General features: G+C 59.3%; 300 protein-coding genes, 1 tRNA gene and 4 pseudogenes. 155 read left to right on the forward strand and 150 right to left on the reverse strand.

Going from position 1 to position 336,664, the window contains the following annotated elements:
* The first annotated feature begins 377 nt into the window (after window positions 1-377).
* From ACWKV5_RS13955 to ACWKV5_RS13970, 4 genes and pseudogenes are all read left to right on the forward strand, one after another.
* Window positions 378-911 (forward strand): annotated as a pseudogene (locus ACWKV5_RS13955) (BRO-N domain-containing protein).
* A gap of 113 nt (window positions 912-1,024) precedes the next feature.
* A complete protein-coding gene (locus ACWKV5_RS13960; RefSeq protein WP_483841700.1) occupies window positions 1,025-1,738 on the forward strand; it encodes an HNH endonuclease in 714 nt (237 codons plus the stop codon).
* A 192-nt stretch (window positions 1,739-1,930) separates the two neighbouring features.
* A complete protein-coding gene (locus ACWKV5_RS13965; RefSeq protein WP_483841701.1) occupies window positions 1,931-3,148 on the forward strand; it encodes an S-type pyocin domain-containing protein in 1,218 nt (405 codons plus the stop codon).
* Between the two features lie 7 nt (window positions 3,149-3,155).
* Window positions 3,156-3,419, forward strand: a complete 264-nt coding sequence (locus ACWKV5_RS13970) for a colicin E3-like toxin immunity protein (protein WP_483841702.1) — start codon at window positions 3,156-3,158, stop codon at window positions 3,417-3,419.
* Between the two features lie 265 nt (window positions 3,420-3,684).
* Here the strand turns inward: ACWKV5_RS13970 and ACWKV5_RS13975 are convergent, their stop codons facing one another.
* Window positions 3,685-3,930, reverse strand: coding sequence for a type II toxin-antitoxin system Phd/YefM family antitoxin (locus tag ACWKV5_RS13975; RefSeq protein ID WP_483841703.1), 246 nt, complete (start codon window positions 3,928-3,930; stop codon window positions 3,685-3,687).
* Window positions 3,931-4,178: 248 nt separating this feature from the next.
* Between ACWKV5_RS13975 and ACWKV5_RS13980 the strand changes: the two genes are divergently transcribed.
* Window positions 4,179-5,165, forward strand: coding sequence for a hypothetical protein (locus ACWKV5_RS13980; protein ID WP_483841704.1), 987 nt, complete (start codon window positions 4,179-4,181; stop codon window positions 5,163-5,165).
* Here ACWKV5_RS13980 and ACWKV5_RS13985 read toward each other — a convergent pair whose 3' ends face one another.
* From ACWKV5_RS13985 to ACWKV5_RS13995, 3 genes are all read right to left on the reverse strand, one after another.
* Window positions 5,166-5,861, reverse strand: coding sequence for a DUF6933 domain-containing protein (locus ACWKV5_RS13985; protein ID WP_483841705.1), 696 nt, complete (start codon window positions 5,859-5,861; stop codon window positions 5,166-5,168).
* Between the two features lie 33 nt (window positions 5,862-5,894).
* The gene (locus tag ACWKV5_RS13990) at window positions 5,895-6,263 is read right to left on the reverse strand and encodes a hypothetical protein (RefSeq protein ID WP_483841706.1); all 369 of its coding nucleotides are present in this window, start codon (window positions 6,261-6,263) and stop codon (window positions 5,895-5,897) included.
* Between the two features lie 72 nt (window positions 6,264-6,335).
* Complete coding sequence (locus tag ACWKV5_RS13995; RefSeq protein WP_483841707.1) at window positions 6,336-7,151, reverse strand: sulfite exporter TauE/SafE family protein; 816 nt, start codon at window positions 7,149-7,151, stop codon at window positions 6,336-6,338.
* Between the two features lie 112 nt (window positions 7,152-7,263).
* On the opposite strand from ACWKV5_RS13995, the gene ACWKV5_RS14000 reads away from it, so the two are divergent.
* The 4 genes from ACWKV5_RS14000 (at window position 7,264) to ACWKV5_RS14015 (ending at window position 9,165) form a co-directional block, all read left to right on the forward strand.
* On the forward strand, window positions 7,264-8,031 hold the full coding sequence (locus ACWKV5_RS14000) for an AraC family transcriptional regulator (protein ID WP_483841708.1): 768 nt from the start codon (window positions 7,264-7,266) through the stop codon (window positions 8,029-8,031).
* A 93-nt stretch (window positions 8,032-8,124) separates the two neighbouring features.
* A complete protein-coding gene (locus ACWKV5_RS14005) occupies window positions 8,125-8,442 on the forward strand; it encodes a helix-turn-helix domain-containing protein (protein ID WP_483841709.1) in 318 nt (105 codons plus the stop codon).
* A gap of 45 nt (window positions 8,443-8,487) precedes the next feature.
* Window positions 8,488-8,841 (forward strand): type II toxin-antitoxin system RelE/ParE family toxin, encoded by a 354-nt coding sequence (locus tag ACWKV5_RS14010; RefSeq protein WP_483841710.1) that lies wholly within the window; start codon window positions 8,488-8,490, stop codon window positions 8,839-8,841.
* A gap of 3 nt (window positions 8,842-8,844) precedes the next feature.
* Window positions 8,845-9,165: a helix-turn-helix domain-containing protein gene (locus ACWKV5_RS14015; protein WP_077431412.1), complete on the forward strand. Its 321-nt coding sequence runs from the start codon at window positions 8,845-8,847 to the stop codon at window positions 9,163-9,165.
* 17 nt (window positions 9,166-9,182) lie between these two features.
* On the opposite strand, the gene ACWKV5_RS14020 is transcribed toward ACWKV5_RS14015, so the two are convergent.
* Window positions 9,183-10,241 carry an MBL fold metallo-hydrolase gene (locus ACWKV5_RS14020; RefSeq protein WP_483841711.1) on the reverse strand — a complete coding sequence of 353 codons (1,059 nt, stop codon included), beginning with the start codon at window positions 10,239-10,241 and terminating at the stop codon, window positions 9,183-9,185.
* 215 nt (window positions 10,242-10,456) lie between these two features.
* On the opposite strand from ACWKV5_RS14020, the gene ACWKV5_RS14025 reads away from it, so the two are divergent.
* Both ACWKV5_RS14025 and ACWKV5_RS14030 read left to right on the forward strand, forming a co-directional pair.
* Window positions 10,457-11,074: a TetR/AcrR family transcriptional regulator gene (locus ACWKV5_RS14025; protein WP_483841712.1), complete on the forward strand. Its 618-nt coding sequence runs from the start codon at window positions 10,457-10,459 to the stop codon at window positions 11,072-11,074.
* A gap of 120 nt (window positions 11,075-11,194) precedes the next feature.
* On the forward strand, window positions 11,195-11,728 hold the full coding sequence (locus ACWKV5_RS14030; RefSeq protein WP_077431409.1) for a DUF1003 domain-containing protein: 534 nt from the start codon (window positions 11,195-11,197) through the stop codon (window positions 11,726-11,728).
* 7 nt (window positions 11,729-11,735) lie between these two features.
* Here the strand turns inward: ACWKV5_RS14030 and ACWKV5_RS14035 are convergent, their stop codons facing one another.
* A complete protein-coding gene (locus ACWKV5_RS14035) occupies window positions 11,736-12,677 on the reverse strand; it encodes a LysR family transcriptional regulator (protein ID WP_483841713.1) in 942 nt (313 codons plus the stop codon).
* A gap of 15 nt (window positions 12,678-12,692) precedes the next feature.
* Between ACWKV5_RS14035 and ACWKV5_RS14040 the strand changes: the two genes are divergently transcribed.
* The 3 genes from ACWKV5_RS14040 to ACWKV5_RS14050 all read left to right on the forward strand — a co-directional run bounded on the left by ACWKV5_RS14040 (window position 12,693) and on the right by ACWKV5_RS14050 (window position 13,983).
* The gene (locus ACWKV5_RS14040) at window positions 12,693-13,391 is read left to right on the forward strand and encodes a CTP synthase C-terminal region-related (seleno)protein (protein WP_483841714.1); all 699 of its coding nucleotides are present in this window, start codon (window positions 12,693-12,695) and stop codon (window positions 13,389-13,391) included.
* Between the two features lie 5 nt (window positions 13,392-13,396).
* The gene (locus ACWKV5_RS14045; protein WP_483841715.1) at window positions 13,397-13,705 is read left to right on the forward strand and encodes an antibiotic biosynthesis monooxygenase family protein; all 309 of its coding nucleotides are present in this window, start codon (window positions 13,397-13,399) and stop codon (window positions 13,703-13,705) included.
* A 65-nt stretch (window positions 13,706-13,770) separates the two neighbouring features.
* On the forward strand, window positions 13,771-13,983 hold the full coding sequence (locus tag ACWKV5_RS14050; RefSeq protein WP_483841928.1) for an antibiotic biosynthesis monooxygenase family protein: 213 nt from the start codon (window positions 13,771-13,773) through the stop codon (window positions 13,981-13,983).
* Between the two features lie 116 nt (window positions 13,984-14,099).
* Here the strand turns inward: ACWKV5_RS14050 and ACWKV5_RS14055 are convergent, their stop codons facing one another.
* Window positions 14,100-14,426, reverse strand: a complete 327-nt coding sequence (locus ACWKV5_RS14055) for a DUF2025 family protein (RefSeq protein WP_483841716.1) — start codon at window positions 14,424-14,426, stop codon at window positions 14,100-14,102.
* A 237-nt stretch (window positions 14,427-14,663) separates the two neighbouring features.
* Between ACWKV5_RS14055 and ACWKV5_RS14060 the strand changes: the two genes are divergently transcribed.
* The 3 genes from ACWKV5_RS14060 (at window position 14,664) to ACWKV5_RS14070 (ending at window position 17,556) form a co-directional block, all read left to right on the forward strand.
* Window positions 14,664-15,791, forward strand: a complete 1,128-nt coding sequence (locus ACWKV5_RS14060) for a glycerophosphodiester phosphodiesterase (protein WP_483841717.1) — start codon at window positions 14,664-14,666, stop codon at window positions 15,789-15,791.
* 153 nt (window positions 15,792-15,944) lie between these two features.
* Window positions 15,945-16,250 carry a PepSY domain-containing protein gene (locus ACWKV5_RS14065; protein WP_483841718.1) on the forward strand — a complete coding sequence of 102 codons (306 nt, stop codon included), beginning with the start codon at window positions 15,945-15,947 and terminating at the stop codon, window positions 16,248-16,250.
* A gap of 127 nt (window positions 16,251-16,377) precedes the next feature.
* Entirely contained in the window at window positions 16,378-17,556 is a 1,179-nt protein-coding gene (locus tag ACWKV5_RS14070; protein WP_483841719.1) for a GAF domain-containing sensor histidine kinase, read from the forward strand.
* Here ACWKV5_RS14070 and ACWKV5_RS14075 read toward each other — a convergent pair.
* Both ACWKV5_RS14075 and ACWKV5_RS14080 read right to left on the reverse strand, forming a co-directional pair.
* A complete protein-coding gene (locus ACWKV5_RS14075; RefSeq protein ID WP_483841720.1) occupies window positions 17,553-17,990 on the reverse strand; it encodes a hypothetical protein in 438 nt (145 codons plus the stop codon). The two genes, ACWKV5_RS14070 and ACWKV5_RS14075, sit on opposite strands and share 4 nt — an antisense overlap.
* A gap of 111 nt (window positions 17,991-18,101) precedes the next feature.
* Window positions 18,102-19,724, reverse strand: a complete 1,623-nt coding sequence (locus ACWKV5_RS14080) for a methyl-accepting chemotaxis protein (protein WP_483841721.1) — start codon at window positions 19,722-19,724, stop codon at window positions 18,102-18,104.
* A gap of 274 nt (window positions 19,725-19,998) precedes the next feature.
* On the opposite strand from ACWKV5_RS14080, the gene ACWKV5_RS14085 reads away from it, so the two are divergent.
* The 4 genes from ACWKV5_RS14085 to ACWKV5_RS14100 all read left to right on the forward strand — a co-directional run bounded on the left by ACWKV5_RS14085 (window position 19,999) and on the right by ACWKV5_RS14100 (window position 24,746).
* Window positions 19,999-21,021: a transporter gene (locus ACWKV5_RS14085; protein ID WP_483841722.1), complete on the forward strand. Its 1,023-nt coding sequence runs from the start codon at window positions 19,999-20,001 to the stop codon at window positions 21,019-21,021.
* Between the two features lie 274 nt (window positions 21,022-21,295).
* A complete protein-coding gene (locus ACWKV5_RS14090) occupies window positions 21,296-22,915 on the forward strand; it encodes an inorganic phosphate transporter (RefSeq protein ID WP_483841723.1) in 1,620 nt (539 codons plus the stop codon).
* Window positions 22,916-23,160: 245 nt separating this feature from the next.
* Complete coding sequence (locus tag ACWKV5_RS14095) at window positions 23,161-24,027, forward strand: hypothetical protein (RefSeq protein ID WP_483841724.1); 867 nt, start codon at window positions 23,161-23,163, stop codon at window positions 24,025-24,027.
* Window positions 24,024-24,746 (forward strand): TylF/MycF/NovP-related O-methyltransferase, encoded by a 723-nt coding sequence (locus tag ACWKV5_RS14100; protein WP_046031989.1) that lies wholly within the window; start codon window positions 24,024-24,026, stop codon window positions 24,744-24,746. The genes ACWKV5_RS14095 and ACWKV5_RS14100 overlap by 4 nt, the downstream gene beginning before the upstream one ends.
* Before the next feature lie 179 nt (window positions 24,747-24,925).
* On the opposite strand, the gene ACWKV5_RS14105 is transcribed toward ACWKV5_RS14100, so the two are convergent.
* Window positions 24,926-25,780 (reverse strand): NmrA family NAD(P)-binding protein, encoded by an 855-nt coding sequence (locus tag ACWKV5_RS14105; RefSeq protein ID WP_483841725.1) that lies wholly within the window; start codon window positions 25,778-25,780, stop codon window positions 24,926-24,928.
* 113 nt (window positions 25,781-25,893) lie between these two features.
* On the opposite strand from ACWKV5_RS14105, the gene ACWKV5_RS14110 reads away from it, so the two are divergent.
* Window positions 25,894-26,805 carry a LysR substrate-binding domain-containing protein gene (locus tag ACWKV5_RS14110; RefSeq protein WP_483841726.1) on the forward strand — a complete coding sequence of 304 codons (912 nt, stop codon included), beginning with the start codon at window positions 25,894-25,896 and terminating at the stop codon, window positions 26,803-26,805.
* Here the strand turns inward: ACWKV5_RS14110 and ACWKV5_RS14115 are convergent.
* The gene (locus ACWKV5_RS14115) at window positions 26,783-27,229 is read right to left on the reverse strand and encodes a multidrug/biocide efflux PACE transporter (protein ID WP_483841727.1); all 447 of its coding nucleotides are present in this window, start codon (window positions 27,227-27,229) and stop codon (window positions 26,783-26,785) included. The genes ACWKV5_RS14110 and ACWKV5_RS14115 overlap by 23 nt on opposite strands.
* A gap of 90 nt (window positions 27,230-27,319) precedes the next feature.
* On the opposite strand from ACWKV5_RS14115, the gene ACWKV5_RS14120 reads away from it, so the two are divergent.
* Window positions 27,320-28,174 carry a LysR family transcriptional regulator gene (locus ACWKV5_RS14120; protein WP_483841728.1) on the forward strand — a complete coding sequence of 285 codons (855 nt, stop codon included), beginning with the start codon at window positions 27,320-27,322 and terminating at the stop codon, window positions 28,172-28,174.
* Window positions 28,175-28,351: 177 nt separating this feature from the next.
* On the opposite strand, the gene ACWKV5_RS14125 is transcribed toward ACWKV5_RS14120, so the two are convergent.
* The 4 genes from ACWKV5_RS14125 to ACWKV5_RS14140 all read right to left on the reverse strand — a co-directional run bounded on the left by ACWKV5_RS14125 (window position 28,352) and on the right by ACWKV5_RS14140 (window position 30,943).
* Entirely contained in the window at window positions 28,352-29,587 is a 1,236-nt protein-coding gene (locus tag ACWKV5_RS14125) for an RNA polymerase sigma factor (RefSeq protein ID WP_483841729.1), read from the reverse strand.
* The gene (locus tag ACWKV5_RS14130) at window positions 29,587-30,078 is read right to left on the reverse strand and encodes an SRPBCC family protein (protein ID WP_483841730.1); all 492 of its coding nucleotides are present in this window, start codon (window positions 30,076-30,078) and stop codon (window positions 29,587-29,589) included. The genes ACWKV5_RS14125 and ACWKV5_RS14130 overlap by 1 nt, the downstream gene beginning before the upstream one ends.
* Window positions 30,079-30,105: 27 nt before the next feature.
* Complete coding sequence (locus ACWKV5_RS14135; protein ID WP_194940643.1) at window positions 30,106-30,450, reverse strand: YciI family protein; 345 nt, start codon at window positions 30,448-30,450, stop codon at window positions 30,106-30,108.
* A gap of 67 nt (window positions 30,451-30,517) precedes the next feature.
* Window positions 30,518-30,943, reverse strand: coding sequence for a YybH family protein (locus ACWKV5_RS14140; RefSeq protein WP_483841731.1), 426 nt, complete (start codon window positions 30,941-30,943; stop codon window positions 30,518-30,520).
* A 140-nt stretch (window positions 30,944-31,083) separates the two neighbouring features.
* On the opposite strand from ACWKV5_RS14140, the gene ACWKV5_RS14145 reads away from it, so the two are divergent.
* Entirely contained in the window at window positions 31,084-31,569 is a 486-nt protein-coding gene (locus tag ACWKV5_RS14145) for a GNAT family N-acetyltransferase (RefSeq protein ID WP_483841732.1), read from the forward strand.
* A gap of 134 nt (window positions 31,570-31,703) precedes the next feature.
* Here the strand turns inward: ACWKV5_RS14145 and ACWKV5_RS14150 are convergent, their stop codons facing one another.
* The 3 genes from ACWKV5_RS14150 to ACWKV5_RS14160 all read right to left on the reverse strand — a co-directional run bounded on the left by ACWKV5_RS14150 (window position 31,704) and on the right by ACWKV5_RS14160 (window position 33,723).
* Window positions 31,704-32,192 (reverse strand): GNAT family N-acetyltransferase, encoded by a 489-nt coding sequence (locus ACWKV5_RS14150; protein WP_483841733.1) that lies wholly within the window; start codon window positions 32,190-32,192, stop codon window positions 31,704-31,706.
* A 315-nt stretch (window positions 32,193-32,507) separates the two neighbouring features.
* Entirely contained in the window at window positions 32,508-32,993 is a 486-nt protein-coding gene (locus ACWKV5_RS14155) for a GyrI-like domain-containing protein (RefSeq protein ID WP_483841734.1), read from the reverse strand.
* Window positions 32,994-33,060: 67 nt separating this feature from the next.
* A complete protein-coding gene (locus tag ACWKV5_RS14160; RefSeq protein ID WP_483841735.1) occupies window positions 33,061-33,723 on the reverse strand; it encodes a LysE family translocator in 663 nt (220 codons plus the stop codon).
* 139 nt (window positions 33,724-33,862) lie between these two features.
* Here ACWKV5_RS14160 and alaC point away from each other — a divergent pair, with 139 nt between their 5' ends.
* The gene (gene alaC / locus ACWKV5_RS14165) at window positions 33,863-35,074 is read left to right on the forward strand and encodes an alanine transaminase (protein WP_483841736.1); all 1,212 of its coding nucleotides are present in this window, start codon (window positions 33,863-33,865) and stop codon (window positions 35,072-35,074) included.
* 113 nt (window positions 35,075-35,187) lie between these two features.
* On the opposite strand, the gene ACWKV5_RS14170 is transcribed toward alaC, so the two are convergent.
* Both ACWKV5_RS14170 and ACWKV5_RS14175 read right to left on the reverse strand, forming a co-directional pair.
* Window positions 35,188-36,540, reverse strand: coding sequence for a GntP family permease (locus ACWKV5_RS14170; protein ID WP_483841737.1), 1,353 nt, complete (start codon window positions 36,538-36,540; stop codon window positions 35,188-35,190).
* A gap of 82 nt (window positions 36,541-36,622) precedes the next feature.
* Window positions 36,623-37,156: a gluconokinase gene (locus ACWKV5_RS14175; RefSeq protein WP_483841738.1), complete on the reverse strand. Its 534-nt coding sequence runs from the start codon at window positions 37,154-37,156 to the stop codon at window positions 36,623-36,625.
* Between ACWKV5_RS14175 and ACWKV5_RS14180 the strand changes: the two genes are divergently transcribed.
* Together ACWKV5_RS14180 and gntR are read left to right on the forward strand one after the other, a co-directional pair.
* Complete coding sequence (locus ACWKV5_RS14180; protein ID WP_483841739.1) at window positions 37,148-37,375, forward strand: hypothetical protein; 228 nt, start codon at window positions 37,148-37,150, stop codon at window positions 37,373-37,375. The genes ACWKV5_RS14175 and ACWKV5_RS14180 overlap by 9 nt on opposite strands.
* Window positions 37,372-38,403 carry an HTH-type transcriptional regulator GntR gene (gene gntR / locus ACWKV5_RS14185; protein ID WP_483841740.1) on the forward strand — a complete coding sequence of 344 codons (1,032 nt, stop codon included), beginning with the start codon at window positions 37,372-37,374 and terminating at the stop codon, window positions 38,401-38,403. Before ACWKV5_RS14180 ends, gntR begins: the two co-directional genes overlap by 4 nt.
* A gap of 24 nt (window positions 38,404-38,427) precedes the next feature.
* Here gntR and ACWKV5_RS14190 read toward each other — a convergent pair whose 3' ends face one another.
* Complete coding sequence (locus ACWKV5_RS14190; protein ID WP_483841741.1) at window positions 38,428-39,300, reverse strand: LysR family transcriptional regulator; 873 nt, start codon at window positions 39,298-39,300, stop codon at window positions 38,428-38,430.
* Window positions 39,301-39,421: 121 nt separating this feature from the next.
* Here ACWKV5_RS14190 and ACWKV5_RS14195 point away from each other — a divergent pair, with 121 nt between their 5' ends.
* From ACWKV5_RS14195 to ACWKV5_RS14205, 3 genes are all read left to right on the forward strand, one after another.
* Entirely contained in the window at window positions 39,422-39,853 is a 432-nt protein-coding gene (locus ACWKV5_RS14195; RefSeq protein WP_140667492.1) for a PACE efflux transporter, read from the forward strand.
* A 15-nt stretch (window positions 39,854-39,868) separates the two neighbouring features.
* The gene (locus ACWKV5_RS14200; protein WP_483841742.1) at window positions 39,869-40,501 is read left to right on the forward strand and encodes a glutathione S-transferase family protein; all 633 of its coding nucleotides are present in this window, start codon (window positions 39,869-39,871) and stop codon (window positions 40,499-40,501) included.
* A gap of 139 nt (window positions 40,502-40,640) precedes the next feature.
* Window positions 40,641-41,195: a hypothetical protein gene (locus ACWKV5_RS14205; RefSeq protein ID WP_483841743.1), complete on the forward strand. Its 555-nt coding sequence runs from the start codon at window positions 40,641-40,643 to the stop codon at window positions 41,193-41,195.
* Window positions 41,196-41,255: 60 nt separating this feature from the next.
* Here the strand turns inward: ACWKV5_RS14205 and ACWKV5_RS14210 are convergent, their stop codons facing one another.
* From ACWKV5_RS14210 to ACWKV5_RS14220, 3 genes and pseudogenes are all read right to left on the reverse strand, one after another.
* Window positions 41,256-41,828, reverse strand: coding sequence for a methyl-accepting chemotaxis protein (locus ACWKV5_RS14210; protein WP_483841929.1), 573 nt, complete (start codon window positions 41,826-41,828; stop codon window positions 41,256-41,258).
* A pseudogene (locus ACWKV5_RS14215) lies at window positions 41,805-42,575 on the reverse strand (PAS domain-containing protein); the annotation flags it as partial. The pseudogene ACWKV5_RS14215 and the gene ACWKV5_RS14210, both read right to left, overlap by 24 nt.
* A gap of 327 nt (window positions 42,576-42,902) precedes the next feature.
* Entirely contained in the window at window positions 42,903-43,799 is an 897-nt protein-coding gene (locus ACWKV5_RS14220; protein ID WP_483841744.1) for a LysR family transcriptional regulator, read from the reverse strand.
* 99 nt (window positions 43,800-43,898) lie between these two features.
* Here ACWKV5_RS14220 and gstA point away from each other — a divergent pair, with 99 nt between their 5' ends.
* Complete coding sequence (gene gstA / locus ACWKV5_RS14225) at window positions 43,899-44,501, forward strand: glutathione transferase GstA (protein ID WP_483841745.1); 603 nt, start codon at window positions 43,899-43,901, stop codon at window positions 44,499-44,501.
* A gap of 108 nt (window positions 44,502-44,609) precedes the next feature.
* On the opposite strand, the gene ACWKV5_RS14230 is transcribed toward gstA, so the two are convergent.
* The 4 genes from ACWKV5_RS14230 to ACWKV5_RS14245 form a co-directional block, all read right to left on the reverse strand.
* Window positions 44,610-45,623, reverse strand: coding sequence for an ABC transporter substrate-binding protein (locus tag ACWKV5_RS14230; protein ID WP_483841746.1), 1,014 nt, complete (start codon window positions 45,621-45,623; stop codon window positions 44,610-44,612).
* Window positions 45,620-46,153 (reverse strand): sigma-70 family RNA polymerase sigma factor, encoded by a 534-nt coding sequence (locus tag ACWKV5_RS14235; protein WP_483841747.1) that lies wholly within the window; start codon window positions 46,151-46,153, stop codon window positions 45,620-45,622. Before ACWKV5_RS14235 ends, ACWKV5_RS14230 begins: the two co-directional genes overlap by 4 nt.
* A 117-nt stretch (window positions 46,154-46,270) precedes the next feature.
* Window positions 46,271-47,062 (reverse strand): phosphate/phosphite/phosphonate ABC transporter substrate-binding protein, encoded by a 792-nt coding sequence (locus ACWKV5_RS14240; RefSeq protein ID WP_483841748.1) that lies wholly within the window; start codon window positions 47,060-47,062, stop codon window positions 46,271-46,273.
* An 82-nt stretch (window positions 47,063-47,144) separates the two neighbouring features.
* Window positions 47,145-48,086, reverse strand: coding sequence for a fatty acid desaturase (locus ACWKV5_RS14245; RefSeq protein WP_483841749.1), 942 nt, complete (start codon window positions 48,084-48,086; stop codon window positions 47,145-47,147).
* A 337-nt stretch (window positions 48,087-48,423) separates the two neighbouring features.
* Here ACWKV5_RS14245 and ACWKV5_RS14250 point away from each other — a divergent pair, with 337 nt between their 5' ends.
* On the forward strand, window positions 48,424-48,858 hold the full coding sequence (locus ACWKV5_RS14250; protein WP_483841750.1) for a GNAT family N-acetyltransferase: 435 nt from the start codon (window positions 48,424-48,426) through the stop codon (window positions 48,856-48,858).
* 32 nt (window positions 48,859-48,890) lie between these two features.
* Here the strand turns inward: ACWKV5_RS14250 and def are convergent, their stop codons facing one another.
* The 3 genes from def to ACWKV5_RS14265 all read right to left on the reverse strand — a co-directional run bounded on the left by def (window position 48,891) and on the right by ACWKV5_RS14265 (window position 50,751).
* The gene (gene def / locus ACWKV5_RS14255) at window positions 48,891-49,430 is read right to left on the reverse strand and encodes a peptide deformylase (RefSeq protein ID WP_027923869.1); all 540 of its coding nucleotides are present in this window, start codon (window positions 49,428-49,430) and stop codon (window positions 48,891-48,893) included.
* Entirely contained in the window at window positions 49,427-50,386 is a 960-nt protein-coding gene (locus ACWKV5_RS14260; RefSeq protein WP_483841751.1) for a YihY/virulence factor BrkB family protein, read from the reverse strand. Before ACWKV5_RS14260 ends, def begins: the two co-directional genes overlap by 4 nt.
* 173 nt (window positions 50,387-50,559) lie before the next feature.
* The gene (locus tag ACWKV5_RS14265; protein WP_003227408.1) at window positions 50,560-50,751 is read right to left on the reverse strand and encodes a CsbD family protein; all 192 of its coding nucleotides are present in this window, start codon (window positions 50,749-50,751) and stop codon (window positions 50,560-50,562) included.
* A gap of 200 nt (window positions 50,752-50,951) precedes the next feature.
* Between ACWKV5_RS14265 and ACWKV5_RS14270 the strand changes: the two genes are divergently transcribed.
* Window positions 50,952-51,329, forward strand: coding sequence for a hypothetical protein (locus ACWKV5_RS14270; RefSeq protein WP_027923866.1), 378 nt, complete (start codon window positions 50,952-50,954; stop codon window positions 51,327-51,329).
* Between the two features lie 186 nt (window positions 51,330-51,515).
* Here ACWKV5_RS14270 and fadD1 read toward each other — a convergent pair whose 3' ends face one another.
* Entirely contained in the window at window positions 51,516-53,216 is a 1,701-nt protein-coding gene (gene fadD1, locus ACWKV5_RS14275; RefSeq protein ID WP_483841752.1) for a long-chain-fatty-acid--CoA ligase FadD1, read from the reverse strand.
* A 353-nt stretch (window positions 53,217-53,569) separates the two neighbouring features.
* Window positions 53,570-55,258, reverse strand: a complete 1,689-nt coding sequence (gene fadD2, locus ACWKV5_RS14280; RefSeq protein WP_483841753.1) for a long-chain-fatty-acid--CoA ligase FadD2 — start codon at window positions 55,256-55,258, stop codon at window positions 53,570-53,572.
* Between the two features lie 245 nt (window positions 55,259-55,503).
* Between fadD2 and ACWKV5_RS14285 the strand changes: the two genes are divergently transcribed.
* Window positions 55,504-56,448: a lysophospholipase gene (locus tag ACWKV5_RS14285; protein WP_483841754.1), complete on the forward strand. Its 945-nt coding sequence runs from the start codon at window positions 55,504-55,506 to the stop codon at window positions 56,446-56,448.
* 42 nt (window positions 56,449-56,490) lie between these two features.
* Entirely contained in the window at window positions 56,491-56,961 is a 471-nt protein-coding gene (locus ACWKV5_RS14290) for a MaoC family dehydratase (RefSeq protein WP_027923862.1), read from the forward strand.
* A 58-nt stretch (window positions 56,962-57,019) separates the two neighbouring features.
* Here ACWKV5_RS14290 and ACWKV5_RS14295 read toward each other — a convergent pair whose 3' ends face one another.
* Complete coding sequence (locus tag ACWKV5_RS14295) at window positions 57,020-57,487, reverse strand: ferritin-like domain-containing protein (RefSeq protein WP_027923861.1); 468 nt, start codon at window positions 57,485-57,487, stop codon at window positions 57,020-57,022.
* Between the two features lie 204 nt (window positions 57,488-57,691).
* Between ACWKV5_RS14295 and ACWKV5_RS14300 the strand changes: the two genes are divergently transcribed.
* Both ACWKV5_RS14300 and ACWKV5_RS14305 read left to right on the forward strand, forming a co-directional pair.
* Window positions 57,692-57,928: a DUF3820 family protein gene (locus ACWKV5_RS14300; protein ID WP_092278897.1), complete on the forward strand. Its 237-nt coding sequence runs from the start codon at window positions 57,692-57,694 to the stop codon at window positions 57,926-57,928.
* Window positions 57,929-57,946: 18 nt separating this feature from the next.
* The gene (locus ACWKV5_RS14305; RefSeq protein WP_483841755.1) at window positions 57,947-59,128 is read left to right on the forward strand and encodes an aminotransferase class V-fold PLP-dependent enzyme; all 1,182 of its coding nucleotides are present in this window, start codon (window positions 57,947-57,949) and stop codon (window positions 59,126-59,128) included.
* A 2-nt stretch (window positions 59,129-59,130) separates the two neighbouring features.
* Here ACWKV5_RS14305 and ACWKV5_RS14310 read toward each other — a convergent pair whose 3' ends face one another.
* The 4 genes from ACWKV5_RS14310 to zwf form a co-directional block, all read right to left on the reverse strand.
* Window positions 59,131-59,856 carry an intradiol ring-cleavage dioxygenase gene (locus ACWKV5_RS14310; protein ID WP_483841756.1) on the reverse strand — a complete coding sequence of 242 codons (726 nt, stop codon included), beginning with the start codon at window positions 59,854-59,856 and terminating at the stop codon, window positions 59,131-59,133.
* Window positions 59,857-60,117: 261 nt separating this feature from the next.
* Complete coding sequence (locus ACWKV5_RS14315; protein ID WP_007949453.1) at window positions 60,118-60,783, reverse strand: bifunctional 4-hydroxy-2-oxoglutarate aldolase/2-dehydro-3-deoxy-phosphogluconate aldolase; 666 nt, start codon at window positions 60,781-60,783, stop codon at window positions 60,118-60,120.
* A 17-nt stretch (window positions 60,784-60,800) separates the two neighbouring features.
* Entirely contained in the window at window positions 60,801-61,514 is a 714-nt protein-coding gene (gene pgl, locus ACWKV5_RS14320) for a 6-phosphogluconolactonase (RefSeq protein ID WP_483841757.1), read from the reverse strand.
* Window positions 61,501-62,970: a glucose-6-phosphate dehydrogenase gene (zwf, locus tag ACWKV5_RS14325; protein ID WP_310265454.1), complete on the reverse strand. Its 1,470-nt coding sequence runs from the start codon at window positions 62,968-62,970 to the stop codon at window positions 61,501-61,503. The genes pgl and zwf overlap by 14 nt, the downstream gene beginning before the upstream one ends.
* A gap of 226 nt (window positions 62,971-63,196) precedes the next feature.
* Between zwf and ACWKV5_RS14330 the strand changes: the two genes are divergently transcribed.
* The gene (locus ACWKV5_RS14330; protein WP_175649041.1) at window positions 63,197-64,057 is read left to right on the forward strand and encodes a MurR/RpiR family transcriptional regulator; all 861 of its coding nucleotides are present in this window, start codon (window positions 63,197-63,199) and stop codon (window positions 64,055-64,057) included.
* 137 nt (window positions 64,058-64,194) lie between these two features.
* Here the strand turns inward: ACWKV5_RS14330 and ACWKV5_RS14335 are convergent, their stop codons facing one another.
* The 11 genes from ACWKV5_RS14335 to edd all read right to left on the reverse strand — a co-directional run bounded on the left by ACWKV5_RS14335 (window position 64,195) and on the right by edd (window position 77,713).
* Window positions 64,195-65,049, reverse strand: a complete 855-nt coding sequence (locus ACWKV5_RS14335) for a D-hexose-6-phosphate mutarotase (RefSeq protein ID WP_483841758.1) — start codon at window positions 65,047-65,049, stop codon at window positions 64,195-64,197.
* A 113-nt stretch (window positions 65,050-65,162) separates the two neighbouring features.
* Entirely contained in the window at window positions 65,163-66,509 is a 1,347-nt protein-coding gene (locus ACWKV5_RS14340; protein WP_483841759.1) for a carbohydrate porin, read from the reverse strand.
* An 89-nt stretch (window positions 66,510-66,598) separates the two neighbouring features.
* Complete coding sequence (locus ACWKV5_RS14345; protein ID WP_483841760.1) at window positions 66,599-67,759, reverse strand: ABC transporter ATP-binding protein; 1,161 nt, start codon at window positions 67,757-67,759, stop codon at window positions 66,599-66,601.
* A gap of 2 nt (window positions 67,760-67,761) precedes the next feature.
* Complete coding sequence (locus tag ACWKV5_RS14350; protein WP_027922971.1) at window positions 67,762-68,607, reverse strand: carbohydrate ABC transporter permease; 846 nt, start codon at window positions 68,605-68,607, stop codon at window positions 67,762-67,764.
* Window positions 68,600-69,508 carry a carbohydrate ABC transporter permease gene (locus ACWKV5_RS14355; RefSeq protein ID WP_027922970.1) on the reverse strand — a complete coding sequence of 303 codons (909 nt, stop codon included), beginning with the start codon at window positions 69,506-69,508 and terminating at the stop codon, window positions 68,600-68,602. The genes ACWKV5_RS14350 and ACWKV5_RS14355 overlap by 8 nt, the downstream gene beginning before the upstream one ends.
* Before the next feature lie 146 nt (window positions 69,509-69,654).
* The gene (locus ACWKV5_RS14360) at window positions 69,655-70,947 is read right to left on the reverse strand and encodes an ABC transporter substrate-binding protein (protein ID WP_123432923.1); all 1,293 of its coding nucleotides are present in this window, start codon (window positions 70,945-70,947) and stop codon (window positions 69,655-69,657) included.
* Between the two features lie 117 nt (window positions 70,948-71,064).
* Window positions 71,065-72,324 (reverse strand): D-mannose isomerase, encoded by a 1,260-nt coding sequence (locus tag ACWKV5_RS14365; protein WP_483841761.1) that lies wholly within the window; start codon window positions 72,322-72,324, stop codon window positions 71,065-71,067.
* Window positions 72,325-72,550: 226 nt separating this feature from the next.
* Window positions 72,551-74,020, reverse strand: a complete 1,470-nt coding sequence (locus tag ACWKV5_RS14370; RefSeq protein ID WP_123432925.1) for an ATP-binding protein — start codon at window positions 74,018-74,020, stop codon at window positions 72,551-72,553.
* On the reverse strand, window positions 74,010-74,741 hold the full coding sequence (locus tag ACWKV5_RS14375) for a response regulator (RefSeq protein ID WP_140667520.1): 732 nt from the start codon (window positions 74,739-74,741) through the stop codon (window positions 74,010-74,012). Before ACWKV5_RS14375 ends, ACWKV5_RS14370 begins: the two co-directional genes overlap by 11 nt.
* Window positions 74,742-74,930: 189 nt before the next feature.
* Window positions 74,931-75,890 (reverse strand): glucokinase, encoded by a 960-nt coding sequence (locus ACWKV5_RS14380; protein WP_483841762.1) that lies wholly within the window; start codon window positions 75,888-75,890, stop codon window positions 74,931-74,933.
* Window positions 75,887-77,713 (reverse strand): phosphogluconate dehydratase, encoded by a 1,827-nt coding sequence (edd, locus tag ACWKV5_RS14385; protein WP_483841763.1) that lies wholly within the window; start codon window positions 77,711-77,713, stop codon window positions 75,887-75,889. The genes ACWKV5_RS14380 and edd overlap by 4 nt, the downstream gene beginning before the upstream one ends.
* A gap of 220 nt (window positions 77,714-77,933) precedes the next feature.
* On the opposite strand from edd, the gene gap reads away from it, so the two are divergent.
* The 9 genes and pseudogenes from gap (at window position 77,934) to ACWKV5_RS14430 (ending at window position 88,423) form a co-directional block, all read left to right on the forward strand.
* A complete protein-coding gene (gene gap / locus ACWKV5_RS14390) occupies window positions 77,934-78,935 on the forward strand; it encodes a type I glyceraldehyde-3-phosphate dehydrogenase (RefSeq protein ID WP_483841764.1) in 1,002 nt (333 codons plus the stop codon).
* A gap of 140 nt (window positions 78,936-79,075) precedes the next feature.
* Entirely contained in the window at window positions 79,076-79,594 is a 519-nt protein-coding gene (locus tag ACWKV5_RS14395) for an RNA polymerase sigma factor (protein WP_483841765.1), read from the forward strand.
* Window positions 79,595-79,677: 83 nt separating this feature from the next.
* Window positions 79,678-80,643: a FecR family protein gene (locus ACWKV5_RS14400; RefSeq protein ID WP_483841766.1), complete on the forward strand. Its 966-nt coding sequence runs from the start codon at window positions 79,678-79,680 to the stop codon at window positions 80,641-80,643.
* Between the two features lie 122 nt (window positions 80,644-80,765).
* Window positions 80,766-83,330: a TonB-dependent receptor gene (locus ACWKV5_RS14405; protein WP_483841767.1), complete on the forward strand. Its 2,565-nt coding sequence runs from the start codon at window positions 80,766-80,768 to the stop codon at window positions 83,328-83,330.
* 75 nt (window positions 83,331-83,405) lie between these two features.
* Window positions 83,406-84,014, forward strand: a complete 609-nt coding sequence (locus ACWKV5_RS14410; RefSeq protein WP_483841768.1) for a biliverdin-producing heme oxygenase — start codon at window positions 83,406-83,408, stop codon at window positions 84,012-84,014.
* A 164-nt stretch (window positions 84,015-84,178) separates the two neighbouring features.
* Window positions 84,179-84,574: a YbaN family protein gene (locus tag ACWKV5_RS14415; protein WP_483841769.1), complete on the forward strand. Its 396-nt coding sequence runs from the start codon at window positions 84,179-84,181 to the stop codon at window positions 84,572-84,574.
* A 442-nt stretch (window positions 84,575-85,016) separates the two neighbouring features.
* A pseudogene (locus ACWKV5_RS14420) lies at window positions 85,017-86,039 on the forward strand (methyl-accepting chemotaxis protein); the annotation flags it as partial.
* A 102-nt stretch (window positions 86,040-86,141) separates the two neighbouring features.
* Window positions 86,142-86,897, forward strand: coding sequence for a methyl-accepting chemotaxis protein (locus tag ACWKV5_RS14425; protein WP_483841930.1), 756 nt, complete (start codon window positions 86,142-86,144; stop codon window positions 86,895-86,897).
* 194 nt (window positions 86,898-87,091) lie between these two features.
* Entirely contained in the window at window positions 87,092-88,423 is a 1,332-nt protein-coding gene (locus ACWKV5_RS14430; RefSeq protein ID WP_483841770.1) for a CoA transferase, read from the forward strand.
* Window positions 88,424-88,572: 149 nt separating this feature from the next.
* Here the strand turns inward: ACWKV5_RS14430 and ACWKV5_RS14435 are convergent, their stop codons facing one another.
* Together ACWKV5_RS14435 and arcD (ACWKV5_RS14440) are read right to left on the reverse strand one after the other, a co-directional pair.
* Window positions 88,573-89,436 (reverse strand): DNA-3-methyladenine glycosylase family protein, encoded by an 864-nt coding sequence (locus tag ACWKV5_RS14435; RefSeq protein WP_483841771.1) that lies wholly within the window; start codon window positions 89,434-89,436, stop codon window positions 88,573-88,575.
* A complete protein-coding gene (gene arcD / locus ACWKV5_RS14440; protein ID WP_483841772.1) occupies window positions 89,433-90,860 on the reverse strand; it encodes an arginine-ornithine antiporter in 1,428 nt (475 codons plus the stop codon). Before arcD (ACWKV5_RS14440) ends, ACWKV5_RS14435 begins: the two co-directional genes overlap by 4 nt.
* A gap of 462 nt (window positions 90,861-91,322) precedes the next feature.
* On the opposite strand from arcD (ACWKV5_RS14440), the gene arcD (ACWKV5_RS14445) reads away from it, so the two are divergent.
* The 12 genes from arcD (ACWKV5_RS14445) to ACWKV5_RS14500 all read left to right on the forward strand — a co-directional run bounded on the left by arcD (ACWKV5_RS14445) (window position 91,323) and on the right by ACWKV5_RS14500 (window position 105,841).
* Window positions 91,323-92,750, forward strand: a complete 1,428-nt coding sequence (arcD, locus tag ACWKV5_RS14445) for an arginine-ornithine antiporter (RefSeq protein ID WP_483841773.1) — start codon at window positions 91,323-91,325, stop codon at window positions 92,748-92,750.
* A gap of 35 nt (window positions 92,751-92,785) precedes the next feature.
* On the forward strand, window positions 92,786-94,042 hold the full coding sequence (gene arcA / locus ACWKV5_RS14450) for an arginine deiminase (RefSeq protein ID WP_483841774.1): 1,257 nt from the start codon (window positions 92,786-92,788) through the stop codon (window positions 94,040-94,042).
* Between the two features lie 81 nt (window positions 94,043-94,123).
* The gene (locus tag ACWKV5_RS14455; protein WP_483841775.1) at window positions 94,124-95,134 is read left to right on the forward strand and encodes an ornithine carbamoyltransferase; all 1,011 of its coding nucleotides are present in this window, start codon (window positions 94,124-94,126) and stop codon (window positions 95,132-95,134) included.
* A gap of 165 nt (window positions 95,135-95,299) precedes the next feature.
* The gene (gene arcC, locus ACWKV5_RS14460) at window positions 95,300-96,229 is read left to right on the forward strand and encodes a carbamate kinase (RefSeq protein WP_483841776.1); all 930 of its coding nucleotides are present in this window, start codon (window positions 95,300-95,302) and stop codon (window positions 96,227-96,229) included.
* Window positions 96,230-96,241: 12 nt separating this feature from the next.
* Entirely contained in the window at window positions 96,242-96,604 is a 363-nt protein-coding gene (locus ACWKV5_RS14465; protein WP_483841777.1) for a DUF5064 family protein, read from the forward strand.
* Window positions 96,605-96,806: 202 nt separating this feature from the next.
* A complete protein-coding gene (locus tag ACWKV5_RS14470; protein WP_483841778.1) occupies window positions 96,807-98,315 on the forward strand; it encodes a sigma-54-dependent transcriptional regulator in 1,509 nt (502 codons plus the stop codon).
* Window positions 98,316-98,650: 335 nt separating this feature from the next.
* Complete coding sequence (gene gcvH, locus ACWKV5_RS14475) at window positions 98,651-99,034, forward strand: glycine cleavage system protein GcvH (protein ID WP_123432938.1); 384 nt, start codon at window positions 98,651-98,653, stop codon at window positions 99,032-99,034.
* 12 nt (window positions 99,035-99,046) lie between these two features.
* Entirely contained in the window at window positions 99,047-101,896 is a 2,850-nt protein-coding gene (gene gcvP / locus ACWKV5_RS14480; protein ID WP_483841779.1) for an aminomethyl-transferring glycine dehydrogenase, read from the forward strand.
* 206 nt (window positions 101,897-102,102) lie between these two features.
* A complete protein-coding gene (locus ACWKV5_RS14485) occupies window positions 102,103-103,479 on the forward strand; it encodes an L-serine ammonia-lyase (protein ID WP_483841780.1) in 1,377 nt (458 codons plus the stop codon).
* Between the two features lie 37 nt (window positions 103,480-103,516).
* A complete protein-coding gene (gene gcvT / locus ACWKV5_RS14490; protein WP_483841781.1) occupies window positions 103,517-104,641 on the forward strand; it encodes a glycine cleavage system aminomethyltransferase GcvT in 1,125 nt (374 codons plus the stop codon).
* 404 nt (window positions 104,642-105,045) lie between these two features.
* Window positions 105,046-105,258: a cold-shock protein gene (locus tag ACWKV5_RS14495; RefSeq protein ID WP_007934683.1), complete on the forward strand. Its 213-nt coding sequence runs from the start codon at window positions 105,046-105,048 to the stop codon at window positions 105,256-105,258.
* A gap of 94 nt (window positions 105,259-105,352) precedes the next feature.
* The gene (locus ACWKV5_RS14500) at window positions 105,353-105,841 is read left to right on the forward strand and encodes an RDD family protein (protein WP_483841782.1); all 489 of its coding nucleotides are present in this window, start codon (window positions 105,353-105,355) and stop codon (window positions 105,839-105,841) included.
* Between the two features lie 87 nt (window positions 105,842-105,928).
* On the opposite strand, the gene nadA is transcribed toward ACWKV5_RS14500, so the two are convergent.
* From nadA to ACWKV5_RS14590, 18 genes are all read right to left on the reverse strand, one after another.
* On the reverse strand, window positions 105,929-106,987 hold the full coding sequence (nadA, locus tag ACWKV5_RS14505) for a quinolinate synthase NadA (RefSeq protein WP_483841783.1): 1,059 nt from the start codon (window positions 106,985-106,987) through the stop codon (window positions 105,929-105,931).
* A 273-nt stretch (window positions 106,988-107,260) separates the two neighbouring features.
* Window positions 107,261-107,336 (reverse strand) — tRNA-Lys (locus tag ACWKV5_RS14510).
* Window positions 107,337-107,399: 63 nt separating this feature from the next.
* Window positions 107,400-108,092: a 7-cyano-7-deazaguanine synthase QueC gene (queC, locus tag ACWKV5_RS14515; protein ID WP_483841784.1), complete on the reverse strand. Its 693-nt coding sequence runs from the start codon at window positions 108,090-108,092 to the stop codon at window positions 107,400-107,402.
* A gap of 1 nt (window position 108,093) precedes the next feature.
* Entirely contained in the window at window positions 108,094-108,741 is a 648-nt protein-coding gene (gene queE, locus ACWKV5_RS14520) for a 7-carboxy-7-deazaguanine synthase QueE (RefSeq protein ID WP_046032066.1), read from the reverse strand.
* A 166-nt stretch (window positions 108,742-108,907) separates the two neighbouring features.
* Window positions 108,908-109,759: a tol-pal system protein YbgF gene (gene ybgF, locus ACWKV5_RS14525; RefSeq protein ID WP_483841785.1), complete on the reverse strand. Its 852-nt coding sequence runs from the start codon at window positions 109,757-109,759 to the stop codon at window positions 108,908-108,910.
* A gap of 6 nt (window positions 109,760-109,765) precedes the next feature.
* Window positions 109,766-110,263 carry a peptidoglycan-associated lipoprotein Pal gene (gene pal, locus ACWKV5_RS14530; RefSeq protein ID WP_003178634.1) on the reverse strand — a complete coding sequence of 166 codons (498 nt, stop codon included), beginning with the start codon at window positions 110,261-110,263 and terminating at the stop codon, window positions 109,766-109,768.
* Between the two features lie 52 nt (window positions 110,264-110,315).
* On the reverse strand, window positions 110,316-111,596 hold the full coding sequence (gene tolB / locus ACWKV5_RS14535) for a Tol-Pal system beta propeller repeat protein TolB (protein ID WP_483841931.1): 1,281 nt from the start codon (window positions 111,594-111,596) through the stop codon (window positions 110,316-110,318).
* Between the two features lie 17 nt (window positions 111,597-111,613).
* Entirely contained in the window at window positions 111,614-112,693 is a 1,080-nt protein-coding gene (gene tolA, locus ACWKV5_RS14540; RefSeq protein WP_483841786.1) for a cell envelope integrity protein TolA, read from the reverse strand.
* The gene (tolR, locus tag ACWKV5_RS14545) at window positions 112,693-113,145 is read right to left on the reverse strand and encodes a protein TolR (protein ID WP_161807482.1); all 453 of its coding nucleotides are present in this window, start codon (window positions 113,143-113,145) and stop codon (window positions 112,693-112,695) included. Before tolR ends, tolA begins: the two co-directional genes overlap by 1 nt.
* A gap of 23 nt (window positions 113,146-113,168) precedes the next feature.
* The gene (gene tolQ, locus ACWKV5_RS14550) at window positions 113,169-113,864 is read right to left on the reverse strand and encodes a protein TolQ (RefSeq protein WP_140667542.1); all 696 of its coding nucleotides are present in this window, start codon (window positions 113,862-113,864) and stop codon (window positions 113,169-113,171) included.
* The gene (gene ybgC, locus ACWKV5_RS14555) at window positions 113,854-114,321 is read right to left on the reverse strand and encodes a tol-pal system-associated acyl-CoA thioesterase (RefSeq protein ID WP_027922939.1); all 468 of its coding nucleotides are present in this window, start codon (window positions 114,319-114,321) and stop codon (window positions 113,854-113,856) included. Before ybgC ends, tolQ begins: the two co-directional genes overlap by 11 nt.
* A 128-nt stretch (window positions 114,322-114,449) precedes the next feature.
* The gene (ruvB, locus tag ACWKV5_RS14560) at window positions 114,450-115,511 is read right to left on the reverse strand and encodes a Holliday junction branch migration DNA helicase RuvB (RefSeq protein WP_027922938.1); all 1,062 of its coding nucleotides are present in this window, start codon (window positions 115,509-115,511) and stop codon (window positions 114,450-114,452) included.
* Entirely contained in the window at window positions 115,512-116,129 is a 618-nt protein-coding gene (gene ruvA / locus ACWKV5_RS14565; RefSeq protein WP_059182263.1) for a Holliday junction branch migration protein RuvA, read from the reverse strand.
* Between the two features lie 116 nt (window positions 116,130-116,245).
* The gene (ruvC, locus tag ACWKV5_RS14570) at window positions 116,246-116,770 is read right to left on the reverse strand and encodes a crossover junction endodeoxyribonuclease RuvC (RefSeq protein WP_007945844.1); all 525 of its coding nucleotides are present in this window, start codon (window positions 116,768-116,770) and stop codon (window positions 116,246-116,248) included.
* A gap of 158 nt (window positions 116,771-116,928) precedes the next feature.
* Window positions 116,929-117,675, reverse strand: coding sequence for a YebC/PmpR family DNA-binding transcriptional regulator (locus tag ACWKV5_RS14575; protein ID WP_483841787.1), 747 nt, complete (start codon window positions 117,673-117,675; stop codon window positions 116,929-116,931).
* A gap of 117 nt (window positions 117,676-117,792) precedes the next feature.
* Window positions 117,793-119,568, reverse strand: a complete 1,776-nt coding sequence (aspS, locus tag ACWKV5_RS14580) for an aspartate--tRNA ligase (protein ID WP_027922935.1) — start codon at window positions 119,566-119,568, stop codon at window positions 117,793-117,795.
* 120 nt (window positions 119,569-119,688) lie between these two features.
* A complete protein-coding gene (locus tag ACWKV5_RS14585) occupies window positions 119,689-119,910 on the reverse strand; it encodes an FmdB family zinc ribbon protein (RefSeq protein ID WP_010457489.1) in 222 nt (73 codons plus the stop codon).
* Between the two features lie 136 nt (window positions 119,911-120,046).
* Entirely contained in the window at window positions 120,047-120,370 is a 324-nt protein-coding gene (locus ACWKV5_RS14590; RefSeq protein ID WP_483841788.1) for a ribbon-helix-helix domain-containing protein, read from the reverse strand.
* 445 nt (window positions 120,371-120,815) lie between these two features.
* Here ACWKV5_RS14590 and ACWKV5_RS14595 point away from each other — a divergent pair, with 445 nt between their 5' ends.
* A complete protein-coding gene (locus ACWKV5_RS14595; RefSeq protein ID WP_123432954.1) occupies window positions 120,816-121,418 on the forward strand; it encodes a cold-shock protein in 603 nt (200 codons plus the stop codon).
* Between the two features lie 61 nt (window positions 121,419-121,479).
* Here ACWKV5_RS14595 and ACWKV5_RS14600 read toward each other — a convergent pair whose 3' ends face one another.
* Complete coding sequence (locus ACWKV5_RS14600) at window positions 121,480-121,686, reverse strand: SlyX family protein (RefSeq protein WP_010457497.1); 207 nt, start codon at window positions 121,684-121,686, stop codon at window positions 121,480-121,482.
* A gap of 3 nt (window positions 121,687-121,689) precedes the next feature.
* Window positions 121,690-122,115 carry an HIT family protein gene (locus ACWKV5_RS14605; RefSeq protein WP_483841932.1) on the reverse strand — a complete coding sequence of 142 codons (426 nt, stop codon included), beginning with the start codon at window positions 122,113-122,115 and terminating at the stop codon, window positions 121,690-121,692.
* An 876-nt stretch (window positions 122,116-122,991) separates the two neighbouring features.
* Here ACWKV5_RS14605 and ACWKV5_RS14610 point away from each other — a divergent pair.
* Window positions 122,992-124,332 (forward strand): OprD family porin, encoded by a 1,341-nt coding sequence (locus ACWKV5_RS14610; RefSeq protein WP_483841789.1) that lies wholly within the window; start codon window positions 122,992-122,994, stop codon window positions 124,330-124,332.
* Between the two features lie 142 nt (window positions 124,333-124,474).
* Here ACWKV5_RS14610 and ACWKV5_RS14615 read toward each other — a convergent pair whose 3' ends face one another.
* Together ACWKV5_RS14615 and ACWKV5_RS14620 are read right to left on the reverse strand one after the other, a co-directional pair.
* Window positions 124,475-125,317, reverse strand: a complete 843-nt coding sequence (locus tag ACWKV5_RS14615; RefSeq protein WP_483841790.1) for a mechanosensitive ion channel family protein — start codon at window positions 125,315-125,317, stop codon at window positions 124,475-124,477.
* A 150-nt stretch (window positions 125,318-125,467) separates the two neighbouring features.
* Entirely contained in the window at window positions 125,468-125,953 is a 486-nt protein-coding gene (locus ACWKV5_RS14620; protein ID WP_007906601.1) for a YajQ family cyclic di-GMP-binding protein, read from the reverse strand.
* A 140-nt stretch (window positions 125,954-126,093) separates the two neighbouring features.
* Here ACWKV5_RS14620 and ACWKV5_RS14625 point away from each other — a divergent pair, with 140 nt between their 5' ends.
* Genes ACWKV5_RS14625 through ACWKV5_RS14635 form a run of 3 tightly spaced genes read left to right on the forward strand, consistent with a single transcriptional unit; the run spans window position 126,094 to window position 129,678 of the window.
* Window positions 126,094-127,011 carry a putative 2-dehydropantoate 2-reductase gene (locus ACWKV5_RS14625; protein WP_483841791.1) on the forward strand — a complete coding sequence of 306 codons (918 nt, stop codon included), beginning with the start codon at window positions 126,094-126,096 and terminating at the stop codon, window positions 127,009-127,011.
* Window positions 127,012-127,056: 45 nt separating this feature from the next.
* Entirely contained in the window at window positions 127,057-129,093 is a 2,037-nt protein-coding gene (locus tag ACWKV5_RS14630; protein WP_483841792.1) for a sensor histidine kinase, read from the forward strand.
* Window positions 129,094-129,096: 3 nt separating this feature from the next.
* Window positions 129,097-129,678: a cob(I)yrinic acid a,c-diamide adenosyltransferase gene (locus ACWKV5_RS14635; protein WP_483841793.1), complete on the forward strand. Its 582-nt coding sequence runs from the start codon at window positions 129,097-129,099 to the stop codon at window positions 129,676-129,678.
* A gap of 104 nt (window positions 129,679-129,782) precedes the next feature.
* Here the strand turns inward: ACWKV5_RS14635 and ACWKV5_RS14640 are convergent, their stop codons facing one another.
* The 3 genes from ACWKV5_RS14640 to argJ form a co-directional block, all read right to left on the reverse strand.
* On the reverse strand, window positions 129,783-130,733 hold the full coding sequence (locus tag ACWKV5_RS14640) for a Nudix family hydrolase (protein WP_483841794.1): 951 nt from the start codon (window positions 130,731-130,733) through the stop codon (window positions 129,783-129,785).
* Window positions 130,730-131,362: a glutathione S-transferase family protein gene (locus ACWKV5_RS14645; protein ID WP_483841795.1), complete on the reverse strand. Its 633-nt coding sequence runs from the start codon at window positions 131,360-131,362 to the stop codon at window positions 130,730-130,732. The genes ACWKV5_RS14640 and ACWKV5_RS14645 overlap by 4 nt, the downstream gene beginning before the upstream one ends.
* Window positions 131,363-131,517: 155 nt before the next feature.
* Window positions 131,518-132,735 carry a bifunctional glutamate N-acetyltransferase/amino-acid acetyltransferase ArgJ gene (gene argJ, locus ACWKV5_RS14650; RefSeq protein WP_483841796.1) on the reverse strand — a complete coding sequence of 406 codons (1,218 nt, stop codon included), beginning with the start codon at window positions 132,733-132,735 and terminating at the stop codon, window positions 131,518-131,520.
* Between argJ and ACWKV5_RS14655 the strand changes: the two genes are divergently transcribed.
* Complete coding sequence (locus tag ACWKV5_RS14655) at window positions 132,734-132,886, forward strand: hypothetical protein (protein ID WP_185045018.1); 153 nt, start codon at window positions 132,734-132,736, stop codon at window positions 132,884-132,886. The two genes, argJ and ACWKV5_RS14655, sit on opposite strands and share 2 nt — an antisense overlap.
* On the opposite strand, the gene secA is transcribed toward ACWKV5_RS14655, so the two are convergent.
* Window positions 132,858-135,593 (reverse strand): preprotein translocase subunit SecA, encoded by a 2,736-nt coding sequence (secA, locus tag ACWKV5_RS14660; RefSeq protein ID WP_483841797.1) that lies wholly within the window; start codon window positions 135,591-135,593, stop codon window positions 132,858-132,860. The two genes, ACWKV5_RS14655 and secA, sit on opposite strands and share 29 nt — an antisense overlap.
* 307 nt (window positions 135,594-135,900) lie before the next feature.
* Between secA and ACWKV5_RS14665 the strand changes: the two genes are divergently transcribed.
* Window positions 135,901-136,356 carry a DUF721 domain-containing protein gene (locus ACWKV5_RS14665; RefSeq protein ID WP_123432965.1) on the forward strand — a complete coding sequence of 152 codons (456 nt, stop codon included), beginning with the start codon at window positions 135,901-135,903 and terminating at the stop codon, window positions 136,354-136,356.
* 122 nt (window positions 136,357-136,478) lie between these two features.
* On the opposite strand, the gene ACWKV5_RS14670 is transcribed toward ACWKV5_RS14665, so the two are convergent.
* Complete coding sequence (locus ACWKV5_RS14670; RefSeq protein WP_483841798.1) at window positions 136,479-137,966, reverse strand: helicase HerA-like domain-containing protein; 1,488 nt, start codon at window positions 137,964-137,966, stop codon at window positions 136,479-136,481.
* A gap of 184 nt (window positions 137,967-138,150) precedes the next feature.
* Between ACWKV5_RS14670 and ACWKV5_RS14675 the strand changes: the two are divergent.
* The 5 genes and pseudogenes from ACWKV5_RS14675 to gpgF form a co-directional block, all read left to right on the forward strand.
* Window positions 138,151-139,182 (forward strand): annotated as a pseudogene (locus tag ACWKV5_RS14675) (HAMP domain-containing protein); the annotation flags it as partial.
* A gap of 93 nt (window positions 139,183-139,275) precedes the next feature.
* Window positions 139,276-140,040, forward strand: a complete 765-nt coding sequence (locus ACWKV5_RS14680) for a methyl-accepting chemotaxis protein (protein WP_430539927.1) — start codon at window positions 139,276-139,278, stop codon at window positions 140,038-140,040.
* A 185-nt stretch (window positions 140,041-140,225) separates the two neighbouring features.
* The gene (gene gpgS / locus ACWKV5_RS14685; RefSeq protein WP_483841799.1) at window positions 140,226-141,338 is read left to right on the forward strand and encodes an N-acetylglucosaminyl phosphatidylglycerol synthase; all 1,113 of its coding nucleotides are present in this window, start codon (window positions 140,226-140,228) and stop codon (window positions 141,336-141,338) included.
* Window positions 141,331-142,107: an N-acetylglucosaminyl phosphatidylglycerol deacetylase gene (gpgD, locus tag ACWKV5_RS14690; RefSeq protein WP_483841800.1), complete on the forward strand. Its 777-nt coding sequence runs from the start codon at window positions 141,331-141,333 to the stop codon at window positions 142,105-142,107. Before gpgS ends, gpgD begins: the two co-directional genes overlap by 8 nt.
* The gene (gene gpgF, locus ACWKV5_RS14695; RefSeq protein WP_483841801.1) at window positions 142,104-143,099 is read left to right on the forward strand and encodes a glucosaminyl phosphatidylglycerol flippase; all 996 of its coding nucleotides are present in this window, start codon (window positions 142,104-142,106) and stop codon (window positions 143,097-143,099) included. Before gpgD ends, gpgF begins: the two co-directional genes overlap by 4 nt.
* Here gpgF and ACWKV5_RS14700 read toward each other — a convergent pair.
* The gene (locus ACWKV5_RS14700; RefSeq protein WP_483841802.1) at window positions 143,086-143,262 is read right to left on the reverse strand and encodes a hypothetical protein; all 177 of its coding nucleotides are present in this window, start codon (window positions 143,260-143,262) and stop codon (window positions 143,086-143,088) included. The two genes, gpgF and ACWKV5_RS14700, sit on opposite strands and share 14 nt — an antisense overlap.
* Before the next feature lie 86 nt (window positions 143,263-143,348).
* Window positions 143,349-144,197 (reverse strand): formyltetrahydrofolate deformylase, encoded by an 849-nt coding sequence (purU, locus tag ACWKV5_RS14705; RefSeq protein ID WP_027922916.1) that lies wholly within the window; start codon window positions 144,195-144,197, stop codon window positions 143,349-143,351.
* Window positions 144,198-144,535: 338 nt separating this feature from the next.
* Between purU and mvaT the strand changes: the two genes are divergently transcribed.
* Window positions 144,536-144,913, forward strand: a complete 378-nt coding sequence (gene mvaT, locus ACWKV5_RS14710; protein WP_007945872.1) for a histone-like nucleoid-structuring protein MvaT — start codon at window positions 144,536-144,538, stop codon at window positions 144,911-144,913.
* A gap of 112 nt (window positions 144,914-145,025) precedes the next feature.
* On the opposite strand, the gene sbcB is transcribed toward mvaT, so the two are convergent.
* Window positions 145,026-146,456, reverse strand: coding sequence for an exodeoxyribonuclease I (sbcB, locus tag ACWKV5_RS14715; protein ID WP_483841803.1), 1,431 nt, complete (start codon window positions 146,454-146,456; stop codon window positions 145,026-145,028).
* 181 nt (window positions 146,457-146,637) lie between these two features.
* Here sbcB and ACWKV5_RS14720 point away from each other — a divergent pair, with 181 nt between their 5' ends.
* The 6 genes from ACWKV5_RS14720 (at window position 146,638) to ACWKV5_RS14745 (ending at window position 153,506) form a co-directional block, all read left to right on the forward strand.
* The gene (locus ACWKV5_RS14720; protein WP_483841804.1) at window positions 146,638-147,363 is read left to right on the forward strand and encodes an RDD family protein; all 726 of its coding nucleotides are present in this window, start codon (window positions 146,638-146,640) and stop codon (window positions 147,361-147,363) included.
* Entirely contained in the window at window positions 147,360-148,337 is a 978-nt protein-coding gene (locus ACWKV5_RS14725) for a stage II sporulation protein M (protein ID WP_483841805.1), read from the forward strand. Before ACWKV5_RS14720 ends, ACWKV5_RS14725 begins: the two co-directional genes overlap by 4 nt.
* Window positions 148,324-149,868 carry a DUF4129 domain-containing protein gene (locus tag ACWKV5_RS14730; protein ID WP_483841806.1) on the forward strand — a complete coding sequence of 515 codons (1,545 nt, stop codon included), beginning with the start codon at window positions 148,324-148,326 and terminating at the stop codon, window positions 149,866-149,868. The genes ACWKV5_RS14725 and ACWKV5_RS14730 overlap by 14 nt, the downstream gene beginning before the upstream one ends.
* Window positions 149,865-151,028 carry a DUF4350 domain-containing protein gene (locus ACWKV5_RS14735; RefSeq protein ID WP_483841807.1) on the forward strand — a complete coding sequence of 388 codons (1,164 nt, stop codon included), beginning with the start codon at window positions 149,865-149,867 and terminating at the stop codon, window positions 151,026-151,028. The genes ACWKV5_RS14730 and ACWKV5_RS14735 overlap by 4 nt, the downstream gene beginning before the upstream one ends.
* Entirely contained in the window at window positions 151,025-152,026 is a 1,002-nt protein-coding gene (locus ACWKV5_RS14740; protein WP_483841808.1) for an AAA family ATPase, read from the forward strand. The genes ACWKV5_RS14735 and ACWKV5_RS14740 overlap by 4 nt, the downstream gene beginning before the upstream one ends.
* Window positions 152,027-152,174: 148 nt before the next feature.
* On the forward strand, window positions 152,175-153,506 hold the full coding sequence (locus ACWKV5_RS14745; protein WP_483841809.1) for a DUF58 domain-containing protein: 1,332 nt from the start codon (window positions 152,175-152,177) through the stop codon (window positions 153,504-153,506).
* A 79-nt stretch (window positions 153,507-153,585) separates the two neighbouring features.
* Here ACWKV5_RS14745 and ACWKV5_RS14750 read toward each other — a convergent pair whose 3' ends face one another.
* From ACWKV5_RS14750 to ACWKV5_RS14765, 4 genes are all read right to left on the reverse strand, one after another.
* Window positions 153,586-157,911, reverse strand: a complete 4,326-nt coding sequence (locus ACWKV5_RS14750; protein ID WP_483841810.1) for a hypothetical protein — start codon at window positions 157,909-157,911, stop codon at window positions 153,586-153,588.
* Window positions 157,908-162,023, reverse strand: a complete 4,116-nt coding sequence (locus ACWKV5_RS14755; protein WP_483841811.1) for a Tc toxin subunit A-related protein — start codon at window positions 162,021-162,023, stop codon at window positions 157,908-157,910. The genes ACWKV5_RS14750 and ACWKV5_RS14755 overlap by 4 nt, the downstream gene beginning before the upstream one ends.
* Window positions 162,024-162,099: 76 nt before the next feature.
* Window positions 162,100-165,666 carry a Tc toxin subunit A gene (locus ACWKV5_RS14760; protein WP_483841812.1) on the reverse strand — a complete coding sequence of 1,189 codons (3,567 nt, stop codon included), beginning with the start codon at window positions 165,664-165,666 and terminating at the stop codon, window positions 162,100-162,102.
* A gap of 139 nt (window positions 165,667-165,805) precedes the next feature.
* Complete coding sequence (locus tag ACWKV5_RS14765) at window positions 165,806-168,268, reverse strand: Ig-like domain-containing protein (protein WP_483841813.1); 2,463 nt, start codon at window positions 168,266-168,268, stop codon at window positions 165,806-165,808.
* A gap of 1,093 nt (window positions 168,269-169,361) precedes the next feature.
* Here ACWKV5_RS14765 and ACWKV5_RS14770 point away from each other — a divergent pair.
* Window positions 169,362-169,736 (forward strand): DUF6124 family protein, encoded by a 375-nt coding sequence (locus ACWKV5_RS14770; protein WP_483841814.1) that lies wholly within the window; start codon window positions 169,362-169,364, stop codon window positions 169,734-169,736.
* A gap of 150 nt (window positions 169,737-169,886) precedes the next feature.
* Here the strand turns inward: ACWKV5_RS14770 and ACWKV5_RS14775 are convergent, their stop codons facing one another.
* Complete coding sequence (locus ACWKV5_RS14775; protein WP_483841815.1) at window positions 169,887-170,246, reverse strand: PilZ domain-containing protein; 360 nt, start codon at window positions 170,244-170,246, stop codon at window positions 169,887-169,889.
* Window positions 170,247-170,487: 241 nt separating this feature from the next.
* Window positions 170,488-170,862 carry a tetratricopeptide repeat protein gene (locus ACWKV5_RS14780; protein WP_483841816.1) on the reverse strand — a complete coding sequence of 125 codons (375 nt, stop codon included), beginning with the start codon at window positions 170,860-170,862 and terminating at the stop codon, window positions 170,488-170,490.
* A gap of 172 nt (window positions 170,863-171,034) precedes the next feature.
* On the opposite strand from ACWKV5_RS14780, the gene pyk reads away from it, so the two are divergent.
* Window positions 171,035-172,486 (forward strand): pyruvate kinase, encoded by a 1,452-nt coding sequence (gene pyk / locus ACWKV5_RS14785; RefSeq protein ID WP_027922904.1) that lies wholly within the window; start codon window positions 171,035-171,037, stop codon window positions 172,484-172,486.
* A gap of 198 nt (window positions 172,487-172,684) precedes the next feature.
* Here the strand turns inward: pyk and ACWKV5_RS14790 are convergent, their stop codons facing one another.
* The 3 genes from ACWKV5_RS14790 to ACWKV5_RS14800 all read right to left on the reverse strand — a co-directional run bounded on the left by ACWKV5_RS14790 (window position 172,685) and on the right by ACWKV5_RS14800 (window position 175,599).
* Window positions 172,685-173,434: an enoyl-CoA hydratase-related protein gene (locus ACWKV5_RS14790; protein ID WP_483841817.1), complete on the reverse strand. Its 750-nt coding sequence runs from the start codon at window positions 173,432-173,434 to the stop codon at window positions 172,685-172,687.
* A gap of 130 nt (window positions 173,435-173,564) precedes the next feature.
* Window positions 173,565-174,500, reverse strand: coding sequence for an iron-sulfur-binding ferredoxin reductase (locus ACWKV5_RS14795; protein ID WP_483841818.1), 936 nt, complete (start codon window positions 174,498-174,500; stop codon window positions 173,565-173,567).
* Window positions 174,493-175,599 (reverse strand): GGDEF domain-containing protein, encoded by a 1,107-nt coding sequence (locus ACWKV5_RS14800; RefSeq protein WP_483841819.1) that lies wholly within the window; start codon window positions 175,597-175,599, stop codon window positions 174,493-174,495. The genes ACWKV5_RS14795 and ACWKV5_RS14800 overlap by 8 nt, the downstream gene beginning before the upstream one ends.
* A 488-nt stretch (window positions 175,600-176,087) precedes the next feature.
* Here ACWKV5_RS14800 and ACWKV5_RS14805 point away from each other — a divergent pair, with 488 nt between their 5' ends.
* From ACWKV5_RS14805 to ACWKV5_RS14840, 8 genes are all read left to right on the forward strand, one after another.
* Window positions 176,088-177,611: a fumarate hydratase gene (locus tag ACWKV5_RS14805; protein ID WP_019581511.1), complete on the forward strand. Its 1,524-nt coding sequence runs from the start codon at window positions 176,088-176,090 to the stop codon at window positions 177,609-177,611.
* 238 nt (window positions 177,612-177,849) lie between these two features.
* Window positions 177,850-182,346: a SpvB/TcaC N-terminal domain-containing protein gene (locus tag ACWKV5_RS14810; protein ID WP_483841820.1), complete on the forward strand. Its 4,497-nt coding sequence runs from the start codon at window positions 177,850-177,852 to the stop codon at window positions 182,344-182,346.
* Window positions 182,343-185,099, forward strand: coding sequence for an RHS repeat domain-containing protein (locus ACWKV5_RS14815; RefSeq protein ID WP_483841821.1), 2,757 nt, complete (start codon window positions 182,343-182,345; stop codon window positions 185,097-185,099). Before ACWKV5_RS14810 ends, ACWKV5_RS14815 begins: the two co-directional genes overlap by 4 nt.
* A gap of 97 nt (window positions 185,100-185,196) precedes the next feature.
* Window positions 185,197-186,963 (forward strand): sensor histidine kinase, encoded by a 1,767-nt coding sequence (locus ACWKV5_RS14820; protein WP_483841822.1) that lies wholly within the window; start codon window positions 185,197-185,199, stop codon window positions 186,961-186,963.
* Entirely contained in the window at window positions 186,957-188,291 is a 1,335-nt protein-coding gene (locus ACWKV5_RS14825) for a sigma-54-dependent transcriptional regulator (RefSeq protein WP_483841823.1), read from the forward strand. The genes ACWKV5_RS14820 and ACWKV5_RS14825 overlap by 7 nt, the downstream gene beginning before the upstream one ends.
* Before the next feature lie 301 nt (window positions 188,292-188,592).
* Window positions 188,593-189,912, forward strand: coding sequence for an MFS transporter (locus ACWKV5_RS14830; protein ID WP_483841824.1), 1,320 nt, complete (start codon window positions 188,593-188,595; stop codon window positions 189,910-189,912).
* Between the two features lie 251 nt (window positions 189,913-190,163).
* Complete coding sequence (locus ACWKV5_RS14835; protein WP_483841825.1) at window positions 190,164-190,355, forward strand: hypothetical protein; 192 nt, start codon at window positions 190,164-190,166, stop codon at window positions 190,353-190,355.
* A gap of 134 nt (window positions 190,356-190,489) precedes the next feature.
* A complete protein-coding gene (locus ACWKV5_RS14840) occupies window positions 190,490-191,119 on the forward strand; it encodes a flavin reductase family protein (protein ID WP_483841826.1) in 630 nt (209 codons plus the stop codon).
* Between the two features lies 1 nt (window position 191,120).
* On the opposite strand, the gene ACWKV5_RS14845 is transcribed toward ACWKV5_RS14840, so the two are convergent.
* Window positions 191,121-191,351: a hypothetical protein gene (locus ACWKV5_RS14845; protein ID WP_483841827.1), complete on the reverse strand. Its 231-nt coding sequence runs from the start codon at window positions 191,349-191,351 to the stop codon at window positions 191,121-191,123.
* Window positions 191,352-191,392: 41 nt separating this feature from the next.
* Complete coding sequence (locus ACWKV5_RS14850) at window positions 191,393-191,746, reverse strand: antibiotic biosynthesis monooxygenase family protein (protein WP_483841828.1); 354 nt, start codon at window positions 191,744-191,746, stop codon at window positions 191,393-191,395.
* Window positions 191,747-192,081: 335 nt separating this feature from the next.
* On the opposite strand from ACWKV5_RS14850, the gene ACWKV5_RS14855 reads away from it, so the two are divergent.
* Entirely contained in the window at window positions 192,082-193,011 is a 930-nt protein-coding gene (locus ACWKV5_RS14855; RefSeq protein ID WP_483841829.1) for an AraC family transcriptional regulator, read from the forward strand.
* 114 nt (window positions 193,012-193,125) lie between these two features.
* Here the strand turns inward: ACWKV5_RS14855 and ACWKV5_RS14860 are convergent, their stop codons facing one another.
* From ACWKV5_RS14860 to ACWKV5_RS14885, 6 genes are all read right to left on the reverse strand, one after another.
* The gene (locus ACWKV5_RS14860; RefSeq protein WP_483841830.1) at window positions 193,126-194,181 is read right to left on the reverse strand and encodes an ABC transporter ATP-binding protein; all 1,056 of its coding nucleotides are present in this window, start codon (window positions 194,179-194,181) and stop codon (window positions 193,126-193,128) included.
* Between the two features lie 17 nt (window positions 194,182-194,198).
* The gene (locus ACWKV5_RS14865; RefSeq protein WP_123432993.1) at window positions 194,199-195,047 is read right to left on the reverse strand and encodes an ABC transporter permease; all 849 of its coding nucleotides are present in this window, start codon (window positions 195,045-195,047) and stop codon (window positions 194,199-194,201) included.
* Entirely contained in the window at window positions 195,044-195,952 is a 909-nt protein-coding gene (locus tag ACWKV5_RS14870) for an ABC transporter permease (protein WP_483841831.1), read from the reverse strand. Before ACWKV5_RS14870 ends, ACWKV5_RS14865 begins: the two co-directional genes overlap by 4 nt.
* A 192-nt stretch (window positions 195,953-196,144) precedes the next feature.
* Complete coding sequence (locus ACWKV5_RS14875; protein WP_483841832.1) at window positions 196,145-197,248, reverse strand: extracellular solute-binding protein; 1,104 nt, start codon at window positions 197,246-197,248, stop codon at window positions 196,145-196,147.
* A 217-nt stretch (window positions 197,249-197,465) separates the two neighbouring features.
* Window positions 197,466-198,914, reverse strand: coding sequence for an aldehyde dehydrogenase family protein (locus ACWKV5_RS14880; RefSeq protein WP_483841833.1), 1,449 nt, complete (start codon window positions 198,912-198,914; stop codon window positions 197,466-197,468).
* Window positions 198,911-200,548, reverse strand: coding sequence for a 5-guanidino-2-oxopentanoate decarboxylase (locus ACWKV5_RS14885; RefSeq protein ID WP_483841834.1), 1,638 nt, complete (start codon window positions 200,546-200,548; stop codon window positions 198,911-198,913). Before ACWKV5_RS14885 ends, ACWKV5_RS14880 begins: the two co-directional genes overlap by 4 nt.
* A gap of 161 nt (window positions 200,549-200,709) precedes the next feature.
* On the opposite strand from ACWKV5_RS14885, the gene ACWKV5_RS14890 reads away from it, so the two are divergent.
* Complete coding sequence (locus ACWKV5_RS14890; protein WP_483841835.1) at window positions 200,710-201,591, forward strand: LysR substrate-binding domain-containing protein; 882 nt, start codon at window positions 200,710-200,712, stop codon at window positions 201,589-201,591.
* Window positions 201,592-201,686: 95 nt separating this feature from the next.
* Here ACWKV5_RS14890 and ACWKV5_RS14895 read toward each other — a convergent pair whose 3' ends face one another.
* Together ACWKV5_RS14895 and ACWKV5_RS14900 are read right to left on the reverse strand one after the other, a co-directional pair.
* Window positions 201,687-202,301, reverse strand: a complete 615-nt coding sequence (locus tag ACWKV5_RS14895; protein ID WP_483841836.1) for an NAD(P)-dependent oxidoreductase — start codon at window positions 202,299-202,301, stop codon at window positions 201,687-201,689.
* A 108-nt stretch (window positions 202,302-202,409) separates the two neighbouring features.
* Complete coding sequence (locus tag ACWKV5_RS14900) at window positions 202,410-203,297, reverse strand: MBL fold metallo-hydrolase (RefSeq protein WP_483841837.1); 888 nt, start codon at window positions 203,295-203,297, stop codon at window positions 202,410-202,412.
* Window positions 203,298-203,411: 114 nt separating this feature from the next.
* Here ACWKV5_RS14900 and ACWKV5_RS14905 point away from each other — a divergent pair, with 114 nt between their 5' ends.
* Complete coding sequence (locus ACWKV5_RS14905; protein ID WP_483841838.1) at window positions 203,412-204,317, forward strand: LysR family transcriptional regulator; 906 nt, start codon at window positions 203,412-203,414, stop codon at window positions 204,315-204,317.
* Between the two features lie 142 nt (window positions 204,318-204,459).
* Complete coding sequence (locus tag ACWKV5_RS14910; protein ID WP_170219114.1) at window positions 204,460-204,636, forward strand: hypothetical protein; 177 nt, start codon at window positions 204,460-204,462, stop codon at window positions 204,634-204,636.
* A 9-nt stretch (window positions 204,637-204,645) separates the two neighbouring features.
* On the opposite strand, the gene ACWKV5_RS14915 is transcribed toward ACWKV5_RS14910, so the two are convergent.
* Entirely contained in the window at window positions 204,646-205,542 is an 897-nt protein-coding gene (locus tag ACWKV5_RS14915; RefSeq protein WP_483841839.1) for a helix-turn-helix domain-containing protein, read from the reverse strand.
* Between the two features lie 179 nt (window positions 205,543-205,721).
* Between ACWKV5_RS14915 and pobA the strand changes: the two genes are divergently transcribed.
* Both pobA and ACWKV5_RS14925 read left to right on the forward strand, forming a co-directional pair.
* Window positions 205,722-206,915 carry a 4-hydroxybenzoate 3-monooxygenase gene (gene pobA, locus ACWKV5_RS14920; RefSeq protein WP_483841840.1) on the forward strand — a complete coding sequence of 398 codons (1,194 nt, stop codon included), beginning with the start codon at window positions 205,722-205,724 and terminating at the stop codon, window positions 206,913-206,915.
* 78 nt (window positions 206,916-206,993) lie between these two features.
* Window positions 206,994-208,511 carry an MDR family MFS transporter gene (locus tag ACWKV5_RS14925; RefSeq protein WP_483841841.1) on the forward strand — a complete coding sequence of 506 codons (1,518 nt, stop codon included), beginning with the start codon at window positions 206,994-206,996 and terminating at the stop codon, window positions 208,509-208,511.
* A gap of 135 nt (window positions 208,512-208,646) precedes the next feature.
* Here ACWKV5_RS14925 and ACWKV5_RS14930 read toward each other — a convergent pair whose 3' ends face one another.
* The 4 genes from ACWKV5_RS14930 to ACWKV5_RS14945 all read right to left on the reverse strand — a co-directional run bounded on the left by ACWKV5_RS14930 (window position 208,647) and on the right by ACWKV5_RS14945 (window position 212,726).
* The gene (locus ACWKV5_RS14930; RefSeq protein WP_483841842.1) at window positions 208,647-209,495 is read right to left on the reverse strand and encodes a cache domain-containing protein; all 849 of its coding nucleotides are present in this window, start codon (window positions 209,493-209,495) and stop codon (window positions 208,647-208,649) included.
* 292 nt (window positions 209,496-209,787) lie between these two features.
* Window positions 209,788-210,666, reverse strand: a complete 879-nt coding sequence (locus ACWKV5_RS14935) for an ATPase (RefSeq protein WP_483841843.1) — start codon at window positions 210,664-210,666, stop codon at window positions 209,788-209,790.
* Window positions 210,667-210,785: 119 nt separating this feature from the next.
* Complete coding sequence (locus tag ACWKV5_RS14940; RefSeq protein WP_483841844.1) at window positions 210,786-211,778, reverse strand: NAD-dependent epimerase/dehydratase family protein; 993 nt, start codon at window positions 211,776-211,778, stop codon at window positions 210,786-210,788.
* Between the two features lie 54 nt (window positions 211,779-211,832).
* Window positions 211,833-212,726: a LysR family transcriptional regulator ArgP gene (locus ACWKV5_RS14945; protein ID WP_483841845.1), complete on the reverse strand. Its 894-nt coding sequence runs from the start codon at window positions 212,724-212,726 to the stop codon at window positions 211,833-211,835.
* Between the two features lie 110 nt (window positions 212,727-212,836).
* On the opposite strand from ACWKV5_RS14945, the gene ACWKV5_RS14950 reads away from it, so the two are divergent.
* From ACWKV5_RS14950 to ACWKV5_RS14960, 3 genes are all read left to right on the forward strand, one after another.
* Window positions 212,837-213,238 (forward strand): ACT domain-containing protein, encoded by a 402-nt coding sequence (locus ACWKV5_RS14950; RefSeq protein WP_483841846.1) that lies wholly within the window; start codon window positions 212,837-212,839, stop codon window positions 213,236-213,238.
* Window positions 213,239-213,243: 5 nt separating this feature from the next.
* Window positions 213,244-213,846, forward strand: coding sequence for a LysE/ArgO family amino acid transporter (locus tag ACWKV5_RS14955; RefSeq protein ID WP_483841847.1), 603 nt, complete (start codon window positions 213,244-213,246; stop codon window positions 213,844-213,846).
* 176 nt (window positions 213,847-214,022) lie between these two features.
* Window positions 214,023-214,619 (forward strand): superoxide dismutase, encoded by a 597-nt coding sequence (locus ACWKV5_RS14960; protein WP_008034365.1) that lies wholly within the window; start codon window positions 214,023-214,025, stop codon window positions 214,617-214,619.
* Window positions 214,620-214,821: 202 nt separating this feature from the next.
* Here the strand turns inward: ACWKV5_RS14960 and ACWKV5_RS14965 are convergent, their stop codons facing one another.
* The gene (locus tag ACWKV5_RS14965) at window positions 214,822-215,190 is read right to left on the reverse strand and encodes a DUF6124 family protein (protein WP_483841848.1); all 369 of its coding nucleotides are present in this window, start codon (window positions 215,188-215,190) and stop codon (window positions 214,822-214,824) included.
* Between the two features lie 1,218 nt (window positions 215,191-216,408).
* On the opposite strand from ACWKV5_RS14965, the gene ACWKV5_RS14970 reads away from it, so the two are divergent.
* The 7 genes from ACWKV5_RS14970 (at window position 216,409) to ACWKV5_RS15000 (ending at window position 228,283) form a co-directional block, all read left to right on the forward strand.
* Window positions 216,409-218,460, forward strand: coding sequence for a putative bifunctional diguanylate cyclase/phosphodiesterase (locus ACWKV5_RS14970; RefSeq protein ID WP_483841849.1), 2,052 nt, complete (start codon window positions 216,409-216,411; stop codon window positions 218,458-218,460).
* Window positions 218,461-218,609: 149 nt separating this feature from the next.
* On the forward strand, window positions 218,610-219,959 hold the full coding sequence (locus ACWKV5_RS14975) for an imelysin family protein (protein WP_483841850.1): 1,350 nt from the start codon (window positions 218,610-218,612) through the stop codon (window positions 219,957-219,959).
* Between the two features lie 325 nt (window positions 219,960-220,284).
* Window positions 220,285-221,712, forward strand: coding sequence for a di-heme oxidoreductase family protein (locus ACWKV5_RS14980; protein ID WP_483841851.1), 1,428 nt, complete (start codon window positions 220,285-220,287; stop codon window positions 221,710-221,712).
* A 27-nt stretch (window positions 221,713-221,739) separates the two neighbouring features.
* A complete protein-coding gene (locus tag ACWKV5_RS14985; protein ID WP_027922870.1) occupies window positions 221,740-222,804 on the forward strand; it encodes an imelysin family protein in 1,065 nt (354 codons plus the stop codon).
* Window positions 222,805-222,818: 14 nt separating this feature from the next.
* On the forward strand, window positions 222,819-223,916 hold the full coding sequence (locus ACWKV5_RS14990; protein WP_483841852.1) for a DUF1513 domain-containing protein: 1,098 nt from the start codon (window positions 222,819-222,821) through the stop codon (window positions 223,914-223,916).
* Between the two features lie 169 nt (window positions 223,917-224,085).
* Complete coding sequence (locus ACWKV5_RS14995; protein WP_483841853.1) at window positions 224,086-225,234, forward strand: efflux RND transporter periplasmic adaptor subunit; 1,149 nt, start codon at window positions 224,086-224,088, stop codon at window positions 225,232-225,234.
* Between the two features lie 13 nt (window positions 225,235-225,247).
* Window positions 225,248-228,283: a multidrug efflux RND transporter permease subunit gene (locus tag ACWKV5_RS15000; protein ID WP_483841854.1), complete on the forward strand. Its 3,036-nt coding sequence runs from the start codon at window positions 225,248-225,250 to the stop codon at window positions 228,281-228,283.
* A 176-nt stretch (window positions 228,284-228,459) separates the two neighbouring features.
* Here the strand turns inward: ACWKV5_RS15000 and ACWKV5_RS15005 are convergent, their stop codons facing one another.
* The 5 genes from ACWKV5_RS15005 to colR form a co-directional block, all read right to left on the reverse strand.
* Window positions 228,460-228,687 carry a hypothetical protein gene (locus ACWKV5_RS15005; RefSeq protein ID WP_483841855.1) on the reverse strand — a complete coding sequence of 76 codons (228 nt, stop codon included), beginning with the start codon at window positions 228,685-228,687 and terminating at the stop codon, window positions 228,460-228,462.
* A gap of 2 nt (window positions 228,688-228,689) precedes the next feature.
* Complete coding sequence (locus ACWKV5_RS15010) at window positions 228,690-229,403, reverse strand: lipopolysaccharide kinase InaA family protein (RefSeq protein ID WP_483841856.1); 714 nt, start codon at window positions 229,401-229,403, stop codon at window positions 228,690-228,692.
* Between the two features lie 4 nt (window positions 229,404-229,407).
* Complete coding sequence (locus ACWKV5_RS15015) at window positions 229,408-230,076, reverse strand: class I SAM-dependent methyltransferase (RefSeq protein ID WP_483841933.1); 669 nt, start codon at window positions 230,074-230,076, stop codon at window positions 229,408-229,410.
* A 161-nt stretch (window positions 230,077-230,237) separates the two neighbouring features.
* On the reverse strand, window positions 230,238-231,521 hold the full coding sequence (locus tag ACWKV5_RS15020) for a sensor histidine kinase (protein ID WP_483841857.1): 1,284 nt from the start codon (window positions 231,519-231,521) through the stop codon (window positions 230,238-230,240).
* Entirely contained in the window at window positions 231,511-232,194 is a 684-nt protein-coding gene (gene colR / locus ACWKV5_RS15025; RefSeq protein ID WP_123434926.1) for a two-component system response regulator ColR, read from the reverse strand. The genes ACWKV5_RS15020 and colR overlap by 11 nt, the downstream gene beginning before the upstream one ends.
* A gap of 203 nt (window positions 232,195-232,397) precedes the next feature.
* Between colR and ACWKV5_RS15030 the strand changes: the two genes are divergently transcribed.
* Both ACWKV5_RS15030 and ACWKV5_RS15035 read left to right on the forward strand, forming a co-directional pair.
* Complete coding sequence (locus ACWKV5_RS15030) at window positions 232,398-234,347, forward strand: LTA synthase family protein (RefSeq protein WP_483841858.1); 1,950 nt, start codon at window positions 232,398-232,400, stop codon at window positions 234,345-234,347.
* Between the two features lie 53 nt (window positions 234,348-234,400).
* Window positions 234,401-235,144: a phosphatase PAP2 family protein gene (locus tag ACWKV5_RS15035; RefSeq protein ID WP_483841859.1), complete on the forward strand. Its 744-nt coding sequence runs from the start codon at window positions 234,401-234,403 to the stop codon at window positions 235,142-235,144.
* A gap of 153 nt (window positions 235,145-235,297) precedes the next feature.
* Here ACWKV5_RS15035 and groL read toward each other — a convergent pair whose 3' ends face one another.
* From groL to ACWKV5_RS15055, 4 genes are all read right to left on the reverse strand, one after another.
* Window positions 235,298-236,941: a chaperonin GroEL gene (groL, locus tag ACWKV5_RS15040; RefSeq protein ID WP_008155543.1), complete on the reverse strand. Its 1,644-nt coding sequence runs from the start codon at window positions 236,939-236,941 to the stop codon at window positions 235,298-235,300.
* 49 nt (window positions 236,942-236,990) lie between these two features.
* Complete coding sequence (locus ACWKV5_RS15045; protein WP_019827816.1) at window positions 236,991-237,284, reverse strand: co-chaperone GroES; 294 nt, start codon at window positions 237,282-237,284, stop codon at window positions 236,991-236,993.
* 246 nt (window positions 237,285-237,530) lie between these two features.
* Window positions 237,531-238,007: an FxsA family protein gene (locus ACWKV5_RS15050; RefSeq protein WP_123434930.1), complete on the reverse strand. Its 477-nt coding sequence runs from the start codon at window positions 238,005-238,007 to the stop codon at window positions 237,531-237,533.
* A gap of 66 nt (window positions 238,008-238,073) precedes the next feature.
* The gene (locus ACWKV5_RS15055) at window positions 238,074-238,805 is read right to left on the reverse strand and encodes a HugZ family pyridoxamine 5'-phosphate oxidase (RefSeq protein ID WP_123434931.1); all 732 of its coding nucleotides are present in this window, start codon (window positions 238,803-238,805) and stop codon (window positions 238,074-238,076) included.
* A gap of 165 nt (window positions 238,806-238,970) precedes the next feature.
* Between ACWKV5_RS15055 and ACWKV5_RS15060 the strand changes: the two genes are divergently transcribed.
* Window positions 238,971-239,729, forward strand: a complete 759-nt coding sequence (locus ACWKV5_RS15060; RefSeq protein ID WP_483841860.1) for an SDR family oxidoreductase — start codon at window positions 238,971-238,973, stop codon at window positions 239,727-239,729.
* 130 nt (window positions 239,730-239,859) lie between these two features.
* Here ACWKV5_RS15060 and apbC read toward each other — a convergent pair whose 3' ends face one another.
* On the reverse strand, window positions 239,860-240,954 hold the full coding sequence (apbC, locus tag ACWKV5_RS15065) for an iron-sulfur cluster carrier protein ApbC (RefSeq protein ID WP_483841861.1): 1,095 nt from the start codon (window positions 240,952-240,954) through the stop codon (window positions 239,860-239,862).
* A 287-nt stretch (window positions 240,955-241,241) separates the two neighbouring features.
* Between apbC and metG the strand changes: the two genes are divergently transcribed.
* The 8 genes from metG (at window position 241,242) to ACWKV5_RS15105 (ending at window position 248,257) form a co-directional block, all read left to right on the forward strand.
* Complete coding sequence (metG, locus tag ACWKV5_RS15070; RefSeq protein WP_483841862.1) at window positions 241,242-243,293, forward strand: methionine--tRNA ligase; 2,052 nt, start codon at window positions 241,242-241,244, stop codon at window positions 243,291-243,293.
* 142 nt (window positions 243,294-243,435) lie between these two features.
* A complete protein-coding gene (locus ACWKV5_RS15075; RefSeq protein WP_483841863.1) occupies window positions 243,436-244,005 on the forward strand; it encodes an electron transport complex protein RnfA in 570 nt (189 codons plus the stop codon).
* Complete coding sequence (gene rsxB, locus ACWKV5_RS15080) at window positions 244,002-245,216, forward strand: electron transport complex subunit RsxB (protein WP_483841864.1); 1,215 nt, start codon at window positions 244,002-244,004, stop codon at window positions 245,214-245,216. Before ACWKV5_RS15075 ends, rsxB begins: the two co-directional genes overlap by 4 nt.
* On the forward strand, window positions 245,203-246,192 hold the full coding sequence (locus ACWKV5_RS15085; RefSeq protein ID WP_483841865.1) for an RnfABCDGE type electron transport complex subunit D: 990 nt from the start codon (window positions 245,203-245,205) through the stop codon (window positions 246,190-246,192). The genes rsxB and ACWKV5_RS15085 overlap by 14 nt, the downstream gene beginning before the upstream one ends.
* Window positions 246,189-246,800 (forward strand): RnfABCDGE type electron transport complex subunit G, encoded by a 612-nt coding sequence (locus tag ACWKV5_RS15090; protein WP_483841866.1) that lies wholly within the window; start codon window positions 246,189-246,191, stop codon window positions 246,798-246,800. The genes ACWKV5_RS15085 and ACWKV5_RS15090 overlap by 4 nt, the downstream gene beginning before the upstream one ends.
* A complete protein-coding gene (locus ACWKV5_RS15095; RefSeq protein ID WP_483841867.1) occupies window positions 246,793-247,302 on the forward strand; it encodes an Rnf-Nqr domain containing protein in 510 nt (169 codons plus the stop codon). Before ACWKV5_RS15090 ends, ACWKV5_RS15095 begins: the two co-directional genes overlap by 8 nt.
* A 30-nt stretch (window positions 247,303-247,332) precedes the next feature.
* Window positions 247,333-247,971: an endonuclease III gene (gene nth, locus ACWKV5_RS15100; protein WP_483841868.1), complete on the forward strand. Its 639-nt coding sequence runs from the start codon at window positions 247,333-247,335 to the stop codon at window positions 247,969-247,971.
* 106 nt (window positions 247,972-248,077) lie between these two features.
* Window positions 248,078-248,257, forward strand: coding sequence for a PA3496 family putative envelope integrity protein (locus ACWKV5_RS15105; RefSeq protein WP_007898493.1), 180 nt, complete (start codon window positions 248,078-248,080; stop codon window positions 248,255-248,257).
* An 82-nt stretch (window positions 248,258-248,339) separates the two neighbouring features.
* Here ACWKV5_RS15105 and ACWKV5_RS15110 read toward each other — a convergent pair whose 3' ends face one another.
* A complete protein-coding gene (locus tag ACWKV5_RS15110; protein ID WP_483841869.1) occupies window positions 248,340-248,966 on the reverse strand; it encodes a response regulator in 627 nt (208 codons plus the stop codon).
* A gap of 592 nt (window positions 248,967-249,558) precedes the next feature.
* On the opposite strand from ACWKV5_RS15110, the gene ACWKV5_RS15115 reads away from it, so the two are divergent.
* Entirely contained in the window at window positions 249,559-250,164 is a 606-nt protein-coding gene (locus ACWKV5_RS15115) for a hypothetical protein (protein WP_483841870.1), read from the forward strand.
* 154 nt (window positions 250,165-250,318) lie between these two features.
* Here ACWKV5_RS15115 and ACWKV5_RS15120 read toward each other — a convergent pair whose 3' ends face one another.
* Together ACWKV5_RS15120 and ACWKV5_RS15125 are read right to left on the reverse strand one after the other, a co-directional pair.
* On the reverse strand, window positions 250,319-251,536 hold the full coding sequence (locus ACWKV5_RS15120) for an argininosuccinate synthase (protein WP_027922848.1): 1,218 nt from the start codon (window positions 251,534-251,536) through the stop codon (window positions 250,319-250,321).
* Window positions 251,537-251,665: 129 nt separating this feature from the next.
* Window positions 251,666-252,574 (reverse strand): flagellar protein MotY, encoded by a 909-nt coding sequence (locus tag ACWKV5_RS15125; RefSeq protein WP_483841871.1) that lies wholly within the window; start codon window positions 252,572-252,574, stop codon window positions 251,666-251,668.
* A gap of 159 nt (window positions 252,575-252,733) precedes the next feature.
* Between ACWKV5_RS15125 and pyrC the strand changes: the two genes are divergently transcribed.
* Both pyrC and rnt read left to right on the forward strand, forming a co-directional pair.
* The gene (gene pyrC, locus ACWKV5_RS15130) at window positions 252,734-253,780 is read left to right on the forward strand and encodes a dihydroorotase (protein ID WP_483841872.1); all 1,047 of its coding nucleotides are present in this window, start codon (window positions 252,734-252,736) and stop codon (window positions 253,778-253,780) included.
* On the forward strand, window positions 253,777-254,454 hold the full coding sequence (gene rnt / locus ACWKV5_RS15135) for a ribonuclease T (protein WP_027922845.1): 678 nt from the start codon (window positions 253,777-253,779) through the stop codon (window positions 254,452-254,454). The genes pyrC and rnt overlap by 4 nt, the downstream gene beginning before the upstream one ends.
* A gap of 74 nt (window positions 254,455-254,528) precedes the next feature.
* Here rnt and ACWKV5_RS15140 read toward each other — a convergent pair whose 3' ends face one another.
* Window positions 254,529-255,131 (reverse strand): peroxiredoxin, encoded by a 603-nt coding sequence (locus ACWKV5_RS15140; protein WP_483841873.1) that lies wholly within the window; start codon window positions 255,129-255,131, stop codon window positions 254,529-254,531.
* A 314-nt stretch (window positions 255,132-255,445) separates the two neighbouring features.
* Here ACWKV5_RS15140 and ACWKV5_RS15145 point away from each other — a divergent pair, with 314 nt between their 5' ends.
* Together ACWKV5_RS15145 and bfr are read left to right on the forward strand one after the other, a co-directional pair.
* Window positions 255,446-255,664: a bacterioferritin-associated ferredoxin gene (locus tag ACWKV5_RS15145; RefSeq protein WP_007943567.1), complete on the forward strand. Its 219-nt coding sequence runs from the start codon at window positions 255,446-255,448 to the stop codon at window positions 255,662-255,664.
* A gap of 198 nt (window positions 255,665-255,862) precedes the next feature.
* A complete protein-coding gene (gene bfr / locus ACWKV5_RS15150) occupies window positions 255,863-256,339 on the forward strand; it encodes a bacterioferritin (RefSeq protein WP_046026484.1) in 477 nt (158 codons plus the stop codon).
* Between the two features lie 85 nt (window positions 256,340-256,424).
* Here the strand turns inward: bfr and grxD are convergent, their stop codons facing one another.
* The 5 genes from grxD to ACWKV5_RS15175 form a co-directional block, all read right to left on the reverse strand.
* Complete coding sequence (gene grxD / locus ACWKV5_RS15155) at window positions 256,425-256,766, reverse strand: Grx4 family monothiol glutaredoxin (protein WP_007943565.1); 342 nt, start codon at window positions 256,764-256,766, stop codon at window positions 256,425-256,427.
* Window positions 256,767-256,863: 97 nt separating this feature from the next.
* Window positions 256,864-258,969 (reverse strand): molybdopterin oxidoreductase family protein, encoded by a 2,106-nt coding sequence (locus ACWKV5_RS15160; RefSeq protein WP_483841874.1) that lies wholly within the window; start codon window positions 258,967-258,969, stop codon window positions 256,864-256,866.
* A 134-nt stretch (window positions 258,970-259,103) separates the two neighbouring features.
* Complete coding sequence (locus tag ACWKV5_RS15165) at window positions 259,104-259,394, reverse strand: hypothetical protein (RefSeq protein WP_483841875.1); 291 nt, start codon at window positions 259,392-259,394, stop codon at window positions 259,104-259,106.
* A gap of 82 nt (window positions 259,395-259,476) precedes the next feature.
* Window positions 259,477-259,803 carry a hypothetical protein gene (locus ACWKV5_RS15170; RefSeq protein WP_483841876.1) on the reverse strand — a complete coding sequence of 109 codons (327 nt, stop codon included), beginning with the start codon at window positions 259,801-259,803 and terminating at the stop codon, window positions 259,477-259,479.
* On the reverse strand, window positions 259,793-259,999 hold the full coding sequence (locus ACWKV5_RS15175; RefSeq protein WP_140668357.1) for a hypothetical protein: 207 nt from the start codon (window positions 259,997-259,999) through the stop codon (window positions 259,793-259,795). The genes ACWKV5_RS15170 and ACWKV5_RS15175 overlap by 11 nt, the downstream gene beginning before the upstream one ends.
* Window positions 260,000-260,460: 461 nt before the next feature.
* On the opposite strand from ACWKV5_RS15175, the gene argF reads away from it, so the two are divergent.
* Window positions 260,461-261,381, forward strand: a complete 921-nt coding sequence (gene argF, locus ACWKV5_RS15180) for an ornithine carbamoyltransferase (protein WP_483841877.1) — start codon at window positions 260,461-260,463, stop codon at window positions 261,379-261,381.
* Window positions 261,378-262,487: an ABC transporter ATP-binding protein gene (locus tag ACWKV5_RS15185; protein ID WP_483841878.1), complete on the forward strand. Its 1,110-nt coding sequence runs from the start codon at window positions 261,378-261,380 to the stop codon at window positions 262,485-262,487. The genes argF and ACWKV5_RS15185 overlap by 4 nt, the downstream gene beginning before the upstream one ends.
* A gap of 53 nt (window positions 262,488-262,540) precedes the next feature.
* Here ACWKV5_RS15185 and ACWKV5_RS15190 read toward each other — a convergent pair whose 3' ends face one another.
* A complete protein-coding gene (locus ACWKV5_RS15190) occupies window positions 262,541-263,323 on the reverse strand; it encodes a PhzF family phenazine biosynthesis protein (RefSeq protein WP_483841879.1) in 783 nt (260 codons plus the stop codon).
* Between the two features lie 15 nt (window positions 263,324-263,338).
* On the reverse strand, window positions 263,339-263,809 hold the full coding sequence (gene ybaK, locus ACWKV5_RS15195; RefSeq protein ID WP_123434948.1) for a Cys-tRNA(Pro) deacylase: 471 nt from the start codon (window positions 263,807-263,809) through the stop codon (window positions 263,339-263,341).
* 371 nt (window positions 263,810-264,180) lie between these two features.
* Here ybaK and ACWKV5_RS15200 point away from each other — a divergent pair, with 371 nt between their 5' ends.
* From ACWKV5_RS15200 to ACWKV5_RS15260, 13 genes are all read left to right on the forward strand, one after another.
* Window positions 264,181-265,032 (forward strand): MIP/aquaporin family protein, encoded by an 852-nt coding sequence (locus tag ACWKV5_RS15200; protein ID WP_483841880.1) that lies wholly within the window; start codon window positions 264,181-264,183, stop codon window positions 265,030-265,032.
* A gap of 74 nt (window positions 265,033-265,106) precedes the next feature.
* Window positions 265,107-266,612 (forward strand): glycerol kinase GlpK, encoded by a 1,506-nt coding sequence (gene glpK / locus ACWKV5_RS15205; RefSeq protein WP_483841881.1) that lies wholly within the window; start codon window positions 265,107-265,109, stop codon window positions 266,610-266,612.
* A gap of 94 nt (window positions 266,613-266,706) precedes the next feature.
* Window positions 266,707-267,462 (forward strand): DeoR family transcriptional regulator, encoded by a 756-nt coding sequence (locus tag ACWKV5_RS15210; RefSeq protein ID WP_007943555.1) that lies wholly within the window; start codon window positions 266,707-266,709, stop codon window positions 267,460-267,462.
* A 320-nt stretch (window positions 267,463-267,782) separates the two neighbouring features.
* Complete coding sequence (glpD, locus tag ACWKV5_RS15215) at window positions 267,783-269,321, forward strand: glycerol-3-phosphate dehydrogenase (RefSeq protein WP_483841882.1); 1,539 nt, start codon at window positions 267,783-267,785, stop codon at window positions 269,319-269,321.
* A gap of 342 nt (window positions 269,322-269,663) precedes the next feature.
* Complete coding sequence (locus tag ACWKV5_RS15220; protein WP_483841883.1) at window positions 269,664-270,578, forward strand: glutamate/aspartate ABC transporter substrate-binding protein; 915 nt, start codon at window positions 269,664-269,666, stop codon at window positions 270,576-270,578.
* Window positions 270,579-270,771: 193 nt separating this feature from the next.
* On the forward strand, window positions 270,772-271,518 hold the full coding sequence (locus ACWKV5_RS15225) for an amino acid ABC transporter permease (RefSeq protein WP_483841884.1): 747 nt from the start codon (window positions 270,772-270,774) through the stop codon (window positions 271,516-271,518).
* Window positions 271,518-272,189 (forward strand): amino acid ABC transporter permease, encoded by a 672-nt coding sequence (locus ACWKV5_RS15230; protein ID WP_483841934.1) that lies wholly within the window; start codon window positions 271,518-271,520, stop codon window positions 272,187-272,189. The genes ACWKV5_RS15225 and ACWKV5_RS15230 overlap by 1 nt, the downstream gene beginning before the upstream one ends.
* Window positions 272,186-272,920, forward strand: coding sequence for an amino acid ABC transporter ATP-binding protein (locus tag ACWKV5_RS15235; RefSeq protein ID WP_123434954.1), 735 nt, complete (start codon window positions 272,186-272,188; stop codon window positions 272,918-272,920). The genes ACWKV5_RS15230 and ACWKV5_RS15235 overlap by 4 nt, the downstream gene beginning before the upstream one ends.
* A 162-nt stretch (window positions 272,921-273,082) precedes the next feature.
* The gene (gene aauS, locus ACWKV5_RS15240) at window positions 273,083-274,984 is read left to right on the forward strand and encodes a two-component sensor histidine kinase AauS (protein ID WP_483841885.1); all 1,902 of its coding nucleotides are present in this window, start codon (window positions 273,083-273,085) and stop codon (window positions 274,982-274,984) included.
* Window positions 274,981-276,309, forward strand: coding sequence for a two-component response regulator AauR (gene aauR, locus ACWKV5_RS15245; RefSeq protein WP_483841886.1), 1,329 nt, complete (start codon window positions 274,981-274,983; stop codon window positions 276,307-276,309). Before aauS ends, aauR begins: the two co-directional genes overlap by 4 nt.
* Window positions 276,310-276,317: 8 nt before the next feature.
* Entirely contained in the window at window positions 276,318-276,647 is a 330-nt protein-coding gene (locus ACWKV5_RS15250) for a GlpM family protein (protein ID WP_191624655.1), read from the forward strand.
* A gap of 151 nt (window positions 276,648-276,798) precedes the next feature.
* Window positions 276,799-277,173, forward strand: a complete 375-nt coding sequence (locus ACWKV5_RS15255; protein ID WP_483841935.1) for a DMT family transporter — start codon at window positions 276,799-276,801, stop codon at window positions 277,171-277,173.
* Window positions 277,166-277,567 carry a DMT family transporter gene (locus ACWKV5_RS15260; RefSeq protein WP_483841887.1) on the forward strand — a complete coding sequence of 134 codons (402 nt, stop codon included), beginning with the start codon at window positions 277,166-277,168 and terminating at the stop codon, window positions 277,565-277,567. The genes ACWKV5_RS15255 and ACWKV5_RS15260 overlap by 8 nt, the downstream gene beginning before the upstream one ends.
* A 120-nt stretch (window positions 277,568-277,687) precedes the next feature.
* On the opposite strand, the gene ACWKV5_RS15265 is transcribed toward ACWKV5_RS15260, so the two are convergent.
* On the reverse strand, window positions 277,688-278,440 hold the full coding sequence (locus ACWKV5_RS15265) for a MipA/OmpV family protein (RefSeq protein WP_483841888.1): 753 nt from the start codon (window positions 278,438-278,440) through the stop codon (window positions 277,688-277,690).
* A gap of 219 nt (window positions 278,441-278,659) precedes the next feature.
* Between ACWKV5_RS15265 and ACWKV5_RS15270 the strand changes: the two genes are divergently transcribed.
* The 5 genes from ACWKV5_RS15270 (at window position 278,660) to ACWKV5_RS15290 (ending at window position 284,889) form a co-directional block, all read left to right on the forward strand.
* Window positions 278,660-279,358: an HAD-IB family phosphatase gene (locus ACWKV5_RS15270; protein WP_483841889.1), complete on the forward strand. Its 699-nt coding sequence runs from the start codon at window positions 278,660-278,662 to the stop codon at window positions 279,356-279,358.
* On the forward strand, window positions 279,351-280,745 hold the full coding sequence (locus tag ACWKV5_RS15275; protein ID WP_483841890.1) for an aspartate aminotransferase family protein: 1,395 nt from the start codon (window positions 279,351-279,353) through the stop codon (window positions 280,743-280,745). Before ACWKV5_RS15270 ends, ACWKV5_RS15275 begins: the two co-directional genes overlap by 8 nt.
* Window positions 280,742-281,635, forward strand: coding sequence for an alpha/beta hydrolase (locus ACWKV5_RS15280; protein ID WP_483841891.1), 894 nt, complete (start codon window positions 280,742-280,744; stop codon window positions 281,633-281,635). Before ACWKV5_RS15275 ends, ACWKV5_RS15280 begins: the two co-directional genes overlap by 4 nt.
* A gap of 103 nt (window positions 281,636-281,738) precedes the next feature.
* The gene (locus ACWKV5_RS15285; RefSeq protein ID WP_483841892.1) at window positions 281,739-283,511 is read left to right on the forward strand and encodes a sensor histidine kinase; all 1,773 of its coding nucleotides are present in this window, start codon (window positions 281,739-281,741) and stop codon (window positions 283,509-283,511) included.
* Window positions 283,501-284,889: a sigma-54-dependent transcriptional regulator gene (locus tag ACWKV5_RS15290; protein ID WP_483841893.1), complete on the forward strand. Its 1,389-nt coding sequence runs from the start codon at window positions 283,501-283,503 to the stop codon at window positions 284,887-284,889. The genes ACWKV5_RS15285 and ACWKV5_RS15290 overlap by 11 nt, the downstream gene beginning before the upstream one ends.
* Before the next feature lie 50 nt (window positions 284,890-284,939).
* Here ACWKV5_RS15290 and ACWKV5_RS15295 read toward each other — a convergent pair whose 3' ends face one another.
* The 3 genes from ACWKV5_RS15295 to ACWKV5_RS15305 form a co-directional block, all read right to left on the reverse strand.
* A complete protein-coding gene (locus ACWKV5_RS15295) occupies window positions 284,940-285,848 on the reverse strand; it encodes a hypothetical protein (RefSeq protein WP_483841894.1) in 909 nt (302 codons plus the stop codon).
* Window positions 285,845-286,540, reverse strand: a complete 696-nt coding sequence (locus ACWKV5_RS15300) for a hypothetical protein (protein WP_483841895.1) — start codon at window positions 286,538-286,540, stop codon at window positions 285,845-285,847. Before ACWKV5_RS15300 ends, ACWKV5_RS15295 begins: the two co-directional genes overlap by 4 nt.
* A 108-nt stretch (window positions 286,541-286,648) precedes the next feature.
* Window positions 286,649-287,314 (reverse strand): DsbA family oxidoreductase, encoded by a 666-nt coding sequence (locus ACWKV5_RS15305; RefSeq protein ID WP_483841896.1) that lies wholly within the window; start codon window positions 287,312-287,314, stop codon window positions 286,649-286,651.
* A 533-nt stretch (window positions 287,315-287,847) separates the two neighbouring features.
* Here ACWKV5_RS15305 and ACWKV5_RS15310 point away from each other — a divergent pair.
* Window positions 287,848-288,204 (forward strand): DUF6124 family protein, encoded by a 357-nt coding sequence (locus ACWKV5_RS15310; protein WP_483841897.1) that lies wholly within the window; start codon window positions 287,848-287,850, stop codon window positions 288,202-288,204.
* A 185-nt stretch (window positions 288,205-288,389) separates the two neighbouring features.
* On the opposite strand, the gene ACWKV5_RS15315 is transcribed toward ACWKV5_RS15310, so the two are convergent.
* Entirely contained in the window at window positions 288,390-289,424 is a 1,035-nt protein-coding gene (locus tag ACWKV5_RS15315; protein WP_483841898.1) for an alpha/beta fold hydrolase, read from the reverse strand.
* 204 nt (window positions 289,425-289,628) lie between these two features.
* Between ACWKV5_RS15315 and ACWKV5_RS15320 the strand changes: the two genes are divergently transcribed.
* Complete coding sequence (locus tag ACWKV5_RS15320; protein WP_483841899.1) at window positions 289,629-294,809, forward strand: dermonecrotic toxin domain-containing protein; 5,181 nt, start codon at window positions 289,629-289,631, stop codon at window positions 294,807-294,809.
* A gap of 43 nt (window positions 294,810-294,852) precedes the next feature.
* On the opposite strand, the gene metE is transcribed toward ACWKV5_RS15320, so the two are convergent.
* Complete coding sequence (metE, locus tag ACWKV5_RS15325; RefSeq protein ID WP_483841900.1) at window positions 294,853-297,177, reverse strand: 5-methyltetrahydropteroyltriglutamate--homocysteine S-methyltransferase; 2,325 nt, start codon at window positions 297,175-297,177, stop codon at window positions 294,853-294,855.
* Between the two features lie 108 nt (window positions 297,178-297,285).
* Here metE and metR point away from each other — a divergent pair, with 108 nt between their 5' ends.
* Window positions 297,286-298,203: a transcriptional regulator MetR gene (gene metR, locus ACWKV5_RS15330; RefSeq protein ID WP_007944922.1), complete on the forward strand. Its 918-nt coding sequence runs from the start codon at window positions 297,286-297,288 to the stop codon at window positions 298,201-298,203.
* A 164-nt stretch (window positions 298,204-298,367) separates the two neighbouring features.
* Here the strand turns inward: metR and ACWKV5_RS15335 are convergent, their stop codons facing one another.
* From ACWKV5_RS15335 to ACWKV5_RS15345, 3 genes are read right to left on the reverse strand one after another with little or no spacing between them, the layout of a single operon-like run.
* On the reverse strand, window positions 298,368-298,883 hold the full coding sequence (locus ACWKV5_RS15335) for an N-acetyltransferase family protein (protein WP_483841901.1): 516 nt from the start codon (window positions 298,881-298,883) through the stop codon (window positions 298,368-298,370).
* 2 nt (window positions 298,884-298,885) lie between these two features.
* A complete protein-coding gene (locus ACWKV5_RS15340; RefSeq protein ID WP_483841902.1) occupies window positions 298,886-299,524 on the reverse strand; it encodes a LysE family translocator in 639 nt (212 codons plus the stop codon).
* A 24-nt stretch (window positions 299,525-299,548) separates the two neighbouring features.
* A complete protein-coding gene (locus ACWKV5_RS15345; protein WP_483841903.1) occupies window positions 299,549-299,983 on the reverse strand; it encodes an NUDIX hydrolase in 435 nt (144 codons plus the stop codon).
* Between the two features lie 215 nt (window positions 299,984-300,198).
* On the opposite strand from ACWKV5_RS15345, the gene ACWKV5_RS15350 reads away from it, so the two are divergent.
* Window positions 300,199-300,654, forward strand: coding sequence for a DUF4234 domain-containing protein (locus ACWKV5_RS15350; protein WP_483841904.1), 456 nt, complete (start codon window positions 300,199-300,201; stop codon window positions 300,652-300,654).
* Between the two features lie 78 nt (window positions 300,655-300,732).
* On the opposite strand, the gene ACWKV5_RS15355 is transcribed toward ACWKV5_RS15350, so the two are convergent.
* On the reverse strand, window positions 300,733-302,058 hold the full coding sequence (locus ACWKV5_RS15355; RefSeq protein WP_483841905.1) for an APC family permease: 1,326 nt from the start codon (window positions 302,056-302,058) through the stop codon (window positions 300,733-300,735).
* Window positions 302,059-302,281: 223 nt separating this feature from the next.
* Window positions 302,282-303,103: a carbon-nitrogen hydrolase family protein gene (locus tag ACWKV5_RS15360; RefSeq protein WP_483841906.1), complete on the reverse strand. Its 822-nt coding sequence runs from the start codon at window positions 303,101-303,103 to the stop codon at window positions 302,282-302,284.
* A gap of 129 nt (window positions 303,104-303,232) precedes the next feature.
* Between ACWKV5_RS15360 and ACWKV5_RS15365 the strand changes: the two genes are divergently transcribed.
* Window positions 303,233-304,033: a helix-turn-helix transcriptional regulator gene (locus ACWKV5_RS15365; RefSeq protein ID WP_483841907.1), complete on the forward strand. Its 801-nt coding sequence runs from the start codon at window positions 303,233-303,235 to the stop codon at window positions 304,031-304,033.
* 90 nt (window positions 304,034-304,123) lie between these two features.
* Complete coding sequence (locus tag ACWKV5_RS15370) at window positions 304,124-305,743, forward strand: FMN-binding glutamate synthase family protein (RefSeq protein WP_483841908.1); 1,620 nt, start codon at window positions 304,124-304,126, stop codon at window positions 305,741-305,743.
* Here the strand turns inward: ACWKV5_RS15370 and ACWKV5_RS15375 are convergent.
* The 3 genes from ACWKV5_RS15375 to ACWKV5_RS15385 all read right to left on the reverse strand — a co-directional run bounded on the left by ACWKV5_RS15375 (window position 305,721) and on the right by ACWKV5_RS15385 (window position 309,253).
* Window positions 305,721-307,268 (reverse strand): glycosyltransferase family 39 protein, encoded by a 1,548-nt coding sequence (locus tag ACWKV5_RS15375; protein ID WP_483841909.1) that lies wholly within the window; start codon window positions 307,266-307,268, stop codon window positions 305,721-305,723. The two genes, ACWKV5_RS15370 and ACWKV5_RS15375, sit on opposite strands and share 23 nt — an antisense overlap.
* Window positions 307,265-307,639, reverse strand: a complete 375-nt coding sequence (locus tag ACWKV5_RS15380) for a GtrA family protein (protein ID WP_483841910.1) — start codon at window positions 307,637-307,639, stop codon at window positions 307,265-307,267. Before ACWKV5_RS15380 ends, ACWKV5_RS15375 begins: the two co-directional genes overlap by 4 nt.
* Before the next feature lie 108 nt (window positions 307,640-307,747).
* Window positions 307,748-309,253, reverse strand: coding sequence for a glucosyltransferase domain-containing protein (locus tag ACWKV5_RS15385; protein WP_483841911.1), 1,506 nt, complete (start codon window positions 309,251-309,253; stop codon window positions 307,748-307,750).
* 249 nt (window positions 309,254-309,502) lie between these two features.
* On the opposite strand from ACWKV5_RS15385, the gene ACWKV5_RS15390 reads away from it, so the two are divergent.
* Window positions 309,503-310,627, forward strand: a complete 1,125-nt coding sequence (locus ACWKV5_RS15390; protein ID WP_483841936.1) for an OpgC family protein — start codon at window positions 309,503-309,505, stop codon at window positions 310,625-310,627.
* 55 nt (window positions 310,628-310,682) lie between these two features.
* Here the strand turns inward: ACWKV5_RS15390 and ACWKV5_RS15395 are convergent, their stop codons facing one another.
* A complete protein-coding gene (locus tag ACWKV5_RS15395) occupies window positions 310,683-312,104 on the reverse strand; it encodes an amino acid permease (RefSeq protein WP_483841912.1) in 1,422 nt (473 codons plus the stop codon).
* Between the two features lie 486 nt (window positions 312,105-312,590).
* On the opposite strand from ACWKV5_RS15395, the gene ACWKV5_RS15400 reads away from it, so the two are divergent.
* The 3 genes from ACWKV5_RS15400 (at window position 312,591) to ACWKV5_RS15410 (ending at window position 321,683) form a co-directional block, all read left to right on the forward strand.
* Window positions 312,591-313,049: an REP-associated tyrosine transposase gene (locus tag ACWKV5_RS15400; protein WP_483841913.1), complete on the forward strand. Its 459-nt coding sequence runs from the start codon at window positions 312,591-312,593 to the stop codon at window positions 313,047-313,049.
* Between the two features lie 269 nt (window positions 313,050-313,318).
* Complete coding sequence (locus ACWKV5_RS15405; RefSeq protein ID WP_483841914.1) at window positions 313,319-316,435, forward strand: transglycosylase domain-containing protein; 3,117 nt, start codon at window positions 313,319-313,321, stop codon at window positions 316,433-316,435.
* Between the two features lie 166 nt (window positions 316,436-316,601).
* Window positions 316,602-321,683, forward strand: coding sequence for an NEL-type E3 ubiquitin ligase domain-containing protein (locus ACWKV5_RS15410; RefSeq protein WP_483841915.1), 5,082 nt, complete (start codon window positions 316,602-316,604; stop codon window positions 321,681-321,683).
* A gap of 45 nt (window positions 321,684-321,728) precedes the next feature.
* Here ACWKV5_RS15410 and ACWKV5_RS15415 read toward each other — a convergent pair whose 3' ends face one another.
* The 6 genes from ACWKV5_RS15415 to ACWKV5_RS15440 form a co-directional block, all read right to left on the reverse strand.
* Window positions 321,729-322,973, reverse strand: a complete 1,245-nt coding sequence (locus ACWKV5_RS15415; protein ID WP_483841916.1) for a hypothetical protein — start codon at window positions 322,971-322,973, stop codon at window positions 321,729-321,731.
* Window positions 322,974-323,039: 66 nt separating this feature from the next.
* Window positions 323,040-324,308 carry a hypothetical protein gene (locus ACWKV5_RS15420; RefSeq protein ID WP_483841917.1) on the reverse strand — a complete coding sequence of 423 codons (1,269 nt, stop codon included), beginning with the start codon at window positions 324,306-324,308 and terminating at the stop codon, window positions 323,040-323,042.
* Between the two features lie 10 nt (window positions 324,309-324,318).
* Window positions 324,319-324,822: a CS1 type fimbrial major subunit gene (locus tag ACWKV5_RS15425; protein ID WP_483841918.1), complete on the reverse strand. Its 504-nt coding sequence runs from the start codon at window positions 324,820-324,822 to the stop codon at window positions 324,319-324,321.
* A 4-nt stretch (window positions 324,823-324,826) separates the two neighbouring features.
* Window positions 324,827-325,567 carry a molecular chaperone gene (locus tag ACWKV5_RS15430; protein ID WP_483841919.1) on the reverse strand — a complete coding sequence of 247 codons (741 nt, stop codon included), beginning with the start codon at window positions 325,565-325,567 and terminating at the stop codon, window positions 324,827-324,829.
* Window positions 325,568-325,607: 40 nt separating this feature from the next.
* Complete coding sequence (locus ACWKV5_RS15435; RefSeq protein ID WP_483841920.1) at window positions 325,608-328,130, reverse strand: TcfC E-set like domain-containing protein; 2,523 nt, start codon at window positions 328,128-328,130, stop codon at window positions 325,608-325,610.
* Between the two features lie 109 nt (window positions 328,131-328,239).
* A complete protein-coding gene (locus ACWKV5_RS15440; protein WP_483841921.1) occupies window positions 328,240-328,731 on the reverse strand; it encodes a CS1 type fimbrial major subunit in 492 nt (163 codons plus the stop codon).
* 473 nt (window positions 328,732-329,204) lie between these two features.
* On the opposite strand from ACWKV5_RS15440, the gene ACWKV5_RS15445 reads away from it, so the two are divergent.
* Both ACWKV5_RS15445 and ACWKV5_RS15450 read left to right on the forward strand, forming a co-directional pair.
* On the forward strand, window positions 329,205-329,783 hold the full coding sequence (locus tag ACWKV5_RS15445) for a PadR family transcriptional regulator (RefSeq protein WP_483841922.1): 579 nt from the start codon (window positions 329,205-329,207) through the stop codon (window positions 329,781-329,783).
* Window positions 329,780-330,565 carry a siderophore-interacting protein gene (locus tag ACWKV5_RS15450; protein ID WP_483841923.1) on the forward strand — a complete coding sequence of 262 codons (786 nt, stop codon included), beginning with the start codon at window positions 329,780-329,782 and terminating at the stop codon, window positions 330,563-330,565. The genes ACWKV5_RS15445 and ACWKV5_RS15450 overlap by 4 nt, the downstream gene beginning before the upstream one ends.
* Before the next feature lie 138 nt (window positions 330,566-330,703).
* Here ACWKV5_RS15450 and ACWKV5_RS15455 read toward each other — a convergent pair whose 3' ends face one another.
* Complete coding sequence (locus tag ACWKV5_RS15455) at window positions 330,704-331,342, reverse strand: Pr6Pr family membrane protein (RefSeq protein ID WP_483841924.1); 639 nt, start codon at window positions 331,340-331,342, stop codon at window positions 330,704-330,706.
* A gap of 2 nt (window positions 331,343-331,344) precedes the next feature.
* Complete coding sequence (locus tag ACWKV5_RS15460; protein ID WP_007944895.1) at window positions 331,345-331,575, reverse strand: VF530 family protein; 231 nt, start codon at window positions 331,573-331,575, stop codon at window positions 331,345-331,347.
* 285 nt (window positions 331,576-331,860) lie between these two features.
* Here ACWKV5_RS15460 and ACWKV5_RS15465 point away from each other — a divergent pair, with 285 nt between their 5' ends.
* From ACWKV5_RS15465 to ACWKV5_RS15475, 3 genes are all read left to right on the forward strand, one after another.
* Window positions 331,861-333,243: a carbohydrate porin gene (locus tag ACWKV5_RS15465; RefSeq protein WP_483841925.1), complete on the forward strand. Its 1,383-nt coding sequence runs from the start codon at window positions 331,861-331,863 to the stop codon at window positions 333,241-333,243.
* A 203-nt stretch (window positions 333,244-333,446) separates the two neighbouring features.
* On the forward strand, window positions 333,447-335,855 hold the full coding sequence (locus ACWKV5_RS15470; RefSeq protein ID WP_483841926.1) for a glucose/quinate/shikimate family membrane-bound PQQ-dependent dehydrogenase: 2,409 nt from the start codon (window positions 333,447-333,449) through the stop codon (window positions 335,853-335,855).
* A gap of 549 nt (window positions 335,856-336,404) precedes the next feature.
* Window positions 336,405-336,664, forward strand: a 260-nt coding sequence (locus ACWKV5_RS15475; RefSeq protein WP_483841927.1) for a DUF6124 family protein, incomplete at its 3' end; no start/stop codon positions are given.

Below are 336,664 nucleotides of genomic sequence, written 5' to 3' on the forward strand. Positions count from 1 at the left end.
CGCCGGTTTGTTAGATGTGTTTGCTCGCACGAACATCATCAATCAAATCGGCGTTCTTGTTTCTGTGTTTCCCGGGATTCCGTGAAGAACCTTTTTTATGGGCGATGGTTAGTCGTTTTCCATCCCTACGCGACAACGCAAAATCTCCTACAGCACTTACAGCCGTATCCGCATTGATGCCAGCTCAAAGCACCTCTAAGCTCCATTGCAGGTGCCTAAGAAACGCCCAACGTAGAAGCTTCGCCAATCACACAGACGCACAATTCACCTTTGGGTGATTTGTTGCTCGAATGTGATGGCTTTGTTCGTTGGGATTTCTTAAGCCCACTCTACGCTGGGGTCAGGCCCTCCAAAATCTAAACGTAGAGGTCATGGATATGTCCGATCCTTTTTCTGTAACAGTCTTCTCTCGTCACAACCTCGCTCTACATGCCCTTCTACTCGAAGACCAGACCTGATTTTGCGCTCGCGATATCGGTCGCTTGATGGGTATCCATCTGAGCGAGCGCATGGTCAATAAACTCGACAAAGATCAGCGTCGCGTTTTGTGGATTGAGTATTTCCGGCAGCCCGAAAAACAACTGATGCTCAGCGAATCCGGCGTGTACGCGCTACTGGTGTATCACTACGTCCCAGGGAATCGATTGTTGCGTGAGTGGTTGACTCATCAGGTGGTGCCGGCCTTGCGCGACGCAGAACATTCGGGACATTCAGATCGCCCGATGCTGAGTTTGTTGGATTGGCCGGAAATGTCGTTGAGCTTGCTGCACTGGCAGGATGAAGGTTGGATTCGGCTTCGGGATATGCCCTACCTGTTAAACGATCAGACCCAACGGCGGGCTACGGTGGCGAAGCCTTGGTGGAGGAAGGTGGCGCAGGTGTTCCAGCCTTCGAAGCACTCGATGGGTTAGAGATGTGTTTGTAGGATTACGCGAGATCCGTCGCTATTTTCTGTAGGAATTTTCGTAGACAGCCGTAATGGCCACTCAGTATCGTCCGAGGGTTTTCAGCCCTCGGCGATCTTATGGACACGGAAAAGAGCAACAGCGATTGGACTGACATTGAGATTCAGGCTGCGGTAGACGCCTATCTCAGCATGTTGTCCCGCGAACAGAGTGGTCAGAAAGTCGTTAAGACTGAGGAGAATCGCATCCTGCGCGAGGGAGCCTTAGCCGGTAGGACCAAAGGGTCGGTTGAGTTTCGAATGCAGAACATCTCTACCGTGCTGGTGGAGCTGGGTCGAGCTCGCATTGCGGGATACAAACCCGCAAAGAATGTCGGCGCGAATGTGGCGCGAAGCATCCGAGAAGCACTCAACGCTCCAAGTACTTTGACGCCTGAGGATTTTTCCCCGACGGCGGATGAAGAAACACTGGAGAAACGAGCTGCCAAACTTGAGAAGCAGCCGATTAAAGGCGTGCCAACGGGGATTGAGCGCCCCGAGCAAACTCAGTCCAGCGGCAAATCTTTTGTTCGCGATCCCGAGGTGAGAGCTTGGGTTCGCCAACAAGCTAACGGTAGATGCGAAGGCTGCGGCGAGCCCGCTCCGTTTGAAAAGGATGGCAAGCCGTTTCTTGAGGTTCATCACGTTAAGCATTTGGCGCAGGAAGGTTCGGATCGTCCGAGCAATGCTGTAGCGCTGTGCCCGAACTGTCATCGACGTTGTCACCATTCGAGTGACAGGGATGAGTTCACAGCCTCACTGTTTCAGAAGGTGGAACGGCTGAAGCTTGAGTGATTGAGCCTGTAAAACTTCATCGGCACATGTGCACGAAAACGGCGAGTCGTAAGAATTGCGCTGCCCTCCCGATAAAAAGAGAAAACGCTTAGGGTCATCAAGGACTCGTCCTACAGCCACGATCAGCCACCTTCGTTAACGTCGCGCAGCCCCTTTTCCGGGGATGCCGATGGATGAACGAAAGGATGATCAGTGGCTGGCAACAAGGACATTCCGCGGATTAAGAATCCGCCCTCCGGTGATGGGCATCACGTCACTCACCGCTTCATGACCGCCACCGAATTGGCCGAGCGAGACGCCAGACAAAAAGCCTACGAGGCCATGCTGGGCAGGCAAGACGCCTTCGAGCGCAGCCGTCAGGTCATAGCGGAAAAGCAAAGGCCGGCTCAAGTCGGATGTGTCTTTGCCAAGTCCTGCAACCTGCCGGACGCCATCATCGATTACTCGAATCCTTCGGGTGTGGTGCCGACCGACAGCCTCAAGAATTACGGCGAAATTGCCTGGCTCGGTGCTCGTGATGCAGACGATGCCGGGCTGCTGAATCTCGAAACCTTCAGCGGCAGTACCGTTTCGCTCGGCATTGGCCGTCTTGCGCTTAGCGTTCCGACTCTCGTTGCTCCAGCATTGTCGCTTGGTGCTGCGGGAGCCGCAGTGCTGGCGGGTGTCGTCGCCTTGTTCTGGACGCCGAGCCTCGGTGATAGCGCGCTCTATACCGAAGACCAACTGCGTGCGCTGAAACAGGCCAGAACCCGCGTTCGGTTGCAGGTCGAACAACAGGCTGATGGCAGTCTCAAGGGCTACGGGTTCTATACCGGCAAGAATCGCGATTGGGAAATGGTCGATGTCGTGCAGTTCACACTGCGCGGCAGCCAGCAGGTGGCAGATCTCGGGGAGGGTGTTGAGCTGATCTGGACGCCAGCAGTGGATGGTTCGGACATCCTCGGCATTCCAGCGCTGGAGGCTGCACCGCAGGCGCCGCATATTTGGGTGTATCCGCCGACGCCGGCGGCGGCCAGCATCATTGTGAATCCGATGTATCCGCCTGAGTACAAGGATTTCATTCTGGTGTTCCCGGCGGGATCGGGAGTAAGACCGGTTTATATTGTGGTGAGTGCTAGGGGCAAAGGCACAGCCGAAGCGGGCCACACCTATCACCCAGCCCCCGAAACCGCAGACATTACTGCATTTCCTGGATTGAGAAGAACAAAGAAGAAAACCCCATACGCGGGAGGACTTCGGGATCGCTGGACTGATGCGAAGGGTAGAACAATTTACGAGTGGGATTTTTTACATGGTGAACTCGAAGCCTATCGTTCAAGTGATGGCAGCCACTTAGGTTCTTTCGACTATCAGACTGGCGATCAGCTGGACCCACCGAAGAAAAATCGAAGCATCAAAAAATATCTATGAGGACGTTATGGGACTGAAAATCAGGCTGGAATGGTATGACAAACGGACCGAGATGGGCGAAGGGGAGGAGTTATCGAAAGACTTTGGCGATGATGGTTCTGTTATCGAAGCACTAGGCATACCCATTGAAAACAACGTGAACAATGGCGGTTTCAACGTATCTCCCGACTGGGTCAGTACTCTTCAGCCCCATTTCCACCATACCATTCAGTTGCTCTCCTATGACTACCAAGTTGCGTTCGTCTATCGAGACAAGTGGCAATCGAAGTGATAGATGGACTGAAAAATTCAACACAAAAAAACCGACTATCCTCCTGATCGGGTTTTGTTTACTCGTTTCTTCACATAGTGCGACACGCGACTCGTCAGCTCATGTTTGCGGGATCCCGGACTACTACGAAGACCAACAAGGGCAAGCGGCCTCGCACAGCTAGTGGTCGTTTCGAGAGAATGCGGTGATGTTACGAATCGCGAGTGATCTCGCCCACAAGGAAATCTGCGGCAGGATCTGCTCCCGGTGCTGGATCATCGGACCGTCACCAACTGTCGTCAAACCCATCAATGATGTCTTCGGGAGTCTTTGTAAAATCCGCAGACATTCGAATTTTGCCCTTCAATCGTCCAGGTTTACGCGCCTGAGACATTTCGACATGAGGTAGCAGATTTAGATAAGGTTTCCCGTCCTTGACGATAACAACCGTATCGCCACGCCAGGCACGCTCAGCGAGTTGAAAGAGTTGGGACTGTGCTTCGTGCATATTTACTTGTAGCCGATCAGTCATATGGCACCTCCATAGATTTAGCCACGCTAGCTGAAGCCTGAGAATTTCGATAGCCGTGGCGATCCTGCTTTCCGTTGAAGGTTATGAACGATAATGCGTGGCGCCCTTGGGTTTTTCGGGAGCAAGCTTCAGTTCTACAGAGGATGGTGTGTTGCCGCAGATTTCGCGTTGTGTTGAAAACAGTCAGTGCAACCCGCCCCGGCTCCCGCTATTAATATCCTTCCCCACTCAAGGACCCGAGCCCTGCCATGAAATTCGACCTCGCCTACTGCCTAAGCCTCGACGACAAGCTGTCGATCTATGACGTGCGAGATTTGAATTTCGACGAAACCATGGCCTTCGACTCCGCCAAAGAACACTTCCAATGCCCCAACGACGCCTGCCGCTTGGCGTTCGATGCGGCCAACGTGCTGACAACGTTCAACGCCAAAAACGTGAATTACATCCGCACCCCACACTTCAAAAACACCCCCAGCACCCGGCATGTGGCGGATTGTCCTTATGTCAGCCTGAAGGCGACGGCGTCCGGTATGGACGCGGACGGTGCGGAAACGGATGACAGTCGCGAGGAGCATTTCCCGTCGGAGTTGTTGCTGACTCGGCGTCAGTATGTGCGTCAGCCGTCGAACCCGGCAGGCGCGGCAGATGTGATCGGTGATTCCCCGAAAGCCATTTCGGCGGACAGTCACTCAGAGCAGCCGAGCCACGAATCAGCGCCGGACAAAACCAGCGTCTTCGCCCACCCAGTGGAGTGTTTTGTCTCGAACTTCGAGGACAAGGACCTGCTCAAGCGCATGCCGCTTAAGATTGGCGAGCACACGGCGCCTTACGGCTCGTTCTTCAAGAAGATCGAATACCTGACGGACAACAAGGGGCTGATTTACTGGGGCAAGATCAAGGAGATCAAGGATTACACCCAGAGCTTTCGCATCGATTTCGAACAGAAGGTCTGGTTCAAGCAGGCGGATGAGGCGAAGAAGAAGCCTTATTCGGTCAATGTTTACTTGAGCAAGAAGCTGATCGACAACTACCGCAAGCGCAAAGCGTTTCTGGAAGAGATCAAGCACGCCATCGAGAGCGGCAAGGATTTGTATTGCTTCTTTTATGGCGTGACGCCGGAGTTGAAGCAGGTGCCGAGCAAGAAGAACCCCGAGCAGACGTTCGGGGTGTTCAGTGCGAATATCGAGAACCTGGATCACTTCATTATTCGGGAAGCGCCGGGGTTGGACAGCTAGTTATAGGTCCTGCTGAAGCTGCCTCTCCAGCTCACGAAACTCCCGTCTCGCGTCTTTTCGCCGATCACGTGCAGCCTGGATGCCTTGCTCATCAAGCCCACAGTATTGACATAACCAGTGCGCCATCATCTCCTCGTCAGGGGCGTAATAATCTTTGTGGCCCTTGCTGTTTCGAAGGGTGTCGTTCATCTGCGCATCGAAGCGTCCAGCGGCGAACTCATCCGGGGGTAGAGTGCCCCACTCGGCGGCGAAGCCCTGAAAGATCCAGGCGATGTCATCGATGTGTTTTTGCGCACCACGGTGCCTGCGTTTGTACAGCGCGTACTGCCGGCAGTTCTCTTCGAATCGAACCATCATTGGCTCATCATCGACCCGTTGAAGAGTATCGTGCTGCCCCGCGTGATGAATCAGGCCGTTGATCCAGCGCTCCGTAAACCGCTGAATAAATCCTTCAACATCGGCTTTTTTCGCGTCTGCGAAGATCATGCAGTAGCGGGTTTTTATGTGAATGACGAATAGAACGTGTTTGCGCTGGACGGTGATCGCATGGACCAGCCACTGTTCCGCCGCATCCCCCAATTCATCTTCTTCAGGAGTGGGCGACGGCGGCAGGGCCTCCACCGGCGTGATTGTTTTGCCCTTGTATACGCGGCTGAAGAATTTGCTGGCCGCTTCGGTGCAGTTGAAAATCAGCATCCTAGGTCCTTGGTTAAGCGTGTTGAAGAACACTCAGTCATGCCGCACGATCTCTTCAACCCACTCAAGCTCATAGGGCTGGCGAACGACATCCGAGATGTATTCGAGCGCATCCTCGCTGAGAATTGATAGCTCTGCGGTGGTCAGCAAGTCATGCATGACAAACAGTCTTAAAGCGGTGAGAGCACTGGAGCGGGATTGGCTGTGATGGTCAAAGGCTCGGGCCATGTCCTTATCTCGACCTTGGATCAATCCATAGAGCATTCCATATCGAGCATGGGCTGATAGCGCTCCATGTAGGGTTATTGCCTTGGCATCGGCAAGAACACCTTGGCAAAATCGATCGAGCGCAATTTTGCGCAGTTCCTTGAACTTCTTCCAATCGCTTTCGAGGATCGACATGGCAAGCTCCCGCGTAGAAATCCTGGACAGAAAGAAAGCATATTTTTGCGAATAACGCTGCTGAATCCAACCCTAGTAGGCACACATACTCAGCATCACCATAACCAGCAACCCCACATAGACCCACGCATGCACCCGATCCGGAATCCGTCCGATCCAGGGTGTGGCCAATCGAATTCCCAGCAACGATCCCATCGTCAAAACCGCAAACGCCAGCAGATCCACATAGCCGATAAACCACGATCCCAAGTCAAATTCGCTGAACTCCGCCATCGCCATGTAAGTCACCGTCCCAGCCACCGCAACAGGCAAACTCAACGGATTGGCCATCGACGTCGCCTGACTCATGCTCAACCCGCAACGCCGCAACAACGGCACGGTCATGACACTGCCGCCCACGCCGAGAAACGTCGCGATGGCGCCAATTCCTACACCACCGCCGGACACTTCCGCCCTCCCCAATCGCCGTGGGATTGCGTTGTCGGTGCGTGTAAGAAATCCGCGTCTAACCAGGCAATCCACAATAGTCACGCCCAGGTACGCGATGAACGCATAACGAATCACCTCGCCACTGACCCACATCGCGGCGACCGCGCCAATCACCGCGCCCAAACCAATAAACCCGCCTAATGGCCACAGATAATGGCAAATGAGATTGCCGGCGCGTTTATGTTTGCCAGTGGCGACCAGTGCGTTGACGATCATCACGCTAGTCGAAGTCGCCACGGCAATGTGCATCGCCGCTTGCCCTACGGGGTCGTCGGCGCCATGGCTGGCGGTGAGCAGGCGGTAGAGCAATGGCACGACGACGAAGCCGCCGCCGAAGCCGAACAGCACTGCCGTGATGCCGGTCATGCAGCCGAAGAGTGCCAGCAAGAGATAGAACATTGCGCGTGGTCCGTTGGTTGAGAGGCGTCGACGATAGTGCGATGCGTCTTGGCCTGCTTCAGCAAGTCAGCCAATAATATTCGCGTTTACGCCAACTGCCGGAAGCCGCTCGATGCGCAATGTTTCGATTGATCTGCTGGATGACACGCCTCGCTCGGTGGTGGCGATCGGCACGGATTATTCCCACGGCCATGTGTTGCCTCGTCATACACACCGGCGGGGGCAGTTGTTGTATGGCGCCACCGGGGTGATGCAGGTCAGCACCCATGACGGCAATTGGGTCGTGCCGCCACAGCGGGCGGTATGGATTCCGCCGGGCGTGGCGCATGAGGTGCTGATGCTCGGGGTGAGTACACGCAGTGTGTATATCGAACCGGCGGCGGTTGATCTGGGAAATCGCTGCCAGGTGATCAGTGTGTCGCCGTTGATGCGGCATTTATTGATGGAGGCGGTGGAGATCCCGCTGACGTATGACGAGGCCGGGCGTGACGGAGCACTGATCGGCTTGCTGCTCCACGAACTGGCGCGCAGCGCTCACCTGCCGTTGCACATTCCCCTGCCCGTCGATGAGCGATTGCTGGGGTTGTGTCAGGCGTTTCTGCGGCAGCCGAATGTTCACCAGTCGCCGCAGCAATGGGCCGATCAATTGCACATCAGCCTGCGGACGTTTAATCGATTGTTTCGACAACAGACCGACCTGAGTTTCAGCCAATGGCGGCAGCGAGCCTGCGTGGTATTGGCCCTGGCGCGGTTGGCCTCGGGGACGGCGGTCACGCGCATCGCGCTGGATTTCGGTTATGACAGCCCGGCCGCGTTCTCGACCATGTTTCGTCGCGTACTGGGGCAGCCACCGTCCGTCTGGATGGAACCCTCGAAATAGCACAAATCAAAAAATGAGTTTGATCCGGGCGCAAAACAACTGTACAAAAACACAGTACATTTTAAATCAGCACTCTCGAGCCCGGAGAACACCATGGCCTCTCATGCGATGAAAATCACCCTGGAACGTATCGCCCTCTTCCAATTCACCCCGGCCCACTGCGCCCAGGCCCGAGCGATGCTGGGTTGGAGTGTTAATGAGCTGGCTCGGGAATCCTCAGTTTCGGTAGAGGCCATCGAGCGGTTTGAGGCCAGACGCGATGTGCTGGACGTTACCCGGCTGGCGTTGGCGTATTGCTTTGAGGCGCAGGGGTTGGTGTTTTTCCCAGGGTTTGCGCCGGGTCGAGGGATGAATGTGAAAGGGTCTACGCCGAACCCGGTCGGGCGGGCGGATTATGCGATGGTTGAGTAAGAGAATCATCGATTGACGATTATCCCCATATAGGCATATTTTTGCATGAGTACAAGGAAGTCACTCCTGTGGGTTTGCAGCAGTACAAAAGATCTCAAGCAAATGCCCGCAGATGTACAAGACGTTTTTGGTCACGCTCTAGATTTGGCGGAACGCGGCTTAAAGCATCCCGAAGTAAAGCCTCTGAAGGGCTTTGGAGGTGCTGGTGTACTTGAGGTGGTCGAGGACTTCGATACGAACACTTACCGTGCCGTTTATACCGTTCGCTTTGATAACGCAGTTTATGTTTTGCACTGCTTTCAGAAAAAATCGACTTCAGGCGTCAAAACCGCACAGCGCGATATCGAGTTGATCAGAATCCGACTCCAAGCAGCACAGGAACATTGCAAAAGGATCTAAAACATGATTGAAATCGAAGAAAGCAGTGGGAACGTCTATGAAGACCTAGGGACGCCCAATGCCAATGAAATGCGAGTCAAATCTCAGCTAGCTGCAAAAATCGGCGAGATCATCAAGGCTCGTCATTTAACTCAAGTTCAGGCTTCACAAATTTTGGGCCTATCGCAACCCAAGCTTTCTGAGATGTTGCGCGGTAAGTTTCGCGGTATCAGTGAGGCCAAGATGATGGAATGTCTTTCCCTGCTAGGACGTGATGTGCAAATCGTTATTAAATCGGCCCCCCGTTCGAGAAAAGAGGGCCGGATTGAAGTGATTTTCGCCTGAGTGGTGTAAGCCCGTTGTTATGCGTTCTGCGCTGTGACCTGATCGCGTTCACTTTCCGTCCCGAACCACCACGCACTCCCCCGCTGCGGATACTTCACGTTAAACGCCTCGCCCATTTGCGGCGTGGTGATGGACACATTGCGCTCCCAGGCCAGTGCCAAAATCCGGTCAAAGGGCTCGAACCAGGCGTGCATCGACAGATCGAAAGTGCCGTTGTGGATCGGCAGTAACCAGCGTCCTTTGAGGTCGATGTGCGCTTGCAGGGTTTGCTCTGGCTGCATGTGCACGTGCGGCCACTCGACGTTGTAGGCGCCGGTTTCCATCAGTGTCAGGTCGAACGGGCCGTGCTGTTCGCCGATGCGTTTGAAGCCTTCGAAGTAGCCGCTGTCGCCGCTGAAGAAGATCCGCGTGTCGCCGTCGATCATCACCCACGAAGCCCAGAGCGTGCTGTTGCCATCAAACAAACCACGGCCGGAAAAGTGTTGCGACGGGGTGGCGATGAACTGGATGCCGTCCACTTCGGTGCCCTGCCACCAATCGAGTTGGCGCACTTTGCTGGCGTCCACGCCCCACTTGATCAGCGTGTCGCCGACGCCTAGCGGGGTGAGGAAGTAGTTGGCCTTGTCCGCCAGTTTGAGCACCGCGTGATAGTCGAGGTGGTCGTAGTGGTCGTGGGACAGGATCACCGCTTCAATCGGTGGCAATTCTTCCAGGCTGATCGGTGGCTGGTGGAAACGCTTGGGGCCAGCCCATTGCACGGGTGAAGCGCGCTCGGCGAAGACCGGGTCGGTGATCCAGAATTTGTCCCGCAGTTTCAGCAGTACGGTGGAGTGGCCGAGGCGGTAGACGCTGTGGTTGGGTGCTGCGATCAACGCCGCCTGGGTCAGGGTTTGCACCGGCACCGGGGCCGCCGGGCGGGTGTTGCGCGGTTTGTGGAAGATCATATTCCACATGATGCGCAGCATTTTGCGAACGCCTTCGCGTTGCACGGGTGCATGGTTTCGAAAGAGTCCTTCTGCCTGACGGGAAGCTTCAGGCGTAGGGGCGTTATCCGCAGGGGAAGTAGAAGTGGCCATGACTGAGTGACTCCAGAAAAACCGCAAGATTGCAGTTCTTCACGGTGGGACGATAAATGGCCAAAGCACGCACGCATCAGCCGGACGATCTATTTTTCGCTGGGCAGGATTAACGAAACGTTACACTGCACAGTGTAGTTTCTAGGTTGCATCAAAGCTGATGACAAGTAAACTACCGAGTGTAACTTTCCTTTGCCTCCTGCCGAAGCGTACTTATGACAGCTCCACAGCGCCTCACCGACCGAAAACGCGCAGCCATTATCCAGGCGGCGATTGTCGAATTCCGTGCCAACGGTTTCGACATCACCAGCATGGACAAGATTGCCGCCACTGCCGGCGTGTCGAAGCGCACGGTGTACAACCACTTCCCGAGCAAAGAAGAGTTGTTTGCCGAAATCCTCAATCAATTGTGGACGCGGGTGCTGTCCGAACAGGAAACGGCCTACCGCCCTGACCAGCCCTTGCGCGACCAGATGCGCGTGATGTTGCAGGCGAAAATGCACATGCTCGGCGATGAGAATTTTCTCGACCTGGCACGGGTGGCCATCGCCGCCACGATCCATTCGCCGGAACGCGCGCAGAACATGGTCGCCAGAATGGGCGAGCGTGAAGAAGACCTGACCGTGTGGATTCGCACAGCGCAGGCCAATGGTCGATTGAAACCGGTCGACCCCGCGTTTGCCGCCCAACAGATTCAGGGAATGCTCAAGTCATTTGCGTTCTGGCCGCAGATTTCCATGGGGTTGCCGGGGCTGTCACCGGAGATGCAGACCACCGTGGTGGAGTCGGCGCTGGACATGTTCCTGGCCTGTTATCAGGTCTGCGAAAAATGACACGGTTCCACCCTTCCCCTGCAGGGCTCGGTGCTAAATAAATCTGCGCTATGTGTTTCAGAATGAAACTGGCGCGGGGGCTATAGTGAGCGTCAGTCCCAGCGCCATGCAGAGAGCATCATGACCACCCCAACCACTGATACAAAACCCGTCGTCGATCATTTGCGCTTCCACCGCCCTCACGCGCACCTCGCGCCAACCTTCGGCAACGACAAATTTGCCCTGCGTGCGGAAGCCTTTGCGCGGTTCTTTGGCACGCCGACTTTTCTCGGGGCACAGACGCTGATTGTGGTGCTGTGGGTGTGCCTCAACCTGTTCGGCGTGGCCCACTTCGACCTGTATCCGTTCATCCTGCTCAACCTGGCGTTCAGCCTGCAATCGGCTTACGCCGCGCCGCTGATTCTGCTGGCCCAGACCCGTCAGGCAGCGCGCGACAAGGCGCAGTCCGACGCCGATGCGCAACACCGCGAAGCCTTGGCTGTGGCCAACAGCGAACGTCAGGCCCAGGCCGCGCATAACACTGCTCAACTCTTGGCATTGCTTGAGCAAAACACCCGGCTCACGGAGATGACCAAGACTCTGACCGAACGCATCGAAAACCTGACCTCGGAGATGCATCAGCACTTCGTGCGCAAAGAGCCGCCCAAGGTTTAACCCTCACTCAAGGCAATCGCAGCGCCCGCCCCAACTCATCAAACAGCGTCACCACCGAGCGCAATGCGCGGCAGTCCGGGCGGGTCAGCAGCCAGAGCGCGGTGTCGTAACCGTGCAAAGGACCGGTCAGCGGCTGCAACGTGTCGCCGATCAAAAAGTCCGGTAATGCCGCGACACCTAAGCCGGCCCGTACCAGTTCGGTCACCGACAACATGCTGCTGCAGCGATAGGCCGGCGTGACGCCCGGCAAGTGCTGACGTCGCCAGGCAACGGTGGGGTGGTCAGGCAGGAAATCATCAGGCGCGATCCAGGTCAGCGAAGCCAGGTCTTCAGGGTCGACAGACTTCAGGTACCGCTGACTGGCACACACCCGGTAGGAAATATCCGCCAGACGTCGACCGACCAAATGCTCGGGCGGTGTACGCGTCAGGCGCAAAGCGATGTCAGCATCTCGACGGCTGAGGTTGGCGAAGTCGTTGGAGGTGCTCAACTCAATGGTCAACGCCGGGTAGGACGGCATGAACTGCGCCAGCGCCGGCAGCAGCAAACCTTGCAGAACCGAATCCGTACAGGTCAGGCGCACGGTGCCGCTGATGACTTCCCCGCCCTGCTCCACACCAATTCGCGCCGCGTCCAACGCTTGTTCCGCTCGCTCAGCCTGCTCGGCCAGCGTTTGCGCGAGTGTGGTTGGCAAATACCCGGCGCGGCTCTTTTCGAACAGTTGTTGCCCCAATGCCGCTTCCAGTCGGCGGACGGCGCGAAACACCGTTGAAACGTCGACCTTCAACAAGCTCGAGGCCCGCGCCAGAGAGCCGCCGCGCACCAGGGCAAGGATCAGTGCCAGGTCGGGATAGTCCAGTCGATAGTGCGTCGATGCATTGATCACTTGGGATAACGCCAATATTGAGTGCGTGAACGCCAATCTATAGTGGGTACCAGGAATCAACAAGCCGAGAGAGCACTCATGGAAACCACCTTAACCCGCATCGCCCTGATCGGGGACTACGACCTTCAAGTCACCGCCCACCAAGCCATTCCCATTGCCCTTGGCATGGCCGCCGAAGCGTTGCAGCTGGACGTGCAATTCCGGTGGTTGGCCACCGACCAGATCAGCGCCAACACACCGCTGCAAGATTTCGACGGTTTCTGGTGCGTGCCCGGTAGTCCTTATCGCGACATGGACGGGGCGTTACGGGCGATCCGGTTTGCCCGGGAGCAGCAGCGACCGTTCCTCGGCACCTGTGGCGGGTTTCAACATGCGGTGTTGGAGTACGCCCGCCATGTGTTGGGTTGGGAAGATGCCGAACACGGCGAGACGCACCCTGATGCCGCGCGGGCACTTCTGACGCCACTGACCTGCTCGCTTGTGGAAGCGGTGGACAGCATTCATCTGGTTGAAGGTTCGTTGATCGCCAACGCGTACGAAACGACTGAAATACGCGAGGGATATCACTGCCGCTTCGGTGTGAATCCTGAGTTCGAACGTGAACTATTGATCCAGCAACTTCACGCCGTTGGCCATGATTCGCAGGGGGATTTGCGGGCCGTTGAGCTCAGGGCGCATCCGTTCTTTGTTGCCACGCTGTTCCAGCCGGAACGTGCCGCGCTGAAGGGTGTTCTACCGACGCTGGTGCGCGCTTTCATCAAGGCTTGTGTGAGGTAGAAACCATGACGACGCCTTACTACGCGGTAATTTTCACCTCCCGGCGCACTGAAGGTGATCAGGGATACGCCGAGGCTGCTGAACGCATGGTGGCACTGGCCCGTGAGCAGCCGGGGTTTCTCGGTGTGGAGTCGGCTCGGGGTGAGGATGGGCTCGGGATTACGGTTTCGTATTGGGCCAGTGAAGCGGCGATTCTGGCGTGGAAACATCACCCCGAGCACAGTGAGATTCGTGAGCGTGGGCGGTCGACCTGGTATGCGGAGTGTCAGACGCGGGTGTGCAGGGTTGAACGGGATTACCGGTTTCAGCTCTGAAAATTGCGCTGTCCATTAGGCCGCCTTCGCGAGCAGGCTCGCTCCCACAGGGGAACGCATTTCAACTGTGGGAGCCGGGGTTTCTCGGCGTGGAGTCGGCTCGGGGTGAGGATGGGCTCGGGATTACGGTTTCGTATTGGGCCAGTGAAGCGGCGATTCTGGCGTGGAAACATCACCCCGAGCACAGTGAGATTCGTGAGCGTGGGCGGTCGACCTGGTATGCGGAGTGTCAGACGCGGGTGTGCAGGGTTGAACGGGATTACCGGTTTCAGCTCTGAAAATTGCGCTGTCCATTAGGCCGCCTTCGCGAGCAGGCTCGCTCCCACAGGGGAACGCATTTCAACTGTGGGAGCGAGCCTGCTCGCGAAGAGGCCAGCCAAGGCACCGCAAACCTTCAACCCCGCACAAGACTCCTGACCGCCACTATTTCCGGCACGTCCCGCCGCTGCATATACACCCGCAACGGCTCGGTAACATTGATCCGGTCATCAATATTCTGATCCAGCAACAACTGAATCAGCTCACGCTTGAGCGTCATGACCTGCCCCGCCCCCGGCGCCCAGACGAACTCGCTCACCGCAATGATGCCGTCATCGGCCACGTCCATGCCGAACGAGTCTTCGCTGAATCGAACGATGTAATGACCCGTCTTGCGATTGAGGCCGACGAAGCCGTTGAGTTGGTCGGCGGCCTGGCAGATGAGTTCGGAAGTGATGCGCATATAAACCTCACAATAAGGTCGTTAACGACCGGTGATCGATGGTTTACACGCAAGGAAAATGACGCGGGTTTCCCTCTGCCGGGGAAACTGCCGTGGCCAAGAGTACTGCAAACCAGCGCACACCGGCGCTGAAAAAATGGCCTTTAAACACGTTTATGTCGGTCTGGCGATAGCGCGAGCGGCGCTCAGTTGTTAAAAGAGACGTCTTTGAAAATCTCTCTGCGAAAGGATCTCGACATGCCGGTTACCTTCACCAAAAGCGCCTTGCTGCTGAGCCTGATGCTCGGCCTCGGCCCGGCACAGGCCGCCAGCGAGCCCGGCCCGACCGCTCTGGCCAGCCGTTTGGGCATTCCGCACCCGGCGGTGATCGCCCACCGCGGCGCGTCGTTCGATGCTCCCGAGTCCACCGCGGCCGCCTACAAACTGGCCCGCGACCTGGGCGCCGATTACCTGGAGATGGACCTGCAACGCAGCAAGGACGGCGTGCTGTTTGCCCTGCACGACAACAACCTGCAACGCACCACTGACGTCGCCACCCGATTCCCTGATCGCAAGGACAGCCCGGCCAACGCGTTCACCATGGCCGAGTTGAAAACCCTCGACGCCGGCAGTTGGTTCAACACGGCTTACCCGGATCGCGCGCGTCCGTCCTACGCCGGGCTGAAAATCCTGACCCTGGACGAGATCATCGACATCGCCCAAGGCAACCCGCTGCACAAGCCTGGCCTGTACATCGAGACCAAGGAGCCGAAGCAATTCCCCGGCATCGAGCGCGACCTCAAGGACAAGTTGCAGGACCGTGGCTGGCTGAGCCCGGCCGGTTCGAAACTGGCGAAAAGTGATCTGGCGGTCGGTCAGGGCAAAGGCAAGGTGGTGCTGCAAACCTTCGAGAAGAGCAGCCTTGAACTGCTGGAAAAAGAAATGCCGAAGGTGCCGAAGATCCTGCTGCTGTGGGTCGGCGAAGGCAGCATCGAGCCGAAATCCAAGGTGACGTTCGCCGAGTCCGGCGACAAGGACAAAGCCACGTACTACGCCAAGCAGGAACCGAAAGACAAAGCCGAATTCCAGCAATGGGTCGAGTACGCCAAGGCTCAGGGCGCCATCGGCACCGGCCCCTCCGCCGCGCTGACCCAAGGTGGCGACCAGAGCTATTCGGACCTGATGAAACCGTGGATGAACCAGTTCACCCACGATCAGGGTTTGTTGGTGCACGTGTACACCATTGATGACGCGGTGGATTACCAGAAAGTGACGGATGCCGGGGTGGATGGGATCTTTACTAACCGGGCGAGTGAGTTGTTGAAGTTTTACAAGCGGCCGGCGGCGGGGACTGTTGCGCAGTTGCTGCAGAACAACGGGTATTGATTCGGGACCGCGGTGCGGCTATCGCGGGCAAGCCACGCTCCCACAGGATTTGTGCAGAACCTGTGAGCGATGGCTTTCTGGAATTAAGGATGAATTAAGTTGCCATAGCTAATCTGGCGTCACTTAAACGGAACAACCCAAGGAAAGAACCTCATGAAAACATTGACTGCCCTGTTCACCGCCGCTGCCCTGACCCTCACTGCTGGCCTGGCCCAGGCTGACGTTCGCGTCGATCAGATCCCTGAGCTGGTCAAGAGCGGCAAGATCAAGCCGCTGGAAGAAATGAACCAGGCAGCACTGAAACTGCACCCGGGCGCGACCATCACCGACACGGACCTGGACAACCACTTCAACGGCTACGAATACGAAGTTGAACTGCGTCTGGCTGACGGCACGGAATGGGACGTCGATTTCGATGCCGCCACCGGCAAAGTCCTGAGCAACAAACAAGACAAGTAATCTGAACTGATAAAGCCGCACGATCTCCAAATCGTGCGGCTTTTTTTGCATCCCGAATTCAGAGCGCGCCAACACGCCGCCAGCCCGCTAGAATCGGTCCACGGTGTTCACGCAGGGATTGATCGAGATGGGGCAAACAGCGGCAGCAGACATCGCCACGATCGGTCGGATCAGCGCGGTGCCGGCGATCCTCCAGGTCATCCGCGAGCTGACGGGCCTGCGCTTCTGCGCGGTGGCGCGTGTGACAGAAAGCTCCTGGACCGCTTGTGCCGTACTCGACCAACTGAATTTCGGCCTGCAGGTCGGCGGTGAGCTGGACCTGGTCACGACCCTGTGCCACGAAATTCGTCAGGCCCACCAGTCGGTGGTGATCGACAAGGCCAGTGAAGACCCGCTCTACCACAATCACCACACACCGCGTATTTACCAGTTCGAAAGCTACATCTCGGTGCCGATCTTCCGCACCGACGGGCGTTTTTTCGGCACCATCTGCGCGCTTGATCCCAACCCGGCGCCGCTCAAATCCAGCACGATCCAGAGCACCATGGAATCCTTCGCCCGGATGCTCGCGCTGCAAATCGAAGCTGAAGAAAACCAGCAGCACACCGAAGCGGCGCTCAAGCAGGAACGTGAAACCTCGCAACTGCGCGAACAGTTCATCGCTGTGCTCGGCCATGACTTGCGCAACCCGTTGTTTGCCATCAGCGCCGGCGCCGAAATGCTCCTGCGCAAACTCCCTGAGCCGGCCAATCAGCAACGGGCCCGGCACATCCTTACCAGCGCCCAACGCGCCACACGCCTGGTCGATGACGTGCTGGATTTCGCCCGTGGCTCCTTTGGCAGCGGCATTCCGGTGAACATCGAACCGTGCGCGGATCTGGATGCGGTACTAGGGCATGTGATTTCCGAGGTTCAGAGTGTTCACCCGGACCGGGTCATAACCTCGTCCATCGGCGATTTGCACAACGTCGCGTGTGATCGCGAGCGGGTCGCCCAGTTGCTGTCCAATCTGGTGGCAAACGCGGTAGCCCACGGCGATCCCCAAGGTCCGGTCGAGGTCGATGCGCAGATCAACGAAGGGCATTTCATCCTGAGCGTAAAAAATCAGGGGCTGATTGCCGAGGACGCATTGGCGTATCTGTTCCGCCCCTACTCGCGACCGGCCAGCGATACGCCGCAGACCGGCCTCGGGTTGGGCTTGTACATTGCCAGTCAGATTGCGCAGTCCCACGGTGGAAAACTGGACGTGGTCTCGACTGCGCAACAGGGCACGACGTTTACCTTCAGCCTGCCGGTGCAGGCTTAGGCGCTGGTACTGACCAGCGAACCCGACGTGCTCGAATCGGAATCCTGCAACGCCTGCAACAACGCCGCCGTCGCCGTCTGCAACGAACCCGCCGTGGTCGCCACCTGCGATTGAGCCGCCGCGACATCAGCCGCTTTGGCGTCCGCATCTTCCTGTTTCGCCTGGGCCGCTTGCAGCTGTTGCTGTTGTTCCTGCATCTGCTTTTGCAGCTCGGCGATTTGCTTGCGCAAGGTTTTCACTGCATCGGATTCTTCACTGCTGCTGGAACTGCTGTCGCTCGACGCGGGAGCGCCACCGGCGGCCACTTTAGTGTCGTCGGAAGGCGTAGCGGTGGTGGCGGTGACGGAGGTGTCGGCGGCGGGATCGCTGATCGCGGTTTTGCTGGTGGAAGTGGTGAGGGTCTGGTTGATCGATACCGAGGTGATGCTGACCATGGGATTTATCCACTGTGGGTGTTGGGTATCTCCCTCATCGACATGGCCAAGCCGCACTTGAGATCGAGTGTGTACCGACTTGGTAAGCGAGCCGGTACACAGCCGTTGGCCTTACGCGCTCAAACGCGCCGTCACGTCATTCAACTGCGACGACAAGCCGTGCAGGTTGTGGCTTGCCGCTTCGGTGCGTTGCACGTTGTCCAGATTGGTACTGGCGATGCTGGTGATCTCGGTGAGGTTGCGCGAGATGTCCTCGGCGACCGAGGTCTGCTCTTCGGCAGCGGTGGCGATCTGGCGGTTCATGTCGCGAATCGCTTCGACCGCCTGGGTGATGCGCTCCAGCATGGCGCCGGCCTCGGTCACTTGCTGCACACTTTCTTCACTGCGTGACTGCCCGCTTTCAATCGCCTGCGCCGCGTCCACCGCACCGGTTTGCACAGTCTGGATGATCTGGTTGATCTCGATGATCGACGCCGCCGTGCGCTGGGCCAGGCTGCGCACTTCATCGGCGACCACCGCAAAACCACGCCCGGCTTCACCGGCACGGGCCGCTTCGATGGCGGCGTTGAGCGCGAGCAGGTTGGTCTGTTCGGCGATGCCGCGAATCACTTCCAGTACCTTGCCGATACGGCCGCTGTCAGTTTCCAGCTGACGAATGACCGTGGCGGTGTTGGCGATTTCGCCGCGCATCTGGGTGATGGTGTGGATGGTGCCCTGCATGACTTTTTCGCCCTGCTGCGCGGACTGGTCAGCGTCGTCGGCAGCGCGTGCGGCATCGGCGGCGTGGCGGGCCACTTCTTGCGCGGTGGCGGACATTTCGTTCATCGCCGTGGCCACCTGATCGGTGCGGTTGAACTGCTCGTTGGTGCCACCCGCCATGAGAGTGGCGATGGAGTTCAGTTCGCCGCTGGCGCTGTCCAGGTCCTTGGCGCTGCGCTGCAAACGGCTGAAGGTGTCGGCGAGGAAGTCACGCAGGGTATTGGCGGCGACCGCCAGTTTGCCCAGCTCATCCTGACGGGTGCTGGCCACGCGATCGGCGAACTTGCCTTGGCTGAGTTGCGCCACATAGTCGATCAGTTTGCGAATTGGTTCGACCAGGTTGCGGTTGACCAGCCACAGGCTCAACAAACCAACCAGCAAGCCCGAGGCGAGCATCACGATGATCCCGAGCAACACGGTGCGGTCAGCGTCGGCACTGATCAGCTTCGACTGCTCGGCGCCCTGCTTGCGCAGTTCGGCGACCAGTTCGCTCATCTGATCGCTGGCGGCGCGGTCCACGCCTTTGACGGCGCTGTCGCCAGCAGTCGGGTCGGCACCGGCAGCGACGTAGGCATCGCGGCCCTTCTGATAAGCAGTGCCAAGCAAGCGGTGTTCATCACGCAGGCGTTCGATGCGGGTCTTGAGTTGCGGCTCGATGCCCTTCTGCCCGGCCAGTTCACCGAGGATGCTTTGCACATCGCGCTGACGGTCTTCGAATTGCTTCCAGTATTTGTCCAGGTCCGCCGGTTGCTTGCCGCGCAGCAGGACGTTTTTCCATTCCTGAACCTGCACCTTGAATTGCAGGTTGGCTTCATCGATCAACTGGGAAGTGTGCAACGGGCCATCGATCAGGTTCGCGTAGCTCTGAACACCGCTGGACAGGAAGTGAAAGCAAGCCAAAGCGATCAGCAACATCGCCAGCAGGCTGCCGCTCAACAAAGCGAGGATTTGTGCTCTCAGGGATTTTTGCAGCATCGAGTGATACTCATGACAGGGGTGAGACACGCCGCAACAAGGCGTGAAAGGTGTCCGGACATCCCTGTCTGCGACCTTGGCTCGTGGCCAAAGGCGCGCACGTTAACGTAAGCGGGATCGGCGTGCCAGAGCGGTTCTTTAATCGATTCCGACCGTCGGTAGCGCCACTATTTGGCCTTCATCAAGCTGTCACATCACTGTCAAAAATCCTTGCGATGATGCGGCTCAAGTGAACCTGTAAAGCCCGCGACAGGCGCCTTCCTTGCGAGCACTCATGAACCACAGCATCGACCAAAGCCATCGCGACACGGATCTGTTCGGCCTGCTCTACGGGTTCAGTTTTCGCCCTGGTGAACGCGGTCGCGAGATCGATTCGGCCAGGGCGCTGCAATGCCTGCAACAACCCGACGACAGTGAAGAATTCCTCTGGCTGCACCTGAACCTGGCGCACGCCGCGTGCGAGCGCTGGATGAAAAGTCATCTGGAATTGCCGGACGAGTTTTTCGAAGCGCTGCACGAAGGTTCGCGCTCGACGCGTATCGAACACGTGGATTCGGCCTTGCTGGCGGTGGTCAACGATGTGGTGTTCAACCTCAGCAGCATGGTCTCCTCGGATGTCTCGACGCTGTGGGTGTGCGCCCGCAGTCGGTTGATCATCAGCGCGCGTCTGCAACCGCTGCACTCGGTGGACAAGCTGCGTTCCTCGGTGAAGGCCGGTGAATGTTTCCGTTCGCCGCTGGAATTGCTCGTGCACTTGCTGCGCGATCAGGGCGAGGTGCTGACGCAAATCGTGCGCAAGACCAGCCTGAGTGTCGATCAGATCGAAGATGAATTGTTGTCCTCGCGGCTGTCGACCAACCGCGCCGAACTGGGCGCCAACCGCCGGGTGCTGGTGCGCCTGCAACGCCTGCTTGCGCTGGAACCGGGTTCGTTGCTGCGCTTGCTCAATCGGCCGCCGCAATGGCTGCAGAAGGAGGACGTCAAGGAGCTGCGCAAGTCCACCGAGGAGTTTGCGCTGATCATCAACGACCTCACGGCGCTGGGTGAGCGGATCAAGCTGTTGCAGGAAGAAATCGCCGCCAACCTCAACGAGCAGAGCAACCGCACACTGTTTACGTTGACGGTGGTCACGGTGCTGGCGTTGCCGATCAACATCATTGCCGGTTTCTTTGGCATGAACGTTGGCGGCATCCCTCTGTCCGGAGACCCTGAAGGGTTCTGGATTCTGGTGGCACTGGTCGCGACCTTTACCGTGCTGGCCGGACGCTGGGCGTTTCGCAAGCGCCAGGATTACTGAGCCTCAAAGCACCACCAATCCCCTGTGGCGAGGGAGCTTGCTCCCGCTCGGCTGCGAATCAGTCGCAAAACCTGCCAACACCGTTTGACTGAAGAAAGTCGGGGGCCGCTTCGCTGCCCAGCGGGGGCAAGCTCCCTCGCCACAGGTCGTGCCTGGCCAAGTGAATTCTGATTAACGGACAAGCAAAAACCCCAAACCCTGACCTGACGCAGTCTCTCTGTAACAATTAGCAACGACTATCACTGACACACCTACCTCATCAGGATTGTCCGTTATGGCTACTCCTTCCTACCCCGCCGATGCTCAGGCGTCCGCTAGCAGCAGCGCCAGACCCCAATTCGATAAAAAACCCGGCGTGTTCACGCTGGTGATTTTTTTCGGCGTGCTGGCCATCGGGTTGTTGTTCACCGCTTACAGCCTGATGCACGACATGCACGAACTCGGCACAGTGGTGACCACCTGGACCCCGTTTCTGCTGCTGGGCGTGGCGCTGCTGATCGCCCTCGGCTTTGAATTCGTCAACGGTTTCCACGACACCGCCAACGCCGTGGCGACAGTGATCTACACCAACTCGATGCCGCCGAATTTCGCGGTGGCGTGGTCCGGGTTTTTCAACTTCCTCGGCGTGCTGCTGTCCAGCGGCGCGGTGGCATTTGGCATCATTGCCTTGCTGCCAGTGGAACTGATTCTGCAAGTCGGCTCCTCTGCCGGTTTTGCGATGATCTTCGCCCTGCTGATCGCCGCGATCCTGTGGAACCTCGGCACCTGGTGGCTGGGTTTGCCGGCCTCGTCTTCGCACACGCTGATCGGTTCGATCATCGGCGTCGGCGTGGCTAACGCGCTGATGCACGGCCGTGACGGCACCAGCGGCGTGGACTGGGCGCAGGCGACCAAGATCGGTTACGCGTTACTGCTCTCGCCGCTGGTCGGCTTTGGTTTCGCCGCGTTGCTGCTGTTGGCCCTGCGCGCGTTCGTCAAGAATCGCTCGCTGTACAAGGCCCCCGAAGGCAACACCCCGCCACCGTGGTGGATTCGCGGCATGTTGATCGTGACCTGCACCGGCGTGTCGTTTGCCCACGGTTCCAACGATGGCCAGAAAGGCATGGGCCTGATCATGTTGATTCTGGTCGGCACGCTGCCCATGGCTTATGCACTGAACCGCACGATGCCGGCAGACCAGGCGTTGCAGTTCGCCGCCGTCGCGGAAGTCACCCAGCAAGCGCTGGTCAAGGCTGCACCGCAACCGGCCCCGGCCGACCCGCGTCCGATCCTGTCCGACTACGTGCGCAGCAAGGAAGCCACGCCGCAACTGGTGCCGGCGCTCGCCGCCCTCACCGGCAGCATCGGCGCGCAGGTCAAGGGTTACGGCTCGCTGGCCAAAGTGCCGGCCGAGGCCGTGGGCAACGTGCGAAACGACATGTACCTGACCAGCGAAACCATTCGCCTGATGGACAAGAACAAGGTCGGTAATTTCGACGCCGACACCAGCGGCAAGCTGCAGCTGTTCAAACAGCAGATCGACAACTCGACGCGCTTCATTCCGCTGTGGGTGAAGATCGCGGTGGCGATTGCACTCGGCCTGGGCACCATGGTCGGCTGGAAGCGCATCGTGGTGACGGTCGGCGAGAAGATCGGCAAGACGCACCTGACCTACGCCCAAGGCGCCTCGGCGGAAACCGTGGCGATGCTGACGATTGGCGCGGCGGATATGTTCGGTTTGCCGGTGTCGACCACCCACGTGTTGTCGTCGGGCGTGGCCGGGACCATGGTCGCCAACGGGGGCGGCTTGCAGATGAAGACCATCCGCAACCTGCTGATGGCGTGGGTGCTGACCTTGCCGGCCGCGATCCTGTTGTCGGGCAGCTTGTACTGGTTGTTCACCCAAATCTTCTGACCAACCCAAGACCCTGTGGGAGCGAGCCTGCTCGCGAAGGCGGTCTGTCAGTTGCAGATGTATCGACTGACACTCCCTCTTCGCGAGCAGGCTCGCTCCCACAGGTTTTTTTTGCCGGGTAAAAAGCATTTCGTCGCAAATACAGGCGATTACGCATTTATTGATCCACCACCCGCCAGTTAGCACTTCAGTTTGCTAACGTGTTGCCGATTCTTAAGAGACTCGATGTATTCAGGAGTGGAATCGTGAATCTGTATATCAATCAGCTTCAGCAAAAAGCTGACTTCAAAGAAGCCATCTACGCCGGCGACATCTTCCTGAACACTCAGCTGCGCGCGGCCAAAGAGCTGTGTGCGTTCGCTCAGGAAAGCATCACCGCCGCTTTCGACGGCGAGACCAACCACCAGGCCCTGCACACGCTGATGCCGGTGGAAGAATTCGTGGTGTTGGTGACGCGCCTCAAGGGCCAGTTCACCAACAGCCAGCGCGCCAAGGACCTGATCCTGTCGTTTATCGACGAGATCGGCGTCGACCCGCGCGAGTACATTTTCGACGTGCCGCGCATCCGCGTGGTGCCGAACTATGACTACCTGCACGCCGGCGTCAGCTACGCCTACAAACCGCACCGCGACACGTGGTACGGCAGCGTCGATTGCCAGATCAACACCTGGATGCCGGTGCACACCATTCGCCCCGACCAGACCATGATGATCAACGCCGGTTACTTCGACGTGCCGGTGAAGAACACCTCCAGCGAGTGGAGCCTCAACGACTGGATCAGCAACCAGCGGCACAAGGCCAAGGACAACCTCAAGGAGGAAGTCCGCGTGCACCCGGTGCCACTGGAGGCGATCAATACCGCATCCGAAGTGCGCATCGCCGGCAACACCGGTGAGATGCTGATTTTCTCCGGCTCGCACCTGCACGGCACGGTTGCCAACCACACCGAACAAACCCGCTTCAGCGTGGATTTCCGCCTGATGCACCTCGATGACCTCAAACACAAACGTGGCGCGATCAACGTCGACAGCGCCTGCCCTGACGTCGGCGCCGGTTTCAAAGACTATTTCCACGCCCACGACTTTTCGAATTTCCAAGGAATCCAGCAATGACCAAGCGTCGCATCACGCCTGCCGAGGCCCAGTACAACGAAACCCGTGCCAACGTTCTGAAACGGGTCGATGCCGAGTACGTGGCCGACGCCCCGTTCGTGTTCGCCAACCGCATCGGCGTGACCGCTGCCCTGTCGCGCATGGAGCTGTTCAAGAAAGTCGCTGAAGTACCGGGCGCGATCATCGAGTGCGGCGTGTACAAGGGCAACTCGCTGATGCTGTACATGCACTTGTCGATGATCCTGGAACCGTACGCGATCAACCGTTCGATCGTTGGTTTCGACACCTTCGAAGGCTTCCAGAGCATCGACAAGAAAGAAGACCCGGCCGACGTCAACGAGACCATGTTCTCCGACACCGACCAGTCGCTGATCCAAGACATGATCGACGCCAACGACCTGCTGCGCCCGGTCAACCGCATCCCGCGTTGCGAGCTGGTCAAGGGCGACATCGTCAAGACTGTGCCGGAGTGGGTGAAGACCCGTCCTGACCTGGTCGTGGCCATGCTGATCCTCGACACCGACCTGTACGAATCGACCAAAGTCGCGCTGGAAACCTTCCTGCCGTACATGCCTAAAGGCGCGATCGTGGTGCTGGACGAAGTGGCTTACCGCAACTTCCCGGGCGAAACCAAGGCCCTGCGCGAAGTGCTGGACTTGAACAAGATCGAGCTGAAGCGTTTGCCGTTTGACAGCTGCGTGGGCTACTTCCACGTCTGACACAAAAGTTCTGAACTGAATTACACCCACTGTGGGAGCGAGCCTGCTCGCGAAGAGGCCTTCACATTCAACATAATCGTTGACTGGAGCACCGCTTTCGCGAGCAGGCTCGCTCCCACAAGGTTACGGGTGTTCTTCAGGTTGTGGACTGGATGAGATTTGCCAACCAGTCCATAAATTTAGTGCCGGGAAACCAGTCCCTTCAACACCGCCAGCAGTTCCACCCTGCCCTTGCGCGGCTCGCCTTCGAACTCGATCCAGCCTTCGTTGAAGCCATCAATCATCCGCATCCGCGGCAATGGATTGCGCATGCCCTGGTGCTCGAACAACGCCTGCCAGGTCTCACGCGGCACGCTTTGCATCCGCACCGGTTTGCCCAAGAGTTCGCTGAAACCGGCACCCAGTTGCAGCGGCGTGATGCGTTGCGGGCCTTCCAGTTCGACGATTCGTTTGCCTTGCCACGACTCCTGCAACAGCTCGGCGGCCAGCCGTCCAACGTCGGCGGTGGCGATCATCGGCACCGGTTTATCCAGCGGTTGCAGGAAACTCGGAATCATCCCCGAACCCATTGCGTGCTCGACGTCCCACTGAGCGTTCTCCATGAACCACGCCGGGCGCAGGAAAGTGACGGGCAACTCCAGCGTGGTTAATGCCTGCTCCAGTATTTGTAATTGGTTGAGCAGGTTCGGCTGAGTGGCCTGGGCACCGATGGTCGACAGGCACACCACTTGACCGGGGCGAGCGGCTGCCAGTGCCTGACGAATGTTATCCGCCACTTGGCGGGTTTCCGGGAAACCGGGAGACGGATCGAAGTTCGACGGCATCATCACAAACACACCGTCCACGCCGGTAAAGGCCTGGGCCATGGCCTGCCAGTCATCAACATCGGCCACTGCCAACTCACAACCGCGCTGCGCCCACACCGCGCCTTTGTCGGCGTTGCGCACCACGGCGCGCACTGCATGGCCGGCGGCCAACAAGGTTCGGGCGACTTCGCCACCCACCTGCCCGGTAATGCCCATCACTGCGTACATGAACTGCTCTCCTGCGAGAAAACGACGACTGTCGCGACGGGGAGAATTTTCCGCGCAATAGCGAGATTCTCCGATAGCATCAATGTCATTGCACACGTGATCAGGAATCATCAATGAGCTTCGATGCCAGTCTTGCCAGCGGCATGGGCGTGTTCAGCGCAGTGGTCGATGGTGGCAGCTTCGTGCGCGCCGCCGAGGCCTTGGAACTGACGCCATCGGGCGTGAGCCGCGCCATCGCCCGGCTGGAAAAACGCTTGGGCATTCGCCTGTTCGACCGCACCACCCGCACCGTCACCCTGACCGATGAGGGCCGGCGCTTCTACGGCGAGATTGCGCCACTGCTGGCCAATCTCGAAGAAGCGGCGAACTCGGCGTCCAGCAGCGCCACCCAGGTCCGGGGACGTCTGCGAGTCAACATGGACCCATACTTTTCCCGGTTGATTCTGGGCCCGGCGCTCGGACAGTTCATGCAGCGCTATCCCGAGCTGTACCTGGAGTTGCAAACCCGCGATCAACTGGGTGACATGGTGGCGGACGGTTTTGATCTGGCCATACGATTCGGCCATCCAGCGTCCTCTTCGCTGGTGGCGCGCCAATTGTTGGAAGTGCGGGTACTGACCGTCGCCTCGCCGGCCTATCTGAAAAAACATGGGCGGCCATTGACGCCCTTGGACATGGAGGACGAGCGGCACGTGTGCATGCAGTTTCGCGATCCGCAAACCGCGCGCCCGTTCGGCTGGGAATTCCATCGACCAGGAGGGCCGGTGTTGCATGTGCAGCCGCATTGCCGCTTGCTGGTCAACGATGTCGGCACGCTGCACAGCGTTTGCGAAAGCGGCCAGGCCATCGCCCAGGTGTTGGACCTGGGAATGGCGCCGGCCTTGAAGGCGGGCCGCCTGGTCGAGTTGTTTCCCGACTGGCCCGATGAGCGTTTCCCACTGTATGCCTTGTACCCTTCACGGCACTTGCCGGCGGCCAAGGTGCGGGCGTTTCTCGAGTTTGTCAGTGAGCTTTGTGCAAGGTAGCCCGGCCGATCATCACCCGCTCCCGCACCACGTCGTACACCCAGTGGTAAATGTAGGTGTACGGCAGGAAGAACAGCAGTACACCGATGTCGAGCAGGAACGCTTCCCACAGGCCGATCTTCAGCCACCAGGCAATCAGCGGCACACCGAAGGCAACCAGGCCGCCTTCAAACAGCAGCGCATGGACTACCCGGACCCAGGCGTTGTGAGCCATTTTGTAGTGCTTGAGCACGCGGTCGAACAGGCCGTTGAAGACCACGTTCCAGCCCAGGGCCAGGGCTGCGATGAACATCGTGACCATACCCATGTCGAGCAGCGGTTTGTCCATGATCCAGGCCAGCAACGGGGTACAGATCAGGATGGCCAGCAGTTCGAAACCAACGGCCTGGAAAATACGTTCAGTGATGGATTTATTGGCGCTCATGGCCGGACTCCTCTGAGTGACTGTGGTTGCCATGATCCTGCATCACACCGATACTTCATAACCAATAACCATCGATCAAGGCGATAGTTCATGGCCTCTCACGAAGTGTTGCTGGCGTTTGTCCAGGCGGCAACCCAAGGCTCGTTTTCCGCAGCGGCGCGCAAATTGGGGCGCAGCCAGTCGACCATCAGTGCGGCGGTGGCCAGTCTGGAGATCGATCTGAACCTGGTGCTGTTCGACCGCAGCAGTCGCAAACCCAGCCTGACCCCGGCAGGCCACGTGATGCTGCAACGGGCCGAGGAGATCCTGGCCGCCACCAGCCGCCTGGAAATGACCGCCAGCCAGTTGTCACAAGGTGTCGAGCCGAAACTCACCGTGGCGATTTCCGATACCTATCAATCCGACCGCTTCGAAGCGGCGCTGGGTGCGTTTGAGCAGCGATATCCGGACCTGGAACTCGAATGCCTGATTGCCGAATGCGATGACTTGATTGCGCTGGTGCAACGGGGTCGGGCGCAGGTGGCGTTTGCCGAAATGCAGGACAGCTATCCGCCGGACCTGGTGAGTTCGACGGTTGAAGAAAAGACCGAAATCGCATTGTTCGTCTCCCCTGTGCATCCGTTGGCGGCGCTCGATCATATCGATCAGGACGTGCTGCAACAGCACCGGGAATTGCGTTTGGCAACCATCGTCAATCCGTATGAAAGTCGGGCGAAGGGGCGCGTGTGGTCGGCGCCGAGTTATTTGATGCTGCTGGAAATGGCTCAGGGTGGATTTGGCTGGGCGCCGTTGCCGAGGTGGTTGGTGGAGCGGTTTGGGCCGGGGTCGTTGCAGGAACTTCAGGTGCGCGGCTGGCCGAAACCGGTGTTTGTCGATGCGCTGTGGTCGCGCCAGCATCCGCCGGGGCCGGCGGGGAGCTGGTTGTTGAGCAAGATGCTGGAATAGCGGCGCCTCCATTCGCGAGCAGGCTCGCTCCCACATTGGATTTATGGTGTGGCGACGATCAGCTGTGGAACAGTGAGGCTGCCATCGCGAGCAGGCTCACTCCTACAGGTGATCTTCGTTGCGACATAGATCCAGTGTGGGAGCGAGCCTGCTCGCGAAGGGGCCCGCCAGATCACATCATTTTAAAGCGTTGATCCGCGCCTCAAGAAACCGCCGCTCCGGTACTTGCTGCGTCAACTCCAGCGCCCGCTCATACGCCGCCCGCGCTTCCTCCACTCGCCCAAGCTGCCGACAAAATTCCGCCCGCGCCGAATGCGCCAAGTGGTAATCAAGCAATTCGCCCCGATCCAGAATCGCCTCAACCAACGTCAGCCCCGCCAAGGGCCCATCGCGCCGGGAGATCGCCGCCGCCCGGTTCAACTCGATCACCGGCGACGGCACCACCCGCAACAGCAGGTCATACAGACCGACAATCTGCAGCCAGTCCGTGTCTTGCGGTGTCGCCGCTTCAGCGTGCACCGCCGCAATCGCAGCTTGCAGGCAATAAGGCCCGAAGCGCTGCCGGGTCAGCGCCTGTTCGACCAAGGCACAACCCTCGGCAATCATCCCGGCGTCCCACAACGAGCGGTCCTGCTCATCCAGCAGGATCAACTCGCCGGTCGCCGACGTCCGGGCCTGGCGCCGTGACTCGTGCAGCAACATCATCGCCAGCAAGCCCATGACCTCCGGCTCCGGCAGCAACTCCAACAGCAATCGCCCCAGCCGGATCGCCTCGCGCGTCAGGTCTTCGCGCGTCACTTCAGCGCCAATGGACGCCGAGTAACCTTCGTTGAACACCAGGTAAATCACCCGCAGCACACTGTCGAGGCGCTCGGGCAATTCCGCCAGCGTCGGCACTTGATAAGGGATTTTTGCATCACGGATTTTCGCCTTCGCTCGCACGATGCGTTGAGCGATGGTGGCCGGCGCCGACAGGAACGCCCGGGCGATTTCCTCTGTGGTCAGGTCGCAGACTTCGCGCAAGGTCAGTGGCACCTGGGCGTCGGAGGCGAGTGCCGGGTGACAGCAGGTGAAGATCAGGCGCAGGCGATCGTCTTCCACGTCTTCGTCACTCCAGTCGGCCTGCTCCGCCGCCTCCAGTTGCGCGATCAGCATCGGCTGCGAGGCAATAAACCGCGCGCGCCGACGCAAGGCATCGATGGCCTTGAAGCGCCCGGTGGACACCAGCCAGGCCCGCGGATTGTCCGGCACGCCGTCACGCTGCCAGCGTTCGACCGCGATGAAAAAGGCCTCGTGCAGGGCCTCTTCGGCGAGGTCGAAATCGCCGAGCAAGCGGATCAGCGTCGCCAGGATTCGTCGCGAGTCTTCGCGGTAAACCTGCTCGACCCGGGCCGCTACCGCCTCGCCAGGCATCAGTCCGGCATGCCTTCAGTCACCAGCGTTTCCAGTCGATCAAGGCTTTGCCCCCAGCCATCATGAAACCCCATGTCTTCGTGGGCCTTGTGATCCTCTTTTGACCAATGCATCGCGCGCGCGGTGTAGAGGGTTTTGCCGCCCCGCTCTTCGAGCGTCACTTCGGCCGCCATGAACGGTTTGCCCGAAGGAATCCAGCCCGGGACAAACGCATCGGTGAACACCAGTCGCTCAGGCGCGACGATCTCCAGGAACACGCCCATGGTCGGGTATTCGCTGCCGTCCGGTGCGCGCATCAGGGTGCGAAACTGGCCGCCGACCCACAGGTCCATTTCACACTCCGGCGTGGTCATGCCGTGCGGCCCCCACCATTGGGCGAGCAAGGCCGGTTCGGTCCAGGCGCGGAAGATCTTCTGGCGTGGCGCGTCGATCAAGCGGCTGATGGATAACTCGAACTCGGCAGACTTTTTTTCAGCTGATTGCGGGCTCATGCACAACTCCTCTCTGGTTTTTGTTATTCAAGGATTCAACTGGCGAACGGGACGCACCTCGACACAGCCGACCCGGGCCGCCGGGATGTTGCCGGCGACCTGGAGCGCTTCATTGAGGTCTTTGGCATCGATCAGGTAGAAGCCGGCCAACTGCTCCTTGGTTTCGGCGAACGGACCGTCGGTGATCGACATCTTGCCGTTACGCATGCGCACGGTGGTGGCGGTCTGCACCGACTCCAGCGCCTCGGCCGCGAGCATCCGGCCGCCACTCTGGATCGACTCGGCGTAGGCCATGCACTCCGCGTCGTTCGGGCTCTCGGGCAGCGAGTGCAAGGTGTGCTCGTTGCTGTAGACCAGGCATAGGTATTTCATGTGGCTCTCCTGAATCGAACGGATCAACTATGGCTGCAGATTGACGCGTTGGCGAAATTCCCGACGATCAGGGCTCCAGATTGAACAGCGCAGCGCCACTGACCATGTCGAACGGGGCCGACCAGTGTTCGTGGACAATCCGCCATTGCCCGCCGTCGCGACGGTAACAAGCGGTGACGCGCATCCAGCAGGCCTGGGTTTCACCCTTGTCGTTGGTGCCGCCGCAATGGGCCAGCCAATGGGCGAAGGCGATGTGCTCGTCCGCCACGACGTTCATGTGGTCGAAGTCGAATTTGTGCGGGCCCTGGCACATTTCCATGCACTCCAGCCAATGCGCGCGGTAGGCCGCCTTGCCGCGAAATTGCAGGGCCTTGACCGCGTCGTAGGAAACGATCTCCTCGGCGTACAGGGCCATGATCCGGTCGACATCCTTGGAGATGACGGCCTGGCGATAAGTGTCGATCAGGGTCTCGATTTCGTGAGTAGCACTCATGGTGGTTCTCCGTGTTTTTTGTAGTGAAGACACCCTTAGTCGTTCGGCAAAAAGCCAAATCGACAGTCGAAATAAAAATAATCCATCGGTGCAAACTCGCTAGAATCCGAGGCTCATTCATGTGGGAAAAGGACACTCCTGTGACAGCCCGACTCGTGCCTTACGAAAGCCTGAACGCGCGCCAGCGCCAGCAGGTCGAGGCCATCGAAGTACACAAAGAACAAATCAAGTTCAGCGGCGACATTCATGGCGCGTTGCACACCTTGCTGTCCAAACCTGGCCCCGGCGTCAAAGGATTTGCGCTGCTGGTCGAGGATGCTCCGGTGGCCTTCCTGCTGCTCAAACGCCCGCCCGTGTTACCGGCCTGGGCCGATGAACACAGCGCCACTTTGCATGCGCTGCAAGTCGATCAACGTGCTCAGGGAAAAGGCTATGGCAAGGCTTGCCTGCAAGCGCTGCCCGAGGTGGCGCGCCAGGCGTTTCCGGAGATAAAGGGGCTGGAATTGTCGGTGGATGCGGACAATGAGTCGGCTATTGCGCTGTATGCCAAATTTGGCTGGGTGGACAGCGGCGAGGCCTACAGGGGCCGGATTGGCTATGAGCGGCGGATGGGTCTGGTGTTCTGAGGCTCTGCTGACCCAACACCACATCAATGTGGGAGCGAGCCTGCTCGCGAAGGCGGTGTATCAGCCAATGATGATGTTCACTGACACATTGCCTTCGCGAGCAGGCTCGCTCCCACAGGGGATCTTCGGTGGATTTATAAGTCGAGCACCATCTCATGCCACGCCATCCCGCCATGGTCCGAGGCCGACGGCTTGATGTAGGCAAAGCCAAACCCGGCGTACAGCGGAATATGCCGCTCCTTGCACATCAGGTGAATCTGGGTTTTGCCCAACGCACGCATCCGCTCAATGAATTCGCCCATCAACCGCTTCGCCAGTCCCAGCCCTTGATAGTCCGGGTGCACCACTACTGACATGATCACCACATGCGGGCCGGCCGGGTCGTGGCCGATCAGTTCCTTGAACGCTTCGTCCGACATCTCCACCTGAAACGCCGCACCGGAATTGATGAAACCGGCTAAAACGCCGTCGACTTCCGCCACGATGAAACCCTCAGGCCAGGTGGCAATGCGCGTGGCGATTTTCTCGCGGGTGGCCGCCTCGTCACCTTCGTAGGCAACGGTTTCGATGGCGTAGCAGCGGTCCAGGTCAGTGGCGGTGACGTTGCGGATGAGGGTGTTCATGGCGGCTCGGAATCAGCGTGGGAAAGGCTGCGAATGATAGTTGAATAAGGTGTTCATATCGATCACTGCCGGCGCCGTAAAGCCTGCGTATAGGCGCTTTCATTGCTCGAAGGTTCGGATTATTGATGGAGCCGGTCTCAGGACATCAATAGGGGGAACACACCATGAGCAGCGTTCAAATCGGTCTTCTTATGTTGTTGGGCATCAGCACGTTTGGCTTCGTCACCTTGTCGATCGACCTGATGCGGGCGCGCCGAATGAAGCAAGGTAAGTAGCCCGACAAGAGGCGGACACACCGTCCGCCTCTCGCGGTGTTCACGGCTTGATCGGCAACCAGATTTCCAGCGTGCCGGTGTTGAGCTTCGGGTTGAAGTCTTCGCTGTAGCGTTCGAATTCCGGGGCGTCCGCCGCCTCTTTGCCGGACTGCGGCAACCAGGTTTTCCAGATGTACTGAAAGGTCTGGGGCAAGGTATCCAGCGACCCTTTGTGCTCGAATACCGCGTAATGCTGGGGTTGAACTTCGACCCAACGGTACTTCTCCGGCAGGTCGTCGAGCTTGTCGATCTCGACGCCGGCGATGTATTCGAATCCGCCCTTGCCATCCGGATTGCAGCAGATACCGTAGGTCACTTCGCCTTTTTGACCGGGAATCTGGCCAATCTCGGGAATGAATTTTTCCCAGAGATCGGGGATTTTCTTCGAGGTTTCCTGGGTGAATCGCCCCCCAAACCCTGCAATGAGCAGGAAGTGCCCGTGTTCGAAGCGGGGCTCGGCTGGTTTTACGCCTGTTTGCTCATCCATGGCTCAACTCCTGAGGCTTAAAAATGGGTTCGGCTGGGAGTATAGAAGCCAAACCCGATTCGCCCAGTTACAGGGCGTGCAACTGTTCCACTGCCGCCGCGCCTACAAACTCGTTGTATCCCGATAGGATCACGTAGACCGCGAAATAGCAGAAGATCGCCGCCGATGCCATGTACGAGTAGCGCAGCAGTTTGTCACCCAGCAACTTGCCGCCGTGGCTCGCGGCAAAGCACAAACCGGCACTCCACAGCAGACCGGCACAGAGGAATCCACCGAGAAACAGCGCCGAGCTGAGCGCACCACCGCCACCGGAACGGGCGATCAGTGTGCCGCCCACCGCTGCGAACCACAGGATGGCACTGGGCGAGGACATGGCGAGGAAGATCCCGCGGAAAAACTCTTTGCGATGGGAGTTCTGCCCCACCTCTTCGGTTTGCGCCAAGGCCGCTTCGTGGTGAATCGCCGAATAGATCATCTTCGCCGCAAAATAGATCAGCAACGCCGAACCGCCGATCCACAGCACCCAGCGCACGGTTTCGTATTGCAGCAAAACGGTCATGCCCGCCAGCGCCAGCACCGCGTAGATCAGGTCGCCGACACAGGTCCCCAAGCCCAGTGCAAAGCCTTGGAAATAGCCGCGTTGCATGGCCAGGGTGATCATCGCGATGTTGGCCACGCCGATATCCAGGCACAACGAAAGGCTCAGCAAGAAGCCGCTGCTAAATTCCATCTACCGATTTCCTTCGGAAAAATTTGTTTACTCATTGGCTGGACAGTGTGCCACGACTGCCCTTATCTTCCGCAACAGGCCACCGCAGTGGCCAGCGTCGCTCGGACGGTTCCGGGCGCTCACGTTATCCGAGGCAACAATGGCCGAACAAGGTTCGCCGCGCCGCTTTGCGCGCATAGATCGACTCCCTCCTTACGTTTTCAACATCACTGCCGAGCTGAAGATGGCCGCCCGTCGTCGTGGCGAAGACATCATCGACTTCAGCATGGGCAACCCTGATGGCCCTACTCCGCCGCACATCGTCGAAAAACTGGTGACCGTCGCCCAGCGCGAAGACACCCACGGCTACTCGACGTCCAAAGGCATTCCGCGTCTGCGCCGGGCGATTTCCAATTGGTACAAGGATCGCTACGAGGTCGACATCGACCCGGAAACCGAAGCCATTGTCACCATCGGTTCCAAGGAAGGCCTGGCGCACTTGATGCTCGCCACGCTGGATCAGGGCGATACCGTGCTGGTGCCGAACCCGAGTTATCCAATTCACATCTACGGTGCCGTGATTGCCGGCGCCCAAGTGCGTTCGGTGCCACTGATTCCGGGCGTGGACTTCTTCGCCGAACTGGAACGGGCGATTCGCGGCTCGATCCCGAAACCGAAAATGATGATCCTCGGTTTCCCGTCCAACCCTACCGCGCAATGCGTGGAGCTGGATTTCTTCGAACGGGTGATTGCCCTCGCCAAGCAGTACGACGTACTGGTGGTGCACGACCTGGCCTACGCCGACATCGTCTACGACGGCTGGAAAGCCCCCTCGATCATGCAAGTGCCGGGCGCCAAGGACATTGCGGTGGAGTTTTTCACCCTGTCCAAGAGCTACAACATGGCGGGCTGGCGGATCGGTTTCATGGTCGGCAACCCGGAACTGGTCAACGCCCTGGCGCGGATCAAGAGCTACCACGACTACGGCACCTTCACCCCGCTGCAAGTCGCGGCGATTGCGGCGCTGGAAGGCGATCAGCAATGCGTCAAGGACATCGCCGAGCAGTATCGGCAGCGGCGAAACGTGCTGGTCAAAGGCCTGCATGAACTGGGCTGGATGGTCGAAAACCCGAAAGCGTCGATGTACGTCTGGGCCAAGATTCCCGAGGCGTATGCGCACCTGGGCTCGCTGGAGTTCGCCAAGAAACTGCTGGCCGAGGCCAAGGTCTGCGTCTCGCCGGGCGTAGGGTTTGGTGAGTATGGGGATGATCATGTGCGCTTCGCGCTGATCGAAAACCAGGACCGGATTCGTCAGGCTGTGCGCGGGATTCGCGGGATGTTCAGGGCGGATGGGCTAGTCGCCAAATCCTGACACCGAACCTGTAGGAGCCGGCTTGCTGGCGATCGCATCGACCCGGTCAGAAGATCAACCGAGTCGCCTGCATCGCCAGCAAGCCGGCTCCTACAAAAGCGTTGCGGCGTCGTTTAAACGAACATCGACAGCAGCAGGATAAAGCCCAGCGCAACCACGGACAGGATGGTTTCCATCGCCGTCCAGGTCTTGAAGGTTTCCGCTACGGTCATGTTGAAGTATTGCTTCACCAGCCAGAAACCCGCGTCGTTGACGTGCGACAGGACCAGCGAACCGGCACCGGTGGCCAACACCAGCAGCTCACGGTTCACACCCGGAATCATCCCCACCACCGGCACCACAATGCCCGCGCCAGTAATGGTCGCAACGGTCGCCGAACCGGTGGCCACGCGAATCACCGCCGCCACCAGCCACGCCAGCAGGATCGGCGAGATCTGTGCATTCACCGCCATGTGGCCGATCACGTCACCCACGCCGCTGGTCACCAGCATCTGTTTGAAGCCACCACCGGCACCAATAATCAGAATGATCGCGGCGGTCGGCGCGAGGCTCGAATCGAGCCATTTCAGAATGCGTTTCGAGTCGATGCCCTGACGGTGACCGAAGGTGTACAGCGACAACAGCAGCGCCAACAGCAATGCCGAGATCGGGTGGCCGATCAGGTCCATGAAGGAGCGTGCGAAATTGCCTTCTGGCAGTACCACATCGGCAAAGGTCTTGAGCAACATCAGGAACACTGGCAGCAGCACAGTGATCAGCGTGATGCTGAAGCTTGGCAGGTCGGCCGATTCCGGCTCACGCGCCAGTTGATCCACCAGTTCCTGGTTAGGATGACCGGGGATGTATTTGGCGATAAACGTGCCGTAGATCGGACCGGCAATGATGGCCGTCGGCAGCGCCACGATCAGCCCGTACAGAATGGTTTTGCCGATGTCGGCACCGAACACGCCGATGGCCAGCAACGGACCCGGGTGCGGCGGAACCAGACCGTGCACGGCGGACAGACCGGCCAGCAGCGGGATACCGATCTTGATGATCGACACGCCGGTACGACGCGCAACGATGAACACCAGCGGGATCAGCAGCACGAAACCGATTTCGAAGAACAGCGGAATGCCGACCAGGAAGGCCGCGAACATCATCGCCCACTGCACTTTATCTTTGCCGAACGCGCGAATCAGCGTCTGGGCAATCTGATCCGCCCCGCCCGACTCGGCCATCATTTTGCCGAGCATGGTGCCCAGCGCCAGGATGATCCCGACAAAACCGAGCACCCCACCGAAGCCGTCCTGGAACGCTTTGATAACGGTGCCGATCGGCATGCCGGAGGTCAGCCCGAGAAATGCAGCGGCGATGATCAGGGCAATAAAGGGGTGGAACTTGAACTTGGTGATCAGGACGATAAGCCCGATCACCGTGACCACTGCATCAAGCAGCAGGAACGTCTCGTGGGACATGCCAAACATTAGGGGTGTCTCCTGGTTGTTGTTGTTATTAAAGCGGGTAATTCGCAAGCCATCAGGACAGCGCTATCTTTTTTGGCAACGCTCATACGGCCTGTTTCAAGCCGTTTGCCTGCCACCAGACATGCGCCTGCGACGCCAGTTGCTCGACGCTGTAGGTCGATGCGTCCAGCGCCAGGGTCAACGGCTCGCCCACGGGGGATTCGAGGGTGGCGAACTGGCTGTCGATCAGGGTCGAAGGCATGAAGTGCCCCGGCCGATGCGACACACGCTCGGCGGCGACTTCAGGGGTCAATTCAAGGAACACGAAGCCCAGGCCCGGCAAGGCGCTGCGCAACACTTCGCGGTAACTGTGTTTGAGGGCCGAGCAGGTCAGCACCGGGCGTTCGCCCTTGGCGTCGACGCGGCGCAGTTCATCGCACAGGCTGTCGAGCCAGCCGGCACGGTCCTGGTCGTTCAGGGGGATACCCGCGCTCATCTTTTCGATATTGGCGGCAGGGTGGAAAGTATCGCCTTCAATGGCAGTGGCGCCGCTCAGTTGGCACAAGGCCTCGCTGACGCATGTCTTGCCGCAACCGGCAACGCCCATGATGACCAGGGCGGTGATGGGATGATTCATGTAACACCTCAGCGCGCAGACAGCGCTACCTTTGCCAGTTATGACACTCGTGCAAAAGCAGAAGTTGCCGACGCCTTCTTGTCATTTTTTATGGGTTGCAGCATTTTTGTCCCAGCGCCAAAAAGCGAGGTTCAGGCAAAACTCGCTTACGCATTTGCAGCTGCTTCGGGACAGCGCTACCTTAGTGCCTTGAATTTTGTTTGGCAAGCCGCCCGATGACCTCCCCTAAAAACGATAAAAATACCCGCACCACTGGCCGCCCTACCCTCAATGAAGTGGCCCGACTGGCCGGGGTCAGTCCGATTACCGCCTCCCGTGCGTTGCGTGGTGTCAGCACCGTGGCCACCGAACTGGTGGAAAAAGTCCAGAAAGCCGCGCTTGAACTCAACTACGTGGTCAACCCCGCCGCCCGCGCCCTGGCTTCGGCGCAGAGCCATTCGGTGGTGGTGTTAGTGCCGTCACTGTCCAACCTGTTGTTCATCGACACGCTGGAAGCCATTCATCAAGTGCTTCGCCCCAAGGGCTTCGAAGTGCTGATCGGCAACTTCCATTACTCGCGCGATGAAGAAGAAAACCTGCTGCGCAACTACATGGCCTATCAGCCTCGCGGCTTGCTGCTGACCGGTTTCGACCGCACTGAAAGTTCGCGGCGGATGATTGAAGCCAGCAACATTCCCTGCGTGTACATGATGGAACTGGACAGTGCGGCGGGCGTGAATTGCGTGGGCTTCTCGCAATTGGCCGCCGGTGAAACAGCGGCTGAACATTTGCTGTCCCGTGGTCGCAAGCGCCTGGCCTACATCGGCGCGCAGCTGGACCAGCGCACCTTGCTGCGCGGTGAAGGGTTCCGCAAAGCCCTGCAAAAGGCCGGTTTGTATGACCCTGACCTGGAAGTGCTGACCCCGCGTGCCTCCTCCGTTGGATTGGGCGGCGAGTTGTTTCTGCAACTGCTGGCCAGTCATCCCGATATCGATGCGATCTTTTTTGGCAACGACGACCTGGCCCAGGGCGCACTGCTTGAAGCCATGCGCCACGGCATCAAGATCCCGGAACAAGTCGCCATCCTCGGCTTCAACGACCTGCCCGCCTCGGCGCACATGGTGCCGCGCCTGAGCAGCATCAACACACCGCGCGAGGCCATTGGCCGGCGTTCGGCGGAGTTGATGTTGACGTTGCTGGCGGGGAATTCGGTGGCCAAACCGGTGCAGGACATGGGGTTCGAACTGAAAATCAGGGAAAGCACATAACCCCCCCTGTGGGAGCATCGCTCGTCAGTGGCCCATCAGCTCGACAAACGCCAACGCGCCCTTCTGCAACGGCTGGCTCTTGAGCCACACGGCATGCACCGGCAATTCCAGACCATTCTCGATGTTGCGAAAATTCAGGCGTTTGAGCCGTCCGGTATCGAGCAGCGGCTGGACCACAGACACCGGAAAGTTGCCCCAACCCAAGCCCGCTTCGACCATCTCCAGCGCCATCGCCAAGGTGTCGGTGCGCCAGTAAGACTCGCCGACCAAGGGCCGGGTTTCACTGATCGGCAGATCACGGCTGGCGACGATAATTTGCCGGACGTTGACCAGATCCTCAAGAAACAAATCCTGCCCCAGAAACATCGGATTGTCCGCCGCGAGCGTGGCGATCATCCGCTCAGTGCCGACAAACTGAAACCGCTCCAGCACATTCATGCTGAGCCCGGCGAAGGCCAGGCAAACGCTGACCCGGCCGCTGTGCAGCATGGCCAACACATCATCCTGCGGCGCACTGAGCACTTCGATTTCCAGCAGAGGATGACGCTCGGCAATCACCTTGATCGCCGCCATCAAGCGCCCCTTGTCGATGTCCGCCACGACGCCTATCGACAACTTGCTCTCCAGTCCCAGCGATAACTCGATGGCATGCACTTGCAGTTGTTTGAGCTGCTCGGCGATCAGTCGAGCGTGCGGCACCAGCGCTCTGGCCATGGCGGTTGGCACCGGTTCGCGGTGGCTGCGATCAAACAGCGGATAACCCAGTTCAGCCTCCAGGTTGGCGATGCTCATGCTCACGGCCGACGGGACTTTGCCCAGCGCCCGGGCAGCCGCTGAAAACGAGCCGCGTTCGATCACCGCGAGAAACAACTCGATGCTGTCACTGTTGAAATTCATTCACCGTCCTATCACTAAAACTGAAAGATTCTAACTTTTTCTGTCACTCCTATTGAAGCTATCTTTCGCCGCCTTCGCCAGTGCTGCTGGTTTCAGGTTCGCAAGAAAGAGGTAAATCTCCATGCAAGGCGTTAAACGCAAGCTGGTCTACGTGTCGTTGTATGAAGTCATCGGCATGACGTTTTCGGCACTCGGCCTGGCGCTGTTGTCCGGCACTTCCCCTGGCAGTACCGGCCCCTTGGCGGTGATCATCACCACCATTGCCGTGACCTGGAATTTCATCTACACCTCGCTGTTCGAGCGCTGGGAAAGTCGCCAGTTATCACGCACCCGCACCGTCAAACGGCGCATCGCCCATGCCGTGGGTTTTCAACTAACCTTGATAGTGTTTCTCATCCCGTTGATTGCCTGGTGGATGAACATCAGTCTGGTGCAAGCGTTCCTGCTGGACTTGGCGCTGATCATCTTCATCCCGTGCTACACCTTCGCGTTCAACTGGCTGTTTGATCGCACGTTTGGTTTGCCAACGTCGGCGCTGCCGGATCCGGTTTGAAAACGGAGTAGCTCAATGGAACATGCACTGAAGATTCTCGGCAAGGCGTCGTCCATCAACGTCAGAAAAGTCCTGTGGACCTGTGAGGAACTGGGCGTTGCCTACGAGCGTGAGGACTGGGGCAGTGGTTATGCGTCGACCCACACGCCGGAGTTTCTGCGCCTGAACCCCAACGCACAGGTGCCGGTGATCATCGACGAGGCCGGCGTGTTGTGGGAGTCGAACACCATCTGCCGCTACCTGGCCGGCAAACACCAAAACACTGATTTGCTGCCGCATGACCCGGCGGCGCGGGCGCGGGTGGAACAGTGGATGGATTGGCAAGCCACCGAGCTCAACCCTTCCTGGAGCTACGCGTTTACCGCGTTGGTGCGTAAGGACCCGGAGTTCCAGGACCCGCACCGGATTGCTGTCGGCGTGCGCGGTTGGAACCAGAAAATGGCGATCCTCGAACATCAGCTCTCGATCACCAAAGCCTATGTCGCCGGGCCTCGTTTTACCCTGGCCGACATTGTCGTCGGGCTGTCGGTCAACCGCTGGCTGATGACCCCGATGGAACGGCCGGACTTCCCCGCCGTCGACGAGTACTTCCAGCGCCTGGCACAACGTCAGGGCTTCCTGAAACACGGCTGTAACGGCTTGCCGTGACGGCGCGGTCTAACTCTGCCGCCTGACGGCAACACCTGACCGCTATTCACCCATCGAGCCCCGTAAACAGGGGCCTCAAGCGACGGCACGCTAATTGCTCCTGCCCTCCGGTCAGCAATTACCTACAGGGCTATTCATCATGTTGGTCAGTGCAAAACAAACACAAATGATCCCTCTGCCCAAGCGTCCCGGCGAAGACCCGAGCGCTGAAGCCGCCGCCGGGCTGCAAAGCGGCATGCAGGGCGCGATGCTGCAAGCGCTGCAAACCAATGTTCAGGCGCAGGTCCAGGCGTCCGCGACCCAACAAACCACGCAGCAAGTGAACGAGGCGAGCAAGATCAGCGACAACATCGATGAAGCCTTCGCCAAGACCCGCGTGGCGCTGCAGGCAGCCGATCCGTCGAAAGTACCGGCCGATGTGCAAGACAAGTTCAGCGACAGCGCGGCGATGACCGACTTCAAGGACTACATGAGCAAAACGCCGGAACAGCGGCTGCGCGACAGTATTCTGAAAGACATGGGCATTACCGAAGAAGACTTGAAAGCCATGCCGCCGGAGAAACAACAGGCCGTCGCACAAGAAATTGCCGATCGCCTGCAGGACAAGATGAAACTGGCGCAGGCCGAGAAAGAAAGCAGCAGCAGCGAAAAGAGCGGCACTCAAGTGGTCGACAAGTTTTTGGCATCGCTTTAATCCGCGAGCATAAAAAAGGGTCCCTCTACCGGGACCCTTTTTTTTTCATTTTTACCGTGGTCAGTTCAATTGCAAGGTCGAGTTGAACTGGCTGATCGCATCGACGACGTGCCGCGAGCCTTGCTGGATCTCCAGGATCACCTCCCCCGCTTCATTGGCCAACTCCACGCCAAGACCGGTTCGACTCAAACTTGATTGCATGCTCGATACCGCGCTCAACGACAAATCGTGGTTCTTGCGCACCACTTCGACTATCTCCAGGGTCGCCTGGCTGGTGCGTGCCGCCAGGCTGCGAACTTCATCGGCGACCACCGCAAACCCGCGCCCGTGCTCCCCGGCCCGAGCCGCTTCGATAGCCGCGTTGAGTGCCAGCAAGTTGGTCTGGTCGGCAATGCCGCGAATGGTTTGAACAATGGTGCCGATGATGTCGGACTGTTTGCTGACCGCATCAATACTGAGCGCCGCTTCATTCAAGTCACGGGAAATGTCCTGGATGATCTGCACGGTTTGCTGCACCACCCGAGAGCCCTTCTGCGCGCAGGCATCGTTCTGTACGGAGGTGCTGTGGGCTGATTCGGCGGCGGTTTGCAGGGTGGAGACTTGATGGGTGATGTCACTGGCAAACTTGACCACTTTGAACAGCCGCCCCTTGGCATCGAATAGCGGGTTATAGGACGCTTCCAGGAATACGGTATGCCCGTGTTTGTCTTTGCGCTCGAAACGGTGCGAGTGATATTCGCCGCGATTCAGTGAAGCCCAGAACGCCTTGTAGTTCTGCGAATCAGCTTCGGCGCGGTGGCAAAACATACTGTGGTGCTGGCCGACTACTTCGTGAAGCGAGTAGTGCATGGTCTTCAGAAAGTTGTCGTTGGCCGTGATGACTTTGCCGTCGGGGGAAAACTCGATCACCGCCATTGAACGGCCGATCGCGGCGAGCTGGCTATCGTTTTCATGCTCTTTGTTGACGCGCTCGGTGATGTCGGAGGCGACTTTGATCACGCTTTTAACCTGGCGATCCGCCCCGTATACCGGCATGTAACTGGCTTCGAGCCACACTTCTTTGCCACTCTTGGTCAATCGCAGAAATGACCCGCTGACCGGTTCGCCGCGGGCCAGGTCTCGCCACAACTTTGCGTACTCTTCACTGCGATAAAACGCCTCCTCACAAAAAACCCGGTGATGTTTGCCGCGAACTTCGTCAGCGCTGTAACCCATGACGGCGCAAAAGTTCTCGTTGGCATCTAGCACGATGCCCTCAGGGCTGAATTCGATCATTGCCATTGAACGACTGATCGCCGCCAACCTGGCGTTGGTCTCATTCAATGCACAACTGTATCGCTCGATTTCCAGCAGGTCAGACTTGTGATGTAGGTTAAACATGCTCTTATCACCTTGGGCGCGGACTCTGGTTTGATGGAACGGGCACACGCGTTTCTCCACGGGATGAAGTAGTCAGGTGATAGATGATGTTCAATCGGAGGGTCCTTAACGCGACACTCTTATCAAGACATCCTTCTCTTGATAGCCCGGGCTTGGGCCAACCCTGATGTAGTCAAAAAGTAAATCCATTTACCCGCAGGGCTCCTGTTCACTCAGTGTTGGTGCCTTGGGTTAGATACTCTGACGGCGTTGATGGCTGCCTTTGATGTCGACTGACATATTCCGTCATCGGTGAGCATAGTCAGCGCCGTTGAGGACGCAACGCCACTAGTCGGCCAGGATTGAGGACAAAATCGGTTCAGCACACAGGTTCAGCAATGCCTGGACGGCTGCTGACGGTTTTTTGCCCGGTGCGGCCACCAAGGCAAATTCACGGTCAATGCGGGGTGTCACAGGGAGCACGCGCAATCCCTGTCGATTGGCTGGCAGCGTCATCTCCGGCACCAGGCTTACACCGATGTTTTCCCGTACCAGGGTGAAAGCGCTGCTCCACTCGCGGACCTCGACCCGCACGTCCATCAAGTGCAACCCGGCATCGGCCGCGAGGCTGCGCGCATTGGTCGAACACCCGCCCGTGGCCAGCACAAAGGGCTGCTCAACCAACGCTGCGAAGCTGACCCCCTGTTCATTTGATCGACGCGCCAACGGGTGGCCGCCGGGCAGAACGGCTATCCAGGCGTCCCGACCCAATGGGCTGGCATTGCGCCCGGGCGTCGGGTTCAGCACCACGCCAACGTCCACCAGTCCGGCGCCGAGCAAGGCTTCCACTTCATCGTCGCTGACTTCCAGCGCGGTCACCTGGATACCGGGATAGAGTCGATTGAACTGTCGCAGCAGTGGCGGCAAGAAGGTCGCCAATACCATGGGGAAACTGGCAAGCCGAATTGTCCCGCGCTGGATGTCCTTGGCGGCATCGATAGTGTTGCGGATGTTTTGCAGCGCACCGAGCATGGCGCGCGCTTGCTCGATGACGGGCAGCCCGATAGCGGTCGGCAGGGTCTGGCGATTCTCCCGACTGAAGAGCTGCACGCCAAGGGTGTCTTCGATCAGCGCCAATGCCTGGCTTGCTCCGGATTGCGTCATGCCGACGCGCTCTGCCGCCCTTGTGATGTTGCCGGTATCCGCCACCGCCACCACCATTCGCCAATGCATCAGATTCATCATGGCAGTAGCTTTCCTTATGGCCGCGTTCTGAAAGATTAATTTTACCGAGAGTGCCGCGGACTATGACACTGGCGCAAATCCCCAACCAGAGCCCTGCCGATGAAGTTGTATTACGCCCCAAACGCCTGCTCTCTGGCGCCGCATATCGTGTTGCGCGAACTGGATCTGCGATTCGAGTTGATCCGCGTCGATAACCACACCAAGAAGACTTTGGTCGGCGACGACTTCCTGGCGATCAACCCCAAGGGTTACGTCGCGGCCCTGCAATTGGATAACGGCGAGGTGCTGACCGAAGGCCCGGCACTCCTGCAATTCATCGCCGACCTGCGACCCGAAGCGGGTCTGGTACAGGCCAATGGCACGTTCGAGCGAGTGCGCTTGCAGGAGTGGCTGAATTTTATTTCGACCGAGATTCATGGCGGGTTGGGTTGGCTGTTCACTTCGCAATTTTCAGAAGAGGTGAAAGCACTGATCAAGGAGAAGCTGTTCAAGCGGTTTGCGGTGTTGTGTCAGACACTGGAGCGCCAGGAGTATTTGATGGTGGGCGGGTTCAGTGTGGCGGATGCATACCTGTTTACCGTGTTGCGCTGGGCGCCGTTGTTTGCGATTGAATTGGGTCAGTGGCCGGCGTTGGCGCGGTTTCAGGCCAGAATTGATCAGCGTCCGTCAGTGAAGGCCGCATTGGACGCGGAGCAGACGTAAGCCTCAAGAGCATCGCGAGCAAGCTCGCTCCCACAGGTTGTGTGAACGACGCTCATCCAGTGTGGGAGCGAGCTTGCTCGCGATGGCTTTTAACCAGGCACTACACCATTACAAACTTGCACTCACTTTCGTAGCCACCTCCCCCGGCACCCAAGCCTTCCACACCTGCGGCTGCTCGCGTAAAAACGCCTGGGCCACCTCACGCGGTTGCAGGCGTTTTTCGCTCATCTGCCCCAGCGTCTGGTTCAGCAGATCGATCGGCAAATCGACTTTTTCGAAGAACGACACAAGGTCCGGGTACTGCGCCTTGAACGGTGCCGACACGCCAATGGCCAGGCTGGCCGGCATCGAGCGCGTGCCCTTGGGGTTGGGGTTGCTGGCATCAGCGAGGGTTTTCCAGGCTTCGGCGTCGAACGGTGGCTCGTCGAGTTTCACCAGTTTGAAACGGCCCAGCAGCGGCGTCGGCGACCAGTAGTAGAACAGCACCGGTTTGCCACGACGGATCGATGAAGCGACCTCGGCATCCAGCGCCGCGCCGGAGCCGGTGCGGAAGTTGACGTAGCTGGCGGTCAGGTCATACGCCTTGAGTTTCTGACTGTTGACGATCTCTGAGGTCCAGCCGGTAGGGCTGTTGAGGAAGCGGCCACGGCTGGGGTCTTCCGGGTCGCGGAACACGTCCTTGTATTTAGCCAGGTCGGCAACGGATTTCAATTCCGGCGCCAGTGGCTTGATGCCACGTTCCGGGTCGCCCTTGATCACGTATTCCGGCACCCACCAGCCTTCGGTGGCGCCTTTGACCGTGTCGCCCAAACCGAACACCTTGCCCTCGGCAGACGCCTTGACCCACGCCGGACTGCGCCCAGCCCACTCTTCGCCGATCACTTGAATGTCGTTTTTGGCCAGCGCCGCTTCGAGGCTGACGGTGCTGCCCGGCAAGGTGTCGGTTGGGTAGCCGTAACCTTTTTCGACGATCAATCGCAGGATTTCAGTGATCAGGCTGCCGCTCTCCCAAGTGATGTCGCCGAAGTGGATGGGCGCAGCTTTTTCCGCTGCCGGAACCTGGCTGGCCACCAGGCTCAGCGCCAGTAGCGAACTGCCGAGCAGGGTTTTGATCGATCTCATGCGGACCTCCGGGTCAAGGGTTGGTTGGCGCTGTGCTGGGCGCACAGTGCCTGGGAGCGGGTCATGTAAACGCTGACCGAACGCTGGGAAATGCCCAGTTCGGCAGCGATTTGTGGATAAGTGAGGCCGTCGACGCGCGACAGCAGGAAGGTTGCCCGGACCTTGCCCGGCAGTCGCTCGAGGGTGCGGTCGAGGCTGTTCAGGGTTTGCGATAACTGAAGCAAATCTTCAGGCGATGGCCCGCGAGCCAGGTCGGCCTGCGGTAGCTGTTCGAGGTGCTGACGCTCCAGATCGCGGCGACGCCAGAGCTCATAAACCCGTCGGCGGGCGATAGTCGTGAGCAACGCGCGCGGCTCACGAATAGGCGTCAGGCTGGGGGATTCGAGCAATTGCATGAAGGTGTCGGCGGCAATGTCTTCGACACTCGCGCCGGTTCCCAGATACTGGCGCAAGCGTGCGCACAGCCAGGGGTAATGAGCGCGGAACAATCCGCCCACGTGGTTACGATGGGAGTCGTCGGTGCCGGACATAGAGGCTCCAAAGGTTAGGGGTCGCTGAATGTCCGGTGATCCGGTGGCGCGATCCTAACAAGGAGCCTTATTCTTTAATAATACTTAAAAAGCATTTTTATATTCTATTTGGAAATTTCAGCGTAAACGGCTATAGCCGAGAATTTCGGCTTCCTGTTGATAGTCGAGGATGACCTGATAGTCGCTTTCGCTGGCAGGCAGCACTTCTTTCAGCCCGAGGATTTCAGCCACGTCGGGCAGTTCGCTCAAGGTCTGATTCATCACTTGCAGCAAGTGCTCAGCCTGTTCATCGCTCGTCCCGGCGGCCGAGATGTAGGGCAAGGTCGGACTGAATGCGCTGCGGGTCACGACGCGCAGGCCGGCGACTTCTTCGCGGGCGTGTTGGGCCAGATAGGCAAAGGTCACGCTGTCGATGGCGGCCAGATCCGCGTGATCTTCACGCAGCCAGCGCAGGCTGTCGCGGTGGCTGCCGCTGATGGCGACACTGGCAAAAAACTGCCCGTCGCGATGCAGCGGTGCCAGTCGATGGCGCAGCAGGTTCATGCCGCTGTTGGAGTCTTCGCCGTTGATCACGCCGCGGCTGTCGCGGAAGTCAGCCAAGGCCCGCCGAGGATCACCGGCGCGACTCAGCAGCAGGCTGCAATGGCTGCCAGCGGTGCTGTCCGGCAGCTCATAACGCGGCCGTCCGATCACCCGGACCTGACGGCGCAATGCCGTCATCAGCGGGTAGCCGCAGGTTTGGGTCAGCAGCAAGTGCGGGGAGAGCCAGAGGTCTGTCAATGACAGGTCCCTGGCTTCAAGGCGATCGCTGGGGAACCGTTCGAGAATGCACGTCAGCCAGCGTTCGTTGGCCTGCCGGATGGGCTCGGGGGCGACGTACATCAGGAGTTCGGCAAGGTGGTGTGTCATCGAAATATCCCAAACAACAAATTTCTAATTGTGGGAGCGAGCAGGCTCGCTCCCACAGGGGATTGGGGGGTGATCCAAAAACTCAGTGAAACGGATGCTGTGGGCTGTCGATGGCTTTGATCCCGTGCTCGCGCCACAGCTGACCATAACCCCGCACCAGAAACCCGCCACTGCGCGCGATCCATTGTTCGCGGCGTGCGTGATAAGCACACGGCAAGTCGTACCACGCCAGCCCCGGCAAGTCGTGATGCACCAGATGAAAATTGAGGTTCAGGAACAGCCAGCGCCAAGGCCACGCAGCTTCATTGAGTACGGTCCGCTGTTCGGAGTGCGCGTGCGGACGATGTTCATAGTAGGAGCGAATCATCGCAATCGACAGCGCCGGCACGCTGATCAGCAGCAGGTAATGCCACACCGGCAACACGCTGTAGCGGGCGATGAATGCGAGCATCAGCAAGGTCAGTGCGCCGTGGGTCAGCCACATCAGCCAGGCCTGTCGCTCACCGTTGATCAACTGCTGCAGTTGTTCTTTCGCCAGTGCCAGCAAGGCGAGCGGCGCACCGATCATGAAACGCCCGATCACGGTTTTGTTCAGCCAGTGCAGGCCCTGTTCGAACAGTGAACTGCCCTGCCACTGCTCGGCGCTCAGGTAACGGCTTTCCGGATCGCGACCTGGAACGGTCAGGTCTTCGTCGCGGTGATGTAGCAGATGACTGTCGCGGTACAGGGTGTAGGGATACCAGACCGCGAACGGCGCATAGCCGAGGATCTTGTTCAGGGTTGTCCAGCGGGTCGGGTGACCATGGAGCAATTCGTGTTGCACCGACAACCACAGCACCAGCAATGGAATCAGCAGCGCCGTGCTCCACCACAACCCCAATCGATCACTCGCCAGCACCAGGCTGAACCAGCCGCCGTAAACGCCGATCAACAACAGCCAGGTCGGCCATTCGGTGCGGGCCGTGAAGCGCTGACGCAGGGTGTCGATTTCTTCTCGGTGGGCGTTATCAAAGTAATGAGGCATGGCGTTGCTCAGATCGGGACCAGTCCCCTTCTGTGCATTGGCCTTGGGAAATCTTGCAGATTATTTGGTTATTTCGTTAGACGTGCAGCAGGAGCCCGATTGCCGGGCTCCCTTGTCGCGGGATCAGTGACCGAACACATCCACCTTCTTGGCCTTCTTGTCCGCGCGCTTTTCATCGGCGGTTTTCGCCGGCTTTTTCTTCGCTGCTTTCTTTGAATCCATGCCTTTGGCCATGATACGTACTCCACTCATACGGGATGTGAGATCAGGTATACACCTATCCCTGCGCGCCCGTTCTTTTATAATCGCCCGCTTTGCACACCGACAGTCCAGACCCATGCCCGACACCCAGTACACCCTGCTCGACGAGCCGTTATGGCCACTGATGAACAAATTTTATCGCGCGCACCAATCGCCGATGAAAGCCGTGCGCGACGCTCGGTTATGGGTGGCCAGACGCAATGAAATTGTGGCGGCGCTGTGCTTGCGACCGGTGGCGGGCGGGCATTGGTTGACGGGGTTGTTTGTCGACCCGGGCTGTCGCGAACAGGGGGTTGCAGGTGATTTGATTGCGGCGGCGGTCAAGGACCTCGACCTTCCGGTGTGGCTGTTTTGCCATCCGGACTTGCGTGGCTTTTATGAGCGTCGCGGCTTTGCCTTCGATCCGCAGATGCCGTATGCCATGGTGGAACGGTTGAGCCGTTATGCACGCAGCAAGCCGATGATTGCGATGGGGTTGGAGCCGGGCACTCCGCTTACTCAAGACTTGTGAAAATCTCCTGTGGGGGTTGAGGTGATTTCCAATCAATCGTCTGCGTTCGGATCAAGGTCCGGGAACATGACTTCGGTAAACCCGAACTTGCTGAAGTCGGTAATGCGCGACGGGTACAAACGGCCGATCAGGTGATCGCATTCATGCTGCACCACCCGCGCATGGAAGCCTGAGGCGATGCGTACGATGGGCTGACCCTTGGGGTCGACACCTTCGTAGCGAATCTGCTGGTAACGGTCCACGGCACCGCGCAGCCCCGGCACGGACAGGCATCCTTCAAACCCCTCCTCCAGCGTCGGGCTCAACGGTGTGATCAGCGGATTGATCAGGATGGTTTGCGGCACTGCCTCGGCGTCCGGGTAGCGTTCACTGTGCTCGAAACCGAAGATCACCAGTTGCAGGTCGACACCGATCTGCGGCGCAGCCAGGCCAACGCCACCGACGCTTTCCATGGTCTGGAACATGTCGTCGATCAACTGCCACAACTCAGGGCTGTCGAACATCTCGGCCGGTACCGGCGGGGCAACGCGCAGCAGGCGCTCATCGCCCATTTTCAGAATTTCACGGATCATTTGATGACTTCGTCAGTGGTGGAATCGAGCGAGTGATCGCGCCCCAATCCGGAAACATGGTGTTTTTCATAGTCATGGCCGTGTTCGCCAGGGACCTTCTCGCCGGGGTCCTTGCCTTCGTTCGACATGTGCTCGATCACCGCATTCATCTCCGCGCCGAGCAACAGCACCGCGGCGGAAATGTAGAAGTACAGCAACAGCACGATGATCGCGCCGATACTGCCATACATGGCGTTGTAGTTGGCGAACTCCTTGACGTACAGACCGAAGCCCACAGAGGCACAGATCCACACCACCACCGCCAGCACCGACCCCGGCGTGATAAAGCGAAACTCCTGTTTGACGTCGGGCATGACGTAATAAATCAGCGCCACCGCGACCATCAGCAGAATCACCACCACCGGCCAGCGCACGATCGTCCAGAGCGTCACGATGAAGTCTTCGAGACCGACTTGCGCAGCGATCCAGCCCATCAACTGCGGACCGAGCACCATCAGCGCAGCGGCGACCAGCAGCATCCCGGCGATGCCGACGGTGTAGATGATCGACAACGGGAAGCGCTTCCACGCCGGCCGGCCTTCGACCACATCGTAGGCCGCGTTCATCGCGCTCATCATCAGCCGCACGCCGGCAGACGCGGTGTACAGCGCAATCACGATACCCACCGAGAGCAAGCCGCCCTTGGATTGCTGGAGCTGGTCAATCACCGGGTTGACCTGTTCCAGCGCCTGGGGCGGCAAGACGAGTTCAGATTGCAGGCGCAGCCAGGAGAAAAAGTCCGGCAGGTGCAGGAAACCGATCAGGGCAATCAGGAACAGGATGAAGGGAAACAGCGAGAACAACATCTGATAGGCCAGCGCCGAGGCATAGGTCGACATTTCATCGTCGATGAACTCGGTGACCGTGCGCACCATCACTCGGTGCAGGGGCAGGCCTTTCATGTCCGGGAAAATCATTAGCGTCTCCTTTCGCCGCAAGATTGGGGTTGAAGTCGTGGCGACTCAGGGGCCGTTTGCTACATCAAAGTAGCCTACTTGGCGACTTTGAAACAATTTCCGCGCTCAAGTTCAGGCTTAAACAAAAACGGCCATCCGTGGATGGCCGTTCCTGATCATCGTCAAAGGCCGAATCAAGCCTTGTCGACGCCTTTCTTGATGGCATCTTTGGCTTTGCCCACGGCTTGCTGAGCCTCGCCTTTCTTTTCCTGCACTTTGCCTTCGGCTTGCAGTTTGGTGTTGTCAGTGGCCTTGCCCACGCCTTGCTTGACGTTGCCGACCGCTTCGTTGGCCATGCCTTTTACTTTATCGCCAGTGCTGCTCATGGTGTTTCTCCTGTGAACAAATCAATGAGAAAAGTCGTTACACAAGGATTGACCGGGGGCGTTTGAAGGGAGTTTCATTTATTTTGTACGGCACATTTCGTCGATCTTGGCAGGTTGGGCTTTATGTTTGCCGACCAACCCCCGAGAATGCGCAACGTATTCAGGCCATGGCGCTGAAGATCCAATCCCGTAGGAATGTTATGAAACTCGATAAAAAGCAGGCCATTGCCCGCAGAAACCAGGAACTTGGCGGTGCCGTGCTTGGCGTCAACAACTGCCATTTCACCGAATTGAACCGCAACCGCAACATCTGGTGGTTCGATATCCCGGTCGCGCGCCTGGCCATTGGTCAGTACGAATGGGTTCACTTGCTGATGCACACGCCGGACACCGACGAGCTGCTGCACCTGAAAGTGCCGACCGTGTTCCTGCGCGAGAAGCTGGAAGGCCTGGTGGTGCGCAATGAAGGCAAGCGCAAGGCTGCCTTGAGCCTGGAGCTGAGTGCCGACAAGGATTCGTTCCTGCAGGACATGCGCCCGGCGGGTACCAACGTCAATTTCGCGCCGTTCCGCCTGTAAGCAAAAAGCAAAAGCTTCGCGAGCAGGCTCGCTCCCACAGGTGATCGCATTCCTTCTGAGAGAACACGGTCAAAAATGTGGGAGCGAGCCTGTCTCCGGGCGGCGTTCCGACGAAGGCGGTCTGACAGGCAACGAAGACTTGTCAGACGAGCAAAAAAAGCCCCGCATCCGCGGGGCTTTTTGTTGTTACGCGCCGACCTTTTTCGCGGCGATTTTCTTCAGTTCTTCGTCGCGCAACTCGCGGCGCAGAATCTTGCCGACGTTGGTGGTCGGCAGCGCATCACGGAACTCGACGGCACGCGGCACCTTGTAGCCAGTGACGTTCGCACGCATATGCTCCATCACTTGCTCTTTGGTCAGCGTCACGCCCGGCTTGGCGACGATGAAGATCTTGATCGCCTCGCCCGACTTCTCGTCCGGCACGCCAATGGCCGCACATTGCAGCACGCCCGGCAGGGTCGCGAGCACGTCTTCCAGTTCGTTCGGGTACACGTTGAAACCGGAGACCAGGATCATGTCTTTCTTGCGATCGACAATGCGCATGTAGCCGTCCGGCTGGATCAACGCGATGTCACCGGTCTTCAACCAGCCTTCGCTGTCGAGGATTTCATCGGTGGCTTCCTGGCGCTGCCAGTAACCCTTCATCACCTGCGGACCTTTCACGCACAGTTCGCCGATTTCGCCCAGCGGTTGCTCCACGCCAGCATCGTCGATGACTTTGCAGCGGGTCGACGGGACCGGAATGCCGATGGTGCCTATCTGGATGTGCTGGATCGGGTTGACGGTGGCCACCGGGCTGGTTTCGGTCATGCCGTAACCTTCGCAGATGGCGCAACCAGTGACCGCTTTCCAGCGTTCGGCGGCAGCCAGTTGCAGGGCCATGCCACCGGACAGGGTGACTTTCAACGCCGAGAAGTCCAGCTTGCGGAAACCTTCGTTATTGCACAGCGCCACGAACAAGGTGTTGAGGCCGACGAAACCGCTGAACTTCCACTTCGACAGTTCCTTGACCATCGCCGGCAGGTCGCGCGGGTTGCTGATCAGGATGTTGTGGTTGCCGATCAGCATCATCGCCATGCAATGAAAGGTGAACGCATAGATGTGGTACAGAGGTAGCGGCGTGATCAGGATCTCGCAACCTTCATTAAGGTTGGAACCCATCAGCGCCTTGCATTGCAGCATGTTCGCCACGAGGTTGCGGTGGGTCAGCATCGCCCCTTTCGCCACGCCGGTGGTGCCGCCGGTGTATTGCAGCACCGCGACATCGCTGCTGGCCGGGTTGGCTTCAGCCACTGGCTGACCATGCCCCTTGCTCAGCACGTCGTTGAACTTGACGGCCTTGGGCAGGTGATACGCCGGGACCATCTTCTTCACGTATTTGATGACGCTGTTGATCAACAGGCGCTTGAGCGGCGGCAGCAGGTCGGCCACTTCCGTGACGATCACGTGCTTGACGCCGGTTTTCGGCACGACGGTTTGCGCCAGATGCGCCATGTTGGCCAGGCAGACCAACGCTTTGGCACCGGAGTCGTTGAACTGGTGTTCCATTTCCCGCGCGGTGTACAGCGGGTTGGTGTTGACCACGATCAGCCCGGCGCGAATGGCACCGAAGACGGCGACCGGATACTGCAACACGTTAGGCAACTGAACGGCGATTCGATCGCCTGGCTGCAAGTCGGTATGCTGTTGCAGATAAGCGGCAAACGCACCGGACAATTCGTACAGTTCACCGTAGGTGAGTGTCTTGCCCAGGTTGCTGAATGCCGGCTTGTTGGCGAAGCGTTGGCAGGATTGCTTCAACACTGCCTGAATATTCGGGTACTCGTCTGGATTGATCTCGGCAGCGATCCCAGCTGGGTACTTATCCTTCCAAAAGTCTTCGATCATGGAAGCCCACTCCTCAGCAACGCGAATTCAGCACCGCATTTGATGCGATTATTATTGGTGTGTGTTTTATCGGTGAGTCTGGCTTTTTACTAGGCCGAGAAGTCACAAAGCGCGCCGAGAGTAGCAGCTTTGCCAAGGGTCGACCAGAGCCAAAAGCGGCCTCTACGGTCACAATTGTGACTCAAGAATTGCCAGCGGTCATTTTAGAGCAAAAAACCTATAAAGCCTTGAAGGCCGCGAAATACGGGGGCTTATCCAAAAAAAATCGCGAGCAAGCTCGCTCCCACAAGATCACCGAGAACCTTGTGGGAGCGAGCTTGCTCGCGATCGCGCGACGCGCGGCCATTCAACGATCAGGCGATATCGCGCAACTCCCGCCGCAGAATCTTCCCGACCGGTGTCATCGGCAACGACTCACGCAACACAATGTGCTTGGGCACTTTGTACGCCGTGAAGTTTTCCTTGCAGTACGCCTTCAGCTCTTCAAGGCTGACCCCGGCTTCACGGGCCACCACAAACAACTTCACCGCCTCCCCCGAACGCTCGTCCGGCACACCAATGACCGCGCAGTTGGCGACTCTCGGGTGAGCCATCACCACGTCTTCGATCTCGTTCGGGTACACGTTGAAGCCCGAGACGATGATCATGTCTTTCTTGCGATCGACGATGCGCACAAAACCGTCCGGGTCGATCACCGCGATGTCGCCGGACTTGAACCAGCCCTCGGCATCCAGCACTTCGGCGGTGGCTTCCGGTTTCTGCCAGTAGCCCTTCATGATCTGCGGGCCCTTGATGCACAGCTCGCCGCGCTCGCCCAACGGCTGCTCGACGCCATCATCGTTGATCACTTTGAGCGTGGTGCCCGGCACCGGCAGGCCGACCGTGCCGATTCGCGATTGGTCGCCATACGGGTTGGTGCAGGCCACCGGCGACGTTTCGGTCAAGCCGTAACCTTCGGTGATGCGGCAACCGGTCATCTGCTCCCAGCGCTCGGCGGTGGCCTTGACCAGTGCCGTGCCGCCGGAGTTGGTCAGCTTGAGGCTGGAGAAATCCAGGGTCTTGAAATCCGGGTGATCCATCAAGGCGACGAACAGCGTGTTGAGCCCCAGCAACGCCGAGAACCGCCAGTTCTTCAGCTCCTTGATGAAGCCGCCAATGTCACGCGGATTGGTGATCAGCACGTTGTGGTTGCCGGTCACCATCATGCACATGCAGTTCGCCGTGAACGCATAGATGTGGTACAGCGGCAGCGGCGCGATCATCACCTCCTGCCCTTCGCGCAGCAGCGGCTGACCGTCAGGGCCGAACTGCCCCAGGCACGCCCGCGCCTGTTGCATGTTCGCCACCAGGTTGCCGTGGGTGAGCATCGCGCCCTTGGCCAGACCGGTGGTGCCGCCGGTGTATTGCAGCACGGCGATGTCGTCGAGGCTGACTTTCAGCGGTTTGATCCCCAGGCCACGTCCCATGTGCAGCGCGGTTTTAAAGGAAATGGCCTGCGGCAACGAATACGCCGGGACCATTTTCTTGACCTTGCTGACCATGGTATTAACCAGCCAGCCCTTGGCGGCCGGCATCAGGTCGCCCATTCGCGCTTCGATCAGGTACTGGATGTCGGTGTCAGGCAGCACTTCCTGGACCTTCTGCCCGAACATGTTCAGGTACACCAACGCCCGGGCGCCGGAGTCCTTGAACTGATGACGCATCTCCCGCGCGGTGTACAGCGGGTTGGTATTGACCACGATCAGCCCGGCGCGCAAGGCACCGAACACGGCAATCGGGTAATGCAGGACGTTGGGCATCTGCACCGCGATGCGATCCCCCGGCACCAGGTCAGTGTGGGCTTGCAGGTACGCGGCGAAGGCCAGGCTCTGGCGTTCCAGTTCGGCGTAGGTCAGGGTCACGCCCATGTTGCTGAAGGCCGGGCGGTCAGCAAATTTCTTGCAGGAACGCTCGAACACCTCAATCACCGACTTATAGGCCCCAAGATCGATGTCCAGGGGCACGCCGGCCGGGCGTTTGTCATTCCAGAAATCAGGTTGCATTGTTCTTGTCCTCTTTACCTGAGCCTATCCGGGCCGCTTTTCTGTCACTTCTAAAAAACATGAAGCGAAAGGCGGGGCTTCACGGACACTAGCAGTTATGGCGATTCAGGCAAATACAGCCGACGCCGTCATTGACCGCGTGAATCTTCCTGCCGTGGCGTGGCCTGATCAGACGGCAAGCGCGGGATGCGCTATACAATGCAACCACGCCCATGCCACATGCAGCCCCATGCAAAGGAATCGCCATGATCCACGACACGTTCTGGCTGACCGCGAGTGACCACAGCCGCCTATTCGTCAACCAGTGGCTGCCCGCCTCGCCGTTAAAAGCCGTGATCCTGCTGGCCCATGGCATGGCCGAGCACAGCGCTCGCTACGCCCGGCTGGCGGAAAAACTCTGCGAGCAAGGCTACGGCGTGTACGCACCGGATTTGCGTGGACATGGCAAAACTGCCGAAAACGGCACACTGGGGCATTTCGCCGATGACGATGGCTGGTGCAAGGTTGTCGGCGACCTCGCCAGCCTTAATCAACACATCGGCCAGCATCATCCTGGCGTGCCGATTGTGTTGCTCGGTCACAGCATGGGCAGCTACATCGCCCAGGCTTATCTGCTGCATCACAGCGCCAGCCTGCACGGCGCGGTGCTTAGCGGCTCGAATTTCCAGCCCGTGGCGCTTTATCGCGCGGCGCGGCAGATCGCCCGTCTGGAGAAATTGCGCCAAGGGCCCAAGGGCCGTAGTGCGCTGATCGAATGGCTGTCCTTCGGTTCGTTCAACAAACAATTCAAACCGGCGCGTACCCGTTTCGACTGGCTCAGTCGCGACCCGGCAGAAGTGGATTTGTACGCCAACGACCCGCTCTGCGGCTTTCGTTGCACCAACCAACTGTGGATCGATTTGCTCGGTGGGTTGCAGCAAATCAGCAAAGCGTCCAATCTCGCCCAGATCGATCCGGGCCTGCCGCTGCTGGTGATTGGCGGCGAATGTGATCCGGTGAGCGAAGGCAAACGTCTGAAAGATCTGGCTGACGCCTTGCGTGCGGCAGGCAGCCAGAACCTGCACCTGACGATTTACCCGCAGGCACGACACGAATTGTTCAATGAGAGCAACCGCGAGGAAGTGATCAACGACGTGTTGCAGTGGATTGCCCAGGCCCTCAGCCACCGCCGGCCACCCCGGTCAGAATAGTTTTTTTGTGGATTCATTTATTCGTCACAGGAATCGAGACAGATGACCCAGGTTACCAACACCCCCTATGAAGCCCTCGAAGTCGGCCAGACCGCCAGCTACAGCAAAAAGGTCGAAGAGCGCGATATTCAGTTATTCGCTGCGATGTCCGGCGATCACAACCCGGTGCACCTGGACGCCGAATTCGCGGCAGGCACCATGTTCAAGGAACGCATCGCGCACGGCATGTTCAGTGGCGCGCTGATCAGCGCCGCCGTTGCTTGCGAGCTGCCTGGGCCGGGGACTATTTATATTGGCCAGCAGATGAGCTTTCAGAAGCCGGTGAAAATTGGCGACACCCTGACCGTGCGCCTGGAGATCCTCGAGAAACTGCCGAAGTTTCGTGTACGCATTGCCACCCGCGTGTTCAACCAGAACGATGAGTTGGTGGTGGACGGCGAAGCCGAGATCCTGGCGCCGCGCAAGCAGCAGACCGTGACGCTGCCGACATTGCCGGCGATCAGCATCGGTTAATCGACCGGGCACAAAAAAACGCCAGACTGGCTGGCGTTTTTTGGCAGGCAACGAACGCTTACGAGCGTGCGCGAGCCTGGTTACGCAGGGCTTTCACCTGGTCATGATTGCGTTGCACGCCGTGGTATTGGCGTTCAACCAGGTCACGAATACCCACCAGGTTGTGCTTGTTGATTTTCTCCATGGCTTCGCGGTAAGCCTTCAGCGCATGGTCTTCACCGCGTTCTGCTTCGTTCAGAACGGCTTCTTCGTCCTTGCCGGTGAACATCGACTTCACGTCGACCCAACGACGATGCAAGTCGCCGCTGACACTGGTAGAGGTTTCCGGATCACCGCCCATCGAACGCACGGCAGATTGAAGTTCAGCCGCGGCAGTGGCGCAATCGGCAGAACGCTGAACAAAAAGTGTTTTGAGTTCTGGGTGCTTGATGTCTTCAGCGCAAGTCTTGAACCCTTCCTGACCGTCTTTGCTGGTTTCAATCAGGTCGTTGAGTACAGAGATGGCTTCTTTATTCATGTCGGTCATTTTTCAATTCCTTGCGGGTTGATGAAAGATGTAATGACTATTGCACCCTGCATGCCAGCTTCTGACCGATTATTTATTCGTTATTTTTCAACTACTTATATAAAACAACCAAATCTGTATCCGTTTTTTTTGCATGATCTGTCAATTGGCCTGCATGCAGAATGCCTGTATTTTCCAGACGCATAGAATCAAGACGACCGACTGATGAACCCTGAAAAACTCGAACTACTGATCACTCGCGAAATGCCCTTTGGCAAATACAAGGGCCGGATCATTGCCGACTTGCCCGGCCAGTACCTGAACTGGTTCGCCCGGGAAGGATTCCCCCATGGCGAACTGGGTGGCTTGCTGGCCCTGATGCAGGAAATCGACCACAACGGCTTGTCGGAACTGCTCGACCCCCTGCGCGCCAAACATGGCAAACCTGCACCCCGCCATTGATCCTGATCCGAGTAGCCCATGCCCGATAACACCCGCCGCGCCCGTGATGAATCCTTCTGGAAGACCTTTGCCGACCGCTACGCTGTCGAACCCGGCCCGATCAACCTGGAAAACGGTTACTTCGGGCGCATGTCGCGAACGGTGGTCGAGGAATACCAACGCAACATCGAGCTGATCAATCGCAGCAACTCGGTGTATGTACGACAGCGCTTCGAACAGGGTGAAATTCAGCAGATCGGCGCGCAGTTGGCTGAGCTGGTGGGCGTGCCGCCCGACACCGTCGCCCTCACCCGCAACGCTTCGGACGGCTTGCAATCGTTGATCCGCAACTACAACCGCCTGCAACCGGGCGATCAGGTGCTGCTCAGCGATCTGGAATACGACACCGTCAAAGGCGCGATGCGTTGGCTGGCGCGCAATCGCGGGGTCGAAGTGATCGAAATCAATCACGCCCATCCCGCCAGTTTCGACAGTCTGCTGGCCAGTTACCGCGACGCCTTTGCCCGTTATCCCAAGCTCAAACTGATGGCCCTGACTCACGTCACCCACCGCACCGGCCTGGTGATGCCGGTGCAGGCGATTGCTGCTGCGGCCAAGGAACACGGGGTCGAGGTGATCCTCGATGGCGCCCACGCACTGGGTCAGATCGACTTCAAGCTCGAGGAACTCGGTGTCTCGTTCGCCGGCTTCAACCTGCACAAGTGGATCGGTGCACCACTGACCCTGGGCTTCATCTACATCGCACCCGAGCGCCTGGCCGATATCGACCCGGACATGGGTGAGATGCATTTCCCGATTACCGATATTCGTGCGCGCACGCCGTACAGCACGCCCAATATTCCAGCGCTGCTGACCTTGCCGCTGGTGTTCGAAGAACATCAGGCCATGGGCGGATCTGCCGCCAAGAGTTCCCGGCTCAACTACTTGCGCAATCTGTGGGTGCGCGAAGTGCGCGAACTTCCGGGGATCGAAGTGATGACGCCGGATGACCCTCGCCTGTATTGCGGCATCACGTCGATGCGTTTCACCCGACAGTCCGATCAACAGCCGATGGTCGAGCGACTGCTCAACGACTACAACCTGTTTACCGTGATGCGCAGCGGTGCCGCGAGTGGCCCGTGCATTCGCATCACGCCAGGCCTGACCACCACCGCCGCGCACATGCAGTTGCTGACCCGGGCGCTGACCGAACTGCGCTGAGGTCACACGGTGTATTTGTCGAAGTCCTCGGGCTTGATGTGCGATGACACCGCAAAGGTGTCGATGCCAATGGTCGTGGAGCCGAAGAAGCCATCTTCAGTCGACTCCCGACTGAGGGTGTGCACGTTCAAGGTCGACGCTTCGCCGCTGTGATGCTTGTAGTAAACGTCTTCATCATTGGTCAGCGCCAAGGCCTTTCGACCGCTGTACTCACGGGAGTTGAGGACCGAGCGCGACGCCACCTCGGGCAAGTACAACTGACCGACCCAGGCGACATGCCGTTCTTCCAGGTAATTGTTGCCGGCAGTAATGCGCACGGCGACATGAATGTGCAGCGCACGGCCGGCGTAGAACCCCGGATACACCGTGGTAAACCGCACGGCGCCTTGCTTGTCGGTGAACTGCCCGCCTCGCAGGTAAGTGTCGTCGTCGGTGCGCGGGATCGAGCCGATGTCACCGTCGTCAACTTCCTTGTCCGGATCAATCCTGCTCCAGCCCGAATAGAACCCGCGCGCATTGCAATGCCAGATATCGACCAGCGCGCCGGTGACAGGCTGTCCGGTCATCGCATCGACGATTTCCAGGCGCAGCACCAGGGGAACACCATCGGCGCCTTCGCTGATGTTGCGCCTGATGAGTTTCGGATTACGAAAATACGGACCGGGGATCTGCTCGGGAGACAGTAGGTAAACCGGCGGTGTGGGTGTAACTGGGGTGTTGTCGTCCATGATGTTCTCTCTTCCATAAGATGAACGCAGGTTAGGGTCAGGCGAATGGGGATGTGCGGTAATTATTTATCGCCTGTTCTTCCATGTGGGAGCGAGCCTGCTCGCGAAAGCGGTGTGTCAGTCGACATCAATGTTGAATGAAAGTCCGCTTTCGCGAGCAGGCTCGCTCCCACAGGTTTTCTTTCGGCAAAAAAAAACGGTGCACCGACCAAGCGCACCGTAAAGCCGTAGAACACACAACGAAGTGTCAGGTAAAGCGGATCAGTCCAGCAGCGCCAAGGCCTCGGCGGTGCATTCCTGAATGCGGGCCCAGTCGCCGTTCTTGATCCACTCCGGATCAAGCATCCAGCTACCGCCCACGCACATCACGTTTTTCAACGCCATGTAGCTCTTGATGTTGGCCGGGCCGACGCCGCCAGTCGGGCAGAATTTCACTTCGCCAAACGGACCGCCGAGGGCCTTGATGGCCGCGACGCCACCGCTGACTTCGGCCGGGAACAGTTTGAAGCGGCGATAGCCCAGGCCATAGCCTTCCATGATGCCGGAGGCGTTGCTGATGCCGGGCAACAGCGGGATCGGGCTGTTGACGCTGGCTTCGAGCAAATCACGGGTGATGCCCGGCGTGACGATGAACTGCGAACCGGCCGCTTCGGCAGCAGCGAGCATGTGGCGATCGAGCACGGTGCCGGCACCGGTCATCAGTTCCGGGCGCTGTTCGCGCAGGATCTGGATGGCCTTGAGGCCGAACTGCGAACGCAGGGTCACTTCCAGGGCGGTCAGGCCACCGGCGGCCAGGGCGTCGGCCAGTGGCAGCACGTCCTGTTCACGAGCGATGGTGATCACCGGCAGAATCCGCGCCTTGGCGCAGAGGCTGTCGATCAGGGCAACTTTGTCCGCCATGGATACGGTCGGGGATGGGGTTGTCATAGCGGCTGTTCCTTGGCTCATGGGCACCAGTAAATCTCTAACGTAGGTTGCAAAAACGCGCGAATCGGCATGGCGGCGACATCGTCGACGGCCAATGCGGCACTCAGGGTGGTCAGCTTGGACTGACCGGAAATCGATAGCACTTTGTGTTTGGCCGACGCCAGCAGCGCACGGCTCATGGTCAGGCGCTGATGCGGCACGGTCGGTGCCAGCATCGGGTAGCAACGACGTGTGCCGTCGACTTTCAAGGCGTCAGCCAGGTTCGGGCTGTTCGGGAACAACGAGGCGGTGTGGCCGTCGTCACCCATGCCCAGCACCAGCACGTCGATCACCGGCAGTTCGGACAACAAACGGTCGGCTTGCTCGGCTGCCTGTTCCAGGTTGGCGCTGGCGCTGTACAGGTTCAGGAACTGAGCCTTGGCCGCCGGGCCTTGCAACAGATAACGCTTGAGCAGACCAGCATTGCTGTCGGGATGTTCTACCGGCACCCAACGCTCGTCAGCCAGGCTGACCACCACGTTCGACCAGTCAAGCGCCTGCTTGGCCAGGTGCTGGAAAAACGCCACCGGACTGCGACCGCCAGACACTACCAGCGTGGCGGTGCCCTGGGCTTCGATCGCTTCGCCCAGTTGCTTGGCCACCGACAGTGCCAGGGCTTGCGCCAACAGCACCGGGCTCTTGAACTCATGGGCGTTGACGCCCTGAGGCAGTTTCAATTCAGATATCGCCATACCACGACCTCCCGTCCCGCGTGATCAGAGCAATGGAGCTCATCGGTCCCCAGGACCCGGCCGCGTACGGCTTGGGCGCATCACCGGATTTTTTCCACCCGGCGATCAACTGGTCACACCACTTCCACGCGGCTTCGATTTCATCTTTACGGACAAACAGGTTCTGATTGCCGCGCATCACTTCCAGCAACAACCGCTCGTAGGCATCGGGAATCCGCGCGCTGCGATAAGTGTCGGAAAAATTCAGCTGCAACGGACCGCTGCGCAGCTGCATGCCCTTGTCCAGGCCTTGTTCTTTGGTCATCACGCGCAAGGAAATACCTTCGTCCGGTTGCAGGCGGATAATCAGCTTGTTGCTGATTTGCAGGCGCTGCTCAGGGGCGAAGATGTAGTGCGACGGTTCCTTGAAGTGGATGACGATCTGCGACAGTTTCTGCGGCATGCGTTTGCCGGTGCGTAGGTAAAACGGTACGCCGGCCCAACGCCAGTTGCGGATATCGGCACGCAAGGCGACGAAGGTTTCGGTGTCGCTCTGGGTGTTCGAATTAGGCTCTTCCAGGTAACCCGGCACCGGCTTGCCTTCGCTGTAGCCGGCGATGTATTGACCGCGCACCACTTGAGTGGTCAGGCCTTCCGGGCTGATCGGCGCCAGTGCCTTGAGGACTTTGACTTTCTCGTCGCGGATGCTGTCGGCGGACAAGTCGGCCGGGGGGTCCATGGCGATCAGGCAGAGCAGTTGCAGCAGGTGATTCTGGATCATGTCCCGCAGCTGTCCGGCCTTGTCGAAGTAACCCCAGCGGCCTTCGATCCCGACCTTCTCGGCCACGGTGATTTCCACGTGGGAGATGTAGTTCTGGTTCCACTGGGTTTCGAACAGGCTGTTGGCGAAACGCAGGGCGATCAGGTTTTGAACCGTCTCTTTACCCAGGTAATGGTCGATGCGGTAGGTGCGGTTTTCCGGGAAGAACTGCGCCACCGCGTCGTTGACCTTGCGCGAGGATTCCAGGTCGGAGCCGATGGGTTTTTCCAGCACCACGCGGGTGTTTTCCGCGAGGCCGACCTTGGCCAGGTTCTCGCAAATCGCGCCATACACAGCGGCCGGCGTGGCGAAGTAGGCAATCACGCGTTGGGCACTGCCGGCCATTTCGGCCAGGGCGATGTAATCGTCAGCCTTGAGGAAGTCCACGTGCAGGTAGGTCAGCCGCGCCAGAAAGCGCTCGACCACCGCTTCGTCCAGCTCTTTAGCGCCCACATAACGACGCAGTTCGGCGCCGATGAATGCCAGGTGCTGCTGCTCGGTGCCGGGCTCGCGGGCCAGCGCGATAATGCGCGTATCCTCGTGCAGAAGGCCTGCGCCATCGAGTTGATAGAGGGCAGGAAACAGCTTGCGCAAGGCCAGGTCGCCGAGGGCGCCGAACAAGGCAAAGGTGCACGGTTCAACCGTAATCGAAGGCATGATGTTTGTTCTTTTATCAAGTTAAGCTACAAATACCTTTTTTCAAGGCATCGCTCAAGAGAAAATGTAGTAATAACCACAACATTTTCGCAAAATACAGATTCCGAGTGGTAGCCGGTCGGAGCCATCAGTAGGATAGGCCACCGTTTGGGGCCGCATCAAAGGCCCTTTTGGCATAGCCGAACTCTAATTTGCGCTGCTGACCCAAGGAACATATATGGACCGCGTGCGAAATTTACTGGAACAGATCCAGAATCGCCTTGAAGACCTGAACAAGGCTGAACGTAAAGTCGCCGAAGTGATCCTGCTCAACCCACAGCAGGCCACCCGGTTCAGCATCGCCGCGCTCGCCCAGGCCTCCAAGGTCAGCGAGCCGACCGTCAACCGCTTCTGCCGTTCGTTCGGCGTCAGCGGCTACCCGGAACTCAAACTTCAGCTGGCCCAGAGCCTGGCCAGTGGCGCGGCATATGTCAGCCGCGCGGTCGAGGCCGATGACAACCCTGAAGCCTATACAAAGAAGATTTTCGGCAGCGCCATCGCCTCGCTGGACAGTGCCTTGCAGGCGCTGGACCCGAACCTGATCAGCCGCGCCGTCGACCTGTTGATCCAGGCTCGGCAGATCCACTTCTTCGGCCTCGGCGCCTCGGCCCCGGTGGCGCTGGATGCGCAGCACAAATTCTTCCGTTTCAACCTGGCCGTCACCGCCCATGCCGATGTGCTGATGCAACGCATGATTGCGTCGGTGGCGCACACCGGCGAGTTGTTCGTGATCATTTCCTACACCGGCCGCACCCGCGAACTGGTGGAAGTGGCGCGCATCGCCCGTGAGAACGGTGCGTCGGTGCTGGGCCTGACCGCCGAGGGTTCGCCGTTGGCCAAGGCCAGTACGCTGAGCCTGAATATTCCGCTGCCGGAAGACACCGACATCTACATGCCGATGACCTCGCGCATCATCCAGCTGACCGTGCTGGACGTGCTGGCGACCGGCATGACGCTGCGCCGTGGGGTGGATTTCCAGCCGCATTTGCGCAAGATCAAAGAGAGCCTGAATGCGAGCCGGTATCCGGTTGGGGATGAGTTCAACTAACCCTGCATCTCCGCAGCCTGGCCCGGCCTCTTCGCGAGCAGGCTCGCTCCCACATTTTGGAATGCATTCCCCCTGTGGGAGCTTGCTCCGGGCGGCGTTCCGACGAAGGGGCCAGCCGCAACATCGCAAATCTTGAGCTAAACCCCCACACGCGCCTGCAAACTCAAATGCGCCCTCTCCCCCGGCGCCAGGCTCAGGCTGTGTGCGCCGCCGCTCGCCGCTTCCACACACACGAACTCTGAAATCTCGTTCCAGCTCACCCCCAGCAATGGCCGCGAACCGGGATGCCAGACCACCGTGTCCGAATGGTCGCCGGTATCGATGCACAATTCACGTTGCCAGGCGTGGTCCTTGAGCTGCAATTCGCCGTCATGCTGGAACACACGCTGGCACCCGCCATCGACTCGCAACTCACCTTCCTGCTGGCAGACCTGTCGGTTCAAATGGTCATAACCCTGCGCGCCCTCGAGCCCAGACAGCGCTATCTCGCCCACATCACCAATACGCCAGTAAGCGTGCAACGCCTGACTCAATTGGCAGGGCAAGGTGTCTTGATGCTCGGTGCTCAAGCGCAAATCCATGCGTTCACCCAGATGCGCATGCAGGTCCACTTGCCAGTCGCACAGCTGCAGTTGCCAGTGCAATCGCACGCCATCGTCGTCGTGGCTGCTGTCGAGCAACTTCCAGTCGATCAGCCGTGCCCAACCATGGGAAGGCCACGCGTTTTCGCTCGGATGACGGCCGTACCACGGCCAGCACACGGGCACGCCACCACGAATCGCCCCCACCTGCGGCCACTTCGCCGCGCACCAGAGCCATGGCTTCTGACCCGTGGGCTGGAAATGCAGCAACTGCGCGCCCTGGCGACTGAACACCGCCTGACACAGCGGATGATCGATCACCAACACGTCGCGCTTCTGATAGCGCTCCCACGCAAACACCGGACGTTCGCGCAAGGATTTGAAGAAGCGTTGTAGCGGATGCTCATGCATGTGCCACGGTCCTGAAAATCATCTGTTGCCGGGGTGCGCCGCCCCAAAAAAAAGCGGACAGCCTGGGCTGTCCGCAAATATGCGCACATAGAGAGGAGCTTATCGCAACAGCGTTAGAACACCGACTGAATTTTCAGGCCGGCCACCAGCGCGTTATCGACTTCATCCACACCGCCTGGATGAGTGATGTATTGCAGGTTAGGACGCACGGTCAGCCAGTTGGTAACGTGGAAGCCGTAGTTGAGTTCGTAGTTGTATTCGGTGGTCCGCAGTGGCGAGAACAGTGGGTTCTCGTAATCAGTGACATTGTTGGACGCGTTGACCAGCTCGGCGTTTTTCTTCACGTCATCGTTAACGTGGGTACGGGCGAAACCGATGCCCATGTCATCTTTAGGACGCGCGTCGAATGGGCCCTTGTACACAAACATCAGCGACTGGTAGTTGTCGACGAAGTTGGTGTCCTTGTCGTGGAACGTGGCGTTGGCTGCAATGTTCAGACCGCGGGTCTTGTCACCGTTGTGGCTGGTGAGTTGTTGCTGCGCAACGAACCAGTAGCCGTGCTTGCTGCTGTGGCTACGATAGGCGTTACCGCTGGTGGCCGCATCATTGCCGTTGTCGTCCTTGAGAACGTCATTGGCCTCGGCGGTGCTTTTGTAGTAACCGACACGGTATTCGCCCGGCAGGTTGTTAGGGTTCGGCAACCAGACCAGTTCGACCGGCAACACGGTACCCGCAGTGCCACTGCCGCTGAGCTTGAAGCCGTTACCGTGCTCAAGTTGCGACGGGTTCTGGTTGTACGCGCCGATCTGCGCATAGAACTCAGGCGAGATGTTGTACTTCACGCGGACCGCTGCCTGCATGACCGGCCAGTTGTACCAGATGTTGGTGGCCCAGTTACCCACTTGGGAACCGCAGAACGCCAGGTTCTGGAATTCGCACGGGAAGGTGTTGAAGTCTTCGCCTTCGCCGAAGTAACCGGCCTTGACGTCCAGTTTGCCGTCGAGGAACTGGTGCTTGATCCACAACTGGGTCAGACGAACCATGTGGCCACGGCCGTAGACTTCCTGCGAGGAACTCAAGGTGCCGGCACGCGGATCGCCGACACGGTCGTTGGAGATGTTTTCACCGTTACGGTTGGTCAGCTGGATCTTGGCCTGGGTGTTATCCCAACCAAACAGCTTTTCCAGGTCCAGCGCCGCCCCCAGGCCGAACTGGTCCGCGTAACGCGCGGTCTTGTCGTCGTTGAAACCGCCGTGGAGGTTGCCGCCGACTTCACCGACGTAGTCCATCTTGATGTCGATGCCTTGCTCGATCAGCTTGGTCCGCTCGCCACCCCAATCACCGGTCATCCATTCGGAGTCAGCGCTGAACGCGTCAGCCGCGTGCACACTACCGGCCAGCATCATGGCTGCAACTGCTGACAACTGGCAGATAAGCTGAGCGTTGTTGTTCTTCTTCATCCCTACATCCTCGTTTTATTGTTATTAACTGTTTTCTAACGCGGTTACATCCCCTGTGGGAGTGAGCAAGCTCACTCCCACCTTGATCTTCAGCGGCCTTTGAATTGGGCCACGTTGGCGCTGTGCGCCTCGGCTTTTGGTTCGCCGGCAACTCCTAACCGTTCCCCGGTCTTGGCATCGAACAACAACACTTTCGACGGATCGAATTGCAGGGTCAGGGTTTCGCCCGGCGCCGGTGCAACGTCCGGTGCCAGACGGCAGCAGACTTTGGTTTCATTCAGATTGACGAACACCAGGGTGTCGGGACCGGTCGGTTCGGTGACCTGGACTTCAGCGCGAATGGTCGGCAAACCGTTCGGCTCGCCGTTCGCCAGCACGATCTGCTCAGGGCGCATGCCGAGGATCACTTCGCGGTCTTCGAGACCGGCGTCCTGCATGCCCAGCGGCAATTCACAACGGGCCTGGCCGCTGTCGAGCAACGCCAGCAGACGACCGTCCTTGCGCTGCAAACGCAGGGGGATGAAGTTCATCGGCGGTGAACCAATGAAGCTCGCCACGAACAGGTTGGCCGGGTTGTTGTAGATGTCTTTCGGCGTTCCGAACTGCTGGATGATCCCGTCCTTCATCACCGCCACTTTGTCGCCCAGGGTCATCGCTTCGATCTGGTCGTGGGTCACGTAGACCGTGGTGGTTTTCAGGCGCTGGTGCATCAGTTTCATTTCGGTGCGCATCTCGACCCGCAGCTTGGCGTCGAGGTTGGACAGCGGTTCGTCGAACAGGTAGATCTTCGGCCGACGCGCCAGGGCACGGCCCATGGCCACGCGCTGTTGCTGGCCACCGGAGAGCTGGCCGGGCTTGCGGTTGAGCAGGTGTTCGATCTGCAACAGCTTGGACACCCGCGCCACTTCCGTTTCGATGTCGGCAGCGGGCATCTTGCGAATCTTCAAGCCGAAGGCGATGTTCTCGCGCACGCTCATGGTCGGGTACAGCGCGTAGGACTGGAACACCATGGCGATGTCGCGGTCTTTCGGGCTCATGCCACTGACGTCCTGATCATCGATCATGATCGCGCCGCCGGTGATGGTTTCCAGGCCGGCGATGCAATTCATCAGGGTCGATTTGCCACAACCCGAAGGTCCGACCAGGATCAGGAACTCACCGTCCTTGATCGACAGATGGATGTCCTTGAGGGTGTCCGGCAGGCCGGGGCCATAGGTCTTGTTTACATTGCGAAGTTCGAGCGTAGCCATGATTACCCCTTGACTGCGCCGGCCGTCAGCCCGCGCACGAAATACTTGCCTGCGACCACATAGACCAGCAGGGTCGGCAGCCCGGCGATCATCGCCGCCGCCATATCAACGTTATATTCCTTGGCCCCGGTACTGGTGTTGACCAGGTTGTTCAGCGCCACCGTGATGGGTTGCGAGTCACCGCTGGAGAACACCACGCCGAACAGGAAGTCGTTCCAGATCTGAGTGAACTGCCAGATCAGGCAGACCATGATGATCGGGGTGGACATCGGCAGGATGATCAGTCGGAAGATCGTGAAGAAACCCGCGCCATCGAGCCGCGCCGCCTTCACCAGTGCATCGGGAACGCTGACGTAGTAGTTACGGAAAAACAGCGTGGTGAACGCCAGGCCGTAAACCACGTGGACGAACACCAGGCCCGTGGTGGTGCTGGCCAGGCCCATCTTGCCGAGGGTAAACGAGGCCGGCAGCAGGACGGTCTGGAACGGCAGGAAGCAACCGAACAACAGCAGGCCGAAAAACAACTGCGAGCCGCGAAAGCGCCACATCGACAGCACATAGCCGTTCAACGCGCCGATGGCGGTGGAGATCAAGACTGCCGGGACGGTGATCTTGATCGAGTTCCAGAAATACCCGTCGACGGTGCCCCAGGCCTTGACCCAGCCAATGCCGCTGACCACGGTCGGCCAGCTCAGCAGGTTGCCGGTGTTGATGTCTTCCGGTGTCTTGAAGCTGGTCAACAGCATGACCACCAGCGGTATCAGGTAAAGGAATACGGCGAGGATCAGCACGCCGTAAATCGCGATGCGACTCAGGCTGATGGAAGGTTTGGCAGCGAAACTAGTCATGACGCTTGGTCCTCAGCTCGGAGTACAGGTAAGGCACGATGATTGCGAGAATCGCACCGAGCATCAGAATCGCACTGGCCGAGCCCATGCCCATCTGGCCGCGACTGAAGGTGAAGGAATACATGAACATCGCAGGCAGGTCGGAGGAATAACCCGGGCCGCCGGCGGTCATTGCTGCGACAAGGTCGAAGCTCTTGATCGCGATGTGAGCCAGGATCATCACGGCGCTGAAGAACACCGGACGCAGGCTCGGCAACACCACTTTGAGGTAAATGCGCGGCATGCTCGCGCCATCGATCTGGGCGGCACGGATGATCGATTGATCAACGCCACGCAGGCCGGCGAGGAACATCGCCATGATGAAACCCGAGGCTTGCCAGACCGCAGCAATCACCAGGCAATACACCACGCGATCCGGGTCGATCAGCCAGTCCAGGCGAAAGCCTTCCCAGCCCCAGTCACGCAGCAATTTGTCCAGGCCCATGCCAGGGTTGAGCAGCCATTTCCAGGCGGTACCGGTGACGATCATCGAGAGCGCCATCGGGTACAGGTAAATGGTGCGAATGAAACCTTCGCGACGAATGCGCTGATCGAGAAACACCGCCAGCAGCACACCGATCACCAGCGTGATGCCAATGAACATGCCGCCGAACAGGGCCAGGTTCTTGCTCGCCACCCACCAACGGTCGTTGTCGAACAGCCGCTGGTATTGAGCCAGGCCTGCCCACTTGTAGGTCGGCAGAAAGGTCGAACTGGTGAACGACAGAACGAACGTCCACAGGATGTAGCCATAGAAGCCCACCAGAACGATGAACATGCTCGGCGCCAGCACCAGTTTAGGGAGCCAGCGTTGCAATGCATCGAACGGCGAGGCCTTGCTGAACACAGCAACAGAACTCATGGGGAAATCCAGTACGAGAGAAATTTACTTTGGAAATGCTGCCCTTGTAGGAGCCGGCTTGCTGGCGATTGCGGTGTGTCAGTTGATAAATCTGGTGACTGACAGTCCGCTATCGCCAGCAAGCCGGCTCCTACAGGGGCCAGGCATTACTTGGCAGACTTGACCGCTGCGCCGAGTTTCTTGGCGGCATCGGCCGGGTCGGCTTTCGGGTCGTTGATGTAGTTGGTCACCACATCAAAGAACGCACCCTGTACGGCCAGTGTGGTCGCCATGTTGTGCGCCATGCTCGGCTGCAGGCCGCCGGACTTGGCGTCCGCCAGGAAGTCCTTGGCAGCGGTCTGGGCGCAGGAGTCGAAACCGTACTTGTCCATGTCGGCCAGCATGTCGTTGCGAACCGGGATCGAGCCCTTGTTGATACTGAAGACTTTCTGGAAGTTCTCACCCAGGACGATCTTGGCGATGTCCTGCTGACCGGCCGCAGTGCCCGCGTCTTTCTGCTTGAACACAGCCAGGGAGTCGATGTTGTAGGTGAAGGCCTTGTCGGTGCCCGGGAACGCTACGCACTCGTAGTCCTTGCCGGCGACTTTCTTGGCGGCGGTCCATTCGGACTTGGCCCAGTCACCCATGATCTGCATGCCGGCCTTGCCGTTGATGACTTTGGCCGCTTCCAGGTTCCAGTCCTGGCCTTTGCCGTCGACGTCCATATAGGTCGCGACTTTCTTCAGCTCGGTCAGCGCCTTGACCATTTCCGGACCGGTCAGCGCAGCGTTGTCCAGATCGACCAGGGCTTTCTTGTAGCCATCGACCCCCATGACCGAAAGCACCACGGCTTCGAACACGGTGCTGTCCTGCCAAGGCTGGCCGCCGTGGGCGAGCGGAATGAAGCCCGCAGCCTTGAGCTTGTCGCCGGCGGCGTAGAATTCTTCGAGGGTGGTCGGGTTTTTGGTGATGCCGGCTTTCTTGAAGACTTCCGGGTTGATCCACAGCCAGTTGACGCGGTGAATGTTCACCGGCACGGCCACGTAGTTACCCTCGTACTTCACGGTATCGGAGACTTTCTTGTCGAGCAGGCTGTCCCACTTCTCCGATTTGGCAACATCTTTCAGGACGTCGGTGTCGAGCAGGCCGGTAGACGCCCATTCCTGGATGTCCGGACCTTTGATCTGCGCCACACCTGGCGGGTTACCGGCAACGGCACGGCTCTTGAGCACGGTCATGGCGGTAGCACCGCCACCCCCGGCAACAGCGCCGTCCTTCCAGGTGAAGCCGTCTTTTTCGACTTGGGCCTTGAGCACATCGACCGCTGCTTTTTCACCACCCGACGTCCACCAGTGAACCACTTCCACGGAACCTTTGGATTCGGCGGCAAGCACACTGAGAGGGATCGCAGACAGGGAGACGAGAGAAATGACAGTAGCGAGGCGAGAAATCGCATTCATCTAGAAGTACCTTTCTTGTTGTTATGCATGCAAGTCTGGTGCTTGCGCTGCATAGGATTTTAAACAGGAGTTAGCCCCTCGCAGGTAACGAAGGGACGCTTGAATGTCACCACATGGTTACACAGGAACGCTCTGGGACAACCTTGCCAGAGCCGTGGCCATGCTGGGTGCCAGGGGCAGTCGCGGAATCAATACGGCTTGCCAGGCGTGATACAGATCGGGTTTACCCGCCCAGATGTCAGCGCTTGGGCGATTCTGCGGATCGAGTTCGTGATGCCAGCTGCCGTCACAACGGTCGATGAAATGAGTGTCACAAAATTCCCAGAACAGCCGGTACCAGCGTTCGTATTGCTCATCGCCCGTGCGTTTAAGCAACGCGCTGGCGGCAGCGCTGGCTTCGCAATGGGTCCAGTGCAGGCGATGGCGAACCACCGCGCGGTTGTCCCAGTCGAGGGTGTAGACAATCCCCGGCAGCCCGTCGATATCCCAGCCGTGACGGCAGTTGTGGTCGAAAAGCTTTTGCGCGTCGGTGGCCAGCCAGCCCGGCGTGAGCATGCCGGCCTGAACCCGCGCTGCTTCGAGGTGCAGCAACAGGCGCGCCCACTCAAAACCGTGGCCCGGTGTGGTGCCGTAGGGGCGGAAACCATCGGCCGGGTTGTCGTGGTTGTATTCCCGTAGCGGCTGCCACTGGCGGTCGAAATGCTCGACCACCAAATAATCGTTGGCGGCGGCATGACCGTGGATCACCCGCTCGACAATGCGTTGCGCACGGCATAGCCAGCGGTTGTCTTCGGTGACATCGGCCAGCGCGAGGAAGGCTTCGGTGGCGTGCATGTTGCTGTTGGCGCCGCGATAAGCTTCTTCTTCGCTCCAGTCGCGGTTGAAGGATTCGCGCATGGCGCCCTCCTCCTCGCTCCAGAAATGCGTGTCGATGATGTTGATCGCATCATCGAGCAAGGCGTGTGCGCCGGGACGTTGCGCAACCACGGCAGAACTGGCGGCCAGGGCCACGAAGGCGTGCAGATAAGCGGCCTTGCAGGTGTTGTCATCCAGCGCATGGGCGACCGCAAACCAACCGCCATGCTCGGCATCGCGCAACGGGCCGCTGAGGGCCCGGACACCGTGATCCACCAGCTCGGCAAACCCCGGCAAGCCCTGAATATGCGCCATGGCGAAGCTGTGCGTCATGCGTGCGGTGTTCATGGTTTCAGCGCAGGCGTTGGCCGGGAGGTGGCCTTTTTCATCGAGATTGCCGAAACCGTCAGGCAGCTTTGAAGCCTTGGCGAATGCCAGCAGGCGCAGGCCTTCGGCGGCGAGCCATTGCTGATGGGCAGGCGCGTTCAGCCAACTGCTGAAGACCGGTTGGAAGGTGTCCATGGGGTGCCTTTTTTGTTGTTTTGACTGAGGGCAGTCTAAACAACGGGCGGGGATGGGCTTGTAACGAAGGGGGCGAGTTATGTCACTGGTTTGTGACATTTGGCCGGAGATATTTGTTTAATGGTCTGACGCCTTCGCGAGCAGGCTCGCTCCCACATTGGTTTGCGGTGTGCACAAATCCCCTGTGGGAGCGAGCCTGCTCGCGAAGAACGATAACGCGGTCTATCTAGTCAACACTGCGCGGCAACTGCAACGTCACCCGCAACCCACCCTCACGCAGGTTTTGCAGGCTGACCTCGCCACCATGGCTATGCGCAATGTTGCGCGCAATCCCCAACCCCAACCCATACCCCTGCTGCTGTCCGGCCAGGCGGAAGTGCGGTTCGAACACCTGCTCCAGCCGCTGTTCCGGCACGCCCGGCCCTTCGTCATCGACATGAAGGATGAACGCACTTTCATCGTCATCGATGTGCAAATGCGCGTTCTGCCCGTATTTCAGGGCATTGTCGATCAGGTTGCCAATGCAGCGCTTGAGCGCCAGCGGTTTACCCGGATACGCCGCCAGCGCCCGCCCCTGCTGGGTCACGCGGCCATTGCCGTTAGGCGCCAGGTACGGTTCCACCAGGCAATCGAGCACGTGGTTGAGGTCCACCGGTTCGATGTTTTCGTGAATGTCGGTGTCTTTCACGCATTGCAGCGCGCCTTTGACCAGCAACTCCAACTCATCCAGATCACGCCCGAACTTGGCTTGCAGCTTTTCGTCTTCGAGCAATTCCACGCGCAGGCGCAAACGGGTGATGGGCGTTCGCAAGTCATGGGAAATCGCGCTGAACAACTGGCTACGTTCCGTCAGGTAGCGGCTGATCCGTTCGCGCATGGCGTTGAACGCACGCCCCACTTCGACCACTTCACTGCCGCCGCCCTCGGCCACCGGTTGCACATCAGCCCCCAGCGACATGTCGCGCGCGGCCCGCGCCAGACGCTTGAGCGGCCGACTTTGCCAGTGCACCAGCAAGCCGATGAACAACAGCAAAAAGCTGCTGGTGAGGACGATGAACCAGACCTGTTGCGCCGGCAGACCTTGCTCTTCAAGACTGGTGTAGGGCTCGGGCAGCAACGAAGCGATGTACAGCCATTCACCCGGTGCCATCTGGATTTGCGTGACCAGCACGGGCGGGTTCACCGGTTCGAGGGTCAACGCGTAATGCGCCCAGGAGCGCGGCAGCTCGTCGAGTTTCAGCCCGCTGTTGAAGATCCGCAGGTCTTCAGGGCTGACGAAAGTCACCGAGATATCCGTGTCATGCCCCAGGGATTCGCGCAGCACCTGGTCCACCGCTTTGAGCACGGCTTCCTTGCGCGGGGTGATTGGCAACACTTCCATGCCGAGGGGTTTGTCGTTGAGCGTCACCACGAAACGGGTGCCGCCCATGCTGCGCAACTGATCCAGTACCAACGGCCGGAACGCGACCGGCAATGAGCGGAAGTAACTGACGCTGGCCGTCATCGAATGCGCCAGGCTGCGGGCGGCAGTGACCAGGCCTTCAAGCTGCGTGGCACGCAATTGCGAGACCCAGATCACGCTCGACAACGTCTGCGCAAACAGCACCGCCAGCAACGTCAGCAACAACATCCGCCCGAGCAGCGAACGCGGCACCGGCACACGGGCGGCGAGCTTATTGAGAAACTCAGTGGCCATTGCTGGCAACCACATTGGCTGCCAGTTGGTAGCCGCTGCCGCGTACGGTGCGGATCAGTCGTGGCGGTTTTTCCGTGTCGCGCAGACGCTGACGCAAGCGGCTGACCGCCATGTCGACGATACGGTCCAGCGGCATCAGATCGCGCCCGCGGGTGGCGTTGCCGATGGTGTCGCGGTCGAGGATTTCCTGCGGGTGATCGAGGAACAGCTTCAGCAGTGCAAAGTCGGCGCCGGACAGAATCACTTCTTCGCCATCGGTGTGGAACAGCCGGTGGCTGACCATGTCCAGGCGCCAGTCGTCGAACGCCAGCACTTCACCGCCATTACGCTCCTGACCGAATTGCGCGCGACGCAACAGGGCTTTGATGCGCGCCTGCAATTCTCGTGGGCTGAAAGGTTTGCCGAGGTAATCGTCGGCGCCCAGCTCCAGGCCGATAACGCGGTCGGCTTCGTCGGAACTGGCGGTGAGCATGATGATCGGCACCTGCGCCTGACGCGGGTGCTGGCGAACCCAGCGGCACAGGCTGAAGCCGTCTTCGTCCGGGAGCATCACATCGAGGATCACCAGATCGCTCGGGGCCTCGTTCAGGGCCTGGCGAAAACCCGCGCCATCGGGCGTGGTACGGACCTGGAAACCGGCGCGAGTCAGGTAGGTATCCAGCAACTCGCGTATCTCTTGATCGTCATCGACCAACAAAATCGACTTGTTGACTGAGCTCACGGGGCGGCGTCCTTGTTGTTTGAATTGGGCGGATTATGCCTGATGCACTGAATCTACAAACACCACAGAAACATCTGTGGGAAAACCAATGTGGGAGCGAGCCTGCTCGCGAAAGCGGTTTTACATTCAACACATTCGTTGACTGATACACCGCTTTCGCGAGCAGGCTCGCTCCCACAGGATTGCATTTCAAGTCGGGATGGATTGTTCCAATGCCACGCCCGCGCCCATCAGGCCGGAATACGGCGCTGTCACCAGCCACACCGGGATGCCTTTGAAGTAATCGCTCATGCAGCCCTTGTCGGCGAAGCACCGGGCAAATCCGCTTTCAAGGAAGAAATCGGCAAACCGCGGGATCACGCCACCGACGATGAACACACCGCCGCGCCCACCGGTGGTCAGCACGTTATTGCCGGCCACGCGACCGAGCCAGCAGCAGAATTGCTCCAGCACTTCCAGGGCAATCGGGTCGCCCGCGAGCCCGGCAGCGGTGATCGCTTCCGGCGTTTCGAGCACCGGCGTGTGGCCGTCCACTGCACAAATCGCCCGGTAAACCCGTGGCAAGCCGCCGCCGCTCAACGCAGTTTCAGCGCTGACATGCCCGATCTCATTGAAGATGTGTTGCCACAGCTGCGTTTCCCGCGGGCTGCTCAGCGGCAAATCGACGTGACCGCCCTCCCCCGGCAACGCGGCAAAACGCCCGTCGCCAAGGTCCAGCAAGGTCCCGACGCCCAAGCCAGTGCCCGGCCCAATCACCACCGCCGGCCGCAACGGTTCCGGGGTGCCTTCGCAGACCACCCGAAACTCACCCGGCTGCAAACGGGTCATGCCCAGCGCCATCGCCGAGAAGTCGTTGACCAGCAACAGTTGCTCGACCTGCAAGGTCTTGCAGAAACCCTTGCGGCTCAGCCGCCAGTGATTGTTGGTGAATTTAAATTCATCGCCACTCACCGGGCCTGCCACGGACAGGCACACCGAGCCGATCGAACCCGGCGCCAAGCCGAGTCCGCTCAGGTAGAGGCTGATCGCCTCTTCCGGGCTGGCGTGGTCGGCCGTCGCCAGCACCTGGACGCTTTCCAATTGCTGGTTTTTCCACAACGCGAAACGTGCGTTGGTCCCACCGATGTCACCGACCAAAGCCAGTTTCAATTAAGCGTCTCCAGGGCAGAAGTAAAGGCGCTGGCGCCCTGCTCTGCGGAGCTGAAGGCCATGCGCATGAAACCAAACAGCTCGCGTCCGCTGCCAATGTTATTGCCCAACAGGCCCTTGGCAGGCTCGCGCGCTGCGAATTCGTCGGCGTCCACCTTAAGCTCCAGGGTGCCTTTGACGCCATCGACGCGGATGATATCGCCCTCTTGCACCCGCGCCAAAGCGCCACCGACATACGCTTCGGGGCTGACGTGAATCGCCGCCGGGATTTTCCCCGAGGCGCCGGACATGCGTCCGTCCGTGACCAACGCCACTTTGAAGCCGCGATCCTGCAGCACACCAAGGAACGGCGTCATCTTGTGCAGTTCCGGCATGCCGTTGGAACGCGGGCCCTGGAAGCGCATCACCGCGACAAAATCCTTCTCCAGCAGACCGGCCTTGAAGGCGTCTGCCAGGTCCTGCTGATCCTGGAACACCATGGCCGGTGCTTCGACGATCTGGTTTGCCAGCGCTACGGCCGAGACTTTCATCACGCCGCGACCGAGGTTTCCTTCCATCACCCGCAAACCGCCCTCAGGCGAGAACGCACGAGCGACCGGGCGCAGGATGCTTTCGTCGAGGCTGTCGGTCACGCCTTCGCGCCAGACCAGTTCGCCGTTATCGAGGAACGGCTCCATGGTGTAACGGCGCAGGCCGTGACCGAGCACGGTGTTGACGTTTTCGTGCAACAGCCCGGCGTCCAGCAGTTCGCGGATCAGGAACGACATGCCGCCCGCTGCCTGGAAGTGGTTGATGTCAGCTTTGCCGTTCGGGTAGACGTGGCTCAGTGTCGGCACGACTTCGGAGAGGTCGGCCATGTCCTGCCAGGTCAACTGAATGCCCGCCGCCATGGCGATGGCCGGCATGTGCAAGGTGTGGTTGGTCGAGCCGCCGGTGGCGTGCAGTGCCACGATGGAGTTGACCAGCGAACGCTCGTCGACGATTTCGCCGATCGGCATGAAGTCGCCGTTCTGCTTGGTCAAACGTGTGACCTGATGCGCCGCTTCGCGGGTCAGGGCATCGCGCAACGGCGTGTTCGGATTGACGAAGGACGCACCCGGCAAGTGCAGGCCCATGACTTCCATCAGCAACTGGTTAGTGTTGGCGGTGCCGTAGAACGTGCAGGTGCCAGGGCTGTGATAGGAGTTCATTTCCGACTCCAGCAACTCTTCGCGACTGGCCTTGCCTTCGGCGTAGCGCTGGCGCACATCGGCTTTCTGCTTGTTGGAAATGCCCGAGACCATCGGCCCGCCCGGCACAAAAATCGTCGGCAGATGACCGAAACGCAACGCGCCCATCATCAGGCCCGGCACGATCTTGTCGCAGATGCCGAGCATCAGCGCGCCGTCGAACATGTTGTGGGACAGCGCCACGGCGGTGGACATCGCGATCACTTCGCGGCTCGGCAGGCTCAGTTCCATGCCCGGCTCGCCCTGGGTTACGCCGTCGCACATGGCCGGGGTGCCGCCGGCGAACTGGCCGACCGAACCGATCTCGCGCAGCGCTCGTTTGATCTGTTCCGGAAAGACTTCGTACGGCTGATGCGCCGAAAGCATGTCGTTATATGACGAAACTATTGCGATGTTGGCGGAGTTCATCATCCGCAGGCTGTTCTTGTCTTCGGTGCCGCAACCCGCCACGCCGTGGGCGAAGTTGGCGCATTGCAGCTTGCCGCGCATCGGACCGTCGCTGGCCGCACCGCGAATCAGTGCAAGGTAGGCCTCACGCGTGGCGCGGCTACGGGCGATAAGCCGTTCAGTGACCTCAAGGACGCGGGGATGCATGTGTAGAACTCCAGGCTAACGGATGTGGCGACCTGATTGTCTATGCTGAACAAGGACCGTTGTGATTGGGATGACAAACGGTTTTTCTTGATCGGTCGGACCAGTTGATTCAGGTCACTCGTTGTAGATTGAACAAAATATTGCCATTAAAAAGGCTTGTTTTCTATTTTTATGCGAATAATCTTGTAATTCCAACAACAAAACGACGGCGGCGCTGTAAATGACTCTTCGAATCGCAATCAATGGTTTTGGCCGGATTGGCCGCAACGTCCTGCGCGCACTGTATACCCAAGGCTATCGCCAGGATCTGCAGATCGTGGCCATCAACGATTTGGGAGACAGCGCAATCAACGCTCATCTGCTCAAGTACGACACTGTTCACGGCACGTTCGACGCCGATGTTCAGCACGATAATGAGAGCCTCACGGTCAACGGCGACCGAATTGCGGTCAGCGCCATTCGCAACCCGGCCGAGTTGCCATGGGCTGCGGAAAAGATTGATGTGGTGTTCGAATGCACCGGTCTGTTCACCGACCGCGCCAAAGCCGCCGCGCATATTACGGCCGGCGCACGCAAAGTCATCATCTCGGCACCGGCCAAGGGCGCCGACGCCACCGTGGTGTATGGGGTGAACCACGACATTTTGCGCCAGCATCACCAGATCATTTCCAACGCGTCGTGCACCACCAACTGCCTGGCCCCGGTGGCTCAGGTGCTGCACCGTGAACTGGGAATCGAGAGCGGTCTGATGACCACGATCCACGCCTACACCAACGACCAGAACCTGACCGACGTCTACCACACCGACCCGTACCGCGCCCGCTCCGCCACGCAAAACATGATCCCGAGCAAGACCGGCGCGGCTGAAGCCGTTGGCCTGGTGCTGCCGGAACTGGCGGGCAAACTGACCGGCATGGCCGTGCGTGTTCCGGTGATCAACGTGTCGCTGGTGGACCTGACCGTTCAGCTGAAACGCGAAGCGTCGGCCGAAGAAGTGAATGCACTGCTTAAAGAAGCCAGCCAGCACTCGAAAATTCTCGGCTACAACACCTTGCCGCTGGTTTCCAGTGACTTCAACCACAACCCGCTGTCGTCGATCTTCGACGCCAACCACACCAAATCCAGCGGCAAACTGCTGAAGGTGCTGGCCTGGTACGACAACGAATGGGGCTTCTCCAACCGCATGCTCGATAACTGCCTGGCGTTGTGTAACGCCGAGTAACCCGACATCCCTGAGGATATCCCCTGTGGGAGCGAGCAGGCTCGCTCCCACACAGGTTTTGTGGCGTTCTGAAATCAATACTTGACCACCCGACTAGATGATAAGCATTATCATTCGCTCGAAATGGATCAGGTTCCCCCGTGAGTCAATCTCGCTTCAATCACGTCTTCATCGCCCAGCGGGTTTCGCTGCTGCGCACGTTGGAGCGGATGGTCAACAATCACAGCACCGCCGAAGACCTCTTGCAGGAGACCTACCTGCGAGTGACCCGGGCGCTCAGTGAACGGGCCATCGATCACCTTGAACCCTTCGTTTTCCAGACCGCCCGCAACCTGGCGCTGGACCATTTGCGCGCGCGCCGCATCCAGTCCCGGACGATGCTCGACGACGTGCCGCTGGACGTGGTGGAAAGTATCGCCGCCCCTGCCAGCAGTGCCGAGGATGCCGCCCATGCCGAACAGTTACTGGAGCGTTTGAACGTGAGCCTCGGTGAACTGAGTCAGCGTCAGCAACAGATTTTCATCCTCAGCCGCCTGCACGGGCATAGCTACCTGGAGATTGCCGAGAAGCTCGACGTCTCCTTGAGCACGGTGCAGAAGGAACTGAAGCTGATCATGGCGATCTGCATCGGTGTCGCCGAGCGGTTAAACGGCGACTGACCTCGCCAGGCTTTGCTACCCTTGCCCGACTTCCAGGCTTTACTAAAAAAACAGCCGTGCACAGACACTGCCGAGGAAACACCGTGACGGACACCCACCGCTCCTCTGCGCCCTCCCCGGCGCGGGACGCCGCAAGCGCGATGGACCAGGCCCTGGACTGGCTGATCGTGCTGGGCAGTCCGAGCGAGGAACAGACGCAAGCGTTTCATGACTGGCTGGCTGCCGATCCGCTGCATGCCGAAGCATTCGCCAAGGCGCAGGCCATCTGGGATGGCCCGCAAGTCGTGCAATGCGCACAACAACTGGCCTCCCGACCGCCGAAAGTGACCGTCCTGTCGCGCCTGCGTCCGCACTGGAAACCGCTGGCGACTGCCGCCGTGTTGATCCTCGGCCTGTTCAGTTTCAGCAACCTGCCGATGCGCCTGCAGGCCGATCATTTGACCGTGATTGGCGAACGCCAGCGCCTGCAACTGGAGGACGGTTCGAAAGTCCTGCTCAATACCAACTCGGCGTTTTCCAGCACCATCAACGATCAGCAGCGCGTGGCCCGGTTGTATCAGGGCGAGGCGTTTTTCGAAGTGCCGGCCAATCGTGGCCAGCCACTGCAAATCGACGCCGGGCCGGTCACCGCCAGCGTGCGCGATACCGCGTTTGCCGTGCGCTATCTGGACGGCGTGACGCAGGTTCGGGTGCAGCGCGGCGATGTCGACTTGCGTGCGACCCATGACGATGCGCGCATACGACTCTCGGCCGGTGAAAGCATCCGCATCGGCCCCAACGGTTTCGACCGCCCGGCCAAGCTTGATGCCGCCACCGACCTGGCGTGGGTCCAAGGCCGACTGGTGTTCGAAAACTGCCCGCTAAGCCAGGTGCTGGCCGAGTTGCGTCGCTACTATCCGGGCTGGATCATCAACACCAATGAGCAACTGGCCGACGTCGCCGTGACCGGCAATTACCGTCTCGACCAGCCGCTGGACGTGGTCCGCTCCCTTGCTCACATCACCTCCGCACGGCTTCAGGAATTCCCCGCGCTGGTGATCCTGAACTAAATGAGAATTATTTTTACTCGATAGCTGAAGCTCGTTCGTCTCGTTATAGCCAATGCAATTGATTCGCATCTCGACATGCCAATCAGCACCTATAAAGATTCGTGCGACACGGAGCGCTATCGATGTCCTCTCGCCTTACCCGCCAGTCCTCTTCACCTTCCCGCGTGCTGTCGCTGCTGACCGCAGCCATCCTGATGGCGGCAGCCGCGCCGCTCATGGCCGCCACCGCGGCCGAGCAGTCGACCCGCAACAGCGGTGATTACTCATTCGCGATCCCTCAGCAGTCGCTGGTCTCGGCACTCAATGCCTTTACCGCCGTAACCGGCTGGCAGGTCGGCTTGCCGGCAGAACTGGCGCAAGGCGTGGCGTCGCCGGGTGTGCGCGGTTCGTTGCCGCCGGAAAAAGCCCTCGATCGCCTGTTGGTGGGGACCAACCTGAGCTATCGCAAACTGGGCACCCATAACATTGTGCTGGAGAAGCGCAGCAACAGCGGTGTGCTCAACCTGGAACAGGTGACCATCAGCGCCACCCGTAACGAACAGGACGTGAACAGTGTGCCGAGCACGGTCAGCGTTTATACCCGTGAAGACCTGGACCGCAACAACGTCAATAACATCAAGGAACTGGTGCGCTACGAACCGGGTGTTTCGGTCGGCGGCGCCGGCCAGCGCGCCGGCCTCACGGGCTACAACATCCGCGGCATCGACGGCGACCGCGTGCTGACCCAGGTTGACGGTGTACAAGTGCCCGACAGTTTCTTCAATGGCCCCTATGCCCAGACCAACCGCAACTACGTCGACCCGGAAATCGTCAAACGCGTGGAAATCCTCCGCGGCCCGGCATCGGTGCTGTACGGCAGCAACGCCATCGGTGGCGCGGTCAGCTACTACACACTGGATGCGGACGACATCATCAAGCCAGGCAAGGACGTCGGCGCACGCCTGAAAACCGGTTACAGCTCGGCCGATGAAAGCTGGCTGACCTCCGGCACCGTGGCCGGCCGCACCGGCGAGTTCGACGGCTTGTTGCACCTGAGCCAGCGCAACGGCCATGAAACCGAATCCTACGGCGAAACCGGTGGCACCGGCCTCAACCGCACCGAGGCCAATCCCGAAGACGTGCGCACCACCAGCGTGCTGGCCAAACTCGGTTGGGATTACGCCGACGACGCGCGCCTGGGCCTGACGTACGAGCACTACAAGGACGACGTCGACACCAACCAGTTGAGCGCTGTGGGCGGTCCGTTCAACGCAGGGCGCGGTTTCGGTTTCTATAAATCGCGCACCGGTAACGACACGATCACCCGTGAACGTTTCGGCATCGATCACACCTTCGGCCTGGACACCGTTCTGGCCGACAACATCAAATGGTCGCTGAATTACCAGATCGCCAAGGCTGATCAAAGCACCGAAGAGATCTACGCGCCGTCGCGTACCGTGCTGCGCAACCGCGACACCACGTACAAGGATCGCCAATGGGTCTTCGATGCCCAGGTCGACAAGTCGTTTGCCATCGCCGAGACCGATCACCTCGTGACCTACGGCACCACCATCAAGCAGGATAAAGTCACCGGTTTGCGCACCGGCAGCGGCACCTGCCTGACCGTGGCCGGCGCCTGCCGGGTGATCGGTGCGCCGAGCGCCGCCGATACCCTGAAACCGGCCAGCGATTTCCCGGACCCGACCATTACCAGCTACAGCCTGTTCGCCCAGGATCAGATCAACTGGGGCAACTGGACCTTCCTGCCCGGCGCGCGCTACGACTACACCAAGCTTACGCCGCATGTCACCGACGAGTTCCTCGCCACCGCCGACCAAAGCGGCAACGGCGTCGTCAGCGAAGACACCAAGACCTGGCATCGCCTGTCGCCAAAACTCGGCACCACTTATAGCTTCAATGACAACTACACGTGGTACGGCCAATACGCCGAAGGCTTCCGCACGCCGACGGCCAAGGCCTTGTACGGTCGCTTTGAAAACCTTGCGGGCGGTTATCAGGTCGCGCCCAACCCGGACCTGGAACCGGAAAAGAGCAAGAGCTATGAAACCGGCCTGCGCGGCCAGTTCGAGGCCGGCACGTTCGATGTGGCGGTGTTCTACAACAAATACCGCGACTTCATCGATGAGAACGCCATCACCCCTGGCTACACCGAGACCACGTTCCAGAGCAACAACATTGCCCACGCCACCATCAAAGGCGTGGAGCTCAAGGGGCGTCTGAACCTGGACACCTTCGGTGCCCCGAGCGGCCTGTATACCCAAGGTTCGGCGGCCTACCTGTATGGCCGCAACGATGACACTGGCCAGCCGTTGAACAGCATCAACCCGCTGACCGGCGTGTTCGGCCTCGGTTACGACCAGGACACCTACGGCGCGCTGCTGAACTGGACACTGGTCAAGCGCAAGACCCGCGTCGACAGCACCAGTTTCAAGACCCCGGACGGCACCAGCACCCAGTTCAAGACCCCGGGTTATGGCGTGCTCGACCTGGCCGGTTTCTACAAGGTCACCGACGACGTGACTGTCAACGCCGGCCTCTACAACCTGACCAACAAAAAGTACTGGCAGTGGGATGACGTGCGCGGCTACGACAGCGTCGGCGAAGCCTCGGTGACGCAACCGGCCAATCTCGATCGCCTGACCCAGCCGGGTCGCAACTTCGCGGTCAATCTGGTCTGGGACATCTGACCTCGCCTTTTTTTACTGTCCGGCGCCTGCTGATTCGTCTCGTTACCAGGCGCCTCCATTTCTCAAGGATTTCTCATGACCCCTCAGGACACTGCTCAACGCCCCGCTCTGCGTTCGCAACGCTTGAACCAGATCACCAACGAACCGCACACCAAACTCGATGCGCTGGTCAAAGCCCACGCACCGTTTGAAACCCAGGCCAACTTCGCGCGTTTCGTAGTGGCTCAGTTCCTGTTTCAGTCGGAATTGGTGTCGCTGTACAACGATGCAGAATTGACCGCGATTGTTCCGGATTTGCCGGCTCGCTGCCGCGCTGAAGCGGCCAGGGCGGATCTGGCCGATCTGGAAACCGAAGTGCCAGCGCCTGTTGCCGGCGCGGTGAAAAATCCGACCAAGGCTGAAGCGCTGGGTTGGTTGTTCGTGTCAGAAGGTTCGAAGCTTGGCGCGGCGTTTTTGATCAAGCGTGCTGTCGGTTTGGGCTTGAGCGAAACCTTCGGCGCCCGCCACCTCGGCGAACCGGCAGGTGGTCGTGCTGAAGGCTGGAAAAGCTTTGTGAAGACGCTCGATGGCCTGGAGTTTTCTGCACAGGAAGAAGCTGAAGTGGAGAAGGCTGCGGTCGATGCGTTCAACCGCTTCACCGTGCTGCTGGAACAGGCTTACGCCACCAGCCCGGAACTCGCCTGAAGAAACACATCCCCCCTGTAGGAGTGAGCCTGCTCGCGAAGGCGTCAGCACATACACCATCGATGTCGCCTGACGCACCGCTTTCGCGAGCAGGCTCGCTCCCACAGGGAATTGAGTAAGCCTGCCAGATCCTGATCAAGCCTTAATCGCCATCCGTGAGCCCCATGCCTCACCTTTCCTCCTCAAAACTCTCCCGCCTGCTGTTTGGCCTGCTGGCTTACGTAAGCCTCGGCATAGGCCTCGTCGCCATCGTCATCCCGGGCCTACCCACCACCGAATTCATCCTGCTCGCCGCCTGGGCCGCGACCAAAAGTTCGCCGCGCCTGAGTGCCTGGCTGGAGAACCATCGGCTGTTCGGCTCGATCCTGCGCAACTGGCGCAACGGCAAAATCATCGCCCGTCGCGCCAAGGTCAGTGCCACCGTCAGCATGCTGCTGTGTGCCACGTTGATGCTGGTGATGCTCGATTACGGCTGGCCGGTTTACCTGGCGATTACCGGCATGGGCCTGGGCAATCTGTGGATCTGGTCGCGGCCGGAGTCATTACCGAGAATTTCCTGAATTCCCGGCCATTTCAGGGCTTTTTCCTGCGCAAACGTTCACCTGCTACCGTTCGTCGGCATCGGTTCATGCAACCGTCACACGGCGCCGATGTGCATTGAATGGCGCTGAATGGATTTGGCGTACCGAGTCGATCGCGACTCCTTGCCAACACCTCATCCATTTGTGAGTTCGCCCTATGTTCGACTCTCTCTCTATCCGTCTGAAAATCGTTTTGCTGTCCGGTCTGTGTCTGCTCGGCGTGGTCGCCCTGATCGTCGGCATGAACATTTACCAGACCAATCAGAACGATGATCTGGTCAGCGCCTCCAGCAGCAAAATGCTCACCGACAGTGTGCAAGACCTGCTGCAAGCCAAGGCGGCTGAACAGGCCGTGCGAGTGCAGAAGACCTTTGGCGAAACCCTGACGGTGGTGACCGCGCTGGCGGACCAGATCAAGGACATGCGCACCCTGGCCGCCAAGCGCTCGCTGGAGGCGGGTGCGTTGCGTGAAGAGTTGAACCAGAGCGTCAAGACCGCGTTCGAGCGCAACGCGAAAGTGTTGGGCGTCTGGCTGGCGTTCGAGCCCAACGGGCTGGATGGCAAGGACAGCGAGTTCGTCAATGACGCGGTGCGCCAGTCCAACGAAGCCGGGCGTTTCGCCACGTACTGGAGCCGTGCCGGTGGCGAGACACTCAACACCGTCATGGTCGAAGACGACATGACCAAAACCACCCTGAACCTCAGCGGCACGCCCTATAACGTCTGGTACACCTGCCCGCGTGACAGCAAGCGTACCTGCCTGCTCGACCCCTACGCCGATACCGTCGGCGCTAACAAAACAGAAGTGTTGATGACCACCATTTCCGTGCCGCTGCTGGTGGATGGCAAGTCCATCGGCGTGGTCGGCATCGACATTGCCCTCGATGCGCTGCAAGCGGCGGCGGTCGATTCCCAGCGTGAACTGTTCAACAGCGCCGGGCACATGCTGATCGTCTCCGGCACCGGTGTGCTGGCGGCTAACAGTGTCGACGCCGGTAAAGTCGGCAAGCCTATCGGCGAAACCCTGGGCGCGGACGGCAAGGACATCCTGCAATTGCTCAGTGGGGGTGCGCCGAAAGTTTTGCAGCAAGGCGACCTGATTCGCGCGGTGTACCCGGTCAGCCCGATTGCCGACGCGAAGGCCTGGGCCGTGGTGATCGACCTGCCTAAACAAGTATTGCTCGCCGACTCGGTGAAACTGCAAGCCGTGCTCGATGACGCCCAGCAAAGCGGCACGATCAAAGCAGTGCTGGTCTCCGTGATTGCCGGCCTGGTCGGTTTGCTGCTGACCTGGCTCACCGCGTCGGGCGTGACCCGGCCGATCAACAGCGTGGCCGAGATGCTCAAGGCGATTGCCAGCGGCGACGGCGACCTGACCCAGCGCTTGCACTACAGCAAGAAGGACGAATTGGGCGAACTGGTCAGCTGGTTCAACCGCTTCCTCGACAAGCTGCAACCGACCATCGCGCAGATCAAGCAAAGCATCACCGACGCCCGCGGCACCGCCGACCAGTCTTCGGAAATTGCCCGTCAGACCAGCGAAGGCATGCAGTTGCAGTTCCGCGAAATCGACCAGGTCGCCACCGCGTCCAACGAAATGAGCGCCACCGCCCACGACGTTGCCAACAGCGCCTCGAATGCGGCCAACGCCGCCAAAGGCGCCGATCAGTCGGCCCGTGATGGTATGCAGATCATCGAGCGCAGCACCCGCGACATCAATCAACTGGCTGACGAAGTCAGCAAAGCGGTGACCGAAGTCGAAGCGCTGGCGGTCAACAGCGAGCAGATCGGTTCGGTATTGGAGGTGATCCGCAGCATTGCCGAGCAGACCAACCTGCTGGCGCTCAACGCCGCGATTGAAGCGGCGCGTGCCGGTGAGAGCGGTCGCGGTTTTGCGGTGGTGGCCGATGAAGTACGCAACCTGGCCAAACGCACCCAGGACTCGGTGGAAGAGATTCGCCTGGTGATCGAACGCATCCAGAGCGGCACGCGCGGCGTGGTCGCCACCATGCATTCGAGCCAGACCCAGGCCCACAACAACGCCGGGCAGATCCAGCAAGCAGTGCAGGCCCTGGGCAAAATCAGCGACGCGGTGACGGTGATCAGCGACATGAACCTGCAAATCGCCAGCGCTGCCGAACAGCAAAGCGCGGTGGCCGAAGAGGTCAACCGCAACGTCTCGGCGATCCGTACCGTCACCGAAACCCTGACGGGCCAGGCCACCGAATCGGCGCAGATCAGCAGCCAGCTCAACTCGCTGACCACTCACCAGATGAAATTGATGGACCAGTTCCGGGTCTAGCAATCACCACAGATCCCCTGTGGGAGCGAGCCTGCTCGCGAAGGCGGTCTGACAGTCAACATTGATAGTGACTGATACACCGCTTTCGCGAGCAGGCTCGCTCCCACAGGGGTATTGTTCAGTCAGCCGCATCGTTTCATCCGGCCGGCCAGTTTTTTGAACTATGATCGGGCTCTCGTTCCGGAGGGCCTTCGATGACTGATCTACTCACGTCCATTCAAGCCGCACTCGGCTTGCCTCACACCCCAATTCCCTTCACGTCGAGCGGTGCCCTGCCCTCGGCGTTTGCCGTGACCGACCTCGCCTGCGCCAGCATCGCCGCAGCCGGGCAGGCAGTCAGCGAGTTATTGCGGCAACACACGGGGCGTTTGCCCGCTGTCGAAGTCGACCGCCGCCTCGCCTCTTTCTGGTTCGCCACCTCGATCCGCCCCCTCGGCTGGAGCGTTCCGCCGCTGTGGGACCCGGTTGCCGGTGACTACGCGACGAAGGACGGCTGGATCCGCCTGCACACCAACGCGCCCCATCACCGCGCTGCGGCTGAAAGCGTGTTAGGCACCTGCGCCGATCGCGCGGCGATGGCAAGCAAGGTGGCGCAATGGGCCAACAGTGATTTGGAACAGGCCGTCGTCGACGCCGGAGGATGCGCCGCCGAGATGCGCACCTGGGTGCAATGGCAGCAACACCCACAAGGTTTGGCCGTGAACGCCGAGCCGTTGATTCAGTTCAGCGACGACAAGGGTCAACTGGCGAAAGCGTGGCAAGGCTCCGTCGCTCAGCCGCTGGCCGGGCTCAAGGTGCTGGACCTGACCCGGGTGCTGGCCGGTCCGGTCGCCAGCCGTTTTCTCGCCGGTCTCGGAGCGGATGTATTGCGCATCGACCCACCGACCTGGAACGAACCCGGCGTCGTGCCGGAAGTCACCTTGGGCAAACGCTGCGCCCGTCTGGACCTGCACAACCGCGATGATCGCGCGGTGTTCGAAACACTGCTCAAGGACGCCGACATCCTCCTGCACGGCTACCGCGCCGATGCACTGGAACGCATGGGTTACGGGGCTGACGAACGCCGGAAACTGGCGCCGGGCCTGATCGATGTCAGCCTCAATGCGTACGGCTGGAGCGGACCGTGGCAGAACCGCCGTGGTTTCGACAGCCTGGTACAGATGAGCAGCGGGATTGCCGAGGCCGGGATGCAGTGGAAAAACGCGGGCAAACCGACGCCGTTGCCGGTGCAGGCACTCGATCACGCGACCGGGTATTTGATGGCGGCTGCGGCGATCAGGCTGTTGGGGCGTGGGGGTTCGGCGCGCTTGTCATTGGCGCGTACAGCGAAGTTGCTGATTGAAAATGGCCCGGGAACGGCCGAGGCGTTGCGGGCGGAGGATGACAACGATCAAGGGCTGGTGGTTGAGCAGACACCGTGGGGGCCGGCGCACCGGCTGCATGTGCCGCTGAAAATCAGCGGGACGCCGTTGCAGTGGGCACTGCCGGCAACTGAATTGGGTTCCCATCGCGCGCAGTGGTGGTGACTGTCAAATCGCCTTCGTCGGAACGCCGCCCGGAGCAGGCTCGCTCCCACAGGTTTTGTGAACAACAAAAATCCACTGTGGGAGCGAGCCTGCTCGCGAAGGCGTTCCGACGAAGGGGTCCGAGTATTCACCACAAAGCCTGGATCAGTTCAGTCTGGCCGGCTCAGCGATGTCCAAAGCAACTGCGCCGCATACCCTCGACAAGGTCGCCACGCATCGGCGCGCAGCAGCAATTCGCGCGCCGTCACCGGCCTTTCTTCAAGCACCTCCAACGCCTTGATCAACCCCACATCCCCGGACGGAAACGCATCCGGCTCACGCAACTGGCGCAAGGCAATGTACTGCGCCGTCCAGTCACCAATCCCGTGCAACGCCAGCAACCGTGCGACACCGTCCTCCCGCCCCGGCTCAAACAACAGCGGATCATCCAGCAGCGCCTGAGCCACGCCCGACAACGTCCTCCCCCGGCTTTTCGGCATGCCCAACGTCGCCAGATCAGCCTGCGCCAACACTTGCGGCTCAGGAAACACATGGCTCAAACCCGCCCGCGGCGACTGCAACGGCGCGCCATACTGCGCGACCAACTTACCCGCCAACCGAATCGCCGCACCCACAGTAATCTGCTGCCCCAGCACGGCCCGAATCGCCAGTTCCAGCCCATCCCAGGCCCCCGGCACCCGCAAGCCTGGACGCTCGGCAATCAAGCGTTCCATCAACAGGTCCAGCTTCAACTGCCGGTGAATCGACGGCAAATCCGCATCCAGATCAAACATCCGCCGCACTCGCGCGACGATTTCCGGCACCGCCGACGCGTCCGCAAAATCCAGCGTCAGCTCAAGCGCATCACCGTCCGCCGGCCCAATCGACAAAGAACCGTGAACACCGTTCAGCCCGATGCTGCGCGAGTACACCCCATCGGCCACGATTTCCATACCGGCCACCGCCCGCGCCGACAAGAACTGCAACATCGCCGACCAGTCATACGGCGGTTGATACGCCAGCAACACCCTCACAACGACAGTAAGCCGCTGTACAACCCATACGCGGCCAACCCGGCACCGATCAGCACACCGGTAAAAATGCCCTTCTCTATATGAGTGAACAACGGCTCGCCCTGCTCATGCTTGGCCTTGGCAAACAGAATCACCCCCGGCGCATACAGCAGCGCCGACAGCAGCAGGTATTTGACCCCGCCGGCATACAGCAACCACACCGCATATCCCAGCGCGATACCGCCGATCATCAGGTCCTTGGTGCGCTCGGCGCTGGCGTGCTCGTAGGTTTCGCCACGCCCGCTCAACAACACCGCGTACGCCGCCGACCACAGGTACGGCACTAGAATCATTGACGATGCAAGGTAGATCAGGCTGGTGTAAGTGCCGGCGGAAAACAGGGTGATCAGCAGAAAGAGCTGGATCATCACGTTGGTCAGCCACAGCGCATTGACCGGCACATGGTTGGCGTTTTCCTTCTTCAGGAAGGCCGGCATGGTCTTGTCCTTGGCCGTGGCGAAGAGGATCTCGGCACACAGCAGCGCCCAGGACAACAACGCCCCCAACAGCGAAATCGCCAGGCCGACACTGATCAGCAATGCGCCCCAGGGCCCGACGATATGTTCCAGCACTGCGGCCAGTGACGGGTTCTGCAAGTTGGCCAGTTCCGGCTGGCTCATGATGCCCAGCGACAACACGTTCACCAGCACCAACAGCGCCAGCACCCCGAGAAAACCGATGACCGTCGCCCTGCCCACGTCCGAGCGTTTCTCTGCGCGCGCCGAATACACACTGGCGCCTTCAATGCCGATGAACACGAACACCGTCACCAGCATCATGTTGCGCACCTGGTCCATCACCCCGCCGAAACTCGGGTTGCTACGGCCCCAGATGTCCCGGGTAAAAATGTCGGCCTTGAAAGCGACAGCGGCGATGACGATGAACATGATCAGCGGCACGATCTTGGCCACGGTCGTCACCTGGTTGATGAACGCCGCCTCCTTGATCCCGCGCATCACCAGAAAATGCACGGCCCACAGCAGCACCGAGGCGCAGCCGATGGCAATCGGCGTGTTGCCCTGGCCAAAGACCGGAAAGAAATAACCGAGGGTGCTGAACAGGAGAACGAAGTAGCCGACGTTGCCGAGCCAGGCACTGATCCAGTACCCCCAGGCCGACGAGAAACCCATGTAGTCACCGAAACCTGCCTTGGCGTAGGCGTACACCCCGGAGTCCAGTTCGGGTTTGCGATTGGCCAGGGTCTGGAAGACGAACGCCAGAGTCAGCATGCCGACAGCCGTGATGGCCCATCCGATCAGCACCGCCCCCGCATCGGCCCGCGCCGCCATGTTCTGCGGCAACGAGAAAATCCCGCCACCAATCATCGACCCCACCACCAGGGCGATCAGTGCGCTCAGGCGTAGCTTTTGCGTGGGTTGCGACATACCTGCATCTCCATTTTTGTCCACAGTCGGCCGGGGGTTGTCATGTTTTTGAAACCTTCACAGGGTTGGCTTAACTAAATAGATACAGCGTAATAACGTTTATTAGAAAACGCCATTTCAGGACCATTTATTTATAACCGATCATTCTATGTGCATCAGGGCAAAGAGCGAATTGTTGGATTAATCCTAATAAATGAATTCTGCACTGGAAACGCGTACCAAATATTTGCGGAAACGCCAAAACGAACTAATTTAAAGATCGCCAGCCAAGCTCTCTTATTTCGGATAGCTCTGAGCGAGCCGTCTGGATTAGGCTTCTGCGGCAGTCCGTGTGTGGCCGAAGCAACATCCAAAAGTCTTTAATTAACAATGGAATGTGCCAATGCACTGATCTAAGTCAGATGTTTGAACAGCTAACAGAACTACTCTGTTGTCTCTCTTCTCCTGCACTGGAGTCATGCGATGTCTGAATCCCCCGGAAAACTGAAACTCGGCGCATTGGTTGCACTGGTAGTCGGCTCAATGATTGGTGGCGGGATCTTCTCCTTGCCACAAAACATGGCCGCCAGCGCCGACGTTGGCGCGGTCCTGATCGGCTGGGCCATCACGGCTGTCGGCATGCTCACGCTGGCCTTCGTCTTTCAGACCCTGGCCAACCGCAAGCCTGATCTGGATGGCGGGGTGTACGCCTACGCCAAGGCCGGTTTCGGCGACTACATGGGTTTTTCTTCCGCCTGGGGGTACTGGATCAGTGCCTGGCTGGGCAACGTCGGCTACTTCGTGCTGCTGTTCAGCACCCTCGGCTACTTCTTCCCGATTTTTGGCGAGGGCAATACGGTCGCCGCCATCATCGGCGCATCGCTGCTGCTCTGGGGTGTGCATTTCCTCGTGTTGCGCGGGATCAAGGAAGCGGCGTTCATCAACCTGGTGACCACCGTTGCCAAGATCGTGCCGCTGGTGCTGTTTGTGCTGATCGCGATTTTCGCCTTCAAACTGGACATCTTCACCGCCGACATCTGGGGCCTGAAAAACCCGGACCTGGGCAGCGTGATGAACCAGGTGCGCAAAATGATGCTCGTCACCGTCTGGGTGTTCATCGGCATCGAGGGCGCGAGCATCTTCTCGGCCCGCGCTGAAAAACGCAGCGACGTGGGTAAAGCCACCGTCATCGGTTTCATCACTGTGCTGCTGTTCCTGGTGCTGGTGAACGTGTTGTCGCTGGGGATCATGACCCAACCGGAACTGGCCAAGCTGCAGAACCCGTCGATGGCGGCCGTGCTGAAGCACGTGGTCGGTGATTGGGGCGCGGTGCTGATCAGCGTCGGTCTGATCATCTCGCTGCTGGGGGCCTTGCTGTCGTGGGTGCTGCTGTGTGCGGAGATCATGTTCGCCGCCGCCAAGGACCACACCATGCCGGAGTTCCTGCGCAAGGAAAACGCCAACCACGTGCCGGTCAACGCCCTGTGGCTGACCAACGCGATGGTCCAGCTGTTCCTGATCATCACCCTGTTTTCGGCCAGTACTTACCTGTCGCTGATCTACCTCGCCACCTCGATGATCCTGGTGCCTTACCTGTGGTCGGCGGCGTATGCGCTGCTGCTGGCGGTGCGCGGCGAGACTTACGAAAACGCCTCGGGCGAACGCACCAAGGACCTGCTGATCGGCGCCATCTCGGTGATCTACGCGGTCTGGCTGGTCTACGCCGGAGGCACCAAATACCTGCTGCTGTCCGCCCTGCTCTATGCGCCCGGCGTGATCCTGTTCGCCAAGGCCAAGCGGGAACTGGGCAAACCTGTTTTCACCAACGTCGAGAAGCTGATTTTTGCAGCCGTGATCATAGGTGCCGTGGTGGCGGCCTATGGACTGTATTCCGGCTTCCTGACCCTGTAACACCTGAATAATTTGTCATCTGGAGGATCACTGTAATGACCACGGAAAAAGTTAAGTACGGCGTGCATTCCGAAGCCGGCAAACTGCGCAAAGTCATGGTTTGCTCCCCCGGCCTGGCCCACCAGCGGCTGACCCCGAACAATTGTGACGAACTGCTGTTTGATGATGTGCTGTGGGTCGCCCAAGCCAAGCGTGACCACTTCGATTTCGTCACCAAGATGCGCGAACGCGGGATCGACGTTGTGGAAATGCACAACCTGTTGACCGACATCGTCGCCATCCCCGAAGCGCTGGACTGGATCCTGGAGCGCAAAGTCACCGCCAACTCGGTGGGCCTGGGTCTGATCAACGAAGTGAAATCCTGGCTGAAAAGCCTGGAGCCGCGACACATCGCCGAGTTCCTGATTGGCGGTGTCTCCGCCGATGACCTGCCGGACACCTTCGGTGGCAAGACCATCCAGATGTTCCGTGATTTCCTCGGCCACTCCAGCTTCCTTCTGCCGCCACTGCCCAACACCCAGTTCACCCGCGACACCACCTGCTGGATCTACGGTGGCGTGACGCTGAACCCGATGTACTGGCCAGCGCGCCGTCAGGAAACCCTGCTGGCAACCGCCATCTACAAATTTCACCCACAGTTCACCAACGCCGAATTCGAGATCTGGTACGGCGACCCGGACCAGGATCACGGCAGTTCCACCCTTGAAGGCGGCGACGTGATGCCGATCGGTAACGGTGTGGTGCTGATCGGCATGGGCGAACGTTCCTCGCGCCAGGCCATCGGTCAATTGGCGCTGAACCTGTTCAAAAACAAAGCGGTCGAAAAAGTCATCGTCGCCGGCCTGCCAAAATCCCGCGCCGCGATGCACCTGGACACCGTGTTCAGCTTCTGCGACCGCGACCTGGTCACCATTTTCCCCGAAGTCGTGAACCAGATCGTCGCCTTCACCCTGCGTCCGGACGAGAAAAAACCGGGCGGCATCGACATCCGACGCGAAGACGGCACGTTCCTCGACACCGTGGCCAAGGCCCTCAACCTGAAAGCGTTGCGGGTCGTCGAAACCGGCGGCAACAGCTTCGCCGCCGAACGCGAACAGTGGGACGACGGTAACAACGTGGTGGCCGTGGAGCCGGGCGTGGTCATCGGCTATGACCGCAACACCTACACCAACACTTTGCTGCGCAAGGCGGGTATCGAGGTCATCACCATCAGCGCCGGCGAACTGGGGCGTGGACGCGGGGGCGGCCACTGCATGACCTGCCCGATCATTCGCGACCCTATCGACTATTAATCTTTAAGCCCTGGCCGCTGCTGCCTTCTACCCGAAGGCAAGCACGACCAGGGGGATAACCGACACCTAAGGAGATCCATCATGGCTTTCAACATTCACAACCGTAATTTGCTGAGCCTGGAACACCACACCCCTCGCGAATTGCGTTATCTGCTCGACCTGTCCCGCGACCTCAAGCGCGCCAAGTACACCGGTACCGAGCAGCAGCACCTCAAAGGCAACAACATTGCGCTGATCTTTGAAAAAACTTCGACCCGTACCCGTTGCGCGTTCGAAGTCGCGGCTTATGACCAAGGCGCCAACGTCACTTACATCGACCCGAACTCTTCGCAGATCGGCCACAAGGAAAGCATGAAAGACACCGCCCGCGTGCTGGGGCGCATGTACGACGCCATCGAGTACCGTGGCTTCAAGCAGGAAATCGTCGAGGAACTGGCCAAGTTTGCCGGCGTGCCGGTATTCAACGGCCTGACCGATGAATACCACCCAACGCAAATGATCGCCGACGTGCTGACCATGCGTGAACACGCCGACAAGCCGATCCACGAGATCAGCTACGTCTACCTGGGCGACGCCCGTAACAACATGGGTAACTCGCTGCTGCTGATCGGCGCCAAGCTGGGCATGGACGTGCGCATCTGTGCGCCAAAAGCGCTGTGGCCGCTGGACGATCTGGTTGAGCGCTGCCACAAATATGCGGAAGAAAGCGGCGCGCGCATCACCCTGACCGAAGACACCAAAGCTGCGGTCAAAGGCGTGGACTTCATCCACACCGACGTGTGGGTCTCGATGGGTGAACCGGTCGAAGCCTGGGCCGAACGTATCCAGCAACTGCTGCCGTATCAGGTCAACAAGGAACTGATGAAAGCCACCGGCAACCCACGCACCAAGTTCATGCATTGCCTGCCGGCCTTTCACAACAGCGATACCAAAATCGGCAAGCAGATTGCCGAGCAGTACCCGAACCTGAAGAACGGCATCGAAGTGACTGATGACGTGTTCGAGTCGCCGGCCTGCATCGCCTTCGAGCAAGCGGAAAACCGCATGCACACCATCAAGGCGATCCTGGTATCGACCCTGGCTGACCTCTAAAGAACGGGCCGGTCAATGTGGGAGCGAGCCTGCTCGCGAAAGCGATCTGACAGTCACCCTGGATGTCGACTGACACACCGCATTCGTCGGAGCGCCGCCCGGAGCAGGCCCGCTCCCACAAAGGACCGAGTCGTTTGCTATTCCTCTGATTGGAAGGACTGCATTATGCGTATCGTCGTAGCTCTGGGCGGTAACGCCCTGCTCCGCCGTGGTGAACCCATGACCGCGGACAACCAGCGCGCCAACATCCGTATCGCCACCGAACAAATCGCCAAGGTCCATGCCGGCAACCAACTGGTGATCGCCCACGGTAATGGCCCGCAGGTCGGCCTGTTGTCGCTGCAAGCCGCGGCCTACACCTCGGTGTCCCCTTATCCGCTGGACGTGCTCGGTGCCGAAACCGAAGGCATGATCGGCTACATCATCGAACAGGAACTGGGCAACCTGCTGGACTTCGAAGTGCCTTTCGCCACCCTGCTCACCCAGGTCGAAGTCGACGCCAACGACCCGGCGTTCCAGAACCCCACCAAACCGATCGGCCCGGTGTACGCCAAGGCCGAAGCAGAAAAACTCGCTGCCGAGAAAGGTTGGGCGATTGCCCCGGATGGCGACAAATATCGTCGTGTGGTGGCCAGTCCGAAACCGAAGCGTATTTTCGAAATCCGCCCGATCAAATGGCTGCTGGAAAAAGGCAGCATCGTGATCTGCGCCGGCGGTGGCGGCATCCCGACCATGTACACATCACCCGGCGTACTGGAAGGTGTCGAAGCGGTGATCGATAAAGACCTGTGCTCGGCGCTGCTGGCCGAACAACTGGAAGCCGATATCCTGGTGATCGCCACCGACGTCAGTGCCGCGTTCATCGATTACGGCAAGCCAACCCAGAAAGCCATCGGCCAGGCTCACCCGGACGAAATGGAAAAACTCGGCTTCGCCGCGGGCTCCATGGGACCCAAGGTTCAGGCGGCTTGCGAGTTCGCCCGCCACACTGGAAAAACCGCGGTAATCGGTTCACTCTCGGACATCGAAGCGATCGTCCAGGGCAAGGCAGGTACGCGCATCAGCACGGCGAAACCTGGCATTACTTACTTGTAGGGAGAGACGTCTATGGCACAGTTTGAACCGGGTCACTTGCACATCGAGCGTCACGCGCTGACCAAGGATGATGTCAGCTACAACGTGCACCTGGACTATGAAGTCAGCAAGAATCCCAAAGGGGAAAAAGGGGTTCAATTCACGATGCATGGCAGCATTCAGGGCAAGGAAATGAAAGAGACCTTTTTCCTGCCCAAGGTCGAGGCCTATAACTTCGCCAGCAACGTGACGAAAATCGCCGAGCAATACGGGATTCCAAAGACACACAGCCAGATTGGTTCGGTACACAAGAATTACGACCTGATGTTTGAAGACATTCGCTTGAAGCTCGACATGAAATCCGGCGACCCGGTAGACCTCGAGAAATTCGAATAACCCACTGCCCCTTGTGGGAGCGAGCCTGCTCGCGAAGGTGGTCTGACAGTCGACATTGATAGTGACTGATACACCGCTTTCGCGAGCAGGCTCGCTCCTACAAGGGTTCGGTGCAGGCCTGAAATCCCGCGCAGGATTTCACCATTCGCCCGCCCCAAGGCATACTTGCGCCCCTCCGCACTCCAGAACCAAAAACCGCCCCATGCGTATCCACGTCAGCTTCATCGACCGCGTCGGTATTACCCAGGAAGTCCTGGCCCTGCTCGGTGGGCGTAATCTCAATCTGGATGCGGTGGAAATGGTCCCACCCAACGTTTACATCGATGCCCCGACCTTGAGCCCGGAAGTCCTCGAAGAGCTGCGCGATGCGCTGTTCAGCGTGCGTGGCGTGCAAGCGGTGACGGTGGTTGACATCCTTCCCGGCCAGCGCCGACACCTGCAACTCGACGCGTTGCTCGCGGCCATGACCGACCCGGTACTGGCCCTGGACAGTGCCGGCAAAGTGTTGCTGGCCAACCCGGCATTGATCGCGCTGTACGGTCGTGAACCGGCGGGTGAAAGCATCGCCGATCTGTTCGCCGACCCGGCGCTGCTCGACACTTTGCTGGAACAGGGCTTTCGCTTGCCGCTGCGGGAAATCACGGTCAACGGCCAGACACTGCTGCTGGACGCCACGCCAATCACCGACGCGGGCGCCCTGCTGACCCTGTATCAACCCAACCGCATCGGCGAACGCCTCTCGGCGCTGCACCATGATCACGCCGAAGGGTTCGATGCACTGCTCGGCGAGTCGCCGGTGATCCGCACGCTCAAGGCGCGCGCGCAACGAGTGGCGGCCCTTGATGCGCCGCTGCTGATTCAGGGTGAAACCGGCACCGGCAAGGAGTTGGTCGCCCGGGCTTGCCACGCCATCAGCGCCCGGCACAGTTCGCCATTTCTCGCGTTGAACTGCGCGGCATTGCCGGAGAACCTCGCCGAAAGCGAACTGTTCGGCTACGCTCCCGGTGCCTTTACTGGCGCGCAACGAGGCGGCAAACCGGGGCTGATGGAACTGGCCAACCAGGGCACGGTGTTTCTTGATGAAATCGGTGAAATGTCGCCGTACTTGCAGGCGAAACTGCTGCGTTTCCTCAATGACGGCAGCTTCCGCCGGGTCGGCGGTGATCGTGAGGTCAAGGTCAATGTGCGGATCCTCAGCGCCACCCACCGCGACCTGGAAAAAATGGTCAGCGAAGGTTCGTTCCGTGAAGACCTGTTCTACCGCCTCAACGTACTCAACGTTGAAGTTCCGCCGCTGCGCGAACGTGGCCAGGACATTCTGCTGCTCGCCCGCTACTTCATGCAGCAAGCCTGCGCGCAAATCCAGCGCCCGGTCTGTCGCCTGGCGCCGGGCACCTACCCGGCACTGCTGGGCAATCGCTGGCCGGGCAACGTGCGGCAATTGCAGAACGTGATTTTCCGCGCCGCGGCGATTTGCGAAAGCACGCTAGTCGACATCGGCGACCTCGACATCGCCGGCACCTCGGTGGCGCGCCAGAGCGACAGCGATGTCGACAGCCTGGAGCAGGCGATGGAGGAATTCGAGAAAAACCTGCTGGAAAAACTTTACGTCAGCTACCCCTCGACCCGCCAACTGGCCACCCGCCTGCAGACGTCGCACACGGCAATTGCCCATCGGCTGCGCAAGTACGGCATACCCAACAAGCCCTGAAATCCCCAGGGTTCTAGGGTGCCTGGAAATTCCTGTTCAAAAACGACCTCCATCTGTACTGAAAGCGCTACAGCGGAACGATATCGCTACACCCCTCCCCGATCACGGCTGTGCAAGGCTTTGATCCACCTCGGCTTTCTTCCCTGACTTTGTCCGTATCGATTTCGCTACAGCGGGCAAATTCCGCCGCCTCGCAAAACACCCCAAGCCACTGATAAATAAAGATAAAACCAACATTGGCCGTGTTCTTGCTATGTAGTCCCTCATAACAGGGCTTTTTTGCCCAAGCATTCAATAGCGTCCACCAGACGAGTCTGGCCCCCTTAGGAGTTCTCATGAGCGATTTGCGTTTTACTGAAGACCACGAATGGCTGCGCACCGAAGCTGACGGCAGCGTTACTGTCGGCATCACCGCTTTCGCACAGAACGCCTTGGGCGACGTGGTTTTCGTACAACTGCCTGAGCTGCAGTCCTACGACAAAGGCGCTGAAGCCGCCACCGTGGAATCGGTAAAAGCCGCCAGCGGCGTGTACATGCCACTCGACGGCGAGGTGCTGGAAGTCAACCCGGCACTCGACAGCAGCCCTGAACTGGTCAACGAAGATCCGCTGGGCGAAGGCTGGTTCTTCCGCTTCCAGCCAAGCGACGCCTCTGCCGTCGCCAAACTGCTGGACCAGGACGCCTACGACCGCCTGATCAAAGCCCAAGCCGACGCCTGAGGAGCAACCGACATGACTATCAATCTGACCACCGCCAACGAATTCATCGCCCGTCACATCGGCCCGCGTGCCGGCGACGAGCAAGCCATGCTCAACAGCCTCGGCTTCGATTCGCTGGAAGCCCTGAGCGCCAGCGTTATCCCGGACAGCATCAAAGGCACCAGCGTGCTGGGTCTGGAAGACGGTTTGAGCGAAGCTGAAGCCCTCGCCTCGATCAAAGCCATCGCCGGCAAGAACCAACTGTTCAAGACCTACATTGGCCAGGGCTACTACGGCACCCACACACCGTCGCCGATCCTGCGCAACCTGCTGGAAAACCCGGCCTGGTACACCGCCTACACCCCGTACCAGCCAGAAATTTCCCAGGGCCGTCTCGAAGCGCTGCTGAACTTCCAGACCCTGATCAGCGACCTGACCGGCCTGCCGATTGCCAACGCCTCGCTGCTCGACGAAGCCACCGCCGCTGCCGAAGCCATGACCTTCTGCAAACGCCTGAGCAAGAACAAGGGCAGCCACGCCTTCTTCGCCTCCGTGCATTGCCACCCGCAAACCCTCGACGTCCTGCGCACCCGTGCCGAGCCGTTGGGCATCGACGTGGTGGTTGGCGACGAGCTCGAACTGACTGACGTGACGCCGTTCTTCGGCGCCTTGCTGCAATACCCGGCCAGCAACGGTGACGTGTTCGATTACCGCGAACTGACCGAACGCTTCCACGCCGCCAATGCTCTGGTGGCTGTAGCCGCCGACCTGCTGGCCCTGACCGTACTGACTCCGCCAGGCGAATTCGGTGCTGACGTGGCCATCGGCAGCGCCCAGCGTTTCGGCGTTCCGCTGGGCTTCGGTGGCCCGCACGCGGCGTATTTCTCCACTAAAGACGCGTTCAAACGCGACATGCCGGGCCGTCTGGTCGGTGTCTCGGTGGACCGTTTCGGCAAGCCGGCCCTGCGCCTGGCCATGCAAACCCGCGAGCAACACATCCGTCGCGAGAAAGCCACGAGCAACATCTGCACCGCCCAAGTGCTGTTGGCCAACATCGCCAGCATGTACGCCGTGTACCACGGTCCGAAAGGCCTGACCCAGATCGCCAACCGCGTGCATCACCTGACCGCCATCCTGGCCAAAGGCTTGAACGCACTGGGCCTGACCGTCGAACAAGCCAGCTTCTTCGACACCCTGACCCTGGCCACTGGCGCGCAAACCGCCGTGCTGCACGACAAGGCTCACGCCCTGCAGATCAACCTGCGCGTCATCGATGCTCAGCGTCTGGGCCTGTCGGTGGACGAAACCACCACCCAGGCTGACATCGAAACCCTGTGGGCGCTGTTCGCCGACAGCAAGACCCTGCCAGACTTCGCTGCGCTGGCCGCCTCGGTACAGAGCACCATTCCTGCTGCGCTGGTTCGTCAATCGCCGATCCTCAGCCACCCGGTGTTCAACCGCTATCACTCGGAAACCGAGCTGATGCGCTACCTGCGCAAACTGGCCGACAAGGACCTGGCGCTGGACCGCACCATGATCCCGCTGGGTTCGTGCACCATGAAGCTCAACGCTGCCAGCGAAATGATCCCGGTGACCTGGGCTGAATTCGGTGCCCTGCACCCGTTCGCCCCGGCCGAGCAAAGCGCCGGCTACCAGCAACTGACCGATGAACTGGAAGCGATGTTGTGCGCCGCGACCGGTTACGACTCGATCTCGCTGCAACCGAACGCCGGTTCGCAAGGTGAATACGCAGGTCTGCTGGCCATCCGCGCCTATCACCAGAGCCGTGGCGAAGACCGTCGCGACATCTGCCTGATCCCGTCGTCCGCCCACGGTACCAACCCGGCCACCGCCAACATGGCTGGCATGCGTGTGGTTGTGACCGCTTGCGATGCACGCGGCAACGTCGACATCGAAGACCTGCGCGCCAAAGCCATCGAGCACCGCGAACACCTCGCCGCGCTGATGATCACTTACCCGTCGACCCACGGCGTGTTCGAAGAAGGCATCCGCGAAATCTGCGGCATCATTCATGACAACGGCGGCCAGGTGTACATCGACGGCGCCAACATGAACGCGATGGTCGGCCTCTGCGCACCGGGCAAGTTCGGCGGCGACGTGTCGCACCTGAACCTGCACAAAACCTTCTGCATTCCACACGGCGGTGGCGGCCCGGGTGTCGGCCCGATCGGCGTGAAATCGCACCTGACCCCGTTCCTGCCGGGCCACGCCCAGATGGAACGCAAGGAAGGCGCAGTCTGCGCAGCACCGTTCGGCAGCGCGAGCATTCTGCCGATCACCTGGATGTACATTCGGATGATGGGCGGCGCCGGCCTGAAACGCGCTTCGCAACTGGCGATCCTCAATGCCAACTACATCTCCCGTCGTCTGGAAGAGCATTACCCAGTGCTGTACACCGGCAGCAACGGCCTGGTCGCGCACGAATGCATCCTTGACCTGCGTCCGCTGAAAGACAGCAGCGGCATCAGCGTTGATGACGTCGCCAAGCGCTTGATCGACTTCGGCTTCCACGCCCCGACCATGTCGTTCCCGGTCGCCGGCACGCTGATGATCGAGCCGACCGAAAGCGAATCCAAGGAAGAACTGGACCGCTTCTGCGACGCAATGATCCGCATCCGCGAAGAAATCCGCGCGGTGGAAAACGGCACGCTGGACAAGGAAGACAACCCGCTGAAGAACGCTCCGCACACCGCGGCAGAGATCGTTGGCGAGTGGACGCATCCGTACAGCCGTGAGCAAGCGGTGTATCCGGTGGCCTCCCTGATTGAAGGCAAATACTGGCCGCCGGTCGGTCGCGTCGACAACGTGTTTGGCGATCGCAACCTGGTGTGCGCCTGCCCGTCGATCGAAAGCTACGCTTAAACGGATAAGGGGGCGGGTTTGCTCGCCCCCACATCCAAGAACTCCGTATATCCCCCTGTGGGAGCGAGCCTGCTCGCGAATGCGGTGGGTCAGGCAATATTGATGGTGACTGATCCACCGCTTTCGCGAGCAGGCTCGCTCCCACAGGGCAATGTGTTATCTCGCAAGATTGTCCAATACCTATAACAAGAAACCGGAGAACAACCATGTCGTTAAGCGTGTTCGACCTGTTCAAGATTGGCATCGGCCCCTCAAGTTCCCACACCGTTGGCCCGATGCGCGCAGCCGCGCGTTTCGCCGAAGGGTTGCGCCGCGAAGGGCTGCTGGCCGCCACCACCTGCGTCAAAGTCGAGCTCTACGGCTCGCTCGGCGCCACCGGCAAGGGGCACGGCAGCGACAAGGCTGTGTTGCTGGGCCTGGAAGGTGAACACCCGGACACCGTGAATACCGAAACCGTCGCCGCCCGCCTGCAAGAGATTCGCGGCAACGGTCGCTTGAACCTGCTCGGTGAACACAGCATTGCGTTCAACGAGAAAGAACACCTGGCAATGATTCGCAAACCCTTGCCCTATCACCCCAACGGCATGATCTTTCGCGCATTCGATGCCGCCGGCCTGCAGGTCCGCAGCCGCGAGTACTACTCGGTCGGCGGTGGTTTTGTGGTCGATGAAGACGCCGCCGGCGCCGACCGCATCGTCGAAGACGCCACGCCGCTGACCTTCCCGTTCAAAAGTGCCAAGGACTTGCTCAGTCATTGCACCACCTACGGCCTGTCCATCAGCCAGGTGATGCTGACCAATGAAAGCGCCTGGCGCCCGGAAGCGGAAACCCGCGCCGGCCTGCTGAAGATCTGGCAAGTGATGCAGGACTGCGTCGATGCCGGTTGCCGCAACGAAGGCATTCTGCCTGGCGGGTTGAAGGTCAAACGTCGCGCTGCGGCACTGCATCGGCAACTGTGCAAAAACCCGGAATCATCACTGCGCGATCCCCTGTCGGTGCTGGACTGGGTCAACCTGTACGCCTTGGCGGTCAACGAAGAAAACGCCAATGGCGGACGTGTCGTGACCGCGCCCACAAACGGTGCGGCCGGGATCGTTCCGGCAGTGTTGCATTACTACATGCGCTTCATTCCCGGTGCCAACGAAGACGGCGTCGTACGCTTCCTGCTGACGGCGGCGGCCATTGGCATTCTCTACAAGGAAAACGCCTCGATCTCCGGCGCCGAAGTCGGTTGCCAGGGCGAGGTCGGCGTGGCCTGTTCCATGGCGGCCGGCGCCTTGTGCGAAGTCCTTGGCGGGACCGTGCAGCAAGTGGAAAACGCCGCCGAAATCGGCATGGAACATAACCTCGGCCTGACCTGCGACCCGATTGGCGGGCTGGTGCAAGTGCCTTGCATCGAGCGCAACGCCATGGGTTCGGTCAAGGCGATCAACGCGGTACGCATGGCCCTGCGCGGCGACGGTCAGCACTTCGTCTCCCTCGACAAGGTCATCCGCACCATGCGCCAGACCGGCGCCGACATGAAAAGCAAATACAAGGAAACCGCCCGTGGCGGTTTGGCGGTCAACATTATCGAGTGCTGATGCTCACGCGCACTGCACACTTTTTCAGGAGCTGAATATGTCCACCGAACAATTGCTGAAAACCCCGCTGCACGCACTGCACGTCGAACTCGGTGCCCGCATGGTGCCGTTCGCCGGCTATGACATGCCGGTGCAATACCCGCTCGGCGTGATGAAAGAACACCAGCACACCCGTGATCAGGCCGGGCTGTTCGATGTGTCGCACATGGGCCAGATTCGCCTGACCGGCGCCAATGCCGCCAAGGCCCTGGAAACCCTGGTGCCGGTGGACATCATCGACCTGCCGGTGGGCATGCAGCGCTACGCAATGTTCACCAACGAAACCGGTGGCATCCTCGATGACCTGATGGTTGCCAACCTCGGTAACGACGAACTGTTCCTGGTGGTCAACGCGGCCTGCAAGGATCAGGACCTGGCACACCTGCGCAAGCACATCGGCGAGCAGTGCACCATCGAGCCGCTGTTCGAAGAACGCGCGTTGCTGGCCCTGCAAGGCCCGGCCGCCGTCACCGTGCTCGCACGCCTGGCGCCGGAAGTGGCGAAGATGACCTTCATGCAGTTCGCCCGCGTGAAACTGCTGGGCGTGGACTGCTTCGTCAGCCGTTCGGGCTACACCGGTGAAGACGGTTTCGAAATCTCGGTACCGGCCGCCAACGCCGAAGCTCTGGCTCGCGCCCTGCTGGCTGAACCTGAAGTAGAGGCCATCGGCCTTGGCGCCCGCGACTCGCTGCGCCTGGAAGCCGGTCTGTGCCTCTATGGCCACGACATGAACACCGACACCACCTCGATCGAAGCGAGCCTGCTGTGGGCCATCTCCAAGCCTCGTCGTGCCGATGGCGCGCGGGCCGGCGGCTTCCCTGGCGCTGAAACCGTGTTCGCACAACAACAAGGTGGCGTCAGCCGCAAGCGCGTCGGTTTGCTGCCTCAGGAACGTACGCCCGTGCGTGAAGGCGCAGAAATCGTCAACGAAGCTGGCGACATCATCGGCGCTGTCTGCAGTGGCGGCTTCGGTCCGACTCTGGGCGCTCCTTTGGCCATGGGTTACCTCGACAGCGCTTATATCGCTATCGACACACCCGTTTGGGCGATCGTTCGTGGGAAAAAGGTACCTTTGCTTGTAAGCAAAATGCCATTTGTTGCACAACGCTACTATCGCGGCTGATTGACTGTTTCTATAAGTAACGCGGTTGCGTTAACAGTGCACTAATGTGTAACGCAACCGCCATAAAATAGTGCATATCTTTATAGCCAGCCTTCGTTTATGAACGTTGCTTATAACGATCGAAAACAATTGAACAGCGACAAAGAATAAGACAGCACTAGTGGATCGACTAGTACGGCCAACCTGAGCAAAACCGGGCCCCTGACGGGGCTTGTTTTTTCTCCCGTAGTTGGCGTAGAGTTTGTTCACTGTGTTTGCATGGGTCGCTTGGAATCGTGACCTGGGCAGTAGCCTACAAGTTAGCTACATCCCGTTCGACGTCTTCTTACTCTCCTGCAACCAGCCCCAGTACTCTTTCATGAGAAGGAGACTGTCATTAATTTTTGCGTCATAGGAAATAAGAAATGTCCCAACGTCAGAGCGGTACCGTCAAGTGGTTTAACGACGAGAAAGGTTTTGGTTTTATCACTCCTGAAAGCGGTCCGGATCTGTTCGTGCATTTCCGCGCCATCCAGGGCAACGGCTTCAAGAGCCTGAAAGAAGGCCAGAAAGTGACTTTCGTTGCTGTGCAAGGCCAGAAAGGCATGCAGGCTGACGAGGTTCAAGCAGAAGGTTAATCTTCTGTTACGAAAAAGCCCCTGATGCTGACATCAGGGGCTTTTTTGTGCGCGTAAATCCGTAAAATGGCTTTTTTTCCGCCCAGAGGCTGCCATGTCGAAACACTTGCTCAACCCCCAGGGCGACTTTCCCGCCGCCACCCTGGGTCGTCGCCTGGCAGCGATGTTCTATGACTTCCTGTTGTGTACCGCCCTGCTGATCGTCACCAGCGGCATTTACAAGATGATCCAGATGGCGATCCTCGGCGAAGAGAAAATGCGCACCCTGACGGAAGCAGGCGCGCTGGATGGTGATCCATTGCTTTCGACGGTGCTGCTGTTTGTGCTGTTCGGCTTTTTCGCCAAGTTCTGGACCTGGTCGGGTCAGACTCTCGGCATGCAGGTATGGTGCATCCGTGTGCAGAATGCCGATGGCTCATCCATCAGCCTGTGGCAGGCGTTGTTGCGGTTTGTGGTGTCGATTGCGTCGTGGCTGTGCGTGGGGCTGGGCTTCTTCTGGTCGCTGTTCGATAAGCAGAAACGCAGCTGGCATGACATGTATTCCAACACCCAGCTTGTTCGCATCCCAAAGAAGACCAAGTAATTCAGCCATACACAAATCAATGTGGGAGCGAGCCCCCTCACCACAGGGCTCGCTCCCACAGTTTTATTGCTGCTTACCTGACAGATCTCAGGCGTTGCCAGCCAGCTTCATCCGAGCAGCCTGAGTGAAGTCCAGCATGCGCTTCAACGGCCGAATCGCCTGCGGAATCAGCGCCGGATCCACAAAGATCTCGTTCGCCCCCTCTTTCAAGCTCTTCAGCGTGCGCTCAAGGGTGTTCATCGCCATCCACGGGCAGTGTGCGCAACTGCGGCAGGCTGCGCCGTTACCGGCCGTTGGCGCCTCAATGAAGACCTTGTCCGGGCACAGCTGCTGCATCTTGTAGAAGATGCCGCGATCGGTGGCGACAATCAGGGTCTTGTTCGGCAGGCTTTGCGCCGCTGCGATCAACTGACTGGTGGAACCGACGGCATCCGCCAGCTCGATCACCGAAGTCGGCGATTCCGGGTGCACCAGAATGGCGGCATCCGGGTACAGCGCTTTCATGTCTTCAAGCTGCTTGGACTTGAACTCTTCGTGAACGATGCAGGCACCGTCCCACAACAGCATGTCCGCACCGGTCTGGCGCTGAATGTAGGTGCCCAAGTGTTTGTCCGGGCCCCAGATGATGGTCTCGCCGTTATCCATCAGGCTTTCAACGATCTCCAGCGCGCAGCTGGATGTCACCACCCAGTCCGCCCGGGCTTTGACCGCCGCCGAGGTATTGGCATACACCACGACGGTACGTTCCGGGTGCTGATCACAGAACGCCGAAAACTCGTCCACCGGGCAACCCAGGTCCAGCGAGCACGTCGCTTCGAGGGTGGGCATCAGAATTCGTTTTTCAGGGGTGAGGATTTTCGCGGTTTCGCCCATGAACTTCACACCGGCGACCACAACGGTCTTGGCCGAGTGATCTCTGCCGAAACGAGCCATCTCCAGCGAGTCGGAGACGCAACCACCGGTTTCTTCGGCCAGGGCCTGAATCACCGGATCGCAATAGAAGTGGGCAACCAGCACCGCGTCCTGAGCTTTGAGCTCGGCGGCGATGGCGGCACGGTAATAAGCCTCTTCCTCGGCGGTCAGCGGCTTGGGCTGCTTGGCGTCGAGGTGAGCTTGAACCAGAAGGCGTTCGGAAATCTGCGTCATGTTCGCAAGACCTGCAGGCGCTTTCGCGCGAAAGTCGAGTATACACCCGGCTCCGGACCCGTCAGGGTACCGCCGGGAAAGTGAGTTTTCATCAGGCACGGACAGCGTTGAAGTTGCGCAAGGCTACAGAATATCCCGTGGATGCAAAAGATGATTCTGACCTGTGTCACGCGGTGCAGCCCTGCACCTGGGCGACCTCAAATCGCAGGCAAAAAAAAATCCGGAAATCCTCACTTGCGTGGGCCTTCCAGACTTTTAAAACTGCTACAAAAATGGTGGGTCGTGTGGGATTCGAACCTACGACCAATTGGTTAAAAGCCAACTGCTCTACCAACTGAGCTAACGACCCGCTGTGTGGTGGCGCGTATAATACTGATTTTTAAGGACTATTCAACACCTAATTTGAAATAAATCAAAAATAAGGTGTTGGGTCGCTGATTCCGGCCGCCACGAAGCCTTCCGCACGCAGTCGGCAGCTGTCGCATTTGCCGCATGCACGGCCGTCATCATCAGCCTGATAGCAGGAAACCGTCAGCCCGTAATCGACGCCCAGCTTCACGCCCGCCTCAACGATCTGCGCCTTGCTAAGGTTCTGCAGGGGGGCCTGGATACGGAAGCCATTGCCCTCTACGCCGGCCTTGGTTGCCAGATTGGCCATGCGCTCGAAGGACTCGATGAACTCGGGACGGCAGTCCGGGTAACCAGAGTAATCCACCGCATTCACGCCAATGAAGATGTCACGCGCACCGAGCACTTCAGCCCAGCCCAACGCCAGCGACAGGAATACCGTGTTGCGCGCCGGCACGTAAGTCACTGGAATGCCCTCCCCCAGCTCCTCCGGAATGTCGATGCTGCTGTCGGTCAGCGCCGAGCCGCCCATACCGTTCAGGTTGAGGCCGATCACCTTGTGCTCGACCACACCCAGGTCACGGGCGACGCGTGCGGCGGCGTGCAACTCTGCTTGAGAGCGCTGGCCGTAATCGAAGCTCATGGTGTAGCAGCTGTAGCCTTCGGCGCGGGCCATGGCCACGACCGTCGCCGAGTCCAGCCCGCCGGACAGCAGGATGACTGCACGTTTTTCAGCGGTGTTCAGTTGTTCCGTCATATCAGCGCCCCGGCTCGTCATTCCAAAGATATTTATGCAGCTGCAATTGCAGACGCACTGGCAGGTTGTCCGCCACCACCCAATCCGCCAGGTCCCGAGCATTCAGGTCGTGGTGGCTTGGCGAGAACAGGACTTCGCCGGCGCGCCGGTCAAGACCGTACTGGATCAGCTTGGACACGGCCCAGTCATAGTCTTCCCGCGAGCAGATGACAAACTTCACCTGATCGTTAGGCGTGAGCAGCTCGATATTTTCGTAGCGGTTGCGGTGTGCTTCTTTCGAACCCGGGGTTTTCAGGTCGACAACGCGACTGACCCGGGAATCTACCGCCGAGATGTCGAGCGCACCACTGGTTTCCAGTGACACTTCGTAACCGGCGTCGCACAACTGCTTGAGCAATGGGATGGCGTTAGGTTGTGCCAGTGGCTCGCCACCGGTAACACACACGTAACGCGGGCGGAAACCGGCCACTTGCTCGAGGATGTCGTCGAGCGGGCGAATGGTGCCGCCAGTGAACGCGTAGGCGCTGTCGCAGTATTGGCAACGCAAAGGGCAACCGGTCAGGCGCACAAATACTGTGGGCAGCCCGGCAGTTCGCGTTTCACCCTGCAACGAGTAAAAAACTTCGGTAATTCTCAATGTGTCTTGCATAGTCGCCACGGGCATAACAGCTAAACAGGCTGTCCGCCTCCGTCAGGCACTTCAAGGAACCCCGCCACCGCGCAGATCCCAAAAAGCGTGTTTCATAAAAAGGGCGTGAATTCTAACGAAAAAACCCGCGACAAGCGCGGGTTTCTTCGAAACGGGTCAAGCAGCCTTACATTTTTTGCAGATCACGCTGGGCCAGCTGAGCGGCGGAAGTGCCCGGATACTGCGACACAACCTGCTGCAGAATGCCTTTGACCTTGTCGGTGTGACCGAGGCGGCGTTCTACATCAGCCAGCTTGTACAACGAATCAGGCACTTTGGCGTGCTTTGGGTACAGCTGTGAAACCTTGGCAAACGCCTGACCTGCACCTTGCAGATCGCCTTTGGCCAGGTTCACTTCGCCCAACCAGTACTGGGCATTGCCCGCGTATTGGCTGTTCGGGTATTTGCGCAGGAAAGCGGCAAAAGCCTGGCTGGCCTTGTCAAAATCCTTGGCTTTGATCAGGTCGAAGGCTGCGTCGTAATACAGCTTTTCCTTCGCCGGATCCGCCGGTTCGCTACCCGCGGCAGGCGCTTGTGTGGAAGTGGCAGCGGCGGCCGCTCCTGCACTTGCGCCAGCTGCTGCTGCACTAGGGGCGTTCAAATCACCACCAGTGGAAGAATTTTCAGGAGTCGCGGCAGGTGCAACGCCGGTTCCTATGCGCCGATCAAGATCCTGATATCGCTCCAGGTTCTCTTGCTTCATGCGCGCTACATCATTTTGCAGTTCTTCGATCACACCCTGTTGGCGCGAGATCTGCTCCTGCATTTGTTGCAGTTGGTTGAACAGCTGGCCCTGTGCCGAGACAGGGGTCGAAACCCCTCCCCCGGCATAGGCGCCGTTCGTACCGTAACCCGCAGGCGGATAACTACTCCCGCTGTTAGAACCAGAGTTGTTATCGACCACAGGAACCGCAGCCCACACCGCAAGCGGTGCGAGACTGAGAGCCAAGACAGTTACAGCACGACGGCACGTTCGCATGACGAATTACTTACGCAGTTCGACGCGACGGTTTTGAGCCCAGGACTGCTCGTCGTTGCCGGTAGCAACTGGACGCTCTTCGCCGTAGGAAACCAGTTCCAGCTGAGCTGGGGAAACACCTTGCAGTACCAGGTAGCGTTGAACGGCTTTCGCACGACGCTCGCCCAGTGCCATGTTGTACTCACGAGTACCACGTTCGTCGGTGTTGCCTTCCAGAACAACGCGAGCGCCGTTTGCTTTCAGGTCTTTGGCGTGAACATCCAGAGCGCGCATGGCTTCTGGCTTCAGGTCCGAGCTGTCGTATTCGAAGTAGAAGGTGGTGATTGCGCGCAGAGCAGCTTCTTCGCTCAGGGAACCGTCAACGGCACCAGTGTTTGCGCCGTAACCAGCGTTTGGATCAACAGCGCCTTCACCGGCGTTGTCGCCGCCTTTGGACGAGCAACCTACAGCTACAGCCATGGCCAGAGCCAGCGCAGCAAATTTACCAAACTTCAGCATTTCCATCGTGAAACTCCTAATGAACCCCAGTGTGTTAAGTAAAACGTGTAGCGCCGCGTCAGTTCAGGTAAGGGGACCAGGAAGGTTCTCGAACTTCGCCTTGAGCGGTAGGAAGCGGGAGCCTTACGCGTCCATTAATGGACACGAGCATCAAGACTCCCCGGCCCTGCTGGCGGGTGGCGTAGATTACCATGGTGCCGTTGGGCGCGACAGTAGGCGACTCGTCCAGAGTGCTATCAGTGAGGATCTTTACACTACCTCGCTGCAAATCCTGGGCTGCCACCTTGAAATTGGTGAAGCCGTCCTGGCGGTGAATCATCACCAGGGTCTTTTCATCAGCCGACAATTTAGGGTTGGCGTTGTAGTTACCAACGAAGGTCACACGTTCCGCACCACCACCACTGACGCTGGTTTTGTAGATCTGCGGCTTGCCGCCACGGTCGGAGGTGAAGTAGATGGTCGAACCATCCTTACCCCAGAACGGTTCGGTGTTGATGCCGGGACCGTTGGTGACGCGAGAGATCTGACGCGAACCCAGGTTCATCACATAGATGTCCGGGTTGCCGTCCTTGGACAGGACGAATGCCAGGCGATTGCCATCCGGTGACCAGGCTGGCGCACCATTCAGGCCTTCGAAGTTGGTGATCTGCTCGCGGCGACCGGTGTCGATGTTCTGCATGAAGATACGCGGGCGCTTCTGCTCGAACGACACATACGCGATGCGCTTGCCATCCGGTGCAAAACGCGGCGACAGGATCGGCTCGCGCGATTGCAGCAGGGTCACGGCACGGGCACCGTCATAGTCCGAACGCTGCAGCGTGTAGCGCGTGTTCTTCTCGGAGAAACGCTCAGCTGTCACGTACAACAGACGCGTCGAGAACGCACCTTTGATACCGGTCAGCTTTTCAAACGACTGGTCGGAGATGTAGTGCGCCATGTCGCGCAGTTGATCAGTGCTGCCCGACACGCTGCCGGTCAGCACTTGCTGCTCGGTGGCGACGTTGAACAGAGCGTACTGAACCTGCAGGCGACCGCCGGCCGGAACAATGCTGCCGACCATGATGTACTGGGCACCAACCGCCTTCCAGTCACGGAAAATGATTTCGCTGGCCTGGCTCGGCAAGCTGATCATGTTCTGCTTTGGAATCGGCGAGTAGTAACCCGAGTTGCGCAGGTCGTTACCGATGATTTCGGACATGTCGTCCGGCAGCACCGCACCGCCCTGGAACGCAAACGGAACGACCGCGATCGGGGTGGCCCGATCACTGCCGCTGGTGACCAGAATGTTTTTCTCATCCGCCATCGCCATCCCTGCCAGGCAGCAGATAGCGACAAGCATTCCTCGTAGAAGGTTTCTCACGGGGCTAAATCCTCAGGCGTGAATGTCATCTTGAATGAACGATACGGAGCGAAATCGCTCGGCTTCATTCCCTGCATTTCTGTCAAACGTCCAATATTCTTGACCGCCGCTACAGCAGACGCATCAAACGGACCGTCGCCACTGGACTTGGCCACGCTGGCCGAAGTCACCGTACCATCCGGCAACATGCCGATTTGCAGCACAACTGTCATACCTTTGCGTGCCGAAGGAGGACGAGCCCAGCCTTCCGCTGCACGAAGACGAATCAAATCATCGAAACTGCCGGCGACTTCGTCACCCTGCTCATCCGCCAAGGCCTGCTGGCGCTGTGGCGTGTCGGAAAGCAAATCTGCCAAGGCCTGGGCCTTTTTGTCTTCGGTAGATTTACGTGCCGCATCCTGCGATTTCTTCTTCGCAGCATCGGCAGCAGCTTTCTTCTTCGCGTCTTCGGCGACTTTCTTCTTCGCCTCTTCAGCTTCAGCTTTCTTCTTGGCGTCTTCGGCGGCTTTCTTCTTCGCGTCTTCGACGATTTTCTTCTTGGCTTCTTCAGCGGCCTCTTTCTTGGCCTCTTCTTCAGCGGCTTTCTTGGCTTCTTCTTCGGATTTCTTCTTGGCTATATCAGCCAATTGTTTCTCTTCGGCCTTCTTGGCTTCGGCGGTCTTCTTCGCTTCATCGGCTTTCTTGGCTTCATCAGCCTTTTTCGCCTCATCCGCTTTCTTCGACTCGTCGGCCTTCTTGGCTTCCTCGGCCTTTTGAGCCGCTTCTTCTTTCTTTTGTTCCGCAGCCTTCACCGCTTCCTGCTCGACCTTTTTCTGTTCCAGCTGTTCGACTTCGGTCTGACGCGCAGCAGTTTTCTGCGCTTCACCTGCAATCTTCTGATTGGTCTGGGTGGTCGCCCGACTTTTCGATTTCAGCTGGTACAGGGTCGCCTGGACAATCGGCTTGGCCGGCGGCAACTCAGGCGTCATGGCAAAACTGACAAACAGCATGCCGAACACCAGCACGTGCAAGCCAATCGCCCAGACACTAGGCCAGAAGTAGCTTTCCGAGGCTGTTGGCTCTCGTTGTTGCTGCATCAGGGCGCCTCGGTAATCAAGCCAACGTTACCGACGCCGGCTTTCTGCAAACCGCCCATGGCACCCATGACCGAACCGTAGTCGACGGTCTTGTCGCCGCGGATGAACACCTGAGTGCGCTTGCCACCTTCAGTGCCAGCACGAATGATCTTGGTCACCGCGTCAGTCATCTGCGGCAAGGTCATGGCCTTGTCCTGCTGCTTTTCGGTGTCGACTTCGCTGCCAAGGTTCCAGTAGTAGGTCTTGTCAGCCTTGATCGAAATGGTCAGGACCTGGGTGTTGTTGTCCTGCGGCAAGGCTTCGCTGGAAACCTTGGGCAGATCAACTTTCACGCCCTGATTGAGCATCGGCGCGGTCACCATGAAGATGACCAGCAGCACCAGCATCACGTCGATGTAAGGCACTACGTTCATCTCGGCAACCGGCTTGCGCTTTTTGCGAGCTCGAGCGATTAAAGCCATTGGAAATTACCTGCTTATTCTTCGCTGGTGTGCACTTTGCGGTGCAGGATCGCCTGGAATTCATCGGCGAAGGTGTAGTAACGGCTCAGCAGGGTTTCGCTGCGAGCAGAGAAGCGGTTGTAAGCAATAACGGCCGGGATGGCAGCGAACAGACCGATCGCGGTGGCGATCAGTGCTTCGGCGATACCCGGAGCCACAGTGGCCAGGGTCGCTTGCTGGGCAGTGGCCAGGCCACGGAAGGAGTTCATGATGCCCCAGACCGTACCGAACAGACCGATGTACGGGCTCACGGAACCAACGGTGGCCAGGAATGGCAGGCTCTGTTCGAGCTTCTCTTCTTCGCGGGAAATGGCAACGCGCATGGCACGGGCCACGCCTTCCATGACCGCTTCCGGGTCAACGCCTGGCTGCTGGCGCAGACGGGAGAATTCCTTGAAACCGGCACGGAAAATCTGCTCGACGCCCGAATCCGGATCAGGGTTGCTGCCGGCCTGACGGTAGAGTTTGGACAGGTCGATACCGGACCAGAAGCGCTCTTCAAAGCTCTCCAGGGCACGTCGACCGGCACGAATCAAATTGCTGCGCTGAAAAATCATGATCCATGAGGTCACCGATGCGGCTACCAGGATCAGCATTACCAGTTGCACCACGATACTGGCATTGCTGACCAGGCTCCACATGGAGGAATGGTCGACGACGTTAGCTTCCACGCTTTATCTCCTGCTTTGAGTGTGTACCCGCGCCGCTCACGTCGGCAAAGGCCGCACGTAGAGCTTCGGGAATGGCCCGGGGTTTCAAACTGTTAGTGCGCACACAGGCCACCAAAAACTGCCCTTCGCAGAGCAGCACATTATCCGTTGCCCGCCTGACCTGCTGCTTGAAACGCAGGCTGACCCGGTTCAATTCGATTACTTCAGCGCTTACCAGAAGCTCGTCGTCCAGTCGCGCCGGCGCGTGGTAACGCGCTTCGCTGGAATGCACGACAAACAACAGGTCCTCCCCTGCCAGCGCCGATTGGGCAAAGCCCAGATCCCGGAGCCGCTCGGTTCGAGCCCGTTCCATAAACTTGAGGTAATTGACGTAATACACGATGCCGCCCGCATCGGTGTCCTCGTAATAAACGCGACAACGATGTGTGAACGGCTCAAGCCCGTTTTGCGCGCGCATACTCTAGTGCTTACTCCTCAGGTTGCCAATCCGGCCAGGCAACTGTTTTTCATTGATCTGCGGGCTTTTTCGCAAAAGCACGGTCCTCGGACCGCACAAAAGCCGAATATATCAGCGCGCAAAAATTATTAATCATCCACGGCGTCAAGGAACTCGTCTACCACGGGCATTTCGCCCAATCGTGACGGGATATTTAAACCGAAGTGCAAATACGCATGCCGGGTCACCACTCGCCCCCGCGGGGTGCGCATGATGTAGCCCTGCTGGATCAGGTACGGCTCCAGCACGTCTTCAATGGTGTGGCGTTCTTCGCTGATGGCGGCGGCCAGGCTGTCCACCCCGACCGGCCCGCCGTCGAACTTCTCGATCATGGTCAACAGCAGGCGCCGGTCCTGGTGGTCGAAGCCACGTTCGTCGACATCCAGCAGGTTCAACGCAAGGTCGGCAATCGGCTTGGTGATGTGGCCCTTGGCGCGCACCTCGGCGAAATCGCGCACCCGACGCAGCAATCGGTTGGCGATCCGCGGCGTACCGCGGGCACGCCGGGCGATTTCGAAGGCGCCTTCCGGGTCCAGCGGCAAACCAAGGATGCTCGCCGAACGGCTGACAATCGTTGCCAGGTCCGCGGTGCTGTAGAACTCCAGGCGCTGGACGATCCCGAAGCGGTCGCGCAAGGGGTTGGTCAACATGCCGGCACGGGTCGTTGCACCGACGAGGGTGAAGGGTGGCAAATCAAGCTTGATCGAACGCGCGGCCGGCCCCTCGCCGATCATGATGTCGAGCTGGAAATCTTCCATGGCCGGGTACAGCACTTCTTCGACAATCGGCGACAGGCGATGGATTTCATCGATGAACAGTACGTCGTGGGGTTCAAGGTTGGTCAACAGCGCCGCCAGGTCACCCGGGCGTTCCAGCACCGGACCTGATGTGCTCTTGATCGACACGCCCATTTCCTGGGCGATGATGTTCGCCAAGGTGGTTTTACCCAGACCCGGCGGACCGAAGATCAGCGTGTGATCCAACGACTCGTTGCGCCCACGAGCCGCCTGGATGAACAACTCCATTTGCTCGCGAACGGTCGGCTGGCCGATGTATTCGGCCAGGCTGACGGGACGAATCGCCCGGTCCTGGACTTCCTCGCGGTCACGGGGACCCGGGGTGGCGGCAATCAGACGATCAGCTTCAATCACTTAAATCATTCCCTTCAGGGCACGACGAATCAGGTCTTCACTGCTCAAGCCTTTCTCCTTGATCGCGGAAATCGCCTTGCTGGCCTCCTGCGGCTTGTAGCCCAGGGAGATCAACGCGCTGACCGCATCGTTTTCGGCGGTGGCGACCGGCGCCGGCGCATCTGGCCCGCCCGGCTGATTGGGCACCAGCGCGAACATAGCCGGTACGGTTTCCCAGGCCTTGAAGCGGTCCTTGAGTTCCACCAGCAAACGTTCCGCCGTCTTCTTGCCCACGCCCGGCACCTTGGTCAGCGCCGAGGTGTCCTGGGACTGTACGCAACGGACCAGCTCATCGACTTCCAGACTGGACATCAATGCCAGCGCCAATTTCGGCCCTACACCATTGAGACGGATCAGCTCGCGGAAAAAGTCTCGCTCACGCTTTCCAAAGAAGCCATAGAGTAACTGCGCGTCTTCGCGTACGACCAAGTGGGTGTGCAAGGTCAGCGGTTCACCGACCGACGGCAAGCGATACAGCGTGGTCATGGGCACTTCCAGCTCATACCCCAGACCGTTTACATCCAGAATCAGGTGCGGCGGCTGTTTTTCAGCCAGTGTGCCGCGCAAGCGTCCAATCACGTTACAGATCCTTGAGCGTTGGCCAGATCAATGCCTGGCGACCGACAGAGCAAGGGTTCGCGTCGACAACACAGACACGAAAACCCTCATTCCATAAAAAATGATTGCTGATGCTATCAGAGACGCAGGCGCCCGCCACGACTGCGTGCCGTCCCCAGGCCATGGGGCAACAGACTGGAACGGGTGTGCGCATGGCAAATGGCGATGGCCAGGGCGTCAGAGGCGTCGATTTGCGGCTTGCTGGTCAATTTCAGCATGTGCATGACCATCATTTGCACCTGTTCTTTATTCGCCGCACCGGTGCCGGTCACTGCCTGCTTGACCTGGGTTGCGGTGTACTCGGCGATTTCCAGGCTTTCTTCGGCACCGGCAACGATGGCCGCACCGCGCGCCTGCCCCAGTTTCAGTGCAGAGTCGGCATTGCGCGCCATGAACACTTTTTCGATGCCCATGGTGACCGGGCCGTATGTCTGGATGATTTCACGCACGCCGCGATAAACGATTTGCAGACGCTCATGCAATTCTCCCGAGCCGGTACGAATGCAGCCCGACGCCACATACACACAGCCACGCCCGGTATCGCGCACCACGCCATAACCGGTAATACGCGAACCGGGGTCGATACCAAGAATTAAAGTCATAACGCCTGCGGATTCAGTAAAAGCACGATATTCAATTCAGCGAATAACAAATGTGGGAGCGAGCCCGCTCGCGAAAGCGGTTTCATATTCAGCAACGATGTTGCGTGAAAATCCGCATTCGCGAGCAGGCTCGCTCCCACATTGAATCTTAGTCGCCCTTAACCTAATTGTGCGGCTACCGATTCAGGGATGTCCGCATTGGAATAGACGTTCTGCACATCATCCAGGTCTTCAAGCATGTCAATCAGCTTGAGTACCTTCTCGGCGCCTTCCAGGTCCAGCTCGGCGCTGGTGGTCGGCAGCATGACGATTTCAGCGTCTTCACCCTTGAAACCGGCCGCTTCCAGCGCGTTGCGCACGGAATAGAAGCCGGCGAACGAGGTGAACACATCAATGGAGCCGTCTTCGTGGGTGACCACGTCATCGGCGTCGGCTTCCATCGCCGCTTCGATCAGCGCGTCTTCATCAACGCCTGGCGCGAAGGAAATCTGCCCTTTGCGCTCGAACAGATAAGCCACGGAACCGTCGGTGCCAAGGTTGCCGCCACATTTGCTGAACGCATGGCGAACAGCGGCCGCAGTGCGATTACGGTTGTCGGTCATGCACTCGACCATCACCGCCACGCCACCCGGGCCGTAGCCTTCGTAGCTCAGCTCGACCATGTCGTCGGTGTCGGCAGCACCGGCACCGCGCGCAACGGCGCGATCAATGATGTCGCGGCTCATGTTCGCGCCAAGGGCCTTGTCCAGCGCCAGACGCAGGCGCGGGTTGGAGCCCGGGTCACCGCCACCCTGTCGGGCAGCAACGGTCAGTTCACGAATCCACTTGGTGAAAATCTTGCCCTTCTTGGCATCCTGACGTTCTTTGCGGTGCTTGATGTTCGCCCACTTGGAATGACCCGCCATAACTCGCTCCGAATTCTCTTTGAAACATTGCCCGCCGCACTCAGTGTCGGCCAGCAACCAAAAAATCTCGACCTAAAGAAAAGGCGCACCCAAAAGGATGCGCCTTTGCGGTCAGCCTTACTCAGCCTTTGGCGTTTCGCGCAGACGAATGTGCAGTTCGCGCAATGCCTTGGCATCCACCTGGCCCGGTGCCTGAGTCATGACGTCCGCCGCGCTCTGGGTTTTCGGGAAGGCGATCACTTCACGGATCGACTGGGCGCCGGTCATCAGCATCACCAGACGGTCCAGACCGAAGGCCAGGCCACCGTGTGGCGGCGCGCCGTACTTCAGGGCGTCGAGCAGGAAGCCGAACTTCTCTTCCTGTTCAGCTTCGTTGATGCCCAGCAGGCGGAATACAGTCTGCTGCATTTCCTTGCGGTGGATACGGATCGAACCGCCACCCAGCTCGGTGCCGTTCAGCACCATGTCGTAGGCACGGGACAGAGCGGTCGCCGGGTTGGCTTCCAGTTCTTCCGGAGTGCACTTCGGCGCGGTGAACGGGTGGTGCAAGGCGGTGAAGCTGCCGTCGTCGTTCTCTTCGAACATCGGGAAGTCGACGACCCACATTGGCGCCCACTTGCAAGTCAGCAGGTTCAGATCGTTACCGACCTTGATCCGCAGTGCACCCAGAGCTTCGCTGACGATCTTGGCCTTGTCGGCACCGAAGAACACGATGTCGCCGTCAACCGCACCAACGCGATCGAGGATCACATTGAGGTTGGCTTCAGGGATGTTCTTGACGATCGGCGATTGCAGACCTTCAACGCCTTTGGCGCGCTCGTTGACCTTGATGTACGCCAGGCCCTTGGCACCGTAGATGCCGACGAACTTGGTGTAGTCGTCAATTTGCTTGCGCGGCATGCTCGCAGCGCCTGGAACGCGCAACGCGGCAATACGGCATTTCGGGTCGTTGGCCGGGCCGCTGAACACCTTGAAGTCGACTTCTTTCAGTTGATCTTCAACGTCAACCAGTTCCAGCGGGTTACGCAGGTCCGGCTTGTCGGAACCGTAACGGCGCATGGCTTCTGCGAAGGTCATGTGCGGGAAGTCGCCGAATTCCAGATCCAGCACTTCCTTGAACAGGTTGCGGATCATTTTTTCGGTGATGCCCATGATCTCGTTTTCATCGAGGAAGCTGGTCTCGATGTCGATCTGGGTGAATTCCGGCTGGCGATCAGCCCGCAGGTCTTCGTCGCGGAAGCACTTGGCGATCTGGTAGTAACGGTCGAAGCCAGCCACCATCAGCAGCTGCTTGAACAGCTGTGGCGATTGCGGCAAGGCAAAGAACGAACCGGCGTGAGTACGGCTCGGCACCAGGTAGTCGCGAGCACCTTCAGGGGTCGCGCGGGTCAGGATCGGCGTCTCGACGTCGAGGAAGCCGTTCTCGTCCAGGAAACGACGGATGCTGGTGGTCATGCGCGAACGCAGACGCAGCTTCTCGGCCATTTCCGGGCGACGCAGATCAAGGAAGCGATAGCGCAGGCGGGTTTCTTCGCCGACATCGGAGAACTCGTTCAGCGGGAACGGCGGGGTTTCCGATTCGTTCAGCACTTCCAGTTCGTAGCCGAGGACTTCGATCATGCCCGACGCCATGTTGGCGTTGGTCGCACCGGCCGGACGCAGGCGAACCTTGCCGGTGATCTTCACGACGTATTCGCTGCGCACGCGATCGGCGGCGGCGAAGGATTCAGCGCGGTCCGGGTCGAACACCACCTGGGCCAGACCGTCACGATCACGGATATCGAGGAAAATCACCCCACCGTGGTCACGGCGACGGTGAACCCAACCGCAAAGAGTAATTTCCTGGCCTTCCAGGCTTTCGTTCAGTTGGCCGCAATAATGGCTGCGCATCATGGTAGTGGTTTCGCTTCTCGTAATTCGAAATTCGGTCGGAGCCCTGCATATCCTGCCCTTTATATAAGGTGCCCGATGATGCAAGCGCTCGCACGTGTGGTTCAACTCAGGCCCTAGACCCTAGTCAGCTTTGTCGCCGCCGGCCAGGTTCTTCTTCGAGCCGGTCTTGAAATCGGTTTCGTACCAGCCGGTGCCGCTGAGGCGGAAACCTGGCATGGACAGCATCTTTTTCAGCTCTGGCGCCTGGCAGGCAGGGCAGTCGACCAGCGGTGCTGCGCTGATCTTTTGAATGGCTTCCAACTGATGACCACAGGAAGCACATTGATAGTCGTACATCGGCATGGGGGTTGTCTCGGCGATCAGATTGCTACCGCACACGCTGGGTTTTGCGGCAAAGAGCGGGATTATATCCATTAAATGCAGCCTGTGCAGCCGTAAGACTGCACAGACTGACACTCAGTCCGTTACGCCGCCGCGACTAGGGTGTCGCAACGCCGCCACCTTCCTTCAAGCTACGCACGACGCAGACAACCCGCACCAGCCCGGTAAAGTTCTTGACTCCGCCATGACGCAAATGCACTTCGCGGTCCACATGGGACAACAGTGCGCTGACCGAACAGCGATTGACCTTGGCCATATCGCCCAAAATGTCCCAGTAGACCTGCTCAAGCCGCAAGCAGGTCGCAAAACCATTCAAACGCACCGAACGGGATAACGGCCGGGCCAGCCCCATATCAAATTCACTGACGAACGGATCAACCCTGATATCCCTCCCCTCGCCAGACCTGTCTTCGTAAACCATATCGCTGACACTCCTTTGTCATCCTTGCCTTCTATAAGACCCACATTTGTTGTGTTGCCTTATAAAAGCGCAGGCGCAAAGGTATATCCAGATGACTTTATGACCATCGACGTAGGATAAGCCAACAGCTGAATGGGGATCATGGAGAGCGTCCTAGGCCGGCCAATTTCCTACGTGATCAGACGCGTTTTACCGCGTGCAAATGAGATTTGAAGAAGCAAAACGGCAAAGTGCGCACAAATCAACCTCCCGGGCACCGCCGGACTGCCTGATTTGAGTAGCCGCAGGCTTTGCTGTTAAATAGACAGGGTGTCGCGACCGCCTATTTTCCGGGGGCTGCGCATAGGCTGATACCGAATACGTGCCCAACGCCTCTTATTGTTCCGAAGCGAACCGTCTTCCCTCAGCTCTTCCTTGTGATCCGTCTTAACGTGAGTTAATCAAAATGTTGAAAATCGTCCACCTGCTAACGGGCGCAGCAGCCCTGCTGCTGTCCTTCATCCCCAGCCTGCGAGCTGAAGCGGTCCCTTACCTGCAACAACCCGATGCACTGTACCTGGCCTTTTTCGGCCTGTTGAACCTCACCCTTGCTCCGGTTATCCCCTACTGGAACAAAGGCCCGCGTCACCAACTGCAAAACCTGGTCAGCGTTCTGCTGGTGCTGGCCGTTCTCCTGCAAATCCTGACGTTGCTCGCGCCGATGCCTGTCATCGCCGGTCAACCTGCCGTCCTGTTCAGCCTGGTCGCAGCCCTGAGCGCGGTGTTACTGCACCTGGGCGTCAGCTTCTACAAATCGTCACCGGCCGCCGCCTCGCCAAGCTATGACATGAGCAACCGCGATACCGGCACCGTCAAGTGGTTCAACACTTCCAAAGGCTTCGGCTTTATTTCCCGCGATTCCGGCGATGATATTTTCGTGCATTTCCGGGCTATTCGTGGCGAAGGTCACCGCGTTCTGGTCGAAGGCCAGCGCGTGGAATTCTCCGTGATGAACCGTGACAAAGGCCTGCAAGCCGAAGATGTGATCGCCGCACTGCCGCGTCGCTGATTCAAAGGCTAAAAAAAACCGCGAACAGCCTGGCTGTTCGCGGTTTTTTATGGCCAGCATTTCAGTAATGCGGCGGCGGTGCTTCTTCTTCGAAGGTTTCAAACTGCCCCGCCATTTCTTCCTGGCGCTTGAGCAGTGCAGCCATTTGTAGCTGGAGGCGTTCAACTGCACGCTGCTGCGTCGCCAGCACATCACTCAATGACTGGATGGTGTCATCCTGAAACGCCAGCTGGCTCTCCAGATCGGTAACGCGATCTTCCAGGCTCATGACTCAACCCTCCAGAAACGTAAAGTCTTCGGTTAATACCAAACGCAGCCGTTCGCGAATCGCAGCGATCTGGTCTGCCTCGTAGGGTTTGGCCGGCACCTTGCCCCAGACCGGAGCAGGCCAGGCAGCGTCCTCGCGCTTGCGCACGATCACATGCATGTGCAATTGACTGACAACATTACCCAACGCTGCAACATTCAACTTGTCAGCGTCAAACGCATCCTTGAGCGTTTCCGCCAGCGCGGTCGTCTCTTGCCACAGCTGTTGCTGCTCGGCGACACCCAACTGAAATATCTCGCTGATATCGTCGCGACGAGGCACCAGGATGAACCAGGGATAATTCGAGTCGTTGGACAACAGCAGCCGGCAGAGCGGGAAATCCCCGATCGGTAGCGTGTCTTGTTGAAGCCGTGGATCTAAAGCGAACACTGTGCGCACTCCCGCCTGGTTCTCATTTTTCAGCTTAGCGCCCCTCCCGAGGGACGGCGCGCCAAGCGACAGGACGGCAGCATACCTGCGAACGGCGCTCGCTTCACGACCAGAGACGCGCCCCGCCATGAGACATTTTTTGTCCAGACGCACCATTACAGGACCAACGATCCGGCCAAAAGCGCCGAAATGACTGATTAACAACGATGTGTTCGAACCAGACAAATAACAACACTGTATGAATTCGGTACAGCGATTAAGATTTTTTGCACCAAAACCGCACAGCTCGTCTACGCTGAGTCGGTCAGCATCCGCGATCTACTCACTTTTGGGGTGAACCGGTAACGTTTTTGGTTGTCACGCTGCCGAACCGGAAGCTGAGACACTATGCAAACCCTGGCGTCAAGCCCGAACAAAACGTGCTTGAAACGCCCGGTTTTATGAGGTTTTTACACGTATAGACAGGCAGACAGAAAAAAACAGTAACAGATTTCTGTTTTGTGCACGCTTGTTGCATTCACACCCACATCGCCTTGGTCGCCTCTGCTGGAAGTGGAGGACTCAAGGCAAATAAAAACAGCGGCAGGGTTGCCCGATGGAGATTCAGACGTTTCACCAAGGACTCTTTTTACCGATGTTCAAGCTCTGGAAAACAACGTTAAAGTTGCCGGTCCGCTTGCATTGAGGCTGTAAATTTGCGACATCTACCAAGCTGTTTGCGACAGGGTCGTAAAGAAGCTGAAAGGTTAGATACGCAAGTATCGCCAACATGGTCGGCGTGATATAAGTTTGCGCCGACACAAAAAGAAAGAGCCGCCCAGATAATAAAACAGGTGGGACGGCAGTACTCTTCTAAAACCAAAGGAGCAAATCACGATGCGCGTGATGAAGTGGAGCATGATCGCACTGGCAGTTGCAGCAGCAGCCAGTACTCAGTTGGCAGTAGCCGCACCTTTCGTAAGCGACCAGGCAGAAGCCAAAGGTTTTGTTGAAGACAGCAAGCTCGACTTGCTGGTTCGCAACTACTACTACAACCGTAACAAGACTGACGGCGCTACCGACGACAAAGACTGGACCCAGGCCATTCAGGGCAACTTCAGCTCTGGCTACACCCAGGGTCTGATCGGTGTTGGCGTTGAAGCTTGGGGCCAACTGGCCATTAAGCTGGACGGTTCCGACAAATACGCAGGTTCGGGCAACATGTCCGTTGGCAATGATGGCGAAGTCAACAACAGCCAGGGCAAAGCCGGCGCTGCTGCCAAGTTCCGCATCTCCAAGACCGAGCTGAAAGTCGGCGACATGCAGCCAAGCACCTCTCCAGTGTTCGCTGTTGGCGGTTCGCGTATCCTTCACCAAACGGCCAGCGGTATCCAACTGCAGAGCAGCGAAGTCAAAGACCTTGACCTCGAAGCCGGTCACTTCTACTCGGCGACCAGCCAGGACAAAAACGCCCGTGACGGCGAACTGTGGGCTACTTACGCTGGCGTGCAAGCCAATTCCATCGACTACTTCGGTGGCAAGTACGGCGTGACCGACAACCTGAGCTTCTCGCTCTACGGTGCCAAGCTCGAAGACGTCTGGAACCAGTACTACGCCAACGGTAACTACACCCTCCCACTGGGTGGCGATCAGTCGTTGAACTTCGACGCCAACTACTACAACACCAAGGACACCGGTAACGCTAAAGCAGGCGAAATCAGCAACAACGCCTACTCCCTGGCTGCTGCGTTCTCGTTCCTGAAAGCGCACACCCTGACCCTGGGCTTCCAGAAAGTGAACGGCGACACTCCGTTCGACTACATCGGTGTAGGTGGTCACGTAGCCTCCCAAAACCGCGGTGGCGACTCGATCTTCCTCGCCAACTCCATCCAGTACTCTGACTTCAACGCCCCTGGCGAGAAGTCGGTACAAGCCCGTTACGACCTGAAAATGGCCGAATACGGCGTACCTGGTCTGAGCTTCATGACCCGTTACGTGAAAGGTTGGGACATCGACGGTACCAACACTCCAGCAGGCAGCGCTTACGCTGGTCTGTACGGTGCTGACGGTAAACACCACGAAGTCAACGTGGAAGCCAAGTACGTTATTCAATCCGGCCCAGCTAAAGATCTGTCGTTCCGCATCCGTCAAGCATGGCACACCGCCAACGCAGACGAAGGCGAAGGCGATATCTCTGAGTTCCGCCTGATCACCGACTACCCACTCAACATTCTGTAATTGCAGAACGTTAGTTTGCGGTAATCAAAAAAAGGCCCATCTTCGGATGGGCCTTTTTTCGTGGGTAACAAACACTGGGTTAAAACGATCAAATCCGCGAGAAACATGCCTGACCAAAGAGTCAGACATGATCAAAAAACAATCACTGCACTGCAGATTCCTGAACCACGCGAATCATCCGCTGTGGCAATGGAACATCAACACCGGCAGTTTTCAAACGATCACGGGACTGTTCGTTAAACATGAACATCACATCCCAGTAATCCGCCGTCTTTACCCAGACCCGAAGCGAAAGAGTGATCGAACTGTCACCCAGCGTAGAAACTACTGCCTGAGGTGCCGGATCTGCCAATACGCGCGGATCTTTGGCCAGTTCCAACAACACTTCGCGGGCCTTCTGCAAGTCTGCTTCGTAATCCACACCCACATCGAACACTACTTTGCGGGTCGGTTGACGGTTGGTATTGGTGATGATGCCGTTCGACAAGTTACCGTTGGGAACGATGATGGTTTTGTTATCGCCGGTACGCAGTACGGTGTGGAAGATCTGAATGCTGTCGACCGTACCGGCAACCCCTTGGGCTTCGATCCAGTCACCGATGCGAAACGGACGGAACAACAGAATCAACACGCCGCCGGCGAAGTTAGCGAGGCTGCCTTGCAAGGCCAAACCGATGGCCAGACCCGCCGCACCAATCGCCGCGACGAAGGAGGTGGTTTCCACGCCGATCATCGACGCAACGCTGACAATCAGCAAAACCTTGAGAATGATGTTCGCCAAGCTGCTGATGAACCCTTGCAGCGCGAGGTCAGCGTTACGCAGGGCCAGCAGGCCACCGAGTTTTTGCGTCACTTTGTTGATCAGCCACCAGCCGATGGCCAGGGTGATCACTGCCAGCAACACGCGGCTGCCGTATTCCATGATCATTGGAATCCAGGCTTGGGATGCCTTGACCAGGTTGTCCACTTCAGTATTCAAATCCATCTAATTTCTCCTGGGTTATGTGCAATCCGGGTGGGAGCGACGGTGCGGCGATCCGACCTGCTCGCGAAAACGCTGGATCACCCAGCATCTCTGCTAAATGTGAAGCAGCCTTCGCGGGCAAGCCCGCTCCCACAGGTCCCGAGTTGAAGGTCAGTCGCGGAAGTTGTTGAACTGCAGCGGCATATCGAACGTCTTGGCGCGCAGGGCCGCAATGGCTTCCTGCAAATCGTCACGCTTCTTGCCGGTAATGCGCACTTGCTCGCCCTGAATGGCAGCCTGGACCTTGAGCTTGGCGTCCTTGACGTGAGCGACGATTTTCTTCGCCAGCTCTTTGTCGATGCCTTCCTTGAGGACCGCTTCCTGCTTCATCAGCTTGCCCGATGCGTAGGCGTCCTTGACCTCAAGGCACTGCACGTCGATTTTGCGCTTGACCAGCGCCAGCTTGAGGATCTCGATCATCGCTTCGAGCTGGAAGTCGGCCTCGGCGGTCAGGTTGACGGTCAGGTCCTTTTCCTTGAACTCGAAGGTGCCCTTGCCCTTCAGGTCATAACGGCGATCGAGTTCCTTGACGGCGTTTTCGACCGCGTTGGTGACTTCGTGTTTGTCCAGTTCGGATACCACGTCGAACGACGGCATGTAATCTCTCCAATAAAAAGGCGCGCTCGATTGCAATGGCGCGCGCTTGGCTTGCGGTTAAAATCGGGCTCATTATAACGGGTCTTTTCCAACCGATACTGCGAGCCTCACATGCCTGCCTCAAACCGAGCAAAAAGCTGATGTCGACCACTTGGCATGTATTGGGCGCCGGCAGCCTTGGCACATTGTGGGCCACGCGTCTGGCGCGGGCCGATTTGCCGGTCCGGCTGATCGTTCGGGATGCGCAGCGCTTGCAGGCGTATCACGCCGCGGGCGGTTTGACGCTGGTCGAGCACGGCGTAGCCAACACCTATGACATCCCCGGCGAAACACCGGACAGCCACGAACCGATCAGCCGCCTGCTGGTGGCCTGCAAGGCTTACGACGCCGAGAAAGCCGTCGCACAACTGGCGCCACGCCTGACACCCGACGCCGAGCTGATCCTGCTGCAGAACGGCCTCGGCAGTCAGGACGCCGTGGCGGCGCAGGTGCCGCAAGCCCGTTGCGTGAGCGCATCGAGTACCGAAGGCGCGTTTCGCGATGGCGATTGGCGTGTGGTGTTCGCGGGCCACGGCTACACCTGGCTGGGGGATGCAGGCCATCCGGTTGCGCCGATCTGGCTGGATGATCTGATAGCTGCCGGAATCCCCCATGAATGGAGCACCGACATCCTCACGCGACTGTGGCGAAAACTGGCGCTTAACTGTGCGATCAACCCCCTGACGGTTCTTCACAATTGCCGCAATGGCGGATTGCAAGAACATCAGTGTGAGGTCGCGACCCTCTGCGGTGAATTGGCCGAGTTGCTCGAACGCTGTGGTCAGCCCGCCGCGGCAGAAAACCTGCAACAGGAAGTCGAGCGCGTGATCCAGGCCACGGCGGCCAATTACTCCTCGATGTATCAGGACGTCGCGAATCAGCGCCGCACCGAAATCACCTACCTGCTGGGCCATGTGTGCAAAGTGGCCGAGCGTCATCAACTGAACCTGCCCCACCTGCATCAATTACAGCAGCGGCTGATCGGCCATCTGCACAGCCTTGGATTGCCCAGCGACTGAGCAGCGGCTACGCTGGCCACGTGTTCCATTTAAGCGACGAACCTGATGCCATTGCGCCAGCGCCTCGAAAACCTTCCCGTCGGCCAGAAATTGCTGGCCGCCCTGCTGGTGCTGTTGATCACCATCCTGCTGGTTGCCAACCTGACCTTCATCAGCGCGGCGTATTACATCTCCCAGGAAAGCATGGCGCCCCAAGCCTTGCAGACCATTGGCCGACTGGTGTCGAACCCGAGCCTGGTGGCCGACGCCTTGAAGACGCCACAAAACGCCGAACGCCTGCTCAACGAACTCAACAGTTACTCGCCGCTGCGTGCCGCCGCCATTTATGACGGCAAGGGCGAACGACTGGCGCAATTGCAACATGGCGACAAACTCAGCCTGCCGGGGCGCTATCAACACATTGAAGCCTGGCAAGCGACCGAGTTTCGCAGCAATCAACTGATCACCCTGCCTCGCCCTGGCACCGAGCCCGGTCATTTATTGCTGGTAGCCAGCAGCGAGCTGCCGATGGCGTTCTACACCGGCACCCTCACGGCCAGTCTGGGCATTCTGATCTTCAGCGTGCTGTTGTGGCTGGTGATCGCCCGGCAAATCAAACGCCTGATTACCCGCCCCATCCATGAGCTCGAAGAGCTGTCCCGGCAAGTAACCCGCGAAGAGAACTACGCGCTGCGAGCCTCCCGCGGCAACCACGACGAAATCGGCAGCCTCGCGGAGGCGTTCAACACCATGCTCTCGCGGATCGAGGCCCGGGAGCAGCAACTCAAGCGCGCCCGTGACGACTCCCAGGCCGCTTATGACCAGGCGCAGGGCCTGGCCGAAGAAACGCGCCATACCAATCGCAAACTGGAACTTGAAGTCCAGGTGCGCAGCAAGATCGAGAAAAAGCTCACCGGTTTCCAGAATTACCTCAACAGCATCATCGACTCCATGCCGTCGGCGTTGATCGCCCTCGACGAGCAGCTCTACGTGACCCAGTGGAATCAGGAAGCCAGCGCCCTCTCCGGCACCCGTCTGGATGAAGCGCTGAACCAGCCGATCTTCCTCGCCTTCGAACCGTTGAAGCCATTTCTGCCGCAGCTCAAGCAAACCGTCGAGCAGCACACCGTGGCCAAGATCGAACGGGTAACGTGGTTCAAGGACGATGAGCCCAAGCATTACGCCCTGACCTTTTACCCACTGATGGGCGGTGCCGGGCGCGGCGTGGTGATCCGGATCGACGACATTACCCAGCGTCTGTCGCTGGAAGAAATGATGGTGCAGTCGGAAAAGATGCTTTCGGTCGGTGGCCTCGCCGCCGGCATGGCCCATGAAATCAATAACCCGCTGGGCGCGATCCTGCACAACGTGCAAAACATTCGCCGACGCCTGTCACCTGACCTGCCCAAAAACCTGGAGCAAGCCGAGCATATCGGCATCGAGCTGGAAACAGTCAACCAGTACCTGAAGGTGCGCGAAGTCCCGCAATTGCTCGATGGCATTCAGCAGGCTGGCGCCCGGGCGGCGAAGATTGTGACGCACATGCTCAGCTTCAGCCGCCGCAGCACCCGGCAAATGGCCCCGTGCGACCTGCCGGCACTGATCGATCAAGCGGTGGAAATCGCCGGTAACGACTTCGACCTGGCGATCGGTTTCGACTTCAAGGGCCAGGCGATCATTCGCCAGTTCGATCCAGCCCTCGGCCCGGTGCCGGGCACCGCCAACGAACTCGAACAGGTGCTGCTCAACCTGTTAAAAAACGCCGCTCAGGCCATTCACCAGCGCGAGGACGATAGCGAACCGGGGCGGATCATTCTGCGCACCAGACTGAACCCGCCCTGGGCGGAAATCCAGGTCGAGGACAATGGCATCGGCATGAGCGAAAACGTGCGCAAACGTACGTTCGAGCCATTCTTCACCACCAAGGAAATCGGCCAGGGCACGGGGCTGGGCCTGTCGGTCTCCTATTTCATCATCACCAACAATCACAAGGGCCAGATGGAAGTGCAGTCGACGCCAGGCCAAGGCACCTGCTTCACCTTGCGCCTGCCCTTGTCGGGCGCGCCGGTCATCTCCCAAGAACTCAATCAGCTATCGAGGTAACCCATGGGCTTTCGCTTGTCGAAGATTTACACCCGCACTGGCGACAAAGGCGAAACCGGGCTCGGCGATGGTCGCCGGGTGCCCAAGGACCACCCGCGAATCGAGGCCATCGGTGAAGTCGATTCGCTGAACAGCCAGGTCGGCGTGCTGCTGGCCGGGTTGGCAGCAGAAAGCGTCACGTATCCGGGGTTGAACGAGGTCATCGAAGTATTGGCGCCTTGCCAGCACCGTTTGTTCGACTTGGGTGGCGAGTTGGCGATGCCGGTGTATCAGGCGTTGGACGCGGTAGAAATCGAACGCCTGGAAACGGCGATTGATCGCTGGAATGAAGAGTTGGGACCGCTGGAAAATTTCATTCTGCCTGGCGGTTCAGCGTTGATCGCTCAGGCGCATGTGTGCAGATGCCTGGCGCGCAGTGCGGAGCGGCGGTGCCAGCAGTTGAATGCGATTGAGCCGCTGGCCGGGGTTGGGTTGGCGTATATCAATCGGTTGTCGGATGTGTTGTTTGTGGTGGCGCGGGTGATTGCCAAGCGGCAGGGGGTGGCGGAGATTTTGTGGCAGCCTGCGGCGAAACCGCAGGATTAAGTAGCGCCTGTACAGCCGCCTTCGCGAGCAGGCTCGCTCCCACATGGATCGGGGTGTTCACAAATCCAATGTGTGAGCGGGCTTGCTCGCGAAGGGGCCAGTAACTACACCAAAGAATCAGGCCAGAACGCCCGAATCCCCGCCACACCCTGCGCCCCTGCCTCCCAGGCTTGCTGCCGTTCCGCCGGGCCAACACCGCCCAACAGGAACACCGGCTTGCTGAAGCCCGCAATCAACGCCGAAGCCTGATCCCAGCCCAACGGCTGCGCATCTGGATGAGTCTGGGTTTTCTGCACCGGCGACAGGGTCACAAAGTCCACGCCCATCTGCTCAGCCAACGCCAGTTCTTCAGCGTTATGACACGACGCCGCCAACCAGCGCGACGCCGGCAGTGGTCGCCCCGCCGCCGCGTATTTACGCAACTGGGCCGAGGTGATGTGCCAACCGGCGGACGGAAAATCACCGAGCCATTCGAACGGCCCCTTGATCATCAACTGCGCCTTGCCGGCACACAGCCCGGCCGCGTCTACCGCCAGGTCACGGTACTTCGGATCGTAGCCGTTGGGCGCCCGCAGCTGGATCAGTTTGATCCCGCCGCCGATGGCTTTCTGGATGCCGCGCAGCAGGGCCGGAGTTTCCAGGTCTTCGGGGGTAATCAAGTATTCGGCAGGCAAACGTGCCGCCGCGACGATCGGCTGGTTGGCCGCCGGGAACTTGTAGTTCAGCAGGTCGCGTGGCGACACCCACTCCAGCGGCTGACCTTCGGCACCGTGGGGTTCCCCGGTAAAGGCCGAGACTTCCCAGACGTCCAGCAACACCTGCTTGTCCGGGTAATCGTGATGAACTTTGATCAGCGGTCGTGCGGCGCTGACCACAATGCCCAGTTCTTCCTGAAGTTCACGGCTCAGCGCGGTTTCTACAGACTCGTCGCCCTCGACCTTGCCACCGGGAAACTCCCACAAACCGCCCTGGTGCTGAGTATCGGCACGGCGTGCAATCAGGATCTTGCCGCTGTTATCACGGATAACGGCAGCGGCTACATGAACTCGTTTCACTGCCCGACCTCCTCCAGACCTGCCTTCTGCCAGGCTTTGAACGCCGGCCATTGGTAGATTGCTTCGACGTAAGCTTCATCTGCAGCCGGCAATTTCACCTGATAGGTGCGCAGGCGTACGGCAATCGGCGCAAAGAACGCATCGGCCAGGGTTGCGCCGCCGAACAGGAACGGCCCGGTGTCGGTCGCCACAGCACGGCATTCTGCCCACAAGGCCAGCATGCGCTGGATGTCGGCCTGAACATCTTCAGGTGTCGGCACCAGCGGCGCATCGCGGCTCAGGTCGAACGGCATGTTGCCGCGCATGGCAAAGAACCCGGCGTGCATCTGCGCACAAGCCGAACGCGCCTGGGCACGGGCGGCGGTGTCTTTTGGCCAGAGGCCGGCATCGGGGAATTGCTCGGCCAGGTACTCGGCAATCGCCAGGGAATCGGCGATGGTGCCGTGTTCGGTTTTCAGCAGCGGGACTTTGCCGGTCGGCGAATGCTTGAGCAGGCGTTCGCGGGTGTCGGGTTGGCCCAGCTTGATCAATTCTTCGGTGTAGGCCGCGCCGGTCAGGTCGAGCGCCAATGCAACGCGCAGGGACCAGGAGGAAAGCAGTTTGTCGCCGATGATCAGGTGGAGGCTCATGTTCGGGACCTTTTGATGAGGGGTACAGGCCAGTCTTGTGGTGACTGGAAGCCCGCCTTCGCGAGCAGGCTCGCTCCCACAGTTGACCGAGTGCTTCCAGGATGAATGCGATCGAATGTGGGAGCGAGCCTGCTCGCGAAGGGAGCGACTCGATCTTAAGTACGGTACTCGGCGTTGATTTTCACGTATTCGTGCGACAGGTCGGTGGTCCAGATGGTTTCGCTGCAATCGCCGCGACCCAGCTCGATACGGATGGTGATCTCTTCCTGCTGCATGACCGCAGCGCCCTGGGCTTCGGTGTACGTCGCAGCACGTGCGCCACGGCTGGCAATGCACACCTCGCCGAGGAACACGTCGATCTTGCTCACGTCCAGGTTCGGCACGCCGGCACGGCCAACGGCGGCCAGGATGCGGCCCCAGTTCGGGTCGGAAGCGAACAACGCCGTCTTGATCAGCGGCGAGTGCGCCACGGTGTAGCCGACGTCCAGGCATTCCTGGTGATTGCCGCCGCCATTGACTTCAACGGTGACGAACTTGGTCGCGCCTTCGCCGTCGCGAACGATGGCCTGGGCCACGTCCATGCACACCTCAAACACCGCTTGCTTCAACTTGGCGAACAACTCGCCTTCGGCACGGGTGATTTCCGGCAGTGCAGCCTGACCGGTGGCGATCAGCATGCAGCAGTCGTTGGTCGAGGTGTCGCCGTCGATGGTGATGCGGTTGAACGACTTGTTGGCACCGTCCAGCAGCAGGTTTTGCAGCACGTCACGGGAGACTTTGGCGTCAGTGGCGATGTAGCCGAGCATGGTCGCCATGTTCGGACGGATCATGCCCGCGCCTTTGCTGATGCCGGTGACGGTGATCGTCACGCCGTCATGCTGGAACTGGCGGCTCGCACCCTTGGGCAGGGTGTCGGTGGTCATGATGCCGGTGGCGGCCGCTTCCCAGTTGTGGATCGACAGGTCGTCGAGGGCCGCTTGCAGCGCGCCTTCGATTTTCTCGACTGGCAGCGGCTCGCCGATCACGCCGGTGGAATACGGCAGCACCAGGCTGGCATCCACACCCGTCAGTTCAGCCAGCTTCGCGCAGGTACGCTCGGCAGCGGCCAGGCCAGGTTCGCCGGTGCCGGCGTTGGCATTGCCGGTGTTGGTCAACAGGTAACGCACCGGGCCTTGCACGCGTTGCTTGGCCAGGATCACTGGCGCGGCGCAAAAGGCGTTCAGGGTGAAGACGCCCGCGACGGTGGAGCCTTCGGCGCAGCGCATGACCACGACATCCTTGCGCCCCGGGCGCTTGATGCCGGCCGAGGCGATACCGAGTTCAAAACCGGCAACCGGGTGCAACGTTGGCAAAGGACCAAGACCAACAGCCATGAATGCGCTCCTCAAAAAATGTAGTCATCACCGTCATGCGATGAACGGCGGTATTAAATGGCAAAACGCCGCGACGGCTGATGCCGGTCGCGGCGCGGGTATTTCAGCGATTGAAACGGGTTTTACTGGATCTGCCCGTGGCAATGCTTGAATTTCTTGCCCGAACCGCAGTAGCACAGTTCGTTACGGCCCAGCTTCTGCTCGTTGCGAACCGGTGCCACGGCGAGGGCGACATCAATCTCTTCGCCCAACGGTTCCACTTGCTCAAGACCCGGTGCTTCTTCGTGATGGAACTGCATGCGTGCGGCCAGTGCTTCGGCTTCCTGACGCAGGCGTTGCTCTTCGGCTTCCGGATCTTCGCGGCGAACCTGAACGTGGGACAACACACGGATCGAGTCGCGTTTGATCGAATCCAGCAGCTCGGAGAACAGCGTGAACGACTCGCGCTTGTACTCTTGCTTCGGGTTCTTCTGGGCATAACCACGCAAGTGGATGCCGTGACGCAAGTGGTCCATGGTCGACAGGTGGTCTTTCCACAGGTCGTCCAGCACGCGCAGCACGATTTGTTTCTCGAAGCTGCGCAGCGCTTCGGCGCCCGCCTGGTCTTCTTTCTCGTTGTACGCCGCGATCAGCTCTTGCATCAGCTTCTCACGCAGGGTTTCTTCGTACAGGTGATCGTCTTCGTCGAGCCATTGCTGGATCGGCAGCGCCACACCGAAGTCGCTCTGCAACGCCGCTTCCAGACCGGCCACGTCCCACTGCTCAGGCAGCGATTGCGGTGGAATGTGCGCACTGATGGTGGCGTTGAGCACGTCCTGACGGAAATCGGCGATGGTTTCGCCAATGTTGTCAGCGGCCAGCAACGTGTTACGCATGTGATAAATCACTTTACGCTGTTCGTTGTTGACGTCGTCGAACTCGAGCAGTTGCTTACGAATATCGAAGTTACGGCCTTCAACCTTGCGCTGAGCCTTTTCGATGGCGTTGGTCACCATGCGGTGCTCGATCGCCTCGCCTGGCTGCATGCCCAGGGCCTTCATGAAGTTCTTCACCCGGTCAGAGGCGAAGATACGCATCAGGCTGTCTTCCAGCGACAGGTAGAAGCGACTGGAACCGGCGTCACCCTGACGACCGGCACGACCACGCAGCTGGTTATCGATACGGCGCGATTCGTGACGCTCGGAAGCAATCACCTGCAAGCCGCCCGATTCGAGCACTTGCTGGTGACGCTTCTGCCAGTCGGCCTTGATCTGGGCAATCTGCTCTGGTGTCGGATCTTCCAGGGACGCCACTTCCACTTCCCAGTTACCGCCCAACAGGATGTCGGTACCACGACCGGCCATGTTGGTAGCGATGGTCAGTGCGCCTGGGCGACCGGCCTGGGCAATGATCTCGGCTTCCTTTTCGTGGAACTTGGCGTTCAGAACCTTGTGTTCGATGCCTTGTTCCACGAGCAGGCGGGACATGTGCTCGGAGGTTTCGATGGTCGCGGTACCCACCAGCACCGGGCGGCCCGCCGCCATGCTTTCCTTGATGTCCGCCACGATGGCCGTGTACTTCTCGTCGGCCGTCAGGAACACCAGGTCGTTGTAGTCCTTACGGGCCAACGGCTTGTTCGGCGGAATGACCATGACCTGCAGGCCATAGATCTGATGGAACTCGAACGCCTCGGTGTCGGCCGTACCGGTCATGCCGGACAGCTTGTTGTACAGGCGGAAGTAGTTCTGGAACGTGGTCGATGCCAGGGTCTGGCTTTCAGCCTGGATGTTCAGGTTTTCCTTGGCTTCGATGGCCTGGTGCAGGCCTTCGGACAAACGACGGCCCGGCATGGTACGACCGGTGTGTTCGTCGACCAGGACAACCTGACCGTCCTGCACGATGTACTCGACGTTGCGATGGAACAGTTTGTGCGCACGCAGACCGGCATAAACGTGGGTCAGCAGACCCAGGTTGTGTGCCGAGTACAGGCTCTCGCCTTCAGCCAGCAGGCCGAGGGAGGTCAGCGACTCTTCTACGAATTGATGGCCCGCTTCGTTGAGTTCGACCTGGCGGGTCTTCTCATCGACGGTGTAGTGGCCGGCCTTGGTGACTTCGCCTTCAACTTCTTCGACGTGCAATTCCAGGCGCGGGATCAGTTTGTTGATCTCGATGTACAGCTTGGAGCTGTCCTCGGCCTGACCGGAAATGATCAGTGGAGTACGGGCTTCGTCGATGAGGATGGAGTCGACTTCGTCGATCACGGCGAAATTGAGTTCGCGCTGGAATTTTTCTTCCATGCTGAACGCCATGTTGTCGCGCAGGTAATCGAAACCGAATTCGTTGTTGGTGCCGTAGGTAATGTCGGCGGCGTAAGCCAGACGTTTCTCTTCCGGCGGCTGGAACGGCGTGACCACGCCGACCGTCAGGCCGAGGAATTCGTAGAGCGGACGCATCCAGTTGGCGTCACGACGGGCCAGGTAGTCGTTCACCGTCACAACGTGCACGCCCTTGCCGGACAGCGCGTTGAGGTAAACGCCCAGTGTTGCCACCAGGGTCTTGCCTTCACCGGTACGCATTTCCGCGATCATGCCTTCATGCAAGGTCATGCCGCCGATCAGCTGGACATCGAAGTGGCGCATACCCATGACGCGCTTGCCGGCTTCGCGGGCGACCGCAAAGGCTTCAGGCAACAGCTTGTCGAGGGTTTCCCCTTTGGCGATGCGGGCCTTGAACTCGTCTGTCTTGGCACGCAATTGATCGTCCGAAAGGGCCACCATTTGCTCTTCGAAGGCATTGACGAATTGCACCGTCTTGAGCATGCGTTTGACTTCACGCTCGTTCTTGCTTCCAAAAAGTTTCTTTAACAAAGGCGCAAACATATCGGCAGGATCTTCCACACTAAAGGGATGGAGGGCGGCCCCGTGAGTCGCCCGTGCAGCCCTCATGGCCGCATGCGAACGAGCATTCTACCCGGAAACGATGGTGAGGAAAGTGGCGTTATTCCACGATGCATGCACTGCGCTGTTACGGGGCTCACTTAAAATAAGGGCTTTTTGCTGAACTTCAAGCCGTTCACGGCAGAAGTTACTTGTTGATTTAATGGGTAAAGCGCTCGCAAAGCAATGGGTCAGGTGCACCAGGTGCTTTCTGCTACCATAGCGGCTCTGTTACTTCAGGTGTCTGATCATGGCATTTCGCCCTCTTACGGCCAGAGCACCCGCCGTTCTGCTTCGCGAAGCCAAGCCGCTGAAAGCTATTTTTGGCCACGCTCAACGCCTGGGTCATTTACAACGTCTGCTCGAAAGCCAATTGCAACCGGCCGCTCGCGAACACTGCCATGTGGCGTCGTGGCGCGAAGGCAGTTTGTTGCTGATCGTCACCGACGGCCATTGGGCCACGCGCCTGCGTTATCAGCAAAAACGTCTGCAACGCCAGTTACAGATGTTTGACGAGTTCGCCAGCCTGACGCGGATTCTGTTCAAGGTGCAGCCACCGACCGTGCAACAAGGCGCGGCGGGACACACCATCAGTTTGTCGTCGGATGCGGGCGCGACGATTCAGGCCACGGCTGAGGGGATCAGCGATCCGAATCTGCGGGCTGCGCTTGAACGCCTCGCGGCGCACGCCAAACCCAAAACCTGACACAAAACCCAGTGTGGGAGCGAGCCTGCTCGCGAAAGCAATCTGACATTCAAATCGATGTTGTCTGATCGGCCGCTTTCGCGAGCAGGCTCGCTCCCACAGGGGATTATTGTGTTCGCTTGCTAGCGGCTTTTTTTGCCGCCGAGCAGCGAGCCCATCAGCCCGCGTACCAATTGTCGGCCCAACTGATTAGCCGCCTGTCGCATTGCCGATTTCAACGCCTGTCCGGCCGCCGTCCCGAGAAACTCCCCGGCCTGCTCGGTGAAACTTGGCTCTTCGGGCGCAGGTTTGGCGGGCGCGGCATCGGGATCAGGTGCCAGGCCCTTGCGTCCCATCAGCACTTCATAAGCCGATTCCCGATCAATCGGCTTGTCATAACGGCCCTGCAACGGCGAACCGGCGATCAGTGCCGCGCGCTCGGCCTCGCTCAACGGCCCGATCCGCGATTGCGGTGGCGCGATCAACACGCGCTGGACCATCTCCGGCGTGCCTTTATCGGCCAGCGTCCCGACCAGCGCCTCGCCGATCCCCAGTTCGGTCAACACCGACAAGGCATCGAATGCCGGGTTCGGCCGGAAGCCCTCGGCCACGGCGCGCAGGGATTTCTGCTCCTTGGCGGTGAATGCGCGCAAACCGTGCTGGATGCGTAAACCCAGTTGGGCCAGCACGTCATCCGGCAGGTCACCCGGTGATTGAGTGACGAAATACACGCCCACGCCTTTCGAGCGAATCAACCGCACCACTTGTTCCAGTCGATCCTGCAATGCCTTGGGCGTCCCGGCGAACAGCAAATGTGCTTCGTCGAAAAACAACGCCAGCAGTGGTTTGTCCGCATCACCGCGTTCCGGCAATTGCTCGAACAACTCGGCGAGCAGCCACAGCAGGAAAGTCGCGTAAACCTTCGGCGCTTCATGAACCAGACGACTGGCATCCAGCAAATGAATGCGCCCGCGACCGTCAGCGGTCGGTTGCAGAATGTCTTCGAGTTGCAGCGCCGGTTCGCCGAACAGCGCTTCGGCGCCTTGTTGTTCCAGCGTCGCCAGCCGCCGTAACAGCGCCTGGCTGGAGCCGGTGGTCATCAACGCAGCATCATCGCCGAGCAATTCGGGGTTATCACGCAGGTGATTGAGCAGCGCCTTCAGGTCCTTGAGATCCAGCAGCAACAGCCCTTCGCGGTCCGCCACTTTGAACGCCGCGTACAGCGCCGACTGCTGGCTGTCGGTCAGTTCCAGCAGGCTGCCCAGCAACAACGGGCCCATTTCACTCAGGGTGGTGCGCAATGGATGACCGGACTGACCATGAATGTCCCACAGCGTCACGGGATACGCCTGAGGCCTGTGGTTCAGCCACGTCATCCCGGCAATGCGCTCGGCGATCTTGCCTTGGGGGTTGCCGGCGGCGCCGAGGCCACACAGGTCGCCCTTGATGTCGGCGGCGAACACCGCCACGCCTGCGTCGCTGAAGGCTTCGGCCATGCGTTGCAAGGTGACGGTTTTACCGGTCCCGGTAGCGCCGGCGACCAGACCGTGACGGTTCGCCAGACGCATGGCCTGGGCGATGGGCTGACCGGCAAGATCGGCACCGAGAACGAGTTGCAATGAGTCAGGCATTTTGTCACCTAATGGTTAATCTTTGATCCGGCGCGGCCGATACAAAACAAGAGACTACACAGAAATCAGCGTCGGTATTCCCTAAGGACAGGACAGAACTATCAGCTGCTTTTCACCCTGCCCGTTTTGCGTGCCTTTATAAAAGCACGCCCAGAACAATAAGACCTTAGCGGAACCCCAAGCCATGAACAAAAACCTGCGCTTCAGCCATAAGATTTTGCTTGCCGCCGCCCTCATTGTTATTGCTGCCTTCGCCTCGTTCACCCTGTACAACGATTATTTACAGCGCAACGCCATCCGCGAAGACCTGGACAATTACCTCAATGAGATGGGCGACGTCACCGCCAACAACATCCAGACCTGGTTGGCCGGTCGAATCCTGCTGATCGACAGCCTCGCTCAAAACATCGCCATCAACCCTGAACAGTCCAACGTCGCCAGCCTGCTCGAGCAGAAAGCCCTGACGTCGACCTTCATGGCGTCCTACCTGGGCGATGCCACCGGCAGCTTTACCATTCGCCCCGACGCCAAGATGCCGGCCGGCTTCGATCCACGGGTCCGCCCTTGGTACAAAGGCGCCGAAAGCAGCAGCACCGCGACCCTGACCGAACCGTATATCGACGCGGCCACCGGCCAGACCATCATTTCCATCGCCACCGCCTCGAAGAAGGCCGGGCAAAGCGTCGGTGTAGTGGGCGGTGACCTGAGCCTGCAAACCCTGATCGACACCCTCAGCGCCCGTGATTTCGCCGGCATGGGTTACGCCTTCCTGGTCAGCGCCGACGGCAAGATCCTGGTGCACCCGGACAAAGCCCTGGTCATGAAGTCCCTGAGCGAGGCGTACCCGAAAAACACCCCGCGCATCAGCAGCGACTTCAGTGAGGTCGACGTCGACGGCAAGACCCGTATCGTCACCTTTACCGCGATCAAAGGCCTGCCATCGGTCAACTGGTACATCGGCCTTTCGGTGGACAAGGACAAAGCCTTCTCGATGCTCAGTTCGTTCCGCGCCTCGGCCGTGGTCGCGACCATCATTGCCGTGGCGATCATCATCGCGCTGCTGGGCATGCTGATCCGCATCCTGATCCAGCCGCTGCACGTCATGACCCGCGCCATGGAAGACATCGCCGACGGTGAAGGCGACCTGACCAAGCGCCTGACCATCCAGAACAACGATGAATTCGGCATCCTCGGTACCGCGTTCAACCGTTTTGTCGAACGTATTCACACCTCGATTCGCGAAGTGTCCTCGGCCACCGGGCAAGTCAACGAAGTGGCGCTGCGTGTTGTCGCCGCCTCGAACTCGTCGATGTTCAACTCCGATCAGCAGGCCTCGCGCACCAGCAGCGTCGCCGCCGCGATCAATCAGCTCGGGGCCGCCGCCCAGGAAATCGCCCGTAACGCCGCGCAAGCGTCGAGTCAGGCCAGCGACGCCCGCAGCCTGGCTGAAGACGGCCAGCAAGTGGTGGACCGCAGCATCAAGGCGATGAATCAGCTGTCGAGCATGCTCAGTGCCTCGAGCACCAACATCGAATCGCTGAACAGCAAAACCGTGAACATCGGCCAGATCCTCGAAGTGATCACCAGCATTTCCCAGCAAACCAACCTGTTGGCACTCAACGCGGCCATCGAAGCAGCCCGCGCCGGTGAAGCCGGCCGTGGTTTCGCGGTGGTGGCGGATGAAGTGCGCAACCTGGCGCACCGCACGCAGGAATCGGCGCAACAGGTGCAGACCATGATCGAGGAGCTGCAAGTTGGCGCCCGCGAATCCGTCAGCACCATGAGCGACAGCCAGCGTCACAGTCAGGACAGCGTGGAAATCGCCAACCTGGCAGGCGAGCGGTTGAATAGCGTGACCTTGCGCATCGGTGAAATCGACGGGATGAACCAGTCGGTGGCCACGGCAACTGAAGAGCAGACGGCGGTGGTGGAGTCGATCAACGTCGACATTACCGAGATCAATACGCTCAACCAGGAAGGCGTGGAAAACCTGCAATCGACGTTGCGCGCGTGCTCGGACCTTGAGCAGCAGGCTTCGCGGCTGAAGCAGTTGGTAGGCAGTTTCCGAATCTGATATCTGAGCCATCCCTTTCGCGAGCAGGCTCGCTCCCACATTGGATCTGTGTAGTTCACACGATCAAATGTGGGAGCGAGCCTGCTCGCGAAGGCAATCTGCCTGACACCACAAAACCCCAACCGAACATCTATCCTTCATAAAGGTCAACCAAGGGAGAACAACAGACCGGAGGGCCGCTCATCGTGCATATCGCGGACATCACCATGTTCTACGCCCCGGCCAGCGGTGGCGTGCGCACGTATCTGGATGCCAAGCACCGTCGCTTGGGGATCAAGCCGGGCATTCGCCACAGTCTGTTGATTCCCGGCGCGCACCTGAGTGAAACGGATGGCGTCTACACGGTTCCCGCCCCCGCCCTGCCCTTTGGCAAAGGTTATCGTTTTCCCCTTCGCCTCGCTCCCTGGCGAAACGTCCTGCAGGATTTACAGCCCGATCTGATCGAAGTAGGCGACCCGTACCTCACCGCCTGGGCGGCACTCGACGCGCGGCGCCAACTGGATGTCCCCGTCATCGGTTTCTATCACTCGGATTTGCCGCTGCTGGTCAGCAACCGAATGGGCAATTGGGTCACCACCAACGTTGAAGCCTACGTCAGCAAGCTCTACGGCAACTTCGACCGGGTGCTGGCGCCGAGCCGGGTCATGGCCGACAAACTGAGCGGACTGGGCGTGAAAAACGTCTACGTCCAACCCTTGGGCGTCGATTTGCACACCTTCAATCCCGAGGCCCGGGACCCCGGCCTGCGCGCCGAACTGGGCATTGATGAAAACACCCATCTGCTGATTTTCGCCGGGCGCGGCTCCAAGGAAAAAAACCTGCCGGTGCTGCTCAAGTGCATGGCACGTCTGGGGCCGCGTTTTCATTTGCTGCTGGTGGGTTCTTCTATGCCGGCCACGGTGCCGGACAACGTCACGGTGGTCGATGGGTTCTGCCCGGCCACCCACGTAGCGCGATTAATGGCCAGCGCCGATGCCTTGTTGCATGCCGGCGACCAGGAAACGTTCGGGCTGGTGATACTCGAAGCCATGGCCAGCGGCATTCCGGTGGTCGCCGTGGCCGCCGGCGCCTTTCCGGAAATTGTGACGGAGCAATGCGGTTTGCTCTGCCCTCCAAACAATTCGACAGCCATGGCCAATGCCGTTCGCGAGTTGTTCAGTCAGGGCAGCGTGGCGCTGGGCAAAACAGCGCGCCGTCACGTCGAGCGACAATACAGTTGGGACACGGTGGTCAACAGCCTGCTGGGGCATTATCACGCCGTACTCGGCAGCCAATGGCCGCAGGCGGCCAATGGTTAACCCGATGACTTCGCCCAGCGTGTTACTGGTATTGCACGACGTTGCGCCGCCCACCCTGGCCGACTATCTACCTTTCGTTGAAGCCGTCGACGCCTTGGGCGAGGTGCCGATGACCTGGCTGGTGGTGCCGGATTTTCACAGACACAACAGCCTTGAGGCTCATCCGGAATTTCGACGCGTGCTCACTCATCGTGTTGCGCGGGGCGACGAACTGGCGTTGCACGGCTACTTTCATTGCGATGAGGGCCCACCGCCCGGCACCCCGCGAGACTGGTTCATGCGTCGGATCTACACCCATGAAGGCGAGTTCTACACCCTGTCGCAACACGCCGCGCTCGACCGGTTGCGCGCCGGCATTGAGGTCTTTGATCGTTACAACTGGCCGCTGGAAGGGTTTGTCGCCCCGGCCTGGCTGATGAGCGAAGGGACGCGCGAGGCCTTGCGCCAACTGCCACTGCGCTACACCAGCGACGCTCAGCATTTATACCCACTGCCGGATTTCACACCGATAGATGCACCGGGGCTGGTCTGGAGTGCGCGCAGTGCCTGGCGCCGGGGCGTTTCAAAATTGCTCAGCGATCAGCGCGAACAACAATGGCGCGAGGCGCCGGTCATTCGGCTGGGCCTGCACCCGGTGGACATGCGCCACGAGTTCTCCCGTCACTACTGGTTGCAAACCCTCAAGCGCTTGCTCGACGGCGGGCGCGTACCGATGACCAAATCGCAATGGCTGGCGCTGCAACGCACCCCGATCGGTCGCGCCGCATGAGCCGGGGCATTCTGCTGTTCGTCGCCCTGCTGGCGGCAGTGCTGATCCCGCTGCTGCTGGGCGGCAACCAGACCTGGGCGCGGCTGCAAAGTTTTCCAGTGAGTTGGCTGCTGATCATGTTCGGCATGATTCTGCTGTGCTGGGGGGTGAACACCCTGCGCCTGCGCCTGTTGCTGGGTGATCAGCGTGACAAGGTCAGCCCGCTCAAAAGTCTCGGCGTGGTCATGGCCGCCGAATTTGCCTATTGCGCCACACCCGGCGGCAGTGGCGGACCGCTGGCGATCATGGCGTTGCTGGCGCGCAATGGCGTGCGACCGGCCAAGGGCAGCGCGGTGTTCGCCATGGATCAACTCAGCGACCTGCTGTTTTTTCTCTGTGCGTTGAGCGGGATTTTGATTTATGCGCTGTTCCAGCACCTCAGCCAGCGCATGGAATGGCTACTGACCGTCAGCGTGATATCAATGTTCGGCGGGTTGGTCTGCTGCGTGATGGTCGCCCGCTACCATCGTCTGCTGATTCGCCTGAGCGGGCGGTTACTGGCTCGCCTGAAGGTCAAAAGCACGACGCGCCTGCGCTGGGCACGAAAACTCCTGCACTTCCTCGCCGCATTCACTGACACATTGAAGTTGCCCTTGCAGACATTGATCACAGTGTTTGCGCTGACCTGTGTGCATTGGGTATTGCGCTACAGCGTGTTGTACCTGGCATTGCGCGGGCTGGGGGCGGATTTGCAGTGGGCCTGGTGCTTCCTGATCCAGATGCTGTCGCTCAGCGCAGGGCAATTCAGCCTGCTGCCGGGCGGCGCCGGGGCGGCGGAGTTGACGTCGGCAGCCTTGCTGGCGCCCATGGTGGGTAAATCAACCGCAGCTGCGGCGATTCTGATCTGGCGGGCGGTGACTTATTACTTCTATCTGATCGCGGGTGGCCCGGTGTTTTTGTTGATGCTGGGACGGCCGCTATTAAGGAAGTTGATGAAGTTCAAGCAGGCTTGATCTTGTCTTCGGGGTCTTGCTGTAACTGTTCCCACAACTCGGCAGCACCGGGAAACTCCGTGCCGTCTTCCGGACTCATGTCCTCCGGGTCATAACGACTCAGACAACCCTCGCCCAAAGTAGCGGGCGCCTTGGAAGTGGCTTTGTCCAATGGATCGGCCATGGTCATGTCCTCAGTGCAGAAACGGCGAAGGGCCTGAAGCGATTGAACGCCCAGGCCCTTCGAATTTCAACTGTATTGCGCTGTTATCAGAACACGACAGTCTTGTTGCCGTGTACCAACACCCGGTCTTCCAGGTGATAACGCAGACCGCGCGCCAACACCATTTTCTCGACGTCGCGGCCGAAACGCACCATGTCTTCAATGCTGTCACTGTGGCTGACACGCACCACGTCCTGCTCGATGATCGGGCCGGCATCCAGCTCTTCGGTCACATAGTGGCAGGTGGCGCCGATCAACTTCACACCGCGCAGGGAAGCCTGGTGATACGGCTTGGCGCCCACGAACGATGGCAGGAAGCTGTGGTGAATGTTGATGACCTTGTGCGCATACTCGCTGCACAACGCCGGCGGCAGGATTTGCATGTAACGGGCAAGTACCACCACTTCAGCATCATGCTGTTTGACCAGACGTGAGACTTCGGCGAACGCCGGCTCTTTGTCCTGTGGATTGACCGGCACATGGTAATAAGGAATGCCGTGCCACTCGACCATGCTGCGCAAGTCGTCATGGTTGGAAATCACGCAGGAGATTTCGCAGTCCAGTTCATCGCTGTGCCAGCGGTGCAGCAAGTCAGCCAGGCAGTGGGATTCGCGGCTGGCCATCAACACCACGCGTTTTTTCTGCGCGGTATCGGTGATGCGCCAGTTCATCGAGAACTCTTCGGCTATGGGCGCGAAGGCTTCGCGAAAGGCTTCGATACCGAAAGGCAGCGAATCGGCACGAATTTCGTGACGCATGAAGAACCAGCCACTGAGGTTGTCCGAGTGATGGCTCGCTTCAGTGATCCAGCCGTTATGTGACGCCAGAAAGTTACTGACTTTAGCAACGATGCCGACGCGGTCCGGGCAAGCAATCACCAGCCGAAAAGTGCGCATGAGGGGGAAACTCCAGAACTTCGCAAAGGCCGCCATTCTAGCGATTACGCAACAAAACTGCAGTATTGATGACGTCTTGCCCGGCACACGGTCTGCGCAGCCGCTCAGGAAAGCACCCGTTCCCCGCGCGGTGGTGATCTTTTAGTCGATATCAAGAGTCCATTTGTGAAGATCTGTGTTGACTGCATCACACTATTTAATCAGCTCTTCAATTTGCGCCCTATTCCTGACAACTAATTTAATTAAAACGCCGGTTAAATGTTTACTTGATGAAACAGCCTGACTATTATTGCGGCACTGTCCCCCTGCCATCCAGTCTCCAACATAAGGTAGTCCTCATGTCCTTGATCAACGAATATCGTGCCACCGAAGAAGCAATCAAAGAGCTGCAAGCCCGTTTGAAGAACCTGTCCCAAGACGACAAACTGCAAACCGAGCTGGAATTCGAAGGCAAACTGCGCACCCTGATGGGCGAATACTCCAAGTCCCTGCGTGACATCATCGCGCTGCTGGATCCAGAGTCCAAATCCAAAGCGCCACGCGGCGGTGCAGTAAAAACTACCGGCACCAAGCGTGCTCGCAAAGTTAAACAATACAAAAACCCGCACAACGGCGAAGTCATCGAAACCAAAGGTGGCAACCACAAAACTCTGAAAGAGTGGAAAGCCAAGTGGGGCGGCGACGTGGTTGAAGGCTGGGCTACCCTGCTGGGCTAAGCCGTAGCGCTTGTCACAAATAGCTTCTCACAGAAAAAAAGTGACAAAAAATAACGCCAGCGAATGCTGGCGTTTTTTTATGCCTGCAAGTCAGGCATGTTTATTTTCGTTTTCAAAGATTCAAACGTTTGCGTAATGCTTCGACATAATTCTGCCATTCATTGAGCACCTCTCGCTGAAACGATGTAGCAGTTTCATTCAATTGGGCCGCGGCTTCGGCAAAACTATTCAGCGTATTGGGTGCCCCGCATTCGGGCAAAGTCAGACGCTGCTGACAGAACATTCGCCAGCGCTCTTGCTCCTCGAAATTCAACGTGTCGGGGAAGTTGCGTGCGCGATATCGAAACAATAATTCAGGTAAACGTTCGTCATCGAAAGGCCACTGCTCTTGTGATAATTGGACAGGGTCCGCGATTCGGACTTGCTCGCATAGACGTCGGTCCCGATCACCGATAAAACCATCGTATAACTGTTGCTCGGGATCCTGGCTCGGCGTGAAATCTTCGCCGGCATAAATCGCCTGTACTTTATCTTGCCAAACTAGTTGTGCGTCGATTAGCCGCAGCGTCCGTTCCTGATAAAGCCCCATGTCCAGCCCCAGACGTTGCTGATCGTCAGGTCGAAGTACCGACAACGGTGCGACCACCGGGCACTTGTTGATGTGAATAAGTTTAAGCGGCACAGGCAGCTCGCCTTCGGCCAGCTGATCGCGACGGGTGTACAGCCGCTGACGCAAGGTGCCGGCATCCAGATCCAGCAAACCCTGGGGGTCCAGATGCAGGTCACAGACAATCAAGGCGTTCTTGTTGCGCGGGTGCCAGGCCAGGGGCAGCACCACGCCGACATAACTGCGCGCCGCCGAGAATCGCCCGGAGATATGCACCATCGGTTGCAACAGGCGAATCTGGTCCATCACCTTTTGTTTACTGCGCAACTTGAACAGCCAGTCATACAACTTCGGCTGTTTTTCACGAATCAGCCGAGCCAGTGCAATGGTGGCGCGAACGTCCGACAGCGCTTCGTGGGCATTGCCATGATCAATGTGGTTGGCGGCGGTCAGGCGTTCGAGCTTGAGCGTCACTCGCCCCTCGTCATCCGTCGGCCACTCGAGCCCGTCGGGGCGCAAGGCATACGCCGCACGTACCACATCGATCAGGTCCCAGCGGCTGTTACCGCCCTGCCACTCGCGGGCATACGGGTCGAAAAAGTTTCGATACAGGCTGTAACGGGTCATCTCGTCATCGAAGCGCAGGGTGTTGTAACCCGCGCCGCACGTGCCCGGCGCCGCCAACTGGGCATGCACCCGGGTCATGAAGTCCGCTTCGCTCAAGCCCTGTTCAGCCAGTTTACCGGGTGTGATTCCGGTAATGGCGCACGCCGCCGGATGCGGCAGGATGTCCTCACTGGGCTGGCAGTAAAGGTTGACCGGCTCGTCTATTTCATTGAGATCGAAGTCGGTGCGAATCCCCGCCACTTGCAGCGGGCGGTCGCAACGGGGGTTGATGCCAGTGGTTTCATAGTCGTACCAGAAGATCGAGGTCACGGGCTGTTCCTGAACTGAAGATCGGCAAAGTCTAGGCGTTCACATCCCGCCCCGGCCAGTAATCTGTCATTCAATCACCTCTGGCCACTCACCGTGCAATACATAGTTATGTCGTTTTCCCCCGAGAGGCTGCTAGCATCGGGTAGACATCGAATCCCGAACAGGCCACATAAGGTTGCCCATGCTCGAGACCACAGCACTGCCAAGGAAAGCGACGCTGTCCCCGCCACTGGATACGCGGCATCAAGTCGAAACGCCCGAAGGCATCGACTTGCCACTGCGCCCGGCCGGGTTGATGGTCCGTGCGCTGGCGTTCGCCATTGACCTGGGCATACGCGGGCTGATCCTCGCTCTGTTGTTTATCATCCTGGCGTTTCTCGGAAAGCTGGGCGCCGGGCTGGGCTCGATCCTGCTGTTCGGGGTGAGCTGGTGGTACATGGTGCTGTTCGAAGTGCTCAATCAGGGCCGCTCGCCAGGCAAACAGTGGATGGGCTTGCGCGTGGTGCAGGACGACGGCACACCGATCGGCTGGTCCGCTTCGCTGCTGCGCAACCTGCTGCGCTTCGTCGACCTGTTGCCGTTCGGCTACTTCCTCGGGGCCATCAGCTGCCTGCAACACCCGACCTTCAAACGCCTCGGCGACCTCGCCGCCGGCACGCTGGTGATCTACCGCGAGCAACCGCTGACCCGACCGCAACTGCCCGAAGCCACGCCCCTGCGCCCGGCCTTTGCCCTGACCCTGACCGAACAACGCGCCATCCTCGGTTTCGCCGAACGCCAGGGTGAACTCTCCGAGGCACGGGCCCACGAACTGGCGTCGATCCTTGCTCAACCGTTGCAGGTCCCGGCGCCGCACGCGGTGGTCGCACTCAACGGCATCGCACGCGGCTTGTTGGGGCCCGCATGAAGCAAAGCCTTTTCGAAACCTGCCACAAGGCCGAGTGGGAGCAGTTCTCCCTGACACTGGATCGACTGGAGCGCGGCAAAGACGCGTCCCGGATCGCCGGTTTTCCCAAGGACTACCGGCAGCTATGCCAACACCTGGCGCTGGCTCGGGAACGCGGCTACAGCAGTTTCCTGATCGATTCCTTGCAGCAACTCGTGCTGCGTGGGCATCAACAGCTGTATCGGCATCGCAGCCGACTGGGCGCCAACGTACTGGGCTTTATCCTGGCCGACTTCCCGCGATTGGTGCGTGAACAATGGCGTTTTGTGCTGGCCGCCGGCGTCATGTTTTTTGGCAGCCTGATCAGCTTCGCGCTGCTGGTGTACCTGTTCCCGGACCTGGTCTACAACCTGATCCCGGCCGAGCAGGTCAGCGAGATGCAAAGCATGTACGACCCCGTCGCCGGCCATCTGGGACGCACGGCGGAACGCGCCGCCAGTGAAGACTGGGTGATGTTCGGTTACTACATCATGCACAACATCGGCATCGCCTTTCAGACCTTTGCCAGCGGGTTGTTCTTCGGACTGGGCAGCGCGTTTTTCCTGCTGTTCAACGGCTTGATCATCGGCGCGGTGGCCGGACACCTGACGCACGTCGGCTATGGGCAAACCTTCTGGTCGTTCGTGATCGGCCACGGCGCGTTTGAACTGACGGCCATCGCCCTGGCCGGTGCCGCAGGCCTGAAACTGGGCTGGGCCTTGATCGCACCGGGTCGCCTGCCCCGCGCCGAAGCGTTGCGACTGGCGGCGCGCAAGAGCGTGTTGCTGATCTGCGGCGTGATGTTGTTTCTGTTGATTGCGGCGTTCATCGAAGCGTACTGGTCATCGATGACAGCACCGGAGCCCATGACCAAATACCTGGTCGGCGCTGCACTCTGGGCGTTGGTGGCAACGTATCTGCTGTTTGCCGGACGGACTCGCCATGCGCCTGAGTGACGCCACGGTTGTGATCCGTCCGCGCAGCACCTGGGAAGCCATGGACCTGGGTGTGCTGATGAGCCAGCGCCATCGACGTCTGCTGATGACCAGCTGGGCCATCGTCACCTTGCCGATCTTCGCCCTGCTCACGGCAATCTTCTGGGATTCGCCGACCCTCGCCGTGTTCATCTTCTGGTGGCTCAAACCGGCGTTCGATCGCTTGCCGTTGTTCATCCTGTCCAAAAGCCTGTTCGGCGAAACACCAACGTTAAAACAGGCGCTGCGCGAATGGCCGCGCCTGCTCAAGCCGCAACTGCTGGCCAGCCTGACCTGGCGCCGCCTGAGCCTGAGCCGTAGTTTTGTGATGCCGGTGGTGCAACTCGAAGGCCTCCACGATCACGCGCGCGAACAGCGCTTGCAGGTACTGCTGCAGCGCAACGCCGGTGCCGCACAATGGCTGACGATTATCGGCGTGCACCTGGAGAGCGCGCTGTGGATTGGCTTGATGGTGTTGTTCTACCTGCTCCTGCCGCAGCAGATCGAACTCGACTGGAGCTGGCAGACCTTGATCACCGCCGCCGTGCAGGACTGGCGATGGCTGGAACATCTCATCAACGCTTTTTATGTGTTGGTGCTGATGATTTGGGAGCCGATCTATGTGGCCTGTGGCTTCAGTCTTTACCTGAACCGCCGCACGGTGCTGGAGGCGTGGGACATCGAACTGGTGTTCCGGCGATTGCGCCAACGCCTCAGCACAACCGCCCTTCCCCTGTTGCTGGCGGCCATCCTGTGGGTGCCGGGCCCACAACACGTCTGGGCCGCCGAGCCCGTCATCACACCGGACAGCCCTCGCCTGCTCGATCAACCGCTGACCAGCCAGGCATCAAAAGACAGCATCAAGGCCCTCCTCGAACAGCCACCGTTCAAGAACAAGGAAACGGTGACCCGCTATCGGTTTGGCGAAGAAAAACCCGAGACAAAAACCCCGGACGACCGCAAGACGCCCGAATGGCTGAAGGCTTTATTGGCCCTGCTCGACAGTCAGCGATTCGGCTTCCTCGCCACCCTGATCGAAGTGCTGTTATGGGGCGCGGTGATCGGTGGCGTCGGTTTGTTGGTCTGGCGTTACCGAGACTGGTTTCAGGCGTTCGTCAGCCGTCGCCCTTCATTGAAAAGCAAAGTCGCCCGTCCGATTCCGCAGCAGGCTTTTGGCCTGGACCTCAACCGCGAAACCCTGCCTGACGACATTGCCACCAGTGCCGAAAGCCTCTGGCAAACCGACCCGCGCGCAGCCCTTGGCCTGCTTTATCGTGCCTTGCTCAGCCACTTGCTGCACGACCACCACATGGCGCTGAAAACCGCCGACACCGAAGGCGAAGTACTCCAGCGAGTCGAACAACTGCAACAACCGGCGTTGCTGGCCTTTAGTAAAACCCTGACCGGCCACTGGCAAAACATGGCTTACGGTCATCGCCTGCCACCCGCGCATTCACAACAGGAACTGTGTGACGGCTGGCGCACGTTGTTCGGCCCGGGAGCCGCCCATTGAGCCGGCGTTCAGGGTTGTTTGTCGGCATGGTCATCGCCTTGCTGGTCGGCGCACTGGGTATTTACCTGTACCTGAAAGCCACGCCCTACCAGACGGAAATCGATCACGGCCCATCCCCTGAAGCACAGGCCAATCCCTACCTCGCCGCCGAACACTTTTTACGCAAGCAGGGCCTGACCGTCAGCCATGCCAACGGCATCGACGTGTTACCCACCCTCGATCCTCGTCAGCACAGCCTGCTATTGCTGGGTGACCGCTACAACATGACCCCACGCCAGATAGATCAGGTGATGAACTGGACGCGGGCCGGTGGCCGCTTGTTGTTTGTCGCCCAGTCGTTGTGGGATGAAAAGACCGGCCAGAGCAACGACCTGCTGCTCGATCGGGTGCAGTTGCACCAGACCCTGAGCAAGGACCTCAAGGAGGCGCCACCCGGCATCCCGGATGATCCCTATCCCAAACTGACCAAGCTCTATCTGGAAGATGAAGACGCACCGGCCTACGCCAGCTTCGACACGGCGTTCCACCTTGAAGACCCGAAGAATCTCGCGCAAGCCTGGGCCAACAGCGGCAAGGCCACGCACATGATGCAGCTCAACCATGGGCTCGGGTCGATCACCGTGGTCACCGACGCCGACCTGTGGAAAACCCCCGCCATCGACCAGTACGACAACGCCTGGCTGCTCTGGTATTTGACGGCAGACACAAGCGTGACGTTGTTGTTCAACACCGATCACGACAGCTTGCTGACCTTGTTGTGGCGTTATTTCCCACAGGCGCTGGTGGCTTTGATTGCGCTGATCGGATTGGCTTTCTGGCACGTTGGCGTGCGCCAGGGTCCGCTGCTGGAACCCGCCTCGAAAGGCCGTCGCCAACTCCAGGAACACCTGCGCGCCAGCGCCGATTTCATAGTGCGCCGCCAGGGTCAGCAGCACCTGTTGCAAGCCTTGCAACAAGACATCCTGCGCCGTGTGCGGCGCCGTCATCCCGGTTTCGAACAACTCGGCGTCGCCGAGCAATGGTTGGTGCTCGCACGCCTGACCGGCCAACCCACACGCGCAATCAGCCAGGCCATGAGCCCGCGACCGAAACAGCGGCTGTCCAGTGCCGAATTCAGCCGTCAGGTCGCCCACCTGCAAACCTTGAGGAACACGCTATGAGTGAACAGATCGAGCCCGGCTCGCCGACTCACGTCGCCCAGCAACGCCAGCGTGCCAGTCAATTGGCCCAGGCCGTGCGCGGCGAATTGCAGAAAGCCGTGATTGGTCAGAACAGCGTTATCGACGACGTGCTGACGGCGCTGATCGCCGGCGGTCATGTGCTGCTCGAAGGCGTGCCGGGGTTGGGCAAGACCTTGCTGGTGCGTGCCCTCGCCAAGTGTTTCGGCGGTGAGTTCGCCCGCATCCAGTTCACCCCCGACCTGATGCCCAGCGACGTCACCGGGCACGCCGTCTACGACTTGAACACCGAGCAGTTCAAACTGCGCAAAGGTCCGCTGTTCACCAACCTGCTGCTGGCCGACGAGATCAACCGCGCCCCGGCAAAAACCCAGGCCGCCCTGCTCGAAGCCATGCAGGAACGCCAGGTCACCCTCGAAGGCCGCGCCCTGCCCATCGCGCAACCGTTCATGGTGCTCGCCACGCAAAACCCCATCGAGCAGGAAGGCACTTACCCATTGCCTGAAGCCGAGCTCGACCGCTTCATGCTCAAAGTGCGCATGGACTACCCCGACGCCGAGCAAGAGCTGAACATGGTCCGCCAGGTCAGCCGCTCGACCCGCGCCGACATGCTCGACGTGCAACCGCTGCGCACCCTGTTGCAAGCCAAAGACGTGTCAGCCTTGCAGCGCATTGCCAGCGACTTGCCACTGGACGATCAGGTTCTGGATTACGCCGTGCGCCTGGCCCGAGCGACCCGCACCTGGCCCGGCTTGATCCTCGGCGCCGGCCCTCGGGCGTCCATCGCACTGGTGCGCTGCGCCCGAGCCCGTGCCTTGCTGCGCGGCGGCGAGTTCGTGATTCCGGATGACATCAAAGGCTGCGCTTTGGCGGTACTGCGCCATCGCGTACGGATCGCGCCGGAACTCGACATCGAAGGGCTGGACGTCGATCAGGTGCTCAAGCAAGTGCTCGATCAAGTACCGGCGCCGCGCCTGTGAAAAAGCTCATACGTACCCCCCCTGTGGCGAGGGAGCTTGCTCCCGCCGGGCTGCGCAGCAGTCCCAACATTTCTGACAGGGCGAAGAGCTTGCCAGCGCTGCGCACTGGAGCGCGAGCAAGCTCCCTCGCCACAGGAACTGTGTTGCGATGAAGCCTTCTCGTCTGCTGTTGATCTGGCTCGCGACCCTGCTGGTCATCGGCATCGTGCTGGGTGCGTTGCGGGCACTGGAAATCACGGTCCCATCGACCCTGTTGTCGATCAACTGGGGACTGCTGCTGGCCCTGTTCGCGCTGGCCGTGCTCGACGCCATTCGCCTCAGACGCCTGCCCTCACCGCGCCTGCGCCGACACATGCCCGGCAGCCTGGCATTGGGTCGCTGGAGTGAAGTGCGACTGGACGTTGAACATGCGTTTGCTCAACCTTTGAACGTAAGCCTTTTCGACCATGTACCACCGGGGCTGAGTTTCGAAAACCTGCCCCTGTCCGTCGAACTGCAACCCGGTCTGCAGAGCCAGATTGGCTATCGGCTGCGCCCGCTCAAACGCGGCCACTTCAGCTTCGAACACTGCGAAATCAGCCTGCCCAGCCCGCTCGGATTATGGTCAGACAAACGCCTGCTGAACGCGGTCGACTCCACCCGCGTCTACCCCGACTTCGCTCGCCTCTATGGCGGTGAATTGCTGGCGGTAGACAACTGGATCAGCCAGCTCGGCGTACGCCAAAAACAACGACGTGGTCTGGGCCTCGAATTTCATCAACTGAGAGAATTCCGTGAAGGCGACAGCCTGCGCCAGATCGACTGGAAAGCCACCGCCCGCCAACGCACGCCCATCGCCCGTGAGTATCAGGACGAGCGAGATCAACAGATTATTTTCATGCTCGACTGCGGCCGACACATGCGCAGCCAGGATGGCGAACTCGCGCATTTCGATCACGCCCTGAATGCCTGCCTGCTACTCAGCTACATCGCCCTGCGCCAGGGCGATGCGGTGGGCCTGAGCACGTTCGCCAGCGACCGCGCGCATTATCTGGCCCCGGTCAAAGGCATTGGCCAACTGAACATCTTGCTCAACAGCGTCTACGACCTCGACAGCACCCAACGCCCCGCCGATTACCAGGCAGCCGCCACTCAGTTGCTGGCCCGACAGAAACGCCGGGCCCTGGTGGTGCTGGTCACCAACCTGCGCGATGAAGACGATGAAGAACTGCTGACCGCGGTCAAACGCCTGAGCAAACAGCATCGGGTGCTGGTGGCGAGTCTGCGCGAAGACTTGCTCGACCATTTGCGGCACGCGCCGGTGCAAACCTTGCCGGAGGCGCTGGCGTATTGCGGGACGGTGGATTACCTGAATGCTCGGGCGGAGCTCCATGAGCGGTTGAGTGCTCATGGAGTTCCAGTGGTGGATGCTCGGCCCCAAGAGCTGGGGGCCGAGTTAGTGACGCGGTATTTGAGCTGGAAGAAGGCCGGGGTTTTTTAGAGGCACTTTGCAACCCAACACCCAGCGCGGCCTCGTCTTTCAACCATTACTACCAAGCGCGTCACCGGGTTTGTTCAGATCAACGGCAACTGTCTTCCCGCGTATCTGCGTTGTGCCACCCGGGTTTTTGACTTCGATATAAAAACTGACATATCCCGTCACTTGCCCCCCCCCCCCCGCCCCCCACAATCCGAGACACTTCCCCTCTAATGTCAGTGACAACAGGAATATATTCCCCCTCGTTCAGAGACAAAAACACCTCTCTGCCTGGCATCGGTTCTTGAGTGACGGTGGAAACGATCACGGCTGTAAACACCACGGTTTCCCGTGGAGTAATTGAGTCTCTGGATGCCACAACACTTTTAATCGTCGCGTGCTTCGGTGACGTAGCCGGATCAAGTACTTTTACAACGAGGCCTTTAGAACTCGGAGTCCCGTTATCGACGCTGGCGATTAAATCATGCTGACCCAACTGAACAGGCTTGAGTTCGATAGTGGCAACTCCCTGAGCATCAGTATGTGAGGGTAACAATTCCAGCAACGGAAACCGCCATGACACCTCGGCATCACCCACGGCGATTCCGTGTTGGCGAGTCACCACCTTCGCTTCGGCGGTCATTGACTCGCCCAGGTAAACATCAGAGGAGTCAGAGCTAACGTCTCCAACAACCCATTCATCTTCCAGCACCGTAAACACCAGACGCTCCGCTACCCATCCCTCTTCACCGCCCCTGACAGAAGCGGTCAACGCTCCGTCGCCTTGAATGAAGGGTAATTTAAAGCGAATGATTGCCTTACCGTCTGTTCCCGTCATTGTCGGCGTCAGCTCCACACCTTGAAATCGCCACATGACTTCAACATCGCTGAGTACCTTGCCGCCAGCGCCGACCACAGTAACCTGTGCGCCAACTTCCTCACCTGGATAGCCGACCAAATCCGGGCTGGTTATTTCAAGAATCTCTCGAGGTTCGTTGACCCTATAACTCAGCGACAACGTGTTATCACCAGCCGTAGCCGTCACTTGCCCCAAACCGGTAAATGCAGGCATAAAACGCACGCTCGCCACGCCATAGAAATTGGTCACTGTTGATACCCGTTCCAGTTCCGGCCCGTCCCATTCAACCACCATCCCGACGACAGGCTTGCCTGATAAGGCCGATCGAATGGTTACCTGGCACTCAACCATCGAGCCCCAGTCAATAACCTGCATGCTGCTGTTGATGGCGGACATTTTGATCGCTCTGGTCCCCGCCCCCAGTGACACCGCATTGCGAGGTGACCGTGCCAGCAATCGCGAGGCCGCCCACTGCAAGGAAAAACCTCCATCCTTCTCGTCACCGGCGGTCAGCGTGCAGGGCAACTCGTCAACCAGCGTCCGCCATTGTCCGAACGTAACCGGGCCCATCGACAACCCCAGCTCACCCGGCCCCGCTCCCGTGATCCCAAGCGCCAGATCCCGACCGTGCAGATAGCTGTCTTCGTTCGCCGATAAAACAAAATCGAACTGTCCGCTACGCCGGGGGAAAAATGTCTTCTCGGCCCAGGCATGAGCGTCAGGTGTGTCAATCGTCTTGACGCCAAGGCCCAGCCAGGGATCGGAATCGAGGGCCAAGACCTCGAAGTCGTCACCGGCAGAACTGCCGTCATAGAGATTAACCACCTGCGCGTTGACCGTGTTTGGCCCAGGCACCAGCGGTTCATAGTCATGACCCGCCCAACCCTCGGCATCCGTCTCGGATCGGGCCAGTTGCGATTTCGCATCGCTCCACTGCACGGGCATTCCCGGGACGGGCAAGTCGGTGAACCATGACAGGTACTGAATCTGCAACCAGGCGCGTTCAGCATTACTCAGCACAGGGTCAATTGCCGCTTGACGTACGGCACCGAGCTTCAGTTTGTTATGGTCCAGTTTAAAAAGTTGGTCGGAGGTTCTGAACTGGAGCTTTCTCAAACTGTAGGAAATTGAAAGCGGTGTCTTTCCCGAACTCGCTGAACAGTCAAACGTGTATCGCACACCACCTGCGGTGATGGGTACGGACGATCGAAGGCCTGGAGTGATTTCTATATTTTCCGGTAATGGCGCGGTGGGTGAGTTGCCCCAAAGCACCTCAACCCCCTGCAACGGACTGAACGCATGCGGCAACAGGGTCAATTGGTGAATCGCCCCAATGCACGGATGCAGATCACTGCGACCAATCGGCGAAGTCATCTGATCGAACACCAGCGTGACCTCATCATCAAATTGCGTGGCCATCAAACGACCGGTCAGCTCCCGTTTGCGCGGCAAATAGTCGCTTTCAACCTCCAGCTCAAAAATGCCACTTCGTGCGTTGCCGGAGGTGATTGACCATTGCACCCCCTCTTGGGTCAGCAACACCTTGCTCCCAAAGGGTGGACTGAAAACCAGCCCAAGGTCCGGCTCTACCCCATTGCGCCAATTCAGGGAGATCATCTGACCAATGAACGGGCTGCCCGAGTGTTTCGGGACAATCGAGAAGGTATGGGATCCGCCACGCCAGCACAAAATGCCCATCCCTTGGCTGTCGATGATTGTTTGATCAAACACGAAATCGATGTCGTCCTTCCACTCACTGGTGGCCAACGCAACAATCGGGAATGAATGCGACAGCGGGGGCGCGCCTTCCCTTACCTTGATCTGCGCCACCATCGCGTACGGGCCGGCGACCGTCGGTTTATCGAAGGCGCTAGCCCAACCTCCGACGCCGGTGTAGGAGGTGAAGGTGCCATGAGACAAGACCCAATCCACCTGAACATTGAGTGCCGGTTCATTGTTGAGCGTCAGCACCTGCACCATGCAGTACACGCTATCGCCCTCATCCACCGCCGGTGATTTATTGGCCTCGCGCACTTCGCCGATCTTGAGGTTGTTACGCGCCAGTGACATGGCGTTATCACGCGACTCGCGCTGCAACATCGGGCAGGAAAGAAACAAGCCAAAGGGTGCATCCAGCACATCGCCGCAGACGAGCGTCCATTCAAGCTCGTCGCCCGTGACCTGCGCCAATTCACCAAAGCCAGGCACCGAACGCACGTCCAGATCTTCAGGATCGTACCCTCCCTCGCGCCACCCCACGGCGATTTTCGCCCCCAACAACGGGCTGCCTGCAGGGAAAATCAAGCTGAATGCGTAGCTACTGCCACGGTCGGGATACCCGGTTTTTTCGCCCCAGGCAGTGGCCTCCATACGCTCGAACCGGACCTTTACCGCTTTCAATGGATCGTCCCTCAGCACAAGGACGTCAAGCGACTCCCGCACGACAGGATCGTTGTAGTAAGGACTTGGTACCGAGACATCAATGATCTGCAACCCATCAACGCCGGGGATGTAGTCAAAACCCGCTTTCCCTTCGCCATCGGAGATGCCGCTATGCAGCAGGTCTTCACCTAAGTGCCAGCTCACCTCCACACCCGCCACCGGTAGGCCGGTGTAGTGCGACAACACTTGAACTTGAAATGGCAGCGTCTGGCCATACTCCAGAACCGGCCAAAAAGTGGCGCCTTTGAGCACGTTCAGCGTCAGCCGATGATGCCCCAGCGATACCGCAACAGGGTAAGGCTCTGCGGTGTAGTGGCTGTAGATATTCAGATCGAACAGATAAGGCGCTTCACCTTCCAACACAGGGCAATCGAGCAACCACGGCAGCTCGATCGACTGGTTAACCCCAAGGTCGGGCGATGTGATTATTGCCTCTTGCGGGTTGTCCTCGGACCATAGCAAAGCGTCGGTGCCCGCCCATTCGCTGTCCGGGAGAACTTCAAATTTCAATTGATGCCTTTGTTCCTTTTCAGCCCCCAGACACAGATGAAGTACCTGGCCAGCGTCAAAGCGCTGGTTGTCATGAAACAATCCCAGCAATTGCAGCGGCACCAGTTCCACATGAAGCTCGATGCGCGTCAGCCGTATGTCCGCAGTGGAATTGTCGTCGGGCGTTCTTTTCGGACTGATCAGAGTAATGTCGAGATCGTCACCCTTATGAAGGGCGAGGTCGAGCGGCAGGTGACGCGCCAACTCGTGAAGGTCGACCGCCATGGGCTCCGCGCTGGTGCTCCCTCCTGTGGAAGGCAAATCGATGCTCAACTTTTCGACATCGCCGGCGCCTTTTTTGCCGATCAATACTTTACCTGGCGCTGTCTTGTGAGTGTTTTGGTAAAGAAAACGCAGGTGATAACGCGCCCCTGCGACTGGCTCGACCGCAACTTTCATAGTTTGAAAAACCGATGCCTCGTTTTTGAGCTCCGCATACCTGATGGGCTCTCCCTCCCAAGTGTCTCCTTTCACCTGAAAGCCTTGGGGATTGTTGAGATCTTCCCAATCATCGTAGGCCTTCTGAAAATCCCCATTAAGTACCAGGTTCTTGTTCGTGTTATCAGGCAGCTTTTTCATGATGGCTTGACCTCTGGCTCGGGCTCAGGCTCAGGCTTCGGATCAGCCTTGATCACCCACTTTTCAACTTCTTTGGCAAACGCGGCTTCGCCGACTTTGGCGGTGTAGATGACCTTGACCAGGATGTCGGTCATCGAGGCCAGCATGGCGGCCTGGCGGGTTCGCTTCGGCCAGGGAAACGTCAGCTTCCATCGCGACACGGCGCCGGTGTTTTCGAACGGATTGAGCAAGCTTTCATCAGGCTTGAAGGCGACCATGCCGTTGTCGTCCAGCCCGACAGACAAGGCGACGCGTTGGCCGCTGCTCAAGTTGATCAGAACATCCGCGGGCGCCACCTCACTGGAACCGTACAAGTAATCCAGCGACTGGAACGACGGCTGCGTGGCCGTGTAGCTGCCCACTTGCAACAGCGTGGCCTTGGCATCCTCGTAATGAGGTTTGAGTACCGGTAGCGTCACTTCGACGGCACTGATTTGCCGACAGTAATGGTCGGGGTAGTCACGATCGAACAGTAGCTGGGTCAGCTCGAAGTTCAGGATGCCGGTCTCTTGCAACTCGCCGAAGGCTTCATCCCAGCTGTCGGACCCCGTCTGCCCAGTGGTGACGTCGTCGAACAACCGGCGCAGGGAAATAGTCTTGACCAGCTCCAGGCGCCGCTCATAGCGCTGCAGATGTTCCGACTCCATGCGCAACAAATCCGCGCGCAAGGAAGCGCCGGCCATCAAGCCGTGACGCTGGTCGAGCCAGACATCCGGCCGGATAGTGCTTGAAGTGAATTCACAGGTTTCGGCCTGAAGAGCCGTCTGTGCCGTCAGGCACAACGTCACGGCGGCGTCGTAGGCCTGGAAATGCAAAGTCTTGAGCTGACCGATCGACCAGCGATACAACTCCAGGTTAGTCGCCCGTGTTTTCAGGAAATCAAACTGGCTGAGTGCCTGGGCGTTGGCCTTGACGGTTTGATCCAGACTGGCCTGGGCCGAAGCGATAGCGCGCCTCTGGGCGATGATTTGTGCATCGATGGCGTTCATTTCAGCGCTGGCCTGGTCCCTTGCCAGCCCCCATTCCTGCTGGCGACGACGATAGTTTTCGGACCTTTCGGTTTTTTCGGCTCGATAGCGCGCGGACTCCGCGCCAATCTGTAAACCAAACGCTACCGCCTCGGGCAACGCATCTAGTCGGTAGCCGCCATTCGCAAGCCCGAAAACGTTGGGAAATGCCGCAATGACAGCCCCGGCGACCCTGAACCCGGTCGAAACACTTGCCAGCGTATTAGCCGCGTCGATTTCCTTCATGACTTTGTATTCGTCGTCGGAAATATTGCCGGTGTGCAGGCGGCTGAAATGCTCCTGACGCTCCTCGGCCATGGTCCGGCTGCTTTGCAATGCTTTCAGGTTTTCGCGCTGTTGCTCCAGGAATTCTTCTTGCGCCTGACGGGCAAAGTCTCCCAGTTCGCCCAGATGCCGCTGCTGCATTTCTTCCAGTTCAACACGATCCTGTTGCTCGAGCAGACGCAGCACCTCACTCCCGAAATCTTGCAGCAACTGCACGGAACGTATCGCCACGTCGAACAACACTCGCCAACGAAACGCGGCCACCCGCAATTGGCCCCCCATCGGTCGTGCAGTGCCTTTACCGCCCGCCGCCAGATGGTTCAACAAGGCGCTGGGGTCCATGGCACTGAACAGTGGAATCGATAATTCCTTGCCGTCGATGGTCAGGTTATTGCGCAGGTTGTAGATGCGTTTGGCCGGCAGGTCGTAAGACTCGCGCAACCGCGGGCTCACGGGCAATTTGAAGGAGGTCGTACCGAATACCCCTGGATGGATGAAACGGGCAGTCGTTACCGGTAACTGGTCCGCCTCCAGCAACAGCGTTTTTTCAAAGTCTGCCAGTGCCGATCGAGCGTCGACTTCAGCCACCAGATCCATCAACTGCCGGGGTGTCCAATCGTTGCGGGTTCGACCGTCGGGCGCTTGTCCCATCAGGGACAGGGCGCGCACATACTGCAGCTTGGCGGCCACCAGGCTGTCGCGAGTCAACTGCCGGTACAGCGAATCGCCCCAGGCAATAATGTTGTGCACATAGTCGAGAAAAATCACGATTTGATAATGCCGAGGCGATGAGTAAGCAATCGCGTCCGGGTCGGTGGGGGCAAAGGCTTCGTATTCAATCGTGCTTTCTTTTACTGCCAATGGCCGGCATCGCCAGTAAGCAATCTTCGCACCGACAGGGCCATCGGCTGTTTCGGCGGGCGCCTGAGGGTCGAACAGATAATGAAACCATTGCTGAGCTTCGAGAAAACGATGCTCATCGCGCAAGCGAGACGCCACCAGATGCGGCAAATGGAAGAACAGCTCCCAGAAAAACAATCCGTTGCTGCTGTCGAACGGACCGTTGGGCTCAGTCCCCTGAGGAAGCGGCGGCACGTCCGGGAACTGGGTGGACCAGTCGAGCACCGCGCCCATCGATACATTGGAGCGAAACACCAGATCGGCGCCGATCAGCGTGTTCAGCCGAACGTACTTGAGTTTGAAAGGGACAGGTTGGTTGAAACCCAGAAACTGCGCGCCTTTATCCGGCGCTCCTGCTGCAGGTTTGTGGATGAACGGCAGAGAGCCCTGGGCAGGCAGTGTTGCGGGGACCTCAATAACAACGGTTCTGTCCCCAGAGGCGCCGGCCAATGTGCAAGTAATCGTGTATTTGGCAAAAGAAGCCCTCTTCACTTCCAGCCAATCCGTCGACCAGCCTCCGTTGTTGGAATAGCTGCTGGTAATGGGAGTTTCGTTTTCTGACCCGTGTTTCACCTCCAGCTTGAATTGCTCCTGTGTCCCTGATTTGCCTGGGTCTTTAAGCGCACAAAACCCCTGAATACGTAATTTGTAGTCGTTTCCGTCAGCAACAATGTAAGCCTTGATGCCAAGGTGGTCAGCCAATGTTCCTGTGCCGATGGCGCTGGTGACTGAAGGAAACTGGCTGGGTGCGATCCGTCGCTGAACCGTGAGAGGATCAGCAAACAGCGCATTGGCCAGATAATCCATGACCGGACCTTCATCCGGCAGTTTGCGCAGTAGCGGATCACGGGTTTCGTAGATCGCCACATATTTGTCCGATTTGTCCGTACCGGACTTGCCATTGGTGACATGCACAGCCAACCGGCCTTCGGGATATCGGGTATCCAGCTCATTGCGCAAAACCACCGCCACCAACCGGCAGCTCTGCGATACATCCTGGTCAAAATGCGCCAGATGCAAGCGGATAGGCGGTGACCAGCGCCCGTTCAACGCAATGAAAGCTACTTTGATTTCCAGCTCATAAGGTTTTTGCAGCGTTCCATTAGCAAGCTTGTCGAACAGCCCGGCGCGCCACTCGACCCAGACCATGCACAAACGGCCTTCCCAAAACACCAGTCGACTGTCCAGCACGCTGTCGTCGGTCGGGATGTCCGCCTGTTGCCACTCTCCCCACGCTGTTGGGTTTACGGCTTCTGAGTTGTCGGTAACCTCTATGTCCGCCTTACGCCAAAAATAGCGATAAGGCGTTACACGCTCCCGGCCAACAAAGTAGTAATGACTGTTCTTCGGGTTTGAGCCATCCATGTAGCAGGTCAGCACATTCAGGTTGCAGGTTTCCTCGAAGGTGCGCAGGTATTCCTGCACCCCTTGTTGCACCGAATCCGTGGTCAGGCGAGTCTGATTCAGATGACTCTCAAGGGCTTTGAACAAACTGCTTTTGCGAATGCGCACAAAAGGCGTGATGTAATCTCCGGGTGTGCACTTGAGCAACTGGCTCGCCGACCAGGGGCTGTAGCTGCTGGCGATGTCCCACTCCTCCAGGTCATCCGGATCAAATTTGCGACCGTTGTAACCCGGCTCGAGCTTTTGATACACCGCATGGATGTATTGCTGCAGGCAGCTCACCCCCTCCGCCCCCCAGGAGGTCTTGATCTGCTTACTGTCCAGAGGGTCTGAGCGTAGCCACTCGAACAAGTCATCGGCCGTTTTGAGCTTCATCGGAAACGGCTGGTTTTCCTGGGTGTGCTTGGCATTCAGGCTGAGGTCTATCAAGGCATTGCGCCGCAGAGCCGCCAGGTCATCGAACGATTGCTTGGCCATCACCGTCTCCTGTCAGTATCAATTTTTCACGGCTCGTCCTGGCGCATGCCACGGCACTCAAAAGCCAGTGAACTCATTAGGGTTGAGGAAGCGCTTCAACGAATGTGATCGACCGGAACGTGAGGGATTTTTCTCCCACAGAGGCACTGACAGTTACGCTCCCGGCATCACCGCTGGTAAACGTCAGTTCCGCGATCCCCTTGCTGTTGGTCTGGCTATGAATTCCGGGTTGAGGCAAGGGATCCAGAGTCCACGTCACCTGCTCGCCCACAAAACGGTTTTCATAGTCATCGACCACCGTTGCCCTGAAGGTGACGGGCGTGCCGAGCAGCACCGGGCCGGGAGGCTCCGGATAAATGTTGTCTGTATCAAGATCCAGCGACACCCGGTCCGGGCCGATCTCGACCGCTGGCGCGATCCGATCCTTACCCAGGTCCAGATTGAATGAGGGAACCGCCGTGCCCATCTGCGAGCCTGGAAAAAACTTCACTTTGGCGATCCCTTGATCGTCGGTAGTGCTCATCGTCGCTTCAAATCGGCCCAGCCCGGAGCGCCAATGCACATTGGCCGATTTCAGCGGCTTGCTCGCACGGTCCAGTACCTTCACGGTGTACTCGACAAAATCGGTGGGGTGGTTCGCTATCAGCTGTGTCGCGTTGACCGTGCAAGTGACCAGCACATCCAGGCCAATTGCGACAATGTCGTCAGCCAGCGTCGGGTCGGAGCGGTCGGACAAACTGGCGCTGACCTGCTCAGCCACTGACGAGTAAGCCTCATAGGCGCTGTCCGCCGGCAGCCTGGCGATGTCCAGCAGGGTTTCCGCGTTCAAACCTGTTTGCTGCGCGAGCTGACGAATACGGGTCAGTACGTCAAGCTGCGCCAAAGTACGGATAAAACCCTGCTCAAGGTTTACGTGATCAGCGCAAGCGCGCACTTCCCGGACACTCCAGGCAAACAACCCAGCCAACAGCTTTGCGGCCCGCTCTTGAACCAACAACTTCCCGTCACCGACAAGGTTGGGCAAGGCATTGACCCGTTGCAGGTAATCGAGCAGTTTTTCCTCTGGTTGGCCGGTCATCGTGACCGCACGCTTGTAAACCGTGAGGTCATAAAGGGTCGAGATCGAAAACGCTTGCACGGTCTCAAGCGCAAACCATCGCTCGTAACCGTTTTGGATAAAGTGCGTCAGGAAACCCGCACTCAGTTGCAGCATCGTGGCCACGTTGCTGCGTCGCGAAAATTCTGCCAGCACGCTAAGGAAAGGGTCGCCCGGCACTTCGGCGGCTTGTCGGGGGGAAGCACTGTCGGCATCGGCCGGCAGACGTGCCAGCACCTCGACCAGTACGGCATACACCGTTGACCCCGACCACGTCAGCACCGGCAAAACCTGCTCCGAAGCAAGCCCGACATACGTGCCCAGGCTGACTTGCACCACATTGCGCTGGCCGGCTTCGGTGCGCAGTACCACCGCGAGGATTTTCTCGACGATGACCCGTCGGGCATCGTCGTCGATACCGCCAATGGCGGCCTGCACAACTCTGTCAATCACCACTCGGGCATAGGACTCGAATGACTGTTGCGGCGTTTGCGCAAAGTGAATCACCAGCCCTTGTTCATCCACCAGTGCCCGCAACAGATTCTTCCATTGGCGGTTATTCGACAGAGTCGGAACCCCCACCATGGTCAACGCTTGCTCGGTCAACAGCACGGGCGGGAGCTGGATCTGCAATTGAGAAAATAGCTCACGTTGTGCGTCGCTCGGCAGTGACGATTGCGTGATCGGCGTCACCTGCTCGATCACCCAATGCACCGGCAGTTCGGCGTCGCGGCACCAGCGAACACAGTCCATGAGGGCGTGAATGACGCCCAGCGTATCCGGTGTTGCTGCATTGCGCGGGGTGGCGATACGAGACGCACCGGCCAGCGGGGTCACCCAGGCTTCGCCGCCTAATACGCCCAGCAAGAGAATGGCCTGAATGGGCGTAATCCCCAGCAAACGGGGCAACCTGGCCATGCGATAGAAACTGGAAACAATCGGTAAACTGCGCGCAAGCTCGGTCACGCCATGGGCATCGGCGACAAAATGCGCGAGGTAAAAATAGGTCTCAAGGTCGATGCCCAGACCACTGCGCAACTGATTGACCGTCAGCAGGTCTTCCGGGGTGACCGGGATGATTGCAAACGGCTCGTCGTCGATTTTCAAAGGGGCTGAGAAGCGCATTTGTTCGTTGAAAACACGGTCAAACTGAGCTTTTCCGGTGCCCCGACCAAAAATCGAAATCCTCCAGAAGAACGCCGCAAAATCCTCGGCCGAGCAGGCATATTGCTCGCGCAACTCCTGAAACAGGCCCAGAGCCCGAACGGTGTTTTCCTTTATCGTGTACGAAGGCACCCCCGGCGAACTTTCAGCAGTCATGGCTGCGACGATCACTGCATCGACTTCGTGGCTGGGTAACTCCAGCCACCTGTCCAGGCGCAGTTTTCGGTTCATGCGGTCAAAACGGTCGCGAGAGACATTCTTGAAGAAATTGAAAATGTCGGGAAATCCATCACTTGCATAATCGATGGATATGGGCGGAACGAGCCCCTTATGGATATAGACCGACCCGGCATCCACCCCGGAAACCGGCACCCTGAATATGCCTGCAGAATCTTCCACATTCTCGGACAAAGTGATCGATGCCCCCTCAATCGACAACAACTTTTCAAGCGCAGGGAAATCAAGCTTCGTTCGCTCGTTGAACACGCTCACATGTGAGAGATTGCCTCCCAGCAACGATTTCAACCCGAAGTAACGCGGATAGAAATCGTCCGTCTCTTCCCGTTTCTCAGTGAGTATTTCTCGCTGTGAAGGGCTAAGCCTCACGGCTTGGGTAAAAGCCTTGTCGTACCCGACACCCCAAGGTAGCGGGCGAATGAAATACGGAAACAACGGGTCACACAACCGCACAACGCTACCGACCGACTCGGCGCCTTTGCGCAGCACGTAATCGAGCGTTTCCCAAGGGGTGTGAAACGGCAAGTCATTAGGGAAAAACTGCTCGCTCAGGTCCTTGTCAATGTCCTGCGTCGCGCCGCTCGTGTTCTCGATAAAGGTTTCCATCACACGGGTAATGACCTCCACCGAGGTGACTTCGCCATTGATCGCCAAGTTGTCAATCAACATTTTCTGAAGGTCGGGGCGTCGGTCTGTCAGAGGCAACGCCGTCCCGTCTGCGATACCCAGCCGCTTCAGTGCCCAATGCATCAGAAAGACCAGATAAGCCGCGGGCGAATGGATCGCTTCAATTGCATTGACCGGGCAGAGTTCATCGAACTTGGGTTTGAACAAAAGCGCATAGGTCGGACCATTGTTCAGCCCTGCCATCGGCTGTACTGAGGCCTCATCGTGGGCTAACCGATATTCGATAAACCGGCGCATGACCTGCGTCGCCAGACCGTTGATCCGCTGTTGAAAGGCACGTGCCTGTTGATCGCTGAGTCCGAACTCGGACACCAGGCCACCCACGCCTTTTTGCGCCAGCACACACACCGAACCGTCTTCGTCCAGATAGTCACTGAGCGCGGAGAACTGCTGGCGCAAGGGCTCGTCGAAGAGTTGCTCGTACATCTGTCGAGCGATTCGAATGGGGGAGTTGGCCATGCTGTGACTCCTGCGACCGGCACATCATTGATGTGAAACGAATGACCAGACTGTCATTCCCTGTGCAGCCATTTGGCTGCATCACCCGCATCGCGTCTACTGTCATAAATGACAGTAGAGGTGACCGTTCATCGGGGAATCAAGGAATCGAATCAGGGTCGTCGTTAACGGCCATGACTTCGAATCGAGGGCTGTCCGCGCTGGCAGATACCTGGGTGACACCGCCGGACTGCTGTGCGCTTTGCGTCGCACACACCCAATGCTCGTTTGGGCGTAAATCGTTCGTGGGTGTCGCTTCCCAGGCATCGTCGACAGCATGGGAGATGGTCAGACTGATGTCCGGGTTGGACCAGTCTCGTAGCTCAATCTTTGCGCCCGCCCACGACGTGCCCGCAAATGTCGGCTTGGGCTCGACCCATCGGCCGGGGAGTGGCGTCGTAAATTGCGGTGGCTGAGTCCGCAGCTCAACCGGCCGCGGCGCTGTCCACCCGGAAAGATGATTTTCGAAACTCTGCTGAACCACGAGTGAGGGATGGCCGGCCGGTCGGTCCAGCGAGAGCCAGAGCGACCACGTGCCGTTTTGCTCCACCTGCGTGGTGCCGAGGATCACCTCAAGGGCATCCGCGAAGGCGACGCTGACCGTATCGCCTGGGTAACCAAAGCCGGAAACGGCCAGGCGCGACTCGATAGCTTCACTCTCGGCCGGCGTTTCGATGACTGGTTTAGCCGGCACGACCCCGAGTACAAGGTTCTTGCCAAAGGCAGACTCCGCAGACGTGATCCGCTGTCTGAACCTCAAGGTGTGGGTACCCAGCGGCAAGGTCGCGTTGAACCAAAACACACCTGCATAGTTCACCGGTATTCTCGCCCAAGGCTCGGTTCCCCCCTCCAGCCACACCTCAACCGACGCTACTTCAATACCGATTTTTTTGCAGGCAAGGCCTTCGATTCTGAAGGAGCGTGCAACCGTGTCGACAGGTTGCGGCGTGTTGACGATGGGTGGCAACAACTCCGCTTTAAAGCTGATGAGTTCGCTGTGTTCAGAAGACAACCCGTTGAATGACTGAATGGCATAAATCTGATAGTCACGAAATTCGAGCGCCAGTGGCGGCACCGACCACGCGTCGGCAGTCACCAACGCCTTGCCCAATGGCTGGTTGGTCAAATAGTTGTAAATCGTGATCTCGGCACCGACATACCCACCGCTGCCTTCAATGATCGGCTCATGGCCCACCGGCGGCGCCATTGGTTTGATGACGGGTCTGGGAACGGCCACGGAGAAGTTTTTAGTAAACTCGTTCGAGGTCTGCCCGCCGAATGTCTGGGTCGCCTTGACGGTGTACGAACCCGGCGCAAATGGCGCAGGACGACGGTAGGTCCAGCGACCGTCCTTGTCGGCGTCAGGCACCGGATAGACCGTTGCGCTGCCACTGAAGGTGAGATTGACCACCGCGCCTTTCCAGCAGGTGCCGGCGAAGTCCGGGGACAGGCCATTGTCGGTAATGGTGTCGATGGAGGGCAGCGGCGCCTTGATGACCACTGACTGAGCCTGTGTCCACTCCGAGTGGAGTACCGGCTTGCCATTCGGCGTGAACAATTGCCGCGCCGCTACGGAATAAGTGCCCGGCTCCCACTGAATGGTCGCCGTATTCGCCCAACGATTGTTAACAACGTTGACTATCGGCATCGTAGGAAGGGGGTTGGAAGACCCGGTGATTTGCAATTCGACTCTGGCCGGAGCATGACCGTCCCACACATTGCCACTGCCGGAAAATGCCGGTTTCTGGTCAATACCGACGCTATGCGTGAGGGTAGGTAGCGGGACTTTGACCGTGAACATGACGTCCTCGGCCCACTCGGAGTAGATCTTCTGATCGCCAATGCCCTTGACCCATTGGCGGCCGCCAATGGTGTAAGCACCTGGCAACCAATTAAGGAATGGCTTGGTCCAGGCTGCTTCATTCACCTTGAACGTGTGTAAAACATTCATATCTCCGGAAGGGTGAAGATCAAGATCCGCACCTACATGGCCCGTTCCTTTGAAGGTAACGGTGTTATTGGCCGCAACGGTGGGTTGTTGTAATACGACCTTGGGGGGGCGGACGTTAAAGGCTCGGGGTCCGTTGGAGTTCGACACGTGGCCGTTAAAAGTCTGCACAGCTACGATAGACATCACGCCCGGTGCCTGATTGCTGGTGAACGATTTGGACCAATGACCACCCGCTTGTACAGTTGCCCGCAAGAGCTCCTGGTCAGTCAGATCCCTTTTGACGATCACTTGCGCATTAGGATAAGCCCCGGTACCTGAGACCTCGAAAACCGGGTTCTGTGTGGAGCTCAACGCTGGAGAGCTGATAGAAGGAGCGAACAACACGGTAACAGGGACGTTATCTGCCCAACCCGACTGCTCATTACCTAATGCTTGTAGGGCAGTAAAGTTGAACGGCCCCTGCCCCAACGCGGTGGTCAACGTAGTTTCCCATTTTTTATTGGACTGAACCGTAGCCGTACCAAATACGTGACTACCGACGCCACTCTCGTAAATCTTAACCACCCAACCAGGATGACCAGTGCCCTCAAGTTTCGGATTAGGAGCGGACACCAAGCTATCTTTAGCCGGCACAGTGATAACGGGAGGCTCAGCGCTTATCTCAAAGTTATAGGTGGTAGCACTGTCGCGTAAATCCTCCTCCGCATGCCTCAAGTAGAAAACTTTAACCGTGTGGTTACCGGGGAGCATTTCTTGGCCGACTGGAGGCTGATAAGTCCAGTCCCCCATGTTTGTTTGCGTATAAATGCTTGGACCTGAATCGAATTGCAAAATAGTAGGACAATCACGAGAGCCGGAAGACGTCCCCGAAAATGTCGGTCTTAGCCCGCTCGGCCGGGGTAATTCGCGCATGGTAGGTTTGGGCACGGGAATTACATTTATTCGGTCATATCCTGACCATTCCCCCCTTGCGTAAGTTCTAGCTGAAAACGAAGCCGTAGTGTGCAAGGGAAGTTCGGAGTCAGTCCAAACATGCTCATGTAATCCTGGTCTTGCTTCGCGGAGGCTCGCCACTCCGCCACATACCAACTCATAACGTTCAGACCCAGTGTCATACTGTTCTATGGAAATACGCAACGGCAATACTACATATTGATCGAGAAGGTTCGGGTTTTTAAATCGAGGCGCATTGACAAACCCTAATCCAGTCTGAGCATCGGTATCTTTTTCTTCAGACATAAGAGCAACTCCCCGAAAATTGTTAGAACGTGACTAACGCCAAAACAGTATCGATACCTCTTTTCCTGATTACTACCTGTAAGAACTGACAGTCCCGACTAACGGTCTTCACGGATCCCCCCCGTCGTTCATGCTTCTTTTCACTGCGCCAACCAATGACTACAGCGTCTTGCGCAGTTGCCTACAGATCCCTCAGAATCCGCCGGCTTGTGCACCTTGGCCCTGCCCCGTAACTTGATCCGCGTCGCTGCCAATCAGCGATCGGGTTTAGTCGCCCGGCGGTTCGATACATGTGTATAAGCGTCATCCAGTCGGGTATTCCCTATCCCCGCACTTGATGGTGGCTGTTCGCAGGGCGCCCCCGGGCGCGCCGGAATTCGTATCTCCGCCGGTCGACTAACCTGCTTACAGCCGCCACCCCTCGTTTAGTCGCGAGACGGTGGCAGCCCTATAACGGAGATCGATCATGTTCAAACCAACACCCAATCCACCCCCCGAAACCGACCCGGTTTCCCCCTACGCCACCCTCGATTCAAGAAAGCTCCACGCTGCCGCCGACAAGGCGCTCGACCATTACCTCAAACCCGACATCGAAACCCTTCGCTCTTCCCAGGACCGCGCCATGAAAATGTTCGCCGTTGCTCCGGACGCCAACCCCGAAGCCTTGACCATCGAGACCTACGAAACGTTTTCGACGGTCAGCATTCTGCTGCTCGACCTGGCTGAAAGCCTGGACAACGCGCCGCGGCATCTGGCGATGGCGATTTATCGAATGAGTGAGTTGGGGTTGATGCTGGTGGAGCGGTCGCTGGATAACGAGCGGGCGATCAAGACGGCCTGACCGTTAAGTATCAGATAACTGTACTGACGCTTTCGCGAGCAGGCTCGCTCCCACATTGGCTCTGCGGTGTGCACAAATCTTGTGCTCAACTTCGATTCAACTGTGGGAGCGAGCCTGCTCGCGAAGGCGATTGCCCAGACGCCACAACCCTCAGGCCGAAGCAGGCAACGGCTGAAAACTGAAGTACTGCGTCAACGCCCTCACCAGTTGCCCAAACTCCGGCGGCGCCCGTTGCAGGCTGAACCCGGCGTCATAGTGGTGGGGTGTTTCGTCTTCATGGCACCACAGACAACACGCCGTCAGGTCGATGACCTGCTGGCAACCGTCGAGGGCGGGGATTTTCAGACGCAGGTCAAAGTCGACGCCCACCATCATGGGCAACTGGCTGATGAGCATCAGCCCGTCTGCAGATACGTTGCCGAGAAAGCCGATGGGTTTGTCGGTGATGCTGTTGAACACTCTCAAGAAATACGGCAGCTGATGCCGCTCGATCCGGCGGTCGGTAAACATGCGCAAATGGCCCAGCAAGGCCCTTAAGCAGGGCCGCACTAATGCTTCGGAACGGGCTCTCTTCCATTTATCCCATGGAAGTGAAGGCGCGCTCTCCCCGTTCCCGGTGCGACAGTCCATGCAACCGCTGACGCTTACTCCTGCCGATCACAGGTATGACCTCGGTTTTAAAGCCCAAGGCTCTAAAACCGATCTCCTGGACTATAGCTCACCCCCGCCGAGCGGCCAGGGATAACCGCAATCAGTACGGCGACGGGCGTGGGGTCGCCGCGCTGCGCAGTGGGTAATGGCCCGTACTCTGCAGGGTTTCCAGTCGGGCGCGGGCGCGGTAGGCGTATTCGCTTTCCGGGTAGGTCGCGATGATGTACTGGTAAGTCTGCGCCGCATCGACGAACAGCATCTGCCGTTCCAGGCACTGGCCGCGCATCATCGACACTTCCGGCCACACATAAGGCCGCGCACGGCTGGAGCGCTCGACTTTCGACAGTTCGAGCATGACCTGCTCGCAATTGCCACGGTCGTAGGCGCTGTACGCGAGGTTTAAATGATGGTTCATCGACCAACGGGCACAACCCGTCACACTGAGGGCAAGGACGGCAATGAGCGCAAATCGCATGGGGGATCTCCTGTCTTGAGCGCTGTATCGGCCTGCGGGCGAAAATCTTCAGGCTGCCGGTAACCAAAAGTATTCGTTTAAAGATAAAAGCGAATAAGTAGTGCATCTGAACAATGACTACACCCAAAGATGATAGTAGCCTCACTCAGCGCTTGAACTCAGGAGTCTTTGCATGTCCGTCCGTCGTACCAAAATCGTCGCTACCCTTGGCCCGGCCAGTAACTCGCCGGAAGTTCTCGAACAGCTGATTCTGGCTGGCCTGGACGTCGCCCGCCTGAACTTCTCCCACGGCACCCCCGACGAGCACAAGGCTCGCGCGAAGCTGGTGCGTGACCTCGCCGCCAAGCACGGCCGCTTCGTTGCCCTGCTGGGTGACCTGCAAGGCCCGAAAATCCGTATCGCCAAATTCGCCAACAAGAAGATCGAGCTGAAGATCGGTGATCAATTCACCTTCTCCACCAGCCATCCTCTGACCGAAGGCAACCAGCAAGTGGTCGGCATCGACTACCCGGACCTGGTCAAAGACTGCGGCGTGGGCGACGAGCTGCTGCTCGACGACGGCCGCGTGGTCATGCGCGTTGATACCGCCACCGCCACCGAACTGAACTGCACCGTGCTGATCGGCGGCCCGCTGTCCGACCATAAAGGCATCAACCGTCGCGGTGGTGGCCTGACGGCTCCGGCCCTGACCGAGAAAGACAAGGCCGACATCAAGCTCGCTGCCGAGATGGAAGTCGACTACCTCGCCGTGTCCTTCCCGCGTGACGCTGCCGACATGGAATACGCCCGTCAACTGCGCGACGAGGCCGGCGGTACTGCCTGGCTGGTGGCGAAGATCGAACGCGCCGAAGCCGTGGCCGACGACGAAACCCTCGACGCGCTGATCCAGGCGTCCGACGCGGTCATGGTTGCCCGTGGTGATTTGGGTGTGGAAATCGGCGACGCCGAGCTGGTGGGCATCCAGAAGAAAATCATTCTGCACGCACGCCGCCACAACAAGGCTGTGATCGTGGCGACCCAGATGATGGAGTCGATGATCCAGAACCCGATGCCGACCCGCGCCGAAGTGTCTGACGTAGCCAACGCCGTGCTCGACTACACCGACGCCGTGATGCTCTCGGCCGAAAGTGCTGCCGGTCTGTACCCGCTGGAAGCTGTGCAGGCGATGGCGCGTATCTGTGTCGGCGCTGAAAAGCACCCGACCAGCAAGACCTCCAGCCACCGCATTGGCAAGGTCTTCGAAAGCTGCGACCAGAGCATCGCGCTGGCGGCCATGTACACCGCCAACCACTTCCCGGGCGTGAAGGCGATCATCGCCCTGACCGAAAGTGGCTACACGCCGTTGATCATGTCGCGCATCCGTTCTTCGGTGCCGATCTACGCGTTCTCCCCGCACCGTGAAACCCAGGCCCGCGCGGCCATGTTCCGTGGTGTCTACACCGTACCGTTCGACCCGGCATCGTTGCCGCCTGAGCAAGTCAGCCAGGCTGCGATCGACGAGTTGCTCAAGCGCGGCGTTGTGGAGAAAGGCGACTGGGTCATCCTGACCAAGGGCGACAGCTACCACACCATCGGCGGCACCAACGGGATGAAAATCCTGCACGTTGGCGACCCGATGGTCTGAGTGATCGATTGCTGAAAAACAAAAGCCCCGCCATGTGAATGGCGGGGCTTTTTGGTTTCTGTTGCTGAAGATGTGTTGTCAGGACTGACGCCTTCGCGAGCAGGCTCGCTCCCACATTTAAACGCATTCCCTTTGGAGAAATCGGTCGAATGTGGGAGCGAGCTTGCTCGCGAAGGGGCCAGCTCAGCCACCGCAGATTCAATGTCGCTTGATAAACCCGGTCAACGCCGCCAACGCTTCCGGGGAGCGCAGCCGCTGGGTAAACAACGCGCCCTCTTCTTCGATCACCTTGCGCAGCAATTCCCGGTCCGGTGCCTTCATCAATTGCTTGCTGATGCGCACAGCTTCCGGTGGCAACGCTTCGAAGCGCAGCGCCATCTCCCGAGCCTTGGCCAACGCCGCTTCGCCACTGCCCAGCGCCTCGGTGGCAATGCCCCACTCTGCCGCCTGCTCACCGCTGAACCCTTCACCCAGCAGCAACAACTCCGCCGCTTTGGCATGCCCGAGCAAGCGCGGCAGGATCAGGCTGGAGCCGAACTCGGGGCACAACCCGAGATTGACGAACGGCATGCGCAAGCGAGCATCCGTGCTGACGTAAACCAGATCGCAATGCAGCAGCATCGTCGTGCCAATCCCCACCGCCGCACCCGCCACGGCGGCGATCACCGGTTTGCGGCACTCCAGCAAATTGAGCATGAAGTGAAACACCGGGCTGTCGAGGTTGCCTGGCGGTTGCTGGATGAAGTCAGCAATGTCGTTGCCGGCGGTGAAGCATTCGGCGCTGCCGGTGATCAACACGGCGCTGATTTCGGGGTCGGTGTCGGCCTGTTTCAGCGCTTCGGCCAAGTGGCTGTACATGGCGCGGGTCAGGGCGTTTTTCTTTTCGGGGCGATTCAGGCGCAGTGTCAGCACACCGCGTTCGCGTTCAATCTGGATGGCATCGGTCATGGCGAGTCCTGATCTGGGAGGTCACTGTGGCGAGGGGGCTTGCCCCCGCTTGAGTGCGCGGCGCTCACACACTTTTGGGGCCGCTGCGCAGCCCAACGGGGGCAAGCCCCCTCGCCACAAGAATCAGCGCTCAACCACGAGGCAGGAACACATCGGCCAGCAGTTGATTGCGCGGCAAGCCCGCGAGGTACAGGCGCCGGGAAAAGGCGTCGACACTGTCGGGGGCTCCGCAGACTAAGGCCAGGGTTTGCCGGGAGACAAGCCGCAGTTGCGCCAATGCCTGCGGCAACTCGGCCGGGGTCCAGCGTTCGACGCTGAGGTTTTCCCGGCCATCGGCCATGGCTTGCAGGGGTTTGGCCAGGTAATGCTCATCGGCATCATGGGCCAGGTGAATGACGCGGATAGCCCCTTGATGATCCTGACGCAGCGCTTCGCGCAAAACGCCAAACAGCGGCCCCAAACCGGTGCCGGCGGCCAGCAGCCACAGCGGTCGGGCGTGCCAGTCCGGATCGTAATGCAAGGCCCCGCCGCGCAGTTCGCCGAGGCGGATCGAATCGCCGATTTTCAGCTGACGGGCCGCGTCGCTGAATTCCCCCGGCTGACGGCAATCAAGGTGAAACTCCAGAAAGCGGTCTTCTTCCGGCAGGCTCGCCAACGAATAAGGCCGCGCCACATTGCCCGCCCACAACACCAGATGTTGCCCGGCGCTGTAGCGCAGCGGACGCTCCGGGGTCAGGCGCAAACGCAACACACTGGCGCTCAACCAATCCACGGCGGTCACCTCGGCCGGGCGACCGTCCTGTTGCGGGTCGAAGGTGTGCACTTGCAGGTCTTCGACCACCTGGCATTGGCACGCCAGGCGCCAGCCTTGTTGGCGCTGCTCGGCGCTCAAGGCATCCGGGCGGCTGTCGCTCGGCAGGCCTTGTACACATTGCACCAGGCAGGCATGGCAACTGCCGGCGCGGCAACTGTAGGGCACAGGCACGCCGTTTTGATTCAGGGCATCGAGCAGGTTGCTGCCCGGCGCCACCGTAAAGTGGCGCTCGCCGACGCGTAACTCAGGCATCGACGTTCTCCCAGGCCGCCGCGCACCGGTTGCGCCCGTCACGCTTGGCGCGATAGAGCGCCTGATCGGCGCGCTGCAAGGCATCGTCGAGATCGTCACCGAGTTCCAGCAACGTCATGCCCGCCGACAAACTGAGATGCGCGACATTTAGGCCGATCAACTCGACATCGGTGAAGGCGATGCGCAACCGTTCACAGCACGCAGTCAGGCGTTCGGCATCGCAATCGGGTACCAGCACCACGAATTCTTCACCGCCATAACGCGCCAGCACATCGCCGTCGCGCAGGCATGCCGTCGCGACGCCGGCGAAGGCTTGCAGCACTTGGTCGCCCGCCGCATGGCCGTGCACATCGTTGATGCGTTTGAAGTGGTCAAGGTCGATCAGCGCCAGGCCATGCATCACGCCGGCGTCCATGGCGTTGAGTTCGCGGGAGGCCAGGCGCAGGAAATGGCGGCGGTTGAACAGCCCGGTGAGTTCGTCGGTAGCGACCAGGTCTTCGAGCTGGCGCATCATCCCGCGCAGGGTGTCCTGGTGCGCTTGCAAGGCAAAGCGCCGTTGCCGCATGCGTTGACGTGAGGCCTGGACATAACGGGCGTAGAGCACCAGCCAGATCAACACGATAAACAGCACAGACGCTTGCAACCCGGCCAGCGCCGGGTCGGGCAACTGAAAGTGGTAGCCCTCCCACAGCGTGATCGCACTGAAACTGAAAAACACCAGCAGCGCACATCGCACCAACGCCCGACGTGACAGATGGAACAGCCCGAACAGCAGGATCAGCACGTAAAACACCAGGAAGGCGCCGCGTGCTTCATCCAGGTTGGCGATCAGCCAGGTTTGCCAGCCCAGCCCCATCAACACTTGCACTTCGGTCAGGCTGGGATCGGAAAAACGCAGGTTGCAACCGCTGTAAAACACCACGAACAACGCCGCCTGGCTGATGACCACCAGGGCCGTGCCGACGGCCACGCTGGCCACGGGTACGTCGTAATGTCCGGTGAAAAACGCCAGCCACAGCAGCATCAAGGCCAAGGCATACGTGCCGGCTGCAAGGGCAAAGCGTTTGAGTAAAAGCCGTTGGATGGCGTTATGGGTCAATCGTTGACTCACCATGCGAAAGGGGGCTGTTTGAGTGTCCTACTCTACAGGCCGACTGCCACTTTAGTGGCGAGCCGGACAAATGACCATTCAATTTTCGGGGCAAAAAACTGGCGTCAAAAGCATGTCTCCGAACGACGATAAACCTGTGGCGAGGGAGCTTGCTCCCGCTGGGCTGCGAAGCGGCCCCCCTGCAGTGCTTCAGTTGCAACTCACCAGGTGACTTTACGACTGCTTCGCAGCCGAGCGGGAGCAAGCTCCCTCGCCACAAAAGCAAAAGCAAAAGCAAAAGCTCCGCGCCAGCCTTTATGCGACCAACGATTGACTGCCGGCGCGTGTACCCGCCCGCGAGGCGCGGTATACTGCCGCGCCTTTTTAGCGTCGCGCCAGCAGCCCCGGCGTGCCTTGAAAGGTGCTTGCAACCGACCGATGCACCCAAGCTGCAAGCACCTTATTGAATGTTCCCGTCTTTTAGAGGAGCGCGACTCATGACCGTGATCAAGCAAGACGACCTGATTCAGAGCGTTGCCGACGCCCTGCAGTTCATTTCCTATTACCACCCCGTTGACTTCATCCAGGCGATGCACGAAGCCTACCTGCGTGAAGAATCGCCTGCTGCTCGCGATTCGATTGCGCAAATCCTGATCAACTCGCGCATGTGTGCCACCGGCCACCGCCCGATCTGCCAGGACACCGGCATCGTCACCGTGTTCGTTCGTGTGGGCATGGACGTACGTTGGGATGGCGCCACCATGGGCCTGGACGACATGATCAACGAAGGCGTGCGCCGGGCTTACAACCTGCCGGAAAACGTTCTGCGTGCCTCGATCCTCGCCGACCCGGCGGGCGCTCGTAAAAACACCAAGGACAACACCCCGGCCGTTATTCACTACTCCATCGTTCCAGGTAACACCGTGGAAGTGGACGTGGCGGCCAAGGGCGGCGGTTCCGAGAACAAGTCGAAAATGGCCATGCTCAACCCGTCCGACTCGATCGTCGACTGGGTTCTGAAGACCGTTCCGACCATGGGCGCCGGCTGGTGCCCACCGGGCATGCTCGGCATCGGCATCGGCGGCACCGCCGAGAAAGCCGCGGTCATGGCCAAGGAAGTGTTGATGGAATCCATCGACATTCACGAGCTGAAAGCGCGTGGCCCACAGAATCGCATTGAAGAAATGCGCCTGGAGCTGTTCGAGAAGGTCAACCAACTGGGCATCGGCGCCCAGGGCCTGGGTGGCCTGACCACCGTGCTCGACGTGAAGATCATGGATTACCCGACTCACGCCGCTTCGTTGCCGGTGTGCATGATCCCGAACTGCGCCGCCACCCGTCACGCGCACTTCGTGCTCGACGGTTCCGGCCCTGCTTCGCTGGAAGCGCCACCGCTGGACGCCTACCCGGAAATCGTCTGGGAAGCCGGCCCGTCGGCCCGTCGCGTCAACCTCGACACCCTGACCCCGGAAGAAGTGCAGAGCTGGAAGCCGGGCGAAACTGTCCTGCTCAACGGCAAGATGCTCACCGGTCGCGACGCGGCGCACAAGCGCATGGTCGAGATGCTGAACAAGGGTGAAACCTTGCCAGTGGACCTCAAGGGTCGCTTCATCTACTACGTCGGCCCGGTTGATCCGGTGCGCGAAGAAGTGGTGGGCCCTGCCGGCCCGACCACCGCCACGCGGATGGACAAGTTCACCCGTCAGATCCTCGAGCAAACCGGCCTGCTGGGCATGATCGGCAAATCCGAGCGCGGCCCTACCGCGATCGAAGCGATCAAGGACCACAAGGCTGTTTACCTGATGGCAGTCGGCGGCGCGGCTTACCTGGTGGCGCAAGCCATCAAGAAATCCCGCGTCGTGGCGTTCGCCGAACTGGGGATGGAAGCCATCTACGAGTTCGACGTGAAAGACATGCCAGTGACTGTTGCTGTCGACAGCAAGGGCGAGTCGGTTCACATCACCGGTCCTGCCATTTGGCAGAAAAAGATCAGTGAAAGCCTGGCAGTAGAAGTGCAGTAAGCACTTAAGCGGCCAAACAGCGGCTGGGTTGTCTGAAAAGGCAACCCGGCCGTTTTTTTGCCTGTAAATAATGCCAATGGCATTAAAACCGTGTTTCTTACAGCAAACTGATCTTGAAAAACCCTCTCTACCTGTCAGATCTGACAGGTTACGCAGGGCGCCTATCTTGTTAGCGTCTGACCCACCCAGCGGATTCCGTCGCCACGGGCGAGCGCCACGCCAAACCAGGATCAGCCCCATGCCAGACCAAACATCCCTGAGTATCACTGAACCCTCGATTGCAAAAAGTGCTTCGATCGCCACCATCGGCAAAAGCTGGGGCAAGGTGGGGCCGACCGGAGCCGCGTCATTTATGTTGCCGCTGCCTTTTTCACCCGGCCGAGGCTTTGATCCTCAGTTATCACTGAACTACAGCAGCCAGTCAGGGAACGGTGTATTCGGTGTCGGCTGGTATTTGGGCCTCTCGGCCATCACCCGCCAAACCAAAAAAGGCGTGCCGCGTTATCTCGACGACGACGTGTTCCTCAACACCGCCGGCGAAAAACTGATGCCCGAACGCTATGCCGACGGCAACATCCAGTCCAGAGTCGAAAGCCAATACCGTGGCCAATCGATTGGCGACCATACGGTGGTGCGGTATCGGCCGCGGGTAGAACAGACGTTCGAGCTCGTCGAGTTCTGGCGTTCCGTGTCCACCCCCCAAGGCTTCTGGCTGGTGCACGCCCCGGACGGCAGCCTGCACCTTTTCGGCAAAGACCACAGTTCGCGCGTTGCAGACCCGCAAGCGCCACTGCATGTGTCAGCGTGGCTGTTGCAGGAAAGCGTGAACGCCCATGGCGAGCATATCCGCTACGTATATCGGTCAGAGGAACCGAGCGAACTTCCTGACCCGCGCGACTACCGCGCGCAACGATATTTGCATCACGTGTTCTACGGCAACCTTGCTGCGTGTGCGGATTTGTACGGCTGGGAACTGCCACAGACACCGACACCTTCGTGGCTCTTTCACGTGGTGTTCGACTACGGCGAACGCACGCTGGAACTGACGGATAAACCGGTTTATGACGGCCCGACGCTCAAGCCGTGGCTGGTCCGCAATGACCCCTTTTCATCCTATGGCCAGGGCTTTGAAGTCGGCACCCGCCGCCTCTGCAGGCAAGTGCTGGTGTTTCACACCTTTGCGGAGCTGGGTAACGAACCGGCGCTGGTCCGCCGCCTGCTGCTGGAGTACTCCGGCAACGTAGAGCCTTGGTCCTACAGCCAAATCATCGCGGCGCATTATCAGGCGTACGATGCCAGCGGTGCCGTGGAAAGCACGCCGCCAATCGAGTTCGAGTATTCGGGTGCTGAACTCAATACGCAGCCGTCAGCGTTTTTCCCGTTCGACAACATGCCAGGTATCGAGGACGGCCAGCACTATCAATGCATAGACCTGTTCGGCGAGGGGTTGCCGGGTTTCCTGTGTCGCTACGACCAATGCTGGTACTACCGCGAACCCCTGCGTGACAGCGCCGGCGGCGATCGCATCACCTATGGCCCATGGACTGCGCTCGACGACATTCCGGTCGCCGACCGCAGCAAGCAAAGTCATCAAGCCCTGCTGGACCTGACCGGAAACGGTCGCCTGGACTGGGTCATCGCCCAACCCGGTGTGGCGGGTTTCCATGCCTTGAACCCGGATCGAAGCTGGTCAGGGTTTATTCCGTTCAAGGCGTTCCCGCTGGAGTTTTTCAAGGTCCTGTCGCAATTGGGGGACTTGCAGGGCAATGGCCTCAGCTCGTTGGCATTGATCGGCCCCAACGCTGTTCGCCTGTACGCCAATCGCCGCGAGGAAGGCTTCGCCGTAGGCGAAGACGTCGACCACACACCGGAGGATGACCGTCTGCCATTGTTCAGTAACTCGCGCAGCGAACTGGTGTTTCTGGGCAACCTGCTGGGTAGCGACACCACCGAGTTGTGCCGCATCCGCCACGACGAAATCAAATGCTGGCCGAACCTTGGGAACGGCTCATTCGGCACGGGATTTGTCATCGAAGGCCCGACGTTCGATTACGCCACCTTCGACGCGGCACGTGTGCGTATCGCCGATTTGAATGGCTCGGGTGCCCCGGCGCTGATCTATCTGAATTCCGACGGGTTCGATATTTATCTCAACCTCGGCGGCAATGGTATTGAACTGACCCCTACTCGGGTTTCCTGGCCCGAAGGCGTGCGTTACGACAACCTGTGCCAGGTGACGCTCGCCGACCTGCAAGGCCTGGGCTGCGCCAGCCTGATCCTGACCGTTCCACACATCAAACCCCAGCACTGGCGCTATGACTTCGTCAGCGCCAAGCCGTACGTGATGATCGCGAGCAATAACAACATGGGGTGCAGCACTGAGGTGGTGTATCGCAGTTCGGCACAAGAATGGCTGGACGAAAAAACCAGCACCCACCTCACCTGTCACCTGCCCTTCGCCATCCAGGTGGTGAGCCATCAAAGCCAGCTCGATGAAATCACCGGCAATCGCCTGAGCCAGTTTTTCCGTTACTTTCAGGGTTACTACGACGACCGGGATCGGGAGTTCCGTGGCTTCGGGTTACTGCACCAGACCGACAGCGAAACCGGCTCGGGCGAAGACGAAAGCTTTACCGCGCCGGCGTTGGTCTGCACCTGGTTTCATACCGGCCAACAGATCGACATGCCTGGCGAGAGTTACTTCAACGGTGACGCCGAGGCACACCCGTTGGGCAAAACGCTGTTTTGTCGTTTTCACCCGGGCGACGAGTGTGAAGAACTCATTACGCCTGACGATGAAGCCACCGCCCACGAAATCGCCCGCGCGCTTGCCGGTAATGTGCTGCGCGTAGAAACCTATGCGGAGAATGACCCGGCCACTCCGTTCCTGGTCGAACAGTCCCGCTACATCGTCCGTGAAGTACGTGAGCGCGGTCAGCACGATCCTGACAACGTGTTGATGGTGTCGCCGCTGGAAACCATCAGCTACCACTCTGAGCGCTTCATCAATGACCCACTGATCCGCCATGTCCTTAACCTGGGGCGGGATGCATTCGGGTTGACCACCCACAGCATTACGGTCAGTTATGCCCGGCGCCTGACTGAGCTTGATGAGCCACCCTTTACCGATATCGATGAACGCAAATGGTGGAGCGACGCCCATGACCCGGCTCAACAGTCCTATTACCTGGCCGAAACCCGCGCCAGATTTATTCATCTGGTCGACCTGCAAGGCTGGAGGCTCGGCCTGCCCTATCAGCAACGCGGCAATGCGCTGGTCTTGCCCAAGGGCGCTGCACCGGCGGGCCTGAACCCCGAAGCCATTGGCTATGAGTCGTTCATTGACCTGTTCACTTGCGCCGAATGGGCGACCGGGCGGGAGCTGACCGCGCAAACAGTGCAGCGCTACCTCAACACCCAGGGGCAAACGGTGATGCCGGACGGCACCGCCGAGTTCGAGGCTTTGGCAGGCCCGCTGGAAATGGCGCAACTGAACAAGACGGCGCTGGATGTCTACGGCGACGTGAACCCTCCCATTGATATCCGGGAGGAACTGACGAAGATCGGTTATTTGTGTATGCCGCTGTTTCTCGGGACGGACAAAGAGGCGGATGAGGAAGAAGACACACTAAGAAATCTTTGGTCCAGCCAATACAACTTTGCCCGGTATGCAGACCTCGATCGCTTCTACCGGGTGATTGAATTCAACGACACCCCGAGCCATGGCGTGACCAAGGCGACCAGCGACGAGTACGCTTTCGCAACCCTCAGTGTCGAACTACCGGATGGCTGCACCACTCGCGTCGCGTACGACTACCACTCACTGCAACCGCTGCGCATCATTGATGCCAACGAAAACGTTGAAGAAGCCCTTTACGATCCGTCCGGCCCGCACACCGTCACGTATTACGGAACGGAAAACGCTGTGCCCGCCGGTTTCCTGCCCATTGCCGCCTACACCCGTCCCGAAGATTCCAGCCCCGCAACGGCCATCGAATTTCCCCAGGACGCGCTGCAAAATGCTGCCAGCACCTTTCGCAAGGATCTGTTCAGCTGGATGGGCAGGCTTTCTGACACCGTGAGTCAAAAGCCCGACTGGCTCACCGACTGGATCCTGCAAGGCTACGTGCTGCCTGGCCTTCACATCCGCGCCAGCGCCCGACTGCGCCTGTCACGGCTCAAGACCCGGACGCCGGCAGAGCAAGCATTGTGGGACCTGCTGCTGAACAACCTTCGCGCGCCGGTCCACAGCGTCGTCCTGGCCGCCGACCGCTATTACTACGATGAAGAAGAGCCGCAAATCCACACCATTGTGAGTATCGTCGATGGATTCGGACGGGCCCTGCAAACCCAGCAACGGGTAGAGCCTGGAGAGGCTTATGTGGTGGAAAACGGCGAACTGGTGATCGAAAACGGCCAGCCGAAAGTGGCGCATGCCGAGCAACGCTGGCGCATCAGCGAGCGCGTGGAATACAACAACAAGGGGTTGGCGGTACGCACCTATCGCCCCTATTTCGCCAATGCCTATGGCTACATCCATGACCACTCTTTCAGGGATTTCGGCTATCACGACAAAAGTTACTACGACGTCCTCGGCCGCCTGATCAAGATCATCAACGCCAAAGGGGATGTCGCGCTGGAAATCATTCACCCCTGGTCCACCACCAGAATGGATTTCAATGACACCTATGTCGCGACGGGCGCGCAAGGGTTCAAGGCAGGCAAGCGCGAATGAACACCGTCGACTGGAAAACCCCGTCAGTGACGTCCAATGATGCCCGGGGTCTGGCGGTACGCCAGATGGCCTACTTGCGCGATGTCGCGGGCGGTACCACGCAATCCCTCATAACCCGGCAATGCTTTGACGCTCCCGGGCGGCTCGTAGAGCAACGGGACGCGCGACTGACCGACGCCCCCAAGCCCAACCTGTCGACGATTTACACCCTTGCCGGGCAACCGGCAAACGTTGACAGTGTCGACGCCGGCAGGCGCACAACCCTGAAGGGGCTGGCCGGTGAAATCCTCCAGCACTGGGATCATCGCGGCAATCATTGGCGCAGCACTTACGACAACCAATTGCGCCTGCTCACGCTTGAAGAAAGCGACCAAGACACCGTGGACGCTTATACCTACGCCACTGCACTGGCTGACCCGAGCCACAATCTTCGCGGTCAGATGATCCGACAAACCGATCCCTCTGGCGCATTGGAGCTCAGCAGCTTCAGCCTCAAGGGCCAGCCGTTGCGCGACAGTCGAACCCTCACCGAAGCCGGCACCTTCGCCAGCAGCCGAACCTACAACCCGCACGGCGCGTTGTTGACCCAGACCGATGCCGGTGATCATCAGCAACGGATGCGGTACGACATCGCCGGGCAACTGCACCAGGTTCACCTGCTGCTTGAACCCACAGGCGCCTGGCAGGCTGTTCTGGAAGCGGCCCGGTACAACGCCGCCGGCCAGATCATTGAGCAACAGGCCGGCAACACCGTGCTCAGCACCTGGACTTACGACGAGGCCGATGCTCGTCTCGCGACGTTGACCGCAGGTGTACCAGGGCAAGCCCTGCTCCAGCACTTCGAGTACTTTTACGACCGCGTCGGTAACGCCTTGCGCATCGACGACCTCACCTTTAAACCGGTGCACTTCGCCAATCAGCTTATCGATGGCCACCGCGAATTTAGCTACAACTCGCTGTACCAGCTGACTGGCGCCACCGGCCATGACGCCACCCCAGGCTCAGACCTGCCGGGCCGCCCTCTGCCGAGTGATCCCAACAATCATCTCAACTACAAGCAAACCTACACCTACGACTCCGGCGGCAACCTGATCAAGTTGATCCATGAGCGTGCGGTGGGCGGCTACACCCAACAGATGTTCATCGACCCGAACAGCAACCGGGGCGTGCGTCATAAAGAGGGAGATCCCGCCCCAGATTTCGACAGCTTGTTCGACCGCCATGGCAACCTCCGGGCCTCGAACCCGGGACGGCCCCTGCACTGGAACAACCGCGATCAGCTGGCATCGGCGACGCTGGTTCACCGTGAAGACAGCCTCGACGATGAGGAAACGTATCGCTACAGTCAGGGCACGCGCGTCTTCAAACGCCACGAAACCCATACGCCATCGACCACGCACTTCCACCAGGTGATTTACCTGCCGGGGCTGGAAATCCGCACCCGCGACAACGGCGAAGAACTGCACGTCATCGCAGTACCCGGTGGGCGAGGCAGTGTTCGTTGCCTGCACTGGGTCAGCAAAAAACCCGACGGTATCGATCAGGATCAGTTGCGCTACAGCCTCGACGATCACTTGGGCTCCAGCGTCATGGAGCTTGATCGAAACGCCCAGTTGATCAGCCACGAAGCTTACTACCCGTTTGGCGGCACGGCGTGGCTGATGGCGGACTCGGCGCTGGAAGTCAGCTACAAGACCATTCGCTATTCGGGTAAGGAGATGGATGTCAGTGGGCTCTACTACTACGGGTTGCGGTATTACGCGCCGTGGTTGTGGAGGTGGATCAATCCGGATCCGTTGGGGGCCGTGGATGGATTGAATCTTTATCAGATGGTGGGAAACAATCCGATTAACTTTGTTGATGACATGGGTGGAGTCATAACACTCCCTCCTCAACAAAGTTCATCCACAGGATCTGTCGTTGACGGCGCAGCGAATGAATACGGCCCCCACCTCCCAGACCCTGCGACACCTCCCCCCATGCCAGTCGAGGAGTGGGGTGCATGGAGCAAGAGAATGGCTTTATCGGCCATCAACTCTCCCTTGGGATTGGCGGTACTTCCGACCGGAACTTCGAGTCCTGCTTCGCCGATCATCGTGACCGCGCTGGCGACAAACATCTCATTGTTTGCAGTACAACTGACTCAGCCTAACCCGGGCTGGTCGTTGCCCGCCACGTGGCCTCAAGCGGAAAATGGCGAGGTCCCCCCCTTTGAGGTAACCCAAGCTGTCAACCTCGCCTATGCCACAAAAGGACTGATCGCGAACCTTGCTGCACAGGTGATCGGCCCTCCGTTGGCCTTGATAGTTGGCGGCTACGTTGACCAGTTCAGGGGGACAAAAGAAAAGGCTGAAAAAAAAGCTGAAGCAAGTGCGCTGATAATCAATCTCGACGCGACCATTCTCCAGCAACAGATGTTTCCCTCAGGCGTAGTACCCGAGAACGCCCAGACCACACTCATTAATCAAGTACTCAAACTCGAAAGCTTGATAGGCAGTTCATCAAGAACAATTGATATGCTTGAGTCAATCAGAGCATTGGGGCCTCACTATGGCATGTCTGAAATAGACCCCCTCTCCCCGGTGCCGCCAACATTGTCTCGGCGATCCAGCAATGCCAGCCGTTCACAAAGTCGAATACCCGTACCCGTGCCCCCAAGTTCGAGCTCCAGGTCTAGTGGATCAAGCATCTCCAGCTTTAGGTCTGCCGGTTCGAACAGCTCCAGCCTCAGGTCAGTTGTTACTCGTATGTAGAGCATTGGGGGGCCCCGAACTTCTGGAGCCCCTTTTTTCTTAAGGCGGGCACGCCATGCTATGGTGCCCGCCCGACTTTCTACCTGCTAGCGCCAGCATGCTGCCGATCTCTCGTACCCTGCGTTTTTCGTTGTACACCTTGTTGATCCTGGCGGGCGCGGCGCTGGCTGCCGGTTTCGCCATGCGCCACGCCGAACGTCAGGCCCTGGTGGAAGACGCCGCGCGCGCCAATCAGCAATTGGCGCTGTACGCCAACTCGTTGCACACCCTGATCGATCGCTACCGAGCCCTGCCCGCCGTGCTGGCGCTGGACCCGGAGTTGCGCACAGCCCTCAATGGCACGGTATCGCCTGAGCAACAGGACGCACTGAATCGCAAGCTGGAAAAAATCAACGGCGCCGCCCAGTCCTCGACCCTCGAACTGCTCGACCGCACCGGCCTCGCCGTGGCCGCCAGCAATTGGCGCTTGCCCAGCAGTTATGTCGGCCACAACTACGGCTTTCGCCCCTACTTCAGTGAGACCCGCACCCAAGGCACCGGGCGTTTTTACGCGGTGGGCGTGACCAGTGGCATTCCGGGGTACTTCCTGTCCAGCGCGGTGACTGGCGACGACGGCGAGTTTCTCGGCGCCATGGTGGTGAAACTCGAGTTTCCGGAACTGGAGCGCGAATGGCGTCAGGGCAGTGACACGTTGCTGGTCAGTGACGCACGCGGGATCATCTTCATCGCCAATCAGCCGGGCTGGCGCTATCGCCTGTTGAAACCGTTGAACGACAACGATCACGCCGCGCTCAAGGCGACCCGCCAGTACGACAAACAACCGCTGACGCCGCTTGAGTTTCAATCCCTGCGCCGCTTCGACGACAACAGCGATCTGGCGCGGGTGGTCGGCCCTGACGGGACGGCGGATTACCTGTGGGAATCGCTGCCGCTGGCCACCGAAGGCTGGACACTGCACCTGTTGCGTCGCCCGCAGGTCGCGTTCGAAGACAGTCGCAATGCCGCGCTCGCCGCTGCCGGGTTGTGGCTGGCGCTGGTGTTTCTGTTGCTGTTCCTCAATCAACGCTGGCGCCTGGCGAAAATGCGCCAGCGCAGCCGCGAGGAGCTTGAGCAACTGGTGGAAGAACGCACCCGCGACCTGCGCACCGCTCAGGACGGGCTGGTGCAATCGGCCAAGCTTGCGGCGCTCGGCCAGATGTCGGCGGCGCTGGCCCATGAAATCAATCAGCCGCTGACCGCCCAGCGCATGCAGCTTGCTACTCTGCGGTTGCTGCTCGATCACGGTCGGGTCGACGACGCCTACAAGGCGCTGAAACCGGTGGATGACATGCTCACACGCATGGCCGCCCTCACCGGCCACCTGAAAACCTTCGCCCGCAAAAGCCCCAGTGGCCTGCGCGAACGGCTGGACCTGGCGGCGGTGGTCGACCAATCGCTGCAACTGCTCGATGCGCGTCTGCGGGATGAACAAGTCAGCACGGTGCTGCACCTGACGCGCCCGGCGTGGGTGCGCGGCGATGCGATTCGCCTGGAACAGGTGCTGATCAACCTGCTGCGCAATGCCCTCGACGCCATGCAGCACACACCCTGCAAGCGCCTGGAAATCCGCCTCGAAGCCGACGAGCAATTGTGGCGCCTGACGGTCAGTGACAACGGTGGCGGCATCGCCGAAGAACACCTGCCAAACGTGTTCGATCCGTTCTTCACCACCAAACCGGTGGGCGATGGCCTGGGCCTTGGTCTGGCGGTATCGTTTGCCATCGTTCACGAAGCGGGTGGACGCTTGAGTGCCGACAATCACGGCAACGGCGCGGTGTTCACCCTGACCTTGCCCATCGACCTGGAGACGCCTGTCCCATGCTGAATTCAGTGATGGTGGTCGACGACGAAAGCAGCATTCGCAGCGCCGTCGAACAATGGCTGAGCCTGTCGGGTTTCGAGGTGCAGTTGTTCAGTCGCGCCGATGAGTGCCTGGCGCAATTGCCCGCGCACTTTCCCGGGGTGATCCTCAGCGATGTGCGCATGCCCGGCATGACCGGGCTGGAGTTGCTGGCCGAAGTCCAGCGTCGCGATGCGGACTTGCCGGTGATTCTACTGACGGGTCACGGCGATGTGCCGATGGCGGTCGAAGCGATGCGCGATGGCGCGTATGACTTTCTCGAAAAACCCTTCAGCCCGGAAACCCTGCTGAGCAGTTTGCGCAGGGCGCTGGACAAGCGTCGGCTGGTTTTGGAAAACCGTGCCCTGCATGAGCAGGCCGACAACCGCGCCAAACTCGACGCCACCCTGCTCGGCGTGTCCCGTGGTTTGCAGACGTTGCGTCGGCAAGTGCTGGACCTGGCGGCGTTGCCGGTCAACGTGTTGATCCGCGGTGAAACCGGCAGCGGCAAAGAGCTGGTCGCCCGTTGCCTGCATGACTTCGGGCCGCGGGCCGACAAGCCGTTCGTGGCGCTTAACTGCGCGGCGATTCCCGAGCAGTTGTTCGAGGCCGAGTTGTTTGGCCATGAAAGCGGTGCGTTTACCGGCGCTACAGGGAAACGCATCGGCAAGCTCGAATATGCCGATGGCGGCACGCTGTTTCTCGACGAAATCGAAAGCATGCCCCTGGCCCAGCAGGTGAAATTGCTGCGGGTGTTGCAGGAGCAGAAGCTTGAGCGCCTTGGGTCGAACCAGAGTATTCGAGTGGATTTGCGGATCATTGCCGCGACCAAACCGGATCTGCTGGATGAAGCGCGGGCCGGGCGTTTTCGTGAGGATTTGGCGTATCGCTTGAATGTGGCCGAGTTGCGGCTGCCGCCGTTGCGTGATCGGCGCGAAGATATTCCGTTGTTGTTCGAGTCGTTTGCGCAAAATGCCGCCGAGCGTTTGGGAAGGACCTTTCCACCGTTGACGGGCCCGCAGCTGAGTCATCTGCTGAGCCACGACTGGCCGGGCAATGTGCGCGAACTGGCGAACGTTGCCGAACGGCAAGTGCTGGGGTTGGGCGAGCCGGAACCGGTGGGCATCGATCCGGGGCAGTCGCTGGCAGCGCAGCAGGAAGCGTTCGAAGCGCATTGCCTGCGCGCGGCGTTGACCCGGCACAAGGGGGATGTGAAAGCAGTGCTCGAAGAGCTGCAACTGCCGCGCCGGACTTTTAATGAAAAGATGCAGCGGCATGGGTTGAGTCGGGAGATGTTCCTGACTGACAGCTGATTTTTGCAGTGTCCGGACTGGCCTCTTCGCGAGCAAGCCCGCTCCCACATTTGAACTGTGTACACCCATCCACTGTGGGAGCGAGCCTGCTCGCGAAGAGGCCGGAACAGGCAACACAAATCCATGACCACATAAGCAATTTTCCGCTCACACCCAATCCAGAATAAGCGGATTTCCGCTCACCCAGCCGTCAAAACCCCTCTAAACCGCCCCTCTCCCCCCTTGGCACACCTCCTGCTATAGCCCCAGCAGGCTGCGTTTCAACGCGCTCCACAAAAACAATTAAATGAAGGATCCTTCAATGGATAACTCCAACGCCCTGCCCCTTGGGTCGGCTGCCGTGCCGGCTAAAGAAAGAACCACTGCCAGTCGCATCAAATCGATTTTCAGCGGCTCCGTCGGCAACATGGTCGAGTGGTACGACTGGTACGTCTACGCCGCCTTCTCCCTGTACTTCGCCAAGGCCTTTTTCCCCAAAGGCGACACCACCGCCCAACTGCTGAACACCGCCGCGATCTTCGCCGTGGGCTTCCTGATGCGCCCGATCGGTGGCTGGCTGATGGGCCTCTACGCCGACAAGGCCGGCCGCAAGAAAGCGCTGATGGCTTCGGTGTACCTGATGTGTTTCGGCTCGCTGCTGATCGCCCTGAGCCCGGGTTATGAAACCATTGGCATCGGCGCACCGATCCTGCTGATTTTCGCCCGTCTGCTGCAAGGCCTGTCAGTCGGTGGCGAGTACGGCACCTCGGCGACGTACCTCAGCGAGATGGCGACCAAGGATCGTCGCGGTTTCTACTCCAGCTTCCAGTACGTGACCCTGATCTCCGGCCAGCTCATCGCCCTGGCGGTGCTGATCGTGTTGCAGCAAGTGCTGACTACCGAAGAGCTGTACGCCTGGGGCTGGCGCATCCCGTTTGCCATCGGCGCACTGTGTGCCGTGGTCGCGCTGTACCTGCGTCGTGGCATGGAAGAAACCGAGTCCTTCACCAAGAAAGAAAAGGCCAAGGAAAGCGCAATGCGCACCTTGATGCGCCACCCCAAGGAACTGATGACCGTGGTCGGCCTGACCATGGGCGGCACCCTGGCGTTCTACACCTACACCACCTACATGCAGAAATACCTGGTGAACACGGTCGGCATGAGCATCTCCGACTCGACCACTATTTCCGCGGCGACGCTGTTCCTGTTCATGTGCCTGCAACCGATCATCGGCGGCCTGTCGGATAAAGTCGGTCGTCGGCCGATCCTGATTGCCTTCGGCATTCTGGGCACGCTGTTCACCGTGCCAATCCTGACCACCCTGCACACCGTTCAAACCTGGTGGGGCGCGTTCTTCCTGATCATGGCGGCGCTGATCATCGTCAGCGGCTACACCTCGATCAACGCGGTGGTGAAGGCCGAACTGTTCCCGACTGAGATTCGTGCACTGGGGGTTGGCTTGCCTTACGCCCTGACGGTGTCGATCTTCGGCGGTACGGCGGAATACATCGCGCTGTGGTTCAAGAGCATTGGCATGGAAACCGGGTATTACTGGTATGTGACGGCGTGTATTGCGGTGTCGTTGCTGGTGTACGTGACCATGAAAGACACCCGCAAGCATTCGCGGATCGAGACTGACTGATCGCTGGATTGAGGGTGGCTTTACTGGCCTCTTCCCGAGCAGGCTCGCTCCCACACTGACCGGGTTCTTTCATGAGAATGCGGTCAAATGTGGGAGCGAGCCTGCTCGCGAAGGCCGCGCCTCGGTTCTGTACACCCATTCATCACTTGATGAAAAATCTGTCACTCAAGGCAGCCAATCGATTAATCACCGGTTAATGCACTCCGCCGACCCTGAAGGTGTCTGACTCATCCACCTTTGGAGTGACCGTCATGAAAATCCGTCTGTTCCTGCTCCTGATGCTTTCCGTACTGGCCGCTAACACGTTCGCCGCCGATGGCTATGACAAAACCGGCTCGGCGTCCTACGAGCACGGCGCCAGCGCCTCCATCGAACGCACCCACTCTGACAGCTACGCCGCTGACGGCTTCGACAAAACCGGCACCGCCGAAGCGATCGGCTGATCACGCCAGCAAAACCCAACACAAAACCCTGTGGGAGCAAGCCTGCTCGCTCCCACATTGGAATCTCATTGCTGGAAATTATTGGCTCGGCCTTGCACCATGGTCATCTCACGAGAGCTCCTGGAATGAACCTCATGCCCGACGACATCCACTATTACGAACCCGCCAACGGCCACGGCCTGCCCCACGATCCGTTCAACGCCATCGTCGGCCCGCGCCCTATCGGCTGGATTTCCTCACAGGATGCCAACGGCCGCTTGAACCTGGCGCCGTACAGTTTCTTCAACGCGTTCAACTACATTCCGCCGATCATTGGTTTTTCCAGTATCGGGCGCAAAGACAGCCTGAATAACATCGAACAGACCGGCGAATTCGCCTGGAACCTCGCCACTCGCCCGTTGGCCGAGCAGATGAACCAGAGCTGTGCGATGGTCGGGCCAGAAGTGAATGAATTCGAGTTGTCCGGGTTAACCCCCGCCGCCTCGACAATCATTCAGGTGCCACGGGTCGCTGAAAGCCCGGTGTCCTTTGAGTGCAAGGTCACGCAGATCATCCAGTTGCAGCGCGCGGACGGGAATGTGGTGCCGAGCTGGCTGATTCTCGGCGAAGTGGTCGCCGTGCATATTGCCAAATGGCTGTTGCAGGATGGCGTCTACGACACCGCCGCGGCAGAACCGATTCTGCGCGGCGGCGGGCCAGCGGACTATTTTCAGCTGGGGCCAGAGGCGTTGTTCAAGATGTATCGCCCGGGGGCGAAGAGGTAACTCACCACAGCAGGTCGGTGTTTTCCTTGACGTCCTTGAGGCGGGTCAGCTCTTTGGCGGCGGCCAGATCGGCCTCGTTGGCTGTCTTGAAGATCTGGTCTTCGAGGACTTTGTGGAAACGCGGTGCGCCCGCACCACCCAGGGCTTTGACGGCGATGGCGGCGTGGTATCCACCCTCACCCGGTACTACTGCGGAAACGGCTTCGAAGTGTTCAAAGGCTTTACGTGCCATGTCGCGGATCCTGGCTGGTTGAGAATGCGCTCATTAAACCCTCAACCCGCCATTTTGTGTACCCACGACTGGGTTTGCCCCAGCGCCTGGGCAGCCGAGACTTCCTTGAAGGTGTGGAAATCCAGGCTGTTGACCACCAGGTCCTGCACCAACTCGGCAAACACTTCCATCGCCGGGGTGCTGAAGTACGCGGTCATGGCCTGCTGGTTGATCCAGAAACCGGACACCAGCCACAACTCGGCATCACACTGCGATTGTTGCAGGCTAAAGCTCAGGCAACCCGGTGCATTGCGCGTCGGCTCGATCAGGGCGCTCAGGCGCGCACCGAGTTCCACCGAACGCCCGGCGTGGGCACGGACAAAAGCCATATGACTGACGGGGATCTGCGTAGACATGTTCAACCCTCCCAGGTACTCGAGTGGCAGCCGTGGGACGGGCTGCGACAGGATCAAAGGTTAATCGCGCACCCGCCAGCACGGTTAGTCGATTCCTGCCGGCTTGTTGCACAATCCTGCGCGGGTCGCAAAAAACCCGTATCACCCGGCACAAGGCTTTCAGGTCAATGAAACAGGGCTTTCAAGCAAGTTTTGCGGGGGCTGCCCAATGCTAGAGGCGCCGTTAAATCACCCCGTGCAGAATCAGGCAAGGTTGAGGCAGGATGTGTCTACCGCTTCGTCTTGCACAAACATAAGCTGAGCCCATTACTCAAGCCCCTCCGAGGATGCCTTGCATGTCGTCACTCGATCATTTTCAAGCCCCGCTGGATGCCGAGATGGAGAAACAGCGCGCGGAACTGGCCGCTATCATCCGTCGCTATACAACGGATGATGGCAATTATGAGACCGCCGTCGGCTCACTGTTCATGGCCAAACACAGCAAGTCCCACGACTTCGCCCCGGTGCTCGCGCAACCGGCCTTGTGCATCATGGCGCAGGGGCGCAAAGAGGTGCGGCTGGCGGACGAATACTTCAATTACGACCCGCTGCATTACCTGGTGGTCTCGGTCTCGATGCCCCTGAGCGGACGGATCGTCAACGTCACCTCTGAAGAACCGATCCTCTCAGTGCGGCTGGACATCGACCCTGCGGAAATCACTGCGCTGATTGCCGATGCCGGACCTTTAGGTGTGCCGACCCGCCCCACCGGCCGTGGCCTGTATGTCGAGCGGGTCGACAGCGCCATGCTCGACGCTGTGCTGCGTCTGGCACGTTTGCTCGACACGCCAAAAGACATCGCCATGCTCGCGCCGCTGATTCGTCGGGAAATTCTTTATCGGTTGTTGCGCAGCCCGCAGGGGCATCGGTTGTATGAGATTGCGATCGCCAACAGCCAGAGCCACCGCATCAGCCAGGCGATCCAATGGCTGAACGGCAACTATGAGCAGCCGCTGCGGATTGATGATCTGGCGAAGGAAGTGAACCTGAGCGTGTCGACGTTGCATCACCGGTTCAAGGCGATGACGGCCATGAGTCCGTTGCAGTATCAGAAGCAGCTGCGGTTGCAGGAAGCGCGGCGGTTGATGCTGGCTGAGGGATTGGAGGCTTCAGCGGCGGGGTATCGGGTGGGGTATGAAAGCCCTTCGCAGTTCAGCCGCGAATACAGCCGGCTGTTTGGGGCGCCGCCGTTAAGGGATTTGGCGCGGTTGCGGTTGTCGGTTTGATCTGATTTTTGTGCTGGCCTTGCCGGCCCTTTCGCGAGCAGGCTCGCTCCCACAATGGACCGGTGTACACCAGAACCCTGTGGGAGCGAGCCTGCTCGCGATGGGGCCAGTCAGTCAGGCACCGAGTACGCGGCAAGCCTCAGCCGGCAACGTCACCGACACCGGGTTGCCAATGCTCAACCCAAACCCCTGGCACGGCGTGCTCAGCGCCGTAAACGACACCCCGGAACACTCCACGGTGGTTTCAATCGTCGCGCCGATATCACGCACGAACGTCACCGTGCCCAGCAAACGATTCCCCGCCGTTGCCTGCGGGTGCGACAGTTGCAGGTCTTCCGGGCGAATCAGCATCTTCACTTTCTCGCCGACCACAATGCTGCTGCAGATCGGCACTTCCAGTGCATCGCCACCCGGCAAACCGACCTTGCCATTGCCCAGCGCCGTGGCCGGGAAGATGTTGCCGGAACCGATAAAGTCGGCGACAAATTCGTTGGCCGGGTGGCGGTAGATCTCAATCGGCGTGCCGACTTGCTGCACACGGTGTTCACCCAATACCACGACGATATCGGCCATGGTCATCGCCTCACGCTGATCGTGGGTCACCATGATCGTGGTGATGTTCAGGCGCTGTTGCAGCTGACGGATTTCCACTTGCATCGATTCGCGCAGCTTGGCGTCCAGCGCTGACAGCGGCTCATCCAGCAGCAGAATTTTTGGTCGCGAAGCAATCGCCCGGGCAATCGCCACGCGCTGACGCTGACCGCCGGAGAGTTTGGCCACCGGGCGATCAATCATTTCCTGCAGCTGGATCAGCTCCAGCAACTCCACCACCCGCGCCTGCTGATCAGCCTTGCTGACGCCACGCAGTTTCAGCGGATAAGCGATGTTCTCCCCCACGGTCATGTGCGGGAACAAGGCCAGTGATTGAAAGACCATGCCGAAATTGCGCTGATGCGCCGGGGTGTGGCCGATGTCCTCACCGTCCAGGCGAATCTCGCCGCCGGTCAGGGTTTCGAGGCCGGCGATCATCCGCAGCAACGTGGTTTTACCGCAGCCCGACGGGCCGAGAAAACACACCAGTTTGCCCTCGGGCAAATGCAGGTTTACATCCTTTACCGCGCAGGCCGAGCCGTAGTGTTTCTCGACGTTTTCCAGAATCAGACCAGACATGTGAATCACCTCAAGAATCAGAACGAAACGCCACCTTCACCGACCAGTTTTTCGAGCGCCCAAATCAGGACAAAGTCGATCAACACAATCAGCACGGCAAACGAGAAAACGGTAGGGTCGAGCGAAGACACGGTGCGGCTGTACATCCAGATCGGCACGGTCATGACGTCGATGGTGTAGAGGAAGTAGGTCACGGTGAATTCGTTGAACGAGACGATGAACGCCAGCAGCGCACCCGCCAGAATCCCCGATTTCATCAACGGCACCACCACATCGACAATCGCCCGGGTCGGCGAAGCACCGAGCATTTGCGCGGCCTCCTCGACTTCGCTACCGATGGACAGCATCGCCGCGGTGCAGTTTTTCACCACGAACGGCAACGCCAGGATCACGTGGGCAATCACCAGTCGCGAGGTGGTCATCTGGAACGGCAGGCTGTCGAACACCAGCAGCAACGCGAGGCCCAACACCACCATCGGAAACACCAACGGCAGCGACATCAGTTGCAACGCCACGGCTTTGCCACGGAACTCGCAACGGGTCAGCGCGTAAGACGCCGGCACCGCGATGATCGTGGCGAAAACCATGGTCAGGCACGCGACCATCAGGCTGGTGGTCATGGCCTTGCCCAGGCTCAGCACGTCGTTGCCGTCCGGCGAGACGAAGGTGTGCCAGGCCGCCTTATACCATTGCAGGCTGTAGCTGCTCGGCGGAAAGTCGAGGTTCGACGAACCGCTGAACGACATCACGATCATGGTCAGGATCGGCAACACCGCCAGCAGCAGGATGAAGCCCGAGAGGATGCCGGCGAACTTGCCGGTTTCGCCCGGCAGCAGCCCATAACGTTTCTTGGTCAGGGTACTCATTGCGAAGCCTCCAGCATGCGCCGACGGCGGCCAGTGATGTATTCGGACAAGGTCATGATCGCGAGCGTGGTGACAATCAGCACCACACCGGCAGCGGACGCGGCGGGCCAGTTCATCAGCGGGGCGATCTGGTCATGGACCATCACCGCCAGCATCGGCACGCGTCGACCACCGAGCAGCAACGGCACCACGAAGCTGCTGGCGTTGTAGGCGAACACCAACGTCGCGCCGGTGATGATCCCGGGCATGCTCATCGGCAACACCACCTGGCGGAACACCTGGAAGCGACTGGCGCCCAGGGTCGCGGCGGCTTCTTCGTAAGTACGGGCGACGCCGCGCATGGCGCTGGCGATTGGCAACACAGCGAGCGGGAACGCGGTTTGCACCAGGCCCATCAAGACGCCGTTCTGGTTGTAGAGCAGCATGATCGGGCGCTTGATCAGACCAAGGCCCATCAGCGCCTGATTGAGCATGCCGCCCGGGCCGAGGATTACCAGCCAGCCGTAGCTTTGCAGCAGCAGGTTGACCAGCAACGGCAACAGCACCGCGGCAAGGAACACCCGGCGCACGAACGGTGAGGTCAGGCGCGACATGGTGTAAGCCACCGGGATCGCCAGGACTACGGCGATCACTGCGCTGATCAGTGCCAGACGCAGGGTCAGCAGCAAGGATTTGAGGTAATACGGTTCGAGCAATTGGGCGTAACTGGCCAGGCTGAACCCGGTCCATTCCGCGCCTTTGGTGCCCACGCTCATGCGCAGGACCAGCAGGCTGGCGGCGATCAGCACACCCAGAAACAGCATCGACGGCGACAGGAAAAACCAGGCGCGGGTCGTCGGCGAAACACCCCGGCGGGCACGCACGGGGGCGACACTTACCGGATGAGTCAGAGGTTGGTGTTCCATAGCAAGGGTCTCGTCAATGGAAAGCAGCTGACAAACACAGTCCTTGAACCACCCTGCTCCCCTTGTGGGAGCGAGCCTGCTCGCGAAAGCGGTGTGTCAGTCACATCGATGCTGGATGTGCCGACGCATTCGCGAGCAGGCTCGCTCCCACAGGGGGGGGCAGTGTTCTAAAGACTTTTGGTTGTCACTCAATCAGGAAGAAAAGATTTCCGTGTAGCGACGAATCCATTGGTCATGCACCGTGGCCAGGAAGGCGTTGTCGTGCATGATCGCCTTCTCGGCAATCTGCTCTGGCGTGAGGATGAACGGGCTCTTGCGCGCTTCGGCGGAGATGATCGCCTTGGCGTTGACCGGGCCGTTGTAGATGTCTTCAGCCATCTTGCCCTGCACCAGCGGGTCCAGAGAGTGGTTGATGAAGGCGTACGCCATGTCGGTGTCGCCCGGACGGTTCTTCGGCATGACCGATTGCATCAAGTCGGTGTAGAAACCTTCCTTCATGCCAAAGGTTGCGCTCAGGCCGTAGGCCGGGTCGCGGATCTGTTTCGGGAAGAATGCCGGCGCGTACAGGCCGCCCATGTCCAGGGAACCGGTGCGGAACAACTCGGCGATCTGGTTCGGGTTTTCACCCAGGGTGACCACGCGGTCTTTCAGCTCGGCGAGTTTCTTGAAGCCCGGCTCAATGTTGTGTTCGTCACCACCGGCCAGTTTGGCGGCGATGATGATCAGGTCCATGGCCTCGGTCCAGTTCGGCGGCGGCAGGAAGATGTTCGGTGCCAGCTCCGGGTCCCAGAGGGCAGCATAGCTAGTCGGCGCTTCTTTCTGGGTGCGGGTGCTGTAGACGAGGCTGTTGCACCAGAGCAGGTAACCGATCCCGTGGCCATTGGCGCCGGTGCGGTATTTTTCCGGTACGTCGACCAGGTTCGGGATGCGGTTGAGGTCGGGTTTTTCCAGCAGGTTGGCGGCGGCCAGACCTTCGGCGCCGACGCCGGCCAGGGTGATGATGTCGTACTGCGGACGATCACCGCCGGCCTTGAGTTTGGCGACCATTTCCGAGGTACTGCCGGTGCGGTCGGCGATGACTTTGCAGCTGTACTTGTCTTCGAAGGTCGCGGCGATGTTGCGCAGGGCTGCCAGGCCAGTGTCATCGGACCAGGTCAGCAAACGCAGGGTCTTGCCGGCAAAGCGTGTGTCGCTGGCATTGGCCTTGATGAACGGCATGCTCATGGCGGCCGCAGCTACCGAGGCTACGCCCACGGTCTTGATGAATTGACGTCTGTTCAGATCATGTTCGCCCATTACGGACTCCCTTTGTTTTTGTAGGTATAAGGCAGGTCGAAACTGTTGCATCCGCGCGACCGGACCAGCATTGGCCCCCGTATTTTCGGGGGTTTGGCTGAGCCAGCAAGTTCATCCTGAGGTCGTGTAAAACACCTGACTATCGATAAAAACTCATCGAAGCCATGACGCCAGCGCATGCCTCCTTTCGAGGCATGCGCTCACCTTTTTCGTGCCCTCAGACGGCCCGAATCACGTGTTTGATTTCCTGGAACGCCTGCAAGCCCCAAGGCCCTAACTCGCGGCCGATGCTGCTTTGCTTGTAGCCGCCCCACGCGGTTTGCGGAAAGATCACCTGCGGCGCGTTGATCCACACAAGGCCCGCCTGCAAGGCGTTGGCGACCCGATCAGCGGCCTCGGCATTGCGCGTGACCACGCTGGCCACCAGGCCGAACTGGCTGTCGTTGGCCAAGGCAATCGCCTCGGCTTCGGTGGCAAAACTGCGCACGCAGATCACCGGGCCAAAAATCTCTTCACACCACAGCGCACTGTCGAGGGGCACTTCGGTGAAGATTGTCGGCTGCAAAAAATAACCGCGCGGCAGGTCGGCCGGACGATTGCCGCCACAGATCAGCTTGGCGCCGGCACTCAAACCACGATCGATGTGGCCCAGTACACGCTGGTATTGCGCCTGATTGACCAGTGCGCCCATCTCCACCGCCGGGTCGAACGGGTCGGCCACGCGAATGGCTTCGGCCCGCGCCTTCAGGCGCAACAGGAATTCATCCGCCAGTTCATCGGCAACCAGCACACGGCTGGTGGCGGAACACATTTGCCCGGCGTTGAAGAAACCACCGCCACAGGCCACTTCCACTGCCAAGTCGAGGTCGGCATCGGCCAGCACCAGCAGTGACGATTTACCGCCCAGCTCCAGGCTCACGCCTTTGACGGTTTCCGCCGCGCGTTGCATGACCTGCACGCCCACCGCGTTGCTGCCGGTGAAGGAGATCTTGGCGATGCGCGGATCCGCCGACAGCGGCGCGCCAACGGCCAGACCGGTGCCGCACACCAGGTTGAAGACGCCGGCCGGCAAACCGGCGTCAGCGATGATCGACGCCAGCTCCAGTTCCGGCAGCGGGGTCACTTCAGAAGGCTTCAGCACCACGCAGCAACCGGCAGCCAGGGCCGGGGCGAGTTTCCACGCGGTGGTGACCATCGGGAAATTCCACGGCACGATCAGGCCGACCACACCGGCCGGTTCGCGGCGCAGGCGCGCACTGAAATCATCGCTCGGCAATTCAACGGTGCTGTCTTGTTTCGCATCGAGGCCTTCGGCCAGACCGGCGTAATACTCGAATGTAGCGATCACGTCATCGACATCGATGGCCGCTTCGAACAGCGGCTTGCCGTTGTTGCTCGACTGCAAATGCATCAACTGTTCGCGACCGGCCTGCACGCCCACGGCGATTTTGCGCAGGATCGCGCCGCGCTCGGCACCGCTGGTTTTCGACCAGTCGGCAAACGCAGCGGTCGCCGCGCTCACCGCGTGATCGACAGACTGTGTATCGCCGCCATTGACGGTGGTCAACAAGGCTTCGGTCGCCGGGTTGATCACGCGCAAGTGTTCGTTGCCGGCCGACCATTGGCCGTTGATGAACAGACCGTCGAGGGTGGTTGGAAAACTCATTTCGACACCGCCTTCATCCACTGGGTCTGATCGATTTCAATCAGGGACGGGCCTTGGCGATCCGCCGCAGCACGCAGTGCGGTGCGCAGTTGCTCGACGCCGCTGATGGCTTCCGCCGCGCAGCCCAAGGCCTTGGCCACGCCGATGAAGTCCGGGGTGTAGATGTCCACGCCGACTGGCTCGATGGCGCGGTTGACCATGTATTTCTTGATCTCTTCGTAGCCCTGGTTATTCCACAGCAGCACGATCACCGGGGTGCGCGCTTCAACGGCGCTGGCCAGTTCCGGCAGGGTGAATTGCAGGCCGCCGTCACCGATCAGGCACACCACCGGAGGACGCGAACCGCCCTCGACGCTGCCACCGAGCCAGGCGCCAATCGCTGCCGGCAAGGCGTAACCCAAGGTGCCGTAACCGGTGGACGAGTTGAACCAGCGACGCGGGCGCTCGGGGTTGAAGGTCAGGTTGCCGGTGTAGACAGGTTGGGTCGAATCGCCGACAAACACCGCGTCTGGCAGCTCGTGCAGAACGGTCTCGAGGAAGCGCGTTTGCGCCAGTGTCGGGGCATCCCAGCCCTCGTTCAGTTCTTCACGCAAACGAGCGGCACGCACCTGGCCCCAATCGTTGCGGCGCTCGGCCAGGGACTTGTGGGACAGCGCGCTGAGCAAGGCCTGGGCGGCATTGCGCGAGTCGGACACCAGCGCCACGTGCGGCGGGTAGTTGCGCACGGTCTGGTCCGGGTCGATGTCCACGCGCAACAGTTGGCCCGGAATTTCGAAACCACCGGCGAAGGTGACGTCGTAATCGGTCTCGGCCAGCTCGGTGCCGATCGCCAATACCACGTCGGCTTCGGCCACCAGAGCGCGGGTCGCGACCAGGCTTTGGGTCGAGCCGATCAGCAGCGGGTGATTGGATTCGAGCATGCCTTTGGCGTTGATGGTCAGGGCCACCGGCGCATCAAGCAATTCAGCGAGTTCAGTCAATTCGGCAGCGGCATCGATGGCACCGCCACCGGCGAGAATCAGCGGACGCTTGGCGCCGGCCAGCAACTCGGTCATACGCGAAACGGCGGATGGCGATGCACCGGCGCGGTCGATGTTCACCGGTACGCTGGTCAGCAGGTCATCGGCTTCTTCAACCAGTACGTCCAACGGAATTTCGATGTGCACCGGACGCGGACGGCCGGCCTGGAACAGCGCAAAGGCACGGGCCAGCACGCCCGGCAATTCGGCGGCCGACATCAAGGTGTGGGAGAACGCCGCGACACCGGCGACCAATGCGCCCTGGTTCGGCAGTTCATGCAGCTTGCCGCGACCGCCGCCCAACTGGCTGCGCGATTGCACGCTGGAGATCACCAGCATCGGGATCGAATCGGCGTAAGCCTGACCCATCGCCGTGGTGATGTTGGTCATGCCTGGGCCGGTGATGATGAAGCACACACCCGGTTTGCCGCTGGTGCGTGCATAACCGTCGGCCATGAAACCGGCGCCCTGTTCGTGACGCGGAGTGACGTGGTTGATGCTCGAACGGGCCAGCCCGCGATACAGCTCCACGGTATGAACCCCGGGAATGCCGAACACCTGCTCAACCCCGTAATCTTCGAGTAACTTGACCAATACTTCGCCGCACGTCGCCATTGTGTTTTGCCCTTCTTGTTCGTTTGAGACGCCGGGCCTGCGCAGTGTTTATGATGAGTGGGCAGGTCCAGGGATGGCCTCATTGGAACGGGCGACACGTAGCCGCAACAATGGATAAAAAGTCATACTAGCCATGTCCTCACGTCATACCTTGGATCCCAATGAAACGACTGCCTCCCCTGCCGGCGCTGCACACTTTTCTGATTACCGCGCAGTGCTGCAACTTCACCCGGGCCGCCGAACAGCTGCACATCACCCAAGGCGCGGTGAGCCGGCAGATCGCCGGGCTGGAAGATCACCTCGGTTATGAGCTGTTCATCCGCCAGGCGCGCGGCCTCGACCTGACGGCCGAAGGACGCGAGTGGCTGCCACGGGTGCAGCAGATTTTCGGCTTGATCGATGAGGCCGTGGAGCAGATCGGCGAGAAGCGCGAAACCTTGCAACTCAAGGCGCCCACCTGCGTGATGCGCTGGCTGTTGCCGCGTCTTTTGCAGTGGCAACGGGAGCGTCCGGACGTGCCGGTGGAACTGACCACTACGATCAAGCACGGTGTGGATTTTCACCGTGAGCAGTTCGATGCGGCAGTGATGTACGGCGTGCCACCGGACAGCACGTTGGCGTCGCAACGCCTGTTCGAAGAAATATTGACGCCGGTCTGTTCCAAACCGCTGCTTGAAGGCCCGGTGCCGTTGCAGACCCCGGAAGACCTTCAGCGGCACATGCTGCTGCACCCCACCCGTGATGAGCGGGACTGGAAAGCCTGGCTGGCCACGGCCAATGTTCACTTGAGCAATGTCGGCAAGGGCCAGCATTTCGAAACGCTGGATTTGGCAATGTCGATGGCGTCACAGGGGACGGGGGTGGCGATTGGCGACTGGTCGTTGATTGGCGATGACTTGAGCGCCGGACGGCTGGTCATGCCGTTTGAATTGAAGGTGAAGACCGGGCTGGCGTATTACCTGGTTTTGCCGCACAAGCCGGCACCTTCGCCGAAGTTGCAGGAATTGTTGGGGTGGCTGGTAGAGCAGGCTCAAGCGCGCTAAACCCCTAAAATCTTGATGCGGTCCCCTGTGGGAGCGATCTGTGGCGAGGGAGCAAGCCCCCTCGCCACAGCTCGCTCCCACAAGGGTTCAGTGCGTCAGTAGCCTACTGCGAACCGCTGGTGGGAGTGCTTCGGCACTTCCACTTCATCGATCAGCGCAATCGCATAATCGGCAAACGTGATCCAACTGCGCCCTTCTCGGCTCACCAGCAAATCGTCCTGGCCGATCCGGAACACACCCGTGCGTTCACCTTCGACAAACTCCGCCGACGGTGACAGGAAGGTCCAGTCCAGGTCCTTTTCCTGACGCAGGTTCTCAAGGAACACAGCACCGGCACCCGCCTCGGCTTTGTACGCTTCGGGAAAGCCCTCGCTGTCGATGACGCGGGTTCCATCCGGCAACAACAAAGAGCCGGCGCCGCCGACCACCAGCAGGCGTTTCACCCCGGCCTTTTTCACCGGCCCGATCACGGCAGCGGCGGGCAGCGTCGAGAAATGCGCGGCGCTGATGACCACGTCATGACCCGCCACAGCGGCTTGCAACGCTTCGCCATCAAGGGCATCGACATTCTTGCTGACCACACCGGCACGCTGGCCGATCTTCGACGTGTCGCGGGCAATGGCGGTGACGCTGTGACCACGACGCAGGGCTTCTTCCAGCAATTGGCTGCCGGCGCGGCCAGTGGCCCCGATGATTGCGATTTTGCTCATGTCGTTCTCCAGTTGGATACAGCTGTGGTGCGCTGATTGTTTGACCAGTGAAACTTTTGTGGCGAGGGAGCTTGCTCCCTCGCCACAGGCATCCGTTATCCCGCTACCTCATTCACCCCACTTCATTTCGCCCTTGGCGACTTTGGCGCTCAGCTCCAGCGAGCTTTCTTCGCCCAGTGTCGGGAAGCGTTTTTTCATCGCGGCGATCAGTGCGGTGGAATCCTTGGCCTTGGCGGTCTCTTCGTCGAACGCCTTGATGTAATCCGCGGTGAACCGCACAGCCGGCAACGAGCGGGCGCTGTCACCGAGGTAATGACCCGGCACGATCATGTTCGGTTTCAAGGTTTCGATGGAGTGCAGCGTAGTCAACCAATCGGCGTGGGACTGCGGGGTTTGCGTGTCGGCCATCCAGACGTGAATGTTTTCTGCCACGACCACCCCACCGACGACCGCTTTGATCGACGGAATCCAGACGAAGGTGCGATCCGGCTGTTTGCCGTCCAGTCCCACCACCTGCAATTTCTGACCTTCCAGTATCAGGCTGTCGCCCTTGAGCACCTGCGGCACGATGGTTTTCGCCGGCACGTCCGCGCCCATTTTCGGGCCCCAGAACGCCAGTTTGCCGTCGACGGTGTGCTTGATGTGGTCCACGGTCGGCTGCGAGGCCAGCACTTTGGCGTTGGGGAACGCGGCAGTCAGGGTGTCGAGGCCGAAGTAGTAATCCGGGTCGCCGTGGCTGATGTAGATAGTGGTCAGTTGCTTGCCGCTGGCGCGGATTTTCTCGACCACTTGTTCGGCCTGGGATTTGCCGAACTGCGCGTCCACCAGAATCGCTTCTTTCTCACCGCTGACCAGCACCGACGTCACCGGGAAAATCGCCTTGTCGCCGGGGTTGTAGACATCCAGGGTCAAGGTCGAGGCCGCCGCTGCATGGGCCGCGAAACCGAGGGCGGCGCTGGCCAGCAAAATACGCTTGAGGGTGGTGAAACCGATCATCTGTTGCTCCGTAATCCGAATGCCGTGCTTGGCGATGGGAGGGAGCTTAGTTGCATGAGTCAGTACAAAAAATGCGATGCTTGAACATAGTTTGTTTCTGAAAGCGGGCAAATCATGGATCGTCTTCAAGCAATGCGCGTATTCGTCACGGTCGTCGACCTCGGCAGCCAGTCGGCCGCCGCCGATCATCTGGACCTGTCACGGCCGGTGGTTTCACGCTATCTGGCGGAACTGGAGGACTGGGTCGGCGCCCGGCTGATGCACCGCACGACCCGCAAATTGAGCCTGACCGCTGCCGGCACCGAGATGCTGCCCCGCTGTCGGCAGATGCTCGAGTTGTCCAACGACATGCAAGCCGCCGTCAGCGAGCCGGACGATGCACCGCGTGGGTTGCTGCGCATCAGCGTCAGCACTTCGTTTGGCCAGGCACAACTGGCGGACGCCATGGCGGCCTACGTCAAACGTTACCCCGGCGTCAGCATTGATCTGCAAATGCTCGACCGCACCGTGAACCTGGTGGATGAACGCATCGATCTGGCGATCCGCACCAGCAACGACCTGGACCCGAACCTGATCGCCCGACGGCTGACGGTGTGTCGCTCGGTAATCTGCGCCTCCCCTGCCTACCTGCGCGAACATCCGGTGCCGCAGCGGGTGGAGGACCTGAGCCAGCACAATTGCCTGACCCACTCCTACTTCGGCAAAAGCCTTTGGCATTTCGAGGAGGACGGCGAACCGGTCTCGGTGCCGGTACAGGGCAATATCAGCGCCAACGAAGCCAGCACCTTGCTGCGCGCAACCATCGCCGGCGCGGGGGTGGCGATGCTGCCGAGTTATCAGGCGGGTGTGCATATCCACAGCGGCGAACTGATCCGCCTGCTACCCCAGGCCGAACCCCGGCAGATGAACATCTACGCGGTGTATGCGTCACGCAAACACATGCCGGCCGCGCTGCGCAGCGTGCTGGATTTCCTTGTTTTAAGGTTCCCGGAAGAACCGGAGTGGGATATCGGCCTGTAACTCGCCGCAACACCGCTCCCACAGTGGGACCATCAGTGTTCTGAATATCGGGGTAGATACGATGCCGCTTTAGTGGCAACTCACCGGCGCTGACCTATGCTCAAAGTAATACCCAAGGGTATTTCGTTCAGAGGTCCACGCCATGAACATCAAAACAAGAAGATACCTCACCATTTTCATCACCTGCGCGGTGACGCTGGCGCTGTATGGCACCGCGGCCTGGCGGGTCGAGCAGGCACGGCAACTGCCCCGTGAGTTTGCGAGCTGTAACTTCGAACGCTGCATCCCCCACAACGCGACCCTCAACGCCCTGCGTTGACGAAGGGGATCAGGCCTCGCTGTCCTGATCGGCCTTCAAGCGGTCGCGAAACGCCTTGGGCGAAATCCCCACGCGACGCCGGAACAGGCGCGTGAAGTTGGTCGGATCGGAAAAACCCAACACGTCGGACATTTCGTAAATGGTCATGCTGGTGTAGGTCAGCAACCGCTTGGCCTCCAGCAATTGCCGTTCGTGCATGATCTGCAACGCCGGCTGTCCCGCCAGTTCACGGCACGTGCCGTTGAGGTGGGACACGGAAATCCCCAGCCGATGCGCCAGGTCTTCGACCTTGACGTGCTGGCGGTAAGTCTCTTCCACCAGCTGGATAAACCCGTTGAGGTATTCCCGGGCACGCTGCGGACGCTGGCTGGCGCTGCGACGTGAAATCACCTGCCGACTGACCCAGACCATGATCACGCTGACCAGTGAATGCATGAGCATTTCACGCGCCGGTTGGTGACCGGTGTACTCGTCTTGCAGCGCTGAAAACAGGCTGTTGAGGTAGTCGCCGTCCTTGCCCGCCGGGTAGCTTTCGGCCTGGGCCAGGGCATTCACCGAGTTACCCAGTTGCGCTTGCAGATGGGCGATCAGCGGCGCGGCGAGGGTCAAGACGAACCCTTCAACGTCTTCGGAGAATCGATAACCGTGCACCGACAACGGCGGCAGGATCAGCACGGTCGGCTCGGTCAGTTGCGTGCGTTTACCTTCGATCTCAAGCTCTGCCTGACCTTTGAAGACGAAGAGTAACTGGCACAAATCGGCGTGACGGTGGGGTTTGATTTCCCATTGGTGTTCGCGGCTGCGTTTGGAAATGGTTTCGCAGTGCAGCAAGTCGGGGGTCGGCCAATCCAGGCTTTCACCGTAGAGCTTGAACACTGGAATCGAAGGCAGGTCAGGCTTGTTCATCACTTCAATCCAGGCCTCGGGGGGTTACGGGCGATAATCGCACCGATTGGCAGAAAGAACAGGTATCGGCTCAGTTTTCACCTTCAATTGACAGACTCGCAAGGGAAAAATGCAAGCACTCGATCCATAAAAATAATTCACCGACCATGGTCGCGTGGAGCTTGCGAGTCCTAACAACAATGAAAACGCTGAAAACTCAAATCGCCATCATTGGCGCCGGTCCTGCCGGTTTACTGCTCGGCCAATTGCTGCACAACGCCGGCATCGACACCCTCATTCTTGAACGCCAGAGCCCGGATTATGTGCTCGGGCGAATCCGTGCCGGGGTCCTTGAACAAGGCATGGTAGAGCTGTTGCGTCAGGCCGGCGTAGGTCAGCGCATGGACGCCGAAGGCCTCGTGCACACCGGCTTCGAACTGGCACTCGATGGCCGTCAGGTGCACATCGATCTGCAGGCATTGACCGGTGGCAAAACCGTGATGGTGTATGGCCAGACCGAAGTCACCCGCGACCTGATGGCCGCTCGTCGGGAGGCCGGCGCGCAGACGATTTACGACGCCGTCAACGTCATGCCGCACGGGATGAAAAGCGCAGAACCTTTCGTCACCTTTGAAAAGGACGGCGAGACGTATCGCCTCGACTGCGACTACATCGCCGGGTGCGACGGTTTCCACGGTGTGGCGCGCCAATCGATCCCCGAAGACTGCCTCAAGGTATTCGAGCGGGTCTATCCGTTTGGCTGGCTCGGCATCCTCGCCGACACGCCGCCGGTGCACGAAGAGCTGGTGTACGCCCGCCACGAGCGCGGCTTTGCCCTGTGCAGCATGCGCTCAGCGACCCGTACGCGGTATTACCTTCAGGTGCCGGCCGAGGACCAGGTGCAGGACTGGTCGGATCAGCGTTTCTGGGATGAGCTGAAATTGCGCCTGCCGCCAGCGTTGGCAGCGTCGTTGGTCACCGGCCCGTCCATCGAAAAAAGCATCGCGCCGTTGCGCAGTTTTGTCGTTGAACCGATGCAGTTCGGGCGGATGTTCCTGGTCGGCGATGCCGCGCACATCGTCCCGCCCACCGGCGCCAAGGGCCTGAACCTGGCCGCCAGTGACGTCAGCACGTTGTTCAACATTCTGGTGAAGGTCTATCAGGAAGGACGCGTGGATTTGCTGGAGAAGTACTCCGAAATCTGCCTGCGCCGCGTGTGGAAAGCCGAGCGGTTTTCCTGGTGGATGACGTCGATGCTGCACCGCTTCGACGACCATGACGCCTTCAGTCAGCGCATCAGCGAGTCGGAGCTGGATTACTTTGTCGGCTCCGAAGCCGGTCGAAAAACCATTGCAGAAAATTACGTCGGGCTTCCGTACGAGGCTATCGAATAGCTTGCTATCGACTTACACTGGCGAGCATCCCCGCTCGCCTCGCTCCCGGCGGGTCCATTACTGCCCGCAGGTTCTACCGTGACCAATCTCAACCAGCCTGACACGCCCAAACCGGCCATTCGCAGCGTGCTGATCGCCCTGATGTTGGCGATCTTTCTCGGCGCGCTGGACCAGACCATTGTCGCCGTCTCGATGCCGGCGATTTCCGCCCAGTTCAAGGACGTCAGCCTGTTGGCCTGGGTGATTTCCGGGTACATGGTGGCGATGACGGTGGCGGTGCCGATCTACGGCAAGCTCGGCGATTTGTATGGCCGGCGCAAGCTGATGCTGTTCGGCATGGGCTTGTTCACCCTCGCCTCGTTGTTCTGCGGCATGGCCCAGAGCATGGAGCAATTGGTGCTGGCGCGGATCATTCAGGGCATCGGTGCCGGCGGGATGATTTCGGTCAGCCAGGCGATCATCGGTGACATCGTCCCGCCCCGGGAACGCGGTCGTTATCAGGGTTACTTCAGCAGCATGTACGCCGTGGCCAGCGTCGCCGGGCCAGTGCTTGGCGGTTACATGACCGAGTATTTGTCGTGGCGCTGGGTGTTCCTGATCAATCTGCCGCTGGGCCTCGGTGCCTGGCTGGTGGCCAATCGCACGCTGGTGGGCCTGCCGGTGCCGCAACGCAAACCGGTGATCGACTACCTTGGCACGTTGCTGATGATCATCGGCTTGACCACGTTGTTGCTGGGCATCACCCAGGTCGGTCAGGGTCACTCGTGGCGCAGCGCTGAAGTGCTGGGACTGTTTGCCGGTGCGGTGGTGATACTTGGGTTGTTCGTCTGGCATGAACGTCGCGCGCGGGAGCCATTACTGCCGATGCATCTGTTCGCCAACCGCAACGCGATTTTCTGCTGGTGCACGATTTTCTTCACCAGTTTCCAGGCGATCTCGCTGATCGTACTGATGCCGCTGCGCTTCCAGAGCGTCACCGGCGCCGGGGCCGACAGCGCCGCGCTGCACTTGTTGCCGCTGGCGATGGGGTTGCCGATTGGCGCCTACTTTGCCGGACGCCAGACCTCGGTGACCGGGCGCTACAAACCGATGATCCTGACCGGCGCGGCGCTGATGCCGATGGCGATTCTGGGCATGGCGTTCAGCCCGCCCCAGGCGTTTGTGCTGAGCAGTCTGTTCATGTTGCTGTGCGGGATCGCCAGCGGCATGCAATTCCCGACGTCATTGGTCGGCACGCAGAACTCGGTGGAACAGCGCGACATCGGCGTCGCCACCAGCACCACCAACCTGTTCCGCTCGCTGGGCGGTGCGGTGGGGGTGGCGTTGATGTCGGCGCTGTTGCTGGCGTTGTTGCAGGATTCGAGCTTTGCGCACATTGCCGGTTCGTCGCTGATTGTCGAGGGCAGTTCGGGGAATGTCTTGCTTGACGGTTTGAACGCTGCGCCGGGCGATGCGCAAAACGCCTTGCGTGCGGAGTTGTTGCTGACGTTCAGGCATTTGCTGATGGTGAGCGCGGCGGTGTCGTTGCTGGGGCTGGCGGCGGCGGTGGCGATGCCGAATATGTTGTTGCGGGGGCGGGAAGACAAGGTTCGGTAGTTGGACCGAGTCGTGGCCTTCGCGAGCAGGCTCGCTCCCACAGGGGATCTCTGGCGTACACAACATTTGTAATCACTGGAGATCTACTGTGGGAGCGAGCCTGCTCGCGAAGGGGCCGTTACAGGCGCCGAAGGTTCAAGGGCTGTAATACCCGACAGCCACCAGAAAATGCCCAACTTTTTTCAGGTAGGCATGCTTGTCCTCAACCTTGCTGGTCACCGGGTTTTTCCAGCGGTATTCGTATTCGCCATAATCCTGCTTGGCCATCAATGCCAGGATCGGCTCGCCCACCGGTTTGCCCTCCGGGTCCTTGATCTTGCCGAAGTCGGTGTTGATCAGCCGCAGGTTGGTGCCGTGGGCCACGTAGCGCTGGGTGTCCAGGTCGACGACAAACACGTACAGGTCATCCTGCAGGTAACCGCCCTTGAGGGAATTGATCGCGGTCAGTGTGCCCTTCTCGTCCTTGGCCAGATCGGTCGCGGCTTTGTTCAGCAGCGCCATCGCCTGTTCCGCCGAGGCCCGTGGCAGGTAGTAACCGACCGCCAGAATCCGCTGGCCGACGCGTTGATAGAACACATGCTTGCGCTCGACCTTGCCGTCGGACCAGTTCTGCCAGCGGTATTCCGCCTGCTGGATGCCATTGCCCTCCGGCACTTTCAAGGCGTCCTTGAAAGCTTTCTGCAAGTCCGGCCCAAGGGTCTCGGTGACGTCCCGCCCGATCAACGCCGCCGACGGCCCGCCGCTGGCGAGCATCACGCCCTTGGTATCGACCACGAAAACGTAGCGGTCCTTGTCGACAAACTCGCCCTGACGGCTGAACGCCGCGAAGGCCTTGTCGCCGTTGTCGTGGTAGTAAGCCAGGGCTTTTTCCAGCAAGGCTTTGGCGGCCTGGCTGTCATCCTTTTCCGCCGTGGCGGCGTGAACCTGCCCCAGGCACAGCAACAGCATCCCGCCCAATAAGGCCAGTTTGTGCAGAACCCCCATAGCGCATCCCTCGTTCTTGTCGGTGTTTCAAGAGCGTAGACGGCAATGGGAGATGTACGAGTATTCACCACACCACCACACAGAATCCTGTGGCAAATGGTGTTTGTGTGGCGAGGGGGCTTGTCGGAACGCCGCATCGCCCCGTTCGGCTGCGCAGCAGTCGTAAACGAGGCACCGCGATTTAACTGAAGAGTTGCGGTGGATGGTTTTGGGGTGGCTTCGCCACCCAACGGGGGCAAGCCCCCTCGCCACAGGCAAGCTCCCTCGCCACAGGTATGCCGCAACCTCCAGGCTATTGCCCCCGGGCGCGCAGTTGCTGCTGCAGGTTCTGGATCTGCGCCTGCAGGGTGTTGATGTTGCGCGTGACCTGGCCGCGGAACGCGTCGAACTCGGCGGTATTGGTGGGGTTCTGGGCTGCGGCCGGGCGGTTGTCCTGCTCGCTTTTGAGCACGATCATGTCTTGTTCCAGACGCTCGATCGCGGCGCTTGGATTGCCTTGTTTTTTCAGCGCGACGATATCGGCGCCGAGGCTCTTGAGCTGTGCGTCGAATTTGCTGCTGTCGTCCGGCGCGCTTTTCAGGGCGGTCAACTCGGTGCTCAAGGCTTTAAGCTGCGCCTGCAACTGAGTATTGGCCGTCTGATGCTCGGTGCTCTGGGCGGCAAGTTGCGCCAGACGCTTGTCCAGATCGCTGGTTTGCGCGGTCATCTGCGCCAGGCGCTTGTCCAGATCGGTGGTCTGACCGACGACACCCTGCTGCTGTTTGCTCTGGTCCAGCAGTTTGGATTCCAGGTCCTTGATTTGCAGTTTCAGTGCTTCGCTGTCGCTGGTGACGTTGGTCTGGCTGGCGACGACCTTGCCGGAAATATCCTGCAAGCGCCCCGCCGCTTCCTCACTGATGCGCGCGAAACTTTCCTGGGTGGCGACCAGTTGTTGCTCCATCAGCGAAATCTGCTGAAAACTCCACCAGGCCAGGCCCGCAAACGCAAAAAACAACGCGCCGACCAATGCCCACAGCGGGCCGGTGCTGGCGCCTTTGACCTTCACCACCGGTGTCGGACGCGAATGCACGCTGGTACGCGTGGTGGGCGGAAAATCGTCATCGTCGAGGATGTCGGCGCGCAGGCTCGGTACATCATCGAAATCGTCGTTGGCATCGTTACGCATGGACATTGAGTCAACCTTTGTGGAACGCGGTGATGGCTGTATGCGGCGAGTATAAACCCCACTGCCGCACCGATTGACTCTCTATACCCCACTCGGTTCAGTGCGGGCAGGCAGGTCCTGGCGCGTCAGCGGATGTCCTGGGCCTTCCACCAGCTGCAAAATTCATCGAGGGCGGCCCAGACACTGACTTTCGGATCGTAGTCCAGATAATGCCGGGCGCGGCTGATGTCCAGGGTGAAATTTTTGTTCATCACCTGCATGCCCAGTCGCGACAAGGTCGGCTCGGGACGCCCCGGCCACAGCTTGCACACCCCTTCGTTGAGTGCCGCAACCGTGTAGCCCAAACCGTAGGAACGGTAGCGCGTCACTTGTGGGACTTGCATGTTGCGCATGACGTAATTGACCACGTCCCACAACGGAATCGGCGTGCCGTTACTGATGTTGTAGACCTTGCCCAAGGCCGAGCCGCTGGCGAGCAAACTGCTGAGCAACGCTTCGTTGAGGTTTTGCACGCTGGTGAAATCGACCTTGTTCAGGCCGTTGCCGATGATCGCCAAACGTCCCTTGCGCTGCATTTTCAGCAGGCGCGGGAAGATGCTCATGTCACCCGCGCCCGTGACGAAGCGCGGGCGCAGGGCCAGGGTTTCGAGGCCGAATTCCTGGGCGCCGAAGACTTTTTGCTCGGCGAGGAACTTGGTGGCCGCGTAGGGATGCTTGAAGCGCTTGGGCACTTGCTCTTCGGTCAAACCCAGATGATCACGGCCATCAAAGTAGATCGACGGCGACGACAGGTGCACCAACCGCCGGACCCGCTGCTTCAGGCAAGCTTCAACCACGTTTTCGGTGACCTGGACGTTGCCCTGATGAAAGTCCTGATAACGCCCCCACAGCCCCACCGCCCCCGCGCAATGGACCACGGCTTCGACGTCTGAACACAGCTCGCGCGCCAGTTCCGGGTCGCTCAAGTCGCCCTGAATGAACTCGGCGCCACGGCGCACCAGGTGTTCGACGCTTTCGGCCCGGCGACCGTTGACCCGCACGTCCAGGCCCTGCTCCAGGGCGAAACGCGCGAAGCGTCCGCCGATGAAGCCGCTTGCGCCGGTGACCAGAATTTTCATGTAGTGCTCCGATGTCTTTCGTTTTGCCTGATTCGTGAGTCTTGACGCTGCCCGTCAGTCCAACGGCACCAGCCATTGCTTCGACGAACGCACCAATTGATCGGTCAACAACCCCAGCAGCTGACCGCCATTGCGCCAATGATGCCAGTACAGCGGCACATCGATGGGCTTATCTGGCAAAAGCTCCCGCAAAACACCGCGTTCCAGTTGCTCGCGCACCTGCAGTTCCGGCACCAGCCCCCAGCCGAGACCGGCCTCGGTCAAGCGAATGAAGCCTTCAGACGAGGGGCATAAATGGTGTTCGAAACCGCCGTCGACCCCGAGGGAGGCGAGGTAGCGATGCTGCAGGAAATCGTCCGGGCCAAACACCAGCGCCGGGGTTTTCGCCAATTGATCGGCGCGAACGCCGTCCGGGAAATGGCGCGCGATAAACGCCGGACTGGCCAACGCCCGATAACGCATCGCCCCCAGCAAAACGCTGCGCGCCCCAGCCACCGGGCGCTCACTGGCGCAGACACACGCCGCCACTTCGCCGGCGCGCATGCGTTTGAGGCCGACGGTCTGGTCTTCGACCACCAGATCCAGCAACAGATGTTGCTCGGCACAAAAGTCACCCACCGCCTGCGCCCACCACGTGGCGAGGCTGTCGGCATTCAACGCGATGCGCAGGCGCTCCGGCAGGCCTTCTTCATCCAGCGCCGGCACCAGGGATTGCAAGTCGCGCTCCAGCAAACGCACTTGCTGCACATGGTTGAGCAGACGCCGGCCAATTTCCGTCGGCGCCGGCGGTGTGACCCGTACCAGCACCGGTTGGCCGACCCGCGCTTCCAGCAGTTTGATCCGCTGGGAGATCGCCGATTGCGACAGGCCAAGCACCTGCGCGGCCCGTTCAAAACCGGCCTGCTCGACCACAGCGGCCAAAGCAGAGAGTAATTTATAGTCGAACATCAGTTTTCCTAATGAGCGATCAGCATGATTGGTTTTTCTTATACAGGTTAGCAGCGGAGAATGCCCATCAAGATCTCTTCAACAAGAATCTCTTCATCAAGGAATCCGACATGGCTGGCGAAACGTCATTGGCAACCCTGCTGCGCAGCATGAGCCCGCAACTCAACGCCGGCGAATACGTGTTCTGCACCCTGCGCGACGGCAAACTGCCGGCGGGCCTCGAGATCGTCGGCAGCTTTCGCGAGCAGGAAGGTCTGACCGTGATCCTGGAACGTTCCCACGCCGAACAGGCCGGTTTCAGCTTCGACTACGTCGCGGCCTGGATCACCCTCAATGTTCATTCCGCGTTGGAAGCGGTCGGCCTGACCGCCGCCTTCGCCACCGCATTGGGCAAGGCCGGCATCAGCTGCAACGTAGTCGCCGGCTACTACCACGATCACCTGTTTGTCGGTCAGGCCGACGCCGAACGCGCACTCCACGTGCTGCGGGACCTGGCGGCCAACGCGGAGTAAAAAATATGTGGCAAAGCTATTTGAACGGCCTGTTGGTGGCCGCCGGGCTGATCATGGCGATCGGCACGCAGAATGCGTTTGTGCTGGCACAAAGTCTTCGTCGCGAACATCACCTGCCGGTGGCGGCATTGTGCGTGGTTTGCGATGCCTTGCTCGTCGCCGCCGGAGTGTTTGGCCTCGCCACGGTACTGGCGCATAACCCGACCTTGCTGGCGGTTGCCCGTTGGGGCGGCGCGGTGTTTCTGATCTGGTACGGCAGCCAGGCACTGCGCAGGGCTTTTTCGAAACAGAGCCTGCAACAGGGTGAAAACCAGGCCGTGCGTTCACTGCGTGCAGTGATGCTCAGTGCATTGGCCGTCACCCTGCTCAACCCGCACGTTTATCTGGATACGGTGTTGCTGATCGGCTCCCTCGGTGCACAACAAACCGAGCCCGGCGCTTATGTGGTGGGCGCGGCGAGTGCGTCATTGCTGTGGTTTTTCACCCTGGCGCTGGGCGCAGCGTGGTTGGCGCCGTGGCTGGCCCGGCCGAGTACCTGGAGAATTCTCGACCTGCTGGTGGCGGTGATGATGTTTGCGGTGGCGTTTCAATTAATCGTCACCCCCTGATTATTCCAAAAGGCTCTGGAACCTCTATTCCACACAGTTGTTGCGTGGTTATGCCGCACCCCCGGTGCTATGATCCGATTCCCTGCGCCGCAAAGAGTACAAACTCCCCGGCGCTTGTCTGGCCGCCCGTGATCGGCCTTGCGCTCACCGCAACTGACCTGATTAGGAGAATCATCATGGCTTTCGAATTGCCGCCGCTGCCTTACGCACACGATGCCCTGCAGCCGCACATTTCCAAGGAAACTCTGGAATACCACCACGACAAGCACCACAACACCTACGTCGTGAACCTGAACAACCTGGTGCCAGGCACCGAGTTCGAAGGCAAGACCCTGGAAGAAATCGTTAAATCTTCCTCGGGCGGCATCTTCAACAACGCCGCTCAAGTCTGGAACCACACTTTCTACTGGAACTGCCTGGCGCCAAACGCCGGCGGTCAACCTACCGGCGCGCTGGCTGAAGCCATCAACGCTTCGTTCGGTTCGTTCGACAAGTTCAAGGAAGAATTCAGCAAGACTTCCATCGGCACCTTCGGTTCCGGTTGGGGCTGGCTGGTGAAAAAGGCTGACGGTTCCCTGGCCCTGGCCAGCACCATCGGCGCCGGCAACCCGCTGACCAACGGCGACACCCCGCTGCTGACCTGCGACGTCTGGGAACACGCCTACTACATCGACTACCGCAACGTTCGTCCGAAATACGTCGAAGCGTTCTGGAACCTGGTCAACTGGAAATTCGTGGCTGAGCAGTTCGAAGGCAAAACCTTCACCGCTTAAGATCGACGCCAGACAAAAAACCCGGCTTTTATTGCCGGGTTTTTTTATGGGGTTTGGGAATGCTTGAAAGCGCTGTGGAACTTGGAGAATTGAGTCGACTATCCGGCCGCCTTCGCGAGCAGGCTCGCTCCCACAGTGGTTCTGCGGTGAGCACAGCATTTTTTGTGTGGGAGCGCCTGCTCGCGAAGAACGATAACGCGGTTTACGCCGGATCGACGTTATCCAAGGCCTGGTTCACCGCCAATTCCGCCAGCATGATGATCTGCTGAATCGCCAACACCGTATTACGCTGCGGGCCGATCAGGTGCGCGGCGAAATCACTGGTCATGACGCTCGCGGAGGCCAGTGACTCGCAGGCCTGGACCAGCAGGCTTTCGGTGTCCATGTTCGGGGCGATCATGTACATCGTGCTGGGGCGGCGGGGTTTTTCGGTGTATTGGGATGGGGGATCGAGGTAGTAGTCGAGGGCGCGTTTGATGGCTTCGCGGTCTCGCAGGAGTGCTTCGGACTGGGTCTCTTCGGCGTCTGGGGTGGTGGTGTTCAAGGGTGGATCGGGAATCAATTTGTCCATTGTATTTCTCCAGCGTTGGAGCCTCCACTTGCCGCTTCTCACACGGCGAAGAGGTGGCAGCTATGTGCGAGGTGAGAAGACCGGTTATGGACACCCGGCCGGACCGAAGTCCGCCCGCACACAGCCGCCATAACGCATTTGCTGGCAGCGAATAAGCTGGCGGCGATTATGCGTGTACAGACACTGGATGACCATAAGTTGCCGGGCTCTCACACCCGGTCGCTGAGTTTTCAGCGACAGCCAGAGGTTAGAGACAAGGCTTCCTACCCGACAACCTGAAAAATGCGTGGGAAAGCTCTGTGTTTTTTACACATCTTTCAACACACAAAGATGGAGCGTGGGAACGATCAGTCATGGGGCAGCAGAAAGAGATTGGTCGGTTGTGAGCCCGTCTTCGCGAGCAGGCTCGCTCCCACATTTTGATCGAGGTACATCAGATAGAGATTGGTCGGCTGTCAGGCCGCCATCGCTGGCAAGCCAGGCTCCTACACTAGATCGGTGTACAGCCCTTGCTCCTCACCACTCAACAGGCCGAGCGTTAGCTCGCCTGCAGCTTTTGATCTTGATCCACCCGCCCCCTCGGGAGGCTGAGTGGAGGTGTGCATCCGGGGAGTGGCGCGCAGCGCCGTTCGACGCAGTCGAACACGCTGCATGTAGGTCGTAGCGAAGCAGACCGGAGGGCAGTGTCCCCGGATGGATACCGGAACGAAGGAACGCCGAGCCTAAGCGAGGGGCCGGACGCTCGGGGCGAGACCTTTGGTTACTTTGGGCTGGGCCGGCACCCCGGCGTTTGCCAAAGTGACACGCCGTAAGGGCGGAACCATTAGCGGCCGTTACCGCAGAAATGGATATGTACACCAAGAAAGAGAATGGTCGTCTATCAGGACGCCTTCGCGAGCAGGCTCGCTCCCACATTTGGAATATGTACATCCGCAGAAAACAGGTCAATTGCTGACAATGAAACCAGCCTAACCCCCCTTGCCCCAACGCCATAGCCGGCTACCATCAACCGAGAAGGAAAAATTATCCCGATCCCCTCAAGTTGAAGGACCCAACTACCGACACAGTACTAATAGGACAAACACCCCGGACAACAGCAAATCGGCCAAGCCCACAGACAAAATCCCCTGTGAATAAATGTCCCTTTGACTGCCAACACGGGATTGCCAATACTCATGGCAACTTGATGGCTACCCGCACGGAACAAGGAATAACCCTTTGAAGCTGGAACTCAAGAACAGCTTGTCGGTGAAGTTGCTCCGGGTCGTGCTCCTGTCGGCATTGATCGTCGGCGTGGTCTTGAGCTGTGCGCAAATCGTTTTCGACGCCTACAAGACACGCCAGGCCGTGGCCAACGACGCCGAACGCATCCTCGACATGTTCCGCGACCCGTCTACCCAGGCCGTCTACAGCCTGGACCGGGAAATGGGCATGCAAGTGATCGAAGGCCTGTTCCAGGACGACGCCGTGCGCAAGGCCTCCATCGGCCACCCCAACGAAGCCATGCTCGCGCAAAAAACCCGTGAGTTGCAGCATTCCAACAGCCGCTGGCTGACCGACCTGATCCTCGGCAAGGAACGCACCTTCACCACCCAACTGGTGGGTCGCGGCCCTTACAGCGAGTATTACGGCGACCTGAGCATCACCCTCGACACCGCCACCTACGGCCAAGGGTTCATCGTCAGCTCGGTGATCATCTTCATTTCCGGCGTATTGCGCGCCATGGCCATGGGCCTGGTGCTGTACCTGGTCTACCACTGGCTGCTGACCAAACCGCTGTCGCGGATCATCGAGCACCTGACCGAAATCAACCCGGATCGCCCCAGCGAACACAAAATTCCGCAACTCAAGGGTCACGAAAAGAACGAACTGGGCATCTGGATCAACACCGCCAACCAGTTGCTCGAATCCATCGAACGCAATACCCACCTGCGCCACGAAGCAGAAAACAGCCTGTTACGCATGGCCCAGTACGACTTCCTGACCGGCCTGCCCAACCGCCAGCAATTGCAGCAACAACTGGACAAAATCCTGGTCGACGCCGGAAAATTGCAGCGTCGGGTCGCGGTTTTGGTGGTGGGACTGGACGATTTCAAAGGCATCAACGAACAATTCAGCTACCAGACCGGCGACCAATTGCTGCTGGCGTTGGCTGACAGGCTGCGCGCTCACAGCGGTCGCCTTGGCGCCCTCGCCCGTCTCGGCGGCGACCAGTTCGCCCTGGTCCAGGCTGATATCGAACAACCCTATGAAGCCGCCGAACTGGCGCAAAGCATCCTTGATGATCTGGAAGCGGCGTTTGCCCTCGACCATCAGGAAATCCGCCTGCGCGCGACCATCGGCATCACCCTGTTCCCCGAGGACGGTGACAGCACCGAGAAGCTGCTGCAAAAAGCCGAGCAGACCATGACCTTGGCCAAAACCCGCTCGCGCAACCGTTATCAGTTCTACATCGCCAGCGTCGACACCGAGATGCGTCGCCGTCGCGAACTGGAAAAAGACCTGCGCGATGCCCTGGCCCGCGATCAGTTCTACCTCGTCTACCAGCCACAGATCAGCTACCGCGACCACCGGGTGGTAGGCGTCGAAGCGTTGATTCGCTGGCAGCATCCCGAACACGGCCTGGTGCCGCCGGACTTGTTCATCCCGCTGGCCGAGCAGAACGGCACCATCATTGCCATCGGCGAATGGGTGCTGGATCAGGCCTGCAAACAATTGCGCGACTGGCACGACCAGGGCTTCCCCGACCTGCGCATGGCGGTCAACCTGTCTACCGTGCAACTGCACCACGCCGAATTGCCGCGTGTGGTGAACAACCTGCTGCAAATGTACCGCCTGCCACCGCGCAGCCTGGAACTGGAAGTGACCGAAACCGGCCTGATGGAAGACATCAGCACCGCCGCCCAGCACCTGCTGAGCCTGCGTCGCTCCGGCGCCTTGATCGCGATTGATGACTTCGGCACCGGCTATTCGTCACTGAGCTACTTGAAAAGCCTGCCGCTGGACAAGATCAAGATCGACAAGAGCTTCGTGCAAGACCTGCTCGATGACGACGACGATGCAACCATCGTTCGGGCGATCATCCAGCTGGGCAAGAGCCTCGGCATGCAAGTCATTGCCGAAGGCGTGGAGACCGCCGAGCAAGAGGCCTACATCATCTCCGAAGGCTGCCACGAAGGTCAGGGCTACTACTACAGCAAACCGTTGCCGGCACGGGAACTGGGCGCCTACCTGAAACAGGCCCAGCGCAGTAACGCGGCAATTCTCTAAAACGACGCAGCCGCTACACGTACTGCGCCGCGTGAATAAGAAATATTTCCACCTGCAACCCTTTACACATAATGCGAAAGATTTGCATTATGTCGCAGTTTTGCGCGTGTGAAGCGCCTTCCACCCCCTCTCGAAGCAGGATGTTCGCCATGATTCGTATGCCTCTGGCTACCGCCAGTCTGTTGGCCATCGCTATTTCCCTCGCCGGTTGTGGCGAAGGCAAAGACAAGACCGCCGCTGCGCCAGCGCCGACTCCGGCCGCCAGCACCGCTGCTGCGCCAGCTGCCGCCCCTGCTGCGACCAGCAAAGTCGATGAAGCGGCCGCCAAAGCCGTTGTCGCGCATTACGCCGACATCGTCTTCGCCGTTTACAGCGATGCCGAATCCACCGCGAAAACCCTGCAAACCGCCGTTGACGCCTTCCTCGCCAAGCCGAACGCCGACACCCTGAAAGCCGCCAAGGCTGCCTGGGTCGCTGCTCGCGTGCCTTACCTGCAGAGCGAAGTGTTCCGCTTCGGCAACACCATCATCGACGATTGGGAAGGTCAGGTTAACGCCTGGCCACTGGACGAAGGCCTGATCGACTACGTCGACAAATCCTACGAACACGCACTGGGTAACCCGGGCGCCACCGCCAACATCATCGCCAACACTGAAGTCCAGGTCGGCGAAGACAAGGTCGACGTGAAAGACATCACCCCGGAAAAACTCGCCAGCCTGAACGAGCTGGGCGGTTCCGAGGCCAACGTTGCGACCGGCTACCACGCCATCGAATTCCTGCTGTGGGGCCAGGACCTGAACGGCACCGGCCCAGGCGCCGGCAACCGTCCTGCTTCCGACTACCTGGAAGGCAAAGGCGCCACTGGCGGTCACAACGATCGTCGCCGCGCTTACCTGAAGTCCGTGACCCAACTGCTGGTCAGCGACCTGGAAGAAATGGTCGGTAACTGGAAGCCGAACGTGGCCGACAACTACCGCGCCACCCTGGAAGCCGAACCGGTGGATACCGGCCTGCGCAAAATGCTGTTCGGCATGGGCAGCCTGTCCCTGGGCGAACTGGCGGGCGAGCGCATGAAGGTGTCCCTGGAAGCCAACTCCCCGGAAGACGAACAGGATTGCTTCAGCGACAACACCCACAACTCGCACTTCTACGATGCCAAAGGCATTCGTAACGTGTACCTGGGCGAATACACCCGCGTCGACGGCACCAAAATGACCGGCGCCAGCCTGTCGTCCCTGGTGGCCAAGGCCGACCCGGTTGCCGACACCGCGCTGAAAGCTGATCTGGCCGCTACCGAAGCCAAGATCCAGGTCATGGTTGACCACGCCAACAAGGGTGAGCACTACGACCAATTGATCGCCGCTGGCAACACCGCTGGCAACCAGATCGTCCGTGACGCCATCGCTTCGCTGGTCAAGCAGACCGGTTCGATCGAAGCCGCTGCTGGCAAACTGGGTATCAGCGACCTGAACCCGGACAACGCTGATCACGAGTTCTGATCAACGCTGGCGGTACAAGAAGGCGACCTTAGGGTCGCCTTTTTCATACCTGCGTGAATGCAATCCCCCTGTGGGAGCGAGCCTGCTCGCGAAGGCGATTTCATATTCAGCCCCCGTGTTGACTGACACGCCCCCTTCGCGAGCAGGCTCGCTCCCACAGGGGCTTGCGCAGAACCTGTGGGAGCGTGGCTTGCCCGCGATGGCCGCGACCCGGTCTCATGCGAAAACCTTGCGCCACATCAAGCAAACGATAATTCCTCTTATTCAAACTCCCCTGCCCTGTTAGACTTTGCGCCCTTGTTTTGCTCGTCTCGCAGGATGTCTGATGCCCCCGCTGCCTCTTCGCTTGTCCGCACTGTTACTGGCCCTGGGCCTGAGTGCCTGCGATGACGCCCCGCGTTTTACCAAGGCCGAACCCGGTGAAGCCCGGTCCGGTGGCAGCGCGACCGTGCGCAAGACCGATCAGAACTCGTTTTCCCTGCCGTCCGCCAACCTGCCGCCGTCACGGCGCGTGGATTTCAGCGTCGGCAACAGTTTTTTCCGCAGCCCATGGGTGATCGCGCCGTCGACTACCACGGCCCGCGATGGCCTCGGCCCGCTGTTCAACACCAATGCCTGCCAGGGCTGCCATATCAAGGACGGGCGCGGTCATCCGCCACCGCCGGATGCTCCGAATGCCGTGTCGATGCTGGTGCGCCTGTCGATCCCCAACGCACCGGCCTATGCCAAGGTCATCGAGCAGCTAGGCGTGGTGCCGGAGCCGGTCTATGGCGGTCAGTTCCAGGACATGGCCGTGCCGGGCGTTGCACCGGAAGGCAAGGTGCGCGTCGATTACACGCCCGTCCCCGTGCGTTTCAAGGACGGCACCGAAGTCGAGTTGCGCAAGCCGAGTCTGAACATCACCCAACTGGGCTACGGCCCGATGCACCCCGACACCCGTTTTTCGGCGCGTGTCGCCCCGCCAATGATCGGCCTGGGCTTGCTCGAAGCGATTCCCGACGAAGCGATCCTGGCCAATGCCCAAGCGCAGGCGAAGGACAAAAACGGCATCGCCGGACGTCCGAACCGAGTCTGGGATGACGCCCAGCAGAAAACCGTCCTCGGCCGATTTGGCTGGAAAGCCGGGCAACCGAACCTTAATCAACAGAATGTGCACGCGTTTTCCGGCGACATGGGCCTGACCACCAGCCTGAGACCGTTTGACGACTGCACCGACGCGCAAACCGCCTGCAAACAGGCACCCAATGGCACCGGCCCCGACGGTGAGCCGGAAGTCAGCGACAACATCCTGCGCCTGGTGCTGTTCTATAGCCGAAACCTTGCCGTACCGGCCCGCCGCGATGTCAGTGCGCCCGACGTCCTGGCCGGCAAAAACCTGTTTTTCCAGGCCGGATGCCAATCCTGCCACACGCCGAAATACACCACCGCCGCCAACGCCGCCGAACCTGAACTGGCCAATCAAGTGATTCGCCCGTACAGCGATCTGCTGCTGCATGACATGGGCGACGGCCTGGCCGACAACCGCACAGAATTCCAGGCCAGTGGCCGCGACTGGCGCACCCCGCCGTTGTGGGGTATCGGCCTGACGCAAGCGGTCAGTGGCCACACCCAGTTTTTGCATGATGGCCGCGCGCGCAATCTGCTCGAAGCCGTGCTTTGGCATGGCGGCGAAGCGACGGCCGCGCAGCAACAGGTTTTGTCTTTCAATGCCGAGCAGCGCGCTGCGTTGCTGGCATTTTTGAACTCACTTTAAGCACTTATAAAGCATCGGGAGCCCGACATGTTCCGCCCCAAATTGTTGTTCACCAGCCTTGCCGCACTCGCATTGGGCGCCTGCTCACCGCAGGACCCGCAAGCCGTGACGTCCGCCGCCATCGCCAAATCGGTGATCCTGCCGACCTACACCCGATGGGTTGAAGCCGACCGCCAATTGGCCGCCAGCGCCCTCGCCTACTGCGAAGGCAAGGAAAACCTCGACACCGCCCGCACCGACTTCCTGCACGCGCAGAAAGCCTGGGCCGAGCTGCAACCGCTGCTGATCGGGCCGCTGGCCGAGGGCAACCGTTCGTGGCAGGTGCAATTCTGGCCGGACAAGAAGAACCTGGTCGGCCGTCAGGTCGAGCAATTGGTCACCGCGCAGCCGCAGATCGATGCCGCCGCCCTGGCCAAGTCCAGCGTGGTGGTTCAGGGCCTCTCGGCCTATGAATACATCCTGTTCGACAGCAAGCCGGACGTGGCCAACGACGCGCAGAAAGCCAAGTATTGCCCGCTGCTGAAAGCCATCGGCGAGCGTCAGAAACAACTGGCCGAAGAGATTCTGCAAAGCTGGAACAACACCGACGGCATGCTCGCGCAAATGAGCAAGTTCCCGAACCAGCGCTACGCCGATTCCCACGAAGCCATCGCCGATTTGCTGCGCGTGCAAGTCACCGCCATCGACACCCTGAAGAAAAAACTCGGCACGCCAATGGGCCGCCAGAGCAAGGGCGTACCGCAGCCGTTCCAGGCCGATGCATGGCGCAGCCAGTCGTCCCTGACCGGCCTCGAAGCCAGCCTCGCCGCGGCCAAAACCGTGTGGGAAGGCGTCGACAACAAAGGCCTGCGTGGTCTGTTGCCGAGCGATCAAAAACCGTTGGCCGACAAGATCGATGCGGCCTACGCCGCCTCGCTGAAACTGTTCGCCAGCAATCAGCGCTCGCTGACCGAAATGCTCAACGACGATGCCGGTCGCCAGCAACTCAACGATCTCTACGACAGCCTCAACGTGGTCCATCGCCTGCACGAAGGCGAACTGGCCAAGGCGCTGGGCATTCAACTGGGCTTCAACGCCAACGACGGTGACTGATGAGGACGAGTGCCATGCTGCGACGTCAGGCTCTGACTTTAGGTAGCTTGCTGCTGGGAGCAGTGACACTGGGCGGCTGGACGCTGTTCAAGCAAAAGGACAAAAGCCCGCTGCTGCTGTCGGCGCGGGACGATACCGACGGCAAGCATTACGCCGTCGGTTATCGGCTGGACGGCACCCGGGTGTTCGCCACCCAGGTCGGCCAGCGCTGCCACGACATCATCAACCACCCGACGCTGCCGATCGCGCTGTTCGTGGCCCGTCGTCCGGGCACCGAGAGCTACCTGATCGACTTGCGTGACGGCACGTTGCTGCAAACCGTGACGTCGCTGCCAAACCGGCATTTCTACGGGCATGCGGTGATTCACAAGAGCGGCGACTGGCTGTACGCGACCGAGAACGATACGTCCGATCCAGGCCGTGGCTTGCTCGGTGTGTATAAGTTCGAAGGTGAGCGGCTGGTGCACAGCGGTGAGATTTCCACCCATGGCATTGGCCCGCATCAGGTGTCGTGGATGCCCGATGGCGAAACCCTGGTGGTGGCCAACGGCGGCATTCGCACCGAGGCCGAAAGCCGGGTCGAGATGAACCTCAATGCCATGGAACCGAGCCTGGTGCTGATGCAGCGCGATGGCACCCTGTTGAGCAAGGAAACCCTCGCCCAGCAGATGAACAGCGTGCGGCATCTGGGGATCGCCAGCGACGGCACCATCGTTGCCGGTCAGCAATTCATGGGGGCGTCCCATGAATCGTCGGAGCTGCTGGCGATCAAGCGTCCCGGCCAGCCATTCGTGGCGTTCCCGGTGCCCGAGCATCAGTTGCAGGCGATGGGGCATTACACCGCCAGCGTCGCGGTGCACAGCGAACTGCGCCTGGTGGCGTTGACCGCGCCACGGGGCAACCGCTTTTTCATCTGGGACCTGGACAGCGGCGAAGTGCGCCTGGATGCGCCATTGCCCGATTGCGCCGGGGTCGGCGCCGTGGCCGACGGTTTTGTCGTGACCTCGGGCCAGGGCCGCTGCCGGTACTACGATTGCCGTCAGACAAACCTTGTTGCAAAACCCTTGGAGCTGCCGGCCGGCCTCTGGGATAACCACCTGCACCTCATCTGATCCCACCCTCCCCGCTGGTGATCACCCTGTGGCGAGGGAGCTTGCTCCCTCGCCACAGGTATAGGGTTCGTTGTTTTCCTGACTGTGAAATGTGTCAGTTGGAATCACCCGCGCACTCGGAGTAATGTGCCTCCCTGTCTCACCTGATTTTCTCCAAGGAACTGGAAATATGCTGCGTCGCCGCATGCTGATCATGTTGGGTGTTGTTCTGCTGATCGTGCTGGTCCTGGCCGGTTATAAAGCCTTCTCCATCTACACGATGATTCAAGGCTTCTCCGCGCCAAAACCGCCGATCAGTGTCGCCGTGGCCACCGCCACCGAACGGCCGTGGCAAGCGCGCCTGCCCACCGTTGGCACGCTCAAGGCGTTGCAAGGCGTGGACCTGAGCCTGGAGACCGACGGCACGGTCATCGACTTGCAGTTCGAGTCAGGGCAGAAGGTCAAGGCCGGTCAACCGCTCCTGCGGCTCGACAGCGCCGTGGAAAGTGCCTTGCTGGAAACCGCGTTGGCCGACCTCGGGCTGGCCCAGCTCGATTACGGTCGCGGTAGCCAACTGGTCGGCAGCCAGGCGATTTCCAAAGGTGAATTCGACCGACTGTCAGCGGTGCAGAAAAAGAGCAAGGCCACGGTCAATCAACTGCGGGCTGCGCTCAGCAAAAAGAGCATCGCTGCGCCCTTCAGCGGGACCATCGGCATTCGTCAGGTGGACGTCGGTGACTACGTCGCCACCGGCACCATGATTGCCACCCTGCAAGACCTCAGCAGTCTCTATGTAGACTTCTTCGTGCCCGAGCAGTCGATCCCGAAAATCGCCCTCGGCCAACCGGTGCAGGTGATTGTCGCGGCCTACCCGACGCGAACCTTCCCCGGCACCATCAGTGCGATCAACCCGAAAGTCGAAAACAGCACGCGCAACGTCCAGATCCGCGCGACCCTGGCCAATCCTGACGGCACGTTGCTGCCGGGGATGTTCGCCAACCTGCAGGTGTTGTTGCCCGACCCACAGCCGCGCATCGTCGTGCCGGAAAGCGCGATCACCTACACGCTGTACGGCAACTCGATCTACGTCGTCGCGCAGAAAAAAGCCGAAGACGGCAGCCTGGAAAAAGACGACAAGGGCCAACCGATCCTGATCGCCGAACGACGTTTCATCGAAACCGGCGAGCGCCGCGACGGGCTGGTGATGATTACCAAAGGTGTACAGAACGGCGAGAAAGTGGTCACGGCCGGCCAGATCAAACTGGACAACGGTGCGCACATCGCGATCAGCGACGACAAGACCCTAGCCGAGAAGAACAGTCAGCCGCGCGCGGACTGATCAAGGAATCCCCATGGCTTTTACCGACCCGTTCATCCGCCGCCCGGTCCTCGCGACCGTGGTCAGCCTGTTGATTGTGCTGCTGGGCTTCCAGGCCTGGAGCAAGCTGCCGCTGCGCCAATACCCGCAAATGGAAAACGCCCTGATCACGGTGACCACCGCGTATCCCGGGGCCAACGCCGAAACCATCCAGGGCTACATCACCCAACCGATGCAGCAGAGTCTGGCGAGTGCCGAGGGTATCGACTACATGACGTCGGTCAGTCGCCAGAACTTCTCGGTGATCTCGATCTACGCGCGTATCGGCTCCAACAGCGACCGTTTGTTCACCGAGCTGCTGGCCAAGGCCAACGAGGTCAAGAACCAGTTGCCTCAGGACGCCGAAGACCCGGTGCTGAGCAAGGAGGCGGCCGATGCCTCGGCACTCATGTACATCAGTTTCTTCAGCAAGGAGCTGAGCAACCCGCAGATCACCGACTACCTGTCGCGGGTCATCCAGCCGAAACTGGCCACGCTGCCCGGCATGGCCGAAGCCGAGATTCTCGGCAATCAGGTGTTTGCCATGCGCCTGTGGCTGGACCCGGTGAAGCTGGCCGGTTTCGGCCTCAGTGCCAGCGACGTGACCAATGCGGTGCGCCAGTACAACTTCCTCTCCGCCGCCGGCGAAGTGAAAGGCGAATACGTCGTCACCAGCATCAATGCCAACACCGAGCTCAAATCCGCCGAAGCCTTCGCCGCGATTCCGCTCAAGGTCGACGGTGACAGCCGCGTGCTGCTCAGCGATGTCGCGCGGGTGGAAATGGGTGCGGAAAACTACGACACCATCAGCTCCTTCGGTGGCACCCCCTCGGTGTACATCGGCATCAAGGCCACGCCGGGCGCCAACCCGCTGGACGTGATCAAGGAAGTGCGCAAGATCATGCCGGACCTGGAAGCCCAGTTGCCGCCAAATCTCAAGGGTGAAATCGCCTACGACGCCACTCTGTTCATCCAGGCCTCGATCGATGAAGTGGTGAAAACCCTGTTCGAAGCGGTGCTGATCGTCATCGTCGTGGTGTTCCTGTTTCTCGGGGCGCTGCGGTCAGTGGTGATCCCGGTGGTGACCATTCCGCTGTCGATGATCGGCGTGATGTTTTTCATGCAGATGATGGGCTACTCGATCAACCTGCTGACGCTGCTGGCGATGGTGCTGGCCATCGGTCTGGTGGTGGACGATGCCATCGTGGTGGTGGAGAACATTCACCGTCACATCGAGGAAGGCAAGACGCCTTTTGACGCGGCCATCGAAGGTGCTCGGGAAATTGCGATGCCGGTGGTCTCGATGACCATCACCCTGGCGGCGGTCTACGCGCCGATCGGTTTCCTGACCGGGCTGACCGGGGCGCTGTTCAAGGAGTTCGCCCTGACACTGGCCGGGGCGGTGGTGATCTCCGGCGTGGTTGCGCTGACACTTTCGCCGATGATGTGCGCCTTTTTGCTGCGTCACGACGAAAATCCCAGCGGTCTCGCGCACCGCCTGGACCTGATTTTCGAAGGCCTCAAGCGTCGTTACCAAAGCCTGCTGCACGGCACCCTGAACACCCGGCCGGTGGTGCTGGTGTTTGCGGTGATCGTGCTCTGCCTGATTCCCGTGCTGCTCAAATTCACCAAGTCGGAGCTGGCACCCGACGAGGACCAGGGCATCATTTTCATGTTGGCCAACGCCCCGCAACCGGCCAACCTCGACTACCTGAACACCTACACCGACGAATTCATCACCATTTTCAAGGAGTTTCCCGAGTACTACTCCTCGTTCCAGATCAATGGGTTCAACGGCGTGCAATCGGGGATTGGCGGTTTCCTGCTCAAGCCGTGGAATGAACGCCACCGCACGCAGATGGCGATCCTGCCCGAGGTCCAGCGCAAACTGGAGAGCATTTCCGGGTTGCAGATCTTCGGCTTCAACCTGCCCTCCCTGCCCGGTACCGGCGAAGGCCTGCCGTTTCAGTTCGTGATCAACACGGCCAATGATTACGAGCTGCTCTTGCAGGTCATGGACCGGGTGAAAAAGCGTGCCATGGAGTCCGGCAAGTTCGCCTTCGTCGACGTCGACCTGGCGTTCGACAAACCGGAAGTGGTGGTCGATATCGACCGCGCCAAAGCTGCGCAGATGGGCGTCTCGATGCAGGACCTGGGCGGAACGCTGGCGACGTTGCTGGGTGAGGCGGAAATCAACCGTTTCACCATCGAGGGCCGCAGCTACAAGGTCATCGCGCAGGTCGAACGCCCCTTCCGGGATAACCCGGACTGGCTGAACAACTATTATGTGAAGAACAACAAGGGCGAATTGCTAGCCCTGTCGACCCTGATCACCGTCACCGACCGAGCGCGACCGCGACAGCTGAACCAGTTCCAGCAACTCAACTCGGCCATTCTGTCCGGGGTGCCGCTGGTCAGCATGGGCGAAGCCCTCGACACCGTGCGGCAGATCGCCCGGGAAGAAGCCCCGGCAGGCTTCGCCGTCGATTACGCCGGCGCATCACGGCAATACGTCCAGGAAGGCAGTGCGCTGTGGGTCACCTTTGCCCTGGCGCTGGCAATCATCTTCCTGGTGCTGGCCGCGCAGTTTGAAAGCTTTCGCGACCCGCTGGTGATTCTGGTGACCGTGCCGCTGTCGATTTGCGGGGCGTTGATCCCGTTGTTCCTCGGCTGGTCGAGCATGAACATTTATACCCAGGTGGGGCTGGTGACGCTGATCGGGCTGATCAGCAAGCACGGGATCCTGATCGTCGAATTCGCCAACCTGCTGCGCAAGGAAAAAGGCTTGACGGCTCGCGAAGCGGTGGAGGAAGCGGCGGCGATCCGGCTTCGTCCCGTGCTGATGACCACGGCAGCGATGGTGTTTGGCATGGTGCCTTTGATCATTGCCACGGGCGCGGGCGCGGTGAGCCGGTTTGATATCGGGACGGTGATTGCGACGGGGATGTCGATCGGGACGTTGTTTACCTTGTTCGTGTTGCCATGCATCTACACCTTGCTAGCCAAACCCGATCCCAAGGAACACCCATAACCCTGTGGGAGCGAGCCTGCTCGCGAATACGGTAGATCAGTCACCTAATCCGTTGGATGACACACCGCATTCGCGAGCAGGCTCGCTCCCACAGTTGATTGGCGGCGTGACTTGGGAATCGTAAGTAAAAAAAAGGCCTCGCACATGCGAGGCCTTTTATTTTGGCTTCAATCTGGTCAACTTTGCGGCCTCATCCCCTGGGCAAGCCCGAACATGAGCAATAACAAATCATGGTCTGGTTGCGCTGCCGCCGAGGCTTTGATTGCTCGCGGTACTGGACAGTGAGCATCGCTGCTCACTGAACTGAGGACTTGCGTGCGAGGCTGCTCCCAGGCAGCCACCGCCAATGTAGCAACTGCCAAGGCTCCAACTAAAAACAAACCTCGTGCAATTTCTAGTTTCATCGCTATAAACCTTTGATAGCGCTGCCAAACGCCGTCTCATAAAAGTAGACGAGTTTTTTCCAGTCCGCATCGCTGAATGACGAATGGCGACGCAGTTGCTTCATGTCATGAGCGGCCGCTTGGGAAGCGGTCATGCGCTGTCGACACTTCTCCAGATCGATCAAGGCGATTTCGACCTTGGCCGATTCACCTTCACCGGTCACCCGCAAAAACACGTGCTTGATGTAGATGCAACTGTGCTGCCAACGGCCCTTGTGCATGCGGGCGAGGTTCTCGGCCAGATCCTTCAACACGCGATCATTCACCTCCTCGCCATGACGCTCGCGACCACCACCGGCGTACCAGTGTTCGATTTCCTCGAAGCCATCCAGCGACTTGGTCACCAGCAATGCGCGCCATTTGTGCACAGGGTCGCGCTGTGCGCCGCAGAAAACGATTTCAGGAACACGCACACCGAGCTTGCGCAGGCCGATCAGCGCATCTTGCTCACGCAGCACGGTCGGGCGGCCAAACGGGTGCAGCCAGCTGCGATAGATATGGCCGGTCTGACGCTTGGCATAGAGCAATTGTCCATCGCTGCCCATGACACGCTGCACGCCACTTTCCCCACCACGGCGAACGTTGGGTTCTTCTACCCATTCACCACGCTGGTTCCAGAAATAGTCGAAGCGGTCCTTGGGAGCGACTTCCGTTTCTGCTGCACATTGCACTGCCATCCTGTTACCTCTTGCGTAATACGTAAACGCGCCACATGGCGTAGAGCGGTATGAAGTCCAGTTTTTCCTGGATGCGGAAACCCGCTTGCTCGAATTCTTTTTCTACCGTTGCGGCCGGTAACACAAAGCGGTTTTGGTAACCTTCCTGCCCACGCCGCGCTTCTGAACGCTTGCGTTTCCAGGCCTTGAAGTTGCCGTCCACCCACAACGAAAGGATCACGCTGTCACGGGTGACACGCTGGAATTCGCGCAGAATTGCCAGTCGATGCTCGGCTTCACCGATGTGGTGCAGCAAACGCATGCAGAAAATGCTGTCGACGGCGTTATCTGGCAAGGCGATGTCGAAGGCAGAAGTGTGCAAGGGTTGTACCCGTTTTACGACATCAGCGGGTTGCGCCTGGCAAGCAATCTTCACCATCGATTCAGAGTTATCGGCGCCGATGATCGCCCGATTGGATTTTTCCGCCAGCATTGGCCAGAAACGTCCGGCACCGCATGGCAAATCGAGTACCAGCCCAGGCTCGCCGACCAGCTTCAGCGCCTTGCGCCCCAGCTGTACGTCGCGCCAGTGGGACAACTTGCGACCGAGGCCATCCTGATGCTTTTGCAGGTAGCGTTTAGCGTGTTGATCGTCGTACTTTTCGGAAAAATCGAGTTTGATCGGGCCGTCCATCATCAGGTCTCCTGAAATGCTGATGTCACCAACCTTAGGTAGTTTAGTGTCAGAGTCAGGTCATTCATTTGTGAAAATTTCGTTGAGGGAAACCCCGAACTATTTCAAGGTTTTACAGGATAACAACGATAGCTCAGGGCCATCCAACTGCAACCGTCCACTCAACCAACATCCGATGCCTTTAAGTCGACCTGAAAACGACAGCCGTTGGGCTCCATGGTCGTCAGGCTGACGGTCCAGCCCTGGTTCTCACAAATCCGCTGCACCAGCGACAGCCCCAGGCCAAGGCCCTCGCCGCGTTTTTCGGTACCCCGTACGAAAGGCTCGAACATCGCCTCGCGTTTTTCTTCGGGAATACCCACACCACTGTCCTCGACCAAAAACCCCGTGGCCGTGAGGGTCAGGCGAATGAAGCCGCGCTCGGTGTAGTGCAAAGCGTTGCGCAGCAAGTTGCCCATCACCGCATGCAGGAGCGTTGCGTTGTAGCTGGCGGTTGGAGCGGGACCCGGTTCAAAAACCAGCTTCAGCCCTTTGGTTTCGATGGGTTCTCGCCACAGATTGAGCAATCCGTCGGCGACCTGATTGAGGTTCTGCTGCGGCGACATGCTGGCGTCTTCACGTTGCGCGCGAGCCAGCATCAGGAAGGTTTGTACCAGTTCACGCATCTCTTCACAGGCCCGGGCAATGCGTTCGACCTGGGCGCGGCCGCGCTGGTCGATACCGGGGTTCTCCAATAGCAACTCACAGGAACTGGCCAACACCATCAAGGGCGTACGCAGTTCGTGGCTGACGTCACTGGTAAACAACCGTTCGCGGGTCAGCGCCTGGCGCAAACGCCCCAAGGTGGCGTCGAAGGCAACGGCCAGCTCGCCCACTTCGTCAGCGGCATAATCCGGTGCCAGAGGCGGCGCCAGCCCCAACAACTGATCGCGATGACGCACTTGGCGGGCCAGCCGTACCACCGGCGCCATGACTTTGCGTGCCAGCACCCAGCCGAGAAAAACCGCCAGCGCCAGGCTCAGGACGAAGCCGACCAGCACCACGGCAAACAGCACCCGCTCACGCTCTTCGAAATCGCTTTGGTCCTGCAGCAGTACGTAGCGTCGGCCGTCGACGATTTCGACCATCGCGTGATACGACAGCTGATCGCGGAAAACCTCGTGAAAACCCGAATCGAGGTTGCGCAGATCCTTGGGCAGTTCGAAATCCCCTGCCCCGCCGCTGAAGTAGAACAGTTGGTCCGGCTCGGGACGATGGCTCCAGTCCGACATGCTGTCCATCAGCAACAGACGCTGCAGATCGCCGCCCAGCCCGGACGAAATCAGCTTTTCTTCCACCACGTGCACGGTCGCCACAATGCCCATGGCAAAGGCACCGGCCACCAATGCGCTCATGAGCGCAAAGGCGATGATGATCCGTTGAGCAAGGCTCTGCTTAAACTCCATCACGGCCCTCGGCCAGGCGATAACCCACACCGTGAACGGTTTGCAGCAATGGCTTGGCGAACGGCTTGTCGATTACCTGACGCAGTTGATGGACGTGGCTGCGCAGGCTGTCACTGTCCGGGCAGTCATCGCCCCACAGGGCTTCTTCGAGAATTTCCCGGCGCAGCACGTGCGGGCTTTTCTGCATCAGCACGGCCAGCAATTTCAGGCCCACCGGGTTGAGTTTCAGCAGTCGTCCTTCGCGGGTCACTTCGAGGGTGTCGAGGTCGTAGGCCAGATCGCCGACCTGCAACGTGCGACGACCGCCCCCTTGGCTGCGACGCATCACCGCCTCGATCCGCGCGGCCAGTTCAGACAGGGCAAACGGTTTGATCAGGTAGTCGTCGGCGCCGGACTTGAAGCCCTGCAGCCGGTCGTCGAGTTGATCGCGGGCGGTGAGCATGATCACCGGCGTGTCGCGGCGGGCGTCTTCGCGCAGGCGTTTGCACAGGGTGTAGCCGTCGATCCCGGGCAGCATGATGTCGAGCACGATCAAGTCGTAATGCTCGGTGGCCGCCAGGTGCAGGCCCGACAATCCGTCTTGTGCGCAATCCACGGTGTAGCCTTTGAGGCCCAGGTAATCAGCCAGATTGGCGAGGATATCGCGGTTGTCTTCAACCAATAGAATTCGCATGGGCACTCCTCCGTACACAGTAACGGCCGTCTTGGCCCGCGCAGCTTAAGGCCAAGTGTGGCTGAGGACTAGGGTTTCGCATCGCAGAATCAATTCGCGCCATCAAATGGTACGGTTGACACCTTTTTCACTATCGGTTCACACCCTGACGACAGCACTCAGGAGAAAATACCGCGCAATTGATAACAAGGAATGTATACACAATGGACTTCTTCAAGACGGCGCCAATGCGCTTTCTCCTGCTGGTCACCGGCGTCTGGCTGGCGATTTTCTTCCTGACCCGGACGGTTCTGCTCCTCACTCACTTGGACGAGGCCGGCAGCGGTTTCTTGTCCGTGTTCGGCATCGGCTTGCTGTATGACCTGGGCTTTATTGCCTATGCGGCATTGCCCATGGGCCTTTACTTGCTGCTGTGTCCGCCAGCGTTGTGGCGTCGCCGCGGGCATCGCTGGTTGCTTCAGGGCTTGCTGACGGTCAGCCTGTTCGCCATGTTGTTCACCGCAGTGGCCGAATGGCTGTTCTGGGATGAATTCGGCGTGCGCTTCAATTTCATCGCCGTCGACTACCTGGTGTATTCCGATGAGGTGCTGAACAACCTGCTCGAGTCCTATCCGATCGGCAAACTGTTGAGTCTGCTCGCAGTCCTCGCGCTGGTCTTGAGCGTTGTATTACGCAAACCCTTCAATGCCGCGATGAACGCCCCGTTGCCGCCACTGCGCGGGCGTTTGCTGAATGCCTTGGGCCTGTTGATCGTCGCCGGTCTGAGCCTGCAACTGCTCAGCCAGGATTCACCTCGCGCCCAGGGCGGTAACGCCTACCAGAACGAACTGTCGAGCAATGGCCCGTACCAGTTTTTCGCAGCGTTCCGTAACAACGATCTGGATTACCCGCAGTTCTACAGCACGCTGCCGGCCGACGTTGTCGCACAGCAGATTCGGGCCGAGCTCAGCGAACCCAATGCACGTTTTGTCGGTAAGGACCCTCAGGACATCCGTAGGGATATCGATAACCCCGGCACCCTGCGCAAACCCAACATCGTGCTGGTGACCATCGAAAGCTTCAGTGCCAAGTACATGGGCAGCAACGGTGACCAGCGTAACCTGACACCTAACCTCGATGCCCTGCGCCAGCAGAGCCTGTATTTCAACAATTTCTACGCCACCGGCACCCGTACGGATCGCGGCCTGGAAGCCATCACGCTGGCTATCCCGCCAACACCGGGGCGTTCGATCGTCAAGCGCATCGGCCGCGAGAGCGGGTTTGCCAGCCTCGGCCAACAGCTCAACGCCGTGGGTTACGACAGCGTGTTCGTTTACGGTGGTCGCGGTTACTTCGACAACATGAACGCGTTCTTCGGCGGCAACGGTTACCGCGTGGTCGACCAGAGCAGCGTCGATGAAACCGAGATTCACTTCAAGAATGCCTGGGGCATGGCTGACGAAGATTTGTACACGCAGACGCTGAAACTGGCGGACGCCGATTATGCGAAGCAACAGCCGTTCCTGCTGCAACTGATGACCACGTCCAACCATCGTCCTTACACCTACCCGGACAACCGGATCGACATCAAATCCGGCAATGGCCGCGACGGCGCAGTGAAGTACACAGACTATGCCATTGGTCAGTTCCTCGATCAGGCGCGCAAAAAGCCGTGGTTTGACAATACAATCTTCGTCTTCGTCGCCGACCACACCGCGGGCAGCGCCGGTAAAGAAGATTTGCCGATCACCAACTACCAGATTCCGCTGTTCATTTATGCACCGAAGTTGATCCCGGCCCGTGAGACTGCACAACTGGCCAGCCAGATCGACCTCGCCCCCACATTGCTGGGCCTGCTGAATCTGGATTACGAATCGACATTCTTTGGTCGCAACCTGTTGCAGGACAATCCGTTGCCGCCGCGAGTGGTGGTTGGCAATTATCAACACCTGGGGTTGTTTGACGGCAAGGATCTGGCGATCCTTAGCCCGCGCCAAGGGTTGCGCCGCCACGATGAAGCGCTGACAGAAAGTCGCGAGTCACGTGCCACGGCCACTGATCCATTGATCACCCGGGCGATTACTTATTACCAAACGGCCAGTTATGGCTTCAAGCAACAGCTGCTTGGCTGGAAGGCGCCCAAGGAGGGTGCCGGCCAAATCAGCGTACGTTAACCGAATCGCCCCGGGCTGATGCCCCGGGGTTTTTCCTTTGTTCAGGATCCACCATGTCATCAACCGTTGTCCGTCCTGCCCCGCGCCCGCTCAATTTCTGGGTGTGCCTGGGCGTCCCCGCCGTTGCGGCGATCGTTCTGGTGCTGCTCGAACTGACGTCACTGGACATGGACCTGGCCAAGCTGTTTTACGATCCAGTGGCAGGGGATTTCATCGGGCGTCACAGTTACTTCCTGGAAGACATCCTGCATGACCGCGCCAAAGAGGTGGTCATCGCCTTTTCCGTGTTTGCGATCATCGGCTTTATCGCCTCTTTCTTCGTGGACAAACTCAAGCCATTCAAACGGGAACTGGGTTGCCTGGTGCTGTCGCTGGGTCTGGCAACTTCCTTTGTCACCCCCATGAAAGCAGTGACGGCGGTGCAATGCCCATGGAGCCTGGAGCAATTCGGCGGTCACGAGACCTACAGCGAATTGCTCAGCCCTCGCCCGCACACGAATAAGCCTGGTCGCTGCTGGCCGGGTGGTCATGCCGCCACGGGTTTCACCCTGTTTGCGCTGTTCTTTGTGTTGCGTGACCGTCGTCCACGCATGGCGCGCGCGGCGTTTATCTTCGCCTTCGCCTTGGGCTCGGTGTTCTCGATTGGCCGGATGATGCAGGGTGCGCACTTCTTTTCGCACAACGTGTGGACTGCGATTTTCTGCTGGCTGATTTGCCTGGGGTCGTATTACTACGTGCTTTACCGACCGGCTTCGAAGGTTGAATCGGTGGCCAAAGCGAAAACAGTCAACGCCTGAAACACCGCTCCCACAGGGATCACGCTGTACCTGTGGGAGCGTGGCTTGCCCGCGATGGCGGCGACACGCACTCCCGACTGGCCCGAATGAGGGCAATAAAAAACCCCGCCTGCTTGCGCAGGCGGGGTTTTTTAGTACAGGGGTAAGGCTGGCTTACATCATGCCGCCCATGCCGCCCATACCGCCCATGTCTGGCATGCCGCCGCCAGCTGGGCCGTCTTCCTTGATCTCAGCGATCATGGCTTCGGTGGTGATCATCAGGCTGGCAATCGACGAAGCCGCTTGCAGAGCCGAACGAGTCACTTTAGCCGGGTCCAGGATACCCATTTCGATCATGTCGCCGTATTCGCCGGTGGCAGCGTTGTAACCGTAGTTACCCGAACCCTGCTTGACCTTGTCGACTACAACGCTTGGCTCGTCGCCGGAGTTGGCAACGATCTGGCGCAGTGGCGCTTCAACAGCACGACGCAGCAACTGGATGCCAACGTTCTGGTCATCGTTGTCGCCTTTCAGCTCGGAGATAGCCTGCAGAGCGCGAACCAGTGCCACGCCGCCGCCAGGTACCACGCCTTCTTCAACGGCTGCACGGGTAGCGTGCAGGGCGTCTTCAACGCGGGCTTTCTTCTCTTTCATTTCAACTTCGGAACCAGCGCCAACCTTGATCACTGCAACGCCGCCGGACAGCTTGGCCAGACGCTCTTGCAGTTTTTCACGGTCGTAGTCGGACGAAGTGTCAGCCACTTGCTGACGAATCTGCAGAACGCGAGCCTGGATGTCAGCCTCAACGCCGGCGCCGTCGATCACGGTGGTGTTTTCTTTGGACAGGATCACGCGCTTGGCATTACCCAGGTGTTCCAGGGTAGTGCTTTCCAGGCTCAGACCGATCTCTTCGGAGATAACGGTACCGCCAGTCAGGACAGCGATGTCCTGCAGCATGGCCTTGCGACGGTCGCCGAAGCCTGGAGCCTTGACGGCTGCGACTTTAACGATGCCACGCATGTTGTTCACAACCAGAGTCGCCAGGGCTTCGCCTTCAACGTCTTCGGCCACGATCAGCAGTGGACGGCCGGCTTTGGCAACGGCTTCCAGTACTGGCAACATTTCGCGGATGTTCGAGATCTTTTTGTCGACCAGCAGGATCAGCGGACCGTCCAGCTCGGCAGTCATGGTCTCTGGCTTGTTGACGAAGTACGGGGACAGGTAGCCACGGTCGAACTGCATGCCTTCAACAACCGACAGTTCGTTTTCCAGGCCCGAGCCTTCTTCAACGGTGATCACGCCTTCTTTACCGACTTTTTCCATGGCTTCGGCAATGATGTCGCCGATGGAGCTGTCGGAGTTGGCCGAGATGGTGCCGACCTGAGCGATTGCCTTGGTGTCAGCGCAAGGCTTGGACAGGGCTTTGAGCTCTTTGACGATAGCGATGGTCGCTTTGTCGATGCCGCGCTTGAGGTCCATCGGGTTCATGCCGGCAGCGACGGCTTTCAGGCCTTCGTTGACGATCGATTGAGCCAGAACGGTAGCGGTGGTGGTGCCGTCGCCTGCGTCATCGTTGGCACGGGAGGCAACGTCTTTGACCAGCTGCGCGCCCATGTTTTCGAAGCGATCTTTCAGCTCGATTTCTTTGGCAACGGAAACGCCGTCCTTGGTGATGGTCGGAGCGCCGAAGCTCTTCTCGATGATCACGTTACGGCCTTTAGGGCCCAGGGTCGCTTTTACTGCGTCAGCCAGGACGTTCACACCGGCGAGCATTTTCTTGCGGGCGGAATCGCCGAATTTAACTTCTTTAGCAGCCATGATCGATATTCCTTAAATACTTTGTAGTAGCGGGAAAATGAGCGGGGTATCAGCCTTCGATAACAGCGAGAATCTCGTTCTCAGCCATTACCAGCAGGTCTTCGCCGTCAACTTTCACGGTGTTGCTGCCGGAGTACGGGCCGAACACAACCTTGTCACCCACTTTAACGGCCAGTGCACGCACTTCACCGTTGTCCAGCACGCGGCCGGTACCGACAGCGAGGATCTCGCCGCTGTTGGCTTTCTCGGCAGCCGAACCTGGCAGGACGATACCGCCAGCGGTTTTCTTTTCTTCTTCGCTGCGACGGATGACGACGCGGTCATGCAGAGGACGAAGCTTCATTGTCGATCTCTCCTAATTGTGGTTTTCATCGGCCGGTGTATTCCCGGCGGGTTTAACAAATCCGGCGGTGCCGGGTGCGGCTCGACAAGCGAGACGCGGAAGTCTGTCTGGCGTGATCGCCAGAAACCTTGCGGTGACCGTTACATAAGGGCGCATAAGCTTATTACAAGGGCGGGGGTCGAAATTTTTTACATCGATGACCTGAAACAGACACGGCACCCGAAGGTGCCGTGCAGGTGAAACGTTTTACTTGGTGTCGCGGTGTTCGAACTCGCCTTCGATCACGTTGGGCTCACGGCCCAGCGGCTCGCGTGGAGCAGGACCGCCACGTGGCTGCAGGTCGTCGGCGAATGCACGCTGACGGATCGCGGCCTCTTCGGCGCGCTGGCGCATTTTGTTGGCCAGCAGTCGACGAGAAATCGGCAGCAACATGATCAGGCCCAGAACGTCAGAGACGAAGCCCGGCAGGATCAACAGACCGCCCGCCAGGGCCAGCATCAAGCCTTCCAGCATGGTCTGGGCCGGCAGCTCGCCGCGATTCAGGCTTTCACGGGCACGCAGCGCAGTGGCCAGACCGGCGATGCGCAACACGAACACGCCGAGCATCGAGCCGAGAATGATCAGCAGCAGGGCCGGGAAAAACCCGATAGCCCCACTGACTTTGACGAATACGAAGAGCTCCAACACCGGGAACAGTACAAAGAGCAATAAAAAAGGGCGCATCAAATGGTTCCTCAACGCAAGAATGCCTTGCCAGTAAGCCTTAGATGACGTCGCCCTTTCGTGAATTCAAGCGTCGGCGACTTCTTTTTTGGGCCAATGCTCGGCGTGAGCCAGGAAAACCAAGGCTTCCCGGACTTGTGTCGGCGTATTACAAGGCGCTTGAAACGGCAACCAGTACAGCGCCTGGCCGATGCGCAAATGCATGCCTTCGGTGTCGATGCCGGCCAGTTGCGCCGGTTCGGTTTTCGGCAGGCCCGCCAGTTCGACGTAGTGCGCGATGGCTTTGGCGTGATCGGCATTCATGTGCTCGACCATGCTCACTTCGGCTTTGCCGGCAAACGGGTTGGCCAGGGTCAGGTGATCGACCCAGTGAATCGCGCCGAAGCCGCCGATGTAACGGTGACGCACGGGTTTGAGCACCCAGAAATCGAAATCATGGGCCTTGTGATAACTCTGCGAATCCGGGAAATAGCGGTAGTAGCGTTCGGCGGCCGCTTCAATGGCCGCCTCGTCCTCGAGCTTTTCTGCTTCGGCGAGGTACGTCAACCGACCAACGGCTTGCACGTCATCAGCCTCACGCTCGCCCACAAACAGCGAGCATTTCGGATCTTTTTGCAGGTTATGCGTGTGCTGGGCGATGCGGCTGATAAGGATCAGCGGCCGGCCCTGCTCGTCCAGGCAGTAAGGAACTACCGAGCCAAACGGGTAACCCGGCATCGACTTGGAGTGGGTCGAAAGCACTCCCCGGTATTCCTTGAGAAGCAATTCTCGGGCATTCTTGGCCGCTTCTACGCTCAATTTATGACTCCTTAAATAGAATCCGTCGAAAAAACGGACAGGCGCCTGGGGATAAGTATCCAGAACGCCATCGGGGCAGTTCTCATGTGCAGCCAGGCCACATCAGGTGCAGATCGAGAGGCCCTCTACTAGGAAACCACTCTGACCTGCTATTGGGGCATGCGAATGCAACTCACTGACAAAGTAATCATTATCACTGGCGGTTGCCAGGGTTTAGGCCGTTCGATGGCCGAGTATTTCGCGGGTAAAGGCGCGAAGCTGGCGCTGGTAGACCTGAACCAGGAAAAGCTCGAAGACGCCGTCGCCGCGTGCAAGGCCAAGGGTGTCGAGGCGCGCAGCTACTTGTGCAACGTCGCCAATGAAGAGCAAGTGACCCACATGGTCGCTCAGGTCGCCGAAGATTTCGGTGCGATCCACGGCCTGATCAACAACGCCGGCATCCTGCGCGATGGCCTGCTGTTGAAGGTCAAGGACGGCGAGATGACCAAGATGAGCCTGGCCCAATGGCAGGCGGTGATCGACGTCAACCTGACCGGCGTGTTCCTGTGCACCCGTGAAGTCGCGGCAAAAATGGTCGAGCTGAACACCAGCGGCGCGATCATCAATATCTCCTCGATCTCGCGTGCCGGCAACGTTGGCCAGACCAACTACTCGGCCGCCAAGGCTGGCGTGGCGGCAGCGACCGTGACCTGGGCCAAGGAACTGGCGCGCTACGGCATTCGCGTGGCGGGCATCGCCCCGGGCTTTATTGAAACCGAGATGACGCTGGGCATGAAGCCTGAAGCGTTGGAGAAGATGACGGCCGGTATTCCGCTCAAGCGCATGGGCAAACCGGAAGAGATCGCCCATTCGGCGGCGTACATTTTCGAGAACGACTACTACACCGGCCGGATCCTCGAAATGGATGGCGGGTTGCGGATCTAAGCAACACCCAAAACAACTGTGGGAGCGAGCCTGCTCGCGAAAGCGGTAGATCAGTCAACTAATCTGTTGAATGACGCACCGCATTCGCGAGCAGGCTCGCTCCCACAGGGGACGCATTTTACTCAGCGAATCAATCGTCGCTGATGGTGATGTTCGGCATCGCCGGCGATACCGCTTCCTGCAACACGATCCGCGCGCCGACGTGGCGAGCGAGTTCCTGATACACCAGCGCAATCGGGCTGTCCGGCTCGGCGATCACCGTTGGCTTGCCGCCATCGGCCTGCTCACGAATGGCCATTGCCAGCGGCAACGAGGCCAGCAGCTCAACGCCATACTGATTGGCCAGCTTCACACCGCCACCCTCACCGAACAGATGCTCGGCATGCCCGCAGTTGGAGCAGATGTGCACGGCCATGTTTTCCACCACGCCCAGCACCGGAATGTTGACCTTGCGGAACATCTCCACGCCCTTGCGCGCATCCAGCAGCGCCAGGTCTTGCGGGGTCGTGACGATCACGGCACCGGCCACCGGGACTTTCTGCGCCAGGGTCAGCTGAATATCACCGGTGCCTGGCGGCATGTCGATGACCAGGTAATCGAGGTCGCCCCACGCGGTCTGGGTGACCAGTTGCAGCAGCGCACCGGAGACCATCGGCCCACGCCACACCATCGGCGTGTTGTCGTCGGTCAGGAACGCCATCGACATCACCTCAACGCCATGGGACTCGATCGGCACAAACCACTTCTGATCCTTGACCTTTGGTCGGGTGCCTTCGGGGATGCCGAACATGATGCCCTGGCTCGGACCGTAGATGTCCGCGTCGAGAATCCCGACCTTGGCGCCTTCACGGGCCAGCGCCAGCGCCAGGTTCGCAGCGGTGGTGGACTTGCCCACGCCACCCTTCCCGGACGCCACGGCCACCACGTTTTTCACGTTGGCCAGCCCCGGGATCTGCGCCTGGGCCTTGTGCGCGGCAATCACGCTGGTGATGTCGACACGGGCGGTCGTCACGCCGTCGAGGCCTTCGATAGCCATTTGCAGCATCTGCGACCAGCCGCTCTTGAACAGGCCGGCGGCGTAGCCCAACTCCAGCTGGACGCTGACGCGATCGCCCTGGATGTCGATAGTGCGCACGCATCCGGCGCTGACCGGGTCCTGGTTCAGATAAGGGTCGGTGTATTGGCGAAGGACGGCTTCCACCGCTGCGCGATTGACGGCGCTCATGGGCAACTCCGATAGCAAGACTGGAAAATCAGGCGGGTATCCTAACCGTTCTACTCTCCTATCGGCATGCCTGAAGATCAATTGTTGCGAACGCTTTCCTGTGGCGAGGGGGCTTGCCCCCGTTGGGCCGCGAAGTGGCCCCTTTCAATCTGTCAGACAGACCGAATTGCCTGGATTCACGGCTGCTGCGCAGCCGAACGGGGGCAAGCCCCCTCGCCACAGGGGTGAAAAATATGCGCCGGCGCTTTATAGTGGCCGACCTCCGTTTCATCAAGTAGCCGAGCCCCATGTCCGAGCCACGCAAGATCCTCGTCACCAGCGCCCTGCCCTATGCCAATGGTTCGATCCATCTTGGCCACATGCTGGAATACATCCAGACCGATATGTGGGTGCGCTTCCAGAAGCACCGCGGCAACCAATGCATTTATGTCTGCGCCGACGACGCCCACGGTTCGGCGATCATGCTGCGCGCGGAAAAGGAAGGCATCACCCCGGAACAACTGATCGCCAACGTCCAGGCTGAACACAGCGCCGACTTTGCCGAGTTCCTGGTGGACTTCGACAACTTTCACTCCACTCACGCCGAAGAAAACCGTGAGCTGTCGAGCCAGATCTACCTGAAGCTGCGCGACGCCGGGCACATTGCCCAGCGCTCGATCACGCAATACTTCGACCCGGAAAAGAAAATGTTCCTGGCCGACCGCTTCATCAAGGGCACCTGCCCGAAATGCGGCACCGAAGACCAGTACGGCGACAACTGCGAAAAATGCGGTGCGACTTACGCGCCGACCGACCTGAAGGATCCGAAGTCGGCGATCTCTGGCGCCACCCCGGTGCTCAAGGATTCCCAGCACTTCTTCTTCAAGCTGCCGGACTTCCAGGACATGCTGCAAACCTGGACCCGCAGCGGCACCCTGCAAGACGCCGTCGCCAACAAGATCGCCGAATGGCTGGACGCGGGCCTGCAACAGTGGGACATCTCCCGCGATGCGCCGTACTTCGGTTTCGAGATTCCCGATGAGCCGGGCAAGTACTTTTACGTCTGGCTGGACGCGCCGATCGGCTACATGGCGAGCTTCAAGAACCTGTGCAACCGCACGCCGGAGCTGGACTTCGATGCGTTCTGGGGCAAGGACTCCACCGCCGAGCTGTACCATTTCATCGGCAAGGACATCGTCAACTTCCACGCCCTGTTCTGGCCAGCCATGCTCGAAGGCGCCGGTTTCCGTAAACCGACCGGCATCAACGTGCACGGCTACCTGACCGTCAACGGTCAGAAAATGTCCAAGTCCCGTGGCACTTTCATCAAGGCCCGGACGTACCTGGATCACCTGTCGCCGGAATACCTGCGCTACTACTACGCGGCCAAGCTGAGCCGTGGCGTCGACGACCTCGACCTGAACCTCGAGGACTTCGTGCAGAAGGTCAACTCGGACCTGGTCGGCAAAGTCGTCAACATCGCCAGCCGTTGTGCCGGTTTCATCCATAAAGGCAACGCCGGTGTGCTGGTGGCCGGCAATGCCGCGCCTGAACTGACCGAAGCGTTCCTGGCCGCGGCGCCAAGCATCGCCGAGGCTTACGAGGCTCGCGACTTCGCCCGCGCCATGCGTGAAATCATGGGCCTGGCCGACCGTGCCAACGCCTGGATCGCCGACAAGGCACCGTGGTCGTTGAACAAACAGGAAGGCAAGCAGGACGAAGTCCAGGCGATCTGCGCCTTGGGCGTCAACCTGTTCCGCCAGTTGGTGATCTTCCTCAAGCCGGTCCTGCCGTTGCTGGCTGCCGATGCCGAGGCGTTCCTGAACGTCGCGCCGCTGACCTGGAACGACCACGCGACCCTGCTCAGCAACCATCAGCTGAACGAGTTCAAACCGTTGATGACGCGTATAGACCCGGTAAAAGTACAGGCCATGAGCGACGCGTCCAAAGAAGACCTGACCGCCAGCGCAACCGACACCGGCGAAGCCGCACCGGCCGGCAACGGCGAACTGGCCAAGGATCCGCTGTCGCCAGAGATCGAGTTCGACGCATTCGCGGCGATCGACCTGCGCGTCGCACTGATCGTCAAGGCTGAACACGTGGAAGGCGCCGACAAGCTGCTGCGCCTGACCCTGGACATCGGTGACGAGCAACGCAACGTGTTCTCCGGGATCAAGAGCGCTTACCCGGATCCGTCCAAGCTCGATGGTCGCCTGACCATGATGATCGCCAACTTAAAGCCACGGAAAATGAAGTTCGGCATCTCCGAAGGCATGGTGATGGCGGCCGGTCCTGGCGGCGAAGAAATCTACCTGCTCAGCCCTGATAGCGGCGCCAAGCCGGGTCAGCGCATCAAGTAAGGTCTTGCTGTAAACCGATCCCACAGTCGTGCCTGACGCGACTGTGGGATTTTCATATCTGGCCCACCCTCCGTCCTTGCCGGATAATGCCTAAGCTTTTTAGACCGCTCGTTAAAAAGCCCCCGTTCTTGCCGGCACGATCATGACCGAGATACTGCTTACGCTTATCAGCGCTGCCCTGATCAACACTGTCGTGTTGCACTGGCCGCTGGGCACCGATCCGCTGCTGGGTAACGAGCATCGGCAAGTCCATGCGCTGGGCATTGCGACCAGCTGTTTGATGCTACTGGCTGGCACGCTGGGTTATGCCGCCGACCGTTGGTTGCTGGTGCCGCTGGAGCTGACGTCGCTGCGCCTGTTTGTGTTCTTGCCCTTAAGCGTTTTGTTGATCGGCCCGCTGTTGAAAGCGCTGTCTCGGCTGCTGCCAAAATTAACGTTCGACGGGCTCTGGCCGCTTCTTTTGGGCAATGCTGGTGTGCTCGGGTTGACGTTGCTCAACGCTCAGGATGACAAGGGATTCTTTCACGCCACCTTCCTGAGCCTCGGCGCCGGGCTGGGATTTTGGCTGGTGCTGAGCCTGTTCAGCGATTTGCGCCAGCGCACACTCGATAACGATATTCCCCTGCCCTTTCGTGGCCTGCCGATCGAGCTGATCGGCGCCGGACTGATCGCAGTGGCATTTCTCGGATTTAGCGGACTGATCAAAACATGAGTCTGATTCAACGCATCGACGCCCTCCTGCCGCAGACTCAATGCGGCAAGTGTGGCCACCCCGGATGCAAGCCCTACGCCGAAGGCATCGCCAGCGGCGAGCCGATCAACAAGTGCCCGCCCGGTGGCAGCGAAACCATTGCAGCCCTGGCCGAATTGCTGAAAGTACCGGTGCTGGAACTGGACACCAGTCGCGGTTCAGCCCCGGCGCAGATTGCCTATATTCGCGAAGCCGAATGCATCGGTTGCACCAAGTGCATCCAGGCTTGCCCGGTCGACGCCATTGTTGGCGCGGCCAAGTTGATGCACACGGTGATCGTCGACGAATGCACCGGTTGCGACCTATGCGTGGCGCCCTGCCCGGTGGACTGCATCGAGATGCGCCTGTTGCCGCTGGCCACCGTGCTGCCGATTGTCGGGGGCCTGGCCACAAGCCTGGAAGAGCAACGGGCTCGCGCCGCCAAACGCAACCATGCACGGCGCCGCTTTGAACAACGCAATGCCCGCTTGCAGCGCGAGGAACAACAGAAAATCGCAGAACGTCAGGCCCGCGCCCAACGCGCCGTTGCACACAGTGAAGTGACGACGGCGGACCCGGTGCAAGCGGCGCTTGAACGCGTGCGCGCACAAAAAGCGGCGAACGCTGATGCGGCGCTGAAAAAGGCCAAGATCGATGCGGCGATGAGTCGGGCGCAACTGAACAAGTCGCTCAAGGCCTTTGGTCATCCACCGACCTTCGAGCAGCAGTCGCAACTGATCGTGCTGCAACAACAGTTCGAGGCCGCCGAACAGGCTTTGGCGCAACTGGAAAGCGCTTCAGCGCCACCCCCGCCGCCGGCTGCCCCGGCGAAGGACGCCGAGTTGAAGCGGGCGAAGATCCAGTTGGCCATGCGCCGCGCCGAACTCAAGAAAGCCCAGGTCAACGAAGCACCGGCCGAACAGCTCGAAGCCCTGGAACGCGCACTCAGCGAGGCCGAACAGGCCTTGCACGTCGCTGAAGCGGCGAGTGAACAACCGCTGCCGGACCTGACACGCGTCGAAAAGCGTCCCATCGACAGCCAGCTTCGACAGTTGAAAACTGAATTGGCCTACGCCCGTGCCGACGTCAGCAAACTCGAACGAGGTGCGGACACCCCGAGCGAATTGATCGACAAGGCCCGCGCGCGGCTGCTGGAAGCCCAGCACCAGGTGGATGCCTATGTCGCCCCTTGAATCGGTGGACGAACGCCTCCAGCAGGCCATGAAGCTGGTGCTGCTGGCCACCGTGCCGGGGATGCTGACGTTGTTTTGGCTGTATGGCTGGGGCGTCTTGATCAACCTGATGCTGGCGGCCGCCACCGTGCTGGCGGTTGAAGGCGCCGTGTTGCGGCTGCGCCAGCGCCCGCTGAAACCAACGTTGAGCGACGGCAGCGCGCTGGTCAGTGCGACGCTGCTGACGCTGGCATTGCCGCCATACTGCCCGTGGTGGTTGACGGTCTGTGCAGCGGCGTTCGCGATACTGGGTAAACAGTTGTATGGCGGCGTGGGCAAGAATCCGTTCAACCCGGCGATGCTCGGTTTCGCCTTGGTAGTCGTGACCTTTCCCCAACAAATGACGCATTGGCCGTCCTCCCACGGCATGGATTTGCTCGGCGGCCTGCAACAGATATTCGGCTTCAACCTCAGCGCCTCACCAGACGCCTGGGCCCAGGCCACCGCGCTGGACAGCCTGCGCATCAACAAAAGCCTCACCATGGACGAACTCTTCGCCGGCAACCCGGCATTCGGCCATTTCGGCGGACGCGGCGTGGAATGGGTCAACCTGGCCTTTCTGGCCGGTGGCGCGTTTCTCCTGCAACGCCGGGTGTTCAGTTGGCATGCGCCGGTCGGCATGCTCGCCAGCCTGTTTGTCATCAGCCTGCTGTGCTGGAACGGTTCGGGCTCCGACTCCCATGGCTCACCCCTGTTTCATCTGCTCACCGGCGCGACCATGCTGGGGGCGTTTTTCATTGTCACGGAGCCAGTGTCCGGGGCAAAAAGCGCAGGTGCCCGATTGCTCTTTGGTATCGGTGTGGGCTTGCTGACTTACCTGATACGGACCTGGGGCGGCTATCCGGACGGATTGGCATTTGCGGTATTGCTGATGAACCTTTGTGTACCGGCGCTGGAGCGTTTTATAGCGTCCAGGCAGGAGCCAGCGACCCCATGAGCCGAGCGTCCAGTGTGGTGATTCCGGTGCTGTTGGCCGGATTGGGAATCGGCGCGACTTACCTCGCGCATTACACCAGCGCACCGCGCATTGCCGCCGAACAACGGCTGATCGACAGTCGCAACCTGCTGGACCTGCTACCGACGCAAAGCTACGACAATCAGCCGCTGGAGCAGCCGCTCAACCTCGCCAACATCCAATTGGCCAATAGCACACTGCTGGGCGGCTACCTGGCGACCAAGGCCGGCCAACCGAGCGCTGTGTTGCTGCGCAGCCAGACACTGGGCTATGAAGGCAAAATCGAGTTGATGATTGCCATTGATGCCAACGGCAAGTTGCTGGGGGTCAAAACCCTCAAGCAATCTGAGACCCCGGGGCTGGGTGGCAAGATCGCCGACTGGCCGAACGCATGGCTTCAAACGTTTACCGGCAAGTCCCGCAACGACCCCGGCGACACGGGCTGGGCCTTGAAAAAGGATCAGGGACAATTTGATCAGGTGGCAGGGGCGACCATCACGTCAAGGGCGGTGATCAGCGCCATTCATGACGCCTTGCGCTACTTCGATGAACACCGGCAACCCTTGATCGGGAGTAGCGCCCATGACTAAGTCGTCGACCCTGCAAAACTCATTGATGCTGGCGCCCCTGATCGGTGCCACGACTTCCTGGGCGGCGGCGCTGGGACTGTGGCTGATGTTCATCGTGATCATCAGTGCTTATGGCGTTGGCATGTGGGCGTTGCGATCTCGATTGGTTCCGTCCGCCCGCTTGCTTGCCAGCGTCCTGCTGGCCGCCACGCTCACCAGCTGCGCGCAATTGGCCGCACAAGTCTTGTCACTTCAATGGCAACAGCCTGTGGCGCTTTACGCAGGATTGATCGCACTGCAATGCGTTGTGCTGGAATACAACGGTTTCTTCCAGAGCCCACGCTTTGATCGCTTGCGTCTGTGCGCCGTGTTTGGCGCATTGATGTTGGGCCTGGGCCTGCTGCGCCAACTCCTTGGCAACGGTGGCCTGCACCTCGCCACGCTCGTCCCCGGCGGGTTCATCCTCCTGGGAGTGTTGATCGCCGCACGCCAGGCTTGGGCTCGCTCGACGCCCTCACATTGATTGACTGCTTTTTAGGGAAACGCATCGTCCATGAATGCCGCAAAACGTTTGGAAATTTTCCGCCGGTTTCACGAAGACAACCCGGAACCCAAGACTGAACTGGCCTATTCGTCACCCTTCGAATTGCTGATTGCCGTCATTCTTTCCGCTCAATCGACCGATGTCGGCGTCAACAAGGCCACCGCCAAACTCTATCCCGAGGCCAACACTCCGGCGGCGATCCACGCGCTGGGCGTCGAAGGGCTGTCGGAATACATCAAGACGATCGGCCTGTTCAACAGCAAAGCGAAAAACGTGATCGAAACCTGTCGCTTGCTGGTGGAGCGCCATGGCGGCGAAGTCCCGCAAACCCGCGAGGAACTGGAAGCGCTCCCTGGCGTCGGCCGCAAGACGGCGAACGTGGTGCTCAATACCGCCTTTCGCCAACTGACCATGGCCGTGGACACCCATATCTTCCGGGTCAGCAACCGCACTGGCATTGCTCCCGGCAAGAATGTCGTCGAGGTTGAGCAGAAACTGATGAAGTTTGTACCCAAGCAATACCTGCTCGACTCCCATCACTGGCTGATCCTTCACGGGCGCTACGTTTGCCTGGCCCGCAAGCCCCGCTGCGGCAGCTGCCGGATCGAGGACTTGTGCGAATACAAGCAAAAGACTTCGGACGATTGAGGCACTATTAAAATTATTGATGTATCGATTGAAAAAATCTTTTTTACCCGCCGGGCGATTGTCGATATAAGGGGCGCCAAAGGCAGTCTTAGCCTGGAGTTGACCTATGAGCACTGGCAAAGAGCAATTGGACGTAGAAGACGACTTCACACCCGTTGAGGCCGATGACGCGGAACCGGTGGTAGAAGTGGCAAAGACCAACCTGAGCAAACGTCGCACCATCGACAATTTGCTGGAGGAGCGCCGACTGCAAAAGCAATTGGCCGATTATGATTTTGACCTGTAACACCTAAAAGCCTCCCGAAACGGAGGCTTTTTACTAAGCGCCAATCGCTGATGAGGATGGCTTCATCAGACGTGGGTGGTACTTATACCAGGCCATTGCGTTGAGCCAGTTCGATCAGATCGACCAGGGAGCGCGCATTGAGCTTCAACAACAGGCGGGTTTTGTAGGTACTGACGGTTTTATTGCTGAGAAACATTCCATCGGCAATCTCCTTATTGGTCTTTCCTCTGGCCAACTGTTGTAAAACCATCATTTCGCGCCCGGACAATCGATCCACCATGTCGGCTTCACTGGCATTACCAAGACTTGACCGCACGGTATGCAACGCTTGATTCGGGAAGTAACTGTAGCCTGACAGCACGGCTTTTATCGCACTGAGCAATTCAGTCAGGTCCTGCTGTTTACACACATAGCCGGCAGCCCCCGACTGCATGCAACGCATGGAAAAATGCCCCGGCGCCTGTGAAGTCAATATCAGCACTTTAAGTGGCATCGTCGTCGATGTCAGTCGAGCAATGACCTCCAGCCCATCCAGCTTGGGTATTCCAATATCCAGAATTACAATGTCCGGCATAAGTTCGCGGGCAAGTTGTAATGCGTCCACGCCGTTATCTGTTTCTGCAATGACTTCGTAGCCATGGCGCTCCATTAGCATACGTACCGCAAGACGAATGACGGGGTGATCATCCACGATCAGCACTTTATTCATGGGCAAGTCCAATTTCGCTGTTCGAATTTTTAGAGACCGCACAATAGCCTAGTCGCTTCATCCATGGCATGCCGCCCCCCTCGGCCACCCACAGCCAGAGACATTTCTTACAAATTTAAAAGATTAGTCCTACAAATTTCTTAAAACAAATTGCATCCTGCGTGGTATTAAACTTCGCGCAGTCGGCCTTCCGGAAATTTTTCTGTATCGAATTACGGCAAAAAAAAATCGCAATCCATCACGCACGCGCCTCCGACAACAAACCTGGACTGAGCTACGCTTAAAACAAGCAAGACACGCCCCACCGATAAAAAGCCTTACACAAAAAAACGTCACCTTCAGAAACAGCTAACCGCTTATTTAAGGACACACTTAAAAACCAGACAACCGCACAATATTCTCCAGTAAAACACGCCCCGCCCAACTCACATACAAACAATAACGCTACTCTATCCCCCCCAAAAAAACACAATCCCAAAGTGGAGACTCACCAAGTTAAATCACTAACAGCCTTCATACGATATAACCAACCACCCAACAAACAACTCTTCAACCCATCGAGCAAAAGTTAAAACCATAATGAGCAAAGAATATGATAAAACTAAAAAGCAAAATTACGAACCCCATGACTATCATTGCAATATTCGCAACACTGTCTGAAGCATCGGCGGCCGTGTCACTGCCCTTTCTCGACGATGAAGAACGAGCGCTCTATATCTGGTTTCTGATCAGCTTTCCGTTTTATTTGCTTTTCCTGTTCTTCGCGACCCTTAACTTCAACTATCGATCGCTTTACGCGCCTTCTGATTTTGAAAAGGGCGAGGATTTTTTGACAGTCATGAAAAGCGCTGGTCGCAAGGACAATACTCCCTCCCCACCTAATCTTCCGGCCCGGCATTACGTTTGCCTGCCTGAAAGGCTGAAGGATCTGCACATCGTCGATGCACGCTTGACGGGTCAGCCATTGGCGTTCAGCTCGCTGCTGGAGAGCATTCAGCTTCCACAGAAAAACCTCGCGCAAGTGATCGTATTTCTCACGTGCGCAGACTCGGAGACATCGCTGAAAGAAAGCGTGCTCAAGCATTCGAAACTGACAAAGAAGCGCAGCGGCTCCATCTTCTGCGTTGCTTTTAATTCCAGCTCTCAAGCGCTGACAATCATTGGGCAAACGTTTTATCCGGCAGAGACCGGCAGATAGCTCTTGAAGAGCACAAGGAGAGAAAAACAGCAGGAAGGTGTAACGGGCATCAAGAAAAAACTGAATGCTCAATGAATGCCAGGCAGAACATCCCCCTTTCGAGGTGTGGCCTTGTCACCGACAAGGCCACACTTCTATTACCCGCTCAAAAGGCTCAGAACAGCTTGCGGCCTTTGTTCGCGGCAATGCGCATACGCAAGGCGTTGAGCTTGATGAAGCCAGCCGCATCGGCCTGGTTGTAAGCGCCGCCGTCTTCTTCGAAAGTCGCGATGTTGGCATCGAACAACGATTCGTCAGACTTGCGACCGGTCACGATCACGTTGCCCTTGTACAGCTTCAGGCGAACAACGCCGTTCACGTGGGCCTGGGACGCATCGATCATCTGTTGCAGCATCAGACGCTCAGGGCTCCACCAGTAACCGGTGTAGATCAGGCTGGCGTACTTGGGCATCAACTCGTCTTTGAGGTGAGCCACTTCGCGGTCCAGGGTGATCGATTCGATCGCACGGTGAGCGCGCAGCATGATGGTGCCGCCAGGAGTTTCGTAGCAGCCACGGGACTTCATGCCCACGTAACGGTTTTCGACGATGTCGAGACGGCCGATACCGTGTTCACCACCGATACGGTTCAGGGTCGCCAGCACGGTGGCCGGGGTCATTTCGACGCCGTCCAGTGCAACGATGTCGCCATTACGGTAGGTCAGTTCCAGGTATTGCGGCTTGTCTGGAGCGTTCTCCGGGGAGACGGTCCATTTCCACATGTCTTCTTCGTGCTCGGTCCAGGTGTCTTCCAGCACGCCGCCTTCATAGGAGATGTGCAGCAGGTTGGCATCCATCGAGTACGGGGATTTTTTCTTGCCGTGACGCTCGATCGGGATGTTGTGCTTTTCAGCGTAATCCATCAGCTTTTCACGGGACAGCAGGTCCCACTCGCGCCACGGAGCAATCACTTTCACACCTGGCTTCAAGGCGTACGCGCCCAGTTCGAAACGAACCTGGTCGTTGCCCTTGCCGGTGGCGCCGTGGGAAATGGCGTCAGCGCCGGTTTCGTTGGCGATTTCGATCAGGCGTTTGGCGATCAACGGACGAGCGATGGAAGTACCCAGCAGGTACTCGCCTTCGTAAACGGTGTTGGCGCGGAACATCGGGAAAACGAAATCACGCACGAATTCTTCGCGCAAGTCGTCGATGTAGATCTCTTTGACGCCCATGGCCTGTGCCTTGGCGCGCGCCGGTTCAACCTCTTCGCCCTGACCCAGGTCAGCGGTGAAGGTCACCACTTCACAGTTATAAGTATCCTGCAGCCACTTGAGGATCACCGAAGTGTCCAGGCCGCCGGAATACGCCAGAACGACCTTGTTTACGTCCGCCATGCCATCACTCCACGGGGTTCTACGGAAAGCCGTGAAGTCTACCGGTCATACGAAATAATTTACAGTGGCGCGACAGCTTATGACGACGAAGCGACAGAATCTATCGAGAGCGCGACGATGACCGGCAAGTCAGGAAGTGGCTGCTGCATTACCAGAAGCGACTTGAGGCGCGACTTTCTCGGTCGGCGCAACGCGTTCCAGACGCACGGCAACCCGGCGATTCTTCGCACGGTTGACGGCGGTGGTGTTGGGCGCCACAGGGTAACGCTCACCGTGGAAGCGCATGGTGATCTGCGATTCCTGAATGCCGTTGGCCTTGAAGTAATCCATCACCGCCAATGCGCGGCGGCGCGACAGTTCACGGTTGGCCAGGCGATTGCCGCTGTTGTCGGAGTGCCCGTCGAGCTCGATGTGATTGACCGACGGATCGGCCTTCATGAACTCCAGCATCACTTGCAACTGCGCCTTGGCGTGCGCATCAAGATCGATGCCTTCAGCACCCGTGAAGGTGATCTCGGACTGTTTGACCTGTTCGAAATTCTTCGGCAGCAGTTTCGCCACGCAGCTTTGGTAATCGTTGAATGCCTTGCTGAACTTGACCGGCAACAGTCGCACTTCCGACACCCGGCCATCACCGGAGGCATGCCGGATCACCGGACTGCGGCCGTCGATCAAGCCACTGATCAGGCGCCCGGCCTGCGCTTGCGAGCTGTTGAACAGCACATTACCGCTGCCCAGGCGTACCGAGCCCAGATTGATGTCGCCACGCCCCGGTTGCCACGGCGCGGCGGCGGCCAGCAAGGTTGCCGAACCGCCACCGATCATCGCGTTGTAGGTATTCAGGCGAAATATCGCCTGTTCACCGGCACGGCGTACGAATTCACCCGAGCCGAAATCGGTGATCGGTTGAGTCAGGCGGCATTCGAACTTGTCACCTTCGACCGTCCACTCGATGCTCTCCAGACGCGTCTGGAAAGTGAGCGCCATCGCAGGAAGGCTGGCAAACACACTGAGCAAGGCTAAATAACGCTGGCGCACGGGAGGCTCCACTGGCTTCTACAACAAAAAGACCGACACACGCATGTTTCCGGCATACCTGATTCATATCGGTAGGTTCCTGCAAAACTTGATAGCGAGTGCCTGCAAGAGTCTTTTCCGGTAGCATTCCCCTGAGTTTGACCCGCCTGGAATCCCCTCATGTCCGACCGCCTGACCCTACTGCGTCCCGACGACTGGCACATTCATCTTCGCGATGGTGCCGTGTTGACCAATACCGTTGCGGATGTTGCGCGCACCTTTGGTCGCGCCATCATCATGCCCAACCTGGTACCTCCGGTGCGTAACGCCGCTGAAGCCGACGGCTATCGCCAGCGAATCCTCGCTGCACGCCCGGCCGGCAGTCGCTTCGAACCGTTGATGGTGCTTTACCTGACCGACCGCACCCAGCCCGAAGAAATTCGCGAGGCCAAGGCCAGCGGTTTCGTGTACGCCGCCAAGCTGTACCCTGCCGGCGCGACCACCAACTCGGATTCTGGCGTAACCAGCATCGACAAGATCTTCCCTGCGCTAGAGGCCATGGCCGACGTCGGGATGCCTCTGCTGATTCACGGTGAAGTCACTCGTGGCGATGTCGACGTGTTCGACCGCGAAAAATTTTTCATCGATGAGCACATGCGCCGTGTGGTCGAGCGTTTCCCGACGCTCAAAGTGGTGTTTGAACACATCACCACCGCCGATGCCGTGCAGTTCGTCAACGAGGCTTCGGCCAACGTCGGCGCCACCATCACCGCGCATCACCTGCTGTACAACCGCAACCACATGCTGGTGGGCGGGATTCGGCCGCACTTCTATTGCCTGCCGATTCTCAAGCGCAATACGCACCAGGAAGCCCTGCTCGACGCCGCCACCAGCGGCAGCGAAAAATTCTTCCTGGGCACCGACTCGGCCCCCCACGCCCAGCACGCCAAAGAAGCCGCGTGTGGCTGCGCCGGTTGCTACACCGCGTATGCGGCCATCGAGATGTACGCCGAAGCGTTCGAACAACGCAACGCGCTGGACAAGCTCGAAGCCTTCGCCAGCCTCAACGGCCCACGCTTCTATGGCCTGCCAGCGAACACCGACCGCATTACCCTGGTCCGCGATGAGTGGACCGCCCCAACCAGCCTGCCATTTGGCGAGTTGACCGTTATCCCGCTGCGCGCCGGTGAAAAACTGCGCTGGCGCCTGCTGGAGGAACACGCGTGAGTGAAGACCATTTCGACGACGAACAGGACGGTCAAGGCGGTGGAGGCGGTCCTCGTCATCCAATGGCTGCCAGGTTTCGTGGCTACCTGCCGGTTGTCGTCGACGTAGAAACCGGTGGTTTCAACTCGGCCACCGACGCCCTGCTGGAAATTGCTGCAACCACCATCGCCATGGACGAGAAAGGGTTTGTGTACCCCGATCACACCTACTTCTTCCGTGTAGAGCCTTTTGAAGGCGCGAACATCGAAGCAGCGGCGCTGGAGTTCACCGGGATCAAACTCGATCACCCGCTGCGCATGGCAGTGAGTGAAGAAGCGGCGCTGACCGATATTTTCCGCGGCATCCGCAAGGCTCTGAAAGCCAACGGCTGCAAACGGGCGATTCTGGTCGGCCACAACAGCAGCTTCGACCTGGGCTTCCTCAACGCTGCGGTCGCACGCCTGGACATGAAACGTAACCCGTTTCATCCGTTCTCCAGCTTCGACACCGCGACCCTTGCCGGCCTGGCTTACGGTCAGACTGTACTGGCCAAGGCCTGTCAGGCGGCGGATATCGACTTCGACGGTCGCGAGGCCCACTCGGCTCGTTATGACACCGAGAAGACCGCGGAGCTGTTCTGCGGCATCGTCAATCGCTGGAAACAAATGGGCGGCTGGGAAGATTTCAACGACTGATCTGTCGCTGATTAATCCCCGCGCATAAAAAAACCGGCCACTGAGGCCGGTTTTTTTATGCCTGACGCTTGGGCTTACAGCGCCGCAGCGTGCTCGGTCAGGTAAGCAGCAACGCCTTCTGGCGAAGCGTTCATGCCTTTGTCGCCTTTTTTCCAGTTGGCAGGGCAAACTTCGCCGTGCTCTTCGTGGAATTGCAGAGCGTCGACCAGACGGATCAGCTCTTCCATGTTACGGCCCAGCGGCAGGTCGTTGATGATCTGCGAGCGGACAACGCCTTTGTCGTCGATCAGGAATGCGCCACGGAAAGCAACGCCGTCAGCGGACTGAACGTCGTAGGCCTTCATGATTTCCTGCTTGATGTCGGCAGCCATGGTGTAGCGAACCTGGCCGATACCGCCATTGTTCACCGGGGTGTTGCGCCAGGCGTTGTGGGTGAAGTGCGAGTCGATCGACACGGCAATCACTTCAACGTTGCGGGACTTGAAGTCAGCCATGCGGTTGTCCAGAGCGATCAGCTCGGACGGGCAAACGAAGGTGAAGTCCAGTGGGTAGAAGAACACCAGGCCGTATTTGCCTTTGATGGCCGACGACAGGGTGAAGCTGTCTACGATTTCGCCATTGCCGAGGACGGCTGGAACGGTGAAGTCCGGGGCTTGTTTGCCTACGAGTACGCTCATTGGATATCTCCTGGTCTATTAACGTGAAGAACTGGATTCGCATCAGCCTGCCACCCTCAGGCGACAGCCCTGTGACACGATCCCCCTTCAAAGGACCGACCATCATACACGGCGTTTTTAGGCTGTCCTCAACGGTTTTTTGCAGGAGGATAAAAATTGCCATCGAGACCGTTACTGGCAGATTGCCTGAATGAAAACCGTTCGTCGGTCACGCCCGCTTATAACGCAAAGCTTTCAGAAACCACTTTGACAATCATTCTCGTTAACATTAAGATCCATCGCAATTGAGTCACAACCAGCGACGGTTTTCACTTATGTATGTCTGCCTCTGCACTGGCGTCACCGACGGTCAAATCCGCGATGCAATCTATGAAGGTTGCTGCAGCTATAAGGAAGTCCGTCAGGCCACCGGCGTTGCCAGCCAATGCGGCAAATGCGCCTGCCTTGCAAAGGAAGTGGTTCGCGAAACCCTGACCAAATTGCAATCGGCCCAGGCAGCCATTCCTTTCCCGGTAGAATTTACTGCCGCGTAAAGACCCTGATTCAAAGAACCGGACTTGATGTCCGGTTTTTTTATGTCTGAAAATCAACCGCTTACGCTCTAGACGCGGAACACAAACATTCTTATTCCGATTAATTTTCATATAAGTTTCAATAACTTAGGTTTGACACTATTACATACGCGGCTCAAACTCTGCCCTATAGACAGCTACTCAGGGCAGGACCCCATCATGAAAGGCGACGTTACAGTCATCCAGCATCTCAACAAGATCCTTGCCAATGAGCTGGTCGCGATCAATCAATACTTTTTGCATGCGCGCATGTATGAAGATTGGGGCCTGAACAAGCTGGGCAAGCACGAGTACCACGAATCCATCGACGAGATGAAGCACGCGGACAAGCTGATCAAGCGCATCCTTTTCCTTGAAGGCCTGCCGAACGTCCAGGACCTGGGCAAGTTGCACATCGGCGAGCACACCAAGGAAATGCTTGAGTGCGACCTGCGTATCGAACGCATCGGCCATGCCGATCTGAAAGTCGCCATCGCTCATTGCGAAACGGTCGGCGACTTCGGTAGCCGCGAACTGCTCGAAGACATTCTCGAGTCCGAGGAAGAACATATCGACTGGCTCGAAACCCAACTGGGCCTGATCGATAAAGTCGGTCTTGAGAACTATCTGCAATCGCAGATGGGCGAAGACGAGTAAGTCAGCGCACGCTAAACTCGAGACAGTAAAAAGCCCCGCACTCTTTTAAAGAGGCGGGGCTTTTTTATTGCCTACAAAGATCGAATCAAGCTTCGGTCTTGTTGGCAGCTGCCGCTTCAACAGCGGCTTTGATCGTGGTCTGCAACGAACCGTCAGCAGCCATTTCAGTCATGATGTCGCTACCGCCGACCAGCTCACCACCGACCCACAGTTGCGGGAAGGTTGGCCAGTTGGCGTATTTTGGCAGGTTGGCGCGGATTTCCGGGTTCTGCAGGATGTCCACGTACGCAAACTTTTCGCCACATGCCATCACGGCCTGCGCGGCTTTCGCGGAGAAGCCACACTGCGGGGCATTCGGCGAACCTTTCATGTAAAGCAGAATGGTGTTGTTAGCAATCTGCTCTTTAATCGTTTCGATGATATCCATGAAGCACCTCGGCTGAACTTTCCGACTCAGAGGTCGGCACGGTGGCGCATTGTAACGGAAACCCGAGCGCCATGCTCGGTCTCCCCGACAGACACGATCACGCCGCCGCCACGGTGACCGGCACGCCGTTCAACGCCGCATTCCCTGACAGCTCGTCGAGCTGACATTCATCGGTCAGGTCATTGGCGCTGGATCCCGGCTGGCCACTGGCAATTGTCATCTGCACACCCGGCCGCGCATGCCCCCAACCGTGCGGCAGGCTGACCACACCTTTCATCATGTCGAAGCTGGCGACCACTTCCACTTCAATCATCCCGACCCGGGAACTCACCCGCACACGCTGCCCGTCGCTGAGCCCGCGACTGGACAAATCGTCCGGGTGCATGAGCAGTTGATGGCGCGGCTTGCCCTTCACCAGACGGTGATAGTTGTGCATCCACGAGTTATTGCTGCGCACATGACGACGGCCAATCATCAGCAATTGATCCGCGGCTGGTGCTTGTAGCGCGGCGAAACGCGCGAGGTCGGCAAGGATCGCCGGCGGCGCTGCCTGTATGCGCTGATTGGCGGTTTTCAGGCGTGGCGTGAGGTTGGATTTCAACGCGCCCAGATCGACGCCATGCGGATGATCAAACAGCGTGGCGAGCGACAGCTTGTGTTCCGACGCATCGCCATACAGCCCCATCCGCAAGCCAAGGTCGATCATTTGCGCGGGCGCAATTGTCGGTTTCAGTTCCTTCCCGGTCTTCGCCGCAAACGCCTTGGCCAGGCCGACGAAGATCTCCCAGTCATGCAGTGCGCCTTCAGGCTTGGCCAGAATCGCCCGGTTGAAACGCGTGACGTTGCGCACCGCGAACATGTTGAACGTCGTGTCGTAGTGATCGTTTTCCAGCGCCGAGGTCGACGGCAGGATCAGGTCGGCATAGCGCGTGGTTTCGTTGATGTACAGGTCGACGCTGACCATGAACTCCAGGCCATCCAACGCCTGTTCCAGTTGCCGGCCATTGGGTGTCGACAGCACCGGGTTGCCGGCGACGGTGATCAGCGCGCGGACCTGTCCCTCCCCTTCGGTGAGCATTTCTTCAGCCAGCGCCGACACCGGCAACTCGCCGGCGTACTCCGGACGTGCGGACACTCGGCTTTGCCACCGATTGAAATGCCCTCCCGAGGTCGACGCCACCAGGTCCACTGCCGGTTCGGTGCACAGCGCACCGCCGACGCGATCGAGGTTGCCGGTGACCAGATTGATCAGTTGCACCAGCCAATGGCACAGCGTACCGAACGCCTGGGTCGAGACGCCCATGCGGCCGTAACACACGGCTGTCGGCGCCGCCGCAAAATCCCGGGCCAGTTGGCGGATCTGTTCGGCCGGCACGGCGCACAACGGGCTCATGGCTTCGGCGGTGAACGTGGCGATGGCCTGGCGCACGTCATCCAGACCGTCGACCGGTAAATGACTCTCACGCGTCAGGTTTTCAGTGAACAAGGTATTGAGCAGCCCGAACAACAACGCCGCATCGCCACCGGGACGCACGAACAGGTGCTGATCGGCCATCGCGGCGGTTTCGCTGCGACGCGGATCGACCACCACTACTTTGCCGCCCCGGGACTGAATCGCCTTCAGGCGTTTTTCCACATCCGGCACGGTCATGATGCTGCCGTTTGAAGCCAGCGGGTTACCGCCCAGGATCAGCATGAAATCGGTGTGATCGATGTCCGGAATCGGCAACAGCAAGCCGTGGCCGTACATCAAATGACTGGTCAGGTGATGCGGCAACTGATCGACCGACGTCGCGGAAAAACGGTTACGGGTTTTCAGCAAGCCAAGGAAATAATTACTGTGGGTCATCAACCCGTAGTTATGCACGCTGGGGTTGCCTTGATACACCGCCACCGCGTTCTGCCCGTGACGTTCCTGAATCGCCGCGAGGCGTTCGGCTACCAGGCTGAAGGCGTCTTCCCACGCAATAGGCTGCCATTCGCTGCCCACTCGCAGCATCGGCTGCCGCAGACGATCGGGATCGTTCTGAATATCTTGCAGGGCCACCGCCTTGGGGCAGATGTGTCCACGGCTGAACGTATCCAGCGGGTCGCCCTTGATCGAGGTGATCTGCACCGCGCCGTCGGCTTCGGTGGTTTCGATAGTCAGGCCGCAAATGGCTTCACACAAGTGGCACGCACGGTGATGGAGAGTCTTGGTCATGGCCCGTCTCTGTCTTGTTCTGGGCGGGCAATATCGGCCGCGGGATCAAAACTATGGCGCCAGACTGGCTCCTGCGCCAGCGACGTTCGTCTTGTGAATCGGCGTCCATCAGGCCAGCCGATGGCCGTGTGCACTCAGTTCGGCGGCAACCGGGGTGGCGCCTGCAACTGGACTTCCTGAAGGGTTTCGACCTGCTCCTGGGGAACATGCACCCCGGTGAGCTCGCCGATCAGTCGCCAATGCTCGTCGAGCCCGGTGCTGATGGTCGCCATGCGATCAATCATCCGTCGACCGGCGGCTTTGGTCACTTCGTCCTCACTGCGCATCAGCTCGAAGCACATCGAGGTCATTGAGGCGGTGAGGTGGGTCAGCGAGCGGGCCGTGAGGCCGAGTAAATCCATTAACAGCTGTTCTTTCGATTCCATTTCGAAGGCTTCCTGCGTCACTCGTCAGGTAGTTATAACCCAGCACTTTGCATTAGCAAATGTTTCAGGCCTGACCCGGACTTTACCGGGACGCAGAAGCCTTCAACGCTTTCTTCTTGAGAGGTGAAATCAATGCCGTCCAGATACCTCCGACGGCCAACCAAAGCATGATTCCAGAGCCGATCAGGATGATTGCTTTCTGGTTTGCCAGGATGCCCAGTTGATGAGGTTCCGCTTGATAGACCTGCAACGCAATATCGACAACGCTTACCACGGTAAACCACGCAACCACCAACGCAGCGCCATGCTTAAGGTCAGGCGTTGATCGGTAGAGCAGTGAAGCCCCCAGATAAATGCCCGTTGCGATCAATCCACCCACTACCAAACACTGGGTCGAATCAATCTGCACTCGTGTCGTCCTTGAAATTCTTCACACCAATAAAAGCACCGACGATAGCCCCCACCACGGCGCTCGGAACACCGGGATAAATCGTGCTGGCGATAATCGCGAAGCCCATGACCGTGGACAGCACTGCCATATCAAACGCCGGAGAGACCCGACGAAGCCGTGTCAGGCCTGCGTATCCGGTTTTATTGATCGACATACGGGGGTCCCTCCTTGGGAGTGTTTGACTTGATTCAGTCGACATTACGCAACGAGGCGCAGATTACCTGAGTACCGTCTGATTCCCGCACGCTAAACCGTAACAACAGACAACGCAGCCCCTGAGAAAACAAGCCATCTTCGGCGCACAACCCCAGGGCAGACGCGCGCGTTCAATGCGCGAGCCTGATCAAAGGGGTGGTTGCATACCCACTTGGGCACCGTGTACAAATGCTGAGCGACGAGGATCAAAAATTCATCGTTTGCATAGAACGGTTGCAGCGCTGCAACCTGTCGAAGTGGTAAAAATGAGCCCCCTATTGGTAAGACGCGACATTTAATTATAAGATCGCGCCTTCCCCTATTTCGTCGCCCCGTGCGGCTTACGCCGCAGGTCTCGCCCGTTGTTCCGTTAAACAAGGCTTTGAGCATCTGCGGTTTGTAGCAAAAAGGTAGTCAATGATGAGCGCAAGGCACTTTCTCTCCCTGATGGATTGCACGCCCGAAGAGCTGGTCAGCGTGATCCGTCGAGGCGTTGAGCTCAAGGACCTGCGTAACCGCGGCGTACTGTTCGAGCCTTTGAAAAACCGCGTCCTGGGGATGATTTTCGAGAAGTCCTCGACCCGTACCCGGATCTCGTTCGAAGCCGGCATGATCCAGCTCGGCGGCCAGGCGATCTTCCTTTCGCCGCGCGACACGCAACTGGGCCGTGGCGAGCCGATCGGCGACTGCGCGATCGTCATGTCGAGCATGCTCGACGCCGTGATGATCCGAACCTTTGCCCACAGCACCCTGACCGAATTCGCCGCCAACTCCCGTGTGCCGGTGATCAACGGCCTGTCCGACGACCTGCACCCGTGCCAGTTGCTGGCCGACATGCAAACCTTCCTCGAACATCGCGGTTCGATCCAGGGCAAGACCGTGGCCTGGATCGGCGACGGCAACAACATGTGCAACAGCTATATAGAAGCGGCGATCCAGTTCGACTTCCAGCTGCGCATTGCCTGTCCTGAAGGTTACGAACCCAACCCTGATTTCGTGACCAAGGCCGGCAATCGCGTGACCATTGTCCGCGATCCAAAGGAAGCCGTACGCGGCGCCCATCTGGTGAGCACCGACGTCTGGACCTCCATGGGCCAGGAAGAAGAAACCGCCAAGCGCCTGAAGCTGTTCGCGCCCTACCAGGTCAATCGTGCTCTGCTCGACCTGGCTGCGGACGACGTGCTGTTCATGCACTGCCTGCCGGCCCACCGCGGCGAAGAAATCAGCGTCGACCTGCTCGACGACAAACGCTCGGTCGCCTGGGATCAAGCCGAAAACCGTCTTCATGCACAAAAGGCCCTGCTCGAATTTCTCGTCGAGCCGGCGTATCACCACGCATGAGCCAGCCATTACTGCTTAATCTGCGCAACCTCGCCTGCGGCTATCAAGACCAGCGGGTCGTGCAGAACCTCAACCTGCATTTGAATGCCGGTGACATCGGTTGCTTGCTTGGCTCTTCGGGCTGCGGCAAAACCACCACGTTGCGGGCGATTGCCGGTTTCGAACCGGTGCACGAAGGTGAAATCACCTTGGCCGGCGAGACCATTTCCCGCGCCGGTTTCACCCTCGCCCCGGAGAAACGCCGGATCGGTATGGTGTTCCAGGATTACGCGCTGTTTCCGCATTTGAGCGTGGCCGAGAACATCGCCTTCGGGATCCGCAAGCATCCGCAAAAGGATCGCGTCATCGAGGAGCTGCTGGAACTCGTAAACCTGAAGAACCTCGGCAAGCGCTTCCCGCATGAACTGTCCGGCGGCCAGCAGCAGCGTGTTGCACTGGCCCGGGCATTGGCGCCGGAACCACAACTGCTGCTGCTCGACGAACCGTTTTCCAACCTTGATGGCGAACTGCGACGCAAGCTCAGCCATGAAGTGCGTGACATTCTCAAGGCCCGTGGCACCAGCGCGATTCTGGTGACCCACGACCAGGAAGAAGCGTTTGCCGTCAGCGATCATGTTGGCGTGTTCAAGGAAGGTCGGCTGGAACAGTGGGACACGCCTTACAACCTGTATCACGAACCGCAGACACCGTTCGTGGCCAGCTTCATTGGCCAGGGTTACTTCATCCGTGGTCAGTTGAGCAGCCCGGAATCGGTGCAGACCGAGCTGGGTGAATTGCGCGGCAATCGGGCTTACACCTGGCCGATGGGTGGTGCGGTGGACGTGTTGTTGCGCCCGGACGATATCGTCTATGCGCCGGACAGCTCGTTGAAGGCGCGAATTGTCGGCAAGTCGTTCCAGGGCGCGTCGACGTTGTATCGGTTGCAGATGCCAACCGGGGCACAACTGGAATCGATTTTCCCGAGCCATGCGGATCATCAGGTCGGTGCTGACGTTGGTATTCGTGTGGCGGCTGATCACCTGGTGCTGTTTCAGGCGTCTGGCAGCATTGCCGCGCAGATCCCGGTCGTCGAATCGGGCGTGCGCCGCTACAGCAACGCCAACTGACAATGTGGGAGCGAGCCCCTGTGGCGAGGGCTCGCTCCCACAGTTGTTTTGCGTCAGGCCAATTTCAGCGTGCCGCTCGCAACGAGCGTCGCATTCCCGCCAATCTTCACCCGATCACCTTCCAACCGACAGAACAACTCCCCTCCGCGTTTCGAACACTGATACGCGGTCAGGCTCGTTTTACCCAGCCGTTTCGACCAATACGGAATCAGGCTGCAATGGGTCGAGCCAGTCACCGGGTCTTCGTTGATACCAATCGCTGGCGCGAAATAGCGGGAGACAAAATCATGCTTGTTGCCTTTGGCGGTCACGATCGCCCCGGGCCACGGCAGCTTCGCCAATGCGGCCATGTCTGGCTGGCAATCAAGCACAGCCTGTTCCGACTCCAGCACCACAAACAACTCGTTTGAACCCAGCACATCGACCACTTCGACGCCCAGGGCGCGCTCGACATCCAGGGTGACACCCACTTCTGAGGGCGTGATCGCCGGGAAGTCCAGCCACAAACGCTCACCTTCGCGGCTCACACTCAACGGGCCGGACTTGCAAATGAAGTCCAGGCGTTCGGCGGGTTCTTTATAGACTTCAAACAACACATAAGCGCTGGCCAGCGTCGCGTGGCCGCACAACGGCACCTCGGTGGTCGGGGTAAACCAGCGAATGTGCCACCCCTGCCCTTCGCGCACGACAAAGGCGGTTTCGGCGAGATTGTGTTCGGCGGCGATTTTCTGCATCAACTCATCGGCGAGCCAGGCATCGAGCCGATAGACCATCGCCGGGTTGCCACTGAACGGCCGATCACTGAACGCGTCGACCTGGTGAAATTCAAGCTGCATGACCATCTCCCTGATTCAAGCGCGGCCGATATCGGCGAATTTCGCTTGAGTGTGCTCAGCCAGTACCGCCGGCGCCAACTCCACTTCCAGACCCCGTCGACCGGCACTGACAAAAATGCTGGCGAAAGGCTGAGCCGAATTATCGATGAAGGTACGCAAACGCTTCTTCTGCCCCAACGGACTGATTCCGCCCAACAGATACCCCGTCGCTCGCTGCGCAGCCGCCGGATCGGCCATTTCGACTTTTTTCACTCCCGCCGCATGCGCCAGATGCTTCAAGTCCAGACTCCCGACGACCGGTACCACCGCTACCAGCAATTCACCTTTTTCACTGGCCGCCAGCAAGGTCTTGAACACCTGCGCCGGGTCGAGCCCGAGCTTTTCCGCTGCCTCCAATCCATAGGACGCGGCCTTGGGGTCATGTTCGTAACTGTGCACGCGATGTTCGGCTCGAACTTTTTTCAACAAATCCAATGCGGGGGTCATGACAGTTCCAGACTGAGCGGCAGAAGAAGAATCTTGCGCTGAATTCTAGGACATTGCCTCGCAAAAGGCTCTATTGCGGCCCTGTTTTAAAGGGCTCGCGCCGACTTTTACCGTTCGTCCGTGCAGAAACCACTGCGTGAACAATACGATCATTCACCTGACTAATAGTTTGATTGTGACCGACAGTTCACTTTCGACCTTTGACAGCAGTGTTTCTTGTCTATATTTTTTCGAATCTGAATACAGCACGAAAGTCCTACAGCAGCACCCGGCAGTAAACCAAGACCAGGATGGGGATCCTGCCTTGGTGAAAATCGCGCTTCGACCATGATGAAAAAAGCGCCAGACAACAAAAACAATTGAGGTTTTCAATGACAACTGCTTTACAACAACCGTCGCTCTCGAGCCAATGCATGGCCGAGTTCCTGGGCACTGCCCTGCTTATCTTTTTCGGGACCGGTTGTGTTGCCGCGCTCAAGGTCGCGGGTGCCAGCTTTGGCTTGTGGGAAATCAGCATCATCTGGGGCGTCGGCGTCAGCATGGCGATCTACCTGACTGCCGGGATTTCCGGGGCGCACCTCAATCCTGCCGTGAGCATTGCCCTGAGCATTTTCGCTGACTTCGAAAAGCGTAAATTGCCGTTTTACATCCTCGCCCAAGTGGCGGGCGCCTTCTGCGGCGCACTGTTGGTCTACACGCTGTACAGCAATCTCTTCTTCGATTTCGAACAAACCCACCACATGGTCCGCGGCACTCAAGCCAGCCTGGAATTGGCGTCGGTGTTCTCGACCTTCCCCAATCCGGCCCTGACCACAGCCCAGGCATTCCTGGTGGAAGTGATCATCACCGCGATCCTGATGGGCGTGATCATGTCCCTGACCGATGACAACAACGGTCTGCCCAACGGGCCAATGGCGCCGCTGCTGATCGGCCTGCTGATTGCCGTGATCGGCAGCTCGATGGGCCCGCTGACTGGTTTCGCGATGAACCCGGCGCGTGATTTCGGACCGAAGCTGATGACTTTCTTCGCGGGCTGGGGTGAAATTTCCTTCACCGGCGGGCGTGATATCCCGTATTTCCTGATTCCTGTTTTTGCACCGATTGTCGGTGCCTGCCTCGGTGCTGCCGCCTATCGCGGGCTGATTGCCCGTCATCTGCCCAGCGCCACACCTGCTACAAAGGAAGCAACACCGGCCATTGACGGCAAACCAAGAACTTCTTGATACCGTAGGCGCGTGACCCTGCCCCTGTGGCGCGCGCCTGACCTCACTCCCTAATTTCGTCCAAGGCAATCGACATGACCGACACTCAGAATAAGAACTACATCATTGCCCTCGATCAGGGTACGACCAGCTCGCGCGCGATCATTTTCGACCGCGATGCGAACGTGGTCTGCACCGCCCAGCGCGAATTTGCCCAGCATTACCCGCAAGCCGGTTGGGTCGAACATGACCCGATGGAAATCTTCGCCACCCAAAGCGCCGTGATGGTCGAGGCCCTGGCACAAGCCGGCCTGCATCACGACCAGGTCGCGGCCATCGGCATCACCAACCAGCGCGAAACCACCGTGGTCTGGGACAAGACCACCGGCCGCCCGATTTACAACGCGATCGTCTGGCAGTGCCGGCGCAGCACCGAGATCTGCCAGCAACTCAAGCGCGACGGTCACGAGCAATACATCAGCGACACCACGGGCCTGGTCACCGACCCGTACTTCTCCGGCACCAAGCTCAAGTGGATCCTCGACAACGTCGAAGGCAGCCGCGAGCGTGCGCGCAACGGCGAGCTGCTGTTCGGCACCGTCGACAGCTGGCTGATCTGGAAATTTACCGGCGGCAAAGTCCACGTCACCGACTACACCAACGCCTCGCGCACCATGCTCTTCAACATCCACACCCTGGAGTGGGACGCGAAGATGCTGGAGGTGCTGGATATCCCGCGCGAAATGCTGCCAACCGTCAAGTCGTCTTCGGAAATCTACGGCCACACCAAAAGCGGCATCGCCATCGGCGGTATTGCCGGTGACCAGCAAGCCGCGCTGTTCGGCCAGATGTGCGTCGAGCCCGGCCAGGCAAAAAACACCTACGGCACCGGCTGCTTCTTGCTGATGAACACCGGCGACAAAGCGGTGAAATCCAAGCACGGCATGCTGACTACCATCGCTTGCGGCCCACGCGGCGAAGTGGCGTATGCGCTGGAAGGCGCGGTATTCAACGGCGGTTCCACGGTTCAGTGGCTGCGTGATGAACTGAAAATCATCAACGACGCCCATGACACCGAATACTTCGCCAACAAGGTCAAGGACAGCAACGGCGTGTACCTCGTGCCGGCCTTCACCGGCCTGGGCGCGCCGTACTGGGACCCGTATGCCCGTGGCGCCCTGTTCGGCCTGACCCGGGGCGTGCGCGTGGACCACATCATTCGTGCCGCCCTGGAATCGATTGCCTACCAGACCCGCGACGTGCTCGACGCCATGCAACAGGATTCCGGCGAACGCCTCAAAGCCCTGCGCGTGGATGGCGGCGCGGTAGCGAACAACTTCCTGATGCAATTCCAGGCCGACATCCTCGGCACTCAGGTCGAACGTCCGCAAATGCGTGAAACCACCGCACTCGGCGCCGCTTACCTGGCCGGCCTGGCGTGTGGCTTCTGGGGTAGCCTGGAAGAACTGCGCGGCAAGGCCGTGATCGAGCGCGAGTTCGAACCGACCCTGGACGAAGCCGCGAAGGAAAAACTCTACGCCGGCTGGAAAAAAGCCGTCAGCCGCACCCGCGATTGGGAACCGCATGAAGGCGCTGAATAAGCCAACAACAGGTTCGCAATAGGTTGTAACTGGTCGGGAGCGGATTCCTGCGGCATCATGGGCAAATTTTGCACGGCAGCCCAAAGGAAGCCCCATGAATCTGCCTCCCCGTCAGCAGCAAATCCTCGAGCTGGTTCGCGAACGCGGTTACGTCAGTATCGAGGAAATGGCCACGCTGTTCGTCGTCACACCGCAAACCATCCGCCGCGATATCAATCAGCTCGCGGAAGCCAATCTGTTGCGTCGCTACCATGGCGGCGCGGCCTACGATTCCAGTGTCGAAAACACCGCCTACGCCATGCGCGCCGACCAGATGCGCGATGAGAAACAGCGTATCGGTGAAGCCATTGCAGCCCAGATTCCCGATCACGCCTCGCTGTTCATCAATATCGGTACCACCACCGAATCGATTGCCCGGGCGCTGCTCAACCACAATCACCTGAAAATCATCACCAATAACCTGCACGTGGCCTCGATGCTCAGCGCCAAGGACGACTTCGACGTTCTGCTGACCGGTGGCAACGTGCGGCGCGATGGCGGTGTGGTCGGTCAGGCGAGTGTCGACTTTATCAACCAGTTCAAAGTCGACTTTGCGCTGGTGGGCATCAGCGGCATCGACGAAGACGGCAGCCTGCTGGACTTCGACTATCAGGAAGTGCGGGTGTCGCAGGCGATCATCGCCAATGCGCGGCAGGTGATTCTGGCGGCGGACTCCAGCAAATTCGGGCGCAACGCCATGATTCGTTTGGGGCCGATCAGCCTGATCGATTGCCTGGTCACCGACCAGCCGCCGGTGCCGGCGTTGGCGCAGTTGTTGAGTCAGCACAAGATTCGACTCGAAGTCGTTTAGTCCTTCAGAAGCAGCTCCCCTGTGGCGAGGGAGCTCGCTCCCGCTGGGTGGCGAAGCCGCCCAAAACCAGACAATGCGGCCTGCCAGGTAAACCACATCCCCTTTTTGGGAGTGCTGCGCACTCCAGCGGGAGCAAGCTCCCTCGCCACAAAGGTCAGCACCCCCTTCATTCAATGTTCGAAAATTTTCCTTTAACCGCCCTTCGATCAGTTTTTTCAATCGAAGTTAGCTGGCTGTGGGCGTCTTTATGGGCTACCATTTTCGCAAATGAACATTAATGTTCGAATTCAAATACATAAAACAAGCACCGAGGCCAGCCGATGCCCACTTCCACCTTGCCTACGCCCCCTCTCGCTGAGGTCTACGACATCGCCGTCATCGGTGGCGGGATCAATGGCGTAGGGATCGCAGCGGATGCCGCCGGCCGCGGTCTTTCGGTGTTCCTTTGTGAAAAGGACGACTTGGCCAGCCACACGTCCTCGGCCAGCAGCAAGCTGATCCACGGTGGCCTGCGCTACCTCGAACATTACGAATTCCGCCTTGTGCGCGAAGCCCTCGCCGAGCGCGAAGTGCTGTTGGCCAAGGCGCCGCACATCGTCAAGCAGATGCGCTTCGTGTTGCCGCATCGCCCCCACTTGCGCCCGGCGTGGATGATTCGCGCCGGCCTGTTCCTGTATGACCACCTCGGCAAACGGGAAAAACTGGCAGGTTCGAAAAGCCTGAAGTTCGGTGCGGACAGCGCACTGAAAAGCGAAATAACCAAAGGCTTCGAATACTCCGATTGCTGGGTCGATGACGCGCGCCTCGTTGTGCTGAACGCCATGGCCGCCCGCGAAAAAGGCACCCACGTTCACACCCAGACCCGTTGTGTCAGCGCTCGTCGCACCAAAGGCCTGTGGCACCTGCACCTGGAGCGTGCCGATGGCAGCCTGTTTTCGATCCGCGCCAAGGCCCTGGTGAATGCGGCCGGCCCGTGGGTGGCCAAGTTCATTCGTGACGACCTGAAGATGGAATCGCCATACGGTATCCGCCTGATCCAGGGCAGCCACCTGATCGTGCCGAAGCTGTACGAAGGCGAACACGCGCACATTCTGCAAAACGAAGATCAGCGCATCGTCTTCACCATTCCGTACCTGAACCATTTCACCCTGATCGGCACCACCGACCGTGAGTACACCGGCGATCCCGCCAAAGTGGCAATCACCGAAGGCGAAACCGACTACCTGCTGAAAGTGGTCAACGCCCACTTCAGGAAGCAGATCAGCCGCGACGATATCCTGCACAGCTATTCCGGCGTTCGCCCGCTGTGCAACGACGAATCCGACAACCCGTCGGCCGTCACCCGCGACTACACCCTGGCGCTGTCGGGCACTGGCGAAGAAGCGCCATTGTTGTCGGTGTTCGGCGGCAAGCTGACCACCTACCGCAAACTGGCCGAGTCGGCGCTGGCACAACTGGCACCGTACTTCACGCACATCAAGCCAAGCTGGACCGCCAGCGCCACGCTGCCGGGTGGCGAAGACATGACCACCCCGCAAGCCTTATGCGCTTTGATCCGCGACAAGTACGACTGGGTACCGACCGAAATCGCCCGCCGCTGGGCCACTACTTATGGCAGCCGCACCTGGCGCATGCTCGAAGGCGTACAGAACCTCAGTGACATGGGTGAACATATCGGCGGCGGGCTCTACACCCGCGAAGTCGATTACCTGTGCAGCGATGAGTGGGCGACCACCGCTCACGATATTTTGTGGCGTCGCAGCAAGCTCGGGCTGTTCACCACCCCGGCCGAACAGCAGAAGCTGGCGGATTACCTGAGCAAGGTTGAACAGAATCGCAGCAAGATCGAAGCGGCCTGATCGGGAAGCCGGTTAAAGCAAAGCCCCTGAATCGAGAGATTCAGGGGCTTTTTACTTTCCCCCAGCCACCACCTGTCAGGCCTGAGATCTCATTCGGTTTTCCGAACGCGACCCGTCAGTCGATTCGGTTAACCGGATTTTTCCTCGCGAAAAATAACGCCATAAATATTTAATACCCTTATAAATCAACACGTTGATCTATCACGCCTGGCCTGGCACGAGTCATGCTCTACACTTCTTCGACGAATGCCTGTTGCACCTCCTCAGGAGTACACCGGGATTCGAAGCACAAAAGGGCCGACGAACTGGCTCCATAAGAAAAACAATGTCGAGGAAAATTTGATGCGCATCGTTCCCCATATCCTGGGCGCAGCCATTGCTGCCGCTCTGATCAGCACTCCGGTTTTCGCCGCCGAACTCACCGGCACCCTGAAAAAGATCAAAGAGTCCGGTGTCATCACCCTCGGGCATCGTGATGCTTCCATTCCGTTTTCCTACATCGCGGACGCTTCCGGCAAACCGGTTGGCTACTCCCACGATCTGCAGCTGAAAATCGTTGAAGCCATCAAGAAAGACCTGGACATGCCGAACCTTCAGGTCAAATACAACCTGGTGACCTCGCAAACCCGTATCCCGCTGGTGCAGAACGGCACCGTGGACGTCGAGTGCGGCTCCACCACCAACAACGTCGAGCGTCAGCAGCAAGTTGACTTCTCCGTCGGCATCTTCGAGATCGGCACCCGTCTGCTGTCCAAGAAAGATTCGCCGTACAAAGACTTCACCGACCTCAAAGGCAAGAACGTCGTGACCACCGCGGGCACCACGTCCGAGCGCATCCTCAAGTCGATGAACGCCGACAAGCAAATGGGCATGAACGTCATCTCCGCCAAAGACCACGGCGAGTCCTTCCAGATGCTGGAATCGGGCCGCGCTGTTGCCTTCATGATGGACGACGCCCTGCTGGCCGGCGAAGCTGCCAAAGCCAAGAAAGCCGATGACTGGGCCGTCACCGGTACGCCACAGTCCTACGAAATCTACGGTTGCATGGTCCGCAAGGGCGACGAGCCGTTCAAAAAGGCTGTGGATGACGCCATCGTCGCCACTTACAAGTCGGGCGAGATCAACAAGATCTACGAAAAATGGTTCATGGCTCCGATCCCGCCAAAAGGCCTGAACCTGAACTTCCCGATGAGCGACGAGCTCAAGGCCCTGATCGCCAATCCGACCGATAAAGCGGCTGACGACAAGAAGTCCTGATTTTCTGACTACCCTTATCTCCTGAGAGGGCCGCTGCCCTCCCAGGAGTTTGTCACTCCCTGCTGGCATTTTTGGAAACACTCGAACCGGTGGCTGTCGAGCCGCTCGTGTGTGCCTGATCGTCATGATTGGGCGGGAACGGAGCTTCCCCAGGCGGGCACTTGTACATCGATCGATCTGAGGGGAGACCCTAATGAATTACAACTGGGACTGGGGCGTGTTCTTCAAGTCCACCGGCGTTGGCAGCGAGACTTATCTCGACTGGTACATCACCGGTCTGGGCTGGACCATTGCCATCGCCATCGTGGCCTGGATCATTGCCCTGACACTGGGCTCGATTCTGGGCGTCATGCGCACCGTGCCGAATCGCATCGTATCGGGCATCGCGACCTGCTACGTCGAACTCTTCCGTAACGTGCCGCTGCTGGTTCAGCTGTTCATCTGGTACTTCCTGGTACCCGATCTGCTGCCGCAAAACCTGCAGGACTGGTACAAACAGGACCTCAACCCGACCACTTCGGCTTTCCTCAGCGTCGTCGTCTGCCTGGGCCTGTTCACCACCGCTCGCGTTTGCGAACAAGTGCGCACCGGTATCCAGGCCCTGCCCAAAGGCCAGGAAGCCGCGGCCCGCGCCATGGGCTTCAAGCTGCCGCAGATCTACTGGAACGTGCTGCTGCCCCAGGCCTACCGGATCATCATTCCGCCGCTCACCTCGGAATTCCTCAACGTGTTCAAGAACACGTCCGTGGCCTCGCTGATCGGCCTGATGGAGCTGCTCGCGCAAACCAAACAGACCGCCGAGTTCTCCGCCAACTTGTTCGAGGCGTTCACCCTGGCCACCCTGATCTACTTCACCCTGAACATGAGCCTGATGCTGCTGATGCGCATGGTCGAGAAGAAAGTCGCCGTACCGGGCCTGATCTCCGTAGGGGGTAAATGATGGATTTCGACTTCTCGGGCATCATCCCGTCCCTGCCGGGCTTGTGGAACGGCATGGTCATGACCCTGCAACTGATGGCGCTGGGCGTGATCGGCGGGATCATCCTCGGCACCATCCTGGCGCTGTGCCGTCTGTCCCACAGCAAACTGCTGTCGAACCTGGCCGGCGCGTACGTTAACTACTTCCGCTCGATCCCGCTGCTGCTCGTGATCACCTGGTTCTACCTGGCGGTGCCGTTCGTACTGCGCTGGATCACCGGCGAAGACACCCCGATCGGCGCGTTCGCTTCGTGCATCGTGGCCTTCATGATGTTTGAAGCCGCGTACTTCTGCGAAATCGTCCGGGCCGGCGTGCAGTCGATTCCCAAGGGCCAGATGGGCGCAGCCCAGGCACTGGGCATGACGTACGGCCAGATGATGCGTCTGATCATCCTGCCGCAAGCGTTCCGCAAGATGACCCCGCTGTTGCTGCAACAAAGCATCATCCTGTTCCAGGACACCTCGCTGGTCTACGCGGTCGGCCTGGTGGACTTCCTCAATGCTTCGCGTGCCAGTGGCGACATTATTGGTCGCTCCAATGAGTTCCTGGTCTTCGCAGGTCTCGTGTACTTCACAATCAGCTTTGCCGCCTCGCTGCTGGTCAAGCGTCTGCAAAAAAGGTTTGCCGTATGATCTCTATCAAGAACATCAACAAGTGGTATGGCGACTTCCAGGTACTGACTGATTGCAGCACCGAGGTCAAAAAAGGCGAAGTGATCGTGGTGTGCGGGCCGTCCGGTTCCGGCAAATCGACCCTGATCAAATGCGTCAACGCGCTGGAACCGTTCCAGAAGGGCGACATCGTGGTCGATGGCACGTCCATCGCCGACCCGAAGACCAACCTGCCGAAACTGCGTTCGCGCGTGGGCATGGTGTTCCAGCATTTCGAACTGTTCCCGCACCTGACCATCACCGAAAACCTGACCATCGCGCAGATCAAGGTGTTGGGCCGCAGCAAGGAAGAAGCCACCAAGAAAGGCCTGCAACTGCTTGAGCGCGTCGGGCTGTCGGCCCATGCGCACAAGCATCCGGGTCAGCTTTCCGGTGGTCAGCAACAGCGCGTGGCGATTGCCCGTGCGCTGGCGATGGACCCGATCGTCATGCTGTTCGACGAACCGACCTCGGCGCTCGACCCGGAAATGGTCAACGAAGTGCTCGACGTGATGGTGCAACTGGCCCACGAAGGCATGACCATGATGTGTGTGACCCACGAAATGGGCTTCGCCCGCAAAGTGGCGGACCGGGTGATCTTCATGGACGCGGGCAAAATCATCGAGGACTGCCAGAAAGAAGAGTTCTTCGGCGACATCAGCCACCGTGCCGAGCGGACACAGCACTTCCTCAACAAGATTTTGCAGCACTAAGCAACACCGCTCCCCAAATGTGGGAGCGAGCCTGCTCGCGAAGACGGCTTATCAGTCAACATCGACGTTGACTGAACCACCGCTTTCGCGAGCAGGCTCGCTCCCACAAGGGGCCGGCTGTGATTGCCTAGCAAGTGTTGTGGTTGACCCAAGGCATCTGTGATGAAATGCGACCCCTCTCTCCATCGCGCAGCGCCGCCATCACTTGCCGTGAAACCCCGTCTGATTCGCCATTTGTTCCTGCCGCCGCTGATCATCGCCCTGATGATCGGATTGGGTTATGCCGGCTTCTGGATCAGTGAACACTACGGCATTCGCAGCCTCAGCGAGAACGGCCAGCGGCAGCTCGAACTGCACGCCCGCGCCGTCGAGAGCGAGATCAGCAAATACACCTACCTGCCCAGCCTGCTGGAACTCGAATCCAGTGTGTCGAAACTGCTGGCCGACCCGTCGCCGGAACACCGGCAAGCGGTCAATGATTACCTTGAAGGCCTGAACCGGCGCAGCCGCAGTCGGGCTATCTATGTGATGGACACCACCGGCCGTGTCATGGCCACCAGTAACTGGCGCGATGTCGACAGTTACCTCGGTGAAGACCTTTCCTTCCGCGCTTATTTTCAGAACGCCATTCGTGGCCAGCCCGGTCGTTTCTACGGCATCGGCAGCACCAACGGCGAACCCGGTTACTACCTGGCCCACGGCCTGGAAGAACACGGCAAGATCATCGGCGTCGCGGTGGTCAAAGTGCGCCTCGAAGCCATGGAAGAACGCTGGCAACGGGCGCGCCTCGAAGCGTTCGTCAGCGACGAGAACGGCATCATCATCCTCTCCAGCGATCCGGCGCGGCGCCTCAAGTCAGTCGTGCCGCTAAGCGACGAGACCAAGGAAAAACTCGCCCGCAGCCTCCAATACTACTGGTTCCCGCTGAACGAGCTGCAACCGCTGGCCCGTGAAACCCTGGCCGAGGGTGTGGAGAAACTGACCTTCCCCGCCAACAGCGAAGTGGAGTCTGACGAAGAGGACATCAGCTACCTGGCCCAGACCCGGCCCCTGAGCGACACGCCGTGGAATTTCACCCTGCTCACCCCGCTGCAGGATTTGCGCCGCGAGGCAATCAACCAAGGGATTCTGGTGGCGGTGGCGTTTGCCCTCGTTGCATTCCTGCTGATTGCCTGGAACGAGCGGCGCAAGGTCATCGCCACCCGCCTCGCCGCCCGGGAAGCCTTGCAGGAAGCCAACAATCAACTGGAGCGTCGGATTACCGAACGCACCACCGACCTGCGCGCCAGCAACGAGCGGCTCAAGGGGCAGATCCGCGAACGCCGGCAGGCTGAAGAGACGCTGCGCCGCGCCCAGGATGAACTGGTGCAGGCCGGCAAGCTCGCGGCCATCGGCCAGATGTCGACCAGCATTGCCCATGAATTGAACCAGCCATTGGCGGCGCTGCGCACCTTGTCCGGCAACACCGTGCGCTTTCTGGAGCGCGGTCAGCTGGATGTCGCCAGCACCAATCTCAAGACCATCAACGAATTGATCGACCGCATGGGCCGGATCACCGCCAGCCTGCGCTCCTTCGCCCGTCGTGGCGACGACAAAGGCCAGGCCTGCCTCGGCAAAGCCGTGGACGCGGCCCTGCAACTGCTCGGCGGTCGGGTGGAAAGTGTTCATCTGCAATTGCATCGGGAGTTCGCCGATGTGCAGGTGCAGATCGACCAGACCCGCCTCGAACAGATTCTGGTCAACCTGATCGGCAACGCCCTCGACGCCATGCAGGCCCAGCCGTTGCCGGAACTGTGGCTGGAAGGCGACGTCTTCGACGGCAAATATCGCCTGCGCGTGCGCGACAACGGCCACGGCATTGACGCCGAAGCGCGCAAGCACCTGTTCGAACCCTTCTTCACCACCAAACCCGGCGAACAAGGGCTAGGCCTCGGCCTGACCCTGTCCGCCAGCTTGGCCGCCGCCACTGGCGGGTACTTGGGTGTTGAACACCCGGCCAGCGGTGGTACCACCTTCGTCCTCAGTTTACCGTTGGTAAGCCCCACTCTCGCCGAGCCAATATGAACAACGACCTTAGTGTGCTGATCGTCGAAGACGACCCTCATGTGCTGCTCGGCTGCCAACAGGCGCTGACCCTGGAAGACATTCCCTGCGTCGGGGTCGGCAGCGCCGAAGAAGCGCTGGAACGGGTCGGCGACAACTTCGCCGGCATCGTCATCAGTGACATTCGCCTGCCCGGCATCGATGGCCTGGAGCTGCTGAACCGCCTCAAGGCCCGCGATCGCAGCCTGCCGGTGGTGCTGATTACCGGTCACGGCGACATCTCCATGGCGGTCGGCGCGATGCAAAAAGGCGCCTATGACTTCATGGAGAAACCCTTCTCCCCCGAACGCCTGGTGGACGTCGCCCGCCGTGCGCTGGAACAACGCAGCCTGGCCCGCGAAGTGACTTCGTTGCGCCGGCAACTGGCGGAGCGCGACTCGCTGGAAGGCCGGATCATCGGCCGTTCGCCAGCCATGCAGAACTTGCGCGAGTTGATCGCCAACGTCGCCGACACCTCGGCCAACGTGTTGATCGAAGGCGAGACCGGCACCGGTAAAGAACTGGTCGCGCGCTGCCTGCATGACTTCAGTCGCCGCCACACCAAACAATTCGTCGCGCTGAACTGCGGCGGCTTGCCGGAGAACCTGTTCGAAAGCGAAATCTTCGGTCACGAGGCCAACGCGTTCACCGGTGCCGGCAAGCGACGGATCGGCAAGATCGAACACGCCGATGGCGGCACGTTGTTCCTCGACGAAGTCGAAAGCATGCCCCTGCCCCTGCAAATCAAATTGCTGCGGGTGTTGCAGGAACGCACCCTCGAACGCCTCGGTTCGAACCAGAGCGTGGCGGTGGATTGCCGGGTGATCGCGGCCACCAAGTCCGACCTCGCCGAAACCAGCAAGGCCGGCGAATTCCGCAGCGACCTGTATTACCGCTTGAACGTGGTGACCCTGGAACTGCCACCGTTGCGCGAACGTCGCGAAGACATCCTGCAATTGTTCGAGCACTTTTTGCAGCAGTCCTCCCTGCGCTTTGACCGCGCCGTACCGGAGCTGGACAACCAGACCCTGTCGAACCTGATGAGCCACGACTGGCCGGGCAACGTGCGGGAACTGCGCAACGTCGCCGAACGCTTCGCCCTCGGCCTGCCGGCCTTCAAGAAAACCGGCGCCAGTGGCAGCAATCAGGGCCTGGCGTTCGCCGAAGCGGTGGAAGCCTTCGAACGCACCTTGCTCGGCGACGCCTTGCAACGCAGCGGCGGCAACCTGACCCAGGCCAGCCTGGAACTGGGCATGGCCAAGACCACGCTGTTCGACAAAGTCAAAAAGTACGGGCTGAGCCACTGATGGATCTGATTCTGAAAGCGGCGCTGGGTGCGGCGGTCGTGCTGATTCTGGCGGCGCTGGCCAAGACCAAAAATTACTACATCGCCGGGCTGGTGCCGTTGTTTCCGACCTTTGCGCTGATTGCGCATTTCATCGTCGGCAAAGGACGCTCGGTGGAAGATTTGAAGACCACCATCGTGTTTGGCATGTGGTCGATCATTCCGTACTTCGTTTACCTGGCGACGCTGTATGTGATGGTGGACCGGATGCGGCTGGAGGCTTCACTCGCCGTCGCGGCAGTGGGTTGGTTGATCGCGGCGACCATCCTCGTCACCGTGTGGGTCCGCCTTCACTCCTGACACCCCACAGGGGATCTCCATCAGGCTCACTGGCCCGTCCCTTGCATTTACCCCAAAAAGCCCTCCCGGCCGGTCTTCATGTTCGATGAACCCGGTGTCCGGGAGCGTCCGCCAAGGGTGAATCCTGACCGTGCCTATCCTAGATCCCGACCTGACCTTCACCGTCATTCTGCTGGTCGCTTTTTCCATCGTGCTGGACGTCATCGGCCAGCTCTGTTTCAAGCTCGGCCTGGACCGTTTGCCGGAACTCGAAGGCGGCTTTCGGCTGAAAGCCTTCTGGGGCCAGGTGTTCAACGCGCCGCTGCTGTGGTGCGGGATCGGCGCCTATGCACTGGAGTTTTTCGTCTGGCTTGAAGCGTTGTCCCGAGCCCCTTTGAGCCTGTTGTTCCCGGCCGGAGCGCTGGCCTATTGCGGCGTGGTGCTGGCGGGCAAAGTGGTGCTGGGCGAAACCGTCAGCCGCCGACGCTGGTTGGCGACCCTGGTGGTTACGGTGGGCGTGATGCTCGTGTGTGCCGGCCATGCCTGATTCCAGATCGATGGATTGGCTGCACGGGCGGCTCGGAACCGTGGTGCTGTGGGCGCTGCTGATTGTTCTGGAAAGTGCCGGGCAGATCGCGACCAAGGTCGGCGGCGATCAGTTGGGGCAGATGACGTTTACCCTGCAATGGCTGCAAGCCGTGGTGGTCGACCCCGGCGTGCTGAGTGCCGTGGGCTGCGGTATCGGCGCGTTTTTTGTGTGGATGCTGATCTTGCGACGCAGCAGTTTGTCGCTGGCGTTTCCGTTGAGTTCGCTGGTGTTTGTCGGGGTTTTGCTTGGGTCATGGCTGGGGTTGGGGGAGCAGATCAGCGCGCTGCACTGGGTGGGGGTAGCGGTGATTATTGGTGGGATTGCGTTGTTGGCTGAAGGTGAAGAAAGCTAGATATCCATCGAACTTGAAGACGCCTTCGCGAGCAGGCTCGCTCCCACAAGGGAACGCATTCATTCTGGAGAAATGCGGTCAACTGTGGGAGCGAGCCTGCTCGCGAAGGCGTCAGTCCGGTCACTGAAATTTGTAAGCAATCGCCGCCTGCACTTCCCCCTGATTGCTATCCCCGACCGCTTTGACGATGCTGCTATCCGCCGCCGATCCCGTCAGGTGAATCCAGCTCGCACTGGTCAACAACGACCAATGCGGCGCCAGCGGAAACTCAAAACTCTGGGTCAACGCCACATTCTGCAAGCCACCTCCGGCGTTATAAGGCCGAATCCCGGAAGCCAGCGACTCATCCCCGCTGACACCAAAAAACGCCTGATTCTGCCGGGCATTGGCAAAGTGCGCCGTCACATTGGAGCTGCCAATCACCCCGCCACCCACGGGATAACCCACCTCCCCGCCGGCCCGGCCCAACACCCCGCCACGCGCGCCCACCGCTTGCCCGACCGAGGCAAACACTCGCCAGAAATCGGCCGGTGCGTACTGCACAAACCCGCCCACTTCGCCCATGTCCGGCACGTCGTGCAAGCCTTGCAGCTCACCGTTGGCAGTCCGTCCCGGCAGGTAATTGACGAACGGTCCGGCGCTGAAACCGTTGGCCTTCAACGCATTCCAGGTCAGGCCGTCATCCGTACCGAGGCTGACATCGCCCCAGTCCAGGTCGAGGTACGGCACCGGCCGCACTTCGTAGCGACTGCCGCTCGGATCGTGTGGCTGATAGCTGAGACCGGCCCCGGCCTCTCCGGTAATGCCGGCCGCTGAAACGCTGGCCGACAGGCACGTCAGTGCAGCGAATAGAACAACAGTGATCCTCGACATGAGGCCATTCCTTGTACGGGACAGGCGCGCATCAATCCCCGTTTCATCTCCCCCGCGCAAGCACTCATGTTGTTTGTAGCGACCTACAAAAATTGTAGCTTCGCAGCGCTCCAATCCCGCCACAACCCCAGCCCTGCTGGGCCAGACCCGGTTGGCACAGTCCCTGCTCTACTCCCTTGGCAAGCGCAGACAGCGCGCAACGCCCAATAGGTACTGCAGATGATTGACTGGCATATCGTGTGTGATTTCGACGGGACCATCACCCGCACCGACGTGATCGACAGCATCCTCCAACGCTTCGCCGACCCGAGTTGGGAAGCGATCGAAAACGAGTGGCTGGCCGGCAATATCGGTTCCCGTGAATGCCTCAGCCGCCAGCTCGCGCTGGTCAAGGCCACACCCAGTGAACTGCTCGGGTTCTTCGACGCCATCGAGATCGACCCGGACTTCCCCGACTTCGTCGACCACGCCATCGGCCTCGGCGCTTCGTTTGAAGTGGTCAGCGACGGCATCGAACAAGGCATCGCCCGGATCCTGGCGCGCAACTATGTGAGCTTGTTGCCGATCCTCGCCAACCGCTTGCGGCAGCTCGACCACGACAGCTGGCGCATCGACTTCCCGCATGCCAGCGACGCCTGCCGCGCCGCGTCCGGCAACTGCAAATGCAAATCCACCCCCAGCGCTAAACGAGTGCTGGTGATCGGCGATGGCCAGTCCGACATGTGCGTGGCCGCCACCGCCGATTTCGTGTTCGCCAAGGATCGCCTGGCCGAGCACTGCGAGCGCAACGGCATTCCTCATGCGCGCTTCGACAGCTTCGCCGAACTCCCTGCCCTGCTGGCCCTGCTGCCAAACGCCAGCGCCGCCAACGCCACCACTTTCAACGTTGAAACACAGGAACTCTTCCACCATGTCTGATATTCGAATCGCGACCCCTGAAGACCAGATCCTCCTGGATAAAGAAGCCAAATACTGCTCCTACGGCGACACCGTTCACTACATCGACCCACCGCGTATTTTCAGCCGTTGCAAGGGCTCCTACGTCTGGGACACCGAAGACCAGGCCTACCTCGACCTGCAAATGTGGTACTCGGCCGTCAACTTCGGTTACGCCAACCCGCGCCTGAACAACGCGCTGAAACAACAGATCGACACCCTGCCGCAGATCGCCAGCCAGTACCTGCACAAAGGCAAGATCGAGCTCTCGGAAATGATCGCGGTCGACGCCAAGAAAAAGTTCGGCCTCGACGGTCGCGTGCACTTCAACGTCGGTGGTTCGCAGTCCATCGAGGACTCGCTGAAAGTCGTGCGCAACGCCACCAACGGCAAAAGCCTGATGTTCGCCTTCGAGGGCGGTTATCACGGTCGGACCCTCGGCGCCTCGTCGATCACCTCCAGCTACCGCTATCGCCGTCGCTACGGGCACTTCGGCGAGCGTGCCAATTTCATTCCGTTCCCGTACCACTTCCGCGGCCCCAAAGGCATGACCAAGGAAGAATACGGCAGCCATTGCGTGCAGCAATTCGCCCGTCTGTTCGAGACCGAATACAACGGCGTCTGGGACCCGAAAGTCGGCCAGAGTGAATACGCAGCGTTCTACGTCGAACCGATCCAGGGCACCGGCGGCTACGTGATTCCGCCGATGAACTTCTACAGCGAACTCAAGCATGTGCTGGATCAGCACGGCATTTTGATGGTCGTCGACGAAATCCAGATGGGCTTCTACCGCACCGGCAAGCTGTGGTCGATCGAGCACTTCGACGTCAAACCGGACGTCATCGTCTTCGGCAAAGCCTTGACCAACGGCCTCAATCCGCTGGGCGGCATCTGGGCCAAGGAAGAGTTGATCAACCCGAAAATCTTCCCGCCAGGGTCGACCCATTCGACCTTCGCCTCCAACCCGTTGGGCACGGCGGTGGGCCTGGAAATGTTCAAGATGACCAGCGAATTCGACTACGGCGCGATGGTGATGAACAAGGGCAAATACTTCCTCGACGGCCTGAAAGACTTGCAGAAACGCTACCCGATCATCGGCGACGTCGACGGTCTGGGCCTGGCCCTGCGCTGCGAAATCTGCGGTCCGGACGGCTTCACGCCGGACAAGGCGACCCTGGATTTCATGGTCGATGAAGGCATGAAGGGCGACATCGAAATCGACGGCAAACGCCTCGGCCTGATTCTCGATGTCGGCGGTTACTACAAAAACGTGATTACCCTCGCGCCTTCGCTGGAAATCAGCTACCAGGAAATCGACCTCGGCATCGCCCTGCTCGACCGCTTGCTGCATCGAGCCATGAAACGATGAACGCGGTTTTTGAAGACGAAGTGCAGATCGACATGGGCGAAGGCAGCGCCGGTTTCGTTCTCGGTTCAGGGGAGGTCGCGGTGTTGTTGATCCACGGCCTCACCGGCACCCCGACCGAGTTGCGTCGGGTCGCCATGGGCCTGGCCAAGGCCGGGTGCACGGTGTATGTGCCAACCTTGGCCGGCCATTGCGGGAACAACGCCGACCTGCAAGCCACCGGTTGGCGCGACTGGTACGAAAGCGCGCGCAACACCTTCGTCGGCGTGCGACGCAAACACGAGCATGTGTTTGTCGGCGGTCTGTCCATGGGCGCGGTGTTGTCGATGTACCTGGCCGCCGAGCATCCGGGGCAGATCGAAGGCTTGTTGCTGTACTCGACGACCCTGCGCTACGACGGCTGGAACATGCCCTGGGTGGCAAAATTGAGCAGCCTGGTGATGTCGCTTCCGTACGGCGTGCACCTGTGCCGCTTCAACGAAAAATCACCGTTCGGCATCAAGGACGAACGCTTGCGCGCGATTGTCGAACGGCAGATGAAGGCCGGTGAAAGCAGTAACGCCGGGCTGCTGACCATGTCCGGGGTCAGCGTTCGCGAACTGCATCGGCTGGTGGCGGCGGTGAAAAAACGCATGCCGCAGATCACCACCCAGGCATTGGTGCTGCACTCAAGGGAAGACGACATCACCAGCGCGTGGAATGCCGATTACGTGGAGCGAAAACTCGGCGGTCCGGTGGTGAAGGTGCTGCTCGACGATTGCTATCACATGATCACCGTCGACCTGCAATACCGCCGCGTGGTGGAGCTGAGCGCGGATTTCATCCAGCACCGTTTCATGCAACAAGGCTACGCCCCGCAGCCCATTCGCCAGGACTATCGCCAACTGGCCTGAACACGACCTGTAGCAATTGGCGAAGCCTGCTGCTACAGGGCGAAGTCGGCTACTGTATTGAAACGGTTTATCCGATCGGACCTGCTGCGATAAGCGAAACCCAATGACCAAAGAATCACCCGTCACCGCCCGACCGTTCGCCCTCTCCGGCTGGAGCCTGCAACGCAAACTGGTGCTCGCCTTCTGGTTGGTCAGTGTGATCCCGACCATGATCGCCGCCGAACTGGCGGCCACCACGCTGTCGCAGATTTTCGACAGCAACGTGCGCATCTGGCTGCAGGAATCGACCAAGATCGTCGAAGACGAAATCAGCGAGATCCTGCGCGACAACGCCCGGGCCGCGCAGTTGTTCCTGCGCTACACCCGCCCGCCCACGGATCGACTGTCGGCCAGGCACGACAAACTCACCACTGACATTGCCGACTCCATGGGCATCGACGTGGTGGCGCTGGTGCGCAACAGCGATCACAAAGTGGTGTTCAGCACCGTCGCCGACGACATCGTCCGGCAAATCAGCACCGAGCCCAAAGCGGTGTTGCAGACCCTGCAAGTCGGCGGCGTGGCGACCGGGACGGTGGTCTCGACCTTCGAGACCGACCAGGACAACGTTGACTACAAACTGGTGGTCGCGACGTACCTCGACAGCAGTTTCCTCACCAGCGTGGCCGACGTGCATTCTCTTGATCTGCGCCTGTACCTGGCCAAGGCCGACGACTTCTCGGAGATCTTCGCCACCCAGCGCTTCGAAGATCACCCGACGACCGTGCCGGAGAAAATCGAACAGATCCTGCGCACCACCAAGCAACCGATCGAACAATTCACCAACCGCTACAGCGGCATCTATCAGCCGATCCTCAATGAAAACGGCGAGCTGCAAGGCGTGATCTTCAGCGGCCTGCTGCGCCACACCAGCCTGGTCGGGCTGGTGAACCAGAGCAACCTGTTCATCCTGATTTTCCTGCTCAGCTCGGCGGCGTCCCTGGCGGTCGGCTGGCTGGTGTCGCAGCGCCTGACCAAGCCCTTGCGCGGCCTGGCGAAAGGCGTGCAAGCGGTGATTGCCGGCGATTACCGCCAGCGCCTGGAAGTCACCGGCGGCGACGAACTGGCGGAACTGAGCAGCACGTTCAACCACATGAGCGAACGCCTCGGCGAGTTGCAACACCTGGAATCGCAGCTGCGCCGTCGCGACCGTCTGCATGCGCTGGGCGAAGTGGCGATGGGCCTGGCCCATGAAATCCGCAACCCGCTGGGCATCATCAAAACCGCCACGCAATTGCTGCATCGACGCGCCGATTTGCCCGAGACCGACAAGCGTCACCTGGAATACGTGGTCAGTGAAGTCAGCCGCATCAACGACCTGATCACCGACTTCCTCGACTTCGCCAAACCCAGCGCACCGATGCGCTCGACGCAACTGGCCCGCCCGCTGGTGGATGAATTGATCGGCTTCTGTGCGCCGGAACTGGCCAGCCACCACATCGAGGTGCACATCGACGACCGGGCGCCGGCCGCGACCCTGTATGCCGACGCGCGGCAACTCAAGCAGGCCGGGCTGAACCTGATCGTCAATGCCATCGACGCCATGCCCGAGGGTGGTCGACTGACGGTCGGGATCAGCAGCGAGCAGCACTACACCGTCATTCGCGTCAGCGACACCGGCCAGGGCATTGCAGCGGACATGCTCGAACGGATCTTCACGCCGTTCGTCACCACCAAGGCGTCCGGCACCGGGCTGGGTCTGGCCAAGGTCTTCTCGATCATGGAAAGTCACGACGGACGCATCGAATGCGTCAGTGAAATAGAAGCCGGGGCGACCTTCACCTTGTACATTCCGGCCAACGGCGAACAGTTCGACAGGGGCAGTGATGACACATAACGTACTGGTGGTCGACGACGAACCCAAGCTGTGCGACCTGCTGGCATCGGCCTTGAGTCAGAGCGGCATTCAGGTGTTCACCGCCGGCAATGGCCTGCACGCGCTCAAGGTGCTGGAGGCCGAGGACATCGACCTGGTGATCAGCGACTGGCGCATGCCCGGCATGGACGGCCCGCAATTGCTCGCGGAAATCAAAACCCGATATCCGCACTTGCCGGTGATCGTCATGACCGCCTACAGCACGGTGAAAAACGCCGTGCAGTCGATGCGCAACGGCGCTTTCGACTACATCGCCAAACCGTTCGACATCGACGAACTGGACATCACCGTCAACAAAGCCCTGCAGTTTCGCGACATCCTCAAAGACAACCAGCGCATGCGCGCCGAGCTTGACGAACACCAGCAGATCGACAGCCTGATCGGCGACAGTCCGAGCTTCCGCCGGGTGCTGCACGCCATCGACTCGGTGCGTGAAAGCAACGCGACCATCCTGCTGACCGGCGAGAGCGGCACCGGCAAGGAAATGGTCGCCCGCGCCATCCACAAACACGGCAATCGCGCGGACAAGCCATTCGTTGCGGTGAACTGTGCGGCGATCCCGGAAGGCCTGCTGGAAAGCGAAATGTTCGGCCACCGCAAAGGCGCGTTTACCGGCGCCGTGGCAGATCGGGTCGGGCGTTTCATGCAGGCGGACAAGGGCACGTTGTTTCTCGATGAAATCGGTGAAATGCCGTTGGCCTTGCAGGCGAAAATCCTTCGGGCGTTGCAGGAGCGAGTGATCGAACCGGTGGGCGATCCGCGCGAGCGCAAGGTGGATGTGCGGGTGATCGCGGCGACCAACAAGAACTTGCTGGACGCGGTGGCGAACAAGGAGTTTCGCGAAGACCTTTACTACCGCCTCAACGTGTTCCCGATCCCGTTGCCGGCGCTGCGCGAACGGGTCGAAGACATCGCGCCGCTGGCCCGGCATTTCGCCCATACGCTGGGGGCCACGGCGGGCAAACGCATCACCGGTTTCAGCGCCGAGGCGTTACAGGCGATGGCCCATTATTCGTGGCCGGGGAATATCCGAGAACTGCAAAACTGCGTGGAGCGCGCGACCATCGTCGCGTCCGCGGCGGTGATTGAAGAGGATGATCTGCCGGCGTATTTGTTTGCGTCGCGATCGGCTGACAGCGGTGTGCTGATCGCGGAAGGCAGTGTGCCAGCGGACCTGGAAGCGGCGCTGGCCCAAGTGGAGAAGTCCTACATTCTGGCGGCGTTGGCGCAGAGCAATGGCGTGCAGGCTGCGGCGGCGCAGTTGATCGGAATCTCCGAGCGCAGCTTTTGGTATCGGCTGAAAAAACTCGGCATTCACGTCGACAAAATCGTCCGCTGATCCCGGCAAAACAAAAGTCTGTGGGAGCGGGCTCGCTCCCACGGGTCGCATCAGTGCCCGTAAACCTTCTGCAACTGCGCTTGGGTCAACGCATCCTCAAACGGAACCGGTACTGACTTCACCGCCCCGTAGAGGTTGCGATAACGCCAGTAACTACCACTGTTGGCCAGTTGGTAACCGCGCTCGACCACACGCTGCCCATCAAGGCTATAACGCAAGGTTTCCTGAGCTGCCGCTGGCGGTGTCGGCTGCATCAGGTCGGTGGACAGAACGCGCATCGATTCGTCGATGCACTCGTCTAGCACGGCCGTGACCTTTGCTAAATCGAGGCTGCCGTCGTCGATGCATTCCTTGCCACAGCGCCGAATCGGCTGGCTGACCACTTCGATCCGCATCCGATACAGCGCCGAACCGGCAATGTCCTGGACTTGCACCTGATTGATCAGCACGAAACTGCCACGGTCAGGGGTCAGCATCAGGTTGGGTTCAATCACCAGGCGCGCAGTGACCTGCCCCACTCCTTGCTTGAACCCGGCCACTTGCGACGCCTGTTGATAGCGCTGTTGCAGACGCTCCTGCAACGGAACACCTGCCAGCAAGTCGGCCAACGGTCGCGCCTCGTTGAGCGCGGCTTTTTCCGCGTCGCGCTGCAACGTACCGCTGCCCATTTGCGTATTGACCAGGCTGGCAACCAACACGCCAGCAAGCCCGGCACTGTTGCCCGAACTCGCCACCATGTTGTAACTCGAGGTCGCGGCGGCCTGGGCTGCCTTGGTATCGATCACCGTGCTGGCACCGACAAACGTCGGTGGTAGTTGCACCTCAACCTTCAGCCCGTGAGCCTGGACATAGGGCAACGCGCCCTGATCCTTGAAACCGGGTTCGAGGCCCGGTTTCTGCGCACAACCGCCCAACATCAGCAACGTCAGCGCCGCAGCAGCTGCGCTTGAGCGTTTCATTGTGCAAACGGGGTGATCATTTGCTGACGGCTCGTGTCCATGGCCTGGTAGAAAGCGTTGGACAAGTTGGCGTAGTTTGGCTCATCCCATTCGCCCTGAGCGGCTTGTACCGCGGCAAAAGGTTGGAACCACAACAGTTTGTTGTCCGCCAGATCGACCACCATGCCCTGCCCGGTCACCTGGGCCATTGGCGCGCTGGTTGGCACGACACTGTAGTAGCTGCGAGTGGCGCCGGTGGCGAAGACGTTGACCAATAGCAGGCGATCGACACCTTGAGCTGCTTTGATCGGGGTCAAGTCGCGTACCGTGTAGCCTTCGCGGAAACTGGTTTCCTTGAATTTTTGCAGGTCCAGCGGCTCGTCGATCCGCTTGGCCTTGTAGCCCTTGGCTTGCAGTTTGGCGACGATCACATCCGGCAACGTATTAAGGTCGCGGGTTTGCCAATGCTCCACGTTGTCGCTGAGCTTGCTGTTGACGCCGCGGTTGATCGCGTAATCGATAAGGCCCTGGTTACCGGTCAGAGCCAGCACCGGCGCTGGCACCACCGTAATCGCCACACCGATAGTCGGCTCTTTGGCATCCCAGAATTGATGGTCCAGCGGTACGGGAGGCTGGACGTGGGCGCACCCGGTGAGGGTCAGACAGGCCAGCAACGTGATGGCAGCCCAAGTACGAAACGCGCGAAAGGTCATGGATCAAGTCCCTATGATTGATAACAGTGCTTCCTGTGTCGGCAGCCTTTGTTTCAACTGTAGTGGCACATTGATATTTTTTTACGCGCAACGCTCTGCGGGCGGGCTTCAGTTCACTTGCCCGCCCTTGGACTCACTCATGATCTGCCGGATCGCCCCGACAAACGTCTCCACCGGCTGCCCGCCCGTGACGGCGTACTGCCCGTTGAACACCACCGTCGGCACCGAACTCACGCCACGGGTCAGCCACAATTGCTCTTCCTCAACCACCTCTTTGGCGTATTCATCCGACGCCAGAATCGCCTCGGCCCGTTGCCGGTTCAGCCCCACACTTTCAGCGATCTGCGCCAACTGACTGTGATCGGACGGGTTACCGCCGTCGCTGAAATACGCCTTGAACAGCGCTTCTTTCAGGTTGAACTGCAAGCCTTCCAGCCCTGCCCAAAACAACAACCGATGAGCATCAAAGGTGTTGTAGATGCGGCTGTTGCCGTCGGTGCGAAACGCGAAGCCGACCTCGGCGCCACGGGCGCGGATCATTTCGCGGTTCTTCTGGGATTGCTCGGGCGTCGAGCCGTATTTTTCGGTGATGTGTTCGGTGATGTTCTGGCCGTCAGGGCCCATCTTCGGGTTCAGTTCGAACGGCTGGAAACGGATCTCGGCCTGGACCTCATCGCGCAGAATCTCCAGCGCCCGGGTCAGGCCGTACAAGCCGACAACGCACCAGGGGCAGGACACGTCACTGACGAAATCGATTTTCAAAGGGGTACTCATCACACACCTCGCTGGCTGGATCGCGCGGGAAAGCTGGAACGATACACCCGACAGACCCACGGTGGCAGCCATACCACAATCCCCTGTGGGAGCGAGCCTGCTCGCGAAGGCGTCGTGTCATTCAATACTGCATTGACTGATACACCGCTTTCGCGAGCAGGCTCGCTCCCACAGGGGGAACGGCGGTGTTTGGGCGGGTGTGTTTAGTTCTGTTTAGGTTTACTTCCTGAAAGCTACAGCGCCTTGCGCCGTCGCCTACAACCACGTCAGAATCCGCCGGCTTGTGCGCCTGGAGGGCCGTCGGTAACTTGGTTCTGTCACTGATTTCCAGTGATCGGGTTTAGTAGCCCGGGTAGGTTTCAACGGAAGCACAAGTGTCATTCAGTCAGGTTTTCGCCTGCACTTGATGGTGGCTGTGCGCTTGGCGCCCTCGGGCGCGCCGGTTTGATTCCTCCCGGTCTACTAACCTGCGCACAGCCGCCACCCTCCGTTTAGTAGCGAGATGGTTGCGGCTCTACTAGAGGAATTTATCTATGTTCAAAGTAACGCCGAACCCACCGGAAACCGACGACGTTTCCCCCTACGAAACCCCTGAGTCCAAAAAGCTCAACAAAGCCGCCGACCGCGCCCTCGACTACTACCTGAAACCGGTCATCCCCAAAGACACGCCTCGCAAACCCAGCACCATCTACTTCATCGCCCCCAACACCGATCACGAAACCCTGCTGGTCAACGCCTGTGAATCCCTGGCGTCAGCGAGCGTGATGTTGAGCAACTTCGCCGCAACGGTTGACGGCACCCAGCGCAACACCGTGCTCGGTATTCAGAACTCGGTCATGTTGGGTGAGCTGGCAGTGAACCTGATGCTGGATAACGTCGTCCCCACCTAACCCTGGCTGAAAAGTTTCTGTGGCGAGGGGGCTTGCCCCCGTTGGGTGGCGAAGCCGCCCCAGCATTTCAAAATTAGATCGCATGCACCGGATTTACGACTGCTGCGCAGCCGAACGGGGGCAAGCCCCCTCGCCACAGGATTTAGCCCCACAGTTGGATTTAGTTCCAACTGATGGATGGGGGATTAGAGGAGATTCGGGGACGGCACCGGGTCGATTTGCGCCCAATGCGAAGTGTCTTCGCGATGGGCCTGCAAGTACGGCAGCACCGCCGCCAGCAACGGTGCCTTGAACGCTTCCTGGAAGCGATGCGCCAGCCCCGGAATCAGCACCAACTGACTCCCACGAATGTGCGCCGCCAGATGCACGCCATGCATCACCGGCAACAACGGATCGGCCGTGCCGTGAACCACCAGCGTCGGCACACGCAAGTGGTTGAGCAAATCCACACGACTGCGTTCGGCAAGGATCGCCATGATCTGGCGCTTCACACCTTCAGGGTTGAACGCCCGGTCGTAGGACAGCGCCGCTTGATGCAGCAATGCCTGGCGGTCGTCCGTCACCGACGGACTGCCCAATGCCGCCAGCAAATCCGCCTGTTGTTCCAGCGCCACTTCACGATTCGGCGCGCCACGCCTCGACAACAATTGCACCAGCGCGGCAGTCGGCGCCGGTAAACCCTCGGCACCGGAGCTGGTCATGATCAGGGTCAGGCTTTCCACACGCTGCGGCGCCATCGCCGCCATGTGCTGGGCAATCATCCCGCCCATGCTCGCGCCCAATACGTGGAATTGCTCGACGTGCAAGGCGTCCATCAGGCCCAACGCATCGTCGGCCATGTCGGTCAGGGTGTACGGCGCCGACACCGGCAAGCCGAGTTTGTAGCGCAAGGCTTCGAAGGTCAGGTTGGCCTCGGCCGGAGTTTGCCGCCAGGTGGACAGGCCGACATCACGATTGTCGTAACGAATCACCCGAAAACCCTGCTGACACAGCGCAACCACCACCTCGTCCGGCCAGTGAATCAACTGCCCGCCCAGGCCCATCACCAGCAACAGCGCAGGGTCCGACGCACGGCCGATGCTCTGGTACGCCAGGCTCACCTGCGCCAGATCGACGTGTTCGGTTGGAACGTTGACATCACAACGCGACGCCGCGAAAGACGGCAGGCCGAACAGCAGCGCGGCCAAAAAGACAACTCTTGAAAGAAATGAAACACCCATGAAAAACACCAAAACGCAGAACCCCAGTAGAGCGCGAGTCTGATGATGTTTGTTCAAGCGCGCTGCCACAGTTCCATGACAATTTCGTGAATGCTGCCCAATGGTCAATGCGATAACTATGTAGTGCCATGGACGGCGGCAGGTTCCTTTTAATGGTGCGCTCAAGAGCGGATACGCCGCTCCCCTGCACAGAGCCACGTTGCCATGATTGAAAGTGCGTTCAGCACCTTGCCCGTTTCCACTGCGTTCCTGAAAAACAACCCTGATGACAGCCTGTTGCTGAGCGCTTGGGCGCGTTGGCGCGAGTGCAGCCAGGGTTTGCAGGCGTTGTTCGACACCGCACCGCTTCGAGGTCAGCGCCCGGAACCGGCGCTCAACGAACGCTGGAATGCCTATTGGGACGCTCGGGCGCCCGGTACGCCGGTGTCGCGGCGCGAGCGGGCGAGTCAGTTGTACCGCAGTCATTTCGAGGCCTGCGCCCAGGTGGCATTCGCTCGTCGAACGTTGACGGCGCAACAGCTGCAGCCGTTGCTGTTGATCCTGGACCCGCCCGCCTCCGGCCTGCACTTGAATGATCAACCGATCCAGACCGAGCAGTTGACCCTGGTATTGAGCGACAGCGGCACCCTGAAACTCCCCGCCGCGTGGGTCATCAGCGTGGGCAATCGCCAACCCGCCGCGCAGTGGCTGTACCTGCCGGGCCGGCCTGTGCCCATTCAGCACTTCAATCAGCGCAGTGACATGGAAGCCTGGTTGTCCGGGCAATCCCTCGTCCCGCAGGGCCTGCCCGACAATGACGTGCGCTTTGAATACACCGCGAAAGCCGAGCCGCTCACGGTCGCAATTACAGCGCTGCTTTTACGCCCGCCGTATGCGAACGCCATCGTTTTCGCCGCGCCTCCAGACCTTGAAATCCCCCTGCCGGACAGCCCGATAGAAGATGAACCACCGCTGTTCGACAGCCTGTTTGCCGACATTCCCTGGCCCCAGCGCCAGGCTTCACTGAACCGGCAGCGCGATGCGCTCGAAGCGCTGTTGGGCGACGAGCTCGACAGCGACCGTCACCCGTCATTCAAAACAGCACTGACGGCGCTGGAGACGGCAGAGCACGCCGCCAACACGGCGGCAACCGCTCTGCTTTACAGATCGCGCGCATTCGATTTTGCAACCTTCAATCGCGAGTTCAGCGCGCTCTATCAGGCGCACAAGGATGGCCTGCGCGCCGAGGCCCAACTTCAATTGGCGCTCAAACAGCTCGACGGCGATGAGTTCAGCCTGCTCATGACTGTGCTGGACTCGCCGCTGGCGGCTGATCGCGACACGGCCATCACCGCCGCCAGCCTGACGCTGTCGATGACCGACGCTAATGGCGGCATCACCACCCAGGCACTCAACGGTCCCTTCGTCATCACCCGGGATGCGCCATCGCCGCACAGCCTTTTGCTCTACTGGCCAGGTTCAGGCGGCGGTTTGCAACGGTTTGCCAACCGCGCAGAACTGGAGCGACAGTTGTTCAAGATCCAGGACCACGACCAGATGCTGGCCTTGCGGCTGAACAACATCGTCACCGACCCGCTGCATGACAGCCTCGATAAGCAGGTCAGCCACTTCGAAGAACACGCCGCGCACCTGCGCCAACATGCAGACCCACTGGAAACGCTGCGCAAACAAACGCTGGTGACCCTGCAAGTCCCGATGCCAGCCGCCAGAAACCTGGCCTTTGCACACCTGCTGGAACAAAGCCGCAGCGCGAAACTCTTCTCCCTGTTGCCCGATTGGCTGGCCACCTTGTCTGCATCCGAGCGAGTTGAACTCAAGGGTTTAGTGGAGGCTTACCTCCTGGCCATGCGTCGCAGCCACACACAACTGGAAATCGCCCTGCCACCGCGTGACGATTTCACCCGCCAGCATGTGCAGGCGCGTCTGCGAAAGGACTTCTCGCTCAACGGGCATTTTGCCGTGCAGCTTGATCTGCCCGACGCGGTGACGCTGCAAAAACAACTGGCCGATGGCGCCGCCCCTGGAACCCCGCAGAAACTCGTCGCGGTGCCCAGTAAAGCCCGCAGCAAAATGTCACTCGAAGCACTCGCCCAGCTCAACATCGACAACACGCCCTCGATGCAACTGGAGCCTCTTTCACTGCGACTGGGCTTTATGCGACTTGAGGTCACGGCGGCGGATGAAACCGAACGCCGGGCGTTGACCCGCGGTATCACCCTGCCCTGGCTGCGCAAGGTGCTGCCTGAAATGGACCTGCCCCAAGCCTACGAAAACCTGATTCGCGATGCCTTCATGGGTTCGGCCACCGAGACCACGTTCGTGAAGGAACACCGGCGTGAATGCCTGATAGAACCCTGGCGCCTGATGCTCCAGTTGCAGGGGACCTGCGCACGCCTGCAAAAGCAGATCAATCAGGATGAATGGCAGGTGTTGAACATCGCCATAGCGGCCGATACCCCGCAGGCCTGGAACGTTGCGGGCAAGCGCATCGTGCTCCTGCCGGCGTACCTCAGCGCCGGGGGCAAGGACACACCCAACGAAGGAGGCACAACTTTGTCCGGGGTGACCTTCGTTCAAGAACAAGTCAGCGGGATGACCCTGTTGTATCTGCCTGACAGCCCTGACGGCCGTTTCCTGCGCCGCTACGACAACCTCGAGACTGCTCGCCGGGCGTTGTTCAATCTATGCCTGCGCAGCGAGATGGTCAGTTATCTGGCCGCACGCGCCTTGATCGGTGACGTGCGAGCCCATGCCAGTCGCATCAACCAGGCCGTGCTCAAGCATTTCGACGCGATGATCGGGGTCGGCTTGCCTTGGCCGAAAACCACGTCACTGGCGTCCCATCTGCTCAATGCGCACATGGGACGCCTGATCGAAGCGCATCGCGGCACCTCGCGTTCCAACGATGCCTTATATCAAGAGCGCTATGCGCTCAGCGGGCCGAGGGCGTTCAACTACATAAAAATGGCCTTGGGCATGGTGCCCTTTGTCGGAGCGGGCATCGCCCTCTACGATGCCTGGAGCAGCGCCAACCACGCCGTTGCGTCCTTGTTGCGCGGTGAGGTCGGTGACGGCCTGACAGAGATTGAATCGGTGTTGTTGTCACTGGTCGATGCCGCCATGGACCTTCTTCCGGGGGCGTCCGTCAGTGCCAGAACCGCCAAGGGCGCTCACTCGCTGACGCGTATTCGTCAGCTCCGCGCCTTGGGAAAAAACGCCGGGGCACTGCAAGCGCCGTCGAAGCGCCGAGCCCGGCATGTTGTCCAGCGGTTCGCCGGGTATGAGTACGAAAAACTGATCTCCCTGACCGGCCTGGAACCGGCGACCCAAGGGGTTTACCGCAATATCTACCGGCATGCCGACGGTGACTTTATCGTTCGCCAGGGCCGTATCTTCCAGGTTGAGCGCAGCAGCGATTCACGCAACTGGCGTCTTTGCGGCACTCGACAAAAAACCTACAAGCAACCGGTCGGCCTCGATGAGGCCGGAAACTGGGACACCTATTTCGGTGTCTATGGGGTGACGTTCGAGGGCGGCGGGCTGGGGGGCGGTGGTGTGCTCGGACACTTGGCGGACGGCCTTGATCCTCTCTGGCCGGCCGTCATTCGCGAACGTCTGCCGCGTTGGTGGACCGACCAGACCTTGCGCCGCCAACAAGCGCTGAGCGAATCCGCCAATGCCACGGCCACGCTCTTCGACGCCCAGATGACGCGTACCACCGCCCTGATGGAAACGTACAACGCCAGCCCCGAAAACCTTCGCCCGGCGCTGGCACAGGCATTTGAAGTCGCGTGCATCAAGGACATGGAACTGGGCAGCAAGCATTACCAGACTCTGGCTGAGCTGCGACCCATGACGCGTGGCAACAACATGCGCGAGATCAAGGAAATACAAAGCAATGTCGCCTTTTTACTGGCCGATCGGTCCAGACAACGGGTGGTCCTGACCGGTCAACGGGCACTGGCCCTGACGGACAGGATCGACGATCTTCTGGACCAGTTGGACGCACTGCCTGCCCAGGCACTGGGCCAGCGCTTGCGTATTCTGGAGGACGTCAGGACGCTGCGTCTGGAGATAATGCGCGACTTCGACGCCATCGATGCCCACATGCGCGACCTCAACCTGTGGTACCCGCGCATTACCGACAAACCGACAAAAACAAACTTGAGCCGCGCCTTCGCGGACTTGAACGCGAGGCTCAATGAGGCCAGTCAGCTGTACTTGAAAACCGGTCAACTGCTGGAAATCGTCAAACGCTACGACAGCACCAGCGATGTTTCCTGGTTCTACCTGCAAACGCAGGCACACACGTTGAGAACCAAAGTCGATCGCGCCCTGTTCACCCAACACAGCCTGCCGGAAGTGAGCGCCACCCGAGCCCAGCGCAATCAGATATTGCAAGAGTGCCTGAATCTTTACGGGGAGTTTCGCCGCAACATGAATGCCTGGACCGCCAGCTATCCCCAGCACTTCCATCTGGACGCCGTGGGGCCACTGCTGCTGGGAATCGAGAAAATGGCCGAACGGGCACGCAAGGCCATCGATCAACCCGCGCCTGCATCCCCCGCGGGGCAACGCGGCAAAAAAGTGTTCACCACCGAAGACGGTCAATTGCTGATCGGGGAGGAGCGCTGGGAACCGACGACCCAAAAGCGCCAATACACCCTGACAGGCCAGGGCGGGTTCGAGGAGGTTTGGGAGCAAGGGACAAACGGCAAGTTTCGCCTGCTCAATCCACAGGAACAGGGTGCTCACCCCGCTCACCAAGACCTTGGAGCGTTAACGGCCGATGCGAGCCGCCGACTTGCTGCGCAAGCGGCGTACAAAATCCGCGTCGAGGCCTATGCCCGACAGGACATGCTACCCGTTGATCTGGAACACATGATGCTCAGCGAGGCAGGCGAACTCGGCCGGCGTGCCCGGATGATTGAAGATCTTCAGCCCGCTAATGCGCTCATCCAGCAGCTGCGTGACAAGGCCACAGAACTGACCGATACCGGACGGGCACTGCGTATCGAGTACTCGATGAACAGTCGAAACCCGACCGATGGCATGCTGGATTACCTCATGCAGCAAAATTCCGCCGAGAAAAAAATCGTCGATATCCACAAACAAAAACCGATGGAAACCTTGGGTAAACGTGCGGACGGACGCACCGACTACCTGCAGGAATACGAGGTGCGAGACCTGACGCAAACACCGCCCAAGGTGATGTGGTATGCCCACTTTCACTACAGTAAGGCAGCCCCTGCATTCGGTGAGTTTGAAAAGGCCCACCTCAAACTGCCGGAGCACCGGTTTCTGACACACGCGGACAACGTCGACCTGCCTTACGCCGACATCGGCAAGAAATCCGTAGCGCTTAAACATTTCGACCCGGCTTAAAACGCAAAACGGGAGCGGTTTTTCCGCTCCCGTTTTGGGTTCCTTATGCCAGCTGACTACGTAACTGACGCGCCGCCGCCACCATATTCACCAACGCCGCTTCGGTCTCCGGCCACGCCCGGGTCTTCAACCCGCAATCGGGATTCACCCACAGACGTTCGGCCGGAATTCGCTTCACGGCTTTGCTCATCAACTTGACCATCTCGGCCGTGTCCGGCACCCGTGGCGAGTGGATGTCGTACACACCCGGTCCGATGTCATTCGGGTAGGCGAACACTTCGAACGCCTCCAACAACTCCATGTCCGAACGCGAGGTTTCGATGGTGATCACGTCGGCATCCATGTCGGCGATGGCCTTGATCACGTCGTTGAATTCGCTGTAGCACATGTGGGTGTGAATCTGGGTTTCGTCACGCACGCCAGAAGCACTCAAGCGGAAGGCCTGCACTGCCCAATCGAGGTATTCCTGCCATTGCGCCCGGCGCAACGGCAAACCTTCGCGGAACGCGGCTTCGTCGATCTGCACAATCTTGATGCCGGCGTTTTCCAGGTCCACCACTTCATCACGCAGGGCCAGCGCCAACTGCTGCGCCTGGATTTTGCGCGACACGTCTTCTCGCGGGAACGACCACATCAACATGGTCACGGGACCAGTGAGCATGCCTTTCATGACCTTGTCGGTCAGGCCCTGTGCATAGGTGATCCAGTCGACGGTCATCGCTTTCGGACGGCTGAGGTCGCCGTAGATGATCGCCGGTTTGACGCAGCGCGAGCCGTAGCTCTGCACCCAGCCGAAACGGGTGAACAGGTAGCCGTCCAGTTGCTCGGCGAAGTATTCGACCATGTCATTGCGTTCGGCTTCACCGTGCACCAGCACGTCGAGGCCCAGGCGTTCCTGAACTTGCACGGCGTGGCGGATTTCGCTGTGCATGGCATCGGTGTAGTCGTTGGCCGACAGCTTGCCTTGCTTGAACGCCTGACGCGCCAGACGGATCGAACCGGTCTGCGGGAACGAGCCGATGGTGGTGGTCGGGAATGCCGGTAGTTTCAAGCGTGCGCGTTGCTGTTCGATGCGCTGGGCAAACGGCGAATGGCGTTGGCTGTCCGCTGTGCCGATGGCGTTGATGCGCGCCTGCACGGCGGCTTTATGAATACGCGGTGACTCGGCGCGACAGGCCTGGATCGCCCGGCTCTCGGCCAGTGCGGCTTGCACCTTGGGCGACTGTGGATCGTTGAGGGCGTCGCGCAACACGGCGATTTCGCCACACTTCTGCACGGCAAACGCCAGCCAGCTTTTCAGTTCCGGGTCGAGTTTGTCTTCGCGGCGCAGATCCACCGGGCTGTGCAGCAACGAGCAGGAACTGCTGACCCACAGGTTGTCGCCAAAACGCTCTTGCGCCGGTTGCAGCTGAGCCAGCGCCTGCTCCAGTTCACAGCGCCAGACGTTGCGACCGTTGACCAGCCCGACCGAGAGAATCTTGTAGGTCGGCAGGCGATCGAGCACCTGGCCCAGTTGATCCGGCGCACGCACGGCGTCGATGTGCAGGCCTTGCACCGGCAGGCCGACGGCCAGACCGAGATTGTCTTCCAGACCGCTGAAGTAGGTTGCGACCAGTTTTTTCAGCGGCGAGTACTGGAGGATGTGGTAAGCGCGTTCGAACGCATTTTTCCAGGCTTGCGGCAGGTCGAGGGTCAGGATCGGTTCGTCGATCTGCACCCATTCCACGCCTTGCGCGTCGAGGCGACCGAGGATTTCGTTGTACACCGGCAGCAGGCGTTCCAGCAGGTCGAGCTTGTCGAAGTCGTTGCCACCGCCCTTGGATTTGCCCTTGCCCAGCCACAGGTAAGTCAAAGGGCCGATGATCACCGGTTTGACGGTGTGGCCGAGGGCCTTGGCTTCATCCACTTCGTCGAACAACTGCTCCCAGCTGAGTTTGAATTGTTGGTCAGCGCTGAATTCCGGGACCAGGTAGTGGTAGTTGGTGTCGAACCACTTGGTCAGTTCCTGGGCGTATTGCGCGGTGCTGTGCTCGCCACCGCAGCAACTGGCCGTGGCGCCACGGGCCATGGCGAACAAGGTGTCGAGGGTCGGCAGGCCGGCGGCATCCTTGGTGCTGTCGAAACGTTCGGGGATCACACCGAAGGTCAGCGAATGGGTCAGCACCTGGTCGTACCAGGCGAAGTCGCCCACGGGCAGCAGGTCGATCCCGGCGCCTTTCTGCAATTGCCAGTGCATGGCGCGCAATTGGCGGCCAACGCGGTCCAGGGCAGCCTGATCAATGTCGCCCTTCCAGTAGGATTCGAGGGCTTTTTTCAGTTCACGGTCCGCGCCGATGCGTGGGAAACCAAGTGTGTGGGCCAGGGCCATGGTGAATTGCTCCTTGTAAAAGATGGCGCTATTGTCGACAGCCAACCCAACATGAGACAAACTCAACCTTTTCGTGTTGATCACAAGTTTTCCTCATGGAGCCATCCGGTGCTTGAAATCCGCCACCTCAAGACCCTGCACGCCTTGCGTGAAGCCGACAGCCTGGTCGATGCCGCCGACCGTTTGCACCTGACGCAATCGGCCCTGTCCCACCAGTTCAAGGAACTGGAGGAGCGCATGGGCATGCCGCTGTTCGTGCGCAAGACCAAACCGGTGCGTTTCACCAGCGCCGGCCTGCGCCTGCTGCAACTGGCCGACGCCACACTGCCGCTGCTGCGTGGCGCCGAGCGTGACATCGCGCGGTTGGCCGGCGGCACTGCCGGGCGCTTGCACATGGCGATCGAGTGCCACAGTTGCTTCCAATGGTTGATGCCGACCATCGACCAGTTTCGCGATGCGTGGCCGGAAGTCGAGCTCGACCTGGCGTCCGGTTTTTCCTTTGCGCCGCTGCCGGCGCTGGCTCGCGGTGATCTGGACCTGGTGGTGACATCCGATCCGCTGGACATCGCCGGTATCACCTATGTCCCGCTGTTCACCTATGAAGCCATGTTGGCGGTGGCCAACCAGCACCGCTTGGCGAGCAAGGCGTACATCGTTCCCGAAGATTTGCTCACCGAGACTTTGATCACTTATCCGGTGGAGCGTGATCGACTGGACATCTTCACCCGTTTCCTCGAACCGGCCGACATCGAACCGGCGCAGGTCCGCACCTCGGAACTGACGGTGATGATGATGCAGCTGGTGGCCAGCGGTCGCGGCGTATGCGGCATGCCGCATTGGGCGCTGCACGAATACAGCTCACGGGGTTACGTGAAGGCCAAGCGGCTGGGCGAGAAGGGTTTGTTTGCGACGTTGTACGCGGGGATACGCGCGGACATGCTGGATGCGCCGTATATGCGCGACTTCTTGCTGACGGCGAAGGATACGTCGTTCTCGACGCTCGATGGTGTGAGCGCTGTTCGCTGACGGACCACAGGACCACAGCAATCCCTGTGGCGAGGGAGCTTGCTCCCGCTCGGCTGCGCAGCAGTCGTAAATCCAGTGAATGCTGGTTTACCTCAGAAATCCGGTGGCAGGTTTGGGGCCGCTTCGCAGCCCAGCGGGAGCAAGCTCCCTCGCCACAAAAGTTTTTATCCAGCAGGATCGGTGGTGATCTCGCGCCACATGTGGATTTTGTCGAAGTAGTCCTCGCCCACGCGCACCGCCAGCGGTTCCAGGCCGAACTGGATGAAGCCGCAACGCTGGTACAGGTTGAACGCGGCTTCATTGCCGGCAGTAACCGTCAGCTGAATCACCTTCAGCCCCGGATGCTGTTGCGCCTCGGCCAACGCCGCCTGCACCAGCTGATACCCCAACCCGCGCTGACGAACCGTACCGGACACGTACATGCCAAACAGTGTCGCCTTGTGCCGGGCCTTTTCCCGAGGTTCGAAGGCGAGACCGACGATGCCGGCCAGCTTGCCCTCCTCGAATGCCCCGAACACCACATCCAGTTTGCTGGTCAGGCGCCCTTCCCACCAGCTCAGCGGCATCGCCGCGCGCTCGCGCACGCTGGAGGTGAACGCCTGCGGATGCCGGTCATAGGCTTCGAGCATCAGCTCCCGGTAAGCCAGTGCATGACTGGCGTCCAGACGTTCAATCCACATGGTCAAGCCGTCCTGCGTTGCTCAAGCATCAGCCGCACCGCCAGCGCCGCCAACACAAACCCCATGACATAGCGCTGCGCCGCCAGCCAGGTCGGGTTCCTGACGAACCACGAAGCGATGCCCGCCGCGAACAGCGCGATCAGCAGGTTGACGCAGAAGCTGACGCTGATCTGGGTCAGGCCGAGGATGATGCTTTGGCTGAACACCGAGCCGTGTTCAGGGTTGATGAACTGCGGAAACACCGACAGGTAGAACACCGCAATCTTCGGGTTGAGCGCGCTGGTGAGAAAGCCCATGGTGATCAATTTGCGCGACGAGTCCGGCGGCAACTGCTGCGCTTCGAACGGCGAACGGGCACCGGGTTTGACCGCCTGCCAGGCCAGCCACAGCAAATACAACGCCCCCGCCCACTTCAACACTTCATACGCCATCGGCACCGCCAGAAACACCGCGGTCAAACCGGCCGCCGCCGCAAACAAATGCACAAAGAAGCCCGCGACCACGCCCAGCAAAGACGTCACGCCCGCCTTGCGCCCCTGGCAGATCGAACGGGAGATCAGGTAGATCATGTTCGGCCCCGGCGTCAGCACCATCAGCAACGCAGCAGCGGCGAAAATCAGTAGGTCTTGAAGCGGGATCATGGGCAATCCTTCGTCCGGAAATGATCAGGCAGGTTCAGTCAGCGATGCTCGATAAAACGGCAGGATCAGGTCCCGTGTCAAGGGTGCCAGCGTGACACCGCCGTCGGTGGCCGGGTCGATCCAGATCACTTCTTCAATCTCCGCAGCGGGGGTGACATCCACATTGATGGTCAGCAAAAACAGCTCGGCCTGTACGACAAAACCCGGCTCATTGGCCGCCGGTGCCGAGAATTGCCCAAGGTAGCTGGCGTGCGCGGGATCGATGATCAACCCCAGCTCTTCTTCCAGCTCACGGGCCAGTGCGTGAACCGGTTGTTCATGGATTTCGATCTTGCCGCCCGGTTGCATGAAGGCTTGGGTGCCGCGCTTGCGCACCAGCAATGTACGGCCGTCGGGACCGATCAACAGGGCGGCGGCGATGCGGATGATGCGTGGCGAATCAGTGGAGGGAAGGGTCATGGGTCGGAGAGGGCCTTGGGTAAAGACCGCAAGGATCCCATGCTCACCGGGTGCTCGTCATCCGACGGACACTACAAGTTCTGACAGTCGAATCGCCTGAACAAGAGGATCTATCCACGTACCAGCTCGGAAATTTCCCACGCGTGGTTTTGGTAGCGTGTTCGACATCTATTCAGCCGTCATTTGCCTACCTCGCCTCGCAAGGAACATGTTGCATGTCCGATATCTCGACGCTCAAAGAAAAGAACAACCTCAAGACATTCCACTTCATTCTATTGACTGCATTGACGATGGGACTGTATCCCAATGTCTGGTTGTACAAAACCGCTGTAGCGGTGGAAGACCTCACGGGTATCAAGACCCTGAGCACGAGATTCATGATTGGATATCTGACGTTGTGTGGTATCGGCGGTGTACTGAGCAGCACGCCTGTTTTGGGTTTCTCGCTGGCGCTGGCTGTCTGGCTGCTCTCACTTGCATGGTGCTTTCGGGTACGAAGAGCGCTCAGGGCTTACGCTTTGACTGAACACAATTTCGAATTACGTATGAATCGTGTCTACTCCGTCCTGTTCACCTTTTTCCACATTAACTACTGCATCAATTCCCTCCCCCGGGACAAGCAAAAACACCAAGACAAAAAACCATCGACATCCCACTCCGTTCAAGCCTGAAACAAGAAAGGGCAGGTAACCGAAAGTTGCCTGCCCTTTTACTGCTGTAACCGATGATCCTGCGTTTTTTGGGGGGATTTACGTGGCTTCCTGGAAATCCATCTCCGGTGGCTGGCGACGGAAACCGCCAGTCAATACCGCAAGGTACACCACACCAATGGCCAGCCAGCTCAGGCCGAGGTAAATCGCCAAATGGTCGAGGCTGACCATCAGCCACAAGTCCGCCACCAGACCAATGAACGGGAACACCAGGAACAGCACCAGCTCACGGGGGCCTTTTTTCTCGCCGCCGATCCAGTAGTGAAAAATCACCGACAGGTTGACCAGGCTGAAGGCGAGGAACGCGCCGAAGTTGATGAACGAGGTCGAGGTGGTGACGTCCAGTTTCAGCGCCAGCAACGCGACGACGGCGCACAACAGGATGCTGTTGACCGGGGTGCCGAAGCGTTCGTGCAAGTTGCCGAAGAACGATTTCGGCAACACACCGTCGCGGCCCATGGCGAACAGCAGGCGCGAACCGCTGGCCTGCGCCGACAGGCCCGAGGCGAACTGGCCGACGATCAGGCCGATCAGGAAGATCGACACGAACAGGTCGCCGCCGATATTGCGGGCGATTTCATAGGCCGCCGAGTCGACGTTGTCGAACTGGAACGACGGGTGCGCGATCTGCACGAAGTAGGAGACGCTGACGAAGATCAGCCCGCCGATCAGGGTGATCAGCATGATTGCCCGCGGGATGGTGCGGCGCGGGTCGCGGGTTTCTTCGGTCAGGGTGCTGACCGCGTCGAAGCCCAGGAACGAGTAACAGGCAATGGCCGCGCCGCTCATGATCAGCGGCATCTGCATGTCGCCGTTGAAGAACGGTTTGATCGACCACAAGGGTGTGCTCGCGTCGCCACCGACGTAGTGGATGCAAAGCACCACGAAAGCGATCAGCACCAGGGCTTGCACCAACATCAGCAAGGCGTTGATGCCGTTGGCCAGTTTCAGGCCGACGATGTTGATCGCGCTGGTGATGCCGATGAACGCCAGCACCCACAGCCATTGCGGCACGGCCGGGAACGCGGAGTTGAGGTAGGCGGCGCCGATCAGCCAGATCGCCATCGGCAGGAACAGGTAATCGAGCAGCACCGCCCAACCGGCGATGAAGCCGAGTTTCGGGCTGATGGCTTTGCGCACGTAGCTGTAGGCCGAGCCTGCGACGGGGAACGCCGAGGCCATTCGGCCGTAGCTCATGGCGGTGAAAAACATCGCCACCAGTGCCGCGAGGTACGCGGCCGGCACCATGCCAGCGGTGGATTGAGCGAGGATGCCAAAGGTGCCGAGCACAATGATCGGCGTCATGTAGGCAATGCCAAACAGCACCACCGAACCCAATGACAGGGTGCGTTGCAAACGAGCCATGAGCGACTACTCCGAATTTATTAGATTTATGGCAGAGCCGAGTTCGGCGCTAAATTTCGGGGGTTACTTTGTTGTTTTGGGTGATCGGTCAAACAGGTGTGTTGTCTGTCAGGGCCTCTTCGCGAGCAGGCTCGCTCCCACAGGGGATCTCCAGTGGACACACATCCAATGTGGGAGCGAGACTGCTCGCGAAAGGGCCAGTCGGAGCAATGCAACCTCCGGATCAGCGCGAAGGAATCAGCAACTCCCGAACCCCGCCAGCCCGCTCCACAATCTCTCCCGGCAGCTTCAGCCGTTGATCATCCAGATACCGGTAGTCCTTGCGTGCCGCGTCCAGCCGGTTGAAATCCAGCTCAACCGTAAATTGCCCTTCATCGCGCCCCGCCTCGAACACCAGCGTGCCCAGCGGATCCACCAGCGCGCTGCCGCCGGCGAACATCAACCCGTCATCGCCCGGCTCCACTCGATTGACCATCAGCGCAAACGCCTGGTTTTCCTGGGCGCGAGCCATGATCGCGGTGCGGTGCGTCGGGCCGTAGGGGTCCATGTTTCCGTTGGTGACGATCAGCAGTTCAGCGCCCAGTTGCGCGAGGGCGCGGGCGGTTTCCGGGAACTCGATGTCGTAGCAGATCAGCAGGCCGACCCGCACACCGTTCCACTCGCAGGTGGCGTAACGGTCGCCGGGCTCGAACACGCCGCGATCCGAGGCCCACAAATGCGTTTTGCGGTATTTCAGCGCGATGCCTTCAGGGGTGATCAGCAGCGTGGTGTTGTAGAAACGGCCGTTGTCGTTTTCGGCCATGCCGATCACCACCGCGATGTTGCGCTCGCGGGCGGCGGCAAGGACCGCGCTGACGGTCGGGCCGGTCAGCGGTTCGGCGGTTTGCGCCACGGTGTCGGCGGTCGGAAAGCCCATCAGGTGGGTTTCCGGGAAGACGATCAGTTGGGTGTCGGCAGCGCAGGCCGTAATCGCCGCCAGGGCGCGTTCGAGGTTGTACGCGGTGCCGTTGTCACGGCCCGCCAACTGGGCGAGTTCGACTTTCATCGGTATTCCTTGTTCTTGGGGAGGCCGGGCGGCAGAAAGATTGCCCGGCCGGTTTCTGTGCGCCAGTATGCGCAGCAAGCCACCGGCCGGGGAATCACGCCGCTGGGGTAACCCGATAGGGGTAGAGGCATGACACTTTCGCTGGACGACATCGCTTGGCACCGTTCGGTCGGGCAACTGATCGACGCGCTGGACAAACCCAATTTCTGGACGCAACTGGTGCGTCTGCTGGATCAATACGTGACCTTCGACAGTTGGGTGGCCCTGCTTTTCAGCGCCGACCAGCACCCGCAAGTGTTCGCCGAATGCCCCGGCGAGGACGGCAGCCCGGATCAGCTGTTTCAGGATTACCTGCGCGGCTTGTACCTGCTCGACCCGTTCTACATCGCGTGCCGCGAGCAGTCGCGCACCGGTCTCTATCGCCTGTCGGAAGTGGCGCCGGAGCACTTTGAGCTGACCGAGTATTACCAGCGCTACTTTCGTCTGAATGTGGTCGCTGATGAAATCCAGTTCAATTGCCAGCTCGAAGGCGACCGCACGTTGTGCCTGTCACTGGGCAGCAAGCAGCGTTTCAGTGCCCAGCAGATTGCCTTGCTGTCGCTGATTCAGCCGTGGGTGCTGGGCCTGTTGCGCCAGCGCCTGCCCTACGAAATCAACGAAGTCGTGGCCCTGGCACCGTCGCCACCGCAACCTGACTGGCGCGTGCAGCTGGAAGCGTCGGTGCAGCAACTCAAAGGTGCGCAACTGACCGCTCGGGAACTGGACGTCGGGCGATTGATGCTCAGCGGTTGCTCCAGTAAAGAAATCGCCCGTAAGCTGGAAATCTCCGTGGAAACCGTGAAAGTCCATAAGAAACACATGTACAGCAAGCTGGGGATCAAATCCCAGTCCGAGCTGTTTTCGATTTTTCTGCAGGCGCAGAATGCCTGACTGAAACGCGGAGTGCTTTTTACTGTGGGATCTATGTGTATCCAACACCTGCTGCGTTGAAATAATTGAGTCCGAACCCAAGGAAACCGTATGAGCCTGTCACTCCTGAGCCGCTACGCCTTCTTTGCCGCTTGCGTGATCTTCACCCTCGCCAGCCTGCCCTTCCTGCAATACGACTGGCTCTGGCCGATCACCGCCATCACCGGCGTGCTCAGCCTGATCGGCCTGTTCGATCTGCTGCAAAGCCCGCACGCGGTGCGCCGCAACTACCCGATCTTGGGCAATATCCGTTACCTGGTGGAAGGTATTCGCCCGGAAATCCGCCAGTACCTGCTCGAATCCGACAGCGACGCCCTGCCCTTCTCCCGGGCCCAGCGGTCGCTGGTCTATTCGCGCGCCAAGAACGAAAGTGCCGACAAGCCCTTCGGCACCCTGATCGACGTGTATCAATCAGGCTTCGAGTTCATCGGTCACTCGATGCGCCCGGCGCCGTTGAGCGATCCGAGCGCCTTTCGCGTGATCGTCGGCGGCCCGCAGTGCACCCAGCCGTACTCGGCCTCGGTGTTCAACATCTCGGCCATGAGTTTCGGCTCGCTCAGCGCCAACGCGATTCGGGCACTGAACCAAGGCGCCAAACTCGGCAACTTCGCCCATGACACCGGCGAAGGCAGCATCAGCGCTTATCACCGGGAAAATGGCGGTGACCTGACCTGGGAACTCGGCAGCGGCTACTTCGGCTGCCGCACCGCCGACGGCCGCTTCGACCCGGAACGCTTCGCCGCCCAAGCACAGACCCCGCAAGTGCGCATGATCGAAATCAAGATGAGCCAGGGCGCCAAACCCGGCCACGGCGGCATCCTGCCCAAGCACAAGGTCACCAAGGAAATCGCTGAAACCCGCGGCATCATGATGGGCGAAGACTGCATCTCGCCGTCGCGGCACAGTGCGTTTTCCACGCCAATCGAACTGATGCATTTCATCCAGCAACTGCGAGAACTGTCCGGCGGCAAACCGGTGGGCTTCAAGTTCTGCCTCGGTCATCCGTGGGAATTCATGGGCATCGCCAAGGCCATGCTGGAAACCGGCATCCTGCCGGACTTCATCGTCGTCGACGGCAAGGAAGGCGGCACCGGCGCCGCGCCGGTGGAGTTCACCGACCACATCGGCGTGCCGATGCGCGAAGGTTTGTTGTTCGTGCACAACACACTGGTCGGCCTGAACCTGCGGGACAAAATCAAACTCGGTGCCAGCGGCAAGATCGTCAGCGCCTTCGACATCGCCAGCGTCCTGGCCATCGGCGCCGATTGGGCCAACTCGGCACGCGGTTTCATGTTCGCCATCGGTTGCATCCAGTCGCAAAGCTGCCACACCAACAAATGCCCGACCGGCGTCGCCACCCAGGACACCTTGCGCCAGCGCGCACTGGTGGTCCCGGACAAAGCCCAGCGCGTGTTCAACTTCCACCGCAACACACTCAAGGCCCTGGCCGAAATGCTCGCGGCGGCCGGTCTCGATCACCCTTCACAACTGTCGGCCAAGCATCTGGTACGGCGCATGTCGGCGACCGAAATCAAGCTGTTCTCGCAGCTGCATGTGTTCTTGAAACCGGGGGAATTGCTCACGGGTGAAGTGAATGGCGAGTTTTACTCGCGGATGTGGCAGATGGCGCGGGCGGACAGTTTTGAGCCTAATGAGGGAGTTGCTGCGTAAATAACGGCTGAAAAACGATTTCATGGGGAGTAGGAGCGCCGTCCAGGACGAACAAGCGGGCCTCGCTTTCTCCGCCCCTGAGCGTTAGTACGTGTATCCAGTCGTTTGGAAATAATCGGCGGTGTTCAGGATCGGATTGACCCGCTACCCACCAGACCCTTCTCGCCTTCGGCTTCATGGCCGAAAAATCCATGAATGCGGTGCCCTCTGCTCGCCCGGGGACTAACGCACACCCCCCAAAACCGTAGGTGTCGCAGGACACGCCGGTCGATTTCACAACGTACATCTTCGGCTGGATGCCCGTTGTGTTGTAGTACATGAACGGCAAGTACCAAAATAATCCTTCGACCACGATTTCGTCATCCGGGCGAGCCTCGCGAGCGATCCCGGCCGCTAGCACGTCCAGCCTGGCCTCGTGACGAAAAACGGCATCGCCCATTACATCAGACTGCTCGTAAACCGCCGTCAGCCCATACGTTTGCACCCCGACAACCAGAACAAAAGCCAAAGTGGCGAGGATTCTGCATTGCCGTCCCAAACCTTCCAGCGCAACAGCAAGGATCATGGGTAATCCTGCAGCCGCGAACACAAGGTATCGTTGGAGGAAAAGGGGGAGGATTTGCGACAGCAGAAAAACAATCAGTACCGGTACGAAGAAGTAACTCACCAGCAGCGCGCTGTAGCGGTGTTGACTCCGGTCTTTCGACAACACAAATAGTGCGCAAGCAACGACCAATACCGTCGGCACCAGACGCCACCCTAAAGACGCTGGCACATCACTCATCGCCATGAATGACCAAACAACCGTCAGTGCGACCTCCCACGTAAGAGGCGGTATCCAGTCGTGCCGATTTCCGTACTGCAGTTGATCGATGAAATGGGGTAACCACGGCAGGAACAACACGACAATGGCAGCGTTGGCGCCTATCCATGCACGGGCGGATAAACCGCGCGACCGCCACCAAAAAACCCAATGCACGACGACACACAACGCGGCGAAAAAATGGGTATAGAACGCTGCCGTCATCAGCAGCACATAAATGATCGCAAAACGCTTTTGCTGCGGTGAATTGACCCAACACACCAACGCCACGGTGGCGCTCATCAGCCAGAAACCAAGCAGGGCATACATCCTGATTTCCTGACTGTAGCGAACCGATATCGGCAGCAACGCAAACAACAATGCAGCCATCCAGGTTGCCCTTCGTGTCGCCACCAGACTCATCAGCTTGATGCACAGCAACAACGTGCCGACATCGGCCAGGACACTCAGCGAACGCGCAGCCAGGGCGCCATTACCGAACATCAGGATCCAGTAATGCAACATCACGTAGTAAAGCGGTGGATTCACGTCTCGAGCCGTGGTGTTCCAGATATCCGCAGGCAACCGCTCGGCGAGCAGCAGGCTAAAGGCTTCGTGGAACCAGACGGGCGACGTGGTGATGGCGTGAAACCTCACGAATAACGCGATCGCCACCACCACAAACAGCGCCGCCACCTCCCCAGTGCAGCGCGAAATTTTCACGCTTCGCGCTCGCTGAACAAGATAAATCGCGAAAAGAAAAACCCGCAGACCAGGCTCAACAGCGAGAACGATGCGACGGTCACCAGGCCGTGGAGCTTCCACACATCGGCATAGTGGCCAACCACAACACTCAGTACGCCCATGAAGCCGATATACACCAGATAACGAACCACCGACGCCCCGGCTTCAAATGTGTACAGCGCATGCACATAGAAGGAAAACGTCGCTGCCACACAAAATGCCGAAAAGTTACTGGCGGCCTGACTAAATCCGGCGGCCGTGTTCAGTACATAAAAGAGCTGCCAATGAATCAGCGTATTGGCCACGCCAACCACCGCGTAGGTGGAAAACTCCTTCCATAAGGCTTTCATGTCCGCTCCCTGGCTGGTTGCTGTTTCAGGCGTCAACCTAAAGCCAGCGCAAGTGTGCGTCTACTGTCAGAACTATCAGGTAGCGCGACCTTCCAGACCAGCGGTCGATTACCACTGCAGCGTGGTGACCCGGGGTGGTTCTTTCATGACGATAAAGCCGTAATCCCCCAGCAGATAAATGCGATAGAACAGGCTGTCCACCAGCGGTGGATAACCCTGGTATCCCACCCGCGTGGCGTTGCGCCGCTCCTTTTCCCTGACCACGTTGGTGATGCCGGTTTTCGGCAGGTTTTCCGCGAGCATGTAGAAGTCGATGTTCAGCAAATAGTGCAGCACCGGCATTTGCTTGAAGGAGCCGGCGGCCGCCACCAGCCAGTGATCCGAATAGCTGACCGACAGGTAAATGCGCTTGGCGTTGCGCAATGCCGGGCGAGAGGCGATGTCGGCACTCAAGGCGTACAAGGCGTTAGTCGTGAAAGTCTTTTGCAGGGTCAGCACGCGGCCATAGGCGAAGGACAACGAGAGCGTCGCCAACAGCGGGATCAACAACAGCAATGGCAGCTTTGCATGCAATGACGCCAGCACCCGATGACTCAGGTAGAACAACAAAACCAGGACGACGCCGAAGCCCATCAAGGTTCGGGCGCCTTCATTGAAGTCGCGGAAAAACAAGGAGGCGCCGGGCACCAGCAACAGCAAAACCGGCAGCATTAAAAGACAGGCGATACCGATTACCGCTTTGTGCAGGCCCGAGTCCCACCGCGCCAGCACACCGCGCCCCACGCACACGCCACCGGCGATGGCGCACAACAACAGCGCGCCGAACACCCAGGCAAATCCGCCATGAAACAGCAGCGCGATTTTTTCCAGGACCCGGCCAGCATTGATTTCAACTTGCAGCAGCGGTGCCGCCTCGCCGTTCAGCATCGAGGTGCGTGCTTGACTCATATAGGCAAAAGCCGTGGCGTAATAGATCAAGCCAGCCAGCAGCAACTGCGCGCCTTTCCAGCCAAGCAATCTGCACCATGCGGGCCACGCTAATCGGTCGCTGGCCCCCCGCAGCAGTTCCAGGCAACAGAGCCCGAGAAACACGTTGATGCTGACCTGATATAGGCCGATGGCCAATGCGATCAGCAGGGCCGGAACGATGAGTTGCTGAACGCGCGAGAGGCTGCGGAAGGTGATCGCGCAGATCACCGCCACCACGCTCAGCGCCATGGTCGGCCCGTCGTATTGGTACGACAGGTTTTGCAGGAAAAACGGGTTGTACCAAAGTGGCAGCAACACCAGGCAATGGGCAAACGTCGGTTCGGGGAAATAGTGGAACGTCAGGCGCGTCAGGGCGGCGCTCATGGCCAGCGTGGCGATCAACAACGGCAATGGGAAGATATTGGGCGCGGCACCGCTGAAGGTCAGCAGGTGATAGAACCATTGCGCGAACAGGCGGCCCTCCTCCGTCCACGCCGTGCCGGCGGCCAGGGAACGCCAGTTGTCGTCGATGTAGGGGTAATCCGCGAGGATCAGCGGCAGGACATACAGCAGCGTAGCGAGCAAAAAAAACAGCCAGACCTGACGGCCTCCCAATTCTTTTTCGAGCCAATCGCTGATGCTCATTCCGGCGCCTCTGGGGGGAATACCGACCCTAAGTCGATAATGCTTTGATCCCGACGGTAGTCAGAGATCGTGAGGCTGCCGGGCTTTTAGACAAGCGGTTGTCCCTTGGCAATGCTTGAGACATTCCGTAATACCCACGCTTTGCAATTGCCGGCGATTCCCTGCACCCTGCGCGCCGCCGATGAGCGGCGTACAACCCTTTGTGCCACCGCTCGCTCCTACTTCAAAACCGTTCAAGAGCCCGCCGCCATGACGACTGAACGCGATCACCGAATCGACTTTTTCCGAGGCCTGGCACTGATCTTCATCTTCTGGGATCACGTGCCTCACAACCCCTTGGGTCAAATCACCCTGCGTAATGTCGGCTTCAGCGATGCGGCGGAGATCTTCGTGTTTCTGGCCGGTTATGCGGCGGTCCTGGCCTACGGCAAAATCCTTGCACGGGACGGTTACTTGATTGCCTGCGTGAAAATCCTGCGCCGCGCCTGGGTGCTGTATGTGGTGCATATTTTCCTGTTGGCGATGCTGATGGGCATCGTGTTTTTCGCTAACAGCCATGTGGAAACCCGAGATCTGGTCGAGGAAATGGGTCTGCATCACTTCATCACCAACCCGCAGCAGGCGTTGACGGATGAATTGCTGCTGCGCTTCAAACCGAACCTGATGGACCCGTTGCCGCTGTACATCGTGCTGCTGGCCGGATTGCCGCTGGTGTTGCCGATGCTGGTACGCAAGGCCTGGGCGGTGGTGGCGGTGTCGTTGACCGTTTACCTGCTGGCGCCCTCCTTTGGCTGGAACCTGGCCGCGATCAAGGACGGCGTGTGGTACTTCAACCCGGTCACCTGGCAACTGCTGTTTGTGCTCGGTGGCGCGGCGGCGATTCACGGGCAAAGGCCTCGACTGGCCGAGACGCGTGCGCTGCTGCGCCAGCCATTGTTTGTCAGTGCGGCGATTTATGCGGTGCTGGCCGGGGTGATTACCGTGTCCTGGCGCTGGCCGCAAATACATGACGCGCTGATGCCCTCCCTGCTGAGCAACCTGCTGTACCCGATCAGCAAGACCGACCTGTCGCCGGTGCGCCTGCTGCACTTTCTGGCCTTGGCGTATGTCACGGCGAAACTGCTGCCGGACACGGGCTGGACGCAACACTGGCTGGCCCGGCAATGCTCCCGCATGGGTCGTTACTCGCTGGAAGTGTTCTGCCTCGGTGTGTTGCTTGCGCCGTTGGCTGACATGGTCAACGCCCTGACCGACGATGCGTTTGCCATGCAGATTTTCACCGCGCTGGTGGGGGCCGGGTTGATGGGGTTGTTGGCGGTCTGGCTGGAGTTCAATAAACGCCTGACACGATCACCGCAAAACGCAGTCGCCTGAAACCAAAAAGCCCCGGTCATCTCGACCGGGGCTTTTTCGTTTCAAGCGTTACGTCTTACGAAGCCGAACGCACTGCGCCTTGCGACACATTGCTCGGTTGCAGCTTGAACACGTAGAACAACACCGTCAGCAGCACCAGGAACGCCGGGCCGACATACAGCGCCACGCGGGTTTCCGGGAAGTACGCCATCAGGCCGACCACCAGCACCAGGAACGCCAGCGCCAGGTACGAGCTGACCGGGTACAGCCACATCTTGTATTTGAGGCCGGCACGTTCGCTGGCGCTCAAGCCCTGGCGGAATTTGAGCTGGGCCAGCAGGATCATCACCCAGGTCCAGATCGCACCGAAAGTGGCAATTGCTGTGACCCAGACGAAGACCTGCTCCGGCACCAGGTAATTGAGCAACACGCCCAGCAGCAACACGCCCATCGACAGCAGCAAGGCGCGACGGGGCACGCCGTTACTCGAGGTCTTGGCGAAACCGGCCGGGGCCTGGCCGTTTTGCGCCAGGCTGTAGAGCATGCGCCCGGTGCTGAAGATGCCACCGTTGCAGGACGACAGCGCCGCGGTGATCACCACGAAGTTGATGATGCCGGCGGCGGTCTTGATGCCCAGACGCTCGAAGGTCATCACAAACGGGCTGCCCTGGGTGCCGATTTCGTTCCACGGGTAGATCGACAGGATCACGAACAGTGCGCCGACGTAGAACAGCAGAATCCGCCAGAACACCGAGCCGATGGCATCCGGGATGGTCTTCTGCGGGTTCTTGGCTTCACCGGCGGTCAAGCCGATCATCTCGACGCCGAGGTAGGCGAACATGACCATTTGCAGCGACATCAACACGCCTTGCACGCCATTGGGCATGAAACCGCCGTGCGCCCAGAGGTTGGAAATCCCCAGCGCCACACCGTCGTTACCGAAGCCGAATGCAATCACGCCGATACCGCCAATCACCATTGCAATGATGGTGACGATCTTGATCAGGGCGAACCAGAACTCGAACTCACCGAAGGCTTTGACCGCGATCAGGTTGATGGTGCCCATGCTGATCAACGCCGACAGCGCCCAGATCCAGCGCGGCACATCCGGGAACCAGACGCCCATGTACACCGCCACGGCAGTGATTTCCGCGACGCAGGTCACCAACCATAAAAACCAATAGTTCCAGCCGGTGAGGAAGCCCGCCAGGGGGCCGAGGTAGTCTTGGGCGTAACGGCTGAACGAGCCGGCGACCGGGTTGTGCACAGCCATCTCGCCGAGGGCACGCATGATCACCAGGATCGCCAGACCGCCGATGATGTAGGACAACATGATGGCGGGGCCGGCCATTTCGATGGCCTTGGCCGAACCCAGGAACAGGCCGACGCCGATACAGGCACCGAGTGCCATCAAGCGAATATGCCGTTCGCCGAGTTCGCGTTTAAGCGGGCCGCCCTGAGCGGTCTCGCCGTGGGGCAGGTGATTGCCAGCAGGCATAGGGACATCCTCGTCTTGTTATTGGATATAGCCACCGAGTGTCGAAGCGCTGACCGATAAGCCATTGCTTGCCTGAAACCGGCCTGCTTCGTGAGCAGGACCGTCCTGTAGGACAAAACCTCCAGGATCAGCGGGACGTGCAGTATAAAAAGCATTGCTCAGGTGTTTTCACTCTATAAACCATAAATTACAGCCACAACTCTCGGTAAAAGCGGCTTTTACGGAGAGGCTTTAACTGGCTAAAAGTGATTTCACCCGTTGCAGAAAACGGCGCCGAGTATTGCACAGCATTGGTGCATCGTCATGCCCAGACCTTCGCCGCATTTACCAGACGACGTGTCTAGCTCAGCTATTTCAGACACCAACTCCCTCGCCACAGAAACTGTTCCTTCAGATGTTTCAGACATTTCACTCAGATGTTGAAGCCACACAGAAACGAAGGCATGGCTAAGGTGAATTGGACTATCAGCTCAAGGACGCAAAGGAATGCATCCACGCCCAAATTCGCACCTGCTGCGCCATGGACGCTGTTCGGAACCTGGCAGGGCTTATCTAATCACTGCGGTTACTCATAAGCGCCGTTGCATATTCAGCGACTGGCAAATGGGCCGTTTGCTGGTCGCCGAGCTCAGGCGAGCCCATGAAGACAAATGGGTCAATTCGATAGCCTGGGTCGTCATGCCAGATCATTTCCATTGGCTGGTACAACTCGAACAACGCACCCTGGCGCAACTCATGCAGGCCATCAAATCGCGCAGCACGCTCACCATCAACCAGGCATCAAATTGTCGAGGGGCCTTCTGGCAAACCGGCTATCACGACCGCGCAATCCGCGATGGCGAAGAACTCCTGCCGTTCGCGCGATACGTAGTTGCCAACCCGTTGCGTGCCGGGCTGGTGGAAAAAATCGGTGATTACCCCCTGTGGGATGCCTGTTGGTTGTAAAACGTCCCAAAGGTCACCTATGCCCCTGTGGCGAGGGAGCTTGCTCCCGCTCGGCTGCGCAGCAGTCGCAAAACCTGCAACCCTATTTGCCTGAAAAAATCGCGATTGCCAGCGTTAGGGCCGCTTCGCAGCCCAGCGGGAGCAAGCTCCCTCGCCACAAAAAACAAAACAGATTGAAAAATTGTGCACTCACAATTTTTTCGCCATCGCCAACCACCGTCTAAGCTTCAGACAAGTCAGATCAATCTGCGTGAATGGATCAATCGGCTATGGGCGCTTTGTGGCAAACCGATACGAGTAAAACTGTGGTCCCAACTGAACGTGTGGATGAAGCGCCATCACCTGAAAAACCTCGCACCAGTCGTGTCAAACACGGCTGGAAGGCGTTTTGGTTGTTGCTGCTGATCATCGCGATTGTCGTGGGACTGGCGGCCGCCAAGGAAATGCGCACCTCGAAATTCCAATCCAGGGAAGTCAGCAAATTTGCCGCGTCCCTGAGCTATTCCCTGGAACCAGGCCCCAGCGATGCCATTCGTTACCCTGGCGCCGGGCCTTTTGATTTACGTCTGGGCTACAGCTCACTGGATGAGTTCCTGCCGCGGTTGCTCAAGCGCGATTACGTGATTTCAGCCCAAACCCGTTTTTCCCAGAAGTTGATGGATTACAGCGGCAAGGGCCTATTCGTGCCCTACTCCGAGAAAATCCAGGCAGGCCTGTCCATCACCGATTGCCGTGCCATGCCGCTGTACCAGTTCAAATACCCGCAACAGCTGTACTCAAGCTTTGATTCGATCCCGCCGGTGGTGGTCAGCAGCCTGTTGTTCATCGAGAACCGCTTCCTGCTCGACCCCAAGCAACCCTTGGCCAACCCCGCCGTGGACTGGCCGCGCTTCGGCATGGCCGCGTGGTCGCAGGTGGCCAAATTGATTCACCTGCCAGGCCAGTCGGCGGGCGGTAGCACCTTGGCGACACAGCTTGAAAAGTATCGGCATTCACCGGATGGCCTGACGGTGTCGGGCGCGGAAAAGATCCGGCAGATGATCTCTGCCACCGTACGCGCCTATCAGGCCGGTCCGGAAACCCTTGAGGCCCGGAAAAATGTGGTGCGCGACTACCTCAACAGCGTGCCGCTGTCCGCCGTGCCCGGCCATGGTGAAGTGCATGGCATGGCCGAAGGGTTGCGCGTCTGGTACGGCGCCGACTTCGACAAGGCCAACGAGACGCTGAACAGCCCTGACACCGACCCAAAGACGATGGCCGCCAAAGGCCTGGCCCTGCGTGAAATGCTCTCACTGATGATTGCCCAGCGCCGCCCTTCCCACTACCTGACCAAGGGCCGTGATGAACTGGTCGACCTCACCGACAGTCACATTCGCCTGCTCGCCCAGAACAACGTGATCGATGCGCCGTTCGCAGCGGCAGCGCTGGCCAGCAAGGTCACTTACCGCGACTGGCAAACCCAACCGACCATTCAACCGATCGAAACCAACAAAGGCATCAGCGTGGCCCGCAGTCGCCTGGGCGGGTTGCTCAATCGTCCGCTGTACGACCTTGATCGCCTCGACCTGTCCGCCACCAGCACCCTGCAAGGCGACCTGCAAACCAGGGCCACCGAGTACCTCAAGCACCTGGCCGACCCGGCGTTTGCCACGCAGATCGGCTTGATGGGCGAACGCTTGCTCACGCCCACCAGCACCACTCAGGTGCGCTACAGCTTCACCCTGTTTGAACTGACGCCGGACGGCGCGCGCGTGCGGATCCAGACCGACAGCACCGACCAGCCGTTCGACATCAACGAAGGCAGCAAGCTGGAACTGGGCTCCACCGCAAAAATGCGCGTGCTCACCACCTACCTGCAAATCATCGCCGAGCTGCACGATAAATATGCCGGGATGACCGTTCCTGAACTGAAGAAAGTCGATGTCCCCGACCAGGACCGCCTGAGCCGCTGGGCCGTCGATTACCTGATCGAAAACAAAGACCGCAACCTGCCGGCCATGCTCGGCGCGGCGCTGGATCGCAAATACTCGGCCAGCCCTGGCGAAGCGTTTTTCACCGGGGGCGGCTTGCACGTGTTCCATAACTTCCGCAAGGAAGACAACGGCCGCATACCGACCTTGCGCGATGCCCTGCGCGAATCGATCAACCTGCCGTTCATCCGGCTGATGCGCGACCTGGTGCGCTACACCACGTATTCCGGCCCCAACAGCAGCGCCGAACTGCTCAAGGACGACCGAGACCCACGCCGTCAGGAATACCTGGCCAATTTCGCCGACAAAGAAGGCACTTCGTTCCTGCTGAAGTTCTGGAAGAAGTACAAAAACAAGGACACCCAGGCACGGCTCGACACCTTCCTCGACGGCATGCGCCCGACGCCGATCCGCATGGCAGCGGTCCACCGGTATCTGCAGCCACAGGCCAGCCAGGAAAGCTTCAACACCTTTATGCGCTCGCACCTCAAAGGCGCCAAGCTCACCGAAAAACTCACTGACGAACGCCTGCAACGGCTGTACGAAAGTTACAGCCCCGGCGCCTACGACCTGCCGGACCAGGGCTTCATCGCCAAGGTTCACCCGCTGGACCTGTGGCTGATGGGCTACCTGCTGAACAACCCTGACGCCAAGTGGGGCCAGATCGTCAAAGCCAGCCAGTTCGAACGTCAGGAAGTCTATAGCTGGCTGTTCAAAAGCAAGCACAAGGGCGCCCGTGACAGCCGCATCCGCACCATGCTCGAGATCGAAGCCTTCCTGGACATTCACCAGCGCTGGCAGAAAGTCGGCTATCCGTTCGATCACCTGGTGCCGTCGCTGGCCACGGCCATCGGCAGCTCCGGCGACCGTCCGGCAGCGCTGGGCGAGTTGATCGGGACCATTCTCAACGACGGCGTGCGCATGCCGACACTGCGCATCGACACGCTGCATTTCGCGGCCGATACGCCGTACGAAACCAAACTGATCAATGACCCGGTCGCGGGTAAACGGGTGATGCCGTCCGAAGTCGCCACCGCCATGCGCGAAGCCTTGTCGCAAGTGGTGGACGCCGGTACAGCGAAACGTGTGTCCGGCAGTTTCACCCTGCCCGATGGCAAACCGTTGGCCATGGGCGGCAAGACGGGCACCGGCGACAACCGCATTTCCGCCATCGGTTCCGGCGGGCAGGTCATCAGTTCGAAATCCCTGAACCGCACGGCGACCTTCGTGTTCTACATCGGCGATCACCATTTCGGCACCCTCACCGCCTTCGTGCCGGGTCGCTCTGCCGAAACATTCACGTTCACCTCGGCGTTGCCGGTGCAGGTACTCAAGGGCATGGCGCCGATCCTGACGCCGTACCTGCAACCCGCCAGCAACACGGGTTGCCTGCCGATTGAAGTCGTACGGCGTTAACACAAGGGTCATGGCGGGCGGGCGGTAATTAATTATTTTCGGCATTGATAATTCCAATGCTTTTTCAAGGACCCACACCGACTCAACAGCAGTAATTCAAACTTTAACTTTGAGCCATGAACGGTAGGCTGGGAACTCCAACTTATATTCAAGGCTCACTAAAACAATGTCTGACTTACAAGGACGTATAACTAACCAGCCACAATCTGACACACCTGCAGACAGCGGGCGTCATTACGAACTTATAAAAAACCGAATCCCTCACGTATTCAAAAATGCATCGCCAAGAAGAGCGCAGGAACTCGCCGCTACGCCAATAGCCACGGCACGCTGGCCAACCACTCCGGACGCTGATCACAAGCAGTTACAAGACGCCAATCTGAAACTATGGACGGAACACAACACTGTCGACCAGTTACTCGACAAGTTGCAAAATGTTTATGAGTTTTCCGAACCCTTATTGAGTGCCGCACTGAAGGAACACTTTGGCGTCGAGGACAACGTCAGAACAACCTTCCTGCATCTTTATTTACCCAAGCAACAGCCGTGGTACGCCATCGATATTTCAAAAGGTGTGGTCGCCCGAACGGTATCCCTGCTGGATGCCGCACTGCACAACTTCGCCCGTACCGAAACCTGCGAGGCCGATTCGGATTTCATCAGCCAACCCGATGAACGTGGGCTGTTCGACATCAAACCGATCAAACGCAAGATGTCCATCGCTCAGTTCCAGACGTTGTGTCGCGAACTGGATATCGGCGCCCGATACAACCAATACCTGCAAAGCATGTTGTTGCCCGACGATGCCGTTGCCAAAACGCTCTTGAAGAAAAAAGTCGTCAGAAGTCAGAAAGCCGCCTTCAAAGCGGCGACGCAACTGGCGGTGGTGACCGGTGACATCGGACCGCATACCCGTGATGTTGTCCTGGCGATGCTTGATAGCCAGCAAACCATAAAACTCAAAGGCAAGACCTTGCGGTTTCACCAACTGTCGATGCTCGACACGGCGTTGACCGGCATCGTCCTGATCGCCCCGGATCTGGATCGGACATGGCAAATCGAGCCAGTGATCGCCTATGTCCCGCAAGACCCCGAACATCCGCTGAAAACATACCCCTCGCTCCCCGACTTCCTGAACGAACTGATACGCCAACTGCGGGACAACAAACTGATCAGATCCAGCGGCATGACCTACCGCCAATACTTCAGTCAGTTCGTCCCTCATCAGCAACGCGGGCTGTTTTTCGCCGAACTCCAGCAGAACCTGACCGAGGTGCGCTGGCACAAAAAAGAGCCACTGGATCAGCGTCCGCCATGGCGCGAAGAGCCGGTGGCTCACCCTCGGCTGCATTTTCGTACCGAACTGATTAACGACAATCTGTGGACGCATCTCTATCAGCAGAAACTGAATAAGATTCTCAACGACGCCAGACACATCGCCGTGTCCACCGCCGATGCCGACAGCAATGCACGCTGGGCCTGGTGGGACAACTTCAAGAAGATTGTCTCGGACATCTTCAACGTCGCGCTGATTGTCATCACGCCGTTCGTGCCCTTCCTGGGTGAGTTGATGATGGCCTATACCGCCTACCAGATCACCAGTGACGTGGTCGAATCCATTGTGGACATGGCCGAAGGGTTATGGACCGAAGCCGCCAAGCATATCGTCGAGGTGGTGACGAACATCATTCAACTGGCGGCTATTGCGGCAGGTGCGGAGCTTGGCAAGTTCGCGCGGCTAAGGCTTTCACCCTTGATCGAAGGCATGAAACCGGTGAGGTTGCCCAATGGTCAGTCCCGGCTGTGGCACCCCGATCTCAAACCCTACGAACAGCCCGGCCTCACGTTGCCGGACGATTCGCGACCTGATGCGCGAGGCCTGCATTCGCACAAGGAGCAAAGTGTGTTGCCACTGGAGGGCAAGCATTACGCCGTGCAACACCAGGTAAAGCAGGGGCGCTACCGCATCAAGCATCCTCACCGCGCCAATGCCTATTTACCCGAATTGAAGACCAATGGCCTGGGTGCCTGGACCCATGAAGGCGAAACCCCGCAGGACTGGGAAGGCCCGACATTGATGCGCCGTCTTGGCCATGACGTGGACGGTATCAGCGATGCAGCGCTTGAGCGGGTTCGCATCGCCAGCGGCACCGACGACGATGCGCTGCGCCGCATGTACATCGACAATACGCCACCGCCGCCGCTGCTTGCAGACAGCCTGCAGCGTTGGAAGATTGACCGGCAGATCGACACCGCCATCGGACACATCCGTGCCGGGCAGCCCCTCGAACCGACCTCTTACTGGTTCGCGCCACTGGTGACCTATCTGGACGGCTGGCCCGCAGAGAAAGCGCTGAAGGTTTACGAAAACACCGACCTGAGCGGGCATTTTCGCCAGTTTGGCGACGGCGAGGCCAGCGACGAACAGACCCTCGCCACCAGTCTCGCCCATGTCACGAGCGACCAATTTGGGCAAAGCGTCGTCGACTTTTTCAACGACGCCGAGCTGGAAACGTTGCTCGGCCCGCAGGTCGCCAAGGGTGATCGCGTGCAGGCTCTGCGTAATCGACTGGCTGATGAAGCCAGCGAGATCAGGACAGACATCTTCAATTATCTCTACCAGGCCGGGCAAACTTCGGACAACCCGCGTATCCGCGTGCTTCGTCAAACGGTACCGGAGCTGCCGGCCCGCACGGCCGAAACACTGCTGGCCGGGGCCCGTGGCGCTGAACTGGAACGCCTGTCAAAAGAACAGCGCCCGCCGCTGCGCTTGAAAACCCTGGCCCGCGAAGCCGCCTTCGAAGCACGACTCAGCCACGCCTATGAGGGCTTTTATGCTGACGCACAGTGGGGGGCGGATACCGAAAGGCTGGTGCTCAATACCCTGCGACTGCACAGCGACACCTTCGCCGAGCTGCGTATTGAAGTGCGTGAAGGCAGCTTCGACGGCCCACTGCGATGCAGCGTCGGCGCCGAGGATGCGACGACCGTGCGACTGCTGATCCACGAGGAATCCGGCCGATACGAACTGCGGGACGGCGCCAACAACAAACTGCATGAAGCCGACGATTTTATGGAGTCGGTACTCCACGCCGTGCCCGCCAACAAGCGTCAGGCACTGGGTTACCGGCCCGGACAAGGCCTTTTCTTCAAGCAATGGATCATGGCCAAGACCGAAATGCCCAGCGTGCGTCGGGTACTGCTCGCCGAGCCGCCGAATGTGCCCGTCCTGCCCCCGGAAACGGTCACCCTGCTGCGTGGCCCGCTGTTTTCCAAACCCGCCGCGACACTGGAGGATCGGGTACGCAATCTGTACCCCAGCCTGAACGAACGTGAAGTGGCTGCCTTCGCTCGATCCTTGAATGCCAAAGATGAGCCGTTCACGGTCATGAACGCGCTGGAGGACGAGCTTGAAAAGCTGCGACAAACCCTGGAAAACTGGGGACCTGCGCCCTTTGACGGCACGGGTGACAGTGCGGTTGACTCCGAATGGATGAGTTTCAGGTACAACGGCGGTAGCTTTATCGCCGACCGACTGTTGCAGTGTTTTGAACGAAGATCGATGGTCTTCGGTGAGCGCAGCGCCAGCCTCGACGGTGGATACACGCTGGATCTGTCGGCAGAATTCAATGTCATCAACCTCGATCTGTGGTGGAACAAACTGCCGGACATCCAGCACCACCTGGATCAGGTCACCACGCTGACTCTGGACCGTGCAACCTTTAACCCCAGAGCCGGCAGCCTGCTGGAAAAATTCCCCCAGCTTGAGCAGCTCAGTGCCAGAGGCTGCCGGCTGGCCCACTTGCCGGACGACATCGACAAGATGCACTTTCTGCGCACCCTGCGCCTGACGGACAACCACATCACCCTGACACCTGAGGCCGTCGAGATCCTGAGAAACCTGACCCGCATGGAAACACTCAGGCTCGATGAGAACCCGGAACTGGGCCTGCTGCCCAATGTCGAGCGTATGCCCAAACTGATGGTCCTCAGCTTGAGCAACACCGGGGTGACGCGCTGGCCTGAGGGTCTGTTCAAGAAACGCCGCCCCCGGGGGTTTCTCCTCGACCTGATGGAGAACCCGCTCACTGAACTGCCGGCCGTGACGCCGGGCTCCGAAGATGCACGCATCGTGGCCCGCACGCGTTTGTTCGCCAAGCAGCTCTCCGATGCAAACCGCTTCACTTATGAGGAGTACCGAAAGTCGGTGGGCTTGAGCTCAGGGCATGTCTACCGCCGTGCCGCCGAGCATGCGATCGATGCCTGGCCGATGTCGGATGATTCCCGTTGGTGGAGTCGGGTCGTCGCCGGATTGGGCACGTTCAAGGAAGAAGCCTGGCACGACTTGATGGGCGAGCCAGGCTCCAAAGACTTCTTCGCTTTGATTGAAAAATTGAAGCAGACGGCCGACTACCGCGCCGGTGGAGCACTGCGCGATCACCTCAGCGGGCGCGTCTGGCGCATGATCGAGGCCATGGACCTGGACACTGAATTGCGCACCGAGCTGTTCGAGATGACCTCCGCCCCTACCACCTGCGCCGATGCCGGTGCCCAGTTATTCAACAACATGGGGATCAAGGTCCTCACCGCCGAAGCTTATGCCCTCTCTGCTTCGGCCGAGATTCTGGAAAGCAGGCTGGTGACCCTGGCAAAAGGCGCCGCGCGCCTGGCGCGGGTGGATGACATCGCCGGTGCCGATGTCCGCAGCCGAGCGGGCAACCCCGATGAAGTCGAGGTGTACCTTGCCTACGAAACCGGCCTGGCCCACCGCCTGGGCCTGCCATGGCAATCCAATACGATGCTCTATGAAACCACGGCCGGCGTAAGCGCCAAAAACCTCGATACGGCGTTTGACACCGTGATCTCCATGGAGGCCGGCGACGGGCTGGTCAATGAAATGATCGAGCAACCCTTCTGGGAAAAATACCTGCGTGAAGCCTACCCCGACGCCTACCACCGTAACGCCCGAATCTACCGGGGCAAACCCGAGCTGCTGGATCAGCTGCGCGATGCGCAACGCGCCTGGGCACACTCCGCCCGATGGACTGAGGTGCGGCGCGCTCCGTTACGGCGGCAGTTGCAGGACCTCGCCGATCAACTTCCCGTCCCCCACAGCGTGGTGTTTACCGGCGCCGAGATGACCGATGCCGTGTATGAGCGGTTGCTCAACGAGATCGGCTATGACGAAAAGGCGTTGAGCCGACGCTTGACCCGTGAAGCCCTGCAAAAGGCCGATCCGTCGAAATAGATGCGTGTCGATGCCAGTCTCGCCGCAGGCATTGAGGGACTGGCATCAGCCCACCTCCGAATCCCAGATGACCGTGATGTTGCCCGAGTAACTTCGGGCAACGCCCGGTTCGAGCATCTCCTCGACCTGGTCCCGGGCCACGTCGAAATGCAGCGTCCCGGGTTTCTGATCCACGTAAAAGCCAGGCTGGAACCAGTGCGTGCCACTGCCATCGAGCAGCAGTGGGCGCTGGTTGACCGGCTGGTTCGCGGCATCGGTCAAACCACTGGGCAAGGTGACGCGGATGTTGAGCGGCACCGAATGTCCCGTCGCTGGTTCCCGCACCGCGCAGGTATTGCCACTGACGTACTGGCACTCGAGGTTCATCTTGAAACGGCTCGAAGCCGAAATATTGAACGTCTGATCACGGAACAACCGCGTCGGTTTACGGCCTTGGGTGAGCCAGGCCTGCCAGCCACCTTGCGGCACCAGCTCAATGCGCGTACCACCGGGAGGAATGTCCACCTTGAGCGTGTGCTGAACATCCAGCGTGAAATTGAGGATCAACTGCCCTTCATCCGGAATCATCACATCGCCCATGTCGAAATCCTGGCGAGGGCCGACTGAATACGGGATGGAGCCTGTGTATTTACCCGCCTTCATGTTCAGCGGGTCCGGTGTACGCAGCTCATAAGCGAATACGAAGTACAGATAACGCAAGGACATCGGAATCTCGAAAAGTGCCTTCTTGCTGCACACGCCCGCATCCTCCGGCACTCTCCAGAAGCTGTTGTAACCCCGGGAGCCGTGCGTATACCAACCCACCCCCTGACAAGGCGCAGGCGCATACACCCATCCTCCTCCTTCCCACAGCTGGTCCCAGTATCTGCCACCGGTCAATTCGCTGACCGTGAGCGGAGTCTGCGTCTCGTGGCCAATGCCGCCAATCCGTATGGAAAGCATTCGGGTATCACCCGACTCATGCGTCACCGGCACCTCTCGCCACTCTGAGGGCACCCGGGCCATGCCGCCCTGACGCGGGTCCGTGTGATTGGCCAGGATCGGTGCATTGGCCGTGAACAAAATGGGTGCACGCAGACTGAACAGCCCATAGGGCTCGCAGGCCTGCGGAACCTGTTGGCAGAACCCTTCGGACGGTGTCTGATTGATGAATTTATTGCTCTGCGGATTGGACGAATCGGGCTTGAAGGTTGCTTCGATGTCCACCGTCACGGCGTGCGCCGACATCGCCAACACGGCGCACAACAGGCCGGTCAATTTTCCAAATGATTGCGTACGCAGACAGTTCATTGTCTTTCCTTCAAAAATCATAGTAATGCTCGGCCCGTTGCAACCGTGGCAGCGTTTGACGGAGCGCTAAACATCCGAATCCCAGATCACTGTCACGTTGCCCGAGTATTGACGTGCCACGCCCGGACCAATCATTTCTGCCACCTGCTCGGCAGGCACCTCGAAGTGCAGCGTTCCCGGTTTGCGATCCACATAAATGCCCGGTTGAAACAGCTCCGTGCCACTGCCGTCACGCCGCAACGGCCGACGACTGACGGGTTGCCCACTGGCATCGCTCAAGCCATGGGGAAGGCTGACGCTGACATTCAGGGGAACGGCGTGACCGCTGACAGGTTCGCGCAAGGAACAATGCTGTCCATCCTGCGTGTATTGGCATTCGAGCTGCATTTTGAAGCGTGAACTGGCGGAAAGATTGACCGTCTGGTCGCGGAACAGGCGTGTAGGTTTGCGCCCTTGGGTCAGCCACGACTGCCAGCCGCCTTGCGGTACCAGTTCCACGCGGTTGCCCCCCGGGGGTATTTCCACTTTGAGGGTGTGCTGAACATCCAGGATGAAGTTCAGCGTCAGGGTCGGACTGGTGGGTTCCATGATGTCGCCCATGTCGAAGTCCTTTCCCGGTCCGAAGAAATAGGTCCAATCTCCGGTGTATAGACCGGAGGACATTCCCAACGGATTAGGTGTACGCAGCTCATAGCCGATCTGCATTCTGTCGTAAGCCAGATTCGAAATGCGATAGTTGGCGGTTGCCGCACATTGATTCGCGGTCGGTGTTATCCAGAAAAAGGTTCTACTGTTCGGCGCGGTATACATCCCGCCAGTTCCCTGACAGGGAGCCGGCGGATTCCATGTCCAATCGCCCCATAATCGAGTGTGCCAGCCCTGAACGGTTGTGGGTTCACCTTCACCCACGAGGTTTTCGGCGGTATCCGGAAGGATATAACGGCCGCCGATCGAGGCTATGCGCACCTCCAGCTCCGCATACTCTTGAGTATCGACATTCCTGACACGAAGCACCTGCCAGTGACTTGGCACGCGAAACATCGCCCCTTTGCGCGAATCAGGGTGCTTGGCTTCAATGGGCGCCACAGACACGAAATCGATCGGCATCAGAAGTGAGAACAGACCTCTGTCGTTACAGAACTCTGGTTGCAATTGGCAATGCCCCGTCACAGGCGTTTGATTAACGAACTTATTTTCCATAGGTTTGGAGGGATCCGGTCGAAATACCGCCCTGATCTCCATGGTGGCACTCATGGCCGACTCAACACTCCATAGGACCACCGTCACGCTCAAAACAAAAAGCGTCGCAACTCTTTCCATTCTTTTAGGTTTCATGGTTTATCACTCAAGCACCCGGCATCACCGCGTTGAAGATCATGTTGACGTTGCCAAAGTAATTGCCGGGCTTGTAAACCCCGTCGGCCGGCGGCATCGGGACGATTTCCAGCAAGACGCGTTTGCCGGGGGCGGCGTCGGTCAGCGACACCACTTCGCTGCTTTCAAGCTCACTCAACAACGTGCCGTTGAACAGCACCCGCAAACCAATGTCATCGGCCGGGGTGCCGTTGGACAGATACGGTCGACCTTCAAGCCTTGCCTCGATCGAGCCGGCTTCGTTCTTGACGTCGAAATGCTTGCGCAAACCGCCCAGCGTCGACGCGGTCAGGTTCCAGGGCAGTTGCTGCTCGCGATGGATCCAGGTCGGGTCGGAGGGAATCACGTAGAACGCCTGCGTCGGGATCGTCACGAACACTTCGAACTGATGCACTTCCCTGGCGGCAAAGGCCGGATGACTCGCACACGCCGCAGCAGCAACCGCCAAAAACCCGAAGATCAGTTTCCTGGTCATGGCTTCAACCCTTCACGTCGAGTTTTTTGCTGTTTGCACCTTCCACCAGCGTGAACTGGTACTGGCGTCCGGCCTGTTTTTCGAAGGTAAACGTACGGCCGGCAAGAATGTGATGCTTGGTGGTCGGCTGGCAGTCCTGCTCGCTTTTAACCGAGCAATCCTTGAACTCATCGATCACCACGACCGTGTTGCCGTTGTTGCGGATCCGATAAGTGCCCGCACCGTTTTCGATCGCGCTGTCAAAGCGGGCCTGCTTGGGTCGTACGAAAAAAACCGCGCCGTAACCCGCCAGCACATTGACCCCGGCGGAGAGGGTTTTCTTGTAGTCGTCACGCTCTTCTTTGGAGACGGCGAACTCGTCTTCTTTCTCGGGCACCACCGGTACAAAACGCACGCGAAAATAGCGCTCTTTGTCGCGCTCGCCCATGAACAACAATCGCGTGCCCTGCATGCCATTGGCCGGGACGATCAGTCGAGCCGGGCTGGCCATCAAGCCATCACGGGCGCTGCCATCCGTGCTGGTCTTGAGCGGCACTTCCTGCGATTTGCCTTCGGCGTCATAGAGGATCTCGAGAATGTTGACCTTCACGAAAGCCGTGCTGTCGCCGCCATTGAACACCCGTTTCAAAAAGGTGCTTTTGTCGCCGTCCAGATAGTCGTAAACGGTGCCGATATTGATGCTCGGTGTTGCCTGCGTTGCTTGGGTTATCAAACAAAAACCAAATACTGCCAACAGACGTTTCATCGTCCTTTACCTCGTTGATTAATCACGTTCTGCCGGGCCATCAACCCGCCGTTCGAGCCACAAAACTTGCATCCGCCAAGGTGTCCGGCGTGCAGCGCAAATCACCGATCATCAGCACGTTGTTTTCCGTGCGGCCATTGCTCGGGTCGAGGCGGAATTGACACAGCAACTGATCACCGTGGCGCACTTCCAGGGTCGGTGAGCCGGCGTTCATTTCCATCGAGAAAAAGCCGTCCACTTCACTCACGCCGCGACTGGCGTGGTTGATGATGTGGTGGCCCTTGAGCGGGTTGCCCGCGGGGTCGATCAGGCGACCGAGCACGGTGAGGGTGCGCATGACCTTGATCTGGCGATACTCCACGCCGCCCTTGTTCAAGTGATAACTGGAACGGGCGGGCTGGATGGTCGCGGCGGGCACATGGTTGCCCTCGAAATCGAAGCTGACCGAGCTGCTTTTGTAGGCAGTGATCGGCACAAAATTGCGCCCGGGTTTGAGTACCGTGCTGCTGCCGCTCAAATCGTCGGCGCGCAAGGCGATGTCGGTGATGTCCGATTCGACATCGATAATCATGCCCGCACCGTTGCGGTGGTACTGGCTGGTCACGACCATTTTCTGGCCGCCGACGGCCACGGTGCTGTCCAGGTTCAGGCCACCGGTGAAGTCGTTGTTGAAGGACGAGCGCTGGACAAATCCGTCGCCGTTGACCAGGTCCGTTTGCATCGTCCCCATCGCGTTCAACCCCACGCCGTAGGTGTCGGTGAGAACCGTGGCCGAGACACTTTGCAGCAGGTGATCCTGCAGGTCCTTGCGGTAAGAGATCGAGGCGTTGTTATCCCGACCGCCCTCGCGCGCGGTGCGTGAGCCGATGCTGCCGGAGATCTGTTCACCGGGGCCGCCCAAGGCAACGTTGACGCTCAGGTCGACGCCACGGTTGCGGTCGTCATCCGAACTGATACTGCCGGGCCGATCGAACAGCGACAGTCGCCAGTTGGCATCGCTGCCAAACAGCCGGGTGCGCTGAGTCCATCCCAGATCCACCCCCGTGCCGTTGGTGTTGCCCTCGCTGTGAGACACACGGGCATTGACCGAACTTTTGCTGGTCAAGCGATGGTTGAGCGACAACGAAGAGTTGCTGGTCTGCCCGACAAACACGTTGCGCTGACGCACTCGCGTGCCATCCGGCAGGGTGTCATACAGTTTCGTCGTGTCGAGCCAGCTGCGGTTGTGGCTGGCGACGATGCTGCCGCTGCCATAGGAATAGAGCCCCTGCACATCGAAGCCGGTGCCGTAATCTTCGGTCTGGTAGACGTTGGCGAACAGGCTGGCGTTATTGATGATCGACCAGTCGATCGACGTGCCGTATTGCAGGCTGTCGCGCACCTGACGGCCGCTCAGGCCGAGGATCACCCGAGGGTGCAGCAAGTAGTTGAACGCGGCGCCAGCGGTCATGTCGCCATCGTCCTGTTCGTCCCAGTTACTGAGCACCTTGGATTCACGGCCGGCGAAGAGGTTGTAGCGCCAGCGCTCGTCATGGTTACGCCAGTTGTTCGGCTTGTAGATCAGTTCCTGGGTGCTGGAGGTGATTTGGCCGTCTTCGATCAGACGCACTTCCACTTCATAGATGCCACCCGGCAGCGGACGCGTATCGAGAGTTTGCAAACCAGCGGGCACGGCCTGGGTATTGATCAGCAAACCGTCGCGGTAGATCTCCACCGAACCCAGGCGATTGGCGGTGACATAAATCGGATACACCGCCGGCTTCGGGTTATTCAGGGCCAGGCTGTCGGAGCTGCCATACATCACGCCCAGCGCCGTGTCGGGGCTGGTGCCAAAGGTGTTGGGCTGGCGGGTCAGGCCTTCGGACGAGGGCGTGAACAGGCCCAGGCGCAGAAAGTTGCCTTGCAGTTCGCGCTGGGTAAACAGCTCATTCACGGCGTGATAGAGCGTGTTATCGATGCCGCCCAGTCGGGACCACTGAACGTTGACGGCTTGGGTCCAGTTACCCAGGCTGCTGCTGGCTTCCAGACCATAACGGCCGCCGAGATCCTGGTTCTGGCCACCGTTGAGGTTCAACTGGTTGCGCACGATCAAACCGGTGCTGCCGCCTTCGGGCAACGTGTAGTAATGCTGCGCTTGCTCGTCACGCTCGGCGTTTTGCGTGACGATCGACAGCAGCGAGTTTTCCAGACTGTAATGCACCGCCAGAAGCTGCTCGGGGCACTTGGCCTCGCAACTGCCCAGCGCCACACCTTGCTTCAAATAAGTCGACCAGGTATAGCGCTCGCTGGGCTTGATCGTACTGTCACTGATGTCAGTGAAGTCAACCAGGGTGACGCGGTCGTCGCGGGATAACACCACCATCGCCTCACCGAGAAATTGTTGGTCAAGTTCCACACGCACGGCCAATGGCACGTCAAAGAAGTGCTCTTCGAACTCAGTCGGCAACCCCTTGGCCTGCGCCAGCAGACTTCGAGGTGTAGTGCCGTTTTCCGCTGGCGCGGCGATTGCGGTTGCGCAGAAAAAAAGGGCAAGCGCCGTCGCGATGGGAGTCATCGGGAACATGAACGGGATACTCTGAAGATAAATACGTTGAAACCCGATCGACGGGCAGAAGTTACCCGCCAACCGGTAAGTGTTATCAATAAGGACAAAGCCTTAAGTCATAACCGTATTACGGAGTTACGCGGGGGATTGCGTCGAACATCAACACCGGCGTGGAGTTATATAGACCATTCTGACCGTCAGCCGGCTTGACGGCGGCGATCACCAGATCGGCCTGCATGCCGCCGTTGGACTCAGTGTCGCCTACTACTTCTTGCGAGACGCCCGACAGGGTTATGCCGTTGAAGGTATAAGTCAACGCGATGGTGTTGGTACCGTTGGACAACGGCTGCGGGCCACCTTCGATGTAAGCGCCAACCGAACCATTGGTGTGTTGCACATCGTAAGTCGCACGAATTGGCGTCAATGTGCCTGCCCCTAGAACGTAGGCCATCTTTTCAGCTTTACCGAAGTCTGGGTTGCGCGGCTGAGCATGGAAGACCTTGCTTGGAATGGTGGCGCTGATGTTGATGACAGTGTGCGCGTCTCCCGCAGCGAACGCCGCCGAAGAACTGAGGGCCAGGAGAGTCATCGGAACGGCGATTGCAAACTTCTTGAACATTGTTGAGTACCTGTTTTTTCAAAGGATTGGGCGAATAAAAGTTAGAGCAAGCGAATGCCATACCGTGAGGCGGTGGTGAATTCGCTTAACTTTCGACGCCAGAGAATGATCGGCCAATCGCTCGAGAAAGTAAGTACGTAAGTTCCTAAGCACATGTAGTAACAATGACTTTTGAACAGCAGGAAAAAATCCTCAAAAACAACAAATGGATTGTTTTACCCTCAGAAAAATACTACACACAGTTCAAACTAAAAAAGCACACAGATAATACTTAATCAAACTTCCGTCAGAACAATACTACTATCACTAAATAGTAAGCCAATGATAAACAGCAGCGCCTTACAATTAGTTCAATTACTCTAAAAGAGCACACTTCTCATCATTTTCAACGGTCGACCGTTCGTCTCGGGGCCTTGCTTTTGCCTAAAGATATATCTTAAGTTGTATCTAAACACGACGAGAGAAGACGCAAAATGAGAGACCATCATTCCCATCGAGAGCACAGCGACAGCCGCGACGGCTTCGAAAAACGCCCAGGCCCCGGCCGTGAACGCGGCGGCCGCGGCCCGCGTGTGTTCGCCCCCGGCGACCTGAAACTGTTGCTGCTGGCATTGATCGCCGAGCAGCCTTGCCACGGCTATGACCTGATCCGCCAGATCGAAAGCATGTTCGACGGCGCGTACAGCCCCAGCCCCGGCGTGATCTATCCGACCCTGACGTTCCTGGAAGAAAGCGAAATGATCCTGGGCGACGCCGATGGCGGTAAAAAACGCTACAGCATCACCGACGCCGGACGTCTGTCACTGACCGAGCAGGCGATTGCGCTGGACGGCGTGAGGATGCGCATCGACGTCAGCAAGCGTTCGCTGCGAGGCCACGACCGCCCGGCCGAGATCCACGAGGCGGTGCATAACTTGCGTCATGCCTTGCAGATGCACCACGGCCGCTGGAGCCCGGAAGAAATCCTGCGGGTGCGCGACTTGCTCAATAACACTGCCAAAGCCATTGTCGATGGCCCTGCCGTTCAACCTTTTCAGGAGAAAGCCGAATGACTGAAGTGATCGTGCAATCCATCCACCGCGTCATGCATGAAATCAAACGCCGTCGTCTGCAAGTGTTGCGCGTGGTCGACCTGACCCCGCGCATGCGCCGGATTACCTTGGGCGGGCCGGAGCTGGCCGGTTTCGTCAGCCTCGGCACGGACGACCATGTCAAACTGCTGTTCCCGCAGAACGCGGCGGAACACGCGGCGCTGGAAACCCTGGTGCTCGGCGCGGGGAAAGACAACGGGCCGATGCCGGCGATGCGCGACTACACACCACGTCGCTACGACCTCGACACGCTTGAGCTGGACATCGATTTCGTGCTGCACGGCGACGGCCCTGCCTCGACCTGGGCCGAGCAAGCCCAACCCGGCCAGTTCCTGCACATCGGCGGGCCACGCGGTTCGATGATCGTGCCGGACATGTTCGACAGCTACCTGCTGATCGGTGACGAAACCGCCCTGCCCGCCATCGCCCGCCGCCTCGAAGGCTTGGCGGCCAATCGCCGTGCGTTGGTGGTTGTAGAAGTGGAGAACGGCGCCGAGCAGCAACATCTCGAAAGCGCCGCGCAGGTCAATGTGATCTGGGTGCTGCGCGAGGGCGGTAAGGACAATCTGCTGACAACCGTGAAGCAACTGCAAGTGCCGAGCGGCAGTCTGTATGCGTGGGTGGCGACCGAAACCAAAGTGTCGCGACAGATTCGGCGGGTGTTGCTTGATGAGCACGGGCTGAACGAGCAAATGGTCAAAGCGGTCGGCTACTGGCGGCTGGATGCCAGCGACGATGAATAACTGAAGCCTGACAAACATCCTGTGGCGAGGGCGCTGTTGTGGCGAGGGGGCTTGCCCCCGTTGGAGTGCGCAGCGCTCCCAGACTTTGGGGCCGCTTCGCAGCCCAACGGGGGCAAGCCCCCTCGCCACAAATCAGGTTCACTTTCGGGCTCGCCATCTATCGAGCCCGATCACTACAAGCGCAACCACCACAAACCCCACCAACAATCCCCCCGCATTCACAAACACCTGTGGATAACCCAACTTATCCACATCAATGAACGGATAGGGATAAACCGCCAGCAGATGCCCGCGCCACAACGCATACGCGAAATACCCCAGCGGATAAATCACCCACAGGCCAATGTGCCGCAGGCGTAACGTACCTTTGGGCACGCACCGCCACCAATAGGCCAGAAACAGCAGCGGCATGATGTCGTGCAGCAATTCATCCGCCAGAAATTGCCAGCCTTCGGGGTGCCACAAATGCCGCAGCAACACGCTGTACACCAACCCCACCACAGCGATGCTCACGGCAATCGCGCTGCTCACCCACGGCTGCAAAAACCAGCGGCGAGCCGCCGACTCACGGGACGTCCATTCGCAGGTCAGTACCGTCGCCACCAGCGTGTTGGTCAGTACCGTGAAATAGCTGAAAAAGCTCACCAGACCGCCGATCAGCCTGGCATCCAGCGTCCAGCGTGAATACAGGATCAGGTACAGCTGAATGGCCAGTCCCGCCCAGCCCAGTACCGCCGCAACGGCAACAAAACGACGCCTCGCGACCGAGCCCGGCATGTTCAGACCGGTCGCTTGGTGCGCATCAACTTCACGTACAAACGCTCGACCTTCTCCCGGGCCCACGGGGTTTTGCGCAGGAACGTCAGGCTCGACTTGATGCTCGGGTCGCTCTTGAAGCAGCGGATATCAATGCGCTCGGCCAGCCCCGACCATTCGTAATGTTCAACCAGGGCGTTGAGGATCTGTTCCAGCGTCACGCCATGCAGCGGGTTGTTGTTCTGTTCGGTCATGCCGGGCCTTCGAGCGATGTTAAGGAGTGGGAAGCCGCGCACCTTAGCCGAGGGGGTGATCGGGTGGAAGCGCTCTGTGCGCTATCTCTTACTGTAGGTGACCTTGATAAGACTGCCGCCCGGCACTGTTACCGAATCTGAAATGATCCATGTCAGTAAAAGCCCTTTCTCTATTTGTAACAGAACATTATCCTTGCGCCCGCCAAGCTGAAACGCTTCCGCACACTGCTTCACGCCTGCTGCACTCCGTATTTTCCCTAGAAAAAGACCCAGAATTTCTTCTCTATGCCTGACTTTCAAACTTCGCGAGACAGCGCTGTCTGCACAGCTATTGCCAGCCGGAAAGCCCTGAACCTGATTGGTGGATTCACCGCGCTGGGCTTCGCCACCTGCACCCAGGCGGCGCCCGCCTTCGACAGCGATTCACCGTGGATGCTCGGCGACTGGAACGGCACGCGCACCGAACTTGCGGAAAAAGGCTACGACTTCAAAGTCGATTACACCGGCGAAATGGGCAGCAACCTGCACGGCGGCTACGACCATGACCGCACCGCGCGTTACAGCGACCAGTTCGGTTTCGGCACGCACCTGGATTTGCAGAAAATCCTCGGTTGGGACGACGCCGAATTTCAGCTGACCATCACCGAGCGCAACGGCAACAACATCAGCAATGACCGCATCAATGATCCACGCGTGGGCGGCTTCACCTCGGCCCAGGAGGTCTGGGGCCGCGGGCAAACCTGGCGCCTGACGCAGATGTGGTATCAGCTGAAGTTCTTCGACCAGAAGCTCGACATCAAGGCCGGTCGTTTCGGCGAAGGCGAAGACTTCAACAGCTTCCCCTGCGACTTCCAGAACCTGGCGTTTTGCGGCTCGCAAGTCGGTAACTGGGTTGGTGACATCTGGTACAACTGGCCGGTCAGCCAATGGGCGTTGCGCGTTAAATACCACCTCACGCCAGAGCTGTACGCGCAGGTCGGTGCCTACGAGCAAAACCCGTCGAACCTGGATCGCGACAACGGCTTCAAGCTCAGTGGCAGCGGCACCCAAGGCGCGATTTTGCCGGTGGAACTGGTGTGGATGCCGAAGCTCAACGGCCTGCCGGGCGAATACCGTGCCGGGTATTACTACAGCAGCGCCAGCGCCACCGATGTCTATAAGGACAGCAATGGTCAGCCAGCGGCCCTGAGTGGTGAAGCGTATCGCAGTGCATCGAGCAAACACGGCGTGTGGCTCGGCATTCAGCAGCAGATCACCAGCGTCGCCAGCGATAACAGTCGTGGTTTGAACGTGTTCGCCAACGGCACGATGCACGACAAGAAGACCAATGCCATCGACAACTACGTCCAGGCTGGCGTGGTCTACAAGGGCTTGTTCGATGCGCGCGCCAAAGACGACATCGGCTTCGCCCTGGCCCGGGTTCACGTCAACCCGGCCTACCGCAAAAACGCCGAGGCGACCAATCAGGCCCGCGCCGTCTTCAACTACGACGACCCGTCGTTCCTGCCACCGCAAGACACCGAATACAGCGCCGAACTCTATTACGGCGTGCATGTGACGAACTGGCTGACCGTGCGCCCGAACCTGCAATACATCCGCCATCCCGGTGGCGTGGACCAGGTCGATGACGCCCTGATTGGCGGGATCAAGATCACTTCATCCTTCTAACCCCCCAGTGGGAGCGAGCCTGCTCGCGAAGAGGCCGTCAGCCTTGACATCAATGTTGACTGAACCTCCGCTTTCGCGAGCAGGCTCGCTCCCACAAGGGAATGCATCAACCGAACAGATTTCAACTGAACCATGCCCACGCCAGATCGTCATCTACAGTGAACTTGCGCGGGACTACTTAAAACGTCACGGAGAACCACACTATGAGCACTGATGGTGCTTTGAGTCGAAGCCGTCTGTTGCCGAGCCTGCTCGGCATCCTGCTTCTGCTAATGGGCCTGGCCATGCTGGCCGGCGGGATCAAGCTGAGCATGCTCGGCGGCTCGCTGTATTACCTGCTGGCCGGTATCGGCCTGACGCTGACCGGCGTGCTGCTGATCATGGCTCGCCGCGCAGCGCTGGGCCTGTACGCACTGGTGCTGTTCGCCAGCACCGTTTGGGCACTGTGGGAAGTCGGCCTCGACTGGTGGCAACTGGTGCCGCGTCTGGCGCTGTGGTTTGCGCTGGGTATCGTCATGCTGCTGCCATGGTTCCGTCGTCCGCTGCTGCGCGAAGGCGCTGCACCGATGGGCACTGGCGCCCTGAGCGTCGCCGTGGTCGTGGCAGGCGTGGCCGCATTGGCCAGCCAATTCACCAACCCGGGTGAAATCAAGGGTCAACTGGACCGCGACAGCGTGCCCGGCATGACCAACACCGCGCCGGCCATGCCCGACGGTGACTGGAATTCCTACGGCCGCAGCGCCCACGGCGATCGTTACTCGCCGCTGGCGCAGATCACTCCGCAAAACGCTCACAAGCTGGTCCCGGCGTGGACTTACCGTACTGGCGACTTGCCGGGCCCGAACGATCCTGGCGAAACCACCGCTGAAAACACCCCGCTGAAAGTCAACGGCATGCTGTACGTGTGCACGCCGCACAGCCAGGTGATCGCGCTGGACCCGGACACCGGCAAGGAAATCTGGCGTTTCGACCCTAAGCTCTCCACGCAAAACGCGGCGAACTTCAAGGGTTGGGCGCACATGACCTGCCGTGGCGTGTCGTATCACGATGACGCCGTCTACGCCTCCGAGCAGAGCCCGACCGGCAGCGCCAGCGCCGCCGTGACCAATGCCTGCCCACGCCGGATCTTCCTGCCGACCGCCGACACCCGTCTGATCGCCCTCAACGCCGACACCGGCAAGATGTGCGAAGACTTCGGCGACAAGGGCCAGATTGACCTGCGCGCCAACATCGGCGGCTTCACCGCCGGCGGTTACTACTCCACCTCGCCTCCTGCGGTCACCAAAGACCTGGTGGTGATTGGCGGCCACGTGACTGACAACGTTTCCACCGACGAGCCAAGCGGCGTGATCCGTGCGTTCGACGTACACACCGGCAAACTGGTGTGGAACTGGGACAGCGGCAAACCGGACGACACCACGCCGATTGCCGAAGGCCAGACCTACACTCGCAACTCGCCGAACATGTGGTCCATGTTCGCCGTCGACGAAAAACTCGGCATGCTCTACCTGCCGATGGGCAACCAAACCCCGGACCAGTTCGGTGGCGCTCGCACCCCGGAATCGGAACTGCACGCCGCCGGCCTGACCGCACTGGACATCGCCACCGGCCAAGTGCGCTGGCACTTCCAGTTCACCCACCACGACCTGTGGGACATGGACGTCGGCGGCCAGCCAACCCTGATGGACCTGAAAACCGCTGACGGCGTGAAGCCGGCGGTGCTTGCGTCCACCAAGCAAGGCAGCATCTACGTGCTGGACCGCAGCACCGGCAAGGCCATCGTGCCGATCAACGAAGTGCCGGTGCCGCAAGGCGCTGTCGCCGGTGATCACACCTCGCCGACCCAACCCAAGTCCGACCTCAACTTCATGCCGCCGCCGTTGCAAGAACGCGACATGTGGGGCGTGACGCCATTCGACCAACTGGTCTGCCGGATCACCTTCAAGTCCCTGCGCTACGACGGCCCGTTCACCCCGCCATCGCTGCAAGGTTCGATCGTTTATCCGGGTAACTTCGGCGTGTTCGACTGGGGCGGTGTCTCGGTCGATCCGGTGCGTCAGATCCTGTTCGTGAACCCGGACTGGATGGCCTTCAAATCGAAAATGATCCCGGCTGCGGAAATTGCCGCCCAAGGCCCGCGCAAAAGCGAAACCGAAGGCGTGCAGCCAAACAAAGGCGCGCCGTACGGCGTGATCCTCGAACCTCTGCTGTCGCCAATGGGCCTGCCGTGCCAGGCACCGGCGTGGGGCTACGTGGCCGCGGTCGACCTGACCACCCATGAAAAAATCTGGATGCACAAGAACGGCACCGTGCGCGACAGCTCACCGGTTCCGATCCCGTTGAGCATGGGCGTACCCAGCCTGGGCGGCACCTTCGTCACTGCTGGCGGCGTTGGTTTCCTGAGCGGCACCCTCGACCAATACCTGCGCGCCTACGACGTGAAAAACGGCAAGCAACTGTGGGAAGGCCGCCTGCCGGCAGGCGCGCAAACCACACCGATGACCTACACCGGCAAGGACGGCAAGCAATACGTGCTAGTTGTTGCGGGCGGTCACGGGTCGCTGGGCACCAAGCAAGGTGACTATGTGATGGCGTACAAACTGTCCGAATAAGGTTTAGCGGCGGTTAATGCAAAGGCGACTCCTGTGAGGGGGTCGCCTTTTTTTGTGGCCGCGATTTTCACTACAACACCAATCAAATGTGGGAGCGGGCTTGCTCGCGAAAGCGGTGTTTCAGTCGATAAAAATGTTGAATGTTAAACAGCCTTCGCGAGCAAGCCCGCTCCCACATTTCGATTGTGATCAGTCTGAAAACTTTGCGCTGGTCCTACAGCCGTGGCGGTTTTTGAGGGGGATTCCGACAGGTTGTGTCGGTTGTTGTGTCGGTTGTTGTGTCGGAAGTCATGGAGATAGGCTCTGGGTGTCGCTGCAAATTCAGCGACCGGGCTTCGCGGCCTGAATTAGCTTACTTGGTGCATAATCACCGCCCTCAACCGACTCTCCTTCATAGTTTGTCGATTGGTTTCATGGTGGCTGTGCGCGGGATACCTTCGGGTATGCCGGGTTTACCAAGTGCTCGGTCCGCGAACCTGCGTACAGCTGCCACCTTCCATTGCTTCGCGGCGATTAGTGGCAGCTCCATTACTTACTTGGAGCTTCACCATGATCAAAGAAACACCAAATCCCCCCGAAACAGACGACGTTTCCCCCTACGAATCCGTCGATTCCAAAAAATTCCATGACGCCGCCGAACGTGCGCTGAATCACTACCTCAACCCCGCGGCCCTGAAATCACCACCCACCCGCAAACCCAGCACCATGTTCATGCTTGCACCGGACCTCAACGACGAAGACCTGCTGGCCCACACCTGTGAAACCCTGGCCCAGGCCAGCGTCATGGCCGGCGATTTTGCCGCCTACCT

It is taken from the genome of Pseudomonas oplopanacis, from assembly GCF_057128725.1.

Excerpts from the sequence above, each read along its gene's own strand:
- ACWKV5_RS14635 (WP_483841793.1), top strand. The coding sequence starts at position 129,097 with ATGGGCTTTCGCTTGTCGAAGATTTACACCCGCACTGGCGACAAAGGC.
- ACWKV5_RS15465 (WP_483841925.1), top strand. The coding sequence starts at position 331,861 with ATGCCTGACTTTCAAACTTCGCGAGACAGCGCTGTCTGCACAGCTATT.
- ACWKV5_RS14150 (WP_483841733.1), bottom strand. The coding sequence starts at position 32,192 with ATGAACACCCTCATCCGCAACGTCACCGCCACTGACCTGGACCGCTGC.
- alaC (WP_483841736.1), top strand. The coding sequence starts at position 33,863 with ATGGCCGAACAAGGTTCGCCGCGCCGCTTTGCGCGCATAGATCGACTC.
- metE (WP_483841900.1), bottom strand. The coding sequence starts at position 297,177 with ATGGCCCTGGCCCACACACTTGGTTTCCCACGCATCGGCGCGGACCGT.
- ACWKV5_RS14615 (WP_483841790.1), bottom strand. The coding sequence starts at position 125,317 with ATGGATTTGAATACTGAAGTGGACAACCTGGTCAAGGCATCCCAAGCC.
- ACWKV5_RS14745 (WP_483841809.1), top strand. The coding sequence starts at position 152,175 with ATGAAGCCTTCTCGTCTGCTGTTGATCTGGCTCGCGACCCTGCTGGTC.
- ACWKV5_RS14070 (WP_483841719.1), top strand. The coding sequence starts at position 16,378 with ATGGGGCAAACAGCGGCAGCAGACATCGCCACGATCGGTCGGATCAGC.
- ACWKV5_RS14915 (WP_483841839.1), bottom strand. The coding sequence starts at position 205,542 with ATGAACAAGCCTGACCTGCCTTCGATTCCAGTGTTCAAGCTCTACGGT.
- ACWKV5_RS14015 (WP_077431412.1), top strand. The coding sequence starts at position 8,845 with ATGATTGAAATCGAAGAAAGCAGTGGGAACGTCTATGAAGACCTAGGG.
- ACWKV5_RS15085 (WP_483841865.1), top strand. The coding sequence starts at position 245,203 with ATGTCGCCCCTTGAATCGGTGGACGAACGCCTCCAGCAGGCCATGAAG.
- ACWKV5_RS14270 (WP_027923866.1), top strand. The coding sequence starts at position 50,952 with ATGAAACTCGATAAAAAGCAGGCCATTGCCCGCAGAAACCAGGAACTT.
- ACWKV5_RS14750 (WP_483841810.1), bottom strand. The coding sequence starts at position 157,911 with ATGAAAAAGCTGCCTGATAACACGAACAAGAACCTGGTACTTAATGGG.
- ACWKV5_RS14005 (WP_483841709.1), top strand. The coding sequence starts at position 8,125 with ATGGCCTCTCATGCGATGAAAATCACCCTGGAACGTATCGCCCTCTTC.
- ACWKV5_RS14340 (WP_483841759.1), bottom strand. The coding sequence starts at position 66,509 with ATGAAGAAGAACAACAACGCTCAGCTTATCTGCCAGTTGTCAGCAGTT.
- nth (WP_483841868.1), top strand. The coding sequence starts at position 247,333 with ATGAATGCCGCAAAACGTTTGGAAATTTTCCGCCGGTTTCACGAAGAC.
- gstA (WP_483841745.1), top strand. The coding sequence starts at position 43,899 with ATGAAGTTGTATTACGCCCCAAACGCCTGCTCTCTGGCGCCGCATATC.
- ACWKV5_RS15015 (WP_483841933.1), bottom strand. The coding sequence starts at position 230,076 with ATGGACGGCCCGATCAAACTCGATTTTTCCGAAAAGTACGACGATCAA.
- ACWKV5_RS14465 (WP_483841777.1), top strand. The coding sequence starts at position 96,242 with ATGGCACAGTTTGAACCGGGTCACTTGCACATCGAGCGTCACGCGCTG.
- ACWKV5_RS15405 (WP_483841914.1), top strand. The coding sequence starts at position 313,319 with ATGGGCGCTTTGTGGCAAACCGATACGAGTAAAACTGTGGTCCCAACT.
- ACWKV5_RS14360 (WP_123432923.1), bottom strand. The coding sequence starts at position 70,947 with ATGAATGCGATTTCTCGCCTCGCTACTGTCATTTCTCTCGTCTCCCTG.
- ACWKV5_RS15095 (WP_483841867.1), top strand. The coding sequence starts at position 246,793 with ATGACTAAGTCGTCGACCCTGCAAAACTCATTGATGCTGGCGCCCCTG.
- arcA (WP_483841774.1), top strand. The coding sequence starts at position 92,786 with ATGACCACGGAAAAAGTTAAGTACGGCGTGCATTCCGAAGCCGGCAAA.
- ACWKV5_RS15140 (WP_483841873.1), bottom strand. The coding sequence starts at position 255,131 with ATGAGCGTACTCGTAGGCAAACAAGCCCCGGACTTCACCGTTCCAGCC.
- ACWKV5_RS14795 (WP_483841818.1), bottom strand. The coding sequence starts at position 174,500 with ATGCCTGAGTTACGCGTCGGCGAGCGCCACTTTACGGTGGCGCCGGGC.
- ACWKV5_RS14220 (WP_483841744.1), bottom strand. The coding sequence starts at position 43,799 with ATGATGAATCTGATGCATTGGCGAATGGTGGTGGCGGTGGCGGATACC.
- ACWKV5_RS14200 (WP_483841742.1), top strand. The coding sequence starts at position 39,869 with ATGGAACATGCACTGAAGATTCTCGGCAAGGCGTCGTCCATCAACGTC.
- ACWKV5_RS14500 (WP_483841782.1), top strand. The coding sequence starts at position 105,353 with ATGTCGAAACACTTGCTCAACCCCCAGGGCGACTTTCCCGCCGCCACC.
- ACWKV5_RS14985 (WP_027922870.1), top strand. The coding sequence starts at position 221,740 with ATGTTCCGCCCCAAATTGTTGTTCACCAGCCTTGCCGCACTCGCATTG.
- ACWKV5_RS14880 (WP_483841833.1), bottom strand. The coding sequence starts at position 198,914 with ATGAGTTTTCCAACCACCCTCGACGGTCTGTTCATCAACGGCCAATGG.
- ACWKV5_RS15395 (WP_483841912.1), bottom strand. The coding sequence starts at position 312,104 with ATGCCTGCTGGCAATCACCTGCCCCACGGCGAGACCGCTCAGGGCGGC.
- ACWKV5_RS15060 (WP_483841860.1), top strand. The coding sequence starts at position 238,971 with ATGCAACTCACTGACAAAGTAATCATTATCACTGGCGGTTGCCAGGGT.
- ACWKV5_RS14135 (WP_194940643.1), bottom strand. The coding sequence starts at position 30,450 with ATGAAATACCTATGCCTGGTCTACAGCAACGAGCACACCTTGCACTCG.
- zwf (WP_310265454.1), bottom strand. The coding sequence starts at position 62,970 with ATGCCTTCGATTACGGTTGAACCGTGCACCTTTGCCTTGTTCGGCGCC.
- ACWKV5_RS14425 (WP_483841930.1), top strand. The coding sequence starts at position 86,142 with ATGCAGTTGCAGTTCCGCGAAATCGACCAGGTCGCCACCGCGTCCAAC.
- ACWKV5_RS15435 (WP_483841920.1), bottom strand. The coding sequence starts at position 328,130 with ATGTTCCCGATGACTCCCATCGCGACGGCGCTTGCCCTTTTTTTCTGC.
- grxD (WP_007943565.1), bottom strand. The coding sequence starts at position 256,766 with ATGGATATCATCGAAACGATTAAAGAGCAGATTGCTAACAACACCATT.
- colR (WP_123434926.1), bottom strand. The coding sequence starts at position 232,194 with ATGCGAATTCTATTGGTTGAAGACAACCGCGATATCCTCGCCAATCTG.
- ACWKV5_RS14170 (WP_483841737.1), bottom strand. The coding sequence starts at position 36,540 with ATGTTTGGCATGTCCCACGAGACGTTCCTGCTGCTTGATGCAGTGGTC.
- ACWKV5_RS15365 (WP_483841907.1), top strand. The coding sequence starts at position 303,233 with ATGACACTTTCGCTGGACGACATCGCTTGGCACCGTTCGGTCGGGCAA.
- ACWKV5_RS14085 (WP_483841722.1), top strand. The coding sequence starts at position 19,999 with ATGAACCACAGCATCGACCAAAGCCATCGCGACACGGATCTGTTCGGC.
- argJ (WP_483841796.1), bottom strand. The coding sequence starts at position 132,735 with ATGGCTGTTGGTCTTGGTCCTTTGCCAACGTTGCACCCGGTTGCCGGT.
- ACWKV5_RS15275 (WP_483841890.1), top strand. The coding sequence starts at position 279,351 with ATGTCTGATATTCGAATCGCGACCCCTGAAGACCAGATCCTCCTGGAT.
- ACWKV5_RS15370 (WP_483841908.1), top strand. The coding sequence starts at position 304,124 with ATGAGCCTGTCACTCCTGAGCCGCTACGCCTTCTTTGCCGCTTGCGTG.
- ACWKV5_RS15210 (WP_007943555.1), top strand. The coding sequence starts at position 266,707 with ATGAATCTGCCTCCCCGTCAGCAGCAAATCCTCGAGCTGGTTCGCGAA.
- ACWKV5_RS15035 (WP_483841859.1), top strand. The coding sequence starts at position 234,401 with ATGTCATCAACCGTTGTCCGTCCTGCCCCGCGCCCGCTCAATTTCTGG.
- ACWKV5_RS15175 (WP_140668357.1), bottom strand. The coding sequence starts at position 259,999 with ATGTCGATCAATAAAACCGGATACGCAGGCCTGACACGGCTTCGTCGG.
- ACWKV5_RS14655 (WP_185045018.1), top strand. The coding sequence starts at position 132,734 with ATGAATGCGCTCCTCAAAAAATGTAGTCATCACCGTCATGCGATGAAC.
- ACWKV5_RS15345 (WP_483841903.1), bottom strand. The coding sequence starts at position 299,983 with ATGACCCTTCCCTCCACTGATTCGCCACGCATCATCCGCATCGCCGCC.
- fadD2 (WP_483841753.1), bottom strand. The coding sequence starts at position 55,258 with ATGCAACCTGATTTCTGGAATGACAAACGCCCGGCCGGCGTGCCCCTG.
- glpK (WP_483841881.1), top strand. The coding sequence starts at position 265,107 with ATGACCGACACTCAGAATAAGAACTACATCATTGCCCTCGATCAGGGT.
- pyk (WP_027922904.1), top strand. The coding sequence starts at position 171,035 with ATGTCCGTCCGTCGTACCAAAATCGTCGCTACCCTTGGCCCGGCCAGT.
- ACWKV5_RS15380 (WP_483841910.1), bottom strand. The coding sequence starts at position 307,639 with ATGAAAGCCTTATGGAAGGAGTTTTCCACCTACGCGGTGGTTGGCGTG.
- ACWKV5_RS15270 (WP_483841889.1), top strand. The coding sequence starts at position 278,660 with ATGATTGACTGGCATATCGTGTGTGATTTCGACGGGACCATCACCCGC.
- ACWKV5_RS14935 (WP_483841843.1), bottom strand. The coding sequence starts at position 210,666 with ATGTCCATGCGTAACGATGCCAACGACGATTTCGATGATGTACCGAGC.
- ACWKV5_RS14115 (WP_483841727.1), bottom strand. The coding sequence starts at position 27,229 with ATGAGCGCCAATAAATCCATCACTGAACGTATTTTCCAGGCCGTTGGT.
- ACWKV5_RS14760 (WP_483841812.1), bottom strand. The coding sequence starts at position 165,666 with ATGGCCAACTCCCCCATTCGAATCGCTCGACAGATGTACGAGCAACTC.
- ACWKV5_RS14040 (WP_483841714.1), top strand. The coding sequence starts at position 12,693 with ATGGAAACCACCTTAACCCGCATCGCCCTGATCGGGGACTACGACCTT.
- ACWKV5_RS14720 (WP_483841804.1), top strand. The coding sequence starts at position 146,638 with ATGCTCGAGACCACAGCACTGCCAAGGAAAGCGACGCTGTCCCCGCCA.
- ACWKV5_RS14205 (WP_483841743.1), top strand. The coding sequence starts at position 40,641 with ATGTTGGTCAGTGCAAAACAAACACAAATGATCCCTCTGCCCAAGCGT.
- ACWKV5_RS15400 (WP_483841913.1), top strand. The coding sequence starts at position 312,591 with ATGCATCCACGCCCAAATTCGCACCTGCTGCGCCATGGACGCTGTTCG.
- ACWKV5_RS14725 (WP_483841805.1), top strand. The coding sequence starts at position 147,360 with ATGAAGCAAAGCCTTTTCGAAACCTGCCACAAGGCCGAGTGGGAGCAG.
- ACWKV5_RS15450 (WP_483841923.1), top strand. The coding sequence starts at position 329,780 with ATGACTGAAGTGATCGTGCAATCCATCCACCGCGTCATGCATGAAATC.
- glpD (WP_483841882.1), top strand. The coding sequence starts at position 267,783 with ATGCCCACTTCCACCTTGCCTACGCCCCCTCTCGCTGAGGTCTACGAC.
- aauR (WP_483841886.1), top strand. The coding sequence starts at position 274,981 with ATGAACAACGACCTTAGTGTGCTGATCGTCGAAGACGACCCTCATGTG.
- ACWKV5_RS14190 (WP_483841741.1), bottom strand. The coding sequence starts at position 39,300 with ATGAATTTCAACAGTGACAGCATCGAGTTGTTTCTCGCGGTGATCGAA.
- ACWKV5_RS14820 (WP_483841822.1), top strand. The coding sequence starts at position 185,197 with ATGCTGCCGATCTCTCGTACCCTGCGTTTTTCGTTGTACACCTTGTTG.
- ACWKV5_RS14575 (WP_483841787.1), bottom strand. The coding sequence starts at position 117,675 with ATGGCGGGTCATTCCAAGTGGGCGAACATCAAGCACCGCAAAGAACGT.
- ACWKV5_RS15010 (WP_483841856.1), bottom strand. The coding sequence starts at position 229,403 with ATGGCAGTGCAATGTGCAGCAGAAACGGAAGTCGCTCCCAAGGACCGC.
- ACWKV5_RS14665 (WP_123432965.1), top strand. The coding sequence starts at position 135,901 with ATGGCATTTCGCCCTCTTACGGCCAGAGCACCCGCCGTTCTGCTTCGC.
- ACWKV5_RS14455 (WP_483841775.1), top strand. The coding sequence starts at position 94,124 with ATGGCTTTCAACATTCACAACCGTAATTTGCTGAGCCTGGAACACCAC.
- ACWKV5_RS14625 (WP_483841791.1), top strand. The coding sequence starts at position 126,094 with ATGTCGACCACTTGGCATGTATTGGGCGCCGGCAGCCTTGGCACATTG.
- ACWKV5_RS14890 (WP_483841835.1), top strand. The coding sequence starts at position 200,710 with ATGAAACGACTGCCTCCCCTGCCGGCGCTGCACACTTTTCTGATTACC.
- gcvH (WP_123432938.1), top strand. The coding sequence starts at position 98,651 with ATGAGCGATTTGCGTTTTACTGAAGACCACGAATGGCTGCGCACCGAA.
- gpgF (WP_483841801.1), top strand. The coding sequence starts at position 142,104 with ATGAGCCGGGGCATTCTGCTGTTCGTCGCCCTGCTGGCGGCAGTGCTG.
- groL (WP_008155543.1), bottom strand. The coding sequence starts at position 236,941 with ATGGCTGCTAAAGAAGTTAAATTCGGCGATTCCGCCCGCAAGAAAATG.
- ACWKV5_RS14310 (WP_483841756.1), bottom strand. The coding sequence starts at position 59,856 with ATGGACGACAACACCCCAGTTACACCCACACCGCCGGTTTACCTACTG.
- ACWKV5_RS14965 (WP_483841848.1), bottom strand. The coding sequence starts at position 215,190 with ATGGACAAATTGATTCCCGATCCACCCTTGAACACCACCACCCCAGAC.
- ACWKV5_RS14305 (WP_483841755.1), top strand. The coding sequence starts at position 57,947 with ATGCCCGATAACACCCGCCGCGCCCGTGATGAATCCTTCTGGAAGACC.
- ACWKV5_RS14045 (WP_483841715.1), top strand. The coding sequence starts at position 13,397 with ATGACGACGCCTTACTACGCGGTAATTTTCACCTCCCGGCGCACTGAA.
- ACWKV5_RS15335 (WP_483841901.1), bottom strand. The coding sequence starts at position 298,883 with ATGTGGATTGAACGTCTGGACGCCAGTCATGCACTGGCTTACCGGGAG.
- ACWKV5_RS14130 (WP_483841730.1), bottom strand. The coding sequence starts at position 30,078 with ATGAGCCCGCAATCAGCTGAAAAAAAGTCTGCCGAGTTCGAGTTATCC.
- ACWKV5_RS14805 (WP_019581511.1), top strand. The coding sequence starts at position 176,088 with ATGACCGTGATCAAGCAAGACGACCTGATTCAGAGCGTTGCCGACGCC.
- aauS (WP_483841885.1), top strand. The coding sequence starts at position 273,083 with ATGAAATGCGACCCCTCTCTCCATCGCGCAGCGCCGCCATCACTTGCC.
- ACWKV5_RS15230 (WP_483841934.1), top strand. The coding sequence starts at position 271,518 with ATGGATTTCGACTTCTCGGGCATCATCCCGTCCCTGCCGGGCTTGTGG.
- arcD (WP_483841773.1), top strand. The coding sequence starts at position 91,323 with ATGTCTGAATCCCCCGGAAAACTGAAACTCGGCGCATTGGTTGCACTG.
- ACWKV5_RS14810 (WP_483841820.1), top strand. The coding sequence starts at position 177,850 with ATGCCAGACCAAACATCCCTGAGTATCACTGAACCCTCGATTGCAAAA.
- ACWKV5_RS14900 (WP_483841837.1), bottom strand. The coding sequence starts at position 203,297 with ATGATCGGTTTCACCACCCTCAAGCGTATTTTGCTGGCCAGCGCCGCC.
- tolB (WP_483841931.1), bottom strand. The coding sequence starts at position 111,596 with ATGCTTGTCGCTATCTGCTGCCTGGCAGGGATGGCGATGGCGGATGAG.
- ACWKV5_RS14830 (WP_483841824.1), top strand. The coding sequence starts at position 188,593 with ATGGATAACTCCAACGCCCTGCCCCTTGGGTCGGCTGCCGTGCCGGCT.
- ACWKV5_RS15000 (WP_483841854.1), top strand. The coding sequence starts at position 225,248 with ATGGCTTTTACCGACCCGTTCATCCGCCGCCCGGTCCTCGCGACCGTG.
- ACWKV5_RS14850 (WP_483841828.1), bottom strand. The coding sequence starts at position 191,746 with ATGTCTACGCAGATCCCCGTCAGTCATATGGCTTTTGTCCGTGCCCAC.
- ACWKV5_RS14730 (WP_483841806.1), top strand. The coding sequence starts at position 148,324 with ATGCGCCTGAGTGACGCCACGGTTGTGATCCGTCCGCGCAGCACCTGG.
- gap (WP_483841764.1), top strand. The coding sequence starts at position 77,934 with ATGACTCTTCGAATCGCAATCAATGGTTTTGGCCGGATTGGCCGCAAC.
- ACWKV5_RS14160 (WP_483841735.1), bottom strand. The coding sequence starts at position 33,723 with ATGGAATTTAGCAGCGGCTTCTTGCTGAGCCTTTCGTTGTGCCTGGAT.
- ACWKV5_RS15225 (WP_483841884.1), top strand. The coding sequence starts at position 270,772 with ATGAATTACAACTGGGACTGGGGCGTGTTCTTCAAGTCCACCGGCGTT.
- aspS (WP_027922935.1), bottom strand. The coding sequence starts at position 119,568 with ATGATGCGCAGCCATTATTGCGGCCAACTGAACGAAAGCCTGGAAGGC.
- ACWKV5_RS15120 (WP_027922848.1), bottom strand. The coding sequence starts at position 251,536 with ATGGCGGACGTAAACAAGGTCGTTCTGGCGTATTCCGGCGGCCTGGAC.
- ACWKV5_RS14155 (WP_483841734.1), bottom strand. The coding sequence starts at position 32,993 with ATGGATGAGCAAACAGGCGTAAAACCAGCCGAGCCCCGCTTCGAACAC.
- ACWKV5_RS14430 (WP_483841770.1), top strand. The coding sequence starts at position 87,092 with ATGACTGATCTACTCACGTCCATTCAAGCCGCACTCGGCTTGCCTCAC.
- ACWKV5_RS14065 (WP_483841718.1), top strand. The coding sequence starts at position 15,945 with ATGAAAACATTGACTGCCCTGTTCACCGCCGCTGCCCTGACCCTCACT.
- ACWKV5_RS14855 (WP_483841829.1), top strand. The coding sequence starts at position 192,082 with ATGTCGTCACTCGATCATTTTCAAGCCCCGCTGGATGCCGAGATGGAG.
- ACWKV5_RS15115 (WP_483841870.1), top strand. The coding sequence starts at position 249,559 with ATGATAAAACTAAAAAGCAAAATTACGAACCCCATGACTATCATTGCA.
- ACWKV5_RS14885 (WP_483841834.1), bottom strand. The coding sequence starts at position 200,548 with ATGGCGACGTGCGGCGAAGTATTGGTCAAGTTACTCGAAGATTACGGG.
- ACWKV5_RS14125 (WP_483841729.1), bottom strand. The coding sequence starts at position 29,587 with ATGCCTGGCGAGGCGGTAGCGGCCCGGGTCGAGCAGGTTTACCGCGAA.
- ACWKV5_RS15410 (WP_483841915.1), top strand. The coding sequence starts at position 316,602 with ATGTCTGACTTACAAGGACGTATAACTAACCAGCCACAATCTGACACA.
- ACWKV5_RS14630 (WP_483841792.1), top strand. The coding sequence starts at position 127,057 with ATGCCATTGCGCCAGCGCCTCGAAAACCTTCCCGTCGGCCAGAAATTG.
- ACWKV5_RS14055 (WP_483841716.1), bottom strand. The coding sequence starts at position 14,426 with ATGCGCATCACTTCCGAACTCATCTGCCAGGCCGCCGACCAACTCAAC.
- ACWKV5_RS15360 (WP_483841906.1), bottom strand. The coding sequence starts at position 303,103 with ATGAAAGTCGAACTCGCCCAGTTGGCGGGCCGTGACAACGGCACCGCG.
- ACWKV5_RS15390 (WP_483841936.1), top strand. The coding sequence starts at position 309,503 with ATGACGACTGAACGCGATCACCGAATCGACTTTTTCCGAGGCCTGGCA.
- ACWKV5_RS15260 (WP_483841887.1), top strand. The coding sequence starts at position 277,166 with ATGCCTGATTCCAGATCGATGGATTGGCTGCACGGGCGGCTCGGAACC.
- ACWKV5_RS14780 (WP_483841816.1), bottom strand. The coding sequence starts at position 170,862 with ATGCGATTTGCGCTCATTGCCGTCCTTGCCCTCAGTGTGACGGGTTGT.
- ACWKV5_RS15190 (WP_483841879.1), bottom strand. The coding sequence starts at position 263,323 with ATGCAGCTTGAATTTCACCAGGTCGACGCGTTCAGTGATCGGCCGTTC.
- mvaT (WP_007945872.1), top strand. The coding sequence starts at position 144,536 with ATGTCCTTGATCAACGAATATCGTGCCACCGAAGAAGCAATCAAAGAG.
- ACWKV5_RS14140 (WP_483841731.1), bottom strand. The coding sequence starts at position 30,943 with ATGAGTGCTACTCACGAAATCGAGACCCTGATCGACACTTATCGCCAG.
- ACWKV5_RS14240 (WP_483841748.1), bottom strand. The coding sequence starts at position 47,062 with ATGACACACCACCTTGCCGAACTCCTGATGTACGTCGCCCCCGAGCCC.
- ACWKV5_RS13960 (WP_483841700.1), top strand. The coding sequence starts at position 1,025 with ATGGACACGGAAAAGAGCAACAGCGATTGGACTGACATTGAGATTCAG.
- ACWKV5_RS14230 (WP_483841746.1), bottom strand. The coding sequence starts at position 45,623 with ATGAGATCGATCAAAACCCTGCTCGGCAGTTCGCTACTGGCGCTGAGC.
- ybgC (WP_027922939.1), bottom strand. The coding sequence starts at position 114,321 with ATGCGCGCGCAAAACGGGCTTGAGCCGTTCACACATCGTTGTCGCGTT.
- ACWKV5_RS15315 (WP_483841898.1), bottom strand. The coding sequence starts at position 289,424 with ATGGGTGTTTCATTTCTTTCAAGAGTTGTCTTTTTGGCCGCGCTGCTG.
- ACWKV5_RS14825 (WP_483841823.1), top strand. The coding sequence starts at position 186,957 with ATGCTGAATTCAGTGATGGTGGTCGACGACGAAAGCAGCATTCGCAGC.
- ACWKV5_RS14080 (WP_483841721.1), bottom strand. The coding sequence starts at position 19,724 with ATGCTGCAAAAATCCCTGAGAGCACAAATCCTCGCTTTGTTGAGCGGC.
- ACWKV5_RS15020 (WP_483841857.1), bottom strand. The coding sequence starts at position 231,521 with ATGGAGTTTAAGCAGAGCCTTGCTCAACGGATCATCATCGCCTTTGCG.
- gcvP (WP_483841779.1), top strand. The coding sequence starts at position 99,047 with ATGACTATCAATCTGACCACCGCCAACGAATTCATCGCCCGTCACATC.
- ACWKV5_RS14195 (WP_140667492.1), top strand. The coding sequence starts at position 39,422 with ATGCAAGGCGTTAAACGCAAGCTGGTCTACGTGTCGTTGTATGAAGTC.
- ACWKV5_RS15415 (WP_483841916.1), bottom strand. The coding sequence starts at position 322,973 with ATGAACTGTCTGCGTACGCAATCATTTGGAAAATTGACCGGCCTGTTG.
- ACWKV5_RS15220 (WP_483841883.1), top strand. The coding sequence starts at position 269,664 with ATGCGCATCGTTCCCCATATCCTGGGCGCAGCCATTGCTGCCGCTCTG.
- secA (WP_483841797.1), bottom strand. The coding sequence starts at position 135,593 with ATGTTTGCGCCTTTGTTAAAGAAACTTTTTGGAAGCAAGAACGAGCGT.
- ACWKV5_RS14120 (WP_483841728.1), top strand. The coding sequence starts at position 27,320 with ATGGCCTCTCACGAAGTGTTGCTGGCGTTTGTCCAGGCGGCAACCCAA.
- ACWKV5_RS14995 (WP_483841853.1), top strand. The coding sequence starts at position 224,086 with ATGCTGCGTCGCCGCATGCTGATCATGTTGGGTGTTGTTCTGCTGATC.
- ACWKV5_RS15005 (WP_483841855.1), bottom strand. The coding sequence starts at position 228,687 with ATGAAACTAGAAATTGCACGAGGTTTGTTTTTAGTTGGAGCCTTGGCA.
- def (WP_027923869.1), bottom strand. The coding sequence starts at position 49,430 with ATGATCCGTGAAATTCTGAAAATGGGCGATGAGCGCCTGCTGCGCGTT.
- ACWKV5_RS13970 (WP_483841702.1), top strand. The coding sequence starts at position 3,156 with ATGGGACTGAAAATCAGGCTGGAATGGTATGACAAACGGACCGAGATG.
- ACWKV5_RS14950 (WP_483841846.1), top strand. The coding sequence starts at position 212,837 with ATGGCTGGCGAAACGTCATTGGCAACCCTGCTGCGCAGCATGAGCCCG.
- ACWKV5_RS14775 (WP_483841815.1), bottom strand. The coding sequence starts at position 170,246 with ATGTTTACCGACCGCCGGATCGAGCGGCATCAGCTGCCGTATTTCTTG.
- ACWKV5_RS14835 (WP_483841825.1), top strand. The coding sequence starts at position 190,164 with ATGAAAATCCGTCTGTTCCTGCTCCTGATGCTTTCCGTACTGGCCGCT.
- ACWKV5_RS14410 (WP_483841768.1), top strand. The coding sequence starts at position 83,406 with ATGACCCCTCAGGACACTGCTCAACGCCCCGCTCTGCGTTCGCAACGC.
- ACWKV5_RS14595 (WP_123432954.1), top strand. The coding sequence starts at position 120,816 with ATGTTGAAAATCGTCCACCTGCTAACGGGCGCAGCAGCCCTGCTGCTG.
- ACWKV5_RS15320 (WP_483841899.1), top strand. The coding sequence starts at position 289,629 with ATGATTGAAAGTGCGTTCAGCACCTTGCCCGTTTCCACTGCGTTCCTG.
- ACWKV5_RS14980 (WP_483841851.1), top strand. The coding sequence starts at position 220,285 with ATGCCCCCGCTGCCTCTTCGCTTGTCCGCACTGTTACTGGCCCTGGGC.
- ACWKV5_RS15165 (WP_483841875.1), bottom strand. The coding sequence starts at position 259,394 with ATGGAATCGAAAGAACAGCTGTTAATGGATTTACTCGGCCTCACGGCC.
- ACWKV5_RS15105 (WP_007898493.1), top strand. The coding sequence starts at position 248,078 with ATGAGCACTGGCAAAGAGCAATTGGACGTAGAAGACGACTTCACACCC.
- ACWKV5_RS14000 (WP_483841708.1), top strand. The coding sequence starts at position 7,264 with ATGCGCAATGTTTCGATTGATCTGCTGGATGACACGCCTCGCTCGGTG.
- ACWKV5_RS13975 (WP_483841703.1), bottom strand. The coding sequence starts at position 3,930 with ATGACTGATCGGCTACAAGTAAATATGCACGAAGCACAGTCCCAACTC.
- ACWKV5_RS14870 (WP_483841831.1), bottom strand. The coding sequence starts at position 195,952 with ATGGAACACCAACCTCTGACTCATCCGGTAAGTGTCGCCCCCGTGCGT.
- queC (WP_483841784.1), bottom strand. The coding sequence starts at position 108,092 with ATGACGGAACAACTGAACACCGCTGAAAAACGTGCAGTCATCCTGCTG.
- ACWKV5_RS14175 (WP_483841738.1), bottom strand. The coding sequence starts at position 37,156 with ATGAATCATCCCATCACCGCCCTGGTCATCATGGGCGTTGCCGGTTGC.
- ACWKV5_RS15310 (WP_483841897.1), top strand. The coding sequence starts at position 287,848 with ATGTTCAAAGTAACGCCGAACCCACCGGAAACCGACGACGTTTCCCCC.
- ACWKV5_RS13985 (WP_483841705.1), bottom strand. The coding sequence starts at position 5,861 with ATGCTGATTTTCAACTGCACCGAAGCGGCCAGCAAATTCTTCAGCCGC.
- nadA (WP_483841783.1), bottom strand. The coding sequence starts at position 106,987 with ATGACGCAGATTTCCGAACGCCTTCTGGTTCAAGCTCACCTCGACGCC.
- ACWKV5_RS15340 (WP_483841902.1), bottom strand. The coding sequence starts at position 299,524 with ATGATCCCGCTTCAAGACCTACTGATTTTCGCCGCTGCTGCGTTGCTG.
- ACWKV5_RS15160 (WP_483841874.1), bottom strand. The coding sequence starts at position 258,969 with ATGACCAAGACTCTCCATCACCGTGCGTGCCACTTGTGTGAAGCCATT.
- ACWKV5_RS14990 (WP_483841852.1), top strand. The coding sequence starts at position 222,819 with ATGCTGCGACGTCAGGCTCTGACTTTAGGTAGCTTGCTGCTGGGAGCA.
- ACWKV5_RS14020 (WP_483841711.1), bottom strand. The coding sequence starts at position 10,241 with ATGGCCACTTCTACTTCCCCTGCGGATAACGCCCCTACGCCTGAAGCT.
- ACWKV5_RS14860 (WP_483841830.1), bottom strand. The coding sequence starts at position 194,181 with ATGTCTGGTCTGATTCTGGAAAACGTCGAGAAACACTACGGCTCGGCC.
- ACWKV5_RS14815 (WP_483841821.1), top strand. The coding sequence starts at position 182,343 with ATGAACACCGTCGACTGGAAAACCCCGTCAGTGACGTCCAATGATGCC.
- ACWKV5_RS14300 (WP_092278897.1), top strand. The coding sequence starts at position 57,692 with ATGAACCCTGAAAAACTCGAACTACTGATCACTCGCGAAATGCCCTTT.
- ACWKV5_RS15265 (WP_483841888.1), bottom strand. The coding sequence starts at position 278,440 with ATGTCGAGGATCACTGTTGTTCTATTCGCTGCACTGACGTGCCTGTCG.
- ACWKV5_RS14180 (WP_483841739.1), top strand. The coding sequence starts at position 37,148 with ATGATTCATGTAACACCTCAGCGCGCAGACAGCGCTACCTTTGCCAGT.
- ACWKV5_RS14930 (WP_483841842.1), bottom strand. The coding sequence starts at position 209,495 with ATGGGGGTTCTGCACAAACTGGCCTTATTGGGCGGGATGCTGTTGCTG.
- ACWKV5_RS14955 (WP_483841847.1), top strand. The coding sequence starts at position 213,244 with ATGTGGCAAAGCTATTTGAACGGCCTGTTGGTGGCCGCCGGGCTGATC.
- ACWKV5_RS15470 (WP_483841926.1), top strand. The coding sequence starts at position 333,447 with ATGAGCACTGATGGTGCTTTGAGTCGAAGCCGTCTGTTGCCGAGCCTG.
- ACWKV5_RS14670 (WP_483841798.1), bottom strand. The coding sequence starts at position 137,966 with ATGCCTGACTCATTGCAACTCGTTCTCGGTGCCGATCTTGCCGGTCAG.
- ACWKV5_RS14370 (WP_123432925.1), bottom strand. The coding sequence starts at position 74,020 with ATGGCCACTGAGTTTCTCAATAAGCTCGCCGCCCGTGTGCCGGTGCCG.
- ACWKV5_RS14025 (WP_483841712.1), top strand. The coding sequence starts at position 10,457 with ATGACAGCTCCACAGCGCCTCACCGACCGAAAACGCGCAGCCATTATC.
- ACWKV5_RS14030 (WP_077431409.1), top strand. The coding sequence starts at position 11,195 with ATGACCACCCCAACCACTGATACAAAACCCGTCGTCGATCATTTGCGC.
- ACWKV5_RS14285 (WP_483841754.1), top strand. The coding sequence starts at position 55,504 with ATGATCCACGACACGTTCTGGCTGACCGCGAGTGACCACAGCCGCCTA.
- ACWKV5_RS14755 (WP_483841811.1), bottom strand. The coding sequence starts at position 162,023 with ATGGCCAAGCAATCGTTCGATGACCTGGCGGCTCTGCGGCGCAATGCC.
- ACWKV5_RS15420 (WP_483841917.1), bottom strand. The coding sequence starts at position 324,308 with ATGAAACCTAAAAGAATGGAAAGAGTTGCGACGCTTTTTGTTTTGAGC.
- ACWKV5_RS14845 (WP_483841827.1), bottom strand. The coding sequence starts at position 191,351 with ATGGCACGTAAAGCCTTTGAACACTTCGAAGCCGTTTCCGCAGTAGTA.
- ACWKV5_RS14875 (WP_483841832.1), bottom strand. The coding sequence starts at position 197,248 with ATGGGCGAACATGATCTGAACAGACGTCAATTCATCAAGACCGTGGGC.
- ACWKV5_RS14645 (WP_483841795.1), bottom strand. The coding sequence starts at position 131,362 with ATGAGCCTCCACCTGATCATCGGCGACAAACTGCTTTCCTCCTGGTCC.
- ACWKV5_RS15075 (WP_483841863.1), top strand. The coding sequence starts at position 243,436 with ATGACCGAGATACTGCTTACGCTTATCAGCGCTGCCCTGATCAACACT.
- ybgF (WP_483841785.1), bottom strand. The coding sequence starts at position 109,759 with ATGCGAACGTGCCGTCGTGCTGTAACTGTCTTGGCTCTCAGTCTCGCA.
- ACWKV5_RS15290 (WP_483841893.1), top strand. The coding sequence starts at position 283,501 with ATGACACATAACGTACTGGTGGTCGACGACGAACCCAAGCTGTGCGAC.
- ACWKV5_RS14590 (WP_483841788.1), bottom strand. The coding sequence starts at position 120,370 with ATGGTTTACGAAGACAGGTCTGGCGAGGGGAGGGATATCAGGGTTGAT.
- ACWKV5_RS14700 (WP_483841802.1), bottom strand. The coding sequence starts at position 143,262 with ATGGCCGATCCATTGGACAAAGCCACTTCCAAGGCGCCCGCTACTTTG.
- ACWKV5_RS15090 (WP_483841866.1), top strand. The coding sequence starts at position 246,189 with ATGAGCCGAGCGTCCAGTGTGGTGATTCCGGTGCTGTTGGCCGGATTG.
- ACWKV5_RS15445 (WP_483841922.1), top strand. The coding sequence starts at position 329,205 with ATGAGAGACCATCATTCCCATCGAGAGCACAGCGACAGCCGCGACGGC.
- ACWKV5_RS15285 (WP_483841892.1), top strand. The coding sequence starts at position 281,739 with ATGACCAAAGAATCACCCGTCACCGCCCGACCGTTCGCCCTCTCCGGC.
- ACWKV5_RS14940 (WP_483841844.1), bottom strand. The coding sequence starts at position 211,778 with ATGAAAATTCTGGTCACCGGCGCAAGCGGCTTCATCGGCGGACGCTTC.
- ACWKV5_RS15235 (WP_123434954.1), top strand. The coding sequence starts at position 272,186 with ATGATCTCTATCAAGAACATCAACAAGTGGTATGGCGACTTCCAGGTA.
- tolA (WP_483841786.1), bottom strand. The coding sequence starts at position 112,693 with ATGCAGCAACAACGAGAGCCAACAGCCTCGGAAAGCTACTTCTGGCCT.
- ACWKV5_RS14600 (WP_010457497.1), bottom strand. The coding sequence starts at position 121,686 with ATGAGCCTGGAAGATCGCGTTACCGATCTGGAGAGCCAGCTGGCGTTT.
- apbC (WP_483841861.1), bottom strand. The coding sequence starts at position 240,954 with ATGAGCGCCGTCAATCGCGCAGCGGTGGAAGCCGTCCTTCGCCAATAC.
- ACWKV5_RS14975 (WP_483841850.1), top strand. The coding sequence starts at position 218,610 with ATGATTCGTATGCCTCTGGCTACCGCCAGTCTGTTGGCCATCGCTATT.
- ACWKV5_RS14075 (WP_483841720.1), bottom strand. The coding sequence starts at position 17,990 with ATGGTCAGCATCACCTCGGTATCGATCAACCAGACCCTCACCACTTCC.
- gpgD (WP_483841800.1), top strand. The coding sequence starts at position 141,331 with ATGGTTAACCCGATGACTTCGCCCAGCGTGTTACTGGTATTGCACGAC.
- queE (WP_046032066.1), bottom strand. The coding sequence starts at position 108,741 with ATGCAAGACACATTGAGAATTACCGAAGTTTTTTACTCGTTGCAGGGT.
- ACWKV5_RS15440 (WP_483841921.1), bottom strand. The coding sequence starts at position 328,731 with ATGTTCAAGAAGTTTGCAATCGCCGTTCCGATGACTCTCCTGGCCCTC.
- ACWKV5_RS14960 (WP_008034365.1), top strand. The coding sequence starts at position 214,023 with ATGGCTTTCGAATTGCCGCCGCTGCCTTACGCACACGATGCCCTGCAG.
- ACWKV5_RS14470 (WP_483841778.1), top strand. The coding sequence starts at position 96,807 with ATGCGTATCCACGTCAGCTTCATCGACCGCGTCGGTATTACCCAGGAA.
- ACWKV5_RS14770 (WP_483841814.1), top strand. The coding sequence starts at position 169,362 with ATGTTCAAACCAACACCCAATCCACCCCCCGAAACCGACCCGGTTTCC.
- ACWKV5_RS14090 (WP_483841723.1), top strand. The coding sequence starts at position 21,296 with ATGGCTACTCCTTCCTACCCCGCCGATGCTCAGGCGTCCGCTAGCAGC.
- ACWKV5_RS14315 (WP_007949453.1), bottom strand. The coding sequence starts at position 60,783 with ATGACAACCCCATCCCCGACCGTATCCATGGCGGACAAAGTTGCCCTG.
- ACWKV5_RS15200 (WP_483841880.1), top strand. The coding sequence starts at position 264,181 with ATGACAACTGCTTTACAACAACCGTCGCTCTCGAGCCAATGCATGGCC.
- ACWKV5_RS15300 (WP_483841895.1), bottom strand. The coding sequence starts at position 286,540 with ATGACCTTTCGCGCGTTTCGTACTTGGGCTGCCATCACGTTGCTGGCC.
- ACWKV5_RS14295 (WP_027923861.1), bottom strand. The coding sequence starts at position 57,487 with ATGACCGACATGAATAAAGAAGCCATCTCTGTACTCAACGACCTGATT.
- ACWKV5_RS14010 (WP_483841710.1), top strand. The coding sequence starts at position 8,488 with ATGAGTACAAGGAAGTCACTCCTGTGGGTTTGCAGCAGTACAAAAGAT.
- ACWKV5_RS15455 (WP_483841924.1), bottom strand. The coding sequence starts at position 331,342 with ATGCCGGGCTCGGTCGCGAGGCGTCGTTTTGTTGCCGTTGCGGCGGTA.
- ybaK (WP_123434948.1), bottom strand. The coding sequence starts at position 263,809 with ATGACCCCCGCATTGGATTTGTTGAAAAAAGTTCGAGCCGAACATCGC.
- edd (WP_483841763.1), bottom strand. The coding sequence starts at position 77,713 with ATGCATCCCCGCGTCCTTGAGGTCACTGAACGGCTTATCGCCCGTAGC.
- ACWKV5_RS14495 (WP_007934683.1), top strand. The coding sequence starts at position 105,046 with ATGTCCCAACGTCAGAGCGGTACCGTCAAGTGGTTTAACGACGAGAAA.
- argF (WP_483841877.1), top strand. The coding sequence starts at position 260,461 with ATGAGCGCAAGGCACTTTCTCTCCCTGATGGATTGCACGCCCGAAGAG.
- ACWKV5_RS14840 (WP_483841826.1), top strand. The coding sequence starts at position 190,490 with ATGCCCGACGACATCCACTATTACGAACCCGCCAACGGCCACGGCCTG.
- purU (WP_027922916.1), bottom strand. The coding sequence starts at position 144,197 with ATGCGCACTTTTCGGCTGGTGATTGCTTGCCCGGACCGCGTCGGCATC.
- arcD (WP_483841772.1), bottom strand. The coding sequence starts at position 90,860 with ATGTCGCAACCCACGCAAAAGCTACGCCTGAGCGCACTGATCGCCCTG.
- gntR (WP_483841740.1), top strand. The coding sequence starts at position 37,372 with ATGACCTCCCCTAAAAACGATAAAAATACCCGCACCACTGGCCGCCCT.
- ACWKV5_RS14060 (WP_483841717.1), top strand. The coding sequence starts at position 14,664 with ATGCCGGTTACCTTCACCAAAAGCGCCTTGCTGCTGAGCCTGATGCTC.
- ACWKV5_RS15295 (WP_483841894.1), bottom strand. The coding sequence starts at position 285,848 with ATGAAACGCTCAAGCGCAGCTGCTGCGGCGCTGACGTTGCTGATGTTG.
- ACWKV5_RS14610 (WP_483841789.1), top strand. The coding sequence starts at position 122,992 with ATGCGCGTGATGAAGTGGAGCATGATCGCACTGGCAGTTGCAGCAGCA.
- ACWKV5_RS14235 (WP_483841747.1), bottom strand. The coding sequence starts at position 46,153 with ATGTCCGGCACCGACGACTCCCATCGTAACCACGTGGGCGGATTGTTC.
- ACWKV5_RS15280 (WP_483841891.1), top strand. The coding sequence starts at position 280,742 with ATGAACGCGGTTTTTGAAGACGAAGTGCAGATCGACATGGGCGAAGGC.
- ACWKV5_RS14355 (WP_027922970.1), bottom strand. The coding sequence starts at position 69,508 with ATGAGTTCTGTTGCTGTGTTCAGCAAGGCCTCGCCGTTCGATGCATTG.
- ACWKV5_RS14250 (WP_483841750.1), top strand. The coding sequence starts at position 48,424 with ATGCCCGACACCCAGTACACCCTGCTCGACGAGCCGTTATGGCCACTG.
- ACWKV5_RS15145 (WP_007943567.1), top strand. The coding sequence starts at position 255,446 with ATGTATGTCTGCCTCTGCACTGGCGTCACCGACGGTCAAATCCGCGAT.
- ACWKV5_RS14905 (WP_483841838.1), top strand. The coding sequence starts at position 203,412 with ATGGATCGTCTTCAAGCAATGCGCGTATTCGTCACGGTCGTCGACCTC.
- ACWKV5_RS14105 (WP_483841725.1), bottom strand. The coding sequence starts at position 25,780 with ATGTACGCAGTGATGGGCATTACCGGGCAGGTGGGTGGCGAAGTCGCC.
- ACWKV5_RS14265 (WP_003227408.1), bottom strand. The coding sequence starts at position 50,751 with ATGAGCAGCACTGGCGATAAAGTAAAAGGCATGGCCAACGAAGCGGTC.
- fadD1 (WP_483841752.1), bottom strand. The coding sequence starts at position 53,216 with ATGATCGAAGACTTTTGGAAGGATAAGTACCCAGCTGGGATCGCTGCC.
- ACWKV5_RS14350 (WP_027922971.1), bottom strand. The coding sequence starts at position 68,607 with ATGACTAGTTTCGCTGCCAAACCTTCCATCAGCCTGAGTCGCATCGCG.
- ACWKV5_RS15110 (WP_483841869.1), bottom strand. The coding sequence starts at position 248,966 with ATGAATAAAGTGCTGATCGTGGATGATCACCCCGTCATTCGTCTTGCG.
- ACWKV5_RS15185 (WP_483841878.1), top strand. The coding sequence starts at position 261,378 with ATGAGCCAGCCATTACTGCTTAATCTGCGCAACCTCGCCTGCGGCTAT.
- ACWKV5_RS14945 (WP_483841845.1), bottom strand. The coding sequence starts at position 212,726 with ATGTTCGACTATAAATTACTCTCTGCTTTGGCCGCTGTGGTCGAGCAG.
- ACWKV5_RS13995 (WP_483841707.1), bottom strand. The coding sequence starts at position 7,151 with ATGTTCTATCTCTTGCTGGCACTCTTCGGCTGCATGACCGGCATCACG.
- ACWKV5_RS14910 (WP_170219114.1), top strand. The coding sequence starts at position 204,460 with ATGAACATCAAAACAAGAAGATACCTCACCATTTTCATCACCTGCGCG.
- ACWKV5_RS14585 (WP_010457489.1), bottom strand. The coding sequence starts at position 119,910 with ATGCCGATGTACGACTATCAATGTGCTTCCTGTGGTCATCAGTTGGAA.
- ACWKV5_RS14680 (WP_430539927.1), top strand. The coding sequence starts at position 139,276 with ATGTTCAACTCCGATCAGCAGGCCTCGCGCACCAGCAGCGTCGCCGCC.
- pal (WP_003178634.1), bottom strand. The coding sequence starts at position 110,263 with ATGGAAATGCTGAAGTTTGGTAAATTTGCTGCGCTGGCTCTGGCCATG.
- pobA (WP_483841840.1), top strand. The coding sequence starts at position 205,722 with ATGAAAACGCTGAAAACTCAAATCGCCATCATTGGCGCCGGTCCTGCC.
- ACWKV5_RS14865 (WP_123432993.1), bottom strand. The coding sequence starts at position 195,047 with ATGAGTACCCTGACCAAGAAACGTTATGGGCTGCTGCCGGGCGAAACC.
- ACWKV5_RS14335 (WP_483841758.1), bottom strand. The coding sequence starts at position 65,049 with ATGCATGAGCATCCGCTACAACGCTTCTTCAAATCCTTGCGCGAACGT.
- ACWKV5_RS15460 (WP_007944895.1), bottom strand. The coding sequence starts at position 331,575 with ATGACCGAACAGAACAACAACCCGCTGCATGGCGTGACGCTGGAACAG.
- ACWKV5_RS15385 (WP_483841911.1), bottom strand. The coding sequence starts at position 309,253 with ATGAGCATCAGCGATTGGCTCGAAAAAGAATTGGGAGGCCGTCAGGTC.
- ACWKV5_RS15430 (WP_483841919.1), bottom strand. The coding sequence starts at position 325,567 with ATGAAACGTCTGTTGGCAGTATTTGGTTTTTGTTTGATAACCCAAGCA.
- pyrC (WP_483841872.1), top strand. The coding sequence starts at position 252,734 with ATGTCCGACCGCCTGACCCTACTGCGTCCCGACGACTGGCACATTCAT.
- ACWKV5_RS15305 (WP_483841896.1), bottom strand. The coding sequence starts at position 287,314 with ATGAGTACCCCTTTGAAAATCGATTTCGTCAGTGACGTGTCCTGCCCC.
- ACWKV5_RS14485 (WP_483841780.1), top strand. The coding sequence starts at position 102,103 with ATGTCGTTAAGCGTGTTCGACCTGTTCAAGATTGGCATCGGCCCCTCA.
- pgl (WP_483841757.1), bottom strand. The coding sequence starts at position 61,514 with ATGGCGATATCTGAATTGAAACTGCCTCAGGGCGTCAACGCCCATGAG.
- ACWKV5_RS14100 (WP_046031989.1), top strand. The coding sequence starts at position 24,024 with ATGACCAAGCGTCGCATCACGCCTGCCGAGGCCCAGTACAACGAAACC.
- ACWKV5_RS14345 (WP_483841760.1), bottom strand. The coding sequence starts at position 67,759 with ATGGCTACGCTCGAACTTCGCAATGTAAACAAGACCTATGGCCCCGGC.
- ACWKV5_RS15050 (WP_123434930.1), bottom strand. The coding sequence starts at position 238,007 with ATGCGCCCTTTTTTATTGCTCTTTGTACTGTTCCCGGTGTTGGAGCTC.
- ACWKV5_RS14415 (WP_483841769.1), top strand. The coding sequence starts at position 84,179 with ATGCCTCACCTTTCCTCCTCAAAACTCTCCCGCCTGCTGTTTGGCCTG.
- ACWKV5_RS13980 (WP_483841704.1), top strand. The coding sequence starts at position 4,179 with ATGAAATTCGACCTCGCCTACTGCCTAAGCCTCGACGACAAGCTGTCG.
- ACWKV5_RS14260 (WP_483841751.1), bottom strand. The coding sequence starts at position 50,386 with ATGATTTTCCCGGACATGAAAGGCCTGCCCCTGCACCGAGTGATGGTG.
- ACWKV5_RS14620 (WP_007906601.1), bottom strand. The coding sequence starts at position 125,953 with ATGCCGTCGTTCGACGTGGTATCCGAACTGGACAAACACGAAGTCACC.
- metG (WP_483841862.1), top strand. The coding sequence starts at position 241,242 with ATGTCCGAGCCACGCAAGATCCTCGTCACCAGCGCCCTGCCCTATGCC.
- ACWKV5_RS14895 (WP_483841836.1), bottom strand. The coding sequence starts at position 202,301 with ATGAGCAAAATCGCAATCATCGGGGCCACTGGCCGCGCCGGCAGCCAA.
- ACWKV5_RS13990 (WP_483841706.1), bottom strand. The coding sequence starts at position 6,263 with ATGTCGATCCTCGAAAGCGATTGGAAGAAGTTCAAGGAACTGCGCAAA.
- ACWKV5_RS14110 (WP_483841726.1), top strand. The coding sequence starts at position 25,894 with ATGAGCTTCGATGCCAGTCTTGCCAGCGGCATGGGCGTGTTCAGCGCA.
- gcvT (WP_483841781.1), top strand. The coding sequence starts at position 103,517 with ATGTCCACCGAACAATTGCTGAAAACCCCGCTGCACGCACTGCACGTC.
- ACWKV5_RS14740 (WP_483841808.1), top strand. The coding sequence starts at position 151,025 with ATGAGTGAACAGATCGAGCCCGGCTCGCCGACTCACGTCGCCCAGCAA.
- bfr (WP_046026484.1), top strand. The coding sequence starts at position 255,863 with ATGAAAGGCGACGTTACAGTCATCCAGCATCTCAACAAGATCCTTGCC.
- arcC (WP_483841776.1), top strand. The coding sequence starts at position 95,300 with ATGCGTATCGTCGTAGCTCTGGGCGGTAACGCCCTGCTCCGCCGTGGT.
- ACWKV5_RS14290 (WP_027923862.1), top strand. The coding sequence starts at position 56,491 with ATGACCCAGGTTACCAACACCCCCTATGAAGCCCTCGAAGTCGGCCAG.
- rsxB (WP_483841864.1), top strand. The coding sequence starts at position 244,002 with ATGAGTCTGATTCAACGCATCGACGCCCTCCTGCCGCAGACTCAATGC.
- ACWKV5_RS14405 (WP_483841767.1), top strand. The coding sequence starts at position 80,766 with ATGTCCTCTCGCCTTACCCGCCAGTCCTCTTCACCTTCCCGCGTGCTG.
- ACWKV5_RS15030 (WP_483841858.1), top strand. The coding sequence starts at position 232,398 with ATGGACTTCTTCAAGACGGCGCCAATGCGCTTTCTCCTGCTGGTCACC.
- ACWKV5_RS15355 (WP_483841905.1), bottom strand. The coding sequence starts at position 302,058 with ATGGCTCGTTTGCAACGCACCCTGTCATTGGGTTCGGTGGTGCTGTTT.
- ruvC (WP_007945844.1), bottom strand. The coding sequence starts at position 116,770 with ATGACTTTAATTCTTGGTATCGACCCCGGTTCGCGTATTACCGGTTAT.
- ACWKV5_RS14790 (WP_483841817.1), bottom strand. The coding sequence starts at position 173,434 with ATGACCGATGCCATCCAGATTGAACGCGAACGCGGTGTGCTGACACTG.
- ACWKV5_RS15425 (WP_483841918.1), bottom strand. The coding sequence starts at position 324,822 with ATGACCAGGAAACTGATCTTCGGGTTTTTGGCGGTTGCTGCTGCGGCG.
- ACWKV5_RS15045 (WP_019827816.1), bottom strand. The coding sequence starts at position 237,284 with ATGAAGCTTCGTCCTCTGCATGACCGCGTCGTCATCCGTCGCAGCGAA.
- ACWKV5_RS14245 (WP_483841749.1), bottom strand. The coding sequence starts at position 48,086 with ATGCCTCATTACTTTGATAACGCCCACCGAGAAGAAATCGACACCCTG.
- ACWKV5_RS14365 (WP_483841761.1), bottom strand. The coding sequence starts at position 72,324 with ATGGACACCTTCCAACCGGTCTTCAGCAGTTGGCTGAACGCGCCTGCC.
- ACWKV5_RS15350 (WP_483841904.1), top strand. The coding sequence starts at position 300,199 with ATGTCCGATATCTCGACGCTCAAAGAAAAGAACAACCTCAAGACATTC.